Source organism: Chryseobacterium luquanense, from assembly GCF_026460945.1.
Lineage (GTDB): Bacteria > Bacteroidota > Bacteroidia > Flavobacteriales > Weeksellaceae > Chryseobacterium > Chryseobacterium luquanense.
The window spans coordinates 1-452,973 of record NZ_JAOVZV010000003.1 but is presented as its reverse complement, the minus strand read 5'-3'; the positions used below and the strand labels follow the sequence as shown (position 1 = coordinate 452,973).

The following is a 452,973-nucleotide window of genomic DNA, read 5'->3' as shown; positions in this document are numbered from 1 at the left end:
GGGGCGGCAAAGCCGCCCCGCCGAAACCAAAAAAGCGAGTAGTGAAAGCTGGAAATAGCTCCTGAAAAATTTTATCTATTCAAATTCTTCATCACCTCCTCCTTATACGTTTCCCCAATCGGAATGATAAAATCCCCGATATGAATATTTTTATTGACAATCGTTTTAATATCATTTACAGGAACAATGAAAGAGCGATGAACACGTACAAAATCTTTCTCGGAAAGCTTTTCTAAAATACTTTTCATGGAAGAACGTGCCGTAATTTTCGTAGAATCTTTTAAATGAATTTGAATATAATCATCCAAACCTTCAATCAGCTGAATATCATTAAAATTAATTTTATGAAGTTTGTAATCAGCTCGAATCGAGAGATGTTTTGCGTCGTTGTTTTCGGTGTTGCTTTTTACTTTTTCTACCGCAGTTTTAAATCTTTCAAATGAAAAAGGTTTTAAAAGATAATCGACCGCATTTACGCTGAAAGCATCAACTGCATATTCAGAATAAGCCGTCGTGAAAATAACCTTGGTGTTTTGCGATATATTTTTGTAAAAATCTAAACCGTTTTTTGCAGGCATTTCTATGTCGAGAAATATTAAATCAACAGGAAATTTGTTTAAATGTTTCTGAGCATCACTTTGCTTGTTGAAAACTTTTTCTAAGGTTAAATTTTCAATTTTATCAGCATAATTTTCAATAATTCTAAGGGCAAGAATTTCGTCATCCAAGGCAATAGCTCTAATCATATTTTGCTGATTTTAGATTAAACTGATTTTTAAATCAACCTCATAAGTCTCGTCATTTTCATTGATTGTGATGGTATGTTTTTCAGGATAAACCTGATTCAGATGCTCGAAAGTGTTTTTTAAACCGACTTTTAGACTGTTTTCTTCATTCACATTCGTATTGACAATCTTATTAAAAACCACAAAATTTAAAGCACTTTCCTGAACAATCACTTTTACCGATATTTTTGAATTTTCTTCAGCATTAAAACCATATTTAAAAGCATTTTCAATAAAATTAATTAAAATAAAAGGTGCTATTTTCAGGTTTTTCAAATCTCCGATTTCGGTGTAGGTAAAATCAAGGCTGCTGTCTGTTCGTACCAATTGAAGGGCAATATAATCTTTAATGTATTCGATTTCTTTCGTTAAATCCACAAAATCTTTACTGCTTTCCTGAACGACGTAACGCATCACATTGGAAAGTTTTAAAATTCCGTTCGGGGCATCATCAGATTTTAACAACGCCAAAGAATAAATAGAATTCAGAATATTAAAAAGAAAGTGGGGTTGTAGCTGATATTTTAAGTTTAATAATTCAGCTTTTGCTTTTGAACGCTCAAGTTCCTTTTTTTCGTTGTTTCTAAAAATGAAAAGCGAAGAAAGAAACGAAAATAAAAATGGTAAAACCGAAGAGAAAATCATTTGATGATATGAACCGTCATTTTGTGGACCAAATCTTGGAAAAGGCTGTTTTCCATCCGTCGGTTGTGAGATATTCCCTGAAGGCATAGGATTTCTCATTTCCATCGGTGGCGGATTTTGTGAGAAAGAATCTGCTGAAGTCAGAAGATAGGGGAGCGCAACCATCAATCCGAAACTTATGACAATGCAACCCGTAAATGCCAGAAATCTTTTTTTGCTGTAAAAATTTGGAAGAAAAATATTGAGATTCAGATAAAAGAAAATAATAACCAATACAAATCGTATAAATTCTCTCTGAAACGGTGAAACCCTGAAAACCGATAAAGTTCCGTCAAAATCCGGTGAAGAAACTATCGGAATCGAAAGCAACAAAGGAATCAGAATGATATGTGGAACTATTTTTTTCATTGATTTTAAATCCTAACGACTTAGAATATTTCAAATGTAAGTAAAAATTAAAAATCTAAGATTTTTCTATTCATGCATTCTAAAATATTTTCAAAATATTAAAACTAAAATAATGTGCAAAAAACTAAACAACCTCAATCAAACTTCCCCTTTCCTCATCTTTTGTAATATTCAACGACACCGGAATTTTCTCCTTAAGTTCTTCCACATGGGAAATAATTCCCACAATTCTGTTCTCTTTCTGAAGATTCATCAGTGTTTCGAAGACTACATTCACAGATTCCAGATCCTGAGTTCCGAAACCTTCGTCGATGAAAAAGAAGTTTTTCTCCGACTGTGCATTAGTCTGAACACTTTCCGCCAATGCCAATGCAAGACTCAAAGAAACCTGAAAAGATTGCCCTCCGGAAAGCGTTTTTACACTTCGGCTTCGGCCTTCATTCAGATAATCGATGATTTCAAAATCATTGCTTTCGTTCAACTGTAAACTTAGTTGATTTCTCGTCATTTTGTGGAAGCGTACATTGGCATGATCGCAAAGCTGTCGCAGATAAATCGATGAAATGTAACGTACAAAACCCGCTCCGTTAAAGAGATTTTGCATAATTGCAAGATTCTCCCGACGCTTCTGAACTTTTGCCAGATCCAGCAGAAGATTTTCTTTTTTCTTAAATTCTTTCTCTAATCTTTCAATTTCAGAACTGATTTTTACGATAGAATTATTCGCTATTTTTAAATCATTTTCAAAAGTTTTGAACTGATTTTCAACCATCAGAAATTCTTCTTCATTAAATGAAAAATCTTTCAGTTTGATTTCTAATTCTAAAATTAAATTCTTCAAAGTCTCAAACCGAACTTTAAAATCCTGAATCTTGTTTCTTGTATCTAGAACGTTGATTTCTTGTTCTAAAATTGTCTGAATTTCTTCTAAATCATTAAATTTCTGTTCAGTTAAAGCGTTTTCAATCGAATTTTTATTTTCTGAAATTTCTTTTTCAAGTTCAGAAATTCGTTTTTCCAATTGATCGACAATTGTTTTTTGCTCGGCTAATTTTGGTGAAATTTCTTTCTCTTCTTTGATTAGTTGCTGGTAATTTTGTTCGGTTTCGAGATTAGACTGTGAAAGTTTAATGTAAATTTCTTCAACATCAATAATGGTTTTTTCCCTGTAATCAATCCATTGCAAAGCTTTTAAATTAGCTTCATTAGTTTTGATTTGCTCTGCTTTTTTCGCTTCGTCAAGCTTGAATTTTTCTAAAGCCTTATTGTAATTGTCGAGATTTTCTCTTTCTTTATCAAGATTTTTTTGCTCCAAACCGATTTTTTGATTGAGTTCATCGATTTGTTTTTCAATGGTGAAAGATTGCTGTCTTTTCTCCTCAAAATCATTTTGATTTTCTGAATTAAATTCTTTCCAGCTATAGCTTTCTAAGTGTTTTTTAATATGAGTTTGAATTTTCTGTAAAATTTCTTCTTCAGATTTCAGCTGTTCCTCAAAAATATTTTTTCGGTCAAGAATTTTTTCGATTTCTAAAGATTGTTTTTGAATATCTTCTTTTCGAATTTCAAGTTGCTCAATCTGTTTCTGAATCTTGTTTAATTCTGAATTCGCATCATCAAATTCTACAATATTTGGATGTTCCAAAGCACCGCAAAGCGGACAAGGCTCCCCGTCGTGCAATTCATTGGCAAAATGTGCTAATTTTTGCTGAACTTCAAGATGATTTCGCTTTTCGGCAAAAGTTTTCTTTTGATTTTCTAATGTTTCAATTTGAGTTTTAAAACTATTTTTATAAGTTTCGAGGTTAATTTCAAAAGGTTTTAATTCATCAGAAACTCTTACGATTTCAAGTTTTTTTAGATCAATTTTTTCAGTCTGATTTTGTAAGTTATCAACTAATCTTTTCTTTTCTGAAAACCAGTTTCCGACATTCAACAGTAAGCTTGAATCTAATTTTTTAGGCTTTAAACTTTCAGCATTTTTTGCAAGATCTTCAATCTTACTTTGAATTAATTTCTGAGTTGCTTCAACTTCTTTTACTTTTTCTGAACCTTTTTTTGTCCTTTCTTTTAAAGTTTCAATTTCCTCTGAAAATTTCAGCATTTGCAGAATGAAATTCAAATCATTTTCCTGAATTTTAGATTGATTTAATGCTTCATATTTCGGCTGAATTGCAAGAAGTTTATTCTTATTATTTTCAAACTGAGCTTCTGTTTCATGTAAATTTTTAAACTGATTTACTTTATTTTTCTCTTGCTCAGTAATTTCTTTTGAAAGTTTGTTTTTCTCAGAAATTAAAGGGGTGAAAATTCTAAAAACTCGGTCATAAATATCAGTTTTAGTTTCTAAAATATCAATCTCATATTTTTGCTGTGTCAGTTTTTCAAAATCTGATTTCTTCGTGTTTAAATCAGCAAAATCATCCTTTAAACTTTTTAGTTTTGAATGTTTTTCTTCAGTTTCTCTAAAAACTTTTTGTACTTCATCAAACTTTTGTTGTTCAATTTTTAAAAGTTCTTTTTGAGTGGAAATCTGCTCTTCATTCACTTCTTCAAAACCTTTGAGCTGACCTTCCAACTGATCCAGTTCTGATCTGTTTTTTGCATTTAAACTCGAAACATTTCCCTGCAAATCAAAACGCTGAAGACTGAAAATCTCCTTCATCATATTTGTGCGTTCTGTTGCTCCCAATTCCAGAAACTCTTTAAACTGACCCTGAGGAATAATGATGGTTCGCTTGAAATTGGCATAACTTAAACCAATGATTTTCTCAGCACTTGAATGTTCCAAAGGAATCCAGTTTCCATTTATTTCTTCATAAAAAGTGACGGTTGGAGTTTTCACATCTTCAAAATTTTTTGAATTTCGTTTAAATTCTCTTGTCGCACGAAACTTTTTACTTTCATAATTAATAAAATCAAACTCAATCAGTGATTTATTTGATTTCAAATTCATCATATTATAAGTGCGTTTGTCTCTTGCATTCAGACGCTCTGTTTCGCCATACAAAGCAAAAGAAATTGCCTCCAAAATAGAAGATTTCCCGGAACCTACCGAACCGAAAATGCCAAACAAACCGGCTTCTGTAAGGTTTTCGAAATTGATTTTCTGGCGTTCCTGATAAGAATATAGACCTTCTAAAGTCAATTGAATTGGAATCATAATGATGATATTAAAATTTCAACCATTAAGTTGATTTAAAAAGTTAAGTTTGCGGGCAAAATTAAGAAGTACATCTTAAGAAATTTGTTTCTCTTAATCTAACTTAACAATTTAATATGTCTTAATGATTAAAAAATATTTTAGATAAAATTATTTTTCGGAAGCGATTTCATTAAACAAATTAATCAAATCTTCATTTGCTTCTTGGCCACCATTTTTAGATTTAAAATAATCCTTAAATAACGCCTGAATATCCTGATTGAGATTAATTTCGCTCAAATGATTTTCATTAAACTCCTGATTTTTTACTTTCGGAATGAGATGCACAATTCCGTTATGAGATTGGTAGATGCGTTTTCTTTCGTCGGCTTTTAAAAAAGTTTCGCTTTCCAACGTCAATTCGACCAAAGAATTTGGATTTTCTGTGAGCCAATCAATTGTGTTTTCAATTGAATCAAACGTTTTTCTGACAAGCTTTTTGCCGTTTTGTAAAGCAATTTTTTCAAATGAAACCTGTTGATTGGGTTCAGCTTCAATTATAGAAACATATTTCGTCTGTCCGGCCTCAGAAAAACTGTAGCACAAAGGGGAGGAAGAATAAATCACGGGATTTTTATCAGTTCCGATATTCTGAAAACGATGTAGATGTCCCAGAGCCGTATATTGAATTTGTGGCGGAATACTATCAGAAAAAACCAAGTCTGCATTCCCTATTTTAATAGGTTTTTCGCCATCCGGTTCTTCTAAAAGCTTTTCTCCTTTTTTGTTCATGTACAAATGTGTCATCAAAAGATTGACTCCGTTTTCATCACAAAATTCGTTGGCAGATTTCTTCCAGTTTTCGGCTAAAACATGATTCAGTTCAGACTCTTTATTTTCTCCTAAATATTCTTTCATACGGATTTCATTAGCGTATGGCGTGTGAAGAATTCTGATAGGGAATGAGTAATTTTTCAATTCCAGTTCGATAAAACCTTCTGCTGATTTTGAAATTTTAAAATGTTCGAGTTCAAAAGGATGAACAGTTGCTTTCGGATGACCAATTAAAATAATCCCGCATTCACGGGCTAAAGGATTGGGTGCATCAATGAAATTTGGCGAATCATGATTTCCTGAAATGGCAATAACGGGGCGTTTTCCATTGTGAGATAAACGTTTTAACGTTTTATAAAAAAGTTCAACCGCTTCAACACTTGGATTGAAATTGTCAAACAAATCTCCCGCAATTACAACCAAATCAACATTCTGCTCATCGGCAATCCGAACAATTTCATCCATCACCAAAACCTGTTCTTCCAACCTGGAAAATCGGTCGAGACGTTTCCCCAAATGCCAATCGGCGGTGTGTAGGATTTTCATGATGTTTAATCTTCGTTTTCTGGTTCTGCAGCTAATTTATCTTTGGCATTCTGACGCATTTCTTTCAAACGGTTTTTTCGTTTCAGTTCAGCTTCCTGAATTTTACGCTTCTTGTCAGCAATTTTCTTATTGTGAATTTTTTTATTGGCATCTGTATTTCTACTCATCTCAACTTTATTTTAGGTAAGCTTTGCATTGCAATTGATTTAGCTAAATTAATCTATTCTTAAGAGAAAACTTTATTTTGAATTGAATTTAGATGTTCAATTGTTGTTTTAAATAATAGGATTTATTCTTCAAATTTACATTAAGTACAAACAGCTTAGCTGTGATTTTACTCAATTTTTAAAAAACTTGTCTGTGATTTCCGCAGTTTGAATTTTGTTTAAAACAACCTTGTTTGTAATAAAATGCAATTGCAATTGGTTTGTTTTACTATTGTTTGTAACCAAATGCAGAATACTTTAGTTTAAAATGATCTTGTTTGTAATAACATGCAACTGCAATTGGTTTATTTCAATGCTGTTTGTAACTAAATACAATTTTATCTCTACTTTTACACTATGGAACAACAATCAAAAGATCCTTTACACGGAAAACGTCTGGATACCATTCTTGAAGAATTGGTAGAATATTATCACGGCTTTGGCGAATTGGGAAAACAAATCAACATCAAATGTTTTACAGATAATCCGAGTATTAGTTCTTCTCTGAAGTTTTTACGAAAAACAGATTGGGCAAGGACGAAAGTGGAGAGTTTGTATTTGTATGTTTTGAGACAGAAGAAAAAAGAGGAGAGAAATAGGGAAGAGTAGGCTTCGAGTCTCTTCAGCTTGATATTTATGATATATTAAATAATGGGGTGAAGATGATTATGAGCTTTTGAATCATTTCAAAACCTTATCTTTGTGCTGTTTAATCGTGATAAAATTCACGCAAAAAAAGAAATATGACAATCGAAAACAATCACGTTGTAGCTGTAAAATACATTCTACATACTATTGAAGAAGATGGGAGCAAAATCCTGGTAGAAGAAACTACAGAAGAGAATCCGCTTACATTTTTGTACGGAATGGGAATGATGATTCCTAAATTTGAGCAAAATATTCACGGTTTGCAAGCTGGAGATACTGCTGCTTTTGTGATTCAGCCTGAGGAAGCTTACGGTGAAAAACAAGAGGATGCGATTGCTCAGTTGCCTATCGATATGTTTGGAGAAGCAGGGATTCCTCCGGTAGGAGCTATTTTGCCTTTGTCTGATAACGAAGGAAATAATTTCCAGGCTTTTGTAGTAGAAGTTACACCAGAAGTTGTTATCGCAGATTTGAACCATCCAATGGCAGGTAAAGTTTTAGATTTCCAGGTTGAAATTTTAAACACCCGTCCTGCAACTGAAGAAGAATTATCTCACGGTCACGCTCATGGAATTGACGGAAACGAGGCTCACTAAGAAAATATTTTATTTAAATATGAATGTCCGATTTTTTGTCGGGCATTTTTTTGTTACTTACATTATTCTAAAAATTCTCCTGAAACATAATACCAACGGTTTTGGATCGTTTTGAAGAGTGATAATTCGTGGTGAATTTGTTTTTGCCCGTCTTCATCGGTGTAATATGCTTTGAATTCTACTTTATTCATCAATGGTTTGTCTACGATTTCCAATTTTGTCCATTCATTTATTTCTCCCCATTCCTGCAAATCTTTTGTATTATGGAATTGTCTTTTTCCTGGCGAAGTGGTTTCCATTAAATATTTTCCGTTCGGAATGGCAAATGCAGAAAATCTTGAACGCATCAAAGCTTCTGCAGTCGGAGCAAATTTTTCTCCGTTATGATAAGGTTTGCAACATTCTTCATAGGTTTTACCGGAACAGCAGGGACAATTCATTTCTTTTTATTTAAATACAAATTTATGATTTTACAGACAAAGCAGATTAAAATCATCTGTGTAAATCCATGGGATAAATTCATGTCATTCTAGAAAAGCATTTGCGCCATGAGTGTTAAAAATAAAAAAAGCATCCAAAAAATGAATGCTCTTAAAATTTATTTAATAAAACCTCTGTTTCTTAACAACGGCTTAATATCCGGATCGTGTCCTGTAAAATCTCTGAATGCCTGATTCAAATCCACAGAATTTCCGACAGACAGAATATATTTTCTAAAACGGTCACCGTTTTCTCTAGTCAGGCCACCATTTTTTTCAATCCATTCCCAAGCGTCGTTATCCAATGTTTCAGACCACAAATACGCATAATATCCTGCAGAATAACCACCGCCCCAAATGTGAGCAAAGTATGGAGTATGATATCTTGGCGGAACAGTAGCTAAAGTAAATCCGTGATTTTTTAATGATTGGTTTTCAAAATCTAACACAGGAAGCAACTGTCCGTCGTTGGTTACCGAATGCCAATCCATATCCAAAGCTGCAGCAGAAACCAACTCGGTTGTCATATAACCTTGATTGAAAGTTCCGGCCTTTTTAATTTTATCAACTAAAGCTTGAGGAATCGGCTGTTTCGTTTCGTAATGAAGAGCATAATTTTTTAAAACGACAGGGTCTAAAGCCCAATGTTCATTAATCTGAGAAGGGAATTCTACAAAATCTCTCGGTACATTGGTTCCTGAAAGTGATGGATATTTTTGGCTCGCAAACATTCCGTGAATGGAGTGACCAAACTCATGGAAAATTGTTGAAACATCGTCAAAACTAATCAATGAAGGCTTTCCTGCAGCGGGTTTCTGGTAATTATAACAGTTAACAATCACCGGTTTTGTTCCTAACAAATAAGATTGCTCAACATAATTGCTCATCCACGCTCCACCGCTTTTAGAATCTCTTGTATAGAAATCCAAATAATAAATGGCGATAGATTTTCCGTCATGATCAAAAACTTCGTAGGTTACTACATCAGGATGATAAACCGGTAGGTCTGTTCTCTTTTTGAAGGTTAATCCATAAAATTTTTCAGCGGCGAAGAAAACTCCTTTTTCTAAAACAGTTGTGATTTCGAAATAAGGTTTAATCTGATTTTCATCTAAATCAAATTTTGCTTTTCTCACTTGTTCGGCATAGAAATTCCAGTCCCAAGGTTCTACTTTGAAACCTCCTTTTTGCTGGTCGATCAAATCCTGAATGTCTTTTGCTTCACGTTTTGCAGTTTCTACAGCCGGAGTTGCAATCTGATTCATCAATTTTACAGCAGCTTCAGGTTTTTTTGCCATCTGATCTTGCAATTTCCATTCTGCAAAGCTTTTTTTACCTAAAATCTGAGCTTTTTTCAGTCTGAGTTTCGCTAATTTTTCGATGGTCTCTCTAGTGTCATTTCCATCACTCTTTTCAGCTCTTGTCCAAGAAGCTTTGAACAATTTTTCTCTTGTTGCTCTGTTTTTCAGGTTTTGCAAAAGAGGTTGCTGTGTTGTATTTTGTAAAGCTAAAAGATATTTTCCGGGTTGTCCGGCAGTTTTTGCATCACTTGCTGCTGCCGAAATTTCGTCAGCGGAGAGTCCGTCCAATTCTTTTGCATCAGTAAAGAAAACGCCGCCTTGTTTTCTTGCTTCCAATAATTTGTTGGAATACTGGGTAGAAAGAGAAGCTAATTCCTGATTCACCTGCTTCAATTTTTCTTTGTCTGCCGAAGAAAGATTTGCTCCTGCAATTTCGAAATTTTGTTTGTAGAACTGTACCAATCTTTTGCTTTCAGAATCCAAACCGTTTTCAGAAATAGATTTAATTCTTTTATACAGATTTTCATTCAGGTACATTTTATCAGAATGTGCTGCAAAAATTGGAGCATATTCTTCATCTAAAGCCTGTAGGGTTGGGTTTGTATTTGCACTTGTAAGATTTGAAAATGTAATCAAAGCTCTTTTCAAAATTTCACCACTTTTTTCTAATGAAACAATTGTATTATCAAAAGTTGCGGCTTCAGAATTGTTGGCAATTTTTAAAATCTCTGCATCGTGTTGTTTTAAACCAAACTCAAAAGCAGGTTTGAAATGTTCGTTTTTAATTTTATCAAATTCAGGGGCTTCGTATTGAAGCTTGCTTTTTTTCATAAAAGGATTTGAAGAAAGCGAAGAATCTGGAACAGGTATTTCCTTTTTTATGTCGTTTGTTTTCATTGTGGTAGTACAAGAATAATTGAATGCCAAAGCAGAAATTAACAATACTGATGAAACATTTTTCATATTGTATAGACTTATTGTTTTAAATGTTACGGAATCTCTCTCTTGATTTTAAAAATTGTTTTTCTTGTCAATTGTAAGAGATTTCATAATTTAGTTGTTATTAAAGTATAAAGATATTAAAAACAAAACTTCTAAACATCAAAACATGAAATACACCACAGTTTTACTTTTTTCAGGATTAATGATTGTCTCTTCTTGTAAAGAAAATGAGCGAAAAGATGGAAAATCAAGTTGGCTTCCCGACGTTACGAATAAAGATCACGGACCTTTAAAACAAAAAGAATTTAAAGGAAATTTTGACGAAATTGAAGTTTCTCAGGCAATTGAAGCTGAAATTATTAAGTCTGATGTTGAAAGAGTCGTAATTTCTGCTCCGGCAAATATTATTGATGAAGTTTTGGTTGATAACAATGGTGGTGAACTGCATATTCATTACAAAAATGGTTTTCGTGTGATGAATACGAATAATGTGAAAGCTAAAATTTATGCTAAAGATTTTGAAAAATTAGAAGCCAATTCTGCGGGAATTATTGTAGTGAGAGACCAATTTACTCAAGATAAAACCGATATTGAAGTTTCAAGTTCAGGTCATATTTCGGGGAAACTTGAAGCCAACGATATGGATATTGATGCAGGAAGCAGCGGAACTTTTAAAGGACAAATCTGGGCTGTGAATCTAAATGTAGAAGCTTCGTCTGCAGGTGAAGTTAATATTTCAGGAAAAACAAAAGGCGCAAATTTGAATGCGTCATCTGGAAGTACAATTTCGGCAAAAGAAGTAATTGCAGAAAATGTAAAAGCAGAATCTTCGAGTGGTTCTAATGTAGAAATTGGTGTTTCTTCTCAATTTGATGCTCATGCATCTTCCGGCGGTTCAATCAAAGGAATAAAAAAAGGAAATGTAACGACCGTTTCAAAAGAAGAAAGCAGCGGCGGAAGCGTAAGTATTCAGTAAATTACTTATCGCCTTCCTCTTCATCATCTGTTGATGAGGTTTCCCAGTCTTTATTTTCAAAATTTAAATTATCATAAGCCAATAAATCCTCCTCTCGCTGGAGGATTTCTTTTGTGGTAAAAAGTCGAATGTCTTCATCATCTTTAGATTTTGCCAACTTTCTGATGGAAGCTTTATCGATAGCCATAAATCTTTGTCCGAGACGGCGAGCTGCATATTTTCGCATTCCGGTTTCCTGTAAAACATCGACTGCCATATCCACTGCGGTTCCTAAAGTTTCGCGGTAAATATTATCAATTCCGTTGTCTAGATAAGCATATGCATCAATTCTGTTTTTAGCACGGACAAATATTTTCACATCAGGATATTGCTCACGAACCAATTCTGCGACAAATCTATTATCATCGGGATCGTCAAGGCAGAGAACCAAAATTTCGGCATCTTCAATTCCTGCAGCTCTTAAAATAGGGATTCTTGTAGCATCGCCGTAATATACTTTAAAACCATAACTTCTCAACAGTTTTACACGCTCAGAATCTCTGTCGAGAATGGTTGCTGTGATTTTATTGGCTTTCAAAAGTCTTCCCACGGTGCTTCCAAAATGCCCGAAACCTACGATAATTATCTTTTTTTGTGAAATATCTCTGTCAAGTATATTGAAATCTGATTTTGTTTCCGGAAATTCTTTTATGAATTTCGGAGTAATCAATTTATCATTAATGATTAAAAAAATTGGAGTGATGCACATCGTAATCGCTGTGATTGCCATCATTTGTGCATTCATTTCAGGACTAAAAAGAGAAAGATCTGATGCGTAATTAATTAAGACAAAAGCAAATTCTCCCACCTGAGAAAGTGCAAAAGCATAAAATAAACTTTGGGGTGTATCAATTTTAAAGAATTTTCCGATGGAAAAAAGAACAAAAAATTTCACCGCTAAAACCACAAAAACAGTACTGAAAATAAAAACAGGATCTTCTGCAATGACATTGAAATTCATCGTAGAACCGACGCTCACAAAGAAAACGGCGAGCAAAAGACCTTTAAACGGATCAATATGCGCTTCCAGCTCATGACGAAACTCGCTGTTTGCCAACATCACACCGGCCAAAAATGCTCCTAAAGCCGGAGATAAGCCAATTGCAACCATTAATTCTGAAACTCCAATTACCAAAAATAGGGAAGTAGCAGTTAATAATTCTGTCATTCCTGCTTTTGAAACATATCTTAAAAATGGTACAAAAACATATCTTCCCAATAAGATTAGCGCAACAACTCCGAAAATAACGGTTCCAGCTTGAAGCCATTCTGGAAGTTTCTGGATGAGAATCTGAACTTCATTTTCACTAGTCTTCGCTTTTGAATGTGCCAAAATAGGCAAAATTGCCAAAATCGGAATCACGGCAATATCTTGAAATAATAGGGTGGAAAAAGAAGCTTCGCCTGCTAAAGTTTTTAAATTATTTTTTTCCTGTAAAGTCTGAAGCACAATTGCGGTTGATGACAATGCAAAACACATGGCAATAGCAAATGCTTTATCAATTTTCCAGCCTGCCCAAATGAAAATAAGGAAGAGAATTGAAATCGTAAGAACCATTTGCGTCAAACCAAGTCCGACGATTTTCTTCCGCATTTCCCAGAACTTTCTGGGTTCCAATTCTAATCCAACCAAAAAAAGAAGCATGATGACTCCAAATTCGCTGGCGTGCATAATGTCGTTAACGTCGTTTCCCGTTAGTTTTAAAACATAAGGTCCGATGATAATTCCTCCTAAAATATAACCGATTACTGAGCTTAAACCCAATTTTCTTGCGAGCGGAACCATGATAATGGCAACGCCCAAAAAAATTAAGGTGTTCATTGCTAAAGTGGTTTCCATATTACTGATTTAGGATTTCGACAAATTTCTTTTTTTGAAGAATGATTTCTTTTTTAGATAGTTTATTAGCTTCGTAAACAATCGTGATGTCTTTAATATTGGCATCAAAAACTTTAAGAGAAACAATTAAACCGCTGATAATTTCGTCAATCGTGTATTTGTAAGTGCCTTCTTTTGAAAATGACCTTTCCTTTCCGCCAGTCGTTACAACGATGTAAACTTCTTTGTTTTTGAGTGGATTATTTTCACCTTCTTTCACCCAGTTCCGGTCGAAAACTTCATCAATCCACAATTTTAGTAAGGGTGGAATTCCGAACCAGATAATAGGAAACTGAAAAATAAAACGGTCGTATTGCTGCAGTCTTTTTCGTTCTCTGAAAGCCGCTATATGAAAATCGGGATATTCTTCGTATAAATCGCGAAGTGTAAAATGCTGATGACGAACGTAGAAATTGATGAGTTCTACATTTGAATTGGAATGCTCAAGATAAGGATGGGCAAAAACCACCAGCGTTTTTTTCATAAACCCGTTTTCAGTAAATATAATGAAAATTGAGTTAAAAATTTATAATAATAGTCGGTTTTTAATGAAATTTTAATTAAACAAACCATTTCCAAAAGCCAATAAATACTGATGCTATTCCACTTGATAAAATGAAAATTCCTAAATACTTGAATTTCTTTAATTCTTTCGTTTTAAAAGCTAAGAATAAGAATAATGAGGAAATCAGTGAAATGATTAGAAAATAATATTTATAGGAATATTTTAATTCTGTGAGTCCAAAAAGCGCTTGTGTTTTGCCATCTGTGGATAAATAATAATTTAAAATATTCACATTGACCTTTATAGAAAGAAGTATAGTAATCAGGCTTAGAAGAATTGAGATAACTGAAAATTTCATTTTTTCTAATATTTTACCAGCTACCAGAAGCTCCGCCGCCGCCAAAACTTCCGCCACCACCGAAACCGCCAAAACCACCGCCGCCTCGTGAACTGCCGCCACCGAATCCGCCACCCCCAAAACCTCCTGGGAACGGGAATGGGAAAAATCCACCGGGATAATTTCTTCTTCCTTTTCTGCTTAAAATAATATCACCATCATCGTCTCCGCCGCCTCTATTTTTAAATAAAACGATAAGAATAATGAATATCACAATTCCTATAATTATTAATTTTGAAACATTGATGTCTCCCTTTTTTTGATTGTTTAAAGGTTTAAATTTTCCTTGAACAGAATCCATGATAGCATTTGTTCCGCCATTGATCCCTTCAAACCATTTTCCTTGTTTGAAATTGGGTGTTACAATGTAATCTAATATCTGTCCTGCAACAGAGGCTGTTAAATATTGTTCAACCGCTCTTCCTTGCTGAATAGCCATCGTTCTGTCATCTTTTGCAATCAGAAAAACCACTCCGTTATCTACATTTTTTTGCCCTATTCCCCATTTTTCTCCAAACATAGTTGCCAGAAAATTCACGTCTTCACCTTTTGTTGAGGGAATAATAATGATTTCAATTTCTGTAGAAGTAGAATCTGCAAATTTGATAAGCTTGTTATTCAGTTCATCTTTTTCCTGTTGAGTAAGAAGGTTGGCTTCATCATAAACCGGGTATAAAACTGCAGGTTTTTCGGGAATAGTGTATTGTGCTGATAAAAAACTATAACAGCATACAAATAAGAAAGCTAAAAATATTTTAAGAGAATGTAATCTCATTGGGTAATTCGTTGTGATTTTCTCCCTTTACGGGAAAATGTTTTTTTAGTTCTAAACCAGTTTCAAGAATTCCGCTCTTTAAAGCCTGATAAAAATGACCTTTTGCAAATTCTGAAGTGATGTAATCATGCAGATGATCCCAATACGATTGATGTACTTTCGCATGAATTCCTGTATCGCCAATGATAGTAAGATATTTATTTTCAAAATTAACATGAAATAAAACCGCATTTTTTTCTGCGGTTTTATCTTTGCATAATTCTTTAAATACCTCAAAAGCAGTTTCTGCAGTTTTAGAATCTGTAGAAGAATCTATATGTACACGGATTTCTCCGGTAGAATGTTGCTCTGCCGATTGAATAGCTTCCACTAAAGAATCGATCTGCTGATTTGTGAGAAAACGGCTCATTATTCTGTAAATACGCTTGGTGCATTTTCAGCTCCTGCTTGTGCTTTAAATAAAGGTTTTTCTTTAAAATTGGTAAAGTTTGCCAAAATATTATTTGGGAACTGCTTTATTGAAACGTTATAGTCTCTTGCGGCGTTGTTGTAATAAACAGTTTCTGTTCTGATGCTGTTTTCAATCGCAATATATTCTTTTTGAAAATTAATATATTGTTGATCTGCTTTCAAGTTAGGATAAGATTCTACAACCGCCATTAATCTGCTTAAAGATCCCGATAATTCGTTTTGTGCAGCCTGAAATTTAGCCATATCTTCCTCTGTTAAATTGGAAGGATTGATGTTGATAGAAGTTGCTTTTGAACGTGCTTCAACCACTTTTGTTAAAGTTTCCTGTTCAAATTTTGAGTATGATTTTACAGTTCTTTCTAAATTTGGAATTAAATTGGCTCTTTTCTGATAAACGGTTTGTACGTTAGACCATTTTGCATCAACGGTTTGTTCCTGATCTACAAATTTATTGTACCCGCTTTTTCCCCAGAAAAATAATATTCCTACAATAATAATAAGAGCAATACCGATTGTTCCGGCGCTCATGCAACCTCTGTTTTTCATATGTGAATTTTTATTGTTTTCAATAGTTATATGGAATCGCCAATCTTTTAGTATGCTTTTCTTTAAAAATTTTAAAATGGCGATTTCATCATTTAATTTTTTAATGCTTTTTGTGCTACTCAAATATACAAATTAAGTGCTAATTTTGCAGAAAATTTATTGAATGACAACAATTGTGGTGGCAATGGGAGAAAAAAATGAAATTGGTTCTGATAACCAATTGCTGTGGCATCTTCCAAAAGATTTAAAACATTTCAAAGACCTTACTTCGGGACATCCGATCATTATGGGGAGAAAAACTTACGAAAGCATCGGGAAGGCACTTCCAAACCGTACCAATATTGTTGTTTCAAGAAAGAAAAACTGGTTTCAGGAAGGGATTCTGATCGTAGGAAGCATTAAAGAAGCTGTGAAATTTGCTAAAAAAATTGATGAAAATATCTTCATCATTGGTGGCGGAAACATCTACGAACAAACAATGGAAATTGCAGATAAACTTGAAGTAACTTTAGTAAAAGCGAATCTTGAAGCCGATACTTATTTTCCTAAAATCAACCCGAAGTTTTGGAAAATGACTTCAGAAATCTGTCATGAAAAAGACGATAAAAATCAATATGATTTCTGTTTTCAAACGTTTGAAAAAGTTGATGTTCAGTAGTTGTTAGTTGATAATTTTTTAATGGGTGAAATTTTAATTAGAAACCATCAACGAACAATCAAATTTCTTATCTTTGCACTTCTAAAATTTAATAATGAATAAATACATAAAAATCATAGTTGCAGCGCTTCTGATTCTTGGAGGTCTTTACATGATGATTTTCACAAGAAATTTAGGTTGGGGAATCGTGGTTTTTCTTTTAGCTGCATTGCCGATTTTCTTATTTATTAAGAATGAAAATATTCTTTTGGCTTTTTGGCAGTTGAGGAAACAAGATATGGTGAAAGCGTCAAAATTTCTGAATAATATTAAAGATTATAAAACAGAACTTCACAAAAACCAATACGGATATTACCATTATCTTCAAGGTTTGGTTTTAGCTCAAGATCATCCTACAAAAGTAGAACCTTTGATGAAAAAAGCTTTGGAGTATGGTTTGAACATGAAACACGACCGTGCAATGGCAACCTTGAATCTTGCTGCAGGTGCAATTTCTAAAGGAAAAAGGCAGGAAGGACAAAAACTATTGGAAGAAGCAAAAAGATTAGATTCTGCAGGTATGATGGCTGATCAAATCAAAATGTTGAAAGATCAGTTGAAAATGCCTACAATGCAAAAGCATATGCATAATCCTAATATGAGAAATAGAGGTAAATTTTAATAAAAATATTTAAAAATAGAAATGGCAGAAAAGTAATTTTCTGCCATTTTTTTATATCAAATAATTGTTATGCTATTGTTTTATAACTTTGATTGTTTTTGAAGAGCCGTCTTTATAGTTAATTCTTGCAATATAATTTCCTGTTGTTAATCTTGATATATTTATAGAAACATCTCTACTGTCAAATTTTTGACTTAAAACATTTTGTCCGGCTAAATTATAAAAATCTAAAGAAGAAATAATTTGATTTCCTGAAATATTGAAAATGTTCTTTACAGGATTTGGATAATATTTTATAGATGTTTTCCCATCAATTTCTACAGTACTTAAACTAGCAAAATTTAATCTGATATTTGTTCTGTTAGGTGTTGCTGTCATTGCTCGAGTGTCATTCCATGCATTAGAAATACTATAATAAGTTGATGATTTATTTGCTACGTTGGAATACGAGTAATTCGGAGGAGATAATGTATAATTTCCTGAAGCATGCACTACTAAAACTATTAAGTTTTTTGTAGAATCATTATACTGAAAAGGAGTTGTAAGTGTAATGTTTTGCCATCCTAAAACATCGTTGTTTACATTACCTGTATAAACTAATGTATAACCCGTTGTACTCGTAGGAGTAGAAATAGTACTTTGAGTAGACATCTTCATGTAAATAGATACATTGCCTGTAGTTGTTGCGTAAGCATTACTGACAATATTCCATCCTATAGAATTTATTGTTCCTGTACCTCCAATTTCTGAAGCGTCATAAATTGTTTCACTTGCTCCGTTCTCAAATAATCTTGTAATTGGTGAGTAATACCATGAAGCTGTTCCTGTTCCGATTGTTATTTGCTGTTGTGCATTTGTAGGAATTATTCCTAAGAAGCAAATGAGCAAAATGTAAAAAAAAGTAGAGTTTTTCATAAGCTTAATAATTTTAGTTGACTAAATGTAGTAAATAATTATCAAAATAAGCTTATCGTTAGTTAATTACATTTCTGAAGTTTGTTCATTACCATAAAATTTAGGTATTTGCCAATGATATTTTACAGCTAAAGTTCTGATGGAAACGATTAGTAAAATGGTAAAAATCTGAATAATTGTATAAGAAAGATTGGTGAAAGTTGTCAATAATAAAAATGTAGAACCTCCAATAATACAAGCACTTGCGTAAATTTCTTTCCTGAAAATTAAGGGAATTCTGTTTAGTAAAATATCTCGTATAATTCCGCCGAAACATCCTGTTATGGTTCCTAATCCTATACAAATTAGTGGATGAATGTCTACATTTAAGCCTTTCTGAACGCCAATTATAGTAAATAATCCCAATCCGAAACTGTCAAAAATAAATAAAGTTACTTTGAAGTTTTTCTCAATAGATTTAAAAATCATTGAAAAAATACTTGTCGCTAAAATTAATCCGCACATCAAAAGATCATGCATCCAGAAAACCGGAATTCCCAGCAATAAATCACGCACCGTTCCGCCACCAACTGATGTAACGAAAGCAATAATTAAAACTCCAAACGGATCTAATCTTTTCTGCATTGCCGCAAAACTTCCCGACATCGAAAATGATATCGTACCGAGAACTTCTATTGCAAAATTGATTTGTTCGTGCATTCCTGATAAATGATAGTCGATAAATGATAGTCGATTAAATGTCTAAAATCATTAATCTCTTATCATTTATCATTTATTTTTTTTCTACTCTTACAGATTCCGGAACCAAAAGTTCATATTCTCCTCCGTGATTGATGATTTCTCTTACAATACTGCTGCTGATAAAAGATTTTCCTGATGAGGTCAACAAGAAAACGGTTTCCAGTTTTTTGTGGGCTAAAGTTCGGTTGGTATGAGCAATTGCTTTTTCAAACTCAAAATCTGCAGGATTTCTAAGACCTCTGAGAATGAATTGAGCATTTTTTTCAAAGCAATAATCTACCGTTAAACCTTCGAAATGATCTACTTCAACATTCGGGAATTCCGCAACTGAATTTTGAATAAATTCTATCCTTTTTTCTAAAGGAAACATATATTTTTTTTGAGAATTTTGCCCTATAGCAATAATTACTTTATCGAAAAGTGCCGCAGCTCTCTCAATAATATCGTAATGTCCTAATGTAATCGGATCAAATGACCCAGGGAAAACAGCGATTTTCATATCCTAGTTGTTTTCGTTTGATTTTTCGTAAAACAGTCTTAAGTTTTCAAGGTTCAGACTGCAGTTATTATTTAAAACGTGGTTGGAAGATAAATTCAAAATTAGATTATTTCTTCCTATAATTTTTGAATTTTTGTAAAACTTTTCAAGTGGTCGAAAATTAATAATGTTTTCAAAATTTCCATCTTCACTTTTCTTTATAATCCCTGAAAACAAGACTGTTTTGTCCAAAGAAGAGATTTCAAAATAATTTGGAGCCGTTTCATTGTCAATTACAACATCATGTTTCATGACATATTCAAAACATTTTTGTTTATCCAGATAAATAGCCTCTCCTATAAAACCGACCTGTTTAGCATCAGAATCATTCTTTGGAAGATCCAATTCAAGCGTTTTTACATTTTGGGAAAATGAAAAAAAAGGAATGATAAATAAAATGATCGATATTTTATTCATTATTTCTTTTATTAAGAGCTTTTTCAACCTCGTTTCCACAAAGATCTGTTATAGAAATCCCATAGATTTTAGCCTGTTGCGGAAGAATACTTGCCGGAGAAAACCCAGGATTGGTGTTCATCTCCAACATATAAGGAATTCCATCCATTAAAATAAATTCGCTTCTCGAAAAACCGCTCATTCCAAGAGAATTGTAGGCTCTTTTTGCAATTTCTTCCACTCTGATTCTGGTTTCATCGTCGATTCTTGCAGGGGTAATTTCTTCCGAAGCACCTTCATATTTAGCTTCATAATCAAAAAATTCGTTTTTAGGGACAATTTCCGTAATTCCTAAAACGATCGTTTCACCTTTAAAATCAATGACTCCCACAGAAACTTCCATTCCGTCGAGGAAACTTTCAATTAAAATTTCATCATCTTCTTTAAAAGCAATTTCTGTTGCAGCAATTAATTCAGATTTTTCTTTCACCTTGGAAATTCCCAGTGATGAACCTGATTGATTAGGTTTTACAAAAACAGGGAGATTTAAGTTTTCGATAATTTCATCTACATTAATTTCTTCTCCTTTTCTTAAATAAACACTTTTCGCCGAAGGAATTCCGTATTTTGAAAGTACCGCTAAAGTATCTTTTTTATTGAATGTTAATGCACTTTGATAAAAATCACAACCGGTATATTTTTGTCCGATGGCATCCCAATAAGCCTGAAGAATTCCGTTTTCACCCGGAGTTCCGTGAATGATATTGAAACAAGCATCGAATTTCAATACTTCGTTGTCTAAAGTAACCGAAAAATCGCCTTTGTTAATTGGTTTTTTGTTTTCATTTTCATCCAAAAAGTACCATTCATCTTTCAGAATCACCACTTTATAGACATGATAAAGATCTCTGTCTAAGGAATCATATATTAATTGACCGCTTTTCAGAGAAACTTTGTATTCATCAGAATAGCCTCCCATAACTACGGCAACGTGCTTTTTGCTCATATCTATATTATCAAGTAAGGCAAATTTAAACATTTTATATATTGAAATAAATGAATTTCAAATTTTTTGAATGCAAAATTGAAATCTACTAAATAAAAACTTCAATATAAAATTATTAATTATCTTTGTCGTTATTATTAAAGGATTTTAAAGTATGTTTAAATCGCTTTTGAATTGGAAAGTTTTAGTCAATTTGTTAGTAGCCATCGGTGTTTTCGTAGGATTGGTGTGGCTTACTTTCCGTTGGTTGGAATATCATACCAATCATGGTCAGGAAATTCCTGTTCCGAATGTTATTAATAAATCAGTTCATGACGCTGTGAAAATATTAGAAGATGCAGGACTCGACTATGAAGTTGACAGTGCAGCTTATAATCCTAAATACAGACCGCTTCAAGTTTTGAAGGTTTATCCTTCTCCGGGATCTCGTGTAAAAGACGGAAGAGCGATTCAGCTGATGGTAAATCCTAAAAGCTGGGCTCCGGTTGCTGTTCCGGATGTTATCAATAAATATTCAGGATTGGCTTTCCAGAGATTGGAGCAGGTAGGCTTGAAGGTTAACGATACTATTTATGAACCGAGTATTCAGAAAGATGCGGTTTTAAGAATATTATTTAAAGGAAATTCAATAAAACCAGGAACCAAAATCCCTAGATTTTCAGTAATTGATGTTGTTGTAGGATCTGGTCCTATGCGAAATATTGCCATTCCGAATGTTGTTGGTTTAACGGTAAAAGATGCAAAAGCTTTAATTGCAAGAAATCTTTTTGAAGTAGGTCTTGTAGATTTTGAAGACGGAGGAAATGATGATTCGGATATTGTTTATTATCAGGATCCGGCTGCAGGAGATTCACGAGATCAGGGAATGCAGATTGATCTTTGGGCAAGTAAAAAAACACCAGCAGAATTACGGGGTAAGATTGAAATCCTTAATTCTACTTATCGTATGAAGGTTGATACCACTTTACCTCCGGTAAGATATGATGAAGTACCGAATTTTCAGGATGCGCCCGTGATTGATGCAACTCCGACTCCGGTAAGTCCACCTAAAAAAGACGTTCCAAAAACGGATGCTGTAAAATCAAATGCAAGTTCAGGTTCAGCGAAAGCAACAACTTCAGTAGATAAGCCAAAACCTGCTACAACTCCAACATCCGATAAGCCTAAAGCTAAAAAGATGATTATAAATTAATTTTTAATTAAATATAAAAATAAGGCTTCAACTTTAATTATGTTGAAGCCTTTTATATAAAAGAAAGCAATGACAGAAGATAACGACGATTTTTTAGACGAAGAATTTTTAGATGCTAATACGAATGTTGACATTGATATCGATGATGAAAATAAAGGACTTTATGAACATCTGAACATTACTGTTGATCCTAAACAGGAACCTTTAAGAATAGATAAGTTTTTATTCAATTTTAGACAAAATTCTTCGAGAAATAAAATTTCACAGACTTGTCGTGCAGGAAATGTTATCGTAAACGGTGCTCCTGTAAAGCAAAACTATAGAGTTAAACCCTATGATCAGGTTTCTGTTTTATTAACTCGTCCTCCTCGCGAAAATATTATCATTCCACAAGATATTCCTATCAATATTGTTTATGAAGACGATGATTTGGTTGTCGTTGATAAAAATCCGGGAATGGTTGTTCATCCGGGATTCGGAAACTGGGATGGAACTTTAGTCAATGCTCTGGCTTTCCATTTTCAGAAAAACGGAGCAAAATCAGATTTAGAAAGAGTCGGGTTGGTTCACAGGATCGATAAAGATACTTCCGGGCTTTTAGTTATTGCTAAAAATGAATATGCTTTAAGTTTCCTTGCAAAGCAGTTTTTCGAAAGAAAAACCAAGCGTTTGTATTGGGCTTTTGTTTGGGGGAATGTAAAAGACGATGAGGGGACTATTACGGGGCATATAGGAAGACATCCGAAAAATAGAATGCAGATGTACACTTATGTTGACGGAAGTCAAGGTAAGCATGCTGTCACGCATTTTAAGGTCTTGGAACGATTTAAATATATGACTTGGGTAGAATGTAAGCTTGAAACAGGAAGAACGCACCAAATTCGAGCGCACTTTAAACATATCGGTCATACGCTGTTTAACGATGAACGTTATGAGGGTAGTGTGGCGCTTCGGGGTGTTAACCTACCTAAGTATAAGCAGTTTATAAAAAATGTGTTTGAAATATTACCAAGACATGCTCTCCATGCCCATACTTTAGGATTTATACACCCAACTACTAAAAAGGAATTGTATTTTGAGAGCCCAATGCCTCCAGATATGGCGGATGCTGTAAAAAAATGGAGAAATTATTTAGAAAACTAAAAATATATTGAGATTTTTTTTATATTTGTTGAATTGAAATCAAGATTTGTTATGAGAAAACTATATGCTATCGTATGTTTAGCTCTTTTGTCGAATGCATACAAAGCACAAGAATCACTACCATACTATCAACAATATCTTTTGGATGGTGAGTTCCTGTTCAACCCTGCTCAATACGGTAAAACGGACTACGTACAACTTAACTTAAACTATCAACAACAATTTTCAAAATTTAGCGAGTCTCCAAATGTTCAGTCTGTGGGGATCAACGCAAATATTTTTGATAGAGTTGGAGCGGGTCTTTCCGTTTTTAGAGATAGCAACGGTCCTATTTCAGCAGGAGGTATTACAGCAGGAGCATCTTATTTTATCCCACTAAGCAGTGAAGGAGAAAGACAAGATCAGTTTTCTTTTGGTACAAGTGTGAACTTCTACAATATGAATTTTGACTATTCTAAAATTAATACTGAAGACGGTTACGATCCATTGTTGCAAGGAAATGAAAGCAACATCTTTATGGCATATGCTAACTTCGGTTTAGCTGCAACGTACAGAGGTTTATTCGGGGGAGTTTCTGTGAATGATATCGCATTAAGTAATGACGAATCTATCGTAAACAATTATGAGCCTTCTCCAATCAAATTCTTTTTAAACTTAGGATACGACTGGAAAATTGCAGATAACATCGCAATTACACCTTCAGCTTTAATCAACCTGAATACAAACTCAACGAGAATGATGGACTTAAACCTTATGGCTACATTCTCAAACGATATCAACGCTTTCTCTTTCGGGGTAAGCTACAGAGGAGTTCAAAACAGATTTGACAATCAGCAGTTGAGCATCTCTCCAATTGTGAAAGTAAGATTTAACAAATTTATGATTGGGGCTACTTACAACCTTGGAATGTCTGATATTCAGACTTACGGAGGGAATAGCTTTATGCTTGGTTTAGGTTATAACTTCGATAACTTTATTAATCATAGAGGATTTAGATATTAATCAATTTAATTTAAATAAATTTGAGCTCTGAAATTTTTCAGAGCTTTTTTTATGATTTACATTCACATTCCTTTCTGCAAACAGAAATGCAGCTATTGCAATTTTCATTTTTCTACTTCTTTGAATTTTAAAGATGAAATGCTGGATGCAATGAAAAAGGAAATCTTCCTTCGAAAAGACGAACTCCAAAACAAGAGCATTCAGTCGCTTTATTTTGGTGGCGGAACTCCTTCTGTGCTTTCTGCGGATGAAATCAAGTCTTTAATCGATGAGGTTTTAAAATATTTCAGTTTTAATAATGATATTGAAATTACTTTAGAAGCCAATCCCGATGATTTGAGTAGTGCATTTCTGAAAGAATTATCAAGTTCTTCAGTCAATCGTTTATCAATTGGAACCCAAAGTTTCTTTGATGAAGATTTGAAATTGATGAATCGTGCGCATAATGCTTCAGAAGCAGAAAGTTCGATCAAAAGAGCACAGGATTTTGGCTTTGAAAATTTAAGTATTGATTTAATTTACGGATCACCAACTTCTAATCTTGAAATTTGGAAAGAAAATTTAAACAAAACAATTGCACTTGAAATTCCTCATATTTCTTCCTACGCTTTAACGGTTGAACCAAAAACGGCTTTAGAAAACTGGATAGCAAAAGGAAAAGTTTCAAATCCAAAAGAAGAAGAGCAGAATCGGGAGTTTTATTATATGATTGATTTCCTGAAAGATCATGGTTTCGATCATTATGAAGTTTCTAATTTTGCAAAACCTGGATTTTATTCAAGACACAATTCTGCCTATTGGAAATATCAGGAATATTTAGGAATCGGTCCTTCTGCACATTCTTACAACGGAACAGATATCAGAAGCTGGAATATCGCAAACAATCAACAATATATAAAGAAATTATACTCAAATATTTTGGCAAAAGAAACTGAAATTCTTTCTCAACAAGATCAGTTCAACGAGATGATTATGATTGGATTAAGAACAATTTGGGGGGTTGATTTGGAAAGTTTGAATCAAAAATTTTCTAATAGTATTTTAGACCATTTTAATAAAGAAATTAAAAATAAACTGGAAGAAGAAATTCTCAAAATTGAAAATAATCACCTGAAAATTCCGGAAAAACATTGGTTTATGGCAGACGGAATTGCTTCTGATCTCTTCCAAGTTTAAAAATATCAAATCTCGAATCTCAAATTTAAAATCTTTAAGTATTTTTGTATCAAAATTTCAATCCTTTTGAAAACTAAAAAACAAGATTATTCGCATCTTTCAGCAAAACAGCCCATTGGAATTTTTGACAGTGGTGTTGGAGGTTTAACGGTTGCAAAAGAAATTAAAAGACTTCTTCCGCATGAAGATTTGATTTATTTTGGAGACACAAAACACCTTCCTTATGGAGAAAAGTCGAAAGAAGCGATTATAGGATATTCTACGAAAATTTCTAATTTCCTTTTAGAACAAAACTGTAAAGCGATTGTAATTGCTTGTAATACGGCTACAGCAAATGCTTTGAATGAAGTGATGGAATCTGTTGCCGGAAAAGTTCCTGTAATTGATGTAATCAATCCTGTAGCAGAAAAAGTTTCATACGAAATTCATAATAATGTGGGAGTAATTGCTACGAAAGCGACTGTAAATTCAGGTTTGTACAAAAAAAGCATCCGAAAACACAACAAATTTATCAAAGTTGATGAACTGGCGACGCCACTTTTGGTTCCTGCGATTGAAGAGGGGTTCAAAAATCATCCGATCACACACTCGATTATTTACAATTATCTGAGCAATGCTAAATTAAAAAATATTGAAACGTTGATTCTCGGTTGTACCCATTATCCACTTTTGATTGATGAGATTAAACAGTATTACGGAAACCGTGTTCGCGTGATTGATTCACCGAATATTGTGGCGAATCATTTAACGATTATTTTAGATAAATATCATTTGTTAAACGAAAATAATCCTAAGCCGACCTACAAGTTTTATCTTTCGGATATTACTAAGAATTTCGAGAAAATATCAAAAAAATTCTTTGGGAAAACAATAGATTTAGAACATAAGGTTTTATAAAACGAAAAAGACTCAATTTGAGTCTTTTTTTTATTCTGTAGTATCGATGTTTTCTGTTTCTATATCAAGTTCTGCTTCCTGATTAGGTTCATAAAAACTAAAACTCACATTTCCGTATTTTCGGGTAAATTTATAATTCGGATGATCCAGTTTTAATCTGCTTTGATGTTCTACAATCAGAACTCCATTTGGTTTTAGATATTTATTTTTTAAAACTAAAGAAAGCAGTTCGTGATATTTTTTTTCTTCGGTTTCAAACGGAGCATCAGCGAAAACAATTTCGTAAGATTTTTTATTTCTGAATTTTTTCAGCCAGTCAAAAACATCTCCACGTTGCGTACTTACCTGCAAACTCATATCCAATTCTGAAGCGACTGAATTGATGAAAGATGTATGTTTTGGATTCATTTCAACCGAAGTCACATCTTTACAACCTCTTGAAGCAAATTCAAACGTGATAGAACCAATTCCCGCAAAAAGATCAAGAACTGAGATTGACTGCATATCGTAAGTGTTTTCCAAAATACTGAAAAGCGCCTCTTTTGCAAAATCGGTAGTAGGTCTTACATCAAAGTTTTTGGGAGCGGCTATTTTTTTTGCTTTCCATTTACCGGAAATTATTCTGTACATTTTTGTTAGGTTTTAGATGATAGGTAAAAGGTAGCAGTAGAAACTAAATCCTAAAAACTGCATCCTGCAACCTAATTAAGGATGAAATTCTTATTCGGAACATTATCATAAACAACTTTCAGATTTTTTACAAATTTCTGAAGTTCTGATATAAATGTTTCGTTTTCTGTGGTTTCGCCATAAACGTAAAAATTAGTTTCGTTGATTCCAAAACCGATTTTACTTAAAGTAAACATGACGAAATAAAGAAAATCTACTTCCGAATTGACATCCAGATTATTATAAAGGATGATTTTTTTATTTGAAATGGCAAAAAATTCACACTGATTATGATAAAGATTGATGTGAATTTCTTTGTTATTCTTATTATTGATTGAATTCAAAAACTTTTCTCCCGAAAAATTAAATCTCACAGGAATTGAAAGATCTTTTATTTTCTGATAAAAGCTTTTTGGAAACGTATAATAAAACTGGACTTTGAATTTCTTGTTCACAGAAAGCATCAGTTCTTCATTTTCTTTGTCAACAGGTGCATTGAAAGCAATCAATTGATATCCAGAATCGTGGTCTTCAAAACCTTCAGGCATTAAAGTGAAATGATTCAGCGCAGAAATAACAGAAACTTCGTCATATCTTTGCTTTAAAAGAACATCTTCCAGTTTTTCTGAGATGAAATTTTTTGGCGATTCTTCGTCTACGAAATACGATTTCTCTTCCAAAACACTTTTGTTTTTGGTGATTTGGTAAATCAGTCCGTCTTTGGTAAAAAGTAAATTTAGTACGTTCATATTACAATTGTTGCAAATTTAGTGAAATTCTACCATTACCGCACCCGATTGATGATGAAGTATTTCCTTATTGTAAAAATCTAAACCTGTTTGACTTTCAAGTACGTCCCATACTAAGTTTTGAAGTACTCCATCTCCAATTCCGTGTACGATTTCGAGTCTTTTCAAATGATTTTTTCTGCAGAAATTTATAGTCTGAATTAATTTTTCCTTTTGCATGAACAATCTTTCAAAACTATCATAATCATTAGGATTTTTAACTAAATTATTGAAATGTAAGTCAAGAATCAAAGGGTTTTTATCGTGTTTTTTTGAAATAAATTTTTTAGTTTCAGCTTTTTTTACAATTTTAATATTATCATAAATCTCAGCATTTTTCGGAACCAGTTTTTCTTTCGAATATTGATAAGTAAAACCATATTCATCCTTAAAAACAACGATATTTCCATTCACTGAAGTAATTACTCCACCTAAATCTTCATCTACTACTGAAACTTTATCACCAATTTTCATTTTTTCTTACCGCTAATTAACACAAATGTTTTACACCAATTTTCACGAAATTCTTAGTCTTAGTCGTGAAAAATATTTGTGGCGTTTGTGTTTCAAATTATACTTTTGGCCCTAATTCAATGATCGCCAAATCTTTTATTTCTTCTCCATCAACTACAAACTGCATCATCGTCCTCATTTTATGCCATCCTTGTTTTCCGCAAGCTCCGGGATTGAGATGAAGCAATTTATTTTTATCATCATACATGGCTTTTAAAATATGAGAATGCCCTGAAATAAATAATTTTGGAGCCTTTTCTGAAATTTCTTTTTTTGTTAACGGAGTATATTTTCCGGGATATCCGCCAATGTGAATCATCAAAACTTCCACTTTTTCGCAGAAAAATCGATTGACTTCCGGAAATTCAGAACGGATTTTTGCGCCGTCAATATTTCCCCAAACTCCTTTTAAAGGTTTTATTTTTTCAAGCTGTTCAATGATTTCAAAGCTTCCAAAATCACCACAATGCCAAATTTCATCAGCCTGTTTAGCATAATCTAAAATTCTGTCATCAATATAAGAATGAGAATCGGAGAGAAGAAGGATTTTGGTCATATTTAATTTAAGCTCTTTTTTTGAAAATCCAAATTTACTTAATAATACTGAATTGATTAAATTTGGAGAAATTTAAAAATAATGAAGCATAACTTCTCTTTATTCCTACTTTTTATTTCTTTCATCTCTTTTGCTCAGGTTGAAGAAAAAAAAATGGATGAATTAATTCAAAATACTTTAAAAACTTTCGATGTTCCGGGAATGTCGGTTGGTGTTATTAAAGACGGAAAAGTAATTTACTCTAAAGGTTTTGGAGTACGTTCTTTAACGACGAAACAACCGATGGATGATAACACTCTGGTCGGAATTGCATCCAATTCAAAAGGATTTACCTGTACTGCTTTGGCAATTTTAGCAGATGAAGGAAAATTAGACTGGGACGATAAGGTTTCAAAATATATTCCGGAATTTCAGATGTATGATCCTTATGTTTCTCAAAACGTTACCATTAAAGATTTGGTGACGCATAGAGCCGGATTAGGTTTAGGACAAGGAGATTTGATGTTTTTTCCGGAAGGTGGAAATTTAACGGTGAAAGATATCGTTCATAATGTAAGATATTTAAAACCTGAAAACCCTTTCAGAACAACTTTAGACTATAATAACATCATGTTTATTGTTGCAGGAGAAGTGATTACCAGAATTTCAGGATTAAGCTGGGCAGATTTTATTGAACAAAGAATTTTGAAACCTGTCGGAATGACTTCAAGTTTCGGAAGTTACAACAGAGCAAAAGCCGTTTCAAATAAAATTGATGCACACGCTCCGGTTGACGGAAAAGCAATTGCCGTTCCTCACGACTGGAACGAAACAGGAAATGCCGCGGGCGGAATTATGAGTAACATTAAAGACATGACGACTTGGGCAGAATGTCTTCTGAATAATTTTACGACTAAAGACGGAAAGAAATTAGTTTCAGATAAAAATATTCAGCAGCTTTGGAGTCTTCAGATTCCGGAAGCTATTGCAATGAAAAATCCTTATGATACAAGTTTTTACGGATATGGATTAGGATGGTTCTTAAGTGACGTGAAAGGCCATAAGCAAATTCAACATACCGGTGGATTGATTGGAACAGTAACTCAGTTTACTTTAATTCCTGATATGAAATTGGGTATTATCGTTTTAACGAATCAACAATCCGGAGCAGCATTTAGTGCGATAACCAATACGGTGAAAGACTCTTATTTAGGAGTTGCTGACAGAAACTGGCTTAAAACTTACGGTGACAGAATGCAAAAAGTGGAGGCAGAATACAACAAACAAAAGAAAGAAGTTTTTGCAAAGTCTGAAGCATTCAAAAAGGAAAAAAGCCTACAGCCAAAAGCAGAACAGTTTGTCGGGAAATACAACGATGTATGGTTTGGAGATGTCGAAATTATTCAACAAGGAAATACGTATAGAATTTCTTGTAAGAACTCTCCAAGGCTGAAAGGTGAGTTGCTCCCTTTTTCAAATAATACTTTCATTATTAAATGGGACGACAGAAGTTATGATGCCGATGCGTATCTAATTTTTAATTATGATGAAAACGGAAAGGCCGAATCTGCAAAAATAAAAGCAATTTCAGATATTACTGATTTCAGTTTTGATTTTGATGATTTGGATTTGAAAAGAAAATAAATTTTATTATAAGCAAATAATTTAAATCAATTATTGTAAGGTATGAATGATTGGGAAGAAATAAAAAAGAAAATACTATTATTTGGAGAAGATGACTATGTATTTGCAGATATGTTCATCTCAATTGTTAATGAATATGAAAATATTCATAACATAGAAGATTTGAAGATTTATGCAATGGCAATGTTAAATGAATTGATGGAAAGTAATCTGATTAAAATATTTCTTCTTAAAAAAGATGAAAAAAACATTCTTATCAATGAAGAGTATAGCTTTAAAACTCCTGAACAAAAGAAGGATCTAATTAAAATAATTGATGAAAGATGGAAAGCTTTACAATATAGACTTCCGAATCCTGATGAAATATTTTGGGTGACTTCTGATTTGTGTATCGATAGAAACGCGCTTTAGCCCGTTTTTTTTGTTTATCGGCAAATTGGCTTTAGCCAAAACTTAAATGAAATTTTACATTTAGAAATATTGAACCACCCCGTCAAAAATTCTTTCGAATTTTCGCCACCCCTCCAAAGGAGAGGAATTTCACACGTGTATATTTAAATTAAATTTTCCCGGGTTCATAAAAGAAGAGCAGCTTTTTATTGGCGCTGTCAAACTGCGACCAAGAATCACATTCAATTTGAAAACCGGCAACACCGCAAGTCGGAAAATGGAAAATATCTTCAGAAATAGAATTGGCAAAATTAGAAATACCATTATTGTGTGAGAAAAATGCAACCGAATTTAAATCGTCATTTAAATCATAAATCACAGACTGGAAATTATTTTCAGAAGGATTATAGAGTTTTTCGTTGGTTCCGAAATTTAAATTGTAAGTCTGATTAAAAATTTTACAAGTACCTAAAGCTCGTACAGCCGGGCTGGAAAGCAAATAATCAATACCAATGCTGTTGCTTTTTAAAAATTTAGACATCTTCAGAGCGTCTAGTAATCCTTTGTCTGCCAAAGGTCTGTCAAAGTCGTTGGTTTCTTCCGGCCAGTCGCTTTTTGCATGTCTTACGAGAATCAATTGCTTCATAATCTTGAGTTTAGGTTATATAAAATTATAAAAAAATTAATGTAAATAAAACATGATTTATAAAAAAAACTGTGTTAGGAATAAAATGAGTAAAATTTCTTAAATTTGCAGACTTATGGGACAGATCATTGCTATAGACTATGGTAAAGCACGTTGTGGCGTTGCAGCAACCGATGATATGAAGATTATTGCAAGTGGTCTTGATACTGTGGAAACTCGTTTTCTGATAGATTTTTTTAAAAAATATTTCATTGAGAACAGTGTGGAGGCAGTTGTTGTAGGGCTTCCTGTAGATTTAAAAGGTAATATTTCCGAAGTGGAAACCGATATTTTAGGATTTATAGAAAACTTTAAAAAAGAATTTCCTCAGATAGAAGTTCACCGTTTAGATGAAAGATTTACCTCAAAAATGGCTTCGTTTTTTATTTCACAAAGTGGGAAAAGCAAAAAACAGAGACAACAAAAAGGATTGATAGATAAAGTAAGTGCAACCATCATATTGCAGAATTTTTTAGAACAAAAAACAAGATGATTTTACCAATAAGAGCTTTTGGAGATCCTGTTTTAAGAAAAACGGGAAAAGAGATAGACAAAAATTATCCAGATCTGCAGGAATTGATTGATAATATGTTTGAAACCATGTACAGTGCAAACGGTATTGGTCTGGCTGCACCGCAGATTGGTTTAGATATAAGGTTGTTTATCGTAGATGTTACACCTTTGGCAGAAGATGAAGATTACGAAGATATTGCTGAAGAGCTGAAAGACTTCAAAAAAGTGTTCATTAATGCAAAAATTCTTGAAGAATCGGGTGAAGAGTGGAAATTTAACGAAGGCTGCCTTTCGATTCCTGATGTGAGAGAAGATGTGAAAAGAAAGAGCACGATTTTGATCGAATATTACGACGAAAATTTTGTGAAGCATACAGAAACTTTTTCCGATATTAGAGCCCGCGTAATTCAGCACGAATATGATCATATAGAAGGTACGCTTTTTACCGATCATTTAAGCTCGCTGAAGAAAAAGCTGGTAAAGGGAAAACTAACAAAAATCACTCAGGGAGAGGTTTCGATTAGCTATAAAATGAGATTTCCAAAATAATTTAAACTAAGAAATATATTAATATAAAAAGCGTTATAGCTTTTACTGAAATTAAAAAAATAAAATTATGCTGTTAGAAAAAATAATTTCGATTTCCGGAAAACCGGGTCTTTACAAATTGGTGTCACAGTTGAAAAACGGATTCATTATTGAAGAAGTTACTACAAAAAAGAAGGTAAGCATCGGTAATTCAAGTCAAGTTAGCTTGTTGGATAATATTGCTATGTTTACTTTTGATAAAGAAGTTCCTTTGTTTGAAGTTTTCGAAAATATCGCTAAAAACTACGAGTACAAAGAAACTATTTCTCACAAATCTACAGAAGATGAGTTGAAAGAGTTTATGACTGCGTCTCTTCCAAACTATGATACAGACAGAGTTTACTTTTCTGATATTAAAAAATTGGCTCAATGGTATAACATCCTTCACAAAGCAGGATACATCACCCCTGAAAGCTTCGTAAAAGCAGAAGCAGAAACTGTAGAAGGTGAAGCTACAGACGAAGTTAACATTGAGAAAGATGCTCCCAAAAAAGCAGCTCCGAAAGCAGACAAGCCTGCAACTCCGAAAGTAAAAGCTAGTACAGGAGCTAAAGCAGCTACAAAAAGTACACACAGAAAAATGGGATAATTCGATTTATCTGAATTTATATAAAACCTTGTCAGAAATGATAAGGTTTTTTTGTTTTTAAGTTGGATTAACGAGGGCGCAAAATTATTTTAACTGATCATTTTAGGCGTAAGGATTTTTTATCTTCGATACAATTTAGGACTTGTCACTAAAATATTCTATATATAAAACTTGCTAAAAACCTTTGATTTTTTCGAGCCTTAAAAAGGAATGAAGTTAAAATCTTTGCGCCTTTGCGAAAACCAACAAAAAGATTTACCTTAAATTTGCATCACTTTGAATTCTCAAATTATGAATACCAGACAAGAAAAACTCGAAGCTTTCGGAAGATTATTAGACATTATGGATGATCTTCGTGAAAAATGTCCGTGGGATCAAAAACAGACTTTACAGACACTTCGTCATTTAACTTTGGAAGAAACTTACGAGCTTTCTGATGCGCTTTTGCAGGAAGATTTAACGGAAATAAAAAAAGAGCTTGGTGACGTTTTATTGCATTTGGTTTTTTATGCGAAAATAGGTTCTGAAAAAGAAAGTTTTGATATTGCTGATGTGATTAATTCTTTAAACGAAAAACTGATTTTCCGTCATCCTCATATTTATGGTGATACTAAGGTGAAAGATGAAGAAGAAGTAAAACAGAACTGGGAAAAACTGAAACTGAAGGAAGGCAACAAATCTATTTTGGGTGGAGTTCCGAAAGGATTACCAAGTTTGGTGAAAGCTTACAGAATTCAGGATAAAGTAAAAGGAATTGGTTTTGAATTTCACGATGCCGAAGATGCCTGGAAAAAAGTGGATGAAGAAATTCAGGAATTCCATGCGGAAACCAATTTAGATAAGAAAGAACAGGAATTGGGAGATGTATTTTTCTCTTTGATCAATTATGCCCGAATTTCAGGCTTAAACCCAGATTCAGCATTGGAAAGAACGAATATTAAATTCATTTCAAGATTCCAGAAAATGGAACAGCTTGCAGCTGAGGCAGATTTAAAATTAGGCGAAATGTCTTTGGAAGAAATGGATGTTCTTTGGGAAAAAGCAAAGCTTCAAGATAGAAATTAATGAAAATAAATCATCCCTCACAAAGCAGATTTCAGTATTTAATTGAAATTAAAAAAACAGAACGGAAATGGCATTTTCCGTTTTTAGCTGCTCTATGCATCGGAAGTCCGCTGCTTTTGGGATGGTTTTTAGGAAAACCTAATTTTGGAAGTTTGTCGAGTTTAGGAGCTTTAGTCATTTTATATTTTACACAAGCTCCGATTAGTCAAAGGATGGTTCATTTGGCAGTGTGTGCTTTTGGGATGATATTTTCGTTTGCGGTAAGCTTATGTTTCAATTTTAATGTATATTTTGGTGCTTTAGCACTGGGAATTGTCGCTTTTTTATCGCATTTTATCACCAATTATTATAAAATTCCGCCGCCGGGAAATTTCTTTTTCATCATGGTTGCGGCAATGGCAAGTAATTTTAAGTTCGATATGGAAATGATTCCAACAAGAATCGGACTTTTCGCAATGGGAACGATTTTATCGTGTTCATTTGCATTTATTTATTCGGTTTTTGTAGAAAAATCTGCGGTTATCAATATTCCAAGAAGAACGTTCAGAAAAAAACGATACACAAAATTTGTAGAAAGCGGAATTATTGCTGTTTTTATGACTTTAACTTTAATTATCGGACATTTACTGAAATTCCAAAATACGTACTGGATTTCCATCTCAACAATAGCAATTATTCAAGGACGAAATTTTGAGCATGTACGACAGAGAAATCTCCACCGGATTATCGGAACTTTCGTTGGACTTGGCCTTGCGTGGAACATTCTTTATTTTGATCCTGAGAAAATTGTGATGATTTTTATAATTATGATTCTCCAGTTTATTGTGGAATTGATGATTGTAAGAAACTATGGTTTTGCTGTGATTTTCCTAACTCCTTTAACGATTCTTCTTGTTGAAACAGGAAGTTTAATGCATCATAATGTCACAGAATTGATGGAAGCAAGATTAATTGATACTATTATTGGAAGTTTAATGGGATTAAGTGCAGGATTTTTGCTCTATCATCAGCAAACAATTAATAATTTGGAAAAGAGTGTGAGATTTTCTTTTTTCCAGTTTAAAAAATTGAAGAAATAAAAAAAATAACCATTAAGATTCATTTAAGGATGAAGAAATTGTAAGGAAACATCTGAGATATTCATTAAAAGTGCGCTCAGCTTAATTCAAATTTATTTGAAATTTAAAAAATCTTATCAACTCAAATGACTTAATGTTTAAATTTGAATTCTAAAAAATCTTTTAATTAAAAAGTAAACCATGAAATTTAACTACATATTCGCTTTGTTTTTATTGAGCTGTAATCCAAAAGCACAAGATTCTGCAGCAAAAACTGATGTTTTAAAAACAGAATTTTCCCTTCCAAAAAAGCTTAAAGAAGTTTCTGGAATTGCACTTTCTCAAGACCAAAAAACGATTTGGGCAATTGAAGATGCTGGAAATAAAAACGTAGTATATGGTTTAGATTTAAAAGGAAATCTTGTTGCCGATGTTTTAGTTGAAAATACTGAAAACAACGACTGGGAAGATATTACGAAAGATAAAGCAGGAAATATCTACATCGGAGATTTCGGTAATAATGATAATGACAGACAGAATCTTTCCATTCTTAAATTAGATCTGAAAGATGGCTCTCAAAAATCAACAAAAGTTGTACAAACCACTAAATTTCGTTACGAAGGACAAACTGAATTTCCACCTAAAAAGTCAAATTTACTGTACGATTGTGAAGCTTTTGTAGAAAAAGACGGTAACTTTTACCTGTTTACTAAAAACCGAAGTAAAGGTTTCGATGGAACTTTTCTGGTTTTTCAAATTCCTAACAAGGAAGGCGATTTTGAAGCGAAATTAATTGGTAAATTAAAGCTGGAAGGTGGTTATAATGATGCGGCAATTACTTCAGCTGCGATTAATTCTAAAGATCAAATTGTTTTATTAACGCACAAAAATGTATACAAAGTTTCAACTTTTTTTGATCATAATTTTACAACATCAGTTATTCAAAAAAACTCATTTAATCACAATTCTCAAAAAGAAGCTATAGTTTTTCTTGATGATAAAACCCTGCTGATTGCCGATGAAAAGGACAAAAAAGAGGGTGGGAATGTGTATCGTTTTGGATTCTAATCAAATTTAATAATACTGTAAAGTAGGTTTATTTTCCTCATACTTATTGGTCTTATGTAAAAGGCTAATAATTTCTTTGACTAGTTTTTCTTGATTTTCTGTTTTATCATTTGAGATAAATCCGTTCTTTAGATCTTTATTAGAAAATAAAATGCTGAAATTATATGAGATACCATCAATATTTAATTCTTCTATTCTTTGATAATCTTCATCAAAAAATGAATTAATTAAGATATTCAAATTCTTCAGTTCCTTATCGGAGAGATTGGTGAAATAAGGTTTAAGAGGTTTTCTTTTATCAATAAATTTTTCATAATCTTTTCTTCTCATTGGTGGAGGTGGCTCCGCAGAATGAGGATACATACTTTTGAAAATTAAATATTTTTTATCGAAGTTGATAATTACTTCGGTATTTTCTTTTAGTGAAGGTTGAAAATGGAAAACTAATAATTCGGGATATGATTTTTTATTTAAGACTACATTACTGTTGATTTGCTGTGATTTATCACTCATTTTTAGATCATAAAAAATATATCCAATAACAATTAAATTTAGAGCGAATACCAATAAAAAAATCTTTTTCATAGTTAAACAAATTAATTGGGTCCCTATCTAGAAATTCATTCCAACACCTCCGGAAATTCTTCCGCCATCAGATCCAATGAAGTAATCTAATCTTGCAGAGAACGACTCTAAAATATTCAACCAGAATCCTGCACCAACACCTTGATGCCATTTGTCGGACTGTTCTCTATCCATCCAAACTCTTCCCAAATCATAACCTACTAAAATTCCCATATTGGTAGGAACAATATTGTTTTTCACTCTTCCAAAGTCCCAACGAAGTTCTGCATTATTCACTAAATAAGATTTTCCGGCAAATCTTTCATTTCTGAAAGCACGCATTCCGTTGTTTCCACCTATTGCTGCAGCTTGGTAAAATTCAAAATTATTATTGTTGATAATCATTGCATTGGTTGAATTGGCAAAAACAAATTTTCCTTTTTTATCAATTTTTCTGAAAAGATTCATCGTTCCTTGAAAGGTTGCGAAATTTCTTTCGAATTCAGATAAATTGGCTTTCCAGCCGGCATTTAAAATTAATTCCAAACCTAAAGTAGGGAAAGCATTATTGTCAAAATTTTTAAAGCTGAAAGTATAATTCGCACCACCAAATTGTTGATTGTCGAAAACCTCAGATCTTACATCGGGCGAAACTGCTACAAATCGGTCGTCATTTCTCTGAACTTTCGAGTTTTCAAAAGTTAGTTGAAACTGATGTTTCAGATTGAGCCAGCTTGTTTTTGAAATAGAAGGTGCAAATTTAATCTGTGAAATTCTCACACGATTATAATCACGATTATCTTCATCAGCATCATTTATACTTTCATTTCCTAAGCCAAAAAATGTTCTTGCAAAATGGGGAGTTGTGTAAGTTGCATCAATTCCTGCGTCCCAACCGAAAGCTGCTTTTTTGAAAATTCCTTTATATCCTAGATTGAATCCGCCTGTTGCGGTGTATAGATTTGCACTTAAACTATGTTTCTGAGTAAAACGGTCACGGATGAAATTATTTACAGTATAATTAGCAACAATCCCTAAAATTACCCCATCATCGGGATTAAAATTGGCATTCGGATAACCTGCTACAAAGTTATATTTCGGATGTTTCCAGTTATAAGTATTCACATCGTAATCATCTGAAATATGTTTTGTTGCTCCTTTTGTTTCGTAAGTGTTTTTTTGAGATTTAAAATCATAAATTTTCACGTTTCTACCATTTGAAACATTGTAAACATCATGATTGTAACCTCCGATTAGACGAATATTAGTCTTAGATTTTCCGTCTCCCGAAACTTCATAAATATCATCATCATCCAAACCGTAGATCCAAAGTTCTTTTGTTTTTTTACCATCATAAACTTTCTCAAAAACGAGTTCTTCCGATTTGTTTTTATGGATTTTATATTGTTTAACTTCTACTGATTTTTCATTTTTAATAATGACAAATTTATCTTTATCTAAAGTTCCTACCAATGGCACTTTTTCCTGAAGAATGTTGTAATATTCAACTGCATTAGCTTCGATTTTTTCTTTTCTAAGCTTTAATTTTCTCTGAATATCGGCAATTGTTTCATCTTGAACCTCTTTCGGAAGATTTTTAAAAGCATTATCAATATCTGCATTGGTAAGATTTTGCTGAATAAATTTTGCTTGTTCGCTCCAGTTTTTTTCGGTAGAGCCTTTTAAGAAAATCAAATCTAACGGATAAGGCTCCATGTTTACCCATCGCACATTTTTCACTTCATCTTTGAAAGATTTCATGTGGCGAATCATCGGAATATTCATGATGAAATAGAAAGCAGCGCCGTCATAATTGCTGAAAGCCTGATCTCTGTCTCTCGGAATTGGTTTGTAAATAATCTTGTTTCCGACTTTATATTCTGCCCATTTCCATTGGTCTTCGTGACGGTCCCAATCTCCGATCAGCATATCAAAAATTCTGGCTCTGATGTACAAATCTTGATCAACAAAATATTTACTGTCTTTTCGCATATTTTTCAGCACATCGGAAGTCGAAAGAATATCTGAAGCGTTATCTAATGACTGCAGAGTTTTAGAATCAGAAGAAAAACGTTCTTCAATCATATACAATTCGTCACCGTAATTTTCATTGTACTTTCCTAAAGATTTTTGTTTTGGAATATAAAAAAGTTCAGGATTGCTGTGGAAAATTCCAAGTTTATCAATCATATTATTGACTGCAAAACCTGTAAAAGGGTGATTGGTAGTATAAAAATCAAGTAGAAATCTTTCCGGAAAAGTGTTGTTTAATTCATTTCCAAAATCATTTTTCTTAAAAGCTTGAGCATTTAAAAAACGGGTTGCACTTTTTTTAATTCCGCGCATGACAAATTCCTGTCCTTCATTGGTTCTCAGACGAAGACTGTTCGATTGATTTCCGCCACCTTCTCTGACTGGCGAATAACCAGGATTCATATCTGAAAGGTCTTTTGTTTTTGCCTCAATCGGAAGGGCGTAATATTTTCTGTAATGATCTCCCCAAAGCCAACGATAAACTTTTCCTTTTTGGGTTAATTTTTCAGCATAAATTGTTGAAGTGTAACTTGCAGGAATTGAACTTGGAAAATTATTTTCAAATACATTCGGTTTAGAAATGACAGAAATCTGAGTCAGTTTTTCCAGTTTATTATTCTTTGTCGAAAAATATTCAACGTCTGAACTTTGGTCTTTTCTTAAATTTAAAATAGCAAAACCGCTTCCGCCGTAAGAGAAATCGGTTTTCTCAACAATGGTTGAAGGATCAGTCTTTGAGCCGGCTCCGCTGATGATTTGTCTTATGTTTCTGTCTTCGTGATACTGTAAATTATGATCGTGACCTGACACGAATATTACATTTTCTTTATCCTGAACAATACTTTTCAGTCTATTGGCAAAATCTGCGTAATGTTTGTTGCTGATGTCTTCCATACTTGCTCCGGAAGAACTTCTCAACGTATTGATTACAGTTGCAACTCCAGGAACAGGTACTTTTCCTTTGAAAGCCGCAAGGTGAGATTTAGCAGAATTAAATCCGGCATGAACTCCCGAGCTGATTACCGGATGGTGAAGTGCTACAATGATTCTTTTATCCTGATTTTTTGTAATTAAATCTTTGAATTCTGTATAAAAATCTTCTCTGGTTTTGATGTCGCAACCTTTATTGATTCCCGGTTGTTTATCCCAATTAATTAATGCCCATTCAGAATCAACAACAATCAGTTTAATGTCTTTAGTTAAATTAATATCATCAATCGGACAGGAATTTTTAGGAAGGAAAGATTTCTTATCGTTAAGATATGTTTTCACAAATTCTTCCTGAGCTTTTAATCCGTCTAAACCGTGATACCAATCGTGATTTCCGGGAATAACCAACGTCTTACCTTTGAAGTTTTTGGTAATCGCCAATTGGTTTTCCATTTTTTCTTTTGCTAAAGGATATTCTTTATCATTTTCTTTTGGCATTCCGAGAGGGTAGATGTTGTCACCCAAAAAGATCAGCATCGAATTACTGTTGGCAGAATCTATTTTGTTTTTAAGAAAATCTAAAGTTTGCTGAGATTGCATTTCTTCAGCATTTCCGGCATCTCCAACCAAGAAAATCTGGAAGTCATTTTCTGCTTTTTGTTCAGATTTTTGTACTTCATGTAAGTTTTTACCCTTTTTTACGTTGTAGGTAGCACAAGATAAAAGAATTCCTGAAAGGAAAAGTGTTTTTCCTGCCGGTGATATTTTTTTTAAATAAGATTTAAAGGATAAATTCATACATTTACATTAAGAAAAATTTGGTGATGAACATCTTAGACAAAGCTAAAAATTATGTTGAAAACTTATTCAAAGATAAACTATCTTCTGTTTACTTTTATCATAATTTTATTCATACCACATATGCTGTTCAAAAAGCAGATGAAATCATAAAGCATACCAATTTGTCTGAAGTTGACAGAGAAAAAGTTTTGCTTGCATTGTGGTTTCATGATGTTGGATTTACAGATTGCAATGCGGAAGGTCATGAACAACGGAGTACGGTCATCATGAAAGAATTTCTGAAGAAAGATAATTTTTCTGACGAATACATCGATGAAGTTTCAAAACTGATTTTGGCAACGGAAAAATATCATCAGCCTCAAGGACTTTTGGAGGAAATCATGAAAGATGCAGATTTCAGTCATTTTGCAAGTCCGTTTTACAATGATTCTGCGGAAGCTTTGCGTAAAGAATGGGAATTAACGGGTGGAATGTGCTTCTCAAATGACGAATGGAATGTGATGAATGTGGATTTTCTTAAAAATAAGCATAAATATTTCACAGATTACGCCAAAGAAAATTGGGAGCCTCTTAAAATGAAGAATGTGAAAAAGCTTGAAAAAAAGCTTGATAAAGAAGATAAGCCAAAGAAAGATTTGGATAAATCTGATAAAAAAGATCAAAAATCGGATAGAAGTGTTGATACTTTGTTCAGAGTGACGTTGAATAATCATACCAGATTAAGCGATATCGCAGACAGCAAGGCGAATATTTTGCTTTCAGTAAATGCAATTATTATTTCAGTTTGTCTTTCTGTTTTGGTTCCCAAATTAGACGCTCCGAAAAATACGCATTTGATTATTCCTACATTTTTCCTTTTGATATCAAGTGTTCTGACGATTATTTTTGCCATTCTTTCGACAAAACCGAATGTGACGAAAGTGAATTTTACCAAACAGGATGTGGCAGACCGAAAAGTTAATCTTTTATTCTTTGGTAATTTTCATCAGATGAAATTTGATGATTATTTGGGTTCGATGCATGATTTAATCAAAGACCGTGACTATATTTATGATTCAATGACGAAAGATTTGTACTTTTTAGGCAAAGTTTTAGACAGAAAATATAAACTTCTTTCGATTACGTATCAGATTTTTATGGCAGGAATTGTGATCTCTGTGCTGTCTTTTGCGTATGCGTTTCTGACATTGTAATTATTTGAAATATTTTAACATAGCGCTTCTAAAAAAGCGAAATATTTAAGGTCATTCTACTTTATACACAGATTTGTTCATGTGAGCAACAAAATAAAGTTGAAGTTGTTAATTATGCTTTGTTTTGAAATTATTAAATTAAATAAGACATTTTAAGCCAAAGAAACTCTTATCGCCAACAGTCCTGAAATACCCTGTAAATCTTCAACTTTTAAGAATTCAACATCATTTTTAAGAAGACCTTTTTTCTGAAGTGTATTGATATACTGAAGATATTCTTTCTGATTTTCTAAACCGAAATAAACAATCACGATTTTTCCGGGACAGGTAATTCTCTCGTCTGAATTTTTTATATGCGCTTTGTCAATTCGTTTTTTGATGATTTCATAATAAGAATTATGAGCGCCATCAATGTCAAAACGTTTTTCATCCATTCGGAAACGAATGTCGAGTTTTTCATTATAAACAAAAATCAACGAAGCAATATCTAAAGGAACGGGCAGATTTTGCTTAAATTTCTGAAACTCAAGTTCCATATTGCAAATGGTTTCCAACTGCCAAAATCTAAGCTGATGCACATCTTTTTGCGAATAATCGGCATCGGGCGAAATGTTTTGTCCGATATACAAATTATGTTCTACGCCATCAGATTTAAACCTTTCATAATAATGAGGAAAAATTTCCTGAGCTTCAACCTGACTTTTGTCTAAAACATCCGCCAATTTTCTGTTCACCAAAGTAATTGATTCATCTAAACTACGGCGTTGATTATAAAAAAGCTGGTTTTGTAAAGTAATTTGCGAAGTATAGTTTTTAATTTTATTTTTTACTTCTTCCGTTGCATTGGTTTCCAGTTTTCCTTGAAGATAAGGATGAATTTCTTCACGGAGAAGTCGCTGAAATCTTTGTTCGGTATCGGCTTTTATTTCATTATTAAGTTCATTTTCAAAAATTTCTAAGGCTAAAAGATATTTTTCTGAATCTGAATTAATGGAAGTTAGAATATGATGAAGACATTCCAATTGATGATTCAGGTCAACTTTCATCAGATTAAAACGTTTTTCTGAAGAAGCTCTAATGTCTGAAAAACCAAAAAGAGGGGTTAGATTTTTAAATGAAATCTGCTTTAAAGTATAAATTTTCTTTGATAAAAAAGCATTGAAATATTTTTCGGCTTCATTTCTGAATTTCCAAACTACAGAATCGTGGATGGAAGTATATTCACGCTGGATAATCGCTTCAATCTGATTATTTCTTTCAAAACTGAAACGGTTGAGTGAAAATAGAATCATGTCGCTGAAAGATTCCAATTTCTTTAGTTTTAAACCATTTAAACTGTTCGCTATTGCTGAAGTAAACTCCATAATTGCCAACAATTCGCCATCTTTCATAATTGGAATAACCATAAAGCTACGGATTTCTGTATTTTTTAAAATGTCAAAAGAAGGCATTTTTTTCACTTCTTCATCAAGCTTATCAATGTCTGAAATGACAATAGGTTTTGAATTGTAGTTGATGTTTTCAAAAGCAGTTTTTCTTACTTCTTCATCGAAAGTATTCAACCAAAAATCGAGAATATGACTGGTGAATACATTTTCATAAATGGGAAGCGTTTCGAGTTTTTTATCTTTTTGATTGAAAAGCATTAAACCAAAATTCAACTCGGGAACATCGAAATAAGATTTAAATATCTCCTTTAAATTTTCATCTGGTGCTGGATTTTCAAGATCAACTTTGATAAGTGTTGATTTCAAATCTGATAAAGCCACTTCAGAAGTACAATCAATAAGAGAAATAATGGCAAATCCGCTCAAAATCCATGACTGAGGTGGAAAATATTTTTTCCAAAGTCTAATGTCGTCGATGTTTTCCAACAACATTGTAACAGTATCTTGGTCGGGAATTTTGGTATCTTTATCAGGATAAACATCTGTAAAATCTGAGTTTACTGTGATTTTATAATGTTTAATAATTCCTTCTTTATTCGGAATGTCATAGTAGAGTGGGAGTGTTGCGCGTAAATCTGCACTAAAATGTACCTGCAAAATAAGACAACAGCAGAAAATATAAAACTCATCTTCATCCACTTCCCTGAACCTTATTTCGAAGTCGGTTCCTGCATCGGCTAAAATATTTTTAAATCTTTCGGTGTAATTGAAGGTAATATTTGCTAACGGAATACTTGCCGCCTTAATCTCATTTTTAGTTAAACCTGTCGGAAAAAGGTCTGCCAATAAAAGTCTGATGAGGTCTTCGTGTTTTTCGAGCAGCGAAAGATCCTGAAAACCATCTCGAAGTTCTTTGAAGTTTTTCGTTTTTTCGATTAAGGACTCGGCATAGTTTGCACGATATTCTAAACGGTCATTATATCGAATATGCTCTAACACATCCAAATATTTTTTGAACGAAATAAATACCTGAAACGGACTATCTTCTTTGTAAAGCTGCGACAAAATCTGAAAAAAATTGTAAAGGTAAAGGTATGAAAAAAGGATTTTAAAGGAGAATAAGAAGCAATGAATATTTTGAAAATATTATTGTTTAAAAGAAAAACCGTTATTAAATAATAACGGTTTTGTTTTATCTGTCTTCCAAAAAAAATTGGTACTTATTTCTTAGGCTTCAAAGACAAGTTGTCTACATAAACAGCTTGATGAATACCATTTAACATAACTTTTAAACCTAAACTTGCATCTTTTTTCAAAGAAATATTGATTGTTTTTTTATCGCCTGTTATTTTTGAAGCTTTCACAATAGAAGCATAGGATTTTGTATCGGCTGGATTGTTAACGGACAATATTTCAAGTGTAGTTTCTCCTCCGTTGTCTGAAATATCAAAAGATAATGTGTAGTTTCCTGCTTTAACTTTTGGAGTCACCAAAACCATATTTTCTTTTGGACTCATCATCGAATAAAAAGTTACTTTTTTATCCTTTGCGTAAAGCATTGCTTTTCCAGGTTGAGCAGTCCAACATTTGTCGATGTCTTTCCAAGTATCAAAATTTTCTGTAAGTGTAGAAACTGTTTTACACTGTGCATTTGCTGTTAGAAATCCTCCAAAAGTAATGATTCCGGCAAGTACTATTTTTTTCATAAGTTATTTATAAATTATTGAGTAAAAATAGTTAAAAAAGATCTTGTTGTAAAGTTAAAATTTAATTATTTTGAATGATTCTAAATGTTTTTTATCATACAATAAGATTATTAATCTGAAGAAAACGTATCTTGTATAAAACTATAAACCATGCCTAATCAATTGTATCAACATATTGTAACATTAATTCCAGCCTTTGAAAGTGAAGTTGAAAAAGTGCTTCATTATTTTGAAAAACAGAGTTTTCCTAAAAATCATATTGTGATTAATGAAGGAAGTAAAGTAGATTGTTTTTACTTTGTTTTAAAAGGTTGTATGCAGATTTATTTTACGGATAATTCCGGAAAGAAGAACACAATTCATTTTGCCATTGAAAATTGGTGGGTGACAGAATACAATGCTTTCTTAGGTAATCCTGAAGCTCAATTTAATATTGCGACTTTAGAAGATACCGAAGTTTTAATGATTGAAAAGGAAAAATTCGAACAGTTGTTACTTGATTTTCCGTTTATGGGAATTTATTTTAATAAGGTTCACATGAGAGCTTATGGTGCTTCATTGTTGAAACAGAAAACTTTTGCGACGGTCAGTAAAAAAGATTTTCACTATTATTTCTGCACTCACTATCCTGATTTGGTAAAACGTTTTCCGGATGAAATTTTTGCTTCCTACATTGGAATTTCACTAGATGAATTGGATGTTTTAAATCAAAATTTTCGTTCTTAAACCAGTTTAAGATTTTTCAGAATGAAGTTTATGACCTTTGTTTTAGTAATTAATAAAAATTAAAACAATGAAAATAGTAATTATCGGTGGTAGTGGTCTTATCGGTTCTCAACTGACGAATCTTTTGAAAAATCAACATGAAGTTATCGCTGCATCACCTAATACAGGTGTGAATACTTTAACAGGTGAAGGTTTGGATGAAGCTCTTGAAAATACGGATGTTGTGGTAGATGTTTCAAACTCGCCATCTTTTGCGGACGATGATGTGATGAATTTTTTCAGAACTTCTACAACTAATCTTTTGGAAGCCGAACAAAAAGCAAATGTAAAACACCATATCGCTTTATCGGTTGTAGGAACTCAAAAACTAAGCGAAAGTGGTTATTTCAGAGCAAAACAAGTTCAGGAAAAACTTATCGGAGAGTCATCAGTTCCTTATTCTATCGTTCATGCAACACAGTTTTTTGAATTTGCAGGAGGTGTTGCAGCTTCAAGTGTAAAAGAAAACGGAATGTTTGTAACTGATGCTTTGGTACAGCCGATTGCAAGCTCAGAAGTTGCCGCATTTTTAGCAAAAACAGTAGAAGAAAAACCAAAATTTGGAATTGCTGAAATTGCAGGTCCTGAAAAAATGCCAATGAACAATTGGGTTGAAAATTACCTGAATGTAATGCAGCGTCCGTCAAATATTACTATTGAAAAAAATGCTCCTTACTTCGGTGCCGTTTTGGAAAATGATACCTTAATACCTGAAAAAGCGGTTTTTGAAAGTAAGATTAGATACGAAGACTGGATTTCTAATCCTCAAAACCAAAGATAAACTTTCACTATGAACGGATTCAGAGGTTTTTTGACAAGTTCTATCGGTAGAAAAGTTGTAATTGCAGCGACGGGTTTGTTTCTCATCAGTTTTCTGATAGTGCATTGCGGAGTTAACGCTTTGATATTTTTCAACGATGGAGGAGAGACTTTTAATATTGGTGCCCATTTTATGGGTACCAATCCGGTTATCCGGACTATTGAGATTTTTCTGATTATTGGTTTTCTGGTTCATATCATTCAGGGATTAATGATTTGGTGGCAGAATAAGAAAGCAAGACCTGTAGGTTATGCCATTAGTAAATCTTCACAAAACAGCACTTGGTACAGCCGAAGTATGGTGTTATTGGGAACTTTGTTACTTTTATTTTTAATCATTCATACGTCCAACTTTTGGATTCCCAACCGAACGAATCAGTTTGTTCATGGTGAAGAGCTTCCACTTTATGAAATGATGCTTGAGAAATTTCAGAATCCGCTTCAGGTTCTTTTGTATGTGTTTGGTTGTTTCTTATTGTTTTGGCATTTGCTTCATGGCTTCAAAAGTGCTTTTCAGTCTTTGGGTATGAATCATCAGAAATATAATTCTTTAATATTGTTTTCGGGAACTGTATTTTCCTATGTCGTGCCATTTATTATGGCGATGATGCCGGTTTGTATTTACTTGGGATGGATTGGAGAATAGGTTGGTTTTCAATATATAAGGGTTGAAAATAAAATATTAAAATATAAAGAATATTTGTAAACCTATCTTACATAGACTCTAAGCTCAAGAAAAGCCCGACCAAAAATATATTTTTAAAATAGAACTTAGAACGGCTGTACTTCGGCTGAAACAAATAGTCTTTCTATTCAATCTTTTCAGATGAGTTCTCAAATTGAGATTTTTTCTTTCAATTCCATTGGTTTCAAATCTTTTTGTGCTGTGAATTTCTTTTGGAATTAAATATTGATAATTTCTGAGTTTATCGGTATAATTTTTTTCAGGATTTGAATTGAGCAAAGTTTTTACAACTGCATTAAGTGTTTTGTTATTTCTTTTACCAATATAAAAACTTGCGACTTGTTTAGTTATTTTATCAATTGCATAAACCAACCAAATCGGATTGCTTTTCTTTCTTATAAAAATTCTCATTTCGTCTAATTCATAAGATTGATTAAGCTTTATGATGGGCATTTTAATTTCACCTGCAATTTCAATAATTCTTTTGAGCAGAGTGGTTGTTGATATTTTTAATACCCTTGCAATGCTTCTAATTCCTAAACCTTCTTTTGTAAAAAGAATAATTTTGCGGTTGATATTTCTCTTATAAGCCTTGTATCTAAAATGAAGTACACTTGTTGCTTTACATCTTTTACATTGATATCGTTGTTTCCCTTTACAAGTTTTACCATACTTTATAAACTCAGAAATATCACCAACACATTTGGAACATGAGTAATTCTCTACTTTCATATTTGTACTTTTTATTTATAAAACAAAACGAGTAATCATGAAGATTACTCGCTTTTTGATTGGTTTTTAATTGATTTCTTTGGGATGTCTTGTTAATAAAGGATACCAACATTTCTGAAACATTACCCTAGTCATTTGCGTATGTTTTTATCGACAAAAATAAACAAGAGTAGAGAATTATCTACTCTTGTTTTGATTGTTTAATTTTAAATTAGTGTTGATTTTCAATAGTTTGAATTTTGAAAAAGCTCCATCACTAACTTTGATACATTACCCATTACTGCAAAAGAGAATTTTATCATGTTTAAGATTACAACTATAATTAAAAATTCTATCTTGATTTATCCATTTGTTTTCACCAACTAATAATCCACCTGCAATTATATAATATGTAGATTTTTGTGATTTCAATTCAAATATTTTCATATCAAATCTTAAAAAATCTCTACTTATTTTTTTAGGTAAAGATTCTTCGGTAATCTCTCTAATACATAAACCCAAAAAATCAGATGGTAGATTAATATAACTTACTTCCCAGAATTCTAAATCTATATTACTAGATACACTATCAGTATAATTATCTTGGTCAGGATATTTCATTTCGCTACGTAAAAGTAGGGAAGAGTGACTCACTGTATAAGCCCATATTCTAAAATTTCTATTAGAATTATATATTATTTCCATTATTTAAAATTTATTAATAAGCATATGGTGAAAAGTTAGGTAATATCTGGTAATTATTACCAACTTTTCTATAGAATAGTGTTTTGCTTAGTATACTGGGATTATTAAATACTTCATGCATTTCCCAATTAGTAATGTTATTACCTGTTACAATACCGCCAGGTTTAAACTTGGAAAATTGATACTTGCTAAACCCTGTTACATTAAAATGAAGATTCTCATAAGAATGCAAAGCATTTAAAATTTTTTCTTGTTGAAAGCCTGTTGAAAATGTTTTATATGTATCAAAATTTTTAGTTTTTGCAAAAGCAAACAAATCCTCTCGCAAACCTAATGCAAGGTTACCTTCTGTTTTAGCAGCAAGTCCTGGTTTTTTCATTGCTAAAGCACCAACAATACCAACTCCCATTGCAAGGTGTCGGTTTTCAGGTTCCCAATTACTTATTACTTGTCCGCCAATATCAAAAAGTCCCAGTGGATCATTTATGCCACCAATCATTTTTACAGGACCATCATTATATCTGCCTGCATTTAACATTCTATCCCAGTAAAAATCACTTTTAGCATTCCATCTAGCCATGAAACTGTTCTGATGAAAGAACGCAGTCGAAGCTAATGTCCAAAAATTACCTCTAATAGACAAAGCGGGTAAAAGAATTTCCCCTGCAACATCGCCACCTCCGCCACTTGAGCCTCCTGCATCTATGTAACTATAATTTTTGTATGGTGTGTAATTTTGTGAATTTCCTTCAAAATCCATCGTTCCACCCCAGTTGTTGGTAAAACCACTTCCGGTGTTAGTCCATGTAGTTCCTGAAGGAGACCCCAATACTTGATCCATAAAAGATTGTGATACCATTCCGGTAGGATCATTGTACATGATCGGATTGTTATTTCCGTAGTGATAAGGAGATAAATGTGGCGTATATTCAGCTAAAGGGTCAGTAACTCCCCATCTTCCAAGATCAGGCATATAGAATCTTGCCCCATAGTCATACATTCCGATTTCTTCCTGTAGCTCTTTACCGTTGTATTCGTATTTGTAGCTTCCACCAAAATTAATTCCCTCCCGATGTCTTAACCCCAATGCATAATAATCGTTTTGTTGTACAATGACCGCAGTATTTCCTTCTCTTGTAAAACTTACTCTTACGTTACCTAAATGATCGTTGTAGTGGTAAATATAGCGATTGTTTTCGAAATCAAAATATCCTTCTGAGGTAGCGAAAAATTGAAGTCCGTTATTAGTTAATATTAGAGCCGTTTCATTTTTATACTGAAATCCGTCAACATATTCCGTTGTCGTAAAAGCATCATTCTGTTTTCTGCCAGAAAAATAATGGTGCGTTTTCTTTATTTTTACTCCGTCTGCACGGTAAGAGTAACTCAGATTCCTGTAAATATCTCCTCCTGCTCTTGAAACAAAGTTATTAAATTTGATATAAGATGGCTGGTTGAGGTCATTGTATTTTATCTCCAGAACACCTTTATCTATATGACTGGTCATATTTCCATTATTATCATAAGAAATGGTATTTCCAGAGGTATCGGGATAACCGCTGTAATTGTTTTTGAGATCGGTTACAGAACCCAGCCTGTTGGTATCCTGATAAGAATAAATAAGATCATCAATTTCTTCGGCAAAACCATTATATCCTTTTTGATTTGTTTTAAGATTGGTAATGTTGCCGTTAGCATCATAGCTGATCATTTCGTTATAAAATCCGTTTTGCGGTAATGTATAATTGGGTTCTTGGTATAACGCTGTAGTTAATCTGTTGTAAGTGTAATATCACTAACTCTGATACACGAGGAATGATCTTCAATCATTTGCGTATGTTTTTTTCGACAAAAATAGACAAGAGTAGGGAATTCCTACTCTTGTTTTGATTGTTTAATTTTAAATTAGTTTTGATTTTTAATGATTTGAATTTTGAAAAAGCTCCATCACTAACTTTGATACATTACCATTTTTCTCTTGATATTATTTTTAGAATACAAAAATTTTATGATAGTCATAAAATTTATATATAAGTAATAAAATTATTTCACCTTTTGTAATATATAATCAATTACTTCTTTATTTTCACAATACTCACTCATTTTTTTAAATAAATTTTCTACAAAAATAGTCGAAGTCTTATTTTTTTTAATAAGAAATATATCTTGTACAAAACTATCAATAATCATCCATTCTTTTGTGGTAATTTCAGATTGACAATTAATTGTTGCCTTTGCATAAGCATCTATATTTCCTTTATATGAAAAAAAAATTTTTACTTTTTTTAAATCTATCATGGTATAAAAACGTTGTTATATATTATTGGATTTCTTCCATTTAAAATTCCATATTCTATTCTTCCCCAAACACTCTCTATTCTAATACCATATGTGGCATTGTGAAAAACCTGTACAACACCTTGTGTTCCTGTTGCATAAGCTTTTGATGTTGTTTTCCATACAGGTTCCATTATTTTCCAAGACGTTTCTCTTCCAACAATTTTCTCCAATGCATTTCCCAAAGTACTTAATCCTTTTCCTACGTTTGTCATTTCTAGAGTTATAGCTCCATTATTTTTGGCATATTGCATTGCTACATTTAATACATCTTTTCCTCCAGACCAAAAAACTCTATTTGAGTTTGAGGAAATTATTTTGGAATACAAATTAAGCCCTAATTTTCCAAAATTTACAGCTTTCCAACCTGCCGACAACAAAGCACCGCCTGCAAATTGCATTGGCAGTTCCAAAAACAACCCTCTTTCTAAAGCTCCGATAGATTTTCCAATCTTAGTTTCGTTGATGGCTGTTTGCCATTCGCTCATTGCCTGCTGAATATTCCAATCTGCTTGAGCTCCCATAATCCCGCTTCGTAGGACAGCGCTGTTATAATCAAAGTTAAATGAGTTGCTCCAAGTGTCTCTGTTTCCTTTGCCCCACATTACAAGTTCAGGAATTAAGATTTCGGGAAGTCCAACGCCGCCACCACCGCCTCCCATTGGAGAAAGACCTGCACTCATCATAAGCATACCTGTTGCTCCTGAACCCCAATTTATAGGATTACCATCATAATCCATGGAGTTTCCTCCGCTACTGGTAAATCCAATTCCTGTATTGTACCATGTTGTTCCTGATGCGGAGTTCCATACATTGTCAATAAACGACTGCGAGAGCATTCCGGTAGGATCGTTGAACATCAGTGGATTGTTATTGGCATAATGATAAGGAGATACATGCGGTGTTACTTCCGCCATTGGATCTACTACGCCCCATCTTCCCAATTCCGGCATGTAGAATCTTGCACCGTAGTCATACATCCCGATTTCCTCCTGTAGCTCTTTACCGTTGTATTCGTATTTGTAGCTTCCACCAGCATTAATTCCTTCACGGTATCTTAAACCAAATGCATAGTAATCATTTTGCTGTACTATAGCCGCTGTATTTCCTTCTCTTGTAAAACTTACCCTTACGTTACCTAAATGATCGCTGTAGTGTTAAATATAGCGATTATTTACAAAATCAAAATAACCTTCAGAAGTCGCAAAAAATTGTAAACCATAAGCATCCGTAAGACCTGTATCATTTTTATATTGAAAACCATCGATATATTCTGTAGTAGCAAAAGCATCTCTGCGGTTTCTTCCAGAGAAGTAATGATGTATCTTTTTAATTTTTATTCCGTCTGCACGGTAAGCATAACTTATGTTTTGATAAACATCACCGCTTACTCTCGGTACAAAATTATTAAACTTAATATATTTCGGAAGATTAAAATCATTGTATTTAATTTCCAAAATTCCTTTATCCACATGATTGGTCATGCTCCCGTTATCATCATAATTAATAATATTACCTGATGTATCGGGATATCCGCTGTAATTATTTTTATGGTCGACAACGGATGTTAGTCTGTTACCATTATAGGTATATTCCAAATCATCTATTTCCTGTAAAAAACCATTATAATTTTTTTCATTCCTTTTTAGATCTGTAATATTTCCGTTGACATCGTAGTTCATGGTTTCGTTATAAAAACCATTCTGCGGTAGAGTAGAGTTCGGCTCCTGATATAAAGCCGCAGTTAATCGGTTATAGGTGTCATATTGGTAACTGTACTTTTTCAATACATCTTCTGATGAATTTTTCCAAATCATTTCAGTGATGTTTCCGTTGTAGTTTGCCTGTGCCACGGATGCATTGGAGGTAGATGCAAACTTCAGCTCATATCCGAAAAGATCGGTTCCGAGATTGGAGGGATTGTTTACTTTGGTTAATCAGCCCCGAATAACGTAGCTGTCGCCGATTTATTAAACGCTCCGGACATTGAAGAAATTAACCTATCTGGATATACAGGAAATCCCGGAGATGTTATCAAAATTATGGCTACAGATGATTTTGGAGTCGTATCAGTTAATGTAAAAATAGAGAATGCAGACGGAAGTCTGGTAGAGCAGGGAGCAGCAGTAAATAATGGTGCTGAGTGGATTTATACTGCAACAGCATCCAATCCTGATTTAGCAGGTGATAAAATCACAGTAACGGCATCCGACGCTCCTGCCAATTTAACAGAAGAGACCAAAACATTATAATATCAAGAAAACGATGAAGGGTACAGCGACTGTACAGCGATAGCCTCTCAAAATAATATGTCAAAATGACAAAAAAGTCAAAAAGAATTAATCTTTCACAAAAAAACCTTCCAGATTTTGGAAGGTTTTAATTTTTATATGTGATTCAGATTACAATCCGAATTGCTTTGCAAACAAATCAGGGAAAACTCCTAATGCAACAAGTGAAATAATTATAAATACCGCAACAATATTATAAGTAACCGTTACTCTTTCGGATGTTTTAAAGGTTGTTTCTTTGAAGAAGAACATCGCAATAATCAGTCTTAAATAGTATGCAATTGATACTGCTGAACCTAACACCGCTACAATAACTAAGAACGCATTGTTGTCTTTGCTTAACGCCTGAGCAAATAATGAGAATTTCCCCATAAAACCAGCCGTTAAAGGAATTCCCGCCATTGATAATAAAGAGATGGTTGCAACGACTGCCAATAAAGGTTCAGATTTAGCCAACCCTTTGAAAGCTCCGTAAGAAGTTTCTCTTTTTAGTTTTTCAACCCAGATTAAACACATAAATACTCCCACTGTAGACAATGAGTAAGCGAATAAATAAAACGCCAATGTATAAGTAGAAAGAGCATTCATTCCGAAGAATACCAATCCGATATATCCTGCGTGCGAAACTGATGAGTATGCCAACATTCTTTTAGCATTTGTCTGAGCAAGACCCATCGCATTTGCTAATAATAAAGTAATGATAAGGAATACGCCTAAAATATTGATCCATTCGTGAGTAACTCCTGAGAATCCAATCGTCATTAATCTGAATAGTGCATAAAATCCTGAGATTTTTACTACACTCGCCATGAAAGCGGTAATCAATGAAGGTGAACCTTGGTAAACATCAGGACTCCACATGTGGAAAGGTGCTAAAGCTACTTTAAATGCCATTGCACAAAGCATCAACACAACTCCAAGAATAAACATTCCGTTAGTAGGATTTACTGTGCTGAAATCGTGAATTCTGTATAAATCAAATGTTCCTGTGCTTCCGTAGATAAATGCAATTCCCAACAATAAGAAACCTGTTGCAAATGCTCCCATCAGGAAATATTTTAATGAAGCTTCGTTTGATCTAAGATCTGTTTTGTTCGCTCCTGCCATCACGTACAACGGAATAGACAAAATCTCAACGCCTAAGAATAAAGTCACCAAATTCTGGTATCCGAACAATACAAAACCGCCGCACAATGCAAAAAGCATCAATGCATACAATTCTGACTGATGGTTTCTGTGATTGCTGAATGCAAAACCTCCCAGGAAGAATAAAAGCAAAGTCGTTACAATAGAAATTTTTGTAAACAAAGCTGTATTTGCTCCGTACTCATACATTAATCTGTATTTTTCGAAGAAAGATGCTTCAGGTAAAAAGCTGACATATAATGCAACGATTAACCCGAAAATTCCAATGTATCTTGCGAATTTTCCCTTTTCAAAAACTCCCGTGAATAATGCAGCAACTGCCGTCAGGAAAACAATAATTAAAACACTCATAATTTATTTTTGAGATTTGAGATTAGAAATTTAAAGTTCAAAATTTAGAGTTTAAAGTTCAAGGTTTGAAACTTATCTCTTTTTACTTTTATCCTGATTCTTTAATCCTCTCTCTTAATTCTTAATCTTTATATTTTTAATTAATCATTGATGAATAAACAAACTTCAATGAACTTCCTACCATATCGATAATCGGTTGAGGGAAAATTCCCAAAAGAATTACAAAAACTGCAATACTTGCCAATACTGAAAATTCTACTGCTGATAAATCTTTAGCTGTGCTCAAAACTGCTCCATTACCTTCACCAAACATTGCTTTACCGTAAAATCTTAATAGATAAACCGCACAAAGAATGATCGTTAAACCTGCAATGATGGAAGCCAGTACATTAAAATCAAAAATAGATTTAATAAGGATAAATTCACCAATGAAACCATTCGTCAACGGAACTCCCATTGAACCTAAAATGATCAGTAGGAATAATACCGCAAACTTAGGCGCTACTTTTGCCAAACCTCCCATTTGTCTGATATCTCTTGTTTTGAATCTCTTGTATAAAATATCTGCGCAATAGAATAAACCTGCAACGTTGATACCGTGAGCGAAAGTCTGAACCAAAGCTCCTTCAGCTCCTTCAATAGTAAAAGTTCCATTTAAAGTAAGAACTGCAGAAGAGAAAATACCAGCAACCATTAATCCAACGTGTGAGAAAGAAGAATATGCAATGATTCTCTTCATATCAGTTTGGATGATTGCAATTAAAGCACCGTGTACAATTCCGATAATAGCAAGGATGATTACAATCTGTCCTGAAATTCCCAAAATAGCACTTGGTGTAATGGGTAGTAAATATCTAATTACTCCATAGATGGCCATTTTAAGCATAATACCTGATAAAAGCATCGATCCCTGAGTAGGAGAGTAGGTATACGTGTCTGGTTGCCAAGTATGGAAAGGGAAAACCGGAAGTTTCACTGCAAATGCAAAGAAAATAAACCAGAATACAACAATCTGCTGCGTTTCACCCAAATCTGCATTATACAAATCTGTAAGAGCGAAAGATGCTGAATGTGTGTAAACATAGATTAAACCAGCCAACATAAACAAAGATCCTACGAATGTATACACGAAGAATTTTGTAGTGAACTCCATTCTTTTGTTTTCCTGTCCCCAAAGAGCCGCAATAAACCAGATTGGAATAAGCGTTACTTCCCAGAAAATATAGAATAACAAACCGTCTAAAGCTGTAAATACTCCTACAAGACCAAACTGCATCAGCAAAATAAGTCCGTAAAACGAGTTTTTGTAGCTTACGTTTTCGTTAAATGATGATAAAATAATTAGTGGCGAAAGAATATTGGTCAACAATAAAAGAAGCAAACTCATCCCGTCAATTCCGAAATGAAGGTTACTTTTTATAAACTGCGACCACGGATAATTGATCTCGTATTGCAAAACACTGTCAACCGTCGGTTCAAAATTGAAATCCGAAAGGATATAAAATGTAAGCAACATCTGAATCAAAGCAATTCCCAGCGCCAAATATTTGCTGGAAGCGTTCTTCCATGCAAAGGTTAATCCCGAACCTACAAGAGGTAAAAGTAATAATGTTAATAGTAAATAAGACATTATTGTAATATAAAGTTAACAATCAGTATAATTCCCACAGCCAAAGTCATGATAAGAACATAGTTCTCAACATTTCCGTTTTGAATACGCTTCATAGATTTACCGCTGTCTTCAGCACCTTCACCTATGTAGTCTACAAAACGGTCTAAAACGCCTTTGTCAAACATTTTTCCGCCACGTCCAAGTCCTTCAAATGTTTTTACAATTAATGCATTGTAAAGCTCATCAACATATAACTTTTTAGCAGAAAGTTTTTCCCAGCCTGTATATTCTTCCTCGGCAAGAGCCATTTTCTTCTTATTCACATACATGTTTTTCACAATGAACCAAACCGTAAAGAACATTAAGATTGTTGCTCCCAAAAGAATCATTTCTGTATTGAAATCAACTCCCGAAAGAGTCATTTCCATTTGTTTAAAGCTTTCCGGTGTCAATACCGGTTTCAGCCATTCCATTAATTTAGCATAATGACCGTGACCGATAAAGTGTGGTAAATTAATAAAACCTCCGATTACTGAAAGAATTGCCAAAACGGTCAACGGTAACGTCATGTTCATCGGACTTTCGTGTAAATGGTGTTTTTGTTCTTCAGTACCTCTGAACTCTCCGTGGAAAGTCAGATAATACAGTCTGAACATATATGCTGCGGTTGTTGCTGCTAAAATAAATAACATTACCCAGTAAATAGGGTTTTTAGCAAATGCTGCAACCAAAATTTCGTCTTTAGAGATCATCCCCGATAATAAAGGGAAACCTGAAATCGCCAATGTTCCGATCAGGAAAGTGATGTGAGTAATTGGAATAACTTTTTTAAGCCCACCCATAAAACGCATATCCTGCTCGTTGCTCATGGCGTGGATTACAGAACCTGCTCCCAAGAATAGCAAAGCTTTGAAGAAAGCATGTGTCATTACGTGAAACATTGCTGTAGAATAAGCTCCTAACCCTAAAGCGATGAACATGAAACCAAGCTGTGAAACTGTAGAATATGCCAATACTTTTTTGATATCGTTCTGACGCAGTGCGTAGAAACCAGCCAAAGCAGCAGTTAAGAATCCTATTAATAAAATTCCTCCCTGAACGGTTGGAGCTAAGGTGAATAAGAAGTTTGATCTTACCACTAAATAAATACCTGCAGTAACCATCGTTGCTGCGTGAATTAATGCTGAAACAGGAGTTGGTCCTGCCATCGCATCCGGTAACCAAGTATATAAAGGAACCTGAGCAGATTTACCAACAGCACCGATAAATAAACTGGCTGTGATAAAGATGATGATTGTTCCGTCTAATTCAAATTTAGAAGCATTTTGTGCTACTGAAATATAATCTACAGAGTTAGTCTGAGATGCAATCATGAAAATACCAATCAATAAACCAAGGTCACCGATTCTGTTCATAATGAAAGCCTTTCTTGCTGCTTTACCATATTCTTCGTTAGTGTACCAAAATCCGATTAGTAAATAAGAACAAAGACCTACACCTTCCCAACCGATGAATAAAATCATATAGTTGCTTCCCATTACCAGAAGTAACATCGAGAAGATGAAAAGATTTAAATAAGTAAAAAACTTATAGAAACCTTTATCGTGACTCATGTATCCGATAGAATACAAGTGGATTAAAGATCCGATTCCTGTGATGATCATTACCATCATTAATGACAGTTGATCAATCTGGAAACCGAAGTTTATTTGAATTCCATTTACTCTGAACCATTCGAATGCTTTTACAACAACCGCCGGACTTTCAGAGTCAAAATTTAAAAATAAGCTTACTGCAATACAAAAAGATGCAAAAACTGCAGCTGTTGCCAAACTTCCGACCACAATCTTAGGAAGATTTTTTCCGAAAAGTCCGTTGATAAGAAAGCCTATAAGTGGTAAAAGTACTATTGCATATATTAAATTCTCCATTCTTATCCTTTTAATTTATTAAATATACCTACATCTACAGAACGGGTGTTTCTATATAACATCGCAATAATTGCCAACCCAACCGCTACTTCGGCTGCTGCAACTACCATGATGAAGAATACCAAAAGCTGTCCGTCGCTGTTCCCGTTGTATGCTGCAAATGCAGCCAATAAAAGGTTTACAGAATTAAGCATAAGCTCTACACAACCTAAAATTACAATCGCATTTTTTCTGAGCAATACTCCCAAAACTCCAAGACAGAACAAAACTGAACAAAGAGTAATGAAATATTCCAGAGGGATGCTTTGCATAAATGTATTTACTTCTCCCATAATTTTATAAATCTTTTTTACCGATTAGTACCGCACCTACAATACCTGCCAAAATCAGGATCGAAGCAAGCTCAAACGGCAAAACATATTCATTGAATAAAAGTCTTCCCAGATTTTTTGTAAGACCTACACCTTTATCTACGTTCTCAACCACTACATGATTATCCTGTACTCCTCTGAAAACACCTAAAACACCAATCAAAAGAAGACCTGCCGTAAAAACTCCAACAAACTTTAAAGTATTGTTCTTCTTACTTTCGTCTTGCTTATTAAGGTTAAGCATCATTAAGATATAAAGGAAAAGTACCATGATTGCACCTGCGTAAACGATGATCTGGATGATGGCAAGAAATTGCGCATTCAGAAGAATATACATCCCTGCGATCGAAAACATTGTAACAATTAATGACAAAATAGCATATAAAGGATTTTTTGCAAAAACGAAGTAAACCGCACTTGCCACTGCTAAAAACGCCACCAAGAAAAATAAAAACTGATCCATTATTTTACCGCATTTTTTTGTTTCTCGGATTGTCTTTCTGTGATATCAATCCTTTCATTTATTTTTTCAACTAATTTATCTTTACCGTAAATGAAAGATCCTCTGTTGGTTTCTACATCAACCAATCGGTCTGTAAGATAAATAGCAGATTTCGGGCAAGCCTCTTCACACATACCGCAGAAAATACATCTTAGCATATTGATTTCATATACTGATGCATATTTTTCTTCTCTGTAAAGATCTTTTTCTTCTCTGGTTCTTTCTGCAGCAGTCATTGTAATCGCTTCTGCAGGACATGCTACTGCACACAGTCCGCAAGCTGTACATCTTTCTCTGCCTTCTTCATCTCTTTTCAAAACATGTTGACCTCTCCAGATATCTGCTCTAGGCTTTTGTACTTCCGGATAAGAATAAACATTGGGAGCACGTTTTACAACGGTTCTCACAGCATGCTTAAAAGTAATCCCCATTCCTTTGAAAATCGCCGGTAAGTAGATTTTCTCAGAAAAGGTCATCTCTTTATTTGAAACAACTTTTGATCTGTTTGTAAGTTTCATTTAATTATAGATATTAGATGTTAGACATTAGATTTTAGACTAATCTTGTCTGTTATCTTAATTATTTACTATTTTATTTTAAAATGATAATGGTAATTTTCAAATTATCTCATTATCAAATTTTCAAATTCTTTTCTTAATTTCCAAAAGCTAAAATCACAGCTCCTGTAATCATTAAGTTTACCAATGCCATTGGAATTAAAGTTTTCCATCCTAAGTGCATCAATTGATCGTATCTGAATCTTGGTAACGTCCATCTGATCCACATAAAAATCAAAATTCCGATTACCGTTTTAGTTAAAAATGCTACGATACTCAAAATACCAGCTGTGTTTTCACCCCAGTTCTGAGTTACCCATTCAATTCCAGGATAATTGTACCCACCGAAGAAAAGTACGACCATGAAAGCATTAGAAATAAACATATTCACATATTCACCAAACATGTATAAACCTAACTTCATTGATGAATATTCAGTCGTATAACCTGTTACCAATTCAGATTCACATTCAGGTAAATCAAAAGGGTGACGGTTGGTTTCTGCCAAAGCTGCCACAAAGAAAATTAAAAATGCCAATGGTTGATAGAAAATATTCCAGTTCATCCCAGAACCGATAGGGATAATTCCCCAAAGTTTTCCTTCAGTTTGATTTTCAGTAATTACTTTTAAATCTAAACTTCCTGTCATCATGATGATAGAAAGTAATGCAAGACCCATCGCCAATTCGTAAGAAATCATCTGCGAAGAAGCACGGATTGCACCTAATAATGAATACTTGTTGTTGGAAGCCCAGCCTCCGATCATAATTCCGTAAACTCCGATAGAAGCCATTCCGATAATGAAAAGTACACCAACATCAATGTTTGCAACCTGAAGATCATAAGAAACGCCACCCAAGTTTAAGGTTTTCCCCCAAGGAATAACAGCTCCGGTAATCAATGAAATAAACATCACCAAGGCAGGTCCCAATACGAAAAGAAACTTTTCTGCATTAGCCGGAGTAAAGTCTTCTTTAAAGAAAAATTTACCACCATCCGCAAGAGGCTGTAGCAAACCGAAAGGCCCTGATCTGTTTGGCCCGATTCTGTCCTGCATAATGGCTGCAACTTTTCTTTCTGCCCAGGTAGAGTAGGCTGCAATCGTTAACGAAAGCAGGAAAAGTGCAAGTACAAGTATTAATTTAAATGTAATTAAATCCATTTTTATTTTTATAGATGTTAGAAATTAGATGTTAGAAATTAGAGTTACAAAGTCTGTTATCTAATGTCTGAAATCTGAAATCTTATTAATTATTTTTCGTCTTTTTCGCTGATTTCTTTAGCCATCGGATTGTCTAAAACTCTCAATTCGTCTTTAGGCTTCTCGTAATGGTTCAATGAAATAACTGAATGTCTGTCGATATGTCTTGGTCCTTCGATATTCCAATCGCTAAGGTTTTTTCTTTCGAAACGACAAGTGTCACAGATAAATTCTTCAACCTCTCCCCACTGATCTTTTCTTGCGGTAACTCTTACAATCTCGTCACCTTTCATATAAACTGTAGCTTTTCCTGAACATTTATCACATTTGCAAGTAGCATTCATTGGCTTTGTAAACCAAACTCTGCTTGTAAAACGAGCTGTTCTGTCTGTTAATGCTCCAACCGGGCAAACGTCGATTACGTTTCCGATGAAGTCATTATCTAAAGCTTTATTTAAATAAGTAGAAATTTCAGCGTGATCTCCTCTGAAAAGAATTCCGTGCTCACGTTCACCTGTCAATTGATTTGCCGCCAAAACGCATCTTGCACACAAGATACAGCGGTTCATATTCAATTTGATATGTGGACCTAAGTCGTCTGCTTCGTATGTATTTCTTTCAAATTCAGTTCTGGTTTCAAGATTTCCGTGCTCGTAACCTAAATCCTGAAGATGACATTCTCCAGCCTGATCACAAACCGGGCAATCTAACGGGTGATTGACCAACAAGAATTCAGTAACGGCTTTTCTACCTTCCTGAGCTTTTTCAGAAGAAAGGTTTTTCACTTCCATTCCGTCCATCACATTGGTTCTGCAACTTGCTACCAACTTTGGCATAGGACGCGGATCTGCTTCTGAACCTTTAGAAACTTCTACCAAACATGTTCTACATCTTCCACCGCTGGTTTCCAATTTGCTGTAGTAACACATTGCTGGAGGAACAGATTTTCCACCGATTTGTCTTGCAGCTTCCAAAATAGAAGTTCCAGGCAAAACTTCAGCAGTTTGTCCGTCTATCGTTATTTTGAATTTTTTAACCTCTTCGCTCATATTCTATGCTTTTCGCTTATGCTGTTAAAAAGCTTTTAAGCTCTATATTAATTATATTTTTTTGTATTAAATGTGTAGCCGATTCCGAAATTGAACTGTGCAAACACAAAATCCTGCGAAGCTTTGTCTGGTTTGTTGTTGAGTGTCGTTTTGATGTCGGGCATATTAATATACCCTAACTTTCCTTCTGCCTGAAAAACAATATGTCTTAAGGCAACCACACTTACTGCAGCTCTTGCATCCAGACCAAAACCTGCAAGATGGAATCTGTCGCTTCTTTCATTTCCCATCAGCTGAACATTAGATTTCGGCAATAATGCGCCTAAACCTGCTCCGTAACTTACAAAAACATCAATATTTTTTTTGTCTAAAACATTGTGATATTTCTGAGCTCCGATATTGATATAATTAAGACCGTCAGTGTGCTCGAACGTTAAAAAATCGTTTCCACTTAAGTCCACTTTACCATTATTTACCATGGCTGCATATTTAGGATCATCAATATATCCTTTAAAATCTACAGTCTGATTTTGATCCATCACATATTTCATATGATCCATTCCGATGGTAATTCCGAAATTATCTTTCGGGAAATAGGTAATTCTATAATTTACCTGTGGAATTGTGATGTTTCCCGGATTAAAATAAGTACCCCAATCAAACTTTGTCTGTCTGTCATTGGCAACAACTTTATCCAACTGAAAATCATAACCATCTCCTTTAAAATGAATATCTGATTTTGAATATTTTGCATTATTCCAACCCCAGAATATCATTACAGATCCTTTTTTGAAGGGATTAACTTCTTTTTTTTCCGTAGTAGCCTGTCCAAAAACAAAATTCGACAACAAAAGGCCTACAGCAATAAACTTCTTCAAAATTTCAATCTCTATTAATTACTTGCTGCAGCCGGAATAGGATCTGCATAATGAGCCAAACCATAGTTTTGTGTTAAACACAATTCAGGGTTTTTAATATGCCATTCAAACTCATCTCTGAAATGACGGATTGCTGCTGCAACAGGCCAAGCTGCTGCATCACCAAGTGGACAAATGGTGTTTCCTTCAATTTTTCTCTGAATATCCCAAAGTAAATCGATGTCTTCCATTTTTCCTTTTCCTTTCTCAATTTTTTTCAAAATTTTGTACATCCATCCCGTTCCTTCACGGCAAGGAGTACACTGTCCGCAACTTTCGTGGTTATAAAATCTCGCTAAAGTCATGGTATGTTCTACAATACACTGGTCTTCATCCAAAACAATAAATCCTCCTGAACCCATCATTGTTCCGGTAGCAAAACCACCATCAGCAAGAGATTCATAATTCATATATCTTGGTTCACCGTTTACTGTTTTCAATAATAAGTTTGCCGGAACAATCGGAACTGAACTTCCTCCAGGAATACAAGCTTTTAGCTTTTTACCATTTGGAATTCCACCACAATATTCATCAGAATAAATGAATTCTTCAACCGTAATGGTCATATCGATTTCATAAACTCCAGGTTTATTGATATTTCCGCAAGCAGAAATTAATTTTGTACCTGTAGATCTACCAACACCGATTTTAGCATATTCTGCACCAGTAATATCGATAATCGGAACAATTGCTGCGATAGATTCAACGTTATTTACAACCGTTGGTCTTTCCCAAAGTCCTTTTACGGCCGGGAAAGGTGGTTTCAATCTTGGGTTTCCTCTTTTTCCTTCAAGAGATTCTAGCAAAGCCGTTTCTTCACCACAGATGTAAGCTCCACCACCTCTTTGAACATAAATTTCGCAATCGAAACCAGTTCCTAAGATGTTTTTACCTAAAAATCCTGCAGCTTTAGCTTCTTCAATTGCCTCTTCTAAAATATCCGGAATCCAAGAATATTCTCCACGGATGTAGATATAAGAAACATTTGAACCTAAAACGAAAGATGAAATCAACATTCCCTCAATCAAAAGATGAGGAATGAATTCCATCAGATATCTGTCTTTGAAAGTTCCCGGTTCAGACTCATCTGCATTCACTACCAAGTGTCTTGGCACACCTTCCGGTTTAGCCAGAAAGCTCCACTTCATTCCTGTCGGGAAACCTGCACCACCACGACCACGAAGACCTGAAACTTTTACTTCTTCAAGAATTTCTTCGGGTGTCATTTTAAAGGCTTTTTCTGCTGCTCCGTAACCTCCTTGTTTGCGGTAAGTTTCGAAGTAACGTATTCCTTCTACATGTGCGTCTTTAAGTAAAAGTTTTTTACTCATTTTTATTTGCTTATTGCAATTAGCTTTTGGCTTTTTGCATTAATTAGTATTAAACGTTAAGTGAATAATTTAAAATCTAAAATTTAGAATTTAAAATTTCTATTAGCCCAAATCAACCTGTCCTTCTCTGCAAAGATCAAGGATTTCGTCAACTTTTTCTATCGTTAAATTTTCGTGAAAGAACTTTCCTAACTGCATCATTGGCGCATATCCGCAAGCTCCAAGACATTCAGCCGGCTTTAGCGTAAACATACCGTCTTCGGTAGTCTGTCCGTCTTTTATATTTAATTTTGTTCTGATATGATCCAGAATTTTTTCACTTCCACGAACCATACAAGGCCCTGTTCTGCAAACTTCCAAAACATATTTACCCACCGGTTTCATATTAAACATAGTATAAAAAGTAGCTACTTCATATACTTCAATTGGTTTAATACTTAATAATTCAGCAACATAATCCATCACAGGAACGTCTAACCAACCTCCGAATTCTTTCTGTGCAATATGTAACACAGGAAGAAGAGCAGATTTTTGTCTTCCCTCAGGGTATCTTGCCATAATCTTATGGACCTGCTGTAAACTTTCCGGTTTAAAAGCTATTGTTTCGCTCATATTTAAAGATTTTAGATTTTAGATTTTAGATTTTAGATGAAAATCTTAGTTCTAAAAATCTTATCAATTTTGATATTTAATTTATATTTAAAGAGTTTAGATTAATTTAAAATTTATAATCCAAAATCTATAATTTCGTTTATGCGTCTAATTCTCCCGCAATTACATTCATACTACACATCGTAACGATGGCATCTGAAATTACAGAACCTGTAATCATTTCAGGATAAGCCTGATAATAAATGAAACAAGGTCTTCTGAAGTGAAGTCTGTAAGGACTTCTTCCGCCATCACTTATCAAATAGAAACCTAATTCTCCGTTTCCACCTTCAACAGCGTGATAAACTTCCCCTTTAGGAACATCCGTTTCACCCATTACAATTTTGAAATGGTAAATCAAAGCTTCCATTTTTTTGTAAACATCAGCCTTTTCAGGAAGATAAAAGTCTGGAACATCTGCGTGGAAGGGACCTTCCGGCAAATTGTCATAGGCTTGGTTGATAATTTTAAGAGATTCCCAAATTTCCTGCTGACGAACCATAAAACGGTCGTAAGTATCACCAGAAGTTCCTACAGGAATGATGAAATCGAAATCTTCGTAAGAAGAATATGGTTCAGCAACTCTTACATCATAATCTACACCACATGCACGTAAGTTAGGACCTGTGAAACCATAGCTTAAAGCTCTTTCTGCTGAAATTGCTCCTGCACCAATAGTTCTGTCCATAAATATTCTGTTTCTCTCCAATAGATTACAGAATTCCTGGAATCTTGGTGGGAATGTTTTAAGGAAATCTTTCAACAATTCATGGAATTTTGGAGTGAAATCTCTTTCAAAACCTCCGATTCTTCCCATATTGGTCGTCATCCTAGCTCCACAAATCTGCTCGTACATATCGTAAATACGCTCTCTTTCAATGAACATATAGGTAAGACCTGTAATTGCACCTGCATCCATTCCGGTCACCCCATTACAGATCAAGTGATCACCGATTCTTGCCAATTCCATTAAGATAACACGCATATAATCTACACGTTTCGGAACTTTTACACCGATTAATTTTTCTACCGTCATGTGCCATCCTATATTGTTGATAGGAGCTGAGCAATAGTTCATACGGTCGGTAAGAGTGGTGATTTGAGCGTAATTTCTTCTTTCAGAAATTTTTTCAAAAGCTCTGTGGATATAACCAACCGTTTGCTCAGCATGAAGAATTCTCTCACCGTCCATTGTAAGAACGTTTTGGAAGATTCCGTGTGTTGCAGGGTGAGTAGGTCCTAGATTTAGGGTGTATAATTGCCCGTCAATCTGTTCGTTACTGTCGTGTTGGTTAAGTATATTAGATAATGAGTTGTCTTTCATAATTTAAATGCTTTAGGCTATAGGCTTTAAGCTAATTGCTTACTGCTTATTGCATTATTTTATCTTCCGAACATCGCGTCGTCTTTGTCTGTTCTTGTTCCATCTTCCAGACGGTATTCTTTCAACATTGGATGATAACCAAGATCTTCCATATTCAGAATCGGCCTTAAATCAGGATGTCCTTTAAACTTAATTCCGTAAAAATCAAAAGTTTCTCTTTCCATCCAGTTGGCTCCCGCATATAATTCCGTCAAAGAATCTACCTCGATATTTTCTCTTGACATGAAGATTTTCAAACGCAATCTGAAGTTGGTCATCATGTTCTGTAAGTGATAAACAACGCCAATTTCTTTCTCTGGAAATTCTGGGTAATGGATTCCACAAACATCTGTAAGGAAATTAATTTCCAATGATGAATCTTTTAGATAATGAATTACTTTTTTGATGTCATCTTTTTTAATCTCAATAGTCAGCATCCCATAAGGTTCTGAGCTTGAAATTACAGATTCCGGAAACTCTCTTGTTATCGCTTCTAGTACAAATTCGTTCGTCATTATCCTTAGTTGTCGATGTTGTAAGAATCTAATAAATGCTGATATTCTGGCATATCTCTTCTTCTGATGCTTTCGCTTTCTGCTAAAGCCTGAACCTGCATTACACCTTCAATAATCTGCTCAGGTCTGGGAGGACATCCTGGAACGTAAACGTCCACCGGAATAATTTTATCGATTCCCTGTAAAACAGAATATGTATCGAAAATACCTCCACTTGAAGCACAAGCTCCAACAGCGACAACCCATTTTGGTTCTGCCATTTGGGTATAAACTTCTTTTAAAACGGGACCTAATTTTTTAGAAATAGTTCCACAAACCATCAACATATCCGCCTGTCTTGGTGAGAAAGAGTTTCTTTCCATACCAAATCTTGATGCATCGTACGTCGGGTTTAGGGTAGCCATGAACTCGATACCACAACAAGAAGTAGCGAACGGAAGTGGCCAAAGTGAAAACTTTCTTGCCATCCCGATAACACTGCTCAATTTCGTTGCGAAAAATCCTTCTCCTTCAAATCCTTCCGGAGCCGGTGCATCTGTTCTTATAATTGGTTTTTGATCTGACATTTTGTTGATTTTAAGATTTTAATTTAGATTCTAAATCATTGATTATGTTAATCTTGATTTGATAGAGTTAATCTAAATTTCTTATTTAAAATTATGATTGATTTATTTATCCCAGTCTAATGCGCCACGTTTCCAAACATAGAAAAATGCAAGGAAGAAAATCGCAACGAATGTAAGTACAGCGAAGAAGCCTTCAAGACCAAATTCTCTGAAGTTTACAGCGTACGGATAAAAAAATACGATTTCGATATCGAAGAGTACAAAAAGTACCGCAGTTAAGAAATATTTAATTGAGAATGGCGTTCTCGCGTTCCCTTCAACAGGTACACCACATTCCCAACTTTGGTTTTTTACAGAATTTCCTTTTTTCTGCTTTGGGCCTAAAAAATGAGCTCCAAGCAAAGAAATGGCAACAAAACCTACTGCAACACCAGCTTGGATAAGAATCGGAATATAACTTTCAGGTAAATTCATTTTTACATTATTATCTCAAGTTGCAAATTTAGACAATAAAGAATAAAGGGTGAAATTAATCAACTTAAAAGTCTCTTTAAAATAGGGAAAAGCGGTAATTTAGAATTATTAAAAATAGCGTTATTTCTTGAGTTTTTTCAGTACCGTAAACGCCATAAATGAAATATAACCAAAAAGTACACTTGCATAAACAATGTTTACAAGCGTATTCATTCTGTCATCTTCTAAAGCGAAAAAGAAATTATAAACAGCAAAACCTGCAATCAGAATAGCGAAAATAATAAGGTGTATTTTCATATTAGAATTTTAAAGAATAGGTTCTTCTTCTTTTATGATTGGTAGGATTATAATCTTGCCATAAAACCTGTACGCTTTTGTTTTCTTCCAATTCCGGGTTGGTTTCTGCGAAATCGATTCCCATATTATTGAATCGCACGAAAATTTCTTTAAAAATAATAGCAGTCACACCGCGTCTTTGATATTCAGGATGAATTCCGATAAGGTAGAAATTTGCACGGTCATTTTTCTTTTGAGCTTGCATAAAATGCCACCACCCAAAAGGGAAAAGCTTTCCTTTAGATTTTTGTAAAGCCTTAGAATAAGAAGGCATTGTAACTGCAAAAGAAACCAACTCATCATGTTCATCAACCACACATATTACGTAGTTTTTGGCAATCATCGGGAAGAATTTTTCTTTGTAGGTCTTAATTTGTTCTTCGGAAATAGGAGTGTATGTTGAAAGATGTTTGTAAGTTTCATCAAGCAATTTAAACATAGGTTTTACATAAGGTAAAATCTCTTCTTTGTTTTGGAAATTTAAAACTCGTAAATTATATTTTTCAGCAATAAGCGAACTGAATTTTTCAACTTTCGGAGGTAGTATTTTAGGGAAATTCATCTCAAATTCTACCCATTCTTTTTCTTTTACAAGTCCTAAATCTTCTATATGCTGATGATAATATTCGTAATTATAAATCCCAATCATAGTTGCAATTTTTTCGAAACCAAAAGTCAGCATTCCTGCTTTGTCAAGATTGGTAAAACCCATAGGTCCTTCAATTTTGTCAATCTGATTTGATTTAGCATAATCAATCACAGTGTCAATTAAAGCTTTTGAAACTTCTCTGTCATCTATAAAATCAATCCAGCCGAAACGCACTTTTTTGATGTCAAGTTCTTTTTCTTCCTTGTGATTAATTATAACAGCAATTCTGCCCACTATTTTACCCTCTTTTTTAGCTAAAAACTGTTTCGCCTCCGAATAACTTAAGGCAGGATTTTCTTTCGGATTCCAGACATTCAATTCATCTTTAATAAAAGAAGGAACATAATAAGGATTGTTTTTGTACAAATCCATCGGGAACTTTACAAATTGCTTTAAATCTTCGGGAGTTTTTACTTCAAAAATGGAAACTTTAGACATAGTTTTCGGGTAAATAGAACCACAAATATAATTAATTTAAGCGTAAACTTTGGCACAATTTTTACAGCATATTATAGAATTATTATATCTAAATTATAAATAAAATGACAGGTTATTATCTTATTATAGGGATTTCGATGCTGATAAGCTGGCTCGTTTCCTCAAGATTAAAATCTAAATTCGAGTATTATTCCAATTTACATCTCAGCAACGGAATGTCCGGTAAAGAAGTTGCCGAAAAAATGCTGAGAGACAACAATATTCACGATGTACAGGTTATTTCAGTTCCCGGACAATTAACAGATCATTATAATCCGGCGGATAAAACAGTAAATCTTTCTGAAGGTGTGTATATGCAGAGAAATGCAGCAGCTGCAGCAGTTGCTGCACACGAATGTGGTCACGCTGTTCAGCATGCAGTAGGATATTCAATGTTACAACTGAGATCAAAATTAGTTCCGGTTGTCAATATAAGTTCAAATTTAATGCAGTTTGTAATTATTGCAGGAATCGGGGTGATGTATGCGACAAGATCTATTGAAAATCCAAACGGAAATACATTGGTTTTACTAATTGGCGTAATTATGTTTGCGTTAACTACGCTTTTTGCTTTTATCACTTTGCCGGTAGAATATGACGCAAGTAATCGTGCAATGAAATGGCTGAAAGATACAGGAACTGTGACTGCTGAAGAATTTGTTGGAGTACAGGATAGTTTGAGATGGGCTGCAAGAACTTATCTCGTTGCTGCAATCGGATCTTTGGCTCAACTCTTATATTGGGCTTCTTTATTAATGGGAAATCGAAGATAATTTAGTCTTGAAAATTGAAAGAAATATTTTGCATCTCAGATAGTTTTTCTGAGATGTTTTCTTTGTGTGCTGTTTTTAATGAAGCGATTAGGATGCAATTTTCGTTCGCATCAAAATTCAAAACTTTTGCATCAAACTTCGATAATAAGGTAAAAATAACATTTTGCTGATTAAACTGGAATTGAATTTCAATTTCAGTTTCCAATTCTTTGGTGATGATATTGGCTTCTTCTAAAGTCAGTTTTGCAGATTCTTTATACGCTTTTACCAAACCTGAAACGCCCAATTTTGTTCCACCATAATAACGAACGCTTATTATCAAAACATTTGTGATTTCATTGGCTAAGAGTTGATTGTAAATTGGCAAACCTGCACTTCCTGAAGGTTCTCCATCGTCATTTGCACGATAATTTTCACCATTTAAACCCATTCTGAAGGCATAACAATGATGCGTCGCTTTCGGATGCTCGGTTCTGATTTTATCTAAAACATTTTTAAGTTCAGCTTCATTATTTACAGGAAAAGCAAAACCTATAAACTTGCTTCCTTTTTCCTTAAGCAAAATGTTTTCGATTGGCTTTTCTATGGTTTTATATTCGTGCAACATTTTTTAGGCTTCTTAATTTGAATTTTTGTGAAATTCAATCAGATTATCTCTGAAATCTTGAGTTTCAAGAGGCGCATGTTCAAATCTTGGAGCTTTTGTTCCGTTTTCTAAAGTCAGATTTTTATTTTTAATCACAATTGTTTCATCCCACAGATTAGCGTCAATAAACTGTTGTAAAACTAAACTTCCTCCTTCCACAATAATTGACTGAATCTGGAATTCGTATAGTTTTTTCAACATATTTTCAATGAAATTTTCTCTTGAAGTTTTAATAAATTTAATATTTCCTTCTTCACCTTCTTTTACGGAATTAAAAACCAGAGTTTCAGCTTCGTTATTGTAGATATTAAAATCAGTTGGAACTTTTAAATCAATGTCAATTAAAATACGGATTGGGTTTCTGCCTACAATTTCCCTCGTTGTAAGATTTGGATTATCCCGTAAAGCGGTCATTGTTCCGATTAAAATTGAATGTTCGTTATTTCTCAGTTGATGAACGAATTGTTTCGTTACCGAATTGCTGATTTGAGTAGGTTTAAAATCTTTATCCATAAAAAGGTCGCCCGATTCTGCCCATTTCAGAATAATATAAGGTCTTTTCTTTTCGTGATACGTGAAAAATCTTTTATTTAAATCAATACATTCTTTTTCCAAAACTCCTGAAATAACTTCAATTCCTGCATCCTGAATGATTTTTTTTCCTTTTCCATTTACCTTATCATGAGAATCCATTGCGCCAATAACTACCTTTTTAAACCCTAACTCTACAATTTTTAAAGCACACGGTGGAGTTTTCCCAAAATGTGCACAAGGTTCCAAAGAAACATATATGGTAGATTCAGGAATCAAACTTTTATCCTCAACGGAATTGATGGCATTAATTTCTGCGTGATTTTCTCCGGCTTTGTGATGATAGCCTTCACCGATTATTTTTCCGTTGTGAACAATCACACTTCCCACCAAAGGATTTGGATAGGTATTTCCGATGGATTTCTGAGCGAGCTCAATGCATCTTCTGATGTAAAATTCGTCTTGCATAAGATAAAAAAAGCGAATACAAATTTCTTTGTTTCGCTCTATATTTTACTTTAATTTTTATTTATTCTCCAGCGATAATACTGTGAAGATTCTGTTTTAAAGTCTCAAGATGAGCTTTTTTATCGTCAATCGTATTGTAAGTATCTCGCAGAAGCGGGTTTTCTCTTGTTGGGTTTTTGAAGAATGCCAAATTGTTTTCCAGTTTTACAATTTCACCTTCAAGATCAGAAATCTGGCTCTTGATTTTTCTTGCTTTATCGGTTAATTGATTTTCAGATAAACCTTCTTCTTTCAGCTCAAGCTCATTGATTTTATTAAGCTTTAATTTTTCTCTTAATGTGCGGTTAAACTCAGAGTTGATTGCCATTTTATCTCTAGGAACTTTTCCAATGTTATTCCAAGAACTTTTAATCGCTTCAATTTTTTCAATGCTTCCTTCGTCGTTTGAAATCTCTTTCAGTTCCTCAAGAATCTCTTTTTTAAGTTTATAATTTTCCTTCCAGTTATCGGTAGAAGCGCTGCTTTTTTCTCTGTAATTGTTAAAGAAAGTATTACAAGCTTCACGGAAATCATCCCAAATCTTATTGGTCATACTTTTTGGAACGTGACCGATTTTTTTCCAGTCTTCCTGAAGTTTTTTAAATAATGCAACGGCAATATCCCAATCTTCAGAATGCATATTGTCTTTTGCAGTCTGAATCAATTTCATTTTTTCATCCAAATTCTGCTGTTGAGAACCTTTCAGAGATTTATAATAATTGTTTTTTGTTGTGTTGAAATTTCTTAGAATAGTTTTAAAGTCATTCCAGTTGTTGTTGGATAGTTTTCTAGGAACACTTCCTGTTTTCAAAAACTCTGTACGCAATTCTTCAACTCTTTTGATTGAATTTTGCCAATATGTATGATTGGGATTGTCTTTTGGCTCAGCAAGTTTCTTGATTTCTTCGATGATCTCGTTTTTCTTCTCAAGATTTGCGTTTTGTTCTGTTTCAATTGCTGCAGAAAGCTCGGTTTTTCTTTCGTGAATTTTATTTGAAATTTCTTTAAATTCTTCCCATGTTTTTTCACGGAATTCTTCAGAAACCGGTTCAGCTTCTTCTTTCCAAAGTTTGTGAAGATATTGAAGTTCATTTAATGCTTTCTGTACAACCGGCTCATTTTCCAGCTCTTTTGCTCTTGCAATAATGTGCTGTCTTTTTTCTAAGTTGTGGCTATATTCCTGCTCAAGAAATTCTTTATTTAAATCCAACATCTGATAAAACTGATTCAAATGATGGAAATAATTATTGTTTAAAATTTTAAATTCAGATTTTGCAACCTGACCTGCATGAGACCATTCTTCCTTGATTTCTCTGATCGATTTGAAAAGATTTACTCCAGGCTCAGAATTGGTGTAAAGATTTTTAAGTCTGTCAATAATATTCTGACGTTGATCCAGATTTTTTTTCTGCTCTTCTTCCTGATTTTTTTGGAAATTATCATGCTTTTCTCTGAAAATATGAATCAATCCTGAAAGTTTAGATTGAGAAGGATGTTCATAGCTGAAATTTTCTAAAGCATTTCCTGTATCAGTAAATTCGTGCTTTTTATCTTCAATTTCATCATGAATTGAATGATTTGCTTTTTCCTTTAATGCATTAAATTCTCGGAATCTCTCACCCGCATTATTAGAATTAATGATTTTTTCCATTTCTTTCAAAACATCTGTAAGCGAAAGGTCGGCAATTGAGTCGTGATGAGAAGCGTCAGAATCTTCTTCCTGATGATTTTCTTCTTTGTTTTCGATAGTTTCAACTGTTTCCTGATGTTCTGTAGAAGGTTTGTTTTCTTCGTTTTCAGAAAGATTATTTTCTGTTGTCATAGCAAATCATTTATGATATATTGGCGTTAATTTCTTAAAACGTGCTAATGTAAGCCAATTAAGTTACTAATTTATGTTATTTTTTTTTAAACGACCAAATTTCCCAAGCTTTTTCTGCCTGTTGTTCGAGCATATAATATCCATTGACGGTTTTTGCACCGTTTTGTGATGAATTTAAAATAAATTTACTGTAATCCGGATTATAAATCAAATCAATGACCAAATGTTGGTCGGAAAGTGCATCAAAAGGGAAGTTCAGACAATCTTCAGTATTTGGAAAAGTTCCAACGGGAGTACATTGAATGATTAATTTATTTTCTGAAACTGTTTTTTTATCTAAATTATCAAAATTCAGATCAGATTTTCTTGAAATCGTTTTATAGGGAATTTGATTTTTATCTAACACATATTGCACCGCTTTTGCAGCTCCACCATTTCCTAATACCAAAGCGGATTCATGATATGATTTTTTGTGAGCAATCAACGTTTTTTCAAAACCGAAAGCATCTGTATTGTAACCGGTTTTTTTTCCGTCTTCAATTAAAACACAATTTACGGCTCCTATTTTTTGCGCTTCATCGCTCAATTCATCAAGGTAATCAATAATCTTTTCTTTAAAAGGAATTGTTACATTAAAGCCTAAAAGATTGGGTTTTGAAAAAATATTTTCAACTTCATTGATTTCCTGAAGATCGAAAATTTCGTATGAAAAATCATTAAGCTTTTTTTTCTTGAATTTATCTTCAAAATATTTTTTCGAAAAAGAGTAGGAGATATTTTTACCGATCAATCCTAATTTGTTGCTGGAATCCATATATCAAAAATAAAAAAAAGACCGATAAAAACCGGTCTTAATTTTTGAAAAATATTTGTTGTCTTAATCAACAATAAATTTTGTTGAGTTATTGTCTGTTTTTAATATGTAAACACCTTTAGATAATCCGTGAAGATCAATTTTATTTGAATTTTTGAAAGGATTTGTGATGTTTTTAATCAATTTTCCAGAAAAATCATAGATTTCAGCCTTCACAACTTTGTTTAGGTTTTCACCTTTTACAAATAATTCATGGTTTTTCACCGGATTTGGATAAATGCTGAATGTTTTATCTTTTGAATTTTCAACTGTTGATAAAGAAGCTGCACAAGTCCAAGTAAGATCATCAATTGCAACTCTAGGCCCATTCGTAGCTGTAATTGGATTAATTATTTTGATAACAATATCTCCGCTCACATTAATATTGCTTAGAGTTGTTGTTGTTATTGCATTAGTTGTTGCAGTATAAGGAATTGTTCCTACCTGAACTCCATTTATTTCTACATTTAAAACACCTGATCCGCTTCCATATTTTAGAGATGTCTTAACAGTTAAGTCCTGAATTCCTCCTGAAAGAGTAGAGCTTGTTAGATTTCCGATTCTTAAAGTAATCGCTTTTCCGTTAACTGTATCATCGGTTCTTGCATCAGTTGCAATCCACGTAATACCATTGTTCGTCCATGTTCTTGTAGAATAGCTTGAAGAAGATGCCGGAATATTTGAGAAATCTTCAGTTCCGCAAGTTCCGGTTCCGCCACCTGTTCCTGCAAGTGTAGTTTCGGTAGCTATATTGCTTTGAGCAGATAAGTTTCCTGCTGCATCTTTCGCAACAACATAAAAATTATACAATGTAGAAGAAGCTAAAGCCTGTACCGTTGTAGAAGTTCCTGTAACGGTAGCTTTTAAAACATTGTTAGCATAAACATCATATCCTGTAACTCCCACGTTATCTGTAGAAGCTGTCCAACTTAAAGCAACAGTGCTTGAAGTAGGGTTACTTGCAACTAAATTTGTTGGAACTGTCGGAGCTTGTGTGTCTGTTGTTGGAGTTCCCCAAACTAAATTTACATAATTTGGATTATCTATGTAAGGATTTCTGTTTCCCTGATAAGCGTATGAAGCATTGTTTCTTCCAATTTCTGCTGGAGAAACAGGGTCTGCATTGTGCCAAGCTATAAGTTGATTAAGTTCCCAAGACTGAAGTCCCGGATAAGCCGAACCACCCAACATATCTCCGGAACTAAATCCAGAAAGTTGTGTTTCATATCTTGTAACAAAATAGAAAATCATTCTTGCAACATCACCTTTGAATTCGTCAATTGGTTCGAAAACAATTCCGGAATATCCAGACGAAACAGAGTTTCCTAATTTTGAACCATTTAATGATGTGAAAGAAGCTGTTCCCACTTTACCAAAGGGATAGTTTGATCTCATTCCGTTTACTTTTCCGTCTGTAGCTCTAATGAAGTGGATGTCATTCTTCATCGGTGAAGCTTCGTTGAAAAGACTTTGCGGAACAATGTGTTCTCTATTGTAACAATCTCCTTCATTGCTGTAATTTCCACATCTGTTTGTGTTGTAAATAAAGTTGTAAGGATCTACCGTGGTAGGTTTTTCAGAGTAAATGTCTAAAATGGTACCGTCATTTTCATAGTAATAATCTCTATCGGTAGTTTGGTAGCCTGTCCAAAGGCCATCATAACCATGGTCTTGGTGTCCATTTGTAATAATAGTCTTCAGTTGGGTTTTCAAAGTTGCACCTGTACCAGTTGCATTATTATAATAACCTGCGGGAGCTTGAGCTAAAGCGCTGATCGTAATCAGAGTTAGCAAAAATGAATGTAAAATTCGTCTCATTTTTTCTAAATTGGGAGGCAAATTTACAAATAATTAGATATATAAAATATTAATTTTTAGTAATATAGTCTTTACTGATTTTTGAGAAGAACCAAGAAATGGTTAATCCAAAGACTGAAGCGATGGCAGCAACAATTAAATAATTTTTACCAACTATTTTTACAGGAAACGGTAAATCTTCCACTGCTTTAAATAACTCGGTATAAAGTTGGAAATAGCATAATGCCGTTCCTAAAAGAAGTCCAGAAATGATGCCTAATAAAACAATCAAGAGTCCTGTGTAAAAATAGGTCATCCTTAAATGTGCTAAAGGAAAGCCTAAAGAAATCAAAGATTTTGCCTGTTGCTTTTTATCAAGTTGTAAAATAATAATTGCACCTGCCAAATTGAAAGTTGTAATAAAAATTACCAAAGCGAAAATCAGATAAATAAACAGTTTTTCTGTATTAATCATTTTCCAGAAAGCTGCATTTTCTTCTTCTTTGGTTTTAATTTCGATATCATTTCCTAAAGTTTTCAGTAAGTTTTGTTTTACTGATTCTGTATTGTCAGGATTTTTAAGCTTAATAACAATTTCATAAGCTGAATTTTTCGGAAGATTTAATAATTCTTCAGCCAGTTCTATCGGAGCGATAATGTAGCTATTGAGTTGTTCATTTCCGGGGAAAATACCTGAAACAACAATTTCTTTTTTGTTATAAATATCTTCTTCTTTGTTAATGATACCTGTTCCTGGTTTAGGCATGAAAATCGTCGAAAAATCTTTATCTGAATCTACGGGAATTCCCAATCTGTTTTGAAGCGTGTGCTCCATAATCACTTCGTTGGTGTACTCAAATGTAGGGTAAGTTCCGTAAAAGATAGTTTTATCAACAGGATTTACTTTTGTATAAGCAGAATCTACGCCTCTTAAATAGGCAATATCACCTTTTCCGTTGTAATTGATGTAAGTTTTTTCTTCAATTAGCCGTGAAAAATTTGAAATTTCTTTATTGTTTTTTAAAATTTCATTGATTTTTCCAAAATTTTTGATGGTCTTTCCGGAAGTACTTTTTATCGTTAAATCTGCATGAAGATTTGAAATCAGAGATTTGTTAAAATCTTCAAGCCCGGAAAAAACAGAGATGATGACGAACATTGCAGCAACAGCAACACTCATCGCAACGGCAGCAAGCCAAGTGATGAAAGTTACCGCCGTACTTCCTTTTTTAGATAAAAGATAGCGTGAAGCTATATAAAATGCAATGTTCTTCAATATTTTTTACAATACAGGATTGTCGCCTTCGCCTCTTAGTTCTTTTTCAATTTTTTCAACATCATCTAAGGTTGTATCCAAATAAAAACTTAATTGTGGAATAATACGAACCTGTTTTGCCATTTTCTGACCGATGAAATTTCTGTATTGAGCCTTATTAACCTCGATTTCTTTCATAATTGAAGAACGGAATTCTTGAGGGAAAATGCTTAAATAAATTTTTGCAATTCCTAAATCCGGTGTTACTTTTACATCCGATACCGAAACCAAAAAGTTTTGTTTGCTTTCTGATGACTGTTTACGGAAAAGTTCTGCGAAATCTTCCTGTATAATCTGTGCTACTTTTCTTTGTCTGTTACTTTCCATAATTTATGCAAATTTACTACTTTTGTTTGAATTGCTAATTTGAAAATTTGATTGAAAGGTCAAATAAATTATATTTTACATTTATGAAACTAGAACATATCGGTATTGCAGTAAAATCCTTAGGGTTTTCTGACGAACTTTTTACAAAACTATTAGGAAAAGAATCCTACAAAAAAGAAACTGTAGAAAGGGAAGGAGTAGTTACTTCATTCTACGAAACCGGAGAAAGTAAAATTGAACTTTTGGAGGCGAGTAATCCCGAAAGCCCCATCTCAAAATTTATCGATAAAAAGGGAGAAGGTATTCATCATTTAGCTTTTGGTGTAGAAAATATCGTTGAGGAAGTGCAAAGATTGAAAAAAGAAGGATTTATTTTTATCTCAGAAGAGCCTAAAGAAGGTGCTGATAATAAATTAGTTGTCTTTCTACACCCAAAATCTACCAATGGAGTTTTGGTAGAACTTTGTCAAGAAAAGAGATAAAAAATTTTGTAGAGACGGAAATTTTACTATTTTTGCAATCACAAAATTTAACCAAATTTTTGAGGTCCTATAGCTCAGTTGGTTAGAGTCCCTGACTCATAATCAGGTTGTCCTTGGTTCGAGCCCAAGTGGGACCACTTTTTAAATCAAGCACTTACAGAAATGTAGGTGCTTTTTGTTTGTTTTAGATTCAAATAAAATTCTTTAAAATACCCCTTTTGTGCTATTTTTATCAAATCATTTATTAATTACTTTAGTCAGCTATTTATAAGCTATTTTGTAACAAAAACTAAAGCCATGAAACTTCTTGTCTATTTAAGATATTTTCTTGTGTTTTTTTCTGTGTCTTTATTTTCACAGACTCAGATGTATAAGTCTGAATTAATTCTGGATGATATTAAAAATCAATCGACTTTAGGGTCAATTGCAATAGTTGATGGCAAAATCCTATTTAATTCTAATAACTATTTATTGAGTTGTCTGGAAAAAGGAAGTCATAAGATTCTTTGGGAAAGAAAAATAGGATGGCGTTCCAATCAGGCTCCTTTTACATTTAATGATTCTTTTTTCTACGGAAATTATGACGGCGAAAGTAGGAAAGTACATCAGTACGACATTAATTCTGGAAAAACACTTCAAATATTACAATTACAGTCAATTAACACAAAGCCTTACTTCAAAAATTCAATATTATATGCTACAGCAATTGCAGACGGTGGAAAATTATTGGCTTATGATATCGAAAATAACAACATTTTGTGGCAACAAAACATCAACTACGGAGCAGATGTACAGCCGGTTTATCTAAAGGACAAAATTATAGCCAATGCAGAAGATGATTTGTGGTTTGAAATTGATTATAATGGAAATTTTATTATCAATCCGTCTGAAATTATAACAACTATAGATGATAAAAAAGCTACGGTAAAAAATTTTCATTTTCTAAGTCACGACGAAATGCCCATTACAAAAGAATGGCTGAAGAAAAATAAACTCGCGAATTCAGAATTTAAAATTGAAAAAAATCAGAATTATACATTTCTGCTGAATGAAAGATATTTAACGGTTTTAGGGAGGAAAGGTAATAAAAAACTACAATTGGATCTTGAAAATTTGGTCTCTCCAGATGAATACGAAAACGAATCTTTATTGGCTATTCTAAGTTCTGAAAATGGAAAAATATGGTTCGTTTATCAAAATCATTTGATTCATTATGATGTGAAAAAAGAAAAAATATTGCGAAATGTTTATTTAAATAATTGGCAACCTCATCAGGTTATTTTAGACGGCAGAAATATTTGGCTGATCTCAAAAAATGACGGACAATTATATCACTTAGATTTTGAACCAGATGAAGATCTCAATAGAAAAATTCAGTGTGAAAACGCTATCAGAGAACATTTTAAATGCGATCTGCCAAATCCTAAGAAAATAAAAGCAGCAAAAGCTGCTGAAGAAAAATTAAAAAATACTCAAGCTCACCAATAATATGAAAATGTACATCGTCGTTAAAGACAACGTTCCTGATAAATTAGTTCCCGTCATTACGGCACATGCTTCATTGGCTTGTTATAAAAAATATGAGACGAATGAAAATATGATAAAATGGATCAACGGAATATTTAAAAAGGTAGTTTGCGTAGTTAATGAAACTGAATTTGGAAGTTTTAAAAATGATGAAAATAATATTGTTTTAACTGAATCTTCACTTGATAACAAAGAAGTCTGTATTGCGTTTTGTCCGAGAGAAGAATATCCGAAGAAATTTAAGTTTTTAAAAATGTGGTCACCACAAAATATGCAATAATGGAAGAAAAGATATACAGTTGGTTTATTAAAAAAGGAAATATTCTGATTCATAGAAATGAAAATTGTATCACGTTTCAACTTAACAATGAAAATGAAGACTTTTGCTGGTTGACAAAATCTGATACCGATGAGGTGATTGATATTCTTACCATGATTGCGAAACAGATTTGGGAAAATCCTGATTATTTACGAAAACCTTACACTGATCGATTGTATAAAATTATTGACGACAATTGTCATGTTTGGGAAATCGGAGATTCACAACTTTTAATTAAATATGATGAAACCGAAGCCGTAATAAAAATAAAATCCATTGGAAATGCTAATTTGAATATCGAAGTAAACCAAACTGTGGAGATTATTCAGGTTTTGGAGCAACTAAATAATCAAATTTAAATACAGGTTTTTGATGGATTTAATTGATTCGGAACAAAAAGAAACTCTTAAAAAAGAAAAAATGACAGAAAATTTCTACGAAGCATTTGAAAAATATATTCTTAATCAAAAAGTGATTGGTTGGGGCTTTCAACATGAAAAAAAGGTGCTTTTGCCTAATGGATATTCAGCTTATCCGAGTGGATATTTTACAGAATACGAAAACGGGTACAAAATGATTGCAAGCGGAGCAACTTTACATCAAACTCATATTCAGGAAGCGATGATTCTTGATCCTGACGGAATTCCCATTGCCAGAGATACCGAAGATATAATACCTTGTGATTACTAAAAATTTTAAATTATTTTCATTAAAAACACATGATAAAACCACCAAAATTTACAAAAGAAGAAAAGAAATTCTGGCAACGTCATTATCGGATTGAAAAAGCAGACAGAATTCCTGTAGAATGGTATAGATTTCACTCTGCCGATTCAGATTGTGATGATGAGTTTTTTTATTATTTCAGTTTACGGGTGTTTTTGCTTGAAGATATTTACCTGAAAGATTCGCAGATTACAGATGAAGGTGTGAAATATATGGTCAATTTTAAATATTTACAATCACTTTTCTTAAGAAAAAACAGATATCTTACCAATCAGAGCATTCAATATTTTAATCAAATGGAGAATTTGCAGAAACTCAATATTACCTGTACTGAGATAACTCTAACAGATCTTTGTGAATATTTAGATAATCAGAGTCTGAGAGAGATTTTCATAGATTCAGATGAGAATGAAGATGAGGTTTCGGCAAAAGCAGCAATTTTAAAAATTAAAGTTCCGGACTGTAAAATCTATCTCAACTGCTCACATTCTACAGATTTTTTTGACAAACCAGAAAAACCAATCTTTTAAATATCCTTTCTAATGCTATCAATGTTTCATTAACCAAAATAAAAATTATTATTTCCTAACTTTGTATTTTCAAAATAAAAAGTATGTCAATTACAAACGAATCTGAACTTATTGGAATGCAGAAAGTAAGCGAAGCAGTCGCTTATACCTTGAAAGAGATGATGAATTATGCCAAAGTCGGAATGACAACAAAAGATCTTGATGAATATGGAGCAAAAATTCTTTCAGATTTCGGGGCAAAATCGGCACCCTATCTTACATATGGATTTCCGGGTTGGACGTGCATAAGCGTTGACAACGAATTCTGCCATGGAATTCCTACCTCAGAAAGAGTTTTAAAAGAAGGAGATTTAATTAATATTGATGTTTCTGCGGAGCTCAACGGTTATTGGGCAGATAACGGCGGTTCTTTCATTGTTGGAAAAGATATCAATCAACATCAGAAATTAATTGATGCTTCCAAAGCAATTTTAGAAAAAGCGATCAACAATATAAAAGGCGGAGTAAAAATCGCAGACATAGGTTTTTTAATGGAGACTGAAGCAAAGAAAAAAGGCTTTAAAGTCATCAAAAACTTAGGAGGTCACGGTGTTGGAAGAAGTCTTCACGAGGAACCGGATGAATTGATGAATTATAGAAACCGTTTTGACACAAGAAGGTTCAAAAAAAATTCTGTTGTAGCAATTGAAACATTTATTTCTACAGATTCTACGATTGCTGTTGAATTGAAAGATGGTTGGACGATGGTGGGAAACAAAGGCGGCTATATGGCTCAACATGAACATACCATTTTAATCACCGACGGAAAACCTATTATTTTAACGCAGATGAATGAGATTTTAAATTAATTAGAATTTCATTTTTGATAAATATGAAACCTTTCAGATCGTTGGAAGGTTTTTTTTGTGGAATTTTTTAAAATATTTTCCAACGGTTCTTTTAATTTATGCATCTTTATGAATGAAAGGTTTTTCCCACTTTCAAAATACATGTATGAAAAGTTTATATCTCAAATTATTGCTGTTTTTTCCTGTTATATTCTATGCACAGATTCCTGTTGTGGAAACTTCAGATGAAAAAGGAAACTATGCTCAAAATAAAGACGTTATTCTTAAGAAATTGGTCATCGAAACAAAAATTACAGGTAAAATTTCAACGAATATTGTTACGATGATTTTTAAAAATAATTCTGATCGTGTAAGAGAAGCAAAACTTACATTTCCTCTTCCGGAAGGAGTAAATGCAAGCGGTTATGCTTTAGACATCAACGGAAAACTGAGAAATGCAGTCTCTGTGGAAAAAGAAAAAGCCAAAGAAGTATATGAGACGATTAAAAAACAAAATGTAGATCCCGGAATTTTAGAAAAAGTAGAAGGTAATAATTTTCGTACAACAATTTATCCACTAAATGCAAATGGGGGCGAAAGAACGGTTCAGATTACCTATAATTATGAGCTTAAAAAATCAGGAAACAGTTATGAATATTTCTTACCATTAAATTACACCTCAGGAATTCCCGAATTCTCTATTAAAACATCAGTCTTTCAAAATACTGAAGCACCTAAACTCGAAGAAAAACCGGATGGTAATTTTAATTTCGTTAAAAACGGAAATGTTTGGATTGCAGAGACCAATAAGACAAATTATAAACCGGGAAATAATTTGAAAATTAATTTTCCGCAGAATAATCTCAAAAGTGTTTTAATGCAGAAAACTTCGGATAATTCATCTTATTTTCTGGCAGACATAATGATTAGCAAAAACGAACGAGCCAAAAAACTTCCTGAAAATTTAGCAATAGTTTGGGATAATTCTTTAAGCGGAAAAAAGCGTGATCATGTGAAAGAATTTGCTTTGTTGAAAGAATATTTTAACACCAATAAAAATCTAAAAATTAAAATTTATTACCTCAGCAATACTTTTGATGAAGGCAAAATTTTTAAAATAAATAATGGAAATTGGGAAGAATTAAAAACATATTTGTCTAAAACGATTTATGATGGCGGAACAGATTTCGGGCAACTGAAAAAAATTAAAGAAGATGAGATTTTTTTCTTTACCGATGGATTGTCTTCTTTCGGAGAATTAGAATTGGTCTGGAATAAGCCAACCTACACGATTTCGTCTTCCAATAATGCAAATTTTGGTCAGTTGAAATTTATAAGTAATAAAACAGGAGGCGAATTTTTAAATTTAAATGAAAATAATCCACAAAAAGAAGCCAGAAAACTTCTTTTTCAGCCATTGAAGTTTTTAGGAATTGAAAAGAATACTTCACTTTTAGAAGTATATCCTTCTTTTACCCAAACGGTTTCCGAAGATTTTGTTTTGTCGGGAATTTTAAAAGGAAATCAAACATCCGTTACAGTCAATTTCGGTTACGGAGATGAGACTACAGAGACAAAAACGATTAATTTAAACTCAAGTGAACAAACTGTCAAAGATTGGGAAATTTCCAAATTCTGGGCTCAGAAAAAATTGACAGAACTCGAAATTTTCGAGACAAAAAATAAAGATGAAATTAAAAATCTTAGCAAACAGTTTGGTTTGGTAAGCAATAATATGAGCTTGATGGTTTTGGAAAATGTAGAAGATTATGTAAAGTATGACATCACTCCGCCTCAGGAATTAAAAAGTCAATATGATGAAATTGTAAAAAACAAAAGAACCGAAAAAGAGGATTGGACAAATGATTTGATGAGCGATGCTGAAGATATGACTGAAAAGCTTAAAGAATGGTGGAAAAAAGATTATCATGCAAAACCTAAAAAAACGTATCCGAAACCAAACTCTACAGAACCAATATTGGCTGAAAGAGCTGTAGTAAACAACCAAGAAGTTGTAACAATTCAAAATTTATCTTCACCAGTTGCAAGTCCTGCTGCGAAAGTTGTCGAATCTCCTCCAAGTTTAGCGAAATCAGACTCAGTAACTTCTCGCCGATCAAACGAGATCGAGGAAGTTGTAATGATGGGTTACAGTAAAGTTATTCGTAGAGAATCTACTACTTCTTCATCTGTTTCAGTGACTTCTGAGCCAATAAGCATAAGAGGTGCGGCTTCTGTTAATTCAAATACACAATTACTTTCACTACAGGGAAGAGCTGAAGGTATTTTTATTACTCCTAAATATGAAAATGGAAACATTTCTAATATAATCAATTCCGGAAGAATTGAAATCAACAATATAGAATCGAATGCAGAATACATGAAGCTTTTTAAAAATGCAGAAAATTCGGAAAAAATCTATCAGATTTATCTTAAAAACAGGAAAGACTATGAAAATCTTCCGCAGTATTATTTTGATATTTCAGAATTGTTGTTGAAGAATAACGATAAGAAAAGTGGCTTAAAAGTTTTGAGTTCAATTGCAGACTTAGATATAGAAAATGAGGAATTGTATAAATTATTAGCTTACAAATTAAAAAAGACAGAAACTTATGATAAAGAATTATTTATCACCAAAAAAGTTTTGGATTGGCGACCTTTCGATCCTCAAAGTTACCGTGATTATGCATTGGCTTTAGAAGATAACAAGCTTTATCAACAGGCTTTGGATAATCTTTACAAAGTTCTTACTCAATCTTATACTAAGGAATTGTCTGATCGTGATGATGGAATTGAAGAAGTTGTTATCATGGAAATCAACCAACTGATCAGTAAATACAGAGATCAATTGGATTTAAAAAATATTAATCCTAAAATTATTGCAGATCTTCCCGTAAATATCCGCGTTGTGATCAATTGGAATAAAGATGATACAGATATTGATCTTTGGGTAACAGATCCCAATAAAGAAGTTTGCATGTATTCTCATTCATCAACAGAAATCGGCGGAAGATTGAGTAATGATTTTACACAAGGTTTTGGCCCTGAACAATTTTTATTGAAAAAAGCGATTAAAGGAAAATATAAAATTCAGACCAATTTTTTTGGTGAAAATCAAGTGGGAATCGCGGGACCAACTGCGATTATGGCAGAAATTTACATCAATTATGCAACAGGGAAACAGGAAAGAAAAATTGTGGTTTTCCAAAACCAGAAAGAAGACGATGGTAATGACAAAGATATTCTTATTGGTGAATTTGAATTTTAAAAAATAGTAAAAATCAAAACAGATTTAAGTTTTGCTTGAACCTGTTTTTATATGTTAAAAGTGAATTATTTTGAAAAATAATCGATTATTGGCTTAAACTTTGATGCTTTGCAAACTGAAAATTACTATTTTCAAAAACAAAGACACCAAATTACAAAATATATGAAATTTAAAGCACATTATCTATTGATTGCTTCAGCTATGTTTTTAGCCAATTGCTCAGACAATATTGATGAAACAATTACTGAAGAGCCGGGAAATGAAGCCATTTATCCGCCTGTTGAAACCGGACAAGCCAATACCAATTATCCACCCGCTTTTGCTGGACAAACAAGAGTGAATGGGGTAAAAACACAGACTCCTTTTACAAACACTGTTCTAACATCTGCATTAACCGCACCTTGGGGAATTACAAGTTTACCTGATGGAAGATTATTAATCACTCAAAAAGGCGGAACGATGAGAATTGTGACCAATACAGGATCAGTTGGAAACCCTATTACCGGAATTCCTGCTGTGAATTCAAATGGGCAGGGTGGTTTACTAGGTATTTGTGTTGATCCTCAGTTTTCTACAAACAGAATGATTTATTGGGTCTTTACTGAAAATGTTGCAGGCGGAACCCAGACTTCTGTCGCAAAAGGAAAACTTTCAACGTCAGAAACTACGATTGAAAACGCAGCGGTTATTTACAGAGCAAATCCTTCTGCATCTGCCGGAAATCTGCATTATGGAGGAAGAATTTTATTTGATGCTACAGGGAATTTGATGGTAAGTGTAGGTGAGCGTTCAGATTTATCCACAAGACCTTTGGCACAATCTGTTACGGCAGCGATTGGAAAAATTTTGAGAATTACAAAAGATGGAGCTCCGGCTCCCGGAAATCCTACTTTCAGCCAAGCGGGAGCTTTACCTGAATTATACAGTATCGGTCACAGAAATCCACAAGGAATTGCAATTCATCCTACAACAGGCGAATTATGGCAAAGCGAACATGGACCTCGTGGCGGAGATGAAATCAACCGAGTGCAACCCGCAAAAAATTACGGTTGGCCAACAATTACTTACGGTATTGAATACAGTGGAGCGGTTATAGGAAGCGGAATTCAACAGCAAAGTGGGATGGAACAACCGGTTTATTATTGGGATCCTGTAATTTCGCCAAGCGGAATGACGTTCTATAGAGGAAACAGTATTCCGGAATGGCAAAACTGTTTGTTTATCGGTGCTTTAAGTGGCGAACATATTGTAAGACTCGTTATTAAAGACAACAAAGTAGTGGGTGAAGAACGTCTACTTACAGGTTTATCACAACGTTTCAGAGATATTACGCAGGGAACTGATGGTGCACTTTACGCAGTTACCGATGGCGGAAGATTATATAAAATTCAAAAACAATAAATTATTTTTTTCGTACTCTTGAAACACCGACAGAAATGTTGGTGTTTTTTTTATCTGGGAATAGTGAATTTGTTATTGATTTTCAAATCTCTGCTTGTAATTTCTTCAAAATCATATTTATCGTCTGAATAAATTACATCTATCTGATAATCATGATTTTTAGATAAGATAAATTTGCAAACGCCATTTTTATCAACAGCTTTTTTATCGATTCTTTTGGTCTCAAGAAGACCAAATAAAGGATTTCTTCTAATTCTTACTTCAATACTGTCACTTTGTTTAGGATGTTTGTTTGAAGTTGAAATTTTAAATTCCACTTGGGTCAAATTTTCTTTTTCCGTTTTAGGCTGATAATATTTTTTAATCTGATATGAAGACCATGATAAAATTAAAACAGGAAGAATTAAAATTAAATTAAACTTTTTCAAATTGAATTTTTTCCATTTAGTTTTGATGTAAATCCACGAAATAGAAAGTGTAATGAGTAGGTATGGTAAAAGCTTTCCCACATCAGATAAACTGCTGAAATACATAATCAAATAAGTAACATAAATACTAATTGCTACATTAATAAATCCTAAAATAAAGGATGTGAGTAAGTTTATTTTTAAACGAAACTTTAGAAATAAGACATTGGCAATTCCAAAGACGGTTAGAAAAGCCTGATCTCCGTTTTCTGCTAAAAATACAAGTAATGTTGTGGGAAATATAGAGATAATATTGATGATTAAGATAAAAACGACTGATAAAAGTTGATGTTTTAAATTCATTAAAATAAAAAAAGGTTATAGTGAAGCAATTATTTATAGTATAATTCTCAAATATATGAATTTATTTAAATTGTTATAAGCAAAAACCACCGACATATTGCCGATGGTTTTCTTGAAAGTAATATATAATAGTAAAAAATTAGTAACCTTCGTTCTGAACCAAATATCCCGGTTCTGCAGATGCTCCGTCAATTGCTGATTGTGGTATCGGGAATAATCTTTTTCTTACATCGCTATTGGTTTTTGAGGTGTAAGGATCTTCGTAATGACCAAATCTGATCATATCTGTTCTTCTGGAATATTCCCAGTAGAATTCAAAACCTCTTTCTCTGTATAAGGTATTTAAATTGATTGAAGATAAAGCTGGAGGAGTTACTGAAGGTCTTGCTGTTCTTGCAGCTCTTACTAAGTTTACATCAAGTAAAGCAGCTCCGGCATTTCCTTTTCTCAATTGTGCTTCTGCTCTCATCAGGTAAATATCGGCTAAACGTAAAAGCACAATATCTGCATTTCCTCTGTTTCTTCCTGAGTCAGAACTTCTGCTGAACTGGTATTTTGAAACTCGATATCCGTCTGTGTAATCTTTGTTGTTCGGATTTTCAAGATCGATTTCCAGAGTGTGATTTACGTAATTTACAAAACCATTTCTCTGTTCGATAATCGGGTAGATTTTATATTGTCCGTTTAAAGTTTGAAAAGGTTGTCCATTTGATGCGTTTCTCAATCCCCACTGAATTCCTCTCTGAATTCCTCTGTTAATTTCATACGTTGCACCGTTTACAAGAAAATAATGATTGGCATCATTCGCAGGAGTTACTCCAGTTAAATTCTGTAAAGCTGCAGGTACAGTAAAGTTTTCTTTGTAAAATCTCGCATCAGCTTGTGCAGGATCTGTACTTCCATAAGCTTGAACCCAGGTGTTGTAAAAATCTGAAGTAATTGCGGGACCGTCTGTTCCGTTGGCTTTCGGGAAAGCTGCTAAAGGATATTGACTTCCTGAAAGCGACCAATACCCCAATCTGTTATGAGATGTAGCAAGATCCTGACGCTGGTCAATCGCAAAAATTAATTCTTTGTTTGAGTGATTATTGTCGTCAAATATCGCAAAATATTCAGGCGATAAATTAAATTGACCACTGTTAATAACTTTGTCTGTATATTCAATGACTTTATCCATATCTCCGGCTGCAAAATTCGGAGTTCCGTAAGGATTTTTGTAAACTGCCGCGTTTAGATACAATTGCGCTAAAAACCCGTTCACTGCAGACTGAGACATTCTTCCAGGGCCTTTTGTATTGTCAAGATTATTTACCACAGCAAGAAATTCACTTTCAATATAAGAAATAGCTTCCTGCCTTCTTAGTATTTCTGAATTTACACCTGTATTGTCTTTTTTGAATGCAATTCCCCAATAATCAAGCATCAACATATTGTAATAAGCTCTCAAAGCACGCATTTCAGCAACAGCTTTAGCAGCATTTTGATCTGTTGCAGCAAGAGGTTGCAGTTTTTCTAATGCTGTTACCGTTCTTGAAAGCATTAACCTCATTGCATCCCAAGTCTGCTGTACTACAACATTCGTCGTTGTTGTGGTGTGCTGATGAAGTTCAATATATTTTCCACCATCATACCAGTCATTATTACTTCCTCTTGGCGGCAGAATTGCCTGATCTGAACTGATAAGCTGAAGACCATAGTTTTTTACATGGGTAAACGCATCAGGAAGCGGGCCATAAGCAGCGGCTACAAAAGATTCTACCGGCGTTGTAGTTTTTGCTTCCAATGATTCATCAATAACCAATTCTTCAAGATCTGTACATCCTACCAATGCTAAAGTACTTACACTAAGAATAGAGATTAAAAATTTATTTTTCATTTTTTTTCTTTTTAAATAGTTAATTAAAATGCTACGTTTACACCAAATACAAAGCTTCTTGCTTTAGGATAAGTAGCGTAATCGATCCCGAAAGACTGAATTCCTCCCTGAGATAAACCGGTATTGATTTCAGGATCAAAACCTGAATATTTAGTAATCACAAATAAGTTTTGAGCAGTTATCGAGAATCTGATATTTCTGATGTGTTCCCCAATTCCTAAGATTTTAGGATCTAAACTATACCCTAAAGTGGCGTTGTTTAATCTGAAGAAATCTCCTTTTTCAAGGTATCTTGTAGAAATTACATTTGTATTGTTTAGACTTTCATTCGGAAATTGTGTTGCTGCATCAGTCGTATTATTTGATAATCCCAGTCTACCTCTTGAAAATAAGGTAGAAGCTGTATTATTGTAAATCATATTTCCTGCAACTCCGTTGAAATTTAATCCTAAATCGAAGTTTTTATAAGCTGCTTTTACATAAAGATTATAAGTGAAATCCGGTAATGCGCTTCCTGCAGCAACTCTGTCGTTGTCTGTAATAATTCCGTCTCCGTCTACATCTCTAAATATGTTGGTGCCGTTTTCGCTTAATCCTAAAAATTCTCTTACGTAAAAAGTTCCGATGGGCTCATTATTAATATAACCATTGATGACAGCGTTTGTCGTTCCCGGTCCTTGAGCTGATCCTGTAGAAATTACTTTGTAAGGAGATTTTTTTACTTTATTTTTAATAAAAGCAGTATTTCCTCCAATGCTGTAAGTAAATTCTTTGTTTGGATTACTGTTATAATTTAATGATAATTCTAAACCGGTGTTGTTGATTTCCATATTAGGGATATTCTTCCAAATTTTTGGAGCAGGTTCAATAGGATCTACCGGATTTATTTCTAAAAGAATATTATCAGAAACTTTATTGAAAAAATCTACAGTACCTGTTAATCTGTTATTTAAAATTCCGAAATCTAAACCGATATTGGTTTGTGTGGTAACTTCCCACTGAAGATCTGGGTTGTTGGCTCTTACCAAATATATTCCGACAGGATAGTTCCCACTGTCGTTTAGTGGGTAAGTTGCCTGTGCGCTTCCGTTGGAATCAGCTTGATAGCTTCTCTTTGTAATTTTACTCGGAATTTCCTGATTTCCTGTTTTACCCCAGCTTGCTCTCAATTTCAGATTGTTGATGGTGCTTACATTTTCCATGAAGCTTTCTTTGCTGATATTCCATCCTGCAGCAACGGATGGGAAAATTCCGTAGCGGTTATTGGCTCCAAATTTTGAGGATCCGTCTGCTCTTAAAGTTGCGGTTAAAAGATATTTATCTTGATAGCCATAGTTTACTCTTCCAAACCAAGATTGCAACTCATTTTTATTAGCAACAACTGTTGAAGTTACCTTCGTTAAGTCTGCAGGTTGTAATGAAGGAATTTGATATTGTGGTTCGATTCCGTTATCTGGAAAATTCTGATAATATGATCCTCTTGAAGTCAACAGTAATTTCTGATAAGAATGCCCCGCCATCACGTTAAAATCATGACTGTTAACTTTAAATTTGTAAGTTAATGTATTCTCTACAAGAGTGTTGTTGTTAGAATAATTACTTAGATTTAAATTTCCGGCTTCTAAAGGAATAGCATGTGGAATATTTTGAATGACTCTTTCTGCTGTAGAATAATCGATCCCTAGATTTAATTTGTAAGTCAAACCTTTGATAATTTCTACTGAAGGAGAAACGTTGGCTAAAATTCTGTTATTTGTTGTAATATCTTTATAAATCTGACGACGAATCAGCGGATTAAAAGAACCGTTATTAAAAACTGTTGTTGGTAAACCGTTTGTGTATGCCGGATAAGTAGGATTCCAGGTAAGCATGTTGTTGACTACGTCGGTTGCATTTGGTCTGTTATTTTCAGTTCTTACCCCATTTAAATTAAAGTCGATATTTACTCTTCCGTCAAAAGCTTTTTGTGAAACATTTACACGACCTGAATATCTTTTTAAATTACTGTTGTGAAGAATACCTTCCTGATCTTCATATCCTAAAGCAGCATAGTAATTAGAATTTTCTGTTGCTCCTGCTGCTGAGAAATTTACATTTTCAGAAATGCCTGTTCTTGTCAATTCGTCTTGCCAATCGGTATTTCCACCCATATCGTCTAGTTTTCCTCCGGCTGCAGTTACCTGTCTTCTAAATTCATCTGCACCGAAAACATTCATTTTATTGGCAAGTTTAGAAATGGTAAGATTAGAGGAAAGATTCATCTGAGTTCTTCCTTTTTTTCCTTTTTTAGTGGTAATTACAATTACGCCATTTGCTCCTCTTGCTCCATAGATTGCTGCTGCAGAAGCATCTTTTAGAATGTCCAATGACTCAATATCATCTGGATTGATGAAGTTCATTGGGTTATTAGCTGTTCCTGTATTACTGTTATCGATTACAAAACCATCTACAACGTATAATGGAGTCGTTCCTGAACGTAAACTTCCAACTCCTCTTATGATAATATTTTGATTAGCTCCCGGTTCACCACTTACATTAGAAACATTCACTCCGGCTACTTTACCCTGAAGTAATTGACCAACATTGGCAACCATACCCTTATTAAAATCTTCGCTTTTTACCGATCCTACAGCTCCGGTTACGTCAGATTTTTTCTGACTTCCGTATCCTACCATCACAACTTCTTCAATATCTTTCAATTTGCTATCATCCTTGATAGTGTCGGATTCTTTTTTTTGCGCAAATGTTAAGGTGACACAACTCATCAAAACAGTCGGCACGAGATAAATACGTTTCATTCCTTTTTATTTTGGTGCAAAATTAGGTTGATGAAACGCCGAAAACTGTTAATTTAATATTAAGTAACAGCTTTTTAAAATTAATAAAACGTGAATATTTTTGCCGAAAATTAAATTTGTGAAAACTTTATGTAAACAAATGTTTTTAAATAGCTTAAATTCAATTATATCCTTGTTAACATTAGGTTTTTGATTTTAGTTGGATGATTTTGAAATCATTTAATATCTAATTTTGTGCCCTTATTTCGCAGTCATCAATTTTATTAAAAATCCAATAATTATGAATTATAGTTACAAAAACGTTAATTTTAGAACTATTGCAGCTTTTTCTTTGCTTCTTTTTACAACATTAATGTCGGCTCAAAAAAAACAAAGCCCTCTTAATATCATTTTTATGATAGGAGATGGGATGGGAGTTTCTCAAGTAACTTCCGCTTTTTATTTTGGAAATTCAGAACCGAATTTTGCCAAATTTAAAGTGGTAGGACTTTCAGAGACTTCGTCAACAAGTAATTTGATTACCGATTCTGCGGCAGGAGCAACCGCTTTGTCGACAGGTAAGAAAACTTATAAAAGAGCAATCGGAGTAGACAAAGATTCTATTGCAATTCCTACTATTTTAGAACAGCTTCAGAAAAATGATTATCAAACGGGTTTGGTGAGTCTTACTTCAATTACTCACGCTACACCAGCTTCTTATTATGCTCATGTGAAAGACCGCGACCTTCATGAAGATATCGCTTTGGAATTTTTAAAATCTAATATTGATTTTGCAGCTGGAGGAGGTTTAAAGTTTTTTAATAAAAGAAAAGACGGAAAAAATTTATTAGAACAATTAAATAAAAACTACAGAATTGACACGATTTCATTATCAAAACCAATTTCTGGAAAGAAAAATTTATACTTATTGGCTCAGGATGAATTGCCGAATAAAGTTCAGGGAAGAGGCGACTTTTTGCCTGAAGCTACCCAAACTGCATTAAATTATTTTTCTAAAGATAAAAAACCATTTTTCCTGATGGTTGAAGGCTCTTTCATCGATTGGGGTGGTCATGCAAAAGATGCTGAAATGATGACTAAAGAAGTTCTTGATTTCGATAAAACCATTGGCGTGGTTATCGATTTTATCAAGAAAAATCCGAATACATTATTGGTTGTTACAGCCGATCACGAAACAGGTGGCGCAAGTATCGGAAAATATTCAGAAAAAGATCCGGTCACAGGAAAGGAAAAAGAAGTCGGAAATAAAGTTCAGGTCAATTTTATAGATAATCAACATTCGGCGGCTCTGGTTCCTGTTTTTGCAATGGGAAAAGGTCAGGAACTCTTTTCAGGAGTTTATCCTAATCATACAATCTATCACAAACTGGTCGAAGCTTTGAGAAAAAATGGAATCAAGATTAAATAATTTGAATGTAATAAAAAATCTCATGTATTTAAATTTAAAAAAAATTGCTGGTTTTATCGGTTTGATTTTTGCGACAACGCTTTATTCACAAACTTCAAAAATTCATTCTCATAATGATTACGAACAAAAAATTCCGTTTTGGTATGCATTAGGTTCGGGTGCAAATTCGATTGAAGCTGATGTTTTTTTGGAAAACAAAAAATTATTTGTCGCACATAATCAAAAAGATATTAGAAAAGAAAGAACATTTGAAAGTTTATATCTAAATCCAATCGATAAGGCTTTAGAAATGAATATGATCAATCAAGAGTCGCTGCAGATTTTAATTGATATTAAAACTGATGCTAAAACAACTTTAAACCAAATTGTAAAATCAATTCAGAAATATCCTAAGATTACAGCAGAGAAAAAGATCAGTTTTGTGATTTCGGGAAACCAACCGGCTTCGGAAGAATATAATTCTTATCCTGATTTTATTAAGTTTGATTATCAAAAATTGGATGATTTAACGGCAGATCAATGGAAAAAAGTGGCATTGTTGAGTCTGAGTTTTCCACAATATTCTAAATGGAACGGAAAGGGTGGATTAACAGAAGATGATTTACCAAAAGTTACCGAGGTCATCAAAAAAGCTAAATCATTTGGAAAACCTTTCAGATTTTGGGCAATTCCTGACGGAAAAACTTCTTGGGAGTTTTTTGCACAGAACGGCGTTGATTTCATCAATACAGACCACCCAAAAGAATGTGTGGAATATGTAAATTCTTTGCGAAAAAGAACTTTTAAAAACAATATATTTTCAGAAATTTATCAGCCTGAATTTTCCTATCTAAAGAAAAAAAGTCCTGTAAAAAATTTTATTTTATTAATTGGAGACGGAAACGGATTGTCACAAATTTCTTCATCGGTTTTAGCAAATAAAGGTCAATTAACTTTAACGCAGTTAAAAAATATTGGTTTAATTAAAACTACTGCAGCAGATAATTTTACAACAGATTCTGCAGCTGGAGCAACCGCTTTTGCGACAGGAAAGAAAACAAAAAACAGATTTATTGGAGTTGATACTGAAGGCAAAAAAACACTAAACTTAACGGAAGTTCTTTCTGAAAAAGGTTTCAATACAGGAATTATTACAACCGATGAGATTGTTGGAGCGACTCCATCTGCATTTTATGCCCATCAAAAAGACCGCGGAATGGAAAAGGAAATTGCTGAAGATTTGTTGACGAGCAAACTTACCTTTTTTGCTTCCGGAGGAAAATCTAAAATTTCTCCGAATCATCAGTTTTCAGTAGTTAATCAACCTGAAGAAATCGGAAAGAATAAGTCAGATAAATTAGCTTATTTTATGTCCGAAAATGGTGTTCCGCAGGTTTTAAAAGGTCGTGACAATCTTTTGTCAAATGTGGTTGAAAATGGACTTAATTTCCTGAAAAATAAGAAAAAACCATTTTTTATGATGATTGAAGCCGCACAAATCGACAGCGGAGGTCACAGCAATAATGTTGGAACCATCGTTACTGAAGGAATTGATTTCGATAGAGCGATTACAAAAGCAATCCAATTTGCAGATGAAAATCCTGGAACTTTGGTCGTAATTACTGCGGATCATGAAACAGGAGGTTTTAGCATTCCACACGGAGATATGAAAACGAGTACCATTGAAGGTGATTTTACAACGGATGATCATTCAGCTACTTTAATTCCCGTTTTTTCTTATGGTTCTGGCTCTGAAAACTTTACCGGAGTGTATGAAAACAATGAGGTTTTTCATAAAATTTTAAAAGCTTTAAAGCTTAAATAGCAAATTACTTTTACTTATTAGATTTATATTTGATACAAAGCAGTTTCTGAAAAGGGCTGCTTTTTTAGCTTCCACGGATTTCACAGATTTTCACAGATGATTGAGAATATTTTAATGCTAAAATGGTTATCTCAATAAAGGCTGATTTAAATTACTGTAAAATAGTTTATGCCACGAATTCACAAATAACTAAGAATGAAAATCTGTGCAATCTGTGGGAATATTTTAATGAAAGCAATCAATAGGGGCGGACTTTAGTCCGCTCTAAAGCATTAATCTAAATAATTGGCTTTAGCCAAAACTTAATAATAACAATAAATAATTTTTTCATAACGAAAAACGGCAAAAGGTTTGTTGAATAAATGCTTAACTTTAGTAAAAATAAACTTATGCAGATAGAAACACGTACCCTGAAAGTAGACGATTATGACGAATTGGTAGAAACAATGCGCCGAGCGTATCCTCAAATGTCAGAATACGTCTGGTCAAAAAAAAGCATCGCCAAACTGAATAAAATTTTCGAAGCCGGACAAATCTGCATCACTGTAGACGGAGTGATCGCCGCAGTTGCACTTTCAATTATCGTGAATTATGAAGAATTTGGCGATGATCATACGTACAGCGATATTACAGGAAATTACACTTTCAATACCCATATTTCAACCGGAAATGTACTATACGGAATCGAAATTTTCGTAGATCCGGAATATCGTGAATTGCGATTGGGAAGAAGATTATACGATGCAAGAAAAGAACTTTGTGAATTATTAAACTTGAAATCAATTATTTTAGGCGGAAGAATTCCTCATTATCATAAATACAGTCACGAACTTTCAGCAAGAGATTATATACGGAAAGTAAGAGATAAAGAAATGTACGATCCGGTGCTTTCTTTTCAACTCTCAAATAATTTTTTACCGATAAAAATCCTTAAAAAATATCTTCCCGAAGATGAAGCTTCCCGTGAAAATGCCGTTTTGCTTCAGTGGAACAATATTTATTACAGCAAAAAGCCAAATACAATGCAGGATAGTGTTGTACGTTTAGGTTTGGTACAGTGGCAAATGAGACATTTTAAAGATATTCATGCTTTTTACGAGCAGGTGGAATTTTTTGTGAATGTAATGGGTGATTACAAATCGGATTTTGTGCTGTTTCCGGAATTATTCAATACACCTTTATTGGCTCCTTTTAATAATCTTTCGGAGCGTGACAGTATGATTGAACTGGCGAAAATTACGGAAGAAATTAAAACCAAAATTTCCGAATTGGCAATCAGTTATAATGTCAATATCATTTCCGGAAGTATGCCGATTTTTGAAAATAACGATTTGTACAACGTAAGTTATCTCCTTCACCGTGATGGCAGAATTGATGAATACCGAAAAATACACATTACCCCGAATGAAAGAAAATATTACGGGATGAAAGGTGGAAATGAAATCAAGGTTTTTGATACCGACTGCGGAAAAATTGGTTTGGTGATTTGCTACGATGTAGAATTTCCTGAATTACCGAGAATTCTTGCCGATCAGGGAATGAAAATTTTATTCGTTCCTTATTTGACCGATACTCAAAATGCCTATATGAGAGTTCGTCACTGCGCCGCAGCAAGAGCGATTGAAAACGAATGTTATGTTGCGATTGCAGGTTGTGTAGGGAATTTACCGGGTGTAAATAATATGGATATTCAGTTTGGTCAGGCTGCGGTTTTCACACCTTCAGATTTTGCATTTCCATCTAATGCGGTAAAAGGTGAAGCAACTCCGAATACTGAAATGACTTTAATTGTTGATGTTGATTTAAACTTGTTAAAAGACCTTCATTACAATGGTTCCGTTCAGATTCTGAAAGACAGACGAACTGATTTGTACGAAACTTATTTGAAATAAACTTTTTGCTCACGCCAATTTTGCAGATTAAGCTGATTTTTATAATCTGAGTCATCTGCAAAATCTGCGATATATTTTAAAAATATTATTTAAGCACTTTCTCTGTGAAGGTGCTTTTTTAATGTCTTTGCTAAGTGAAATCGAAGATTCGACGCAGTCAAACGCCTTTGCGAACGAAAAATATTCATAACAATTTTAAAAAAACTTTGCGCGCTTTGCGTTAAAAAAGAATTTGTAAAGTGAAAATTAAATCAAACTTAAAATACAATCTACATTCAATTTAAACTAAAAATCTACCTTTCAAAATTAAATTTTTCGCTTTGAACAAATCATTTTCTATTTTATTTTTCATCTTATTTTTCTTTTCATTGAATCTAAAAAGCCAGCAAAAACCTGTGAAAATTGCTTTTCTGGCTGATGTACACTTTCAGGATTTGTATGGAGGGTTTTCAGATTCAAATTTTAAAGGAATTGAAAACTCAAAAACCAGAAAGAAAACCATTCTCAGAACAATGGATTCCCAGCTTCATTCAACAAGGATTTTTAATGAAAATTATTTCGCTTTTCTAGCAGCTTTGGATGATATTGCGAAAAAAAATATCAAAATTGTTGCACTTCCGGGAGATTATACAGATGACGGACAAGCCTACAATCTTCGTGGTTTAAAGAAAATTTTAGACGAATATCAGAAGAAATATCAGATGCGGTTTTTCATTACAACAGGAAATCACGATCCGGTGGGTCCGTTTTTGAAACAGGGCGGAAAATCTGATTTTATGGATGAAAATGGAGGTGAACTTTCAATTATCAGTGACCAAAATTTAATTAAAAAGGGTGAAAAAGCTGTTGTAACGAAAGACATTGCGATGTCTGGATATTTGGAAATTTTGAACAGCATGAAAAATTTCGGATTTGGAGCTTCTGAAAAAGATATTTTTTGGCAGACTCCTTTCAGTAAAGATTCTTACGAACAATTTAATTTTAAAAATGCTTTAAAAGATTCAGAATATTCCAACAGAGTGTATGAAGTGAGTTCCGGTTTTTCTGTTCCTGATCTTTCTTATGTAGTCGAACCCACCGATGGAATTTGGCTGATGGCCATTGATGGAAATACCTACATTCCTAAAAATATTGCTGGAAATCCTAATGATGAAAATAATTTTCATGGAGCATCCATCGGGTACAACAACGTTTTAAGCAATAAAAAACATCTGTTTTCCTGGGTTGAAAAAATGTTGAATGAGGCGAAGAGGCTAAACAAAACACTGATAGCTTTCACCCATTATCCAATTCTTGATTTTAATGATAATGCTAATTCCGAAATCACACAACTTTTAGAAAATGACAAATGGCAAATGGACAGAGTTCCGAATGATGAGGTTGCTGAACAGTTTGCAAAAGCGGGTTTGAAATTACATTTCGCAGGTCATATGCACATCAATGATACAGGAATTAAAAAGTTTGAAAATGGAAAAATGCTCATCAATATTCAGGTTCCTTCTTTGGCGGCATATATTCCGGGGTATAAAATTCTGACAGTGAAATCTGAGGATGAATTTGAAGTGGAAACGGTTTGTATTAAAAATGTTCCGAGATTTAATGAATTATTCCCGTTGTATGAAAAGGAATTTGAAAATTTAAAAGCTAAAAATTCAAAAGAAATTTGGAATAAAAAAATTTTAAGAACAAAAAACTATCATGATTTTACATTATTCCATCTGAAAGAATTGGTGCGGTTGCGTTTCGTGCCGTCCGATTGGCCAAAAGATTTCATTGAAAAAGCTTCAAAGCTTTCCGGGAAAGATTTGCTGGAATTGAGTTCAGGAAATCAGAAATTATCTAATAAATCCAAAAAGAAATTTGCCAAATGGAGTTTTGAAGATGCACTTTTGAATCTATATCAATTTCAATCTGCCGATGAATTGGCAAAAAATGATATTTCGAAAAAAAGGCTTGAGCAATATGAAGTTTTAATCAAGAATTTTGATAGTTTAGAAACAAAAGATGAATTTTTAAATCAGCTTAAAACTTTCTTTACAATCTTAGGGAAATTGTCATCGGGAGATGCTTCAGACCATTTTAAGATTGATTTTAAGAAAGGAGAAATTGTGAAATTGAAGTGATTATTTTTTAAATTGTATTGTTTTAATTGGACTTAAAAGCTCTTTTTGATTTTTAATGTTTAGGTTTTTTGCATAGAGATTAAATTTAATTTTCCCTAAAGATGAAGTTCCTAAACTATCGATGTATATTCCTGTAATACCATTCCCTGGTTTCTTTGGGCTTATAATTTTGGCATTATAACCCGAAATTTTTTCAAAATATTTTTTGTTGATTTTAAAATCCTCTTGATTTATTTTGCTCATATCTGAAACAATAATCATTTGTGAAGTATCGGTTTTAGGATGTTCTTTTATGATTTCTTTCAAAAATTTTCTTTCAAAAATAACAATGTTTTCTTCTAAAGAATTTGAATAAGAACCATAATCGAAAATAATGGTATCATTATTTTCTGTCATAAATCTACCAACATTACTATCAATGTTTTGAAGTTGAATTTTTTTCCATTGTTTAGGAATTTCAATTTCAAAGTTTTCAAAATCAATTACCTTAGTTTTATGATTTTAACAACTCTGCGAAAAAAAGAATAATGGAATGCTGAAAAATGCATATTTAAAATAGTTATTCATTCTCATACTGCTGCAGAATTTAAGCCATTCTTCCTGATCTTAAATTCTTTAAACAGACCAAACAATATAAATCTTCACGCCAAACACGATTCACTTTATAATTCAGTATTCTGTCGATTCCTTGAACGATAGTAATTCCTTTCGCTACAGATTCTGGTGTTTCTGATTTTGCTTTGGAATTGGATTTTATATTTTCTAAATCTTTCATGTTTCGTTCTAAAATGGCTTTATCTTTTAACGAAACAGAATCTGAAATGATTTGTTTTTCATGGTTAAGTTCTTTATTCTGCGCAGAAAACAAAACAAAACTGAAAATAAAAAGAAGAGTTAGATGTAATTTCATGAGTTGAAAAAATGTATCTCAATTTAGTGAAAATTCAAATATAATTTTTTGAAAATTTTATTTTTTGCTTAAATTTTTCAAAAACGGTAAAATTTGGTTTGTACTATCAAGCGTTTCGATAATAATTCCGTTTTCATTTACTAAATAAAGAATTGGATAACCATTAATTCCAAATTGTTGCTCAATATCTTTTAGGTCAGGAATTACTGGGAAATTCACTTCTTTATTGACGAAATATTTGGTGACACTCGCTTTAGAATCCGAACCAAAAATATTGATGAGTTCCATCTGAGGATTTAATTTAAAATTCGAACTCAGAATATAATCCGAAATAATTTTGGAATAACCACAGTTGGTTGAAGAGAAGAGCAGAAGCGTTTGCTTTTCTTTTTTTGAATCAAAAGAAACCGGTTTTCCGTTAAAATCAATTGCTTTGAAACTCGAAACTGCTGTGTTTTTTGCTAAAATCTTCAAAGAATCTTGTCTTTCGTAATATTTTAAAGCATAATCTTTTGGAAGAAAAACTTTGAAATTGGTGGTTTTATCTAAGAATATATAATTGCTGAACACATAAGTAACAGTTTGTCCCAATTTCCCATCCACAAAACTTTTTCTTTCGAATTTTGAGATGGTAAAGTTTCCAGAAATGTAAATATGATATTCAACTTTTATTTCTTTTCCTTCGTAATGATTACTACTTTCGATATTTGAATAATGGCTGTGGATTTTCCCGTCAATTTGGGTGTCGTCTATATAACTCCATTTCTTTTTGAGCAACGTTGTAGGGCCAAATTGCCTCAGTCGGGAAGATGAAATCGCATCCTTTTGATTGTCTTTATTTTCGTATTCGTAGACTGTTTTTTCGCTGTGATTTACCAGGTAATAGGAATTGTTTTTGTAGAATTCTTCTGAAGTTTCATTTTTGCTGTAGAACTCAAAATCGCTGCTTTGAGGTTTGTAAACTGTATGTAAAACACTAAAAACAGAAGTTGCGTTGGTTTCAGGATTGGGATAGTAAGCGGTTGTTTTGTAGCTTATTACATTCGCCTTAAAATATTTTCGTTTGGCTTTTTCAATATCAGGAACTTGAGCGAAAAGTTGACAAATATTTAATAACAAAAATATTATACCCAAAATTTTCTTCATTTTTCTTACCAATTTTAATTAAATTTTTTCTCCATGAATTCCGGTGGCGCAACCGTAAAAATAACTTTCAATATTGACTTTGAGATGATATTTTTCAAATATTTCTTTTACCCGATTGCAATTTTCAAATTTCTCGGTGTAAATCCAAAGCATTTTATAATCGTTTGGATTTCCTAAAAATAATTTGCCCAAAACAGGAATGATTTTACCTAAATAAAGTCTGTACGCAGGATACAAAATTTTATTTTTTGGTTTGGAAACTTCCACAAAACTAAATTTACCATTGGTTTTCAGAATTCGTGAAACTTCTTTTGCTAAAATTTCAAGTTGTTTATTGTTAAAAGTTTTTAAACCATAGGCACAAGAAATAATATCGAAAAAATTAGATTCCAATTTACTTTGAAGTGCATCTTCACAAAGAAGATTCAATTGATTTTTAAAAACTTTATTCCCTTTATTTCTTGATTGAGCAATCATTTCATCAGAAAAATCTAATGCCGTAAAAGTAGCATTAGGAAAATTATTTTTAAGGTAGGTCCAGTTTTCTCCTAAACCTGAAAGTAAATCGATGATATTTAAATTTTTGTCCGATTTTCCTAATTTGCTTAAAAACTGTTTCCGCCAACGAATGGAGAAGCCGAAAGAAGTAATGTAATTCATCCTTTCATAAGACCCGGACATTTGATTAAAAAGTTGTTTTACAAATTTTGGTTCATAGATGTTATTCATTGACGAAAATTATTTAATGTTTTTCAAATTTTCATCGTAAAGTCCCACTAGCAAACTGTTTCCCTTATCATCAACTTTTACGGCTCCATATTTTGCTTTCTCATACTTTTCACTTTGTCCTTCCTGAAAAAAGAAAGATTCTGCCCCAATATTTACATTCCAGTTATCGGATGAAGTGTAATTTATTAAATATTCTCCCTCTTTTAAAGGAGTCGTGTTTTTCTGAAATCTCTGTCTTTCTGCGACCCCGTTTTTATCTAATTTTACTACACAATATCCTCTTTTTGGAAGAGATTCTACATTTAAATCTTCTGAAATACTGTACCGCAAAGTCATATAATCTCCCTGCATCAAAGAACGCGGATCTACAGGAGCTAATGATAGTAAAATTAGTTTTCCATCTTTTAGTAGCGTCTCTTTTTTAGCCACAGAAAAATTAAAATAAACTAATAGTATAATGAGATTTAAGAAGATAATCAACCATTTATATTTTTTCATCAGACGACAGTTTTTTATGGGTTAAAAAGTACAGACCAAGAAACAAAACGCCAGAACCAAAAAGGACGATCGATTTGGTAAGCAATGTGTAATGTAGGTCGTAATAATATTGTGAAACAAAGTAAATAAAAGCCACAACGCCGATGACCAAAGAGGTTTTGTAATTCACCATAAAGCTCAGCAGAATAATTAAAATTGCTCCCGAAATCGCTGGTGAAAATATTGTTGGTAATAAAATGAAAACTGATAAAGCGTAAATTCCATATTTCTGTTCGTTCTTTTTGATATTCAGCATTTCAAAAAGGTGAGAAATGACGTATAAAATTGCCGCAATAATGACTACCGAGGAAATCCAGGAATATTCAAACGAATATTCGTCTATGCGATCAATCCTATAGTTTCTTCCTGAAAGATATAAACCGGCTAAAAAGCAAAATATCAATGCGATACGAACCGAATCATATAGTTGTGAGAACGTTTTGTTGTAAGTTATTAATTTTGCCTCTTTCAAGTATAAAAGGGTTAAAACCACAGCTAAGAGAGAAACATAAATGTGAATTGAATCAAAAGTATGATTTGAAATAATTAAAAATAAAAATCCTCCACAGACAATCAGTACCGAAACAAAAGAAATGAGATAAGATCTTACGATAAATAATGTTGAAGCAGCAATTGCAATAAAAATGAGGCTTATTACATTTTCGTGTGTTTCCATTTGCGATAATCCCACTCCTAAGAGAACAAAACCAATGATATATGCCGAAATGCTGAGTGTGTCTAGAAGTATGTTGTCGGTTGCTTTGGTAATGAATGTTCCGAAAATAATTAAAGGAATTCCGAGTGCCAATAATCCCAGTTCTGAGTCGTAGATTCCGGTAATAAAGAGAAATCCCATGAAGAGGAGACTTGCCAAAATTCCACCAAAAATAGATAGGATTTTTATAGGTAAAGATTGATGATTATTGCTTTTTTCGTAATCTTTGTAAATTTCTTCTTCGTTAAATTTTAAATCTTTATCACTTGCATCTTGAAGAGTATCCAAGAGTTGTTTTACTTCTTCTTTAGTTCTCATTTTTCCATTTTTTTTGAAGATTAATAAGTGTCATAATCACCATCGTTATGCTTGCAATCACGAAAAGGCTTACGAACAAAAACATCCCGCCATCGTTGGAAAAATTTAATATCCAAGAAGATACTATTGAAATAATACTGAATGAAATCAATGCAAGATAAAAAACACTTTTTGATTTGAAGCCGTGCCAAATTCCAAGCGCATAAGTGATTAAAACAAGAGCCGTAAACAGAAATGCAGATTCTTTAAAAACTGCATAAATTACCATTATCATTCCCATGGTTGCTATAACGGAACATCCCAAAGCCAAAATGTGGGTAAACCAAAGAGGAATTGCGTAAATCTTCTTTAAATTGAGCAATAAAAAGGAAGAAATAAGAACTACCGCATTGATGCTGAAAATGACTGTCAAAACCAACAACTCATCCCAATCGTTGGCAACCTGTTGCGTATAAAGAATAAATGTAGTGTTGATTAAAACAATAAAAAGCAACCACAGCGGAGCGAAATTTGAGATTAAGACCCACAACGCAATAAATAAAGTCCACGCAAGAAAGAAGTCGTAGGCATTGGCTCCGGTTTGATAAATCTGTCCGAAAACTGCAAATAAAACTCCTACTAAAAACGAAGCTCCCGTGAGAATAATATTTCGTGTATTCTGATTGATTTTAGGAAGTAAAGCAACGATTGTTGTGACAATGACGAGCGCTTCTGTCATTCCGATTTTAGCAAATTTGTGTAAATCTGCCCAGTTATAAGCAAAGAAGAAAATAATTCCGGCGGTGGCAAAACCAACTCCGAGAGTGATAAAAAACAGACGCAGAAATTTCTGCCACATTTTTTTATCGTTGTACACATTTTCTTTCAGAAGTCGCTCAACTTCCAGCTCGGTCATATTGCTGTGACGGCTGATCAGTTTGATGTCTTCACGTTGGATATTTTTCATTCAATTGTTTTTAAAAACTAATTTCTTAATGGAACTAAATATTAATTCAAATTTAATTGAACTAAACTACGAAAAAACAAATGATAAAAGTGTGAGATGATGAGGATTGGATATTATTTATTCTTCGAATTTTTCTTCCACATTATAAAGCACTTCACAGTCACAAAATCCACCGTTTTCCTTTAACCAGTTTTCAACTTCTTCGATGTTTCCGATATGATTCGTTTCTAAAAATAGCTTCGTCAGTTTCAGGCTGTCATCACAGTCATGCTTTTCAAGTTCTTCATCCAGAAAATCAAACAGAATTTGAAAAATTTCTCGGGAAACCGGAAGACTTTCTTCAAATTCTATCTTAGCTTTTTCCCTCAATTCTTTTTGAATTTGTTTGCGTCTGGCTTTTTCTTCTTTGTCTGGCATTTTGTTTAAAGATCTTTAAATGTTGTAGATAATCTATAATTGGTAAGTCTGTTTAAATAAATTGCCCTGATTGGAATCGCAAAATTATTTTCAATCGTATAAAATTTCGGTGGATAATACATTTTTATTGCCTCAGAATTCAGATGCGAAACATCATACTTCTCATAGCTGAAGTTTTTATCAAAACCAGTCATGCCTTCAATTGTTTCAGGGCTTTCGCTACCGTGGAATTTCGGATAACTGTAATAATGTCCTTTTCTGTTTTTGTAAACATGATCGTACTGATATTTCTGATGAAAATAATGACTTCCATCTTTGCTTTTAGATAAATAGAGAATAATAGTATCTCTTTTGGCGAATCCAGGAGTTCCGTAATGATCGTAGGCGATAAATTCTACGGTATCAGTTTCAAGATAGTTGAACATTTTTTTTACCACTTTGTATCTGCATTTAAAAGCGTTGTCCATTATATAACTTCTCTTTACTACTTTGAGCGTGTCTCCCATTTCTTCATCAATTTCGTATTCGCCCGTCGGTACATCTTCTTGATTTTCATTTGGATCAAATTCTGTTACAGATATTTTCTTCCCTACAAAAGCATAGAGATTAATATTTTTATTTGCTCCGCCGTGCATGACGTTTTTGGAAGTAATAATATAGGCAGATTCACAACCACCTAAGACAGTTACGACTAAGATTAAAAAAAGGGGTAATATTTTTTTCATACTACTTTACAAATTCTTAAAACGATACGGAATCTTCACAATATCAATCATTTTCTGTCCCTGATTATTTTTTCCGGCAGTCCACTGTATATCCTGCGTAGATTTTGTGGCGGCGGCTTTTACTTCTTTGTTGAAAATTTCATGCTTTCCGTAGGTTGAAATATTGAGAACATTTCCATGCTGATCTATCTTTAAAATGATTTCAGTGCTTAAATTGCTACCCGAATTTTTCAAATTATTTTTGTTGATATTCTGGTCAATCTTGTTTAAAAATACTTTGTTGCCATCCGGAAACTGCGCAGGAAAAGTTACTCTTGGGGGTGGCGGAACTGACTGATCCTGCGGTTGGGAAGATTGGTAGCGATCGGAGATTTTTTGTGAAAAACAGATGGAGAATATTGAGATCGCTAAAAGTGATAATGCTTTTTTCATTTTTTTATTTTTGATTAAATTGTTTTAACTCAAAATAGAAATCCTCACAGACCAGTTTGATTTTTGTGAATTCCATTGTTTCGTCATTCCAGCCGTTATTTTCCTGTCCAATCTTTTCACATTCGTTGCACCATGCCTTGAAAATCATCATGTTCGTCAAGTTCCATTCCTTGAAAAGTTTCTAAGTCTTCAATTTTAATTGCGCTTTACTTACCAAATATCATTTTCCAAATATCGTTTTGTTGAGAAATTACAGAATCAAAATTCAGCAGATTTTTGTTTTCATCAAGAATTTCTAATCCTTCAAACCAAATTTTTATATCAATGTCCTTTTCAAAACCCTCTTGGAATAGTTTGAGAGAATTAAAAATTTCAAAATTATCTTCAGTACAATAATTAAAACTTAAATTTTCTTTACTAAGATCAATCACAGATTCTTCCGTATTTATAAAATCCCAACCATAAAGATCTTTAAAGATAAAATCTTGCAGACGAATTGAAATTTCTGAAAAGTTAAATTTGATAACTCTTTCACCACTACTATCAGTAATAGAATATTTTGCAGCAAACCTTTTGATATTTCTCAATACAAAAAACACAATGTTAGGAATTGAGTTTCCATTATTTTTAAGCAAATCTAATTTACAAACTATAATATTTTGAGTCTCAATAAAGTTTAAATCTAAAAATGTTGCTTCATTTAAAACGAGATTTAAACCATCTTTCAAATTGTCATTAATAATCATATTTTCAATTTAAATAACTTTCAATAATAGCTCTTTTCGCATAATCTTTATAATAATAATTTCACCCCCAAGACAATCCTCCCATCAACCTCCTTCAGCAATCCTTTCCCAATCAAATCCTCCACACAAAACTTCACCACCGCATCAATCTGCGAACCCACTTTCGAAAAACCAAAAGTCTTGCAAACCGCACGCACTAATTCTTCTTTATTCAGACTCAAACTCGAATGCATCAGTTCCATCATCGCCACAGAAATTTCTTCAGGCGCAATCTCATCGATCAGCCTTTTTTCTGCGGAATTGTCTCTGTAAAAATTGAGATTTTGAGGTTGGGAATTTTCGGTCCAGTAAAATTTCTGATAACTTTCCGTAGTTTGAATGTTCGGAATGGTAGCTAAAGTTTCCAACAGATAGGTATTCAGTTTTCCGCCGGCTCGCGAAGTGTTCCAAAGCTTGAGAATCTTTCTGAACAAAGAGTTTTGACTGATCGGCGATTCCGTATCAATGATGGTTTTAATCTGACTTAAAAGAATCGGTCTGTTTTCAAAATAATAAATCGATTCCGAGTTGGCATTGACTGCAGGACTTAAATCTGCCGCAACGTACGGAATTATTTTAGTAGGCTTTTCCGGTTCCGAAACTTCGCTTAGATAGACTTTTTCAGAAGTTTTCAGTTCAGTGATTTCTTCCTTTTTTTCTCTGACCTGCGTTTTTATTTTTTCCAGTTCAGCATGAATTCTTTCAATAATTTTCTCTTTATTTTTAATCCAATCCAACGTCCAGATTCTGAAAACATTCCAGCCCAAACCTTTCAGTACATTCGGTACAAGCAGCTCGCGGTCATTGGTGGTGTGGATGTTAAAATAATTCTCACTGTCCAGCAAAATTGCCAGAAGATATTCACTTTCGTTTTCAGGATTGATGATTCCGATGTCGATTTTATATTCTGAAGTTCCGATGTTGGTTTTGATTTTCAAACCGTGCTCTTCAAGGGTTTTCGCAATAGAATTCACCATCAGTTTCTGCTGATTGACAGTTTGATTTGAATTTTGATACACTAAACCTTTTTCAGAAAAATTCAGGAAGTTTTTTAATCCCAAAACGCCTTCCGAATTGGTTCTGTTCATGTCGATCTGGTCGCCTTTTAACGAAGAAAATACTTTCATTTCGTAACGTGCTCTTGTCACGGCAACATTCAACCGTCTCCAGCCACCGTCACGGTTGAGCGGGCCGAAATTCATAGAAACTTTTCCATCTTCATCGGGACCGTAGCCAATCGAAAAGAGAATAATATCTCTTTCGTCACCCTGTACATTTTCCAGATTTTTAATGAAAATAGGTTCTTCAGAATTGATGGTAAACTCTTCCAGATGCGGATTTTCCTGAAATAATTTCTGCAGCAAATCTTCAATCAGACTTTGCTGAGTCTGACTGAAAGTCACCACACCAATCGATTTTTTATTCTGATTTTCGAGATGAATTCTTATATATTCAATAATCGCTTCCGCCTCATTTTTATTGATTCGTGTTTTCCCTTTGTCGTAAAATCCGTTGATAAATTCAAACGTTACTTTTCGGTTTAAATCATCCGGAGACGGGAAGGTGAGGAGTTTATTGTCATAAAAATGGGCATTCGAGAACGAAATCAAACTTTCATGCTTGCTTCGGTAATGTCGTAACAGATAATTCGACGGAATTGAAAGCGCGAGACAGTCATCGAGAATACTTTCCAGATCTTCGAGCTCAAAATTTTCTTCATCCACTTTTTGGGAAGCAAAGAAACTCGTCGGCGGCATCTGTTTTGGGTCACCCACAATAATCGCCTGTTTTGCCCTCGCCAAAGCACTTACCGCTTCAGAAGTCGGCAGCTGAGAAGCTTCATCGAAAATTACCAGGTCAAAATGCTCTTCATTCACATCAAAATACTGCGCTACTGAAATCGGACTCATCAACATACACGGTTTGAGCCTCGGAATCAAAGTTGGAATCTGGTCAAACAGTTTTCTGATGGATAAACCCCGTCCTTTATTCCGGATTGCTTTCTGCAAAATCCCAATTTCAGAGCTTTGAACCGCTTCTTGGGAAAAATTAGGAATGCGGTCGCTGAGCTTCATCGTCAGTTGATTTTTCGTCAGTTCGGTAAATTCTTTGTGCAGATTTTTATACTGCTGAATCTGAGATTCATAAATATTGGCATCAAAACCGTTCAAAGTCGTCGAACTGTAAATGGTTTTAATGAATAAATTCAGATGAATGATTTTTTCAAATTCCAGTTCGAGAGATTCCGTATCGAGCCAGCCTTTTTCAAGGAAATCAATGAACCAGTTGAGGTTTAAGTCCTTCGCTTTTTCTTTTAAACCATTAAAATTAATCCAGTCTTCCAGCTGATTTATATTCTGTACAATAGTCTGCAGATCGGCATCACCAGGGACTTCATCTACATATTCCAATAAATTATTTTCGGCATCGTGGAGCTCTTTCAGCTTTTCAACATTTTCAGAAATGTTCTGACTGTTATTCTGTTTTAAAGAAAAATCTTTCAGCCATTCCGGGAAATTTCTGATGGATATTTTTTGGGCTAAATCTTTTGCATTTTCAATGGTTTTTAAATCTTTCTCAATCGCCGAAATATCAAATGCACTTCCATTAAAATAAAGATTTGTTACCGAAGAAAGCGCATTGTAATGAAGATTGGAAAGTTGATTTTTAAGCTGCTGGTAGTTTTCAAGCTTCTCAAAAAGTCCGTCAATCTGCACATCAGATTCTATTCCTGATTTCGCATAACCGTTCAATTGCTGCTTTACTTTCCTCTGTTTAAACCATTTTGGAATAAACCAGGTATGTTTCGCCTGATTCCAAATCAATTTTAATGAAGCAAAATCAATGTTTAAGATGGAAGAATTAAAATTGGAAGTGATTTGACTTTCAGTTTGTTGAAACTGCGTCTGTTGCGCCATCCAGTTTTTAAATAAATTCAGCTGACCTTCATTAAAAACCAGATCAACCAACCCCGATTTTACAGGATTGTCTTTTAAAAATTCAAGAATTTCCACACTGTCCGCATTGGAAACTTCCTTAAGCTGAAACTGTTTTTTAATCTGCTCAGCCGAATTTTTCTTTTCATTAAGCTGAGAAATTGCCGACAGAATCAGGTTTTTATTTTCAAACTGATGGCTCGATGTTTTGATCGGTCGCAAAGCATGAAGCGAAGGCTGCCCAATCTTTTGCCCAATCGACGCAAACGGAATCAACCAGTCTTTCCACTGATTCCAATTGAACACATCGGCACTTTCCAGAGGGAAATTGATGTGAAAACGTTCATCGGCTTTTACGTGATTGGTTTCTAGAAAGGCAATCGTATCAAATAAACTCCAGCCAATCGGGAATTTCTGATGCAGATCATTCACATATTTTCCGAGTTCTTTTCTGCGCTCATCAAGGCGTTTTGCTTCTTCGTGATAATCGGCGTTGATTTTATATTTCGGAACTTCCAGCGTTCTTTCAAACTGTTTCAGAACATCCGATTTTTTTGATTTATTGGAATGCAGTTCGAGACAGAATGCACCCAGACCAATATTTTCAAGACGGTTGTGAACTACATCCAGAGCGGCTTTTTTAGCAGCCACGAACAGCACTTTTTTGTCATTCGACAGAGCATCGGCGATGATGTTGGTAATCGTCTGTGATTTTCCGGTTCCGGGAGGTCCGTGAAGGATGAAACTTTTGTTGAGGTTGGCATTTTTTACAGCATTCAATTGAGAATTGTCCGTTGAAATTGGCAAAACCAATTCAGAAGCGGAGATGTTTTCAAGACTTTCGGCATCATTTTCCACGCTTTCCAAAGTTCCGGTCAGGCGGCCGTCGATCAGACTTTTTACAATCGAAGATTTCTGAATTTCTTCTGAATATTTTGAAATATCCTGCCAAAGAATCAATTTGTTAAAAGAGAAAATTCCCAAAACCAACTGCTCCAAAACATCCCAACCTTCAAGATTGAGAACGGCATTTCGGATAATCGCCAAAACTTTCGGAACATCAACTCCCGATTCATCCATTGGAAGATTTTCGAGGATGTTGATGTTGAGTTTGAATTCCTGTTTTAAATATTCCAACAACGTAATGTTGATCATGGTTTCCTCCTCACGGCTTCGAAGCGTAAATTTAGAATTCACCGACTTCCGAGAAAGTTCGACAGGGATCAATAAAATAGGAGCGAGCCTCGGAATGTCTTTATTTTTAGGTTCAAACCATTTCAACAAACCAATGCCCAGATACAGTGTACTTTTTCCGTTTTCTTCTTCGGCAAGTTTTGCGCTTCGATACAAGTTCGTGAGAATATTGTCGAGGTCATCCTGATGATAATACGTTAGAAGTCGGTTATATTTAAACTCATCTTCCGCCAGTTTGAAAAGCGGTTGCGACTGATGCAAAGGTTCGCCGTATAGACTGTATTTTCTGAGCACAGCCTGATTGTTGTCGGGATGAATCGTAAATGACTTTCCGTCGGCAAGGCTGTCTTCGAGCACGTTTATTTTCGTGTCAATCAGCTGAAGTATGCTTTTGGTAAAGCGCAGATTCAGAAGATTGTTTCTGAGCGAAAGATCGAGCAGTTTTCTTTCCCAGACTTTCTGTTTGGTTAAATTCGAAAAATCGGTCAGTTCGAGATCGTCATACTGCGTTCCCAAATTAAAATCCTGATCGAGCTCAGTTGAATGTGGAATGGAATCGAAATCCTGACTCTGAATTGTTTCATTTTTAAGAAGTGGGAGCGGAGAGATTCCTGCCGATCTTGCGTTTTTAATATCCAAGGACAAAAGAAATCTTGAAGAATCCATCAGTTGAGTTTCGGCAGAATTCATCGCATCTTTGAATGAAATGTTGCTACCTCGACAAAGGCTGGTCGATTCAATTAAAGCAATTTCTTTAATTCCCGAAGCAATTCTTTTGGAGATAGCCGCCTGATCAAAATTAACCATCCCGTCGAAACGCTGATCATCCAGCCATACTCCGACAAAGGCATGACCTTCTGTTACAACAATTATTGGATTTAAATCAATCGCTTCGAGACAGGCTGCAAAAAGCAGGGAAATATCAATGCAGTTCCCGAGTTTTGTTTCCAAAACGGTATCTACAAGTCTGATTCTCTGTCCGTTCTTCTCAAAACTTGGCGGCATCGAACTGTAAATCAAATCCAGATTCTGAATAGATTTGTAAATCGCCGAAACCATCTGCAAAACCCTTTCCTTGCTTTTCTGCTGATAACCTTCAAACGACGGCGTGAGTTTATTTCTCGCTAAAATATCAATGGCATCCGCTTTCAGTTTATACAAAGAAGTGTTGTTGGAGAGTACATACGAAGCCAGAAGTTGCGGATACGATTGCAGTCCACCAAAATAATCCATCGGCAAAACTTCGATGCTGAAACTTTTTTCAAAAAGAGATTCTCCGTCTTGAAAAACATGAATTTTGATCTGATCTAAATCTTTTTCCGTCAGTCTTTTCAGCAAATTATTATTAAAGACAAAATTGAAAAGGGAGATTTTATACAGCGCATTCGCTTTTATTTTATCAATGTAAACATCATATTTTTCAAATAAACCCAATGAAGAACTGATTTGAAGATTCAGATTTTCAAGATCTTCACTCACTTCTCTGAAAGCAATGCTCTGCAAAAAAGGATATTGGTTTAAGCAAAAAGTGTAGTTGAAATAAGGGCTGTGCTGTATCTGTAAGTCAAACGGAATAATCTGATTCATAAATGTATTTTGTGATCACTCTCTTTTTCGGGAGATAATGCAATTTAGAAATAAAACAGATATTGACAAAATGAATGTCTGAATGATATTTTATTAAATTGTTCTTCTTACTTAAATCACGACTTCTGCAAAGAATATAATTTTTAATCTGCTCTCTTCTCTAGAATTCTCCCCTGCGCGTCAAAAACCACTTTCCATTCCTGAGAAATATTTTTCAGTTCGACATGGTAAATTACTTTTCTGCCTTCCGCAATTTTCTTCAAATCATCGGTTCTGTAGCCTGCAAAAGATTTGTTGATCGAGGCCAATACAGCTTTCGGAAGATTACCTTTAGAAATTTCTTCCTCGTGTCTCACCAGTTTTCCGTCTCTTGAATACAGAACTTTGTGGTCGTCGCCTAAAAATCCTGTTTCAAATTCCACTTCATATAGATTTCCTTTAATTTCCCAGTCGGTATCTGCGGCTTTTGGAAAACTCTTCTGAAAGTTGTTAAGAATCACGGAAGGAACTTCATTCTGATGAATATCCTGCGCTGAAATGTGGGTTAAACCTAAACCAAAAATGCTGATAGCTGCAATTAAATTTTTCATAACGTAAATTTTTTATAATGCTAATTTCTGACACGATTCTGGAAACAATTGGGAATTCTTTTTATTTTTTTAAAACCATTAAGATCTATTAAGGAGTTAAGATGGTTTAAGGGAAATAAATTTCTTAAGATTACACCTCTATTTTCTCACTGATTAAAATTTTTTTGAATGATTATTCTGAATGAAATCTGGGTGTGTTTTTGAAATACTTTAAAGTTTTTAGATCCGAAAAACTGCTGAAAGCAGAAAATTCAGAACAGAATTGAATATCTTTGAAAAGATTGTTTTAATAATTTAAAAATGAAAAGATTTTCTCCACTCTTCGCTGCCGTCTTCATCATGCTGTTTCAGCAAAAAATGTATGCTCAGAAAGTTGAACAAGCAAAAGTGCCTGCCAATTACACCATCGAAAATTGCGTCAACACATTTGATTTAGCTCAGGCAAAAAAAACAAATTCCGGTTATCAGTATTGGTTCGCCGACAAAAAGTTTACTGAAGAAAACACATTAAAGATGAGTATTGTAGAGCCCGGAAAATCTACACATGCACCACATCGTCATCCTGAAGAGGAATTTTTTTATATTTTGGAAGGAAAAGCTTCGTTTTATCTCAACGGAAAAACCATGGAAGTCGGCCCGAATACCAGTTTGTACTGTCCGCCCAACTCGGAGCATGGAATCAGCAATGCTGGAGATAAAGATTTGAAATATCTGGTGATTAAAAAGGATATACGGTAATTTTAAAACCTTTTTATTTGAAAAAAAATATCACACAGATGAAACAGATTGAGCGGAATAATTAAAAATCTGCACCATCAGCAAAATCTGCGAGAGAAAAAAATTAAATGATGATCCGTAAATTTTCACTGTTATGAGTGCTTTGTATTTCTTGTTTAAGTCAACGCCTTTGTATAATTTAAAAACGATCATAATTCGAAATTCTCTGCTTTACTTTGCGTTAAATTAAATTTTATAACAAATTGCGGATGTTAAAAAATTTGATCAAAGATGAATTCCTGCTTCAGAAAGTTTGAGAAATTCAACAGATTGCAATGTCAACAGTAATAAAAATTACAACGTTAATCAAGGCTCATACACCAATCTGAAAAACGAAGACACATTTTCTTTATCGTGCAAAACAGGAATTCCCGTCACGATTCCTACCGCAAAATGAGAATCCAGTTTGATTTTGATTTGCGGACGAAGCGAGACAAACATTTTTCCGTGGGTGATTTCTTTGTTGACTTCCATCCCGATGAAATGACCGGAGTTGGGTAGAGAGTACATCACGGAAGTATTGATCTGCCAGTCGACCTGAGTTCCTTTTTCGCCCAGTTCGTGCTGAATCATCGGATAGGTGTAAACCAAAGTGTGAATGTTGGAACCCCATTTTTTCGCTGCCACAAAAAACGGACTGTACATCAAGCCGGTGATGACTTTTCCTCTGCCATAATTTTTAAAATCTGTGAACTCCAGAACCTGCGTATAGCCCAAAGCCATCGAAGTCTGAGATTTTTCCGAAACAAAAAACGTGTACTGCGCAGATAGTCTGATTCCGTCTAATCGGTTTCCCGGAATTTGTTCTCTGGTAGAATTGTTTTTCGGAGTGAAAAAAGAAAAATCGGTTTCTACTTCCAGGCCTAATCGGTTGATCGGCGCAAATTCGTATTCGGCTAAATATCCGTTTTCTCTGTAATGAGTTCCGCTTGAAAAATCGGCTCCCAGATTGAATTCCTTTTCTCCTTTTCTGGCTCCGAGATCCCGCACCAAATCCTGAAAAATTGGTTCTGCATGGGAAACTTTTACAGGTTTAAACTGCGTTTGTGCAAATGATGAGATGCATCCTAGAATACTTAAAATTCCTGTGAATATAATTCGTTTCGTTGTTTTCATACTGCAAATCAACATCACGAATCGGGAAAAATTTGGGAAGAAATCTGGAAAGAACTGGGAATTTAGATTTTCATTATCATCTCAGAAAAACTTTTCATCGCCTCGGTTTGATATGCTTCTTTCAGTTGCATTAAAACAGCTTTGCGCTCAGCCTTATTTTCAGTGATCGGAATGGTCACCAGATTTTGTCTGTCACTTACAGTAGAATCGGCTAAAATGGTATGGAAAATTCCGTTTTCTACAATTTCTATCAAAGTCGGAATGTCGTTGATCTTCATTTTTACGTTTGGAGAAATGAGGTTTTGTTTAAATAAATCCATGACGTAATGTGTGGTGCTAAAACCGTCAAAAGGCATTGCCAAGGGGAGTTCAGCAATGGTTTTTAGATTGATCTTTTTAAGTTTTGAAAATTCAGAATTTGTAGAAGTTACAAACATCATTTCAGAAACAAATAGATTCTGATAAGTGAAATTTTCTGCCGGATGAGCTTCCTGATAACTTAAAACTAAATCAAGTTCAGCGTCGCTTAATTTTTTCAGCAGAATATCGGTAGTTTCAAAAAGGATTTCAAGATTGATCTGAGGATAATTCTGAATGAAATTTTTCACAGCAGGAACCAATATCGAACGAAGTCCATACGAAACGCCAATTTTCAGGCTTCCGCGTGAAAGTTTTTTCAGATCATGCATCGCCAGTAAAGATTCTTCAGAAGTCCGAACCGATTTTTTGGCAAACTCTGCGAAAATATTTCCGGCTTCGGTAAGCTGAATTCTTTTCCCGATTCTGTTGAAAAGCGGCGTGTCAATTTCCATTTCCAACTGTTTTATCTGTTGGGAAAGCGTGCTCTGACTGATGTGCATTGCATTCGCTGCTTCCGTGAAGTTCATCAGTTCTCTGGCTTTGAGGAAATATTTAAGTTGACGGAGTTCCATTCGTAAATCGGTTTTGTAGATTGATGTTATCGAAATAAAGCGTTTTACAAATTTAAAAATTATACTGAACTTTGCTTTATCAAAATAATTTAAACAGCAAATGGAGAAAGCGGAAAAAAATACAAAGCGATTATGGGCTATCCAGATCTGTATTTTTCTGTCTGGTTTGTCGGTCTTTTCACAGCTCTATTTATTTCAGCCTTTGCTTCCCAACGTTGCTTCAGAATTTAAAACTTCGGTTGGTGACAGTTCGCTGCTGGTTTCTTCATCAACAATCGGAATGGCCACCGGACTGCTGTTCTTTTCATTTAAAGCCGACGCATTTTCAAGGAAAAGACTCATGCTGTTCTCTTTACTCAGTTCTGCATTTTTGACTTTAATTTCCTCATACGTCCATCAACTTGAAATCCTTGTTTTTCTCGGTGTTTTAAAAGGTTTTGTTATTTCGGGAGTTTCGGCGGTTGCTCTGGCGTACATTACTGAAGAAGTCTCAACCTCCGTGTTGGGTCTGACCTTGAGCATGTATCTGAGCGGAAATATTATCGGCGGAATGAGCGGAAGAATTTTTGCAACCTTGCTGGCAGGAGAAGTGGGATGGCGCAATGCTGTTTTAATCATCGGTGTTGAGAGCCTTTTTCTGGCTTTGGTTTTCTGGAAATTTTTCCCTGAATCCCAATTTTTCAGACCGCAGAGTCAGCGTCTGGCTTTAAAAATGAGACAGATGAAAACGTTTTTTTCTGATCCTGATTTTTTAAGTTTATACTTCATCGCTGCTTTGCTGATGGGATCCTTTGTAAGTGTTTACAATTATCTGAGCTTCAGATTAGAACAGCCTCCATTTTCATTAAATCATATTTTCATCGCATTCATTTTTTTGATGTACACAGTTGGGGTTTTTGGAACGATGCTTTCAGGAAGATGGTCCTTAAAATACAGTCAGCCGACAATCCTTAAAACTTCAGTATTGACTATGATTATCGGAGTTTTCTGTCTTTTTTCGACCCATGTCTGGATTGTTATTTTAGGTTTGGGATTATTTACCTTCACGTTTTTTGCAGCACACACAATGGCGAGCAGAATGGTAGCTGTAAAAGCAAAGTCAGCAAAATCTGCGGCAACGTCGATTTACTGGCTGTTTTATTACTTCGGATCGAGTGTGTTAGGAAGTGGCAGCGGTTATTTTCTTCATGCCACATCATGGTTTTGGTTTGTCGGATTGCTCAGTCTGGCCGTTGCCATTTCATTTATTTTAACCTTAAAAACACAGACAATTAAATCTTAAATTATGAAAGTGATCGCATTGAAAGAAGGGAATTTTTCTGTCAATAAAGAAAAAGAATTTGTGTTTCTGGATGAATCTTCGAAAGGGATTAAAATGTCCATTCAGCCATTTTTGGTGATGACTGGAACTGAAAATATTTTGCTGGATGCTGGTTTGGGATGGCTTGAAAATCATCAGCCTAAAATTTTTGCCAATCTTTCAGAGCATGAACTTCAGCCTTCTCAAATCGATAAAATTTTACTTTCTCATCTGCACAAAGATCATATTTCGGGTCTGGTCAATACTTCCGCCAATGACTGGACTTTAAATTTTCCAGATGCTGAAATTTATATCCAACAGAGAGAATATGAGTTTGCTTTGAGTAAAAAAGACAGTCTGTCTTTCGATTTTGAAATTCTTGATTTTATCATTAAAAACGCTGAAATTATCTGGATGCATGAAGATTCCGGAAATATTTCTGATGAGATTTTATTTCAGGTAACCGGTGGACATTCGCCTTTTCATCAGGTTTTCTGGATAAAAAATGAAGAAGAAATTTATTTTTATGGAGCAGATAATCTTCCACAATCGGCTTATCTGAAATATCATTTGGCTTACAAAACGGATTTTGACGGTAAAACTGCAAAAGATCAGCGGATAGAATGGGAGATTCTTGCGAAAAAAGAACACTGGAAAGTCCTGCTATATCACGATCTCGAACAATCTATTCTGGAATTTTAATTCATTTAAATTTAAAACCTGACTTGAAATTCGTGCATACCATTTTTAAAATTATAAGAAACTGAGAAATCATAAAGTTCAGCAATTGCCTGTACAATCGCCAGTCCCAAACCGCTTCCGGACTGATGTTGTTCTGATTTCTGGAATCGGGTGAATATTTTTTCGGAATCCAGAGACTTTTCAATTGCGGTATTCGAAACAATTAATTTTTTCGATTCAATTTTCACTTCCACTTTTCCTGATTTGATATTGTGGAAAATGGCATTTCGCAATAAATTGGAAACGACAATATTGATCAGTGCAGCATCGGCTTGGACGAAAAGTTCGGTGTTTTGTGAAAAGTGAATTTCGACCTGTTTAAATTCAGCAATGTCCTGAAGATCTTCAATATTTCTTCCGACAATTGTATTAACTTTAATTTCCTGATTGTCAAAAAACTGTTTGTTTTCAATTTTGGTAAGCAGAAGAAGCGATTTGTTGAGGCGAACCAGTCTCTCGATGATTTCCATAATTTCTGCAATCTTTTCCGCCTGATTTTCGGTAAAATTCTCTTTTTCAATCAACAGTTCAAGCTTGCTGATGGCGATGGCTAAAGGAGTCTGAAGTTCGTGTGAAGCATTACCTATAAATTCTTTCTGCTGCTCATAACTTTTTTCGCTGTACTGCAAAAGAGTCGTGACGGCATCCTGCAAATCGCTGAATTCTTTGGTTTTGGTTTCAACTTTAGGATAAGCTTTGCTGATTCCCAGACGATAATTTTTCAGTTCATGCAGAAGTTTATAAAAAGGCTTCCAAAGCCGCTGCAATACGAGATTGTTAATCAACAAAATGCTGAAAATCAAAAGAACATACAATCCTGCAGCGTCCCAAAGCAGTTCTTTTACAAGATCATCTTCTTCAACCATATTGTTGAAAATTTTAAGCTCGTAGAATTTTCCGTTTTGCTCAAAAACAGTCGTTAGAATTCTTACCGGTTCCAGTTCCGGTGCTTCGTCGTCGGCGTCCTGAGCGTAAATTTCAGTGTCTTCGTACGTATCTTTAAAGTTTAATGCCTGGCTTTTACTTATCGGATTTACAGCAAAGAAACCTTCATCAAAAGTTTTCTGTTGTAAAATAGTAGGATCTTTTTCTGCTTTAAAAACGATTTGTCTTTTATAATTTTCGAGCTCTTCATCTACGCTGTCTTTGATTTCATCAAGCATATTAAAATAGAAAACCACCGACCATAAACTTACGATCAGCAGAAGCCAGCTCATGAGATGAAGTATAGATTTGTTGAGCAGTTTCATTTTTCTGTCAATTTATAGCCGATTCCGTAAACTGCTTCAATTTCGATTTCGGCATTGGATTGCTGCAGTTTTTTTCTTAAATTTTTAATCTGATAATAAATAAAATCAAAATTATCTGCCTGATCGATGTGATCGCCCCAAACATGCTCTGCCAAAGCCGTTTTTGTCACCAGCCGTTTTTTATTAAGCAGAAAAAAATGGAGAATATCAAATTCTTTTCTGTTGAGCGTAATCAGTTCTCCATTTACGTAAAAGCTACGTTCGGTAAGATCCAGTTCGATATTGCCCATCTCAATACTGTTTTTGCCGTCCTGATTTTTTCTGCGGAGAACAGCTTTTATTCTGGCGTTGAGTTCGGCATTGTGAAAAGGTTTTGTTAGATAATCATCGGCTCCGAGTTCCAGTCCGGCAAGTTTATCATCAAGAGAATCTTTTGCTGAAATGATGATGACATTTTCCGATTTTCCCATGTCTTTCAGCTGCTGAAGAAGTTGGAGGCCATTTCCTCCGGGAAGCATAATGTCGAGCAGGATACAGTCGTAACTGTACAACGCAATTTTTTCGCTTGCGGACTGATAATTTTCGGCAGTCTCTATCAGAAACTGTTCCTGAATCAGCGAATCATGAATCGATTTCAAAAGTTCTTTTTCGTCTTCTACAACAAGGATTTTCATGAAGCAAATGTAGAGAATGATTCTGGAAAGAGGTGGGAATTATGAATACAAGTTTTATGACCTAATTTGCAATGTAGTGATAGAACTCGTCAGTAATCTTCGTAAAATCCGATATTTCAAATAGGTGATTATTCTGTTCCATTGTTTTTGTGAATGAATAATAATATCCGTGAGAATTATCTGTAAATCTATCTTTTAAAAAGAAAACTCCCTTATCAGTTTTTATCATCGCATATACACTGAGATCTTGCATTTGTTTTAAAATTCTTTCTTGTCCTTTGCTAAACTTAGATTTTCTTTCAATATTGATCTTATCAGATATAGGAAATGGTGATTTAGGAGAAATAATGTAGGTCCAATATTTATTATTTTCTTTAAATAGATTATCAATTCGATGTAGAGATATTTGGTTCAAAAATATTTTATTATTAACTTTTTTTACTTCCGATGAAAGGATTTTGAATTTGTCAATATTCTGATTGAGGAAATCGATATTAGCATTTTTTTCAATATATGCACTGTTTAGAAACTGATTGGGTTTTGCACCAGCTTCTTTTGCAGTCAGTTCAAAATGCTGAGAAAACCCACCCCAAAAGAAATTTGCAATTTCACTCGAAGTTCGTATCGAATCTAAGCTCCAGATTTTTTCGTCTTTAATAGGTCTTATATCCCATTTTGAAAAAGGTTTTGAAAATTTCAGGTATTCTTCTAATGAAATTTGATCCGTTGTAGTTAAACTATCTAAATACTGAAATGCTATCAAATCAAACTTTTCATTTTTATTTAAATATTCTTGACCTGATATCAAAATTGATATAAAGAAGGAAAAAACAAATAGAAATCTATGCATATTATACGTTTTGAAATATTGAGTTTTAAAATAAAAAAAAATATTTTTTAAGTTAAAGGAAATCTGTTATTTAGATCGTTATAATGTTGATCTAACAACTTTTTAATCTCCACCGCTTTCTGCGTTCCAATCAACAGTTTATTCCCATCCTTAAAAATCAGTTGCAAACCCATATTTCCTGAAATATTATAGGCTTTTCCTCTTCCGAAAGATACAATTCGTAATCCCCAGCCTCCATACTCCATCAGCGGAGAATATTCTCTTATATACGCTTTGTCAATGTTCTTCCAAGGGAAATATTTAAACTTCAAATGAAAGGGAAAGAGGCGAACTCTGATTCCCAAAGCATCTATTTTAGTTTCTAATTTAATAATGAAAAACAAAACGAAAATTAAAATGGGAATGGCTAAAGAAATAATCAATTCCGTAGTAGAGAAAAATTCAGCATTACCGATTGAATTATATGCGGAAAATCCGAGCACAAAAACGATAATCAGCCAAAGCCACCATTGTCTGAAGCGTTGGATTTCGTAAAATTCAGGATTGTCTTTCATTGAATTAATTAATATTTAAAAATAAGAAAATTTTAATTTATATCGGACTTTAAGTTCACGCAGATTAGAAAAATTAAGCAGATTTAAATAATTCAGTTTAATATTTAAAAACTTTATAATGGTCGGATGAAATAAAAAATTTCACTGAGAAAACATACAGAGAAATTTGAATTGACTTTTTAAGAAACATTTAAGGTTAAAAATTCATACAGTATTCAGAATATCTTTACTTTTGATAAAACTACATTTTATGTTCGGACAAAATATATCAAAACTGAGTTTAAGTTGTGCAATCGTTTGCATTTCTGGGAATTTTATGAATGCACAGACTTCAATTCAGGTAAAAAATACTCAGGATTTTGCAAGAAATGAAATGGTTTCTGTTTCAGCGAAGCAGTTGAAAGCATTTTTAGGGAAAAATAAAGCGGAAGATTTAAGAATAAAAGATGCCCAAAACCAATATCTTCCCATTCAGTGGATAGATAATGACGGCGACGGGAAAAATGATGAACTTCTTTTTCAGGCGAAACTCGATGCTAAGAAAACAAATTCATATACGATTTTAGCAGATGCTAACACGCCGGTTCCTGAAAGTCAGGTCACCACGTATTCCAGACTGGTTCCGGAAAGAGTAGATGATTACACGTGGGAAAACGACAAGGTGGCGTTCAGAGTGTATGGCCCAAAAGGTCAGGCTGAAGCTTTGGCGAAAGTAAAAGGAAGCACACTTTCCAGCGGAGTCGACATTTGGTTTAAAAGAACCGAAAAATCGGTTATCAACGAATGGTACAAAGGCTATCTGACAGATCCGATGTATTATCACAAAGACACGAGAGGCGAAGGCTACGATCCATATCACGTTGGAGACAGCCGTGGAACGGGCGGAATCGGGATTTGGAAAGATGAAAAACTGCAGGTTTCTCAGAATTTTGTGACTTCAAAAACGATTGCTGAAGGCCCGTTGAGAACTGTTTTTGAACTGACCTACGCACCGTGGAGTGAGTTTGGAGTGAAAGAAACCAAAAGAATTTCTCTTGATTTAGGTTCCAATTTTTCTAAGTTCGAATCGACTTTCGAAACTGAAAAACCTGTTCCGAATTACACGGTCGGAATTTCTCTTCATAAAAACGAAGGCGAATCTAAACTGAATGACAAAAATGGGTACTATCTGCACTGGGAAAAAATCGATGATGCCTTTGTGGGCGAAGGAATTGTGGTAGATCCAAAAATTGTTCAGAAATCTGTAGCTTTCAAATCTGTAACTGCGGATCAGAGTAATTTGCTGGTTGTAACGAAACCTCAGAAAAAACTGACTTATTACGCAGGATTTGCATGGCAGAAAAGCGGACAGATTCAGACACAGAAAGATTGGGAAAATCTTTTGGAGAAGCAGGCCAAAATAGTTGCCAATCCGTTAGTAATTACGATTAAATAATTAAAATATCAATGAATTTAAAATTCAAAATAGCATCATTCTGTTTAATAACAGCCACATTTTCTGCTCAGGTAAAAGATACTTTGGCCGAAAAAATGATGGTATATCAGCTTCCGAACGGTGGTTGGGGGAAACATATGAGCAATAAAAAAGAGGTGGATTATAAGAAAAAGATAGATCCTAAACTTTTAAAAATCATTAAAGCCGGAGACAATAATCTAGCAACCATCGATAACAACGCGACCTCGAGAGAGATTAACGGTTTGATTAACGCATACAGCACCACAAAAAATCCCGCATATCTGAAATCAGCAGAAAAAGGAATTGAGTATTTGCTTTCCATGCAGTACGAAAATGGAGGTTTCCCGCAATATTTCCCAAACTCTGCGATTTACAGAAAACAGGTGACATACAATGACAATGCGATGATTAATGTGCTGACGATTCTGTATAATATTTCTGAAGGAAAAGAAGGCTTTGACGCGGTAAGTTCTCAGTTAAAAGAAAAGTCGAAAGTCGCTTTGCAGAAAGGAATAGCGTGCGTTCTGAAAACCCAGGTTCTGCAAAACGGAAAATTATCGATTTGGGCAGATCAGTATAATGAAGTTACCTTAGTCCCTGAAAAAGCCAGAGCTTTTGAACCCATGTCGTTGGCTACAGGAGAATCGGTGAACATTGTGAAATTTCTGATGTTGCAGCCTGTCACTCTAGAAATTGAGAAGTCTATCAGATCAGCTGTGCAGTGGTTTAAGGAAAGTAAAATTGACGGTTACACTTACAATGTTTCGAGAGAAAGTGAGAAGGCCATCCGTACGCTGAGCAAGAAAGAAGGATCGGCAGTTTGGGCGAGATTTTATGATATTCCGACCAATAAACCGGTTTTCGGAGACCGTGACGGAAGTGTGAAATTTAATTATGAAGAGGTTTCAGAAGAGCGCAGAATGGGCTATAGCTGGTACAATGAGGCGGGTACAAAACTGATTGAAAATGAGTTTCCGAAATGGCTGAAGCGAAATAAATTGACGCAATAATAAAAAAACCTCATAGGTTTTCAAAACCTATGAGGTTTGATAGCAATAAAAATCCTGAAGCAAATATGCGTCAGGATTTTTTATTTAGTTATCGATAGCAGATTTTTCATTAAACCAAAGTTCAAAAAAGAGGAGAAATAAATGTTTAATTCCCCACAGACTCCGCAGATTTATACAGATTCTTTTTTTTGCGCGAACATCTGTGAAGATCTGTGAAATCCGTGGGAAACCATTTCGCTAGAATCCACAAAAATTCCAGTATCAAAAATTCGTGCATTCGTGGCAAACTACTTCAGCCATTCCCAACGTTTTGCCCAATCCAGTAGAATATCATTTTTCCATTTTGAGATCGTTTTTCCACCCTGAAATTTTCCTTCATACAATTTCGGATCAGACTGATCAGAAAACCACGTATTTCCTAAAGGAATATCGGTGGGATTTTCCTTTCCCGGCCAAAGATTGACAATATTTAATTTACCTTCATAACCGTTCAGTTCAGGAATTTCTGAGACAAATTTGTAAGTCAAAACTTCTGCACCTTTCGGGACATATTTCAAAGCATAGTTTCCGTCACCAAGATAAGAACCCGCCCATTTCTGAACATCTTTTTTGTGCATCGTTTCCATATGAAAAGGTGCCGCGACAGTATTTTCATTTAAAACCGGACCTTTAAAACGAAACTCTATTAACGAACAAAAAGCGATGTCCTCAGAACTTCCTTTGGCTCCGTCAACAGTAACCTGCGCACTTCGGTTGATCTTTTCAAAACTTCCGCCCCAACTTTCTCCGGTAGGATCATTGGGGTTGCCGTGCATCAGATAAAATAGGGTAGGACTGTCGCCCATTTTGATCTCGCCTTTATAATAATTTTTGAAATCTTTCCCCATCGCTCCATAACCCTTGATGTATCTGTCATAATATTCAGTGCTTTTCAGAATCTTAGGATCATCATTTTTTGAGAAAAAAGCATAATACGTCGAATTGGCTTCAATAAACCAAAGATCAGGAAAGTTTTTAGCGATGTAAGAATAAGAATTGGCACTCCATTTTTTGTTGGGTCCGCCGATCCAGTAAATTTTAATTTTATTCTGAATATCCGGAGCATCGTGCAAAGCCTGAGCGACATCTTCCAATCCGCCCCAAACCAAAACCCAAAGCGGCTGAGTTGATTTTTTTCTGGCAGATTTAACAATCCATTCTGAACCTTCGGTGGGTTTTGAAAATCCTTCATAAGGTGCATTTCCACGCAATCCCTGTTTAGAAACGGAGCGGAGATATTTTGGAGTAGGAAAACCTGAACTGTGTTTTTTTAATTTAGGTAAATCTTTCTCGTACAGACCAATCATTTTCAAAATTTCATCTTTGCTTCCGTTTCCGAAAGACGGCGAGGAAACCAACCCTTCAATATTAAATTTATCCGAATACATCAGCAAATGGATCATCGACTGATTGTCATCGGGATCAGTTCCGCCAATGTCTGTGCTGATTAAAATACGGGGCTTTTCGGAATTTTGTTTTTGTGCATGGAATAAATCAATTGACCAAAAAATTAGCGAAATTATAATTAGTTTTTTCATTGTATTCTTTAAAATTGTATCAGTAGAATGTAACAAGTCATTATTAATATTACTTATCACTTATGCTTTTGAGCCAGTCCGCGCAAATTTTCTTCCAGTTATCCGTCAGTTCAGTTTTATTGGAAATTCCGATGTTATGCTCACCTTCGGGGAAAATGAACATCGCTCCTTTCACTTTATTTTTAATCATTGCCTCATAGTATAAAATTGAATTGATAACGGGTACAGCATTATCATTCTGAGCATGAAATAAAATGGTTGGCGGAGTTTTTTCACTCACGCTATTCTGCATTGAATATTCTTTAATCTTTTCATCGGAAGTATTTTCTCCCAAAAGATTTACCCGACTTCCTTTGTGGGCAAATTCGCCTAAATCGATGACGGGCGAAACCAAAATTGCAAAGTTTGGAACGGTTGGAATGCTTGTCCAATCGCCCTTCAATTCAGTGTAATCGCCTGAAATATTGCAAGCCATTGCAGCCAAATGTCCGCCTGCAGAAGTTCCCAAAACTCCGATCTGGTCAGGTGAAATTCCATATTGAGCTGCATTTTTTCTGATTAATTTTATTGCAGCCTGAATATCCTGTAACGGACCTATTTCTCTCTGTTTTAAATCCGCAGAAGTAGGTAAGCGATAGTTTAAAACAAATGCTGAAATTCCTAAGTTGTTGAGCCATTTTGCATAAGAGTATCCTCCCAAATCGTAAGTCAAATGTCTGTAACCTCCACCTGGAATGACGATGATGGCCATTTTTTTTCTTTCCTCTTTGGCGGGTAGAAAAGCAAACAGTTCAGCTTCCTGAATCTGTGTGATTCTGCCTTCTTTTTCTTCTACAATATTTAATTTTAAACCTTTGGAATTGGGCATTTCACCTTTTGGCCAAACGGTTATTTTCTGCTGGGCTGAAATTTGAATTCCAATAAATATGCTGAATATAAGGATGAAGTTTTTCATTGTTATTTTTTTTAAAATCCGCAATTGATTATAATTTTTAATTTAACGCAAAGCCAAACAAAGAGTTTAAAATGATGACCATTTCTTAAGTTACACAAAGGCGTAAACTTAACAAAGAAATACAGTGTTCTTCATGATGACAAATTGTGGACATTCGTTTTTTTTTAATCTGAATTATTGTCGGTTAAAGACAAATTTTGTTTTGATGACAAATCTGCAGCCCGACTTATCTCAATTTTATATTTTTTTATTTGAATCGATGAACCACTTCGTTAGGTTTGAACGGAGCTCTTTTTGCGAGGAGCCCTTGGGCTGAGCTCAGGATGCGACGAACAAAAAAGCGGGAGTGGAAGGCGGAATAGCTGCCCAAATCAACTTCTCACCAATCATTTTTATTACTAATTATTTGTTACCAATACCCTCAAGCCAGTCTGCACACAGTTTTTTCCAGTTTTCATTGATCGGATCTTTGTCGGTTACGAAAAACCGGTGTCCACCTTTGGGGAAAATAAACATTGCACCTTTCACTTTATTTTTCGTCATCGCCTTGAAATACAAAATGCTGTTCATCGGCGGAACGGCCGTATCATCCTGATTGTGAAACAAAATCGTTGGCGGCGTTTTTTCGCTTACCAGATTCTGCATGGAAAATTCTGCAATTTTTTCGGGAGAAGCGTTTTCGCCCAGCAAACTGTTGCGGCTTCCTTTATGAGCATATTCGCCCAGATCAATGACCGGACAAAAAAGAATGGCAAAGTTTGGAATGGTGGAAATGATTTCCCAATCGCCTTTTAATGCTGTATAATCTTTAGAAATATTGCTGGCCATTGTCGCCAAATGTCCGCCTGCTGAGGTTCCCACGACGCCCACCTGATCGGGAGAAATTCCCCATTGAGCCGAATTTTTTCTGATGTATTTGATGGCAGCCTGGATATCCTGCAACGGCGCAATTTCTTTTTGAATTAAATCGGGTGAAGTTGGCAATCTGTAATTTAAAACAAAAGCGGAAATCCCCAAAGTGTTCATCCATTTTGCGATCTGAAAAGCACCTTCATCATAAGTCAGTTTTGAATAACCACCGCCGGGAATAATGATGACGGACTTCTGATTTCTCTCCTTCACGGGAGGCAGAAAAGCAAAAAGTTCAGCTTCTTTCAGTTCTGCCAGTTCTTTTTTCTTCTTTGTTTTCGAAGATAAAATTTTTGAATTGGGCATTTCACTTTTAGGCCAAAACGATATTTTTTCCTGTGCGGAAAACTGGATGAAAGAGAAAATAACTATTAAAAAAAGTACTTTTTTCATTTGTTTTAAATAAGAAACCTTCAAGGTTTTTAAAACCTTGAAGGTTTGAATTTAATAAGTTAATCTTTCAGGAAATCTTCTCTGAAAGGTGTGAATGCGTCAATCAGTTTTCCTTCTTCTAAACATTTCACCCCATGAAAAATATTGGGTTGGGCAAAAAATCCGTCGCCTTTCTGCAGGATTTTGGTTTCTCCGTCAACGGTTACTTCAAATTTTCCTTCAGCAACATACGTGATTTGAGAATGAAAATGCTGATGTACAGTTCCAATTGCATCTTTTTCAAACTTCACGATGACCATCATGACCTGTGAGTTGTATCCTACAAACTGTCTGGAAACACCGGCTCCCAAATCTTCCCATTCGGAATTGCCATCGAAAAATGGTTCTTTTTTGAAATTCATATTGTGATTTTTGAATTTTTGTAATTACTTAAACATAAACTTTGTCATTCCGTAGGAATCTATACATTTGAATCTTCTGTGATTCCACGCTACACTCCGTTTCGCTCTGGATGACAAACTGAGTGTTGATTTCTCTCACAGACTTTGCAGATTGAGCAGATTATTTTCTACAAATCAATCTGTGAAAATCTGTGCGATCTGTGGGATATTATTTAATATATTTCTCCAGTCCTGTCTTTAAGTTCTTTAAAGACTTTGTAGCCAGTTTGGCAACCGTTTCAGCTCCTAGTTTTGATAAATGCGTATCATCCGCTTTGTCCTTGTCGTAATATGCATTTTCACCTGCCTTGAAATGAAGGTGTAATAATTTTGATTTTTCCGGACCTGCAGCGATTTCCATCTGTTCGGTCAGTAACTGCATGTCTACAAATGCAACTTTCATATCATTCGCCACCATTCTTACCACCAAAGGATAATCGGTGTGCGTATCGATTAAAACGCCGTTTTCGTTGAAGTTTCTTCTGGTAATGGAAGTCATCAAAATTGGCGTTGCGCCTTTTGCTCGTGTTTCGTTCACGTATCTTTCCAGATTCGCTCTGTACTGCGTATGTGGATTGGTAAATTTCGTTGAATCTTTCAGTTTCTGATCGTTATGACCGAACTGAATAATTACGAAATCACCTTTTTTCAATTGCTTTTCAACCTTGTCCCAGCGGCCTTCTGTTCTGAAACTTTTTGAGCTTCTTCCGTTCATGGCGTGGTTCTGAATTTCAATATTTGGAGTTAAAAATTGTCCTAAAACCTGTCCCCAACCGTGTTCCGGATTTTTTTCGGGATTGTCTTTATTAGACATCGTGGAGTCGCCGATTAAAAATAAGGTTGGTTTTTTCTGAGCTATCGATAATGCTGAAATTATGATGCTTAGGATTAAAAGTATTTTTTTCATTTTTTAAATTTTTATTTAATGTGAAAAATTTTAAACCGCAAAAGAATCAAAAGAAATGATTTAAAATAAGACTGTCAAAAGTTTGCAAAATGTAAAAGTTTCATTTTGCAAACTTTTGATTGTCTATAGTTCTCAAAGGTCTTTTGTTTCTTTTGCGGTAAAATAACTTTTCATTGTATGATTTTATTATTGTGAAATGCTTCGACAGGCTCAGCATGACATCGCTAATACTAACTGTTATATTTAAATGGCTTTGAGATTGCTCATTGCCAATTACTTATTAATCATATCCGGATTCCAGTCTCCGAAAATGTTTTTGATGGTGTATTTTTTTGCTTCCTTTTTTGTCAGCTGATGCGACCAGGCTACACGGTTTTCGGTTTTTCCGCCTTCGCCTTTGCTTTTGTATTCTGCGTAGTAGGCAGTTTTGTCTTTGTCCGGGAACATTTTGTCGCCTTTCCAAGGGTTCCAGCCTTCAGGAAGGATGTGGTTGCCCATTTCGGTATTGATGAAAACGGTTCTTGCGTACGATCTCCACGGTCTTCCTAAAAATACTTTGTTGATGCCTTCTTTGGCAATTAATTTACAGTCGAAAAATACATATCCAAAACTTTTAGACTGATCAGTTGATGCCGCCGTAATGTAAGAATTGGCTAAACTTTTTATCGTACAGTTTTTGAAAACCACGGTTGCCGAACCGAAAATAAAGTCGGTTGTACCTTCAATGAAACAGTTCACGTAATATTGTCTGCTGTGATTTCCACCGGTATAAACAGTGTCCTGACATCCCAAAATATTGGAGTTTTTAACGATAAAACGGTCACCTTCCACATGAAGTGCAACAGCCTGTCCCTGATTGCATGAAGCATTTTTAATGGTCAGATTTGAAATTTTAACATCATCTGACATCACCAACAGCGTGTATGAATTGAAAGTCGTCATTTTCTCATTCAAAGCATCCAGTTTTCCTGAATAATCATCGTTGGAGATAATCGTATTTTCTTTGCTGTCGCCCTGTAAAGTGATTTTATGTTTTGAGGATGGAATGATGATCTTCTCATTATACGTTCCAGCTTTTATTTTAACCAAAGCTTCACCGGGACCGAGATCTCTGATGGATGTGATTGCTTTTTGAATGGAAGTAAATTGGCCGCTTCCGTCTTGCGCAACAGTCACTGTGATGTAGGGGTCAGTTCCGGCCAGTAAAAAATTGGTGATGGAAATGAAGAGTATTAAAAATATTTTTTTCATTGAAAAATTATTTTGCTTTAATATTCTTTTGTCTTGAAACAAAAGAACCAAAAATTCAAGGCTGGATTTTTCCACTAAAAATTTAAAGTAAATCCTAAAATTCCCAAACTCGTGCGGATTGAAAATTTCATTTATTTAGATAATTTTTGCCGCACTCAAACAGTGGGAATTTCTTAATGGCTTTATTTTAAATTTTCTTAACGTTCCAAACTCCTAAGCCAATTAAACGGTGAAATTAATCTAACCTTTGCCTTGACTAACATTATTTCAAAGTCTTGTCTAAAAACTCCAGCGTCAGATTTAAAGTTTCTGTGAACCACGGTTCTGCAGACCAGAAGGAGTGGGGCGTGTCTTTGATTTCGTGAAATTCTGTGAAAGTTCCATAGCTCTTCAGTTTTTTCATCATATCATCTCTTCCTGCGTGAAAGCGAGGTTGCGAAGAATTGATAAATAGAGTAGGAGGCGTATTTTTATCAACGAATTCCAATGGTGAAGCATCTTTCCAGATTTCAGGATTGTCTTTGTGGGCATAACCCAGCCAAAAAGCGTCGTAAGTTCCTTCCTTACCCGATTCTTCATGAATAAATGAAACGACACCATCTACATTCACAATCGCTTTTATTTTTCCTTTAGATTTTACTCCAACCAAAGTCGCGATCTGGGCACCCGCTGATTCTCCTAAAATTGCGATCTTTTTGGTGTCGACAGAATATTTCTTTTTGTTCTTCTTTAAATATTCAATGGCATTGTTTACATCATCAATCGCTGCGGGATATTTTGCTACTTCGCTCAAACGGTAACCGACTGCAATAGCAACATAACCTTTTGCGGCCAATTCCTGAGCCATGTATTTTTCATTTTCCTTGCTGCCAGAAATCCAGCCGCCACCATGAACCATTGCGACTGCAGGATGTTTTTTGGATTTATCAAGAGGGTAGTAGATGTCGGCTTTCAGGGAAAGTCTGTTAATGTTGGCATATTCTACATCTTTATCGATCCCGATGTTGGGCGGAACCGGTCTGTTCAAAGGCGTGATGAACGGATGTTTCTTTTTAAGTTTTTCGTATGTTGCTTCGTTTGTGTAAGGAGTAGCATTCGGCTTTGTCTGACCGAATGCTGTTGCTCCTACAAAAAAAACAAAAAGAAAATATAGTTTGTGAAAACTCATTTTTAAATTAATTTGGTGTGTTTGTTTAACCAAAACTTTTAACCACAAATCGCCAGATTCGACGAAGTCAAAAGTCACAAAAGTTTTTTGACACATTAGTTAACTTCAAGTTTAAATGTTTGAGAATATTTAGAACACATTAGTTGAAAAATTAAAATTTTTCCTGTGCGCCCATATCCCGAATCCAAAACTCCGAATCGCAATCGCGGAACCCGAATCCAGAATCCAGAAGCTCAAATCTCAAACGTCAAATCTCAAATTATTTAACCGCATTCTTGGCAATCTCTTTTGAAATGCTCAGTTGCTCACCTTTTACGTCTTTCGGAAGTTTTACCGAAGTGGTTTTTGCTCCTAAAACTTTGATGGTTGGTTTTTGAGCTGATTCCAGCTGAAGGGAAGAAAGATCAACGTTTTTACTGTTGTAAATCGTTGCTCCAGTTCCTTCTGAATATTTCAGTTTTACATTTTTCAGCTGAATTCCGTCTGCGTCTACGATGCTTAGTCCTTTTTTAGTTTCGAACTGAGAATCTTCAATGACGATATTTTTAAGGTTCATTTCAGCCAAACCGAATAAAGTAATCGCTTCATCAGAATTCGTTGCCGTGATATTTTTAAAGTAGATATTTCTGAAAACAGGCGTTTCCTCAGTCACCGGATATGTTTTTTCCGGAGCTTTGTTTCCTTCCGCTTTTTGTCCGTCCTCCAAAACCGGAGAAGCACCTTCGTAGAACATATTGAAACCAATTGTCTGCGTCGGAATGTTGATCATATCGATGTTTTTGATGTAAATATTTTCAACTACACCACCTCTTCCACGGGTTGTTTTGAAACGGAGACCAATGTCTGTTCCGATGAAAGTACAGTCTGAAACGTGCATATTTCTTGCTCCACCAGACATTTCACTTCCGATTACAAAACCACCGTGACCGTGATACACCATATTGTTTTTGATGATTACGTTTTCGGTAGGCATTCCTCTTTTTCTTCCGTCTTCATTTTTGCCTGATTTAATGCAGATCGCATCATCACCCACGTCGAAAGTATTGTCGTAGATCAGAACATTTTTACAAGATTCCAAATCTACACCGTCACCGTTTTGAGAATACCAAGGGTTTCTAACGGTAAGATTTCTTAAAATTAAGTTGGAAGTCATCAATGGATGGAGGTTCCATGCCGGAGAATTCTGGAAAGTCGGGCCATCCAAAAGAACCTGATCGCAACCTACGATGCTCACCATTACCGGACGAAGGAAATCTTTCACAGATTCAAGTTCAGATTTGTTGATTTTATCGGGAACGTTGAAACTTGAGCTGCTTTCAAATCCTTTTTTATAGCTTTCAGATGGGTACCATGTTTTTCCGTCTTTAGAAACAATTCCGCCTGATGCAACGAATTTTTTCCATTCCACTTCAGATAATTTCGATTTTTTCACGGCTCTCCATGCATCACCGCTTCCGTCAATCACACCTTTTCCTGTAATCGCGATATTTTTCGCATTTCTTGCAGAGATTGGAGATTGACAGCGGATGGTATTTAAACCTTCAAAACTCACGTCTACCAAAGGATAATCGCTTTTGTCAGTGCTGAAAATAATCATCGCACCATCTTCCACATGAAGGTTGATGTTGCTCTGCAAAACGATGGGTCCGGTTAACCAAAGCCCTCTTGGAACCACCAGTTTACCACCACCTTTTTTCACCAAAGCGTCGATTGCTTTTTTGAAAGCTTCTGTATTTTTTACACTTCCACCTGCAACACCACCGAAATCTTTGATCGATACGGTATTTGCTGCGAAAGAAGTTTCTGCCACTTTAGGCATTTTAAACTCAATTCCCTTATAAATATCTGTATTTTGTGCGTAGAACTGTCCCGAAAACATCATTGCCGTGACAAGACCTATTATTTTGAATGACTTCTTCATTATTTCTTTATTATTTAGTTTTAATTATATTTTTAAATTCTGTGAACACCATCTGTGCCACCACTTTTGCTCCTTCCGGCTGAAAATGGGTGTTGTCTTTATTGCCTTTCGGGTATGCTTCATAAACGCCTTCCGGAAGATTCATAAAGTAATGACTGCTTACATAATCCTGACCTTTTTTGGTGAAAAAATCCATGGATTTTTTGTTTAAATCGATGTAGGGAACATTCATTTCCTTCGCAATATCGATTGAAGCCTGCCAGTATTCACCGTGTACATTTTCCAGTTTGCCATCTTTCCACGGAAAGTTTCTGGCAACAGGAGTGATGATGATGGGTTTCCCACCTTTCTGAATGGTTTGAGTAACGAATAATCTTAAAAATTCTTTATACCCTTCGATATTCACATAGCGTTCTGTATGCTTTTCTGAACCGTCGTTATGACCGAACTGCATCATCACGTAATCGCCGGGTTTTAAATTTTCATAGACATATCTCCATCTTCCTTCCTGAAAAAATGTTCTTGTGCTTCTTCCACCGTGCGCCCGGTCGATGATTTTTACCGAATCTTTTAAAGACGTTAAACCTTTCAAACTGTCTTTCACAAAAAACGGTTGAAAAACCTGTCCCCATCCTGTAACGGGATAACGAACCTTCATATAATCTTTGCCAGGCTCATAATTTCCTGTGTAATCAGCCATTGTAGAATCGCCAATGAGGAAAATACGGGTGACTTTTTTATCGGATTTAGTTTTAGCAACGGCATTTTGCGACTGACATGACGACAGAAGAAATGCTGCAACTAAAAATAAAATGATATGATTAAATGTTTTGTTCATTACTTACTTGTGGCTAATCTAAAAGGCGTAATTTTTATTTGAACTTTTGACCGTCTTTTTGTCATTCCGTAGGAATCTAAATTAATATATGAGATAATTCTGTCTAGATTCCTACGGAATGACAAACATTAAGGTTGTTTAATTTCTATTAATTTTTTGTTATTCTAAAATATTCAAAATCTGCGTATCCACCGCGGTTTGCTTTCTGTGTACTTACAGAATACAATCCCACTTTGGCACCAATCCATTTTCCTGGTTTTGCCTGAAACGGTTCGCCCACTTTAATGAAATTTTTTCCGTTTTCGCTGTAACTGAACGTGCAAATTCCGTTTGGTTCGCTGACATTAACTTTAAAATAGGCTTCGTTTCCTTTTAATTTGGTTTCAAATAAAACTTTTTCCTCGCCGCCTTTTTCAGCTTTTTCTGCTTTTCTCAACTGAACATAGTATCCATCGGTTTTATTGGTGATGACAAGCGATGCATGGTCCATTCCCATAACCAAAAGACCGGCAGTTTTTCCTTCTTTGGCATCTTCGGGTGTCAATTTAACTTTAGTTGACGCTACAAAATTAGGAGCCGGAAATTTTTGAGTCAGAAGATTCGGAACATTCCAAAGGTTTTTATCATTCTCGCCCATTTTCATGGAGAATAATCTCAGGAATTTCTGTCCGGGAAGTTTGGATGACCAAACGATGTTTTCATTGGCGCTCCATTGCCACTGCAGACCTAATTTTTCACCATCAAACTCATCTGTTTCAGCTGGAGTCACGACAGGATAGGTTTTCCCGACGTTTGGCTTTTTATGCGTTAAAACCGGTTCACCGATTCCGTTTTTATCGTTGTCGATTCCCATTACAGGCCAGTCTTTTTCCCATTTCATCGGCTGCAAATGCACGATTCTTCCTCCTGCATCCACGTCCTGAAAATGATAGAACCAGTCTTCACCTGAAGGCGTATCCACCCAAGCTCCCTGATGCGGACCGTTTATTTTTGTTTTGCCCTGTTCGAGAACAATTTTCTCTTCGTAAGGACCGTAGATATTTTTTGATCTTAAAACCAACTGCCAACCTGTAGCCACACCTCCCGCCGGAGCGAAAACGTAGTAATAGCCGTTTCTTTTGTACATTTTTGGGCCTTCAACCGTCGGATGAGCATCGTGACCATCAAAAATATGAACGCCTTTATCCAAAACTTTCGTTCCTTCAGGATTCATTTTGTTTAAAGATAAAATACTTTTCACACCGGCACGGCTTCCTGCCCAACCGTGAACCAGGTAGGCTTGTCCGTCTTCATCCCAGAACGGACAGGAATCGATTAAACCTTTTCCTTCCATTACCAAAACGGGTTCGTCCCATTTTCCAAGCGGATCCTTGGTTTTTACCATGTAAATTCCGAAATCCGGATCACCCCAATAAATGTAAAATTCCCCTTTATGGAAGCGTATACTTGGTGCCCAAACAGCATCACCTCTTCTCGGAACAGCGAAATGTTCTTTAGGCAAAACATCCTGAATAGCATAGTTGACCAATTTCCAGTTGACCATATCTTTTGAATGAAGAATAGGCAATCCCGGAGCTTCGTTGAAACTTGAAGCGGTCATATAATAATCATCGCCAACGCGCGTAACGTCTGGATCTGAATAATCTGCGTATAAGATCGGGTTTCTGAAGTTTTTTCCCTGATCGGCTGTCCAGACTTCTGAAACGTAGGGTTTTTCCTGTGCATTCAAGTATGTTGATGCAATGGAAAATACGGTGATTGAAAGTATATTTAAAATTTTGTTTGTCATAAAATCAGATTTTTGATCTGTTTAGATTTTTAATCCCGAAATTTTGGGACAAAGATTTTTTTAAAGTTGCTCTGCATACTTTTAGTTCGCAAAAGCGTTCTGCTTAGCAAAGGCTTTATGTTTTTAAAATAATATTTTAACCATTAAGTTTTTATTAAGAAGTTTAGAAAAATTAAGCTGAGCTTCGCTTTAAGCAAGTAGCTTAATAAAATCTCAGATTTAAGCCTTAATAAATCTTAACTTCTTAAATCTCCTTAATGGTTTAATGGTTTTAAAAATTATTTTTCAAATTCCAAACTCGCCAAAATAAATGGTCCTGTTCCTTTTCCGTCATTCGAACGGATCTCTTCATTCACGTAATATTCGTAAGAACCGTCTCTGTAAGGTTTTCCTCCCAGACCGGCAACGGCACAACATTTATTTAAATTTACAACACCATTTTCATCAACTGTGATCAGATTTTTGATGATTCCGTCGTAGCCTTTTTTAGCGGCAGCTTTGTATGATTTTGGCAGGTAACCTTTGTTCACAGATTTGATCATTGTATAAACAAACATCGCTGAAGCAGTTGCTTCTTCATAATTACCATTGGTTAAAGGCTTATCTAAAACCTGATACCAAAGACCAGATTTTTTATCCTGAACTTTGATTACCGCATCAGAATAAGATTTTAAATAAGAAATAATTCGTGCCCTTCCCGGATGGTCTTTAGGCAAATAATCCAAAACATCTACCATTGCCATTCCGTACCAACCCATAGCTCTTCCCCAGAAATTAGGTGAAAGTCCGGTTTCTTTGTTTGCCCAGGCTTCTTTTTTGCTCTCATCCCACGCATGATAAAGCAATCCTGTTTTTTTGTCTAAAAGATTTTTTTGAACTGAGTCGAACTGCATAACAATATCATCGTAAGCTTTCGTTGCATCTGCACCTTTAGTAAAATCTTTGGTGTAATGGGTATAAAAAGGCATTCCCATGTATAGACCATCTAACCAAACCTGATTGGGATAGATTTTTTTATGCCAAAAAGAACCTTCATTCGTTCTTGGCTGTCCGTCGATTTGCAGACGTAAAGTTTGAAGCGCTTTTAGGTATTTATCTTTTTTCTCTTTTTCGTAAAGATAAAGCAATACGTTTCCGCTGTTCAGCATATCGATATTGTACTTGTCAAGGTCGTAGGTTACGATGGTACCGTCTTCCTTGATTAAAGTTTCACCGAAACCGCTGATGTAGTCGTAATATTCTTTTTTACCTGTTTTGATGTAAAGCTGTTCGGCTCCATCCAACACAATTGCTGAAGGATACGTCCATTTCGGACTTTTGCTGAAATCGAGCATCCAAGCTTCAGGGAATCTCTGCATTTCTGATAGCATCATTCTTTCAGACCATTTCAGGTTGGTAGGAACTACTTTTCCTGATTTTGCGGTTTGTGTTGTCGTTTTTGCAGCCGTTGCCGTTTTTGTCTGTGCACAGGCAAGGAACATTCCCGAACCTAAAACCGCAACAGCGTATATTTTTAATTTTTGATTAATAAAACTCATTGTAAGTCAATTTTAAAGTTGATTGTTATTATCTAAAATTTCTAATTTTTTATCTAAATCTCTGTAGAATTCTTCTTCCGTTTTAATTCCGTTTGGTTCCTGTGACCAGGCTCCCATAAAGTAATACGAAACATTTTTGGTCTTTTTGAAAACCACCACATGAGTCGATTTTGTTTTTACAATTTTATCTAAATTTCCGATAGGGTAGAAGATCACCATTCCCAGATTATCTTCTTTTTTAGCCAAAGTCTGCGTTCCGTATGTTGCAATGTAGCCCCATTTTTTGTTTTTACTGACCGCCTCTTTCATGGGAATATCTTTAAAAGCGACAATTCCGGTACATAATCCTGAAATTGTTTCATTTAAATTTAAATCCACTTTCACAAAACGGTCTCTGTTGAAAATTGTCAGCTTCGACTGAAGGTCAACCGCCTTTCCCCACGTTTTCCAGCCTTTGTAATCGATGGTTGCGAAAGATTTATCGCTCTCATTAACAACTTTTGCAGTGGTGGTTTTTACGGTTTTAAAAGTTTCCACAAAATCATTCTGATCATCATATCTGCCATAAGAACCGACCCCGATGGTACGGCCGGATTTCAGAATGTCCTGTCCCCAGGGCGCGTCGTGGTGATACGTTTCAAAGCCGTCCTGTCCGACGTCCGGCAACACCAAAGTATTTACTTTTTTCCCGAAAATATCTGTAGCATTTCTCCAGTCAAGGTATAATCTGTAACCGATCTGATTGTTTTCCAAACCGATTCCTTCGTATCTGATGTAGTAAGAATGGTCGGTATGTTCGGCCGGAAGTTGCAGTTCGTTGATGTTTTTAAAGGCTCCGCCAATGTACTCGTTGCCCTGCCATTTTCCGCCGTCTTTTATTGATAATTCTGCGTAAGAAAAAGGTGCTTTCGGGTTTTTGCGGATTTTCTCAATCACATTTTTCTGCGCGAACGATGAACCGCTTGCGAAGACAGCTCCCGCCAGAAGAATTTTGAATAAGTTTAATTTTATCTGTACCGACATTATTTTTTATTTTAGATAACCTTAAAGTCTGAAAGTTCAGTGACTACCGTTGATTTTCGGTTATTTTTTTAACGAGGTCATTCATATACACCTCAATATTATCATAGTTTTTATCTAAATCTTTTCCGTTGGCATTGGCCGTTTTCGGGTCTAGATTATTTTTGATTTCCCAATCATCGGGCATTCCGTCGTTGTCTGAATCAAGAGGAACCTTTCCTGGTTTTAAAACAGGGAATCCGCCTACATCTTCCTGAGAATCGATGATTCCGTTGTCACTTCCAAGCGAACCTTTGTGAGAGAAAGTTCCTTTTTTCACATGTTCCAAAACACGTAGATCAACAGCATCTCTCACCAAACTTGCACCTCCGATTTTTAATATTTTTTCGTAGGCCTCCTTTGGAGATTCAGTTTTTACGTTATTCTGAATATCGTGAGGCTGATTGATTTTAATTGAATTTTTATCAGCATCCGTCAACTTATACGCAGGTTTCATTTGATTAAAAACGCCTAAATTCCAGTTGTCTGCAGTAACTTCCGGACTTCCCTCCACCACATTTCCGTTGATGTAATATTTGCCCCAAATGTTGTAAACCTCAGTGCCCTCTTTTTCATTTTTATCAATTGCTACAATTCTTTTATTCGTCATGGTCGCAGGACCCGGTTTGTAGTAATTGTTAACCATATTCACATTCATCCCTTCACCTCCGTAGACATTATTGTGACCCCAGTTGTAAATGACGTTATTTCTGAAATCGGTCAGATCGGTCAGCGCAAATTTACTTCCTGCATACTCTCCCAGTCTTGGATTTCTGCTGTCGTGGTTTGCATAAATATTATGATGAAAAGATGCGAATTTTCCACCGGCAATTCCGCCATAGCCGTGAGCGCCTTTCTGGTGGGCCGAATTTCTAAGGCTTTCTGTAATTACACACCACTGAAGCGTCGTATTTTCGTTGACGTAGATTGAAACCGTCTCGTCTGTTGACCAGCTCATCGAACAGTGATCAACGATTAAATTTTTTATAAATCTTGCGCCTAAAGCATCGCCTTCATACTTTTTTTTATCACCCATTCTGAAACGCATATAACGAATAATCACATTGTCTGCTGCTACAAAAGTTTCGTAGTTGGCAACGGTAATTCCGTCTCCGGGAGCGGTTTGTCCGGCAATCGTGACGTCGCCTTCTTTTATTCTTAATGGAGATTCAAGGAAAATTGTTCCGGCAGTTCTGAAAACAATATATCTCGGACCTTTCTGTTCTAAAGCGTGTCTCAAAGTTCCTTCCGAACCGTCATCTGTCAGTTTAGTTACAAATAAAACCTTTCCGCCACGTCCGCCGGTCGTAAATCTTCCAAAACCTTCAGCGCCGGGGAAACTGATCAGCTTTCCTGAAACCACTGTTTTGGAATCGGCTGACGTTTTTACCTGACTGGTACAGTTTTGTAAAGATAAAATTCCCAAAAGGAAGAGTGAAGAAAAAGCGTATTTCATTGAAAACTTTTTGAGATTATTGAGATACTTTTTTGAAGTTCCAGTTGTCTTTTCCGGACAGAATATTTTTGGCAGTATATTTTTTACTTTGTTCTTTTGTCAGCTGATGAGACCACGAAACGCGTTTCCCGACATTAGCTCCTGCACCTTTAGAATTGTATTCTGCGTAGAAAGTAGTCTTCTCTGCATCAGGTTTAGACCAGTTATGCCAACCTTCCGGCTTAATTGTGGAATCGATTGCACAATTAATATAAACTGTCTTTGCAAATGGTCTCCACGGACGACCCAAATATACAGAATTTGCATCGGCATTGCCTGTTAAATTACAGTTAATAAATACATATCCGAACTCATTTCCTTCAATTGTAGAAGCGGCGGTAACGTAGGATGCATTCTTTTTAGAGTATATCGTGCAGTTTTCAAAAACCGCAGTTCCGGCTCCGAAAATATAGTCGGTAGTTCCTTCGATGTAGCAGTTCTTAAAATAGTTTCTGGAAACTTTAGTTTTATCCGGATTGTCCTGTGCGCCTTTGGTATAAAGTGTATCCTGAAATCCTAAGAATTTACAGTTTTCAAAAGCAATTCGGTCCCCTGTCGTTAAAACGGCCACGGCCTGTCCAACTGGTCCTGCATCGTTTTGAAACGTAATATTTTTAGCTGAAAAATCGTCAGAGAAAATAAAAATGCTTGATGAACCTGTAGTTCCAATGTTTTTACCTTTAGCATTCTGCTTTGACGCGTGATCGCCGTAAACTAAAATGGTATTTTCTGCATTTTCTCCAATCAGAGTGATTGGACTTTTTGCAGGATCTACTGTGATTTTTTCTCTGTAAGTTCCGGGTTTTACAATGATTTTTGTTCTTTCTTTTTTTCCTTCTTCAACAGAATTAATAGCCTGCTGAATGGTAGTGAAATTTCCTTTTCCGTCTTTCGAAACGATGATGGTTTTACCTTCATGCATTTTGAAAGAGAGAAGAATGATGACAACTACTGAAAATAGAGATAAGAATTTAATATTATTTTTTAGACCTAAAACCTGCATATAGCTGAATTTTTCTTTGAAGAAAAGTACAGACCTTCTCCCCGAAAGAAGTAAGTCTGTACTGAAAATTAATTAATATGAATGTATTTTTTGCTAATAACCGTAGTCTTGGGTAAGAGCAGGGTTATTTTGGATAAATTCGAAATAGATTGGTAAAAGTTCTCTCTTATTCACTTGGAAATATTGTGCATATCCAGCTGAAGGATCACTTACATAGGTAGGTAAAACTCCTGATCTCCACGCAATTTTCTTATATCCTGTAGGAATTGTTGTTGATTGACTTGGTACATAAAATACATCTGCTTTGGCTACTCCGGTATTTGTGAATACATCAATTGTAGTAATGTTTTGCTGAGCTGTTTTTGTAGGATCAAATGCAGAAACCTTATAGTAAATATCTAATGGAACGTTTGCATAAGCACCCACTCCGTTGATGAAGTCTGTTAATTTCTGTTTTGTTTCAGCAATTTTTGTTGCTAAAAGATTCCATCTGATTAAGTCATATTTTCTGATTCCTTCAGAACCAAGTTCAAGCATTCTTTCTTTAACGATATAATTAAAGAAACCTACTTTGTCAGTAGGAATTGTTCCTACTTGGCCTAAGTTACCTGTATAAGCTCTGTTTCTTACAGCTTTTACTGCATTGATTGCATCTGCAGAAGGTGCACCGTGAAGTTCATTATCAGCTTCAGCAAACATCAACATTACATCAGAAACTCTCAATAATGGCCAGTCAACCGCTAATGTTTGAGAAGGTCCTGTAATACTTGTCCAAGACTTTCTGTATTTTGAATCGGTGAATGAGTTTGCTGCAACTAATTCTGCCTGATTTGTAGCATTAACTGTGAAAATTCCGACATTCATATCTCTTCTCAAATCATATTTTGTAAACTCGTAGAAATATGTTGGCAATGCATTTATACCGCCACCACCTTTCCAGCTTGAGTTATCGTGATGTTTAAGACCGTTGTAATATCCTATTTTAGAGTCGGTTCTTGTACCACCTCCGAAAGCTCCAACTGAGAAAATAACCTCATTCGTTGCATCTTGAGCATTAGTATGAAGAGCTCTGAAAACGTTTTCGTAGCTTGGGTTCAATGAATGTTCTCCAGCATGGTTCATAATATCTTTACACTCATCGAAAGCAATTTGATAATATTTCTGAGGATTTGATCCTTGAGCCATAACTTGAGGGTTTCTTCTTAAAGAATATCCTGCTCTTGCTAATGCAATTCTTGCTCTAAGGCCTTTCACGAAACCTTTAGAAATTCTGTTGCTTGTTGTTCCACCTTCAGATCTCCATGGAACTAAATTTGCAGCTTTTGCTAAATCGTCAATCATCTGATCATAAATTACATCACGATCTGTTTTTGGTACATTTTGATCCGGAATATCAGAAGCTGGAACAAGATAGAAAGGAACATCACCCCAGTTTCTGATCAATTCATAATAATATTGAGCTCTAAGAGTTAATGCTTCACCTAAATATCTGTCCATTAGTTTTTTGTCATCAGTAGTACCGCTTTGATAAACAGGCGATAACGGGATGTTTTTAATCACTAAATTGGCACGTTCGATACCTGTATAAAGTTTCCCAAATGGATTGTTTAATTCTGTATTTGTTGTACAAGCTCCAAAAGTTGCTACCCCTCTTCTGTCATTACAGTTATAGCTTCCAGAAGTTCTGAAATCGTCACCAGACTGAGGAATAATCAAAGATAATCTTTGTCCGTATCCGTCGTCACCTCCAAGTTGAGAATAAACTCCAACCAATGCTGAGAATGTATCTGCAGTACTGTCAAATTGTTGAGCCTCAGAAATGCTTGAAAGGTTTTCGGGATTAAGGAAATCACTGCAGGAATTGAAGAACAGAGCTCCCGCAAGACAAGATAAAATAAGTATTGATTTGCTTTTTTTCATTTTTAAATTTTTTAGAAAGTGATATCTACTCCTGTTACAAAGAAACGGCTTCTAGGATAAGCTGCGTAGTCTACCCCCGGAGTTAAAGGATTTCTTCTTGTACTTGCTTCAGGATCGTAGCCTGAGTACCCAGTAATTACAAATAAGTTGTTTACTGTTGCATATAGTCTGAAGTTTTTCACTCCGATCATTTCTAAAGAACCTTTTGGTAATGTATAACCTAAAGTAACGTTGTTTAATCTTAAGAAAGATCCGTCTTCAATTCCGTAAGAGTGAAGAATATATTGTCCTGTTGGTGGAGTCCACATTGTTGTATTAGCATTTAAAGCAGCTAATTGAGTTGGGTCTGTCACTTTTACACCTGCATTGTCAAACCATCTCCATCTGTCAGCAACAGCAGCATCCATGTTGTTGTCTCTGTACAAATATTGAGTGGTGTTTTCGATTTTGTTAGCGTTATAAACTTTATTTCCTACAGAGAAATTAAAGAATAAACTCATATCGAAATTTTTATATCTAAATGTTTGGTTGAAACCTCCGTAAAATTTTGGAAGTGCACTTCCTAATTCCTGTCTGTCTGCGTCGGTAATCTGTCCGTCACCATTCAAATCTCTTAATTTAAGATCTCCCGGTTGTACAGCTTTTGCTCCTAAAGCAATTGCACTACTACTTGGAACTCCAGCTTTCAATGTATAAACCTTAGTTGCTGCATTGTAATCGAAATCTGAAATCTCATATCTGCCTTCAGTTACATATCCGTAATAAGTTCCTACTGAGCTTCCTACCTTAGCAATAAAGTCAAAACCTCCGATTCCTCCAGACTGTACTAAGTAAGAATCCTGTCCACGACCTACGCCACTACCCAAACTTAAAATTGTATTTTTATTGGTAGAAATGTTGGCATCCATTTTCCAGTTGAAGTTTTCATTGTTTACGATCACTCCTCCTACAGTAAATTCAAGACCTTTGTTTCTTGTTTTTCCTGAGTTTTGGAACTGGTTTGCATATCCTGGGAATGGCACTTTTGCCAATACCAATAGATCTTTCGTATCTGTAATATATCCGTCTACACTACCATAAAGTCTTCCTTTGAAAAATTCAAAATCAATACCTGCGTTTTTAGATACTGTAGCTTCCCACTTTACATTAGGATTTGCCTGAGTTGTAGAAACTGCAGCTCCCGGTGTAACGGAAGTACCGAATACATACCCGTTGTTTGCATTGATGTTGTAGAAGTTTGCCCAAAGGTAAGATGTGATTCTGTTATTCCCGGATAGACCATAACCTACACGAAGTTTTAATTCATTTAACCAATCAACATCTTTCAAGAATTTTTCTTCTTTTACTTTCCATGCTAATGAAGCAGCAGGGAAATAACCCCATTGATTTCCTTTCATGAAAACGTTGGATCCATCGGCTCTTACTGATGCAGTAAGGATATATTTATTAGCAAAAATGTAATTTACACGTCCGAAGAATGAAGCTAAACGATCCGGTGCCACCACAGCCGTTCTTGCTGCATCCTGTATTAATCCTGCAGGTGGAGTTGCCGCTGCAATATTGGCAAATGCCTCATTAGGAAGGATAGATTTTGGAAACCATTTTACATAATTGTTGCTTGATTCTCCATCTGTTTGGATAATTTCCTGGCCTAATAAAACATCTACTTTATGCTGACCGAATTTCTTGGTATAGTTTAAAGTATTGGTATTGGTAATTCTTCTTGTCTGTGATCTGTCAAGCTGTACAATAGGCATATCTGCGTTTGCTCTTGCCTGAGAAGTTACCGTACCCCAAAACTGATTGGTTGAAATATCTCTTTGTACATAACCTACAACACTTCGGAATGTGAGATCTTTCGTAATGTTATAGTTAATATAAGCATTTAATAACAAGTCATTAACTCTATTATCTCTTATTTCGCTGTCATTTAAAAGTAAAGGATTTACTAAGTTGGTATTAGTCGCATAGTTTGGATCAAAATCATCAACAGGAACAGATGAACCTCCTTCAAAAGGTTGGTATCTTACAGAGTTTCTCAATCTGTTATTACTTTGAGAACCAGTGCTTGAAGTTCCTACTCCGGTAGTTAAAGATCTACCGTATCTTGCGTTGATCCCAAATTTAAGTTTTTTACTGATGTCGTAATCATACTTAAAGTTTGCCATGCTTCTTTTAAACCCGGAATTAAGCATAATTCCATCCTCATCCACATGATTTAAAGTAAATGAAAAAGCAGACTTTTCAGATCCTCCGTTTACACTAAGGTTATGAGTGAAGTTGAATGCTTCCTTACCAAAAAGCTCGTCCTGCCAATCTCTTTTCTGAACAGATTTATACTTTTCTAATTCCTGATAAGTGCTACCATATCTGTTGTTAAAAGCGATATCATCAGCGTCACCTATTACACCATTCTTTTTGTATAATTCATACTGGTAAAGAACAAATTCGTAAGGATCTAATACATCAAGCGTATTCATAATCTTTCTTACCCCTGTAAAACCATTGTAATTGATTGTTGTGATTGCTTTTTTACGTCCACTTTTAGTGGTAATCAAAACAACCCCGTTTGCACCTCGAGAACCATAAATTGACGTAGATGAAGCATCTTTTAAAACTTCAATAGATTCAATTTCTTTTGGTGAAAGAATTGTCATTGCATTATCCATTTGTATACCATCAACGATATATAATGGAGCGTTGCTTCCTGTAATTGAAGTTCCCCCTCTAATAGTAATGTCTACATCACCTCCGGGTTTTCCTTCACTTGCCTGAACCTGAACTCCGGCAAGTCTACCCTGAATTGCTTCAGCTGCAGAATTTACGGGCATATCTTTCAAGGCTTCTCCTTTTATAGATGATACAGCGTTGGTAACATCCTTTTTAGAAACTTTATTATATCCTACCAAAACGACCTCATCAATTTTGGTTTCTTTATCTTTTTCCTGAGCCATAGCCAGTACAGGAAGAAGGAAGACAGTTAAATATAACCACTTTACTGATTGTACCTTTTTATCCATTTATTGTATCCTTATATAGTTTAATTGTGGTTTGAGAAGCATTAAAACTTCTCAAGTTTTTTTGGATTTTTAAGTTTTCTGTTTTTTTAGTGATATTTTATTTATTCTTACGCTTATATAGAGTGCAATCGATTGCGTAAAATTTCACATTAAAATATCTTGGCTCCTAAACTAATATTATTTTTCATTATGCAAAGAAAAAAATGTTATTTTTTTATTAATTTCAATATTTAATTTGTTAATAATAGAAAGATTTATATAAATTTAAATGATTTAATTGTTTGTAAATCAGTTTATTGTAAGGTAATTGCTTTATTGTTAATGTTAATTAAAAAATATTGAATTTTATACTGTTTAAGTTTTAAAAACCAGAAAAATGAAGCAAATTGATTGCATTTTTAGTTAATATAAATTCCCATTTTTGCTAGTCAGAGGCTAATTTCAAAAAAATAAAGTGATTTTTATCAGTTTTTTTGCTGTTAAATTTTAAGTATTTTATTAATAGCAATAAATTGGGTTAATTTAACATCTTATATATATAGAATGGCTTTTATTCTTATATATAACACATTTGAACGGATTTGTGTAAAATTAATGGCACGATTTTTATTTTTCATACTTGTTAGTCTTTCATTTCGTTAAAAAAACTACCTGTTTTTAATATTAAAACAGCAACTTACAATTTATTTTTAAATTTTATTTAATTGTTTATCAATTGATTATAAATTAAAATTAATTTTTTGTTAACCGAATACATATAATTTATATATTTAACCACAAGTATTTCTGTACAATTTTAGTGTAATTTAATGCAATCGATTACGCAATGTTTAACAGGTTTTTTAGAAACCGTAATTTAAGTTTAAAATTTAGAGTATGACAAAATCAGAATTTCGTTACGCCCATCATCCTGAAGATGTAAAAAAATATACAACTGAAGACCTGAGAAGGGAGTTTCTAATCAATGATTTATTTAATGAAGATCAAATCAATGTAGTGTATTCTATGTACGACAGAATGATCGTAGGAGGTGCAATGCCTGTAAAAAGCGCATTGAAACTTGAACCTACTGATGATCTGAAGGCAGAAAACTTTCTTGACAGAAGAGAATTAGGAATCATCAACGTTGGCGCTGCCGGAAAGGTAACCGTTGACGGAGAGGTTTTCGAACTTGGAAATAAGGAAGCTTTATATATAGGAAAAGGCGCAAAAGATGTTGTTTTTGAAAACGGAAATGAAGGTCAGACTTTATTTTATTTCAATTCTGCACCTGCGCATCACACTTTTCCTACAAAGAAAATCACTAAAAAAGAAGCCGAAATTGTAGAATTAGGTGAAGCAAAATACGCCAACAGACGTACTATCAACAAACTAATCGTCAACAGCGTATTGGAAACCTGCCAGCTACAGATGGGAATGACCGAGCTGCATGAAGGAAGTGTTTGGAACACCATGCCTTCTCACACGCATACCCGAAGAATGGAAGCTTATTTTTATTTCGATCTTGAAGAAGGGCAGGCGGTAAGTCATTTTCTTGGCCAGCCGAACGAGACCCGTCATATCTTTATGAAAAACAATGAAGCAGTCTTGTCTCCGGAATGGTCTATTCACTCAGGAGTTGGTACTTCCAACTATACTTTTATCTGGGGAATGGCAGGAGAAAATATGGATTATGGCGACATGGACGCTGTTAAAACTAACGAACTAAAGTAATTTTTTCTACATGAATTTATTCGATTTATCCGGAAAAGTAGCCGTTGTAACCGGCGGTACTCACGGATTAGGAATGGCAATGGCTGAAGGTCTTGCCTCTGCAGGTGCTGAACTGGCAATCACAAGTACAACTCCCTCAAAATTAGATGAAGCCTTAGAATATTATCGCAGTAAAGGATATAACGCTACAGGTTATCTTTTTGATGTGACAGACGAACTGGAAGCCGCTCAGAAAGTAGCATTAATGCTTGCTACACATGGGAAAATCGACATCTTAGTCAATAATGCAGGAATCATCAAGCGTGTTCCGGCTTTAGAGATGGATGTTGCAGACTTTAGAAAAGTAATCGATGTAGATCTTACCGGTCCTTTCATTATGTCTCAATTGGTTGGGAAACACATGATCAAAAGACAGTCCGGTAAAATCATCAATATTTGCTCAATGATGAGTGAGCTTGGCCGTGACAATGTAGTAGCATATGCTTCTGCAAAAGGCGGACTTAAAATGCTGACTAAAAATTTAGCAACAGAATGGGCAAAACACAATATTCAGGTGAACGGTATCGGTCCCGGATATTTTGCGACAACCCAAACAGAACCAATCAGAGTAGACGGTCATCCGTTTAACGATTTTATCATCAGCAGAACTCCGGAAGGAAGATGGGGGAACCCGGAAGATCTTGCAGGAACGGCTATTTTCTTAGCTTCAGACGCGAGTAAATTTGTCAACGGACACATTATTTATGTAGACGGCGGTATTTTGGCGACCATTGGGAAACCTGCTAATGAATAACACAAGAATTTTACAGAAATGAAATCTTTTATTACAGATAACTTTTTACTACAAAATAAATACGCGGAAGAATTATATTTCAATTTCGCAGAAAAACAGCCGATCATCGATTATCACAATCATTTGATTCCAAAGGATATTGCTGAAGATACTGTTTTCGAAAATATTTCTAAAGTTTGGATTGCGGGCGATCATTACAAATGGCGCGCAATGCGTACAATGGGTGTGAACGAAAAATTCATCACGGGCGATGCTTCAGACAAAGAAAAATTCGAGGCTTGGGCAAAAACGGTTCCTTACACGTTAAGAAATCCGTTGTACCACTGGACGCATTTAGAATTAAAGCGTTATTTCGGAATTGATGAATTATTGAACGAAAAAAATGCATCAGATATTTACGACAACATCACGGCACAGCTTCAGACTCCTGAAAAGTCGACAAGAGGTTTGCTGAAAATGATGAACGTAGAATCTTTGTGCACCACAGAAGATCCGATTGATGTTTTAAATTACCATCAGGATTTGGCGAAAAGTGATTTCAGCATTAAAGTAAGTACAGCTTTCCGTCCGGATAAAGCGATCTTAATTGAAAACCACAACTTCGCAGATTATATTTCTAAATTGGGCGAGTCGGCTGGAATTGAAATCAATTCTTACCAGACTTTGTGCGATGCTTTATTAAAAAGAGTAGAATATTTCCACGAAAACGGATGCAGACTCTGCGACCACGGACTGAACAATATTTCTTTCGAGGAAGCTTCAGAAGCAGAAGTAAGCGCTATTTTCAATGATAAAATTTCAGGAAAAGTAATCGCTGAAAAGCAGGTGAATCAGTTCAAAACTGCTATTTTATTATTCTTAGGCGAAACATATCACAAATTCGGATGGGTTCAGCAGTTCCACCTGGGAGCTTTGAGAAACAACAACGAAAGAATGCACAGAATCTTAGGTCCTGATACAGGATGGGATTCTATCGGTGACTTCGTACAGGCTGAAACTTTGTCTAAATTGTTAAATGCTTTAGACGGAAAAGATAAACTGACCAAAACAATTCTATATAACTTAAATCCTGCCGACAACGAAATTTTCGCGACTATGATCGGGAATTTTAATGACGGCAGTATCAAAGGAAAGGTACAGTTCGGTTCGGGCTGGTGGTTTTTGGATCAGAAAGACGGAATGATCAAGCAGATGAATGCCCTTTCAAATATGGGATTAATCAGCTGTTTCGTAGGAATGTTGACAGATTCAAGAAGTTTCTTATCTTACCCGAGACACGAATATTTCAGAAGAGTATTGTGTAATCTTTTCGGAGAAGAAATGAAAAACGGCGAATTACCGGATGATATGGAACTGATCGGGAAAACCATTTCCGACATCTGTTATCATAATGCTAAAAATTATTTCGATTTTTAAATATAACAAATTTCAAACCTTCAAGGTTTCAAAAACCTTGAAGGTTTATAATTAAAAGTAAAATTTAAAATAATAAAAGATCAAACGTCAACAAAAATCTTTGATTTTTAAACTTATGTGATCTTTATATTTTCAATATATTAAACTTCAAAATAGCTAAAAGCGTCAAAAACTTTTTGTGCCTTTTGTGGTTAAATAAAGAGCGTTAATTAATATGGCTAGCAAAATACTTACTTTCGGTGAAGTAATCATGAGGCTTTCACCTCCCGGAAACAAAACAATGAAACAGAGCCACGAGATGGAATTCTTTTTCGGCGGAACTGAGCTTAACGTAGCTTCCTCACTGGCAACAATGGGTTGCGACGTGACGCACATCAGCAATGTTTCTGATGATTTTGTGGGAGAATCTGCACTGTCTTTCATCAAAAGTTTTGGGATCGATACGACTTTCATCAATAAAAACGAACATCCTTTAGGTTTATATTTCCTTGAAGTTGGTGCATCCGTTCGTGCAAGCAGAATTGCGTACAACAGACTGAACGGTTCTTTCGCCAACATCAAACCCGAACAGGTTGACTGGAAAAAAGCTTTGGAAGGTTGCAACTATTTCCACTGGACAGGCATCAGCCCTGGAATTTCTGAAGGTGCTTACGAAACTTTGAAAGAAGGTTTGCTCACTGCCCGTGAAATGGGAATCGAAGTAACCACCGATCCGGCTTACCGTTCCAATCTTTGGAAATATGGTAAAAACGGAAATGAGGTTTTAAAGGAACTGGTTTCTTACTCAACGATTTTCATCGGTGGTGTAAATGAGATTAATGAAATTCTGGGAACTCAGTTTTCGTCAGATCAGCAAGGTTTCATGGAAGCTTGTGAAGAATTAAAAAAACAGTGTCCTTCTATTCATAAAATTTTCGACAAAATAAGAATCGGGGTTACGGCTAGCTCTCAGCAGACGCAGGGAAGAGCTTTAATCAATGGGAATTATTTTGAAACCAAATTTATAGAAATAGACAACGTTGTCGACAGAATCGGGACAGGAGATGCTTTTGCCGCGGGCTTAATTTATGGTTTATTAAATTTCGATGACGAAAAAGCTTTAAATTTTGCCAACGCAGCCTGCGCTATCAAACACACCATTTTAGGCGATATCAATTACTGCAGCGCAGAAGACATTCTCGAAGTAATGGCCGGAAATTCCGGAGGACGCATCAAAAGGTAGTTCTTTGCTTTTGGCTGTTAGCTTTTGGCAATTGGCTTTAAAAGTTTCATCATTTCAAATGAAATATAACTAATAAGTTTTGGTCTTATATAAGCGAAGCGGCTTTGTGAAACTAAAAAATAGTTAGTAGTAAAAAACCTTAGTGACCTTCGTGTTCAAAAAAGTCCCAGAGGGACGATCTAGAAAAGGATAGGATAAAATCCTATCAAATAAAATTGAAACAAAGAAAATTTGATTTCTTCTTTACCCCAACCCTAAAGGGTGAAAGAAAACCAAATTTTAACAAGTCCCAAAAGGACAGCATACCAAAGGATGGACAAAACCCCATCAAAGATTATTTTCAACAAAATAATTAAAACAAAATGACAAAAATTCAATTGGTTACAAACACCATCATCAATCAGGGAGCTTTGCCTCTGTATTACAATGCTGATGAAACGGTAACTTTAGAAATATTAAGATCGCTTTACAAAGCAGGAATCCGTGCGGTAGAATATACCAGCCGAGGGGAAGCCGCGTTGAGCAATTTCACAAAAATGGTAGAAGTACGTAATGCAGAAATGCCTGAAATGCTTCTCGGAATCGGAACCATTAAAAATGTACAGCAAGCGGAAGAATACTACAAAGCAGGAGCGGATTTCTTTATCAGTCCTGGTTTTGTGGCGGAAGTTGCAGCATTTTTAATTCCGAAAGATTTATTGTACAGCCCGGGTTGTATGACTCCGACTGAAATAATTGAGGCTGAAACGGCTGGGGTAACTTTCATTAAATTATTCCCGGGGAATGCTTTGGGACCAGGATTTATGAGTGCCATCAAGGATGTTTTCCCGAATCTGAAATTTATGCCGACCGGTGGTGTTGATACCACGAAGGAAAGCATTGAAAGCTGGTTTAAGGCCGGAGTTTCTGCAGTAGGAATGGGAAGCAAGCTGGTAAGCAAAGAATTGATGCTTGCGAAAGACTATGCGACAATAGAAATTGAAACCAAAAAAGTGCTGGATATCATTCAGACTTTAAAATAAATACATTGACTATGAGTTCAGTTAAATCTATTAAGCCGACACAATACAGGTGGACGATCTGTCTTCTTTTATTTCTCGCAACAACGATCAATTATCTGGATCGTCAGGTTTTATCTTTGACGTGGAAAGATTTTATCGCACCGGAATTTCACTGGAATAACAACGATTACGGAAATATCACGGCATTATTCTCCATATTTTATGCGGTGGGAATGCTTTTCGCAGGAAAGTTCGTGGATTGGATGGATACCAAAAAAGGTTTCCTTTGGGCAATCGGAGTTTGGTCGATCGGTGCTGTTTTACACGCATTCTGTGGAATTGCAACTTCAGGAATCCTTACTGGGACCTGGACGGCTGGTTTTCACGGTTCTAAAGAATTAATCGGAACCGTTTCTAATACTGGGGCAATCATCAGCACAAGTGTAACCTTATTCATTTTCGCACGTTTCGTACTGGCGATTGGTGAGGCGGGAAATTTCCCGGCAGCAATCAAAACGACAGCGGAATATTTCCCTAAAAAAGACAGAGCATTTTCTACAAGTATATGGAACGCCGGAGCGACAGTTGGAGCTTTGGCTGCACCGCTTACCATCCCTTTTATTGCAAAATCAATGGGTTGGGAATGGGCGTTTATCATCATTGGTGCGTTAGGATTTGTTTGGATGGGACTTTGGGTATTCGTTTACAAAAAGCCACATTTACACAAGAGAGTTAACGAACAGGAATTAACGTATATCAATCAGGATCAGGACGACCTTCCGAATGAAGACACTTCAGTTCCGGAAAAAGTATTCACGTTTAAAGAATGTTTCAGCTACAGACAAACCTGGGCTTTTGCCTTCGGAAAGTTCATGACTGACGGCGTTTGGTGGTTCTTTTTATTCTGGACTCCGGCTTACTTAAGTTCGGTTTACGGAATGGATTCCACTCAGAGTGCACTGCCATTATTCGTACTGTACATGATTACTTTATTGTCGATTATCGGTGGATGGCTTCCAAAATATTTTGTTGAAAAATTAGGAATGAACGCTTACACAGGAAGAATGAAAGCGATGTTGATTTTCGCATTTTTCCCTCTGTTGGCACTTTTAGCACAACCTTTAGGAACCATTACCTATTGGATTCCGGTTTTAATTATCGGAGTTGCAGGAGCAGCACACCAAGCTTGGTCAGCCAATATCTTCTCAACAGTAGGCGATATGTTCCCGAAAAAAGCCATCGCAACCATCACAGGAATTGGCGGAATGGCAGGTGGAATCGGATCGTTTATCATCAATAAATCTTCAGGAGTTTTATTTGATCACGCTCACAAAGCATGGTCAACCGTAGACGGAGTTCCGTTATTGGAAAAATATCCTCAATACGTAAACGACCGTTTGCCGGATGGATTCTTTGAGCAGTTGGAAAAATCAGGAGCCGTAGTTTCAGACGGTATCGACAAAGGATACATGATTATTTTCTCCATCTGTGCAGTCGCTTATCTGATCGCATGGACAGTGATGAAAATGTTGGTTCCTAAGTATAAAGTGATTAGTAAATAGAAATTCTAATGGTATTTTTCTTACCCCAACCCTAAAGGGAGGAAAAATGCCTTAAAAATTTCATCAAAATTACTCCCTTTAGGGTCGGGGTAAATAATTTTGATGAAATTTTATAAGAAAATAAACCTTCAAGGTTTCAAAAACCTTGAAGGTTTGAAAAATAACTTTGAGTTCTTTGCTAAGTGAAACGCCTTTGCGAACTTAAAAATATACAGCATAATGTCCAAAAAATCTTTGCGGACTTTGCGTTAAAAATTTCATCGAATTAAAACACAATTTAATTCAAATTAGAAAAATGGAAAATCAGACAAAACAACAGTTAAACCGTCAAAACAGCGGTATAGATACAAAATTACCAATCAAAATCGTACAGTTCGGGGGAGGAAACTTCATGCGCGGATTTACAGATTATGTAATTGATAAATTAAATAAAGAAGCAGATTTCAACGCAGGAATTGTCAACATTCAGCCTACTCCAAACGGTTCAGTTCACAAACTTGAAAAACAGGGAAATCTGTACACATTATTTTCAAGAGGAATCAAAAAAGGAGAAATCATCGACGAGAAATGTGTGATTTCAGCGATTCAGAAATCCATAAATCCTTATGCAGATTACAACAGCTTTTTAGAGTTAGCAAAAGAAGAAGAGCTTGAATTTGTTTTTTCAAATACAACAGAAACAGGAATTGCCTACGACGAAACTGAAAATACTTACGAAGGTCCACACAAAAATTTCCCTGCGAAAGTGGCGGTTTTACTTCACGAAAGATATAAGCATTTCAATGGAGCGGCAGACAAAGGTTTAAGAATTATTCCCTGCGAGCTGATTGAAGAAAATGCAATCGTTTTAAAAGGTATTATTTTAAAATATGCTAAACTTTGGAATTTAGAAGAAGGTTTTGCGCAATGGGTTGAACAGAGCAATCACTTCCACAATACTTTGGTCGACAGAATTGTTCCGGGTTATCCGAAAGATGATGCGGCGACGTATGAAGACCAGTTGGATTATGAAGATCCGATGATGGTGGTTTCTGAAACATTCCTTTTATGGGTGATTCAGGGAGGTGAAGATTTAAAACAGAGAATTCCATTCGATAAAATCAACGAACAGATTTTGGTAGTGGATGATATTCAGCCTTACCGTTTGAGAAAAGTAAGAATCCTGAATGGCGGACATACATTGATGTTGGCTCCGGCCATTTTAGCAGGAAAAGAAATCGTAAAAGAAGCGATTGATGACCAGTTTATCGGAACTTTTTTAAGCGAATCGATATTCAATGAAGTCAATCAGACTTTAGGTTTAGATGAAACTGAACTGAAAGAATTTGCGGAAGAAGTGTTCGACAGATTCAGAAATCCTTTCATCAAGCACCATTTGGCGAGCATCGCTTTGTATTTTGTTTCTAAATTTAAAGTGAGAGTCGTTCCGAGTTTGTTGACTTATGTTGAAAGAAATAACAAACTGCCACTGAACTTAACGTTCTCACTGGCAAGTTTAATCAGATTCTATCAGGGAAGTTTTGGTGAAAAATCTCTTCCTCTGAATGACGAAGAAGCCATCGTAAACAGATTCAGAGAAATCTGGAAAAACGAAGATTATGAAATAGTTTCAGAACAGGCATTAAGCGAAAAACTGTTCTGGGATACAGACCTTACACAGGTAGAAGGCCTGAAAGACGCAGTAGCAAAAGCATTATACGAAATTGACCACAATGACATGGAAACTGCCTACAAAAATTTTATTCAATTTTATTCTTAAAAAATCATGCAGAAGAAAGTACTGAAAGTAAATCCCAAAGACAACGTTATTGTAGCGTTGATGGATTTGCCTGCCGGAGAATCGGTGCACTTAGACGGTACAGATTATACGATTCTTAAAGATATTAAAGCAAAACATAAATTCGCTGCCGTAGATTTTGAGGATGGCGACCATATTTTAATGTATGGCGTAATCGTTGGGAAAGCCAACCAATCCATCAGACAGGGCGAAGTGATTACCACCGAAAACGTAAAACACCAAAGTGCAAAAGTGGTAGGCAAAACCGATACTTTGGGCTGGACGCCACCCAATGTTGACAAGTGGAAAGACCGTACGTTCATGGGCTACCACCGTGAAGACGGGCAGGTAGGTACAGAAAACGTGTGGCTGTTTTTCCCGTTGGTATTCTGTGAAAACAAGAATATCGAAACACTGAAAGATATTTTCGAAAAAGAATTACTTCACGATAAAGCCAGCAAACACCAATTGTTACTTCGTTCTTTACTGAATGGCGGTGAAACTGCTGATGTTGCGGTGGAAGAGGAAGAACCGGATACGCGAGTATTTAAAAATATCGACGTAAGATTCATCACACACCAGGGCGGTTGTGGCGGAATCCGTCAGGACGCTGAAGCGTTGGGAAGACTGTTCGCAGGATATGTCAACAACCCGAATGTTGCCGGAGCAACGGTTCTCAGTTTAGGTTGCCAGAATCTTCAGGTTCAGATTTTCATGGATTCACTGCATGCACTGGCTCCAGATAATAAAAAACCAATCGTCGTTTACGAACAGCAAAAATCGGGTACCATCGATGAAATGCTGACCGGCGTTATTAAAGATTCATACGAAGGCATTAAAAAAGCCAACGAAATAGAGCGAAAACCGGCATCCATCACCAAACTGAACATCGGTTTGGAATGTGGCGGCTCAGATGGTTTCTCGGGAATTTCTGCCAACCCTGTTTTGGGCGAAGTTTCAGATATTATGGCTGCAGTGGGCGGAACAACCATGTTGGCCGAGTTCCCGGAATTGTGTGGAGTAGAGCAGGAGCTGGTGAACCGTTGTATCAATGATGAAGACGGTGTAAAATTCCTGAAACTGATGAAAGATTTTGAAGCCTCTGTGGTTGCAGCAGGATCAGGATTTGATATGAATCCCTCTCCCGGAAATATCAAGGATGGTTTAATTACCGATGCCATGAAATCTGCAGGAGCTTCCAAAAAAGGAGGAGCTGCCCCAATTGTGGAAGTTCTTGATTTTACAGAATATGCTACAAAACCAGGTCTGAATCTTCTATGTACTCCCGGAAATGATGCCGAATGTACAACAGCTTTAGTCGGTTCAGGTGCAACAGTGGTGCTTTTCACTACCGGTCTTGGAACACCGATGGGAAATCCTATTTCTCCGGTTGTGAAGATTTCTTCCAACACGGTTTTGGCAGAAAAAATGTCAGACATTATTGATTTCAATGCAGGCACCGTAATCAGCGGAGAAAAAACAATTCCCGAAGCTGCAGACGAACTTCTGGAACTCATCATCAACGTAGCCAGTGGCGAAGTAAAAACCAAGGCTGACGTTCTTAATCAGAATGATTTCATTCCATGGAGACGAGGAGTCTCTCTGTAATGAGTTAATTATATTAAATATTAGGGTTGAAAATGCTTCTTGCTTCGGTGGGGAGCATTTTCTTTTTGGGTTGATTGCACAGTTTTATAATTTAAGTTATGATGATTGTGGGTAGAAATCACGAAATTAAACTCGTATGATTCTTCATAACTATATAATTTTATCTTTTTTAGCATTGGCTAAATAACTTAATTTTATTTTTTCCTTTGCTTCTTCCACACTAATTGTTTTATTTGCCTTAATACTAACAAAAGATAATGCTGCTCCTATAATCGATGTCAAGGGTATAATTTGAGGATTTGTCATAAAACCCAACGTTACTCCAGAGGTTAATCCTGTTATCAGATTACCGAAATTAAGTTCTGTTACTAAATTATATTTCGATGAAAGTGAAAATTTTTCATTTGAAACTTGATTAACATTTTCGAGGACTTTTTTTAATTTTAATAAGCTTTTTTTTGATTGAAAATCTTTGTCTGGGGAGTTTATTATTTCAAAATAAAATGAATCTAGAGTTTCATGTAATTCGTCAAGTTCAGATTGTCTTCTTCTTTTGAAATCTATTATGTCTTCAATAGAAGTTTCTTGAGTAGGTACAGGCAAACACTCATTAATCTCAACTTTTAAAGAATTAAACTCCTTAACGTTTTTATCACCTAAAATTAATTCTTCTCCAATTTGATGAAGAATCCAATCAACATCTTTTTCATTTTTTATCAAATCATTAGCAACTATTTTTTGACTTTCTAAAAATAGGTTAACTTGTGAAGATGTACTCCAGCTATGAAAATTCACTCTTGGTCTTGAGACAATGTTTTCTGAAATTAACATCTCTTCATGTGGAATAGCATAATGAATCATTCCATTTGTAGGTAATACAACTTTATCGTAATACAATATGTAATAATACAAATCTTGTATTGTGATATTAGAACTAACGGCTACGCCATTATATGATTGTCTTTGCATTTTAGCTGGAGATGCAATAATTCCTCTTTTCATAATTATTAAGTTTATTCAAAATAACAACTATTTTAAATAATAAATTATTTTTTTTATAAATATATGTAAGAAAATTTCCCACGCTGACGCGAGCGTCCCACTCGTGCCCCATTAATAAACTCATGCTTGTACCGACTGCGAAAGATACGAGCGAGAAGCTCGCACCAGCGAAAAACAAAACAATTTCTACATTTCTGCGAAAACAAACCACCCCGTCAAAAATTCTTTCGAATTTTCGCCACCCCTCCGGAGGAGGGGAATTTTTACCTGTAGAATTTTGTTTAAAATTTGATTTTCATTTTTCTAAATGATGATAACCCTTCTCATCTATGCATCACGCAATCCAGATGTCGCGGATTTGCAATCCGTGACAACACCACACAACAAATCACCCCATAAAAACCACAAAAACATCTAAAGCATTGTCTAATTCTGCATAATTTCTGGCACTGCTGAAATAGTAGTGCTCTGGTTCTGTCACTATTTTCTGTTTTACGGGATTTTGATGAATATAATTGATATTTTCTTTAATCCATTTATTTGAAAAAACTTCTTCTGCATGGTAACCATCTTGCCAAACTTTAAACTTTTGCTCTCTGGTTAAATGTTCGCAAGATTTTTTAAAATATTGCATCATCCATTCCTTTCTGCTTTCAGGTTCAGACTGTATGGTTTCGATTATTTTTTTCGAAGTAAACTTTTTAAAATCTCTCATAATTTCAGATACAGTGTATCTACCGTCTGCACGACAAAATAAATGAAGATGATTTGACATTAAGCAGTATGCAAAAATGAAAAGACCTTTCTGATTTTGACAATATTTCAAAGAATCTATGATTACCATTTTTTGCGATAACCTTGTAAATACATCAACCCAGCCTGCCGTTGTAATTGTAATAAAGTATGCTTGATCGATATCTAAAGCTTTGTATTTTGTAGACATCTGTGTTTTTATTTAAAAGTACAAAATTTTATAATTGAAAAAGTCACGGATTGCAAATCCGCAACATCGGTTTGCAAATCCGCGACATCGGTAATAGATTTATCTTCAAAACTACAAACTTCTCGATACTATTTTTTTCAAAAATCTACTCGAAGTGACGGGAGTAAGTTAAAATGTTATACGGCATTATTATAATTTATAGAAAATACAAAAGGCTGAAATTTTCACTTCAGCCCCGCATGGTAAAACATTGGAATTCAAGACAGGTTTTATCCTGTTACTTTTAGGTTTTGAATTTTTCCGTCAGCAATTTTAAAATGAAATTTCAAAATCAGAGGGCTTCCCGGAAATGATCCTGCAATTTTTGCTGATAGTATATCTTCTTTTTCATCATAATCTACTGGCTCCATTGTGGCTTTATAGTCTTTGTTGGATTTGTCGATCCACATTTCAATTTCTGCCTTGCCGTTGTGCGTTTTGCCTTCATCAGATACCTGGGCATCTTCGGCGAAACAGTCTGCATAGGCAGCGCTGTTAAATTCGTTTTGGGTCTTTACTAATTCTGAGATGATGTTTGGTAATTGCATTATATTTTATTTTTAAAATGATTAAATAGTTGGTACAGTACCGCCGTCGATGACATATTCGGTTCCTGTTAAATAGCTGGCTCTCGGAGATACAAGAAAACCTACAAATTCGGCAACCTCTTTCGGTTCGGCAGGTCTGCCAAAAGGAATTCCGCCAAGTGCATCCATCACGCCCTGTTGCGCTTCTTCTACCGTGCTGTTTGCGTTTCTTGCAATTTCGCCCAGCCAGTCTTTCGATGCTGTCGTATTAATCCACCCTGGTGAAACTGCCAAAACACGAACACCTTTTGGAGTCACTTCATTCGACAGACTTTTGCTGTAATTTCTCAATGCTGCTTTTGAAGCGGCGTAAGGCAAAGTAGAATCATATAAAGGAAGCTTACCCTGAATGGAAGCAATGTGGATAATAACACCACTTTTTCTCTCAATCATTTGGGGCAAAAATCCTCTGTCTAATCGCACGGGAGCAAGTAAATTAGCCTTTAAGGTAGATTCCCAGTCCTCATCCGATAATGCATTAAAGCCACCGGCAGGTGTTGTTGAAGAACCGAGGTTGTTAATCAGAATATCCAGTCGGCCATACGCAGACATTATTTCACTGATTACTTTCTGTGTTCCTTCCGCAGTACTCAGATCAGCAGCAATGAAATGCAGATTGCTGTTTTCTTCTTCCGGTGCATTTCTTGCGGAAATGATCACTGTTGCGCCCGCTTGCAAAAGTCTTTCTGCAATAGCTTTTCCGGCTCCTTTTGTACCTCCTGTTACCAAAGCAATTTGGCCTGATAACTCATTGTTGAAATTAAACTGTTCCATTTTTATAATTTGTTTATAGGACAAAATTGGGGTATAAAAACAGTTTGTACAAGTACGGAATTACGATTCAGATAGGGATAAATTATTCCCCTATTGTGCAAATCGGAACATACGTTTAAATTTGCTTTATGTATGAGAGAAAAATAATCCCGAACTTAAATTGCGGTCTTGATCTGATCGGTGAGGTACTTTATGGCAAATGGAAAATACGTCTGCTCTGGTTTATAGATCAGGGACATCAACGGCCGAGTGAATTGCAACGCAAAATCCCTGACGCCACGCGTAGAGTATTAAATATACAGTTGAAAGAACTGGAAGATCACGAATTTATTACCAAGAAAATTTACCCTGTAGTGCCGCCCAAAGTAGAGTATAGTCTTACTGAATTGGGTAAAAGCGTTATTCCAATAATTTTGCAGTTGGGAATTTGGGGAGATCAAAACGAAACGCATTTACGTACCGTTATTTTAAAGCGTTTGAACGCAGAAAGTGAGTCGCTTCGCCTGGAAGAATGAGGAGTGAATTGAGTAGTTGCTAACATTTAAATAACGAACTAAAATGTACAGAAAGTCTGAGCATTGCTTTTTGTAAAATCATCCATAAAAGGGAATAAAGGCGTTTTAACTTTTAAATAAAAATTTTTGCTGTAGTATGACAGTAGTATAATTGCAAAATGTAGAGTTCCTCTTCCATGGAGGGGTGGCGAAAGCTCGAAGGAATTTTTTAAACTGTAAAGTCACGGATTGTAAATCCGCAATATACAGATCGTTGTCAACACCTGTAAAGAAAAAAAAGTCAATTAATAATGCGTGATTGAAGATATTACCAGAATTAATTTTTTTGTAACCGGATCGGGAAATTCATTGATAGTGATATATTTATTGTAATCTACACCAATTATGGCACCTGCAAACTCTTCATATTGCAAATTTAATGTTCGTGCTTTGCTAAGATTAATTTTCATTTCTTTTGGAACAATGATCGAATACCTGTTTACAAACTGTTCTTTGTTTAAGATACTTCCAAAAGTTGAATTTTCAAATTCGGCCATTAAGGGATAGTAACAGTTATTTTTCAGCCAACTTTTGTTATCTGTTAATAATGCATTTAGTACTTCCTTAGCAAACTTTTCTACTTCTTCATCAGATGCTTCAAATCTGCTGTATCGATGCTCAAAAGTACCATCACTATTGCTTTTCAAGAGAAAATTAAGTTCAGAAGTTTTATTATTTATTGTCTCCAAATATTGCCCTGCAAGATCTGTTTTGTCATTGCTGCTATTATTGTCAATGACTTTCATTATAAATGTATTTTTATTCGTATCCGTCAAACGGACAGTATCTTCTTTCAATTCTCCTATTAATTGAATCTTAATCTCTTTCTGTCTGTAAAAATAATTGCCTTTTATTTCTCCATTTTCAAAAATAAACAGAGACAAAACGACAGGTTTATCAGCAATTTTCCCTTCAAAATCATACCAATTGTCTTTTTGAAAAATTTGTGCAGAATACCAATTTGAAATCAATAAAAAAGAAAAAAAGAGAAGAAAATTTTTCGCCATTATATTTGTGTTTAAAAATCTAATATACAATTTGTAATTTAAATAAAAAACTTGATTATAAGTTATTTGATAAGAATTATCCTTTGAAGTCGGGATAGTCGTACTATAGAAAGGCAGATATTAATGTCTGTCCTTTTGAAAAATTCGGGAATAATTAAAGACTTTTTTGATAGATTTCAGAATTTTAAGTATAATATTAAAAACGAAAATTATTAGAAATCCTATTTTCTGTATCTGTTCCAAGATTGAATGCCTTCTATATTACCTCCGAATTTGAAGGTGTATTCTCCAAATGTACCGTTGTTTCTGTCGACTTTATCTTTAGTTGTGTATAAATAGCATATCCTGATATGTATCGGATAAGTTATAAGTGATCTTGATGTACAAAACCACAAATAAAATTATAAAAACTTTAATAATTTTTTTAACCCTACAAAATCTAAGAGACAGATGAGATACTATTTCCTTTTTGAAGATTTTCTAATGCAAATCTGGGGAGCTAAAACAACCTTCTTTTCAATAGAAACACCTGAAGAGTTATCTTTAATCCGGTCTAGAAAAACTTGTCCAGCCATATTTCCCATGATTACTGGGGTTTGATCCATCGAACTCATCGGAAGTTCCATGAATTGAGTGAAAGGTTCGTTTGAGAAACCGATTACAGCAACTTCCTGAGGAATTTTTATCTTACGTTTTTTAAGTTCCTGACAGGCTCCCAACGCTGCAAAATCACTGGCAGAAAATATTGCATCTGGAATAGATTTACTCTCCCACAAAGTTTTAATAGCTTCAATTCCGGCATCAATCGAACTTCCCGTAGAGATAATATTCTCTTCTTTAACCTGAAATTTATGGTCAATTAGAGCCTGTTTGTAACCATTAAGACGATTTTGATAAATCTCAAGATTAAGATCTCCTGCAAAATGACAGATATTTTTGTAGCCTTCCGAAATCAGATGTTCTGTAGCCATATATCCCCCACGATAATCATCAACCGTTACTGTACTGATGCCCGGAATGTCTTTCTTTCTATCGAAAAAGATAATAGGAGTGTTTGATGTATCTAAAATGTGCTGAATGTGCTCTGTATCAATTGTAGTTCTAGAAACCGACATGAAAATTCCGTCAACCTGAGCGTTTAATAAGGTATTTAAATGCTTTTTTTCAATATTAACATCTTCATGACTTTGACAAATAATAACGTGGTAACCTTGCACAGAAAGTTCTTCTTCAATTCCACGGATGACAGACGAGAAAAAGTTGGTGTTGATGTAAGGAACAATGATTCCAATGTTTTTTGTTTCCCCACTTTTAAGGGCTTTGGCAAGATTATTTTGCTTATAGTTCATTTCCTTTGCGGTTTTTACCACAAGTTCTTTGGTTGCCTGGCTTATTCTCGGATGATTATTTAGTGCTCTGGAAACAGTTGCCACACTTACGTTCAGCTTTCTGGAAATATCATAAATAGTGGCGTTTTTCTTTGTCATACCTCGTTTTCTATTGTTTAAAACAATGAATGTTTCTTCATCATTATTGATGTGAATTTAATCATTTAACGTAGAAATATATTTTAGATATAAATATTTTCTAAGCTTTTTTAAATGACAAATTACAGCGATAAATTTAATTAAAATTTATTATTATAAAAGTCTTTTTGAAACAATGGTTTAACTAAAGGAATTTATGAAAAAATTGAAGACTAAAATTTCAAATATTTAAGGAACAATATCATATTTCGTATCATCATTATTTCCGAAAATATTGTGTTGAATTTCTCTCGTAAGACGAAATGTTTCATCTAAAGATGTGTTGGTATTTATCTTTAGATATGGAACATTTTTGTTTATTTCTTCTTCAATTTTAAAATTATTTTCTGATGCAAAGTTTTTTAATTTTTCATAATATTGAATTTGAGATTCTTCCGTAGCTTCATATTCAATATTTAAATGATTCCCATTTTTAGCAAAATAAATATAGTCATATCCTTTAGAATAGATTCCGATAAAATCAAAATCGGTTTTGTTTTCTAAAAATAATTTTAACTCCTTTGGAAGTTGATATATTTGAATCTGTTTTGCAATAAAATCATCTTTAATTTTTTCTAAATTATAACTTGCTTTAATAGCTTTTAAATTATTAATGATGGATTTAAAAATATTCATAAACTTGATTTCAATCTGCCAAAGTTATAAAAAAGAGCACCGGAAAATCCCGGTGCCCTCAACAAACTAATTATAAAACTAAAGTATATTTATTTTTCCCAAACCTTTTCAATCTCCTCTAAAGATTTTCCTTTGGTCTCAGGAACCCATTTCCATACAAAGAACAGGGACAGAACGCTCATCACCCCATAAAATCCGTAAGTAAATGCTCCACTGAATTCCATCATAAAAGGATAAGTAGATGAAATTAAATAATTCGCTGCCCACTGAGCCGCAACTGCAATCGCAATCGCACTTCCTCTGATTTTATTCGGGAATATTTCTGAGATCAAAACCCAACAGATTGGTCCCCAAGACATCATAAATGATGCGGTGTAAACAATGATAAACACCAAAGTGGCAATTCCGATGATCTGATAATAGGATAATATTGCAATCGCAAACATTCCAATCGCCATTCCGACTGAACCGACGATTAATAATGGTTTTCTTCCCCATTTATCCACCGTGAAAATGGCGATAACGGTAAATACAACGTTCACCAATCCCATTACAACGGTCTGCAGCATCGATGAATCTTTGTGAACGCCCATACTTTCGAATATCCTTGGAGCATAGTATAAAGCAACGTTGATTCCCACAAACTGCTGGAAAACTGAAAGTAAAATTCCAATCACAATCACGGTTTTTCCGAAGGCGAAAATTTCACTTTTATGTTCTACGACAGTGCTTTTTATCTCGTAGAAAATTTCTTTTCCACGCGCTTCACCATTGATTTTTGTTAAAATTTTTAATGCTTCCGCATCTTTATTCACGAAGGTCAGATAACGTGGTGTTTCAGGAACGAAAAACAGAAGGATACCGAACAAAGCAGAAGGAATTGTTAATGATAAAAACATATATCTCCATCCGATTTCGTTGATCCATTCTACGGTTTGTCCGCTTGCGATGCCCCAGTTCACAAAGTAAACCACGAGCATCCCGAAAATAATGGCAAACTGATTCAGTGATACCAGTTTACCACGTATTTCGGCAGGTGCAATCTCACCAATGTACATCGGGCAGACCGCCGAAGCCAATCCCACACCGATTCCACCAATGATCCTATAAAAATTAAATGCCAGCAAAACACCCATGGAGTGCTCGCCGTGTTTGAAGAATAAAAATTCAGGATACGCCGCTCCCAAAGCACTGATGAAGAACAGAAATGCCGAAAGCATCAATGATTTTTTTCTTCCCAGCTTCGTGGAGATCATCCCGGAAATCGCTCCACCGATGATACACCCGATCAATGCGCTCGAAATGGTCGCTCCGTGTGCCAATGAACTCAAGCCTAATGGAATGATCAGATATTCCTGGATTGACTTTTCAGCTCCGGAAATCACGGCCGTGTCGTATCCAAACAAAAGTCCTCCCAAAGTGGCGACCAACGTGAGTACAGTTACGTACAGCATATTGATCTGCGCCTTTGTTCCTGAAGAATATTTAGGACCAGAATCTATTATTTGCATAGTTTGATTTAGTTTTTAAAATTAAATTTTATAAATACTGATTGATAATACTCTCAAGATATTCCTGTTTTCCGCTTTCTCTACCAACTTCTCCAAGTCCTTGAGCGTAAGTGGCAAGATCTGTTAAAGATAAGCTACCATTCTCGAAATCTTTACCTTTTCCGCTGTCGAAAGATGAATATCTGTTGGTTCTGATTTCAGAATATTTTGATTTTTCTAAAATTTTATCGGCAGCTAAGAATGATCTTGCAAAATTGTCCATTCCGCTGATGTGCGCGATGAAAATATCTTCTAAATCTGTTGAATTTCTTCTAATTTTTGCATCAAAATTAACACCTCCGCCCTGGAAACCTCCAGCCTGAATAATTACCAACATCGCCTGAGTCATTTCATATAAATCAACCGGGAACTGGTCTGTATCCCAACCATTCTGGTAATCTCCTCTGTTCGCATCGATGCTTCCCAAGACATTGTTATCTGCAGCTACCTGAAGTTCGTGCTCAAAAGTGTGTTGAGCTAAAGTAGCGTGGTTAACTTCAAGATTTAATTTAAAATCATTCAATAAATCGTACTGACGAAGGAAGTTCAAACAAGTCGCCGCATCAAAGTCGTATTGGTGTTTTGTCGGCTCCATCGGTTTTGGCTCGATGAAGAAAGTTCCTGTGAAACCTTGAGCTCTTGCATAATCTTTAGCCAAATGTAAAAACTTCGCCATATGCTCCTGCTCACGCTTCATATTGGTATTTAGAAGTGACATATAACCTTCACGGCCTCCCCAGAATACATAATTTTCACCGCCTAATTTAATCGTTGCATCCAAAGCATTTTTCACTTGTCCACCAGCGTAAGCCAAAACATCAAAAGAAGGATTGGTCGCCGCACCGTTCATAAATCTTGGGTTTGAGAAACAGTTCGAAGTTCCCCAAAGTAATTTCACGCCTGAAGCAGCCTGTTTTTCTTTAGCATAATCGGTGATAAATTCCAATCTCTTTGTAGATTCTGTGAAATTATTTGCCTCATCAATCAGATCATAATCGTGGAAACAGTAATAAGGAACACCTAGTTTGGTGAAAAATTCGAAAGCGGCATCCATTTTTTCTGTTGCTCTTTGTTTGGCGTCAGAAGCGGTTAACCAGTCAAATTGCTGAGTTCCTGCACCGAACGGATCTCCACCAGTTGCGCAGAACGTGTGCCAGTAAGCAGACGCAAACTTGAAATATTCTTTCATTGTTTTTCCACGAACGACCAAATTCTCATCGTAAAATTTGAATGCCAGCGGATTATCTGATTCTCTTCCTTCAAACTTGATTTTTTCTATTCCTTTAAAATACTCTTTGTTTCCTGTTGTAATTGCCATTATTTTGATTTTTTTTTTGATTGTAATTTGTTTAATTTATGTTCTCGCTGATCAAGCAAATTTTGCAGATTTATTTAAAGAAGAAAAATCTGCTTAATCTTTAAAATCTGCGGGATATTTTTTAAGAATTGATTAAAACCTGCTCCAGTTTGTTTTTCCACTTGCCGTAACTTTCCCTATACTGATCCATATTTTTAAAATCAGGAATGTACGTTGTGGTAATATCTTTTTCGGTTAAAATATCCGTTAAAGTTTCAAATGCTCCCGCTCCGATTGCCGCTGCTCTTGCTGCTCCTGTGGAACCCGTTGTATCGAAAATTCTGATTTCTGTATCCAATAATGTTGCAATCGATTGCGCAAATAAGGAAGAACGGAATAAATTATCACCTCCGGCTTTGATGATCCCTTTTTGTAAACCATCATTCATTAAAATTTCAGTTCCGTAAACGAAAGAATAGGCGATGCCTTCTAATCCGGCTCTAAACAAATGAACACTTTTGTGGCGGTTAAAATTGACGTTATAAGTAGAAGAACCTATGTCTTTATTTTTTAAAACTCTCTCAGCGCCATTTCCAAATGGTAACACAATGATTCCATCGGATCCGATTGGGATTTGTGAAGCCAGATCATTAAGTTCCTGATATGAATGTCTTTTCTGATCTACCTGGTGTCTCAGCCAGCTGTACTGAATTCCCGCACCATTTAAACAAAGCATTTTCCCGATTCTCGGCTGTTCTTTCGTATGATTGATGTGCGCAAAATTGTTTACACGCACAGATTCTTTAGAATGAATATTGTCTGTCACACCATAAACAACGCCTGAAGTTCCGCCTGTAGCAGCGATTTCTCCAGGATTCATTACGTTTAACGACAACGCATTATTCGGCTGATCTCCGGCTCTGTACAAAATAGGAATTCCTTCTGGCAAACCGCTTTCTTCGGCACCCTGTTTTGAAACTACACATTGCTCCGTGAAATTGTCTACTACTGTTGAAACCAAAGACTCATCAATTCCCCAGTGATTCAATAAGGTTTTCGAAGCCTGATGTTTCTGGAAATCCCAAAGCACGCCTTCCGAAAGTCCGGTAACGGTGGTTGTTGCTTCGCCGCTTAATTTTAAAGCAATAAAATCTCCTGGGAGCATAAACTTCCAGATTTTTTCATAGACTTCCGGCTCGTTTTCTTTGACCCATTTTAATTTCGAAGCGGTGAAATTTCCCGGTGAATTCAAAAGTTTATTCATACAGACTTCTTCACCCAAATCATCAAAAGCTTTATCACCGGTTTCTACTGCACGGCTGTCACACCAGATGATTGACGGACGCAAAACTTCTTTATCTTTTCCCACCAAAACCAAACCGTGCATCTGATAAGAAATCCCGATGCCTTTGATCTCATTTTTGTCGATGTGGCTTTCTGCAATTATTTTTTGAGTCAGAATTCTAAGATTTTGCCACCATTGTTCCGGGTCCTGTTCTGCCCAGCCGATCTTTGGAGAATCGATAGGCATTTCTGTTTCCGGATATTTTGCGTGGGCAATCACTTTCCCGTGTTCGTCAACAATTGAAGCTTTCAGCGAAGAACTTCCAACATCATATCCTATAAACATTTTTTTGATTTAATATTTGTTAGTGGCTAAATGTAATAATTTTATAATATAAATTAAATTTTTATTTTGAATTCGTAATTTTTCATGATAATTATCTATAGTAATTGCTTGTTTTATAAAGCTTTTTGAAATGTTAGTTATCTTATTTTTTATGATAAGGTAGTTTGCTTTTCGGAATTTTTACGCTAAGAATTTTACCGAAAAAGGTGATTGAATCTACAAAACGGGTTGATTTTCTTTTCAAATGAGATTTTAGAAATAAATTCCAGGATTCGGACTGAAAATATTATTTTTGAATATGAACAACAGAAATCGCAGGAAAAATACAGGCGACGACACATTATTTTCAACACAAAAACAGATTGATAAACTGAAAGTAGCTCTTCAGGATATGCGGTATTTGTTAAGTCGAAATTATGCTGAAAAAGCTTCTACAGACTTGGTAGGAAATCATTATCGATTAAAAGCCCGACAGATTCAGGCTTTGCGTGGAGCCTCGGCTTCTGAACTTCAGATTCAGAATAGAAAATCGAAGGAACTGAGAATTTCAGATTTAAAAAGTAAAACGATTTACTTGGATGGTTTTAATGTTTTGATTTTATTGGAAAGTTTACTTTCCGAGGCTTATATTTTTGAAGGAACTGATGGCTGTTTTCGAGATTTATCCGGAGTTCATGGAACTTATAAAAGAGTCAATCAAACACAGAGAGCGATTGAATTGGTAGCTTTGTTTTATAAGAAATCTCAATCAGAAAACCTGATCTGGATTTTTGACAAACCTGTTTCAAACAGCGGAAGAATCAAAGAAATGATTGTAGATTTTGCAAAGGAAAATCATCTCGACTGGAATGTGGAATTAGAATTTAATCCGGATAAATTTTTAGCTGAAAATGCAGAAATAATGGTGTCTTCTGATGCATGGATTTTAGATAACTGCAAAAATTGGTTTAATCTTGTGGGATATTTAATCGATGAAGAAAAACTTTCGGTTAATCTTGTGAAAATGTTTTAATCATGAATTTATTTAAAGAATTAATTCCATTGTTTTCAAAAGATTGGAATGAAAAATATCAATCTATTTTAGCTGAGGAACATCTTAATAGTTTAAGTGAAAATATCCAAGAATTTAAAGACAAAACTTTAGATTTAAATCTTCCTGTTTTCAATGAGGAAATAAAAATTGACCGAGATGAAAGTTTTAATCAGTTTATCGGTGTTTTCAATTCGCAACATTCAGATGAAATGAAAGCCGGAAGATTAGAAGAAATTCCATTTGAATTTTGGCTGAATATTTTAGGACAAAGACTCACTTCGGCAAGTTTGCGGGATGAAAATGCAATTCCTCCTTTGAAAAGCATATTAATTGAAGCCTGTGAAAAGCCTTTTAACAATGAAATTACTATTGCACAAAGAGCCTGGGAAAAGCATGTAGGAAGAATGGATGATGAATTTTGGGGTGAAGTCAAAGGAAATAATCAGCAAAAACAACAGATCGTGATGGAGAAAATCCATTATGTTTTAGACCATCAAAAATGGTGGAATGTTTTCCATCATTATAAGCACGAATTGGTTTTTGAGGTCAGAGAAAAAGATGGCCACGGTATTCGCTGGAGCCACGGTGGGAAAAATATGATTGGCTTTTTGGAAGGTTTTATTAATGAATGAAAATATTTTTTATTACGTAAAAAGATTGCGCAGTTTCATTTTAGTTTTGCCAGCTAAAATTTAATTATGAACACATTTATAGATATTGGAATTAATCTGACCAATAAACAATTTAACAACGAACACGAAAAAATCATCAACCAAGCTCTCGACAATGGAGTCGAACAAATGATTCTTACCGGGACAAGCATTCGTGGAAGCAAAGAATCTGCAGAAATTGCAGAAGATTATTCTGGAATTTTATTTTCTACAGCAGGAATTCATCCCCATGATGCAAAATCTTTTAACAACGAAAGTATTAACGAATTAAGGAAATTATTAAAACAAGACCAAGTCGTTTCAGTTGGAGAGTGTGGATTGGATTTTGACAGAGATTTTTCGCCAAGACCCATTCAGGAAAAATGTTATCGTGCCCAGCTCGAATTATCCATTGAAATAAATAAACCTTTATTTCTTCACGAAAGAGCAGCTTTCAAAAGGTTTAACGAAATCACCGACGAATATTTGTCAAAACTTCCAAAAGCGGTGGTTCACTGTTTTACCGGAACTTTAGATGAAGCAAAAATATATCTGGATAAAGGATTTTACTTAGGATTTACCGGAGCAATAAGTGATACAAACCGATTTAAACATTTGGAAGAAGTCATCAAATATGTTCCGCTCGACAGAATGATGATTGAAACTGATGCGCCTTTTATGCTTCCTAAAAATATGCCAAGAATGCAAAGCCGAAGAAACGAACCGAAATTTTTGCCTTATGTTGCCCAAACAATTGCTCATCTCAAAAAAATAAGTATTTCTGAGGTTGCCAATGAAATTACAGAAGTCGCCCGAAATTTTTTCAGAATATAAAAAAGAGCTCTACTGATCAAGTAAAGCTCTTTTTAATTATATTAATGCTTTTGATTAAATCACCTTCAAAGCTGCTTCCAAAGCCAATTCAATCATGGGTTTCAAAGCTTTTTCTCTTTCGTCTGCCGAAATAAATTCTTTGGTCGGAATAATATCAGAAACCGTAAGAATCGTCGCTGCATTTTTACCTAAATATTTGGCGTTGGCAAACAATCCGAAAGCTTCCATTTCTACAGCCGGACAATTGTATTTCGTCGCAATTGCTGGGGTTTCAGGGTCTTTTCTGTAAAAAATATCACTGCTGTGAATGTTGGTTGCTTTAGCTTTTAAAGATAATTCTTGAGCTGTTTCATTGATGATGTCAAAAATATTTCCCTGATGAGACATAACCTCTTCTTCAAATCCCCATGCGTATTTTGCATACGTACTTTCGCTGGCCGCATTTTCAACATTGAGAATATCAAATAATTTTACATCACTCGAATATCCGCCGCAAGTTCCGATTCTTATAATCGTGTCAACCTCATACTCTGCGTACAGCTCAAAAGAATAAATTCCGATACTTGGAAATCCCATTCCGCTAGCTCCTACACTGATTTCTTTGCCTTTGTAAGTTCCAGTGTAATAGAAAATACCTCTCGTTTTACTTACCAGTTTTGCGTTTTCAAGAAAATTTTCTGCAATATACTGTGCACGAAGCGGATCTCCAGGCTGCAAAACAACTTTTGCGATCTCTCCTTTTTTGGCACTGATGTGTACACTCATATTTTTGTTTTAAATTTCAGCAAAGATAAAAACTTTTTAAATGTCATTTCATGAAACAATGGAGTAAACCAATTCCAACTGCGCATTACCAATTACTCATTACTCATATTTAGGAGCTATTTCCTGCTCTCCGCACTCGCTATTTTTTGTATTTCGGCAGCGGCGGCTTGCCGCCGCTGCCGAAATACAAAAAATGAGCTCAAACAAATGCTGCGATCAGGGCTAGGAAAAGGCAAAATCAACATTCTCAGAAACTTGTTTCCGAATTATAAATATTTCGATAAATTAAAGCAAATGAAATAATATTTAATTCTTAATCCTTGATTTAAAATTTTATTCTCAGCAAAATAATTATATTTTTGTCATATCATGGAAATGAAATCCCCATTTTTAGACACTTTATTTCTGCTTCGAAAAGAAGAATGCATTACTATTTTTGAAGAAGTGAAAAAGATTTCTCCCAAAGAGGAACAGGAAGCAGCGGCATATTTTGAAACTGAATTTGAAAAAGAAAGACTTGAATTTTTAAGTGATCAGATTTCATTTGACACAGATGCTGCAGTATGGGCGGCAAAAATTTTGTACCATAGCGTGCAGCTTTATCTAGTTCGTGAAAATACAGAAAAAGATCTTGCTACGTTGATTCCTTCATTTAAAGGAAAATTTACACTTTCATCAAAATTATCTGCTGATTTGTCATTGAGATTTTTGCCACAGATTATCATAGCTCTGAAAAATCTGGATGCCGATGATCTGCTGATTCCACTTCTTGAAAATATTTTGCAACAGTTTCATTATTCCGGGATTGAGGCAGATTTAGATTTAGAAAAACTCAATTGGGAACAAGAGCTGCAAGATAAAACATACAGGAAACTCTATCTCGAAAGAATTGTAGAAAATAAAGTCTACAGACTGGCTGAAATTCCGTACATCAACGCTTTGCTGACCGCAGAATTCGGATGGTACAAAGATATTTTCTGGAGAGAATTAAAAATAAATAATACTGATCATCATGACTCAAAATATTGAAAAACTAAATAAGGTTCTTAACTACATAAAAGAGACTTTTGTTGGTAAAAACGACGTCGTAGATTTACTCGGAATCTGTTTGCTGGCGAGGGAAAATGCATTTTTGTACGGACCTCCTGGAACAGCAAAATCCGCTTTGGTAAGAACTTTAGCAAAAACCTTAAAAGATGGCAAAAACTTCGAATATCTTTTAACCAGATTTACAGAACCGAACGAGATTTTCGGTCCCTTCGATATCAGAAAACTGAAAGAGGGTGAACTTTTCACCAATACAGACGGGATGATGCCGGAAGCTTCGCTGGTTTTTCTTGATGAAATTTTTAATGCGAACTCGGCGATTCTGAATTCCCTTTTGATGGCTTTGAACGAAAAGATTTTTAAAAGAGGAAAAGAAACAAAACATTTACCGGCATTAATGTTTGTGGGCGCAAGTAATGTTCTACCCGAAGATGAAGCTTTGAATGCATTATTCGATCGTTTTCTGGTGAGAATCAATGTAGATTACGTGCATCCGGATCTTCTTCAGCAGGTTCTTTTAGCCGGACGAAAACTTGAAAATTATATAGATTCAGACATTCCGGAAATTTTGTCTCATGAAATAAAAGAACTTCAGGGATTATGCAAAACTGTAGATTTAAAGCCTATTTATGAGGCCTACCTTAATACCATCATCAGCCTTCGAAACACAGGAATTACCATTTCGGATCGTAGAGCAGTAAAAATGCAGAATTTGATCGCCGCAAGTGCATTAATTTGTGGTAGAAATGAAGCGGTCTTGTCAGATTTATGGGTTTTGAAACATATTTGGGATACCGAAGAACAGATCGAAATTCTGGAAGGAATCATCAACAGAGTTATTGAAAAAGACGAGAATCCAAAATCTCATCCGCAGGCATTACAAAATAAAACGCCGAATCCTGAAGAAGTGATGAAAGATGTAAAAATTTTGTCTGATCAATGGGAAAACGGAAGTTTAAGCTTTGAAGAGCAAAACGTGATCAAAGACAAACTGAGATATCTTCAAACCCGTTGCGACTGGATCGCCAATGGAGAACAGAAACAGTATATTCAAAAAGAAATTGAAAGCTTATGGCAGAAGATTCTTCAGAGCGCTTAAAAGAATTTTGGGCTGATATTTCCCGTAAAGATGAATATTATTTAGGGGTAATCCGCGATTGGAAAAATATTCAGATTGCAGGAGATGATGATGTGATCTGGCTGAAAGGCTTTACCGCTGAACAAGCTGTTTCTTCAGAATTGAGGCAGCTTCCTAATTTTATATTATATGAATTAAAAAACGGACTTTTATTCAGAAAAAATGCGTTGGTTCCAAGTAAAAAAGTGAGAACAGGCTTACTTTGGTCACCGATTGATAAAGCATTAAAGCTGACTTTTCCTGTTTCAAATAATAATTTTTTCGGAATTGAGGAAAAGATTGAAGTTCATCTCAAAAAAGGAGAAAATGAACATCCTGCAGCAGCACATTTGTGTTTAATTGATGATGTTAAAGATGAAATCATTGAACTTCCAAAATTTAAGCTCGAAAAACTGCAATGGATGATCATCGATGACAAAGCGTTGTTTTTAGGAACTCCGTTACTAGGTTTTCCAGGGAAGACTTTTTGGATGAAGGATGACCATCTTTTACCAAGCGGATTTGATTTTGAATTTAAAAATCTCAGTTCATTATTACAGAAAAAATACAACAAAGATTCCGATAAATTAATGGTGTGGAGCGAAAATGGAAGCTATTTGGCTATCGATAAAAATGATTTCCGAAAACTTTCTGTAAGCTCATTCCGTTTGACTCAAAAAGCTAGAGAATGGATGTGAAAGATTATTTCCAATCATACGAAGATTATTTCTGGGAATGGATCACAGATAAGGATGCCCGTGACCCGTCGGGATATTTTGAGAATAATCTGGTTTCTGTTCCTCATGGAGGAGGTGCGATTGCTTACAGACCGTATATTATTGAAGTTTTAAAAGAGTTGCAGCCACAGGGTTTTCCGCATTTTGGGGCTTTTCTTCTCACAATGTATGCAACTCAGGACGGCTATCTGAATCTGGATGGAGTTTTTTATTTTTTGAGAAAATATAGGACCGAGGAAAAAAGTACCTTTAATCTTGATATTCAAAACGCCTGTAAATTGCTTGAAAATCTTAGTAAAATAGGAAGTTCGATGAAGAAAGGGCAAAACAGGATCAATCTTTTTCAGACTATTTTTAAAGATTCCGGTTACTCGGTTTCTCCTGAAGACTCAGAATACATTTTGACCTCTTATTACAGAGGACCTCATAAGATTGCCGATGCTGCGCACAAGCTTCCACTGACAAAAGATATTTACCATAAAGATATTGAGACGCTATCATTTATTCATAAAAAATTTCCGACGACAGAATCAATTATTAAAGCCATGCGTGGTTTGGTTGACGAACCGGAAATTAAAGAAGAAATAGGAGAACAGCAAACGACAACAGAATCTGAAAAAGACTTTATTCAGGAACTTATTGAAGAACCTAAAACTTTTCAGATCGGAAGTATAATTAAAACAATCTGGAGCGGTCTGAAAATCCCGATGCGGCATCTTTCTCCCGGTGCACAACCAATTGGCGGCGTTTCAGATATTACCAACAAAGGAGATCTTCACAGAATGCTGTTGTCAGAATTTGCCAATGAAGATGAGGTTTTTATGAACCGTGTGGCGAATAATGAAGCATTGTATATTCAACGCGAAATTCCGCCCGAGGAAAATGTTTTTGAAAGAATTATTTTAATAGATACTTCTCTGAAAAACTGGGGAACCCCGAAAGTTTTGTCTTTCGCTTCAGCTCTTGCCGTTATCAAACATCCGAAAGCACATTCGGAGTGTAAAGTGTATGCTTTAGGGCAATCCAGCATTGCTATGACATTAGACCGTGTGGAAGAGGTTATTGAAAATCTGAATTTGGTAAGCGGAACATTAGATGTTTCTGAAGCATTAGATTTATTCTTCAAAAAAGAACGTACAGAAAAAGATCTGGAAGTTTTCTTTATCACCAATCATGAAAATTTAGCGAATGAAAATCTGCAAAAAGTTATTCATGAAAACAGAAACCGACTGAAGTTTTTGGTAACCACATCTTCAGACGGCGAACTGAATTTTTATAAACATCATTTAGGAGCAAGAAAGCACGTTCAAAAGATTATACTTCCGCTGAAAGAACTGTGGGCAGACCCGCCGCACCGAAAAAGTAAAAGGTCAGTGAGTCAGAATATTAAAGGTGAAAAAACAGATGTCCCTCTCAATTATCCTTTACTTTTCCCGCTTCCTCAGCAGCAGATTGCAAAGTTTATGTATGAAGGAGAATTTTTTATTTTGAGCAGTAAAAAGCAATTACTAAGAACTTATCTTTCAGATAATTATTATAACAGAGATTATTATGAAAGGTACAAGATTCTGCGAGGCTGCGAAGTTCTGTTTGAAAATATTTCGGTGAAAGACAAAGGCATATTTGCTTTGGCTAAGAATAAGCAGCAACAATTTATTTTATGTCAGTATCAACAGGATAAAAAACTGATTTCTAAACTGAATATTGAAACAAAAGAATATTCTGAATTAAATGTGGCTGGTTTTGACATTCCGCTGAATGTAGAATTGGTGTATCTCGACAGATTTTTTTATCTGCATCAAAATAATTTACCTACAGTTTTTATGATTAATCTGGAAGGTGATGTGTCTTTGGAATCTGTAAAAAATGATCCCGAGATTGCCAAAAGTGTAGAAAAAGTAAAAATTGAGATTGATAAACTTCAGCATAATAATTATAAATTCATCAGTAATTTTACTTTAATCGGGATTAATGAAAATAATAATCTGGTGATTTCGAAAAATGAACTAAAAAACTGGGGAAGTAATTTTACATTGTATAAAAACGGTTCTCCGATTGTTAAGGTGGCTGATCAGAATAAAAATAAATTTACATTTTCAGACGGAAGCGAAATCGTAGCAGATTCCCGTGGAATGCTGACTTTCAGAAGTATTAATGCTAACATTCCGGAATTTTATATACCGACTACAACACACATTGCCATGGCTTTGGCTTCTGAAACAGAATTTGGCGGTTATGAATATTTTTTACCGGATTATACGCTGCTGAAGGTAAAAACGATTGCAGAAATGTATGAAGATTACTTACAACCTTTTATAGATCAAGTATTGGAGTATGGAGTTGAAGATTAAACCTTTTCCGAAAAACAGTTATGCTAAAAGAGGTCTTCTCATCAGAAGTGCTTCGCCTTTGGTATGGTTTCGTGAAATAGAATCATTGGGAATTGACCTTAATGTTGTGCAGTCCTTTGCTATTCCTTCTCTAGAACCTAATGTTTTGTATGGCTGCTTCCTTATTTTTGGAGGTCAGGCTCCCGAAGAAATTGGGAAGAATTCTTATTTTCAATGTTTTGATAATCAATTGTTCATTCCAGAAAACACAGATTTTTATCCAAAAATAAATTCAGAAGACTGGAAAAATATTGATGCTCAATACATCATTATGCATCCCGATTTTGGATTGGTTAAATTAAATGAAACCATAGACTGGGTCACATTATTAGAGGAATCACCAATAACAGAGGCGAAATTAAAAAAGCCATCGAATAGTGTTTTCATTCCACAAAAAATCAGAAGCTTTAAAGTGGATATGAATGATGATGAGTTGTTGGAGCAGCTTCTCAATCCTAAAACAGATGAAGATTGGATGAAAAATCTGCCATTCGATCTGGAAAAGCTAAAAGCTGGAGATCAGGCCGAGATTCTCAAATATATAGAATACATTACAAAATATCCTGAGCGGGCGGTTTATTTAGGGATTCCCTTAGACATTCATTCGTCTTTGCGAGGCGGTTTTGGAAATTTTGATTGGGGAATGTTTGACGGTGCCGGAGGTGAGAACGGTAATGGAACACAAAATGAAAAATCACCATTGAAAATGACAGGGGCACAAAAGATGTTTGCCATTTTCTTAGCGCTGATCGTAGTCATTATTTTCGCTTTTGAATTTGGCAAAGAGCAGGCAGCAAAAGAACAGGTTTCTACAGATTTATATAATGAGAGCACTATTGAAACGGCTCCAGAGACAGAAGATGACGAAGGGCTGATTTTTGAATCTGGTTTTACGGCTATTGATATGAAAGTTGATTCTGTATTTGGAAATGAAAGGCGCTGGCTGGTTAATGATTATAAACAAACCTTCAATACTAGAGAAGGAAAAGCAGCAATGCTTTGGAAAATTGAAGAATACAGAGCCAAAGAAAAGAAATTCAGAGATTCATTAAAAAAAATGTATCTGAAAAAAATAGAACATGTAGTAGATCTTAAAACAAAAAATTACCATAAAAAAATTCTGGATTCTATTCAGAAAGACCCATCAAATAAGATGTCTAAAATATCTAAAGAACTTCTTGCCGATGATATTCTGGAAATGAGAAAAATAATAATCAGTGATTCTCTTGCGAGAATTTATGGTACAAACCATGAAACTGATCCTCAAATCGTATTCAATAATAATGTGCAGAATGATGCTTTAAAAACAACAGAGGATGCTCATGTTAAAAAAGAGATTTCCTTTTCCGAAGTTGTCTGGTTGTTGCTTACAGTTGTAGGTCTTGTGGGCGTGTATTCTTATTTTATCAGGAAAAAGCCGTTTGATATGGGAGGGAGTTATGTTTCAGAAAGCATTAAGCTAATCCTGATTGTTATATTGGGAAGTACTTTGTTGTACATTTTCTATCCTTTGATTGCTGTTTTCGGATACAATTGGCTGGTTTGGATATTAATTATTGGGGTGGTGGTGGTTCTTTACCGTTTATTCAGTGAAGATATGGATATTTTAAAATCAGGTAAGAAATGAAAAAGCAAAAGTTTATAGAAAAGTTTTTGACGGCCTTTTTTGTTCTTGTAATTTTTAAAGTGATTGCGATTTTTGCACAATTATCTCAAACGGATCTCGCAACTGTTATAGTAAATTTGTTCAAATTTATATTTTTTGCCGCTGCTGCCATTGTGCTTATCGTTCTTCTGCAGAATCAGGAGAAGGATCCTCAGCCTGCAGCTACAAAAAATTATGGAGGTGGTGGTTTGTCTATAGATACTTCATTGTTTGACAAGCTGCGAAATATCTATGAAGATATAGCCAGAAAACACATTGAAGATAACGAATACAAAAAAGCAGCTATCGTTTACATGAATCTTTTAAAAGATAATTATCGTGCTGCCGCAACATTAGAGGAAGGCGGTTTTTATAACGAAGCAGCAGTTGTTTTTTTGAAAAAAGTACTAAGTAAGGCGGATGCAGCCAACTGTTATGTGAAGGCAAAACAATACGATAAAGCAATTATTTTATACAAAGAGCTTCAGCAAAAAGAAAAAGTAGGTGATTTATACAAAGAAATCAACGATTCTGAAAATGCATTGATCTTTTATCAAATGGTAATTGATGATTATCTGCAGAACCATCAGATGGTAAAAGCCTCTTTGGTTTATCGAAATAAAATGGATAAACCGAACGAAGCCCAACAAATACTTTTACAGGGCTGGAAAGAAAATAAGGAAGCCTTCAACTGTCTTCAAAATTATTTTGCAAATATTCCTGAAATCGGTCAACTGGAAAAGGAAATTCAGTATTTATATGAAAATACATCTTCCGATAAAAAATTAGTATATCTGGAAGCCATGAAAATTGAGTTTAAAAAAGACCAACGATTACAAAAGTCCACAAGAAATATTGCCTATAATATTATCGCCGAAAATATCAACAGCCGCTCAGAAATCGTCAATGAATTAAAACATTTCAATCCCGATGATGAGGTGATTTTGAAAGATATTTCGAGGTATAAGACGGGACGGAATAGAATGTTTAGGAATTAATATGAGTCTTACTATATCATTTTTATATCTGTCTGATGGTTTCAATGATCTTAATCTTGGGACAGGAAGTGAACTTTTTGGATTTGAAATTTGTAGAAAAGAACTCTGGGGAAATCAAAAGCTTAAAGTTCTCGGATGTAAAATTATTCCGAAATTAAATGAAAGTGATCTTTATATAATTAATGGTGAATTTCATGAAATTTATGAAGATTGTCAGATAATTTTGAAAAATATAACCGAGATAAGTTTAGTGACAAATTATTCTGAAGAGTTTATAAAATTTAGAATTAATAATTTGCTAAAATTTATTGAAGTTGCTTTGAGAAATGAAGATGATTTAGGAATAAATATATCATAAGATGGATAACACAATCAAATATCTTCATTTAAAACATGAAGAAAAAAATGTATACGAAATTGTGTATGAGATAGTAGAAAAATATAAATCTCCGTTGTTTACAATAAAAAAGATCAGAGAAATTTTTCCTGATCTTTCTTTAATAGAAGCAAAAGAAATTGTTGTTATTGCAACTTCGGAACACAAAAGTTTATATGATTATCAAGGAAGTTTATTGCCTGATCTTGAAGAATTGGATAAATTAATAAACGAAGAGAAGGATAAAAATAAAGATCAATAAGACAGGCGACGTAAGTTGTCAAAACTACTATTTTTCATCTGTCAATCATAAAATTCGTTAAAAAAATAAGAAAAACATTTATCTTTGCACCAATAAAATTATGACAATACAAAGAGCACATATCAGTTTAAATCTATGCGATCGCCCTGTGATAAAGGGATCGTTTGGATATGAATGGATGATATTGGATGAGGCGAAATGTGCTTGCTTTGAAAATTATTTACTGTAAACTCGTAAAAATTTAATCAAAATACTGCAGAAACGCCTCGATGATCGGGGCGTTTTTTGTGTTTTAGGGCAGAAATTATTTAGAATGAAAAAAAATAACCATAAAAGTGAAAAATATTTAATCAATAATGAACAATTAATAAGAAAATAAAGCGTGATCAATAACCCGATGAGAGACAGTCATTTAGGTAATTAAGATATCTGTAAAATATTACGGACAGAAACACTCTACTCTAAATTTTAATTATAATTAATTGATTTTCAAATAGTTAATTGAAAAATAAATTTGTGAGTTAAAAAAAATCATACTTACTTTGCAACCGAAAATTAAAAGCAACACGTTTTTAATCTTTTCAAAAAAACAATTTTAAACAACAAGAATATAATGAAACAATTACATAACATATCTAATCAGTATTCAAGACAACACGGACAAGAGCCGATGGGACTTGCGTGTATTCTTGATAGTGAATTTGTGGATAAAAGGTGCTTATATAAATGCGTCAGTTAATGAACTGATACGTCAAAATATGAAGCGCCTCCCAAAAAGAGGCGCTTTTTTTATGGTTTCTTTAGCTTATTTGGTAAAGCGTCGGTCTGTGGAACCGGAGAACAGGGTTCGATCCCCGGAGATACCCAAAATGTGAATGGTTAATAGTGAATTTTACTTCGTAAGTGAATTAAAATTGACAAGTAAAGCGAATTGACAACTATTCACACAATCAAAATTCTGTAGCTCAATTGGATAGAGCGTTGGTTTTCTAAACCGAAGGTTAGAGGTTCAATCCCTCTCAGAATTACAAAAGATTCATGGATAATTTCTGATCCGACTGTCTCTCGGAAAAGGATTCTGAAGTGAATCTGTAAAACTGGAAAGATAACGGTGGTTGTTTACCCGTCTTGGATGCGGGAGGTCGCAAGTTCGAATCTTGCTTTCCAGACAATTTGCTCCATTCGTCTAATGGTTTAGGACGGCTGCCTTTCGAGCAGTAAATAAGGGTTCGATTCCTTTATGGAGTGCAAACGATTTCGTAGCTCAATAGGTTAGAGTATCGGTTTCATAAGCCGAAGGTTGAAGGTTCAAGTCCTTCCGAAATTACAAAAAATGATTCTGTAGCTCAATGGTAGAGCACCGGTCTGTTAAACCGGAAGTTGAAAGTTCAAGCCTTTCCGGAATCGCAAATAACTAAATGTTAATTGTTTCAAAAGAGAAGAGAAAAGGTTTGTCGAGAGCAGAAGATCTTTACGCCAAAAACACAATATAGACAGGCTTTTTCTTAACTCAAAAAATGAAAATTAATAGGTAAAGGTTGGAAGATGGATGAATGAAGATAGAGGTTTTAAGCATAATATAAATTTTTTAAATGAAAATAAAGTTTGTCAAAGCGCAGAAGTTCTTATATCAAACAAAAAATTAAGACAGGCTTTATTTTTTTAATGAAAATTTCAATATGAAAAATTAAGAGTTGGAAAATTACTCATTACCAATTACTTATTATTCATAGAACTTGATGGTTCGCCGAAGTGGAAGAGTCGGGGCGGTCTGCAAAACCGTTGTGAAAACTGAGTGGGTTTGAATCCCATAACCATCTCAAATAACTAAAATGAGATTAGTTCCGAAGAAAAAGTAAAAGTTTGTCGAGCGTAGAAGTTCTTATATCAAACTAAAAAAATAATGACAGGCTTTGTTTTTCTTCACAAAAGAGAAATTAGATGTTAGAAGTTAGAGATGTGTTATCTAAAAACTATCAACCAGTTTCAAAATCCGGAATTACGCCGAAGTTGGAGAGTCGGGGCAGACTGTAAATCTGTTGCTTCATTGCTGAGTAGGTTCGAATCCTACTACTTCCACAAACACCGCTGATAATGTAATGGCAGCATGCAGGAAATGTACTCTTGTTGTTTAGGTTCGATTCCTGGTCAGATGGTCAAAAAAAGTGAAATGTGAATAGTGAATTTTGCTGCGCAAGTGAATATAAAAATTGACTACGAAGTAAATTGACTATTAACAACTCTCAAGAAAAACGCTCTATTCGTCTAACGGTTCAGGACGCCTGCCTTTCGAGCAGAAAACAAGGGTTCGATTCCCTTATAGAGTACTAGGTTAAATAGAAAAGAGAAAAGTTTGTCGAGCGCAGAAGATCTTTACAAATATAATAGGCATAGTTTATAAATATAGACAAGTTTTTCTCAGACCTAATTTTATAAATGATAGTTGATCAATTATCATTTATAAAAACTTGCGGGAATGGTGGAAATGGTAGACACACTTGATTTAGGCTCAAGGTTTTGGGGGTTCGAATCCCTCTTTCCGTACAAAAAAATATTTAAAAAAACTTGGAAGAGTGGTGTAGAAGGTCTGCACGTTAGTCTGAAAAACTAGAGGTACAGGTTCGATTCCTGTCTGTTCCACAAAACTGATTCATAGTGTAATTGGTCAGCACACAAGACTTTGACTCTTGTTGTTCAGGTTCGAGTCCTGATGAATCAACAGAAAATAGAAACCAGAGGTTAGAAATTAGAAAAATAACCGCAAGTAAAAATCATTTATCAATGATCATTTATGAATTATAAAAAGTATAAAACTTAAACATGTAGAAAAAATGGAAACGCAACAACAAACATGGCAAAACATGACCGGAAAAATTTTCCAAAACTCTATCACAAAGCTGGTAGAAGAAGCCATCATCCGCGAACAGGCAAATGGACACCGACTGAAAGTGTGTGTGGGTTCAGACTCCCACGTTTATGGTGACGCCATTAATTATGCTACGGCAGTTGTCTTTATTCGTGAGGGAAAAGGAGCGTTTACCTTTATCAGAAAAGAAAGAGAAATACAGAGTATCAGTATCAAAGAGCGAATGTTGAACGAGGTCAACAAATCAGTAGAAATCGCCTACGCCATTTGCTCTATTCTGGAAACTTATGATGTGGAAATGGAGGTACACGCAGACATTAACACCGATCCGGATTTCAAATCCAACGTCGCTTTGAAAGACGCAATGGGATATATTCTGGGAATGGGTTATATATTTAAAGCAAAACCTTACGCTTTTGCAAGTTCCAATTGTGCTGATATGATGGTGTAAGAAAGCGGGAAGCGGGATGTGAGAAGCTTTTTAAAAACATAAGATAACTTCCTACATCCAGCTTCTAACTTCCATCAAAAAATAAATAAACCTTAAAAAACTAATAACCATGTATTTTTTAGTTCAGGCTAATGTGTATTTAGATCCCGATCATTACAAAATTTTTGATGCCTTGGAAGAGTTAAGTGTTGATTATCATGTAATTAATATTCCGCCAACTGCAGAAAAAATAGATTTCGAAACAGATAGAAAAGATGTTTTCGTGTACGGCTCGGTGACTATTGCAAGATTAGCAAAACAAAATACCGATTGGTTTCCCGGTTCTTTTTACGGAGGAAATCACCTGTATGAAGTATATTCCAAATATTATGGTGAAAACCTTTTGAATCACAAAGTTTCTGTTCACAAGATTTCAGAAGAATTGATTTGGAAAATGGATGAACTAAAATTCATTAAACCTTACAATGAAGCGAAAATTTTCACCGGAAAAGTTTTCAACGAAACAGAATAGAAAGACTTCGTTTTTGAATCACTGGAAAGTAGATCCAATAGAATTACAGAAGATTCTTTGGTTCAGATTTCTGAAGCAAAACGAACAATTAAAGAAGCAAGACTTTGGATTGTTGGTGGACAAATCATCGATGCAGGATATTATAAATTTAATGATAATGCTCTTTCGAAGAAAACGTATCAGAAGACGGATTGAATTTCGCCAATGAAATGATTGAGCTTTTCAATCTTGAAGAAGCCTTTGTAATGGATGTTTGTTTAACGGATGAAGGCTGGAAAATTGTTGAAATAAACTGTATCAACAGTTCCGGATTTTATCCAAACACCAACGTGAAAAGTATTATCAAAGCATTGAATATTTACTTTTCCAATTAAAAAATAAAGCAATGGAACTAACAAAAAGATTATTATTTCTGGATGATATAAGATATCCTATTGAGGCATATCATTATACAAAACAGGATATTTTCCTCAGAAAAGACTGGCATATCGTTCGAAATTACGAACAGTTTGTCAACAGGATTTTAGAAAAAGGACTTCCGGAAATGATTTCTTTTGACCACGACCTTGCTGATGAACATTATTTAGAACCAAATTCTCAGGAATTTATTGAAAAAACAGGTTACGATTGTGCAAAATAGTTGGTAGAATATTGTATGGATAACTATTTAGACTTACCAAAATTCTACTGTCACTCCATGAATCCGGTTGGAAAGGAAAACATTGAAAGCTTTTTAAAAAATTTCAAAAACTATTAAAAACTAAAAAAATGATTTTTAAAACATATAACTCTATAGAAAATGCTTACCAAACCCGCGTGATCGATCAGATCAGGTTGCAGGGTTTTGGGGACGAGGTTTTCATCGTGCAGGAGAAGGTTCACGGTGCTAATTTCTCTTTCTTTACCGATGGAAAGGAGATTAAAATTGCCAAAAGAACCGCTTTCATCGGGAAGGATGAGAAATTCTATAATGCCCATCAAATGTTGGAACGTTACAGGAAAAACGTAATTGATTTGTTCGGAAAAGTGAAAACGATCCATCCGGATTTGGAAACTGTAGTGATCTACGGTGAATTGTTCGGTGGCGGTTACAAACATAAAGAAGTAGAACCCGTAAAAGATGCGATAAAAGTTCAAAAAGGTGTTGAATATGCGCCTCACAACGAATTTTACGCATTCGACATTAAGTTGAACAGTACTACTTATTTGGATACTGATTTGGTGAACCAAATTTTTGAGGAAACCGGATTTTTCTATGCAAAAATTATATTTCAAGGGATTTTAGATGAGGCTTTGAAGTTTCCCAATGTTTTCGATTCTAAAATTCCGGCTTGGTTGGGATTCCCTGAAATTGAAAATAATATGTGTGAAGGAACTATCGTTAAGGCTTTGAAAACCAAATATTTTGGAAACGGCTCAAGAGTCATTTTGAAAAATAAAAATGAAAAGTGGACTGAGAAATCTAAAATGGTTAGAAAAGACAGACCTGCTCAAAAGGAGGTTCATTTCAGTGAAAATGCTCAGAATATTTGGGATGAAATCCAAAAGTATGCAACTGCAAATCGATTGAATAATGTTGTTAGCAAGATTGGTGAATTTGAGCCCAAAATGATTGGGAAAGTCATCGGTCTTTTTTCAAAGGATATTTTGGAGGATTTTGAAAAAGATTTCCCGAAAGTTTTCACAACCATAGAAAAAGAAGAACAGAAAAGGATCAACAAAAAGTTGAATTCTTTAGTCATTGACGTTGTAAAAGTAGAGTTGATGACTCTGAAAGTATAATTTCGGTAATTTATTATCGAAACTTTTTTATAAGTTTATTTGAACAACAAAGATCGCAAAAGTTTATTTGTTAAACGCTCACTTTGCCATTCCGTTGGGATCTTAGCAAGGTTTGTAGAAATAATAATCTTAATGAAATATTTGTTAAACTAAAACTACAAAAACTTTAATAATTATCATTAAACGCGCACTTTGTCATCCCGTAGGGATCTAAGCAATTTTGTAAAATAATGATTTTAAAATGCAGTCTAGATTCTTTCAGAATGACAAACATAACGTAATTTTTGTAGTTAAAATGACAATCAAAAAAAATGAAACCAAATATATTTTTCACAGCAGACCATCATTTTGGTCACGAAAACATTATAAAATTTTCCGAAAGACCTTTTGAGTCTTTGGAACACATGAATGAAGAGCTCATTAAAAGATGGAATGAAAAGATTGCAGACGGCGATACAGTGTATTATTTAGGAGATATGAGTTTGGGAAAACCAGACTTTACCAAAGAAATTTTAGACAGATTAAATGGAAATATTCACTTGATAAAAGGTAATCATGAAGGTGCAGCTTTAACTTATCCTAAAAGATTTGCTTCCATAAGAGATTACCATGAATTGAAAATTGATGAACCGGATAACAGCAATGGCAAACAAAAAATCATTCTTTTTCATTACGCCATGCGTACCTGGAATGGCTCACACCGTGGAATTTGGCAACTCTACGGTCATTCCCACGGAACATTGCCGGATGATGAAAACGCTTTAAGCATTGACGTTGGAGTCGATTGTCACAATTTTTATCCGATTTCTTACGAGGAAGTCAAGGAATTGATGAAAGCAAAAAAATGGTCACCACCTTTTGCTGCAAGAAACTAAAAATGCTCCTTTCGGGGAGCTTTTTCGAAATTATTTTTTTACTGCGTAAATAGAATGCGTACTGGTGGTTTTATCTTTGCAGAGCTTTAGCAGCAGTTCTTCTTTAGGGTATTTCTTCCCACTTTCTCCTACAATATAGTAAATCGAATGCAGATGAATGAAAAATATGTAGAATAAAATAATTAAAATGAAAACAACAAATCAAATATTAATCGTCGACTTAGAAGCTACTTGTTGGGAAAACGACAGAATTCCCATTGGGCAAAAAGTAGATATTATAGAAATAGGAATTTGCGAATTAAACAGAACAACAAAAGCAATTTCCAAGAAACAAAGCATTTACGTCATTCCGGAAAGGTCTAAAATAAACAAATTTTGTACAGATCTGACAGGAATAACTCCAAAACTGATAGAAGAAAAAGGAATTCATTTCGAGGAAGCCTGTGAGAAAATACGGGATGATTATGACTCAACTTTGCTTACCTGGGCAGGTTTTGGAAATTTTGATAAAGAGCAGATCATGGAACAATGTGATTATCTCGGCATCGAAAATCCTTTTTCAGAAAATTATATTAACATTATGCATCAGTTCAAAGCCTATAATGGACTTTACAAAATGATGGGTTTAAAAAGAGCTCTTAAAGCTATGAATATGGATTTTGATGGAAACCATCACAGCGGAGCAGACGATGCTTACAATGCTGCGAAAATTTTGAGAGAGATTTTGCAGTAAATTTTTAACAATAAACAATTTAAAAAAGTGAAAACAACAGACAATATATTAATTATAGATCTCGAAGCTACATGTTGGGATGACCGACCGCCGAGAGGTCAGGAAAGTGAAATTATAGAAATCGGCGTGTGTATCATGGATGCAAAAACCGGTAAGATTTCGCAAAATGAGGGAATTTTAGTGAAACCTCAATATTCAAAAGTAAGTCCGTTTTGTACGGAACTGACTTCCATTACTCAGAAAATGCTTGATGAAGAAGGTATTTTGCTTGAAGATGCATTAGATATTCTACGAGCAGAATACGATTCTGAAGACCTGACTTGGGCAAGTTATGGGAATTACGATTTGAATATGCTTCAAAATCAGGCAAGAAGATTCAATGTCGATTATCCTTTGAGTGATGATCATATCAACGTGAAAACTTTGTTCGGACAAACGCATCCGACCGTCAGAAAAAGTGTCGGAATGGCAAGGGCTTTAGGTGAACTGAATTTCAAGCTTGAAGGAACTCATCACAGAGGTGTAGATGATGCGAAGAATATTGCGAAAATTTTGTATTGGTGTTTACAACAATAGCAATATTGCAAATTTGACAATTTAATAATGGCTTCCTTTAATAAAGGGAGCTTTTTTTATCGACATAGGAAAATATAGCGTTAAGAAAAATAAAAATTAATCCGTTAAAAAATTCCCACTGTTTGAAGCGCGAGACGAATTTTGAATTGAAGAACAAATACTCAAGTCGTGCAAGTTTTAGGAATTTTAGGATTAAATTTTAATTTTTATCGAAAGTTTCCAAGTCTTGAACTTTTGTTTCTTTTTTTTGACTACGTAGAATCTTCGATTTCAAGACAAAAGAAAATTATAAAAAAATTACATTAAAATTTTCTACGCAAAAACACTGCGTAATAACAATGTTACTTTGCATCATCAAAATGAAAAAAAACTAAAATTTTGAAAACAGATTTTAGTCAAAATATCAAGCAAGTCTTGTTGAGTGTTTCTGTATAGCACCATTGCAGGAGAAATTGTTGAGAAACATTATTCTTTTCTGTTCAACTTGACTTGAAGGTTTCAGAAGTTTGCCAAAAAACTTCTACCATGAGCTATGGGTCGAAGGTTCGAATCCTTCTATTTCCGTAAGGGAATATAACTCAGTTCGGTTAGAGTAATAGCTTTTTTGGATGCGAGGGTTCGACTCCCTCCCTCACTTCGAATGAGGTAGCTCAGTTGGTTAGAGCACTACACTGTCACTGTAGGTTGAAAATAGACTCAAAATCTATTTTTTATTAGAGTTTGAATATCTCGTTAAAAATATTCACCATAGGAAAAATTGAGTTTTTTTCAGTTGTTGAATCAACATTTTGAAAAAGCCTGTAAGTAAAGATGTTTTCTGGAAATGAAATTCAGTTGATGAATAGTCAATAAGTGGACTGAATTTTCTAAGAAGGATGATTTTCCGCGTGAGCGATGGTAACGGATACCCCGCAGTGAAGAGCCGAAAGGCGATGAACGAGGAGTAGAAGTGAACGTAGCGACCCAAGTTGTTGCTTTCAGCGATGGCAAGGGACACGCCCAAGATCCGATTCATTAGAAAATAAGCCTAAGAATACTATTTTGAAATGAATTAAGTTTTGCGAAAAACTTTCCTTCCGCCATTTTTGGAAGAGAGAATCTCAGATTTTCCTTTTTTAGTTAAAATTAATAACACTTAAAATAAAATATGATGTTTAAAAATGCACAAATTAAAGCATATCAGGTTGGTTTGGTTTTCAAAAACCGAAATTTGATTGAGATTTTAAAAGAAGGTAATTATTGGATTTTCGGAAATAAATCTGTGGAAGTTCATGAAATGAAAAACCAGTTTACAACAACTCAAGACTTGGATCTTTTATTGAAAAATGAAAACCTTAAAAACTTACTAGAAGTTGTTGAAGTTAAAGACGGCGAGTTAGCTTTGGTATATGAAAGCGGAATCTTCAAAGAAGTGTTGAACGTTGGTCAATATGCTTTCTGGAAAGGTATTTTGAATAGAGAATTTCAAAAAGTTGATTTAACGAAAGTTGAGATCACAGAGAAAACCTCTAAAACAATTCTGGAAAATATGAAGTTGAAAAATTTCACAAGAAAGTTTGTTGTGACGAACCAATATAAAGGATTATTGTTGATTGACGGGAAATTAAACAAAGTTCTGGAAGCGGGAACGTACTACTTCTGGAACAACGAAATTTCCGTTGAGGTAAAATCCATCGATACGCGTATGCAGCAAATGGAAATTGCAGGTCAGGAACTTTTGACGAAAGATAAAGCAATGCTTCGTATCAATTTCTATGTGCGTTTTCAAGTAGAAAATATTGAGAAAGCGTTGATGGAAAATAAAGAATATGATAAGCAATTATATATTCTGATGCAATTGGCTTTGCGTGAGTTCGTTGGAGCTTTGACGCTGGATGAATTGCTGGTGAAAAAAGATTCCGTAGGAAAAGAAATCCTTGAAAATCTTGGTAACAAAGCCGAAGATCTTGGTCTGAAAGCTTCTGACGCCGGAATTCGTGACGTGATCCTGACCGGAGAAATGAAAGAAATCATGAATCAGGTCTTGATCGCCGAGAAAAAAGCTCAGGCCAACAGCATCATGCGTCGTGAGGAAACGGCTTCCACAAGAAGTTTGTTGAACACCGCAAAACTGATGGAAGAAAACGAAGTCCTGTGGAAACTGAAAGAAATGGAATATATGGAGAAAATCGCCGACAAAATTGGAGATATCACCGTTTCCGGAAACAGTAATATCCTTTCTCAGCTGAAAGAGATCTTTGCAAAATAAAACTAATAACCATTATTATAAAGGCAGGTTTTGAGAAATCAGAATCTGCTTTTTTATTTCCTCTCCAGCCATTCTTCATAAGAAATGACTCCCAATTCCGGTTTTCCGTTACCTTCCAAAATAGAAATAAATTCCAGTTGATTTCCATCGGGATCATTAAAATAAATCGCCAACGCAGGCATCCACGCAAAAACCATAGGTTCATCAATTCCGTCTTTTAAAAAATTGTAAGGCTTTAAATTTTTGTTTTTCAAAAACTCAACGGAATAATTCAGAATATCTTCTTTATCAGCAGAAAAAGCAAAATGTCTTGTCTGTAAATTTTCTTTTTGTTCCCACAAACCCAGCATGGCTTCTTTATTTTTTCCAATCCATAAAAATGTAATCGGGCGGGTTTCATCTTTGTGAGCAAATTCCAAACCTAAAACTTCAGTATAAAATTTTATTGAGTTTTCCAGATTGCTGACCTGTACATGAGTTTCATATAATCCTTTGATCATTGCTAAAATTTTAATGTACACAAAGTTAGACAACGGTTTTCCAAAAATGCCAAACTACTGATTCCTTTAAATGAAATAAATGATAGATGGATTGTATTCATCATATATTCAATATACTCGTTGTGCATTATGAAGATATGTTTAAGTAATTGATATTTAAACAATTGTGTTTCTTTGCTAAATGAAATGCCATTGTTTGTCTTAAAAAAGAAATGTATTTTAAATCTTAGTCTTTCTTAGCGATAAAAAACGCAACGATAAACAAGGAATTTATTTAAAATACTGAAATAAAGGTAAACAAAGCCGTTTCACTTATTTTGGAAATACAAAAATTTAAATGCACAACGGGTATTCAATATTATTTTTTTCATTCCGTAGGAATCTAAGCCTCATTATTAGAGGCGTTGACGAGATTCCTACGGAATGAAAAAGGTTATGGTTATTATGATTTTGTAAAAACTATTTACTACTTACTCAAAGAAAAATAAAACTTTTTCACAAAAATAAATACTACGCAAAAACACTGCGCAATACGATCCTTACTTTGCATTAGAAATCAGAGAGGAAGTGCTCATTTTCCAAATTGTTTAACCATAAAACAGTAACCATGAAATTTAATTTTTTAAGAAAAGAAAATAGAGTAGTGACTAACTACGAAGGTGCAAAAGCGTACACAATGACGCCTGCAGAAGAACTGTACAGTGCTGTTGTTACAACAGGATTATCAAACACAACCTATGAAAAAGGAAATGACAGATTGATGAGAATACAATCTCTGATTCAGAAAAATGATCCGGAATTCGTTGCAAAATTAGCAGTTTATGCAAGAAAAGATATGTATCTGCGTTCGATTCCATTGGTTTTGACAACCGAATTGGCGAAGCAGACTTCAGGTACAGGCCTGGTAAGCAGAACCGTTGACGGAGTCATTCAAAGAGCAGACGAAATCACAGAATTGCTGGCGTATTACCAATTGGCAAACGAAAGAACGGACGTTAAAAAGTTGAATAAACTTTCAAAACAGATACAAAAAGGTTTGGTAAAATCTTTCAATAAATTTGATGAATATCAATTCGCAAAATACAACAGAAAAGCTGAGGTTACTTTAAAAGACGCTTTGTTCTTGGTTCACCCAAAAGCAAAAGACGAAAATCAACAGGCAATTTTCAACAAAATCGTCAACGATACGTTGGAAACTCCATATACTTGGGAAGTTGAACTTTCTGTGTTGGGTCAGACCAAATTTGCTGATGAAACAGAAAGAAAATCAGCGTTCAAAAACAAATGGGAAGAATTGATTTTCAGCAACAAACTGGGTTATATGGCTACTTTGCGAAACCTGAGAAATATCTTAGAAGCCAAGGTTTCATCAGATGCAATGTACAAAGTGTGCAACTATCTGTCGGATGAAAAAGCGGTGAGAAATTCAAAACAGTTGCCATTCAGATTTTTGGCGGCGTACAGAGAATTGAAAACGATTGATTCACCTTACTTGTCATCAATCCTGGAAGCTTTGGAAGACGCAGTAATGGTGAGTGCAAAAAATATCAAAGGTTTTGGTTTTGATACTTCAGTGGTGATTGCGGCAGATGTTTCGGGTTCGATGCAACAGCCGGTTTCTCCGAAATCTAAAGTTTTGTTGTACGATATCGGTCTTTTGATGTCGATGATGTTGCAGTCTCAGTGCAAAAACGTAATTTCTGGGATGTTTGGTGACCGCTGGAAAAGAGTTCCGATGCCTAAAAACGGTATCATGAGAAATGTAGATGCATTTTACAAGCGGGAAGGTGAAGTGGGTTACGCCACAAACGGTCATCTGGTGCTTGAAGATTTGATCAACAAAAAAGAAAAAGCAGATAAAATCATGCTGTTTACTGATACCCAAATTTGGGATACCGGTGGATTTTCAAACGCTTTCGGAAACTCCTGGAGCCGATACAAAAAAATCAATCCAAATGCAAAATTGTATATATTTGATTTGGCAGGTTACGGAAAACCACCGTTGGATGTCAGAAAAAATGATGTATACCTTATCGCAGGTTGGTCCGACAAAATTTTCGATGTACTGAATGCTTTGGAAGACCGAAAATCAGCGGTAGAAATGATCAAAAAAGTAGTGCTGTAAAAGGCACTGCTTTTAAAAATAAAAACTAATAACCAATTTTTTTAGGAGCTTAATCCCGCTTTCCACTATATCTTTTTCGCCAACGCTTTTTTTCAAAGCCATTTCAGAAAAAGGATGCCGTTGCAATCGGGGCTAGTAAATGCAAGATAATTATGATAAAACTCATTAACACAATAGAAGTTAGCCCACTAAAATATTCTAAAGAAGAATATGAACTGCCTGATGCTTCTGATTATCCAGATGCAGACGATTGGTATAGAAAATGGGAAGAAGTGATTTCTAAATTAGACCTTGGTTTTCATACTATAAAAAAAGATTCTTATTTAGTCGACATAGAAACCATAGATGAAGAAAATTTACAAATGATTTTAGAAACAGATCTTCAGGAAATTGATTTAGAGAAGTTCGAGGATGAAGTTCCTGCTTTTGCTGGAGGAATTGTTTTGACACAGAATGATAAAATACTTATTGTACCAAGTTGCTGTGGAAATATAGGAAATATAGAAGAGTGGCAAAGAATTTTAGATAATAAAACTTCCGATTGGTCAGATTTATGGATCGGGCATCCGTGGGTTTTTTATAGAAAGCAAAACGGAAAAGTTCAATTTTCAGATTATTCAGATTTAAACTTAAAAGAATTTACAGATATAAAAGTAATATTCGAAGTTGATGAATCCGAATTGAAAAATGAATTAGATAAAATGAAAAAACACCAAATAAAATTTAAACATAGAATTACAGAAATTTTGAAAAAAATAAATGTCGAAAATTCTGAAAGAATTTCAGAATTAATGACAGGACTCGGTACATTACATTAAAATAAACCGATGTCGTAAGAAAAGAAATCCTTCGACTTCCTATTGAAACAGAGTCTTTTCGCTAGATTGCTCGGTTTAAACTAACCAATGTCGTAAAATAAGAGTTCCATCGTCAAACTTAAAATTTGAACAACATTCAAAAACTCTTATAACTTGTTACTTGGTTTTTAATTTAAAATAAAATTTTAACTGCGTAAAAAGAATGCGCACTGACGCAATAATTTTGCTGCAACAAAAAACAATAACCATGAAAATTTTAAAAAAGTAAGTGTCGTAAAATAGAGTTTCTTCGTTTGGGGACAGCAATGCAGGTTCGAGTCCTGTTCCCGAAAATTCGGGATGGCGTAATTGGTAGCGCTCTGTCAGTAAGTCTCTGTTTGATTTTTTACCTTACTTTAAAAAATTATCGATGCCGTAAGAAAGAGTTCCTTCGAATCCAAATTGAAAAAAAGCCTCTTTCAAAATTTTGCTCGATTTTAAAAAATATAAACAAAAACTATAAAATAAAAATCAAGTGTCGTTTTAGAATCATACTTCGGTTATTAATCATTGGGACGCAGGTTCGAGCCCTGTCTTTTCTTGGGAAAGTAGCTCAGCGGGTAGAGCAAATGCACAGAAGATTCTATATTTTTTACCTTGATTTAATAATAAAGAGTGTCGTAGTAAAGACTTACTTCTTGGTGTAATTTTGGTTCGAGTCCAAACAATCTTGGAAAAGATTGGGAAGTCTTTCAATAGGTTGCCTCTTTTTTACTTTAAAAATAATAAAATGATTGTTCCGGAAGATTTTACAGAATTTTTATATTGGATAAAAGAACGTACAGAAAGATTATGGTCTGTTGATGATGAAAATCATTATCCTAAAGGGTTTTATGGAGCTCAATGGCAACCGTTAAGTGAAGAACAAATTGATGCTGTTGAATTAAAATATGCTGTTAAATTCACATCAGAACACCGTGAATTCTTAAGAGTTTTGCACGCCGTCGATAAAAAAGAAATAATTGAATACGAAGATGATGGCGAAATAATTACGGAACATTGTACTTTCTTTTACAATTGGTTGGAAGATGAAGAAGAAATTTTAAAAATAATGAAAGAACCTTATCAATGGATGTTTGATGATATTGATTCTGTGAATAAAGTTTGGCTAAAATCATGGGGAATTAAACCAAAATCTGAAGCAAAAAGAAAAGAAATTTTTGATGAGTGGTTTTCTCACATTCCAAAACTGTTGCCATTAACTGGGACTAGATTTATGATAAGCGATGAAAATCTTTCATGGAAGCCTATTCTTTCAGTTAGGGGTTCTGATATTGTGACAATGGGGTGGGATTTTAGAACTTATCTATTAAATGAACTAAAAAATCATCTCGATATTCATATTTGGGTTTTTGATGAAGAAGACCAAATGTTTTATCCTGAATTATTGCCGGAAGTGCAGGAGATTTTTGATCAGAATTTTAAATATGATGAAACAAAAGACATTCCTTATCTTAAAGAAATGATGCTGTATTGGTCCTCTGGATGGTCAAGCTTTGATATGAATTATCATCCTGAAAATGCGAAAATTCGTCCAATTGTGAAAACATATATCGCTGAAGAAGAAATTTAAAAATAAAAAACAAGTGCCGTAAAATAGTGTTACTTCGATATTACGACGGGGTCGCGGGTTCGAGTCCCGTCTCTTCCACAAATAAAACACAATGTCTATTGGGAGAGTAGCTCAGATGGATAGAGCACGATACGCTTTTTGACTTTTGCCTTGTTTTAAATAAATAAAAGTGTCGTAGAGAAAAGATACTTCGTCTCACCAATGGGGAGGAATAGCGAAGTCGGTAACTCCGGCAAGGCTATCCGGTTCGACTCCGGCAAGACATGCCCCGCATTTTCTTTTCTCGCTTTTTACCTTTTATAAAATGATAAACCTTTTCATAACTCTTTGGAAGGGATGTTTTTTTATTTTAAAACTGTATTTATCTAATCATGATGAAATAATAGTATATTTTTGTCTTTATTAATCAATTGTTTAAGGAGGATTTTAAATGAAATCCATTTGAAGTGTAACCGATGGGAAGTTTGAACTGTCTTATCAATATTAAATCGCATCAAATCATGATAAAACTAATTTTAAACATCTTTATTTTTATTTTCTCCGTTGTTTTTGCAAAATTTTCCGGACAAAAGCTTTATCAGGTATACCAGGGAGTGAATGTCGAAAAGTACCAAGGAAAAAATTTCATTTTAGAGGGTAAAATATTCTACAACAACGAAATTTCCAATACTTCGTGGATTGTATTGACTACCTTACCTATGGACGGTAAAGGGAAAGTAATGGGAAATCCTACACATACTCCGGATGCAGGAATGTATTATAAAAAAGGAGAGTGGAGTTCTTACGAAATGAAAGGTAAAATCGATAAAAAAGCAAAAGGTCTTGTAATAGGGGTTTCTGTTGCGGGTACGGGAAGTTATTATCTTGATGATTTTAAATTGTACGTTTTGGATGGTAAAGATAAAATCGAAATTCCTGTGAAGAATGGAGATTTTGAAGATAGTTCACTAATGCCTTGGCAATCTCATGCTGCGGAAAAAGGTTCTACAATGTCAATCTCGACGGCTAAATCTTTTTCAGGAAAACAGTCATTGCTGATTGATAATTCAGACGCAGATGTTAAGCCAACTTTTGGCAATAACAAAGAAGTCGGAAAAATGATTGATATCAACGGTGTCAAATTATACTATGAAATCTATGGACAAGGCGACCCGCTTTTGCTAATCCACGGAAACAACAGTTCGATGGCTAGTTTCAACAGTCAGTTGGATGTTTTGTCTAAGAAATATAAAGTTATTGCATTGGACAGTCGTGGACAAGGAAACTCCACTTCAGACGATGTGAGATTAACCTATGAATTAATGGCGGATGATGTCAACGTATTTTTAGATAAATTAAATCTTAAAAATGTCAACGTATTAGGCTGGAGCGACGGCGGAAACATTGCGGTCATTTTAGGAATGGAACATCCTGACAAAGTAAAGAAAATGGCGATTATGGGAACGGTTTTGTATAATAACGACACTTCAGTAGATCCTGGAATCAATAAAATCCTCCATCAACATGTCAATGAAATGAAGGCAAGAGGCGTCGCAGAAAACAATATGAATTACCGTTTAAAAATGCTGCTTCTTACCGAGCCCAATATTAATCCGGATGCTTTGAAAAAAATACAGGCTCCAACTCTGGTAATGGCCGGCGAACATGATGTGATGCCGGAAAAACACACCCGACTCATCGCCGATAAGATTCCGAATGGAAAAATGCTTATTTTCAAAGGTGGAGATCATGAAGCTCCTAAAAATATGCCCGAAAAATTTAATAAAGCCATTTTAGAATTTTTCGAAAAATGATATATGTGCAGATTATTTAATTGATTTTCTTTCCAAAATCTCAATCCTTTCCAAAATACTGGAGAGGATATTTTTTTGCTCAGAAGATAAATAGCCAGCGATTTTGTACACCTCTTTTTCAGAATGATTTTGATCTGAAACTGAACTTAGATACTGCAGATTTCCATTCTCAATACATAACAGAGTTTCAGGATTTTCTTCCACAATATTTGACTTCATTAAAAACAAAAAGTCCCCAATTTTATAATTTGACAAAACCGATGTACTTTCTTTAAATTCATAGATTAAATCAATATTTGCCAATGCTTTTTGCAGTGAGTTATATTGAATGTTGTTTTCAAAATTATTCTCCTTGTAAGGTAAATCTGAATTAAAAGAGAGTTGGAATTTTTCGAAATTTTCCGGCTTATTGAGATCATCAACCGTTAAGGGGACAGTCAAGAATTTATCCAAATCCAGATTAAAGTAATGAACTACAGTTAGTAGTGTTGCGATTTTAGGCTCTGAGCGTCCTTCTTCATACGCACCGATAACGCCTCGGTTCAATTCAAATAAATCTGCGAATGCCTGCTGGCTCAAACCTTTTGCATGTCGTATCGTCTTAATATTGGCTCCGAAAAAACTCATAAGTTCTAATCTTTTTTGCAAATGTAAGATTAAATTTAATTATTTTGCTAATATTATTTGCATTTTAATATATTTTTATTATATTTGTGAACATCTGGTACATTTGAACCTTTTTGTAGGGTTTTACGGTCGGAATATTTTAAATATTTAATCAGAATTGAATATTTATTACAAAATAAATAATCTATTAATAATGAATTATGATTGATCAGGAATTTTTAAATACAGCTTTTTCTCCGGTTAACACGGTTTTATCTGTGTTGCTGATCTTGTCGGTCGTTTATTGGCTCTTTACCATTATAACTGGACTGGATATAGATGTCGGGTTGGATGCGGATATTGATACTGATGTCAACAGTCCGGATGGTAACGTTCATGTTCCGGATGATGCTTCGGGATGGCTTCAGTTTCTGAAATTTCTGAATCTTGATATTGTACCGATCACGTATTTCCTGACGCTTTCACTTTTGCTGACCTGGTTGGGTTCATTTTATCTCGAATCTTTTTTCTCTTTTGAAATTTGGATCTCGGCTTTAATGGTGATTCCGATATTTTTCATCAGCATTCTCTTGACGAAATTAATTTTAAAACCATTAAATCCATTCTTCAGAGAAATTAATCACAAGGGCGAAATTCCACATGATTTTCTGGGCCGACAGGGGAGAATGAAATCAACCATCCACGGAGATAAAACCGGAATGCTGGAAGTGTTCGTAGGAAAAGATCCGATGATCCTGATGGTGAGAAGCAAAGATGGTGAAGTCATTAACCATGGAAAGACTGTTTACATCGTAGATGAAGACCGCAAGAAAAGAATTTATTACGTCGCAGAAGAAATAAAATTTTAAAAAGTAAAACAATGATCACCTTATTTATGCTGATGTTCAGCTACATTTTAGAATTGCTTCTTTAATTAGTATTAATCATTTTATTGTTCGGTGTCTTGGCTGAGAGAAATCGAAGATTCGACAAAGTTAAACGCCTTTGCGAACGGAAAATATGCAGAACAATAGTAAAGAAAATCTTTACGCTCTCCGCATTTAATAAATTAAAAACACATTTAAACAAATAAACTATAAAAATATGAATACACCTTTGATTGTTGGGATTGTTGTCACAGTGGTAGCATCTCTCGGATTGATTTTCTGGATTTTATCGATGTATAAAAAGACCGTTCAGGGAATCGTAATTTTAAGAACAGGATATGGAGGAACCAAGGTTTTCTTCAATGCAGGAATCGTAATTCCGGTAATCCACAGAATGGAATCGATGGATATTTCGGTGAAGAAACTGGAAATCGCCAGAGAAGGAAAAGCGGGTTTGATCTGTAAAGATAATATGAGAGCCGATATTCAGGTGGCTTTCTTTATCAGAGTGAATAAATCGGCAGATGATATTGTGAATGTTGGACAGACGATTGGTTGTCAGCGAGCATCTGATATCAATACTTTGAGAGAATTATTTGAGGCGAAATTTTCTGAAGCTCTTAAAACGGTTGGTAAAAAGTTTGAATTTATCGAACTCTACGAAGCGAGAAGCGAATTCCGTCAGGAAATTTTACATATAATAGGAACCGATCTGAACGGATATGTTTTGGATGACTGTGCGATCGATTATCTGGAGCAGACTAAAATTGAAAATTTGGATAAAGACAATATTTTAGATTCTGAAGGGATTAAAAAAATTACTGAACTGACGGCTACTCAGAATATTAAAGCCAATCAGGTTCGCAGGGATGAAGAAAAAACCATCACCAAGCAGAATGTTGAAGCCCGTGAAGCAATTTTAGAACTGGAAAAACAGCTGGCCGAGAAAGAAGAATCTCAAAAAAGAGAAGTAGCCAACATTAAAGCACGTGAAAATGCTGAAATTCTAAAGGTGGATGAAGAAGAGCGTCTGAAGTATGAAACTGTGCGCATTGCTACAGAAGAAAAATTGCAGATTGCTGAAGAAAATAAACAGAGACAGGTCGTGATCGCTTCCAAAAATAAAGAACGTGCTGATTTAGTGGAAACGGAAAGAGTACAGAAAGACAAAATGCTTGAAGCAACTGAAAGAGAAAGAATTGTTTCACTTGCTCAGATTGAAAAAGAAAAAGCCATCGAACTCGAGAAGAAAAATATTCAGGATGCCATCCGTGAGCGTTTGACAATGGAGAAGACGGTTGTTGAAGAGCAGCAGACAATCAAAGATTTGGAAGCCTTCAAAACGGCGGACAGAACCAAGCAGGTTGAAATCACTTTGGCAACGCAGGAAGCAGAAAAGAAATTGATTCAGGAAACCAGAGCAGCAGAATCAAGAAAATTATCTGCAGAAAAAGATGCTCAGAAATATGTGATTGAAGCTCAGGCGAAAAGAGATGCGGCAGAAAAAGAAGCGGAAGCACGTAAAATTATCGCTGACGCAAAAGCAAAAGAAGAAGCAACGGTAGGTTTGTCTGAGGCTCAGGTTCTTCACGCCAAAGCTGATGCTGCCGAAAGACAGGGAATCGTTGAGTCAATCGTCATCGAGAAAAAAGCAGAAGCAGAAAGAAAAGAAGGAATTGCTCAGGCTGAAGTAATCAAAGAAAAGGCGTTTGCAGAAGCTGCCGGAATTACCGAGAAAGCAGAAGCGATGAAAAAACTGAACGATGCAGGAAAAGATCACGAAGAATTCAGACTGACTTTGGCAAAAGAAAAAGAAGTTGAACTGGCGCATATCTCCATTCAGAAAGATATTGCACAGGCTCAGGCAGGAGTTTTGGCGGAAGCGTTCAAATCTGCAAAAATTGATATCGTCGGAGGCGATAATACCTTCTTTGACAATGTGGTTCGTCAGGTTTCTGCCGGTAAAGGTTTAGATAAATTCATCAGCCACAGCGAAAACGCAACCTTGGTCAAAGAAAATCTTTTAGGTGACGGCGAAAACATCATCGGGAAAGTAATGGGAATGGTTGATAAATACAATATTTCTTCCGAAGACATCAAAAACATGAGCATTGCAAGTCTGATTTTCAAACTAAACGGCGTTGCCGACCAACAGGAAAAAGGTCTCTTGTCCAGAGCAATGGATATGGCAAAAAACCTCGGTATCGAACAAAAGCCAATAAAATAAAATAAGAATGCTGTTTTGATTTATTTAAAAAGTCCCAAAGGGACGGCTTAACAAAGGATAGGATGTAATCCTATTATAAAAGCAGCAAACAAAACAGCAGAATTTTATATAGTAAAACTCTCATTGTAAAATTAAATCAATGCTTTGAGAGTTTTTAAAATATTAAGAAAATTAAAAGATTAAGGTTTTAAGAAATTTCATTGATATTTTTAAGCGTAATGCTTTAATATTTGACATTGTCGAATTTCTTAATGAACCTTATGTCGAATAATTTCTAAACTTCTTAATGTTGAAAAAAAACATTGCTTTTTAGAAGCATTTTTAAACAGAATGATGATAGTCTAAAATCTAGCATCTAACATCTAATATCTCAAAATATGTCAGAAAAATTAAATTCAGGGACATACGAAATAATTCAAAGCCGTCTGAATGAGCAGAAAAACGACCTCATTCAAAGGCTTCAGAAGCTGAACGAAAACCGTAAAGAAATTTTCGGGGGTGTAGATTTTTCACTCATCGCGAATGAAAGAATTTCTACGGAACACAATTGCGTCGCCAAAGATATTTTTTCGCTGAAAAATACTTTAATCTTCGGATCAAATGCGCATTTGGGTTTGCAGAGTGAAATTAATATCACGGATGTTTTCTCAATTTACACGATTAATAAGGACCGTTTTGAACCTCGTGATTTATCGCTGATCAATGATGAAATCTTCGTTGAAGAGTTCAAAAATTTGTATAAATATTACAGAAACACCTTCTTTGCACGTTTTCATTTTACCGAAAACTATCTGTACATGGTTTTCCAGCTGTCTGAAAGTACGTCAGATATCAAGGCTTTCAAATGGCTGATCAAAGAAGATCAGTTGGTGTATGTGGATTCCAGAAGTGCTTCGGAGGTGACGTATCCACCACAACATGGTTTTGCATGGACGAAAGCTACCAGAGATATGCAGCGCAGCGGAAAATTTCCGCACGTTTCTCTGGCTGATAAAGTTTTTGTAGAGTCTATAGGTGGTGATATTACCATTAAAATCGAGGACAATACCGACACAGGAAAAGGAATCTACTCCGAGGATGTCATTCACAAAGATCAGAATCTGGATGATGCTGAAATTCACTTCTGTGATCTTGATAATTTGGTTTTATTTAAAATTAAACCATATCAGGAAACGGAAAGATATTTCATTTACAATCATAAAGAAAAAATCGTTTCGCGTGTTGATACCTTGAAACATTCGGCGGTTTTGCTTCCGGAAAATCAGGGCGTTTTATTCTCAAATGGATATGCTTTACAAACTGGAGGTCTGAAAGTAATTTCTCAGGATTTAAACCGTCTTCATTATCTGAAAACGATTTCCGAGCCGAACGGTGAAAATTTTATGTATGTTTTTTATGATGATAAAACCAATAATTATCAGCTGATTTCGTACAACATCATTACGCAGACCATCGAAACACCGATCCGTTGCAGTGGATATTCAATTTTAAATGACGGGAAACTTATTTATCTCAGAGAAAGTGTAGAAACTACGAAACATCATCTAGCTCAGATCTGGCAGACGCCGTATGCTAAAGAATTATTGCCAAACACTGAAAAATCGGACACGCTGATCTATAAAATCGGGAACAAAGATATCGTGAGAGTGATGGCAGAAAGTCAGGAACTGATTACTTTACTCAACAAAGAAGATTCCTACAGCGGGCTGTACGACGATATTGTCAAGCTTTCAACAACGATTTTAGATGCATATTATTTTCTTGGTGATGATGAGGTTGAAAACCTTGATCAGCCTTTAAAGGAAATCCGTAGCATTGCCCATTCCGCGATCAACGAGTTTGAAAAAGTGGTCGAGCAGAAGAAAAATACTGCAGAAGCTGTTGAGAAAATCAAAATTGCCTGTGAGAAAATTCTGGATGATACCAAAAGGATTCATTATTCTGAACTGACAGAATACATCGACATGCTCTCGCAAATCAGAGCGCTGCGTGGCGAAATTACAGGAGCGAGAGATCTGAAATATGTCGATGTTAAAATTCTCGATGCCTTAGATCAGTCATTGGCAGCAAGGTCAGAAGAACTTTCCAGTGCCTGTGTCAATTTTCTGTTGCAGGAAAATTCTCTGTCGCCTTACGAAACCAGAGCGCAGTCCATTTCAGAAAATATTATCAATTTGCAGAAAGCGATCGACGCCAAAACAATTGAAGAAGAAATCACAAATTTATCTTCACAGCTTGAGCTGTTGGTGGATATTGTCAATAATTTAAAAATTGAAGATACTTCGCAATCCACACAGATCATTGAAAACATCTCGGTGATCTTTGCAAGATTAAATCAGGAGCGATTGGAATTGTCGAAAAGAAAAAGAGAAATTTCCGGTAAAGAATTGTCCGCTGATTTTCAGGCGCAGATGACCTTGTTTGATCAGTCGGTGATAAATTTTCTCGAACTTTCTCAAACTCCGGAAAAATGTGATGAATATCTTACTAAACTTTCCATTCAGCTTGAGGAAATGGAAACGAAATTCATTGATTTTGACGAATTTATCCAGAAAATTGGCGAAAAGAGAGAAGAAGCATATGGGCATTTTCAAAACAAACGGGTTCAGCTTACGGAATCTCGTAACAAGAGAACGCAGAATTTGTATGATTCAGCAAAAAGAATTTTGCAGTCCGTAAAAACAAAAACCGAATCCTTTGATGCTGAAAATGAGATCAACGGCTATTTTGCGACCGATCTTATGGTGGAAAAGGTTCGTGGTATTTCCCGGCAGCTGATGGAAATGGAAGATTCTGCCAAGGCGGAAGAAATTCAGACCCTGTTGAAAACTTCGCAGCAGGAAGCAGTCAGAAAGCTTAAGGATAAAAAAGAAATTTACGCAGACGGCGACAATGTGATCGCTCTGGGTGATTATAAATTTGCGGTCAACCGTCAGAAATTAGATCTGACTTTGGTGCTTAGAAATGCTCAGTATTATTACCATTTAACCGGAACCGGATTTTATGAACCTCTGAATTTTGATGCGGTTGCAGATTACAAAGACGTCTGGAATCAGGAATATATTTCGGAAAATTCTCAGGTAAAACGTTTTGAATATTTAGCCTGGAACATTTTCTCAAAAAATAAAAATATCAACACCGAGGAGCAAAACCGGAATGCGATTCAGCAGTTTATGACTGAGCATTTTGGTGAAGGTTTGGTGAAAGGAATTCACGATGAAGATGCGCTGACGATTGTTTCAAAACTTCAGCAGATGCATAATGAATTAGGTTTGATGCAGTTTACGCCTTCCGAAAGAGCCTTGGCGCAACTGTTTTGGTATTTTTTGAATCAGGAAAGAAAAGAATATTATCAGAAACAGTTTGAAGCGGCCAATTTAATTTCTAAATCTTTTGTGACTGATCAGGGTTTCAAACATCTTAATGACGAACTTTCAAATGAGATCAGGTCTTTTGCTTTAAGTAATTATCTTTTTGCTGAGGTCAATGATTTCAATGCTGCCATTTATTTAAAAAGAGAAAATAAATCAGCGTTTGTTGTTTCTGAAAAGGCGGCTTTGCTGTTCGAATCATTTTTAAAAGATTTAAAGGACAAAGGAAAGGATCTTGAGTTTATTGATCAGCTGAATGCACTGAAAAATTATCCATCAGCGTGCTTTTCAATCGCAGAAAGTGCTTTAAATGCATTCTTATTAAATTCAGAAATAAATTTTGAAGAGGATGTTAAAAAAGAGACCGCTGTGTTTTTTGTAACCCAGCAATTCAACGCTGAAAATGTTCTTCATGTCACGTATGAAGCAGATTTGAAAGGTTTAAAATCATTAGAAAAAGACCTCGATTATCATTTAAATTATTATGAATTCAGTTCACGCCTGTCCAATTTCACTGAAGTGGTTGTTCCGAAATACAAACAGTTGCAGGAATTGAAAGCGAAATGGGTGAGTGATAAAAAGAAAAGTCTGAAAATCGATACCTTCAAATCTCAGGTTTTGAGCTCGTTCGTAAGAAATAAATTGATTAATGATGTGTATTTTCCTTTGATCGGGTCAAATTTGGCCAAACAATTGGGAACAGTTGGAAACGATAAAAGAACCGACAGAATGGGAATGTTGCTTCTTGTTTCGCCGCCCGGTTACGGAAAAACCACGTTGATGGAATACATGGCTGACCGAATGGGATTGGTTTTTATGAAAATCAACGGTCCGTCGATCGGTCATGATATTGTTTCAACAGATCCGAATGAAGCGAAAAATGCCGGAGCAAAACAGGAATTGGAAAAACTGAATTTAGCTCTGGAAATGGGCGACAACGTAATGTTGTACCTTGATGATATTCAGCACTGCAATCCTGAGTTTTTACAGAAATTCATTTCTTTAGCTGACGGACAGAGAAAAATTGAAGGAATTTACAACGGCGAAAGTAAAACCTATGATTTAAGGTCAAAACGTTTCTGTCTCGTCATGGCAGGAAATCCGTACACGGAAAGTGGTGAGAAATTCAAAATTCCGGATATGTTGGCGAACCGTTCAGATACGTATAATTTAGGTGAAATTTCAGGAAGCAAAACGGAGTTATTTGATTTAAGTTTAATTGAAAATGCCTTGATGTCAAACGATTATCTCACGCGACTGACCAATCAGGGAATGGAAAATCTCTACAGTCTGTACAACAGCATTCAAACCAATTCTCCAAATGTGGATCTGGCAGGAAACTTCAGTTCGAATGAAATTTCAGATTTCAGAAAGGTTCTTGAAAATGCTTTGAAGGTTAGAGATATCGTGCTGAAAGTCAATAAACAGTACATCGCTTCTGCCGCAATGGCCGATGATTACAGAAACGAGCCATCTTTTAAACTTCAGGGTTCGTATCGGAATATGAATAAATTGATTTCAAATATTCAACCGATTTTAAAGGAAGATGAGGTGACGCAAATTGTTTTAAATCATTACCAAAATGAATCACAGACGCTTACCACCGGAGCAGAGTCGAATATGCTTAAATTAAAGGAACTGATGAATCTGATTTCTGAAGATGAAAAAAACCGTTGGGAAGAGATCAAGAAAACCTTTGTCAAAAATAAAATGATCAAAGGTTTGGGTGAAAATGACCGAATGACCCAGATTGTAGCTTTGCTGGCGCAGTTCAGCGAAGGTCTGGATGGGATTAAAGATGTTTTGAAGAAGGATTAAATTGTTATGCTAAAAAAAATACTACGCATTTTGCGTAGTATTTTTTTGTTATTTTTTTGAAGTTTCAACCAATTCTTCTTCTAATATTTTTTTCCATTTAGAAAAAGTTGTGCGGCTGATGTTGTACTTTCTAGACATAAAACTTGTAGACAGACTGTGCTTTTTCTGATAACTTAAAAGTTTCATCATCGTCTTTTTGTCGTAAGTTTTCAACTGCTGATTTGTTTTTGCAGTTTCTTTATTTGGCTTAAAAAGTCTTTCATTCAATTTCAGAATTTCATCTGTAGAATTAAGCTTTCCAAGCTGTTCTTTTACTTTTGGGCATTCCAGTTTTTCCGGATGCTTCATCTTCAGCAGATCTTCGTAGATCCTGTTGTAATTTGGCCTCATAAAATATAATGTTTTCTTGGTGTGTTATCTCTTTTTCTGAATCCAGCGGTGCAATGTACTCTTTGGGATAGAATATTCTTTAATTACATCAGCCTGAGTCATTTCCCCGGATTCTATTCTACTCAGGATAAAATCTTTGATTTCCTGGGTATAAATATTTTTTCTGAACTGTGGCGTTGTTTCGCTCTTTTTCTCCGATTTGTTAACGGCAGAAGGTGGAGCATACAAAATCAAGTGTGAGCTGTACAATCTGAAAAAATCAAACTCCAGTAATTTACTCCATCTTAAAAGTATATCGCTATCTATCGATTGACTTTCATATACATTTTCCACAAAATCTTCATCTTTACCAAGGAAATTACAGATTCTTTCGAGAGAAATATTTTTATTCTCTACCATCTCCTTAATATATTTTCCTATATGTATATTTTTGTATAGCATTTATTAAAAACTAATTTTTTTTAGATTAATCACATTTTGTGTAGTAAAGGAATGATTATTAGCACTTTTTAAGAAATAGGAGGGAATTATTTCTTTGGCATTATGGTAGGCTTTTATACCTGGCTGTCTCATTGCTTTACAATATTAAATAAATTATTAACTGTAAAAATATGATTTTCAGCAATTTGTGTTTGTGATTGGGTGGTGAAATAAGATTTAAAGTTACCTTATTGTCTCAAATAATAACTTTAAAATGGTAATAATGCTCAAATGTGTGATTTAATGAGGGTTCTTAAATACTTTTATTTATAAATCTTCATAATTGCCTATTACTCCTCGCTATTTAACATAATATTTTTACTTTAAATTTAAAATTATGGTTAATTATCGTCTTGTTTATACGTCAAAAATAGAAAAAAATAATGAATTAATCGCAATGTTTTTATTTGATAGAGATTAATAATATTTAATTTATGTTGAATAATGATTGTTAAAATTCCATCAATAAAAGAAAATAATAATAGCGATGTTGTCTTTCTTATAGATTTTCAATGATATACAATTCTTTTAATATTGAATTTTTTAAAAGAAAATTGGTTAGTGAATCCTAAGTCTTATTTTTGCTTTATCAAAAAAACTAATTTTAGCAAAATAGGCTCATAGTATATAAATAAACTATATTTTGTTTTAATAATTAATTTATGTTTTTTTTGATAATATTATAATATCTATTATGCGCTCAATAGCTTTATTCGACTTCACTAAGAAAATAAATTATAAAAACGAACTTTTAGCTGGATTAACAGTTGCAATGACAATGATTCCGGAATCCTTATCGTTTGCAATTCTTGCCGGACTTTCACCATTAACGGGTTTGTATGCCGCTTTTATGATGGGATTGGTTACTGCAATTTTAGGTGGCCGTCCTGGAATGGTTTCTGGTGGAGCAGGAGCGACAATTGTTGTTTTAATTGCCTTAATAAAAACTCATGGTGTAGAATATCTTTTCGCAACAGTAGTTCTGGCAGGAATTTTTCAATTATTGGTCGGAGTTTTCAAGCTCGGGAAATTTGTAAGATTAATTCCTCAACCCGTAATGTATGGCTTCTTAAATGGTTTGGCGGTCATTATTTTTATGGCACAAGTTGAACAATTTAAAATAATTGATGCAAATGGAGTTGTTGGTTGGTTACAAGGTGCTTCTTTGTATATAATGGTTGGGCTTACTGCTTTAACGATTGTAATTGTTTACTTTTTTCCTAAAATTACAAAAGTTATTCCGGCTTCTCTGGTTGCTATTGTTATTATTTTCGGGATTGTTCTAGGTTTTGGAATTAATACAAAAACAGTTGCAGATATTGCTCACATCAGTGGAAGTCTTCCAAGTTTTCAAATTCCTAAGATTCCATTTTCCCTTGAAACGTTACAAATTATTTTTCCTTATGCCATAATTATGGCAGGAGTTGGTTTAATTGAATCACTTTTAACTTTATCGATGGTTGACGAAATCACAAATTCAAAAGGAAGTGCAAATAAAGAATCTGTTGCTCAAGGTTTAGCTAATATTACCAACGGATTTTTTGGTGGGATGGGAGGTTGTGCAATGGTTGCCCAAACTTTGGTTAATTTAAATGCGGGTTCAAGAGCCAGGTTATCAGGAATAATTGCATCGATTACAATCTTAATAATCATTTTGGTAGGAGCGCCTTTCATTGAAAAAATTCCGATGGCAGCTTTGGTTGGCGTAATGATGATGGTGGCAATAAGTACTTTTCAGTGGGTCTCGATTAGAATTATAAACAAAATGCCGAAATCTGATATTTTTGTTGGAATTACAGTTGCTTTAATTACGATTGTTCTTCACAATTTAGCATTGGCTGTTTTGGTTGGAGTAATTATTTCCGCCTTGGTTTTTGCTTGGGATAATGCGAAAAGAATTCGTGCGAGAAAGTATATTGATGAAAATGGAATTAAATATTACGAAATTTCCGGACCGTTATTTTTCGGTTCAGTAACAACTTTTACAGATAAATTTGATCCTGCAAACGATCCAAACGAAGTTGTCATAGATTTCAAAGAAAGTCGAATTGTAGATATGAGCGCAATCGAGGCTGTAAATAAATTATCAAAAAAATATGCAGAACTCGATAAAAAACTTCATTTAAAACATTTAAGTGAAGATTCAATAAAAATGTTGAAAAATGCTGAAGCGGTAATTGAAGTAAATATTCAGGAAGACCCGACTTATAAAGTAATGCCGGAAAAATAGTTTGTTATTTAATGTTTTTTGAAAAGCAACACCATCTCAGATTTAATGAGACAGTATTGCTTTTAGATAGTATTATTTTTTAATAAATTTAAAACTTGAAATTCCTTCAATATCAAGGAAATAAGCTCCTTTATTTAATGAAGAAACATTAATTTTTGAATCATTGAATTCTCCGGAAAGTACAATTCTTCCGTTAATGTCAATAATTTTATAAGTGTTTTTACCTTTTAAAGGAATGTTTACAAATAAAATGTCACTCACAGGATTGGGAGCGATACTTACATTCGATTTTGTAGATTTTGTGTCGTTAGTTGAAAGCGTACTGTTGTATAATTGGCTGATTTCAGTTGTGGTAAGAACTCTGCTCCAAATTCCTACATCATCGATACTTGCCGCAATATAACCGCCGCCAATTGCTCTTCCAATATAGAAAGGCATTGCTGCTGATATGGATCCTGTATATGTATTAGTTGATGTCGATACCAAAGTTCCATTTTTGTAAAGCTGCATTGTTTGATTATTATAAACTGCAACAAAGTGTTCCCATGCTGTAGTAGAATAATTAGGTCCGTTTGCCCAGGTCCAGGATTCTCCCTGTTTGTTGGTTCCGAAAATAGTTTTTGTAGCATCACATTGAAGAAGCCAAATAAAATTTCCTGAAGTGTTTGAGCCGCTCATCATGGCTACGCCTTCAGAATTCCCGGTTTTTTTCATCCAAAACGAAATAGAATAAGTTCCGGCTTGTGCAAAATTATAAGATAATGATGATTTTGTAAGAAAAGCACTTGTTCCATTAAAGGAATATGCTGCGTTTGCAGTACCATTTCTGTCTGCAGTAAGTGTTGCTCCGGTTACCGTTAAGTCATTCGAATTACCACTGTAATCGATTGCACTGCCTGTAAACCCCCACCATGCTACTAATCCCGAAGCAGGAACATAGGTTGGTATTTGTGCTTTTGCGAATAAAGAAAATAGAACTGAAGATAGTAGAAAGATTCTTTTCATAAGTATTAATTTTTTAATGGTTTTTCAAATGTAGTTATAAGTTTTGAATATTTAGTAGTTATTACAATTTATTCATATATTATTTACTTAATAATTGGTTTTTATTTATTGATTTTAAGTTAAAATTGTTTAAATTATTATATTTTGTTTAAAAATAATTTCTATTCTGAATGATTTATTAGAAATTTATAATGATCGAAAGAAGAATTGTTTAATAATATTCTTAAAAAAATATCATTTATTTAAAATTATTTAATGTGGGTTGCTACAAGTGTGAAAATAATGACCATTCGAGAAATTTTAAATATGAAGATTTTTTTATTCACATTTAATAATATCTTAAAAAATCTTAAAAAAAAATCAAGATTGAATGAAAAATTTTATCTTTGAGAATAATTGATTTTTAAACACAAATTATGACAAAAAAAATTGTAACCTTAAAACCAATCTTTTTCAATAAAAGCTTAAACTATTAACTTAAATTATTTTGAAAACAGATATCGATATTCAAAACCATGATCATTTTTCTTTTGATCTATGGCTTACTTTAATAAAGTCTCATCCTGAATTTAAGACAAAAAGAGTTGAGCTTTTCTCATCATTTTTTGATGTTAAAAAACCGATTGAAGAAGTTGCTAAAACGGTGAAATATTATGATGATCTTTGTAATTCTATTAACGAAGTAATTGGCGGCAATGTTGACACTTTTGAAATCTATTTATTGATTTTAGGTTCGTTAAATATTGATCTAAAACAATTAAATAAAGATGTTTTAAATGAATTTTATCAAAAAAGTGAAGACTTGTTTTTAGAGTATAAACCTGTTGTTATTTTTAAGGAACTTCATCATTTTTTTGATGAAATTAAAAATCAAGGAAAAACAATTAATATTTTGAGCAACACTGGTTTTATCAAAGGAACTACAATGAGAAAATTTCTGATTGAGGAAAATCTTGATCAGTATATCGATTTTCATATTTATTCTGATGAAATAAAATGTTCGAAACCAAATCCTTTTGTTTTTCAGGAAGTGAAAAATCAAATTAAAAACAAAAATTTACAATTGGAAAAGATTTTGCATATCGGTGATAATCCGATTGCTGATTACAAAGGCGCAAAAGATTTCGGATTCAGTGCACACCTCTTAAAACACAAGATATAATTATGAACAAACGTTACAGTTTACATAAGATAGATTCCGCAGACGATTTTACATTTTCGCCTGCAGAATACAGTTATTTCAAATATGGCGACAAATTTTATGCTGAGAAGTTTGCAAAAGAACTTTTTGACGGTTTTATTTCTAGTCATCCTGAAATTTTAGATACAGAAAAAGAAATTGTTGTTCTGCCGAGTCCTTACATGGCAATCCCTACAGCTTCGAATTTTCTTTGTTTTTATTTTAAAAAACACCTTGATTTTTATCTTTTTCAAAAAGGAAAAAAGTCGAGTATTATTTCAAAAATCAACAGAAATCATACGTACACAACAGATTACGGAAATCTAAGTTTTGAAGATCGCAAAAATCTGATTGCCAATGATACTTATTATCTTGACAAAGATTTTTTAAGAGAAAAGCTCTGCATTTTTATCGATGATATTAAAATCACGGGAAGCCATGAATTTACCGTGAATAAAATATTGAATCAATATGCTGTAAACGCAGATTTTCTTTTTATGTATTATGCTGAATTAACGAATTTTGATATTGATCCGAAGATTGAAAATTTCTTTAATTATTACACAGTAAAAGATGTGAAAGACGTGGCAGAAGTAATGTCTAAAGAAAGTTTTCAGTTCAATACAAGAATCGTAAAGTATATTTTGGGCTTAGATTCAAGTAATTTTGATTATCTTACGTCTAAAATAAAAAAACAACATACAGATGACTTAATTGAGCTTGCAATTAGCAACAATTATCATTTAATAAAAGAATATAAAAATAACATAAACACTTTAACACAAACAGAAATCTATTATGGCAATTAACTTACAGAAAGGACAAAGAGAAAATATAAACGCACCAAAATTTACTGTTGGTTTAGGTTGGGATACTAACAACACTTCAACAGGAGGTGCTTTCGATCTTGATGCATCACTTTTTTTATTGGGTGATAACAAAAGATTGGTTTCAGATAATCATTTTATTTTTTATAATAACCTTGAATCTCCGGACAAAGCAGTGATTCACTCTGGTGATAATTTAACTGGAGATGGTGATGGTGACGATGAGCAAATTAAAATTGATTTAACTAAAATTGATGCTGCAATTAAAGAAATTTCGGTTGTAGTAACCATTCACGATGCTGAAACAAGAAGACAAAACTTTGGACAAGTAAGAAATTCTTTCATCAGAATTTTTAATACAGATACCAATGAAGAAATTTTGAAGTATGAATTAGATGAAGATTTCTCTATCGAAACTGCCGTAGAATTTGGAAGAATCTACAATAGAAACGGAGAATGGAAATTTGAAGCGGTAGGAAGCGGACAAAGAGATGGTCTTGAGAAATTTGTATCAATGTATCAATAATCAATAGTATGGATAATCAGAATAACCCAAACGATCCACTGGGATCAATTGAACCACTGAAAAGTTTTGATCCGACACCATCTATGAGTCAATCTCTTCAACCTGATCCGGCAGCTCCTGCAGTTTTAATGGATAGAGACGGAAATGTAAATTTAAATCAAATTCAGGATGCAGATCGTGCAAAGTACGAGATGGTTGCCAATGCAATCGACGAAACAAATCCCGGATCTATCGTTAATTTCGGTTCAGAATTACAGAAAACTCTTGCTAATCAGAGTGATAGTTTCTTAGGGAATGTAAGAAGATCAAATTCTGGTGAGGTAGGAGAGTTGATTAATAATTTATTGATTGAGCTAAATTATGTGGATGTTGACGAAATCAATAATGGTGGAGTAAAAGGTTTTTTAAGTAAAATTCCTTTTATGAAAAAAATGTTGACGCAGGTTGATAATCTTTTCGCTAAATACGATAAAATCACCAGCAATATTGACCAGATTTCGCATAAAGTAAATGCAGGAATCATTACTTCAACGAAAGATAATGCAGTTTTACAAACTATTTTCGATAGCAACGTCAATTCAATTAAAGCAATTGAAGATTTGGTGATTGCCGGAAATCTTAGAATGGAAAAAGCGGCTGTGGAATTAGCTCAAATGGAAGCGAATGTTCAAAACTTTGCAGATTATCAAATCGCTGATAAAAGAGATTTTATCAACAGATTAGATAGAAGATTGGCAGATTTGAAGGTTGTTCGTTTAATTATGATGCAGTCTCTTCCGCAAATCAGATTGGTGCAGAATAACAATGTTTCAATTGCTGAAAAGGCACAGACTATTCTTACAACAACTTTACCGGTTTGGAAAAATCAGCTTTCTTTGGCGGTTGCAATGCACAGACAACAGCAGAATATCGAGATTCAGCAGAAGGTTTCGCAAACAACTGAAGATATCTTAAGAAAAAATGCAGAACGTTTGGGGCAAAATTCAAGAAATGTAGCGAGAGCAAACGAACAGACTATTGTTTCGGCTGAAACGTTGAAAGAAACGACTGCAATGTTGATCAACACGTTGAATGAAGTAAAACAGATTCAGAAACAGGGTACAGAAAGCAGAAGAAAACTAGATCAGGATCTTCAGACTTTAGAACACGAATTAAAAGCAAACATCAGAGGTTAATAAGAGGGTAAAAAGGTGAATGAGGAGGTTGCAATCATAATGTCTCAAAGCAAAAGAAGATTAACAAGGCTTAAACTTCTCGCTAATTTCTTTGAAAATGTTGATATCATTGCGATTTATATCAAAACAGATATTATACATAATTTATTTAATGAAAATCAGACATTAGATTTCAATAAACTTGAGCTTTTTCATCTGCAATATACCGACAGCTTAATAGAATTGCTGACCAAAATAAAAAAGAAAAAGGAAAACGATTTGTTGGCTGTCATCAACGAAATTAATATCAACAACCGATATATTGCTTCTTTCGAAGAAAAAAAGAACGATAGTTTTGAAACCGACAGAAAAATTTACAGCGGAATTTTCTCTGAACATTTAAGAAACCTGTACAAAGATCTTACAGAAAACAGAGCGATGCTGAACTGGAATGATGTGTTGTATTTCCACAAAAAATATGCTGCTGAATTTTACAGATCAGATTTTGACGAAGATATATTAAAGCCTAATTCTGTTCCGTTTTATCAATATCAGGATTACTGTATTGAAAGAAAATTGTTGGGGAAGCTTAATATTCAGAATTTTAAAGTTCGTTTTGTTTGTGGTTATCGAGTTGAAAGAGATGAGTATGAATTGTTTAAAATTTTTCAGTCAGATGAGCATTTTGTCTTTAATGTTGAAGAAAAGAAAATGTATTTGATCGATGACGAAGATTTAGAATCATTAAATACAGATGAAAATGAATCAAACCAGCTTTCAATTATCAATCAACTAAAAAGAAAGAATGAAGATTTGGAAGAAACGATGGAGTTTAGAAAAAAATCACTTTCTGAAGATGTTGAGTTGGTTTTAAAAGATTATCTCAGAAATCTCGAAAACATTGATATTATGAGCAAAATATTTGATGTAAACGAAGAAACAAACATTCTTCGCGCAATGCTTAATTTAAATATAAATAATTAAAAAAGTGAATGGTCAATTGTGAAATGTGAATTTTACGATCAATCATTTAAATTAGAACAAAAAACAAAATATAATAATGGCTATTAACTTACAAAAAGGTCAAAGAATAAACCTTACGAAAGAAAACGGAACGACACTTTCCCAAGCTTGCGTAGGAATCAATTGGGGAGCAATCGAAAAGAAAAGTTTCTTCGGTGGAACTTCAAAAGAAGCTGTAGACTTAGATGGAAGCTGTATTTTATACGATTCCAACAAAAATATGACTGAAGTTATTTATTTCGGAAACCTAAAATCTAAAAATGCTTCTGTAAGACACAGCGGTGATGATTTAACTGGAGACGTAAATGGAGATGACGGGTTGGATAATGAAGTGATAACAGTTGATTTCTCTAATCTTGATGCGAATGTAGAGCATGTTGCGATGGTTTTACACAGCTACAAAGGTCAGGATTTTGGAACTATTCCTTTTGCTTCAATCAGAATTTATGAAGGAACTCCTACCAACGTAAGAGAAGTTTTTGCAAAATATGACATTGCGAATGATAAATCTTTCAGCGGTCATGTTTCAATGGTTATGGGTGTTTTCTACAAGAGAAATGGTGAATGGAAATTCAATGCAATCGGAGATGCTACTTCAGATAAAAAATTAGAACAGACCGTAAAAACTGTTCAGGAAAAATATTTGTAAAATCATACCATAATGTCTGAAATTGTATTATTTTAGACACTCAATAATAAGCAATAGCTGTATATTTACGGCTATTGCTTTTATCATATAATAAACAAAATTAAAGTGGAACAACATCAAAGTATTTTAGAGCTGCACCCTGGTTTGGTGTGGGGATTTGCGGTCACGGTTGTGATCATGCTACTTCTCGATTTAGGAGTTTTCAATAAAAAAAGCCATGAAGTTTCTTCAAAAGAAGCTACGATTTGGTCTGTGGTATGGATTTCCTTATCGATGATTTTTTCGGGAGTTGTATACTGGGTTTTCAATACCGATGGAACTCCGGAAAGTCATAGTTTAGCTGTAGAGAAATTTACTCAATATCAAGCGGCTTACTGGATTGAGAAAGCGCTTTCCGTAGATAATCTCTTCGTATTTATCTTGGTTTTTGGATTCTTTAAAGTGCCGAAATTCTTGCATCATAAAGTTTTATTCTGGGGAATCATAGGAGCTTTAATTTTCAGGGCAATCTTTATTTTTGCAGGAGTTGAATTGATTGATTTAACGTATTTACCTGAGATGAATATCTTCGGTCACGCTGTAAGAATCAACGTTGTAATGACGCTTTTTGGGTTATTCTTAATTTATGCAGGAATCAAATCTTGGGGTGACGGTGGTGACGATGACGATGAAGATTATAGCGATACAGCAGGTGCAAAATTGATCAAAAGTTTCTGGAAAGTTTCAGATAATTACGTTGGGGATAAATTTTTCACTGTACAGAATGGAGTAAAAATGGCAACACCATTATTGGTTGTTGTTGCGGTAATTGAATTTACAGATGTACTTTTTGCAGTAGATTCTATTCCGGCGATTTTTGCGATTTCAAATGATCCGTTTATCCTTTATACGTCGAATATTTTTGCTATTTTAGGATTAAGATCTTTATATTTCTTGTTGGCGAATTTCATTCATATGTTCAGCAAATTGCCTTATGGTTTAGCGATTATTTTAGCATTTATTGGTGTCAAAATGTTAATTGCACCTTGGTATCACATTACATCTCCGGTTTCATTAGGAATTGTAGGTGGAGTTTTGGTGCTTTCGGTACTTATTTCAATCATGTTTCCGGATAAGAAAGATGATGAAGTAAAAGAATAACTAATAATAAAATTAATATAGAAAGGCTTTACAGATCGTAAAGCTTTTTTTATTTCTAAAATTTCATCAGTTTAAAATTGACAATTCACTTGCGAAGCAAAATTCACCATTCACATTTCTAACAACCATCAACCAAAAACAATCAACATCACTTATATTTCAACAATTTATTAATCTTCTTCCTAGTCTGAAGCGAAACTTTATAAGCTTCATCTCTCAATTTCTGAATTTTTCCTACAGGTTGGAAAATTTCTGCACTTTCAAAAGGGTTAAATGACAACAATTCATTCTCGCAATTACTTGGATTAAGCAATGAATTCTTGTCAATTTTTATTTCTCCGATTTTAATGAAAGGAGAGTTTTTCCATTCTACATTGAGTTTATTAATGGGCTGATCTTTTAAATCATAACAAAACTGAATAAAGACATCTGCTAAATAATCCTGAGTTCGACAAAAATTTTCGACCGATTCTTTCACTGAATTTCTTCTGCCGAAATTTTTCTGAACGTTTCTAGGACTAATTTTAATTTTAATCATTTTGTCATCAAAACGATACGCTCCAACAGAATGATAATCAAAAGAGAGCATGAAATTGTTCTTAGTTAGAATAAATTTCCACACATTTTTTAGGAACGAAGTATTTAATGTTGAAGGAATAACTTTGTAAATCTGTTTTAATAAAGGAATTAAATTACTCCATTTTTTTAGAAAAAATCGATTTAAAGAAGTGAAAAGTTTTAGGAATATAGAAACAGAATTCACCGGAAATAATGGAAAATTCACCAAAGGATAATTGGAAATCGTTCTTCCTGACTCGTCTTTTATTTTAATCGAAAAGCCATACGCTGGAATATCTCTTTTGTTTTTGTTTATTTTTAAATGAGCATTAGACAATCTTGCAATGATTTCGTATTTCTCGCTATCGAAAACATATTTTAAATCTCCCGGAATATCTTTATTAATGATAAATTCACCTTTTAAAACTGCATAAGTTTTGGCGTGCGCATTTCTCGTTGCATAATTAACGTCACTTATTGAAGATGAATACTCTACAAAATCGGCAATACTTTTTTTTGTTTCTTCTAGAAGTTGTTTCTCTTCATAGCTCAATTTTTCAAAGTTCTTATTATATCTTAGCGGATTCGGCATATAGTTTTTAAAAGTCAATGATAACGCCAAGTTTTTAATTCTAGGTTACGAGAATATTAAACATTTTTTAAGGTTTATTGTGTTGTAAATGGAAGCTTTGTAAAATTCTGAGAGTCTGATAATTGGAAATAGCCATTAAAGCCAATTAATTATTTGTAAACCTAGTTTTAGAATTTAATTTCCTATATTCCATTACTAATTGCTCATAATAATGTAAACCTTATCTTTGTAAAAAAAATTATGGGAGTAGCAGATTTGTTATTTAAGAAAAAGAAGGAATTGGCAGAGAAAAACCTGAAAGATGGTCAGGAATATATGTTTGAGTATGGTAAAAGAGAAAGTGTAGTTCAGTTACCAAGCGGATTGCAGTATGAAATTATCACTGAAGGAAACGGCGCAAAACCAGGTCCTAAATCAACTGTAAAATGCCATTATCACGGAACTACAATTGCCGGAAAAGTTTTCGACAGCTCTGTAAAAAGAGGAACTCCGGCTTCATTTCCTTTAAATAAGGTAATTAAAGGTTGGACAGAAGCTTTACAATTAATGCCTGTCGGAAGTAAGTGGAGATTAATTATTCCACCTCATTTGGCTTACGGAGATCAGCAAATCAGTAAAGAAATCGGACCAAATTCTACGTTGGTTTTTCAGGTGGAATTGTTGGAGATTAAATAATTTTATCCTTAAAAATAAATTAAAATTCATCTGTTTTCAGGTGAATTTTTTTATTTGTGCTATCTTAGTATTTGTTGGTAATTTTTTAATTAGTTTTTGAATGAAAAAAATATATTTTTTTTGTACTGCTTTTATTCTGATGACTTCGTGTGTTTCAAAGAAAAATCAGACCATCAAACAAAATATTCTGACTTTGAGAGACAGCTATTGTAAAGCGCCTTTCAAGTATAATTATGAAGAAAAACTGCCTTCATACAATTCAGATTCTATTATTTCGGCCAACCGACAATTAAAAACTATTTTTTCTGATCAGAGTATTTTGGTTTTAAATGCTTTGGATAATTTGGATGAAGTGAATGAAATTATGAAGCTTAAAAAAGATTCTTCTTTAAGTTCCCAAGTCAAAGTTTTGCAGTTGAAAATGAAAATCAACAGCAAAATTACCATCGCTTTGACTGAATTGGATGCCGTTGCAGCAGAATTTGACTGTGAAGGTGAACGTGTTGCTCAAATCGGAAATTATGTTGATAATTTAAATGATTCCCGAAATAATAAACTTATTTTATATTCAATTGCAGCCGGAGCCGTTGCTTCAATTGCGGGTGGAATTGTGAAAGATGATGCTTGGAGCAGTGCAATTGATATTACCGGAGGAGCTTTAGGAGCTGGTTTTGGTTTGGCAACTTTAAATCCGAAAGGTAAAAAAGTAGAATTTATCCATCAAAGAAATTTATTGAGAGACATTTGGCATGAAAAATTAGAGTCTCCCAATTTTCCACCTTTTATTTGGTATATGTACAGTGAGAAAAGGTTTTCCAACAAAGAAAAGCATTCTATTATTTCGAGTATGAAAGAAAGATGGTTGCATTACCAGTTTGACGATGATAAAAATGCAGCAGATCAGTCGGTAATTTTCAAAGATGGAGGTCTCTATAGAGCCGATGATCTTCATAATCGTGCTGCAATGCTCAATCAAATGCAGTCGGCAACTCGTACAATTAATCAGACGATTAATTATCTGCTTTTAGATTTAGATAAATTGATTTTATAATTTTGAATATCATTTTCTAAACTTCAACTTTGATGTTAAGAAGTCTTTGTGATCTTATTTAAGTACAACGCCTTTGTGTAGCATAAAAACTGTTAGTAGTCAAAAAAACTTTGTGAACTTTGCGTTTAAATAAATTTTTATGCTATTAAATTTTTAAGCATATTGATTAATAGAGATTTGAATCTGTAATTTTGCTTTAATCTATTTTAAAGAATGTCTGAATTAAAAAAAATCAGAGAACAACAAAATCTGACTCAGGAAGAATTAGCCGAAAAATCTGGAATTTCTGTAAGAACGATTCAAAGAATTGAAGCAGGAACCAGCCCAAAAGGGTATACACTAAAAACTCTGGCTGCAACTCTGGAGATTAGTGAAAAAGATTTATTAATTCCGATTCTTTCTGTGGAAGAAATAAGTAATGGTATTGACGAAAAAGTTCAAGAAGTAGAAAATAAAGATGATATTAATTACAGTTTAGTCAAAATTATTAATCTCTCATCGATACCTTTTGCGTGGTTTCCAATCGTTAATTTTTTGTTGCCATTATCGATCATGTTATTTACAAAACAGAAATCTCAAATTGTAAAACAGATTATTTCTCTCCAGATATTTTTAGCCATTATTTCTCCGATAATCTTCATGATTGTGGCTTTATTAAAGTTAGGTTCAACCTCCGTTATGTTGACAATGATTGCTTTAACTTTGATAAATGTTTTTATTATTTTGAGAAATGCTTACGAAATTGATAAACAGCAACGCCTGTGTTATAGGTTGGATTTCAGTATTATATAAGTTTAAAAGTTAATTGTCGGGTTTTTGTCGGGCTTATTTTTTGAATTAAATTTGATTTATTCTGAATCTTTGTGAAAAATAATTCAATGACAAAAAATCTTAACATCAGTGTTTTTATTCTCTTCTTTTTCTTTGGAAGTTTAAGTGCTCAAATAGAAAGAAATTCCCCATTATTTTTAGAATTGAAAAAGGAAGACAGTATTTTTTTCGAACGTGGATTTAATAATTGTGATATTGCTTTTTTAGAAAAGAAAATGGATGATAATTTGAAATTCTATCATGACAACGGAGGTTTTCAGGATAAGAAACTATTCATGGAAAGAACAAAACAAAATATTTGTTCAAATCCGAACCAAAAACCAATTCGTAAAGTTGTTGAAAGTAGTTTGGAAGTTTTTCCTTTGTACGATAACGGCATTTTGTATGGAGCAATACAAACTGGAGAGCATCAATTTTTTATTCGTGAAAAAAACAAAAAAGATATTTTGGGTGGTCATGCTAAATTCACAACAGTCTGGACAAAAAAAGAGGGCAATTGGATTATGAGTGAAGTTCTTAGCTATAACCATAAATAATAAATGATCTGAATATTACGACTTTCATATTTAAAAATTTAATAAAAAATTTAGTTCAATAATTTTCTGGAATTAATTACAATTATATAATTTTTTTAATTGTAATTAATTCTGTTACAATTAAAATATTTGTATATTTGCAGAGTAATTACGATGAACAATACAAGATTTGCCACGGCAATACATATTATGACTTTATTGGCGGAAAGTCCGCAAGATTGGCTCACTTCCGAATGGATGGCGGGGAGTATTAATATTAATCCTGTGATTGTTCGTAAAGAAATTGGTATTTTAAAAGAAGCAGGTTTAATTATTAGCAGACAAGGGAAAGTAGGAGGGACTCAGTTGGCAAAAAGCTCAGATTTAATAACTATTTCTGATATTTATTTAGCGGTGAAAAATACTGAAGTTTTAGGTAAAAGAAACAATAACCCGAATCCTGTTTGTACTGTAGGGAGAAATATCAACAGTCATCTCAATGTTTTGTTTGGCGAAACAGATCAACTGGTTCTAAAATTTTTAGGAAATAAAACTTTAAAAGAGTTTACAGAACAGTTTACATAAAAATTTTTTAATCTAAAATGTAACAAAAATTATTACAATTTAAATAAAATAGTATCAAATGAAACCGAAAGGTTTGTGAATTCATTGAAAAATAAATAAAAAAAGTATGAACAAAAAAGTAGCAGTAATCGGAGCAACCGGTTTTGTGGGAACACAAGTCGTAAAAGAATTATCAAACAGAGGTTTTGAAGTAGAAGCAATCGTAAGAGACGCTTCAAAAGTAAATGAAACAGAAAATGTAAAAGCAAAAAGTATCGACATAAATAATGTTGAAGATCTAGCAGAAGCTTTAAAAGGAAACGATGCGGTAATCAATACATTCAATGCAGGATGGACGAATCCTAATCTTTATAATGATTTCTTAAACGGATCAATCAATATCGAAAAAGCTGTTGAAAAATCGGGTGTAAAAAGATTCATTACGGTTGGTGGAGCAGGAAGTTTGTTTATCGACGGAAATCAATTGGTTGACGGACCTGATTTTCCTGCGGATATCAAACCAGGTGCAACTGCAGCAAGAGATTATTTGAATAAAATTAAGGAAAATACAACATTAGATTGGACATTCTTTAGCCCAGCAATTGAAATGCATCAAGGAACTGCAGGAATCAGAACTGGAAAATACAGAACTGCTCTTGAAAATCCTGTTTTTAATGAAGAGGGAAGAAGTGTACTTTCTGTAGAAGATGTTGCCGTTGTTTTGGTTGATGAATTGGAACAGAATAATCATATTCGTGAAAGATTTACTGCAGCTTATTAATTTGATGTTTTGCTTTGAACTTTTAAAGAGCAATGAAGTGGTGGAATTCTAAGTATCTGGTAAACTCGATGAAAATGGTTCAAATAATAAGATAGTCAAAAAAGCTTCGGCGGCACCAAAGGTGCCGCCGAAGCTTTTTACTAACAATTAAATTATAAATTCATAAACAATTTAGGGTTCACAGGCGAATTGTTTTTATGCACTTCATAATGCAAATGTGGTCCTGTAGAACGTCCTGAGTTTCCTGATTTTGCGATAACTTGTCCAACTTTCACTTTTTCATTGGTTCTTGCAACCAGTTGCGAAAGATGTCCGTAAAGTGTTGCCAAGCCATTTCCGTGGGAAACAATTACGCAATTTCCGTAACCGCCTTTCTGCCCAGAAAAAATCACAGTTCCGGCTGCAGTTGCTACAACATCAGATCCGAAAGCTACGGCAATATCCAAACCTTTGTGAAACTGCATCTGATCAGCTTCTGCAGGAGCATTATTCTTTTCAGTTGGAACTTTAGACGCAACTGCATTTTTTGCAGTTGAATTTACCGGAGCAGAAACTGCTGTACTCGCAGTTTTTGGAGTGACCATTACTTTTACTTCCCTTTTATTTCCGTAGCTGTCGGTTACTTCAATGATTTTTTCTACCGGTACAGCTTTTACTTCAGGCTTAGAAGTAGCTGCTACAACATTTGCATTTGACTCTGCAATTGGTTTTACAGAAGCAAAAACCGTTTTAAAAGGAATAGGATTTTTTCTGATTCCGAAATTTGACGAAATATAACCTTCAGTCGGCATTCCCAAAGGAACCTGCATTAGTTTTTCCTGAAGATTCATCAGATATTCACTGTATCTGTTTGATTGTTTTGCCAGATAAATTGAGTTTGAGATACTGTCATTATCAAGAACCATTAGTTTTTCGTTCTTAATATCTTTTGATTTCAAAAAAGAATTGAGTTGTGAAACTGTTTGATCTACTAAACCTAGATCGGTTTTCATTTTCAGATAATCAACGCTGTCTTTTTCTGTATTAATTTTTACCAAATTTACTTCATAGTTTCTGTTGTCTTTTTCCGAAAACAATTTGGCAATGAAAATACTTTGTGCAAAAACGACAAGTGAAAGTCCCCCAATCAGGACTGTTACTTTCTTTTTGCTTCCTAAAAATTTCTTCATTTTTCTTTCTCTTAGAATTTAAAAAAGGTTTTAAGGGTGCAAATTTAGTTAAAAATAAACTTTTGGCATTATTCTTAACGAAAATTTATAAATACTTCTAATAAACGGTCTTTTAATTGTTTAATTGTGTGAGAATGTTAAATTTTAAAAATAAGGTTGATAATTTGATGGCATAATTTCTGATATTTCTTTGTTTTAATATATTTGCACATCAATTTCAATTATGGCGAAAAAGAAAATCAGCTCAGATTCTTCAACTGCAAAAAATACCAAAAACGATGTCAAAGTAGGCGTTGTGGGTAGCGGAAGTTTTGCAACGGCAATCGTAAAAATGCTTGTTGAAAACTGTAAAACCGTACATTGGTGCGTGAGAAATGAGTTTGTAAAAGGAGCAATTGAACTTCGAGGACACAATCCTACCTATCTTACAGCAGTAAATTTTAATCTTAAAAATTTAAAACTGACAACAGATGTTAACGAGCTCGTTACAGCTTGTGATATTGTTGTTTTGGCAACTCCATCTATTTATCTTTCCGATACTTTAGATAAAATGAATTGCGACTATAAAGATAAAATTTTCGTTTCTGCAATTAAGGGGATTATTCCTAAAGTGAACGATGTGGTTGCACATTATTTGAAAGAAGAATTTCAGATTGGTTTTAGAAATCAAGCAGTAATTGCAGGACCTTGTCACGCAGAAGAGGTGGCGATGGAAAGACTTTCTTATCTTACCGTTGCAACTGTTGAAGACGAAACTTCTCAAAAATTGGTAGATATTTTCAATTCAGATTTTATAAAAGTACAGTCAAGTAAAGATATTTTAGGAAACGAGTATAGTGCAATACTAAAAAATATTTTCGCCATTGGAGCCGGAATTGCAAGCGGTTTAGGTTACGGAGACAACTTTACTGCGGTTTTCGTTTCAAATGCCATCCGTGAGATGGAAATTTTCCTTGAAGCTATTTATGAAGCACCTAGAGATGTCAACGAAAGTGCTTATTTGGGAGATTTGCTCGTTACGGCATATTCATTATTTTCAAGAAACAGAAACTTAGGAAATTTAATTGGAAAAGGTTATACGGTAAAATCCGCGATCCAGTCGATGAACATGATTGCGGAAGGATATTACGCAGCAGATTCCATTTATAAAACATCTAAAGAAAAAGGCTTAAAACTTCCTATTATCGATACCATTTACGGAATCTTATACGAAGGAAAAAATGCCGAAAAACAGTTTAAAAAACTGACAACAAAGCTTGATTAATAGTTAAAATATTATCATAATTCATTCTTAAAACTGTTTGAATAAAAAGCTAACTAAGCAAAATTAAAAAGCAGGCGAGCTTTTCAAAATTGCAGGCCTGCTTTTTCTAAAAGCTCTCGTGGATTTGTGTAAATCGACGGGAGCTTTTATTATAATCCTTTCGAGGATTTCATTTGATCGTTTAAATTGCCCCATTTATTATATTTTTTTTCTTAAACTCACAGTTTATTTTTGAAATAATATGAGTATTTTACCAGAAAACGCCGTTATTTTCAGATGTAAATTCCGATGTTAAAAATCATTAAATATCCCTGTTAATCTAAAACTTTTCCCGAAATTAGTATAAAATTTCACAGAATGTCACAGCAAATTATAAACAGAACTCCCAAACCAAAATATGATGTGGTATTGATTGGAGGAGGAATTATGAGTGTTACTTTAGCCACTTTACTTCATGAGTTTGATCCCAATTTAGATATAGCAATTTTTGAAAGGCTTGGAAGGTTTGCCAAAGAAAGCACCGCAGCCTGGAATAACGCCGGAACAGGGCATTCTGCATTTTGTGAACTCAATTATACTCCCGAAAAAGAAGATGGAACGGTTGATATTTCAAAAGCTGAAAAAATTGCAGAACAGTTTGAAATTTCAAAACAGTTTTGGTCTTATTTAATAGATAAAAAATATATTCAAAATCCGCAGGAGTTTATCAATTCTTGTGCGCACATGAGTTTGGTTTTTGGTGAAAAAGATGCAGAATATCTTCAGAAAAGGCATGAAGCAATGAAAGATTCACCATTGTTTTCAGATATGGAATTCTCTACTGACCACAATAAACTAAGAGAATGGATTCCTTTGGTAATGAGTAAAAGAAATCAATCTGAAGTTTTAGCTGCCACAAAAATGGATTTGGGAACTGATGTAAATTTCGGAAGCCTTACAAGAAAAATGGGACGTCATCTTTTGGAAGATTCTCACGTGGAAGTTTTCCTGTATCATGAAGTAAAAGATATCGATCCAAGAGAAGACGGAAAGTGGGAAATGAAAGTAAAAGACCGTATTAACAGACATAAACAGGAGGTTGTTGCCGATTTTGTTTTCATTGGAGCGGGAGGTTATGCATTGCCGTTACTCGACAGTTCGGATATTAAAGAAAGTGAAGGTTATGGTGGTTTTCCGGTTTCCGGAGAATGGCTCGTTACGCATAATCAGGAATTGGTAGAGCAACATCAGGCGAAAGTTTACACTCAGGCAACCGTTGATGCACCTCCAATGTCGGTTCCACATTTGGATTTAAGAATTATTGATGGTAAAAAAGCATTGCTTTTCGGTCCGTTCGCTGGTTTTTCTACTAAATTTTTAAAAGAAGGAAGTTATCTCGATTTACCTGAAAGTGTCAATACAAAAAATCTTCGTTCATTATTTGGAGCTTGGTGGCACAATATTCCGTTGACGAAATATCTGATTCAGCAGGTTGCGATGACAAAAGCTCAGAGAATTCAGCATCTAAGGGAGTTTGTAAAAGATGCGAAAGAAGAAGATTGGGAATTGAAAGTTGCAGGACAGCGTGTTCAGATTATCAAAAAAGATGAAAAAAATGGAGGGAAGTTAGAATTCGGAACTGAAGTCGTTGTAAATGATAAAGGAACAATTGCCTCTCTTTTAGGAGCTTCTCCTGGAGCTTCAACAGCTGTTTACGCAATGTTAAATGTTTTAGAAAAATGTTTTCCTGAAAAACTTCATGATGAATGGAAAGATAAGTTGCTGGAAATGATTCCTTCTTACGGTCAAAAATTATCTGAAAATCCTGAACTTACAAAACAAGTAAGAGCAAACAGTAAAGAGAAATTAGAACTTAAACATTAAATATGAGTAATTGGTCATGAGTAATAAGTAATTTTGTGATGCCTTATTATTTATTACCAATTACTATATTACTCATAAAAAGATGGACGTACTTACAAAACCTATTATTGCACAGGAAATCTTAGAATCTCTTCAGACAAAAATTGAAGAAGAGAAACAGGTAATTGTGCATTGTTGTTTTCCAGCGTCACCGTTTTTAGGTAATTTAATCAGAATTTGGAATTCAACCGTTCTTATTGATCAGAATTCTTCTCATAAAAGTAAATTGATTCACGCTGAAAATATCAGTATTTTTCCAAACTGGACTCCCGTTCCGTTTATGAAAGATTTTTGGTTTACCTTGGTTTTTTCAGGTTTGCCGAAAGATTGTAAAAGTTTTGATTTTAAAGAAGAAATTCCCGAAGAAGGCGGATTTTTTGTGAAATCAATCAAAAGAAATTCATCAGATATTTATAGAATTAAGATTTCAGAGTAAATTTAATTTAAACTAAAATGAAGAAAATTATATTGATTCTTTTGGCTGTTTTTCCGTTGTTAATGTTTTCTCAAAAGAAAAAAACAGGTAATTCAAAAGAAATTATAGAGATTAAAAAATTTCAGACAGATTTAAATAAAGAATATCTCGATAAAAAAGAAACACCTTTACGTGGAGATAATTATACAAATTTCAAGCAACATCCGTTCTTTCCAATCGATTTGAAATATCGTGTAACTGCGAAATTTGTTAAAAATGATAACCCTCAACCTTTTGATTTGCCAACTTCTTCAGGAAAGTCAAAATTATATCAGGAATTTGGTAAAGCTACTTTTTCATTAGACGGAAAATCTTATACTTTGACTATTTATCAAAGTTTAGATTTAATGAAAATGGAGAAATATAAAGATCATCTTTTTCTTCCTTTCCGCGACGAAACCAATCAAAAAGAAACTTACGGCGGCGGGAAATATATGGATTTAAAAATTCCGAAAGGCAATTCGATTGTTTTAGATTTTAATCAGTCTTATCAGCCTTTCTGTGCGTATAATGCCTATGATTACAATTGCCCGATTGTTCCCGAAGAAAATAAACTTCCTGTGGAAATCAGGGCAGGAGTGATGTACGACGATATTTATCATCATTAAGTTATGGTGAAATTACAATTTTTTGAACCAAAAGATTTATCTGAATTAAATTATAACTTAGATGAAATTCAGGCGCAATATTCTTCGTTGCCAAAACAGGCTTTGGAAAAAATTGAAGCAAGAAATCAGAACGACGACTTTTTTGCTTATCCGATTACAATTTTTTATAATGAAAAGGTAGCAGGATTTTGTGTTTTAGATTTTGGTGATGACAAACTTCAAATGACGGATAATTCTGATGCTGTTCTGCTTCGTTCGTTATCAATAAATCCTGATTTTCAGGGAAAAGGAATCGGAAAATCTGCCATGATTGCGATGGACGATTTTGTTAAGCAGCATGATAAAGATTGTAATGAAATTGTTTTATCCGTCAATGAAAGAAATGATTTAGCTTTTCAAATTTACTTAAAACAAGGATACGTTTATAATGGCAAAAAAATAGACGGTAGAAGTGGACCGCAGTTTGTGATGTCAAAAATTTTAGATTAAATTAAAATTAAACAATAAGTTTGGCGTGATACTTTCAATTGATTTTAAACATCATAAAATCAAAATATGGAAGTTTCATTAAGAAATCAAGTCGCCATTATTACCGGTGCATCAAGCGGAATCGGAACCGGAATTGCAAAATCAATCGCTTCAGCCGGAGCAACGGTCGTTATCAATCATTCATCTGAAAAATCTAAAGATGAAGCCCAAAAAGTTTTAGACGAAATTCAGGAAAACGGTGGAAACGGAATGGTTTACCGATGCGATGTTTCCAGAGAAAATGAAGTTGTGAAAATGTTTGCAGACGTAATTTCTACTTACGGAACGGTTGATATCTTAATTAATAATGCAGGAATTCAGAAAGATGCAAAATTCATCGATATGACAGTTGAAGAATGGGATGCTGTGATGGGAGTAAATCTTCGTGGACAGTTTTTATGCTCAAGAGAGGCTATTAAAGAATTTCTACGCCGCGGAATTGATAAAACCCGTTCCGTTGCCTGCGGAAAAATAATTCATATCAGTTCAGTTCACGAAATTATTCCTTGGGCAGGTCATGCGAATTATGCTGCAAGTAAAGGTGCAATAAAAATGTTGATGCAGACTTTAGCTCAGGAACACGGTGCAGATAAGATTAGAGTCAATTCAATTTGTCCGGGAGCAATTCAAACCCCAATTAATAAAGATGCGTGGGAAACTCCTGAAGCGATGAATGACTTGATGAAATTGATTCCGTATAACAGAATCGGTCAACCTGAAGATGTTGGAAATCTGGCGGCTTTCTTGGCGAGTGATTTGGCTGATTATATTTCAGGAACCAGTATTTTCATCGATGGTGGAATGACTAGTCTTGAAAGTTTTTCAAACGGTGGATAATCTATTCAAAAATCTGCTGAATAATTTCAAGTGAATTGGGCGTTTTGAAATCCGTAATGTGATAATGATAATAAACCAGCAAACTATCCAGAAAATTCTTCCTTAAAACCTGTGGAATTTTAATTTCATAAGGATTTGAAGAAGATAAAATCATTTTCCAAAGCATGGAATTTTCGCTGTCGAAGAAATGATGAGTTCCAAGATTTGAAAAAGTTCCGGTTTCTGGATCAAGATAATTTCCGTCTCCTAAAAGTGGTGCAACGCCCTGGATTTTTAAAATTTTAATTAAAAAAATAAGATGTGAGCGATAATTTTCCAAGCTCAATTGGTGAATAAATTCATCGATCGCATTAAATATTGCCGGATTTTTATTTTCATGTCTCAAAACCTGATTCAGAAAATCTGCAATAAAAAATATCACCGTATTGGCTTTAATATCTGTGTAGACATCATTTATTTCCACCATTTCAAATTTTGAAACAGTTTGAATTCCGGTACTTCTTCCTGAGTTAACAGAAAAATTGAGTTTATTCAGTGGAAGTAAAAAAGCTTTTTTCTTGTTTTTTTTGCTGTAAATTCCTTTCAAAAAATACGTTTGAAAACCATCTTCTTCGGTAAAACAATGAAGAACTGCATCGTTTTCGCCATATTTTATAAATGAGAGTAAAAATCCTTTTTGAGAAGTCATTAATTCACTACCGCTATTTTTGCTGTAGCTTTATCTGAGCCGTCTTCATTGGTCATTAAAACAAAATAAATTCCGGAAGCAACTCTTTTTCCTTTTTGGTTATTAAGATTCCATTCGTAATATCCGGTTCTTGCAATCGCAGAATGCACAAGATTACCTGCTGCATCGGTAATTCTGATATTTGTTTTTTCAGCTAAACCTTTAATCGTTACATTTCCTTTAAACTGAGAATAAACGACAGGATTCGGATATACCAAAACGTTCCCGAAATTTGAAGTTACATCTGCCACATTTCCTTGGTAGGTTACAATACCATCAAAAGTTACAAAATAAACTTTTCCTGTTTTCTTATCTACTTTAATATCTGTTACGGTATTGGTCGGAAGAGGAGAATTGTCTTTTGTGAAATGCATTATGGTTTGTTCTCCCGAAGCTGATAGATAATAAACGCCACCATCTTCTACAGATACCCATTTTTGATTTCCACCATCAACTTCAATCTGTAAAATGACAGAATCTCTGAAAAGCTCTTCAGCCAGATTACCTTGTTCTATAACAATAGGTTCTAACTGTGGATCATTTTTTACTTCACTCGCAGCATTTGGAAGAATCCTTAATCCGTTTTGAGCGCCAATCCAAGCGTCACCAGATTTATCCATAGAAAAAGAAATTGAGGCATCTGGAAGACCATTCGATTGATCTAGTAAATATTGGGTGTCATCAGAAAGACTTGCTGTTTTTTTAGTGTCATAAACTAAAAAATTAGTTGTTCTGGGTATAGGAATCCACAGTAAATCATTGCTAAATACTGGAAATTGTACTCCTGCACTTGTATTAAGATCTTTCAATAAAAAACTGTCTGTAGTTCTGTCATAAAATGCTAAAGCCGCAGACGAACCAGAATAAGCAATTGTTGCAAAAAGATTATTTTGATCATCCGAAGTAAAACCAACAGGTCTCTTACTATATCCATCCGGCGCTCCTAAATCGTAACGTTTTACAAAATCAAAATTCTTGGAGGTGCTATTGTGTTTCATTTTGTAAATACCGTGTCCTCCCCATGGTGATGTAAAATAATTAGTAAAAAAGACATCCGAAGTATTTGCGGGATCTGGAAAAGCATCAAGGACATTAAAGGGAGTAGTACTGCCTACAAAAATGGAAGGATAAACCCATTCTGTACCTGTGAAATAATAAAATCCCGGATTTTTTGGGTTCGCTTGCGATTCATTATAACCATTTGCTCTTGCTCCAGTAGAAACTAAAAGTTGATTCTCATTAAATAATCTAATTTTATAAGCATAATTGAAATACGGACCATCAGGTTTATAAATAATATTGTCTTCAGTTTTTACTCCAGAAAGTACAGTTCCACCATAAACTTTCGAACCAATTGTTGTGGCAGTATTGCATTCTTCTCCTACTGTAGCAGTTCCTGTAGGGTTTCCGTTTGTATTATAAGTGTAAATTCTTGCGCCATCAGTAACAATAATATTACTTGAATTGACAACAACATCATTAATACCTCCAAAAGTTTGAGTTATAGGAGTTATGGTTCCGTTATTGTAAACATAAGCTGTATTTGCAGATGAAAATGCCAAAGTAGATTCAGAATCTATATCTATAAAATTTCCTGCCATTTCTGTCGTCCATGTCGAAAACACAGGGAAAGTGGTATTCAATTCATGAGTTTTTAGTCCTGTATTGGTTACAGAAAAAACTTTATTTCCTAAGATTGTTGCCTCATTACTTGCTTGAAAAACTCCTCCGGTGATAAAAAATGCAGAATCACCAAATTCTTTCTTTTTTAAATCAAAAATAGAAACGCCATAACCTACGGAAACAGCTGCTCTGTCTCCTGTTATAGAAATGTGATTGATTTTTTTGCTTCCATTATAGCCGGTTGCAATGGGAATATCCACTACATAAACCACACCTTGTGGTGTAATTACATCCAAAGATCCGTTTTGATAACCCACTAAACCAATTTTCGTTTGTGGATTATAATCAAAAGCAGAAATTTTCACATCGTGAAGGCCATTTGCTTTTGAAAGTTTGGTGATTTCTCCTGTGGAAATTGTATAATAAAAAATCCCGTTTTCTGTGGCGGCAACGATTTTTCCGTTATCTTCTTTCATCGCCAAAACATTGTTGTAAGAAAACAAGTCTGCCCATTTTTTTGAAGAAATATTTTGTGCATTTACAAATTGTAAAGCTGCGAAAATACCAAAAGAAAGTAGTGAGATTTTTTTCATATTATGCTATTATACTGCTGTCAATTGCCTGGTTGTTCCAGGAAATCTGTTTTATATTTTTATTTGAATCAAAAAAGAAATCTATTCTGCCTAAAAGAAGTCCGGCCCAACCAACTTGATTCACCAAAACTTTTTTACCTTGTCTGTTAATAAAAGTTTCAGGTTCGGGCATAAAAGTATGGGTGTGGCCGCCTAAAATTATATCAATATTTTCAGTTTGAGCCGCTAAAATTTTATCACTAATTTTTTCAGGCTCACCTTTGTAAGCATATCCAATGTGTGAAAGGCAAATAACCAAGTCGCATTTTTCTTCATTTTTCAGAAAGTTGGAATAATGCTGTGCAACATCAATCGGATTGTTCCAAATTGTTTCACCATATTGCTTTTTACCAACTAAACCTTCAAGCTGAATTCCGACTGCGAAAATTCCTACTTTGATTCCGTTTTTGTTGAAAATTTTATATTGAGAAGTTTTTCCGTCTAGAATAGTATTTTTAAAGTCGTAATTCGAACAGATAAATGGAAATTTAGCATTTGGTAACACTTTTAAAAATCCATCCAAACCATTGTCGAAATCGTGGTTTCCCATTGTTGAAGCATCATATTTCATCATTGACATCAGTTTAAATTCCAATTCGCCTCCAAAAAAATTAAAATATGGGGTTCCCTGAAAAATATCTCCGGAATCCAACAATAAAACATTGCTTTCTTCACTTCTGATTTTCTGAATTAAAGTAGCTCTTCTCGCAAAACCACCTTGATTCGGATTTTTGGTGTAACTTGAATCGAAAGGTTCAATTCGGCTGTGTTGATCGTTCGTATGAAGAATTGTAAGTTTTTTGGCATCTTTAAATGGATTTAAATCTAAACCTTCTGCCATCATCAAATTAGGAGCTAAAGACATTGCTAAAGTTCCACCACCTATTGTTTTTAAAAAACTCTTTCTATTCATTATTTCCCGATAAAATTTAAACGAACTTCTTCTTTAGGATTGATTTGCTGATTTTTCTTAAAATATTCAATAAACAAATCTCTTAGTTTAATTCCCGTAGGAATCGATTCTCCTCTGCTGAAAAATTTCATATTGTCACCTCCCAAAGCCAAATAATCGGAAGTTGCCACATAATAATCCTGATTAGGATTTACCGGCTTTCCGTTGATTAAAGTTTTAGAAACCTGTTTATTTTGAGTTTCAATGTATAAATGAGACACAGGATTATTCGTTTCATTACTAGCATAATAATCAAAAAGTCCCTGCAAATCTGAACCTTTGAACTTTACAATAATCACTTCATTCTCGAAAGGCATTACTTCAAATACATTTTTAAGCATAATATCTCCCTTCCCAATTGTAGTACGGATTCCTCCGATATTAATAAGAGCGGCATCTACATTTTTGTTCAGATTAGCTTTCGCCCAAACATCGGCTCCATCAAATGTAAAGTCGGCTAAAAGATTTCCCAAATTACTGTTGTCGCCCTCTTTTGTTAAATCTACTTGAGTATGAGAGATTTTCTGATTCATCTCTTTATTGAGTTTCAACGTGTAAGGTTCGATAAATTTGGCAAATTCTTCGTCATTTTTCAGCTCATTATTAATGGAAATATTTTTTTGAGTCTCCACGTTAGCTACCTGTAACGAAGTCGTTTTACAGGCAGTAAGCGAAACCAAAGCAATTCCTAGTAATAAGAATTTATTTTGCATAATATCTTTTAGTATATGCAAATATAATTATATGTATAATAAAACATCAGTAATTATTATAAATTCTTATCTTAAATTATTAAATTTGGAGAAAATAATTTTAACAGATGAGCATTTTAAAAGGAGTTGGTGTAGCATTGGTTACGCCCTTTAATGAAGATTTATCCGTTGATTTTGACAGTTTAACAAAACTTGTTGAGTACAATATCGAAAACGGAACCAATTATTTAGTTGTTTTGGGAACTACAGCAGAAGCTGCAACGCTATCTACTGAGGAAAAGAAACAGGTAGTAGATCACATCATTAAAGTAAATAATAAACGTCTTCCATTGGTTTTAGGAATCGGGGGAAATAATACGCTTGAAGTTAAAAAACAGATTGAAGAAACAGATCTTTCAGATTTTACGGCTGTTTTATCGGTTTCTCCTTACTATAATAAACCTAATCAGGAAGGGCTTTATCAGCATTACAAAACTTTAGCTTCTACCGGAAAAAATATTATTATTTACAACGTTCCGTCAAGAACCGGACAAAATGTTGAGGCAGAAACAACTTTGCGTTTGGCAAATGAATTTCCAAATTTATTTTTAATTAAAGAAGCAGCACCAAATATTCTTCAGTATTTTGATGTTTTAAGAAAAAAGCCTGAAGGTTTCAACTTGGTTTCCGGTGACGATGAATATACACTTCCTGTAACTTTAGCGGGTGGGGCAGGAGTGATTTCCGTAATCGGACAAGGTTATCCGAAAGAGTTTTCAACAATGGTTCAACTGGCTTTTGATAAAAAAGTGGATGAAGCTTATGAAATTCACAACAAATTGGTAGAAATCACAAGATTGATTTTTGCTGAAGGAAATCCTTGCGGAATTAAAGTGGTTTTAGCCGAAAAAGGATTGATTAAAAACTATTTAAGACTTCCTTTAGTTCCTGCTTCAGAAAGACTTTATGCAAAGATTAAAGTTGAAATGGCGAAAATTTAAGAATGTGAATTGTCACTTTTGCATTGCAAGTGAATGGTGAGTTTTTCATTCATAATAAATTGACAGTTAATAAATATAAAGTGAAAGGTATTATGCTTTTCACTTTTTTAGTAATATTATAGATTATTACAAATAAAATCATAATGAAACTAATCAAAGCAACAGAACAAAATATTCCCTTAATTCAGGACTTAGCTAAGAGATCTTGGGAAAATGCCTATGCAGAAATTCTTTCAAAAGAACAGATGGAATATATGCTTAATACGATGTATTCTGAAATTGAAATTTCAGAACATTTAAAAACTCCAAATTACCATTATTATCTTGTTTTTGATGAAGTTTCAAATGTATTTGATGGTTTTTTAGGCTACGAAAATCATTATGAAAACCAAACGACAAAATTGCATAGAATCTATCTTGTTCCCGAAAGCAAAGGAAAAGGTTTAGGTAAAAAAACGCTTGAATTTTTAAATGAAAAAGTAAAAGAAAGCGGGGATAATCGAATTATTTTAAATGTCAATAAATACAATTCAGCGAAGAAATTCTACGAATCTCAAGGCTACAAAATTTATGATGAAGGCGTTTTTGATATTGGAAATGGATATGTGATGGATGATTATTTGATGGAGAAATCGTTTTAAAAAAGAAATTACTTTTTTATGAAATATCTGTTTTTAATTATCACAATTTTTTTATTTGGCAATTGTTTTGCACAAAATGATTTAGAGCTTAAAATAATTAATGGCACGATTAAAAAAGTTTCAATATTTGATAACAATAATATCGTTTATACTCTTAAAAATGTTTCGGATAAAAATTACTTAATTATTTTAGATTCTGAAGAATTCAATGAAGCTGAGGAATACTATGTGGAACCTAGATTTTTAGGGCTTCCAGATTATTATGTTTTTGAAAATAATGTGTTGCTAAAAAGTGATTACGCATTTCATAACGGACAAAATAAATTTGATGTAGATAACACTCATGTAGATTTTAGAAGATTCGAACAATCATTTTCTAAATTATTTAGTGATGAAGATTTGGAAATCGCATTCCGAATTAGTAAAAATATTATAAGGTTAAAACCGGGAGAGGAAAGACATTTTTCGACAAAAGTAAATTTCCCAAGTTATAAAAGTAGATTTATAGATTTGAAAAATAAATCTGAATATTATTTTCAAATCAGTCTGCAGACTCCAAAAGAGATTGTTGAAAAATACTATCAACCTATTAGAGATAAAAATAATAAGGATTCAATTTTTGTAGGACAGATATTTTCAAATAAAATTCCTTTAATTTATGAGGTTTACAACCATAAGTAAATTTGGACTCTACGAAATCTTACTCCACTTATTTTTCCCTTTATAATTCTGTAGATAATAATTCTTAATAATCTGATGCTCATTTCGTGATAAATGTGGGTCGGTTTCAAGAATTTTCTCGACTAAACTTTTTGTGGTTTTAATAATTTGCGCATCGTTTACCAAATCAAGTCTTTTAAAATCTACAACACCGCTCTGCTGAGTTCCTAAAATATCGCCGGGACCACGGAGCTGCATATCAACTTCAGAAATTTTAAAACCGTCATTCGTTTCGGTCATTGTTTTAATTCTCGTTCGGCTGTCTGCCGATAATTTATCCGACGTCATCAGAATACAATAGCTCTGTTCGGCGCCTCTTCCAACGCGTCCTCTCAACTGATGAAGTTGCGACAAACCAAATCTTTCAGAGCTTTCAATAACCATTACAGAAGCATTCGGAACATTTACGCCCACTTCAATTACGGTTGTTGCAACCATAATTTGCGATTGTCCGGATGCAAAATAATTCATCGCAGCATCTTTTTCAGCAGGTTTCATTTTCCCGTGAAGCATGGTTACGTTGTAATTTGAAAAATTATCCATCACGCTCTCCAAACCTTCCATTAAATTTTTATAATCTAAAGTTTCAGATTCTTCAATCAAAGGATAAACGAAATAAATTTGCCTGCCCTTTCTTATTTCTTCATGACAGAAATGATAAACATACGCTCTGTCTTTTTCTCTTCGATGCGCGGTGACAATCGCTTTTCTTCCAACCGGCATTTCATCAATGACCGAAACATCAAGATCAGAATAAAAACTCATCGCCAAAGTTCGTGGAATCGGAGTTGCGGTCATCACCAAAATATGTGGCGGAATTTTATTTTTAGCCCAAAGTTTAGCTCTTTGAGCAACACCAAACCGATGTTGTTCGTCGATAATTGCTAATCCAAGGTTTTTAAATTTCACTTTATCTTCCAAAACTGCGTGCGTTCCAATTAGAATTGAAAGTTCACCGTTTTCAAGTTCTTCATGAATGATTTTTCTTGCGGAAGCTTTCACCGAACCAGTCAAAAGACTGACTTTAATTTCCGTGTCTTTTAGTAAATCTTTAATGCCGTTGTAATGTTGTTGAGCGAGAATTTCCGTTGGAGCCATCAAGCAGCTTTGAAAACCATTATCTAAGGCAATCAGCATTGTTAATAAAGCGACCATTGTTTTTCCCGAGCCAACATCTCCCTGCAAAAGGCGGTTCATTTGAATGGGCTTTTTCATATCAATTCTGATTTCCTTTAAGACTCTTTTTTGAGCATTGGTTAATTCAAAAGGAAGATGTTTTTCGTAAAATCCGGTAAAAAAATCACCTACAATTGGGAACGGATTTCCAATGGATTGCGTTTTGTGATGAAGTTTTTTTAAGGCATAACCTAGCTGAAAAAAGAAGGATTCTTCAAATCTCAATCTGTTATCTGCTTTTTCAAAATGTTGCAGGTCTTTCGGGAAATGAATATTCAGAAAAGTCTGTTGTCTCGACAGAAATTGATAATGTTTCATCATATATTCAGGGAAATTTTCCTGAATTAGATTCGGGATTTCTCTGCAGATATTTCTTAAAACATTTTGAAAAAACTTTTGGTTTAAGCCTCTCTTGCTGAGTTTTTCTGAACTGGGATAGATAGGTTTTAGCCTTGTTTCGGTTTCCTTATCTTCTTCAGATTCAATTTCAGGATGAGGCATCGAAAATTGGTTGTTAAAAACATTAATTTTCCCGAAAATAAAAACTTCCCGATTGACCGGAATTTGTTCTTTTAACCATTTTGAATATTGAAACCAAACCAAATCCATCGTTCCGGTATGATCATTAAATTTTGCCGAAAGCCTTTTTGTTTTTCCGTTTTGAATTTCCTGGATGGAGGTGATTTTTCCTTTCAACTGAACTTCAATGCTCGTTTCCTGAAGTGTTGAGATTGTGAGAATTTTACTTTTATCTAAATATCGAATCGGGTAAAAATTAAGAAAATCTTCAACCACAGAAATTCCCAACACATTTTTGATGAGTTTGGAACGTTCGGAACCGATTCCTTTTACAAATTCTATGGGAGTTTCTAAAGTCAAAAATAAATTTTTGAAGCACGAATTTCGTGAAATTTAAGCAATAAAAAAAGCTTTCGATTTTGAAAGCATTCGTATATGGATTTACTCTCGTAGATTATGCGGATTGGACTGATTTTTTTGCTGAATTAAATATAGAAAGTGGATTAAAATTAAATAAAAATGTTTTTGCCACGAATTCAAGAATTATTATCTACCTAATGAGAAATTAGAAATTCATACCTCAATTGATGGCCATACATAAAGTCTTTATTCTTTTATTTTAGACTTAAATTTTTTCTGATAATCTTCCCACTCTTCTCGAGACTTAAATTTTTTGTGCAAATCGTTTGAGATAAAAACCAAATAAGGCTCCAGTTCTTTAGCCGACAATTCACCTTGCAACATCGTAATGGGACGGCCTGTTTCATCTAAGAAGACTGTAGTAGGAACCGCATTTACATTCATAAATTGAGTGAATTCGTGAAGTGAATTTCTTCCTTTTTTATGAGAGGTATTTTCGTTGGAAAACTTTCTTCCGAAAATTTCAATCGTTCTTTTATCTTCTGTATCAAATTTTACAGGATAATAATTCTCATTTAAAAATTCTGAAATCACAGCGTGACCAAACGTTTTTTTATCCATGATTTTACATGGTCCGCACCAATCTGCGTAAAAGTCAATCAGAATTTTTTTTGGCTGATTTTTTTGAGCATTTAAAGCTTCTTCAATCGTCATCCATTTTACCTGTGCAAAATTTAAACTGATAAAAAAAAGACAAATAATGCTTATTATTTTTTTCATGACTGATATTTGAATTAAATGATCAGGAAGTATTATTTTACTTCCTGCATTAACTTTTTCACGAACGGAGATATCAAAATTAATACCACACCGGCAATTAATGCATATAATGCTAATTGTTTGTAACCTTCTGTATAAGAAATTAATGCATCATAATTGGTAGAGCCTTCTTTGGCTGTTGCCAAACCTGCACCAATAATTCCAGCTACATATTGCCCATACGCTGAAGCAAGAAACCACATTCCCATCATCATTCCCTGTAGGTTTTTTGTGGAAAGCTTGGTCATAATAGATAATCCGATGGGAGAGAGGCAAAGTTCTCCCAAAGTGATAACCAATAAAGCGATGGTAAAGAAATTTAATGATGTGATACCTTGTAAATCTGCGAAAAATCTCGTTGCGAAAAGTACATAATACCCTAATCCCAGGAAAATAAATCCTAAACCGAACTTAATGATGGTATTGGGCTCTATTTTTCTTTTGTTCATCCAAATCCACAATAATCCAAGAAGTGGCGCTAAGAAAATAATGAAAAATGCACCTCCGGAATTATTTACACCATTTGGATCTAATCCTAGAAGATCTTTATTTAAATTTTTTGCGGCAAAAATACTTAGTGAACCGCCACTTTGCTCATAAATCCCCCAAAACAGAATCGAAAATAAGATGAAAACCAAAGCTGCCCAAAGTTTTTTACGCTCGGCTGGTGTTACTTTAGACATTTCATAAAATAAATAAATTAACGTTAATGGACCGACAGTCAACATGAAATAATCTGTATATTCCGGAACGGAAACCATCGTCATGATAATCGGAATAAATATTAATGATAAAATATACACTCCATACTCTTTGTATTTAGAGATTGGTGCAGATTTTATTTCGTTGTCAGGATGTCCTGGCTGAAGCCCGATTGTTCCTAAACTTCTTTGAGTAAATACGAAATTAATCAAACTGATAACCATTACAATTGCGGCCAAACCAAAAGCAACATTCCATCTCATACTTTCTGAAATAATACTTCCGAAAAGTTCGCCTTTACCGATAGCTATACATAAATATCCTCCGAGTAGTGCACCCAAATTAATTCCCGCATAAAAAAGAGAAAATCCTGCGTCTGCTCTAGAATCATTGGGTTTATAAAGCTGACCGACCATGGAAGATATATTTGGCTTAAAAAAGCCTGTTCCTACAACTGTAAAAGCGATTCCTAAAAAGAAAAATTTGTGCGGATCTGTAGCTAAAATCAAACTTCCTACAATCATTAATAGTCCACCCCAAAAAAGTGATTTCCTGAAACCTAAAATTTTATCAGCAAAAAGTCCGCCTACAAAGGTAAAAGCATAAACGAAAGCCTGAGTTGCGCCATATTGAAGATTAGCTTCTTTTTCATGAAAATTGAGTTGTGAAATCATAAAGAAAACCAACATTCCGCGCATTCCGTAGAAGCAAAAGCGTTCCCACATTTCGGAAAAAAAGAGTGACCAGATTTGTTTTGGATATTTTCCTTTGAAGTTTTGGATTTCGTCTAAAGTTAGGTTCATTGATATATTATGTTGTTTGAAGTAATAATAAATTTAATAAGTAATATTTTGAAATTATTATCAAATTATAATTTACTAATGTAAAAAAAACCTCTGAAAAAATCAGAGGTTTAATTATTATTTTGAAAATACTTTTTATTTTACACCGTGCATCATTCTGCTGATGAATTTGCTTAAAAGTAAAAGTAACACTCCACAAACGATTACAAATCCTGAAATGTAAGTGAAAACTTGTCCAGCTCCTAAAGTTTCTACAATTGAAGCCAAGAATCCCCCGATAAAGTTGGCGATTGATGAAGATAACATCCAAACTGCCATCAAGATTGATGCTAATTTTGGTGGGGATAATTTAGTAACCACAGATAGTCCTACAGGTGAAAGACAAAGCTCACCAATAGTGTGAAGCAAATAAGTCATAATCAACCACATAATTCCTGCTTTGTTAGCAATATCAGCGATATCTCCGTTTGCATTACGCTCCGCAACAGCTCCAAGCATAAACCAGAAACCTAATCCTAAGATAATCATACCGACACCCATTTTCACAGGAGTGGAAAGTTTTCTTCCTAATTTAGAACTCCAGAATATCGCAAATAATGGCGCTAATGTTACAATGAAAATCGGGTTAACTGACTGAAACCAAGATGTTGGGATTTCAAATCCGAAAATAGTTCTATTAATAAATTTATCTGTGTACAATGATAAAGATGATCCCGCCTGTTCAAAACCAGCCCAGAAGAATACCGCAAACAAGAATAAAATAAAGATTACTGTAATTCTCTGTCCTTCTTCTGGTTTTGTTAACGGCTGTCCTGTTACCGGATTGATAGATTGCCCTTCAGTTGCAGCTTTATCTTCAATTCCTGTTGTTTTAACAGGTTTTAAACCTAAATTCCCTAAATATTTTTGAGCAAAAACATTGAATACAACCTGTCCTAAGAACATTCCAACCCCTGCGGCAAGAAAACCGTATCGGTAACCATAAGCTACTGAACCGTCTGCATTGGTTGTTGCAAAAAGGTTATCCGTAAAATATCCTATAATGAAAGGTGCTAATAAAGCTCCTAGGTTGATTCCCATATAGAAAATAGAGAACGCCGAATCTCTTCGGTCATCACCATCCGCATATAAACCACCTACTAAGGTTGAAATATTAGGTTTAAAGAAACCATTTCCAAGAATAAGTAAAGCTAAACCAATATAAAGGCCTGTGGTGTTATTCATTCCGAACAAAACAAACTGACCAATCATCATCGTAATACCACCAATAGTAATGGCTAAACGTTTTCCTAAAAATTTATCAGCAAGCCAGCCTCCGATCAATGGTGTGAAATAAACAAGCCCGGTGAAATAGCCATATAATAGAGTGGCATTCTGCTCATCCATTCCTAATCCTCCTTCAATTAATTTCTTAGTAAGATAAAGGATCAAAATTGCACGCATTCCATAATAAGAAAAACGCTCCCACATTTCGGTGAAGAACAAGAGGTACAAACCTTTAGGATGTCCTGTCTTCTGTACTGTATCCATATTTTGTTGTTAAATTTTTGTTAAGACTGACAAATATAGTTTTTTTTGTGTTTTTGACAAGGTTTTAATTTTATTTTAAACAAAAAAGCTGCAGAAGAATCTGCAGCTTTGGTTGTGTAGAATGATAGAAGAATTAGTTAACTCCTTTTTCTTTCATTATTTTATTTAATCTTTTTAAAATAGATAAACCTAAGAGTGTCGCTAAAAGTAACAGTCCGAAATTCACAATGAAGAAATTTGCTTTGTTGTCATAATCATACCAGAAACTTGCTAAAACTCCTGAAAGTTTATTTCCGATAGAGGTTGAAAGAAAAAATCCTCCCATCATTAAAGCGGTCAATCTCGGTGGAGAAAGTTTTGAAACCAATGATAATCCCATTGGAGAGAGACAAAGTTCACCCACTGTAATCACTCCGTAAGCTGCAACCAGCCATAATGCGGATACTTTTACCAATCCGTTTTGTCCGGCATAAACAGCTCCCACCATTACTAAACAGGATAAAGCTGAAATGAATAATCCTAAAACGATTTTTGAAGGAGTGCTTGGTTCTTTTCCTTTTCTTCTAAGCATCATGAAGAATGCTACCACTACTGGAGTGAGTAAAATTACCCAACCAGGATTGATTGATTGGAATAATTCGGTGTTGTAAAGATTTACTTTTTCGGTAGGGTTTGCTTCTAATTTTGCTTTATCTGCTTTAGAAACATTTCTGAAATAAATATCTTTTCCTTGTTCTTTTTGTGGTTTTCCAGAAGCATCTTTTACCGTTTGGTATTGGTCGTCGTAAACCGAAACTTCTTTATCCTGATAATCTTTTTTATCAACTAAATAAATTGCTTCTAAAGGCTTTTCCACAGCTGCAGGAACCGTTCTTTCAGTATAATAATTTGCCCAGCGTGTTAAAGCTGTTCCGTTTTGTTTGAAAACTGCCCAAAACATTAAACTTACGGCAAAAATTGCCAATAATGCTCCAATTGGTTTTTTGTCCTCTGCATTTGCTTTTACATAGAGCATCACGTAGAAATAAATCACAGGAATACAAGCAAAAATAAATGCATCGGTACTGTTACTTCCGAAAATGTTGCTTCCGAAAATATAGCTTGGTAAAAACCATCCAATTAATCCGAAAATTACAGCAGGTAAAAATACTTTTATTAGAACATCAGAAATTTTGGTATCACCTTCCTGTGCAGGTTTTAAAATATTTGCCTGAAGAATATGTCGTCTACCAATGGTGAAAACCAAAAGTCCGACAAACATTCCGACTCCAGCAGTCATAAACGCAGGTCCCCATCCGTATTTGTTACGCATAAAAGCAGCGATAATATTACAGACAAATGCACCGATATTGATTCCCATGTAGAAAATATTGTAACCGGCATCTTTATTGGCTTTGTAAGGTTCTTCGTTGTATAAATTTCCTAATAATGTAGAAATACTTGGCTTGAAAAAACCATTTCCAATAATTATTAAAGCTAAAGAAGCGTAAAAAAGAGGGAGTTCTTTGAAAAAACCGACTCCGAGATAACCTAATCCCATTAAAAAACCACCAATATAAATGGCTTTGATGTATCCTAAAACTCTGTCAGCTAAAAATCCACCCAAAAACGGAGTAAGATAAGTCAATGCGATAAAAGTTCCGAAAATATCGTCTGCATTTTTATCATCAAAAGCAAGTCCGCCTTTTTCGCTGTCAATCATATACAGAACGAAAATTCCCAGGATAAGGTAATAGCCGAAACGCTCCCACATTTCTGTGAAAAATAAATAGGGAAGGCCTTTTGGGTGTTTGGTTTTCATGAATCAGATTTTTACAATTTCACAAATATAAAATATTTAATATAATAATTGAATTTTATTAACTTTGAGTAAAATTTAGTGATATGGATGTTACAATTGAACAAATAGAAAAAAATCTAGAGTCACTTCCGAAAGAATTTTTTGGGCAGGTGAACGACTATATCGATTTTCTGAAGTCAAAATATTCTGAAACGAAAGTTGTTGAAACAGATTGGGCGGAGAATCTAACAGATTCTCAAAAACAATCCATTGAGAAGGGAATTAATGATATTAAAAATGAGAAGACATATTCTCATGAAGAAGCAAAACAAAAAATCAAACAATATCTCTTTGAAAAGTCAAAATAATGGAAATTGTTTGGTCAGATGAGGTTTTGCAAAACTATTTTCGGGTTTTAGATTATTTGTTCGAGAATTGGACTGTTAAAGAAATCAAAATTTTTGAAACTAAGTTTGATCGATTAATAACAAGATTAAAAACTCATAAACAAATTTGTCCTAAATCTTCACTCTTGAATTATAGAAAATGCTTAATAGATAAAAATAATTCTCTGATTTATCAGGAAGTCAATCATGTGATTTTCTTAGTTGCCATTATCGATGACAAAAGTTCACATCAATATTAAAAAAAACACTCAAATTTTGAGTGTTTTTTTACTTCTATCTTCCAGTCCTATTAAAGGTTTTCCAAAATAAAATCCGTCATTTTCTGGTACAGTTGAGGTCTTGTCTGTCCACCATAAATGCCGTGGTTTTTATCAGGATATGCCATAAATTCAAACTGTTTTTTGTTTTGAATTAAAGCTTCAGAAAATTCCATAGAATTTTGAAAATGTACATTGTCATCAGCCGTTCCGTGGATTAAAAGGAATTTCCCTTTCAACAAATTAGCATAAGTTGTAGGTGAATTTTCATCATATCCTGCCGGATTTTCCTGTGGAGTCAACAAAAATCTTTCGGTGTAAACAGAATCATAGTATCTCCAGTTTGTTACCGGTGCAACAGCAATTCCTGTTTTGAAAACATCAGCACCTTTGGTCATTGCCAAACTCGCCATGTAACCTCCGAAACTCCATCCAAAAATTCCGATTCTTGTTTTGTCGATATATTTCTGAGTTCCCAACCATTTTGCAGCAGTGATCTGATCTTCAATCTCGTATTTTCCTAAATTTTTATAGGTTACTTTTTTAAATTTAGCTCCTTTAAAACCTGTTCCACGTCCGTCAACACAAGCGATGATGTAACCTTTTTGTGCCAACATTTCAAACCAAAGCGCATTTCCGTTGTCCCACGAATTCGTTACCTGTTGCGAGCCGGGACCCGAATACTGGTACATGAATAAAGGGTATTTCTTATTCGGATCAAAATTTTTAGGCTTAATGATCCACGCATTCATCTGATCTCCCGCTGTATTCGGAATCGTGATAAATTCTTTCACTGAAAAATTATCAGATTGTAATTTCTTAAGTTGGTCATCATTGTTTTGAAGTTCTTTCAACTGCTTTCCGTTTCCGTCTTTCAATACAAAAGTGTAAGGTTTTGCTGCTGTAGAAGATGTTTCAATGAAATAATTGTAATTCTTGCTGAAGTTTGCGGCATTGTTTCCTTCTGCATTTGAAATCAACTGCGATTTCCCATTCTGGATATTGATTTTGGAAACTATCTTATTGATACTTCCTTTTTCTGTAGTCTGAACAAATATTTCTTTAGATTTTGGGTTGTAACCATAATAATCTGTCACTTCCCAATTACCTTTTGTAACCTGCTTTTTCAATTTTCCATCTTTATCGAACCAGTACAAATGACGGAACCCATCTCTTTCAGAAGCCCAAAGGAAAGAATTGTCTTCCAGAAACTCTAAAGTCACATTGTCTGTGTCGATCCATTTATCATCGCTTTCGGTAAATAATTTTGTTGCCTGACCCGTTTTTGTGTCGACTTTTAAAACATCGGAAGCATTTTGAGTTCTTTGTGAAGTAATTAAAACGATTTCATCTGGATTTGACGTCTGAATGACATTCGGAATGTAATAATTTTTGAAACTGTCTAAATTAACTTTCGTTTTTTTACCGTCTGCTAAGTGATAAATATGCGCTGATGCAACAGAGTTTTTTTCTCCTGCTTTTGGATATTTATAACGCATTTCACTTGGGTAAAGCGACTTTCCGTAAATTGGAATGTAGATTTCAGGAACGTCGGTTTCAACCAATTTTACAAATAGAATATCTGCTGAATTTTTCGTCCATTCATACAATCTTGCGTGACCGAATTCTTCTTCATACACCCAATCAGCCAATCCGTTTAATACTTTATTTTTTACACCATGTTGCGTAATCTGAGTGATTTTTCCTGAATTTAAATCCTGATAAAATAAATTATTATCAACAATGAAAGAAATTTTAGTTGCATCCGGAGAAAATCTTGGTTCCTGAACGGCTTTTCCTTCATTCAGACTTGTCGTTTTTCCGGTTTTTAAATCTTTAATATCATAATTCCCTAAAAAAGAATGCCTGTAAATCGGCTGACTCTCTTTTAAAAGAAGAATTTTAGACTCGTCATCAGAAAATTCATAGCTTTCGAAATTCCCATCGACTAAATTTCCTTCTTTTTGAGAAGTTTTATAAGAATATTTTGCAATTCCACCTTGTTCGATGACCAAATAATTTTCACCGTTTTTCATAGATGTGATTCCGGCAATGCCTTTTCCACGGTAATATCCTGAGTAGATTTTATCTAAAGTAATTTCCTGAGCGGTTACATTGTAAAATGCTGCGACAACGCTAAGGGTAAGTAAGAGTTTTTTCATTTTTTAAAATAAAGGAATTCAAAGATAACAATTTTATCAAATTCATTTAAAAAGCATTTCAATATTATAATTTGGCAGAAAAATTGAATGTATTCTTTCATATTAAATTAATAATTATGGAAACGAATACACATGATAAGAAACTGAACAAGTATGAACTCGAAGATCAAATTGTTTACACTGGTTTTTCAAATTTTACTGATGCTGAAAGATATACACAAGAACATAACGGAACTTTAGTAGAAGTAGCTTTTAAAGATGGAAATGATAATCCCCAAATTACTTCGGAAGCTGGTTTGATTGAAAAAAAACTTCACTATTTTGTGGAAGCAGGACCGGAATATAAATTCATCCATTCTTCTGATCCCGGTTTTAAACAATACGCAGATGAACTTCAGAAAATTAAGGCTAATCAAGATAAAACAGGGCCTGAAGAAAGATATTTTGCAAGTTTTGAAATTGAGAATGCAGAAGATCCGATTATTGTAATTAAAAATGACCATTTAGAATCTGTTACTTCAAGAGAACGTTCTAAATATTTAAAACACGCAGATGTTTATGAAATAGGTGTTTCCACAGCTAAATCATAATTACATTTTTTATAAATAAAAAAACCGTGAATCAATTTTCACGGTTTTTTACTTTTTTATTTGTTGTACATGATAGAGTAATATTCATCTGCCATTCTGTCGCTGTTGAAATTTTCTTTCACATCTTTCATAGAATTGTGCTGAATTTTTCGCCATTTGTCAGGCTGATCGTAATAAGTCGGAAGAATTTCGTTTTCCAGGATTTCATATAATTTATTCAGATCATAATTATCCTGTTCGTAAATGCTCATATTTAAATAATCTGCCTTTGGAACAACAAAAGAGTTTTCGCCGTGTTTTGCAAACTCGGGAATCCAGCCGTCGTCAGTTGAAAGATTTATTGAACCGTTCATTGCAGCAGTCATTCCTGAGGTTCCTGAAGCTTCTCTCGGAACTCTTGGATTATTTAGCCATAAATCTGAACCTTGTTTTAAAGATTTACTTAACGAAAGTTCATAACCGGTAAGAACCGCCATGTTTTTGTGATTTTTGCTTTCTTCTACCAAAACATTGAACATGGAAATCGAAGAATAATCCATCGGATAAGGTTTTCCTGCCCAAATAATCTGTACCGGATATTTTGGATTGTTTAATAACTGTCTGAATCTTTCTTTATCGTGCAAAAGCAAATCTGCTCTCTTGTATCCTGCAAATCTCCTCGCCCAAACGATGGTGAAAATATTCGGATCAAATAAATTTCCTGTTTGATCGGCTACAATTTTAAATAATCTTTTCTTTAAAATTTTCTTTCTATAGTCGAAAAGAGTGTCATTGTTTTCATCTTTAGAAATATATAATTCTTTGTCGCCCCAATATTTAAAATCCTGAGCATTTGTGATTGATTTAATTTCACAAATTCCGGGATATTTGCTCCACATAGCTCTGGAAACTTCACCGTGAAGTTTTGAAACTCCATTCGCAATTCTTGCCATTTTCAAAGCACAAAGTGAATGGTTGAATAATTCTCCATCTGATCCCTCGATTTTTTTAGCTTCTTCCATACTTAAACCTGAAAAATAAGACATGTCGTAGCATAGTTTCAGATTGTGCTTTTCATTTCCGGCTTCTTCGGGAGTGTGTGTCGTGAAAACCAGTTTCTCTTTTACTTTGTGGATATTTCCATTGTATTTTTTCAATAAATGAAATGCAGCGGGAAGTCCGTGAGCTTCGTTCAGATGATAAACATCTCTTTCGAGATTCATTTCATCTAAAAGTTTTGCACCACCCTTTCCAAGCAAAATATATTGAGCCAGTTTTGTAGATTCGTTGGCGTCGTATAATCTATGACAGATTGTTTTTGAAATATGATCGTTTTCCGGAACATCAGTTGACAGGAAAAACATGGGTGCAGTATTGAAAATTTCGGGATCAAGATACCACACTTTTACCCAAACTGGTGCGCTGTGAATTTCTATCTGAAATTTTAAACCTGTATCTTCCAGGAAACTGTACATTTTTTTTGTCCAGGTTGGCTGTAAAGTCTGGTCGTGGTTTCTCGCCTGATCGTAATAACCGAATTTCCATAGAATTCCAATTCCGATAAGATCCTGATTAAGATTGTAAGCACTTCTCATGTGAGAACCTGCCAAAAAACCAAGTCCGCCAGAATAGACTTTAAGAACTTGCTCTAAGGCAAATTCCATTGAAAAATAGGCAACTTTTTTAGTGTATTTTGGGTTGATGCTGAAAGGCATTTGAAAATTTCTGAAATCCATTGTGTTGTGTGTTATAAGTTATTGTGGTTGTTATATTGGATTTGAGCTCAAAAAGCTAAACAAACCCCCTACCGCGACTGTTGATAATATAAAAAAAAGAATTAATAAACTGAGTATATAATTTATAATAACTTTCGCTAAATCGAATTTAGAAAACAATTGTAATATTGTCCAAGTTAATGATGCAAAAACAAAAAGATTTGATAAGAAAAGAATTCCAGGAATTATTCTATTCAATAGTTGAAATGTAATTGTAATGAGCATTAACTGAATTACACAAAAGGAAATTATTAAAAGCCATTCAAAATAATTGTACTTGCTCATTTTTTTAAATGGAATATAAAATGCAAAAGCCATTATTGGAATTTGTATTAAATATATTAAAGTAAAATGTTTAGAAACCCAATTAAAAGCAGGTCCAAACATTTCGATCACCTTTTTTTGAATATCAGTGGGTTTTTTATCACCTATCAATGAGAATTCTACATATTTGTCATGATATACATAATGGGTAATCAAAACCATGACAGTAGATAAAATAACAATATAAATAATAGGGCTGAAATGATTTTTCCTTTTACCCTCTAAATATTCTCTGATCATAATTCCAGGCTTTGTAAATAAAGCTTTGGTAGTATGTATAATACCGCCATCAAGGTGTAATATTCCGTGAATTAACTCATGAATAACATAATGTAAATTAATTTTGTGAGTATCTGTGTTTTGTCCGCATTTTGAGCAGAATTTATCACCTTCATTTAAACTGTGATGGCAGTTTCTACATTCAGCATGAGTAGCATCCATAAATAAGAGTTTATTCAAAGATAAAAATTCAAATGAAGAATTAAATATTAAATGAAGTTTAAATTTTTATTTTTCAGTAAACCTATACTTTAATTTCATATATTTAATACGTAAATTTTTGATAATCAAAAACTTTCAGCATAATCGTGAAAACCATGTGTTATTATTAATCTTTAAAAAACCACACATGAAAAAAGCTTTTTCTGAGGAAGATTTAATTAAAAATCTGAGCTTATATTATCTCAATCGGCATTTGAAAAAAAAGCCGATGGAAAAGTATCACCAAAAAATTGATGAGTCTAAGCTTCATGACCGTGATAAATACAAGAAAAAAGCAGAGATTTTATTGCTCAATTCTTTTATGCATCATTTTCCGGAAGTTACCTTTGAGAATCTTACCTGCGAAAGTCCTGACTTCATCGCAAAACTCAACGACAAAAAAATTGGTATAGAATTGACTGAAGTAATCAATCATCTTGAAATGAAAAAGATGGAGAGTAATTTAAACAAGATTTTCCGTCAGGCTGAAATACTATTAGAACAAGAAGACACTACGAAATATCGTGGTGTTTATTTTTTAGAATTCCATCCAAATATCAAATTTGATTCTTTAGAAAATCAACAGGAAATTATTTTAAATATTTATAAAAGCATTAAAAAAGGAAAACCTTTTGGATGTGTAAAATCTCTCAGGAAATCTTCCCATCGCAGAAATGTTTTTATTACTTATGAATACAATATGAATCTTTTTGATGAATTGTGCTCTGAAAAAATATTAGAATTAATCGAAAAAAAGAACGAAAAATTCCCTTACTATGATACTTCAGTCGATGAATGTTGGCTGGTTATTGTTTCAGATATGAACTCACTTGCATCGAGATATACTTTCATTCAAAATAGAGAACATTTAAGTGAGGTAAAAAGCCCTTTTCATAAGATTTTTCATCTTGAAAACCTTTGTGGTAATATGACGAGCATTAAATAGTTTTATTAATTTGATGTAAATAATTTAATTAAATAAGTTTTTTATTAATAAATATTTTGTTTTTGTCAATATTTGGTGATTTTAATTTAAAATTGTTATATTTGATGTACTATTAACTTATAAACCAAATTAGACATGAAAAAAACTCTACTTTTTATTCTTTTTTGTATTTCCCAGACTTTTTATTCCCAGGCAGATTGCGCTACAGCTTTAGCCGTTTGCGGAAATTCGAGTATTACTTATAGTCCTACAGGAATTGGCTTGGTCAATGAAAATTTGGGAGGTTGCTTAACTTCGGGAGAGCACAATTCCATTTGGTACAAGCTTACGATTGCAACGAGTGGAACGCTTACATTCGATTTGGTTCCTACAAGTTCAGATGCAGATTACGATTGGGCAATCTATGGACCGAATGCTACATGTGGCAGTTTAGGTTCGCCAATCCGATGTAATGCAGCAACTGTAATCGGAGTAGGAGCTTCTACGGGAATGAATATGACAAGTACGATTACAAATGCAATAGGAGGTTCTTCCACACCATATTGTATGTATATGGATGTGGTTGCAGGACAAACTTATTATTTATATATCGATAACTGGGTTGGAGCAGGAAGTACAGCAACGGCTCCTTTTTCTTTAACTTGGGGTGGAACAGCAACTTTAGCGTCACCTTTTACAAATCCTGCGCTGCAGCCAAATCCTTTTGTTCCTCCAGGAATTCCAGCTGCAAATCCTGCAGATCCTCGAGAGATTCTGATTTGCTCAAGTCCTGCTTTGTTTGATTTCAGTACTTTGACTGCAGGAATTTTAAATGGAAATCCTAATTTTACAATTTCTTATCATACAACACAAAATAATGCGCTTTCGGGAGCAAGCCCGATTACGGCACCTATAATTGTTAATACAACCACTACTTATTACTACAGTATTCATTATGAAGATCCTACAAATCCGAATAATGCTCTTAATTCATGCCGACAAATTGGTGCTTTTAAATTTAAATTAGGAAATATTACGGCAAATGATGTAACTATTTTTGCCTGTAACAATAATAAAAAAGGACAGGGAGTTTTTAATTTAACAACAGCGAATGTCTATTCTGGTTCGTTAAGTGTTACAACTACTTATTTCCCAACTTTGGCTAATTTGAATGCAGGAACGGGACTGATTAGTAATCCTTATCAGCATGAATCTGCTGAAGGAACGGTTTATGCTTTGGTAAAAACTGGGGATGGTTGTTCAGATATTGCCGTAATTACGCTTAGTTTTTATCCTGAAGTTGTGGTTAATGATACTACTTTAAGATTCTGTACGATAGATCCGGATCTTAAAACTGCATCTTTCAATCTTTCAACAGCTAATGTAACGTCACAACCAGGAACTACAAAAAAATATTACCCGTCGCTTACAGACGCAACAAATGATACAAATGAAATATCACTTTTCACAAATTATATTTCTCCAAATGGTGTTGTTTATGTAAGGGTTATCAATGCAAACGGATGTTATGGTATTGCTAAAATTACGTTGGAAGTAATTCCTTTGGTTTATTCTACGGTTTTAAAAGATAAAACCATCTGTATTGAAGACAGAACGACTTTGGATGCCGGAGCAGGATTTAGCGGATATGAATGGAGTACCGGAGCAACAACTCAGACTATTTCTGGTGTTGGTGTCGGAACTTATTGGGTGAAACTGAAAACAGGTGACTGTATTGCTCTTCAAACTGTAAAAGTGTATCCTTCAGAACAACCTGTAATTACAAGTGTTGATATTTCTAATACAACAGTTACAATTAATGCAAATGCAGGTACGGCTCCTTATAAATATTCGATGGATGGAATTTTATGGCAGGATTCTAACGTGTTTACGAACATTAAAAGAGGTGATCATAAAATTTATATAAAAGATTCTTATGACTGTGAACCTATTGAAATTGGAATTGTAGTTCCAAATCTTGTCAATGTAATTACTCCAAACGGCGATGGAATTAACGATATTATTGATTATTCAGCTTTGGCAAACAAACAGAATTTAATATTTAATATTTTTGACAGATACGGGAACAAAATTTTCCAGGCTGATAAATTCAATAATTATAAGTGGGACGGAACTTCAGGGAATAAAAAAGTTCCTACCGGAAGTTACTGGTATTCTGTGTCATGGAATGAAAATGATAAAAAAGGTACGCCAATTAAATATACAGGTTGGGTATTAGTGAAAAACAGAGAGTAATTAATGAGGATTAAATATAAAAGCAGAGCCATCTTGAGAGAGATGGCTTTTGTTAATTAAAAACTTTTGTGTCTTTAAAATAATCGGAGAGGTAGAGGATTTTTCCACAGTCTGAAAATTGTACAACAGTGCAAATTTCATTGCTGTGAGTTTCCCTTCCTGTAAGATTTCCAATTGACGAAGTTTGATAGAAATATTTATTGTTTCCTAGATGAAAAATTTCTGCAACATTCCATTCAATTTTTTCATAACGTCTGAAAATTGCCCTAAACAAAGCTAAAATACGATTCTTTCCAGATATTTCTTTTGAAGGTGGAATCCAGATTACAGTTTCATCAGTAAACCATTTTTCAAGCTTTTCAATATTCAAGGAATTTAAATCCTGCATAAAATGGCTTATCTTACAATTCATAGGCTGCAATTTACCATTATATACGTGAAAAATGCTAAATTGGTTTTAAATTAACTAAAATGCAAGATTTATTTATAAAACGTTTCGAGTACTACAAAATGCTTGGTGACAAATCATTTGAGCGGCTTTCAGACGAACAGATTTTCTGGCAATTTAACGAAGAAAGCAATTCAATTGCAATTATTGTAAAGCATATTGCAGGAAATATGTTGTCGAGATGGAGGAATTTTTTAACAGAAGACGGTGAAAAATCCTGGCGAAACCGTGACGAAGAATTTACCAATACTTTCAAAACAAAAGCTGAGGTTTTAGATTATTGGGAAAAAGGCTGGAAGTGTCTTTTTGATGCTTTAAACGAAATTAATGATGAAAATTTATATTCAATAATTTACATCAGAAACGAACCTCATTCAGTAATTGATGCGGTTTTTCGTCAGTTGGCCCATTATCCTTATCATATCGGGCAAATTGTTTTTATCGCTAAAATGATTAAAAATAATGATTGGAAAACACTTTCCATTGCGAGGGATAAATCTGATGATTTTAATTTTGAAATGAAAGATAAATTTAGATAAGTTATCGTGAAAAATTTTTAATAAAGAATAAAAAAATTGTCTCTGATTGCTTTTTAGAAAGGAATATCACAGATTTTCATTCCGCTTGTCAATTTATTTCCCAACTTCCTTACAAGATGAATTATGATAAAGTAATATCAGATTTGCAAAAAAATAATCAAGTTGAAATTAATCCTTTGTCTCCGGTTTGCTATCAAAACAGTCCGGAAATTCGTGACGAATACAAACAATAGATTCAATCGATTTACTATTCATATTAAATTGATTATCTTTGCACCCACAAAATTCAGGAACAATAAATGTCTCACTTTCATAGAACTGCCGCATTTCATACCCTTGGCTGCAAATTAAATTTTGCGGAAACATCCACTATTGCCCGTCAATTAACAGATGCTGGTTATAATAAGGTAAGTTTTGATGATAAAGCAGATGTTTATGTAATTAATACTTGTTCGGTTACAGAAAATGCAGACCGTGAGTGCAAACTTCACGTAAAACGAGCAATGAAAGCCAATCCTGAGGGTTTGGTGGTGATTGTTGGATGTTATGCACAGTTGAAACCTGAAGAAATTTCACAAATCTCTGGTGTTGATTTGGTTTTAGGAGCCAAAGAAAAATTCAATATTCTAAGTTATCTTGATGATTTGGAAAAATCTGAAAGCGAAGGGATTGTACATTCATGTGAAATTGAAGAAACAGATTTTTTCATTGGAAGTTATTCAATTGGTGACAGAACCAGAGCTTTCTTAAAAGTTCAGGATGGGTGTGATTACAAATGTACCTACTGTACGATTCCTTTGGCTAGAGGAATTTCTCGTTCAGATACTATCGAAAATGTCATTAAAAATGCTAAAGAAATTGCGGCAAAAGACATTAAAGAAATTGTTTTAACTGGGGTAAATATCGGTGATTATGGTAAAGGAGAGTTTGGTAACAAAAGACACGAACATACTTTCTTAGATTTAATTTCAGAGTTAAATGAAGTTGAAGGCATCGAAAGAATTCGTATTTCATCGATCGAGCCGAATCTATTGAAAGATGAAAGCATCGAACTAGTTTCTAAGAGCAAAAGTTTTGTTCCGCATTTTCACATTCCTTTACAATCGGGAAGCGATGATTTATTGAAAAAAATGAAACGTCGTTATTTAACAAAATTATACAACGATAGAGTTAATAAAATTCGAGAAGTAATGCCTGATGCGGCAATTGGTGTAGATGTAATTGTCGGTTTTCCAGGAGAGACTGAAGAATTGTTCATGGAAACTTTTAATTTTCTAAATGAACTTCCAATCAGTTATCTACATGTTTTCACCTATTCTGAAAGAGAAAATACCGAAGCTGTCGGAATGGATGGAATTGTTCCGATTCCTGAAAGAAAAAAGCGTAACAAAATGCTTAGAATTTTATCTGAAAAGAAAAAGATGGCATTTTATCAAACTCAGCTTGGGAAAACACTTCCTGTACTTTGGGAACACGAAAATAAAGACGGAAAGATGTTTGGTTTCACAGAAAATTATGTGAGAGTGCAAAAAGATTTTGACCAATCTTTCGTTAATCAAATTGAATTCTTAAAATTAGAAAAAATCCTGTCAGATGGCACGGTTTCTGTGCACTCTTCCTACGAAAGTTTTTTAGCGAAAGCATAGTCTTTCTGCTAAATTTCAACTAAATTTATTCTTTAACATTTTTAAATCTACATTCTTATGAGAGATAAGTTTTTATCTTGGGGAATTGTATTGGTATTGGCTACCTTTGCAGTGTCACTACTAATCAAAGCACACTATTGGATTCCAACACTTTTGGCAGCCATTTATATTTTAGGTGTTTACAATGCCTATCAAACTAAACACGCGATTTTAAGGAACTTCCCCGTTTTAGGGTATTTCAGATATTTTTTTGAGGGAATTTCTCCTGAAATGCAACAATATTTTATCGAAAGAGAAACGGATGGGAAACCTTTTCCGAGAAATCAACGTTCGGCGGTTTACAGAAGAGCAAAAAATTTAAGTGATACTGTTCCTTTCGGAACTCAATTGGAAGTCAATCATAGAAAATATGAAGGAATCAAGCATTCTATTTATGCTAAATCTCCAAAAGAAGAACTTCCAAGAGTTTGGGTTGGAGGCGAACAGTGTACGCAGCCTTATCATGCTTCATTATTCAATATTTCGGCAATGAGTTTTGGAGCATTAAGTGACAGAGCTCAGATTTCTTTAAATAAAGGAGCAAAAAAAGGAAATTTTTATCATAATACAGGAGAAGGTGGAATTTCACCGCATCATTTGGAAGGAGGCGATCTTTGCTGGCAAATCGGAACTGGATATTTTGGTTGCAGAGATGAAGAAGGGAAATTTAATCCTGAATTATTTAAAAAATATTCTACGCTTCCTAATGTGAAATTAATTGAAATTAAATTATCTCAAGGTGCAAAACCCGGACATGGCGGTGTTTTGCCAGGAGTGAAGAACACCCCGGAAATTGCTAAAATTCGTCACGTACAGCCAGGTCTTACGATTATTTCTCCGCCTTCTCATTCTTCTTTTTCAAATGCTGCAGGATTATTAAATTTTGTCAAACAATTAAGAGAACTTTCAGGTGGAAAACCTGTTGGATTTAAATTATGCATTGGTGATACCAAAGAGTTTGAAGATATTTGTGTTCAGATGAATGTTTTGAAAATCTATCCTGATTTTATTACAATTGATGGAGCGGAAGGTGGAACTGGAGCTGCTCCACCGGAATTTTCAGATGGAGTAGGAATGCCTTTAGAACCCGCTTTGATTTTTGTCAACAGAACGCTGAAAAATTATAATTTAAGAGATAAATTAAGAGTAATTGCAAGCGGAAAAGTTCTGACGAGTTTAGATATCTTGAGAGCTGTCGCAATGGGAGCAGACATGTGTAACAATGCGAGAGGATTTATGTTTGCTTTAGGCTGTATTCAGGCATTGAGATGTAATAATAACAACTGTCCGACCGGAGTTGCAACGCAGGATAAAATGTTGATTAAAGGATTGGATGTTACTGATAAAGCAGAAAGAGTTTATCATTTCCACAAAAATACTTTGCATACTTGTAATGAATTAATTGCTGCAGCAGGAAGAAGTTCTTATGAAGAAGTTGATGCATCTATGTTTATGAGAGGTGATGAGTTTGAGCATCTTTCAGATAAATATTTCCCTGATATTTTAGGAAATGTGAGATAAACGGAAAATAAAAAACGGCTTCAAAATATTTTGAAGCCGTTTTTATTATTTTTTTTGATTGAGATTATTGTTGATCTGCAGGTCTCGTTTCTGTGTGATAAATCTGGAAATTAAAAATAAAGGTTATGTTTTTAAGTCCGTAATAATTTTCATTTCTTGCAAAAGCAGCTTTCGAAGGAACGATAATTACACCTTGTAAATTAGGTAAATCGCTATTTGGAAGATTTTGAAATCCATTGAAATATTTTAATCCTTCTTTTAATCCCGGAATTTCATAATAACTACGCGGTTTCGCATCTGTAACGATATTTTTTTTAGCGTAATAAAATGTGGGGTCCGTATAAGGAGATCCGCTTCCGTCAAGGGTGTTAAGTAGACTTCCGTAAGGATTTAAAGATACATTTCCATCTGTTTCTGTTGCTAGATAATAATTAGCTCTCATCATTGTTTTAATAAGACTAGCTGTAGTAAGTGAGCTTGAATCTGTATTTATTGCTACTCCAGGATTAGGTTGAGCTCCGTCTCTTTTAATATAAATAACTCCGGAAGGCAGTGTAACTGGGCTTAGCTGAGAAAGCTTTTTTTCATTATCATCAGAAGTATCTGTGCTGCTGAAAGCTTTAATATTTCCTTTGGAATCTAAGTAGTTGTTATCCATAAATTTCTGAATAGCCTGCTCATCATAAGAGTTTCTTACATTGATATCTTCCGGTTCTACGAAAGTTTCCACTTCATCATCCTTTTTACAAGCTGCGAAACACAATGATCCTGCAAGGATATACAAAAATATTTTTTTCATTTAAAAAACTTTAATTACTTTACAAATAATATAACGACAAAAGTATAAAAAATTATGAGAATAGATAAATTTTTGTGGAGTATTCGTTTTTATAAAACAAGATCGGTGTCTGCGGATGAAATAAAAAAGAACAGAGTTTCTATCGGTGCATCGGTTGTGAAGTCCTCAAAAGAAGTGAAAGAAGGAGATGTTATTAAAATTCGTAAAAACCAAATTGAGTATAAAATTAAAGTAATTCAAATTCCTAAAAGTAGAGTAGGAGCTAAATTGGTTCCGCTTCATATAAAAGATGTTACCGATAAAGATCAGTATGAGCAATTAATGATGCGCAAAATGTCTCAGGAATATTACAGAAATAGAGGAGAAGGAAGACCTACCAAAAAAGACAGACGAGATATGGATGATTATGTTGGAAACGATGTCACCGCAGATTTTACAGATTGGGATGATTTCTTTGGTGAAGACGGAAGTGATTCTGAAAAAGAAGATTAATTTAAAACAGAAAGCTCTAGAGATAGAGCTTTTCTGTTATTTCTGTGATGATGTCTTCAGGATTTTTATTGTCTGTATTGATGCTGAATTGAGCTTTTCCGTAAAAATTATTTCGTTCAAATAAATGTTTTGCAATAAATTCAGGCAAATCTTCATCAGAAATGTTTGCGATTAAAGGTCTTTTTTCTTTTTGTTTCGAAATTCTTTCTGCTAAAGTTGAAATTGAGGCTCTCAAAAAAACGCTCTTTGAACTATTATTAATAATTTCCATATTGTTATAATAAGCCGGAGTTCCTCCTCCCAGGCTCAAAACGATGTTTTCCTGAGTGGCTAAGATTTCCTCCAAAGTTTCTCTTTCCAGCTTTCTAAAATAAATTTCTCCCTTTCTCTCGAAGATTTCGGGGATTGTCAATTTATTTCGCCTGGAAATTTCTTTATCTAGGTCAATTAATTTGAAATTTATTTTATCGCTTAATATTTTGGAAATGTGAGATTTGCCACTTCCCATGTATCCGACTAGTGAAATTATCATGAATTTATTTTAAACAAATTTGCGAAAAAGTTTTGAGATAATGAAAAAAGTCCTATCTTTGCACCACTAAAAACAAGGGACATTACTTACGATGAAAACTTGATAATAAAGTGACCGACTCGGTAGCTCAGCTGGTAGAGCAATACACTTTTAATGTATGGGTCCTGGGTTCGAATCCCAGCCGGGTCACTAGCAAAAAATCTTACAGATTTGTAATTTTTTTGCCTGCGTGGTGAAATTGGTAGACACGCCATCTTGAGGGGGTGGTTTCCTAAGGATGTGCTGGTTCGAGTCCAGTCGCAGGCACTGCAGAAAAAAAATATTTGATTAATTATTGATATTATATAAAAATAATTTTATATTTGTCGTCGTTAATTTGATGTGACCGACTCGGTAGCTCAGCTGGTAGAGCAATACACTTTTAATGTATGGGTCCTGGGTTCGAATCCCAGCCGGGTCACAAGTTTACTGAAAAGTAAATTTTTTTCATATTAATATTTTGTGATTTGGTGTTCAAAGGCTTCCCTACGGAAGCCTTTGATTTTTTATCTCAGTCCAAATGCATATTGTCTATTAATCGTACTCCGTCTACATTAACTACGATAAATGCTCTGTACGAATTTTCGTCTTCTTTTTTGACGATTTCTTTTAAAGTGTTTTCATCAGCAATTAAAAAATATTCTAATTCCATATTTTCCTGATTAGCGAAAATTTCACTTACTTTTTCTTTTATTTCAGAAATAGAAATGCTTTTAAACCAATCTTTAACTTTAATTAATGTTTCAAAAATAATTTTAGAATCATCTCTTCTTTGCTCAGACAGACGTTGATTTCTTGAGCTTAAAGCTAAGCCGTTTTCTGCTCTGTAAATATCAACTCCTTTTATATTAATAAGAAGCTGTTTTTTCTCGACCATTTTTTTTATAATAGCTAATTGCTGAAAATCTTTTTCACCAAAATAAGCATTGTCGGGTTTTACCTGCCTGAAAAGTTCTTCAACCACGGTTCCTACACCATCAAAATGTCCAGGTCTTGATTTTCCTTCCATTTCATTTTCCAATCCATCATAATCGTAGCGTTGACTTTCCGTTTTTTCTGGATAAATATCTTCAACTTGCGGAAGATAAACTGCATCAACCAAACCTGAGTTTTCAAGAATTGAGATGTCTCGATCGGTGTCTCTTGGATATTTTTCTAAATCTTCAGCATTGTTAAACTGTGTGGGATTAACAAAAATTGAAGAAATGACCAAGTCGTTTTCTTTCCTCGCTGCTTCATATAGAGAAAGGTGTCCATTATGCAGAGCACCCATTGTAGGTGCAAAACCTATCTTTTTGCCCATTTCTTTCTGTCTTTCAATGAAATCTTGTAGCGTTTTTTTATTTTTTAGAACTTCCATAGTTTATTTTAATAACAATTCAAAAATACTAAATATTAAAGAATTCATTTTTGGTTTTAATACATTAATATCAATAACTATCGTAAAAAAATGTTAATTAGAATAATGTTGAATGTTTTTTCGTAATTTTGCAAATTAAAGCATTATTTAAAATTATATAAAAATTATATGCCCAATCAGAAAATACTGTACATTACCACAGAGATGTACCCTTATCAGGAAGACACGAATTTAGCAGCGGTGGTAAACAAAATGGCACTTAAAATGCACCAAGAAGGCAATGATGTAAGAGTTTTTATGCCACGATTTGGACAGATAAGTGAAAGGAAATTTCAGCTTCATGAGGTGATTCGCCTTTCGGGAATGAATATTATTATTAACGATTTAGATCAGCCTTTAATTATTAAAGTTGCTTCTTTACCGGGGGAAAGACTTCAGGTTTATTTCATCGATAACGAAGAATATTTTAAAAGAAAACAATATTATTTTGATGATGAAGGAGTAGCGTATGAAGATAACGACGAAAGAGCAATCTTCTTTGCACGTGGTGTGATTGAAACGATTAAAAAACTAAACTGGGTTCCGGATGTTATTCATTTGAATGGATGGATGTCTTCGTTTGTGCCTATTTATCTTAAAACTTACTACAAATCTGATACTTACTTCAAAGATGCTAAAATTGTTCTTTCATTATATAATGAAAAGGATGCTCCTTTAGCTGGAAATGTAGGTGAGAAATTGAAATTTGATAATATTTCAGATTTAAATGCGTTAAACAATCCTAGCTTCGAAAGTTTCGTGATTGAAAGTATGAATTACGTTGACGATGTTGTGAAAGGTGACGAGTTCCTGAATGGTGAGCTTGACAAAGCATTTAATGAAACTTCTACTTCAAAGTCTGAATATTTGGATGTAGAATCTATCAGTAAACTATATTAATATACATTTTGATGATTTATAATATTAGAAAAATTTTCACTATCCTTTCTGTAATGGTTTTGGGTGGTGCATTAGTTTATAATTGTGAGCCGGAACCAGATTCTTTGGGTGAACAATTATTTTTAGACGGTGCCGCAAATGGAAATGAATCTTCTTATGATCTTATTGCTTATAATATCAAAAATAACGATTCCATAAGAACAGATGCTTTTAAGCTTTTGGATTTAATAAGTTCAAGCTCTACATCTTCTAGAGCAGTTTTAGGAGCATTTAATGAGAGCCAATTTGGAATGCAGAGAGCTTCTTATTTTACTCAGGTAAGATTGGCGACTTATAATCCTGATTTCGGGACTAATGCGATTGTAGATTCTGTAGTTTTGGTTGTTAAGCCTGTTTATCGTGCAGATTCACTTAAAGCAACTACAACAGATGAGAATTATATTTATCCTGATGGAAATATAGATGCAAAAAAAGTAGTTAGCACATATCCTATTACAAAATATGGAAAAGCTAAAAAAAGCTTAACGCTTGAAGTACATGAAGTATCAGATTTTATGAATGGCTTTAATGATATCGTGTATTCTAATAAGAAATTTGAAACATACACTCCTGTTCTAGGTTCAAAAGAAATTACAGATGGTAATGTAAGTTCTGTAACAATTACTAAAGATTCTGATAATTCAGCGTTGTTTACTTCTGCATCGCCTGCTGTAAGAATTAAATTGTCAAATACGGTTTTTCAATCTAAAATTATTAATAAAAAAGGACAGCCCGAACTGAATGATGTTTCAAACTTTATCAGACATTTCAGAGGATTAAAAGTTTCTGTAACTAATAGTGATGGTTATTTATTCCAAATTTATCCAAATGATATGGAATTAATCATGTATTACAAGAATGATTTAGTCGATGCTAATGGTGTAACTACAAGACCTCAGACGAAATACGCTTTTGATTTAAAAGCATCAAATATGCACTCTGGTTACTATGAATATGATAGAGCAGGAGCTGCAATTCAAACCTATGCTAATGGAAACACTACGACAGGAGATTTGAAACTTTATGCTCAAGGAATGGGAGGGAACTCAATTGGTGTAAAATTCCCGGTTGCTACAATTAATAAGCTTAAAGAATTGTATCAAACTAATAAAGCTGCTATTATCAGTGCTAAAATCAGAATTTACACAGATAAATCTCAATGGTCAAATGCTTATCCAAAACCATCTAGTTCAGATTTTACAATCGTACAAAGGGATAAAGATGCGGAAGGAAAACCTACAACAGCTTACACAACAGATTATACTTCATTGGGAGCTGCGTTTATTCCTGTAAGAGCTTATGATGTAGATAAAAATCCTGCTTATTATGATTTTACTGTAACACAATCTCTTAAAGATATCGTAGAATCTACTACTAATGTTGATTATAGTAATAGATATTTTAAAATTGACCTTTCTCAATTTTTACCAAATTCTTCTGGTGCTTTAGCTGGATATGCTTATACGTCAAGATCATTTTCACCTTTAAGAACAGTATTTGTTGGTTCAGATCCTACAAATGCAGATGATGATACAACTGTTACTCCCAATGAAATAAAACTGAGAGTAACTTACGGAACAAAAAAATAAAAAACTAAAAAATACTTAAAAAAACACTTGATTAAATTATGTGCGGAATAGTTGGTTATACAGGTTTTCAAGATGCCTATGATATTGTTATCAATGGTCTTAGAAGATTAGAATACAGAGGTTACGACAGTGCCGGAATTGTGTTGGAGAATGAAACCAACAGCTTTAGTGTTGAAAAAACTAAAGGAAAAGTAGATGACCTAGTTAATATTGCCAGTAATTTAAAAGGAACTGCGAAAATAGGTATGGGACATACTCGTTGGGCGACTCACGGTGTTCCAAGTGATAGAAACTCACATCCACATGTTTCAAATAATGGTAAAGTTGCTATTGTTCACAACGGTATTATAGAAAACTATGATACTATTAAAACAATGCTTACCGAAAAAGGGTTTTCATTTAAATCTGAGACTGATACTGAAGTTTTAGTTAATCTAATTCAGTATTTTACAGATTTAAATTCTGAAACAGATTTCCCTACAGCTGTAAGATATGCATTAAATGAAGTTTATGGAGCTTACGCAATTACTGTTATGCATGAGGATTATCCAGGGATTTTAGTTGTTGCAAGATTAGGTTCTCCTTTAGCAATCGGTATCGGTGAAAAAGAATATTTCATCGCATCTGATGCCTCACCTTTCGTGGAATTTACAAAAGAAGCTATTTATCTTGAAGAAGGTCATATGGCTACAATTTCTTTAGAAGGAGGTGTCGATATCAGAACAATTACAGATAACTCTAAAATTATTCCTGAAATTCAGGAACTTAAATTAAGCCTAGAGCAAATAGAAAAAGGTGGTTATGAGCATTTTATGCTTAAAGAAATTTTCGAACAGCCAAAATCTATTCACGATACAATGAGAGGAAGACTTATTGTAAATGAAGGCGTAATTAAGATGGCGGGAATTTGGGATCATATCGAAAAATTCAAAAATGCCAACAGAATCATCATCATTGCTTGTGGAACTTCTTGGCACGCAGGTTTAATTGGTGAATATTTAATTGAAGAATTTGCTAGAATTCCTGTTGAAGTAGAATATGCTTCAGAATTTAGATATAGAAACCCTATTATAACAGATAAAGACGTTGTTATCGCAATTTCTCAATCAGGAGAAACTGCAGATACTATGGCTGCTCTAAAACTGGCTAAAGAAAAAGGAGCATTTATATATGGTATATGTAATGTGGTAGATTCTTCTATTGCAAGAATTACAGATGCAGGATCTTATACTCATGCAGGACCAGAGATTGGTGTTGCTTCTACAAAAGCATTTACAGCTCAATTAACTATTCTTTCTCTAATTGCGTTAAAATTAGGTAAACACAATGGTAATTTGGGAAATGCTGAATTCATGAGTCTTATTTCTGAATTAGATGCTATTCCTAAAAAAATTGAAGAAGTTTTAGAAGCTACTCATGAGCTTACTCAGCATATTGCTAAAGATTTCATCCAAGCAACCAATTTCCTTTATTTAGGAAGAGGTTACAATTATCCTGCAGCTTTGGAGGGAGCACTTAAACTAAAAGAAATCTCATATATTCATGCAGAAGGTTATCCTGCAGCAGAAATGAAGCATGGTCCAATTGCTCTAATTGACGAAAACATGCCAATCGTTATCATTGCCCCTAAAAAAGGACATTATGATAAGATTGTAAGTAATGTTCAGGAAATTAAAGCTAGAAAAGGAAAAGTTGTCGCTGTGGTAAATAAAGGTGATAAACAAGTGAGTGAAATGGCAGATTATGTGATTGAAATTCCTGAAACTTCAGAATGTTTCTCTCCAATAGTTGCTTCAGTACCTTTACAGTTATTGGCTTATTATATAGCAGTGTACAGAGGAGCGAATGTCGATCAGCCAAGAAATCTTGCAAAATCTGTAACTGTAGAGTAAAAAGTACTTGGAAATAAAATAAGTTTAGATTTTTTTCGTTATTCTAAAAAAAATCTTAAAAGTTTCTTAAAAAAATTATATATTTACGGCTTAATTATAAAAATTAACATGAAAAGGATATTTCTTTTATTATTGTCTGCGTCGGTAGCATCGGTATCTTGTTCAGGTGGTGGATCTTCTTCTGTAGGGAAGCCAGGAACAAAAGGAGAATTGATACCTAGAGAAAAAACAAAATCATTTGTTGCACAAAGACCTTATGGTATGGTAGCAATTCCTGGCGGTTCGTTTATTGCGGGTATGGCCGGTGAATCATTTACCAATAATGGCGAAACTGCACCTTTGAAAACGGTAACTGTAGCTCCTTTCTTTATGGATGAAGCAGAAACTACTAATGCAGAATACAGGGTTTTCATTAATTATGTAAGAGATTCTATTGCTAGAACTATGCTTGCTGAAGCTGCCGGAGAAGGTGGTGATGGTAAAGGTAGAGGTCAAAGTATTGGTGATTACGCTTACTTAGCTAAAAAAGAAGAAAATCTTACACCGTATCAGGAATATCTTGAAGGCGCAGGAGGAAGAGATGATGGTTTTGATGCAAGCAAAAGATTAGACTGGAAAATTCCATTACATTGGAGTACATCTAAATATCCGGATGTAGAATATGCTGAAGTGTTAGAATCTATGTATTTACCGGCTTCTTCTAGAGTAGGTAGCGAAAGACTTATTGACGTAAGTAAATTAAAATACAATTATAAGTGGGGAGATATGCAGGCTGCTATCGCTGATAATGAAAGAGGTGTAAACTTCTTGAGAAGCGAAAGTATTGCAATTTATCCTGATACAACAGTTTGGGTAAATGATTTCCACTTTACTTATAACGAGCCATTGTTTGAGCAGTATTTCTGGCATAAAGCTTACAAAGATTATCCTGTTGTAGGGGTAACTTGGGATCAGGCAAGAGCATACTGTAATTTCAGATCTAAATTGAAGTCTGATTATAACGAAAGCTTAAAAAGAAGACAACAAAGACCTTTAGAATTCCGTCTTCCTAATGAAATGGAATGGGAATATGCTGCAAGAGGAGGTAAAGAAAATGCTGATTATCCTTGGGGAGGTCCTTATTTAATGGATGACAGAGGTTGTTATTTAGCTAACTTCAAACCAAAAAGAGGTAGCTACATGGAAGATGAAGTAAAAGGAACTTATACTTACACTGCTCCTGTAAAAAAATTCAAAAAGAATGGTTTTGGATTGTTTGATATGGCAGGTAACGTTTCTGAGTGGACTGTTTCAGGATATAACAATTCTGCATACGGCTTCTCTTCAACTTTGAATCCTTCTATTACAGCTAAAGCAGATAATAAAAAATCTGTGAGAGGTGGTTCTTGGAAAGATGTTGGTTATATGTTGATGAACGGTGCAAGAGATTGGGAAAGCAAAGATTCTGCAAGAAGTTACATTGGTTTCAGAACTGTACAAGATATTCCTGAAGCTGCTGTTAAAGTAAAAAGAGTTAACAGATAGAAATTCCTGAAACTATTTCAATATTAATTTATTTTAAAACTTAAAAAAAACTAACTTATATGTTTAAGACTAAAGATGCTTGGATGAATTTCTTCTATTCATTCGGTGCTGCAATTGTAATTCTTGGAGCTTGGCTTAAAATTACTCACATTACCTTGGGACCAATTAACGGTAACATCGCTCTTACAGTAGGGCTTGTAACTGAGGCAATTATCTTTATTATTTTCGCGTTTGACCCTCCAGCTGCTGAAGAGTCTTACCATTGGGAAAATGTTTATCCTGAATTATTGGATAAGCATGCAAATCCAAATCCTCTACATTCAAATATCTCTGCAAAGAACACTGGCGCTCAGTTTGCTGAATTAGAGAACTCTCTTTCAACTAAGTTAGACAAAATGCTTCAGGATGCTAAACTTGATGTACAATTGTTCGACAGATTAAGAACAGGTATCGATAAGTTTTCAAACTCTGTAGATCAAATTAACCAAACTGTTGACGTTTCTGCTTCTACGCACAAATATAACGATCAGTTAAATAAAGCTGCGACTCACATGGAAAGCATGAATGCTCTTTATGCAATGCAACTAGAGAACGGTCAAAAACAGTCAGATTTCGCTAAGAAATATGTTGACGATATGCAAAAATCAGCAGAGCAGTCTGAGAAATTTAATCAAGAATTACAAGGTTTAACAACTAACTTAAACAGCTTAAACAGAGTTTACGGTGGTATGTTAACTGCTATGAAGTCATAATCCTAACCATTAATTTAATCAAAAACTAAAGAAAAGAGAATGGCAAAAGGAAAACAGACTCCACGTCAGAAGATGATCAACCTAATGTATTTGGTGTTCATCGCAATGATGGCCCTAAACATTGATGTTGAAATCATCAGATCATACTATGACTCTACAAAAGCTCTTAATGAAACAAGATTTTTGACAGAGCAAAAAAATGAAGATATTTTCGAAAAAACATTAGAAGCTAAAGCACAACAAGTGCCGGATACTTATGCAACACCTTGGGAACAGTACAAAGCACTGAAAGCTAAGATTGATGTATTGGTAAAATCAGCTGAAGAAATTAAAGTAACGCTTAAAAAGCAATCTGACTTCCATGATAAAGATCCTAAAACAGGAAAAGACATGGATGTAAGTGAGAACTTCTCAGCATTAAATAATAACGAAGCTACAACTGAATATTTCTTTAAAGAAGGTGATGAGAATTCTCCTTCTGCAAAAGCTTTAGAGCTTAAGAAGCAATTGGATGATGTAAGAGCTTATATAGTTAGTACTTTTGGAGGTAACCCACAGTTATTGAAATTAGTAGATAGAGCAAACAGATCTATCATTGCTGAATATCCTGCTGGAAAATCTCCAAACGGTAAGACGTGGTTTCAGAATAAATTCTATCACCAACCGCTTATCGCTGCGATTTCTAATTTAGAAATTATTCAGAATGATGCAAGGAACGTACAATCAGATGCATTGGCATTGATGCTTCAGGAAAAAGTTGATGCAAGTATCAAATTTACAAGCTACGAAGCTATTGTTTCTGCTCCTACGGATGTTCAAGCTGGTAAGAAAGCTGAGGCAGTAGTTATGTTAGGTAACTATTCAAACAGCAGCAAAATTAGTATTAGTGGTGTAAGCAGACAAGAAAACGGTAAAGGTTACCTTCCTTTAAATACTGGAGGTATTGGTGAGAAAAAAATCGGTGGTGTAATTACTTTAACAGATGCTACAGGAAAAGCTCAGCAATTCCCTTTCACGCATACTTATAATGTAATCGCTGGTCCTCAACAGGTAAAACTAGAACAAGGTCTATTGCTTTCTGCTGATAAGATGAATGTAATGTATAGAGGATTGCAAAACCCTGTTTCAGGATCTATTTTGGGTGCAGATAATGCTCAATTATCATTAACAGCTTCAAGCGGAAATGTTTCAAGTGCAGGTAAAGGTAAATGGAATGTAAAACCAACCACTGGTAATACTATTAATTTAACGCTTTCAGGTACTGACCCTACAGGTAAGAGAGTATCTCAGGTATTTGAATACAGAATTAAAAATGTACCTCCACCACAAGGTCAGATGAGAGGACAAAATTCTCTTAGTATGCCGGCTACTTCAATCAAGAATCAAACCGTACAGGCAGCGATTCCAGATTTTGATTTCCCAGTTAGCTTCACTGTTACAGAATTTATGGTGAGAGTTCCTGGTAAAGCTGCAATGCTTGTTAAAGGAAATTCACTTGCTGATGCGGAAGGTTTATTGAAAAATGTTAGATCTGGAGATATAGTTTCTATTATTGAGATTAAGGCTACTGCTCAGGGGCTTGAAGGACCTGTAAAAAGAATCTCTCCAATCGTTATTAGTGTTCCATAAAATTAAAAAGCAATTATTATGAAAAAATATATTAGCAGTCTTTTAGTTTTAGCATCTGGGTTTGTATTCTCTCAGACTATTCTAAACGCTTCTTCTCCGGAAGAATTCAGACAGATGAGAGCTGAGAATATGAAAAAAGTGGGAGATACTGTTATTAGTAATAAAGTAACTCCTTTAGAATACGGTTTTGTAGATGAGAAAGACATCTTAAAAAGTATGACTGTTTGGGAAATTATCGATTTAAATGATAAAATTAATCAGCCATTTTACTATGACAATCCCAATGGACTTCTATCAAAAACTACAAGATCTCTATATTCGGTTTTATTGGATGGGGCGATGAATGGTAAAGTTGATGAAGTTTATGATGATGAAAATTTTTCAATTAAACTAACTCCGGAGCAAATAAAAGCTAGACTACAGAAAATCGTAACCAATGACGTTTTGGTTGATATTATTGCATCTGGAAGAAAACCTACTGAGCAAGAAATAAAGGAGAATACAGATGTTTTTGAAACTACAACAGAGAATGTTAAGGTTTTAAAAATTATGGGAATGTGGTTCATCGACAAAAGAGATGGTATGATGAAGTACAGACCTCTTGGTATTGCTGCAATGGGTCCTGATCCAGCTGTACAAGGTGTTTTTGATGCTGATGGTAAACCAATTGCCGGTAAAGATGAGTTAATTGATTTATTTTGGATTTATTATCCAAAAGCAAGAGATATTTTAGCAAACAATTATGTATTTAACAGAGCAAATTCGTCAGCGGATTTATCTTTTGATGATGTGATCAATGCAAGAAGATTTTCTTCAATTATTTACAAATCTAGCACAGGTACCGGAGATGGTACAATCAAAGATTATATTCCAAGAAATGCTGAAGAGCAATTGGCAGAAAGCCAAAGAATCAAAGATCAGATTCTTCAAATGGAAAATGATATGTGGAATTACTAAATTTCACTTGATATTTATAAAAAACCTGAGTACATTTACTCAGGTTTTTTTATTATGCAAAACGTCGATTACATTATCGTTGGTGATGGTTATGCAGCATTGTTTTTTGCTCATCAGTTACTTTTAAATAACAAATCATTTGTAGTTTTCTCAGAAGGCAAGAAAAGTGCATCTCAAATTTCGGCGGGTATTATTAATCCTGTTGTGCTTAAAAAATTTACCACATTTTGGCTTGCTCAGGAGCAAATAGACTTTCTAAAAAAGTCTTTAAAAGAAGTCGAATCTTATACAAATGAAAATTATTTAATTGAATCTCCCATTCATAGGATTTTTCATGATGAGAACGAACAAAAACTTTGGCTGAAAAAATCGGGTAATGATGATTTAAAAAACTTTTTAGACGAAAATTTTGATGATTTAACTATAGTAAAAAACGATTTTCACACAGGAAAGGTAAATCAGTCAGCACGGTTGAATGTTCAAGGTTTTTTTAATGGTTTACTTAGCTATTTAGAAAATAATGGAAATTTAGTCAAAGAAAAATTTAATTATCCTGATATTAACATTGCAGATTCAACATATATAGATTTTAAGTTTAAAAATATTCTGTTTTGTGAAGGAATGGGAGTGAAAAAAAATCCATACTTTTCAAATATTGAAGTGATTCCAAATAAAGGTCATCATATTCGAGTAAAACTTTCGGAATCTATTCCTAAAAATATTACGATTAAGAAAAAACACTTTTTATTTCCTTTAGAGAATGATCTTTATTTTTATGGCGGAACTTATGACCGGCAACAATTGCATCATGAAATTGACGATTCTGCCGTTGAACAATTACAAAAAGGACTTTCAGAATTTTATCCAAGTGATTTTGAAATTAAGGAAATTAACTTTGGTTTCAGACCAACAGTAAAAGACAGAAGACCAATTTTAGGAAGACATTCGAAGCATTATAATCTATATGTTTTTAATGGTTTGGGTGCAAGAGGAATTTTAAATGGATGTTATTTTTCAAAAACATTATTCGATTTTATTGAAAATAATATTCCTCTGCCAAAAGAAATTTCTGTTGAACGATTTTAAATAAAAAAAGACGCTACTAAAAGCGTCTTTCTGTTATTGTGAAGCCATCTTTGTTGAGGCTTGATCTCTTTTTCCGTGGAATAAAACCATATCGACGTCTTTCTTCAAGAAAGTAACCTCATTTTTGGTTTCATTGAACTGATATTTATTATCAGAAGTTGAAAACCCGGAATTTTCAAAGTTTTTGTGAAGCTCATAGGACTGTCCGTTAAGATGAAGAACTACTTTATTCTTAGTATGATTTGTGATAACCTCCATTTCATCTCCGTGACGATCAATGATTGTTTCTTTTACAATATCATCATTAGAAACTTCAGTCGGCGCCTCTATTGTCTTTAAATCCGGATCTTTTGCAGAGTGTTTACATCCTGTTAAAGATAAGGTACATAGACCTAAAAGTATTATGGATAATGCTTTTTTCATAATAATGAGTGTTTTTGATTGATAATGAAATTTGGTGTAAATTATTGCTCATAAAAGTACGATTATTTTTAATTAAAAATGTTAAATTTTGATAAAATAACTGAAATATTTTATTTTATGATCTTTTTAATTATTATTTGTGAATCGACTATCGAATTTTGTGCTATATTACTAAGTTTTATTAATTTGATAATAATATCAGTCCTAAACTTTCAGTTATTTTAAATTACAGTTAAATTTTGTTAATTGATTTTAGATTTCATAAATCTAGGCTTACATTTGTGGCTTCAAATGAAAAACGTAATTATATATTTTCTTACTGGTCTTTTTCTACTTTTCGTAGTAGAAAGCAGACTCAATGTAAATACATTACGGAATGATTATACCAATCATAGTTCTCAAAATCTTCCAAAAAGAGCAAACCGTCTAAATCAGACTTTAGAAAAAATCTCTGTTCAACAGCAAAGTGATAATGTTGATGCGGCTTCTTTTGAATTAGATGAAGGTAATTTTCAAATTTCCGATGCTGCAAAAGCAGTTTTAGTTTTTGCAAGTGTTTTTGGACTAATCTATTTATTTGGCCTAAATTATCGCAAAAGATTCAAGCCACAAGTTTTCGATTGTATTACAGATAGTCTTTCTGTAAAAAGATTCATTTTTATCCGTTCTATCAGAATATAGAACCTTTTCGATTCAACTCATATTCTGTCTTATCCTAAAGATAGAGTAATTCTGTGCGTTTATTCTGCACAATATCATTCAATTTTTATTTACGATTTATCCCTCAAAATTTATGAAATCCCAAGTCTTTGGTCATTAAGAACCAATTACTTTTTATGATTTCATCGGGCAATTTTTTAAAACAAACAAATTTATACCTATGAAAAGAGTAGCTTCATTCGTCGCTCTCGGCACTTTGCTGTTGTTGTCAAATTGTAACAGCAAAAAAGAAGAAAAACAAGAAGATTCTATGTATCCGGTGACGTCACCTGTAAAAATGGATACGATTATTAATAAAGATTATGTCGCCCAGATTCAGTCGGTGAAGAACATTGAAGTTCGGGCTCAGGAAAAAGGTTTTCTTGAAAAAATCTATGTTGATGAAGGTCAATACGTAAAAGCAGGACAAACGTTATTCCGAATTATGCCTCAATTGTACCAGGCAGAATTATTGAAAGCAAGAGCCGAAGTAGAACAGGCTTCAATCGAACTAAGAAACGCCAGTACATTATCCGATAATAATATTGTTTCTAAAAATGAGAGATTAATGGCAAAAGCTAAATTGGATGCTGCGAATGCTGAAATGAAATTAGCACAAATCCATCTTTCATTTACAGATATTAAAGCTCCGTTCTCTGGAGTTATCGATAGAATTCCTTTGAAACTGGGAAGTTTGGTAGATGAAGGTGATCTTTTGACAACACTTTCAGACAATACCGACATTTACAGCTATTTTAATGTTTCTGAGCCTGAATATCTTAATTATCAGAAAAATGTTGCCGATCGTGGAAATCAAAATGTGAATTTGGTAATGGCAAACGGAGATTTATTTAATCAAACCGGACAAATTCAAACCATTGAAGGTCAGTTTGATAATGAAACCGGAAATATTGCTTTCAGAGCGAAGTTCCCAAATCCTGAAAAATTACTTAGAAATGGTGAGACAGGAAAAATCCGTATGACTTTACCGCTGAAAAATGCTTTAATCATTCCACAGAAAGCAACCTACGAAATTCAGGATCAGAAATATGTTTTTGTGATTGATAAAAATGGTGTTGCAAAATCTAAAAACATTAAGGTTTCTTATGAACTTCCGGATATTTATGTTATTGCATCTGGTCTTTCAAGTGGCGACAAAATTCTTTTAGATGGGGTGCAGAAAGTGAAAGACGACCAAAAAGTGAAGGTGAAATTCCAGGATCCGAAGAAAGTTCTTCAATCTTTAAAATTAAAAGCAGAATAGTAATACATGATAATTGGTAAGAGATCATTGATCTATCATTCATCATTCATCATTCATCATTCATAATTTATAATTATTGTATGTTTAAAAAATTCATCCGCAGACCTGTTCTGTCGATTGTAATCTCTTTGATTATCGTTTTTATGGGAGTTCTATCGTTAATGAAACTTCCAATCACACAGTTTCCTGCGATTTCTCCGCCAAAAGTAAACATTACGGCAACGTATCCCGGAGCCAATAACGAATTGCTGGTAAAAGCAGTAGTTATTCCTTTGGAACGTTCATTAAACGGTGTTCCGGGAATGAAATACATGACTTCCGATGCCGGAAACGACGGTGAGACGTCTATTCAGGTAGTTTTTGATTTGGGAACTGATCCCAATGTTGCAGCAGTCAATGTTCAGAACCGAGTTTCATCAGCAGTAAACAAACTTCCGCCGTTGGTTGTGCGTGAAGGGGTGAAAATTACCCGTGAAGAACCGAATATGTTAATGTACATTAACCTGTACAGCGACGATCCTAAAGCTGACCAAAAATTCCTTTTCAACTATGCAGATATCAATGTAATGTCTGAATTGAGAAGGGTAAGTGGAGTTGGTTTCGCTGATATTTTGGGAACGCGAGAATATGCAATGCGTATTTGGCTGAAACCTGACCGATTAACTGCTTATAATATTTCCGCTGATGAAGTAATGGAAGCTTTAAATCAGCAAAGTTTGGAAGCTTCTCCGGGAAAAACCGGGGAAAGTTCGGGAAAACGTTCTCAGTCTTTTGAGTATATTTTAAAATATTCCGGGCGTTTCAATAATGAAAAAGATTACGGAAATATTATTCTTAAAGCTAAATCTGCAGGAGAATTTGTAAGATTGAAAGATGTTGCCGATATCGAATTTGGGTCTTCTATGTATGATATTTATTCTACATTAAACGGAAAACCTTCAGCGGCGATTACTGTTAAACAATCGTACGGATCCAACGCAAGTGATGTTATCAAAAATGTAAAAACTTTGATGGCTCAGCTTGAAAAAACCAACTTTCCAAAAGGAATGCATTACGACATCAGTTATGACGTTTCAAGATTCCTGGATGCATCAATTGAAAAAGTAGTTCATACTTTATTTGAAGCATTTATTCTGGTGGCAATCGTAGTGTTTTTATTCTTGGGAGATTGGCGTTCGACGTTGATTCCGGCGATCGCAGTTCCGGTTTCACTGGTGGGAACTTTTGCGGTGATGTCCGCATTTGGAATTACTTTAAATATGATTTCGCTTTTTGCTTTGGTAATGGCAATCGGTGTCGTCGTCGATGATGCAATTGTAGTGATTGAGGCTGTTCACGCTAAGATGGAAGAGAAAGGGCTTTCTGCATTAAAGGCGACTGAAGAAGCAATGCATGAAATCAGCGGAGCAATTATCGCAATTACTTTGGTCATGGCAGCTGTATTTATTCCGGTGGCATTTATGTCGGGTCCGGTTGGGGTTTTCTATCGCCAGTTTTCGATTACAATGGCATCGTCGATTATCCTTTCGGGAGTTGTCGCATTGACTTTGACTCCGGCTTTATGTGCTTTAATTCTGAAAAATAACCACGGAAAAGCGAAAAAGAAAGGCCCTGTAACGATTCTTTTAGATAAATTCAACAATGTATTTAATAAAGGAGCCGGGAAATATGAAAAAGTATTGAATAAAACAGTGACTAAAAAGTTCATCACCCTTCCTTTACTGTTAATTTTCTGTGCCTGTACCTACTTTTTAAGTAACTCATTACCTTCAGGATTTATTCCGAGTGAAGATCAGGGAATGATTTATGCGATTATTCAGACACCACCGGGTTCTACGTTAGAAAGAACGAATCAGATTGCTAAAGAATTGTTGAAAGAATCTGAAGATATCGACGGAGTACAGTCTGTTTCTTCATTAGCCGGCTACGAAATTCTGACGGAAGGAACAGGTTCGAATTCAGGAACGTGTTTGATTAACCTTAAAAGTTGGGAAGACCGCTCAGAATCTGCCGCCGAAATCATTGAAAAGTTGGAAGAAAAAGCCAAAAATATTCCAGGAGCGAATATTGAATTCTTCCAGCCGCCGTCAATTCCTGGTTATGGTGCCGCAGGTGGATTTGAATTAAGACTTCTCGATAAAGCCGGAAGTGGAGATTATCAAAAAATGGAGCAGGTGAGTACAGATTTTGTGAAAGAATTGAAGAAACGTCCAGAATTAGGTTCCGCATTCACGTTCTATTCTGCGAGTTTTCCTCAATATATGCTTAAAATAGATAACGATTTAGCCGAACAAAAAGGTGTAAGTATCGAAAAAGCAATGGATAATCTTTCCACATTAATCGGTTCGAACTACGAAACCAGTTTTATTCGTTTTGACAGACCTTATAAGGTGATTGTTCAGGCAGGTCCGCAATATCGTGCTTTGCCGAGTGATTTAATGAAATTATATGTGAAAAACGATAAAGACCAAATGGTTCCGTATTCAGATTTTATGCATTTGGAAAAAGTATATGGTCTTTCTGAAATTACGAGACATAACATGTACAATTCCTCTGAAGTAAGTGGAACTCCGGCTCCGGGTTACAGTTCCGGACAGGCAATCAAAGCCATTCAGGAAGTCGCCGATAAAACTTTACCAAGAGGTTTCGGAATTGACTGGGCAGGAATTTCAAAAGATGAAGTAGGTCGTGGGAACGAAGCCGTTTACATTTTCCTGATCTGTTTAGGATTTGTTTATTTAATTCTTTCAGCGCAATATGAAAGCTTTATTCTTCCATTGCCGGTAATTCTTTCATTACCGACTGGTATTTTCGGAGCATTTTTATGTCTGAAATTATTAGGTCTTGAAAACAACATCTATGCACAGGTTGCGATGGTGATGCTCATCGGACTTTTAGGTAAAAATGCAGTATTGATTATTGAATTTGCCGTTCAGAAAAAAGCTGAAGAAGGAATTTCTGTAGCAAAAGCGGCAATCGAAGGCGCAGCAGTTCGTTTCAGACCAATTTTGATGACCTCGTTTGCATTTGTTGCAGGGTTAATTCCGTTGGTCATGGCAACCGGACCGGGAGCTGTAGGAAACAGAACCATCGGAACTGCAGCAGCAGGAGGAATGCTTTTGGGAACCGTTTTCGGACTAATGATTATTCCTGGATTATACTACATTTTCGGAACTATTGCTGACAAAACAAGACTGGCAAAATACGAAGAAGAAAATCCTTTAACAGAACAAACAGAACCTTACCAACACGATGATAAACATGAAGATTTATAATAAATATATTGCAGCCATTACCGTTTCGCTTATTTTGGCGAGTTGTAAAGCTCCGATGGCAACCGTCATTCAGGACGAAGTAAAAAATAATATTCCTGAAAATTTTAATCAAAACGAACAGCAGGACGCAAATACCAACAGCGGAACAACGCCGTGGAGACAGTTTTTCACCGACCCGAACTTGGTTAGTCTAATCGAAACTTCTCTGAAAAACAATCAGGAGTTGATGATTACGCTTCAGGAAATTGAAATTGCCAAAAGTGGAGTCGTTGCTAAAAAAGGAAAACTTTCTCCAACCGTAAGAGCTGGATTAGGAGCCGGAGTTGAAAAAGTAGGTCGCTACACCAGTACGGGAGCTGGAGACGCATCCACTGAAATCGAACCAGGAAAAGAAATGCCCGATCCACTTGGAAACTTCGAAGGTGGTTTGATGGCTAATTGGGAAATCGACATCTGGAAAAAACTCAGAACAGAAAAGGATGCTGCCGTTGCGCATTATCTTTCAACGGTGGAAGGAAAGAATTTTGTTCTTTCAAATCTGATCGAGGAAGTGGCTGATAATTATTATGAATTGTTGGCACTAGATAATCAGTTGGATATTATTCGGCAATATATCAAATTGCAGACGAGAGCTTTGGAAATTGCTAAAATTCAGAAGCAGGCGGCAGCAGCAACAGAATTGGCCGTGAAAAAGTTTGAAGCCGAACTGGCAAAATCAAAAGCGACAGAATACACGCTCCGTCAACAGATTACTGAAAAAGAAAATCAGATCAATGCACTTTGTGGCCGTTATCCGCAACCAATCGTGAGAACGAAAGAAAGTTTTATGTCAATTATTCCGCAAACAGTGTATACCGGAATTCCGTCGCAGTTATTAGCAAACCGTCCCGATATTAAGCAGGCTGAATTAGAATTAAAAGCAGCAAAATTAGACGTTGAAGCGGCAAGAAAAGAATTTTATCCTTCTTTGGAAATTTCAGCAACGTTAGGTCTAGAGGCTTTTAAACCTTCATATCTTGTTAAATTACCTGAGTCGATTGCTACAAGTTTAGTTGGTGAACTGGCAGGACCGCTGATCAACAAAAGTGCAATCAAAGCCAATTTTCAGACAGCAGATGCAAAACAGATTCAGGCTTTGTATGAATATGACAAAACTATTCTGAATGCTTATTTAGATATTTCAAATCTAATGTCGAAAGTGAAAAACATCGATCAGTATTATCAGTTAAAGTCTCAGGAAACTCAGGCTTTAGACCAATCCATCGATATTGCCAATCAGCTTTTCAAAAACTCGAGAGCCGATTATCTGGAAGTTTTATTAAACCAAAGAGACGCTTTAGATGCAAAAATGGAATTGATTGAAGCCAAAGAGAAACAGTTAAGTACCGTTGTCGACATTTACAAAAGTTTAGGCGGCGGCTGGAAATAAGTTAGGTTTTTTATTCATATATCATTATTTCAATCGTGGAGTCCGGTTCTGTTTTCAGAGCCGGGCTTTTTTTTAATAAAATTAAAATCCAAAATAAAACACGTCAAGTTTTGACGCTTTACACCTATAGCTTTGCAGTATAAAATATTAAGAGCTATGGAAATCCCTTTTTACTTAAGTTTCAGAGAATTTGAAAATCAATATTATAACAATCTTGAAAAATGGTTTGAAAACGACCAAAATACCAATGAAACCGATTTTCTTCTTTATCTGAAATCGATATACAAGCCATATCTGTGTTACAATTTTTCCGAAGACAGATTACAGGCAGATGCAATGATTCAAGTAAAAAACTTCTTTTTTCCGTACCATGAAAATTTTGGAATTTCATTCAATATAAATCATAGTAATGCAAAAAAAATTAAAACTGGGATCAACAACGTTTCTGAGTTGAAAACCATCAGCATGATGGAATATGCCCAACATATTTTAGACAGAATTCATCATTACTTTCAGAAGAATAAAATTTCAATGAAAGAAAATGAGACGATTTTAAACTACATCAATCATTACGAAATCATTACGGCAAAAGAGAAAACAGGATATTGCCCGGACTATAATTTACATCAGAAAAAACTCCCGTTTTTAAAGGCTTTTCTGCCTCATTTTGGAAGTACAGTCGATATGGCTTTGTACAGAAATTTCTATTTTTCGGTCGTGAGAATTGCAGATTTTATCGATTTTAAGTTGAAAGCAGTTGAATCTTTTGAACTGAGTATTTACAGCGAACTCCGCTCTGAAGCGATGATGAGAATTCACATGAGAAACCAGACTTTCCTTACGGTTTGCAACTGATTTTTTAGGAGCTATTTCCGGCTTTCCACTGTATCTTTTTCGCCACCGCTTTTTTGCAAATCCAATCTGGAAAAAGGATGACGTTGCAATCCGGGCTAGGTGAGAAGTCTTTCATTAAAACACCAAACTTTCATACATCATTATATTGTCGAAATGCATTTTATCAGAATGTATTTCAAGCAAAAATCCAGATTTATTGATCTGGATTTTGTTTTTGATAAATTTATAAAAATGAAATTATTAACTATGGTGTTTTTACTCGGACTAAGCTTGTTATTCAATCTAACGAAAATATATTGGCGAAGTGCGGGCTGGATTTGGCTGAAATTTTTAATCCTGTATTTGGAAATACCATAATAGCAGAATTTTTATTAATAATCTATTTTATGATTTAATTCAATTGGATTATTTTTTTGCAAAATATTTTTTTGCATTTCTTTAGTCTTTACTGAAATATCCATTGCAATACCATTCGGGCCGGTAAATGTAACTGTTTTTCCCATTGCCAATTTTGTATTTATATCATAAGGATCGTTAAAAAATGATTTTGCAAGTGTTTCATATTTTTCCCAATCAATTTTTATTGGTTTTGTACGTACGTCAAATAGATTCCCGCCTTTTTTGACTTCTATCAAATTAAATGAATGTTCATTGTTTAAATCTTGAATAGAAACAATCAGTCCGGGTAAACCATTGAAAACATATGGCCCATCGCTGAAAGGTAATTCTGTAGTAAACCAAGCAATCCAGTTTCTTCCTCCATAAGTTGTTTCTGCTTTTTGAGATTTATATTTTCCAATCATTTTTTGTTCGGAAGTTATTTTCCAATTTAATATTTCATCAATGGGAAGAAGATAATCTGTTCCCAAATAAGTTATTACTTTTTCAATTCTTTTTTGAGCAAGATTCTTTTTAATATAGAATTGATTTTCAACACCCATTTTATATCTTCCGTTTCCATTATTCAATTTTACTGAATCAGAGTTTTTGTCTTGTAAATCTCTAAAAATTGAAGTATTATTTTTTAAATCTAAAATCATACTACTGGAATTAACATCGTCTAGTTTTTCCGGATTCAGTTTGTATTTTGTTTCGTAAATAAAACTAAATTTTTGCGAGAAGCAAAAGGTAGAAATTCCGAGAAAAAATATAATCAATTTCATTTGTAACATATGTTTGTTTAAAATTTATGCTAACGGTTCGGAGCCTTGTGATGATGGGCAAACCGATGCAGAAACTTTCAACTAAAATACAATTTTAATCGAAGCGCAAAACGCGAATTTTAGACTTTCCGCCCACTATTGCAAAGCCCTTGTTAGCCGCAGTTTTTATATCTTTTTTGCTGTTTTAGCATATCCGTGTTGAGTATCAAATTCTTCAGTTATTTCCCATTTTGTTTGGCATTTGGAACACACAAAAATTTCAGTTTTAGTTTTCCAACCAATTACTTCTATTTCATTAATTTTTTCAATTAGTTTTAGGGCTTTAGGCGAACAAGTTAATCCCCGATATAATTTTGTTTCTTTAGGATGTCCACAAAAGATAGAATTGTCATAATCATAAACTTCTTCAATTTCAAAATATTCAATAGGATAGTATCCAGAAGAGTCATAAGGAATATAGTCTTCCTGATTAACTGTAACTTCTCCAATTTGCAACCATTTTGTGAAATTGTTAAATGTCGTTTGTTTCCATATTCCATTACAATTTTTACATTTAAAAATCGCTACTTTCATTTCATCATTTTGCAAACTATAAGAATGAATTTTTTGTAAATTCTTGATCTCACAACTAAGAATTAAATTATCCTTAATGTTTGAATTACAATAGTCATAAATCATTTGTGGTATACTTTTTATTAATCACATCTTTATTTATACGAATTTCAATAAAATTAGTGTTGATATTCAAATTGTAATACTTGTTATCTTCTGACATATTCCAAAATACAGATTCTATATTTTTCTGTAATGTTATAGATTTCAGTTCTTTAAAATCAATGTAAATTAAATTTGAATTAGCATATTGAAGTGAACTCCATTCTTGTAAAAAAATGCCATCTGAAGTTTTATAAAACCAATCTCCAAAAATTTTTCCATAAAATTCCTGAATATTTGGTTCAGTTTTAAGTTGTAAATATTTAGGTCCGAATCTTATTTCTCCCTCAAATCTTTGATAAATTTTTAGTTTTTCAGAAATAAGAAATATACTCCATTCAATCATATGTGGTTTCTTTTTAAAATTACGGCTAACGTTTCAGGGCTTTGTGTTCGGGCGGAAAATCGAAGCACAAAAGCCGGTATTATTACTAAATTTCAATTGAAAAACTGCCGTTGAGTTTTGCACTTCAGTCCGCCTGACGCAAAACCCTTGTTGGTGGCAGTTTTTTTATTTCAATGCTGTTTTAGTTCCATTTTGGTCAGTTATTTTGAAGTCGTTTTTTTCAAACCAAAGAGCAAACATTTTTCCTTTGTCAGAATTTTCTTTGTGCTCCAAGTCAATTGCAATAACTTTTTGATGATACAAGAATTGAATTTGATCGAAAATCGTATGTCCGATAATCATTTTTGAAGCCTTATATTTTGTTAGCGTTTTTTCGATATCCTTTTGGTTCTCATCTTCTTTTGCTATACCACGATACCAAAGCGGACTTTCATTTCCTATAAAAATATCATCTCGTTTTTTACTTTTCTCAAAATTTGTATCTATTGTTTTTCTTATATTGTCGTTGATTTCTTTTAAACTGTATTTTTCAGGAAAATCTTTTCTAATACCTGCGTGAAAAAATAGAAAATCACCAATTTTTTCAACGCCATTTTTTGTTCTTAACCATCTGCCTAATTCAGTATTATTTGTATACCATTTTTCATAGTCTAATTTTAAAGTGTCTGCATTTTCGTGGTATTTATCTCGAACATATTTTAATTCTCCTTTTAGGTTCATTATTTCGTGATTTCCTAAAATAAAATGTACTTTTCCGCCTTGTTTTTCGGCTTCTTTTTCCAATTTGTAAATCAACCATAGACATTCAGTAATATTCAATCCTCTGTCAAAAAAATCTCCGACTAAAACCAAGTGATTATTTCCGAATGTCCAATTCAGTTGATTATCAATGATTTTATTTCCTAATAATATTGATTTAAAACCCTTAAAATTTCCTTCAATGTCAGAAATGACAAGCATTTTATTAGGTAAGCTATATTCCGTTGGTTCAATTAGCAAAGTATCTTTTAATTGAAATTTGAATGTATCTTTTGTTTCATCAACATAACAAGTTAAAGTGTCTTGTTTATTAATTTCAACCTTGCTAGTTATAAATAAAGTGTCTTTTGGAAAAATTTGATAGCTTAATATTTTGGCATTGTCATAAATAATAATTGGACCGTCAGAATTAACTGTTGAATTATCTTCATCTGTATTACCGTGTTTTATTGACCAACCAGGAAAAATATACAATCTTTGAATTGTTTCAGTATATAGAAGCAACGCACCAATTCCTAAGTATAGAATTATAGCAAAGATCAGAAATAATAGTGTTTTTTTTAATTTCATCGTTTAATGTCTAATTTTGTTTGTTTTTGTAGTTGGTTTGTAAAATTGCAACTAACGTTTCGGGGCTTTGCGATGGTGGGGAAATCGAAGCACAAAACTTCAATTTTGCACAAAAGTTGAACCGAAGAACAACTGTTGAACTTTGCAGTTTCGCCCCACTATTGCAAAACCCTTGTTAGCTGATGTTCTTTATCTTGGAGTTGAAGTCGGAATGGGTCCACCAATCTCATAACCGTTTGAAAAGGTTAGGGTTTCTTTAATTATTTTAGGATTTTTAGAGTCATAATAGACCCATTTTCCATCTTTGTTTCCATTTTTAAACGCTCCTAAACAATATAAATTTCCGTTTTCGTGATAGTATTCCCATTCTCCTTGTTCGCGTGAATCGACAAAAACGCCCTTTTCTATTAATTTTCCGTTTTCGTAAAAACGTTTCCATTCATTTTGTTTCTCGTCTTTGGTGTAGCTTCCTTCAACAGCTTTTTTTCCGTTTGGATGATAGCCAATGTAAAGTCCCTCTTTCAATCCATTTTTATAAAAATAGGTTACGCTAACTTTTCCGTCTTCAAAATATTCGATGTATTCTCCGTTTTTAGAAAACGGACAATCTTCTATGACTTTATAATATTTACAATATTCTTCAATGTCTTTTCCGAATTTATAATTATCTATTCGCTTTATTTTGCCATTGGCATAAAAATATTTTTTTTCTAAAAAACTATCTTTATAGATTGCAGAATATCCTAAAATATTTTCTCTGTCATAATAGGTCCAAGTTCCAATTTTTCCCCCATTTTCATATTGTCCGGTAAGAAATGGAACACCATTATCGTGAAATGATTTATATAAACCGTGTTTTTCGTGGTTTGCAAAAGTAATTTCTTCCTCCAATTGCCCATTTTGATGATAAAACAACCATTTACCATCTTTAAATCCTTTTATATGGTTTCCTTTCATTTCCAAATTTCCGTTTTGAAAATATTTTTCATAATTCCCATCCAATGTATCTGAAACGAAATTGCTTTTCTCTTCCAGTTTATTTTCATATTTGTGGTTGGAAATCCATTCTCCATTTTTTAATCCGTTTTTGTAGTTTCCAGAATCTATCAGTATATTATCTTTGTCGTATCGTTCCCAAAAGCCATCTTTTTTATTGTTTTTATAAACACCTTTTGAATGTAGTTTTCCTGTTGTATAGTAGGCTTCCCAAGCGCCATTCTTGTTTTGATTATTAATTTTTTCTTTTCCTATAACGTATAAGGAATCAAAAGAGTCTGTATAATCATATTTCCAATCTCCTAATTCTTTTTTGTTATTATCAACAATTTTTTGAAGTTGATTTTCTTTGTTGAATATTTTCTTTTGGGCATTTAGCGAAAGTGATGTGAAAATTATCAAAGGTATTATCAGTATGTTTCTCATAGAATATCAGCTAACGTTTTGGGGCTTTGCGATGGTGGGGCAATCGAAGCACGAAACTTCAATTTTGCACAAAAGTTGAACCGAAGAACAACTGTTGAATTTTGAAGTTTCGCCCCACTATTGCAAAACCCTTGTTATCGGTTCGGCTTTTATTTGTCAAACAGTTTTTCAAGTCCATATATTTTGTTCTTAGTTAGCAAGTCAACTATTTCATTTTGTAATTCAATTATTTCAGTCTTGTGTAAATTTCTTTCTTCTATTGAATTGTCTAGGCTTATGAATTTATTTTTCAGAGTATCAATTAAGTTGTCGTCACCAAAGTTGGAAGTCAATAGTTTTCTTTTTGCTTCATGGAAAACTTCACGTCCTTCTTTAAGTGTCATGTGGTTTGGTCCGCTGTCATTATTCTCTTCAAAGTCATCTATTCCATCGTCTTCCCAAAAACATATTGCACAAATGTCAAAAGAATCTCGTTCGTCCAATGTCAAATAGCCACAAACTGGGCAAGAGTTTTTTAAAATGTCTTCGCTTTTTAAATCGGTTCTTTGTCTGCCGATTTTTAATGCAAAGTTCTTCTGAAAGAATTCTCTTTGCTGATTGAAATTGTCGATATAATCTTCTTGGTCTTTCATTTCAGGGTTGTCTTTTAAGCTGACCGCTAACATCCAAATTTACGCATTGCGTAAATACAAGATATGTATTGTTGCGCTTATCCTTTTTATTATTTTATTTAATTGTCTATAAACTAGTTAATTAATTTTCTGTATATTTGGATAAACGCAATAAAAGATGAATCAAAATCTCATAGATCAATTTGTAACAATACTACGTATGCAACGCTATGCTGATAGAAGTGTAAAGACTTATGCATCGCACCTTGCTTATTTTCTCAGACTTTCTGCTAAACACAAGCCGGAAGATATTACCGAGCAACAAATAGAAAATTTTGTTATCTGGCTGGTAGAAAAAAGAAAAGTAGGGCAATCATATCAGAAAGCGATGATTTCTACAATTACAAAGTTTTATAAAGAGATATTCCACCGCCATATTTGTTTAAAGCACCTCTATCCTAAAAGAAGGGAATATAAACTGCCAAAATTTCTCACACGAGACGAAGTTAAAAAAATATTAGATGCCACAGAAAATATTAAACATAAAGCAATTCTTATAACCATCTATTCCTGCGGCTTGAGATTGAGTGAGCTTTTGGAACTGCAAATATCTGATATTAAAGTAAAAGAAAAGTTGCTATTAATCCGTCAGTCAAAAGGAAATAAAGACCGCTTGATGGTTGTATCTGCACAATTATTAAATGCTTTAAGAGATTATTTTAAAATTTACCAACCAAAAAACTACCTGTTTGAAGGTAAAAGCTCAGAAAAATATTCTGAACGAAGTGTACAGCAAATTCTGAAAAATTCTTTGAAGAAAGCAGGAATTATCACTCCGGCTTCAGTACATACTTTAAGGCATTCTTATGCCACACACTTGTTGGAAAATGGGATTGATATTAGAATCATCAAAGATTTATTGGGTCATAGTAATATTAAAACAACTGAAATCTATACACATATTACGGATATCAGCAAAAGTAATGTGAAAAGCCCATTGGATTATTTATACTAAATACTAAAAAATTGTTAGAATTTTTCATGATTAATTGAAAGCTCAATTTTGAAATAATTTTATAAGAAAAAGAATGAAAAATTATTTTAAAATTTTCGATAGTTAGAAACTAAAAAAAAAAGCGTTGAAAAACAACGCTTTTTTTGTAGAGAAGATGGGATTCGAACCCACGATACAGTTACCCGTATACTACCTTTCCAGGGTAGCTCCTTCAACCACTCGGACACCTCTCTATGTTTTGAAGACTGCAAAAATAGGCTATTTTATCGAATTAACAAATTCTTAATCTGCTAATTCACTGATTTCGCCACAAATATTTCTCGAAAAATTATCTGCAAAACTTCCTTTGTAATTTGGGTTATCAATTAAATGCATTGCTTTGGTAATCGCAGATTCAGCGGTCATATCTTTACCACTTATCGCCCCGATTTTAACGAAAATATTGCTGTTTTCGTACTTTCCAAACGAGATTCCCCCTGAAATACACTGACTTACCACCACGATTTCCGTTCCGTTGCTTCTGATCTGCTGCAAAGTTTCCAGAGTTTTTTCACTACTGAAAATTGTTCCTGAACCAAAAACCTGCAAAATCAAAACTTTCATTTTCGGAATTTCTTTAAAATGATTCAGTTTCATTCCCGGAAAAATTCTCCAGAATAAAACATCTTCAGAAATATGCTCGTCTACATGAAACTCAATTCTTCCATCACAACGGAAAAGATTATCTTTTTCAATCTTTAGATGAACTCCGGATTGCCCAAGAATAGGGTAGTTCGGACTAGAATATGCGTCAAAATATTCAGCAGAGTATTTCAAAGTACGGTTTCCTCTTAATAATTTATATTCAAAATAAATCGCAACTTCTTGGATTACGGCTTCATTTTGCTCATACAAACTTGCATAATACAAACTCGTCAGAAGATTTTCCTTAGCATCAGTTCTTAAATCTCCGATTGGAAGTTGTGAGCCGGTTAGAATCACGGGTTTTGTCAAGCCTTTTAGCATAAAACTCAATGCTGAAGCGGTATAAGACATTGTGTCTGTTCCGTGAAGAATCAAAAATCCGTCGTATTTTTTATAATTATCAAAGATGTAATTGGCGATAATTCTCCATTCTTCAGGTCCCATATCAGAAGAGTCCAAAGGTTTTGCAAAAGGATGTACAAAAACTTCACATTCCATGAGTTTCATTTCGGGCATTTTCTCAAAAATATTTCCGAAATCAAAGGCGCGGAGACTTCCGGTTTCGTAATCTTTTTCCATACCAATCGTTCCACCGGTATAAATCAGAAGGACTTTTCGCTTCATTTTAAATTTAAATTAAAGATTTTGAGTTTCTTTTCAGGTTCAGAATTTCAAAATTACGTTAATTTGCAAAGATTAGAAAATAGATGGAAGATTTAGCAAAAACTTACGAGTACCTCAAGCAGTTTTTAACCGAAGAAAGATTAAGAAAAATTGAACATTTCGCTCCCGAAAGTTCAGATTTTGTGCTTCCTGTTTTAGAAGATGTATATCAGTTTAGAAATGCGGCTGCAATTGTACGTTCTGTAGAAGCTTGTGGTTTTCACAAAGTGGTGGCTTTACAGGAAGAAAATAATTTCGAACCTAATTTAAGAGTGACCAAAGGTGCTGATACATGGGTTGAAGTTGAAAAACTTCCGAGAAACATGGAATCTTTCCAAAAAATTAAAGATAAAGGTTATAAACTTGTTGTCGTTTCTTTAGAAAACAACGCTAAAATGCTTCCGGAATACGAAATTACAGAACCCATCGCATTGGTTTTCGGAACTGAAATGGAAGGAGTTTCCCAGGAAATTTTAGATTTTGCAGATGAAACCTTGGCAATTCCGATGTATGGTTTTACAAGAAGCTTTAATGTTTCTGTTGCAGCATCACTTTGTATGTATGAATTGAAGCAAAAACTGATAAAATCTGATATTGATTATAAACTCAATGAAGAAAAATTATTAAAAATGAAGATTCGTTGGGCGGTGAATTCTGTGAAAAGTGGTAAGCAGATTTTGGAAAAATATCAAAAAGATAATAATTTGAATTTTATTTGATGAAAAATATACTTTCGCTGATTGTTTTGATATTCATTTTTTCTTGCGAAAGGAAAGGCCAAAATGCTATTTCGGAAAATCAGTCAACAGTCATAGCGATTGATTCTACTGCTGTAAACATCGACAGTTCTGATATTAAAACTTTCAATCCAGATGATACAAAGGATTTAGAATGGATTATTTTTAATGACAAATATAAAATTCCGCAACAAATTAAAGATTTTTTTCAAGCGGCAGAAAATGGCGAAATCAATATCGCAAATCCTGACGAAGAATTCAATATAACAGACGTTGTTGGCAAACCTAATATGCCTTTTAGACAATTAAGATTACTGGAAAAGAAAAATGAACTTTGGCGAATGGTTTACATTCAAGGAGGAATTGGGAAATCGTATCAATTTTACGAATTTAAAATCCAAGGAGACACTATTTCGGATATTAAAAAAGGATATTCTTTTGAAAATATTGAAACTAATGACTCATTAGAATATTTCATTAAAAATGGAAAAGTAAAATTTGAGAAAATCAAACTTAAATATAACCGGATAGATTAAATCATCTTATTATAATTCCAAGCCGCAACGAAAACTCCCGCTGTTTCCGTTCTCAATCTCTGATTTCCCAATGAAACTGCTTTAATTCCTTTGTCTGCCAAAAACAGAATTTCTTTATCCGAAAAATCTCCTTCAGGACCAATCAGAAAAGTGTAACTTTTCATTTTTGGAATTTCATTTAAATTTATTCTTTCTAAATTTTCGTTGCAGTGCGCCACGAAAGTAGTTTCTGAATCTACATTTTTAAGAAAATCTGGCAGTTTAATCAAATCATTAATTACGGGAAAATGAAATCTTAGACTTTGCTTTGATGCTGCGATCGCCTGTTTCCTGATTTTATCAATGTTCAGATTTTTACGTTCAGTTTTCTCGGTTTGAAGAATCGTAATCTCAGAAATTCCCATTTCTACTGCTTTTTCAACAAAAAATTCAATACGGTCAATATTCTTTGTCGGTGCAATCGCAATATGAAGTTTCGGATTGAAGTCTGGAGTTTCAGTTTTGATTTCTGAAACCTCAATTGTCGCTTTTTTCCCTTCAATAATTAGTGTTCCGGAAGCCAAATTTCCTCTTCCATCGGTGACATGAATTTCTTCACCGTCTTTCATGCGAAGAACTTTTACGATATGTTGCTGTTCTTCATCGTTAATGATTGCTTTTCCGTTATTGATTTCGCCAAAAAAAAGTTTCATAAAATGGAATATTTAGAATCTGTCTGATTTTGATTCAGTTAAAACTCTATTAAAAATAGATCTCATTTTCGCTTATAAATGCCACTCCGGTTTTTATGGTGGTGTAAACATCGCCTTCGCAATCTCTGTAAGAACACATATAGATTTCTTCAACCCAAATATTATTCATGAAAATTAAATTTAAGTATTCATTTTTCCTTAGATTGTTTTTGATGGATAAATAATCACCTTCTTTTGGCTCGAAATCAAAGCTGAAAACATTTTCAGCATTAATTTTTTCAATAATTTCTTCCTTGATATTCTGAATAAATCCTGTTTCTGAACTTACCATTAGATAATCTTCCTCTTCCGGTGCTTCTTTAACTTCATTTTTTCCTGTTACAGTTTCCAAAACCCAATAATATTTTGAGTTTTTTTTAGATTGCGTTCCCAGTACTTTTTCTTCTAATAATATTTTCATCTGTAGATGTTATTTTAAGTCTTTGTTTTATTTCTAAAGAATATTTTTCGGATGAAAAAATTACAAATCGTATTTTGAAATCGCTGTGGTTCTCAAATCGGTAAATTCGCCTCTTTCAAATTTCAATTGAGCAACCATCGCAATCATCGCTGCATTATCAGTTGTATATTCGAATTTCGGAATGTAAATATTCCATCCTAATTTTTCGTGATTGTCCTGCATCACTTTTCTTAACGCAGAATTGGCAGAAACTCCACCCGCAATGGCAACTTCTTTTATGTTTAAATCTTTTGCCGCTTTTTCCAGTTTATTCATTAAAATTTCGATGATACACTTTTGTACAGAAGCACAAAGGTCATTCATGTTTTCCTTAATGAAATCAGGGTTTTTCTTTATTTCTTTCTGAATAAAATATAAAACTGAAGTTTTAATTCCGCTGAAAGAGTAGTCGTAGTTGTCTAATTTAGGTTTATTAAATTTAAATGCGTCGGGATTTCCTTCTTTTGCCAACCGGTCGATAATCGGTCCCGCCGGATAATCCAAATCGAAAATTTTTCCGATTTTATCAAAAGCTTCACCCGCTGCATCGTCAATAGTTTTTCCGATAATTTCCATGTCGAAATAATCTTTCACCAAAACAATCATGGTATGTCCGCCGCTTACTGTAAGACACAAAAAAGGGAATTTTGGCGGCACAGGATTTGCATCGTCAATGAAATGCGCTAAAATATGCGCTTGAAGGTGATTTACTTCTATTAAAGGAACATCTAAACTCATAGCGAGCGACTTGGCAAAAGACGTTCCTACAAGCAGAGAACCCAAAAGTCCGGGACCTCTCGTAAAGCCTATGGCAGAGATTGCATTTTGTTGTATATTTGCTTTGAGTATCGATTTTTCAACAACGGGAATAATATTCTGCTGATGTGCACGGGAAGCCAATTCTGGAACTACACCACCATATTCTTTGTGGATTTCCTGATTGGCTGCAATGTTTGAAAGAATAGAATTTCCTTTGATAATAGCTGCTGAAGTATCATCGCAAGATGATTCGATACCTAAAATTATAGAGTCGCTCATAATAATGGCAAAGTTAGAGAATAATAACGAAAATGAGAACAAAAAATCGGTAGCTGAAAACCTGGGAGATCAGGTACAGAAGACCGTAGAAAATGTTCAGGAGACTGTGAAAGAGGCTTCTGAATTGGCTTCCGACGCTATAAATCATCCAATAGATACCGCTCAGGAATTTGGTAAGCAGGCTGCAAAAGACGTAGTCAGCTATTCTTGGTGGGCAAAATTATTGCTGATTCTGTTTTGGACTGTTCTTTCAATCGTTGTTTTGGTTTTTGTTGCAATCAATTTACCTGTTACCAAAAGATGGGCTGCAAATCAGGCTTTACAGATCGTCAACAAAGATTTTAAAGCTAAAATGTCGACAGAAAGCGTAGAAGTAGATTTTTTTGGAGATGTTACGATAAAAGGTTTAAGAATTAAAGATTATAAAGATTTAGATTTTATAAAAGCACGAGAATTTAAAGCAAATTCTGATTGGTTTTCTTTAGCAACAAATATTGGAAAAAATAATTCTTTAAGCTTTAATGGTTTAACTCTGAATGACGCTGATATTAAAGTCATTACTTACAAAGGCGACAGTATTTCAAACTTCATTCGTTTTACGCAGCTTTTTGACAGTGGGAAAAAGAAAGATCCCACAAAACCTCCTTTTCAGCTAAATGCACGTTTGGAAATTCTTAATTCTAAAGTTTCTATAGTTAATCAGAATTCTCCGGGAGAACCGGGGAAATGGTTGACTGCAACCAATGTAAACCTGATTGCACCAAAGGTAAAAGTAAACGGTGTAAATATTGCCGCAAGAATAGATAATTTTACTTTTACAACTAAAAGATGGGGGAAATCTCATTTTGTTGAGACATTTTCTACCGATTTTGCGATGACTCAGGATTATCTGTCTTTAGGAGATCTAACTTTAAATACAGATCATTCTCTTCTTCAGGGAGATATTAAATTTAATTTAAATAAAGGTTCGTGGGCAGATTTTACCAACAAAGTAAAATGGGATATGAATATGAAATTGGGAAGCCAGATAAGCGGTTATGATATCTCTTATTTTGTGACCAATTGGGATAATTTTATTCCGTTTAATGCGAGTGGAAAAATGACCGGTCCTTTAAATGAATTCACCTTGGAAAATTTCTTAATCAGAAATCCGAGTGTAAATATTGCGACCAAAAAACTAAAAGCTAAAGATTTATTAAAAGGTAATTTTCAAATTGAAACCAATGATCTTTCTGCAGATTTTACGTATAAAGATCTGAAGGCGATGATGCCAACTTTTGTTTCGTCAAAGATGAAAACCTTTGCAGATGATTTTGGTAAATTGAAATACAATGGAACCGCAAAAGTAAATCCAAAACAGGTTTATGTTTCTTCAGGAAATCTGATGACAGGAATCGGGCAGGCAAAAATTTCTAATTTTTCTTTAACAGATTACAGTACAACACTGCCTAAGTATAAAGGTTATGCAGAAGTTAATGATTTAAATACTTCCGTAATTACGAAAAGCAAGGCGGTTGGTTTAATTTCAGGGAAATTTAATTTAGACGGACAAAGTTTTGATGTCAATACCATGCGTCTGAGTACAAAATCTCAGATTTCGAGTATTGAAATCATGAATAAGGAAATCAATAATGTGGTTTTGAATGGTCTTTTAGATCATAAAAAATATAACGGTTTGATTACTGTGAATGACGAACAGGCAAAAGCGACTGTAAAAGGTTTAATAGATTTCAGTACTTCAAGAATTTCTGCAAATGTTGATGCAGATGTTGCTTATTTAAACATGAACTATTTTACCGGGAAAACCGGAAGTCAGGTTGTAAGCGGTAAAGTAAGCGGAAAGATGGCAATGTCTAATTTAAATGATTTGAATTTAGATGTTGAAGCTTCAAATGTAAATTTTGCTACTGCTGACCAAAAATATCATATTCCAAATGCTAAGCTTAAAACTTATGTTGAAGGAGGAGAACGGTCGATTTTAGTCGATGCACCCGGTGCTGCGAATGGAAAGATTTCAGGAAAATACAATTTGGCTGATTTAGCTGGAATGGTTGAAAATGGTTTAGGTAAAATCTTAGTGGGTCCTGAACCAAGAAAATTATATCGTGGACAGGCCTTTGTAATGAATTTTGATGTGGAACAAGGTCTTGTTGCTTATTTTCTTCCTGATTTAAAACTTCCTCAAGGTGCAAAAGTGGTAGGTGAATATGATGGAAATTCAAATAATCTAATTTTAAATCTTGACGCAGCTTCTTTGAAGTATGTAATGACCAAAAAAGAGGAAATTACGGAAGCTGACCGAGCTTTAGCAGAAGCAAATCCGGATTATCAATTGGATGACAGAATAGCTGTGACGCGCGACAGTGCAATGGTTGACAGTGTCATGGTAAGAATAAACACTGCCAATACAGAACAACAGCTTTACGCTAAAATCAGCAGATTAGAATACAATAAAAATATTTTAAAAGATGTTATTTTAACAGGTAAAAACGAAAATAATTCCATTCTTAGGATTTCTACAAACTTTAAACATGGGAATCCAGAAGATGAGATTAATGATAATCTGAAAAGCTATGCGATTAATTTTAATCAATCTACAAATCCTGCAGGAGATTATGTTTTCAGATTTGAGCCTACTGAAGTTAATTTGAATAATGTAAAATGGGCGATTGATACCAATCCTGAGTTTGACCATTATATAAGTTATCGACGAAGTACAGGCGATTTTGAGATTCATAATTTAAAAATTTATTCAGATACAAGTTCATTGCTGATTAATGAATCTATATTTAAATCTGCCAAAGATTTTTATGTAGATGCCGAAGTACAGAATTTTCAGATTGAGAAACTTTTAGAAATGCAGTCGGGTGGAAATCCTATGGATATTAAAGGTTTGGCCAATGGTAATGTGAAAATCAAGATGGATAAAAGCACACTGCAGCCTTTGGTAGATCTTACCGTAGACAATATCATGATGAATGGTAATGATATGGGAGATGTAACAATTTCTGCGGTAAATGGTTTTTCTCTGAATGTTTATGATGTAGATGTAAAAGTAGCTTCAGCAGGTGTGATTGGAAATAACAACCTGCATTTAACAGGAACGGTGAATAATAATACGCCTTCGCCAACCATTGATTTAACAACAGAATTAAGAGATTTTGATCTTGCCTTTACTCAACAATTTGTACGGACTATTTTTGGGAATCTAAGAGGAAAAGCAACAGGTGATTTAAAAATCAATGGTACTCTTAAAAACCTTGATTACAGTGGTGATATTGCTTTAAAAGAATTTGGGCTAAAACTATTATTTACAGGAGTTGATTATTCTTTTGATGATACCGTGATTCCGCTTTCTAAAGGTCTTGCGATTTTAAATAATATTGCGGTTCACGATGGGAGATCAAATTCTCAGGGAACGATTTCAGGTGCAATACAGTTTGAAACATTATCTTCAATGGGAGTCAACCTTGTAATGAGAGCCGATAATCTTTTAATGTTAAATACTACTCAGAAAGATTACGATTTATTTTGGGGAAGAATTTACGGGCAAGGCGATTTATATGTTGACGGGCCGGTTTCAGCTTTAAATCTTTCTACTCCAAATATGAAAGCTTTGAATGGAAGTACGTTTACATTCAATTCAGCATCAACTTCGAATGTGGAAGAATTTAAAATGTTGAGGTTTCTTAAAGAAGGAAAAGATGGCTTAGTTACTTTAGAAGATAAAAAGCGGACTGGAGCCAATATGAACATCGATTTTAATCTTGATGTTGATAAAGGAACTTCGGTAAATGTTTTAGTAGGTGATGATGTAGGGAATATTTCTGTAAAAGGAATGGCGAATAATCTGAGGTTTCAAATGGGTCGACAAGGAAATATTGCGATGAATGGATCTTATATGGTTGATAGCGGAACGTTCGTTTCTAAAGCAATTTTGAACAGAACTTTCCAGATTCAGAAAAACAGCAGTATTCGTTGGGATGGTGATGCCATGAAGCCAGCGTTAGACATCACTGCAAATTATGTAAGAATGGTATCGAATGCCGGAACTTATCTCAATATGGGGCAATTGCCACCTGTTAAGATTTTGCTTCAAATGAAGATTACCAATACCTTGACAGATCCTAAGTTGACTCCTAATGTTGTGGCATTGGACGTTTCCAGTCAAGTAGAACAGACTTTAGCAACAAAAATAAATCAAACCGAAGGAGAGAATGTATTACAATTCGGATCTATTTTGGTTTTAAATAATTTTAATGTTGCAGACGCAGGCGGAGTTGAAATAGATGCGATTGGAGTAGCAGAATCTACAGGATATAATATGGTTCTTAAACAGTTAGGATCTGTATTTAATAATATAAGTAATCAATTTCAGGTGGACTTAAACTATGTGAAATCTGATCCGGGTTCAAATAACGCTGACAGAGCAAATGCAGGGGTTAGTTTCGATTTATCTCCAAGAATTACAGTGAAAACAGGATTGGGAATACCTTTAACAAGAACTGAAAATACCAGTAATAACTATCTTTCGGGAGAAGGTACTGTGGAATATGATATTTCAAAGAAAAACGACGGTACACTTCTTCTAAGAGGATATTCTAAACCAACTAACATTGGAATGGGAGTTGGTACTGTAGGAACAAATGGTTCTGCAAATCAGGCTTATGGTGGAGGTATCGTTTGGAGTAAAAGCTTTAATTCTTTCTTTAAAAAGAAGAAAAACAGAAAAAAACAAGCTGAAGACGATAATGAAATAAAAACAGATTCTGTAAAATCAGAGGCTAAATAGTTCGGAATTTTTAATGATTTTTATCATCCGTGTTAATTATTGTTAATATTTGATATTATTTTTTTAGTTTAATTATTTTTTTTAATTTTGTAAAAAATTTATGGATTTTTTAGGAAAAATATAATTTCACTATTATGAACTATCAACTGGACGAAATAGACAAGAAAATTCTTGATTTCTTAGTAGAAAACACAAGAATGCCTTTTACAGAAATTGCTAAGCAGATGGATGTTTCTGCGGGTACAATTCACGTAAGAGTGAAGAAAATGGAAGATGCAGGTATTATTTTAGGATCATCTCTTAATCTTGATTATGGTAAACTAGATTACCATTTCACGGCTTTTATCGGGATTCTTTTAACAAAATCAAACCGTACACAAGAGGTTTTGAAAGAGTTAGGAACTATTCCAAACGTTATCGAAGCGAGCGTTATCTCTGGAAAATACAATATCTTCTGTAAGGTAAGAGCTAAAAATACAAACGACGCAAAAAGAATTATCTACCAAATAGACGACATTCAGGACGTCATGAGAACTGAAAGTATGATCTCTATGGAAGAATTCTTAAGCGATAAAAACAGATTGATCAACGCAATCTCTATTTAATCAAATTTTAGACGATATAAATACCGAAGAACTTATGAAATCATTCATAAGTTCTTTATTTTTGTAGTATGGAAAAAGAATACAAAGAATACAGTTATTTTGATGAAGATCCTAAAAAAGGATGGGGTTTTATTTTGGCATTGGCTTCTTTGCTTTTATTTACTTTTATGGGTATCGGGCTCGATTTTGATGAGTATCTGCAGCACGAAGGTTTAAATATTCCTAAAGGGTATTTCTATCTTATCTTCTCTGTGGATATTCTGATGATTTTGGGCATTGTATTGATGTTTTTTTACAGAAAAATAGGCATCGTATTGTTTCCTGTGATGCTGCTCTTGCACTTCTTTATGCACAATTATTACCTTTCTACCTTCTTATATTCTGACGTTACCAATTTGTTCTTATTTACAGGATTTGGAATGTTGGCAATTATTCCCAAGTGGAAGTTTTTCAGATAAATAATTTTAAAAATATATTTAAAAACAAAAAGCTATTAAGATAACCTTAATAGCTTTTTTCTGTATACTTTTTTGAAGATTGAATTAGTTTTTCTTCATCTTATTCTGAACCCGTTTTATCAAAAAGTAGAAGATTAAAAACCCTAAAGCAAAAATAGAAACTCGTGATAGAAAATCTCCGGATCTTACATAAAAAGTTTCGCCTTCATAAAGATTTACTTTTGCGAATAATGCAGTTTGATCTCCATAGAAGGTATCCTCTAAAATTTCACCTTTTGCATTAATGTGTGCAGAAATTCCGCTGTTTGCAGAACGTACAATTTCCCTTCTGGTTTCAATAGCTCTCATTTTTGCATAAGATAAAAGCTGTTTGTGCCCTTCTGTAACTCCCCACCAAGAATCATTCGTCATAATTCCGAGGAAATTGGCGCCTTTTTTCACATAATCCGTTACAAATTCACCATAAATACTTTCATAACAAATAATCGGAGCGATTTTTCCTTTATTAAAAGGGTTCGAAAATGCGACACGTTCTTTGTCTGTTCCCAATGAAGCAACTGTTCCACCTAAATTAATCATTGCATCGCCTAAAAGTGGCTTTAAAACATTCATGTAAGGGAAGATTTCAACTCCGGGAACAAGCTTTCCTTTGTGATAGACTTCAACTTTTTGATTGGGAATAATCTGAACTGCCGAATTATAATTTTCGACCCAAACTCTGTCATTGATTTGATAAGCGTCTCTTGGCAAATTATTTTTATCTAAAAAAAAGCGATGTGATGAAATTCCTGTTACAAATGTAGATTGAGGATGCTTGGTAAGAAATCCTTTTACATTATTTAATAAATTGCTCTTTTCAAAAGCGGTTTCAGAGATAGAGCCTCTTCCGGGAATTGCGGTTTCCGGAGCAATGTAATAATCAACTTTTCCCTTTGTATTATTTTCGGCTAAAGCTAAAAGTTCGTTCTGAATGGTGATGCTGTCTTTAGAATATTTTTCATCATAAGGATCAAGATCGGGTTGCAGCATTAAGACGCTTACTTCACCAATTGGTTTTTCGTTAAATTGATTAAATTTTATCAACGAAATAATCATCGGAAGACCAATCAAAAGTACTGTTGCTGAAATATTGATCATTAAATCTTTTCTTTTTCTCCCAGCCTGCCAAATTCTGATGGTGTAAAATATCAATAAATTAACAAGCAAAATCCAAAAGCTTCCACCTGTTGAGCCCAAAGTATCATACCATTGAATCAGTTTTGGATAATCTGAAAAAGAATTTCCAAGATTCAGCCAAGGCCAAGTAAGTTGCCAATTCAAATGAAATTTCTCAAAACTCATCCATATTGCTACTAAAAATGCCATTCCCCAATACGTTCCCTGTGCATTTTTATACCAATGATAACATTGAAAAACCAGTGAATACAAAAAAGAATTAACCAAAACCGGGAATAAAACCGCCATCATCGAATGACTTCCGTCAGGATTTTTTGAACCATATAACCAGCCTGTCGTTACAATATTCCAAATGACAAAACACAGATAGGAAAGTCCGAAAACCACCCAGCTTTTTCTGTTGTATTTTGAAAATTTAGACACATCATGTTCCATTATTAAAAGCGGAACCAATGCAAAAAATATAAAAAACGGAATTCCGTAAGTCGGCCAAGAAACCGAAAGCAGCATCGCTGAAATGAGCGTAAGTAAAACGTATTTCATTAAATTAGTTTAACACACAAATTTAATGTTTTTGAAATGAATAACTTTGCAATTGATGTTAAAGAAATTTTATAAAATTATTATTCTCCCTTTTACTATTTTGTTGCTCTATCTGATGTTTTTCGGGATGGGAAGAACGCAATATGAAGTAAATGTAGTACGGGTAGAACCGTTTTTTTCGACATTATATTTTGTAGAAAATACGATTCGCTGGTGGGATATTATCCGAATTGTTTTGGGAAATATTGTAATGTTTATCCCATTCGGTTTTTTAGGATGGATTTTTCCTCGTCTCCAAAATTTAAAAGAAAATATCTTTGTTTTTGTTTCCGCAATTGTAATTGTAGAAGCGCTCCAGTATTTTACAAGACTTGGAATTTGTGAAGTGGATGATGTAATTCTGAATACTTTTGGCGTTTTTCTGGGATGGCAAATTAAAAGAATGCTTGAAATTAAATTCACCAAATTTGTAGTTTAATAGTCAAAAAGTAAGCATCCGCTTTATCATTTAGGAGGAATTTAAAGATGGGTTTTTATTTTCTCACAGATTAAACGAATTATGCAGATTTAATGTTGAAAGAATCTGTATAATCAGCAAAATCTGCGAGAGACTTTATTTTAAACTAAAACAAATTTATCCATTCAATTCCTTTGCGCGTTTTTCAGCATTCAAAATTCCTTTTTGAAGAATTTCTTTGAAATTATTTTCTTCAAAAGTTTTCAATGCAGTTTCTGTAGTTCCGCCTTTTGATGCGACATCTTTTATCAGTTCTTCTAAACTTTTGTCGGAATTGTTGATGAGATGATAAGCACCGAGCATGGTTTGTTTTACAAAAAGTTTAGAAAGATTTTCATCAATTCCCATTTCTGTTCCGGCTTTAATCATGGCGTCTACAATGTAGTAGAAATATGCAGGGCCACTTCCCGAAAGTGCGGTAACGCCGTCCAATAATTCTTCATTCTCCAGATAAACAGATCTTCCGGTGCTGTTGAGAAGTCTTTCGATATTCATCAATTGATTAAAAGAGATGCCTTCTGCGGAAGTATAGCCTGTAATTCCCATTCCCAAAAGGGTAGGAGAGTTCGGCATTGCTCTTACAACGAATTTGTGATTTAATAAACGTTGAATTTTTTCAATTTTAATTCCTGCCATAATCGATAGAATCATCTGATTTTCGTTTAAAGAAAACTGAAAACTCTCTGCGGCTTTTTGAAAATCCTGTGGCTTTACAGCAATGATAATAAGATCAGCATCTAATTCTTTTACCTCATCAAATATTGAAATTTTCGATTTTGGAAATTCTTCTGAAATTTTCTGAATTTTAGATTGGTTTCTTGTAATGAGATGAAGGTTTTCAGGCTTTATCAGTTCATACTTCAAAAATGACTTGGAAAAAGATAAACCCATATTTCCTGCTCCGATGATGGCGATTTTCATATTTGTGTTTTATAAATTTATTCGAATATATATTTTCTGAAGATTACAGAATAATTGTCATTAAAATTAATTAATTCGATATGTTTAAAATTAATTTTTCTAGATTTTTTATCAATTTTTCCAATCGAGCTGTAATTTTTAATCACTACCGATTTGTCGTTGATTTCTGCTATTTCACCAATTGAAAATAATTCCTGATCTTTCTTTTTACTTTCAATAATGCAGTGAAAGCCCTGTGTTTTGATAGATTTAAAAATAGCTCCAAAATTTTTCAAAGAAGTATTGTTGATTACTTTATGATTTAGTTTTATTAGACCTTCTTCCAAATAAATCCTCTTTGAAACCTTGTCTGATAAGCCGTGACGAATTCCGGATATTCTTTCATAAGGGATAATTTTAATTCCGGCGAGAGAAAAGTCATTAGCCTCTTCTATCATCAGAAAATCATCAGATGCTTTTACAATGAACCCTAAAACTGAAGAATCATTTTCAAGATTAACTTTCACAAAATCACACTTGTCAATATGTTTTTTAATGATTTTTTTGAATACTTCATCAGAATAAGTTTTATCAGCCATAATTATTTTAGAAATATTAAACTAAAATAAGCTATTCTCTTAAAACTAAAGGTAGAATTGATTTTAAAAAGAAATTAAATTTATTCTACTGAAAAAATTAAATTGTGTAAAAGATCGTTTTAAAGAATGTTCACTTCTCTTTCCAATTCAATTCCGAACTTTTCCTTCACAGAGTCAATAATCATAGTTGAAAAATCAAAAATTTCTTTTCCTGTTGCATGTCCTGTTGCGTTAACAATAACTAAAGCCTGTAATTGATGAGAAGCAACGTTTCCGATTTGTTTTCCTTTCCAGCCGCATTGTTCTATGAGCCAACCTGCAGGAACTTTTACAAATTCGCCATTCGGATAACCTTGGATATTGGGAAATTGTTCTTTTAAATTTTCAAATTGAACTAAAGGAATTGTTGGGTTTTTAAAGAAACTTCCGGCGTTTCCAATTTGTTTTGGATCAGGGAGTTTGCTTTGTCTGATATTAATAACGGCTTTTGAAACATCCTGAATAGTTGGATTTTTTATACCTAAATTTTCCAACTCAGACTGTATGGCGCCGTATTCTGTTTTAATTAAATGATTTTCTTTTGTCAGTTTAAAACGAACTTCCAAGATCACATATTTCCCTTTTCCTTCCTGCTTAAAAATAGAATCTCTGTATCCGAATCTGCATTTTTCAAGATCGAAAGTTTCGGCTTCCAAAGTTTCAAGATTTAAAACTTTGCAGTCAACAAAAATATCCTTGATTTCCGTTCCGTAAGCTCCGATATTCTGCATCGGTGAAGTTCCTACATTTCCCGGAATTAAAGAAAGATTTTCTAACCCGCCATAATTTTTGTTTAAACAAAAAAGAACAAATTCATGCCAATTTTCTCCCGCTTTTGTAGTCACTAAAACCTCATTTTCATTTAAAACCTCTTCAGAAATTCCTTTTAAATCTAATTTAATAGCCAATCCGTCAAAATCCTGAGTAAACAAGAGATTACTTCCGCCACCTAAAAATAGGAGTGGGAGCTTTTTAAAGTTAGAGTTTTGTAGGGTTTCGATTAGTCCTTCAACAGAATTTATTTCAATGAAATATTTTGCTTTTGCTTCTACACCAAAAGTATTGAAAGGTTTTAATGAGAAATTTTCCTTCATTGGATTTTGTAAATGTTAGAATTAAATTGATATAGGATTTATTGATATTCTTTCGGAAGAATCTTTAAAATTTGCTGTTTGAAATCTGCAAATTGCCTGTAATGAATATCATTTTGTGCATTAACGTAAACGTGAGATTTTTTGTTGGTCTTAATCTGAAAACTCTCATCAATTCCATCAATCGGTTGAATGCTTGGTGAGCTTTCAACGCTATCTAAGTTTTTGACTTTAAAAGAAGAGGTGATGTTTCTCCATTTCTCTGGCTTTATGGCAGAGTGCCATTCTTTATGCTTCTTCGTTGAGGTTTCTCCTGTTTCGAAATGAATGGAATCTTTCGTTATTTTTACAACTCTGTAATATCCTGATTGACCGCCAATTTCTGATAATCCAATAAAAGTGATTTCTTCAGTTTTGGAATCTGAATTTTTGTCTGCAGTTTTTTCACTGCACGAAAAGAAAATCAGCAGTAAAAACATTGAAAACAAGATTTTCAAACCATTCATTTTTACTGCTGAAATTTAATATTAAAGATTAAACTCTAATTTATATTTTTCAAGTGCATTTTTCAGAATTTCTGCACTTTTCCTTAGATCTTCTTCTTTCAAAACGTAAGCAATTCTTACTTGTTTTTTTCCTAATTCAGGATTGCTGTAAAACCCTCCTGCAGGAGCAACCATGATGGTTTCGTTGTTCAAAGTGTATTTTTCAAGAAGCCATTGCGCAAACTTTTCAGTATCATCTACCGGAAGTTCGGCAACGCAATAAAATGCGCCTTTTGGTTTCGGACAAATAACTCCGGGAATTGCATTTAGCAAGTCAACCAAAACGTTTCTTCTATGTGTATATTCTTCTCTTACGGCTCTAATGTAGGCTCCATCATTTTGGTGAGCTGCTGTTGCTGCAATCTGTCCCAATAAAACCGGACTTAATCTTGCCTGAGCAAAAAGCATTGCTGCATCGTGAATTTTTTTAGAACGGGTAATTAAACATCCGATTCTTACGCCGCACATTGAATAACGCTTAGATTCTGAATCGATAATAATACAGTTTTCTGCCAATTCAGGAAAAGCAAACATCGAAACCTGTTGCTTTCCATCGTAAACATATTCTCTGTAAACCTCATCAGAAATAACAACAATATCATATTTAATAGCAATTTCTGCTAATTTTTGAAGTTCTTCTCTGGTGTAAAGATATCCTGTAGGATTTCCCGGATTGCAAATGACAATTGCTCTTGTTTTGGCAGTGATTTTTTTCTCAAATTCTTCAATCGGAGGAAGAGCAAAACCAGTATCAATAGACGAAGGAATGGCAACTACATTTACATTGAAAGTACTTGTGAAACCGTTGTAATTTGCATAATAAGGTTCAGGGATAATTACTTCATCACCGTCATCACAGAGTGTAGAAATAGCAAAATTTAAAGCTTCTGAACCTCCGTTTGTAACGATGAAATTATCAGGAGTAAGATCTGTAAAGTCTAAGGAATGATAATATTCTGTCAGTGCTTTTCTATATTCGATATTCCCTTCTGAAAGAGCATATTCTAAAACTTTTAAATCAATGTTTTTTAAAGCATTAAGAGCAGTTTCAGGAGTTTCGATATCCGGCTGACCGATGTTTAAGTGATATACTTTTGTACCTCTTTGTTTAGCCTGTAAGGCAAAAGGAACCAGTTTTCTTACCGGTGAAGGCGGCATCTGCTGCGCTCTGTTTGAAATGTTTGGCATTGTCTAAAATTTGTTGTCACAAAAATAACAAATATTTCGGCACAGTCAGAACTATTTTGAGAAAGAAGAAAATTATTATGTATCGCATTTTAATTATGTGATTGGTGTTAATAATTCTAAAAATGAATGTATTTTAATGATGTAATCGATTATGTTTTGTGTATATTTTGTTAATATTTTAATTTATTTGGAAATAATTTAAAATTAATATTGTGAATTTGAATTTAATTCATAGTTTTACGCCAACTAATAAAAAAATATCTATGAAAGTAAAAAGACTCTTTGGTCTAGCTGCGGTTGTTGCTTTATTTGGCACACAAAAAGTAGCGGCTCAGTATTATTATCCTGTTGCTGTAAGCGGATTTACTCAGGATGTTATCGCAAACGGTATTGGAAGTTCTGCTGTAAGTGTAACAAGCCCTGTTGATGATGCAAACTTTGCATATATTTCCAGAGATTTTCAGGCTACGGCTACAACACCTGCACCAACATATGGTCTTCCAGCTACGGGACAATTTATGACGATTGTTACAGGTACTCCTGGTCTTACTTATCAATTGGCATCATATTCAGGAAGTAATTCTTTAAAATTGAATGCAGCCAATGATACTGGAACTCTAACTTTTACAACTCCTACTGCAGCTTATAATCTTTATTTCTTGGCAACCGGGGGTAGCGGACCTGCTGTTGCAAGTGCAATTGTAAACTTTTCTGACGGGACTTCACAATCATTTACCAATTTAGCTGTTGCTGACTGGTACGGAGGTACAAATGCAGCTATACAGGGTATTGGCAGAGTAAATATTACAAACAATAATTTGGAAGATGGTGGAGGAACAAACCCAAGAATTTATCAAATACCATTAGCTATTTTAGCGGCAAATCAATCGAAAACAGTTCAGAGCGTAAGTTTTACTAAGGTTTCTGGTTCAGGATTTATCAATATTTTTGGTATTTCTGCTGATAAGTATACGACTTGTTTGGCTCCTTCTGCAGTTACTGCATCTGCAGTTACGGCTAGTTCAGCCACATTGAGTTGGACTGCTCCTACAACTTTACCAACCAATTACGATGTTTATTATACATCTTCAACCGTTGCACCAAGTGGTACTACAGCTCCTTCAATATCAGGTATTGCTGCAGCAACATTAACAACTAATATTGTTAGTGGAATAAATTCAATGACTAAATACCATGTTTGGATAAGATCAAACTGTGGAACTACTGTTGGTCAATGGGCTTATGGAACTACTTTTACAACTCCTTGTTCTGTATTTCCAGCATCTTACACAGAAAATTTTGATACTACCACAGCTGGATCTACTACAAATACCAATGCGCCAATGTGTTGGTCGTATTTAGAAACAAGCGGATTTGCAGGATACGGTTATGTAATAAACAGTAATTCAAATTCACCTTCAAACAGCTATTATTTATATAATTCTTCGGCAAGTACAGGTAATCAAATGTTAGTTTCTCCTCAAACAACTGCATTGTCTGATGGAACGAAAAGAGTGAAATTTTTTGCTAAAGGTTCTGCGGGATATACTTTGCAAGTGGGAACATTAACGAATCCAACAGATCCTTCTACATTTGTTTCATTTAATACCACTACCATTACAGCAAATTATGCTCAGTATACAGTGAATATTCCTTCTGGTGGAGGGTCTTATTTGGCTTTTAGACATAATTTAGGCGGAACTTACAGAGGAATTTATCTTGATGATATTACAGTTCAGGCAATTCCATCTTGTTTTGAGCCTACTGCAGTTACATCATCCAATATCATGGTTAATTCGGCTAGTATTGGTTGGGCAGCTCCTGCTACGGCACCTGCAAATGGATATGAAGTATACTATAGTACATCAAATACAGCTCCTACTTTTAGTACGGTTTTGGATACGACCAATTCTACAACATCAACGACTTTGTCTGCTTCAGCAAATGGGCTTACTAGTGCTACTACATATTATGCTTGGGTAAGATCTGTTTGTAGTGCTACAGATAAAAGTGATTGGAGTGCTTCGCCAACAACATTTACAACAACTTGTACATCTACAAATGTTCCTTATACTCAAGATTTTGAAAGTGCAACAGTACCCGCTTTAGCTAATTGTACAACAGCTCAGAATTTGGGAACAGGAAATATTTGGACTACTAATTCTCCTGGAGGTTATGGATTTACGTCTAAAGTTTTAAGTTATCTGTATAATAGTACTAATGCGGCAAACACATGGTTCTACACCCAAGGAATTAATCTGACGGCAGGAGTTCAATATACAATTAGTTATAAATACGGAAATAACGGAGGAACAACCTATGTTGAGAAAATGAAAGTTGCATATGGTACAAGTGCAGATGCTGCTTCTATGACAAATGCAATTGCTGATCATCCTAATATTACAAATAGTACGGCTGCAATAACTTCAACTGTTAACTTTACACCTACTACAACAGGTATTTATTACTTTGGCTTCAATTGTTATTCTATAGCAGATAGAAACCGTTTGTTCTTAGATGATATATCAATTACGCAATCATCTCTGGCAACATCTGAAACTGCTGCAGCTAAGAAAGAAGTTAAGATCTATCCAAATCCATTCAGTGACGTTATTAATATCTCAGAATTTAAAGATATTAAAACAATTAAAGTGAATGATGTAGCGGGAAGAACATTAAAAACAATTGAAAATCCTACCAAGGAAATCAATTTAAGCTCATTAAATTCTGGACTGTATTTGATTACAATGTATTTCAAAGACGGTTCTCAACATACCGTGAAAACCATTAAAAAGTAAACTATTTTTGAATTATTTTTTTATAAGCAGCCTTACATCTTTTTGTAGGGCTGTTTTTATTTTATTTAAAATTTAAGTTTAATCAAAACCATTTATTTTTAAATTTGTTAAAAATTAAAAAAAATGCAAACTCCCACAACAAGCTTAGAAGATTATTTCTCACAGATTCCTGAAGAAAGACAGGAGGTTTTCAAAAAAATGTTTGATACCATCACAGATAATTTGCCTAGCGGTTTCCAAAAAGGAATCAGTTATGGTATGGTGGGTTGGCAAGTTCCTTTAGAAAAATATCCCGATGGATATCATTGTTCACCAGGTTTGGCACTACCTTTTATGAGTCTGGCTTCACAGAAGAACTTTATCGCCTTGTACCACATGGGAATGTATGCAAAACCGGAGCTTTTAGATTGGTTTGTGGCTGAATATCCGAAACACTCAAAAAGAAAGCTGGATATGGGGAAATCTTGTGTGCGTTTCAAAAAAATGGATGAGATTCCTTTTGAGCTAATCGCTGAGCTGAGTAAAAAAATGACTGTTGACGAATGGATTGATATTTATGAAACCAATTTTAAAAAGAAATAATTTTTTCAACCTTTTTGCAATTTTCGCTTTCCTGATTATAATTTCAGGATGTAAAAATTCAATTTCATCAGGTTTGAAAAATGGAGATTTGTTATTTGTAACCGCAAAAGAAGCGGGTTTGTCGGGTGCAATTAATAACGTGACTCAAAAACAAAAAAACGCATCTTTTGATCATATCGGAATTTTACAAAAAGATAAAACCGGAACTTTTGTTCTTCACGCAGCTCCAAAGGGTGGTTCTCAGAAGCAAAATTTAAATGATTTTCTTAAAAATCAAGCTGAAGACGGACAAAAAGTTGTGGCTTACAGATTAAAACCTGAATTTCAGAAAAATATTCCTGATGCGATTGGAAAAGCAAATTCAATGTTAGGAAAACCGTATAATTTCAATTATATCTTAGACGAAAATTCTTATTACTGCTCAGATTATATTGAAAGAGCATTTAGAAAAAATCAGATTTTCAAATTAGAACCCATGACTTTCATCGATCCGAAAACAGGAAAAACAAATGCATTTTGGGAAGAGTTTTACGCTAAAAAAAATCTCAAAGTTCCGGAAGGTGAGCTTGGTTGTAATCCGAATGGTTTGGCGGCTTCAGACAAAATTGAGCGTATTAAAGAACTATAATAATCTACTTTTTATGCCACGAATTCACAAATATAATTGAACATATTAATTGATTTAGATTAAAATAAAATTCGTGCATTCGTGGCTGTCTTTATATTTACTTAAATGGCTATAAAGACTGGAGAAGCTGAAAAAGCTTCTCTTTTTGTGTTAAAATTAAAATTTATTACCCTACTAATTTGGTAGACTAATATTTTTTTATATTTTTGTCAAGAATTAATTATTAAATATTTCAAAATGTAATTCAAAAAGTATTGTTTAATCAAAAATGTTTTAGTTATGATTACACCCAATTTGCAAAATGTAAACCTTATCAAAAAAGAGCTGATCTTAGAAGTAGAATTGAACGGGAAAATGAAATTTGATCATCTTTTAAATGCAATTTATCAGCAGATGGGAATCTGTTATAAAGTATTAAGTGCAAATGTGGAGTATATGAACGGAAACAATTTTGGATCATTTCAATTATACATCAATGCCACTCAGAAAGAATCTCAAGAACTTGAGTTTTTTCTGAACAATAATAAACTCTTGAATACCACTGTCGAATATACCTGCAGAAAGTATTCATAACTGTAAGTCCATATAGTTTGAGGGGCGTTCAATTTATTGAGCGCTTTTTTTATTTCTAAAAGTGACTTAATTTAGAGATTGTTTTTAACATTCGTCAATTCGAGTAAAATTCTGCAAGAATTTGTATCGAGAATCTTTGCTTCATCATCAATTTCTCGATACTTTTTTCAAAATCTACTCGAAGAAACGTAGGCGAATTTAATATTCATTACAGATTTTATTCAACTTTCCGATAAAAAGTCTATTTTTAATCTAAATTAAATTACAAAATTATGATTCCATCACTTATTATTGTCGGTGTTTTAGTTATTGCATTGCTCTACGGAGTTTCTATTTACAATCGTCTCGTAAAATTGAGAAATCTTGTTCAGGAAGCGTGGAGTAGTATTGATGTAATGCTCAAGAAACGTCACGATCTGATTCCGAATTTGGTCGAAACCGTAAAAGGTTACGCTACTCACGAACGAGAAACTTTGGAGAATGTAACTAAAGCGAGAAATCTTGCTGTCGGTGCAGATTCTGTAGAAGGTAAAGAAATTGCAGAAAAAAATCTAAACCAAGCGATGGTTAATCTATTCGCTGTTGCAGAGCAATATCCGGATTTGAAAGCGAATGCTAATTTCCAGCAGTTACAGGCAGAATTAAGCTCAATCGAAAACGATATCGAAAAATCAAGAAGATATTATAACGGAACGGTAAGAGAAAACAATACTTTGGTAGAATCTTTCCCAAGCAATATTGTAGCAAATATGTACAAATTTGAGAAGTCTAAATTCTTCGAACTTGAAAATGTTGCCGACAGAGAAGTTCCATCCGTAAAATTCTAAGGAATGAAAAAGATTTTAGCATTTCTTTTTCTTATTTTCTTTTCTCTGGGTTTTGCACAGGATGAAGCTGTTGTTCCCGACCAATTGGCTGTTGTCGATAATACGGAACGGATTATTAATTTTCATGCAGATATTGATGTCAATAAAAATTCAGGGTTAAGCATTACCGAAAAAATAAAAGTTCATAGTGAAGGTGAAAATATCAAAAGAGGAATTTTTCGAACCTTGCCTTTGGTAAGAAATCTTAATGATAGAACTCAAAAAGTAAAATACAGTATCGTTTCCGTAAAGAAAAATGGTGTAGATGAAGATTATCACGAAGAAATTGAAGATGGTTACCTCAAAATTTACCTTGGAAATAAAGATATTGTTTTAAGTCCCGGAGATTACGATTACGAAATAAAATATACCACAGAAAAGCAAATCGGTTTTTTTGAAAAATACGATGAATTATACTGGAACGTCAACGGAACAGAATGGAATTTTCCGGTTGACAGTATTTCGGCAAAAGTAAATCTTCCTCAAGGCGCAGGAATTATTCAGAATTCTTGTTATAAAGGCGGTTACGGAAGTACTTCTCAAGATTGTTTGGCTAAAGTTCTTTCCGAGCATTCGATTGAATGGAGTGCAAAAGATTTAGGTTCTGGTGAAGGTTTAACGATTGCGGTTGGGTTTAAAAAAGGAATTATGATTCCGCCGCCGCCGCCAACTTTTCTTGAGAAATTCGGGATTTTAATTGCCGGAATCATCATCTTTTTAGGTTTACTAATGTATTATTATTCAACCTGGAAAAAATATGGTGTTGATCCTGAAACTCCAACAGTTTATCCGCAATTCAATTCACCCGATGATTTGTCGCCGGCTTCGTTAGGTTATATTCAGAGTGAAAGTTTTAAAAATAAATATCTTACAGCATCTTTGGTCAATTTAGCCATAAAAGGGTATGTTCAGATTGTTGAAAGTGAAGATGGAGGAGTTTTTGGTTTGTTTAAGTCGAAAAAATTTACGGTTAATAAACTGAAAAATCCGGATCAGAATTTACCGAAAGAGGAAATTAATCTGATGAACAGCTTATTCACAATGGGAATAGACAGCATAAAATTCGACGGAACTTACGATTCTAAAATACAACAAACGGTTCGTAGTTTTCAATCTGCTTTAAAATTCCAGCATGATAAATTATTGAATGAAGGAAATAATGGCAGAAAACTGATTTTCCCTATTCTTTTGATTCTGGGAGTTTATGCTCTTGGACTTTTTGTGAGTTTTACCATTTTCCCCGAATTTGAAAAAGTGTTTTTGGGAATTTTCATTCTAGCTATTTTAACCGTAGCATTTATAGTTGCTATTATTTTATTTAAATTTTTTCCGGTATTATTTAAACTGTTTTTGGTTTTCCCGGTTTTAGCATTTGTTCTTTTAGGAGTATTAATTTACAAAGGAAGTGATTTTACGATTGACAATAATTTTAATGTTTGCTATATTTTTATTGTTTTAGGCTTTATGTCATTGGTGATTTATCAGTTTTTAATTAAGCGTCCTTCAGAAGAAAAACTTAGAAAAAAATCTTTAATTGAAGGTTTCAAAATGTATATGGGAGCAGCCGAAAATCAACAGATTAAATTTCATAATCCGCCTGAAATGACACCGCAGTCTTTCGAAAAATTGTTGCCTTTTGCAATGGTTTTGGGAGTCGATGAAATTTGGGGTAAGAAATTTGATGATTTACTCAAAAAAATGTCTTACGAATATCAAAGCAATTGGTATGTTGGTTCTTCAATGAATCATTTTGCAATGGCAAGTGTTTTAAATTCTAGCTTAACGCAATCTATACAGTCTTCGGCTACACAACCTTCAAGTTCAGGAAGCAGTTCTGGTTCCGGATCAGGTGGTGGCGGATTTTCCGGCGGCGGTGGCGGTGGTGGTGGCGGCGGCGGTTGGTAAAATTTCAGACATGAAAAATTTTATACAAATCGTCACTTTATGCTTTAGTTTTCTTGTTTTTGGACAAGAGAATGTCATTGCAGTACCCACACAATCGGAAGATTTTGTTGAAACAACTCAAGATAACAGTCAGCGTGAAAGAATTGTTTCTTTTAATTCGGATATTTATATTGCTGAAAATGCAGATGTTACCGTAACGGAAATCATCAAAGTTTTCGCAACTGGAAATGATATTAAAAGAGGGATTTTCCGTGCTTTGCCGACAGTGAGAAATATTAATGGTGGAAAAGAAAAAATTTCCTACAAAATTATTTCTATAGAAAAAGACGGCGTCGCTGAATCTTACCATAAAGAAACTCAAAACGGAATTTTTAAAATTTATATCGGTGATAAAGATTCTTATCTTCAATCTGGTTTTTACACCTATAAAATAATTTATAAAACGCAGGATCAGATTGGTAAATTTAAAGGATATGATGAATTTTACTGGAATGTAAACGGCACAGATTGGACTTTTCCTGTTGAACAAATTCAGGCGACCATTCATTTGCCTAAAGGTGCAGATATTCTCCAAAATTCTTGTTATACCGGAAATCAGGGAAGTACTGAAGGGAATTGTACCGCAGGAAAATTATCTTCAACGGAAATGATTTTTAAAGCAAATAATTTAAAAGAATACCAAAATCTAACGGTTGCTGTTGGTTTTAAAGCTAATGTTTTAAAAGTACCTTCAGGTTTCACAAAATGGATTAATAAAAATTGGCCGAGCCTTTCATTGGTCGTTGCAAGTCTGTATTTATCATTTTTTTACTTCATCAATTGGAGGAAATATGGTAGAAATCCAGAAAAACCTGTTGTGATTCCACAATTTAATGCTCCAAATAATCTTTCTCCAGCTACTTTGGGTTATATTGATAAAGGGAAATTTGAAACTGATCTGGTGACGGCAAATCTTGTCGATCTTTCAATAAAAGGCTTTGTGGATATTGATGAGGTGAAAGATATTAAAAAGACTTTTCTTTCAAAAATGTTCAATTTAGAGAAAAAAGAATCAGGGAATATTAATATTCAAAGTGATCAAAAATTGCTTTTGAAAAAGATATTTGGAACAGAAAAGAAAATATCGGTTAATGGAACTTACAATTCTAAAATCAAAAATGCAGTTGAAGATTTTAAAAACTTCATCATTAAAGAAAATAAGGTTTTTGTAGAGAAAGTTTCCAATAAAAAGATTGTTTATCAGGCTATAAAAATTATGCTAGCGAGCTTTTATTTGGCATTAATTGTTAGTTCTCTTATTACATGGAATTTCAAAATTCTATTGATGTCCTCGGTCATTGTTCTCTTTGCGGGTCTTTTTACCACGGTGTTGGTATTTATTTGGAAAGACGGAAGCAAACTCATCTTTTTTGTTGTGCTTTTGTTTTCTTCTACATTTATACTGCCGATGTTTTTTATGGCTTTTTCCCAATCTGATGACATTACATCGTTTGAATCTGATTGTTTTAAATTTTTAATATTCGGAATCATCTCTATTTTAATATTTCGTTATTTAGTCAATAAACCGAGCGAAGAAAAAGTGAAAATGGATTCTGAAATTGAAGGATTTAAAATGTATCTGAGTGTTGCGGAAGAAAACCAACTGAAGTTTCATAATCCTCCGGAAATGACTTCTGCTGTTTATGAAAAATTTCTTCCATACGCTATCGTTTTTGGCGTTGAAGGAATTTGGGGCAAAAGATTTAGAGATAAATTACAGGAAACTATCGATAATACAGAATCGTATGTAGATGTTCAGGATCATTTTGGGTACAGTTTTGCAACTTCGTTTACGAGTGCACTTAGAGAATCTACAGTGACACCTTTAAGTAGTTTTTCTTCATCGTCATCATCTTCCTCATCGGGTTCTTCCGGTGGTTCATCATATTCAGGAGGTTCCAGCTCAAGCGGTTCTTCTGGTGGAGGTTCTTCCGGCGGCGGTGGAGGCGGAGGCGGCGGTGGTGGTTGGTAACCATTGTCAAAAGTTAATTCTATTTAAAACATTAAGAGCATTAACTTTTAAGGATTATTAAGATCAAAAAATTGAACTAAGCGTTTATTTTAATGATTCAAATCCGTGAATTTTAAATCTAGAATATTTTTTTTCTTAAAAATTTAATATCCTTAATGTTTAAACGATTTAAATGTTATTTATAATAAAGAAAAGCGTTCAGAAAATAAATTCTGAACGCTTTTTATATTTTAAAGTAAAAAGTAATTTTGCTAATATCTAATATCTAATATCTAATATCTAATATCTAATATTTAATATCTAATATCTAATATCTAAAAATTAAATTCTCTCAATATCTGCTCCAATCGCTTTCAATCTTCCGTCGATATTTTCGTAACCACGGTCGATTTGTTCGATATTGTGAATGATTGATTTTCCTTCTGCTGAAAGCGCAGCAATAAGAAGTGCATTTCCGGCTCTGATATCGGGAGAAACCATTGTTGTTCCTCTTAATGGAGATTCTTGATTTAAGCCAATAACTGTTGCTCTGTGCGGATCACATAAGATAATTTGCGCACCCATATCGATTAATTTATCAACGAAAAATAATCTTGATTCAAACATTTTCTGATGTACCAAAAGACTTCCTTTTGCCTGAGTTGCCACGACTAAAATAATCGAAAGCAAATCTGGAGTAAATCCTGGCCAAGGTGCATCTGAAACCGTAAGAATAGATCCGTCGATAAATTTCTGAATTTTATAATTTTCCTGAGATGGAATATAAATATCGTCACCACTTTGTTCAAGCTGAATTCCTAATTTTCTGAAAGTATTTGGAATAACACCAAGCTGGCTCCAGTTGACATTCTTAATGGTAATTTCAGATTTCGTCATGGCAGCAAGACCAATCCAAGAACCGATTTCTACCATATCCGGAAGCATGGTGTGTTCTGTCCCTCCCAAATGAGTTACTCCTTCAATCGTCAATAAATTTGAACCGATTCCTGAAATATTTGCACCCATTCTGTTCAGCATTTTACAGAGTTGCTGAAGATATGGTTCGCAAGCGGCGTTGTAAATTCTTGTTTTTCCTTTTGCTAAAGCTGCAGCCATCACGATGTTTGCTGTTCCTGTTACAGAAGCTTCTTCCAGAAGGATGAACTTTCCGTTTAGTTCTTTAGCTTTTAAAGAGTAGAAATATTCTTCTTCATCATAATGAAATTCTGCGCCAAGCTCAACCAGACCCTGAAAGTGAGTATCTAATCTTCTTCTTCCGATTTTGTCACCTCCCGGAGTCGGCATATATGCTTCACCGTAACGAGCCAACATCGGTCCCATCAACATAATTGAGCCTCTTAGTTTTGCACCGTCTTTTTTAAATTCATTAGATTTAATATAATCAAAATTAACTTTATCTGCTTTGAATGTGAAATCTCCATGAGCATTTTTAGTTACTTTTACTCCAAAATCACCTAAGATTTCAATTAATCGGTTGACATCATGAATGTCGGGAATGTTTTTAATTCTTACCTCTTCATCTGTCAACAAAACAGCACATAAAATCTGAAGCGCTTCATTTTTTGCTCCTTGTGGAGTAATTTCTCCATGTAATCTCTTTCCTCCTCTTATTTGAAACGTCCCGTTCATTACCTTCTATTCTTATTATTGTTGTTATTAGTGAATCTTCTTTTGTTAATATTATTGTTAGAATTACCTTGATTTCTATTGTTATTATTCTTGTTAGCATTATTTCTATTAGCGGTTGCGTAATAGATTTTACTTTTATCAAGAGCTTCAATGTTGGTTAAATCAAGTCTGTTTTCTGAAAGTTCTTTCAAATGACGGAAAATTACGTCATCTGTTACATGTTCCTTATTATAAACATTGTAAGATTTCTTCATATTATTGGCAATCACTTCAATCAAGGCTTCTTTTTCGTCGCCTGGTTCTAGTTCGATTGCTTTTTCAATTAACTGAAGAATACTTTTTCCGTAAAATTTAAAATCACCCTGAAGTTTTGGATATTCCATTCTTTTGGGTTTCTCCTCAAGTTCTTCTTTAGTAGGGAAAGGGTAAACAGGATCAATATCTAAATCATGATTTGATAAAATATATAAATGATCCCAAAGTTTATGTTTGTAATTGTCTTCATCACGAAGTTGTGGGTTTCTCTGACCCATAAAATCGATGATTGCCATTGCCATTTCGTTTCTTTCTTCTTTTGTAGAAAGCTCCTTACAACGCTCAACCAATTGCTGTATGATTCTGCCATATTCCGGCATATTAAGCTGGGTTTTTTGGGTATTGTATTCCATAGTCTGCAAATATATGGATTAATAAAAATATGGGTTCAAAAAACTTAAATGTTTATAAAAATTTAATAAAATTTTATACTGTTTTCGTCAATAAATCAAAAATCAATATTCAAACCAAATCAAACTTCTATGAATTTCTTTTTCTGGTGTTTATCAGGAAGAAAACATTTCTGAGCCGAAAGTTTCATCCGGTTTCTTGAAATCATATCGTAAATACTATCACTGATAAACTTTGGGAATAAAGAACCTACAACCGAGACTTTATAAATTCCACCCAATAAATTAGCAATTTTTAAAACGGCTTTAGATTTTACCAAATAATATTTATGGGGTTTCCAAAGATATAAAGTGTTAAATTGTTTGGTTTCTAAACCTCTTTCAGATAAAAATTTCTGTCCGAAATCCGATTGAAGCGAAGCAAACATAAATTGATCTTTTTTATCCCTTTCAAGAATCCATTGTACCCAAAAATTACAGACGCCGCATTCGCCATCAAAAAAAACAATATGTTTCTGCTCCCAAATTTTCTGCATGATTTCTGTTATTTTATTTTAAATTTTGTTTCCTCTATTTCTCTTTTGAAATAAGTTATCAATTCTTTTCTCTGCAAATCAGTTAATTTTGCATCTTGATGTCCTACATAATAAGATTCTAAAGGCATTTCATGTTTTTCAAGCATTTCTACACATTCTTCCATTTTATGAATTTGTCTTTCCGGTTCATAAGTCGAAAAAATTGAAAAATTAAGATGTTTTCTTCCTTCAGTTACATGATTTTTCAGCCACCAAGAAGTAGGAGCGATACTAGAATACCAAGGATATTTTGTTTCATCAGAATGACAATCATAGCACGAAGTGTTGATTAGTTTAGCAATTTCAGGTTTTGTATTTTTAATTTTGAGAAAATCCATCCCGGGATTTAAGGGCGCATTCGTTTTATCAATCGGAAAAAACTGTATAATCACAAAAGCCACCAAAATAATAACCAATATTTTTTTCATAGGATGAAATTTTTGAAAGTCGTAGAGTTTAGAACAAATCAAGTGCCTAAACTTTAAATATAAGAAAAACTAAGCAGTATCGATTTGTAAATTAGTGATTTAAACCAATCATTTTTAAATGCTAAAAAATAAAGGCCTATCTTTGCAAAAAATTGAGCTCCAAAAGTTGGAGTAACTCATTGATAATCTTGTCCTATCGCTTTGTCGAAGGATTATTAAACATTTTTTATGTCAAATATTGTTGCTATTGTTGGGCGTCCCAACGTAGGAAAATCCACGTTATTTAATCGTTTATTAGAAAGAAGAGAGGCTATTGTAGACTCTACTGCAGGGGTAACCAGAGACCGTCATTACGGAAAATCTGATTGGAATGGTGTAGAATTCACCGTTATCGATACAGGAGGTTATGATGTAAATAATGACGATGTTTTCCAGGGAGAAATTTCAAAACAGGTTCAGTTGGCGATTGACGAAGCTACTTCAATTATTTTTATGCTGAATGTAGAAGAAGGTCTTACCGATACAGATTATGAAATTCATGAAATGTTGAGAAGGTCAAACAAACCGACTTACATTGTTATTAATAAAGTTGATTCTGCTAAAGAAGAAATCGATGCAACAGAATTCTATCAGTTAGGAATCGAAAAATACTACACTATTTCTTCTGCAACCGGTTCTGGAACTGGAGAAATCTTAGATGATATCGTAAGAGATTTTCCAACGACTGATTATAAAGATCCATTCGAAGGATTGCCAAAAATTACCATTGCAGGTCGTCCAAACGTAGGAAAATCTACGATGACTAATGCTTTGCTTGATGCGGAAAGAAATATTGTAACAGATGTTGCAGGAACGACGAGAGACAGTATTCAAACTTTATATAATAAATTCGGGCACGAGTTTGTTTTGGTTGATACTGCAGGAATGAGAAGAAAATCTAAAGTAAATGAAGATTTGGAATTCTATTCTGTAATGCGTTCTATTCGTTCAATTGAATATTCTGATGTTGTGATCATTATGGTTGATGCGACTTTAGGATGGGAATCTCAGGATATGAATATTTTCGGTTTGGCTCAGAAAAACAGAAAAGGTATTGTAATTGTGGTCAACAAATGGGATTTGGTAGAAGATAAAAATACCAATACTGTAAGAGATTTTGAAAAATCAATCAGAGATAAAATAGGACAGTTCAGCGATATTCCAATTTTGTTTGTTTCGGCTTTAACGAAGCAAAGAATTTTGAAAACCGTTGAAATGGCAATGACTGTTTATGAAGACCGGAAGAAGAAAATCAAAACTTCTAAACTAAACGAAATCATGCTTCCGATCTTCGAAAGAACGCCGCCACCTGCAAACAAAGGGAAGTTTATAAAAATCAAATATTGCGTACAGCTTCCAACGCCTTCGCCACAATTTGTATTCTTCTGTAACTTGCCCCAATACGTAAAAGAACCTTACAAAAGATTTGCTGAAAATCAACTGAGAAAAGAATTCGGTTTCACAGGAGTTCCTATCGAAGTATATTTCAGACAGAAATAATTTACCATCCCTTTTAGATTTCTAAGAGGGATTTTTATTTTTTATTTCATAATTTTGCTTTTAATCTAATTGTTTTAATCAATAGGAACAGGCTTTAACCCGTTTTTGATAAGAAATAAATCAATTTGGCTTTAGCCAAAACTTAGTATTTAATAATTAAATTTAGTCTCAAAACTTTTAATAATCATGACGGTAATACTTTCACAACAATTTTCTTTGGTTAATACTTGGATTAACGAATTGAGGAATATAGAAATTCAACATGATCGAATGAGATTCCGTAGAAATATGGAAAGAATCGGTGAGATTGCTGCTTTTGAAATCAGTAAAGATTTAGAGCAAAAAGAAATTGAAATTCAGACTCCTTTAGATACAATCAAGGCTAAAGAAATTGCTGTTCAGCCTGTTATTACAACCATTTTGAGAGCCGGAGTTCCTTTATTTGAAGGAATTTTAAATTATTTGGATAAAGCAGATTGTGGTTTCGTTGCTGCTTACAGAAAACACGATGCAAACGATTATTTTTCTATAAAACAAGATTATTTAACGTGTCCAAATATCGATGGAAGACCTTTAATTGTTGCAGATCCAATGTTGGCAACCGGAGCTTCTTTAATTGAGGCAATCAAAGATTTGTTAACCAACGGAACGCCGACTCAACTTCATATTGTTGCTGCAATTGCTTCTAGGCAAGGAGTTGAAACGATTGAAAAAGCTTATCCAAATGCAAAGTTGTGGGTTGGAGCAATCGATGAAAATTTAACTTCAAAAGGTTATATCACACCAGGATTGGGAGATGCGGGAGATTTGAGCTACGGTGAAAAACTGCAGAGGTAAAATTACTTATTACCAATTACTTATAATTACTCATCCATCGCCATCACCAAAACGCTCACTTTATTATCTCCTGCTTTCAAAATTTCCCAGGCAATCGAAGAAATTGTGTTTCCTGTTGTAAAAACATCATCAATCATCAAGATATGTTTTCCTGAAATTTTTTTTGTAATTGAAAATGTGTTTTCTGTAGCTAAACGATGTTCCTTGTCTTTCAAAGCCTGAGCTTTTGAATAGTGATTTCTCTTCATTAAATCATGACTGAAAGGAATTTCATAAAACTTCGATAGAGTTTCTGTAAACAAATGAAGTTGATTGTAACCTCTTTCTTTCAGTTTTTTAGAATGTAAAGGAACGGAAACCAATAAATCGGGCTTTTCATTTTTAAAATCTAAATGATCAGTCGTCCATTCAGCTAAAACTTTTCCTACTTTTTCACGGCTTTTATACTTTAATTCGTGAATAATTTTTCGGCTCAAACTTTCTTTTTCAAACTGCATGAGAGAAAAAGCATTCTCAATAGGAAAAAGTAATTTACACTTTTCTTTAATGTAATTATTCTCAAAAAAATTGAAATGGGTAAAATGAATTTGCTCAAAACAAAGATTACAAACCAACGAATTGCCATCAATTATTTTATTGCAATGAATACAGCGATTCGGGAAGAAAATATCTAAAATCATTTGTGTGTTTTGTGAAACTAATTTAATCAAAATTATTCAAAGAAATAACTTCAGATTGAAAATCCTATCTTTGAATATGGGTTTAATATTTGAAAAGCAGATACTGATAACGGAAGAGCATATCGACGGGAACAATCATGTTAATAATGTTCAATATGTAAAATGGGTGGAAGAAATTGCGGGCGAACATTGGAATTCTGTAAAAGATAAATTAGGTTTCCCAAATGATATCTGGATGCTTCTCGATCATCATATCCAATACAAAAAGCAGGTTTATTTGAATGATTTAATTACCATAAAAACCTACCCAAAATCTCCCGAAGGAATTCGTCAGCCGAGAAAAGTTGAGTTTTATTGCAATGATCAACTGGTTGTTGATTCTTTGACGCTTTGGGTTTTTATCAATAAAGAAACACAGAAAATTCAAAGGTTGGATGAAGATTGGTTAAATAAAATTTGATTATTCGCTTAAGACTTTCACAATCCTATCAAACTTAGATTCATCGATAGTTCCTGTAATTTCCTGGATGTTACCATTTTTATCAATAATAAATGTCATTGGATTTCGAATGAGCTTGAAATATGATTGCAGTTCTTTTAAAGAATCTGTGATATGTTGAAAATTTAATTCATGTTTGATCAGAAATTTGTCAACTTTCTCTTTATTGTCGTGAGTAATTGCTATAAACTTAACTTTATTTTCAAATTTATCTCTTAATTTATTTAAATAAGGAAGTTCTTCAATGCAAGGTTCACAAGTTGTAGACCAAAAATTGATGAAAGTCGGCTTATCTTTTAAATAATCGGATGTGAAATTTTTCCCATCCTTATTTTTGTAGTTTTCAATCGGGAAATGTTTTCCTATTTTGTTTTCGAGAGAAGGATTTGTTGTTAATGCTCTTTGTTGAGCCGCAATAAATAAACTTATTGTTATTAAGAGTAAGGTTATAGCTTTCATATTTTGATAACGTATTTAGTTAAATCTTATTTTTAAGCACAAATTTTAATTATTCAAATGAATTTTATTTAGAAAATTAAAGAAGGTGATGATTTAAACTTTAATTTTTCATAAATATCATTATTTTCGTGGTTCAATAAAAACTCCATGGAAACAAAAATTGCTGAAGCTCGTTTTGACGAATTTGAAAAATATGATGCACTGTCAGACAAAGATATTTTCACAAAAATCTGGACAGAACCTCGAAGAGTTTTTAAATTTATAAACGATACCCGATACGAAAAATATTTGTACTTACTTATGTTTCTTGCGGGTGTAGCGAGTGCTTTTCAGCGTTCCAGTTCTAAAAATATAGGTGATCACTCATCACTGTTTTTAATTGTTTTCGGATGCGTTATTCTTGGTGGAGCATTAGGTTGGATTTCCTATTACATTTATGCGGCACTATTAAGCTGGTCCGGAAAATGGCTGAATGGTGTCGGAAATACATCTTCCATTTTCAGAATGATGGCTTATTCAGTGATTCCATCAATTTTAGGTCTGTTTTTCCTGTTTTTGCAGATCGCTGTTTACGGTGTTGATTATTTTACAGATTTTGCAGGTTATTTGGAAAAAAGTATGCTCATAAACGTCATTTTCTGGATTTCATTCGTCATAGAAAATCTATTATCACTAGCAACTTTGGTTTTTATGGTAATCGGACTTTCGGAAGTTCAGAAATTTTCGATAGGAAAAGCTATTTTAAATCTTATTTTACCGGTTTTATTTATTGTCGTTCCTATTGTACTGATCGCTTCATTGGCAATGATTTTTTAGTTAAATCAAAATTAAAGTAAGGCAAAGGTCATTCGTTTACGTATTGAATTTCCTTATCTTTGCACCATGATACGTATTACAAAAATTTTTACATTCGAAACTGCTCATGTTTTGTACAATTATGACGGAAAATGTAAAAATATGCATGGACATTCTTACAAACTTTTCGTGACTGTAAAAGGAAAGCCAATTAATGATCTTGATAATCCTAAAAATGGTATGGTGGTAGATTTTGGTGATATTAAAACCATTGTAAAAGAAGAAATCGTTGATGTTTGGGATCATTCAGTTTTAATAAATGGTGTTTCTCCGCACAGAGAAATGGGTGAAGAGCTTGAAAATAAAGGTCAGAAAGTAATTTACTGCAACTTTCAGCCAACTTGCGAAAATATGTTGTATGCGATTGCAGCGAAAATAAAAACAAAACTTCCGGAAGGAATTTCTTTAGCATATTTAAAACTTCACGAAACCGAAAACTCTTACGGAGAATGGTTTGCGGAAGATAATCAATAAATTTTGCTGAATTTAAAACGTAATAAGTGCTAAAGACGACCATTAATTTAGAACCTGGAAAAAAAGTTTATTTTGCTTCAGATCAGCATTTTGGTGCACCAGATCCGAAACAGAGTAAAATTCGTGAGCAGAAATTTATCCGTTGGATGAATGAAATTAAAAATGATGCTCAGGTTTTGTTTTTGATGGGTGATTTATTTGATTTTTGGCATGAATGGAATCACGTAATTCCAAAAGGTTACGTACGTGTTCTTGGTAAAATTGCCGAATTAAAAGATCACGGAGTTCAGGTTTATTTTTTTGTAGGAAACCACGATTTGTGGATGAAAGATTATTTGGAAGAAGAAATTGGATGTACCGTTTTTTATAAAAAGCAATATTTCGAAATCGCAGGAAAACAGTTTCTTTTAGCTCATGGTGACGGATTAGGACCCGGAGATAAAGGGTATAAAAGAATGAAAAAAGTTTTTACAAATCCTGTTGCACAATGGTTTTTTAAATGGCTTCATCCAGATATTGCCATGAAAATAGCGTTGTATATGTCTCAGAAAAATAAAATGATTTCGGGAGATGAAGACAAAGAGTTTTTAGGTGAAGACAAAGAGTTTTTGATTATCTATTCTAAAAAGAAACTGGAAACCGAGAAAATCGATTACTTTATTTACGGTCACAGACATTTGCCGATGGTTTTAGACCTTGGAAAAAGTTCAAAATATATCAATTTAGGAGACTGGATTTCCTATTTTACCTACGGCGTTTTTGAGCATTATTTTGAGTTGAAAACTTTTGAAAAACAGGAATAAAAAAAATTACCCCAAAAGAGGTAATTCTCGAATAAAGGTTCTACAGCCTTTATTACTAATCCATATTCCGCAGTTCATGTTACAAAAACCTAACCAAAATAAGCTGTTTTAAATAAATTAATTGTGAATTAGTAAGCTTTAATCTATAAAAGATTCATTTTGAATCAATAAGCTTTGCATTTAATCTGAAAATTACATTGAAAAATATTTTTGACATACAAACCGAAGAAGATTTTTTAAAAGCTTGTCTCGAAACTTTCCGTTTTCAATATGAAAATATTGAGATTTATAGAAAGTTTGTCGATTATCTGAATATTAATCCTCAAAATATAGATGCGTTGGCAAAAATTCCTTTTTTGCCGATTGAAATGTTTAAAAATCATCAGATTTTAAATAAAAATATTTCGACAGATTTGTTTTTTCAGAGTTCGGGAACAACGCAGATGAATTTGTCTAAACATTTTATTGCAGACGAGAATATTTATCAGGAAAGTATTTACAAAAGCTTCGAACAGTTTGTCGGAAAGCCGGAAGATTTTATTTTCTTAGGTTTGTTACCAAGCTATCTTGAGAAACAAAATTCGTCGCTGATTTACATGGTTGATTACTTAATGAAAAAATCCGGCAAACTTGAAAATGGATATTTTCTTTACAATCATGAAGATTTATTTATACTTTTAAATGAATTAAAAGATAAAAAAGTCATTCTTTTCGGAGTATCTTTTGCACTTTTAGACTTCTTAGATACTTTAGAATCTCTCACTCTTTCAATTTCTCAATCATTGAATTTAACGGTTATTGAAACCGGTGGAATGAAAGGTAGAAAAGAAGAGATGACCAAAGATGAATTGTTGAAAATTTTGCAGAATGGATTTAAAACCCATAAAATTTATTCTGAATATTCCATGACGGAATTGCTTTCTCAGGCATATTCTTTAGGTGAAAATATTTATCAATGTCCAAATTGGATGCGGGTTTTGGTGAGAAATACTGAAGATCCTTTTAATTATGAAAGAGAGGGTAGAACCGGAGCGATTAATATTATCGATTTGGCGAATATTCATTCTTGTAGTTTTATTGCGACGCAGGATTTGGGAAAAACAATGGGCGACAAATTTCAGGTTTTGGGAAGGATTGATCATTCTGATATTCGTGGGTGCAGTCTTTTGGTTTCTTAATCTAAAATTCTAAAATTCAAAATTCAGGATTTTATGAAAGTGAAAATAGAAGAACTTGTTCATTCCTACATTCATTCTCAATGTGATTTTGAGAAGGAGATTGTGCTGACCAATCATTTTCAGGCAGATTGGGAGGCAGATATTTTAATTATCAATTCAGATGGTTTCAGTCATGAAATTGAAATCAAACTTTCCAAAAGCGATTTTAAAAATGATTTTAAAAAGTCTTACGTCAATATTTCTACAGGTGAAAAATTTCTAAAGCACGATAAAATTTGTTGTGGAGATTATATTTGCAATTCTTTCAGTTTTTTATTGCCAATGGGAATGATTGAACATTCTGTAATTCCTGAACATTGCGGAATTATCGAATTTTATCATAATGTAGATTCTTGGGAAACTGAGTTTTATTTAATCAGAAAACCTAAAAAAGTACACGAAGATTCTTATTGGAAATTAACCGATAAAGATTTATTTATAAGAAAAATGGCGCTCAATCTTTTATACAAGAAAATGGAAGTCAAGGGAAAACACGAAGAACTCATCTTTAAAAATCCTTTTGATATTAAGAAAATAAAATAGAAAATCCTGTCCGATAAAAGACAGGATTTATTTTTTATATAAAGCTTTAATTATTTTGCTTCAGGTTTTTCAATTAATAAATTATAAGTGAAGGCTGCAAAAACTCCTCCTAAAACTGGTGCTGCAATAAATAACCATAGTTGGGAAAGTGCTTCTCCGCCTGCGAAAATTGCCGGGCCGATACTTCTTGCCGGGTTTACAGAAACTCCTGTAATTTTAATTCCCACAATATGTATTAAAACTAAAGCCAGTCCTATTGCTAAACCAGCAAATCCACCGTTGATGTTTTTAGTAGAGGTTGATCCTAAAATCACCATCAAAAAGATGAATGTGAAAACAAATTCTGCTACGAAAGCTGCGGTCATGTTGTAAGCATCTAAATATCCTGTTCCCCAACCGTTTGATCCTAAAGCCCAAGGTTTCATTTCTGCACCGGGATGATTGGTGAAAATAAGATAAAGAATTCCGGCTCCGATGATGGCTCCTAGGATTTGAGCGATAACGTAACGAATTGCCTCGTCCATTTTCATTCTTCCGGCTGCAACCATTGCGATAGAAATTGCGGGATTAATGTGGCATCCTGAAATGTGACCAATTGCGTAAGCCATTGCTACGACGCTTAAGCCGAATGCAAATGAAATTCCTAAAAGTCCTACACCTGTAGTTCCATCTGCGCCTGCAATTACTGCGCTTCCGCAACCCATTAGAACCAATACCATTGTTCCGAACATTTCTGCTACGAATTTTGAAGTTTTTGAAATCATCTTTTAATGTATTTTTTAAATTAGGAAGCTAATGTACAAAAATTAATAATTTATTATTTATATATTTTTAATATTTATAAAATGCATTTTTATTATTTATTTTAATTATAATTTAATAATTTAACACAATTTATAGGTGTGTTTTTAATCGTAAATTATTATGGCGTTACATTAAATTAATATCTTTGAGCGTAAGAATATCAAAATTTGTCTGTTTTCAAATTCTAAATAGCCTTTCATGAAAAAGTACTTGTTTATAATTCCTATTGTTTTTTCACATTCTTTTTACAGTCAGAAGTCGATGAAATCTCTTCCTTGTTATGATTTAACAGAGGTTTTGAAGGTTGAACCAACTGCGCTTTACAAACCTCATTTGGATGCATCAAAAAGTTTTAATGTGAACATTCTGAAAAATACTTCGCAGGTTCAGAAGTACATTAATAAAGGGAAGTTTCACACGGTTAAAAAATCAGGAAAAGGATTTAAGGTTCAAAAATTAGATTACAGCAGAGCATATTTAGTTTCAAAAGCAAAATCTACTTTAGAGAAAATTGGTTCAAAATTTAGCAAAGAAACCAAAGGTCACACTTTTACGGTTTCTTCGATTACGAGAACGCTTGAAGATCAATGCAGATTGAGAAAAGTGAATTCTAATGCAAGTTTAGGGATTAGTTCGCACAATTATGGCAATTCTTTCGATATTTCTTACGTCCGTTTTAACGGAGTTTTAAAAAATAATCCAAAAATGGAAGTAGCTTTGGAAAAGGTTTTGAAATATTACGCTGATGCAGGTAGAATTTATTATATTAAAGAAAGACAGCAAAGTTGTTTTCATGTGACGGTGAGGAATTATTAAATTATTCTTATTTATTAAACAGATGTTTGTGTAGCTTCGCTGGATTCGATAATTTTATCGCTTAAAATTAAAAAACCTTTATTAATGCAGAATTTAAACAGAGATCAGTACACAACAGCGGTAGAAGGATGGATGACCTCCAAGACCGATTTACGAAGCCTTGAAAATCTTTTCCCGGAAAATTATATTTTCAACATTACACCTGAGCAAGTTGATTGGCTTAAAAAATCAAACGCAAACAAAGAGTTTTGTGCAGAAGTTGGCGTTATTGAAGGTCGATTAAACATCATGCTTTGTCCACTTGACGAAAAAGGAAATAAAATGACTGTAGGAGAAGTTCCTTATTCTGTTTTCGAGCCTTTAGAGCAAGACTTAAAACTTACAGAAATTCAGACTTATACGGTTGTGAAGAATGCTGTTTTGTCGAAGGATATGCGCAAAATAGATAATGATTCTGATATGTTTATGCCGGTTGCTAGCAAACCAATCATGGAGCAGGACAAAGCGGTTGATTCTATCGAATCTTGGCAAAGTAACGGACAGGATTGGTTTTATGCTGAATACAAACAAAATGGAGGAAAAAGTATTTTCAATAAATTTTATGTTCCATTTGATAAAATCACCAAATCTGAAGTGGAAGTAAGCTTCGTTTGTTCATTTGGATTAAAATATTCTGAAATTTATCAAAAGCAGCTTCCTGCGCTGATTTTCATTTCTTTTGTTAAAAATTTAGGAGGAAGTACAGAAACAATTTCAAATACTTTTGACTATGCAAAGCCATGTCCTCCTGTTTGCAAAATCCCTGATGGATTTGAATAGAAATTTAGATTATTAATGGTAAATTTCTATAAAACATTTTTGTTTCTCAATTACGGATTACTTTTAATAATAGTTTTCCTCATATTTTGGAAATATACCATTCTAAATAAAAAGGAAAAACAATATGCATATTATATTGTTTTTCTTTTTCTTATCGAACTAATGAGTCTTTTTTTTGCTTATGTAATCGAATTACAAGATACTTCGTTCATTTATCCGTATTACATAGCTGGAGAATTTTTACTTCTTACAAGTTTATTTATTAAAAAACTTGATTTGCCAAAGTATTTATTTGGAATAACTTCTTTTGTTGCCCTGTTGTTTTTAATTATCAGTAATATTCCCAATATTGCATTTAATTTTGATGAGGTGAAAGTGGGATCGAATATTATCATTATTTGCCTTGCCGGATTTACATTGATTCAGCGGATTCAGAGCAGTAAGAATGTAAGTAGATTTACTTTAATTGATGCTTGTATTTTCTTTTATTATTCTGTTTCGGTATTTGTTTTCATTATTTTTCAACAGCTTCAAAATCTTTCAGAAAATAATTTTTATATGGTTTTAGGAGTCAATACAGTTTTGTCAAGTATTTTATATAGTTCATTTATTTATACCTTTTTAAAATTAAAGAAGTAACTCTAAATATCAACCTGCTAGTTTTAATAATCGTCACATTGGCGATTATTGTATTCTTTATTTTAGTGCTCTACAAAACGTTTATCGATCGTATTGTTAGAGAAAAAGATGTACAAAGCAGGGCTGAAATTCAGCATCAGAAACAGTTGGTTTTAGAAAATACCAAAGTTCAGGAAGAAGAACGAAAAAGAATTGCCGTTTCAGTACATGATGACATCGGAAATCGATTGAATATCCTTTCTTTGTGGCTAAATAATTTGGATATTGAAGATGAATCTACTTCAGAAGTTATTTCTAATCAAATTTCTGAATTGATTGACAGTACAAGAAGTATTTCTCATTCCTTATATCCTGTGAATTTAGAGAAATTAGGTTTGATTTTATATATTGAAGAATTAATTACCAATTTATCGGCAAGAATTAATATTTCATTGCATGTGTCTTCAAAGTATGCTCAAAGAGATTTATTTGTAGAAGTTCAGATTTATCGTATTATTCAGGAGTTTACAACTAATGTTATCAAACATTCTACAGCAGAAAAGATTGATATCATAATTAAAGATTTTCAAAATTTTACCGGAATTGTTATCTTTGATAACGGACAAGGTTTTGATTACGAAAAAGTTAAAAAAGGAATGGGTATCAAAAATATAGAATCCAGAATGAAATCGATGGACGCAAAATTTAAATGGAAAAGCATCCTCAATAAAGGAAGTCGATTAATTTTTAAAATTCAGAAAAAATAATGAGTGAGCAAATTAAAATTGCCTTAGTAGATGATGAGCAGTTGATTCTTGAAGGTGTAAAAATGCTTTTGTCTAAAGAAAAAAACTTTTCGGTGACGATGATGGCAAATGACGGAAATGTTTTTCTCGAAAATCTAGAAACAATTAACAGCGATAAATTTCCCGATATTGCATTAGTTGATGTACAGATGCAACCAATGAATGGTTTCGAATTAGTCGGGATTTTAAAAGATAAATATCCGGATTTAAAAATCATTATTCTTTCTTCACATTACAAAACATCTGTTTTGGGGTATATGGTGAAATTGGGCGTTTCTGCGTTTCTACCGAAAAATTCCAACAAAAAACTTTTTATAGAAGCCATTACAAAAGTTCATGAGAACGGAATTTTCTTCACCAACGAAGATCACGAAATGCTTCTTTCCTACATGAATAATTCTTCAAAAAAAAAATCACTCTTTGATATGGAAGACGATCTTTCAGAAAGAGAAAGAGATGTTGTGAAATTAATTTGTCAGGAATTAACCAATAATGAAATTGCCGAAAAACTCTTTATCAGTCCGCGAACGGTAGAAAGTCATCGACAACGAGCCATTGAAAAAATTGGAGCAAAAAATACGGTTGGAATCGTAATTTATGCCATCGTTAATAATATTTATGCTCCCGCTTAAAAGAAATTGATTCCGTAGAAATACGGAATTTTTTATTTGCGTATTTCTACGTATACTATTTACAATTTTCGGTCGTTACTTTGTCATGTTCATTTAGAGCAACTACATGAAATTACTGATGATTGAAAATTCCTGCTTAATTTCAGAAATTATATTCTAGGCAAACGTTCTTTTTAAAATTTAGCGGGGAGCTGTCATTTAGACGGCTCTTTTTTATTTTCCTGTCATTCATTTCTTTTCCGTATTTTTGCACCCGAAAAAGATTCACATTCATTATTCACTTTTAATATTCATTTCAAATGCTTTCGGTTCAGGGTTTAGGATTACATCATTCGGGTAATTATTTATTTCAAAACGTAAATTTTACTATTAAAAAAGATGATAAAATTGGTTTGGTTGGTAAAAACGGAGCGGGGAAATCTACGCTTCTGAAAATGCTTTCCGGAGAAATCACTTTCTATGAAGGAAACGTTGTTCCTGAAGGAAATATTACCATCGGATTCCTAAAACAAGATCTTGATTTTGTGAAAGGAAGAACCGTTTGGAACGAAACCATGCAGGCTTTTGAGCAAATCAATGCTTGGAAAGATGAATTGGAAGAAATAAATCATCAATTAACGGTAAGAACCGATTACGAAAGTGATGCTTACACAGATTTGATCAACAGAATGACTGATTTGAATGATCTTTTGATGCATCACGATGCCTATAATCTTGAAGGTGATATCGAAAAAGTTTTGTTTGGTCTGGGTTTTAAAGCTGACGATTTTCAAAAAATCACCGACGAATTTTCTGGGGGGTGGAGAATGAGAATCGAATTGGCAAAATTGCTTCTTCAGAAAAATGATTTGATGCTTCTCGATGAGCCTACCAATCACTTGGATATGGAATCGATTATTTGGCTGGAAAACTTTTTGAAAGATTATCCCGGAGGAATTCTTTTGGTAAGTCACGATAAACAGTTTATGACTGCTGTCTGTAACCGAACTTTTGATGTAAACAACAGAAAAGTAGACGACTATAAAGCTAATTATTCTAAGTATTTGATCATGCGCGAAGATCGCCGTGAAAAACTGATTCAGGCTAAAAAGAATCAGGATGCGGAAATCAAGCAGATGGAAGATAACATCAATAAATTCCGTGCGAGTGCGACAAAAGCTTCTTTTGCCCAGTCTTTAATCAAAAAATTAGATAAAATTGAGCGTATTGAAGTTGATAATGATGATGTTTCAAAATTCAATATCCGTTTCGTTCAGTCTGTAGTTCCCGGAAAAGTTATTTTTGAAGCTGAAAAATTAGGTAAAGCTTACGGAAAAAAACAGATTTTTGATGATGTAGATTTTATCGTTCAAAGAGGTGATAGAATTGCTCTTCTCGGACAAAACGGACAAGGGAAAACGACTTTAGCCAAAATTCTTGCCGGTGATATCAAAGAATTTTCAGGAAACTGGAATTTAGGACACAACGTCAATATTGGTTATTTCGCTCAAAATCAAGAGGAAGTTTTGACTCCAAATAAAACTGTTCAGGAAGAAGCAGAAGACGCTGCAACTGAAGAAACGAGACCTCGAGTTCGTGATTTATTAGGATCTTTCCTGTTTCAGGGTGAAGCGGTAAATAAGAAGACAAAAGTACTTTCCGGAGGTGAAAGAAACCGTTTGGCGCTTTGTAAATTGCTTTTGCGTCCATTCAATGTTTTGATCATGGATGAGCCTACCAATCACTTGGATATTCAGTCTAAAGAGATTATTAAATTGGCTTTGCAGAGGTTTGAAGGTACATTAATTGTAATTTCTCACGACAGAGAATTTTTACAGGGATTGAGTGATAAAATCTACGAATTCCGTGATGGTAAAATGAAAGAATTCTTAGGCGACATCAACGAATATCTTGATTTCAGACAAAAAGAAAGCATTCGTGAAATTTCAGCTGAAAAAGCAAAACTACATGGAGAAGAAGCTAAGGTTGAGGTAAAGGCTAAAAAAGTTGAAGATAAACCAACAACTGTCAACCAACAATCAACTACCATCGTTAGTAAGGAGCAGAAAAGCATTCAGAATAAACTAAAAAAAGTAGAAGAAAAAATTTCTGAACTGGAAACTGCCATCGAAAATTTTGAAGTATCTTTCACAAAAGATAATCCTTCAGAAGAAACTCTGGAAAAATACAACAAAACCAAAGAAGAACTTGATCTTGCTTTGCAGGAATGGGAACATTTAGGAACCCAATTAGATTAATTTCTAAATTTAAAATATTGAAAAGATGGACTTGGTTCATCTTTTTTTGTGAGATATGTGATGTACTTAAAAGAAGTTTTCTTAATCAGAAAATCTCATGATGAATATTTGCTCCGAGGTGCAAAACCTTTGTAGCATAATTAATAGCATAGAATTTGAGCTCCGTAGGAGCGAAACTTCGGAAAATAATTAATTTTTATTAAACTAAATTGACGTTTTCCTCTATAGATAATCCATTATTGTTCAAAAATTAATGTTTATTGAAACCTCTTTCAATAATTTTTTATAATTTTGTCCCATGATTTTCAAGGAAAGCCGACAACTAAAGAGTTTTATCTCAAAGCTGATGCTTGGGATTTACTTCTTTGCGTTGTTTTCTTCAAGCTTTCACAGTCATGATTCTGCAGATGTTTTTGTAGGTTTTAATCTTAAAAAATCTGAGAATAATATTTCAAAAACTGATGCAAAAGAAAAAGCAGGCGATTGTTTGGCTTGTCATTTCTTAACAACAGGAAATACTTTATTACCTGACGAATTTAGTTTCACTTTGATCAAACATACTCATGAGGTAGAGCAGGTTTTTGCTGTACAGGAAAAAATCTGGTCACAAACTAAATTTTCTTTTCAACTTCGGGGACCTCCCGCAATTTCATAATCAATAGATTCTTTTTCGGATTTTTTTTTGCTTTAAATTTTTTAAGATTTAAATGTCGTTAAGTATAGTAATTTTATATTGGTTACTCATATTTCTTTGACTTAAGAAGCTAAAGCGTTAAGAAAATTGAAATTCAATCAGTTAAAAAATTCCCACTGTTTGAGTGAACCATAATTTGTGCTTCGAAACAGTAATTCTAAATGCGAACGATTTTTGGGGATTTTAGGATTTAATTTAAATTTTTAGCGGAAGATTCTAGTCTTGAATTTTTGGTACTTTTTGCTTCAAGGCAAAAGTACATCTTAAAGAAAGCAATGAAGTAGAAGACTTTCTATTTTACATTTAAAAATCCAATTCAAAATTTTAACGAAATGTATTTTCATGTTATTCATTTATTATAATGAGTGATCTGAAACTTACGAAATCTATCTATTTACAATGAAATTGATATATAGTTTATTGTTGATCCTTTGCGGATTTGCAATTACAAACGCACAGAAAACTTATACGGTTGAAGGAACTGTTCAGGATTTTCACGATAAGACCATGCTTGAAAATGCGGTGGTGAAAATTGGTGATTTTACTTCTAAAACTGATAAAAAAGGTAAGTTTTCATTTAATAATATTCCTGCAGGAAAATATCAGCTCATTGCAAAACACCCTCTGTGCGATGATTATACTGAAAATGTAGGAGTCGACAGAGATTTGCATTTAGCCATTACTTTAGAACATCATATCGGCGATATCGAAGCTGTTACCATTCACGGAAGCCATAAAACAAAAGGTTCTGTGATAATGAGCACGCTTAATAAAACTGAAATTGAGAGAAATTCTACGGAAAATTTAGGGAATTTATTATCAAAAATTTCGGGAGTTACCGCCCTGAAAACGGGAAATAATATTTCAAAACCTGTAATCAGAGGGTTGTACGGAAGCCGAATTTCTATTCTAAATAATGGAGTGAAAATGGCAGAGCAGGAATGGGGAGTTGAGCACGCTCCAAATGTTGATGTAAACGATTTTGAACACATCGATGTCATCAAAGGTGCATCCGCTTTGAAGTACGGAAATGAAGGAGTGGGCGGAGTTGTCGTTTTGGAACCTGCTATTTTACCCAAAAAAGATACCATCATGGGAAGCCTGAAACTGTCAGGAATTTCTAATGGAAGAGGAGGTGAAATTGCTGCAAATGTTGCTAAAACTTGGGAAAACCAATGGTTTGTAAAAACAGGCGGAAGTTATAGAAAAACTGGAGATCAGTATGTTCCGCATCATACGTTGCAGAATACAGGTCAGGAATTTAATTCATTCAATTTCTCTTTCGGAAAGCATAGCTTTCTACAAGGTTTTGATGTTTCATACAGCGGAATCAACCAAGAATTTGGGATTTACAAAGGTGCACACTTGTCGAGTCCCGAAGATTTTTACAATGCGGTAAATTTTGGGCAGCCTTTCTATCTGGATCAGTTTACATACGATATCGACAACCCAAAACAAAAAGTAGAACATCATATTGCAAAACTTTCAGCGTATAAACGCTTTGCTGATTTTGGTAAACTGACTTTTCAATATAGTTTTCAATTAAACAGAAGACAGGAATATGATATCAGAAAGGGAGAATTGAGCGAATTGCCTTCCATGGATTTAAGATTAATTACTCATTCTGCAAGTTTAGTTCATTTACTTGAACGTACAAATTGGAGTTTGGAAAGTGGAATTTCAGGAGGTTTTCAGGATAACTTTCCCGATCCGGCGACAAAAGCGAGACGTTTGATTCCGGATTATTACCGATACGATGCAGGAGCTTTTTCGGTTTTTAAATACCGTTTTAATTCAAAATTAAATGCAGAAGCTGCTGTGAGATATGATTTCAGCAGATATGATGCCTATAAATATTATGATTCTGATAAATGGAATGCAAATTATGCAGAACTGTTCCCTCAATTTTTTGTGAGCGAATCAGGAAGCAGAACTTTGACCAGACCAATTTTAGATTATCATAATTTTTCGGCGAATGTCGGTTTAGATTATAAACCAAGTCAGAATTTTGAGTTTAAATTAAATCTTTCAAGAGCCGACAGAAGTCCGAACGCAGCTGAATTATTTTCAGATGGATTGCATCATTCTGCTGCTGTGATGGAAGAAGGCAATTTGAGCATTAAAAAAGAAACGGTTTATAATGTTAATCTTTCTTTGGCAGGACAGTTTGATATTTTAAAAGGTCTTCATATCGAAGCTAGTCCTTATTTGATGATTTCGGATAATTTCGTGAATCAGATTCCGACGAGTGTTTTGAATACGAATAGAGGCGTTTTCCCGGTTTGGACTTATCAACAGGTTAAAGCGAGAATTTATGGTTTGGATGCTGATGCAGAATTATCAATTCTAGATAATTTAAAATGGAAATCAGGATTCAGTATTTTGAAAGGTGACGATCTTTCGAATAATGAACCACTGATTTTAATGATGCCTGCAAAATTGAGAAATTCAGTCGAGCTCAATCTTAATAAACCTAAGAATTTCTATGTTACTCTGGAAAATGAAAATACATTTAAACAAAACCGTTTTCCGATAAGAAACTTGCCTGTAACATTCATCAAAGACGGAGTGGAAAGAAATGAAATCGTTGATTTTAGTTCTACGCCTGCTGAGTTTACATTATTCAATGCTTCTGTGGGAGCAGACTTATTTAAAAATCTGAATTTGAATTTCAGAATCAATAACCTATTTAATGTAGAGTATCGCGAATATCTGAACAGACTCAGATATTACATGTACGAGCCTGGAAGAAATTTCGTGGTAACTCTAAAATACAATTTCTAATTATTTACAACTTAAAATTTAAAATTAAAATGAAAAAATTTATCAATATTACATTAGTCCTTTTTGCTGCACTTTTTATTTTCTCTTGTAGAAATGATGATGACGCAGTTCCTGAAGATGTTCACGAGCATGACGAAATCGGGAAAGTGGTTTTAAAATTAACGAATAAAAACGATGCTGCAGATGTTCAGACTGTGAACGTAATTTCTGGTGTTGCTGATGCACACTTGCATTTACACCAAGGTGATACTTATTTGGCAGAATTGGATTTCCAGATTAAGCATGACGATCATTATCATTCTTCAGACGAAATTGAAGAAGAAAAAGACCATCATTTCATTACTTTCGGTCCTGCAAATGCAGATATTGTTGTGATGAGAGCTACAAATGATATTGTAAGAACAGACGGACAAAAATTAGGCTTAAGAACTGAATGGAAAATTAATTCAACTCAGACAATAGGAAAAATGAATATCAAATTGATTCATGGGCCTACAACTGTTAATCAAAATTATCCTTCTGCAGCCAATCAATTAGGGCAGACTACAGGAGGCGAAACTGATGTAGATATTACGGTTGACGCACATTAAGATTTAGTCAAACAAATTTTTAATATTACAAAAAGGCATTATTTCGGTAATGCCTTTTTTATTTTAACGTATTATAACAAAAGGAATGTCTTGATTTAATAAAAAATTCATATTTTTGCAACCTAAAATTTTAATCAATAATGAAGGTTACCGCAAAAAACCATGATGATGTAAGTGCATTGCTTACAGTAACATTGGAGAAATCTGACTACAAAGAAAAAGTAGAAAAGCAATTGATTAATTATGCTAAAAACGCACAGGTTCCTGGTTTCAGAAAAGGAAAAGTGCCTTTGAGTATGGTTAGAAAGCAATATGAAGCAGGGATTGCATTCGAAGAAATCAACAAACAAGTTTCTGATGCTTTAAATAACTATATCAACGAAAACAAACTAAGATTAGTTGGTCAGCCGGTTCCACAGCCTGTAAATGATTTTAATCATAACGCAGAGAAATTGGAAGTAGCTTTCGAAGTAGGTTTCGAGCCGGAATTCTCTATCGATCTTTCTAAATATGAAGCTGCACACTACAAAGTTTCTGCTTCAGATAAAGAAATCAACAAAAGCATAGAAAATATGCAGAAGCGTTTTGCTGAGCAGGTTCCGCAAGACAAAATCACTAAAGATTCTTACATCAACTTCGAAATTACTCAAGTTGTAGAAGATGATGCTGAAGGTGAGCACAACCACGCTCCAAAAATCGCTACCATTACTGCTGAAAACAAAGCAGCTTTCAAATTACTTAAAGGTTTGAAAATGGATGAGTCTGTGAAAGTTTCTAAAGAAACTCTTGCTTCTGACGAAGATTTGGCTAAAGAATTAGGTTTCGCTAAAGAAGAAGTTGAGCATTTACACCACGCTGAAGTTGAGGTTAAAGTAAAAGATTTCTATAGCTTAAACTTAGCAGAACTTAATCGGGAATTATTCGATAAAGTTTACGGTGCAGATACCATTAAAACTGAAGAAGAGCTTAAAGATAAAGTGAAAACTGAATTAGACGAGTACTTCCAGCAAAATGCAGACGTACACTTTGTAAACAAAGTGTTGGAGCAGGTTTCTGAAAAAGAAGAAGTAAAACTTCCTGAAGAATTCTTGGTAAAATGGTTAGTATTCTCAAACCAGAATATTCAGTCTGAAGAGCAGGCTAAAGAAATTCTTGAGGCTGAGAAAAACCAATTGAAATATCAGATTATCGAAGGTAAATTGATGAGCGAAAATGATATTCAATTAGAATATGCTGATGTTTTGGCACAAGCTGAACAGTTAGTAAGAAACCAATTGGCAATCTATGGAATTCATCATTTAGGTGACGAAGAAGTTCAAAAATATGCTGCTGAAATGTTGAAAGACCAAGAGCAGGTAAGACAAATTTCTTCTGAAGTAGCAATGGCTAAGTTGAAAGATGTTATCCTTGAGAAAGCAACTAAAAAGGAAACTGAAATCTCTCACGACGAGTTTTTAGAAGAACTTAAAAAATAATTTATTTTAAAATAAATATTTGAAAACCTCCGATTCTTCGGAGGTTTTTGCTTTTGTTTGCTTTATGAGGTGTATTTTTACGTTTTTATTATAGAAAAAATATTGTAACTTCCTGAATGTTAAAAATTCTATAATATGAAAACAACTCTATTCTTTAAAAAATCTGAAAATTCAGATTTAGTTTTACACGACATGAAAATGAAACTTTCATTGGCATTTCTATTCATAGCAATGATAGCAGGATTTGCAAATTTGAAAGCGCAAACATCTAAAATAATTCCGGATAGTAATGTTTCCGGAAGTTTTTTGAGTCCTTTAGCAAATTCCGCAAGAACTTATCAGATGCTGATTGATGATACTCAGCTTACTCCTTTGGTTGGTAAATATCTCAATTCTATTTCATTCAGGCTTTTAGCTTCTGCATCTGCACCTTGGCCTGCAACAGATGCTACATTCAGCAGTTATCAGATATATTTAAGTAACGGAGTAGATCCTGCAAACCGACAATTAGATTTTGCAGCAAATATTACGGGAGCTCAAACAATGGTAAGAACGGGTGCTCTGATTATTCCAGCTGGCTCTTTAACTTCGGGAGGAGATCCTAATGCGTTTAGTTATAATATTTTGTTTGATACTCCATATCTTTACAGTGGCGGAAATCTCATTATAGAAATACGTCATACAGGAAGCAACTCAAGCTCTCTTTCTACACATGCGGTTACAAGCACCAATACTTCGGCGGGATATGGTACTCTTTTTTCTGCATGTTGGCAAGCATCAGGGTCGGTAACAAATGGTAACTTTACTTACATAAAGATTAACTCTCTTGATGCACTCGGCGTAAAATCAGTGACAATTGATGATGGTTTTTCTGTCTACCCGAATCCGGTAAAAGATACTCTATATGTAAAATCAGCAAAAGATATAACAGAGTTTAATGTATTTAATTTTGCAGGTCAGAAAATATTGTCACAAAAAAATAGCACAAAAACTCCTCAATTAAATACTTCTTCATTACAAAAAGGAGCTTATATTTTGCAGATGATTGATAAAGAAGGAAATTCGACTTCTGCAAGATTTGTTAAAGACTAAAATAAAATTCAGATTGTTTAAAATGAGATGTATTTATATAAATTTAAAAGGGTATTAATATGCTCAAATGGTCGGTTTTGGTCTGTTGATGAATCTATGTCGTACAATATGATTATCTTTAACGCTTTAATTTAATAACGGAACCGAAATGCAAACCAAAAAGTAAATACGGTTTCACAAAACTTTAAACAAATAAATATTTTAATATGAAAAAGATCATCATTCCGTTTTTTTGCGCAATAGTATTAATGTCTTCTGCCAATGTAAATGCACAGACTGCAACGGCAGCGCCTACATCTGCAGTAAAATCTCAACTGTCACCAAAGCAGGTTATTGATAAATACATCGACGCTCTTGGCGGAAAAGCAAAACTGGAATCTGTGAAAACGACGATTACAGAAAATACAATGTCTGTTCAAGGAATGGAAATTTCTATGAATACTAAGAAAATGGGTAACAAATTCAAATCTGTACAGTCTGTAATGGGGCAGGAAGTTGTTCAGATGTTTGATGGTGATAAGGGATACATTAATCAGATGGGAACCAAAAGTGACTTTCCTGCATCTGCAATTCCCGAATTGAAAAAAGCGAGAACCGTGGATGCATTAGGATATGATGCAGCCAATTTCAAAGAAGTTACCGTAGAAAAAATTGATGGTAAAGACTACAACGTTTTGTCTTCAGATAAAGGTAAATTCTACTTTGATACCGCTACAGGTCTTTTGTATAAATCAAACTCAGGAATGGGTGATGCCATCATAAAATCTTATCTTACGGTAGACGGAATCAAGTTTCCGGGTGATATTGAAGCTGAAGGAAACGGACAAAAAGTGGCTATTAAAACCACAAAGGTTACCATTAATTCTGGTGTTACTGACATAGATTTCAAATAATCTTTATTAGATAGATAATAAAAACCGGTTTTTGACCGGTTTTTTTATTTTTAAAAACTTTAACGCAAGTTTAACTAAATTAATAGTGATTAAATTTCTTGGGTTTGTGATAAATATTTAATTTTATCTCTGAGAAAAGATTTAAAATCAAATCGTATGAAAAAAATTCTATTGTCAGTAGCGGCTCTTGTATTAATGTCGTCTATGGCTTTCGCACAGAACATCCCAATGGATCCTTCTGTAAGAACGGGTACTCTTCCAAACGGAATGAAATACTACATCAAAAAAAATACATTACCTGAGAAAAAAGTAGACTTCAGGCTGGCTATCAACGCAGGCTCAATCCTTGAAGACGAAAACCAAAGAGGTCTTGCTCACTTTATGGAGCACATGAACTTCAACGGAACCAAAAATTTCCCGGATAATAAACTGGTAGATTATCTACAATCCATCGGAGTAAAATTCGGACAGCACCTTAATGCTTATACAAGTTTTGACGAAACTGTTTACATGCTTCCTGTTCCTTTAGACAAGCCGGGTAATTTTGATTCTGGTCTTAAAGTAATGGAAGACTGGGCATTCAACGCAACATTAACTGATGCTCAAATCAACAAAGAGAGAGGGGTTGTTTTAGAAGAATTAAGATTAGGTTTAGGTGCAGACAAAAGAATGTCGGATAAATATTTACCTAAATTATTACACAAATCTCAGTACGCAAACAGATTACCAATCGGTACAAAAGAAGTTCTTGAGAACTTTAAGCCCGATGTTATCAGACAATTTCATAAAGATTGGTATAGACCAGATTTGATGGCATTGGTTGTAGTAGGAGACATTAACGTAGATGAGGTTGAAAAGAAAATTAAAGATAATTTCAGCAAATATAAAAATCCTTCTAAGCCAAGAGAAAGAAAAACTTTTGATCTTCCAAATCACAAGGAAACTTTGGTAGCTATTGAGACTGATCCTGATGCAACCAATTCTATGGTTCAGTTTATCATGAAAGATGCAGATTCTTATCAGCCGGATGTTACGGTAGAGCAGTACAATCAAAGTTTGATTGAGAACATTTCTACCACAATGCTAAACAACAGATTGAGAGAATTGGTAAATTCAAACAATCCTCCGTTTACATTTGGTTCTGTTTATCATGGTGGAACATATGCAAGAACCAAAGAAGCTTTCCAGGGATTTGCAATGGTAAAAGAAGGAAATCAGATCAGCGCATTGAAAGTTCTATTGGAAGAAACGGAAAGAGCAAAAAGATTCGGCTTCACACAGGGTGAATTAGACAGAGCAAAATCTCAGATCATGTCTAATATGGAAAGGTCTTACAATAACCGCGACAAAACTGAAAGCGATATGTTGGTAGACGAATATGTTAGAAATTTCCTGGAGCAGGAACCAATGCCGGGAATTGCCTGGGAATATGAAGATACGAAGAAGTTTTTGCCAACTATTACTTTAGCTCAGACGAATGAGGTAATCAAGAAAATGGTGAAAGACGACAGTAGAGTAATCGTGATTACAGGTCCTAAAAAAGACAATGTAAAAATGCCTACAGAAGCTTTAGTTCTAAAAACTTTTGATGATGTAAAATTAGCTGATCTTAAACCTTACGAAGAAAAAGCTACGATCAAAAATTTAGTAAAACCTTTTAAATCTGAAGGGAAAATTGCTAAAACCGAAACCGATGCTAAACTAGGAACTACAACATGGACTCTAAGTAACGGTGCAAAAGTTACTTTTAAAAAGACTGATTTCAAAGATGATGAAATTGTATTCTCAGCAAGAAGTTTAGGAGGAAATTCATTATTGAATGATGCTGATTACAACAAAACACAGTTTGCTTATCAGGCTCTTACAGAAGCGGGAGTTGCAGGTGCTTCAAAAGCTGATCTTACCAATTATTTAGCCGGAAAACAAGTGAGCGTAAATCCTTACATCAGCGGTACTTTGGAAGGCGTGTCTGGTAGAACCAATCAAAAAGATTTAGGAACTGCAATGGAGTTGATGTATGCTTATTTTACAGGTTTAAATTACAGCCCTGAAGCATTTAATGCTTACAAAGTAAAGCAGTCTGCAATGTTGGATAATATTTTATCCAATCCTCAGACTTATTTTGCCAGTGAGCACGCTAAGTTTACGAATCAGAAAAATCCTAGATTCATCGGTATTCTTCCGTTGGAGAAAGATTGGGCAGCAACTGATTATAAAAAAGCGTACGATATCTATAAAGAGAAATTTGCCAATGCAGGAAACTTCCACTTCTATTTTGTAGGAAATATTGATGAAGCTAAATTTAAAAATGAAGTTTTACAGTATATCGCAAGTTTACCTACTACAGGAAAAACTACAAACTTTAAAGATACAGGATACAGAGGAATTACAGGTGATCACACCAAAGTGTACAAAAAAGGTAAAGACCCGAAGAGTATGGTGCAAATCGTTTACTCAGGAGAAACTCCTTATAATGAGAAAGAGGCTTTGGCACTTTCAGCTCTAGGTGAAGTTGCTACAATCAAAGTTATCGAGAAACTAAGAGAAGACGAAAGCGGAATCTATGGTGGTGGAGCAAGAGGCTATATCGGGAAAGTTCCTTATGGAAGTTATTCTTTCAGTTTAAGTTTCCCTTGTGGACCGGAAAATGCTGACAAATTGACAAAAAGTGCAATTGCAGAACTTCAGAAGTTAATTGATAAAGGCCCTGAGCAAAAAGATCTTGATAAGTACAAAGAAGGTGAGATGAATGACTATAAAACAGACATCAAAGACAACTCTTATTGGATGAGCGCTATTTCTAAAAATCAGTTGGATGGAAGCGATAAATACGAAATCCTGAATTATGAGAGTAAAGTAAAAGCACTTACTGTAAAAGATTTGCAAGATGCTGCCAAGAAATATCTTACAAAAAACAGAGTTATTGCTACTTTAATGCCTGAAGACGGATGGGAAGCTGCTGCTCCCAAAAAAGAAGGTGCTACAGCTGTAAAAGCTACCGCAGTAAAATAATCTTAGTCGATTCTATATATTTAAAACGACCGCAGGAATTTCCTGCGGTCGTTTGTTTTTATTATTTTCAATGGTTTGGAATTGATTAATAGGATTGCAACCTTTCTTTAGAAAATCTTCCCTTCGAGACTTGATTTAAATATAAAAAAAGAAAAGGTCTTAATCTATTTTGCAAAAAATCTATCAACCATCAACTATTTCCCATATTCTTTTTTCCACTCCTCTGCAACATCGCTTAAAGTCGTGTAAAAATCTTCGCCATACTTTCTCGTAAGCGGAGTTTTCAGGAACTTATACACAGGAACCTGCAATTCTTTTCCTAAAGTACATGCATCGCTGCAAACATTCCATTCATGATAATTTAGAGCAGAAAAAGTTGAGTATTCTGTAATTCTGATTGGGTATAAATGACAAGAAATAGGTTTTTGCCAATCAACCGCCCCGTCTTCGTAAGCCTTTTCAATTCCACATTTTGTTATGCCCCTTTCGTCGAAAGTAACATAAGCGCATTCTGCATTTTCAATCATTGGAGTAACGTACATTCCGTCCATCGGATCGGTTATCCAGGTTCCCTGTTCGTCTAATGCTTTAATTCCGGCTTCAGTAAGATAAGGTTTAATCTTTTCATAAATATTATCCAAAATCACCAGTTCGTCTTTATCCAAAGGAGCTCCTACGTCACCTTCCACACAACATGCACCTTTACATTTGGTAAGGTTACAAACAAATTCTTCAGAAAAAATATCTTCAGAAATTAATTTATCGTCTATTTGAATCATAATCTTTTTTTTAAAATAAATTGAAATGGGTTCCTGCTTTAAAAACAATTAAACTTATAATGGTTAACCAAACACTTGCTTCCTGCATCCAATATTTAGGTAGAAACTTCATCATACGGCTTAAAATAATCGTCGATGGAAAAGCAAGAAGCAAAAGATATTCATAACTTTTATCCATATAAAGAATAATACTGATGAGCTGTGCCAAAGAAAAAACCAACAGAAAAGTGTATTTATATCTACTTACAGGGCTTTTCTTATTATAATGCTTAAAGTGATCATAAATTGCATAAATCAGCATCAAAATAATCGGAATCAATGGAATTAATTCGGTGTAATCGGTCACCATTTTCATCTTTCCGAAAGGAATATAATCAGTATTCCAGGAATAAAACTGAAAGAAAAACATTACTGAGAAATAACTCAATGCAATCATCGCAATTCCCAAAAGAAATCTGAAAATATTTAAGCCAACTCTTTCAGAAGTTACAATTAGATGAATTAATACAAAACACATCATTGGCCAGGTTGTCGGAAGAAATATAAAATTTAAAGCAACAATAGAGCCTACCAAAACATAAGATTTTTTCCTTAAATCTTCATCTGTACTCGTTAAAAGCAGCAAAAGAAAAGAATTGGTGAGAATCGCAACTGCAATTCCGAGGTCAAGATTTCCATCATATAATCCGAAAACAAAAAATGTATAGAGAAAAAGAGGCAAATGTGTATTGTAATTCAACGCAATTGCATTAAAACAGAAATATCCAAGCGCAATTCCTACAAAAGTAATTCCTGTAATTATTCCTTCATAAGTATTGAAATTCAGTATGTTAAATAATATTACAATTAAAAGAAGAAAACCAATATAAACCGGAATTGAAAAAATATTGCTTTCTTTTGAAAGTAATCTAAACATTTTTTATAAATTTGTGCAAAGTTAATTTAAAAAAGGAAAATAATGACGTCTTTCTTTCTATTCTTAAGTGATGCATTCAAATGGGCATTCGGTTTCTACGATATTTTCGGAAACGTACTAAACTGGGTTTTATTCGCAGTTTGTTGTGTATTATTTACTTATTGGTGCTATGTTTTGGTAGCAACTCTTGGGAACAATAAAGACAAAGAATATTATTCTCCAACAGAAGGAAAAAATCCTTACTACGATCCTGCGATCTATAAAAAAGAAGGTTAATTAATTGGTTATATAGAAAAAGACCGGTCAAATTTTTTGATCGGTCTTTTTTAATTTTAGTTAAAACTAATTTTACTTTTATTCGTGAATAGGAAGAACCAACACAGGAACTTTGGAGTCTTTTGTCAATCCTTTCGTTAAGCTGCCTACGAAAACATCGTAAATGCCGCTTCTTCCGTGAGAACCCATTACAATGTAGCTCGCACTTTTTAGATCAGAATATTCTAAGATAATATCTTTTGCGATACCTTGTTTTAAAATATGTTCACATTCTACATCCTGAGCAAGAATTCTTTGGTTGATTTTATTTAAAAGAACCAATTCTTCTCTGATTTCGTTTTCTTCAATCTCCGGAAAATACTGATATCCCATATCACCGATTGCAAAACCAATATCTGTTGGTGCAACGTGAATAAGGCAAATTTTTCCATTTACTTCTTTTGCAAATTTTACGGCTCCATCTACAAGCTGATCTGTTTTTTCTCCAAAATCGACGGGTAAAATAATGTTTATCATAATTTGTAATTTAAGTCTTCTTAAAGATATGAAAAAAACAGACCATTCTCCAATGATATTCTTACATAATTCTTATATCCAAGACTTTTTCGCCTTCAAGATATGCTTCCAAAACATCGTTTTCAGAAACCTTTCCAACGCCTTCCGGAGTTCCTGTGAAAATCAAATCTCCGACTCTCAATGTAAAATATTGGGAAACAAAAGCAATAATATCATCAATCGTGAAAATCATATCTTTTGAGTTTCCATTCTGAACTTTTTCCTTATTTTTTAATAAAGAAAAATTCAGAGATTCAAGATTGTAATTTTCTTTTTTGAAGAAATTTCCTACAACAGCCGAACCGTCAAAACCTTTCGCCAATTCCCAAGGAAGACCTTTAGATTTTAATTCGCTCTGAAGATCTCTTGCTGTAAAATCAATTCCCAAACCTATTTCTTCGTAATGTTTGCTTGCAGATCCTTTCTGAATGTATTTTCCGCCTTTAGAAATTTTCACAACAACTTCAAGTTCATAATGTACATCATTCGAAAATTCAGGAATGTAAAAATCATTTCCTTTCAAAACCGCCGTATCGGGTTTCATAAAAATTACAGGTTTGTCAGGAATAGCATTTCCCAATTCCTTTGCGTGTTCGCTGTAATTTCTTCCTATGCAGATTATTTTCATAATTTATTTATCATTGCGAGAAGCAAATTGAGCTTTTACTGAGTTTGTCGAGGTAAAGCAATCTTTTTACTTCTCATTACTAATTATTTATATTTTAGGAGCTTATTCCCGCTCTTCACTGTATCTTTTTTGGGAAAGTCTCCGCTTTGCTACGTCTGTCCCAAAAAAGGATGCCGTTGCGATCGGGGCTAGAATTTCAGTCTTCCTTTAAAAATTACACGTTTAATCTTATTTTGTCATCTTAAAAGGATATCAAGACTTTTGAGATTCCTGACGAGTGAAAAAATGCTTATTCGTGAGTAAATTCATTCTCACAATAGTAACAAACATATTTATCGCTTGACAATAAAGAAATTCCAAAGAAACTTGTTGATCTGTCGTCTTTGTAGATGTGATTTGAGCCGCATTTCGGACACACAAAATCAAACTTCGGATGTTCGATGGTATGCTCTACTTCAAGAGCAAACTTTTCATTTTCCTGATAATCAGTTAAGATTTTTTCAGCATTATCAAAATCATCTTCGAAAACCTGCAACTGGATTCCACCAACAGCTTGGGAAAGCAACCAATCAGATTGAATCAATTGTTCGTTTGCTATGAAACTGTTGATTTCGTTTTCGGCAAGAATCTGCTTGTCTCGATTGGCTTCAAGTGCAGTTTCATAAAATTTAAACTTAACTAAATTGCTCATCCTTTTTTTTAATGGTTACTTCAAATTCCGTTCCTCAAAATGGAATGATTATAGGTTTACAAAACATTAAGAACATTAAAGGGTTAAGAGTTTTTAAGAATCGATAAATTGATTTAAGCGTACTGCTTAATGAATTTATCTATTAAATCTAAAAAGATCTTCGCTTTAATATTTTCCTTACAAACTTAATAATCTTAATGTTTGAATTTTTCAGAGCGTCAGTTTAATTTACGAAATTTCAAAAGAAGTTCTAAAACTTACTGGAAAGCTGAATTTTAGTAAAAACTTTTTTCGTGTACAAAGGGAAATCTGCGTTTTGCAGCCATCCGAAATATCCCAAATCTTTTTGAAAAACTTCTTTCACAACTTGTCCTTTATATTTTCCGAAAGCAAAAATTTCCTGATTTTTTGCATTATAATGAATCATTCCGGCTAAATCAGCAAATTTATTCTGAGTTGAAAATTCACTTAGTTCAGCAATTTCATTAGAAATATCATCGTATTTTCCAACTTGAGCATCCAAAACTTCAAATGTTGCCAAAACATCAGCTTCAGCAGAATGGGCATTTTCTAAAGTTTTCCCACAATAAAATTGATAGGCTGCACCCAAGTTTCTTGGTTCTTTTTTATGGAAAATTGTTTGTGCATCGACTAATTTGAATTTACTTAAATCAAAATCGAAATCTGCACGAAGCAACTCTTCTGCCAATAAAGGAACATCGAATCGGTTTGAATTAAACCCTCCCAAGTCTGTTCCTGTAATCATTTCAACAATTTTCGGAGCAATTTCTTTAAAAGTCGGCGCATCTTTAATGTCTTCATCATAAATTCCATGAATCTCACTCGACGAAACCGGAATCGGCATTTCAGGATTTACTCTCCAGGTTTTGCTTTCTCTAGATGAGTCAGGATTTACTTTTAAAATACAGATTTCTACAATTCGGTCTTTTCCAACATTGGTTCCTGTAGTTTCAAGATCGAAAACGCAAAGTGGTTTGTATAGTTTTAAGTTCATTTTATTAATTTGAAAATTTGAGAATGTGTTAATTTGAAATTGTAAAACTGTCAGTTTTTTAATTTAATTGTTTTTGGAAGATAAGTGAAATTAAGATATAATAAATAATTATCAAAGGGATTCCAACATAATCAAATATGATTAAAATAAGAATTGCACCAATTAATAAGGCCAATTTCGGATAATTATCCTGCAGTTTCATCGATTTGAATTTCATCGCAATCATTTTTATTGGACTGATTAATAACCATGAGCTTAAAATAGTTGTTACTAATAAGATTAAAACTGATGTTGAATTTTTATCAAATGCATAATTTTCAAATGGAAAATAAGGAGTTGTTAATAAATAAATTCCAAAAATTAAAATAGTATTTGAAGGTGTATTCAAACCTTTAAAATAATATTTCTGATCCTCATCCAGATTAAAAATAGCCAGTCTTAAACAAGAAAAAAGCGTAATTAGAAATCCAAAATATTTAATTGCGAAAGGAAGTTGTAATCCTAAAACTTCATTTCCGAATGGTTCAAGCATTTTAAACATTGCCAATCCAGGAATTACTCCGAAACTTACCATATCTGCCAAAGAATCGAGCTGAGTTCCCAAATTGGAATTGGCTTTTAAAGCTCTTGCTACAAATCCGTCAAAAAAATCTAAAACTAAAGATAAAATGATGCAGATTGCAGTTGTCTGATGATCGCCTAAAATCAAATGTAAAGCACCAACGCAACCCGAAAAAAGGTTTCCCAAAGTAATGGCATTTGCCAGATTGTTCTTTATGAAATTCATAGCAGCAAAATTACATTTTTTAAAAATTTTAACCTTAATTAATATGAACTAAAAATTACAATCCTATGAATTTAACGTAAATTTGCGTAGCAAATTTATTATCGGTCAAAATTTTAAAGTAAAGTGTTGGTTGATAACGTTTCATCTTTAAAGACAAGTATATACGAATGAAATTTTTCAAAGAATTCAGAAAAGAAGAAATCCTTGTTCTGTGCTACAGGATTTTCTTGGCTTTTGTTTTTTATCAGATTGCAAGACTTTTGTTTTGGTTTTTCAATAAAGATTTAATAAAAGTAGACAGCATTTCAGATTATCTAAGTTTGGCTTATCATGGGATTGCTTTTGATTTGACGGCGATTCTTTACGTGAACGTTTTGTTTATCTTTTTAAGTTTAATTCCAATTGTTATTAATGCAAAAAGTGGATATCAGAAATTCCTAATTTGGCTGTATTTTATTACCAACGGAATTGCTTACATGATGAATTTCGGAGATTTTATTTATTATAAATTTTCTCAGGCGAGATTGACTTCAGCGGCATTTCAGGTGGCAAAACACGAAACCAATATTTTGAAAGTCTTTACTGTTTCCACCAAAGAGCATCCTATTGTGATTATTTGGTTCGTATTCTTAATGGTTGCCTGGGTTTTTCTTTATAAACGATTTAAAATTAAATATAAAAAGCCTGTAAAACTGGTTCCTTATTTTATTTGGTCTATCGTAACTTTATGTATTTCTGCAGTTTTAATTGTTGGTGGAATCAGAGGTGATTTTAAACACAGTACAAGACCAATTAATTTGGTGGATGCTAACAAGTTTGTGAAAACTCCGCTTCAGGGAAATATTGTCCTGAATTCTACTTTTTCTTTTTTCAGAACATTGGGAAGTAATAACTTCAAGGAGGTTCAGTTCGTTGATCAGAAATTTATTGATGAAAATATCAATACTTACAAAACATACGATAGACAAATTCATGATAAACCCAATATTGTGATTTTTATTGTGGAATCTTTTGGAAGAGAATATTCAGGAGCTTTTAATAAAGATAAAAAGATTAAAGACTATGTATCTTACACACCATTTATAGATAGTTTGGCTAATGAAAGTCTTATTTTTCCTAATACATTTGCCAATGGAAGACAATCTATTCACGGAATGAGCAGTATTTTGGCGGGAATTCCGAGTTTGACGGATGCTTTTACAAGTTCACCTTATTCAAACCAAAAAATTCAGTCGATTGTTTCGGTTTGTAATGATTTAGGTTATGATACGTCGTTTTATCACGGTGCACCTAATGGTTCGATGGGTTTTTTAGGATTCGGAAATATCTTAGGCTTCAAACATTATTTTGGAAAAGATGAGTATCATGAAGATCAGGATTTCGATGGGATGTGGGCGATTTGGGACGAGCCGTTTCTTCAATATTTTGCAAAAAATATAGGGAATACGAAACCTTTTATGGCAACAGTTTTTACCGCTTCTTCGCATCACCCTTTTAAAATTCCTGAAAAATATAATGGGAAATTCAAAAAAGGTAACATTGAAATGCATGAACCGATGCAGTACACCGATTATGCGATTAAAAAATATTTTGAAACTGCAAAAAAACAACCCTGGTTTAAAAATACCATTTTCGTATTTACAGGAGATCATACCAATCAGGTATATTATTCTGAATACGAAAAAGCAATGAACAGATTTGCTGTTCCTTTGGTTTTTTATTCCCCGAATCCAGCGTATCAGTTGAAAGGCGTCAATAATGAATTGGCTCAGCAGATTGATATTTATCCTACTTTGGCAGATTTAATTGGATATAACAAAAAAATTAGAAGTTGGGGAAGAAGTCTGGTAAGCGAAAAAAAGTACGAACCTTTGATCGTAAACTCAGATGGAACCTCAGAACAGTTTATTTATGGGAATTATATTTACAGGTTTGACGGTAAAAACATTACTGGAATTTATGATAAAAATGATTTAGGTTTTGAAAACAATCTCAATGATAAATTAAAAACTCTGGAAACCGAGAAAGGTAAACAAATTGCAAAGGCTTGGTATCAGGATTATATGAGTCGTGTAATCAACAGAAAACTGAATTAATTTTATAATGTTTAATTTTTAAAATTGGTCTCTCTATTGTTATATATGCAAAGGATAATAAAAATGTTTGTGTGTTTGAAATTTATTTATATTTTTAACTAATCAACATTTAAACAATCTATAAATAAAAATTAAACTAAAATAATATGAAAAAATTATTAGCAACATTTGTACTTTCACTATTCAGCGTGATGTCATTTGCGCAAATTGAAGGAAAATGGAAAACCATAGATGACGAAACAAAACAAGCAAAATCTATTGTAGAAATTTATAAAAAATCAGACGGTAAATATTACGGTAAAGTTTCTCAATTGTTGATAAAACCTGCAGATCCTAACTGTACAAGCTGTAAAGATGACAGAAAAGGCAAACCAATTTTAGGCTTGGAAATCATCAGAGGTTTGGCAAAAGATGGTGATGAATTTACCGGAGGTACAATTACAGATCCTAAAACTGGTAAAACTTATAAATGTACCATCACAAGAAGTGGTGATAAACTGAATGTAAGAGGTTATATGGGAGTTTCTATTTTGGGAAGAACACAAGTTTGGCAGAAAGTCAACTAATCGGTTTAAAATAATATTAAATATAGGGCAACTCAGCAATGAGTTGTCTTTTTTGTTATGTAAATAATAAATAATTACTATTTTTGTACTCTAAATTTTTCAAATAAATATGGCAGAATATACTTTTCGTGAAGTGATTGCGCAGGCAATGAGCGAGGAAATGCGTAAAGACGAATCCATTTTTCTAATGGGAGAAGAAGTAGCAGAATATAATGGTGCGTACAAAGCTTCTAAAGGAATGTTGGACGAGTTTGGTGCTAAACGTGTAATCGATACACCTATTGCAGAACTTGGTTTTACAGGGATTGCTGTGGGTGCTGCAATGAATGGTAACAGACCAATTGTAGAATATATGACGTTCAACTTTGCCCTTGTTGGTATCGATCAGATTATCAACAACGCTGCAAAAATCCGTCAGATGAGTGGTGGTCAGTGGAATTGTCCGATTGTTTTCCGTGGTCCTACAGCTTCTGCAGGTCAGTTGGGAGCAACGCATTCTCAGGCTTTCGAAAACTGGTACGCTAATATTCCGGGTCTTAAAGTTGTGGTTCCTTCAAATCCTTACGATGCGAAAGGATTATTAAAAACAGCTATTCAGGATAACGATCCGGTAATTTTCATGGAATCTGAACAGATGTACGGAGATAAAATGGAAGTTCCTGAAGAAGAATATTACTTGCCAATAGGAAAAGCTGATATCAAAAGAGAAGGTACAGATGTAACTTTAGTTTCTTTCGGAAAAATTATGAAATTAGCTCTTCAGGCAGCTGAAGATATGGCTAAAGAAGGTATTTCTGTGGAAGTAATCGATTTAAGAACGGTTCGTCCTTTAGATTTCGATACAGTTTTGGCTTCAGTGAAGAAAACAAACCGATTGGTGATTTTAGAAGAAGCTTGGCCATTTGGTTCTGTATCTTCAGAAATTACTTATATGGTACAGCAAAAAGCGTTTGATTATTTGGATGCACCGATCAAGAGAATTACTACTCCAGATGCACCGGCTCCTTATTCAGCAGCTTTATTTGCAGAATGGTTCCCGAAACTTGAAAAAGTAAAAGAGGAAATCAAAAAAGCGATGTACGTTAAATAATTATTAAGCGATTATAGAGAAAAACTTCCGAAAGGAAGTTTTTTCATTTATACAATAAATGACTTATGTGACGTAGCATCATTAATTTAATATAAATTTGCGCTTTTAAAAATAATAAGCTGAAATGGCAGAAGTTACAGAAGGAGGTCATCATATAGACCTCAAGAAACTTTCATTTGTGGGAGTTCTCGTTTCACTCGGAATAGTTTTCGGTGATATTGGTACTTCACCGCTTTACGTAATGAAAGCGATTGTGAATGCAAGTAAAGACTCTACAATGCCTTTCGATACTTATATTGAAGGTGCAATTTCATGTATCATCTGGACACTAACGCTGCAAACTACTGTAAAGTATGTAATTATAGCATTAAAAGCTGATAACAAAGGCGAAGGTGGAATTTTAGCACTTTACTCTCTCGTTAAAAAACTCAAAAAGAAATGGCTCTATGTAGTCGCCATTATTGGTGCATCAACTTTGGTCGCCGATAGTGTAATAACGCCGTCTCTTACGGTGATGTCAGCAATTGAGGGGCTTAAAATCTACAATCCTGAGACACCAGTTGTGATGATTACCATTTTTATTTTATTTATAGTATTTGTCGTTCAGCAATTTGGTACGGCTTCTATTGGTAAATTTTTTGGACCTATAATGGTCACTTGGTTTTTGGCATTAGGAATTTTTGGTTCAGTGCATATTGTAGAACATTTTGAGATTCTAAAAGCATTCAACCCAATGTATGCGTATAATCTGATCACTCATTCGCCAAGTGCAATCGTTATTATGGGAGCCGTTTTCCTTTGTACAACAGGTGCAGAAGCATTGTATTCAGATCTTGGACATTGCGGTGCGAAAAATATCAGGGTTAGCTGGATTTTTGTTAAATTAATGTTAATTCTAAATTATTTAGGTCAGGGTGCGTGGCTTTTAACTAATTATAAACAAGTATTTACGGGGGTTAATCCATTTTTTGGAATCATGCCGGAGTGGGCAGTTTTACCGGGAGTAATCTTGGCAACTTTAGCCGCAATCATTGCAAGTCAGGCAGTGATTACAGGTTCATTTACGATGTTTTCCGAGGCAATGTCAATTTCATTTTGGCCAAATCAGCATATAGAATATCCTTCAGGAATTAAAGGACAGATGTATATTCCAAGAATCAACTGGGGATTGATGGCTTTGTGTTTTGGAGTTGTTATTTTCTTCAAAGAATCGGGTAAAATGGAAGCCGCTTATGGTTTGACGATTACCATTACGATGTTGATGACCACTATTTTATTAATATACTGGTTGAGCAGAAGCAGAGTCAATAGAATTTTCATTATTGGTTTTGCACTAATTTATATCTTCTTGGAATCAGGATTTTTCTACGCAAACGTCATCAAATTTATGGATGGCGGTTGGTTAACAATGGTTCTTGGTGGATTTATTGCAGTTTGTATGTATGCTTGGTATAACGGAAGGTTGCTGAAATCTAACTTTACAAGTTATGTGAGAATCGACAAATACGTAAACATTATCAAAGACATGAAGTTGGATGAAACAATTCCAAAATACTGTACCAATCTTGCATATCTGAGCCGTGCAAAGCGTAATGATGAGATAGAATCGAAAATTATTTATTCGATTATTAAAAAGCAACCTAAAAGAGCTGATCATTATTTTATTTTAAGTATTGTCAATCAAGAAGATCCTTATACATTTAAATACAGTGTTGATGAAATTTTGCCGGGAACGATTTATAAAATCAATTTCCTTTTAGGATTTAAAGTAGACCGCAGGATTAATGATTATTTTAATATGGTTCTAAAAGATTTAATGGCAGAAGGTACTATTCCTGCACGAAGCAGTCATCCTTCTTTGAGAGCACACAATGTTCCGCCGGATCTGAAATATGTCATCATAGACAATACCTATATCAACGATATTCTTTTAACGGTAAAACAAAAAATTACGTTAAATATTTATAATTTTGTGAAGTATATTGGTAGTGATGACTTCAAATCTTGGGGAGTTACCTCTCACAATGTTGTTGTAGAATCGGCACCATTAACGGAAGAAACGATTTCGAGCAGTAAAATTCAACAGGCAGAATTCAGAAGACATAATTTCTAATAGTTAAATCTTCTAACTGAAATGTATCATATTGATTTAAATAAAAATCGATAAATTTGTAAGATAAATTTTTAAATGGATACTTTACAAAAAGAAAAGAATATAACTTTAATAAAAGATGTTTTAAGAAACTACCTTCTTGAAAAGGGTTTTCGTAACACACCTGAACGATACACAATCTTGGAAGAGATCTATAATATGGATCATCACTTCAATGTAGATGATTTGTATCTTTTGATGATGCAGAAAAAATATCATGTTTCTAAAGCAACCATCTACAATACCATCGAGATTTTTCTTGATGCAGGTTTGATTCGTAAGCATCAGTTCGGCGAAAAAACATTAACTTCATCTTCTTATGAAAAGTCATATTTTGATAAGCAACATGATCATTTGGTGATTTACAAAAAAGATTCAGATAAAGAAATCGAAGAAATTATCGAGTTCTGTGATCCTAGAATTCAAGGAATTAAAGAAGCAATAGAAGGAGCTTTTGGCGTAAAAATTGATTCTCATTCGCTGTATTTTTATGGCACTAAGAATGATTAATTAATGAGACTGATTCTTTTTCTCTTCCTATTTATTTCGTCGTTCACTTTGGCTCAGGTTACACCAAAACCTGTGCAACGTGATCCCTATTTACAAAATCCTGTTAAAAATCAGCCACAGAAAAAACAACCCGGACAAAAGGTAAAGATTATTCATGCTGATGAAATTAGTAAGGATACTAAGTATGATGGTAACCGTTACCTTAAGGGGAATGTGGTAATAGAACATCAAGGCTCTATTCTTTCGGCTGATGAAGTTGTAATGTACGATGAGGAAAATTTTGTAAAAGCTATTGGTAATGTAAAACTTAATAATTCCGATGGCTCTATAATTACTTCTTCAGAAATGGAGTATGATGGGAATACCCAAAAAGGTGTTGCCCGTAAAAACGTAGTTCTCACAGATCCGAAAGGCACAATTATTAAAACTGAAACCATGTATTATGATAGGGTTTCCAATCAGGCTTACTACAATACAGGAGGAACGATCAATGACGGGAAAAGTACAACTTACGCAAAAAGTGCAACTTATTTTCTTACAACACGTACTATTGATTTGACGGGAAGAGTGAAAATCGTAGATAAAGATTATACTTTAGAAGGTGACAATGTCGTTCAGAATCAAAACACCAATATTGTTACCATCAACGGTTATACAGTAATTACCAATAACAAAAATCCGAAAAACAGAATCGTTACCGATAAAGGAACTCATAATATGAATACCAAAGAGTCTTTTCTGACGAAAAACTCAAGGATTTATTACAATGACAAGATTCTTACAGGCGACGAAATTTATTACAACCAGCTTACAGGCTTTGGAAAAGCAACCGGAAATGTTACCCTTGATGATCCTTTAGAAAAGAGATATATAAAAGGCGGTTATGGAGAAATTTTTGAAAAGAAAGATTCTTCGATGATGACCAAGGAACCTTATGCAGTAAAGATTCTTGAAAAAGATTCTATTTACTTTGCATCGGAAAAGATTCTTACCTACCAAAAACCCGACACTGCAGATATTACCAAAAAGAAAAGTTATCTGAGAGCTTTTAAAAAAGCCAGAATTTATAAATCTAATGCGCAGGGAAGAGCAGACTCTATTGCTTTCAATGAAACTGACGGAATTATGCACATGTACAAAGATCCTATTCTTTGGAGTGGAGAAAAGCAGGTAACAGGAGATAAAATTGAAGCTTATTTTAATACAAAAACAGAATATATTGATTCTTTAAAAGTAATCGGAAACGGTTTCGCCATTGCTAAAGTAGATTCTCTAAATCTTGTAGATGAATTTCATCAGGTGAAAGGCAGATTAATGACGGTTTATTACGAAGGTCAGGATATTAAAGAAATTAAAGTAATCGGAAATGCCGAAGCGATAACATACGCCGATGAAGATAATAAAAAGACAGAAGTCAAGGAAAGGATCGGGATTACCCTTTCAACCTGTGGTATTATCGGGGCACTTTTCGAAGGTAGATTTCTTCAGATTATTTCGTGCAGTGTAGGAGCGGCAGCGAAAACTTACCCGATGAGTAAAATTGCTCCCGATCAGAAAAAGTTTGAAGACTTCAACTGGAATACAAAAGACCGAATACGGAAATGGCAGGATATTCTCGTCGATTCTCCAAATTACCAAGAGATCAAATATGAAGCAAACGATACGCTTTTCAATAAAGTAAAAGAAGCTGCAGATAAAGAGAAAGCAAAAGAAGAAGCTAAAAAACCTAAGAGGGTTAGAAAATAATAAGAAGACTGTCTCAAAATTGAGATAGTCTTTTTTTATATGATTTAATGCTTTCGCCAAATCCTTTAGACGATTATAACAAAAGCTCCCGTCGATTTACGCAAATCCACGGGAGCTTTTACAAAAAGCAAGCTTGCTTTTCAAAAATGCACGCCTGCTTTTAAAAACTCGTTACTTAGCTTTTCCTTTTATTCTTAAATTAAATAATATTTATAATTTCCTATTTACCAAATCTTCTTTAGCTTTGCCTAAATTTTTTCATACAATGGAAATGCAAAACAATTTTTTCAAATATCAGGCACAAACTACCCAATTTGCAGCAGGTTTTGAAGTAGAAAAAGCAGAAGGAAGTTACATTTTTGGGAAAGACGGAAGAAAATATCTAGATTTCGTGGCGGGAGTTTCAGCAAATACTTTGGGGCATTCACATCCGAAAATAGTCAACGCCATCAAAGAACAGGCAGATAAATATCTTCATGTAATGGTTTACGGTGAATATGCTCAGGAGAAACCTGTCGAATTATGCCGATTACTAGCTGAAGCAACGCCTGATCCATTAGAAATTACTTACTTGGTCAACAGTGGAGCAGAAGCAATCGACGGAAGTTTAAAACTGGCAAAAAGATATACCGGAAGAGAGGAAATAGTTTCTTTTAAAAACTCTTATCACGGAAATACACATGGCGCATTAAGTGTTTCCGGACATGAAGGTCACAAAAGGGAATTCCGTCCTTTATTGCCGATGGTTTCTTTTATTGAATTTAATAATGAAAATGATTTCAATAAAATCACAGAAAAAACGGCCTGTGTCATTCTTGAAACTATTCAGGGAGCGGCAGGTTTTTTAGTTCCGAATGAAGATTATTTAGTTAAACTAAAAAAAAGATGCGAAGAAGTTGGAGCTTTATTAATTCTTGATGAAATCCAACCCGGTTTTGGAAGAACTGGTAAACTGTTTTCTTTTGAGCATTTTGGCATTGTTCCCGATATTCTGGTAATGGGAAAAGGAATGGGAGGCGGTGTTCCTGTGGGAGCATTTATGAGTTCTAAGAAGATTATGGAAACATTGGCTCATTCTCCGAAATTGGGTCATATTACAACTTTTGGTGGAAATCCATTAATCGCGGCGGCTTCTCATGCAACTTTAAAAGAAGTTTTAGAAAGCGGTTTAATGAATGAGGTTGATGAAAAAGAAAAATTGTACAGAGAACTTTTAGTACATCCGAAAATAAAAAACATCAACGGTAAAGGTTTGATGCTTGCTGTAAATTTAGGAACTCCAGATTTTACTTTGGGTGTTGCTAAAAAATGCATGGAAAAAGGTTTAATTGTTTTCTGGCAATTATACAGAAACGAATACTTGAGAATCTCTCCGCCATTGACGATTTCAAAAGAAGAAATTACAGAAGGCTGCAAGATTATTCTTGAAGTTTTAAATGAAGAATAGTTTTAAAATCACAATATCAAAGCCTCTTTTTTAAGAGGTTTTTTGATGGAATTTAATGAAGAAAGTTTTTGTAAAGTTTCGATTGGAAGCAACAAAAATATTTCTGATAAAAATCATAAAAATTTAAATATAATTTTGCGTAATAAAAAAATTAATTTATATATTGCGTCACGTTAAAAATAAGTTATATGGCGAAACATAAAGTCCATTACGAATTCCCAATGCACTGTCTTTCAGAGATTTTGTATGAATATTTGGCAACAGCTGAGGGATTGTCTGAATGGTTTGCGGATGATGTACTAGAGAAAGGCGATGATTTCTTTTTCAGTTGGGGTGGAGGTCCTGCAGAAAAGGCAACTTTAATCAGATATAAGCCTGAAGGTTTCGTACGTTACAGATGGGAGGAAGATGAAGGGACGAAAAATTTCTTCGAAATGACAATTACAATTGATGATATTACAGAAGATTTAGCTCTAAATATTACAGATTTTTGTGAGGAAGGAGATGAAGAGGAAAACGCAATGTATTGGGAAAATCTTATCGAAAATCTTAGAATAAAATTAGGTGCTGCTTAATTCTAAGCTGTACTGTTTTTAAATAGCAAAACTGATGAACGATTTATCGTTCATTATTTTTTTATAAATATTCATAATGGAAAATACATATTTTACATCTGAAGAGCTCGAACTGAAAAACCGCGCTTTTCTTTCAGGAGATGCGGTGAAAGTTTCTTTTTTTATAAGAAATTTAAAACTGATTATGGATGAAGAATGCTATTTCTTTTTAATGGCATCCATGAGAAAAATGAGACTGAATATTCCTCTGACTTATACTTTGGAGTTTTTTCAGAATCTTTTCAATGCTAAAGTAATTGAAGGAAATAATATTCAAAACGGAATTATCAATTTTTTAGTTTTCAGAAATTCTGATGGTGTTACGTTATCTAAATCTTCGGTTTCTTATTACTTTGAGGTTGATGAAATGGATGACGTTCTTTCTATTAATCAAAGACCTTTGGAATTAGATTTAATTAAAGAGATTAATGTAAATAATAATCTTTTAAGCAATATAAGAGTTCACTGTCCGGAAAATATCTATGGTGGAATTTATGCGCAGGAAAATGATTTGGATGATGTGATTCTATTAAATCCTAACAAAAGAATTGCTCGTGCTACAATCGGAAATCTCTTATTCTTGGAAGGTGATGTAATTAAAATTCCGAAACAATCGGAAGGAGCATATATTTCGCCTTTGCTGGAGAATTTTGTGACGTATCTGCATAAAAATAATTTGGCAGATGTTCAGGAGCATGAGATTATTGCTTTTGAATCTCAAAAAGCTGAAGAAATCTTATTAATTTCAGACGAAAAAGGAATCTTCTCAGTAAAGAAAATTAGAAATAAAACTTTTGGAAACAGCCGTTTCACCGAATTGGTAGAAAGCTGGAAAAATAGTTTTTAAAATTGACAAACCCGGTAAACAACATTTCAGTCCTTTACCGGGTTTTATTCTGATAAATCAAATCAGAAAGGTGTATTTTTTTTAAATTAATTTTCGTTAATAAATTCTGCAAATTTTCGAGCGATTTGTCTCTGTCCATCAGGACTGCTCAAATATTCTCTTTCTTTTGCGTTATTAATGTAGCCCAACTCTACTATAACTGTAGTAGCTTTTGAGTTTTTAAGAATGTGTAGATTTTCTTCTTTGATGTTGCATTCACCTAATTTCTTTGATAGTTTTTCAGCTAAAGATTTTGATTCAACACTTTTTTGAATAAAAATTTCGTGACCGTTTTTAGTAGTGTTTTCCTCGGGAGTGCTATTGACATGAAGAGAAATGACCATCTCAGGATTGAGTTTATTGATTTGTTCTGTGCGCTCTGTAAGTGTTGAATATTTATCGTCACTTCTTGTTAATACAACGTCATATTTTCCGTTCTCGCTTGCTTTTTTGATTTGTTGAGCGATATTTAAAACCAACTCTTTTTCTAAGACACCATCTTTATTTGCTCCCAAATCATTTCCACCATGACCGGCATCAATTACGACAACTTTTTTATTTACGGGAGTGAAAGAAAGAATTGCTGTAGAAGCTAAAGATAAAGCCAGTAATTTTATTGCTTTCATAGTTCGTTGTTTAGGTTATCAAAGAACGTAAAAAGTATCTTAAAAATTGTATAACAAAAACTTAAAATTTGTTAAATTTATATCGCTTCTTTGTGAAGTAATGATTAATTTAACGAAATATCCTCCGGTGCATTTGCCCACAAAAGGTATTCGCCACCAAGATTTTGCATAATTGATTTCCATAAAGTATGGTCATTTGGAAGTGTGTAATCTAAATTGTAAACATCTACAACCGTCCAGACTTTTTGCAGAATTTCATTGTCAAGCTGTAAACCCGACCAACCCGAATATCCCGAAAATATTTTCACATCCTGAATGCTGATTTCGTTCTGTAAAACTGCATTAATAATAAGTTCGATATCTTCTGTAAGATAATATTCATCATTAATTACGGTGTAGTTTTCAGTAACTTTTTTTCCTTTAATAATAAAAAATACTTTATCGTTTTCTACAGGACCGCCATCATAAACTTCAATTTGAAAATCGAAGAAATTTTTAAAACGATTACTCATTTTGCTGTTTTTTTTATTCAGGATCAAGCCGAATGCGCCACTTTCGTTGTGGTCGATAATCAGCACTACCGATCTTGAAAAAATATCGCCGGAAATATCAGGTGTGGAAATTAATATTTTACCTTTGTATGAGTAATTCATACTCAAATTTAATAAAAATTATTTATGGAAAACCTCCACGATAAAAGAAAAATCTACGAAAAATCACAACTTATTGAAAGTGAGATTAAAGAGAATCCTATCGAACAATTCAGAGATTGGTTTTTAGAAGCTTCGGAAAATCCATCCATTTCAGAGGCGAATGCAATGGCGGTTTCTACGTTGGAGGAAGATGGATGTCCAAGAACGAGAATGGTTTTGCTAAAAGAATATACGTATGAAGGCTTTATTTTTTATACCAATTACGACAGCAGAAAAGGAAAAGCAATCGAAAAAACACATACAGCGTGTCTTCATTTCTTTTGGCCGGGTTTAGAAAGGCAGATTATCATCAAAGCAAACCTTGAAAAAATTGCTGAAAATTTGAGTGACGGTTATTTTCATGCAAGACCAAAAGGAAGCCAGCTTGGAGCGGCGGTTTCTCCTCAAAGTCAAGAAATTCCAAACAGGGAGTTTTTAGAAGAAAAATTGAGAGATTTAGAAAAAGAATATGAAAATTCTGAAGTTCCAAGACCTGAAAATTGGGGTGGATACATTGCAAAACCTTACGAAATAGAGTTTTGGCAGGGAAGACCAAACAGATTACACGATAGAATTATTTATTCATTAGAAGATTTAGACTGGGAAATTTCACGATTGGCTCCTTAATTTATTTGATAGCTTAAAAATCTACATCAAATTTTGGCTGAGTTTCGAGAAACCACACAAAAAAAACCCCATCAAACGATGAGGTTTTTTCTTTATAATCAATTGATTATTTTTTCTTTTTAGCAGCAGCTGCAGGTACATTTGCCATTGCAACAGCTGTAGATAAATCTGCACCAGCTTTGAACTTAGCAACAGTTTTAGCTTCGATGTTGATTGGTTTTTTAGTTGCAGGGTTAATACCTTGTCTTGCAGCTCTCTCAGATACAGAGAAAGTACCGAATCCTACCAAAGAAACTTTACCTTCCTTAGTTTTTAATGTATTCGTTACATTAGAGATAAAAGATTCTAGAGCAGCTTTTGCAGCAACTTTAGTAATACCTGCGTCTTTTGCGATTGCGTCGATTAATTCAGACTTGTTCATAATTTTTAATATTAAAAGTTAGTTAGTTATAAAAGCAAATTTAAAACAATTTTCAAATTGTGCAAATTTTTTGTAAAAACTTATTGATTTTTTTTACATTTCATCAAAATCAATTAAAATTTGATAATTTGGATTTTTACGAAAAATCAAGGTTTCGAGATGCTAAAACCGTGCCAACTACTTATGTATATTGGCTTTCCTAAATTAATGTTATTTGTTTTTAAATTTATTAAATTCCTAATTTAGTATCAACAATTGATATTTTTATAGATATGCTTGCTAAGTTTATAAAATAAATATGAATATTTTAGTTTAGATTAAATTAACAGCCTCAATTTATGGTAGTTGTAATTTTCATTTTAAAATGATTTTCTTAAATATTATTAATAAATTTGCATCATGTTAATAGAAGTATTTAAATCTAAAATTCACAGGGTTAGAGTTACGGCTTCAGACCTTAATTATATTGGAAGTATTACCATTGATGAAGACCTTATCGAGGCTGCAGGTTTGGTGGTTGGAGAGAGAGTTTATATCGTGAATGTCAACAACGGAGAACGTTTTGACACTTATGTAATCAAAGGAAAAAGAAAATCTGGCGAAGTTTGTTTGAATGGTCCTGCTGCGAGAAAAGTTCAGCGTGATGACATCATTATTATTATTGCTTATGCTCAGATGACTCCGGAAGAAGCTCAGGAATACCAGCCAAAAATTGTTTTCCCGGACGAAAAAACGAATCTTCTTACTTAAATTATGGAGAAGAAATCTAATAAAACTTTAAAATCTTTTTTAACTATAGTAATTTCGCTTGCTTTTGCAGGCTTTTTTTTGTGGTTAGCATTAAGAGGATTAGATTTTAAAGTCATTCAGAAATCTTTAGCGAAAGCCAATTATCTTTGGGTAGCTTTTGCTGCTGTATTTGCACTTTTAGCATATTGGTTTAGAGCAGTTCGATGGAATTTATTGTTGGAACCGATGGGACACAAAATCTCGAGTTCAAATGCGCTTTGGTCTTTATCTTTTGGATATTTAATGAATCTTACCATTCCTAGAAGTGGTGAAGTGGCAAGAGCAACAGCTTTGTATGGCGTTGAAAAAGTTCCTGTTGATAAATCTTTCGGAACAATTATTTTAGAAAGAGTGGTCGATTTGATTTGTATGCTTGGATTTTTAGGTTTGACTTTAATATTCAAGTACGATGCAATTTTATCATTTTACGAAAATTCAGGAGTAAATATAAATCCGAATAAAATACTGTTGATTCTTGGAGGTTTAGCAATTGCTGGAGTTTTGTTTTTTGTTTTTAAAAATAAATTTGTTAACGTTCCTGTTCTGGGTAAAATTATTGGTTTCATTGATGGAATTATTCAAGGTCTCACTTCAGTTTTCAAGTTAAGAGAAAAAGGCAAGTTCATTATATATACAATAGGAATTTGGGTTTCTTATTATTTTGCAGCGTATTTGGTATGTTTTGCATTACCAGAAACTTCAGATTTTACTTTTGCTGACGGGTTTTTCATCATTGTTGTAGGAACTTTAGGAATGATTATCCCGGCAAGTGGAGGAATCGGAGCCTTTAATCTGGCAATGAAGTATGGTTTTATGGCGTTATTCCTTGCGATGGGTAAAAGTGCAGAATTTGGTGGTGAAATGGGATTGACGTATTCGTTTATTTCGCTTCCGCTACAAATTGTCGTCATGTTGGTGATGGGATTAATTTCCATTCCGATGTTAGCAAAAGCACGTAATAATATAATAGAAGAATAATTTAATTTTAAAATATATAAATCCTGTTTCAGTTGAAGCAGGATTTTTTTTGCTTAAATTTTTTTTCAAATATTAAAAAAACTTTAAAACTGTATGACTTTTTATCATTAATTTGGTTAATTCAAAAATCAAATCTATCTTAAGGGAAAAATTATATTTATAGATTATGGCAATTAATTTACAGAAAGGTCAAAAAATAGAATTAGGACTTACAAAAATGACAATCGGATTGGGATGGGATCCAAATGAAGGTACCGGTCATGCATTCGATTTAGATGCTTCAGCAATTATGATTGATTCAGACAGAAAACTTGTTGGTGACGAGTATTTTGTTTTTTACAATAACTTAAATTCTCCAGACGGAGCTTTACAACATACGGGAGATGATCCCGATGGAAAAAGCAGCGATGGAGACGATGATGAAGCAATTGTTATCGATCTTGAAAAAGTAGATCCAAGAGTGGAAGAAATTCTGTTTGTGGTAACAATTGAAGATTTTGAAAGAAGAAAGCAAAACTTCGGAATGGTAAGAAATTCTTACATCAGAGTTGTTGATAATAATAACCATCAGGAAATTGCAAAATATGAGCTTGATGAAGACTTTTCTATTGAAACTGGAGTAGAATTCGGACGTCTTTACAAAAGAAACGGAAGCTGGAAATTTGAAGCTTCAGGAATCGGTTACAGAGCGGATTTAGGTTTCTTTTTAGAGAAATATTATAAAGGTCAAATTATCAAATAATAAACAATTAATCATAGAATTCAAACAACACAAAAAAGATATTAAAAATGGCAATTAATTTACAGAAAGGTCAAACGATAGATTTAAGGAAAAACGACCGGGGAGAAAGTGTTTACGATTTATCTCAGGTAACCATCGGTTTAGGGTGGGATGTTCGAAAACAAGGAGGTTTTTTCGGGAAAATTTTCAACAAAGAAGCAGAGTATGATTTAGATGCAGTTGCATTTCTTTTAGATGGAAACGGAAAAGTTGCTAATTTAGGAAGAACTGTTCAGACTAATGATGGAAGACAGATGGGGCTATATCAAGGAGATGTAATTTATTTCAATTCAATGCAACATCCAAGTGGGCATATTTGGTTGACCGGCGATAACAGAACCGGAGCTGGAGACGGCGATGACGAGCAAATTATCGTAAAATTAGACCAACTCGACGAACGTTATCAGAAAATTATTTTCGTGGTAACGATTTATATGGGTAGACAAAATAATCAACACTTCGGGATGATTGATAATGCATTTATCCGTGCGGTTGATGCAAGAGGAAAAGAAATTACAAAATACAGTCTTTCCGGTGATGCAAGTATGAACGGAATGTGCTCTATGGTCTTTGCAGAAGCTTACAGACATAATGGTGACTGGAAATTCCGTGCTTTGGGTGAACCCAATCAATCAGACAGTTTTGTTGACATTTTGAAGAGATATTCTTATTAAATTTTTGCTGAAATTAACTTTCTTCAAAATTTGATTTAATCATAAACTAACAGCAAATAGCAGAAATCTGTTTGCTGTTAGTTTATTAATACCTGTTATAATGAACAGAAGATTATTAGCCTACTTTTTACTGGATACTTCCGGCTCGATGAACGGAGAACCCATTCAGGCGCTGAACAATGGTTTCAACGGATTGATTTCCATGCTTCGTTCAGATCCACAAGCGATGGATACGCTGCATCTAAGTGTCACGACTTTTGACCGTGAAGTCAAAAATATTATCCCGATGGTTGATCTGGCGAGTTTTCATCCGATGGAAATTACGTGTCCGGATAGTGGCCCTACTCATACTGGAGCTGCTTTGGAATTGGTTTCAGCGTTGCTTCAGGTTGATTTAATTAAAGGTTCTACAGAAGTAAAAGGAGATTGGAAACCGCTTCTTTTTATTTTTACCGACGGAAAGCCTTCTGATATTCAGAAATACAGACAAATGATTCCTGTGATTAAAAATATGGATTTCGGAGTGATTGTCGGTTGTGCTGCAGGACCAAAAGCTGATGAAAGTTTCCTGAAGGAATTGACCGATAATGTGGTAAAACTTGATACAACCGATGCTGCAACATTATCGTCGTTTTTTAAATGGGTAAGTTCATCCATAACAATGGGCGGGAAATCTCAGGGCACAGGTGAAAGCATAAGCCTTCCACTACCACCATCAGAACTGAATATTATTATTTAATTAAAAAGATAAATCTTTGTGTTCTTAACTGAGTGGAACGCCTTTGCGAACTTAAAAGCATAAAGCTGGTTAAAAACTTTGCACGCTTTGCGTTAAAAATTTGTACGAATAATTTAAGTCTAAATTCTATGAGAAGACTTCCTATTTATTTTTTGGTAGATATTTCCGAATCGATGATTGGCGAGCCGATTGATCAGGTTCAGGAAGGTATTTCAACCATTGTAAGAGAATTAAAAAAAGATCCGTATTCATTAGAAACAGTCTGGATTTCTGTTATTGGTTTCGCAGGAGAAGCAGAAGTGATTACACCGTTACAGGATATTATTTCGTTTTATCCCCCTAAAATTCCTGTAGGAAGCGGAACTTCTTTGGCAAAAGGTCTTTTCAAAGTAATGAAGCGTATCGATAAAGATATTGTAAAAACAACATATGATAGAAAAGGCGACTGGAAACCTCTTGTTTTCCTTTTTACAGACGGAGTTCCCACTGATGACGCCCAAATCGCCATCGAAAAATGGAACAAAAACTATCACGGAAAATCAAATACAATTGCCATTTCGATTGGAGATAATACCAATTATAAACTTTTAGGAACGCTTTCAGATCACGTTTTGTTATTTAACAATAATTCTGAAAATTCTTACAAAGAGTTTTTCAAATGGGTGACAGATTCTATTAAAACGACAAGTCAGAGTGTAACGGAAGCAAATAAAGACGGAATTAATTTATCTAAAATCGATCATAGTATTTTAGAAAAAGTTGATCCTGAAATGCAGCAAAGATTTCCCGACAATAATTTTGTTGTTTTAAGCGGAAAATGTTCAGATTCAAAAAAATCATATTTAATTAAATATAAAAAAGCATACACTGATTCCGGAATTGCAGGAATGCAAACCAGATATTATCGTTTAGAAGGAACTTACAGAATAGACGATGCTTCGTATTACAGACTTTCCTCGGCGCAGAAAAGCAGTCAGAAAATTTCTGTAGAAGAACTTCATGGAAGCCCGTCTTGTCCGCATTGTGCCAATCCGATTGCTTTGGCGACGTGTTCGTGTGGCGGAATTCATTGTTTAAAAGGCGAAGGTTACAACGAATGTCCTTGGTGTGGAACTTCAGATTACTATGGTTTCAGCAGTGAAGGTTTTGACATCAACCGAACTTTAGGGTAAATGGAAAATACAATCAGGCAAATTTTGAAAAATAACAATATTCATGATAGTAAAACGATGGATAGAGTGGTTTCAAAACTGTTGGCTCAAACGGAAATTCAGAACAATTTAGAGTTGATTATAGAAGCTCAGAAAAAAATTATGCACGACGCAATTATTTACAAAGAAAGAGAAGAATTTGCCGATGCATTTTTTCCGATTACCAATGCACACTCCAAGAAAAAATACGAGTTTGTTTTTCCGATGGAAGAGTTTCCAAATATCAGAATTAAGGATGTTGTAGGATTAGAATTGGTAGGGTTAAGTTTTGAAGAAAATACAATTAAAGGAATTCCTTTTGAAAGCGATACATACGATCTGAAGATTGAATTTTTTCACATTAATGACGAAGGAAATTCTGAATTTAAAAAAGCCCAGCTTTTCGTCAACGCAGATCCAAAAGATTTGTGGAAAAATATTCCGTCAGATAAAGAAGCGCCTTTTCATAAATCGGATGAAGCAATGTTTAAAGGTAATTTTTCAGATAAAAAAATTGTGGTGGCTTCGCAAAGAGGACGCTCTCATGCACACGAAGGAAAATTCAGAGATGATGATTTTGCGGTACATGAATTACCTAATTCCTGGAATATTATTTCTGTTTCCGATGGAGCAGGTTCTGCGCAATTGGCGAGATATGGTTCTGAATTAGCAACTCAATCAATCAATAATTATTTTAAAAAGGTAGAAGTTTTAGTCGAATTGGACGTTCTTATTAATGAGGTTTTTAACTCTGAAAAAGAAGATTCGGAGGCAAAACAAAATATCATTAAACTTTTATACGAAGGTGTTTCTGATGCTTTTAAATTTTTAAAAGAACAGGCAGATGAGCATTTTGTCACTTTAAAAGATTTACATTCAACCTTAATATTTGCATTGGTTAAAAAGTTTGATTTTGGATATATTATTTTAAGTTTTGGAGTAGGTGATTGCCCGATTAATCTGATCAACGAAGATTTTTCTGATGTAAAATTGCTCAACACAATGGATGTCGGAGAATTTGGCGGCGGAACTCGTTTTATCACGATGAATGAAATTTTTGATGATACTATTTCTTCACGTTTCAAAATTACTTGTGCTAAAGATTTTTCTAAATTGGTTTTAATGACTGACGGAATTTACGATCCGAAATTTATCACAGAAAATAAACTGGAAGACATTGAAAGCTGGAAAACTTTTTTTGAAGATTTAAACGGGAAAAATGATGATGAAGTAAAAGTTGATTTCTATAATGATGAAAATATTGATGAACAATTACTTTCCTGGATGGATTTCTGGAGTAAAGGAAATCATGATGACAGAACTTTGGCGATAATTTATTAAAAATGAAAAAAACAACCTCTGTTTCCTCAATTTTAGACACTGCAAAATTCTATGAATATGTAGATGAAAACCCTGTAAAAGGTGGGGTGAAAGACGTTTATTTTTCGCCTGACAGAAAATATGTGGTGGCTTTTTACAGAACACCTTTGGAAAACGAACAAAAAGAAAGAATCAAAAGAATTGTTTCTACCTATTTGGTGAATATTCAGAATGGAAATGCTTCAGAATATTATTTAGATGAGGTTTTCAGATGGCCTTATGATATTGTTCAGAAAAATAATTTGACAGGAATTGTGGTTCCTGTTTATAGTCAAAAATTCTTTTTTGCTAAAGGATATGTCGGTTCAGATAATATTGCAGGAGGCGATAAAGTAGGAAAGTGGTTCACGGCTCCGATGTTTAGAAATCAGCATTACCCACTTCGTCTGGATAAATCTGAATTGGGCGATTGGTTAAGTTACTTTCAAATCTCCATCAATATTACCCGAGGAATTAAAAAACTGCATCAGATGGGTTTGGCGCATTCAGACCTTTCTTATAATAATATTTTGGTAGATCCGGTGACGAAATCCGCCTGTATTATTGATATTGACGGTTTGGTGGTACCAAAATTGTTTCCACCCGAAGTCATTGGAACGGCAGATTTTATCGCTCCCGAAGTTTTAAAAACAAAACATTTACACCTGCATGATCCTGGAAGACAGCTTCCGAATCAGAAGACCGATCTTCATGCTTTGGCGGTTCTTATTTATATGTATCTTCTTCGTCGTCATCCTTTGAGAGGCGGTAAAATTTGGGATTTGGATTCTGAAAAAGATGAAATTTTATCGATGGGTGAAAAAGCTCTTTTTGTAGAACATCCAACCGATTCTTCCAATAAAGTACGAACTGAATATCTTAAAAAATGGGACACATTTTGGGGTGATCCCACCAAAATTCCTTACACAATTACCGGTCCTTATTTGTCGGAATTGTTTAAAAAAGCGTTTATTGACGGACTTCATGATCCAATTAAACGACCTTTGGCAAATGAATGGGAAACTGCTTTGCTGAAAACGGTAGACTTAATTCAACCTTGTCATAATCCTGAATGCAATGAGAAATGGTATGTTTTTGATAATACGCAAACTCCAAGATGTCCGTTCTGCGGAACTTCGCACAAAGGAACTTTACCGGTTCTCGATTTATATTTTAAATATGATGATGACGTTTGGAAACCTGAAAACCACCGATTGATGGTTTATCACAATCAATATTTATTTAAATGGCACGTTTCGAGAAAAGTGATTCGTAACGAAAGTTTGACAGCGGAAGATAAAAAACCGGTTGGTTATTTTACTTTTCATCAGGATAAATGGGTTTTGGTGAATCAAACTTTGACTTCTATGAAAGATTTAACCGAACAAAAAGAAGTTCCGCCCAATTCAATGGTAGAATTGTCTGAAGGCAAAAAAATATTGCTTTCCAATGAAGAAGGCGGAAGAATTATTTATGTGACGATGGCAAATATTCAATAGGAGCGGGCTTTAGCCCGCTTGTTAAATTAAAAAATCAAAAGGCTTTAGCAAAAACGTATTTTTTATTTTAGAATTTAATTAAGCTATTGTTGAAAATTACATCAATTCAAAAAAATCTCTTTTCCCAATTTTAATTTTCATCTCTTTTAAAAGCTCAATTTCTGTATTTGGATCATAGATTTTCACATTGTTAATCTGAATTCCACCGCTTGCAATTAATCTTCGGATAAAAGATTTACTTTCGTTATTTTTCAAGTGATGACAAAGCTCAATCAAGCTGATTTTTGATTGGTTTGGAAATGTAGATTTAATAGAAATCGGTTCAAATACTTTCTCTTCAAAATTTTTGTTTTGAAATTGATTGCTAAAAAACTGTTCAGCAAGTTCAGCCAATTCTTTATTATGATATTGAGAAATAATATTTTTAGCAATGACTTTTTTGATGTTCATAGGATTTTCACCATCAGAAATTTTAAATTTCAAATTTTGCTTTTCTGCATTTGAAAAATCTGTGGCCAAATCGATAAATTCATCAATCAAAGAATCAGGAATGGACATTGTTTTTCCAAACATTTCGTTGGGTTCGTCTGTTAATCCGATAATATTGTTGAGCGATTTACTCATTTTTTCTTTTCCATCAAGTCCTTTTAATAAAGGCATGCACATCACAATTTGTGGTGATATTTGATGAGTTTCCTGCAATTGTCTTCCCATCGTGCAGTTGAAAAGCTGATCGGTTCCGCCCATTTCAATATCACATTCTATTTTTACGGAATCAAATCCCTGTAAAATTGGGTAAACCAATTCGTGCATTGCAATCGGTGAGTTTTCTGCAAATCTTTTGCTGAAATCATTTCTTTGCATCAGTTGAGCGACCGTAACTTTCGACATCAACTGAATAACTTCGGAAAAATTCAGAGAATCCAGCCAATCAGAATTAAAAACAATTTTAGTTTTCTCTACATCGATTACTTTTGAAAGCTGATTGATGTAAGTTTCTGCATTATGCTGAACTTCTTCTTTACTTAAAGGTTTTCGAACTTTGTTTTTCCCGGTCGGATCACCTATTCTTGCCGTAAAACTTCCTACAATGATGATAATTTGATGTCCTAAATCCTGAAACTGTTTCAGTTTTTTCAAAACGACTGCATGTCCCAAATGCAAATCTGGAGCAGTAGGGTCAAAACCTAGTTTGATGATGAGTTTTCTGTTTTCTTCTTTGGCTTGTTTTAGTTTCTGTTCCAAACCATTTTCGGGTAGAATAATTTCTACATTTTCTTTTAATTTGTGTATCATTTTGTTGAATTTTAAGCATAAAAAAGCCCGAACAGATTTGTTCGGGCTATTCAATATTTTAGTTTAAATTTTATTGAAATTTAGGTATAGAAATACTTCCCGAACAATAGAACGGGTAATAATAAGTACTGAAAAACGGTAAACGTAAAATGCAGTTTAAGTATTTCATAGTTGCAAATATAGGATTTTAGATTTAAATTAAATCATCAATTTATTGACAATCATTCTTTAACTCAATCGGATTTTCAAAGCTCTTCAAGAATTCTCTTGTTTTTGTGTCGTAATTTTCGCGGTATTTTTTATCATTCGGATTATCACCGCCAATTGTATAATTTGCAGTCCACGCATCATTGTTGGATTGAGTTTGGTAATTGAAAATAGAAGAAGGTTGTTTTTTATAATCTTCCCAAATCTTCTGAAATTTTTCTGAGCTCAATTTAATGATAGTATTAGTTCCAAAATTTCTTTCTGAAATGTCATTAGCTTCTTTTGTGATAGATTTCATTTCATACAAAAATTCGTCCTCCGAATCATTTATTTTTAAAATTAAACCAGGTAAACCAAAGAATTTATAAGGTCCGTCCTGAACTGGAATTTCAGAAGTAAACCAAGCAATCCATTTTCTACCGCCAAATTCAGTGGTTGCTTTTTGGATTGAATAGCCTAAAAATTTGTCTTTTGCGGAATTTATTTTCCAGTCTATTTTACAATTGTTTTTTACAATAAAAAGTTTGTCATAAAGTTGTTTTTCAAACTGAATTTCTTTACTGGTATAATTTTTAGAAATAATTTCATTAAATTTTGATTCTCCGTATTTGTAATTAAATGACATGCTTCCTTGTCCTACTTTTTTAAAATCAGTTACCGTTTTAGTTTTTGTGGAATCACTTTTAAATTTAATGTATGATAAAAAATCAGATGTTTTATTTTTGTTGATTAACAAAGCGAAATCTTCATGCAAATATTCAGTTGCATTTTTCTGAGGTTTCCATTTAAAATCATAAACTGCTTTGTAAGATTGCGCAGAAAAAGCTAAAAATATAAATAATGATAGAAGACTAAGTTTTAATTTCATATTAAGGTGAATTTTGTTATTGCTAATATAAATAAAAAACCCTGAAAGTATTATTTTCAGGGCCTTTTTTTAAGATTGAATCTTATTATTTTCTTGGTTTTTCTACTCCAATCCACGCTTCGCCTTCTCTTTTTACCTGGCTTAAAGTGAATGTTTCAAAATCATCTGTTTTGTACTCGATGTTATCTTTATTTTGCTCGAAAGGCATGATGTAATAAAAATCTTTATCTGTTTTATCCGCCTTGCTACCTTTTTTCATGGTAGGCATATATTTTTTCTCAAATTTATACTTCGGAAGATATTGTTTTACAGAAGCATAAAATTTAGCATTTTCTTTTTCATTTGGAATAATATCAACGATTTTAAATTTGTCGTTTTTCTTATCAACCCAAAGATAATAATTAGTTTCCTCGTGAGTTTTCTTGTTTAAAGAAGTAAATCCGAAGAATTCTTTTGGAACCAATTGCTTGATTTTTTCAGCATCTACTTTTGTGAAATATTCTCCTTGAGAAGGATCTACATACGTTTCAAGATTCAGTAATAATACCTGATTATTCTGGAAGTTTTTGTTTTTGAAATACTGATCTAGAGATAATTCTGCAGTTTTTCTTAATTCTTTTCCTCTGTCATCCAGCTTTTTTGTAGGGTTTTGAGGATTTACTTTTTTCACGAAGTTATACAGTACAACAGGCTTGATGTCTGCAAGGTGAGGATAAGTTTTTAGCTGTTCAGCTTTTACCAACCAATAATATTGTTGATAGTAATCGTCTTTATCAACAGGTTTTACAGTTTTATAAGAGAGAGCTAGTTTTTTAGAATTGAGAACTTTTCCGTATTTACCTTGTCCGAAAGCTAAGCTTGTACACAGTAAAGCAAAAAAAATAGTAATGTTTCTTTTCATTTTACAACAGAGATTATTTTTATTTTCCAAATATAATTATTTATTAGATAATAAGTTTAATTGTTAGTTAAATTATCAAAATATTATTGATTTTATTTAATAAAAAATCCTGTACGAATACAGGATTGATAAATTTCTATAAATTAATAAGAAGTTTCGTGTACTTTCACGGCTCTTCCGCTTGGGTCGTTCATTTTTTTAAAAGCTTCATCCCATTCCAGTGCGATAGGAGTGGAGCAAGCAACTGAAGGAACAGATGGAACAGTTGCAGCAGAAGTTTCACTTGGGAAATGCTCTTCAAAAATCGTTCTGTAACGATATTCTTCTTTGTTTTGTGGAGTGTTTAAAGGAAATCTGAATTTTGCATTCGCCATCATTTCATCCGAAACATATTTTTCAGCAATATCTTTCAGCGTGTCAATCCAAGAATATCCAACTCCGTCTGAGAACTGTTCTTTTTGTCTCCAGGCAATCGATTCAGGTAAAAGATCTTCAAAAGCTTTTCTCAAAACCCATTTTTCAATTTTTCCTTCCTCTTTGCGAATCATTTTATCTTCAGGATTTACGTTCATCGCAACATCCATAAATTCTTTATCTAAAAACGGAACTCGCCCTTCAATTCCCCAACTCATCAATGCCTTGTTAGCCCTCAAACAGTCGTATAAATGAAGTTTGTTGAGTTTTCTTACCGTTTCATCATGGAATTCTTTTGAGTTTGGTGCTTTATGGAAATATAAGTACCCGCCAAATAATTCATCTGCACCTTCACCAGAAAGCACCATTTTAATTCCCATTGATTTAATAACTCTTGCCAAAAGATACATTGGTGTAGAAGCACGAATCGTGGTAACATCATACGTTTCCAAATGATAAATCACATCACGGATTGCATCTAAACCTTCCTGAACGGTAAAATTAACTTCATGATGAACCGAACCGATATGTTCCGCTGCTTTTTTGGCAGCTGCCAAATCGGGCGAACCAACTAATCCAACTGCAAAACTGTGTAATCTCGGATACCAAGCTTCCTGAGTGTCACCGCTTTCAATTCTCTGTCTTGCGTATTTTGCAGTAACTGCTGAAATTATAGAAGAATCTAAACCTCCAGAAAGCAAAACTCCATAAGGTACATCGCTCATCAATTGTCTGTGAACAGCATCTTCTAAGCCTTTTCTAATAGCTTCGATGTCAGTGATGTTATCTTTTACAGCATCAAAGTTTTCCCAATCTCTTTTATACCATTGTTGAAGTTCGTTCCCTTCAATATTATACAAATAATGTCCAGGTAAAAAAGTTTCGATTTTTTTGCAGATTCCTTCTAAAGCTTTTAATTCTGAAGCTACATAATAATTTCCTTCTCTGTCCCAACCTTGATAAAGTGGACAAATTCCCATGTGATCTCTCGCAATCAGATAAATATTGTTTTCTATATCGTACAATGCGAAAGCGAAGATACCATTCAGTTTTTCGATAAAATCTTTTCCGTATTTTTCATAAAGAGCAAGGATAACTTCACAGTCAGATTTGGTTTGAAACTCGTAATCAGGAAATTCTTCTTTCAGATCTCTGTGGTTATAAATTTCACCATTTACAGCAAGAACAATTTTTCCGTCTTTAGAAAACAAGGGTTGCTTTCCGGAAGTAGGATCTACAATCGCTAATCTTTCATGAGAAAAAACAACTTTCTCACTTTGAAAAACTCCACTCCAATCGGGACCGCGATGACGGATTTTTTTAGACATTTCTAAAACCTGAGGTCTTAGTATTTCGGTTGACTGTTTTGCGTCAAATAAGCATACGATTCCGCACATTTTGTATTTATTTGATAGCAAAACTAAATGATATGTTTAAAAATTGCAATTAAAATTTATTAATTGTTAATTTTATTAATTATTAATTTGATTTTAGTTTAAAATTTTAACTTAAAATACTCAAATACACCTTCAAATAAGAATTTTTTTCATTTGAAAATAATTCTTTGCTTCGATAAGAATCATATTTGATTTTTTTTGAAAAATATAATAATTAATTAAAATATTTTTCTTTACTTTGTCGCTCGAAATAATTTTTTTTCATCATTTGTGTTTTTACCTCCTTGTAATAATATTGCAAGGAGGTTTTGTTTTTATTCGGTTCCAAGTAAAACTCCTGACACATTCCACGCGCTGAAGCTTGTTCCTTCCGGTTCTCCTTGAGGAATTTTCACCTGAATAGTGTGCTTTCCAGCTTTTAAATCCCCTAAAGAAATGTAATTCGGGTTAGTAACCGTTCCGGGACACCAATTTGAACGGCTTAAATCTGAAGATGACAATCCGTCCGGAAAATTTCCTGAAGCGGGATTAAATAATCGATAAGAGCCGCATTCTGTTCTCCAGGGTGTAAATGAGAAAGATAATTTTCCGTCTAAATAAATCGAATTGGCTTTTGGAATAAACTCGTCACCGTTTTCCCAACCTCCATGTCCGGTTGTAATGTATCTCAACTGAGCATTTTTTAAGTCTTTTTCTAAATTAAATTCTACAAAAAGTCCTTTGTCATTATTAAACATTGTGGCATAATCCTGTCCTGCCATTTCCATGATATTGGTTGTGTTAAAAAGCGGAATCACTTTATTGTTTTTATTAACAATTTGTTCGCTGTTGTGAATTGTAATGTCTAAACTCACTTTGTGACCTCCTTTGTCGTAGTTTCCGATGAAAGTTCCAATCCAGATTTCTTTTTCAGAAAGGGAAGGTTTCAATTCTGTAATATCCTGACGAAACGGACTAATCGTTTGCCACGTTTTATCTTTCAGCTCAATGTGATTGAATTTGTTAATTCCGAAAGCGGTAAAAAATCTCATCAGTTCCACTGTCGGCTGATAATTTTGATTGGAAATAACACCGTAATATTGTTTTCCGTTTCCATTTTCGTAAATGGAAAGTGTTTTTACACCTTTTTCTAAACCATCAAAAAAAGTCTGTGATTTTTCTTCAGGAATGAAAAATACAGTTCCCGTTCTGTCGTATGCGTCGCCGTTTGATTGTTGTTTTAATTCCACAAAAATAGTTGAACCTTGAGAGATTTTCGGGAATTTTATCTTCTTTAAAATAATTGTTCCGTTGGCAAATCTTTTTATTTTTTCATCAGATTTTGATTGGTCTGAAAAATTAATGATTTCGTTTTCAAATACATTTAATGTTGTAAATCTGCTTTTCCAAAGTAAATCTCTGTAGCTCAGTAAATCTGTTGCAGGAATAGTTTTGTTGATAATTTTTTCTATTCCCGTTTTTTTGATTTTCTTTACAGAAACTGCTGTCGTTGAGGAATTTCCGTTTCTTTCAACCTGTAAAACCAAGCCTAAATTTTGCCCTAAACTTGATGGTCCGCCTTTTAATTTTAAATCATTTGTGTACCAAACTTCAATTGTGTTTGAATTGATTTTGGTAACTGCTTTTTTACAGTTGTAGCCTAAAATCTTTTTAGTTTGTGTGGTTAATTCAAATTCCTGTTTTGTGATAGATTCTTTATCTGAAGTTGAAATTGCTTCATTCGGATTTAAAAATGCATAAGAAATAATAGTGTTGGAAGGCTTTTCAATCTTACTGATTTCAAACGGAAAATTACTTTTCTGTTCTTTGATTTTTGTATTTAAAATAAAGTTTTCATTCTCATTGACCCAAACAATCGTAGGATTTTGATTCGGCTGAACTTTGCCGTTGTACGAACTTTCATACTGTATTTCATAAGTCTGAGAAAAACTGAAAATAGATAAGAAAATAAAAAAACTTGCTAAAATTGTTTTAAACATAATGTATTGATGGTTTTTACAAAGATAATTGATAGTTGATAATTTGTCAAACCTCTTTAGAATAGTTTATTTGTAAAATATTACTTTTAGAATTTCGTTTTATAGCTTAAACTGCAAGCATGAAACTCTATTTCTCTTTAATTGTATTTTTAATTTTTTCGAATTATTGTACTGCTCACAAAACTAAAGTGAAGATTCAAAACTTTGGAAATGTAAAAACACTCTATATTTCTGAATTTAATTTTGGCGACAAAACTGTCTCTGCGGAAGAATTGAAAATGGAAATTTTAGGAAAGTTATCAAAGCAAATCGCTGATAAACTTAATTTTAAAGATACTATTATGCTTGAAAGAAAAACCTATATGTATCATAATAAAAGTGATTTATTTATTGTTGAACAGAATGATGCAAATTACAAACTTTTGAAACTTAGCGAAGGCTACGAAAAAATGGAAGGTGGAAGTGGGGTTGCAATAAGAATACAAAGTTTGAAAGTTGATATTAAAGATGTTCTGAAAATGGTTGAATACGCTATTAAGAACAAGAAAAAACTCAATCAATCATTAATCCCTGTAAACTACTTTTATAATGATGATAATCAAATTACTATTCATGCTAATTCTAATGATTTTATTCAAAAAATTATTGAAAAGCAATCAGTTTTTATTGATGAAATAATTGAAAGTGAGTTTGAGTTGCTGAATAATGGTTTTACAAGAACCACAATTTCATGGAAGAACGGAGAGTTTATATTTGGGTTTAATGATGTTCCGCCAACAAACGGCAATTATTTAAAGCTTGAAACTGAAAAGTATATTATAAAAGACTTTAAATATTATATTGAAAATATCTGGAATGATTTCTTTGTTGTTTTTCATGATTCAAATCTTTTTACATACTTTGATGGAAGGGAAGGAAATACTTCTTCACAAAAACTAGATGAAAACATCAGTGATCATTATCCTTTTAGATTAAATAAAGATAAAATCTTAAATAAAATTTTATTGATTCCATTTAATAGTAATGGCTTTTATATCTATAAAATCAACAAAAAACTACTCCAAAAAATAGAGTAGTTTATGTATAATATATTAAAATTATTTTAAGATAATCTCTCAATCAAAGCCATGTAGAATCCATCGTAGCCTTCACTTGGCATTACTTTTTCATCTTTGATCATTTTGTAATTAGGATTATTTTTGATGAATTCATCAACTTGTTTGTTGTTTTCTGAAGGAAGAATAGAGCAAGTTGCATACACCATTTTACCGCCAACTTTTAACATTTTAGAGTAATCCTGAATAATTTGTTGCTGTTCTTTTTTAATTCTGTCGATAAAATCCTGATCGATTTTCCACTTGCTGTCCGGATTTCTTTTTAAAACTCCCAAACCAGAACATGGCGCATCAATTAACAGTCGGTCAACTTTATCATGAAGACGTTTGATAACTTTCGTGTCAGTAATTACTCTTGTTTCAATGTTGTGAGCTCCGGCTCTTTTTGCACGACGCTTCAATTCTGCTAATTTCCATTCAAAAATATCCAAAGCTATAATCTGACCTTTATTTTGCATCAAAGCAGCCAAGTGAAGAGTTTTTCCTCCTGCACCTGCACAAGCATCTACAACTCTCTGTCCTTCTTTTACATCAAGAAAATAACCAATTTTTTGTGAAGAAGCATCCTGTACTTCGAATAAACCTTCTTTGAAAGCAGTTGTAAGAAATACATTTTTCTTTTCTTCAAGTTGTACAGCATCAGGATAATTTCTTACTGTGAAAGAAACTACATTTTCGTCAGCAAGATCAGAGATAAGCTCTTTTGGAGTAGTTCTTAAAGAATTTGCTCTCAAAACAGTTGGAGCCTGCTCGTTCAAAGCTTGAATTTCTTTTTCCCATTTTGGTCCCAGTTCTTTTTCTAAAGTTTCGACAAGCCATTCAGGGATAGAATGTTCGATTGCTTTTGTAGGAACGGTTCCTTTTTTAAGTTTTATAAGAATGTCGGCAACTTTAATTCCGTCAAATTCTTCAAATTTCTTGTAATTGGTTTTGCTCCAAAGTAAGTAAGCGAGAATCAGCTTGTAGATATTATTGGGTTTTATACCTTCACCCATGTAATATTCAAGACGTTTTTTCCAACGGATAATATTATAGAAAATCTCAGAAACAACGGCTCTATCCTGACTTCCCCATTTTCTGTGAGCTTTCAAAAGTCTTTCGATTACTTTATCTGCGTATTTGTTTTTTTCGAAAAATGTTTCCTGTAAAGCATCGTGAATACCGATTGCAAGGTTTCTGTGAATTAATTCCATAAATTGCTGTAAGCTGTTTGAATCTGCAAAAATACAAATTTATGTTGAGAGTTAATGATTTGTAGTTATGAGTTATAAATTATGAATCCAGAGTTTAAATAAAGTTAAATTTAAACTAGTTGATTTTTACTTTTGCTTAACTTCTAACTTCTAACTTCTAACTTCTAACTTCTAACTTCTAACTCAAAAAACTATCTTTGCAAAAATTAATAAAATGAGCGACGCAGTTATTTGCCCGAAATGTAGTTCTGAATTTACATACGAACAAGATGATTTAATGGTTTGTTCTCAGTGTTTCAACGAATGGAATCCTGCAGAAAGTGATGATTCAGATAAAATTTTTGACTCAAACGGAAATGAATTAAAAGATGGCGATTCTGTAGTTGTTGTAAAAGATTTACCTGTAAAAGGCGCTCCGAAACCTGTAAAAGCAGGAACTAAAGTTAAAAATATTCGTTTAAGACCAAACAGTGACCATAATATTGATTGTAAAATTGATGGTTTTGGTTCAATGGCCTTGAAATCTGAATTCGTTAAGAAAGCTTAGTTTTAGATAATGTTAATTTTTGGCAATTGGTTTTAAATTTAAATCTGATTGCCAAAAGTTAATAAGAAAAGGAAAAAGTTGGACAGAGTACTCTTCAAAGACCTGATTGCTGAAAGCTAATTTTGTCTGGAAGTCAGGAAAGAGAATTAACCAAAAATTTCCTTATGTTGTCTTAACAAATGTAGAGATTTATTCTAAAGATGATTTATTAAATCATTGAATATTATCCACATACATTAAGTAATATTGTTTTTTATTTTAAATATGGGATTTAATCTAAAACAAAGTATTATTCAAAAGCTATTTTAACTAAATTTTCAAGCTTACGATTACTAAACATCACCATTTCTTTATTCTTGAATTTTATTTTATTCCAAAAATGATTTCCTGCGAATCTGCTTTCTAAAACTTCTGCTTCCAAACCATTTTCAGAGATTTTAATCTGATGCGGATAATAGAAAAATTTTGTAATATGCAATTCTGAAATTTCATTTTCACTAAAAATATTTACTTCCCCGAAAAGTTTAGCAACATAAGAATTGTAGGGATTTTTATAGGTTTCTTCAGCAGTGTCATTCTGAATTAATCTTCCGTTTTGTAAAACGACAATTTGGTCTGTCCATGCAATAATATCCTGCAGTTCGTGCGTAGAAATCACCAGAGAGATATTATTTTCTTTTACATATTTGAATAATTTTTCCCGAAGTTCAATTTTTCTCGCAAAATCAAGATTACTGAAGGGTTCATCGAGTAAAAGTAATTTTGGAAGGACGGAAAGTGCTCTCGCAATGGCAACTCTTTGCTGTTGTCCGCCACTTAGGTTTTTAGGCAAAACATTTGCAAATTCAACCAGACCGACAACATCCAAAAGTTCTAAAACGGTTTCTTTTTTCTTCGCTAAATTGATATTAGAAATAAACTTCCCCACATTGTCTGCAACAGTTGCATAAGGCATCAAATCAAAGTTTTGGGCAACAAATTTCATGTCAGCTTCTCCCGGAACAAGATTTCCTTTTGGCCCCAGTAATTTTGTGCCGTTAAAAACAATTTCACCTTGATTCCAGTCGTGTAATCCGTAGATAAGACTTAATAAAGTAGATTTTCCGCACCCGCTTTCTCCTGCCAAAGCAATGATTTTACCTTCATCCAATTTTAGATTAAGATTTTGAAAGAGTGGTTTTTCCTGTGAATGAGAAAAATATAAATTGTTTATCTCTAATAGCATACTGCAAAAATAAGGGTTTTTGAAGAAGACTGGTATAATTTTAGTAATTTAGCCTTGCAATAATTATATCAAAATGAAAAAAAGATTATTTTCTCTAGCTATTCCTGCACTTTTTACTGCTTTTGTCATCATTTCTTGTTCGAAAGAAAAACCTATAACAAGCGACGGCAATGAAGTGACAACTACAAAAGACGGAAGTAAGTTTGTTTTAGATACATTAAACAGTAATGTTGAGTGGAAAGGCTATAAAGTTTTTAAATCTGATAATACAAGTCACTTTGGAACCATTAAATTTGAAAGTGGCGATGTAACCGTAAAAGACGGAAAACTGGAAAGCGGAAAATTTGTTGCAGATATGGCTTCGCTAACTTCTGAAGACTTAAAAGACAAAAAAGATGATTTGGATAAACTAAACGGTCACCTTAAAAGCGCTGATTTTTTTGAAGTTGAAAAATTCCCAACTGCTTCTTACGAAATTACAAAAGTAAGCCCGTCTGCGGAAGGTGATTATAATACGGTTTTAGATGGAAATTTAACGGTGAAAGGAATTACAAAGCCTGCACAATTTAAAGCAAATGTTGCCGTAAATGGAGCAGAAGTAAGTATTGCAACAGAGCCAAAAGATATTATGAGAGAAGAATTTGGAGTTAAATTTCAATCTCCTGCTGCAAATGGCATTATCAAAAATGAGGTAACACTTCAAATTAAAGTAAAAGCTTTAGAAAAAAAATAATTTAAAAATTATTAAAAATCTGATGAGTAAGGCAATTTTAATAATCAGTATCGCTTGTCTCATTTTTTTATTGAGCCTACAGGTTTTGTATTATATTTCTTACAGTAATCAGATTATTCAGTTTTTTGGCGAATTACTTACAATTCCATCTATTTTATTTGTAGTTTTTGCATTTTTCTTTAGCTTGGTGAATGTATTTAGAATAAAGAAAGAATTTTTCTGATTCTTGGTATTAATACAATTACCATTTCAATGTGCGTCATTACAACAGTTTTAGATTACAAGTAATTAAATTTTAAACAATAAATATTGAATCTGTTTCAGCCGAAACAGATTTTTTTATGATAAATTGAAACAGATTTTTGAACTGAAAACCGTATTTTTGCAAATACATTTTTTTGAAAGGGTAAAACAATGATTGAAAAGATAGAAGAATTGCTGGCTGAAGTGAATGGTTTTAACACGACAAGCAAAGAGGAAATTGAAAACTTCCGAATCAAGTATAATGGGAAAAAAGGAGTTCTGAATGATTTTTATGAAACATTGAAAGAAGTTCCTAATGACCAAAAGAAAGATTTCGGACAGAAAATCAATACTCTGAAGCAAGCGGTTAATGTAAAGTTGGAAGATTTGAAAAATGCTTCTGCTTCTTCTATTATTTTAGAAAAAGATGACCTTACAAAACCTGCTTTTCCGTTAGATCTTGGTTCGAGACATCCTATTAATTTAGTGAAAAACAGAATTATTGATATTTTTAAATCAATCGGTTTTGCCGTTGCAGACGGGCCGGAAATTGAAGACGATTGGCATAATTTTACCGCACTAAATCTTCCGGAATATCATCCGGCGAGAGATATGCAGGATACTTTTTTCATCGAACAAAATCCTGATATTTTACTGAGAACGCATACTTCTTCGGTTCAAATCCGTTATATGGAACAAAACGAACCTCCAATCAGAATTTTGTCTCCGGGAAGAGTTTTCAGAAATGAAGCCGTTTCTTCTCGTTCACACTGTATTTTCCATCAGATTGAAGGTTTATATATTGACGAGAAAGTGAGTTTTGCAGATTTAAAACAGACTATTCAGTTTTTTACTACTGAGCTTTTTGGAAAGTCAAAAATAAGAATGAGACCTTCATATTTTCCTTTCACAGAGCCAAGTGCAGAAATTGATGTATATTGGGGATTAAATTCTGAAACAGATTACAGAATTACAAAAGGAACAGGTTGGTTGGAAATTATGGGTTGCGGAATGGTAGATCCTGCTGTTTTGAAAAACGTAAATATCGATTCTGAAAAATATTCCGGTTATGCTTTCGGAATGGGAATTGAGAGAATCACGATGCTTCTTTACCAAATGAGTGACATCCGAATGTTCTATGAAAATGATATAAGAACGCTCGAACAGTTTAAAAACTTATAAACTTAAGGCTTAAAATAAATTAAAATCCTGTGAAATTTTCATAGGATTTTTTTATTAACTTTATAAAATCACTTAAAGTTGATAATGAATTATTTATTAATAATAAGTTACTGAAATAGAGATGATAATTTGCACTTGTAGGGATTGGGATTTTGAAGTTTTTCTAATTCATTGCATCGGAATTTGTTTATCAAATCTTTACTAAAATGCTTAATTTTGTAGTCTGTTATCGGAGTTTTTGATCTGAAACTGATTACGAAAACAGCTTTAAAATACACATTTATATGAAGCCAAAAGATAACCGTAAAAAATCGTTGAGTTTTAAATTTAGAAAAATTGTTCAATACTCTCTTATCTTTTGTATTCTATTAATTCAGCTAATTATAGCAGGATATTTCTATAATGAATTTGTCAACAGAAAGAATTTAGCTTTCATCGAAAAACAGCTGAATGAAGTACATTCATTGGAAAAACTGACGGACAATTCAAGAAAGGAGCTTTTGAATGCACAACGTTTTCTTCAGCAATATCTTACTAATTCGGAAGAAAAATATTTAGATTCTTACTTTAAATCTTTGGATAAGCTTGGTGAAAACTTTGATAATATCAATCTTTATGAAGCCAAATATCCCAGGCTGAAAAATATCGTAACCTTACAAAAAACAGATTCTGTAGGAGGTAAAAATCTGAAATTGTTGATTGATTCTACTTATCAATATTCTACTAAATCCAATTTTAGAATTCCTAATTCTTTCCCTAAATTAAAAAAGTTTGATACCGATTATAATTTAGATAAATACGATTTTAATGTAGAAACCAAAACGTATGCAGATACTGTAAAGAAAAAAGGATTGTTCGGAAGATTGGGCGATGCGATTTCCGGGAAAGAAAATGTGCGTAAAGAAAGTACAGTTATCACCGTAAAGCAAGGGAAAACTCCTGAAGCAGCTGCGATAAAAGCTGATATTGACAGTATCATGAATTTAGTTCAAAATCATTATTCAGGTCAGGTAAAAAGAATTCAGGTGAAAGTTGTTGAAAAACAAAATGACAGCAATAAATTTTATACTATATTTAACAATCTCCTGATTTACAGTAATGGTGTAATGAATATTTATGATGTTGCGGTAAAAGACTCAAAATCAGATTTAGAAAAAGAATACGCTCAGCAAAATTCTGACAATAATAAAATCAGAACTTATCTGATATTGGGAGCGATGGTTTTAATGTTTATTGTTTCAATTTTAATCATGTACTTCACGAGAATTGCGTTCATCTATGAAAAGCGCTTAAATGCAGCCAATAAACAAATCAAGGAAAACCTGAATTTTAAAAACAGAATTTTAGGAATGTTGAGCCACGAATTGAGATCTCCGTTAAAAATTATCGGAATTTTCATCAGAAAAATCAACAAAAAAACGAATGATGACAGCATTAAAGAATATCTGAAATCGATCAGTTTTACCAATAATACTTTGTTGATGCAGGCAAACCAAATTTTAGAATATACCAAAAATCAGCATGTAGAAAATAAATTGCTTCCTGTAGTTTTTAATCTTAAAAATGAAGTAAATTCTATTTTAACTTCTATAGAACCTTATATTGAGACAAGAAATAATAAATTTGTTGTTAATGAAAATATTAGCCCTGAAATTGAAGTGTATTCTGATAATACCAAAATCAATCAGATCTTCATGAATATTCTCGGAAATGCCAATAAATTTACAGAGAACGGACAAATTTCGGTGAATACAAAAGCTGAAAAAATTGATGAAAACAGAGTTTCGTTGAAGACAATCATCACAGATACCGGAGTTGGGATTTCAAAATCGGATCTCGAAAAAATATTTGAACCTTATTATCAAGGTGTTTTATCTGAAGATGTAGAAAATTTGGGTGCCGGTTTAGGATTAAGTTTATGTAAAGAAATTGTTGAATTATACTCCGGAAATATCTCTGTTGACAGCGAAAAAAATGTTGGAACTACTGTGAGTTTTACAATTAATTTGAACATTAATAAATGAATAATATAGATTCTGAAAAGATAAACTTTTTGCTCGCAGATGATCACAGTCTCATAAGACAGGGGGTGGAATTTGTTATTGAAGAAATTGGCTTTGAGGGCGAAATTTTTCATGCATCTACATTACAAAAAGTTTTAGAAACTATCGAAGTACAGCAATTGGATATTGTTGTAATAGACGCTATTTTCCCGGATGGAAATAGTCTTACCATCATTCCCGAAATAAAAACTCGTAAGCCTGAAATAAAAATTCTTGTTTTTTCCGGCGTCGACGAAAATACTCAATCGATTAAATACATCAATGCAGGAGCAAATGGTTTTCTTACCAAATTAAGTGAAGAAGACGAAATAAAAGAAGCCATTTTAAAAATTCATAAGACAGGAAGATATATTTCTTCAATTACTCAGGATTTATTGATTAGTGCGATGCAGAATAGCAATACAAATCGATTAAAAAATCTTACCGAAAGAGAATTTCAGATTGCAGAATTGTATGCGAAAGGTTTAGGGAATCTTGAAATTGCTTCACATCTCGACATTAAACAAAATACTGTAAGTACCTTTAAGAAAAGGATTTTCGATAAACTCGATATCGAAAACCTCGTGGAACTCATCGAATTAATGAAAGATAATCATTAATATTTTTTCGCTCAATTTTTCCAATAATTATTTTTGTAGATAAATATCTACAATCGTATCGAGGTATATCTACAAGAAAAATTATTATGATAAGTCAAGAGTTGGTAATTTTACACCAAGAAAGATGAACAAAAAATGAGCTTCTTTAAAGATGATTTTTAAGTCATTATTTTAAAAGTAAGTTCAAGGTTTTGAAGTTGGTTTAAAACACAAATGACGAAAAAACAAGGTGTCTGATTGCGGAGTCGAAAGACTCTGCAAAAAGATATTAAAAATGTAAAACCAAATTCAGTATAACTTTAAAACACAAATTGATTAACCTAAGTGTCATTATTACCGAGCTGAAAAGCTCTGTAAAAGATGCTTAAAAAATCAATAAATACATAAAACACAAATGATAGAAACCTTAGTATAATTACAGAGCTGCAAGGCTCTGTAACAGATACAGGTAAAAATTTTTTCATAATATTTCATGGGACAATGATTCCAGGATTTATGTTAATTTAGGTTTACAGAAAGCGATTCTCTCGAGTCGCTTTTTGTTTTTCTACTCATTGCAGTCTCTTGCGATACATTTCCAGGTTGTCGAGTATAATTTCACACATTTAGCATCAATATCATAAATAATCATGCCTTCTTTTGGCTCTGATATCATTGATGAATTCTGAACTCTTGTAATTACAAATCCTTTTTCTGAAGATTCTAATGCGATAAATCCGTTTGGAATATTTTGTGGCCAAGCTGATAATTTAGAAGTCTGCGTAGAAATCCCTAATTTAGTTGGAGTTCCGACTCCTATTGCTCCTGGTTTTGTGCAATATTGATAAACAGTTAATGTAATTGTCGCCACATTACTTTGTAAACCGGCATTATCATAAACGGTATAATTTACGATAGGTAAATTTCCTGTAAAACCTGTTTGTGGAGTAAAAGTAAGTAAACCAGCATTGGTTAAGCTGAAAACTCCAACATTTGTTATACTAAAACCTTTTACATTTCCATTGACATCAGTTACAATAGAATTTGACCCGGAAGGCGGAATCAAATTAATTGTTGAAGAAACTACAGTCCCAATATTTGAATCTGTATCGTTTGCTGTAAGATTAATTTGAATAGCTGTATTTTTTTCGCCACCTTTCACATCATTATTCGCAACAGGAGGTTGATTAATTCCAAAATTCTGATTTTGAATAGCCAAATCATTTAAAGTGACATTAATAATATTGTCAGTATTATTATCAGTTGCTCCAACAATTACAAAACCTGTAGGAGTTTGAAGTTCAATTTTATAATTACCTGGAAAAATATCCGGAAAAATAAAAGCACCATTAGATCCTGTTGTCACAGTATTTATCAAAACATTACTTGAATTATAAAGTCTCACCGTTGCTCCGGAATATCCATTTCCATCGGGAGTTCCTGCGTTATTATCATTAAAAACAGTTCCTGAAATCGATTGTACAACACCCATCGAACTTTTATTATAAGCAGTAAAAGCAATATCACTTACTCCGGAAAATTTCTGGATAAAATATTTTACTGATGTAGCATTGGTTGTTGTAATTCCAAAATCACTCCAGTCAAACGCCATCATTCTCAAAGGTCTTGTTCCGTATAAATTTGCCTGATAAGTTGGTGTGGGGTTTACAGGATTATAAAATTTAAATTTTCCATAAGCAATAATAGGAATTGTTGTAGAAAAATTGATACTTACAGGAATTCCTACACCAGCATCATTGGTATCAGCAAAATTATAGACATCAAAAACATTTCCTACTTCTCCAACTTGTGTAAAAATAATGTCAGGAATTCCATCGCCGATAGAAAGTGTATTGATATTGGAAATTTGATATTTGATTTGAGAAGAAGCCGGAAAATTAAATATCGCAGTTCCTAGATCTAAACCGCTTGTTCCGTCAGTAATATAAGTCAAAAGATTATTGGTTACCGGAACCGGAGAAATATTTCCATCGCCTCCGCCATAACTACTTCCTACACCGATGTAGGTATTTGTATTCGGAGTTGGTGAAGATGCTGCGGGAAAAGCCTGAAAATTCAGTGGAGTATAATTAACAGAGTTTGTGGTCAGTCGAGAATCGTTTACTCCTGTAGAATAAATAGTTCCGTTCCATGTAAATGCCAATAAATTGTGGCTGTTTGTTGGGTTTACAGAGTTTTGAGTTTGAGAATCCCAATACGTATTAAAATCTGTGAAAGCTCGAGTTATTCCTTGTCCAAATGTAAAATTTACTATTGATAATAAGGAAGCGATTAGAATTAATCTTATTGTATTTAAATTGCTTTTCATCTTCTCGTGTTTTTAATTCTTTGATTTGGCTTTTACTTAAATCATTAATTCACAACAAAGATAATAATTGTTTAGATAGGGATAGGGATTTAATTAAAAAAAATAACATAATATTAACTTCAAATAAATTTTAAATTTATAATCATAAAAAAATTCCGATAAAACTTACCGGAATTTAGATGTTGTAATTGTAGAAACCTATTTTGTAAACTTTACAGGGTATTTTACATTTTTAAAATCATCAATACTTGCCTTTAAAGAACCAACAGCCAATTCGGCTTTTAATAATAAAGGAATGTGATTGTAATCGTTGCTTACCCACATCGTAACGCCTTCTTTTTCTTTGAAAACTCTTCCGCTTTTTACTGACGGAATGATTTTTAATGCACTTATAGTTCCGAATTTTGTTTTTAAATTCTCTGTCCCTATCACTTTCAGCTGAAAAGGAAACATTTCATCATCGATCCAGACATTCATATTGATAATTGTTCCTACTTTCAGTTCGGCAGGAGTTTTACTTCTCAAATAATAGAAACAAGAAAGCATATCCTGAATTCCTTTTACAGATTTTATTGTTTTAGATCCATTTGCAGGGGTCTTTTTATCCGTCAAAATCAATGTATTATTATCATGATTAAAAGTGGTCTGCAAATGTTGGGTATAACTACCTTCTTTTACATTTCTTACGTAGAAACTTGGTAGTTCTGTATTAATGTTAATATAACTTTCGTACAAATCTTCAACTTTAAAAAAAGCTCTTACAGCTCCGGTTGTTTGTCCGGTTCCCTTCACATAAAGATGGGGAACTCCCTTATAATTAACTTTTTTTGTGGTAAGATTTGCTGAACCTGCATTCAAGAATCCGTAATGAATTCTTAAAGTAATAGATTCGCCGTCTGCAACATTATTCAATTGCGAATATCCCAAAAAGAAAGCAAATATTGCAATGATAGTATGTATCTTCTTCATAATTTAAAGTTTACAAAAAGACTGCCAAGTTTTTCATTGTCAGTTTTTTGCGGGTGTTTGATAAATCTCAGTTTTTTATTTAGGCATAATTAAATATGCTTCGCATTAAAATTAGTAAATTTGCAGCTACAAATTATTAAATTATCATCATATTATGATTACTACAGATATATTGATTATCGGAGCCGGGCCAACAGGTCTTTTTGCTGTATTCGAAGCTGGTTTACTTAAAATGAAATGCCACATTATCGACGCACTTCCTCAACCTGGAGGTCAGTTGGCAGAGCTATATCCTAAGAAACCAATTTTCGATATTCCGGGTTATCCGTCTGTAAATGCAGGAGAATTGGTAGATAATTTAATGGAACAGATCAAACAATTTCAGCCGGGATTCACATTGGGAGAGACCGCAGTATCATATACGAAAGTTGATGACGAATGGTTTGAAGTGGTGACCAACAAAGGTACTGTTCACAGATGTAAAGCGATTGCTATTGCAGGTGGTTTAGGAACTTTTGAACCAAGAAAACCTACCATGGATAATGTTGCAGACTATGAAGAAAAAGGTCTTGAATATTTTGTAAAAGAGCCAGAACATTTCAGAAATAAAAAAGTAGTTATTGCCGGAGGTGGTGATTCTGCTTTAGACTGGAGCGTTTTCTTGTCTAATGTTGCAAGTGAAGTAACTTTGATTCACAGAAGAAACGAATTCCGTGGCGCTTTGGATTCTGTAGAAAAAGTTCAGGATTTAAAAAATCAAGGTAAAATTAAATTAATCACTCCGGCAGAAGTTACTGCAATAAAAGGTGACGGAAAAGTAGAAGCGATTACCGTGGCGGTTGACGGGCAAGATCCTTATGATATTGAAACAGATTATTTCATTCCGTTATTCGGGTTGACTCCAAAGTTGGGAGAAATTTCTCAGTGGGGATTGAATATCGAGAAAAACGCCATTGTAGTAAATAATGCTTTAGATTATCAAACTAATATTGAAGGAATCTATGCAATTGGTGATATCAATACTTATCCTGGGAAATTAAAGTTAATTCTTTGTGGTTTTCATGAGGCGACTTTGATGTGTCAGAGTGTTTATAACAGATTGAATCCAGGTAAAAAATACGTTTTAAAATATACAACAGTGAGTGGAGTAGATGGTTTCGACGGAAGCCGTAAAGAAGCGGAAAAAGCGGTTGTAAAGAAAATAGATTAATTAGGTTTTTAGGTTTTTAGGTTTTGGTTGATGGTTGTTAGTAATACATTTCTGAAAACCAATAACCATTTACTATCAACTAACAGCATTTATTAAGATGAGCGATATAAATATTAAAATCACAGATAGAGAGGGAATTACTCATGATGTGATTGCACCAACAGATATGTCAATGAATTTAATGGAAATTATCCGTTCTTATGAATTGGCAGAAGAGGGAACCATCGGGGTTTGCGGTGGAATGGCAATGTGTGCTTCATGTCAAGTTTATGTAATCAATGATCCTGGACTTGAGCCGATGGGTGATGAAGAAGATGCAATGCTTGGTGAGGCGTTTCATGTAGAGCCAAACAGTAGATTGGGTTGCCAATTGCACATGGTTCCTGCAATGGAAGGTCTTTCTGTAGCAATTGCTCCATATCCTTAGAAAACTTAAATGAATAACTAAACACCCCTCAAATCTAATTTGAGGGGTGTTTTAATATGCAATAAGCCTTTCGATATCAAATTTTGATTTGTTTAAAGTTTTAGATTTAGTAAATAGCAAAGTCAAAAATTCTGATAGCATCATCATTTACTTTCCAGATAATTAATTAACCAAAGTATGGGAGCACCTTGTATCAGGGAAATTTTTATTTTACTGTTATTAAAATTTTCATTTAAAGATTGTAAATAATCTATTTGTCTGGTCGTAATTTCGTGTTTGTAATTGATGAGATTTTCTTCAAGTTGGGTTAAATCAAATATTTTTAAATTTTTTAGTTGTGATGAAAAATTATTCGAAGACAAGTAGGTAGAATCAAACTTGGGGTTTTCAGTAAGCTTTAATGCTTTTTTAATGTCATTTTCAATCTCCCGCAAAAGCTGATTTTTTTTCACAAAGGCAATGATTGTCGACTCGTTGATTTCTATAAACTTCTCTTTACTTTTTAAATTCTTACTAATGGAGTTTTCAAAATCCTGAATCTCCTTTTTAAGTTTTGTAAATTCAATATCTGCCTGCTCAAGCAAGGCTGCAACTCTGTAAAATGTACGTTTTGCTTTTTGAGGAATTTCGGTAAAAGATTTATAACCCAAATCATGCTCTATTTCTGCCCATGAATGCTGAAGAATGCTCCTGATCTGAATTTCAAACTTAATGTCTTTATATTCTGCATACTCAGATAATTCTCTTTTATGGTCATTAAGCTGAAGGATATAATGAACGCTTCTGTATCCGAATTTATCAATTTCGATATTTCTTTTATCAGTAGAATTTTCCCAATCAATTTTAAATTCTTTATTGAGGAGTTCTTCTATTTTTGAAATATCATCTTCAAAATAAGTAATGATTCTTAGTGCCAAAATATCTGTAATATCATCAAGCTTTTCATATTTATTCTTCTTGATGACTTTCTGAGCAAGACTTTCTTTGGTTTTTATCCTGCTTACAATCTGATGTATTGAGAAATTTTTACATAATTTCCTCAATATTTTTTCAACTTTAAAACTAAAAGAAGTATATAAAGGAGATTTTTCCTCATATTGAGTTAATATTTTATTTAAATCGTCCTTTGTCATAATAAGTAGTCATTATTTAAATTTACAAACTTTTTAATAATCGTGACCTATTGATTAACTGATCTTAAAAACTTAAATTTTACAATATTTAAACTTCCTCCTTAGAAATCCATTTTCCTACCGTCGGAGCTTTATAATTTCTCATTTTTTCTAAAAGTTCATCAATAGTATCGCTTACCAAAAGCATCTCCTGATTGATTTGTTTTAAAAATCCTTTATCAACCATTGTCTGAACCAATTTGATTAAATCATCATAAAACCCGTCAATATTCAGAATGGCAATTGGTTTTTTGTGAAGTCCGAGTTGTGCCCAGGTAATCATTTCGAAAAACTCTTCCAAAGTTCCGTAGCCTCCCGGAAGAACGATAACGCCATCTGAAAGTTCATTCATTTTGGTTTTTCTTTCGTGCATAGTTTCTACCAAAATAAGTTCGGTAAGATGGGTGTGTGCAATTTCTTTAGATTGTAAAAAATGGGGAAGAACTCCAATTGCTTTTCCTCCGTTTTGAATTGTTCCATCTGCCACAGCGCCCATTAATCCGACGTTTGCACCACCATAAATCAAGCGAATGTTTTCTCGGGCTAATGTTTTTCCTACTAAAAATGCCTGTTTTTTATAGATTTCATCCGAACCGAAACTCGATCCGCAAAATACTGTGATATTTTTCATTGCTTTATTCTTAATTATTTTTCCATTTGATTTTTACTGCAGACATAATTTCCAGTTCAAGTCTGATGTCTGTTAAAACTTCAAATTCATTTTTTATATAAAACTCTAATGGAGATCTGTAAAAATCACCATTTAGTTTTTTATCGGAGTTATGATCGATTACCCAACCATTCAATTCATTTTTATTTTTTTTAAGTATACTCAAAATTTTTGTTCCCCAACCTTTACCATGTAGATTTTCAGAAAGAATAACTGCAAACCAAGTTTCATTATCTCTTATAAAAGTAATTGCCCAACCGTAAATTTTGTCGGTATCAGACAGTAGAAAATGATTGACTTCATTGAGTTTTTCAAGATAGTTTTCAAAACTGGCCATGTCTTTATAGGCAATTTTTTCGGGATATTCGTTATTCCAAAGTTGTAAAATCTGTTCTTTTTGTTGTTGATTAAGTTGATGAGAGTTTGTAATTTTCATAAACAGAATTGTGAATAGTTTGCTCAAACAAAAATATCCAAAATCAAAAGACTTTGGATATTTTCAATATAAAAATTATATTATTATTTCAAAGGAATATTCGCTAAAATATCTTTTGTAAAAGCCCAGAATTTCTGTGTTGAAGAAATATTTGCCTTTTCGTCCGGAGAGTGTGCTCCTCTGATGGTTGGTCCATAACTTACCATTTCCATTTCAGGGTAATTAGCACCGATAATTCCGCACTCTAAGCCTGCGTGACAAGCGACAACGTGAGGTTTTTCTGCGAATTTTTCAGTATAAATTTTCTCCATCATCTGAACGATTTCAGAACCTGGTTTCGGTTTCCAGCCAGGATAAGAACCGCTGAATTCTACGTTCATTCCTGCCAATTCTGAAACTGATTTTAATTGCTCGGCAACAGAATCTTTAGACGAATCAACCGACGATCTGGAAAGATTTAAAATCTTCAACCCACCTTCTTTCAACTCAACTCTTGCCACATTATTGGATGATTCTACCAAATCCTGAACATCCGGACTCATTCTGTAAACACCGTTATGAAGCGACTTTAAAACCAAAATAATTTTCTTTGAATCCGCTTCCGAAAGCGCTTTTTCAGAACTCGTAGAATTTTCGATATTGATCTGAAGTCCTGCTTCGATTGAAGCAAACTCTTCTAAAATTTCTTTCTTAATTCCTTCGGTTACATTTTCAATAAACTCTCCTGAATTTCTTACAGAAATTAAAGCTACCGACTCTCTTGGAATAGCATTTCTCAAACTTCCACCGTCGATAGAAATTAACTGAACGTTTTGATTTTCCAAAGCTTTGTAAAGAATTCTGCCTAAAATAATATTGGCATTTCCGAAGCCTTTATGAATATCCATTCCAGAATGACCACCTTGCAAACCCTTCACTTCAATTCTTACAACTTGTCCGTTAGATGTTTCTGTAGCGTAGTTTTGATTAATGGTTACGTCGATTCCACCTGCACACCCGATGTCGATTTCGTCATCTTCTTCTGTGTCTAAATTTAAAAGGATTTGACCGGTCAACTGTCCTGGTTTTAAACCTAAAGCTCCGGTCATTCCCGTTTCTTCATCAATAGTAAAAAGAGCCTCCAAATCAGGATGCGGGATGTCTGAACTTTCAAGAATCGATATGATGGTTGCAACCCCTAAACCGTTATCAGCACCTAAAGTTGTTCCTTTTGCCTTTACCCAGTCTCCATCAACTTCCATCTGGATTCCCTGCGTTTCAAAATCAAAATTGACATCATTGTTTTTCTGGCAAACCATATCCAAATGCGACTGCATCACAATAGATTTACGGTTTTCCATTCCAGCAGTTGCCGGTTTTTTAATAATTACATTTCCTACTTCATCAACTGTCGTCTCCAGTCCTAAATTTTCACCAAATTCTTTGATGAAAGCGATTACTTTTTCTTCTTTTTTAGAAGGTCTTGGAACTGCGTTTAACTTGGAAAAATTCTTCCAGATAATCTGCGGTTCTATATTGGATAGTTCCATAAATTTATTTTTATCAAAATTACGAAATTAAAAATGCTCCCGAAATTCAGGAGCACTATTTTTGCTTATTGCTTATTGCTTATTGCTTATTGCTTATTGCTTATTGCTTATACTTAGCATCCGCATTCTCCATAAATAGGCATTGTGGTTTTGCTTCCGTCTGGTTTTTCAATAGTCAAAGTACCTTCAAAAAGCAATGCTTCCTCATGCTTAATTTTTTTTCCTTTTACTGAAATTTTATAATTCTCATTTTCTATTTCTTTCGTCAGTTCTTCATCAACTTCCATATCGCTTGATGAAATAAGATTCATTGCCAATCTTTTTCCGTTTAGCGTCATGTAGGCGGTTTTTCCTGCATCATCAGCATAAATGTACTTTTCATTTTCGAAATCAGCCTTATTCTTAGCAAAATAGCAAGAACATTCTTTAATTTCTTTTGGAAAAGGAAAAGTATCAACTGCAATATTCGCATTCTGAACATCTGTTTTTATTGAATCCTTAACAATAACCGTAGAGTCAGTTTTTGTAGAATCAGAAATGCTTTGTTTCTCCTTTTTACAGGCAACTAATAAAAATGCTGAAAAGAAAATGATTAAATATTTCATTTATTGTATTATTTAAATTTTTGATTTTTTAATATAATTCTGGAGATAGTAAGCTTTAATTTATTGAGATTTTTTCAATCTTTTTCAAGATCGTATTTACCCAATTTTCGTCATCCATTGAAACTATTATTGTTTTAAAACCAAATTTCATGCCCTCCATTTCAACACCAATAGAATCATCAATATGGATATCAATATCAAATTCTGGAGGAAATTTAGAAATGTTTTTTCCTCTTTTTCTGACTCTCTTATCGTGTAATTGTTGGTTTACGACAAAATCAACTGGAATTCCATAAGATAAAAACATCAATTTGATTTTTACTTTACTTCTATATGAAGTAGTATAAACATAAATTTTATTGTTTTGGGCTCTTAATTCTTTAAATAATCTAATTGTACCCAATCGAATTCTTTCAGCTCTGACAATTTTTGACCACAATGACTCTTTTTCTAAAGAAAATTTAGTTGTAGAAATAATTGTGTCATCAAGGTCAAATGAGATTTTCATAAATGAATATCCGAATATAACTTAGCCTCTTGCTCTTTCCAAAAGAACCATCATCAGAAACGATAAAACCACCAAACTTTCGTCTTCATCGTCAATATCGACTAATCTGTCCAGTTGAAATCTTCTTCCAAAGAATGAAGGCATTTTTTTAAGTTTGAAATATTCTTTACCATCCATCCCTTTTACTGTATAAGAAGGATTCAGGAAATATCCGGTAAACATTCCGATAATAGGAATTTCACCTACCATTCCGTCGAAAAACTTCACCCAAGCGTTGTCTTCTGTAATGGTAAATTTCTGTTGGTCTTCTGCATCCAAAACGTTGTACGAAGATTTCCAGATTGAGCGCATTCCTTTTCTTGCCAATCTTCCGAAATTTTTCCCAAGTGTATCTTTGATTGAGTAAGATGCATTAAAATCAATCCATTGATTTGCCTGAATTCTGAATAGCTCTTTGGTTTTGCTTTCATCATTAAAAACAATAACGTCTTCTTTCAGTTTAAACATTTTCTGACGAACATACGCCACATAATTTCCATTTCGGTCTGTAATGTTGAAGTCGCTGGCAAGAGTTGAGATTTTGAATTTAAAATCCAGCGGATAGTTAAGGTTGTTAAGTGCCATTTTTTTGTTTATATTTTCAAGTTTAATATTTTGTGTTCCAAAGATAACGGTTTTTTCAGATTTACAATTGCTAAGAATTAAATTATGAGAGATCGTGTTTGAAAATGATAATCGAAAGTGAGAATGTAAAATTTTCTTTAAAAAAAATCATAGGCAATTTCTGATTAATTACGAACCTGCAATTTCTAATTTTAAAAGTTTAATGCTTATTTTTGTAGCTATGGATTATCCGAGCAAAGTATTGGCAAAAGCAGTGGACGAGATTTCCGGACTTCCGGGAATTGGCAGAAAAACAGCTTTACGTTTAGCACTTCATTTATTAAAACAACCGAATTCCAGAGCGTCGAGTTTGGGAACATCAATCATTAATCTGGTGAATGAAATTAAATACTGCAGAGAGTGTCATAATTTTTCAGATTTTGAAATTTGTGAGATTTGTAGTAATCATAAACGCAGTGATGACGTAGTCTGTATCGTGGAAGATGTTCGTGACGTGATTGCCATTGAAAATACCGGGAAATACACAGGGAAATATCTTATTTTGGGCGGAAAAATTTCTCCGATGGAAGGAGTTGGACCGAATCAACTGAATATTCCGAGTATTGAAAGAAAACTTGCTGAAGGAAAGGCTAAAGAATTGATTTTTGCTTTAAGCGCAACGATGGAAGGCGATACAACAGCTTATTATATTTATAAAAAATTCAAAAATTTTGATATTAAATTTTCCAGTATTGCGAGAGGAATTTCAGTAGGAGATGAGCTGGAATATGCGGATGAAATTTCTTTGGGAAGATCGATTGTCAACAGATTACCTTATAACGAAAAGGATTAAATGATGGTGAAACTTTCTATTATTATCGTTAATTATAATGTAACGCAGCTTTTGAGAAACTGTCTTCTTTCAATTGAAAAATATTTAAAAAATATCAGTTATGAAGTTATTGTTATTGATAATAAATCTCCCGACAGTTCGTGGGGAGATTTGATTCCCGAATTTCCGAAAGTGCATTTTATCACTTCCGAAACTAATGATGGTTTTTCTAAAGCAAATAATAAGGCAATTCAATCTGCAAAAGGAGAATATCTTTTAATTTTAAATCCAGACACAGAAATCGAAGGATTTTATATGAATGAGATTTTGGATTTCTCCGATTCAAAACCTGAATTTGGATGTCTTGGAGTGAGGATGCATGATGCAAACGGCGTATTTCTGCCTGAAAGCAAAAGATCGGTTCCGGATATGTTTAATTCTTTTGAAAAACTCTTTACAAAGTTTAAAAAAAATAATTCAAAATCGTATTACAGAAATGATATCGGCGAATTTGAAGTGGCGGAAGTTGAAGTTATTACAGGAGCCTTTTTCTTGGTTAAAACTGATATTTATAATAAGATTGGAGGTTTGGATGAAAAATATTTTATGTATGGTGAAGATATCGATATCTGTTATACTTTGCTGAATCACGGTTTTCAAAACTATTATTATGGTAAGGTATCAATTCTCCATCATAAAGGTGAAAGTACGATAAAAGATGAAGTGTATCTTCGAAGATTTTATGGAGCGATGCAGATTTTCATTGATAAATATTATAAAAACAGCAAACCTTTACAATATTCTTTTCTGAAAGCCGGTTTAAAACTCAGACACAAAATCGAACAAATCAAACTGAAATAAAAAAAAGCAACTCCACCGAGTTGCTTTCATTTTATCTTAAAAAATAATTTCTTATTTAGAAGCCGGAACACTTACCGGTGCTGAAGTTGTAGTAGAAGCCGGAGCTTTTCCTGCCGGAGCTTCAGTTTTAGCCGGAGCTTGAGGGGTTGGAACAGCCACTTTAGGTTTTCCTGTTACCACAACGCTTATCAAAATCAGAACGATAATTACCGCTCCAAGAGTCCAAGTTGATTTTTCCATAAAATCATTTGTTCTCTGTACTCCGAACTGCGTAGAAGATGCACCTCCGAATGTACTAGAAAGACCGCCACCTTTTGGGTTTTGAGCCATAACAACGATTACCAATAAAATGCTGGCAATCATAATAAGAACCATCAATAGTGTAAATATAGTATCCATTAATTTTGATATCTTTTTGAATGGGCAAATTTAATCTTTTTTTACCGAATAGCAAAATAAGATTTAGGCTAAAAACAAAAAACGGCAGCAAAAGCCACCGTTTTCATTAAAATATATTAATTCTTATTTGAAGTCAGAATCTTTAGCTTGGTTTACTTGGTAAGATTTTACATCAAAAGTAAGTTCCATTCCGCCCATATCCTGAACGATAGTGTAAGGAACTTTTATACCGGCAACTTCTTTGTAATTTCCGTAGTTAGTTGGGATAGAACCTCCTTCTCCTACTTCAACTTCGCCAGTTTTAAGGCCTGTTTTTACAGAATAGTAATACGTTTCCTTTGCTCCTTTTACTACGTAAGAATCTTCGTTGTTGTATTTTTCGATTCCTGTAACTTTAAGATCTGTAGCTTTTGCGAAACCTAATTCAGGGAAAAGTTCAGTCTCTTTAGACATTTCAGCTTTCTGTTCTGCACTTAACGGCATTTTCTGACCTTGAGCTTCCATGTAACCGTCTTTACCGTCAAAAACTATTTTTTGAACAGTATTTCCCATTACTTTCATGTCCATGTTCATTTTTCCGTTTTTACCTTGAATCATTTTCATCGTCATATCCATTCCCTGGATTTTCGAAGTAGCATCAAAAGTAATTGTGCTTACTTTTTGCAAAGCAGCAGCTCCACCAATTGCAGCGATATATTTATCTGCTACAGAAGCTACTGTTACACTTGCATCAGCTTTTTGAGCAACAGGTTTTGCAACAGGATTTGCATTTGCATCGTAGTATTTTACAGGGTAACCTAATTTTTCCAATCCTTCAGAAATATCCGAAGCTTTACCAGCAACAAAAATTCGGCTTTGGTTTGGTAAAACATTAGCTTTTACAGCATTTGAAACATCTGCTGCCGTTACTTTATCGATTGATTTTAAGTAATTGGTATAAAAATCAGCAGGAAGATTGTTTACTTTTTGGTTTAAAGCAAATCTTGCAATTGTTGCAGGCTGCTCTAATGCCATAATGAAACTTCCTTTCAATTTAGCTTTAGCATTTGCTAATTCTTCAGGTTTTACAGTAGAAATAGCATTCAATTCGTTCATGAATTCTTTAACAGCCTTATCTGTAACTTCATTTCTTACGCTTGCTTCAGCTGAAAAATCAGGAGAATATTTACTTGCAGTCATACTAGAATAAGCACCATAAGTGAAACCGTTTTTCTCACGAAGATTCATGAAAAGCCTTGCTTCACCACCACCACCAAGAATGTAGTTTGCGATTGTTGCAGGGAAATAATTAGGATCGTTCATCTTTAGTTTAGTAAGATTTCCTACAGAAACTACAGATTGTACAGCTGAAGGTACATCTACGATGTTGATTTCCGTTTTAGCAACATTATTTGCAGGCTCTAAAGCTGCAAATTTAGTATCTGCTTTTTTCCAATTGCTGAATGCTTTTTCAACCATTGGTTTTATTTGGTCAAATTTCACATCTCCTACAATTACCAAATAAGCATTGTCTGGAGCGTAATATTTTTTGTAAACGTTCTGTACGTCTGCCAAAGTAATTTTTTTAACAGATTCTTCCGTTTCAAACTCACCTCTAGAAGTGTTTTTTCCGTAAGCTAATGCATTAGAAACTCTTGAAGCAATTGTAGAAGCGTTTTTTTCTTCAGATTTTAATCCTTCAATTGTTCTTAGTTTAGCAGTTTCAATTTCTTCTGCAGAGAACTTAGGATTAATAATAGCATCAGACATCAATGCCAATACTTGCGGGAAGTATTTTGAAAGAGAGTTTGCAGAAGCTCCGGCAGAAGAGAATCCTAAACTTGCTCCTAAATAATCTATTTTTTTGTTGAATTCGTCTTTGCTAAGTGTAGTAGTACCGTTGTCTAGCTGACTTGCCATGATTTCGCTCACTCCGGCAATATTACCTTCGAAGTAAGGTTGTCTGTCCATAGAAAGGCTCATGTTAACTCTTGGAAGTTTGTTGTTTTCAACGACCATTACTGTTAAACCGTTCTTTAATTGGAAAGTTTTTGGCTGAGCAATGTTAATCGCAGGAGTTGGCCCTGGTTTTGGCATTGCGTTAAGATCAATTTTTTGTGCAGAAATCATTCCTGTGAATAAAAATGCTACTGCTATATAGGTTAATTGCTTTTTCATTTGTAAAAATTTAATTTTAATAATTCTTCTTAACTTAATGTTTTAAAGAGATTATTTTTTTTCAGGTACGTAATTAATGATTACTCTTTGGTTAGAATTAAGATACTTTTTAGCAGCATTTTGCAAATCTTGCTTCGTAATAGACTTGTAAATATCTATTTCTTTGTTGATTAAATTAGTATCTCCCATCAAAACGTGACTTGTAGCCAATGAAGAAGCAATCCCTTGAATACTAGAATTGGTATTCACAAACTGATTCTCATATTGGTTTTGAAGTTTTTGGAAATCTTCGTCTGAAATTAAAGTAGTCTGTACTTTTTTAATCTCAGCATCGATGTCATTTTGTAAAACCTGCTTCGTGGTAGCTCCCATTGGGATTGCAAAGAATGCAAAAATACTGTAGTCTTCCATACCTTGGTTGAAAGCCGCAACCTGAAGAGCTTTTTTATCCTGATCTACCAATTTTTTGTATAAAACTGAAGATTTACCACTGCTTAAATAAGAAGAAAGCATATCTAAAACATAAGCATCTCTTTCTTTATTGCTTGGTGTTCTGTAAGCAAAAATATATGCAGGAAGCTGAATATTTGCATCAGTTGCAGTAACTTCTTTTTCCTTTGTGATAGGCTCATCTTTAGGGAAATTTTTAGGAGTTACAGTTCCTTTAGGAATGCTTCCGTAATATTCTGAGATCCATTTTTTAGTTTGCTGAGGCTTGATATCTCCTGCAACTACCAAAGTAGCGTTGTTAGGAACATAATATTTCTTGTAGAAAGCTTTGAACTCATCTAGTTTTGCACCGTTCAAATCTTCGATAGAACCAATTACAGAACCGTGGTACGGGTGGTTGGTGAAAAGATTTTGTTGAATGGTGTTGAAAAGATTTCCGTAAGGAGAGTTATCCATTCTTAATCTTTTCTCTTCTTTTACAACCTCTCTCTGAGTATCTACACCAATTTGGTTGATTTCTGCATGACGTAATCTTTCAGCTTCCATCCAAAGACCCAATTGCTCATTGTTTGAAGGGAAAGTTTCGTAATAATACGTTCTGTCCATGCTCGTGTTGGCATTGTTTTGTCCTCCGTTTGAAGAAACAATTTTAAACCAATCTCCTCTTTTAATATTCGGAGTTCCTTCAAATAAAAGGTGCTCAAAAAAGTGAGCGAAACCTGTTCTTCCTTTAACTTCGTCTTTTGCACCAACGTGGTACATTACTGCTGTAGTAACTACAGGAGCAGAATTATCTTGGTGAAGAATTACGTGCATACCATTTGGTAAATCATACTCTTCGAATTTGATTTGTTGTGCATTCAGCATCACTCCAAAAAAGGCAGCAGCTGCAACACTAAGAAGTCGTTTTTTCATAAAATAGAAATTGTTTTGTCAATGAGTGGTAAATTTACAGTAATTGTTACATTTTTTTTAATATTTTTTTAATGATTTGTAGTAGGGTATGAATTTTGCAAGCCGATTTTTTAATTGCAGATATATCATTTGTATAAATTGTGATGAAGTATATCAATGGAAATTAAATACAAATTTGAATTCTCCTTATAATACACTAATTTTGTGTTCCCAAATTTTTTTGCTGTATGGATTATCTGAAAGGACTCAACGAATCACAATATGAAGCCGTTACCACATTGCAAGGACCTCTTATGGTGCTTGCTGGAGCTGGTTCAGGAAAAACACGTGTACTCACGATGCGTATTGCCCATTTGATTACCAATGGAATCGATCCTTTTAATATTCTTTCGTTGACATTTACCAATAAAGCAGCAAAAGAAATGAAAGAGCGTATTGCGAAAGTTGTAGGGCCAAGCAATGCGAAAAGCCTTTGGATGGGGACTTTTCACTCTGTTTTTGCAAGAATTCTGAGAAGTGAAGCGCATTATTTGGGCTATCCTTCCAATTTTACGATTTACGATCAACAAGATGCTTTGAATGTGCTTAAAAAATCCATCAAAGACCTTAATATTGATGGTGATTTGTATAAGCCTAAAAAAGTTCTGTCAAGAATTTCAAATTATAAAAATAACCTGATTACCGTAAGAGCTTATGAAAATAATCCGGAATTGATTGAAGCTGATGAAAAAGCCAACATGAAATTTATGGGGAAAATTTATAAGAAATATGTTGAGGAATGTTTCAAGAATGGTTCAATGGATTTTGATGATTTATTGTTAAAAACAAATGAATTGTTAACGAGATTTCCAGAGGTTTTAGCAAAATATCAAGACCGATTCAGATATATTTTAGTGGATGAGTACCAAGATACAAACCACTCTCAGTATTTAATTGTAAAAGCTCTGGCTTCAAAATTCGAAAATATTTGTGTAGTTGGAGATGATGCACAGTCGATTTACTCTTTCCGTGGGGCAAATATTTATAATATTTTAAATTTCAAAAAAGATTATCCTGAAGCGGTTACAGTTTCTTTGGAGCAAAATTACCGTTCGACTCAGAATATTGTGAATGCGGCAAATGTTGTGATCGCAAAAAACCTTCAGCAGTTTAAGAAAAATGTTTTCAGTGAAAACGAAGTTGGTGAAAAAATAAAAGTTTACCGCTCGCTTTCCGATGCTGATGAGGCGAATTTCGTTGCCGGAAATATCTGGGAGCTTCATAATCGTGAACAAAGAAAATTCAACAACTTTGCGATTTTATACCGTACTAATTCTCAGACTCGTGCTTTTGAAGATGCTTTGAGAAGAAAAAATATTCCGTACAAAGTTTATGGTGGTCTTTCGTTTTACCAAAGAAAGGAAGTTAAAGATTTGTTGGGTTATTTAAGGCTTTTAGTCAATGAAAATGACTCTGAAGCGTTAATGAGAATTATCAATTTTCCCACGAGAGGAATTGGTGAAACGACTCAAAATAAATTGATTGTATTTGCGGATTCTCAAAATCTTTCGGTTGCAAAAGTTTTAGATAATCTCCCGATTTATGCGCCACATTTAGGTTTTAATAATGGCGTGATTACTAAATTGAGCGATTTTTGGTCGATGATTAAAGCATTTCAGGTTTTACTTAAGACAGAAACTGCTTATAATGTTGCGATGGAAGTTGCGAAAAGAAGTGGTTTGATTAAATTTTTAAAAGACGATCAGACTCCGGAAGGAATTTCAAGAGTAGAGAACGTTCAGGAATTGATGAACTCGATGCAGGGTTTCATTGAAGAACAGATTCAGTTGGAAGATGGTGACCCGAGTTTGCCGAATTTTCTTGAAAATATTGCACTTTCCGCAGATACTCAGGATAAAAAGAATGGTGATGAAGATATGGTTTCTTTAATGACGATTCACTTGTCAAAAGGTCTTGAATTTCCTGTTGTTCACTTGGTTGGATTGGAGGAAAATCTATTCCCGAGTTTTATGAGTTCAGCAACCAGAGAAGATTTGGAAGAGGAGAGACGTTTGTTCTACGTTGCCTTAACAAGAGCCGAAAAACAGGCGTTTTTCTCGTATGCAGTTTCACGTTTTCAATGGGGCAAAATTACCGATGCGGAACCTTCAAGGTTTTTAAGTGAAGTGGATGAGGAATATATTGAATTCTTAAACCCTGCAATGGAAGGGAGATTCATTAATAAAACAGGAATCAGCTCTAATATTTTTGATGAACATCCTTCGGAAATGAGAAGTTTCAAAAAGGTTGAGAAGAAAACGATTTCCAAAAGTGAAAATGACAAACCGATTGCGGAACCAAGAAAACTTAAACCTGTTGCTTCTGCAAAAATTATCAACCCAAGCGGCGCTTCTTCTCAGGATATTGAAGTTGGGGATAAAGTGAGACACGATCGTTTTGGAATTGGTGAAGTTGCATTTTTAGATGGAACTGATCCTCAAAATATCAAAGCGAAAGTGGTTTTCTTACACGAGGGCGAGAAGAATTTAATTTTGAAGTATGCTAAATTGACTAAAATATAAAATAAACGGATTCAACATGAATCCGTTTATATTTTTTGAATGTTTATTGATTTGAATCCTGTCGAGGTCACCGAAATACAAACAAAAGTTTTTTACGTAAATTATATGTGAAAATTTTCAAAAATAAAAGAGGTACAGTAAACCGTACCCCTTCCTCATATAGTTTAATTAAGAAATTTATCTTTCTACCAATTCTTTCACGTTTTCACCATAGAAATCGGTATGTGAAGTTTTAACTTGTAACAATTGGTACCATTTTCTAAAAGCACCAACGAAAACTACAAGCATTAAAACCATCGCTACAACAGCCAAAGTTGCCAGTAAATATTGCTGTTTTGGGATGTAAATATCCATCACCTGAATATAACCTGCCCAGAACGTTATAATCGCCATGAATACTCCCGGAATCGCCGAGCAAAGCGCATATTTTCCACGATTGAGACGAATGAGCATTGTCGTACAGACAATCAATCCACAAGCGGCGAGCAACTGATTACTGATTCCGAATAACGGCCAAATACTGCTTACATTTCCTGTGAAAACCAAATATCCCCAAGCAAAAGTGAATAGTAAACTACTTATAATAATTCCAGGAGTCCAGTTTTTATCATTAAATTTTGGAATAACGGAACCTAACATTTCCTGTAAAAAGAATCTTCCGACTCTCGTTCCGGCATCAATTGCTGTTAAAATAAATACCGCTTCAAACATAATCGCAAAGTTGTACCAATAAGCCATCAACTGATCCATGTAGGGAATTTTATTGAAGATGTGCGCCATCCCAACTGCTAACGAAACGGCACCTCCTGTTCTTCCATGTAAATCAATCCCGATTCTTTCTGAGAAATAATCAATATCAACGCCGTGTAAACCTGGATGTGTTGCTAAGAAAGCATCGTACGTATCTTTTGGAGTATTAATCGCAAAATAATCTCCGGGCATTAAAGTACAGGCTGCGATAAGTGCCATTAAAGCGACAAAGCCTTCCACAAGCATCGCTCCGTAACCTACGAAAAGAATTTCTTTTTCTCTGTTCAGCATTTTTGGAGTTGTTCCTGTCGCAATCACTGCATGGAATCCTGAAATTGCTCCACAAGCGATTACAATAAAGATGAATGGTAAAACCGGGCCACCAATTACAGGACCACCACCATTGATAAATTCCGACAAAGCTGGCATTTGAATCGTTGGGTGAATTACAATTACACCAATTGCCAGCATAATTATCGTCCCGATTTTCAAATAGGTTGAAAGATAGTCTCTCGGAACCAAAAGTAACCACACAGGTAAAACAGAAGCCAGAAATCCATACAAAGGAATGGCGATTGATATTGTTGTGATGTCCCAAGTGAACATATTATTCATGGTTTCATTCTGCATCAAATTATGTCCACCGATAATTCCTGCAATCAAAAGAACACCGCCCAAAATACTTGCAAACGTCACTGAATTTTTTCTGTAACGCATAATCAGTCCCATAATAATCGCAATAGGCATTGTAATGACAACTGTAAATAGTGACCAAGAAGCTTCGTGCATCGCATTAATACACGCTAAGGAAAGTCCGGCAAGCGTTAAAATTAAAATGAATAAAATCGCAAAACCTGCAACGGTTCCTGTAGTTTTTCCAATTTCTTTGGATGCAATTGTTGCTAAACTTTGTCCTTTATGCCTTACTGATGCGAAAAGTACGACCATATCATGAACTCCACCTCCTAAAACGCAGCCAATCAAAATCCAGATTGCACCCGGAAGATAACCAAATTGAGCAGCAAGAACGGGCCCCACCAAAGGACCGGCTGCGGCAATTGCTGCAAAGTGGTGTCCGAAAAGCACATTTTTGTTGGTTGCAACATAGTCTTTTCCGTCAGCAAATTCTACGGCGGGCGTTGTATTTTTGTCGTTAAGGCGCAATACTTTATTCGCCAAGAAAATTCCGTAAAAACGGTAAGCAATCGCAAAAATCAATAGTGAGGTAAATACTAAAGTTAATGCATTAATTCCATTTAGAAATTCCATATTGTTTTTCTTTTATATGAATAAATAGTTAGGGTTTTTGCTTGTTTTATTGTTAATAATTTAAGCATTCGACCAAGGTACTTATTTTCTATATAAAATTAATCAATATGTATATTAATTTAGCAAAATTATATTTTTATAGAAGTTTTTTTTAATTTAAATAACTGATTTATAATTATATGAATTATTGCTTCTTTTTGAAAAAGTATAATTAAATAAGGATGTGATTTAACTAAAGATAAAAGTTATTTTGTGTGAGAAATGATGAAGCTAACCATTTCATTATTTAGTTCTTCCTGATAAGCTTTATCGACAGTGTAAAAACCATGATTGCCCTTTTTGACAATAATCAATTGGTGATCAGCATTCTGTTTTGTCAACATTTTATTCAATCTTTTAGAATGTCTTATCGGTGCAATTTTATCCTTATTTCCGTGCAGAATTAAAGTTGGAACAGGATTTTGATTATATGTCAAAGGCGAAATGGTTTTACAAATTTCCACAACTTCTTTTTTGTTTTCTTTGATATTTAAACCTGTAATTCCCATGATAAGCTTTCCTCTCAAGTCAATAATCTTTTTTGAAATTAAGCCTACTGTCAACAATAATGGTTTTGGAGCACGGGTGTGAAGAAGTCTGTTCATATCAGTCGGCCCGAAATTATCAACCACATAATTTACTTTAGCTGAATATTTTGAAAGTTGAGAATCACCAGCAAAATCTTTATCTTCAGTATAAGCGCTTAAAAGGGAAAGATGTGCGCCCGCAGAAACGCCCCACATTCCAATATTATTTTCATCAAGATGGTATTGATCTGCATTTTTACGAACCCATCGCACCGCATCTTTTGTATCCTGAATCGGTGCCGGAAAATGAACAGTTTCACTCACCAAACGATAATTGATGCTGATAACGGTATAATTTTTTTCTAAAAGTTTTAAAATTGTGCTTTCAATATAATTATTAGAATAGATTACTTTATCGCCTTCCACCCAAGCTCCGCCATGAACATAAACTACAACGGGTAGTTTTTTGTTTTCGGAATTTTTAGGACGGTAAATATCAAGAAGAATTTCTTCACCGTTGTTATCGGTTTTGTAGACAATATTTTCTGAAACATTTGCCTGCTCGAAAAGAAGTGTGCTTTTCTGTTTTTGTGAAAACCCAAGAGTGGAAATTGTCAATAAGAATAAAAAAAATAGGCTCTTTAAAAACCTATCATTTCTTGTAATTGAATTAAATAATCTCATGTACTATTGTTTGATGCATTATTTTACCAATTCTTCAAAAAGTTTACCAAACGTAACGTCAAGACCTTTTGATTTCCCGGGATGAGGTCGGGAAGTTTGTACAACAGCACTTCTTACCGCAGTAAGCCATCTGAATCGATCAGGAATTTCTAAAAGAGCAATTGGGCCACCTTCCTTTTTTCCTTCTGCTATATTTTTAAAACTTTCAAGATTTTTAATCACATCTTCGTAATCCAATTTGCTGTGCATCAGCTTAAATTTATCCGGACACAGATAAAATTCCACTTTAATAAATCTTTCTCTTTTCGAAAACATGACCAACCCGACATTGAAAAATTCTTCTCTCTCAACTTTCGGCACCAAGCGTATTACGGCGTATTCGTATATTTTATCCTCTTGCATTTTTGGCTTCGTTTACAAAGATTTGAGAATTTTCTAATCGTGTTTTGAGAAAATTGAAATACACTTCACGAATTTCATCCGGACTTTCTTCAGCGTCATTCCAATGTAACCAATCTTGAGGAATTAAATTCACAATTTCTCTAAAAAGATTTTCATTTAAAATTTCATGGGCAAATTGATCAGCTTCATCCAATTTTGTCGCTTGCGGAAGCAAAACATGGTCTTTTACATATTTGAAAGGAGTTTTTGCTGCCGTATCAAAATTCTGCCATGAATGGTGGAAATAAAATGATGCTCCGTTATCAATTACCCACAATTCTTTATGCCACATCAAGAGATTAGTATTCTTAAAAGTACGGTCGATATTGGTAATAAACGCATCCAGCCAAACAATTTTTGATGCTAAAAGCGCATCAACCTTTACACTGGAATCAAATGCAATCGATTCTGAAAGATAGTGAAGTCCTAAATTTAAACCTTCGGAATTCTTCAGCAAATCCTGAATTTCTTCATCTGCTTCCGTTCTCCCGAAATCAACATCGAGATTTGCAAAAACAAGCTCCGGAATTGGTAATCCTAAAGCCTGTGTGATTTTTCCGCCTAAAAGTTCAGAAATCAACATTTTTACACCGTGACCTGCGCCACGGAATTTTAAAACATATTTAAAATCATCGTCAGCTTCCGCCAAAGCAGGAAGAGAACCACCTTCCCGAAGCGGAAGAATGTAACGCTGTACAGTAACTGTTCTTAAATCCAACATAACGCAAAAATAAGGTTTTCCTTTGTTTTTAATTGTATTTGTGCTGTTTTAAATTATTAAATGTGCTGTTTTGTAATTTTAGAAAAGAAGATGATAAAAAAATCATGTTAAGGTTCAGAAAATGAAATTTTCGTACTTAAAAATCTTTTGTTAATTAGTTGGTATTTATATCTAAGTATCAAATATTTAATTGTCAAAAAATGTAAAATATTAAATTTTACTATCTTTGCAACTCACAAACCCCAAAACCTCAGACATGTAGAATTTAATTTCTTTCAGATTTAATCAACAATAACTCCAAACGTTATTGAAGTTCAACCTTAATTAAATAAAGAAATTATGCTTTTTCTACACAATATATCCTTTGGGTTTCCTGCGGGGAATCTGCTTTTTAATTCTATCAACTTAACGATACCCACTCACTCAAAATCTGCTTTGGTCGGAAGCAACGGCACCGGAAAATCAACCCTGCTGAAAATCATGGCTCATGAAATTGAACCTTTGGAAGGGAATGTCAATATTCAGGGTGATATTTTCTATGTTCCGCAGATGTTTGGAAATTTTAGTGACCTGACGATTGCGGAATGTTTAAAAATAGACAAAAAATTAGATGCACTTCAAAAAATAACAAATGGAGAAGTGGATGAAATTTATTTTGAAATATTACATGACGACTGGGACATTGAAGAACTTTGTCAGACTGCTTTACAAGATTGGAAACTTGAAAATTTAGATTTAAATCAAACCTTAGAAAGTCTGAGTGGCGGACAAAAAACAAAGGTTTTTCTTGCCGGAATTCAAATTAATAAGCCTGAAATTATTTTACTCGATGAACCGACCAATCACCTTGATCTTGAAGGTCGAAATCTGTTGTACGATCTTATCGAAAAGACGAATTCAACGGTTGTGATTGTCAGTCATGATCGAATTTTACTGAATTTGGTTGATGTGATTTTTGAACTGAGCAATCAGGGAATTTCTACTTATGGTGGGAATTATGATTTTTATGCCGAACAAAAAGAAATTGAAAATGAGGCACTTCAAAACGATATTCACTCGAAAGAACGCGCGCTGAAAAAAGCTAAAGAAAAGGAAAGGGAAACACTGGAGCGAAAACAAAAGCTCGACGCAAGAGGCGAAGGAAAGCAGAAAAAATCGGGTGTGGCGAGAATTATGATGAATACGCTGCGGAATAATGCTGAGAAAAATTCTTCAAAATTAAAATCTATTCATGCCGAGAAAATTAATGATATTTCGGGTGACTTGCGGGATTTACGTTTGTCTGTGAGAAATGCGGATCAGATGAAAGTAAATTTTAATGATTCGAATCTGCATTCGGGGAAAATTTTGATTTCAGCGGAGGGAATTAATTTTAAATATGATGAAGAAAATCTTTGGAAAGAAAACCTTAATCTTGAAATCCGAAGCGGTGACAGAATTTCGATTAAAGGTTCGAACGGTTCAGGCAAAACGACGTTGATTAAATTATTGTTGGGAGATTTGCAACCTTCTGTTGGAACGATTTCCAAAGCAGATTTTCAGACGGTTTATATTGATCAGGAGTATTCTCTGATTGACAGAAATGCAACGGTTTATGATTTTGCCCAACAGTTCAACGACAACGCAATTCCGGAATCTGAAGTGAGAACTTTACTGTCAAGATTTTTATTCGGAAAAGAAAATTGGGACAAAAAGTGTGATGTCTTGAGTGGAGGAGAACGCCTGCGACTTCTGCTGTGCGGACTTTCCATCAGCAATAAAGCTCCCGATATGATTATCCTCGATGAACCAACGAATAATTTAGACCTTCAAAATGTGGAAATTCTCACGAATTCTATTAAATATTATCTTGGGACTTTGGTGGTGATTTCGCATGATGGGGTGTTTTTGGAGGAGATTGGGATGATCGGAAAAATTTTGTTGAAATAGGAATAATAAAATATCCATACTGTTTGTCATTTCGCAGGAATCTATGTTGTTGAAAGGTTTCTGCGGAATGATAACAATTATTTAGATTCTTGCAAAAGTGTAAACTCACAATATGGATAATTATTTATAAGTTCAACAAGTACATTATCAAGGGAGTCATTAAATAGCTTTCCTAAATTCAACGGAAGTTTTTTAAATTTCTTTTGGAGTTGGTCTTTATTGAAAAAATGATATGATGTTTCCTTGTTTTGATTTGTAAGAGTATATTGAGTTTTATATTTCAGAAGCATTGAAATTATTCGCTCTTTGTCTCTTTCGTAAATTTTATTAATTACCAAATCGTAATCAGTCTCCCAAATATCATAATCTTCCTGAAAAATTCGGATTAATCTTTCTTTGTTTAATTTATTAATAACATCAATTCTTGCTTCTCTACTTCCAAAAGCACTTCCATAACTGACTATTCTTCCATCTTTTTTAATAATAAAGATAGGACCTTGCCCGATAAGCTTATCTTCAAAGTTCTTAGTATTCAGAAATTCTTTTGACTGATATGAAAAATAAAATAAATCTTCAAAATCTTCCACAGATTCTTGAACAACATCTACATCATCACCAATGTTTTCCAAGAGATATTGTCTTGCTATTTTCAGAAATTCATCTTTAGAGTTTTCTTGCATTTTATTTTATGTATTTTTTGTGAAGATTGTTTAAAAAGTTTTTTCGATTGAAGTTTTTAACGAAATCTGAATTTTCGCCTTTTTGTAATTCAATTTGTAATTTTAATAGTGTGGATTTGTTTTTCAAAAGATATGTTTTTAAAATAATTTATTTTCAAATATAATCTAATTTGATATCAAAATTACAACTTCAATCCCATGATTTTCACTCCACCCAAAAATAAAATCCACCGCAAATTTGCCCACCCAATTTTTTAAAAGTAATTTTGCATGAATCTAAAATAAAAGTAAAATATGTCAACTTACGTAGTTGTAGGTCTTCAGTATGGAGATGAAGGTAAAGGAAAAATCACGGATGTTTTATCGGCAAAATCTGATTACGTTGTTCGTTTCCAAGGAGGCGATAACGCTGGTCATACAGTTTATGTAGGCGATGAAAAATTTGTTTTGCACCTTCTTCCATCGGGAGTTCTTCAGTGCAAAGGGAAGTGTATCATTGCCAACGGTGTAGTGGTAAATCCTAAATCTTTCATTAAGGAGGTGAATCAGATCGAAAGCAAAAACATGAGAACTGATCACATTTTTATCAGCAGAAGAGCGCATGTTATCATGCCTTACCACATTCTTTTGGATACTTACCGTGAAGAAGAGCACGGAGGAACGCAGATCGGAACAACGAAAAAAGGGATCGGACCTTGCTATGAAGATAAAATTGCAAGAGTTGGTATCAGAATGATTGACCTTCTGAATCCTGAGATTTTAAGAGACAAAATCGAGAAAAACTTAAAAATTAAGAATTCTCTTTTCGAAAAATATTACGGAAAACCGACATTAGACGTTGAAGAAATTTACAACGAATATTTAGAAATCGGAAAACAGCTTCAAGACAGAATCGTTGATACTGAATTAGAATTAAACGAAGCTATCAGAGATGGTAAAAACGTTTTATTCGAAGGAGCGCAAGCTTTGATGTTGGATATCGACTTTGGAACTTATCCGTATGTAACTTCATCTTCTCCTTCAACCGGAGGAGTTTGTACAGGAGCTGGTGTTCCGCCAACTTCACTTCAGAATTTGATCGGTGTTGCCAAAGCATATTGCACAAGAGTAGGAAACGGACCTTTCCCTTCTGAACTGGACAATGAGCTAGGAGAAAGCATCAGACAAATTGGTGGTGAATTCGGAGCTACGACAGGTAGACCAAGAAGAACAGGTTGGTTAGACCTTGTTTCTTTAAAGCATGCTTGTATGATCAACGGTATCAATAACTTAGTCATTACGAAATTAGACGTTCTTACGGGAATTGAAAACCTGAAAATCGTAACGCATTACAAAACTGAAGACGGAAAAATCATCGATTATTTCACTTCTTCAACAGAAAAATTATACAACTACGAGCCAATCTACCAAGATTTACCGGGTTGGAAAGAAGATCTTACAAAAGTAAGAAGCTACGACGAACTTCCGGACACAGCTCAGAAATACATCGAGTTCATCGAGAAGTATCTGGGAATCAATGTTTACTTAGTTTCTGTTGGACCGGAAAGAAGTCAGAACATTATCAGAAAAGAATTATTTTAAGGAATATCTTTAAATAAATAAAAAGAGACTGTCATTACGATAGTCTCTTTTTTTTGTGTCATTGCGAGGAGCGTGAGAGACGAAGCAATCTCTTTTAGTAAGCTACAATTCAAAAAGTAAAGTTTTAATTTAATTATTGAAGAATATATTCATAATTATATTTTACATAATTAGTTCCGTTTGTGCTTTTGCCAATAACTTGAGTTGGTAATTGTGCACTGTTGTACGTAATGTCATAAATTATTTGCTGATTCTGCACCCAATTACCCGCACTGTCTTTATAACTAATTTTTTCAGAAGCATAATTGTTTTTACTCATAGCATACGCTCCACCCATCATGATTCTGAAATATTTATTGGTAAAAGTATAAGGATTCAGCTGATTGTCATATAGATATTCACGTTTGTTTGATGAAGAAATTCCGCCACTCATTTCTGAAGTTTCTACAGTAATATTATCACCGTTGTAAGTGTAGGTTGATATAATTGGATTGCTGCAATTTTCGGTTTGGCAAAGAGTAGAATTTGCTACCTTTCCGTTGCTGTATGTATAATTTATTGTTCGGTTTAAACTTGTCTCGTCGTAGATTGCTTTGATGTTTGTAAGATTTTCACCATTGTAACTAAATGATGAATAGTAGTCTAAGGTTCCATCAGCTTTGTAGTGATTTATTTTAAAAGGTTTCCCCGAAGAATTATATTCAATAATAGAAGATTCTCCTAAAGATACTGTTTTTGTAAGTTGTCCCTGATTATTATATTCCAATGTTGAAACAGTGGTTTGAGGACTTGCTGGATTGTCATAATAAACTGTAGTGACTTTGCTCAACAATATTCTTTGTTCTACAGGATCAGTAATAATTTCATTTTCATCTGTGCTATTACAGCTGTTAAAGATAACAACAGAACTCATTAAACTCAGGAAAAAGTATTTTTTCATTTTTAAATTTTAATTGTTCAAAAGTAAGGATTCATTCTTGAGATTGAAAAGAATTCCAAATAAAAAATCCCACTATTTTGAATAATGGGATTTTACTTTATATTTAAAACAGATTAATATCTGTAATATTCTGGTTTGTATGGTCCTTTTACATCTACACCGATATACTCAGCTTGTTCAGTAGAAAGAACTTCTAGCTCAACGCTTAATTTCTTAAGGTGTAAAGCAGCTACTTTTTCATCTAAATGTTTTGGTAGCATATAAACTTCATTTCCGTAAGCTTCAGAATTAGTCCACAGTTCAATCTGAGCCAAAGTTTGGTTAGAGAAAGAGTTAGACATTACAAAACTTGGGTGACCCGTTGCGCAACCTAAGTTTACCAATCTACCTTCAGCAAGAATGATCACTTCTTTACCTTCTTCCAAAGTGTAGATATCAACTTGTGGCTTCACTTCAGATTTTGTGTGACCATAGTTTTCGTTCAACCAAGCCATATCGATTTCGTTATCGAAGTGACCAATGTTACAAACGATTGCTTTATCTTTTAATTTCAAGAAATGCTCTTTTCTTACAATGTTGAAGTTACCTGTAGTCGTGATTACGATGTCTGCATTATCAACGACAGTATCTAATCTTTTTACTTCAAAACCATCCATTGCAGCCTGTAAAGCACAAATTGGGTCGATCTCAGTAACCGTAACGATAGAACCAGCTCCTCTGAAAGATGCAGCAGTTCCTTTACCTACGTCACCGTATCCGCAAACTACAACTCTTTTACCAGCCAACATAATGTCAGTAGCTCTTCTTACAGCATCTACTGCAGATTCTTTACATCCGTATTTGTTGTCAAACTTAGATTTTGTCACTGAATCATTTACGTTGATTGCAGGCATTACCAAAGTTCCGTTTTTCATTCTTTCGTACAATCTGTGAACTCCTGTAGTAGTTTCTTCAGAAAGTCCTTTGATGTCTTTTGTGAATTCCGGGTATCTGTCGAAAACCATATTCGTTAAATCACCACCATCATCCAAAATCATGTTTAATGGTTTTCTGTCTTCACCGAAGAATAAAGTCTGCTCAATACACCAGTCGAATTCTTCTTCGTTAAGACCTTTCCAAGCATAAACAGGAATTCCGGCAGCAGCAATAGCAGCAGCAGCATGATCCTGAGTAGAGAAAATGTTACAAGAAGACCAAGTAACTTCAGCTCCAAGAGCAACTAAAGTTTCGATCAAAACTGCAGTCTGGATCGTCATGTGAAGACATCCTGCGATTCTAGCTCCTTTCAATGGCTGAGATGGTCCGAATTCTTCACGGATAGACATCAAGCCAGGCATTTCAGCTTCTGCCAAAGTAATTTCTTTTCTTCCCCATTCTGCAAGGGAGATGTCCTTAACTTTATAAGGAACGTATTGTGTTGTTGTACTCATATCTTAATGAATGATTTAAATTCAAATATTTAAAGTGCAAAATTACAACATATAATTTAGATAAAAAAACAGGCCTCTAACTTCACAAATATGAGATTTTACAGACTTAAATCTATTTATTTTAATTCTAAATAGTGTATTTTTGCAGAAAATAAATCTTTATTATGAATCATACACAGGAAGAAGCTCAAAGACAGGCTAAACCTCTTGCTCCAAAAGTGAAAGAATTAATCGCAAGAACCCAAAGTATTATTTTGGCAACTGTAGATGCAGAAGGAACTCCAAACTCAAGTTATGCTCCGTTTGTACAAGTAGAAAACTCTTTTTATATATTAGTGTCTTTCATGGCAAAACATACAAAAAACCTTTCTGAAGGAAGAAAAACTTCAATCATGTTTATCGAAGATGAATCTGCTACAAAGCAAATTTATGCTCGTGAAAGGTTAACAATTGAAGCTTCAACTTCTCAGATTGAAAGAGATTCTGAAACTTGGAATCAAGTTGTTGGTCAATTGAAAGAAACTCACGGTAAAGTGGTAGATGTAATTTCTGAAATGAAAGATTTTATCTTAATCGCTTTAACTCCTGTGAAAGGTGCTTATGTAAACGGTTTCGGAAGTGCTTATTTCGTAGATGCAAATCTTGAAATTATGGAGCACAGGAACGATCAGAATCACCAAGCGAAATAATAAAAAAAAGCTCAGTTTTATAAACTGAGCTTTTTTTTTGGATTAATTTATAGGTAAAGATATTTCATTTCATTGACGAAATTTCCATAGTATTCAATTGCTTCTTCATTTTTCCCCGATTCTATTAATGAAACCGATGGAAGTACTAAGTGTGAATAAATATAATCTAATATTTCATCCTTATTGGAAGCTTTATTTATTTTTACAAGCATTTGCGGTGCAATGATATTATATTCTGAGATTAATTTTTGATATTCAGGATGAGGTTTCATTACATTTTCTCGCAAGGCTCTTAAAGTTGTCAATTCATAACAGTTGTCTGGAAGATTTTTATGAAAAACACATGCAGATGTTAAAAAACATTGTGACTCGCTGGTTTTTTCAAAGCCCAGATTAATTTTCAGATCCATCTTTTCATTTCTGATAATAGCGTGGCATTTGTCGTGAATTTCGATTTCGACTTGTTTACCAAAAAGCTCTTTGGCGAAATTATAATTTTCAGAAGTTGTCTTATCGCTTTGTAATCTGCATGATAAAAAATGTAGATTTTTATCATCAACTGTTTTTTCAGTAAGTGCTAATATCTTATAGTAAGATGGAATTGATGTCTCGTCAAAAGCTTCGATGACAACTTCCTTATTCTCATCGCCAGACTCTTTAAATTGGGTTAGAATATCGGAAATAATTGTAATTGAAATCAGCCATTCTTTACCATTTTTTTTAAATAATTCTCTTACACTATATTCATCTTTTTTACTTAGTGAACTCTCTTTAAATGATAATAAAGGAAGGAAAGCAGCTGCTAAAGCACCAGACGATGTTTTTCTTAAAAATTTTCTTCGATCCATGTCTACAGGTTTTATAGTTTTAATAAAGGTATGATCTTGGTTTAAATTCTACAATCACCCTTTTGTGCTATTTTTTGTTTTTACTGTATTCTTGTGAAGCTTTAAAAAATTGCTATTTTTACCTAATAAATCAAACCAATGCCTCTTTACCGAGATTTTTCTGATGATAACGCAACTATTCTTGTCTGGAAATATGATGAGAATGATGAACTAAATATTGATGAGCTTTTAGAACCTGAAAATGCCGAAAAAGTAAAAGATTATCATCCGAAAAAATTGTTGGAGGTTCTAATGGTGAGAAAACTTTTGAAAAGTTTAAAACCGAATTCTAAAATTCTTTACAAAGAAAGAGAGCCTTACTTATTTCCGAAGGATGCAGAAATTTCGATTACCCATTCTTATCCGTTTGCTGCGATTGCTATTTCAAAAAATAAAATAGGAATTGATATTGAAAAATTTAATCCTAAAATTTTAAGGGTTATTGATAAATTTACCTATGAAAATGAGCGTGGATTTATTCCTTTTGATACTGAAGTTATCTTTTATACAATTATCTGGAGTGTGAAAGAAAGTATGTATAAAATTCATCATTCAAAACATTGGTCACTGAAAAAGCATTATGAAGTAAAACCTTTTGAGCTTAAACATCTTTTTGACATCAGTTGCAGGGTGCATGATGATCAAATTTCAGATGAGTTAAAAGCCAGAGTGAAATTTTTTGACGATTATTGCTTTACGATTGTGGAGGAATAGCTTCTTCGTTTCGGTACTTTTCGATTACTTTTCGCTGTTCTTTGGCAACGTCATAAATCAATTCCAAAACATCGTGAATATTTTTCAATTCGGTTAAATGCGATATTTTATTAGGATCTCTTGTGTCGTAATGTTCATTTTCCAGAAGTTCGGTTTTTCTTTTATGAAGCATATCTTCAATTGACGAATCTTCTGGTTCGAGACGGCTGTCCATTCTCAATGTTTCTGTAATTTTATCGCCATTCAGAATTGCTGAGACCTGATTCATTTCAGATTCTATTTTTTTACTCCAGCTTTCAGAATCAATTTCTGGATATTCCTGATTGCTTTTCGCATATTGAGATAGGGAAGCGGTGTAAGCGGTAATCAAATGTGAAGTGGCCACAAATTGATGCACAACTTCCAGTTTTTTCTGCTGATTTTTAGGATCAGAAATCATTCTCTGAAAATTATCCGAAAGATTGGCTAAAGAAATAATTGCATTTTTACGCTTCACTTTATAATCTTCAACATCAAAATTTTCATTCAAAAATTTAGACATTACACTGTGAAAATAAGTGAGATTAGACTCCGCAGATTTTTTCATTAAATCTAAATTCTGTGTATGTTCCCAAACCGGAAGTACAATATAAGAAACAAGAAACGCAATAATACCGGCAATAATTGTATCTACAATTCTGTCTTTAAAAATAACATTTACATTCCCGGGATTTAAAAAATTAAAACTCATGAAAACATACATTGTCATAAATAAAACTGCCCAAAAATATCTTCCTTTAAGCAAACTGAAACACAAAATCATGCTCAATAAAAGAATTGCAAAAAGAATTGCATTAATATGAATAAAATGCAACAAAGCGTACGCAATGACAGCTCCTGCAACAGTTCCGTAAAAACGAAGAAGATTTCTTTGTTTGGTAATCGAGTAGGCTGGTTTTAAAATAGCAACAATGGTAATTAAAATCCAATAGGTGTGACCAATTTCCACAAACGGAAGAAGAGAAACCAAATAACCTAATAAAAGCGCTACTGTAATTCTTATCGCATGACGAAAATGAGATGAGGTAAGTGAAATGTTACTTTTTAAAACTTTAAAATTAATTTTCTCCTCATTCGGCATAAATTTTTTTAAATCTAAACCTGTAGAAAGACTTTTCGCCAATTTTACATTCTGAGAAAACACTTTGTATATCTCGTTAATCTCTTTTGTAATTTCGCTGATACGCATCATAATCTGACGCAAAATCATGAAGTTTTCGAGATTTTCGGGAGTCATTTGTTTATTTCTCAATTCGAAATAATGAACATTTAGCTCATGCTCATGAACATCCAAATTGGAAATGGGTCTTGCTCGGGTACTGCTTTGTAATGAAATTCCAATGTTGGCAATTTCTTCGGAGAGAATATTTAAATAATCATGAATTTGAACTAAAATTTCAGTGTCTTCAAAGCTTTCCTGAAGTTTTTTGTAATCACTTTCGGAAGTCATGAGTTTCTCATGAAGATCCATTGAATTCAAGAACATCAACATTAATAATCGGCTTATTGTTGTTGATTCGTTAACGATGGTTCTGGTTTTAAAAACTGTTTCACGGGTTTCTTCCTGAAGGTTTTTAATTCCGACCTGCTTTCCGATTATCTGTAAACTTAATTTGTCGAAATCTGGGTTTTTCTGATAATAATTAGCTTTAACTCTAAGAAATTCTGCTAGTTGAAGATAGTTTTCCCCAATCATCTGACTTGCCAATTTGTAAGGCTGAATCGTTGTAACAATAAGGAAAATCAACAAAAACCAAATACATCCTGCTGCGAAAATAAGTAAACTTTTAAAAATATTTGCTCCAGTTAAATGTCCGTCAATAAAGATGGCTAAAACAACTAACGCTAAAGAACCAACTGCCGCTAATCTTTGTCCGTAAACTCCGATTAGGGAGAAAAACATTCCGAAAGCAACAATTTCTAAAATTACAAGAGGAATGATGCCTTTCACCAGACTTGCAATTAAAGCAACTACTACAAAGCAGAAAATCGCAAAAGTAAGTGAATTTCGACGTCTGATAAAAGGTCCGGGTTGATCAGTCAACGCAACAAAGCTAGTTCCTAAAGGAAAAAGAAAATAATCTTTAAGCAAACCAAAGTAGGAGAGTACTAAACACGGAATCACCGTTGCCAATGTAATTCTTATAGAAGAATACACGTATTGACTGGTTACGATTTTTTTGAGCTCCGATGAATAGTTCATTTTACAAAAATAGGGGTTATATGTGAATTGTCGGTTTTACTTTGTAAGTGAATTGTGAATTTTTATTTAAATATTATATTAAAAACGTTCATTAAAATGTTTGAAAATTATTAAAACAAAAAAAGTCTCATAAAATGAGACTTTTCAAAACTTTTATAGTATGTTTTCTTAATAATCTACATTTGAAGTTTCTTCACCAATGTTCCAAGTAAGACCGAAACGAAGAGTGTTATCCAAAGCAGTATTAATTTTAGACATATTGATTAGATAAGAAATATCCAATCCAAAAGAACGGTATTTTAAACCAATACCTGCAGTTGCAAACTGTCTTGCTCCCTGCTCTTCACTTTCGTGGAAATAACCACCTCTTACAGCAAATGCATTGTCATAAGAATATTCCAAAGCACCACTCATCATAATAGAATTAGGATTTTTGAAAGATTTACTGATTCCTTCCATTACACCAACATTCGGAACCGCATAAAGAGGTTGTCTTGTGTTTGGATCTGTACCTACCAATTCTGATCCCGGAACTAAAATTTTAGATCCTTCGAAAGAAATACCCACTTTATTCATATCATCAAGAAACATATCATAACCGATACCTAATCTTGCCATAGTCGGAAGGTATGATCTTGAAGCTTCATCTCCTGTATAATCTAATTTCGGACCAAGGTTTGAAATTACGGCACCTGCATTCAATTTCCCGTCCATACCTCCAAAACTAGAGAATTTCGGTGAAGTATAGTAAGCTGATACGTCTACTGCAAAACTATTTGCCGGTTTCAAAGTAGTATCTGTGTTGAATCCTCCGGCTAAGTCTGAACGGATAAATCTACCTGTTACAGCCATTGAATAAGAATCAGATAATTTCAAAGCATAAGCAACGTCGATTGACATTTCGTTTGGCTTTGAAGTACCCATAGAAGTAACGTCATTTCCTACCAACTGCGTAAGATCTACTTCCCCCATATTGAAGTAATAGATACTTGCTGAAATTGTAGATCTCTCTTCCTGACCTAAGAATTTATGGAATGCACCGTACAATAAAAATACATCATTGGTAAGTTTCCCCATATATGGAGTATAGTTCAAACCAACAGAAGAGCTGGTTCTGCTAAAAGGATATTTTGCCGCATTCCAGAATTGTGAAAAAGCATCCGGTGAAGTTACCACACCCTGATCTCCCATACCTCCTGATCTTGCATCTGGTGCGATTCTAAGGAATGGAGCTCCGGTTAAAACAGGTCTTACCTGACTCAAATCTTGTGCATAGCCTAAAAAACCAGCACTCAAACCAATCCCTAAAAGCAGTTTAGTAGTTAAATTCATATGTTGTCTTTTATATATTATCAGTTTTTTATTGATATTCTTAATTAATTATTTATTTACTTCAAAAGTACCATTTTTTCTACAGCTGTAGCACTTCCTTTGCATTTTTCTTGATTTTGACTTTTTGCAAATATCTTAAAAATATACGTACCTTTTGCTACTGTATCACCAAAATCGTCTTTTCCGTCCCACTCAATTGCCTGACGTGGCGTTCTAAAGCCCTGTAGGAACGGTTCTGCGACTACAACATTTGTTAAAGTTCTTACTAATTTTCCTGTAATCGTATAAATTTGAACGTTTACATCTAAAATATCATCACAATTATGCTCAAATTGAACGTAAGTTTTGTTGGTAAAAGGGTTTGGCCAGTTCAACGGTCTGTTAATAATCAAGTGTTGATCTGCTTCGTCTTTAACTTCAAAGTTTAACGTTTCAGTTGTCGAATTATTGTTGATATCCCAAACTTTAAATGTTAGCTGATGTTGTCCCAATGCTAAATTTCTAAAAGGATACGTTACATTTCCTTTTTGATAATCTGCTAATGAAGGATTAAGACATCCGTTTCCTTCTCCTGAAGCGAAAAAGTCATTTAAAACTACGGTGTTAATAATTTGTCCGTCCAAATATACTGTAATATCGTGACCAATACCAGAGCCTGTAGAATTTATTCCTGTATCATCTGTTAAACAAGCTAAAAGTGTCGGACTTTGATTGGTGATTCCTCCGTTGGCAAAATTTGTATTGTTCATGTATAATTTTACTTTTGGAGGTTCATTATCGTTAATTCCGTTAGGATTAAGATCACCTACTTGTACAGATTGATTATTGAATACGTCAAAAGATTTATTGTCAGCGTACCCCAGTAATCTTCCTTCTCCTACTGCATAATTAATATCTTTTGGAACATAAAATTCAATGGTAAATACTCCATTAACTGCAGTTCCGGATGCTTTTACAATGGCGCTTCCTTCTTCAGTATATTGTAATTGCGGAGTAAGATTTCCGTCATTATTTAAAGTGGTTTTATTTAATCTTTTATCAAAAATATTGATTACCACTCTTCCGTTGAATGTAGTATTAACAGTTCCGTTTGTATTATTAATGTGTCCTTTTATTTTTACAAAATCTAACCCTCTTATTAATCCCGGAACAGGAGTTTCTATATCGTCAATTACTAATAATCTTTGAGGTCTGCTTAATTTCATTGCAGGATCACTTAAAACATTTACTTTTAAATGATTGGATTCACCCCCATATTGTTTTTTTGCGTTTAGATGAGCATTTCCAATAGTTTGAAAATCATCACCAACCATTTTAAACATTTCTTTGGTGTAAAAATTAGTGAATTGCTCACCATAAAATACACCAACTGCACGGCTTGAAGTAATCATTGAAGCAGGACCTCCTTGTTTAAGCTTAATAAATTGCTCTCCTGCCGAAAAAGTAGCTGGCTCATCCCAAAGTGTAAATTCACAAGTAATTGTTGATACGAAAGGAAATCTACTGTAAACAGAAGAAAAATTGTTTGAATTTTGAATTTCGTCTGTCGTTAAAACTCTTTCCTGCGCCCAACCATTAATACCACCATGCCCGAAATAAAATAAGTAAAGACTGTTACCAATATCATTTGAAATAGCTTGGTTTACTTGCGGATATCTTTGTCCTCCTGCTGTACTTTGCGCCTGAAAAGCATCTAAATACAATTTTCTTACATTATATTCTTTTAGAGTATTTACTAAAGGTATTTCAAATGTACTTGCCAATGAATTGTTCATTGTAGTATGGAAAGGTATCGTATTATCATTATCATCATCTACTACAAAATCCAATTTCATTCTCCATTCCCCAAAAGGTGATGATTGTCCTGAAAGAGCATTATAATATGCCAAAGTTTTGTCAACCATATTCGCTGCTTCTGTCGGGTTTGCTGCAGGAAGACGTCCTATTGGCAAATCGGGGAGGTTGTTTGATAAGGCAGGTGAAGTCTGAGGTTTGGTCATTACAATGTAATCATCAGTAACAAAAGATCCTTCAAAATCTCTTGAAGCTTCACTTTCGTAACTTGAAACTATATTAGAATTATTTGAAATTCTATTTTTATAATCATAAGAAGCATCGCCAAGTATAAAAACATATTTCAAGCTTCCTAACGGAGTATTTAATTTTGTTATAAAATCTCTTAATGCTGTAAGATCTCTACTGCCGCTTCCAAATTCATTGTAAATTTTATCTGCATCAACAATCTGAACATTAAAATTATTTTTTGTTTGATGATAGTTAGCAATTCGCTGAGCTTGTGCCATCATTTCAGGAGTTGTGATAATCAAATAATCTACATTTTGTAACGCAGAAAGATTTTGGTTAGCAATTCTTCCTACGAATTGTGGAGAAAAAGCAGCATCTGCTCTAAAAGCAACAAATTCATTATTAAAATTAAGATCCGAGGTTGTGTAAGCGAAATTAAAATTCCCACTTCCGGTAGCTTTATTTACCCTTCTGTTGGCATTGGTTATATCTGTGACATCCCAAACCTGCTCCATATTTCCTGTATTGGAAATACTAAATCCATAATTGGTATTCGTACCTGTAGTTAAAGAAAAATCTCTGAAATTCATTTGAGAACCATTGAATCTCAAATCCTCTCTATATTGTACTTCTGCATAATCTAAATAAAAAGCTCCATTAGGATTCGTTGCAATATTGGGAGAGTAATTGATTGTAATTTGATTTCCGGAAATTGCAGTTGTTGTTCCGAAATAGGTTAATGGATAAAAATCATTTGAATAGTTTGGTGGATTTGATGGAATTGATTGAGGTGAAGGATTTTGGCTGTTAATATTAAAATTAATACTATTCTGCTGTGCTCTCCATCCAACAACTTGAGTTCTGTATTTTACAATATCACCCGCTTGAATAGGTGAAGTTAAATTAAAAGTAACCGCTTTATCTGTTGTGAAACCTTGATCTTCAACCCAAACTCTTCCTACTTTTAATAAATTTCTTTGGTCATTATTAATGACTTGATAGTTATCAAACTTTGTTATTGGTGCAGAAGCAGGTAAATTTAAATCAACGGGAAGGACTCTTTTGCCTGCACCTTTGTCGAAATTGATATAATAATAAGAAAAATCTTCGTAAATATTTTTTAAATTCTCACTAGTGTCATTTCTAAATTCTCTTCTCTTAATACCATTACCATTAGCAGTATTATATAAATTATATCCATTCGGTCCTTGAGCATAAAAAAGAGCATAGTCACCATCATTCCAAACTCCATCGTCTTCTCCAACAACTTGGATTGCATTTTCCTGCAATGCACTGTACTTTACATCTTGATTAAACTCAGGAAGCATAATTCCTCCATTTCCGTAAATTCTGAAGTTTTTAGGATTGATATTGGCAGGATTCATCCCATTGTCTCTCAGGAATTGAGTCGTAATTTTGAAAACCCCAGATTTGTCAACTTTAATTTTATAAAAACCTCCGCTTGATAAAGGATTTTGTGTAGTACCAACTTTACTTGCGTTCATTGGCATTGGCGAATTACTTTCTGAAACGTTAAATGAAGATAATCTTTGTATTTTACCTTTAATATTTTTAAATAATCCAACACGTACACTTGCATAACGTTGTCCGTCAAGATAATAATAGTCAATATCTGAGATGTCACGATCTTGGATGAAATTAGCATCTAATTCATATAAATCTTTTGCAGAAACGCTTTCCCAAACAAGATTTGATACCTGAAGCTGTCTTTCTCCTGTTTTTTGCTTATTGATGATGAAAATATTATCTTGATGGTAAGAAAAACCTTCGTTTGTAAAGTTTGGAAGATTTTTTTTAATATCACCATAATCCTGAATTTTAGCTCCGTCCCAATTTATGGATACTCGCTGAGCCCAAGCCGTTGATACAAAAGCAAATATAGATAATAGAGTGATTTTTAGTCTCATGTTTATGTTTGAAATTTCTAAATTACAAAATAAATGAAAATTTTATAATTAAATTGTCATACCATAAAATTAATTTGTTAAGAATTTTCAAAAAAATCAAATCTTTACTTGATTTATTGAATAATTTATTTTTTCTTTGTACTTTGAATAATATTTATATCGACTATGAAAAAACTAAAGTTGTTTTCATTAATAGCATTGAGTTCTACACTTGCATTAACCAGTTGTGGTGGTTCAGGGACTTCCGGAGGCGGCGGTACTAAAAAGTTTGTCAGCAAGACAGGTTGGAAACCAAACGAAAAACAGGGTTGGTTTTTTGCAGGAAAGCAGCAGAAACAAAAAGGTTGGCCGGGGATGGTATATGTTGAGGGAGGAACTTTTACAATGGGATTAGTGAAAGATGATGTAATGCACGATTGGAATAACTCGCCTCGCAGAATGCAGGTAAGCTCATTCTTTATCGGTGAAACTGAGATTACTAACTACGAATACCGCGAATACCTTACATGGTTGAAGTATGTATTCCCACCAAGTGATCCTAGTTATAAAGAAATTTACAACGGTGCTTTGCCAGATACTTTATTATGGGATAATAAATTATCTAGAAATGATCTTAATGAAACGTATTTCAGAGATCAAAACTATGATTATTATCCGGTAGTAGGAGTTTCTTGGACTCAAGCAAACAGATATTGCGAATGGTTGACAGACAGAGCAAACGAAAAAGCTTTGATGCAAGCAGGTATTATTGCAAAAGATTTGTATATCAACGAATCTAATAATCAAGGTGGAACTGCATTTAATATGGATAAATTCAGATCGAATGATCCTGAAATGCAAGGTTACATCAATGAGCAAAGAATGATGCAGAAGAATGGTATGAAAACTACCAACCAAAGACTTCAGGCAGCAAACAGAGCTCCTAATGCAGCAATGGTTACGAAATTCAGACTTCCTTCAGAAGTTGAATGGGAATTTGCTGCTCTTGGAATGGAAAAAAACAGAGAGTACAACAGTTACTTAGAGAAAAAACCACAAGTAGATCTTCTTAGAGGTACTAAAGGTAAAAATAGAGGAATGATCCTTGAAAACTTTAAGCAAGGAAGAGGAGATTATTCTGGACCTGCAGGTTGGAAAAATGATGGTGCTGCTCAAACTGCAGACGTAAGACAATTCCCTTCTAATAACATTGGTATATACGGTATGTTTGGAAATGTTGCAGAATGGACTGCAGATGTTTACAGACCAATTATCGATGAATCTGGAAGTGATTTTAATTACTACAGAGGAAATATGCCTCAAGCTATTGTAAGAAACGGTGACGGAACTTACAAGATGATAGAAGAAGGTAACATGAAATATGATACTTTAGCAGACGGAAGATTAGTTTACAAAAACTTACCAGGTCAGTTTGAGAGAGAAACTATTGCAGATTACAGAAATTATATGGATGGTGACAGACAATCTTCACTAAACTATAGAAATGCAAGTGATTCTGCAGCATCTTATGATATGTATAATTCTCCTACTACGAAATTTATCGTAAATTCAAATGGTAGAGTAGTTTTGCAGAAAGATACTAAAGACAGAACTTCAGCTATTTCTAATGATATTAGAGTTGTGAAAGGTGGTTCTTGGCAAGATTCAGCATATTGGTTGGATCCGGGACAGAGAAGATACAAAAATCAGACATCTGGTTATGGTTGGATCGGTTTCCGTGTAGCACAAGATGCTAGAGTAAACGACAAAGCTAGAACAAGAAGATAATATTTATCAAAATACTTATAAAAAACCTCTCGTATTTCCGGGAGGTTTTTTTATTTTTGAACTTAGAAATTTTATTTAAAATTTAAATTTACCAATGACTACAGAACAGTTTTATCAAATATTTTTAAAAGCTAAAAAAGTAACAATCGACAGCAGAAAAATTGAAAAGAATGATATTTTCTTTGCTTTCTCAGGAGATAATTTTGATGCTGCAACTTTAGCCGAAAAAGCTGTTGACCAAGGTGCACTTGCTGTAATTGTTGAAAATAAAGAATTTGAAAATTCAGACAAAAATATATTCTATGTTCCTTCAACTTTAGAATTTTTACAGAAGTTGTCTATTCATCATAGAAATCAATTAAATATTCCTGTCATTGGTCTTACGGGAAGTAATGGTAAAACAACGACAAAAGAGCTTATTCACGCTGTGCTTTCACAAAAATATAAGGTTCAGTATACTTTTGGGAATTTGAATAACCACATCGGTGTGCCATTGACATTACTTTCCATTAAACCCGAACATGAAATGGCAGTAATCGAAATGGGAGCTAATCATCAGAAAGAAATTGAATTGCTTTGCGATATTGCTAAACCAAATTTCGGTTATATTACCAATTTCGGTAAAGCACATCTAGAAGGTTTTGGTGGTTTTGAAGGTGTTATTAAAGGGAAATCTGAATTGTATGATTATCTTAAAAATACAAATCAAACCGTTTTAGTGAATGAAAATGATCTTACTCAATTAGAAAAAACACAAGATTATCAATCAAAAATAACTTTTGGAAAAACAGATTCTGATTATTATTTCGAACCATTTTCTGAAGAGCACTTTATAGGTTTAAAATACAAAGATAAAAATGCTTTATCAAAACTTACAGGAGATTATAATTTTACGAATCTTTGTGCTGCTGCAAGTTTTGGACTTCATTTCGGGATAGATTTTGGCCAAATTAAATCTGCTTTGGAATCTTACACGCCAACAAATATGAGGTCTCAGATTGTTAAAAAAGATAATAAAACGCTTGTTCTAGATACTTACAATGCCAATCCGAGCTCAATGTTTGCTTCACTGCATAATTTTATCACGTTTGAAGGTTCAAAAACAATCATTATCGGCGATATGCTGGAGTTAGGTAATGAAAGTAGGGAAGAACATCAAATCATTCTCAATCTAGCTCAAAACCTAGGTTTTAATGAGATTATTACCGTTGGAAAACAATTTAAAAACGTCAATTCAGATTCTAAAGCTTTTGATAACACAGAAGAATTGACTCAATATTTAAAAGATAATAAAATTCAGTCACAAAATATTCTCCTTAAAGCGTCGCGCGGAATATCTCTCGAAAAAGCAATTGATTTTATTTAGATTTCGAATCCCAAAACTCATTAATAATCAACTTTATATTCTGGAAAGTACTTGGAAAGACCTCATTCTCAATCTGAGTGGTGTTTTTCCAGGCAACTTCTGTGATTCCTTCTTCTAATTGAGGTTTGGAAGTGTCTTCACCATCAAAAAACATTTCAAACCAATGCGTGTGTTTCAAAACACGGTCACCGTTTCTTTCAATATAAATATGATAGGTAGTGTTGATGAAATCTCGAAGTTCCACATTCATTAAATTTGTTTCTTCCTCGATTTCTCTTACGGCAGACTCTTCGCGGGATTCACCTTTTTCCATTTTACCTTTAGGAAGATCCCATTTTCCCAATCTTTTGATGAAAAGTGTATCTCCATTTGGTCTCAAGACAATTCCTCCCGCCGCTTCAATGATTCTGAATAGTTTTTTAAATTCTTCCCAAATGATTTCAATTTTTTCGCCATAAACATTCAGTTCAGAAGTCGACGTATTCTGAAGAAGATCGAGAGCGATTTCTAAAGTTGTGAAACTTTCGTAATTTAAGGTTTTCTCTAAGTTTTCGGGCTTCTTAGATATCAATAATTTTTTTTCGTTCACAAAAACTTTATACATTTGTAGTAATTTAAATACAAAAATAAAAAAATGAATTTAGAAGGACGAAAAATTATTGTCAATAAATCATCTAAAGATTTATCTGAATTGCTGAAATCGCCTGAAAATTATAAAAATTTTATGCCAGATGGTCTTCAGAAATTTGAAACCAGAGAAGATGGCTTCAAATTCGGACTTCAAGGAATGCCGGAAATTGCATTGAAAATTGATGAAGTTACAGAGGAGAAAGCAGTTTTAAAATCGGCTAGTTCAAGTTTAGATTTTGCACTGACTGCAACTTTGAATCCGTTAAACGAAAATCAAACAGAAGTTCAGATGCTTTTTGAAGGAAAATTTAATCCTTTCATTAAAATGATGGTTGAGAAACCGCTTCAGAATTTTATCAACACGTTGACCGATAAGATCGAAGCTTACAAATAAATAGAAACCTTCAGATATGAAGGTTTTTTTTATGCAATAATTCCTGAGCTGTGATTATGTGAACTTCCTGTTGCAGAAGCAAGAACATTGATTTCGTTATTCCATCTTAAAACTCCCATAAAAGCAAAAATCAAAGCTTCTTTGAAATCAATAATTTCTTTTTCAGGAATGATAATTTCCGATTGTGTTTTACTTTTAATCTTTTCAATAAGAAACTGATTATAAGTTCCGCCTCCTGTAAAAAGGACTTTCTTTAAATTATTATCATTAAAAACTTTTGAAATTTGTTCAGCAACGTGTTCTGTAAATGTTGCTAAAATATCTAAATCTTCAATATTTAAAAATAAAGAGAAAATATTTTCGTTACACCATTCAATTCCTAGAGATTTTGGATGAGATTGATTATAAAATTCCAATGAATTTAGTTTTTCTAATAACTCTTGATTGATCTTTCCTTTTCTTGCTAAATCACCGTTTTCATCATAATTCTGATTGAAATTTAAAGCTAATTTATTCAGGACAATATTTACTGGAGCAATATCAAATGCAATTCTCTGATGATTAGTTTTAAATGAAATATTTGAAAATCCACCTAAATTTAAACAAGCATCATAATCGGAAAATAAAAGTTCGTCACCAATCGGAACCAAAGGTGCTCCGTTTCCACCTAGTAAAACATCCTGAGAACGAAAATCGTAAACAACAGGAATTTGAGTTTCTGCTTTTATCGCTCTTCCGTCACCAATCTGAAGCGTAAATTTCCTATGAGGTTGGTGAAAAACAGTATGACCGTGTGAAGCAATCAAATCAATTTCTGACAATTGATTTTTTTGAATAAAATTCTTAGTAGCCTGACCTAAATGAAAGCCATATTCGGAGTTTAAAGCTAATAAATCTTGTGATGATAAATGAACTGAATTTCTAAGTTGATCTTCTAAACTTTTAGAATAAGAAACAGTTTCAGCCTGAACAATTTTAAATTTCCATTGAAAATCTTCTTTCCAAAACTGAGCAAAACAGATATCTAAACCATCCAAACTGGTTCCGGACATCAATCCTATTGCTTTAAAAACCATTTTATTGAGCTTTAGGTTGAGCAATTTTAGCTTTACTTACATCAAGATCTCCGGAATTATTGAAAAATTTGTATTCTGAGAAATCGTCTTTTGCAGTCATTCCGTTTGCGTGAACTAGAGTAGAACCGTCTTCCATTGTTGCATAAACAGTGTCTCTTGTATAAATTCTTTTCTTAGCCTGATCCCAAAAAACACTTTGAGTAGCAAATCTTTGTCCGTCACTTGTAAGAATTTTCACATCGCCTCTTGCTTCGTAAAATTTCTTGTAATCATAAATTTTAGCAAATTTAGCGGTTATGTTTCCTGGGTTTTTAGGTTTTTTCTTGTCGAAAAATTCTATTCTCATTCCCTTTTTGGCAACGGTATAAGGACTGTCAATCAGTTCATACGTTTCAATAATCGGAGCTGTTGCTTTTAAAGTTATAAAACCTGAATCTCTCTGAACAATTTTAGCATCATAAATAATTCGCGAAGGGAAATTCTTGTTTTCATTACCGTTTAGCTTGGTAAGGTCTTCCTCGCAAGATGTGAATATAAAAAATATAGCACAACTAAAAAGGTATGCTATATTTTTAAATTTATGTGAAATAAAATTCATTATTAATTGTAAAGCTGTTTTCTAAACCATCTGTCAGCAAAATTGAAACCAACTTTTACATTGACAAAATTCTGGTTGATTAGATTGTTTTTCAGAGTTCCTCTTTTCCCAACTTCTACGCCAATTTCAAGACCGCTCATTCTTGCGATACCACTGTTTTTAAACGGTAACATAACTCCAGCAGAAACACCATATTTATTGATGCTATTACCGTAAAGCTCGATATTTCCTTTTTCATAGAAAGCACCATAACGGTAAACTACTCTTGAAAAATAACTTCTAAAGTTGTTATAGTTTGGTAAATACCATCCTCCGGCAGAAACACGGTAAGAATCTTTGTAGTCAAAGGTATTACCGAAATAACTTATGGATTCTCCTTTTTTGTAATCAACCTGTCCTGAAACAAACCATTCATTTTCACTTCCGTATCCAACTCCGACAGAAGCCTGAAGTGGAAGAAGGTTATTAGAATTGGTTTTTTTATTTTCAATAATTGTAGGAGTAGATTTTATGTCAACGTCTGTGTAATAATAAGTACTGTTTGTATATTCAGTAGTCATTTTACTCGTATTACCGAAAGTAGCAGTTGCTCCTATAGTAAGTTTTTTGTCGGTACTTGTATTGATCGATTGATAACTTGTACCTAAGGTAAAGTTAAAGTTTTTAATACTGTTTTTAGTCTCGTAACCGTTGATCAAATCTGCAGTAGAAGTTGTAAACTCATTTAGATCATAAAGATTTCCGAAGTAGTAATTTGCTTTTGCTCCAACAGAAAATTTAGGATTGATTTTGTATGATAATGCAACTTGTGCTGTATTTAAAGTTCCGCTACCTGTAAATTTGTTTCCGTAAACAGTTCCATCACCCATTGTTTCGCTATGAAGGATTTCATAACTCTTTGAGCTGTATGGTTGATACAAAAATCCCATTTTTATTTTAGGTGAAACAGGAAAAGCTATTGAAATATTTGATAAATAGGTAGAATGCTTTGTAGATTTTGTACTATTATAATCAGTTTTAAAGTAATTGTTTTCGTTTGTTGCTTCAAGTCTGATACTTGTCAGCTCAAAATTACCATTATTAGCAGGGTTTCCGAAATTGAAATTACTACTGAAATCACTGATGTATGCAGTAGAAATGCCTCCCATTGAGCTGGTTTCAATCGTATTATCATATTTTACATCCCCAATTCCATAAGCAGCATAAGGTGAGTTGCTTAAACTCTGTGCATTTAGGAAATACCCCACCGAAATGAATGATAGTACAAAAATTTTTTTCATTCTAGATTTTTAAAATAATGCGCAAATATCTTAAATATTAATGAATTGTAAAAATTTACTGAGGTTAAAGTTTGTTAAGGGGGATTTTGTAATGAATGGTCAATAGTGAATAATGAATCAGCTTCGCTGTGAATAGTGAATTCTCATTATTCAATAAATATTAAATTGTTATGTGAAATTGACCATTAACTTGCGAAGCAAATTGACGATTGACAAATTATCAGTTCCAAAAATTCTTATCTTTGAAGCATGAATTGGGAAAACATCGCCGGACAAGAAAACCTGAAAAAAGTTCTTAAAGACAGTATCGCCGAAAACAGAGTAAGTCACGCCCAGCTTTTCATCGGAAAAGAAGGGTACGGAACGATGCCGTTGGTTTTAGCATATGCAAAAGAAATTTTGAAAGGAGAGAATGAGCATGCAGCTTCGAAAGTTGAACATCTTAATCATCTTGATTTGCATTTCAGTTTTCCGGTTTTTACTGACAATAAAAATTCGTTAAGTAAAAATAAGTTTGAACAATTCAGAGAAATGATGATCAGTTCGCCATATGCAAGCTTTGATGATTGGACAGCTCATTTGGAATCTGAAAACAAGCAGTTTTTCATTTCTGCAGATGAAATTGATGATCAGAACCAAAAATTTGCCCTAAAAAGTTTCGAAGGCGGAACAAAAATTCTAATTGTTTGGAGAGCTGACAAAATGAATATTGCTGCATCAAACAAATTTCTGAAATTTCTCGAAGAACCACCTGCAAAAACAATTATTCTTCTTACTGCCGAAAGTACCGATGATATTTTACCTACAATTTTATCAAGAACTCAGCTGATTGAAGTTCCGAGAATTAATGACAAAGATATTGAAACATTTCTTCAGTCTAAATTTCAAATATCTATTGATAAAGTAAGAGAAATTGTTCATCAGGCTCAGGGAAATCTTAATGACGCTATTAACTTTTTAAATTCAGAAACGAAAAATCCGGAGTTTGAGAAACTGTTTGTACAATGGGTTCGTGATGCATTTATGGTAAAAAAGAAACCCGAATTTTTGAAGAATATTATTTTGTGGGCAAGAGAAATTGCCGGTTGGAACAGGGAAAAGCAAAAAAACTTCCTCAACTACGCTTCCGAGATTTTCAGATTGGCTTTGTTGCAGAATTATCAGTCGCAGGATTTGGTGTATAAAAAGATTAATGCGAATGGTTTTAATTGGGAAGGATTTTCAAAATTCATTAGTGGGGCAAATATTATCAGTATTTTAGATGAAATTAATACCGCAGATTTACATTTAACACGAAATGGAAATCCTAAAATTGTGTGGACAGATTTAGGAATAAAACTTTCAAGATATATTCATAAGAATTCTTAAAACTCTTTGTCGGAAATAATCATAGGCGTTTTCATTAAGGTGGAAATGCTTTTTTCTTGATATAATATTGAATGAATTTTTTTTAAAAATTAAAAATAAATTAAAAAATCAATCAAACGTTTGATTTTAACAAAAAAGCATTGTACATTTGCATCCGAAAATTATCACACATGATTTCAAAAGAAGAAAATATATTATTCGCTGCTGAAAAGCTTTTTGCTGAAAATGGCTTTCAAGGAACCTCAACACGAGAAATCTCCAAAGCTGCAAATGTGAATATTTCAATGATTTCTTATTATTTCGGTTCTAAAGAAAAACTTTACGAGAAACTAGTTGAATACAGAATGCAGGAAGGACAGTTTTTTTCGAAAGATATTTTAGAAAGAACAGATATTAATGAATGGGAAAAGATTCAGAAAATTGTAGATCAGTTTGTGGGTAGAGTAAGGCATCACAAATGTTTTTACCGAATTATGCAGAGAGAGCAGCTTCATACAGAAAATCCTCAGATTGTAGAGTTTCTGAAGCAAACCAAATTAGGTTTTCTTACAATGTATTCGAAAATTCTGGAAAGTGGAATCGAAAAAGGAATTTTTACAAAAAACCCTCCTATCTATTTATTACATTCTACGGTTAGCGGAACTCTGTTTTATGCATCAAACGCAACAGGAATGTACAAAGAATTTCTTCAAAATAATGAGACTGAAGAAGCTTTTGAGGAAACTTATTTTAACGAATTGACACAACACGTAAAACATATTTTAAAAGACCTTTTAGGTTATGAAGAGAATAAATAACTCAGTTATTGCATTGTCCCTTTTTGCAGGAATGGTGTACACTCATGCTCAGGAAAAAAAGCAGCTCACTCTTGATGAGGCAGTTCAGCTCGGAATCCAGAACAGTAAAAGTTTAAAAATAGATGCTGCCAAAATTGAAGAAGCAACAGCTGATCTTTTGGAAGCCAAAAACAGACAGCTTCCGGAATTAAAGGTTTCAGGAAGTTACATGTATCTTCCCATTAAACCAACCATCGATTTAAAACTACCCGGAGTATCTTCAGCAGGTGGACCAGAAGTTCATCAGGTTGCATTTGGTTCGGCAAATTTGAGCGTTCCTTTATATAGTGGCGGAAGAATTAAATACGGAATTCAGTCTGCAAAATATTTGGTAGAAGCGTCAAAACTGAGTACAGAAAATGACAAAATTGCTATTGCGTACAACGTTGCTCAGGCTTATAATAATTTATTTAAAGCCAATCAATCCATTAAAGTTTTAGAAGAAAATTTAACTGCTTCCCAAAAAAGAGACGAAACCTTTCTTAAGCTTGAAAATAATGGTGTCATTGCAAGAAACGATCGTTTAAAGGCGAATCTTCAGACTTCAAATATCGAATTACAACTTTTAGAAGCAAAAAACAATTATAATATTGCCAATATTAATATGGATTTGCTTTTAGGTCTTCCTGATGCTACTGAAATCGAAGTTGACCAAAATTATATTGATGAATCTGATGATGTAAAAACTGTTGATTTTTATCTGAATGAAGCGAGAGAAAACCGTAAGGATCTACAGGCTTTAGACCAGCAAAGAAAAGCAGCTCAATTGGGAACGAAATCGGCGAAAGCAGAAAATCTTCCATCGATTGCTTTAACAGGAGGTTATGTTGCAGCAGATATTCCTAAATTTTTGACTGTTTATAATGCAGTGAATGTTGGGGTAGGAATTTCTTACAATCTCTCAAATCTTTGGAAAGAAAATTCAGCATTAAAGCAGTCTCAGGCAAGAGAAATGCAGTTGTCTGCAACGAATGATTTGTTGAATGACAATATTAAGCTGGATGTCAACAGAGAATATCAAAATTCAGATTATTCTAAAAAGAGAATCGCTGTTTTCGAAAAATCGGCCGAACAGGCAAATGAAAACTACAGAATTACAAAAAACAAATATGATAACGGTCTTGCAACCATGACGGAATTGCTTGATGCCGATGCAGCTCAAATTTCAGCAAATGTTGGTGTAATCAACGCCAAAGCCGATGCCGCATTAGCTTACAGAAAACTTTTGCAGACTACAGGAACTCTAACTATTAAATAAAAAGACAATACCCAAAATGGAAAATAATAACACTCAGGAAATCGCTGAACCAAAAAAGAAAAAAAGTTTAGTTTTCCCAATTATATTAGCAGTTATCTTAATCGGAGGAGGAATCTTCGGTTACAGATCTTACACTTACGGTCAGTTTCATGAAGAGACGGATGATGCTCAAATTGCTTCCAACATGAATCCTGTTATTTCTAAAATCTCAGGTTATGTTGCTCAAGTGAAAGTAAAAGACAACCAGTTTGTAAAAAAAGGCGATACTTTGGTTATTTTAGATAATAAAGATCAGAAAATGGCCTTGGAACAGGCTACCGCAGCTTTATCTACAGCAAAAAGCAATATTTCTTCAGCACAGTCTTCCACTAACGCCACTTCAAAAAATATCAGCAGTTCTCAGGCTGCGGTTGCAACGGCAAATGCTCAAATTGAAGCTGCTAAAGTTAATGTATGGAAGACAGCACAGGATTTAAAAAGATATGAGATTTTAGTAAAAGATCATTCAATCACTCAACAGCAATACGAACAGGCTTTGGCCGCAAAACAATCTGCAGATAAACAATTGCAGGTTTTGGTAGAAACAAGAAATCAAATTGCTCAGCAAACCGGAATCGCTTCTTCTCAAACTGAGGCAAGTTCTCAGCAAATTTCTGTTGCTGGTTCAGTTGCAAAACAAAGAGAAGTAGACGTGGAAAGTGCAAGATTAAATCTTTCTTACACCGTAATCGTTGCTCCGGAAGATGGTTTTGTAGGAAAAGTTCCTATTCAGGAAGGGCAGTTTTTGCAGGCAGGTTCTCAGCTATTTAGCTTGGTTAAAAATGACCAGAAATGGGTAATTGCCAACTTCAAAGAAACTCAGGTTGCCAAAATGGTGGAAGGTCAAAAAGTTGAAATTAAAATTGATGCTTTTCCGGATACCAAATTTGAAGGAGTGGTAAGTTCATTTTCTCCGGCAACAGGTTCTACATTCTCAATTTTGCCTCCGGATAACGCAAGCGGAAACTTCGTAAAAGTAGTTCAGAGACTTCCTATTAAAATTGATTTCGTGAATTTAGATAAAAATATCGCCAAGAAATTGAGAACAGGGATGAACGTAAAAGCAGAAGTTGCTTTAAAATAATATTGAAATAGTGAAAGGTCAATAAACTTCGTTGTCAATAGTGAATTTGCTTCGCTGTCAATTTAAACTGACTGCTTTAAAATTCGCTATCGATTAACGAAACAAATTTGCCATTCACATATATAAAAATATATCAGTGAATTGTCAATTTTGCAGAGGCAAGTCAATTTTGAATTGAGAATGCAGTAGGATTGATGCTATTTGGAAATGAAGAAGAAAAATTGACAACGGAGTTGATTGACTATTGACAATTCACTTTTTTACATCGTAAAAAAACTATGCAAGATTCATTAGTAGAATACGGAGCCCGAAGAGTGATCATCACGATCACGGCTATTCTTTGTGCTTTGCTTGAGATTGTGGATTCCACGATTGTAAATGTTGCCCTCAACGAAATGAAAGGGAATCTCGGTTCTACACTTTCAGAAGTAGGATGGGTGATTACTGCGTATGCTATTGGTAACGTAATTATTGTGCCTATGACGAGTTGGTTATCTCAGCAGTTTGGGCGTAGAAATTATTTTGCCGCTTCTATCGTAATATTTACCATATTTTCTTTTCTCTGCGGAAATGCAGATAATATCTGGGAATTGGTATTTTTCAGATTGTGTCAGGGAATTGGTGGGGGAGCGCTTTTGGTGACCTCACAAACCATTATTACCGAATCTTATCCTATCGAAAAGAGAAGTATGGCGCAGGCGATTTATGGTTTGGGCGTAATTATTGGCCCTACTTTAGGTCCACCATTGGGAGGATATATTGTTGATAATTACAGCTGGCCGTATATTTTTTATATCAATATTCCGATTGGAATTGCGGCAACGATCATGACTTTACAATTTGTGAAAAGCCCGAAATTCTCAGAGAAAAGGAAAGCTTCGGATGTCGACTGGCTCGGAATTATGCTTTTGGCATTAACCGTTGGATCTTTACAGTTTATTCTGGAAAGAGGTCATGAAGAAGACTGGTTTGAAAGCGGTATGATCGTAACTTTTACCACAACAGCTATTTTAGGATTTGTGCTTTTCCTTTGGCGAGAGCTCACCTACAAATATCCGATTGTTGAACTGCGGGTTTTAAAGAACGGAAATCTGAGGATCGGAACCGTGATGTCATTTGTTTTAGGATTTGGTCTGTACGGTTCCACGTTTATCGTTCCTCTATATACTCAAAGTATTTTGGGTTGGACGGCGCTTCAGTCAGGAGCATTAATGATTCCGGCAGCTCTAACGACCGCTTTCATGATGCCGATTATCGGGCGACTGCTTTCGAAAGGAGCTAAACAACAGATTTTAGTTTCTCTGGGATTATTAATTTTCTTTATTTACAGTTTTTGGGGTTACAAAATCTTGACTCCGGATACCAGTAAAGATGCCTTTTTCTGGATGCTGATTGTACGTGGAATGGGACTTGGTTTATTGTTTATTCCTATCACATCCTTGTCTTTAAGTACTCTAAAAGGTCAGGAAATCGGACAGGGAGCTGCTTTTACCGGAATGATGAGACAATTGGGTGGTTCTTTCGGAATTGCTGCTATTACTACATTTATTGCCAATGCAAGTCAGAAATATAGAGTGAATTTAATTTCCCATTTAGATGGTGACAGTTTTGATGTCCAGCAAAGATTAGCAGGCTTAAAAGCCAGTTTTATGGCAAAAGGAATGACACCCGACAACGCAATGAATGCTGCATACAAAGTTTTAGATATGAACGTCACTAAACAGGCGACCGTACTTTCTTATATGGATGTATTTCTTTATTTGGGAGTTGCGTTTTTAATCTGTATTCCGTTTATCTTGTTCATCCGAGAACGGAAGAGTAAAGAAAAGATTGATTTAAGTGAAGCGATGCATTAAAAATATAAACCTCTGAGATTTTCAGAGGTTTTTTTGTTTCTAATTATTCAATATTTTCCTTATGCATGATTCCCCATTTTTCCAATTCCTGAATGACTGGTTTTAACTGATATCCAATTTTTGTTAATTCATACTCAACTCTTGGTGGAACTTCTGCGTAAACAGTTCTTGTGATAATTTTGTCTTCTTCCAATCTTCGAAGTTGAAGAGTGAGCATTCTTTCTGTAATATTTCCCAAACTTTTTCTTAATTCTCCAAATCTCAGTTTTCCGTTAATTAAATAACTGCAGATTGCGAGAGACCATTGCCCGCCAATTAATTTGGAAGCATATAATTCCGGACATTCGTCTGTGAGTGCTTTTTTATTGGCAAAGTTGGTTGAGGTTTCTTTTATTTTAGTCATTACTTACATTTTTTATAGTACCATACAATTGGTTGCTAATATCGGAAATGTAAGTTACACCTATTATTTTTGTAACAGAAATTTTAAAATATGAAAACATTAATAATAGTAACTCATCCCAAAATGGAAGAATCTTTAATTAACAAAAGATGGGTGGAAGAGTTGAATAAATTTCCAGAAAAGTATGTTGTTCATGAATTGTACAAAGCTTATCCGGATGGAATAATAGATATTAAAAAAGAACAGGAATTAGTTGAAGCTTACGATAAAATAGTTTTTCAGTTTCCTTTTTATTGGTTTAGCAGTCCGTCGTTGTTGAAAAAATGGTTGGATGAAGTTCTTTTGCACGGTTGGGCTTATGGAAGCAAAAGCGGATTTAAAGTTGGTGGAAAAAAGATTGCTTTGGCAATATCTGCAGGAGTAGATAATGAAGATTTCAATGCTCAGGGGAAATATAGACATACGGTGATTGAATTCACAAGAACTTTCGAGCTCAGTTTTGAATATATAAAAGCAGATTACAAAAAACCTTTTGTTTATTACGGAATGGAGTATAATACCTCTCCGGAATGGATTGAGCAAAGTGTTCCGCTGTATCTTGATTTTCTTGAAACACTTTAAATTATTAATCTCTGAAATCATCAGAGATTTTTTGTTAAATTTAATTTGACTTATTCAATTCATTTTTAAATAAAGGATAAACTTTAAAAAGAGCAAACGCGGCCGGAACCGTCTGAAGAAATGCCAAAATATAAGCCTTTGATGTAATTGCAAGAATAATTCCTGCCCCGACTGCCGAAAAACAAACCAATGTGATTAATGCATAACCAACTGCTTTGTTTTTATTTAAATAATACAAACCAGCAAGCCCACCTACAGCAAAGAAAAGATTGTAAAAACCCTGGTTGATAAAGAGTTTTTTAAGAACCAAAGCGTGTGTAGAAAAGTCTAATGTTTTAGGAGGATTATTAAACATTTCAAGTAAAATCGTATAAACAAAAGGTTGCATCCAGAAGATTACTTCTAATACAAAAAACATAAAAAAATCGAAAATCACAAAAATTACAAGTGCTTTCGTGAGGGTGTTTAAAGTTGAAATCATCATTATAAATTTAGGATGTAAAGATTAAACAATGCACGATAAATTGCAATTAGGGTTAAAATTGTCCTGTACTGATAATTTTCTCAGTATATATAAATGTATTTACTGCTATATTTGTACTCTAAATGATTGAAAATGTATGAGAAAAAGATTCCCAAAGATTTAAGCTGCGGTCTTAATATAGCCATTGAAGTAATCGGTGGAAAGTGGAAAGCAAATTTGTTAGCTAACATCAATAAAGGAATGAAACGTCCTTCAGAATTACACAAATCTATTCCTCAGGCTTCTGCAAGAGTTTTAAACCAGCAGTTGGCAGAGTTGGAATTTCATGGTATAGTTTCAAAGAAAATTTTTAATGTTTTGCCACCAAAAGTTGAATATTCATTAACTGAAGGTGGAAAAGATGTTCTTGAAGTTTTGTATTCGATGAAAAGCTGGGGAGAAGGTTACAAGAAAACTTTTCATGACATTATAAAGTACGAAGGGGAGATTCATTAGGAGTACTCTATTATTTTTTATCTTTGCGCCACTTTAAAGCAATAAAATACCATCTCCAATTGAAAAATCTGAAATATTATCTCGCCGCTATTATTGCATTTTCGCTGTGGGGAACTTTTAGTTTAGTTTTAAAACCATTGCATTTGTATGCTTCACTTGATATTTTATTTTACAGAGTTTTTAGTTGTGCTATTATTATGACCGTCGTGACGGTGCTTTTCAGAAGATTGAAGGTAGAAGATAATTTAAAATATTTTAAAACTCTTTCCCAAAATAGCAGGAAAAAGATTGTTGGTTTAAATATTCTGAGCAGTATTTTACTTACCGGAAATTGGTTTTCATTTATCTATGTGATGAATCATATCAGTGTAAGAGCTACTTCGGTGGCGTATCTCGTTTGTCCGATTATCACAACAATTCTTGCATTTTTTATTCTGCGTGAAAAGCTTTCCAAATTGCAATGGCTATCTGTGTTTTTGAGTGGAATAGGATGTATTTTGTTATCTTATTCCAATCTTTTGGATATGGTTTACAGCAGTTTGATAGGTTCTACTTATGCTTGTTATCTGATTATTCAAAGTGCCAATTCAAAATTTGATAAGTTTTTGGTTCTGAATTTCCATATGATTCTCGCAGCATTGATTTTGTTACCATTTTTTCCGAAATATTCAGGAGAAGTTCCTACAGATTTTAAATTCTATTTTTATATCGAAATCATTGCGGTAATGTATACCATTGTTCCGTTGCTTTTAAATCTTTACGCAATGTCGGGAATTGCTTCCTCAAAAGTCGGTATGATCCTCAATATCAATCCTATTATTGCATTTATTTTGGCAGGAGCAGTTTACAACGAAGAACTTGGAGGTTTACAGATTGTTTCTTACTCAATTATATTTTTGGCAGTAATCGTTTTTAATTCGAAAGAGATTTTCAGATTGAAAACTGAAGAATTAGCATAAGAATTATCATTTAAATATCAATCTCCTGACAAGCAGTTGTCAGCAGTTTCTATTATCTTTATCGGATAAAATAAAGATAATGGATCAAAATAATTTTGATGAAATCATAAAACGTTCTCTCAATATCAGAGAAAAATATCACAATCTGGAAATTCAGCAGAATGGAAAAGAGTGGACAGCTGAACAAGATGCTTTAGCATATCTTACGGATGCCGGATTGATAGGTCGAAATGTAATGTCCCATGAAAAAACATGGTCAAATAAGAATGCTTCAGAAGAGTTGGAACATAAATTAGGCGAAAACATTTGGTGGCTTATTGTTTTAGCAGACCGTACCGGAATTGATATTAAAGAGGCACTGGAAAATTTTTTAACAAAAACTGAAAATTTATTACAATGAGTTACTGTTCCGCCATCGAAAGGATGCAGCCCGAAAGCAGAAAAGAACTGCACAAAAAATACCACGACAACCATTACGGATTTCCAATTCATGATGATAACGAATTGTTTGGAAGACTCGTTATGGAAATAAATCAGGCAGGATTGAGCTGGGAAACGATTCTTAAAAAAGAAGAGGGTTTCAGAAATGCCTATGACAATTTCAATATTAAAAAAGTTGCTGCCTACACCGAAGAAGACCGTGAGAGATTATTAGCTGATCCTGGAATTATCAGGAATAAACTGAAAGTGAATGCAGCCATAGAAAACGCAAAAACCGTTATAGAATTACAACAAGAATTTGGTTCATTTGAAAAATGGCTCGAACATCATCATCCAAAAACTCTAGAAGAATGGATGAAACTTTTCAAAAAAACTTTCAAATTTACAGGCGGAGAAATCGTTAACGAATTTCTGATGAGTATTGGTTTTCTTAAAGGAGCTCATTCCGAAGACTGTTCTATAAATCAAGAGATTTCAAAGCACAATCCGATGTGGAGTAAGTAAGGTTAAATTTAAGGTTTACTTAGTTGGATTTTAACCGTGTCAATAAAATAAAATATCCTCTGAATTTTCAGAGGATATTCTTTTATCTAAGACTTCTTACCGTAACATCAGGTTTTTGTCCTTGTGGAACAATAAAAATAGCATTGTCATTAATGATATCTCCGGAATCAAAATAATAACTTCCAATTACCGGTAAAATATTTGTGGTAAACTTCCCCGATTTATCATAAGCAGAATAAGTAGCATTAATTATCTGCGTTCTCATTTTAAGCTGAATCTTTTTTGAGGTAAGTTTTGCTCCGGTTGCATTGATGCAGTCCAGTTCCACGATTCCGATATTGGTAACGATTTGCGGAGATGAATTTAAACGGATATTGTAAGATTTGTCGGAAGTATTTTGTACTGCTGCAGAAACTTTGTAGCGATCAAAGGTTTTTCCGCCAACTTCAATACTTTCTTTATTGGTAATATTAAAAGTTACTTTCATTCCGTTCACATCAATACTTTCGCCGTCAGCAATTTTTTGAGCAAATGCAAAATTGCCAAAACTTAAAAATGATAAAAGAAAAATAAATAGAACTGAATTTTTCATAGTTTTTGTTTTTTGTGGTTTGTAACGTAAAGGTAATTAAACAGTTTCGATTTCCCAAACTGTTTTTCTGTTGTGCACGCCAATATTTATAATTCTTTCAAATATACCTTTTGTAACAATATTATTGTTTAGGTCGATGATATGTTTGCTTTTTTCAGAAATTTCAAAGAAGTATTTCTTTAAACTATCGGTAATTTGTTTTGCTTTATCTGGTTTTGTTTTATGAATAAAATCAATAAAAGCTTTTTTTACATGTTCTCCTGAAGCTTGTTTTTGAGTTTCCATAGTGAGAGAACTGTGATCTGCACTCAGTTGAGTCATTTCTACCACTTCTTTGGCCGAAAAAAGGTCTCCACCAAAAGGATTGGGCATTTTTACATCATTATATTGTTTCTGATTAAGTTTCGCATGATAGCCGAACGAGAAATAATAAAAACTAATTTGTTTCAAAATTGCGATTTTTAGTCCGTCTTTTGCTGTAAGCATTACTTTCATTACTTGATATTGAGCTTTCATTTGAGGATCTTTTTCTTTAGCAATGAATTCTTCCACGATGGGCAAGAGCTTTTTTTCTACTTCTTCTTTATTAGTTAGCTCTACAAATTTCCCGATATCAGAGACACGAATAAGAATCTTTTGATTTAGAATCTTTGAAAGAATATTATTTTCAACTAAATAATCGCCGTTCGCCGGAATGTTAGCTTTGGTGTACATCCATTCTACATCATAACCCTGTTCATCTACTTTTATGATTTTAAAATGTGCATCAAATTGAGATTTTTTTTCAGACTTTTTGTTATCTATAAAATCTGTCGTGGTGGTTTTAATAACAACATTTTTAATTTCGTCGAGTTTCCATACCGGAAGAATGTCGACAGAATCTTGAATTTGATTTTTATTTTGAGCTAATGAAAAGAGTGATAGTACTATGAAAAAAACAGTGAAAAACTTTGAGTAAAGTAGATTCATACAGAATAGATTTAATTTTCGACGAACGAAAATACTGAATATACTTTGCCAAAGGTAATCTGTAAGATTATTTATTTGTTAAGATGAGAAATTGGATGCTCATGATGATTTAAAAGTTATTTTTCAGACATTTGACTTATTTGAGATCCTTATTATTAACCCAATTATCAAAAGAATTACTCCTAAAATAAGAGTGGGAATCCAAAAAAGAAAACAAATTTCTGCCAATTTGATGGTGAAACGAGGGAAATCTCCACGAGCTGTAAACATTGATGCACCAACGATAAACATTAATATGGATAGTAAAAACATGCAGCCTCCCACAATCATTAAATATTTGGAAATTTTGTTGTTTTTCATAATGTTATCTATTCAACACCGTATTAATTCTTTTCTCGGCTTCTTCTTTAGAAATTCCACCATAGCAATCTTTCACAAAGCGGTCATCATGGGAACTATGGGGGAGAATTAAAGGTCGACCCAAAGAATTGTCTACTTCCACATTTGTCGGAATTGAATCGTAGTCATACTCCGGTAGATAATTGGATAGCCATCCAAAATATACTGCTGTAAAATCTTTGTTATCGTAATTTTCAGCATATTCATTGAAGCTTTTTTCACTTAAAGAAACCCAGACTCCATATTCAAGATTTTGACAACTGTCAATTACATTTTGAATGAGAACACCTCTTATAAAATAGCAGGTTTCATCCTCATATCTTATGATGCAAAGATCAGGGCTCAATTCAGATTTTTTTTCTTCTTCCTTAGAAAGATCCATATAAGGAGATGGAGAATTGTAAGCTATTGCAGGCCATTCTTCTTTTTCTTCGCCACAACATTCGCAGATATATTTCATTTTTTATTTACTTTTTTCAATTTGGCTTTTCAATCTTTCAATCAGCATTGTAATAATTCTTTTATTAAAAATTTTGTTGTCAGAATTATAAATCTCCATTTCTTCTAGAGTAAACATTCCAATCGTCATTCCTATAAAAGTATTTTTTAAAACTAAATCTTTCTGAAGACTCTGTTCAATAAAAATATTTTTTTTCGCTGCAGTTAAAGTATTGAAATCTGCATTTTGACGGATTGTATAATTTGTAAATAATGAAATATAAAGATCATTCTGCAATTTTAAAATAGGACGCAAAGTTTGGTTTTGGAACTTTTCTTCCGAAGTTGAAGTTTCAGAAATAGTAATATTTAAAGATTCTCTTAAATCGAGTTTGGTTGTCATATATGTTGTCATGATTTTACATTATATTTCAAATGTATAAATAAAACTTACTTTCACGAATCGAATTACATAAAAAACTAACTAATTCAATAACCTTCATTTTCATATCAAAAAAAATCATTATTTTAGTTCAGACCTAAATAAACACAAAGAGATTTTATACTAACATTTTAAATCATAAATGATGGGAATTACAAATTTAAACAACGCGCATTTAGATAATGCAAAACTTACATCTATTCTTGATGCCATTACCGTTCTTGAAACAGCTCTTGGAAATTTCAACTATAATCTTTCTCCACAAGACCGCAAACGTTATGGAAGTATCAATGAGCAAAACAAACTTTTGGTAAATAAAGTGTACGATTACAACAAAAACCAGCCAAACCTCAGCGCACCTGATATGGATTGGCAGGAATTTGAAAATGATTACAACTCCCGTAGAAATCTTGAAGGAATGATTTCAAGGCTTAACAGTCTGATAACAAAAATGGTTGATGCCAAAACGCTTCACGATTACGACAATTATCAGGCGGCATTGGAAGACTATGGTTTTACGAGCTACAAAGCAGGAGGTTCGGTATCAGGTTTTCAAACTAAACATGCAGATCTGAAACAGTTTTTCGGTAGAAGCGGTTCTGCTAAAAAACCAGATACTGAAACACCGGAATTGTAAAGTCATTGCGAACCGAAGGTGAAGCAATCTCAATCGTTTTTAATAAAAACAAATCATCCTCAAACCTATCGTTTGAGGATTTTTTAATGAATAGAATTATCTGCAATGTATATTTTTAGGTATTCTATGGAAATAATAAGGTTATTGATAGCAATCTTGAGATACATTAGACCTCTGTTTCGGTTCTGTAATGGTTTGTTTCGGTTGTTATGATCATCGTTTCGGTTTTCCACCCAATCGATTCAGTCTTCAACCGAAAATATTTTACGCTGAACCGAATCGTTTCGGTGTTGAACCCAATCATTAAGGTTTATTACCGAAAGTTTATGGTTTGAAACCGAATCACTTTTCTGTAGAACCGAATAGTTTGGGTTTTAAACATGAAGTGATTTACAAAAATTAATTACATCTATAATTGACAGAAGATTACTGGTCTGATATTATATTTTCAAAGTAAAAAATATTGTATTTGTGATGTTTTTTAATAGTTTAGTCTCTTATTTCAATTGCGTCCTCATCAGTCGAGGGGAGTCTTTCTGGGTCCATCCTATTCTTAATTTCGGTAACAGTCTTTTTAAAATCTCCTCTATTCTTAAACCAAATTATAAAGCAAACTAAACTTCCTAAAAAACAAATTATTGTTAGGCATAAAAATATTAGAAATTTTACTATTAAATCGTCTTTATCATCGTAAAAAAAATCAACGGTTAATAGCACTGTAAAAAAAGAAAGAAATATTGAAAATAATGAAATACTACAATTCAAAATCATTGAATCCCCTGAGCCTTTTTCAAGTAAATCGAGTTCTTTCTCAGATATTTCATAAATTTTCAAAGAGTCTAGCCTAGCTCTTCTTACTCCTATAGAATCTTGTTGTTCAGCCATCAATTACATATTTTTTTTAAACCATTCGCTTTTACCTCTAGTATTACTCCATGCAGCTTCTACTCCCGATTTTACAACGAAGATTCTTCCATTATTTCCTTTGAATTGTAACAAATCATCTCTAAGTTGGATAGCTTTAATATCGATAGTGGTAACAGCAAAGGAATTATCTGTTATTCTAGCCCAGGTTTTATAAGATTTAATATATTCAATTAGTGCATTTTCATCTCCATCGGAATCTAATTGATATATCACTATATATGTTCTTTTCATTGTAAAATATCCTTTATAATTTTGAAGTTTATGATAAATTGTTTTTGTTATTATAGTTTTTAATTTCGTCTATTAGTTTCTGTTGTATTTTTTGTTTTTCTTGAATTACAGATGCTTCTAATAAAGTACTTAAAGGAGCAATTAAACCTGTAGCAGTTATTATTTCATTATCAATAATGTTATTTTGATTTAAAAAATTAAATATTATTTTTTTACATTCCGAAATTAATTTTGAGGTGTAATCCCCGAAAGATAATAATATGCTATTTTTTAGTTTTTGAATCTCATCTGTCTCAAGATTTATATAGTTTTCAAAATTTTTTTCAAAATAAAGTTTAAAACTTTCAAGTATTTTTTGATAGTCTAAATGTTGTTCCAAATTTTGCATGTTTTTTATTGTAAAAATACAGAAAATTGTTTACCCTACCGTCGGTGTATCCTCCTCCTTCAAAATCTTTTTCTCTTTCATGGCGACCATCATTCTTTCGCATTTGTATTCTTCCCAGTTGAATTGATTGAGGAAATCGAGGGCGGCAACAAATCCGGCGTTGAAGAGCTGTTCTTTTTCTTCTCTTTTCATAAAGAAATTAAGCCAGTTGCTGGTTCCACAGTTGACGGTTTTAATGCTGTAAAGATTGTAGAATGAGTTTTTGGTAAGGAAAGATTTGTCGTTGAAGCCACGTAAAGTATCAATAATATGTCCGGCGTAGGAGAGGGGAGTCTTCATGATTTGTTGGCTGGTTTTTCCTTTTTCATTCTGTATGGCAGAATCGCTTGTAAGCTGTACACCGAATAGTGGAAGTCTCGAATAAAAAATATCGTTCATGTGAAAAACATCAATCGGGAAATTGGAAATACTTCCGCCATCGATAAAGATTCCGACAGGATAAATGTTTTCTTTCGTGGTGTTCATCCAGAATTTCCATGCGTATTTTACAGAATCGTCGTCTTTATTGATAAGCTTTTGCATCGGTTCAAAAAAGAACGGAACTGACATTGAAGCCCTTACAAATTCTGCCGGACTGATGTGTTTTAGCTCTTCTTCAGACCAATAGAGATTTGCCATAGTGGGAAGTTCAACTTTTATCTTAGCGTTAATGTCGGTGGTCACAACGATATATTCAGATTTGAGCTGATAAAACGGATTGTTTTTGTAATAATCGTTGTTTTCCATGCTTTCAAAATAAATTCGGTATCGCGTTTCATCAATATGTTCCAGATTATTCATTTTGATTTCTTCAATTCCGTTCAGAGCGTTGGTGTAAAATTCCATGCCGTTTCCGTAACGGTAATTGAGATTCAGTTTCTCTTCTTTCTGAATGAATTTTTTGTTGAGTTCAGCCACGGTTTTGATTCCAAAATCATCGAGCACTTTTTTCATTGTGTCTTCAAATGCATTTCCAGGATTCAGTCCGCTGTTGCTTTTGGTGAAATTCAGGTAAAGCTTTTTAAGAATTAAGATTAAAATAATCAAAGGAACCAAAGGAATCAGAAAGTAAAGCTTGGCTTCCCGAATGGTTTCAGACGAAAGAACAAACGGTAAACTGACCAAACCAACCACCAGAATAATTAAAATAATCAAATTGATTTTAAAGAAATTCTTATTGTTGAGCATCGCATGAATGGTCGTTTTTACATAGTTTTTACCATCCATAAAATCAGCAAAATTCCAGTTGAACAATATTTCTTTAATGACCTCGCTTTTAGCTTCTTCTTTGGTTTTGCAGGCAGCAATCAGCATGGTGTTTATCGCTCCTGCGCTGGTTCCTGCAACTTTCAGAAAACGGATACCGAAAATTTCCAGTCCGTAAAGATAACCGACCAATGCACTTCCCCAAACTCCTCCTCCTTCCTGCACAAATTCTACATATTGGTTTCCTTTAGTATCCAGAAGATCAGAAAATTCTCTTTTTGAAATATTTTCATGCAGTGCTTTCAGCTTTTCTTTGGATTCCTGAGAAAGTAAGTCTTCACCAAGAATTTTTTGGAGGGTTTCGGGTTTCATAATTTTGGTTTGGTGTTTTTATTTAGCGTTTAGAGTTTTTGAAATATTCTCTAAATTCTATGCTCACTTTGTCATTCTGTCGGAATCTAAACAGTAATTTTATACTCTGCTGAGATTTCTGCGTATGACAAAACTATCTATCTGCTCAGACTTACCATTGCTTTCTCCGGGCATAAATAAAAGTACAGATGACAATCACTCCCATTACGCCTAATGTATAAAAGTATCCTTGTTTTGTATGCAGTTCGGGCATATTGTCGAAATTCATTCCGTATAAACCAGCAATAAATGTAATAGGTAAAAAGTAAACTGAATATATTGCCAAAACCTTCATCACCTGATTGGCCTTCTGATCAGATAATGCCAAAAACATTGAAATTAAGTTGGTAATCTGGATATTGAGGTGGTCGAAATCGGCAACCACATCTTTATGTTTATCTTTTAAATCTACAAACTCCGAATCCGGGAGATTGAGCAATTTAAATTTATCAACAGCATCGGTAGAGATTGTTAAAACCCTTGAATTCAAGCCTGATTTTCTTTTCAGTTTATACAGCCTCCGAATTTGATTTGTATGATTGGTGTTTTTAAGGAAAATTTCGTTTTCGATATTATCCATCGTTTCAAATAAACTCAGAGATTCATCATCAAAGCTTTTCATGATAACTAAAGCTATTTTTAAAGCTATTTTTTCCGGGGAGCAAACTTCTTCACGTAGCGAAAGTTCATTTTTTGTTTCAGAAATACTTTTAGCCTTCATTCTGTGAACGGTGATAATCGTATTATTCAAAAGAAAAATTCCTATTTTAGTACTGATATCACTTATCGTGTTGAGGTTTTTTCTTTCCAGCTCTGTACTTTCACGCAAGAGGAAAAATTTCACGTTTCCGTCGGCTTCATATTTGGGTAAGTGATTGGGATCTAGTGTATCTTCCAAAAGAAGGTTGTTGATTTCGTAGCGTTCGTGAAGGTATTTCATATCTTCTTCGGTAGGCGCTTCCACGTCTATCCATTCGCATCCCGAATCTCTGTAAATTGTATCAATAGGCATAAAGTAAATTTACTGTTAAATTTGAAATTGGATGTATTAAATAAATTTTATCTTTACCAAAATTAGAAAAAACTATATGATTAAAAGTACAATCAAAGGAATCGGATTTCATGTTCCGGATCATGTGGTCACCAATGATGATTTGGCAAAATTAATGACCACCAATGATGAATGGATTACAGAAAGAACGGGAATTAAAGAAAGAAGACACAGAATCAACAGGAATGATGCTCAGGAAACGACAGCATATCTTGGTTTTAAAGCTTCAGAAAAAGCAATTCAACACGCTGGTTTAACAGCAAAAGATATCGATTATATTGTTTTTGCAACGCTTTCACCGGATTATTATTTTCCGGGATGTGGAGTTTTGCTTCAGGATATGTTGGGTTGTGATACTATCGGAGCTTTGGATGTGAGAAATCAGTGTTCAGGTTTTGTGTATGCAATGAGCGTTGCCAATGCTTTTATAAAATCCGGAACGTATAAAAATATTTTGGTTGTAGGTGCTGAAGTGCATTCTTTCGGTCTTGATTTTTCTGATGAAGGAAGAGGTGTTTCTGTAATTTTTGGTGACGGAGCAGGAGCAATTGTCCTTTCTGCAACAGAGGATGAAAATGCAGGTGATATTTTAGCAATGAATATGCATTCTGAAGGAAAATATGCCGATGAATTATGTACACAGTTTCCGGGTTCAAAATACGGATGGAGCGACAGAATGAGAAAAGAACCTGAAAATGTGACCAGTAAAGAAGTTTATCCAATCATGAACGGAAATTTTGTTTTCAAACATGCGGTGACAAGATTTCCTGAAACGATGCAGGAAGCTTTAGACAAAGCAGGAAAGACGATTGATGATTTGGATATGTTTATTCCGCATCAGGCAAATTTGAGAATTGCTCAGTTTGTTCAGCAGAAATTTGGGTTACCGGACGAAAAAATTCATAATAATATTCATAAATACGGAAATACAACAGCAGCTTCTATTCCGATTGCTTTAAATGAAGCCATTGAATTAGGCAAGATTAAAAGAGGAGACCTGGTTCTTCTTTCAGCTTTCGGAAGTGGTTTTACCTGGGGAAGTATTTTGTTTGAGTATTAAAACTTCTTTTTACAGAATGAAATTCAAAGTGTGTCACTCGAGTAGATTTTTGAAGAAAAACGTATCAAGAAATTTTTCAGTTAAGAGTTCTCGATACGCTTCGCTACTCGAACTGACGTAACTCAAAACTAAGTAAATAAACAAAAAGTCCGCTGAAATCAATTTCCAGCGGACTTTCTTATGTTTTAAATTAAAGTTTAGAGAGACTTCAATAATTTTTCTGTGTCTGCAGTATCTTCACCTGCTGCTTTTCCTAGTTCAAGAGATTTTTCTGCCCAGATTTTAGCATTTTTCTTATCCCCAACTTTGTTGTAAAGATTAGCTAAAGTATCTGTATTAGCAAAGTTTTCACTTTTCTTTACAGATTCTTGTGCCCATTTTACAGCCGTTTCCAAAGAAGCTTTAGTGGTAACGTTTTCAAAGAAATTCCAAGCTAAAGAGTTTAATTCTTCAGAAGATGCAGCTGAATAATCTTTATACAACTCTAAATTTATTTTCTCATACGTTGCAAAATCTTTGTCTTTTAAAGCTCTGCTTGATTTTACTCTTTTCAAAAGTTTCTCAGAATCTTCTTTAGTCATGAATTTCTGCGTTTCTGTAAGGAAGTAAGCTTCGTCCAGTTTTTTAGTTGTAGCGTCATAAGCTTTCGCCATTACAGCATTTACTTTTACATTTTTATCGATTGAGGCATACTGCTTTTCAGGAATGATTTTCATGATATCAGCTTTTCTCTCAGTGAAAATTCTGTAAGGAGCATCTTCTGTATTTTTCATTGCCTGAAAAAGAAGACCCAAATTTTCTTGGTTAAATTCAGGTTTTGCAGCAAAATACTGCTCGATAACTTTGTTGGAGAAAACTGCATCATTATACATTGTAAGATTTGCAAGATTTAATAAAAATGCGGGATCTTTTTCTCCTTTCTCGAATTTTTGTTTTAAAGCAGCCAGTCTTTTGTTCGGATCTCCTGCATCCATCGCAAACTGGATGAAATCTTTTTCCTCCACATAACCAATAGTTCTGTGAACTTCCTCTCCATCTCCGTTGATGAAAAGATAAGTTGGGAAAACTTTTACATTGAATTTTTTTGCCAATTCAATTCCTTCGCCTTTTTCCATGTCGATTTTTGCATTCACAAAATTCTTATTGTAATAATCTCCAACAGGTTTTAGCGGGAAAATATTTTTTACCATTAGTTTACACGGTCCGCACCACACTGCATAAGCGTCAATAAAAACAAGTTTGTTTTCTTTTTTTGCTTTCGCTAAAATAGTTTTGAAGTTGCTGCCTTCTTCAAATTTGATTCCTTGTGCAAATGCAAGTGCTGCAAAGAAAAGGAATGATAATATTGCTGTTTTTTTCATATAATAAATACGTATTGTTTTTATTTTTTATATTAAATCGCACAGTAGATTATGTTTGCAAGATCAGGGCGATTTTATGATTTTTTATTGGATACAAATGTAATAATTATGTTAAATAATTTTTCTCTTTTTAATGAAAATAAGAATGATGTTTTGAAAATTTTTCAAAAATAAAATCCGTAGCTAATTTCTACGGATTGTTTTATTATCTGGAACCTCCAACTTTCGTATTGGGTTTGTTTTCTTTACTGCCATAATCTGTTGGTGATGCAGCGGTGTCTTTCAGTGCTTTCGGAGTATCTTTTTCCGCTGTAGTAGGTTCAGAATTTGCTGCTGCAGAATCTCCGAGATGATTTCTTAAAGAATCTTTGTTGTGTTCGGCTTTAAATTCTTCTCTGTTTTCTTTTTTGTCGGCACAGCTTCCTAGAGTCATTAAAGCCAAAACAGCTCCTATTCCTAATTTTTTCATAGTTAAAATATATTTATTGGTTAATCAAATATAAAAAATCTGCCGAAATTTTCAGCAGATTTAATTTTGAGTTAAATTTCCTGTTTTTATCTTACAGGAGCATTGACTGTATCAACAGGCATTTTCATTGTATCCGGATTTTGCACTGGTGTTGAATTTGTCATTGAAGTAGTATCAACTGCTACGTTCATAGAATCTTTCTCAGATGACATTTGCGGTTCTTTTGATCCACAACTTGCCGTGACTAAGCCTATCAAAAAGGCTGATAACATTAATTTTTTCATAATATTTATTTTTATGGTGTTTAAATTCATAGCCAATTATCATTCCAAAAAGTGTGAACTTTATATTAAATTTAAGTAAAGTTTGTTAAAAAACGTTTTATATTACTAAAAGTCGTAGAACTACGACATGAAATCGTAGAATTACTACAAATTTTGAAATAGTTGTTTTGATTTGAAAAAAGTAGATTTCTTGGTTTTATCTTTGAAGTACAAAAATCACAAAATACCAACGAATAAAATTTACAGATCATGGCAGCAAATTCAAGAGGAATCTTAAAATTTAATGGCAGCGAAGGACAGAAATTGTTAAAGCTGAATTACAGTGTTTCAAGGTCAACCGATGTTTCGGGTAGAGTAGCATCAGATCCTTCTAATGCGTTGATTAAATTAACAATCGAGGCAACAGAAAAATCTGACATCCTTGAAACTTTGTTAAACGGAAAATACAAACCGACTTCAGGTGAAATTACTTTCAATAAATCCCATGAAGAAGGAACTCTTATTACCTTGAATTGGGAAAACGGGTATGTCATTCAGCATGAAGTAGACTTTGACGCAGTTGATGAAAATTCAATGTTAATAAGCTTTGTCATAAGTGCAGAAAAAATCAATTACGGAAATGCAGCATACGAAGGACTTTGGCCATATAGCTAAAATCTTTCGGTTCAGAAGGGTTTATTAGGATTCACGAGACTGTCTTTATAAGACGGTCTTTTTGCCTTGAACGTACATTAAAATAATATTTAAAGCATATTATATTTTTATAGAGAAAAAGTTCTCATCTGAATAAAATTTAATAACTTTAAGCCACCACACAATCACAAAAATATGAATACCTCAACTAAAAATGGAGGTTCCGTTTTCCGTCCATCCCAAAATGCGGCAGGAATCTCAGAGAATCATCAT

General features: G+C 33.8%; 421 protein-coding genes and 17 tRNA genes. 225 read left to right on the top strand and 213 right to left on the bottom strand.

The annotated features are described in order from the left end of the window. Nucleotides 1-71: 71 nt before the first annotated feature. From OEA66_RS06415 to OEA66_RS06395, 5 genes are all read right to left on the bottom strand, one after another. The gene (locus OEA66_RS06415; RefSeq protein WP_267280602.1) at nt 72-746 is read right to left on the bottom strand and encodes a LytR/AlgR family response regulator transcription factor; all 675 of its coding nucleotides are present in this window, start codon (nt 744-746) and stop codon (nt 72-74) included. A 12-nt stretch (nt 747-758) separates the two neighbouring features. Then, nucleotides 759-1,838 (bottom strand): sensor histidine kinase, encoded by a 1,080-nt coding sequence (locus tag OEA66_RS06410; protein WP_267280601.1) that lies wholly within the window; start codon nt 1,836-1,838, stop codon nt 759-761. Between the two features lie 124 nt (nt 1,839-1,962). Next, complete coding sequence (locus OEA66_RS06405) at nt 1,963-5,001, bottom strand: AAA family ATPase (RefSeq protein ID WP_267280600.1); 3,039 nt, start codon at nt 4,999-5,001, stop codon at nt 1,963-1,965. A 150-nt stretch (nt 5,002-5,151) separates the two neighbouring features. Beyond that, complete coding sequence (locus tag OEA66_RS06400) at nt 5,152-6,360, bottom strand: metallophosphoesterase family protein (protein WP_267280599.1); 1,209 nt, start codon at nt 6,358-6,360, stop codon at nt 5,152-5,154. 5 nt (nt 6,361-6,365) lie between these two features. After that, nucleotides 6,366-6,527, bottom strand: coding sequence for a hypothetical protein (locus OEA66_RS06395; RefSeq protein WP_267280598.1), 162 nt, complete (start codon nt 6,525-6,527; stop codon nt 6,366-6,368). A 396-nt stretch (nt 6,528-6,923) separates the two neighbouring features. Between OEA66_RS06395 and OEA66_RS06390 the strand changes: the two genes are divergently transcribed. Next, nucleotides 6,924-7,175, top strand: coding sequence for a VF530 family protein (locus OEA66_RS06390; RefSeq protein ID WP_267280597.1), 252 nt, complete (start codon nt 6,924-6,926; stop codon nt 7,173-7,175). A gap of 134 nt (nt 7,176-7,309) precedes the next feature. Next, nucleotides 7,310-7,810 carry an FKBP-type peptidyl-prolyl cis-trans isomerase gene (locus OEA66_RS06385; RefSeq protein ID WP_267280596.1) on the top strand — a complete coding sequence of 167 codons (501 nt, stop codon included), beginning with the start codon at nt 7,310-7,312 and terminating at the stop codon, nt 7,808-7,810. 62 nt (nt 7,811-7,872) lie between these two features. Here OEA66_RS06385 and OEA66_RS06380 read toward each other — a convergent pair whose 3' ends face one another. Further along, nucleotides 7,873-8,250, bottom strand: a complete 378-nt coding sequence (locus OEA66_RS06380; protein WP_267280595.1) for a YchJ family protein — start codon at nt 8,248-8,250, stop codon at nt 7,873-7,875. Nucleotides 8,251-8,408: 158 nt separating this feature from the next. Beyond that, complete coding sequence (locus OEA66_RS06375; RefSeq protein ID WP_267280594.1) at nt 8,409-10,553, bottom strand: M3 family metallopeptidase; 2,145 nt, start codon at nt 10,551-10,553, stop codon at nt 8,409-8,411. A gap of 145 nt (nt 10,554-10,698) precedes the next feature. Here OEA66_RS06375 and OEA66_RS06370 point away from each other — a divergent pair, with 145 nt between their 5' ends. After that, entirely contained in the window at nt 10,699-11,508 is an 810-nt protein-coding gene (locus OEA66_RS06370) for a head GIN domain-containing protein (protein ID WP_267280593.1), read from the top strand. A gap of 1 nt (nt 11,509) precedes the next feature. Here the strand turns inward: OEA66_RS06370 and OEA66_RS06365 are convergent, their stop codons facing one another. From OEA66_RS06365 to OEA66_RS06340, 6 genes are all read right to left on the bottom strand, one after another. Continuing rightward, the gene (locus tag OEA66_RS06365) at nt 11,510-13,387 is read right to left on the bottom strand and encodes a monovalent cation:proton antiporter-2 (CPA2) family protein (protein WP_267280592.1); all 1,878 of its coding nucleotides are present in this window, start codon (nt 13,385-13,387) and stop codon (nt 11,510-11,512) included. Between the two features lies 1 nt (nt 13,388). Next, nucleotides 13,389-13,910 (bottom strand): NAD(P)H-dependent oxidoreductase, encoded by a 522-nt coding sequence (locus tag OEA66_RS06360; RefSeq protein WP_267280591.1) that lies wholly within the window; start codon nt 13,908-13,910, stop codon nt 13,389-13,391. Between the two features lie 76 nt (nt 13,911-13,986). Beyond that, nucleotides 13,987-14,289, bottom strand: coding sequence for a hypothetical protein (locus tag OEA66_RS06355; RefSeq protein WP_267280590.1), 303 nt, complete (start codon nt 14,287-14,289; stop codon nt 13,987-13,989). Between the two features lie 13 nt (nt 14,290-14,302). After that, nucleotides 14,303-15,103: a TPM domain-containing protein gene (locus OEA66_RS06350; protein WP_267280589.1), complete on the bottom strand. Its 801-nt coding sequence runs from the start codon at nt 15,101-15,103 to the stop codon at nt 14,303-14,305. Then, nucleotides 15,084-15,512: a TPM domain-containing protein gene (locus OEA66_RS06345; protein ID WP_267280588.1), complete on the bottom strand. Its 429-nt coding sequence runs from the start codon at nt 15,510-15,512 to the stop codon at nt 15,084-15,086. Before OEA66_RS06345 ends, OEA66_RS06350 begins: the two co-directional genes overlap by 20 nt. Beyond that, nucleotides 15,512-16,120: a LemA family protein gene (locus tag OEA66_RS06340; RefSeq protein WP_267280587.1), complete on the bottom strand. Its 609-nt coding sequence runs from the start codon at nt 16,118-16,120 to the stop codon at nt 15,512-15,514. The genes OEA66_RS06345 and OEA66_RS06340 overlap by 1 nt, the downstream gene beginning before the upstream one ends. A gap of 163 nt (nt 16,121-16,283) precedes the next feature. On the opposite strand from OEA66_RS06340, the gene OEA66_RS06335 reads away from it, so the two are divergent. Continuing rightward, nucleotides 16,284-16,778, top strand: coding sequence for a dihydrofolate reductase (locus tag OEA66_RS06335; RefSeq protein ID WP_267280586.1), 495 nt, complete (start codon nt 16,284-16,286; stop codon nt 16,776-16,778). A 94-nt stretch (nt 16,779-16,872) separates the two neighbouring features. Further along, nucleotides 16,873-17,439 (top strand): DUF2892 domain-containing protein, encoded by a 567-nt coding sequence (locus tag OEA66_RS06330; RefSeq protein WP_267280585.1) that lies wholly within the window; start codon nt 16,873-16,875, stop codon nt 17,437-17,439. A gap of 72 nt (nt 17,440-17,511) precedes the next feature. Here OEA66_RS06330 and OEA66_RS06325 read toward each other — a convergent pair whose 3' ends face one another. The 5 genes from OEA66_RS06325 to OEA66_RS06305 form a co-directional block, all read right to left on the bottom strand. Beyond that, nucleotides 17,512-18,354 (bottom strand): T9SS type A sorting domain-containing protein, encoded by an 843-nt coding sequence (locus OEA66_RS06325; RefSeq protein WP_267280584.1) that lies wholly within the window; start codon nt 18,352-18,354, stop codon nt 17,512-17,514. 66 nt (nt 18,355-18,420) lie between these two features. Next, the gene (locus OEA66_RS06320; protein WP_267280583.1) at nt 18,421-19,053 is read right to left on the bottom strand and encodes a trimeric intracellular cation channel family protein; all 633 of its coding nucleotides are present in this window, start codon (nt 19,051-19,053) and stop codon (nt 18,421-18,423) included. A gap of 73 nt (nt 19,054-19,126) precedes the next feature. Beyond that, nucleotides 19,127-19,594 (bottom strand): pantetheine-phosphate adenylyltransferase, encoded by a 468-nt coding sequence (coaD, locus tag OEA66_RS06315; RefSeq protein WP_267266340.1) that lies wholly within the window; start codon nt 19,592-19,594, stop codon nt 19,127-19,129. A 3-nt stretch (nt 19,595-19,597) separates the two neighbouring features. Beyond that, nucleotides 19,598-20,050 (bottom strand): hypothetical protein, encoded by a 453-nt coding sequence (locus OEA66_RS06310; RefSeq protein ID WP_267280582.1) that lies wholly within the window; start codon nt 20,048-20,050, stop codon nt 19,598-19,600. After that, entirely contained in the window at nt 20,043-21,035 is a 993-nt protein-coding gene (locus OEA66_RS06305; protein WP_267280581.1) for a D-alanine--D-alanine ligase, read from the bottom strand. Before OEA66_RS06305 ends, OEA66_RS06310 begins: the two co-directional genes overlap by 8 nt. 154 nt (nt 21,036-21,189) lie before the next feature. Between OEA66_RS06305 and OEA66_RS06300 the strand changes: the two genes are divergently transcribed. The 5 genes from OEA66_RS06300 (at nt 21,190) to murI (ending at nt 26,445) form a co-directional block, all read left to right on the top strand. Continuing rightward, on the top strand, nt 21,190-22,227 hold the full coding sequence (locus OEA66_RS06300) for a PASTA domain-containing protein (RefSeq protein ID WP_267280580.1): 1,038 nt from the start codon (nt 21,190-21,192) through the stop codon (nt 22,225-22,227). 69 nt (nt 22,228-22,296) lie between these two features. After that, nucleotides 22,297-23,370, top strand: coding sequence for an RluA family pseudouridine synthase (locus OEA66_RS06295; protein WP_267280579.1), 1,074 nt, complete (start codon nt 22,297-22,299; stop codon nt 23,368-23,370). 51 nt (nt 23,371-23,421) lie between these two features. Further along, a complete protein-coding gene (locus OEA66_RS06290) occupies nt 23,422-24,372 on the top strand; it encodes a PorP/SprF family type IX secretion system membrane protein (RefSeq protein ID WP_267280578.1) in 951 nt (316 codons plus the stop codon). A gap of 51 nt (nt 24,373-24,423) precedes the next feature. Next, complete coding sequence (hemW, locus tag OEA66_RS06285) at nt 24,424-25,548, top strand: radical SAM family heme chaperone HemW (RefSeq protein ID WP_267280577.1); 1,125 nt, start codon at nt 24,424-24,426, stop codon at nt 25,546-25,548. Between the two features lie 66 nt (nt 25,549-25,614). Further along, a complete protein-coding gene (murI, locus tag OEA66_RS06280; protein WP_267266334.1) occupies nt 25,615-26,445 on the top strand; it encodes a glutamate racemase in 831 nt (276 codons plus the stop codon). Nucleotides 26,446-26,475: 30 nt separating this feature from the next. On the opposite strand, the gene OEA66_RS06275 is transcribed toward murI, so the two are convergent. The 4 genes from OEA66_RS06275 to OEA66_RS06260 all read right to left on the bottom strand — a co-directional run bounded on the left by OEA66_RS06275 (nt 26,476) and on the right by OEA66_RS06260 (nt 28,971). Beyond that, on the bottom strand, nt 26,476-27,075 hold the full coding sequence (locus OEA66_RS06275; protein WP_267280576.1) for an RsmD family RNA methyltransferase: 600 nt from the start codon (nt 27,073-27,075) through the stop codon (nt 26,476-26,478). A 71-nt stretch (nt 27,076-27,146) separates the two neighbouring features. Beyond that, nucleotides 27,147-27,863 carry a DUF3822 family protein gene (locus OEA66_RS06270; protein WP_267280575.1) on the bottom strand — a complete coding sequence of 239 codons (717 nt, stop codon included), beginning with the start codon at nt 27,861-27,863 and terminating at the stop codon, nt 27,147-27,149. A gap of 18 nt (nt 27,864-27,881) precedes the next feature. After that, nucleotides 27,882-28,376: a DUF8465 domain-containing protein gene (locus OEA66_RS06265; RefSeq protein WP_267280574.1), complete on the bottom strand. Its 495-nt coding sequence runs from the start codon at nt 28,374-28,376 to the stop codon at nt 27,882-27,884. Nucleotides 28,377-28,473: 97 nt separating this feature from the next. Next, the gene (locus OEA66_RS06260; RefSeq protein ID WP_267280573.1) at nt 28,474-28,971 is read right to left on the bottom strand and encodes a metallophosphoesterase family protein; all 498 of its coding nucleotides are present in this window, start codon (nt 28,969-28,971) and stop codon (nt 28,474-28,476) included. 81 nt (nt 28,972-29,052) lie between these two features. Between OEA66_RS06260 and OEA66_RS06255 the strand changes: the two genes are divergently transcribed. Both OEA66_RS06255 and OEA66_RS06250 read left to right on the top strand, forming a co-directional pair. Beyond that, complete coding sequence (locus OEA66_RS06255) at nt 29,053-30,594, top strand: serine hydrolase (protein ID WP_267280572.1); 1,542 nt, start codon at nt 29,053-29,055, stop codon at nt 30,592-30,594. Between the two features lie 42 nt (nt 30,595-30,636). Continuing rightward, a complete protein-coding gene (locus tag OEA66_RS06250) occupies nt 30,637-31,005 on the top strand; it encodes a hypothetical protein (protein WP_267280571.1) in 369 nt (122 codons plus the stop codon). A 148-nt stretch (nt 31,006-31,153) separates the two neighbouring features. Here OEA66_RS06250 and OEA66_RS06245 read toward each other — a convergent pair whose 3' ends face one another. After that, nucleotides 31,154-31,630 carry a SixA phosphatase family protein gene (locus OEA66_RS06245; RefSeq protein ID WP_267280570.1) on the bottom strand — a complete coding sequence of 159 codons (477 nt, stop codon included), beginning with the start codon at nt 31,628-31,630 and terminating at the stop codon, nt 31,154-31,156. Nucleotides 31,631-31,745: 115 nt separating this feature from the next. On the opposite strand from OEA66_RS06245, the gene ruvX reads away from it, so the two are divergent. The 6 genes from ruvX to OEA66_RS06215 all read left to right on the top strand — a co-directional run bounded on the left by ruvX (nt 31,746) and on the right by OEA66_RS06215 (nt 36,550). Continuing rightward, nucleotides 31,746-32,162: a Holliday junction resolvase RuvX gene (ruvX, locus tag OEA66_RS06240; protein ID WP_267280569.1), complete on the top strand. Its 417-nt coding sequence runs from the start codon at nt 31,746-31,748 to the stop codon at nt 32,160-32,162. Next, nucleotides 32,159-32,731: a peptide deformylase gene (def, locus tag OEA66_RS06235; RefSeq protein WP_267280568.1), complete on the top strand. Its 573-nt coding sequence runs from the start codon at nt 32,159-32,161 to the stop codon at nt 32,729-32,731. Before ruvX ends, def begins: the two co-directional genes overlap by 4 nt. Nucleotides 32,732-32,798: 67 nt before the next feature. After that, complete coding sequence (locus OEA66_RS06230; protein WP_267266323.1) at nt 32,799-33,359, top strand: DUF5606 family protein; 561 nt, start codon at nt 32,799-32,801, stop codon at nt 33,357-33,359. Between the two features lie 291 nt (nt 33,360-33,650). Next, entirely contained in the window at nt 33,651-34,424 is a 774-nt protein-coding gene (gene mazG / locus OEA66_RS06225) for a nucleoside triphosphate pyrophosphohydrolase (protein WP_267280567.1), read from the top strand. Next, the gene (locus tag OEA66_RS06220; protein WP_267280566.1) at nt 34,424-35,503 is read left to right on the top strand and encodes an FUSC family protein; all 1,080 of its coding nucleotides are present in this window, start codon (nt 34,424-34,426) and stop codon (nt 35,501-35,503) included. The genes mazG and OEA66_RS06220 overlap by 1 nt, the downstream gene beginning before the upstream one ends. Nucleotides 35,504-35,683: 180 nt before the next feature. After that, nucleotides 35,684-36,550, top strand: a complete 867-nt coding sequence (locus OEA66_RS06215) for a YjiK family protein (RefSeq protein WP_267280565.1) — start codon at nt 35,684-35,686, stop codon at nt 36,548-36,550. Between the two features lie 6 nt (nt 36,551-36,556). Here the strand turns inward: OEA66_RS06215 and OEA66_RS06210 are convergent, their stop codons facing one another. Together OEA66_RS06210 and OEA66_RS06205 are read right to left on the bottom strand one after the other, a co-directional pair. Continuing rightward, complete coding sequence (locus OEA66_RS06210) at nt 36,557-37,063, bottom strand: hypothetical protein (protein ID WP_267280564.1); 507 nt, start codon at nt 37,061-37,063, stop codon at nt 36,557-36,559. Nucleotides 37,064-37,162: 99 nt separating this feature from the next. Beyond that, nucleotides 37,163-40,876, bottom strand: coding sequence for a metallophosphoesterase (locus OEA66_RS06205; protein WP_267280563.1), 3,714 nt, complete (start codon nt 40,874-40,876; stop codon nt 37,163-37,165). A 26-nt stretch (nt 40,877-40,902) separates the two neighbouring features. Here OEA66_RS06205 and OEA66_RS06200 point away from each other — a divergent pair, with 26 nt between their 5' ends. Then, nucleotides 40,903-42,072: a Pycsar system effector family protein gene (locus OEA66_RS06200; RefSeq protein ID WP_267280562.1), complete on the top strand. Its 1,170-nt coding sequence runs from the start codon at nt 40,903-40,905 to the stop codon at nt 42,070-42,072. A 152-nt stretch (nt 42,073-42,224) separates the two neighbouring features. On the opposite strand, the gene OEA66_RS06195 is transcribed toward OEA66_RS06200, so the two are convergent. Beyond that, complete coding sequence (locus tag OEA66_RS06195; protein ID WP_267280561.1) at nt 42,225-44,525, bottom strand: GAF domain-containing protein; 2,301 nt, start codon at nt 44,523-44,525, stop codon at nt 42,225-42,227. A 155-nt stretch (nt 44,526-44,680) separates the two neighbouring features. Beyond that, nucleotides 44,681-45,166: a hypothetical protein gene (locus OEA66_RS06190; RefSeq protein WP_267280560.1), complete on the bottom strand. Its 486-nt coding sequence runs from the start codon at nt 45,164-45,166 to the stop codon at nt 44,681-44,683. Between the two features lie 150 nt (nt 45,167-45,316). Between OEA66_RS06190 and OEA66_RS06185 the strand changes: the two genes are divergently transcribed. The 3 genes from OEA66_RS06185 to OEA66_RS06175 all read left to right on the top strand — a co-directional run bounded on the left by OEA66_RS06185 (nt 45,317) and on the right by OEA66_RS06175 (nt 47,396). After that, entirely contained in the window at nt 45,317-45,892 is a 576-nt protein-coding gene (locus OEA66_RS06185; protein WP_267280559.1) for a Crp/Fnr family transcriptional regulator, read from the top strand. Between the two features lie 67 nt (nt 45,893-45,959). Next, nucleotides 45,960-46,712 carry an SDR family oxidoreductase gene (locus OEA66_RS06180; RefSeq protein WP_267280558.1) on the top strand — a complete coding sequence of 251 codons (753 nt, stop codon included), beginning with the start codon at nt 45,960-45,962 and terminating at the stop codon, nt 46,710-46,712. A 9-nt stretch (nt 46,713-46,721) separates the two neighbouring features. Next, the gene (locus OEA66_RS06175; RefSeq protein ID WP_267280557.1) at nt 46,722-47,396 is read left to right on the top strand and encodes a succinate dehydrogenase cytochrome b subunit; all 675 of its coding nucleotides are present in this window, start codon (nt 46,722-46,724) and stop codon (nt 47,394-47,396) included. A gap of 84 nt (nt 47,397-47,480) precedes the next feature. On the opposite strand, the gene OEA66_RS06170 is transcribed toward OEA66_RS06175, so the two are convergent. The 6 genes from OEA66_RS06170 to OEA66_RS06145 all read right to left on the bottom strand — a co-directional run bounded on the left by OEA66_RS06170 (nt 47,481) and on the right by OEA66_RS06145 (nt 53,041). Continuing rightward, entirely contained in the window at nt 47,481-48,167 is a 687-nt protein-coding gene (locus tag OEA66_RS06170; RefSeq protein ID WP_267280556.1) for an IS1 family transposase, read from the bottom strand. A 270-nt stretch (nt 48,168-48,437) separates the two neighbouring features. Then, nucleotides 48,438-48,851 carry a hypothetical protein gene (locus OEA66_RS06165; RefSeq protein ID WP_267280555.1) on the bottom strand — a complete coding sequence of 138 codons (414 nt, stop codon included), beginning with the start codon at nt 48,849-48,851 and terminating at the stop codon, nt 48,438-48,440. Between the two features lie 13 nt (nt 48,852-48,864). Further along, entirely contained in the window at nt 48,865-50,562 is a 1,698-nt protein-coding gene (locus tag OEA66_RS06160; protein ID WP_267280554.1) for an RHS repeat domain-containing protein, read from the bottom strand. Between the two features lie 332 nt (nt 50,563-50,894). Beyond that, complete coding sequence (locus OEA66_RS06155; RefSeq protein ID WP_267280553.1) at nt 50,895-51,149, bottom strand: hypothetical protein; 255 nt, start codon at nt 51,147-51,149, stop codon at nt 50,895-50,897. After that, nucleotides 51,146-52,282, bottom strand: a complete 1,137-nt coding sequence (locus OEA66_RS06150; protein WP_267280605.1) for an RHS repeat domain-containing protein — start codon at nt 52,280-52,282, stop codon at nt 51,146-51,148. Before OEA66_RS06150 ends, OEA66_RS06155 begins: the two co-directional genes overlap by 4 nt. 63 nt (nt 52,283-52,345) lie before the next feature. After that, nucleotides 52,346-53,041 (bottom strand): hypothetical protein, encoded by a 696-nt coding sequence (locus OEA66_RS06145; RefSeq protein ID WP_267280552.1) that lies wholly within the window; start codon nt 53,039-53,041, stop codon nt 52,346-52,348. Between the two features lie 189 nt (nt 53,042-53,230). On the opposite strand from OEA66_RS06145, the gene OEA66_RS06140 reads away from it, so the two are divergent. Then, the gene (locus OEA66_RS06140; RefSeq protein WP_267280551.1) at nt 53,231-53,440 is read left to right on the top strand and encodes a hypothetical protein; all 210 of its coding nucleotides are present in this window, start codon (nt 53,231-53,233) and stop codon (nt 53,438-53,440) included. A gap of 150 nt (nt 53,441-53,590) precedes the next feature. On the opposite strand, the gene OEA66_RS06135 is transcribed toward OEA66_RS06140, so the two are convergent. The 17 genes from OEA66_RS06135 to OEA66_RS06055 all read right to left on the bottom strand — a co-directional run bounded on the left by OEA66_RS06135 (nt 53,591) and on the right by OEA66_RS06055 (nt 69,439). Continuing rightward, entirely contained in the window at nt 53,591-54,976 is a 1,386-nt protein-coding gene (locus OEA66_RS06135; RefSeq protein WP_267280550.1) for an NADH-quinone oxidoreductase subunit N, read from the bottom strand. A 136-nt stretch (nt 54,977-55,112) separates the two neighbouring features. Next, nucleotides 55,113-56,606, bottom strand: a complete 1,494-nt coding sequence (locus OEA66_RS06130; RefSeq protein ID WP_267280549.1) for a complex I subunit 4 family protein — start codon at nt 56,604-56,606, stop codon at nt 55,113-55,115. Further along, complete coding sequence (gene nuoL, locus OEA66_RS06125) at nt 56,606-58,519, bottom strand: NADH-quinone oxidoreductase subunit L (RefSeq protein ID WP_267280548.1); 1,914 nt, start codon at nt 58,517-58,519, stop codon at nt 56,606-56,608. Before nuoL ends, OEA66_RS06130 begins: the two co-directional genes overlap by 1 nt. Nucleotides 58,520-58,521: 2 nt before the next feature. Then, nucleotides 58,522-58,851 (bottom strand): NADH-quinone oxidoreductase subunit NuoK, encoded by a 330-nt coding sequence (gene nuoK / locus OEA66_RS06120; protein WP_047482656.1) that lies wholly within the window; start codon nt 58,849-58,851, stop codon nt 58,522-58,524. 4 nt (nt 58,852-58,855) lie between these two features. Beyond that, a complete protein-coding gene (locus OEA66_RS06115) occupies nt 58,856-59,353 on the bottom strand; it encodes an NADH-quinone oxidoreductase subunit J family protein (RefSeq protein WP_074231137.1) in 498 nt (165 codons plus the stop codon). Beyond that, entirely contained in the window at nt 59,353-59,910 is a 558-nt protein-coding gene (locus OEA66_RS06110) for a NuoI/complex I 23 kDa subunit family protein (protein WP_066680251.1), read from the bottom strand. The genes OEA66_RS06115 and OEA66_RS06110 overlap by 1 nt, the downstream gene beginning before the upstream one ends. A 136-nt stretch (nt 59,911-60,046) precedes the next feature. Beyond that, nucleotides 60,047-61,111 carry an NADH-quinone oxidoreductase subunit NuoH gene (nuoH, locus tag OEA66_RS06105; protein WP_267280547.1) on the bottom strand — a complete coding sequence of 355 codons (1,065 nt, stop codon included), beginning with the start codon at nt 61,109-61,111 and terminating at the stop codon, nt 60,047-60,049. A gap of 89 nt (nt 61,112-61,200) precedes the next feature. Beyond that, a complete protein-coding gene (locus tag OEA66_RS06100; RefSeq protein ID WP_079466401.1) occupies nt 61,201-62,199 on the bottom strand; it encodes an NADH-quinone oxidoreductase subunit G in 999 nt (332 codons plus the stop codon). 47 nt (nt 62,200-62,246) lie between these two features. After that, nucleotides 62,247-63,077: a hypothetical protein gene (locus OEA66_RS06095; RefSeq protein WP_267280546.1), complete on the bottom strand. Its 831-nt coding sequence runs from the start codon at nt 63,075-63,077 to the stop codon at nt 62,247-62,249. Nucleotides 63,078-63,091: 14 nt separating this feature from the next. Next, complete coding sequence (nuoF, locus tag OEA66_RS06090; protein WP_267280545.1) at nt 63,092-64,447, bottom strand: NADH-quinone oxidoreductase subunit NuoF; 1,356 nt, start codon at nt 64,445-64,447, stop codon at nt 63,092-63,094. 102 nt (nt 64,448-64,549) lie between these two features. After that, nucleotides 64,550-65,059, bottom strand: coding sequence for an NADH-quinone oxidoreductase subunit NuoE family protein (locus tag OEA66_RS06085; protein ID WP_267280544.1), 510 nt, complete (start codon nt 65,057-65,059; stop codon nt 64,550-64,552). A 139-nt stretch (nt 65,060-65,198) separates the two neighbouring features. Next, nucleotides 65,199-66,422: an NADH-quinone oxidoreductase subunit D gene (locus OEA66_RS06080; protein ID WP_267280543.1), complete on the bottom strand. Its 1,224-nt coding sequence runs from the start codon at nt 66,420-66,422 to the stop codon at nt 65,199-65,201. 59 nt (nt 66,423-66,481) lie between these two features. Further along, a complete protein-coding gene (locus OEA66_RS06075; RefSeq protein WP_267280542.1) occupies nt 66,482-66,976 on the bottom strand; it encodes an NADH-quinone oxidoreductase subunit C in 495 nt (164 codons plus the stop codon). Nucleotides 66,977-66,981: 5 nt separating this feature from the next. Further along, entirely contained in the window at nt 66,982-67,542 is a 561-nt protein-coding gene (locus OEA66_RS06070; protein ID WP_267265625.1) for an NADH-quinone oxidoreductase subunit B, read from the bottom strand. 102 nt (nt 67,543-67,644) lie between these two features. Beyond that, complete coding sequence (locus OEA66_RS06065) at nt 67,645-68,016, bottom strand: NADH-quinone oxidoreductase subunit A (protein WP_047482647.1); 372 nt, start codon at nt 68,014-68,016, stop codon at nt 67,645-67,647. 120 nt (nt 68,017-68,136) lie between these two features. Then, nucleotides 68,137-68,313 (bottom strand): hypothetical protein, encoded by a 177-nt coding sequence (locus tag OEA66_RS06060; protein ID WP_267280541.1) that lies wholly within the window; start codon nt 68,311-68,313, stop codon nt 68,137-68,139. Nucleotide 68,314: 1 nt separating this feature from the next. After that, nucleotides 68,315-69,439, bottom strand: a complete 1,125-nt coding sequence (locus OEA66_RS06055; RefSeq protein WP_267280540.1) for a GTP cyclohydrolase — start codon at nt 69,437-69,439, stop codon at nt 68,315-68,317. Nucleotides 69,440-69,543: 104 nt separating this feature from the next. On the opposite strand from OEA66_RS06055, the gene OEA66_RS06050 reads away from it, so the two are divergent. Continuing rightward, on the top strand, nt 69,544-70,251 hold the full coding sequence (locus OEA66_RS06050; RefSeq protein ID WP_267280539.1) for a zinc metallopeptidase: 708 nt from the start codon (nt 69,544-69,546) through the stop codon (nt 70,249-70,251). 1 nt (nt 70,252) lies between these two features. Here the strand turns inward: OEA66_RS06050 and OEA66_RS06045 are convergent, their stop codons facing one another. The 7 genes from OEA66_RS06045 to rbfA form a co-directional block, all read right to left on the bottom strand. Beyond that, nucleotides 70,253-70,858 carry a YigZ family protein gene (locus OEA66_RS06045; RefSeq protein WP_267280538.1) on the bottom strand — a complete coding sequence of 202 codons (606 nt, stop codon included), beginning with the start codon at nt 70,856-70,858 and terminating at the stop codon, nt 70,253-70,255. Between the two features lie 12 nt (nt 70,859-70,870). Next, on the bottom strand, nt 70,871-71,896 hold the full coding sequence (ribD, locus tag OEA66_RS06040) for a bifunctional diaminohydroxyphosphoribosylaminopyrimidine deaminase/5-amino-6-(5-phosphoribosylamino)uracil reductase RibD (RefSeq protein ID WP_267280537.1): 1,026 nt from the start codon (nt 71,894-71,896) through the stop codon (nt 70,871-70,873). 61 nt (nt 71,897-71,957) lie between these two features. After that, a complete protein-coding gene (locus OEA66_RS06035; RefSeq protein WP_267280536.1) occupies nt 71,958-73,757 on the bottom strand; it encodes a DUF349 domain-containing protein in 1,800 nt (599 codons plus the stop codon). A gap of 76 nt (nt 73,758-73,833) precedes the next feature. Beyond that, the gene (locus OEA66_RS06030) at nt 73,834-74,571 is read right to left on the bottom strand and encodes a shikimate dehydrogenase family protein (RefSeq protein WP_267280535.1); all 738 of its coding nucleotides are present in this window, start codon (nt 74,569-74,571) and stop codon (nt 73,834-73,836) included. Nucleotides 74,572-74,634: 63 nt separating this feature from the next. Continuing rightward, complete coding sequence (locus OEA66_RS06025; protein WP_267280534.1) at nt 74,635-76,428, bottom strand: endonuclease; 1,794 nt, start codon at nt 76,426-76,428, stop codon at nt 74,635-74,637. A 49-nt stretch (nt 76,429-76,477) separates the two neighbouring features. Next, on the bottom strand, nt 76,478-77,683 hold the full coding sequence (locus OEA66_RS06020) for an ABC transporter permease (protein WP_267280533.1): 1,206 nt from the start codon (nt 77,681-77,683) through the stop codon (nt 76,478-76,480). A gap of 6 nt (nt 77,684-77,689) precedes the next feature. Further along, a complete protein-coding gene (rbfA, locus tag OEA66_RS06015) occupies nt 77,690-78,049 on the bottom strand; it encodes a 30S ribosome-binding factor RbfA (protein WP_267280532.1) in 360 nt (119 codons plus the stop codon). Nucleotides 78,050-78,132: 83 nt separating this feature from the next. On the opposite strand from rbfA, the gene mce reads away from it, so the two are divergent. The 10 genes from mce to OEA66_RS05965 all read left to right on the top strand — a co-directional run bounded on the left by mce (nt 78,133) and on the right by OEA66_RS05965 (nt 87,129). Then, nucleotides 78,133-78,531 (top strand): methylmalonyl-CoA epimerase, encoded by a 399-nt coding sequence (gene mce, locus OEA66_RS06010; protein ID WP_267280531.1) that lies wholly within the window; start codon nt 78,133-78,135, stop codon nt 78,529-78,531. Between the two features lie 63 nt (nt 78,532-78,594). Further along, nucleotides 78,595-78,668 (top strand) — tRNA-Ile (locus OEA66_RS06005). A 160-nt stretch (nt 78,669-78,828) separates the two neighbouring features. Continuing rightward, nucleotides 78,829-80,019: a PQQ-binding-like beta-propeller repeat protein gene (locus OEA66_RS06000; protein WP_267280530.1), complete on the top strand. Its 1,191-nt coding sequence runs from the start codon at nt 78,829-78,831 to the stop codon at nt 80,017-80,019. A 1-nt stretch (nt 80,020) separates the two neighbouring features. Further along, nucleotides 80,021-80,338, top strand: a complete 318-nt coding sequence (locus OEA66_RS05995; protein WP_267280529.1) for an aminoacyl-tRNA hydrolase — start codon at nt 80,021-80,023, stop codon at nt 80,336-80,338. Continuing rightward, nucleotides 80,338-80,736 carry a hypothetical protein gene (locus tag OEA66_RS05990; RefSeq protein WP_267280528.1) on the top strand — a complete coding sequence of 133 codons (399 nt, stop codon included), beginning with the start codon at nt 80,338-80,340 and terminating at the stop codon, nt 80,734-80,736. The genes OEA66_RS05995 and OEA66_RS05990 overlap by 1 nt, the downstream gene beginning before the upstream one ends. Before the next feature lie 13 nt (nt 80,737-80,749). Beyond that, the gene (locus OEA66_RS05985; protein WP_267280527.1) at nt 80,750-81,067 is read left to right on the top strand and encodes a hypothetical protein; all 318 of its coding nucleotides are present in this window, start codon (nt 80,750-80,752) and stop codon (nt 81,065-81,067) included. A 29-nt stretch (nt 81,068-81,096) separates the two neighbouring features. Continuing rightward, entirely contained in the window at nt 81,097-81,633 is a 537-nt protein-coding gene (locus OEA66_RS05980) for a leucine-rich repeat domain-containing protein (protein WP_267280526.1), read from the top strand. A gap of 83 nt (nt 81,634-81,716) precedes the next feature. Beyond that, on the top strand, nt 81,717-82,481 hold the full coding sequence (gene map, locus OEA66_RS05975; protein WP_267280525.1) for a type I methionyl aminopeptidase: 765 nt from the start codon (nt 81,717-81,719) through the stop codon (nt 82,479-82,481). Between the two features lie 145 nt (nt 82,482-82,626). After that, nucleotides 82,627-85,728 carry a DUF2135 domain-containing protein gene (locus OEA66_RS05970; protein ID WP_267280524.1) on the top strand — a complete coding sequence of 1,034 codons (3,102 nt, stop codon included), beginning with the start codon at nt 82,627-82,629 and terminating at the stop codon, nt 85,726-85,728. Between the two features lie 162 nt (nt 85,729-85,890). Continuing rightward, the gene (locus tag OEA66_RS05965; protein ID WP_267280523.1) at nt 85,891-87,129 is read left to right on the top strand and encodes a PQQ-dependent sugar dehydrogenase; all 1,239 of its coding nucleotides are present in this window, start codon (nt 85,891-85,893) and stop codon (nt 87,127-87,129) included. A 50-nt stretch (nt 87,130-87,179) separates the two neighbouring features. On the opposite strand, the gene OEA66_RS05960 is transcribed toward OEA66_RS05965, so the two are convergent. The 3 genes from OEA66_RS05960 to OEA66_RS05950 form a co-directional block, all read right to left on the bottom strand. Then, nucleotides 87,180-87,899 (bottom strand): hypothetical protein, encoded by a 720-nt coding sequence (locus tag OEA66_RS05960; RefSeq protein ID WP_267280522.1) that lies wholly within the window; start codon nt 87,897-87,899, stop codon nt 87,180-87,182. 139 nt (nt 87,900-88,038) lie between these two features. Further along, entirely contained in the window at nt 88,039-89,775 is a 1,737-nt protein-coding gene (locus OEA66_RS05955) for a RagB/SusD family nutrient uptake outer membrane protein (protein WP_267280521.1), read from the bottom strand. Between the two features lie 23 nt (nt 89,776-89,798). Beyond that, entirely contained in the window at nt 89,799-92,573 is a 2,775-nt protein-coding gene (locus tag OEA66_RS05950; RefSeq protein WP_267280520.1) for a SusC/RagA family TonB-linked outer membrane protein, read from the bottom strand. Nucleotides 92,574-92,853: 280 nt separating this feature from the next. Here OEA66_RS05950 and OEA66_RS05945 point away from each other — a divergent pair, with 280 nt between their 5' ends. From OEA66_RS05945 to OEA66_RS05930, 4 genes are all read left to right on the top strand, one after another. Further along, nucleotides 92,854-93,981, top strand: a complete 1,128-nt coding sequence (locus OEA66_RS05945) for an alkaline phosphatase (RefSeq protein WP_267280519.1) — start codon at nt 92,854-92,856, stop codon at nt 93,979-93,981. Further along, nucleotides 93,962-95,785, top strand: a complete 1,824-nt coding sequence (locus OEA66_RS05940) for an alkaline phosphatase (protein WP_267280518.1) — start codon at nt 93,962-93,964, stop codon at nt 95,783-95,785. Before OEA66_RS05945 ends, OEA66_RS05940 begins: the two co-directional genes overlap by 20 nt. A 389-nt stretch (nt 95,786-96,174) precedes the next feature. Next, a complete protein-coding gene (locus tag OEA66_RS05935) occupies nt 96,175-97,677 on the top strand; it encodes a carbon-nitrogen hydrolase family protein (protein WP_267280517.1) in 1,503 nt (500 codons plus the stop codon). A gap of 320 nt (nt 97,678-97,997) precedes the next feature. After that, nucleotides 97,998-99,800 carry a metallophosphoesterase family protein gene (locus tag OEA66_RS05930; protein ID WP_267280516.1) on the top strand — a complete coding sequence of 601 codons (1,803 nt, stop codon included), beginning with the start codon at nt 97,998-98,000 and terminating at the stop codon, nt 99,798-99,800. On the opposite strand, the gene OEA66_RS05925 is transcribed toward OEA66_RS05930, so the two are convergent. The 14 genes from OEA66_RS05925 to OEA66_RS05860 all read right to left on the bottom strand — a co-directional run bounded on the left by OEA66_RS05925 (nt 99,801) and on the right by OEA66_RS05860 (nt 113,767). Continuing rightward, nucleotides 99,801-100,196 (bottom strand): hypothetical protein, encoded by a 396-nt coding sequence (locus OEA66_RS05925; RefSeq protein ID WP_267280515.1) that lies wholly within the window; start codon nt 100,194-100,196, stop codon nt 99,801-99,803. Nucleotides 100,197-100,386: 190 nt separating this feature from the next. After that, nucleotides 100,387-100,710, bottom strand: a complete 324-nt coding sequence (locus OEA66_RS05920) for a hypothetical protein (RefSeq protein WP_267280514.1) — start codon at nt 100,708-100,710, stop codon at nt 100,387-100,389. Nucleotides 100,711-100,767: 57 nt separating this feature from the next. Continuing rightward, nucleotides 100,768-101,856, bottom strand: coding sequence for a TlpA family protein disulfide reductase (locus OEA66_RS05915; protein WP_267280513.1), 1,089 nt, complete (start codon nt 101,854-101,856; stop codon nt 100,768-100,770). 18 nt (nt 101,857-101,874) lie between these two features. Then, a complete protein-coding gene (locus tag OEA66_RS05910) occupies nt 101,875-102,585 on the bottom strand; it encodes a class I SAM-dependent methyltransferase (RefSeq protein WP_267280512.1) in 711 nt (236 codons plus the stop codon). Nucleotides 102,586-102,594: 9 nt separating this feature from the next. After that, nucleotides 102,595-103,083 (bottom strand): GDYXXLXY domain-containing protein, encoded by a 489-nt coding sequence (locus OEA66_RS05905; protein ID WP_267280511.1) that lies wholly within the window; start codon nt 103,081-103,083, stop codon nt 102,595-102,597. Further along, the gene (locus OEA66_RS05900; RefSeq protein ID WP_267280510.1) at nt 103,070-104,155 is read right to left on the bottom strand and encodes a DUF4401 domain-containing protein; all 1,086 of its coding nucleotides are present in this window, start codon (nt 104,153-104,155) and stop codon (nt 103,070-103,072) included. Before OEA66_RS05900 ends, OEA66_RS05905 begins: the two co-directional genes overlap by 14 nt. Further along, entirely contained in the window at nt 104,145-105,101 is a 957-nt protein-coding gene (locus OEA66_RS05895) for a DUF2157 domain-containing protein (RefSeq protein ID WP_267280509.1), read from the bottom strand. The genes OEA66_RS05900 and OEA66_RS05895 overlap by 11 nt, the downstream gene beginning before the upstream one ends. A 117-nt stretch (nt 105,102-105,218) precedes the next feature. Then, entirely contained in the window at nt 105,219-105,518 is a 300-nt protein-coding gene (locus OEA66_RS05890; protein ID WP_267280508.1) for a DUF2695 domain-containing protein, read from the bottom strand. A gap of 5 nt (nt 105,519-105,523) precedes the next feature. Then, complete coding sequence (locus tag OEA66_RS05885; protein WP_267280507.1) at nt 105,524-106,243, bottom strand: hypothetical protein; 720 nt, start codon at nt 106,241-106,243, stop codon at nt 105,524-105,526. A gap of 6 nt (nt 106,244-106,249) precedes the next feature. Further along, entirely contained in the window at nt 106,250-106,675 is a 426-nt protein-coding gene (locus tag OEA66_RS05880) for a hypothetical protein (protein ID WP_267280506.1), read from the bottom strand. Nucleotides 106,676-106,679: 4 nt separating this feature from the next. Next, on the bottom strand, nt 106,680-106,826 hold the full coding sequence (locus tag OEA66_RS05875) for a hypothetical protein (protein ID WP_267280505.1): 147 nt from the start codon (nt 106,824-106,826) through the stop codon (nt 106,680-106,682). 55 nt (nt 106,827-106,881) lie between these two features. After that, nucleotides 106,882-107,421, bottom strand: coding sequence for a hypothetical protein (locus tag OEA66_RS05870; RefSeq protein ID WP_267280504.1), 540 nt, complete (start codon nt 107,419-107,421; stop codon nt 106,882-106,884). Between the two features lie 47 nt (nt 107,422-107,468). Next, the gene (gene proA / locus OEA66_RS05865; protein ID WP_267280503.1) at nt 107,469-113,177 is read right to left on the bottom strand and encodes an anti-phage protein ProA; all 5,709 of its coding nucleotides are present in this window, start codon (nt 113,175-113,177) and stop codon (nt 107,469-107,471) included. A gap of 143 nt (nt 113,178-113,320) precedes the next feature. Further along, entirely contained in the window at nt 113,321-113,767 is a 447-nt protein-coding gene (locus tag OEA66_RS05860) for a PepSY-like domain-containing protein (RefSeq protein ID WP_267280502.1), read from the bottom strand. A 300-nt stretch (nt 113,768-114,067) separates the two neighbouring features. On the opposite strand from OEA66_RS05860, the gene OEA66_RS05855 reads away from it, so the two are divergent. Beyond that, on the top strand, nt 114,068-114,505 hold the full coding sequence (locus tag OEA66_RS05855) for a cupin domain-containing protein (protein WP_267280501.1): 438 nt from the start codon (nt 114,068-114,070) through the stop codon (nt 114,503-114,505). Nucleotides 114,506-114,850: 345 nt separating this feature from the next. Here OEA66_RS05855 and OEA66_RS05850 read toward each other — a convergent pair whose 3' ends face one another. Both OEA66_RS05850 and OEA66_RS05845 read right to left on the bottom strand, forming a co-directional pair. Next, nucleotides 114,851-115,660 (bottom strand): HAEPLYID family protein, encoded by an 810-nt coding sequence (locus tag OEA66_RS05850; protein ID WP_267280500.1) that lies wholly within the window; start codon nt 115,658-115,660, stop codon nt 114,851-114,853. Between the two features lie 62 nt (nt 115,661-115,722). Continuing rightward, nucleotides 115,723-116,592, bottom strand: a complete 870-nt coding sequence (locus tag OEA66_RS05845; RefSeq protein ID WP_267280499.1) for a LysR substrate-binding domain-containing protein — start codon at nt 116,590-116,592, stop codon at nt 115,723-115,725. A 100-nt stretch (nt 116,593-116,692) separates the two neighbouring features. On the opposite strand from OEA66_RS05845, the gene OEA66_RS05840 reads away from it, so the two are divergent. Together OEA66_RS05840 and OEA66_RS05835 are read left to right on the top strand one after the other, a co-directional pair. Continuing rightward, nucleotides 116,693-117,874 carry an MFS transporter gene (locus OEA66_RS05840; protein WP_267280498.1) on the top strand — a complete coding sequence of 394 codons (1,182 nt, stop codon included), beginning with the start codon at nt 116,693-116,695 and terminating at the stop codon, nt 117,872-117,874. 3 nt (nt 117,875-117,877) lie between these two features. Next, nucleotides 117,878-118,594: an MBL fold metallo-hydrolase gene (locus tag OEA66_RS05835; RefSeq protein WP_267280497.1), complete on the top strand. Its 717-nt coding sequence runs from the start codon at nt 117,878-117,880 to the stop codon at nt 118,592-118,594. 11 nt (nt 118,595-118,605) lie between these two features. Here OEA66_RS05835 and OEA66_RS05830 read toward each other — a convergent pair whose 3' ends face one another. The 4 genes from OEA66_RS05830 to OEA66_RS05815 all read right to left on the bottom strand — a co-directional run bounded on the left by OEA66_RS05830 (nt 118,606) and on the right by OEA66_RS05815 (nt 121,961). Beyond that, the gene (locus tag OEA66_RS05830) at nt 118,606-119,883 is read right to left on the bottom strand and encodes a sensor histidine kinase (protein ID WP_267280496.1); all 1,278 of its coding nucleotides are present in this window, start codon (nt 119,881-119,883) and stop codon (nt 118,606-118,608) included. Next, entirely contained in the window at nt 119,880-120,557 is a 678-nt protein-coding gene (locus tag OEA66_RS05825) for a response regulator transcription factor (protein WP_267280495.1), read from the bottom strand. Before OEA66_RS05825 ends, OEA66_RS05830 begins: the two co-directional genes overlap by 4 nt. Nucleotides 120,558-120,618: 61 nt before the next feature. Continuing rightward, entirely contained in the window at nt 120,619-121,320 is a 702-nt protein-coding gene (locus tag OEA66_RS05820) for a hypothetical protein (protein WP_267280494.1), read from the bottom strand. Between the two features lie 134 nt (nt 121,321-121,454). Next, nucleotides 121,455-121,961: a hypothetical protein gene (locus OEA66_RS05815; protein WP_267280493.1), complete on the bottom strand. Its 507-nt coding sequence runs from the start codon at nt 121,959-121,961 to the stop codon at nt 121,455-121,457. Between the two features lie 250 nt (nt 121,962-122,211). Here OEA66_RS05815 and OEA66_RS05810 point away from each other — a divergent pair, with 250 nt between their 5' ends. Together OEA66_RS05810 and pelA are read left to right on the top strand one after the other, a co-directional pair. Then, complete coding sequence (locus OEA66_RS05810; protein ID WP_267280492.1) at nt 122,212-123,396, top strand: BT3233 family polysaccharide utilization protein; 1,185 nt, start codon at nt 122,212-122,214, stop codon at nt 123,394-123,396. A gap of 11 nt (nt 123,397-123,407) precedes the next feature. After that, the gene (gene pelA, locus OEA66_RS05805) at nt 123,408-124,427 is read left to right on the top strand and encodes a pectate lyase (protein ID WP_267280491.1); all 1,020 of its coding nucleotides are present in this window, start codon (nt 123,408-123,410) and stop codon (nt 124,425-124,427) included. A gap of 287 nt (nt 124,428-124,714) precedes the next feature. Here the strand turns inward: pelA and OEA66_RS05800 are convergent, their stop codons facing one another. From OEA66_RS05800 to OEA66_RS05725, 16 genes are all read right to left on the bottom strand, one after another. Beyond that, nucleotides 124,715-126,004, bottom strand: a complete 1,290-nt coding sequence (locus OEA66_RS05800) for a nucleoside hydrolase-like domain-containing protein (RefSeq protein ID WP_267280490.1) — start codon at nt 126,002-126,004, stop codon at nt 124,715-124,717. Between the two features lie 49 nt (nt 126,005-126,053). Continuing rightward, entirely contained in the window at nt 126,054-126,959 is a 906-nt protein-coding gene (locus OEA66_RS05795; RefSeq protein WP_267280489.1) for an alpha/beta hydrolase, read from the bottom strand. A gap of 402 nt (nt 126,960-127,361) precedes the next feature. Further along, entirely contained in the window at nt 127,362-128,261 is a 900-nt protein-coding gene (locus OEA66_RS05790) for an alpha/beta hydrolase (protein ID WP_267280488.1), read from the bottom strand. A gap of 59 nt (nt 128,262-128,320) precedes the next feature. Beyond that, nucleotides 128,321-128,662, bottom strand: coding sequence for a cupin domain-containing protein (locus OEA66_RS05785; protein ID WP_267280487.1), 342 nt, complete (start codon nt 128,660-128,662; stop codon nt 128,321-128,323). A 208-nt stretch (nt 128,663-128,870) separates the two neighbouring features. Beyond that, nucleotides 128,871-129,608, bottom strand: a complete 738-nt coding sequence (locus tag OEA66_RS05780; protein WP_267280486.1) for a rhamnogalacturonan acetylesterase — start codon at nt 129,606-129,608, stop codon at nt 128,871-128,873. Between the two features lie 273 nt (nt 129,609-129,881). Further along, nucleotides 129,882-130,859 (bottom strand): pectinesterase family protein, encoded by a 978-nt coding sequence (locus tag OEA66_RS05775; protein ID WP_267280485.1) that lies wholly within the window; start codon nt 130,857-130,859, stop codon nt 129,882-129,884. Nucleotides 130,860-131,121: 262 nt separating this feature from the next. Continuing rightward, on the bottom strand, nt 131,122-132,027 hold the full coding sequence (locus OEA66_RS05770) for an alpha/beta hydrolase (protein ID WP_267280484.1): 906 nt from the start codon (nt 132,025-132,027) through the stop codon (nt 131,122-131,124). A gap of 259 nt (nt 132,028-132,286) precedes the next feature. After that, nucleotides 132,287-133,948 (bottom strand): glycoside hydrolase family 28 protein, encoded by a 1,662-nt coding sequence (locus tag OEA66_RS05765; RefSeq protein WP_267280483.1) that lies wholly within the window; start codon nt 133,946-133,948, stop codon nt 132,287-132,289. A 10-nt stretch (nt 133,949-133,958) separates the two neighbouring features. Then, nucleotides 133,959-134,786, bottom strand: coding sequence for a rhamnogalacturonan acetylesterase (locus tag OEA66_RS05760; RefSeq protein WP_267280482.1), 828 nt, complete (start codon nt 134,784-134,786; stop codon nt 133,959-133,961). Nucleotides 134,787-134,934: 148 nt separating this feature from the next. After that, nucleotides 134,935-136,575, bottom strand: a complete 1,641-nt coding sequence (locus tag OEA66_RS05755) for a glycoside hydrolase family 43 protein (protein WP_267280481.1) — start codon at nt 136,573-136,575, stop codon at nt 134,935-134,937. A gap of 278 nt (nt 136,576-136,853) precedes the next feature. Further along, nucleotides 136,854-138,113, bottom strand: a complete 1,260-nt coding sequence (locus OEA66_RS05750; RefSeq protein ID WP_267280480.1) for a glycoside hydrolase family 88/105 protein — start codon at nt 138,111-138,113, stop codon at nt 136,854-136,856. A gap of 12 nt (nt 138,114-138,125) precedes the next feature. Next, complete coding sequence (locus OEA66_RS05745) at nt 138,126-139,136, bottom strand: DUF4861 family protein (protein WP_267280479.1); 1,011 nt, start codon at nt 139,134-139,136, stop codon at nt 138,126-138,128. 43 nt (nt 139,137-139,179) lie between these two features. Further along, nucleotides 139,180-140,628 carry a pectate lyase family protein gene (locus tag OEA66_RS05740; RefSeq protein WP_267280478.1) on the bottom strand — a complete coding sequence of 483 codons (1,449 nt, stop codon included), beginning with the start codon at nt 140,626-140,628 and terminating at the stop codon, nt 139,180-139,182. Between the two features lie 16 nt (nt 140,629-140,644). After that, nucleotides 140,645-141,670 carry a pectinesterase family protein gene (locus OEA66_RS05735; RefSeq protein ID WP_267280477.1) on the bottom strand — a complete coding sequence of 342 codons (1,026 nt, stop codon included), beginning with the start codon at nt 141,668-141,670 and terminating at the stop codon, nt 140,645-140,647. Between the two features lie 93 nt (nt 141,671-141,763). Next, complete coding sequence (locus tag OEA66_RS05730; RefSeq protein ID WP_267280476.1) at nt 141,764-143,590, bottom strand: RagB/SusD family nutrient uptake outer membrane protein; 1,827 nt, start codon at nt 143,588-143,590, stop codon at nt 141,764-141,766. Between the two features lie 11 nt (nt 143,591-143,601). After that, the gene (locus OEA66_RS05725; protein ID WP_267280475.1) at nt 143,602-146,610 is read right to left on the bottom strand and encodes a SusC/RagA family TonB-linked outer membrane protein; all 3,009 of its coding nucleotides are present in this window, start codon (nt 146,608-146,610) and stop codon (nt 143,602-143,604) included. Nucleotides 146,611-147,486: 876 nt separating this feature from the next. On the opposite strand from OEA66_RS05725, the gene kduI reads away from it, so the two are divergent. From kduI to OEA66_RS05685, 8 genes are all read left to right on the top strand, one after another. Continuing rightward, complete coding sequence (gene kduI / locus OEA66_RS05720; RefSeq protein ID WP_267280474.1) at nt 147,487-148,323, top strand: 5-dehydro-4-deoxy-D-glucuronate isomerase; 837 nt, start codon at nt 147,487-147,489, stop codon at nt 148,321-148,323. A 10-nt stretch (nt 148,324-148,333) separates the two neighbouring features. Beyond that, a complete protein-coding gene (locus OEA66_RS05715) occupies nt 148,334-149,116 on the top strand; it encodes a gluconate 5-dehydrogenase (RefSeq protein ID WP_056075317.1) in 783 nt (260 codons plus the stop codon). A gap of 18 nt (nt 149,117-149,134) precedes the next feature. Then, on the top strand, nt 149,135-150,532 hold the full coding sequence (gene uxaC, locus OEA66_RS05710) for a glucuronate isomerase (RefSeq protein WP_115620264.1): 1,398 nt from the start codon (nt 149,135-149,137) through the stop codon (nt 150,530-150,532). Between the two features lie 214 nt (nt 150,533-150,746). Then, a complete protein-coding gene (locus OEA66_RS05705) occupies nt 150,747-151,754 on the top strand; it encodes a sugar kinase (protein WP_267280473.1) in 1,008 nt (335 codons plus the stop codon). Between the two features lie 362 nt (nt 151,755-152,116). Then, nucleotides 152,117-152,776 carry a beta/alpha barrel domain-containing protein gene (locus tag OEA66_RS05700; RefSeq protein WP_056075310.1) on the top strand — a complete coding sequence of 220 codons (660 nt, stop codon included), beginning with the start codon at nt 152,117-152,119 and terminating at the stop codon, nt 152,774-152,776. Nucleotides 152,777-152,787: 11 nt separating this feature from the next. Beyond that, nucleotides 152,788-154,317: an MFS transporter gene (locus tag OEA66_RS05695; protein ID WP_267280472.1), complete on the top strand. Its 1,530-nt coding sequence runs from the start codon at nt 152,788-152,790 to the stop codon at nt 154,315-154,317. 295 nt (nt 154,318-154,612) lie between these two features. Continuing rightward, nucleotides 154,613-156,076, top strand: coding sequence for a tagaturonate reductase (locus tag OEA66_RS05690; RefSeq protein WP_267280471.1), 1,464 nt, complete (start codon nt 154,613-154,615; stop codon nt 156,074-156,076). Between the two features lie 6 nt (nt 156,077-156,082). Further along, a complete protein-coding gene (locus OEA66_RS05685; RefSeq protein ID WP_267280470.1) occupies nt 156,083-157,702 on the top strand; it encodes a UxaA family hydrolase in 1,620 nt (539 codons plus the stop codon). A gap of 150 nt (nt 157,703-157,852) precedes the next feature. On the opposite strand, the gene OEA66_RS05680 is transcribed toward OEA66_RS05685, so the two are convergent. The 4 genes from OEA66_RS05680 to OEA66_RS05665 all read right to left on the bottom strand — a co-directional run bounded on the left by OEA66_RS05680 (nt 157,853) and on the right by OEA66_RS05665 (nt 161,047). Beyond that, a complete protein-coding gene (locus OEA66_RS05680) occupies nt 157,853-158,704 on the bottom strand; it encodes a DUF6236 family protein (protein ID WP_267280469.1) in 852 nt (283 codons plus the stop codon). Between the two features lie 388 nt (nt 158,705-159,092). Continuing rightward, on the bottom strand, nt 159,093-159,647 hold the full coding sequence (locus tag OEA66_RS05675; RefSeq protein ID WP_267280468.1) for an REP-associated tyrosine transposase: 555 nt from the start codon (nt 159,645-159,647) through the stop codon (nt 159,093-159,095). Nucleotides 159,648-159,916: 269 nt separating this feature from the next. Beyond that, on the bottom strand, nt 159,917-160,234 hold the full coding sequence (locus OEA66_RS05670; RefSeq protein ID WP_267280467.1) for a nuclear transport factor 2 family protein: 318 nt from the start codon (nt 160,232-160,234) through the stop codon (nt 159,917-159,919). Nucleotides 160,235-160,255: 21 nt separating this feature from the next. Next, a complete protein-coding gene (locus OEA66_RS05665) occupies nt 160,256-161,047 on the bottom strand; it encodes an SDR family oxidoreductase (RefSeq protein WP_267280466.1) in 792 nt (263 codons plus the stop codon). Between the two features lie 128 nt (nt 161,048-161,175). Between OEA66_RS05665 and OEA66_RS05660 the strand changes: the two genes are divergently transcribed. Next, complete coding sequence (locus OEA66_RS05660; RefSeq protein WP_267280465.1) at nt 161,176-161,562, top strand: winged helix-turn-helix transcriptional regulator; 387 nt, start codon at nt 161,176-161,178, stop codon at nt 161,560-161,562. 284 nt (nt 161,563-161,846) lie between these two features. Here the strand turns inward: OEA66_RS05660 and OEA66_RS05655 are convergent, their stop codons facing one another. The 6 genes from OEA66_RS05655 to OEA66_RS05630 form a co-directional block, all read right to left on the bottom strand. Next, entirely contained in the window at nt 161,847-162,608 is a 762-nt protein-coding gene (locus OEA66_RS05655; RefSeq protein WP_267280464.1) for a hypothetical protein, read from the bottom strand. 458 nt (nt 162,609-163,066) lie between these two features. Beyond that, entirely contained in the window at nt 163,067-164,095 is a 1,029-nt protein-coding gene (locus OEA66_RS05650) for a LacI family DNA-binding transcriptional regulator (RefSeq protein ID WP_267280463.1), read from the bottom strand. Between the two features lie 228 nt (nt 164,096-164,323). Further along, nucleotides 164,324-164,770 (bottom strand): hypothetical protein, encoded by a 447-nt coding sequence (locus OEA66_RS05645; protein WP_267280462.1) that lies wholly within the window; start codon nt 164,768-164,770, stop codon nt 164,324-164,326. 89 nt (nt 164,771-164,859) lie between these two features. Next, entirely contained in the window at nt 164,860-166,281 is a 1,422-nt protein-coding gene (gene xylE, locus OEA66_RS05640; protein ID WP_267280461.1) for a D-xylose transporter XylE, read from the bottom strand. Nucleotides 166,282-166,309: 28 nt separating this feature from the next. Then, nucleotides 166,310-167,638, bottom strand: coding sequence for a xylose isomerase (gene xylA / locus OEA66_RS05635; RefSeq protein WP_267280460.1), 1,329 nt, complete (start codon nt 167,636-167,638; stop codon nt 166,310-166,312). 121 nt (nt 167,639-167,759) lie between these two features. Continuing rightward, on the bottom strand, nt 167,760-169,247 hold the full coding sequence (locus tag OEA66_RS05630) for a xylulokinase (RefSeq protein ID WP_267280459.1): 1,488 nt from the start codon (nt 169,245-169,247) through the stop codon (nt 167,760-167,762). 298 nt (nt 169,248-169,545) lie between these two features. On the opposite strand from OEA66_RS05630, the gene OEA66_RS05625 reads away from it, so the two are divergent. The 3 genes from OEA66_RS05625 (at nt 169,546) to OEA66_RS05615 (ending at nt 171,764) form a co-directional block, all read left to right on the top strand. Continuing rightward, nucleotides 169,546-170,259, top strand: coding sequence for a DUF434 domain-containing protein (locus tag OEA66_RS05625; RefSeq protein WP_267280458.1), 714 nt, complete (start codon nt 169,546-169,548; stop codon nt 170,257-170,259). Nucleotides 170,260-170,261: 2 nt separating this feature from the next. Then, the gene (locus tag OEA66_RS05620; RefSeq protein WP_267280457.1) at nt 170,262-170,912 is read left to right on the top strand and encodes a tRNase toxin domain-containing protein; all 651 of its coding nucleotides are present in this window, start codon (nt 170,262-170,264) and stop codon (nt 170,910-170,912) included. Between the two features lie 66 nt (nt 170,913-170,978). After that, on the top strand, nt 170,979-171,764 hold the full coding sequence (locus tag OEA66_RS05615; protein WP_267280456.1) for a TatD family hydrolase: 786 nt from the start codon (nt 170,979-170,981) through the stop codon (nt 171,762-171,764). Between the two features lie 54 nt (nt 171,765-171,818). Here the strand turns inward: OEA66_RS05615 and deoD are convergent, their stop codons facing one another. After that, nucleotides 171,819-172,529 (bottom strand): purine-nucleoside phosphorylase, encoded by a 711-nt coding sequence (deoD, locus tag OEA66_RS05610; protein ID WP_267280455.1) that lies wholly within the window; start codon nt 172,527-172,529, stop codon nt 171,819-171,821. Nucleotides 172,530-172,895: 366 nt separating this feature from the next. Between deoD and OEA66_RS05605 the strand changes: the two genes are divergently transcribed. The 30 genes from OEA66_RS05605 to OEA66_RS05460 all read left to right on the top strand — a co-directional run bounded on the left by OEA66_RS05605 (nt 172,896) and on the right by OEA66_RS05460 (nt 191,143). Next, nucleotides 172,896-173,558 (top strand): conflict system bpX4 domain-containing protein, encoded by a 663-nt coding sequence (locus tag OEA66_RS05605; RefSeq protein WP_511165683.1) that lies wholly within the window; start codon nt 172,896-172,898, stop codon nt 173,556-173,558. After that, nucleotides 173,542-174,675 carry an AAA family ATPase gene (locus OEA66_RS05600; protein WP_267280453.1) on the top strand — a complete coding sequence of 378 codons (1,134 nt, stop codon included), beginning with the start codon at nt 173,542-173,544 and terminating at the stop codon, nt 174,673-174,675. Before OEA66_RS05605 ends, OEA66_RS05600 begins: the two co-directional genes overlap by 17 nt. Next, a complete protein-coding gene (locus tag OEA66_RS05595; RefSeq protein WP_267280452.1) occupies nt 174,648-175,391 on the top strand; it encodes a hypothetical protein in 744 nt (247 codons plus the stop codon). The genes OEA66_RS05600 and OEA66_RS05595 overlap by 28 nt, the downstream gene beginning before the upstream one ends. Beyond that, the gene (locus tag OEA66_RS05590; protein WP_267280451.1) at nt 175,382-177,781 is read left to right on the top strand and encodes a hypothetical protein; all 2,400 of its coding nucleotides are present in this window, start codon (nt 175,382-175,384) and stop codon (nt 177,779-177,781) included. The genes OEA66_RS05595 and OEA66_RS05590 overlap by 10 nt, the downstream gene beginning before the upstream one ends. Beyond that, nucleotides 177,765-179,447 (top strand): bpX3 domain-containing protein, encoded by a 1,683-nt coding sequence (locus OEA66_RS05585; protein WP_267280450.1) that lies wholly within the window; start codon nt 177,765-177,767, stop codon nt 179,445-179,447. The genes OEA66_RS05590 and OEA66_RS05585 overlap by 17 nt, the downstream gene beginning before the upstream one ends. Continuing rightward, nucleotides 179,444-180,463 (top strand): tetratricopeptide repeat protein, encoded by a 1,020-nt coding sequence (locus OEA66_RS05580; protein WP_267280449.1) that lies wholly within the window; start codon nt 179,444-179,446, stop codon nt 180,461-180,463. Before OEA66_RS05585 ends, OEA66_RS05580 begins: the two co-directional genes overlap by 4 nt. Nucleotide 180,464: 1 nt before the next feature. Then, the gene (locus OEA66_RS05575; RefSeq protein WP_267280448.1) at nt 180,465-180,821 is read left to right on the top strand and encodes a hypothetical protein; all 357 of its coding nucleotides are present in this window, start codon (nt 180,465-180,467) and stop codon (nt 180,819-180,821) included. Between the two features lies 1 nt (nt 180,822). Next, nucleotides 180,823-181,101 (top strand): hypothetical protein, encoded by a 279-nt coding sequence (locus OEA66_RS05570; protein ID WP_267280447.1) that lies wholly within the window; start codon nt 180,823-180,825, stop codon nt 181,099-181,101. Nucleotides 181,102-181,900: 799 nt separating this feature from the next. Then, nucleotides 181,901-181,968, top strand: a tRNA-His gene (locus OEA66_RS05565). 87 nt (nt 181,969-182,055) lie between these two features. After that, nucleotides 182,056-182,129: transfer RNA gene (locus OEA66_RS05560), tRNA-Arg, on the top strand. Between the two features lie 69 nt (nt 182,130-182,198). Then, nucleotides 182,199-182,270: transfer RNA gene (locus OEA66_RS05555), tRNA-Pro, on the top strand. A 6-nt stretch (nt 182,271-182,276) separates the two neighbouring features. Next, nucleotides 182,277-182,349, top strand: a tRNA-Glu gene (locus OEA66_RS05550). A gap of 5 nt (nt 182,350-182,354) precedes the next feature. Then, nucleotides 182,355-182,428, top strand: a tRNA-Met gene (locus tag OEA66_RS05545). 8 nt (nt 182,429-182,436) lie between these two features. Further along, nucleotides 182,437-182,508 (top strand) — tRNA-Asn (locus tag OEA66_RS05540). A 331-nt stretch (nt 182,509-182,839) separates the two neighbouring features. Further along, nucleotides 182,840-182,921 (top strand) — tRNA-Cys (locus tag OEA66_RS05535). Nucleotides 182,922-183,096: 175 nt separating this feature from the next. Beyond that, nucleotides 183,097-183,180, top strand: a tRNA-Tyr gene (locus OEA66_RS05530). 175 nt (nt 183,181-183,355) lie between these two features. Continuing rightward, a tRNA-Glu gene (locus OEA66_RS05525) sits at nt 183,356-183,428 on the top strand. A gap of 143 nt (nt 183,429-183,571) precedes the next feature. Further along, a tRNA-Leu gene (locus OEA66_RS05520) sits at nt 183,572-183,645 on the top strand. Nucleotides 183,646-183,668: 23 nt separating this feature from the next. Then, nucleotides 183,669-183,741 (top strand) — tRNA-Phe (locus OEA66_RS05515). Nucleotides 183,742-183,747: 6 nt separating this feature from the next. After that, nucleotides 183,748-183,820, top strand: a tRNA-Gln gene (locus OEA66_RS05510). Between the two features lie 112 nt (nt 183,821-183,932). After that, entirely contained in the window at nt 183,933-184,418 is a 486-nt protein-coding gene (locus OEA66_RS05505) for a ribonuclease H-like YkuK family protein (protein WP_267280446.1), read from the top strand. Nucleotides 184,419-184,527: 109 nt separating this feature from the next. After that, the gene (locus tag OEA66_RS05500; RefSeq protein ID WP_267280445.1) at nt 184,528-184,929 is read left to right on the top strand and encodes a hypothetical protein; all 402 of its coding nucleotides are present in this window, start codon (nt 184,528-184,530) and stop codon (nt 184,927-184,929) included. A 57-nt stretch (nt 184,930-184,986) separates the two neighbouring features. After that, nucleotides 184,987-185,124 (top strand): ATP-grasp domain-containing protein, encoded by a 138-nt coding sequence (locus tag OEA66_RS05495; protein ID WP_267280444.1) that lies wholly within the window; start codon nt 184,987-184,989, stop codon nt 185,122-185,124. Between the two features lie 14 nt (nt 185,125-185,138). Next, nucleotides 185,139-185,303 carry an ATP-grasp domain-containing protein gene (locus tag OEA66_RS05490; protein ID WP_267280443.1) on the top strand — a complete coding sequence of 55 codons (165 nt, stop codon included), beginning with the start codon at nt 185,139-185,141 and terminating at the stop codon, nt 185,301-185,303. A gap of 11 nt (nt 185,304-185,314) precedes the next feature. Beyond that, nucleotides 185,315-185,569, top strand: coding sequence for a cyclic-phosphate processing receiver domain-containing protein (locus OEA66_RS05485; protein WP_311136913.1), 255 nt, complete (start codon nt 185,315-185,317; stop codon nt 185,567-185,569). A 128-nt stretch (nt 185,570-185,697) separates the two neighbouring features. Beyond that, complete coding sequence (locus OEA66_RS05480; RefSeq protein WP_267280442.1) at nt 185,698-186,711, top strand: RNA ligase, Rnl2 family; 1,014 nt, start codon at nt 185,698-185,700, stop codon at nt 186,709-186,711. A 311-nt stretch (nt 186,712-187,022) separates the two neighbouring features. Continuing rightward, nucleotides 187,023-187,586 (top strand): phosphoesterase, encoded by a 564-nt coding sequence (locus OEA66_RS05475; protein ID WP_267280441.1) that lies wholly within the window; start codon nt 187,023-187,025, stop codon nt 187,584-187,586. 187 nt (nt 187,587-187,773) lie between these two features. Next, the gene (locus OEA66_RS05470; protein WP_267280440.1) at nt 187,774-188,319 is read left to right on the top strand and encodes a 3'-5' exonuclease; all 546 of its coding nucleotides are present in this window, start codon (nt 187,774-187,776) and stop codon (nt 188,317-188,319) included. Nucleotides 188,320-188,346: 27 nt separating this feature from the next. After that, on the top strand, nt 188,347-188,895 hold the full coding sequence (locus tag OEA66_RS05465) for a 3'-5' exonuclease (protein WP_267280439.1): 549 nt from the start codon (nt 188,347-188,349) through the stop codon (nt 188,893-188,895). 1,147 nt (nt 188,896-190,042) lie between these two features. Beyond that, nucleotides 190,043-191,143 carry a slipin family protein gene (locus tag OEA66_RS05460; RefSeq protein WP_267280438.1) on the top strand — a complete coding sequence of 367 codons (1,101 nt, stop codon included), beginning with the start codon at nt 190,043-190,045 and terminating at the stop codon, nt 191,141-191,143. A 53-nt stretch (nt 191,144-191,196) separates the two neighbouring features. Here OEA66_RS05460 and OEA66_RS05455 read toward each other — a convergent pair whose 3' ends face one another. Continuing rightward, complete coding sequence (locus OEA66_RS05455) at nt 191,197-191,643, bottom strand: VOC family protein (RefSeq protein ID WP_267280437.1); 447 nt, start codon at nt 191,641-191,643, stop codon at nt 191,197-191,199. A gap of 607 nt (nt 191,644-192,250) precedes the next feature. Between OEA66_RS05455 and OEA66_RS05450 the strand changes: the two genes are divergently transcribed. The 4 genes from OEA66_RS05450 (at nt 192,251) to OEA66_RS05435 (ending at nt 197,991) form a co-directional block, all read left to right on the top strand. Then, entirely contained in the window at nt 192,251-193,768 is a 1,518-nt protein-coding gene (locus tag OEA66_RS05450) for a TROVE domain-containing protein (RefSeq protein WP_267280436.1), read from the top strand. Between the two features lie 152 nt (nt 193,769-193,920). Then, nucleotides 193,921-194,586 carry a hypothetical protein gene (locus OEA66_RS05445; protein ID WP_267280435.1) on the top strand — a complete coding sequence of 222 codons (666 nt, stop codon included), beginning with the start codon at nt 193,921-193,923 and terminating at the stop codon, nt 194,584-194,586. A 769-nt stretch (nt 194,587-195,355) separates the two neighbouring features. Beyond that, a complete protein-coding gene (locus OEA66_RS05440; protein ID WP_267280434.1) occupies nt 195,356-196,198 on the top strand; it encodes a hypothetical protein in 843 nt (280 codons plus the stop codon). Nucleotides 196,199-196,698: 500 nt separating this feature from the next. Next, complete coding sequence (locus OEA66_RS05435) at nt 196,699-197,991, top strand: alpha/beta fold hydrolase (RefSeq protein WP_267280433.1); 1,293 nt, start codon at nt 196,699-196,701, stop codon at nt 197,989-197,991. Between the two features lie 12 nt (nt 197,992-198,003). Here OEA66_RS05435 and OEA66_RS05430 read toward each other — a convergent pair whose 3' ends face one another. Continuing rightward, a complete protein-coding gene (locus OEA66_RS05430; protein ID WP_267280432.1) occupies nt 198,004-198,618 on the bottom strand; it encodes a helix-turn-helix domain-containing protein in 615 nt (204 codons plus the stop codon). A 200-nt stretch (nt 198,619-198,818) separates the two neighbouring features. On the opposite strand from OEA66_RS05430, the gene OEA66_RS05425 reads away from it, so the two are divergent. From OEA66_RS05425 to OEA66_RS05415, 3 genes are all read left to right on the top strand, one after another. Continuing rightward, nucleotides 198,819-199,466, top strand: coding sequence for a hypothetical protein (locus OEA66_RS05425; RefSeq protein ID WP_267280431.1), 648 nt, complete (start codon nt 198,819-198,821; stop codon nt 199,464-199,466). Nucleotides 199,467-199,701: 235 nt separating this feature from the next. After that, the gene (locus OEA66_RS05420; RefSeq protein ID WP_267280430.1) at nt 199,702-201,711 is read left to right on the top strand and encodes a flotillin family protein; all 2,010 of its coding nucleotides are present in this window, start codon (nt 199,702-199,704) and stop codon (nt 201,709-201,711) included. Nucleotides 201,712-202,088: 377 nt separating this feature from the next. Further along, nucleotides 202,089-206,900 (top strand): DNA repair ATPase, encoded by a 4,812-nt coding sequence (locus OEA66_RS05415; protein WP_267280429.1) that lies wholly within the window; start codon nt 202,089-202,091, stop codon nt 206,898-206,900. 48 nt (nt 206,901-206,948) lie between these two features. Here OEA66_RS05415 and OEA66_RS05410 read toward each other — a convergent pair whose 3' ends face one another. Further along, a complete protein-coding gene (locus OEA66_RS05410; RefSeq protein ID WP_267280428.1) occupies nt 206,949-207,290 on the bottom strand; it encodes a helix-turn-helix domain-containing protein in 342 nt (113 codons plus the stop codon). 24 nt (nt 207,291-207,314) lie between these two features. Further along, nucleotides 207,315-207,731 carry a transposase gene (locus OEA66_RS05405; RefSeq protein WP_267280427.1) on the bottom strand — a complete coding sequence of 139 codons (417 nt, stop codon included), beginning with the start codon at nt 207,729-207,731 and terminating at the stop codon, nt 207,315-207,317. A 733-nt stretch (nt 207,732-208,464) separates the two neighbouring features. On the opposite strand from OEA66_RS05405, the gene OEA66_RS05400 reads away from it, so the two are divergent. Further along, on the top strand, nt 208,465-210,000 hold the full coding sequence (locus OEA66_RS05400; protein ID WP_267280426.1) for a SulP family inorganic anion transporter: 1,536 nt from the start codon (nt 208,465-208,467) through the stop codon (nt 209,998-210,000). Nucleotides 210,001-210,072: 72 nt separating this feature from the next. Here the strand turns inward: OEA66_RS05400 and OEA66_RS05395 are convergent, their stop codons facing one another. Beyond that, the gene (locus OEA66_RS05395; protein ID WP_267280425.1) at nt 210,073-211,005 is read right to left on the bottom strand and encodes a LamG-like jellyroll fold domain-containing protein; all 933 of its coding nucleotides are present in this window, start codon (nt 211,003-211,005) and stop codon (nt 210,073-210,075) included. A 487-nt stretch (nt 211,006-211,492) separates the two neighbouring features. Here OEA66_RS05395 and OEA66_RS05390 point away from each other — a divergent pair, with 487 nt between their 5' ends. The 7 genes from OEA66_RS05390 (at nt 211,493) to OEA66_RS05360 (ending at nt 217,504) form a co-directional block, all read left to right on the top strand. Then, entirely contained in the window at nt 211,493-212,167 is a 675-nt protein-coding gene (locus OEA66_RS05390; RefSeq protein ID WP_267280424.1) for an HAD family hydrolase, read from the top strand. 2 nt (nt 212,168-212,169) lie between these two features. Further along, nucleotides 212,170-212,994, top strand: coding sequence for a phosphoribosyltransferase family protein (locus tag OEA66_RS05385; protein ID WP_267280423.1), 825 nt, complete (start codon nt 212,170-212,172; stop codon nt 212,992-212,994). Continuing rightward, entirely contained in the window at nt 212,984-213,538 is a 555-nt protein-coding gene (locus OEA66_RS05380; protein ID WP_267280422.1) for a TerD family protein, read from the top strand. The genes OEA66_RS05385 and OEA66_RS05380 overlap by 11 nt, the downstream gene beginning before the upstream one ends. An 8-nt stretch (nt 213,539-213,546) precedes the next feature. Next, nucleotides 213,547-214,713: a toxic anion resistance protein gene (locus OEA66_RS05375; RefSeq protein WP_267280421.1), complete on the top strand. Its 1,167-nt coding sequence runs from the start codon at nt 213,547-213,549 to the stop codon at nt 214,711-214,713. Nucleotides 214,714-214,728: 15 nt separating this feature from the next. Beyond that, complete coding sequence (locus tag OEA66_RS05370; RefSeq protein ID WP_267280420.1) at nt 214,729-215,676, top strand: hypothetical protein; 948 nt, start codon at nt 214,729-214,731, stop codon at nt 215,674-215,676. Nucleotides 215,677-215,752: 76 nt separating this feature from the next. Further along, entirely contained in the window at nt 215,753-216,364 is a 612-nt protein-coding gene (locus OEA66_RS05365) for a TerD family protein (RefSeq protein ID WP_267280419.1), read from the top strand. Nucleotides 216,365-216,469: 105 nt separating this feature from the next. After that, on the top strand, nt 216,470-217,504 hold the full coding sequence (locus OEA66_RS05360; RefSeq protein WP_267280418.1) for a TerC/Alx family metal homeostasis membrane protein: 1,035 nt from the start codon (nt 216,470-216,472) through the stop codon (nt 217,502-217,504). Nucleotides 217,505-217,652: 148 nt separating this feature from the next. Here OEA66_RS05360 and OEA66_RS05355 read toward each other — a convergent pair whose 3' ends face one another. After that, nucleotides 217,653-218,654: a catalase family protein gene (locus OEA66_RS05355; RefSeq protein ID WP_267280417.1), complete on the bottom strand. Its 1,002-nt coding sequence runs from the start codon at nt 218,652-218,654 to the stop codon at nt 217,653-217,655. A gap of 240 nt (nt 218,655-218,894) precedes the next feature. Here OEA66_RS05355 and bamJ point away from each other — a divergent pair, with 240 nt between their 5' ends. From bamJ to OEA66_RS05325, 6 genes are all read left to right on the top strand, one after another. Then, nucleotides 218,895-219,329 (top strand): BamJ family beta-barrel-assembly machinery protein, encoded by a 435-nt coding sequence (gene bamJ / locus OEA66_RS05350; RefSeq protein ID WP_267280416.1) that lies wholly within the window; start codon nt 218,895-218,897, stop codon nt 219,327-219,329. Nucleotides 219,330-219,429: 100 nt separating this feature from the next. Next, a complete protein-coding gene (locus OEA66_RS05345; RefSeq protein WP_267280415.1) occupies nt 219,430-220,380 on the top strand; it encodes a hypothetical protein in 951 nt (316 codons plus the stop codon). Between the two features lie 213 nt (nt 220,381-220,593). Continuing rightward, nucleotides 220,594-221,172 (top strand): helix-turn-helix domain-containing protein, encoded by a 579-nt coding sequence (locus OEA66_RS05340; protein ID WP_267280414.1) that lies wholly within the window; start codon nt 220,594-220,596, stop codon nt 221,170-221,172. A gap of 86 nt (nt 221,173-221,258) precedes the next feature. Next, on the top strand, nt 221,259-221,747 hold the full coding sequence (locus OEA66_RS05335; protein ID WP_267280413.1) for a nuclear transport factor 2 family protein: 489 nt from the start codon (nt 221,259-221,261) through the stop codon (nt 221,745-221,747). 153 nt (nt 221,748-221,900) lie between these two features. Beyond that, a complete protein-coding gene (locus OEA66_RS05330; RefSeq protein WP_267280412.1) occupies nt 221,901-222,311 on the top strand; it encodes an Rrf2 family transcriptional regulator in 411 nt (136 codons plus the stop codon). Between the two features lie 106 nt (nt 222,312-222,417). After that, a complete protein-coding gene (locus OEA66_RS05325; protein ID WP_267280411.1) occupies nt 222,418-223,071 on the top strand; it encodes an NAD(P)-dependent oxidoreductase in 654 nt (217 codons plus the stop codon). A gap of 152 nt (nt 223,072-223,223) precedes the next feature. Here the strand turns inward: OEA66_RS05325 and OEA66_RS05320 are convergent, their stop codons facing one another. Continuing rightward, on the bottom strand, nt 223,224-224,240 hold the full coding sequence (locus OEA66_RS05320; protein WP_267280410.1) for a M23 family metallopeptidase: 1,017 nt from the start codon (nt 224,238-224,240) through the stop codon (nt 223,224-223,226). Nucleotides 224,241-224,463: 223 nt separating this feature from the next. On the opposite strand from OEA66_RS05320, the gene OEA66_RS05315 reads away from it, so the two are divergent. From OEA66_RS05315 to OEA66_RS05290, 6 genes are all read left to right on the top strand, one after another. Next, the gene (locus OEA66_RS05315; protein WP_267280409.1) at nt 224,464-225,504 is read left to right on the top strand and encodes an NAD(P)H-dependent glycerol-3-phosphate dehydrogenase; all 1,041 of its coding nucleotides are present in this window, start codon (nt 224,464-224,466) and stop codon (nt 225,502-225,504) included. A 357-nt stretch (nt 225,505-225,861) separates the two neighbouring features. Next, entirely contained in the window at nt 225,862-227,367 is a 1,506-nt protein-coding gene (gene mqo, locus OEA66_RS05310) for a malate dehydrogenase (quinone) (RefSeq protein WP_267280408.1), read from the top strand. A gap of 82 nt (nt 227,368-227,449) precedes the next feature. Next, complete coding sequence (locus OEA66_RS05305) at nt 227,450-227,842, top strand: hypothetical protein (protein WP_267280407.1); 393 nt, start codon at nt 227,450-227,452, stop codon at nt 227,840-227,842. Nucleotides 227,843-227,859: 17 nt separating this feature from the next. Then, nucleotides 227,860-228,489, top strand: coding sequence for a DUF1684 domain-containing protein (locus OEA66_RS05300; RefSeq protein ID WP_267280406.1), 630 nt, complete (start codon nt 227,860-227,862; stop codon nt 228,487-228,489). A gap of 3 nt (nt 228,490-228,492) precedes the next feature. After that, nucleotides 228,493-228,978: a GNAT family N-acetyltransferase gene (locus OEA66_RS05295; RefSeq protein ID WP_267280405.1), complete on the top strand. Its 486-nt coding sequence runs from the start codon at nt 228,493-228,495 to the stop codon at nt 228,976-228,978. A gap of 66 nt (nt 228,979-229,044) precedes the next feature. Beyond that, nucleotides 229,045-229,854 (top strand): glucose 1-dehydrogenase, encoded by an 810-nt coding sequence (locus tag OEA66_RS05290; protein ID WP_267280404.1) that lies wholly within the window; start codon nt 229,045-229,047, stop codon nt 229,852-229,854. Between the two features lies 1 nt (nt 229,855). Here the strand turns inward: OEA66_RS05290 and recO are convergent, their stop codons facing one another. The 4 genes from recO to OEA66_RS05270 are packed head-to-tail and all read right to left on the bottom strand — an operon-like array spanning nt 229,856 to nt 234,501. Next, on the bottom strand, nt 229,856-230,542 hold the full coding sequence (gene recO, locus OEA66_RS05285; RefSeq protein WP_267280403.1) for a DNA repair protein RecO: 687 nt from the start codon (nt 230,540-230,542) through the stop codon (nt 229,856-229,858). Beyond that, on the bottom strand, nt 230,542-232,797 hold the full coding sequence (porZ, locus tag OEA66_RS05280) for a type IX secretion system anionic LPS delivery protein PorZ (protein ID WP_267280402.1): 2,256 nt from the start codon (nt 232,795-232,797) through the stop codon (nt 230,542-230,544). Before porZ ends, recO begins: the two co-directional genes overlap by 1 nt. A 1-nt stretch (nt 232,798) precedes the next feature. Next, complete coding sequence (locus OEA66_RS05275; RefSeq protein ID WP_267280401.1) at nt 232,799-233,749, bottom strand: bifunctional metallophosphatase/5'-nucleotidase; 951 nt, start codon at nt 233,747-233,749, stop codon at nt 232,799-232,801. After that, nucleotides 233,749-234,501 carry a 5'-nucleotidase C-terminal domain-containing protein gene (locus OEA66_RS05270; protein WP_267280400.1) on the bottom strand — a complete coding sequence of 251 codons (753 nt, stop codon included), beginning with the start codon at nt 234,499-234,501 and terminating at the stop codon, nt 233,749-233,751. The genes OEA66_RS05275 and OEA66_RS05270 overlap by 1 nt, the downstream gene beginning before the upstream one ends. 107 nt (nt 234,502-234,608) lie before the next feature. Here OEA66_RS05270 and dapA point away from each other — a divergent pair, with 107 nt between their 5' ends. The 3 genes from dapA to OEA66_RS05255 all read left to right on the top strand — a co-directional run bounded on the left by dapA (nt 234,609) and on the right by OEA66_RS05255 (nt 236,803). After that, nucleotides 234,609-235,481 carry a 4-hydroxy-tetrahydrodipicolinate synthase gene (gene dapA / locus OEA66_RS05265; protein WP_267280399.1) on the top strand — a complete coding sequence of 291 codons (873 nt, stop codon included), beginning with the start codon at nt 234,609-234,611 and terminating at the stop codon, nt 235,479-235,481. 143 nt (nt 235,482-235,624) lie between these two features. Beyond that, complete coding sequence (locus OEA66_RS05260; protein ID WP_267280398.1) at nt 235,625-236,122, top strand: GNAT family N-acetyltransferase; 498 nt, start codon at nt 235,625-235,627, stop codon at nt 236,120-236,122. Between the two features lie 18 nt (nt 236,123-236,140). Beyond that, the gene (locus OEA66_RS05255; protein WP_267280397.1) at nt 236,141-236,803 is read left to right on the top strand and encodes a hypothetical protein; all 663 of its coding nucleotides are present in this window, start codon (nt 236,141-236,143) and stop codon (nt 236,801-236,803) included. Between the two features lie 9 nt (nt 236,804-236,812). Here OEA66_RS05255 and recG read toward each other — a convergent pair whose 3' ends face one another. From recG to OEA66_RS05230, 5 genes are all read right to left on the bottom strand, one after another. Then, nucleotides 236,813-238,897, bottom strand: coding sequence for an ATP-dependent DNA helicase RecG (recG, locus tag OEA66_RS05250; RefSeq protein WP_267280396.1), 2,085 nt, complete (start codon nt 238,895-238,897; stop codon nt 236,813-236,815). Nucleotides 238,898-239,143: 246 nt separating this feature from the next. Continuing rightward, nucleotides 239,144-239,677, bottom strand: a complete 534-nt coding sequence (locus tag OEA66_RS05245) for a thioredoxin family protein (RefSeq protein ID WP_267280395.1) — start codon at nt 239,675-239,677, stop codon at nt 239,144-239,146. Nucleotides 239,678-239,709: 32 nt separating this feature from the next. Next, nucleotides 239,710-241,221 (bottom strand): peptide MFS transporter, encoded by a 1,512-nt coding sequence (locus tag OEA66_RS05240; protein WP_267280394.1) that lies wholly within the window; start codon nt 241,219-241,221, stop codon nt 239,710-239,712. Nucleotides 241,222-241,356: 135 nt separating this feature from the next. Next, nucleotides 241,357-242,751, bottom strand: a complete 1,395-nt coding sequence (locus tag OEA66_RS05235) for a peptide MFS transporter (RefSeq protein ID WP_267280393.1) — start codon at nt 242,749-242,751, stop codon at nt 241,357-241,359. A 133-nt stretch (nt 242,752-242,884) separates the two neighbouring features. Further along, a complete protein-coding gene (locus OEA66_RS05230) occupies nt 242,885-244,552 on the bottom strand; it encodes a peptide MFS transporter (RefSeq protein WP_267280392.1) in 1,668 nt (555 codons plus the stop codon). 83 nt (nt 244,553-244,635) lie between these two features. Between OEA66_RS05230 and OEA66_RS05225 the strand changes: the two genes are divergently transcribed. Both OEA66_RS05225 and OEA66_RS05220 read left to right on the top strand, forming a co-directional pair. Continuing rightward, nucleotides 244,636-244,899, top strand: coding sequence for a hypothetical protein (locus OEA66_RS05225; RefSeq protein WP_267280391.1), 264 nt, complete (start codon nt 244,636-244,638; stop codon nt 244,897-244,899). Beyond that, nucleotides 244,899-245,177: a type II toxin-antitoxin system RelE/ParE family toxin gene (locus OEA66_RS05220; RefSeq protein ID WP_267280390.1), complete on the top strand. Its 279-nt coding sequence runs from the start codon at nt 244,899-244,901 to the stop codon at nt 245,175-245,177. The genes OEA66_RS05225 and OEA66_RS05220 overlap by 1 nt, the downstream gene beginning before the upstream one ends. Before the next feature lie 50 nt (nt 245,178-245,227). Here OEA66_RS05220 and OEA66_RS05215 read toward each other — a convergent pair whose 3' ends face one another. Further along, nucleotides 245,228-247,357: a S9 family peptidase gene (locus tag OEA66_RS05215; protein WP_267280389.1), complete on the bottom strand. Its 2,130-nt coding sequence runs from the start codon at nt 247,355-247,357 to the stop codon at nt 245,228-245,230. Nucleotides 247,358-247,473: 116 nt separating this feature from the next. Between OEA66_RS05215 and OEA66_RS05210 the strand changes: the two genes are divergently transcribed. Continuing rightward, on the top strand, nt 247,474-247,947 hold the full coding sequence (locus OEA66_RS05210) for a hypothetical protein (protein ID WP_267280388.1): 474 nt from the start codon (nt 247,474-247,476) through the stop codon (nt 247,945-247,947). A gap of 56 nt (nt 247,948-248,003) precedes the next feature. Here OEA66_RS05210 and glgP read toward each other — a convergent pair whose 3' ends face one another. Then, complete coding sequence (gene glgP, locus OEA66_RS05205) at nt 248,004-249,662, bottom strand: alpha-glucan family phosphorylase (protein ID WP_267280387.1); 1,659 nt, start codon at nt 249,660-249,662, stop codon at nt 248,004-248,006. Between the two features lie 30 nt (nt 249,663-249,692). After that, nucleotides 249,693-250,466: a DUF3667 domain-containing protein gene (locus OEA66_RS05200; RefSeq protein WP_267280386.1), complete on the bottom strand. Its 774-nt coding sequence runs from the start codon at nt 250,464-250,466 to the stop codon at nt 249,693-249,695. 187 nt (nt 250,467-250,653) lie between these two features. Between OEA66_RS05200 and OEA66_RS05195 the strand changes: the two genes are divergently transcribed. Both OEA66_RS05195 and OEA66_RS05190 read left to right on the top strand, forming a co-directional pair. Further along, nucleotides 250,654-251,451: a hypothetical protein gene (locus OEA66_RS05195; protein ID WP_267280385.1), complete on the top strand. Its 798-nt coding sequence runs from the start codon at nt 250,654-250,656 to the stop codon at nt 251,449-251,451. A 135-nt stretch (nt 251,452-251,586) separates the two neighbouring features. Continuing rightward, nucleotides 251,587-253,686, top strand: a complete 2,100-nt coding sequence (locus OEA66_RS05190; protein ID WP_267280384.1) for an FIDD domain-containing protein — start codon at nt 251,587-251,589, stop codon at nt 253,684-253,686. Nucleotides 253,687-253,738: 52 nt separating this feature from the next. Here OEA66_RS05190 and OEA66_RS05185 read toward each other — a convergent pair whose 3' ends face one another. Beyond that, a complete protein-coding gene (locus OEA66_RS05185; RefSeq protein WP_267280383.1) occupies nt 253,739-254,098 on the bottom strand; it encodes a nuclear transport factor 2 family protein in 360 nt (119 codons plus the stop codon). A gap of 59 nt (nt 254,099-254,157) precedes the next feature. Between OEA66_RS05185 and OEA66_RS05180 the strand changes: the two genes are divergently transcribed. The 3 genes from OEA66_RS05180 (at nt 254,158) to OEA66_RS05170 (ending at nt 257,879) form a co-directional block, all read left to right on the top strand. Then, nucleotides 254,158-254,673 (top strand): DUF1572 family protein, encoded by a 516-nt coding sequence (locus OEA66_RS05180; protein ID WP_267280382.1) that lies wholly within the window; start codon nt 254,158-254,160, stop codon nt 254,671-254,673. Nucleotides 254,674-254,972: 299 nt separating this feature from the next. Then, the gene (mtaB, locus tag OEA66_RS05175; RefSeq protein ID WP_267280381.1) at nt 254,973-256,319 is read left to right on the top strand and encodes a tRNA (N(6)-L-threonylcarbamoyladenosine(37)-C(2))-methylthiotransferase MtaB; all 1,347 of its coding nucleotides are present in this window, start codon (nt 254,973-254,975) and stop codon (nt 256,317-256,319) included. Between the two features lie 57 nt (nt 256,320-256,376). Further along, nucleotides 256,377-257,879 (top strand): FMN-binding glutamate synthase family protein, encoded by a 1,503-nt coding sequence (locus tag OEA66_RS05170; protein WP_267280380.1) that lies wholly within the window; start codon nt 256,377-256,379, stop codon nt 257,877-257,879. A 64-nt stretch (nt 257,880-257,943) separates the two neighbouring features. On the opposite strand, the gene OEA66_RS05165 is transcribed toward OEA66_RS05170, so the two are convergent. Then, nucleotides 257,944-258,678: a hypothetical protein gene (locus OEA66_RS05165; protein ID WP_267280379.1), complete on the bottom strand. Its 735-nt coding sequence runs from the start codon at nt 258,676-258,678 to the stop codon at nt 257,944-257,946. A gap of 54 nt (nt 258,679-258,732) precedes the next feature. Between OEA66_RS05165 and OEA66_RS05160 the strand changes: the two genes are divergently transcribed. Then, a complete protein-coding gene (locus OEA66_RS05160; protein ID WP_267280378.1) occupies nt 258,733-259,170 on the top strand; it encodes an Hsp15 family ribosome-associated heat shock protein in 438 nt (145 codons plus the stop codon). A 16-nt stretch (nt 259,171-259,186) separates the two neighbouring features. On the opposite strand, the gene OEA66_RS05155 is transcribed toward OEA66_RS05160, so the two are convergent. Then, nucleotides 259,187-259,702 (bottom strand): shikimate kinase, encoded by a 516-nt coding sequence (locus OEA66_RS05155; RefSeq protein ID WP_267280377.1) that lies wholly within the window; start codon nt 259,700-259,702, stop codon nt 259,187-259,189. Nucleotides 259,703-259,818: 116 nt separating this feature from the next. On the opposite strand from OEA66_RS05155, the gene OEA66_RS05150 reads away from it, so the two are divergent. From OEA66_RS05150 to OEA66_RS05140, 3 genes are all read left to right on the top strand, one after another. Further along, a tRNA-Lys gene (locus tag OEA66_RS05150) sits at nt 259,819-259,891 on the top strand. 34 nt (nt 259,892-259,925) lie between these two features. After that, nucleotides 259,926-260,008 (top strand) — tRNA-Leu (locus OEA66_RS05145). A gap of 81 nt (nt 260,009-260,089) precedes the next feature. Beyond that, a tRNA-Lys gene (locus OEA66_RS05140) sits at nt 260,090-260,162 on the top strand. Nucleotides 260,163-260,252: 90 nt separating this feature from the next. On the opposite strand, the gene panC is transcribed toward OEA66_RS05140, so the two are convergent. After that, on the bottom strand, nt 260,253-261,101 hold the full coding sequence (gene panC / locus OEA66_RS05135; RefSeq protein WP_267280376.1) for a pantoate--beta-alanine ligase: 849 nt from the start codon (nt 261,099-261,101) through the stop codon (nt 260,253-260,255). 168 nt (nt 261,102-261,269) lie between these two features. On the opposite strand from panC, the gene OEA66_RS05130 reads away from it, so the two are divergent. From OEA66_RS05130 to OEA66_RS05095, 8 genes are all read left to right on the top strand, one after another. Then, a complete protein-coding gene (locus OEA66_RS05130; protein ID WP_267280375.1) occupies nt 261,270-262,040 on the top strand; it encodes a glycogen/starch synthase in 771 nt (256 codons plus the stop codon). An 11-nt stretch (nt 262,041-262,051) separates the two neighbouring features. After that, a complete protein-coding gene (locus OEA66_RS05125) occupies nt 262,052-263,668 on the top strand; it encodes a DUF4270 family protein (protein WP_267280374.1) in 1,617 nt (538 codons plus the stop codon). A gap of 38 nt (nt 263,669-263,706) precedes the next feature. Continuing rightward, nucleotides 263,707-265,560 carry a glutamine--fructose-6-phosphate transaminase (isomerizing) gene (glmS, locus tag OEA66_RS05120; protein ID WP_267280373.1) on the top strand — a complete coding sequence of 618 codons (1,854 nt, stop codon included), beginning with the start codon at nt 263,707-263,709 and terminating at the stop codon, nt 265,558-265,560. A gap of 108 nt (nt 265,561-265,668) precedes the next feature. Then, on the top strand, nt 265,669-267,084 hold the full coding sequence (gene porK, locus OEA66_RS05115) for a T9SS ring complex lipoprotein PorK/GldK (protein WP_267280372.1): 1,416 nt from the start codon (nt 265,669-265,671) through the stop codon (nt 267,082-267,084). Nucleotides 267,085-267,143: 59 nt separating this feature from the next. Continuing rightward, nucleotides 267,144-267,836, top strand: coding sequence for a type IX secretion system motor protein PorL/GldL (gene porL / locus OEA66_RS05110; RefSeq protein ID WP_267265442.1), 693 nt, complete (start codon nt 267,144-267,146; stop codon nt 267,834-267,836). A 39-nt stretch (nt 267,837-267,875) separates the two neighbouring features. Further along, complete coding sequence (gene porM, locus OEA66_RS05105) at nt 267,876-269,465, top strand: type IX secretion system motor protein PorM/GldM (RefSeq protein WP_267280371.1); 1,590 nt, start codon at nt 267,876-267,878, stop codon at nt 269,463-269,465. 18 nt (nt 269,466-269,483) lie between these two features. Then, nucleotides 269,484-270,422 carry a type IX secretion system ring subunit PorN/GldN gene (gene porN, locus OEA66_RS05100; RefSeq protein WP_267280370.1) on the top strand — a complete coding sequence of 313 codons (939 nt, stop codon included), beginning with the start codon at nt 269,484-269,486 and terminating at the stop codon, nt 270,420-270,422. A 54-nt stretch (nt 270,423-270,476) separates the two neighbouring features. Further along, entirely contained in the window at nt 270,477-271,508 is a 1,032-nt protein-coding gene (locus tag OEA66_RS05095; RefSeq protein ID WP_267280369.1) for an NAD(P)/FAD-dependent oxidoreductase, read from the top strand. A gap of 33 nt (nt 271,509-271,541) precedes the next feature. Here the strand turns inward: OEA66_RS05095 and OEA66_RS05090 are convergent, their stop codons facing one another. Then, nucleotides 271,542-271,931: a hypothetical protein gene (locus tag OEA66_RS05090; RefSeq protein ID WP_267280368.1), complete on the bottom strand. Its 390-nt coding sequence runs from the start codon at nt 271,929-271,931 to the stop codon at nt 271,542-271,544. A 291-nt stretch (nt 271,932-272,222) separates the two neighbouring features. Between OEA66_RS05090 and OEA66_RS05085 the strand changes: the two genes are divergently transcribed. The 5 genes from OEA66_RS05085 (at nt 272,223) to OEA66_RS05065 (ending at nt 279,453) form a co-directional block, all read left to right on the top strand. Further along, nucleotides 272,223-272,612, top strand: coding sequence for a hypothetical protein (locus OEA66_RS05085; protein ID WP_267280367.1), 390 nt, complete (start codon nt 272,223-272,225; stop codon nt 272,610-272,612). A gap of 199 nt (nt 272,613-272,811) precedes the next feature. Continuing rightward, a complete protein-coding gene (locus OEA66_RS05080; RefSeq protein ID WP_267280366.1) occupies nt 272,812-273,894 on the top strand; it encodes an efflux RND transporter periplasmic adaptor subunit in 1,083 nt (360 codons plus the stop codon). A gap of 80 nt (nt 273,895-273,974) precedes the next feature. Continuing rightward, the gene (locus OEA66_RS05075; protein WP_267280365.1) at nt 273,975-277,169 is read left to right on the top strand and encodes an efflux RND transporter permease subunit; all 3,195 of its coding nucleotides are present in this window, start codon (nt 273,975-273,977) and stop codon (nt 277,167-277,169) included. Beyond that, nucleotides 277,156-278,598, top strand: a complete 1,443-nt coding sequence (locus OEA66_RS05070) for a TolC family protein (RefSeq protein WP_267280364.1) — start codon at nt 277,156-277,158, stop codon at nt 278,596-278,598. The genes OEA66_RS05075 and OEA66_RS05070 overlap by 14 nt, the downstream gene beginning before the upstream one ends. Nucleotides 278,599-278,754: 156 nt before the next feature. After that, nucleotides 278,755-279,453, top strand: coding sequence for a hypothetical protein (locus OEA66_RS05065; RefSeq protein ID WP_267280363.1), 699 nt, complete (start codon nt 278,755-278,757; stop codon nt 279,451-279,453). A 371-nt stretch (nt 279,454-279,824) separates the two neighbouring features. On the opposite strand, the gene OEA66_RS05060 is transcribed toward OEA66_RS05065, so the two are convergent. The 6 genes from OEA66_RS05060 to OEA66_RS05035 all read right to left on the bottom strand — a co-directional run bounded on the left by OEA66_RS05060 (nt 279,825) and on the right by OEA66_RS05035 (nt 285,059). Next, nucleotides 279,825-280,616 (bottom strand): GLPGLI family protein, encoded by a 792-nt coding sequence (locus OEA66_RS05060; protein WP_267280362.1) that lies wholly within the window; start codon nt 280,614-280,616, stop codon nt 279,825-279,827. 165 nt (nt 280,617-280,781) lie between these two features. Beyond that, nucleotides 280,782-281,189: a hypothetical protein gene (locus OEA66_RS05055; RefSeq protein ID WP_267280361.1), complete on the bottom strand. Its 408-nt coding sequence runs from the start codon at nt 281,187-281,189 to the stop codon at nt 280,782-280,784. A gap of 94 nt (nt 281,190-281,283) precedes the next feature. Beyond that, nucleotides 281,284-281,676, bottom strand: a complete 393-nt coding sequence (locus tag OEA66_RS05050) for a hypothetical protein (protein ID WP_267280360.1) — start codon at nt 281,674-281,676, stop codon at nt 281,284-281,286. Nucleotides 281,677-281,841: 165 nt separating this feature from the next. Beyond that, nucleotides 281,842-283,005 (bottom strand): metallophosphoesterase, encoded by a 1,164-nt coding sequence (locus OEA66_RS05045; RefSeq protein WP_267280359.1) that lies wholly within the window; start codon nt 283,003-283,005, stop codon nt 281,842-281,844. 189 nt (nt 283,006-283,194) lie between these two features. Further along, nucleotides 283,195-284,427, bottom strand: a complete 1,233-nt coding sequence (locus OEA66_RS05040) for a toxin-antitoxin system YwqK family antitoxin (protein ID WP_267280358.1) — start codon at nt 284,425-284,427, stop codon at nt 283,195-283,197. A 149-nt stretch (nt 284,428-284,576) separates the two neighbouring features. Then, nucleotides 284,577-285,059, bottom strand: coding sequence for a CPCC family cysteine-rich protein (locus tag OEA66_RS05035; RefSeq protein ID WP_267280357.1), 483 nt, complete (start codon nt 285,057-285,059; stop codon nt 284,577-284,579). A gap of 157 nt (nt 285,060-285,216) precedes the next feature. On the opposite strand from OEA66_RS05035, the gene xerA reads away from it, so the two are divergent. Continuing rightward, nucleotides 285,217-286,053, top strand: a complete 837-nt coding sequence (gene xerA / locus OEA66_RS05030; RefSeq protein ID WP_267280356.1) for a site-specific tyrosine recombinase/integron integrase — start codon at nt 285,217-285,219, stop codon at nt 286,051-286,053. Between the two features lie 146 nt (nt 286,054-286,199). Here the strand turns inward: xerA and OEA66_RS05025 are convergent. Together OEA66_RS05025 and OEA66_RS05020 are read right to left on the bottom strand one after the other, a co-directional pair. Next, nucleotides 286,200-286,286, bottom strand: a tRNA-Ser gene (locus tag OEA66_RS05025). 49 nt (nt 286,287-286,335) lie between these two features. Then, a complete protein-coding gene (locus OEA66_RS05020; protein ID WP_267280355.1) occupies nt 286,336-287,361 on the bottom strand; it encodes an asparaginase in 1,026 nt (341 codons plus the stop codon). A gap of 83 nt (nt 287,362-287,444) precedes the next feature. Here OEA66_RS05020 and OEA66_RS05015 point away from each other — a divergent pair, with 83 nt between their 5' ends. Then, nucleotides 287,445-288,119: a TrmH family RNA methyltransferase gene (locus OEA66_RS05015; RefSeq protein WP_267280354.1), complete on the top strand. Its 675-nt coding sequence runs from the start codon at nt 287,445-287,447 to the stop codon at nt 288,117-288,119. Further along, nucleotides 288,119-288,673, top strand: coding sequence for a hypothetical protein (locus tag OEA66_RS05010; protein ID WP_267280353.1), 555 nt, complete (start codon nt 288,119-288,121; stop codon nt 288,671-288,673). The genes OEA66_RS05015 and OEA66_RS05010 overlap by 1 nt, the downstream gene beginning before the upstream one ends. On the opposite strand, the gene OEA66_RS05005 is transcribed toward OEA66_RS05010, so the two are convergent. Genes OEA66_RS05005 through tsaD form a run of 3 tightly spaced genes read right to left on the bottom strand, consistent with a single transcriptional unit; the run spans nt 288,670 to nt 290,902 of the window. Further along, a complete protein-coding gene (locus OEA66_RS05005) occupies nt 288,670-289,365 on the bottom strand; it encodes an RsmE family RNA methyltransferase (protein ID WP_267280352.1) in 696 nt (231 codons plus the stop codon). The two genes, OEA66_RS05010 and OEA66_RS05005, sit on opposite strands and share 4 nt — an antisense overlap. A gap of 49 nt (nt 289,366-289,414) precedes the next feature. Next, nucleotides 289,415-289,825: a hypothetical protein gene (locus OEA66_RS05000; protein WP_267280351.1), complete on the bottom strand. Its 411-nt coding sequence runs from the start codon at nt 289,823-289,825 to the stop codon at nt 289,415-289,417. A gap of 60 nt (nt 289,826-289,885) precedes the next feature. Continuing rightward, nucleotides 289,886-290,902, bottom strand: coding sequence for a tRNA (adenosine(37)-N6)-threonylcarbamoyltransferase complex transferase subunit TsaD (tsaD, locus tag OEA66_RS04995; protein WP_267280350.1), 1,017 nt, complete (start codon nt 290,900-290,902; stop codon nt 289,886-289,888). Nucleotides 290,903-290,906: 4 nt separating this feature from the next. On the opposite strand from tsaD, the gene OEA66_RS04990 reads away from it, so the two are divergent. The 3 genes from OEA66_RS04990 to OEA66_RS04980 all read left to right on the top strand — a co-directional run bounded on the left by OEA66_RS04990 (nt 290,907) and on the right by OEA66_RS04980 (nt 296,757). Then, nucleotides 290,907-295,694 carry a translocation/assembly module TamB domain-containing protein gene (locus tag OEA66_RS04990; protein ID WP_267280349.1) on the top strand — a complete coding sequence of 1,596 codons (4,788 nt, stop codon included), beginning with the start codon at nt 290,907-290,909 and terminating at the stop codon, nt 295,692-295,694. Between the two features lie 134 nt (nt 295,695-295,828). Further along, a complete protein-coding gene (locus OEA66_RS04985) occupies nt 295,829-296,299 on the top strand; it encodes an Lrp/AsnC family transcriptional regulator (RefSeq protein WP_066678756.1) in 471 nt (156 codons plus the stop codon). Nucleotides 296,300-296,367: 68 nt separating this feature from the next. After that, a complete protein-coding gene (locus OEA66_RS04980) occupies nt 296,368-296,757 on the top strand; it encodes a hypothetical protein (RefSeq protein WP_267280348.1) in 390 nt (129 codons plus the stop codon). Nucleotides 296,758-296,841: 84 nt separating this feature from the next. Here the strand turns inward: OEA66_RS04980 and lnt are convergent, their stop codons facing one another. Continuing rightward, nucleotides 296,842-298,476, bottom strand: a complete 1,635-nt coding sequence (gene lnt / locus OEA66_RS04975) for an apolipoprotein N-acyltransferase (RefSeq protein WP_267280347.1) — start codon at nt 298,474-298,476, stop codon at nt 296,842-296,844. 55 nt (nt 298,477-298,531) lie between these two features. Here lnt and OEA66_RS04970 point away from each other — a divergent pair, with 55 nt between their 5' ends. After that, nucleotides 298,532-298,954, top strand: coding sequence for a VanZ family protein (locus OEA66_RS04970; protein ID WP_267280346.1), 423 nt, complete (start codon nt 298,532-298,534; stop codon nt 298,952-298,954). Between the two features lie 156 nt (nt 298,955-299,110). Here the strand turns inward: OEA66_RS04970 and proC are convergent, their stop codons facing one another. The 5 genes from proC to OEA66_RS04945 form a co-directional block, all read right to left on the bottom strand. Beyond that, on the bottom strand, nt 299,111-299,914 hold the full coding sequence (gene proC, locus OEA66_RS04965) for a pyrroline-5-carboxylate reductase (RefSeq protein ID WP_267280345.1): 804 nt from the start codon (nt 299,912-299,914) through the stop codon (nt 299,111-299,113). Between the two features lie 17 nt (nt 299,915-299,931). Further along, nucleotides 299,932-300,492 carry a hypothetical protein gene (locus OEA66_RS04960; RefSeq protein ID WP_267280344.1) on the bottom strand — a complete coding sequence of 187 codons (561 nt, stop codon included), beginning with the start codon at nt 300,490-300,492 and terminating at the stop codon, nt 299,932-299,934. 119 nt (nt 300,493-300,611) lie between these two features. Next, nucleotides 300,612-301,625 carry a UDP-N-acetylmuramate dehydrogenase gene (murB, locus tag OEA66_RS04955; RefSeq protein WP_267280343.1) on the bottom strand — a complete coding sequence of 338 codons (1,014 nt, stop codon included), beginning with the start codon at nt 301,623-301,625 and terminating at the stop codon, nt 300,612-300,614. Nucleotides 301,626-301,663: 38 nt separating this feature from the next. Continuing rightward, a complete protein-coding gene (locus OEA66_RS04950; RefSeq protein ID WP_267280342.1) occupies nt 301,664-302,128 on the bottom strand; it encodes a hypothetical protein in 465 nt (154 codons plus the stop codon). A 21-nt stretch (nt 302,129-302,149) separates the two neighbouring features. After that, nucleotides 302,150-303,355, bottom strand: a complete 1,206-nt coding sequence (locus OEA66_RS04945) for a pyridoxal phosphate-dependent aminotransferase (protein WP_267280341.1) — start codon at nt 303,353-303,355, stop codon at nt 302,150-302,152. A gap of 263 nt (nt 303,356-303,618) precedes the next feature. Here OEA66_RS04945 and OEA66_RS04940 point away from each other — a divergent pair, with 263 nt between their 5' ends. The 7 genes from OEA66_RS04940 (at nt 303,619) to OEA66_RS04910 (ending at nt 312,718) form a co-directional block, all read left to right on the top strand. After that, a complete protein-coding gene (locus OEA66_RS04940; protein ID WP_267280340.1) occupies nt 303,619-306,153 on the top strand; it encodes a T9SS type A sorting domain-containing protein in 2,535 nt (844 codons plus the stop codon). Nucleotides 306,154-306,276: 123 nt separating this feature from the next. Next, the gene (locus OEA66_RS04935) at nt 306,277-306,735 is read left to right on the top strand and encodes a DUF1801 domain-containing protein (RefSeq protein WP_267280339.1); all 459 of its coding nucleotides are present in this window, start codon (nt 306,277-306,279) and stop codon (nt 306,733-306,735) included. Beyond that, complete coding sequence (locus OEA66_RS04930; RefSeq protein WP_267280338.1) at nt 306,710-307,363, top strand: YiiX/YebB-like N1pC/P60 family cysteine hydrolase; 654 nt, start codon at nt 306,710-306,712, stop codon at nt 307,361-307,363. The genes OEA66_RS04935 and OEA66_RS04930 overlap by 26 nt, the downstream gene beginning before the upstream one ends. A gap of 279 nt (nt 307,364-307,642) precedes the next feature. After that, a complete protein-coding gene (locus tag OEA66_RS04925) occupies nt 307,643-307,936 on the top strand; it encodes an NIL domain-containing protein (RefSeq protein WP_267280337.1) in 294 nt (97 codons plus the stop codon). Nucleotides 307,937-308,208: 272 nt separating this feature from the next. After that, complete coding sequence (locus tag OEA66_RS04920) at nt 308,209-308,763, top strand: LemA family protein (protein WP_267280336.1); 555 nt, start codon at nt 308,209-308,211, stop codon at nt 308,761-308,763. A 3-nt stretch (nt 308,764-308,766) separates the two neighbouring features. Further along, the gene (locus tag OEA66_RS04915; RefSeq protein ID WP_267280335.1) at nt 308,767-310,707 is read left to right on the top strand and encodes a DUF2207 family protein; all 1,941 of its coding nucleotides are present in this window, start codon (nt 308,767-308,769) and stop codon (nt 310,705-310,707) included. Nucleotides 310,708-310,717: 10 nt separating this feature from the next. Further along, nucleotides 310,718-312,718, top strand: a complete 2,001-nt coding sequence (locus OEA66_RS04910; protein ID WP_267280334.1) for a DUF2207 domain-containing protein — start codon at nt 310,718-310,720, stop codon at nt 312,716-312,718. A 321-nt stretch (nt 312,719-313,039) separates the two neighbouring features. Here OEA66_RS04910 and murA read toward each other — a convergent pair whose 3' ends face one another. The 4 genes from murA to OEA66_RS04890 form a co-directional block, all read right to left on the bottom strand. Further along, nucleotides 313,040-314,347 (bottom strand): UDP-N-acetylglucosamine 1-carboxyvinyltransferase, encoded by a 1,308-nt coding sequence (gene murA, locus OEA66_RS04905; protein ID WP_267280333.1) that lies wholly within the window; start codon nt 314,345-314,347, stop codon nt 313,040-313,042. After that, entirely contained in the window at nt 314,347-315,015 is a 669-nt protein-coding gene (locus OEA66_RS04900) for a DUF4290 domain-containing protein (RefSeq protein ID WP_267265405.1), read from the bottom strand. The genes murA and OEA66_RS04900 overlap by 1 nt, the downstream gene beginning before the upstream one ends. Nucleotides 315,016-315,134: 119 nt before the next feature. After that, nucleotides 315,135-315,548 carry a thiol-disulfide oxidoreductase DCC family protein gene (locus OEA66_RS04895; protein ID WP_267280332.1) on the bottom strand — a complete coding sequence of 138 codons (414 nt, stop codon included), beginning with the start codon at nt 315,546-315,548 and terminating at the stop codon, nt 315,135-315,137. Between the two features lie 8 nt (nt 315,549-315,556). Next, nucleotides 315,557-316,015, bottom strand: coding sequence for a heme-binding domain-containing protein (locus OEA66_RS04890; RefSeq protein ID WP_267280331.1), 459 nt, complete (start codon nt 316,013-316,015; stop codon nt 315,557-315,559). 228 nt (nt 316,016-316,243) lie between these two features. On the opposite strand from OEA66_RS04890, the gene der reads away from it, so the two are divergent. Further along, the gene (gene der / locus OEA66_RS04885; protein WP_267280330.1) at nt 316,244-317,554 is read left to right on the top strand and encodes a ribosome biogenesis GTPase Der; all 1,311 of its coding nucleotides are present in this window, start codon (nt 316,244-316,246) and stop codon (nt 317,552-317,554) included. A 186-nt stretch (nt 317,555-317,740) separates the two neighbouring features. Then, the gene (gene upp / locus OEA66_RS04880; RefSeq protein ID WP_267280329.1) at nt 317,741-318,391 is read left to right on the top strand and encodes a uracil phosphoribosyltransferase; all 651 of its coding nucleotides are present in this window, start codon (nt 317,741-317,743) and stop codon (nt 318,389-318,391) included. Nucleotides 318,392-318,417: 26 nt separating this feature from the next. Here upp and OEA66_RS04875 read toward each other — a convergent pair whose 3' ends face one another. Beyond that, complete coding sequence (locus tag OEA66_RS04875; RefSeq protein WP_267280328.1) at nt 318,418-319,071, bottom strand: ComF family protein; 654 nt, start codon at nt 319,069-319,071, stop codon at nt 318,418-318,420. A 76-nt stretch (nt 319,072-319,147) separates the two neighbouring features. Here OEA66_RS04875 and OEA66_RS04870 point away from each other — a divergent pair, with 76 nt between their 5' ends. Beyond that, entirely contained in the window at nt 319,148-319,531 is a 384-nt protein-coding gene (locus tag OEA66_RS04870) for an acyl-CoA thioesterase (RefSeq protein WP_267280327.1), read from the top strand. Here the strand turns inward: OEA66_RS04870 and OEA66_RS04865 are convergent, their stop codons facing one another. Then, entirely contained in the window at nt 319,532-320,029 is a 498-nt protein-coding gene (locus tag OEA66_RS04865) for a TlpA family protein disulfide reductase (protein WP_267280326.1), read from the bottom strand. A 147-nt stretch (nt 320,030-320,176) separates the two neighbouring features. Between OEA66_RS04865 and OEA66_RS04860 the strand changes: the two genes are divergently transcribed. The 5 genes from OEA66_RS04860 to OEA66_RS04840 all read left to right on the top strand — a co-directional run bounded on the left by OEA66_RS04860 (nt 320,177) and on the right by OEA66_RS04840 (nt 323,921). After that, nucleotides 320,177-320,845, top strand: coding sequence for a YIP1 family protein (locus OEA66_RS04860; protein ID WP_267280325.1), 669 nt, complete (start codon nt 320,177-320,179; stop codon nt 320,843-320,845). 66 nt (nt 320,846-320,911) lie between these two features. Continuing rightward, complete coding sequence (gene queD, locus OEA66_RS04855) at nt 320,912-321,358, top strand: 6-carboxytetrahydropterin synthase QueD (protein WP_267280324.1); 447 nt, start codon at nt 320,912-320,914, stop codon at nt 321,356-321,358. 26 nt (nt 321,359-321,384) lie between these two features. Further along, nucleotides 321,385-322,161 carry a UDP-2,3-diacylglucosamine diphosphatase gene (locus OEA66_RS04850; protein ID WP_267280323.1) on the top strand — a complete coding sequence of 259 codons (777 nt, stop codon included), beginning with the start codon at nt 321,385-321,387 and terminating at the stop codon, nt 322,159-322,161. A 197-nt stretch (nt 322,162-322,358) separates the two neighbouring features. Next, entirely contained in the window at nt 322,359-323,339 is a 981-nt protein-coding gene (locus tag OEA66_RS04845) for a LuxE/PaaK family acyltransferase (RefSeq protein ID WP_267280322.1), read from the top strand. A gap of 33 nt (nt 323,340-323,372) precedes the next feature. Continuing rightward, the gene (locus OEA66_RS04840; RefSeq protein WP_267280321.1) at nt 323,373-323,921 is read left to right on the top strand and encodes a hypothetical protein; all 549 of its coding nucleotides are present in this window, start codon (nt 323,373-323,375) and stop codon (nt 323,919-323,921) included. Between the two features lie 50 nt (nt 323,922-323,971). On the opposite strand, the gene aqpZ is transcribed toward OEA66_RS04840, so the two are convergent. Then, on the bottom strand, nt 323,972-324,685 hold the full coding sequence (gene aqpZ, locus OEA66_RS04835) for an aquaporin Z (RefSeq protein ID WP_267280320.1): 714 nt from the start codon (nt 324,683-324,685) through the stop codon (nt 323,972-323,974). A 238-nt stretch (nt 324,686-324,923) separates the two neighbouring features. On the opposite strand from aqpZ, the gene OEA66_RS04830 reads away from it, so the two are divergent. From OEA66_RS04830 to OEA66_RS04770, 13 genes are all read left to right on the top strand, one after another. After that, nucleotides 324,924-325,541, top strand: coding sequence for a DUF5715 family protein (locus OEA66_RS04830; RefSeq protein ID WP_267280319.1), 618 nt, complete (start codon nt 324,924-324,926; stop codon nt 325,539-325,541). An 84-nt stretch (nt 325,542-325,625) separates the two neighbouring features. Continuing rightward, a complete protein-coding gene (locus OEA66_RS04825; RefSeq protein WP_267280318.1) occupies nt 325,626-326,360 on the top strand; it encodes a hypothetical protein in 735 nt (244 codons plus the stop codon). Between the two features lie 162 nt (nt 326,361-326,522). Next, nucleotides 326,523-326,999 (top strand): hypothetical protein, encoded by a 477-nt coding sequence (locus OEA66_RS04820; RefSeq protein WP_267280317.1) that lies wholly within the window; start codon nt 326,523-326,525, stop codon nt 326,997-326,999. Nucleotides 327,000-327,037: 38 nt separating this feature from the next. Further along, nucleotides 327,038-327,745, top strand: coding sequence for a sensor histidine kinase (locus OEA66_RS04815; RefSeq protein WP_267280316.1), 708 nt, complete (start codon nt 327,038-327,040; stop codon nt 327,743-327,745). Further along, nucleotides 327,745-328,416 (top strand): response regulator transcription factor, encoded by a 672-nt coding sequence (locus OEA66_RS04810; protein WP_267280315.1) that lies wholly within the window; start codon nt 327,745-327,747, stop codon nt 328,414-328,416. The genes OEA66_RS04815 and OEA66_RS04810 overlap by 1 nt, the downstream gene beginning before the upstream one ends. Nucleotides 328,417-328,715: 299 nt before the next feature. Beyond that, nucleotides 328,716-330,653 (top strand): ABC-F family ATP-binding cassette domain-containing protein, encoded by a 1,938-nt coding sequence (locus OEA66_RS04805; protein ID WP_267280314.1) that lies wholly within the window; start codon nt 328,716-328,718, stop codon nt 330,651-330,653. Nucleotides 330,654-330,951: 298 nt separating this feature from the next. Continuing rightward, nucleotides 330,952-331,308: a hypothetical protein gene (locus OEA66_RS04800; protein ID WP_267280313.1), complete on the top strand. Its 357-nt coding sequence runs from the start codon at nt 330,952-330,954 to the stop codon at nt 331,306-331,308. A gap of 438 nt (nt 331,309-331,746) precedes the next feature. Continuing rightward, nucleotides 331,747-334,131, top strand: a complete 2,385-nt coding sequence (locus OEA66_RS04795; protein ID WP_267280312.1) for a TonB-dependent receptor — start codon at nt 331,747-331,749, stop codon at nt 334,129-334,131. Nucleotides 334,132-334,160: 29 nt separating this feature from the next. Continuing rightward, entirely contained in the window at nt 334,161-334,721 is a 561-nt protein-coding gene (locus OEA66_RS04790; RefSeq protein WP_267280311.1) for a hypothetical protein, read from the top strand. Nucleotides 334,722-334,861: 140 nt separating this feature from the next. Then, the gene (locus OEA66_RS04785) at nt 334,862-336,196 is read left to right on the top strand and encodes a trigger factor (RefSeq protein ID WP_267280310.1); all 1,335 of its coding nucleotides are present in this window, start codon (nt 334,862-334,864) and stop codon (nt 336,194-336,196) included. Between the two features lie 135 nt (nt 336,197-336,331). Next, a complete protein-coding gene (locus OEA66_RS04780; protein WP_267280309.1) occupies nt 336,332-337,288 on the top strand; it encodes a T9SS type A sorting domain-containing protein in 957 nt (318 codons plus the stop codon). 206 nt (nt 337,289-337,494) lie between these two features. Then, nucleotides 337,495-338,181 (top strand): hypothetical protein, encoded by a 687-nt coding sequence (locus OEA66_RS04775; RefSeq protein ID WP_267280308.1) that lies wholly within the window; start codon nt 337,495-337,497, stop codon nt 338,179-338,181. 156 nt (nt 338,182-338,337) lie between these two features. After that, nucleotides 338,338-341,193 (top strand): M16 family metallopeptidase, encoded by a 2,856-nt coding sequence (locus OEA66_RS04770; protein WP_267280307.1) that lies wholly within the window; start codon nt 338,338-338,340, stop codon nt 341,191-341,193. A gap of 194 nt (nt 341,194-341,387) precedes the next feature. On the opposite strand, the gene OEA66_RS04765 is transcribed toward OEA66_RS04770, so the two are convergent. After that, nucleotides 341,388-341,972, bottom strand: coding sequence for a DUF3109 family protein (locus OEA66_RS04765; protein ID WP_267280306.1), 585 nt, complete (start codon nt 341,970-341,972; stop codon nt 341,388-341,390). Between the two features lie 10 nt (nt 341,973-341,982). Continuing rightward, entirely contained in the window at nt 341,983-342,888 is a 906-nt protein-coding gene (locus tag OEA66_RS04760; protein ID WP_267280305.1) for a DUF6427 family protein, read from the bottom strand. Nucleotides 342,889-342,930: 42 nt separating this feature from the next. Between OEA66_RS04760 and OEA66_RS04755 the strand changes: the two genes are divergently transcribed. Then, complete coding sequence (locus OEA66_RS04755; RefSeq protein ID WP_267280304.1) at nt 342,931-343,164, top strand: DUF6341 family protein; 234 nt, start codon at nt 342,931-342,933, stop codon at nt 343,162-343,164. Nucleotides 343,165-343,242: 78 nt separating this feature from the next. Here the strand turns inward: OEA66_RS04755 and OEA66_RS04750 are convergent, their stop codons facing one another. From OEA66_RS04750 to OEA66_RS04730, 5 genes are all read right to left on the bottom strand, one after another. Continuing rightward, complete coding sequence (locus OEA66_RS04750) at nt 343,243-343,680, bottom strand: universal stress protein (RefSeq protein WP_267280303.1); 438 nt, start codon at nt 343,678-343,680, stop codon at nt 343,243-343,245. A gap of 61 nt (nt 343,681-343,741) precedes the next feature. Further along, entirely contained in the window at nt 343,742-344,347 is a 606-nt protein-coding gene (locus tag OEA66_RS04745) for a fumarylacetoacetate hydrolase family protein (RefSeq protein ID WP_267280302.1), read from the bottom strand. 289 nt (nt 344,348-344,636) lie between these two features. Next, a complete protein-coding gene (locus OEA66_RS04740) occupies nt 344,637-345,038 on the bottom strand; it encodes a putative signal transducing protein (RefSeq protein ID WP_267280301.1) in 402 nt (133 codons plus the stop codon). A 250-nt stretch (nt 345,039-345,288) separates the two neighbouring features. Then, complete coding sequence (locus OEA66_RS04735) at nt 345,289-346,053, bottom strand: 3'-5' exonuclease (RefSeq protein WP_267280300.1); 765 nt, start codon at nt 346,051-346,053, stop codon at nt 345,289-345,291. Nucleotides 346,054-346,111: 58 nt separating this feature from the next. Then, nucleotides 346,112-346,840 (bottom strand): CDP-alcohol phosphatidyltransferase family protein, encoded by a 729-nt coding sequence (locus tag OEA66_RS04730; RefSeq protein ID WP_267280299.1) that lies wholly within the window; start codon nt 346,838-346,840, stop codon nt 346,112-346,114. Between the two features lie 167 nt (nt 346,841-347,007). On the opposite strand from OEA66_RS04730, the gene OEA66_RS04725 reads away from it, so the two are divergent. The 9 genes from OEA66_RS04725 (at nt 347,008) to OEA66_RS04685 (ending at nt 357,908) form a co-directional block, all read left to right on the top strand. Continuing rightward, nucleotides 347,008-348,936: an LTA synthase family protein gene (locus OEA66_RS04725; RefSeq protein WP_267280298.1), complete on the top strand. Its 1,929-nt coding sequence runs from the start codon at nt 347,008-347,010 to the stop codon at nt 348,934-348,936. Between the two features lie 146 nt (nt 348,937-349,082). Further along, entirely contained in the window at nt 349,083-349,502 is a 420-nt protein-coding gene (locus OEA66_RS04720; protein ID WP_267280297.1) for a DUF2147 domain-containing protein, read from the top strand. A gap of 109 nt (nt 349,503-349,611) precedes the next feature. Then, nucleotides 349,612-350,592, top strand: coding sequence for a pyruvate dehydrogenase complex E1 component subunit beta (locus OEA66_RS04715; protein WP_267280296.1), 981 nt, complete (start codon nt 349,612-349,614; stop codon nt 350,590-350,592). A 124-nt stretch (nt 350,593-350,716) separates the two neighbouring features. After that, nucleotides 350,717-352,705: a KUP/HAK/KT family potassium transporter gene (locus OEA66_RS04710; protein ID WP_267280295.1), complete on the top strand. Its 1,989-nt coding sequence runs from the start codon at nt 350,717-350,719 to the stop codon at nt 352,703-352,705. A gap of 75 nt (nt 352,706-352,780) precedes the next feature. Beyond that, on the top strand, nt 352,781-353,254 hold the full coding sequence (locus tag OEA66_RS04705) for a Fur family transcriptional regulator (protein WP_034673237.1): 474 nt from the start codon (nt 352,781-352,783) through the stop codon (nt 353,252-353,254). Nucleotides 353,255-353,257: 3 nt separating this feature from the next. After that, entirely contained in the window at nt 353,258-355,000 is a 1,743-nt protein-coding gene (locus OEA66_RS04700; protein ID WP_267280294.1) for an OstA-like protein, read from the top strand. Between the two features lie 271 nt (nt 355,001-355,271). Next, nucleotides 355,272-356,447, top strand: a complete 1,176-nt coding sequence (locus tag OEA66_RS04695; protein WP_267280293.1) for an aspartate aminotransferase family protein — start codon at nt 355,272-355,274, stop codon at nt 356,445-356,447. Nucleotides 356,448-356,635: 188 nt separating this feature from the next. Then, on the top strand, nt 356,636-357,022 hold the full coding sequence (locus OEA66_RS04690) for an START-like domain-containing protein (protein WP_267265355.1): 387 nt from the start codon (nt 356,636-356,638) through the stop codon (nt 357,020-357,022). Between the two features lie 76 nt (nt 357,023-357,098). After that, on the top strand, nt 357,099-357,908 hold the full coding sequence (locus tag OEA66_RS04685) for an aminotransferase class IV (RefSeq protein ID WP_267280292.1): 810 nt from the start codon (nt 357,099-357,101) through the stop codon (nt 357,906-357,908). 86 nt (nt 357,909-357,994) lie between these two features. Here the strand turns inward: OEA66_RS04685 and OEA66_RS04680 are convergent, their stop codons facing one another. Then, complete coding sequence (locus tag OEA66_RS04680) at nt 357,995-358,573, bottom strand: N-acetylmuramoyl-L-alanine amidase family protein (RefSeq protein ID WP_267280291.1); 579 nt, start codon at nt 358,571-358,573, stop codon at nt 357,995-357,997. 104 nt (nt 358,574-358,677) lie between these two features. Then, entirely contained in the window at nt 358,678-359,226 is a 549-nt protein-coding gene (locus OEA66_RS04675; RefSeq protein WP_267280290.1) for a YqgE/AlgH family protein, read from the bottom strand. 24 nt (nt 359,227-359,250) lie between these two features. Between OEA66_RS04675 and pdxH the strand changes: the two genes are divergently transcribed. After that, nucleotides 359,251-359,892, top strand: coding sequence for a pyridoxamine 5'-phosphate oxidase (gene pdxH, locus OEA66_RS04670; protein WP_267280289.1), 642 nt, complete (start codon nt 359,251-359,253; stop codon nt 359,890-359,892). Nucleotides 359,893-359,998: 106 nt separating this feature from the next. On the opposite strand, the gene OEA66_RS04665 is transcribed toward pdxH, so the two are convergent. After that, nucleotides 359,999-360,313: an HU family DNA-binding protein gene (locus tag OEA66_RS04665; protein ID WP_267265350.1), complete on the bottom strand. Its 315-nt coding sequence runs from the start codon at nt 360,311-360,313 to the stop codon at nt 359,999-360,001. Between the two features lie 399 nt (nt 360,314-360,712). Here OEA66_RS04665 and panD point away from each other — a divergent pair, with 399 nt between their 5' ends. The 8 genes from panD (at nt 360,713) to OEA66_RS04625 (ending at nt 368,322) form a co-directional block, all read left to right on the top strand. Next, on the top strand, nt 360,713-361,063 hold the full coding sequence (gene panD / locus OEA66_RS04660) for an aspartate 1-decarboxylase (protein ID WP_267265349.1): 351 nt from the start codon (nt 360,713-360,715) through the stop codon (nt 361,061-361,063). Between the two features lie 3 nt (nt 361,064-361,066). Further along, nucleotides 361,067-362,080 (top strand): lysylphosphatidylglycerol synthase transmembrane domain-containing protein, encoded by a 1,014-nt coding sequence (locus OEA66_RS04655; RefSeq protein ID WP_267280288.1) that lies wholly within the window; start codon nt 361,067-361,069, stop codon nt 362,078-362,080. Nucleotides 362,081-362,246: 166 nt separating this feature from the next. After that, a complete protein-coding gene (locus tag OEA66_RS04650; protein ID WP_102980898.1) occupies nt 362,247-362,822 on the top strand; it encodes a TerD family protein in 576 nt (191 codons plus the stop codon). 47 nt (nt 362,823-362,869) lie between these two features. Then, nucleotides 362,870-363,535 (top strand): TerD family protein, encoded by a 666-nt coding sequence (locus OEA66_RS04645; protein ID WP_267280287.1) that lies wholly within the window; start codon nt 362,870-362,872, stop codon nt 363,533-363,535. Nucleotides 363,536-363,635: 100 nt separating this feature from the next. Continuing rightward, nucleotides 363,636-364,274 carry a vWA domain-containing protein gene (locus tag OEA66_RS04640; RefSeq protein WP_267280286.1) on the top strand — a complete coding sequence of 213 codons (639 nt, stop codon included), beginning with the start codon at nt 363,636-363,638 and terminating at the stop codon, nt 364,272-364,274. A gap of 128 nt (nt 364,275-364,402) precedes the next feature. Continuing rightward, nucleotides 364,403-365,446 (top strand): TerY-C metal binding domain-containing protein, encoded by a 1,044-nt coding sequence (locus tag OEA66_RS04635; RefSeq protein WP_267280285.1) that lies wholly within the window; start codon nt 364,403-364,405, stop codon nt 365,444-365,446. After that, nucleotides 365,447-366,805: a PP2C family serine/threonine-protein phosphatase gene (locus OEA66_RS04630; protein ID WP_267280284.1), complete on the top strand. Its 1,359-nt coding sequence runs from the start codon at nt 365,447-365,449 to the stop codon at nt 366,803-366,805. 2 nt (nt 366,806-366,807) lie between these two features. After that, nucleotides 366,808-368,322 carry a helix-hairpin-helix domain-containing protein gene (locus tag OEA66_RS04625; RefSeq protein ID WP_267280283.1) on the top strand — a complete coding sequence of 505 codons (1,515 nt, stop codon included), beginning with the start codon at nt 366,808-366,810 and terminating at the stop codon, nt 368,320-368,322. A gap of 96 nt (nt 368,323-368,418) precedes the next feature. On the opposite strand, the gene tyrS is transcribed toward OEA66_RS04625, so the two are convergent. The 5 genes from tyrS to OEA66_RS04600 form a co-directional block, all read right to left on the bottom strand. Continuing rightward, the gene (gene tyrS, locus OEA66_RS04620; protein ID WP_267280282.1) at nt 368,419-369,618 is read right to left on the bottom strand and encodes a tyrosine--tRNA ligase; all 1,200 of its coding nucleotides are present in this window, start codon (nt 369,616-369,618) and stop codon (nt 368,419-368,421) included. A gap of 211 nt (nt 369,619-369,829) precedes the next feature. Then, nucleotides 369,830-370,693, bottom strand: a complete 864-nt coding sequence (locus OEA66_RS04615; RefSeq protein WP_267280281.1) for a GLPGLI family protein — start codon at nt 370,691-370,693, stop codon at nt 369,830-369,832. 85 nt (nt 370,694-370,778) lie between these two features. Continuing rightward, nucleotides 370,779-371,594 carry a hypothetical protein gene (locus tag OEA66_RS04610; protein ID WP_267280280.1) on the bottom strand — a complete coding sequence of 272 codons (816 nt, stop codon included), beginning with the start codon at nt 371,592-371,594 and terminating at the stop codon, nt 370,779-370,781. 143 nt (nt 371,595-371,737) lie between these two features. After that, complete coding sequence (gene asnB / locus OEA66_RS04605) at nt 371,738-373,405, bottom strand: asparagine synthase B (RefSeq protein WP_267280279.1); 1,668 nt, start codon at nt 373,403-373,405, stop codon at nt 371,738-371,740. Between the two features lie 314 nt (nt 373,406-373,719). After that, the gene (locus tag OEA66_RS04600; RefSeq protein WP_267280278.1) at nt 373,720-375,384 is read right to left on the bottom strand and encodes a GLPGLI family protein; all 1,665 of its coding nucleotides are present in this window, start codon (nt 375,382-375,384) and stop codon (nt 373,720-373,722) included. A gap of 119 nt (nt 375,385-375,503) precedes the next feature. Here OEA66_RS04600 and OEA66_RS04595 point away from each other — a divergent pair, with 119 nt between their 5' ends. Further along, on the top strand, nt 375,504-376,460 hold the full coding sequence (locus tag OEA66_RS04595; protein ID WP_267280277.1) for a hypothetical protein: 957 nt from the start codon (nt 375,504-375,506) through the stop codon (nt 376,458-376,460). A 26-nt stretch (nt 376,461-376,486) separates the two neighbouring features. On the opposite strand, the gene OEA66_RS04590 is transcribed toward OEA66_RS04595, so the two are convergent. Further along, on the bottom strand, nt 376,487-377,692 hold the full coding sequence (locus tag OEA66_RS04590) for an RsmB/NOP family class I SAM-dependent RNA methyltransferase (RefSeq protein WP_267280276.1): 1,206 nt from the start codon (nt 377,690-377,692) through the stop codon (nt 376,487-376,489). A 214-nt stretch (nt 377,693-377,906) separates the two neighbouring features. Between OEA66_RS04590 and OEA66_RS04585 the strand changes: the two genes are divergently transcribed. Next, nucleotides 377,907-378,239 carry a zinc ribbon domain-containing protein YjdM gene (locus tag OEA66_RS04585; protein ID WP_267280275.1) on the top strand — a complete coding sequence of 111 codons (333 nt, stop codon included), beginning with the start codon at nt 377,907-377,909 and terminating at the stop codon, nt 378,237-378,239. Nucleotides 378,240-378,528: 289 nt separating this feature from the next. On the opposite strand, the gene OEA66_RS04580 is transcribed toward OEA66_RS04585, so the two are convergent. Then, on the bottom strand, nt 378,529-379,464 hold the full coding sequence (locus OEA66_RS04580) for a sulfate/molybdate ABC transporter ATP-binding protein (protein WP_267280274.1): 936 nt from the start codon (nt 379,462-379,464) through the stop codon (nt 378,529-378,531). 73 nt (nt 379,465-379,537) lie between these two features. On the opposite strand from OEA66_RS04580, the gene OEA66_RS04575 reads away from it, so the two are divergent. From OEA66_RS04575 to OEA66_RS04560, 4 genes are all read left to right on the top strand, one after another. Further along, entirely contained in the window at nt 379,538-380,197 is a 660-nt protein-coding gene (locus tag OEA66_RS04575; protein ID WP_267280273.1) for a YceI family protein, read from the top strand. A gap of 414 nt (nt 380,198-380,611) precedes the next feature. Beyond that, the gene (pheS, locus tag OEA66_RS04570; protein WP_267280272.1) at nt 380,612-381,622 is read left to right on the top strand and encodes a phenylalanine--tRNA ligase subunit alpha; all 1,011 of its coding nucleotides are present in this window, start codon (nt 380,612-380,614) and stop codon (nt 381,620-381,622) included. A 284-nt stretch (nt 381,623-381,906) separates the two neighbouring features. After that, nucleotides 381,907-383,646, top strand: coding sequence for a sensor histidine kinase (locus OEA66_RS04565; RefSeq protein ID WP_267280271.1), 1,740 nt, complete (start codon nt 381,907-381,909; stop codon nt 383,644-383,646). Beyond that, complete coding sequence (locus tag OEA66_RS04560; protein ID WP_267280270.1) at nt 383,643-384,284, top strand: response regulator; 642 nt, start codon at nt 383,643-383,645, stop codon at nt 384,282-384,284. Before OEA66_RS04565 ends, OEA66_RS04560 begins: the two co-directional genes overlap by 4 nt. 547 nt (nt 384,285-384,831) lie before the next feature. On the opposite strand, the gene OEA66_RS04555 is transcribed toward OEA66_RS04560, so the two are convergent. Both OEA66_RS04555 and OEA66_RS04550 read right to left on the bottom strand, forming a co-directional pair. Continuing rightward, a complete protein-coding gene (locus OEA66_RS04555; protein ID WP_267280269.1) occupies nt 384,832-386,592 on the bottom strand; it encodes an SdrD B-like domain-containing protein in 1,761 nt (586 codons plus the stop codon). Nucleotides 386,593-386,790: 198 nt separating this feature from the next. After that, nucleotides 386,791-387,561, bottom strand: a complete 771-nt coding sequence (locus OEA66_RS04550) for a DUF3108 domain-containing protein (protein WP_267280268.1) — start codon at nt 387,559-387,561, stop codon at nt 386,791-386,793. Between the two features lie 154 nt (nt 387,562-387,715). On the opposite strand from OEA66_RS04550, the gene OEA66_RS04545 reads away from it, so the two are divergent. Both OEA66_RS04545 and OEA66_RS04540 read left to right on the top strand, forming a co-directional pair. Next, complete coding sequence (locus OEA66_RS04545; protein ID WP_267280267.1) at nt 387,716-388,771, top strand: NAD(P)/FAD-dependent oxidoreductase; 1,056 nt, start codon at nt 387,716-387,718, stop codon at nt 388,769-388,771. A gap of 97 nt (nt 388,772-388,868) precedes the next feature. Next, nucleotides 388,869-389,198, top strand: a complete 330-nt coding sequence (locus tag OEA66_RS04540; RefSeq protein ID WP_267280266.1) for a 2Fe-2S iron-sulfur cluster-binding family protein — start codon at nt 388,869-388,871, stop codon at nt 389,196-389,198. A gap of 143 nt (nt 389,199-389,341) precedes the next feature. Here the strand turns inward: OEA66_RS04540 and OEA66_RS04535 are convergent, their stop codons facing one another. From OEA66_RS04535 to OEA66_RS04505, 7 genes are all read right to left on the bottom strand, one after another. Then, nucleotides 389,342-390,331, bottom strand: coding sequence for a GTP pyrophosphokinase (locus OEA66_RS04535; protein ID WP_267280265.1), 990 nt, complete (start codon nt 390,329-390,331; stop codon nt 389,342-389,344). 88 nt (nt 390,332-390,419) lie between these two features. Continuing rightward, entirely contained in the window at nt 390,420-391,001 is a 582-nt protein-coding gene (locus tag OEA66_RS04530) for an LOG family protein (protein ID WP_267280264.1), read from the bottom strand. A gap of 10 nt (nt 391,002-391,011) precedes the next feature. Beyond that, nucleotides 391,012-391,476, bottom strand: coding sequence for an N-acetyltransferase (locus OEA66_RS04525; RefSeq protein ID WP_267280263.1), 465 nt, complete (start codon nt 391,474-391,476; stop codon nt 391,012-391,014). 83 nt (nt 391,477-391,559) lie between these two features. After that, the gene (locus OEA66_RS04520) at nt 391,560-393,005 is read right to left on the bottom strand and encodes an aminoacyl-histidine dipeptidase (RefSeq protein ID WP_267280262.1); all 1,446 of its coding nucleotides are present in this window, start codon (nt 393,003-393,005) and stop codon (nt 391,560-391,562) included. Nucleotides 393,006-393,118: 113 nt separating this feature from the next. Beyond that, nucleotides 393,119-393,610 (bottom strand): hypothetical protein, encoded by a 492-nt coding sequence (locus OEA66_RS04515; RefSeq protein WP_267280261.1) that lies wholly within the window; start codon nt 393,608-393,610, stop codon nt 393,119-393,121. 55 nt (nt 393,611-393,665) lie between these two features. Then, the gene (locus OEA66_RS04510; RefSeq protein WP_267280260.1) at nt 393,666-394,118 is read right to left on the bottom strand and encodes a hypothetical protein; all 453 of its coding nucleotides are present in this window, start codon (nt 394,116-394,118) and stop codon (nt 393,666-393,668) included. 21 nt (nt 394,119-394,139) lie between these two features. Then, nucleotides 394,140-394,742 carry an LURP-one-related family protein gene (locus tag OEA66_RS04505; RefSeq protein ID WP_267280259.1) on the bottom strand — a complete coding sequence of 201 codons (603 nt, stop codon included), beginning with the start codon at nt 394,740-394,742 and terminating at the stop codon, nt 394,140-394,142. Between the two features lie 220 nt (nt 394,743-394,962). On the opposite strand from OEA66_RS04505, the gene recR reads away from it, so the two are divergent. Together recR and OEA66_RS04495 are read left to right on the top strand one after the other, a co-directional pair. Continuing rightward, nucleotides 394,963-395,574, top strand: a complete 612-nt coding sequence (gene recR, locus OEA66_RS04500; protein WP_267280604.1) for a recombination mediator RecR — start codon at nt 394,963-394,965, stop codon at nt 395,572-395,574. Further along, nucleotides 395,575-396,414: a glycosyltransferase family 2 protein gene (locus tag OEA66_RS04495; RefSeq protein ID WP_267280258.1), complete on the top strand. Its 840-nt coding sequence runs from the start codon at nt 395,575-395,577 to the stop codon at nt 396,412-396,414. Between the two features lie 51 nt (nt 396,415-396,465). Here the strand turns inward: OEA66_RS04495 and secG are convergent, their stop codons facing one another. From secG to OEA66_RS04480, 3 genes are all read right to left on the bottom strand, one after another. Then, complete coding sequence (gene secG / locus OEA66_RS04490) at nt 396,466-396,813, bottom strand: preprotein translocase subunit SecG (RefSeq protein ID WP_267280257.1); 348 nt, start codon at nt 396,811-396,813, stop codon at nt 396,466-396,468. A gap of 123 nt (nt 396,814-396,936) precedes the next feature. Further along, entirely contained in the window at nt 396,937-398,970 is a 2,034-nt protein-coding gene (locus OEA66_RS04485; RefSeq protein WP_267280256.1) for a M16 family metallopeptidase, read from the bottom strand. A 51-nt stretch (nt 398,971-399,021) separates the two neighbouring features. Then, nucleotides 399,022-400,335 (bottom strand): M16 family metallopeptidase, encoded by a 1,314-nt coding sequence (locus tag OEA66_RS04480; protein ID WP_267280255.1) that lies wholly within the window; start codon nt 400,333-400,335, stop codon nt 399,022-399,024. 227 nt (nt 400,336-400,562) lie between these two features. On the opposite strand from OEA66_RS04480, the gene OEA66_RS04475 reads away from it, so the two are divergent. Continuing rightward, nucleotides 400,563-402,896 (top strand): ATP-dependent helicase, encoded by a 2,334-nt coding sequence (locus OEA66_RS04475; protein ID WP_267280254.1) that lies wholly within the window; start codon nt 400,563-400,565, stop codon nt 402,894-402,896. A gap of 177 nt (nt 402,897-403,073) precedes the next feature. On the opposite strand, the gene OEA66_RS04470 is transcribed toward OEA66_RS04475, so the two are convergent. The 4 genes from OEA66_RS04470 to OEA66_RS04455 all read right to left on the bottom strand — a co-directional run bounded on the left by OEA66_RS04470 (nt 403,074) and on the right by OEA66_RS04455 (nt 407,327). Next, complete coding sequence (locus OEA66_RS04470; RefSeq protein ID WP_267280253.1) at nt 403,074-404,915, bottom strand: carbon starvation CstA family protein; 1,842 nt, start codon at nt 404,913-404,915, stop codon at nt 403,074-403,076. 245 nt (nt 404,916-405,160) lie between these two features. Further along, entirely contained in the window at nt 405,161-406,165 is a 1,005-nt protein-coding gene (locus tag OEA66_RS04465; protein WP_267280252.1) for an alpha/beta hydrolase, read from the bottom strand. 18 nt (nt 406,166-406,183) lie between these two features. Continuing rightward, entirely contained in the window at nt 406,184-406,567 is a 384-nt protein-coding gene (locus tag OEA66_RS04460) for a DUF3037 domain-containing protein (RefSeq protein WP_267280251.1), read from the bottom strand. Continuing rightward, nucleotides 406,554-407,327: a HipA family kinase gene (locus OEA66_RS04455; protein ID WP_267280250.1), complete on the bottom strand. Its 774-nt coding sequence runs from the start codon at nt 407,325-407,327 to the stop codon at nt 406,554-406,556. Before OEA66_RS04455 ends, OEA66_RS04460 begins: the two co-directional genes overlap by 14 nt. A gap of 339 nt (nt 407,328-407,666) precedes the next feature. Between OEA66_RS04455 and OEA66_RS04450 the strand changes: the two genes are divergently transcribed. Next, nucleotides 407,667-409,256: an ABC-F family ATP-binding cassette domain-containing protein gene (locus OEA66_RS04450; protein ID WP_267280249.1), complete on the top strand. Its 1,590-nt coding sequence runs from the start codon at nt 407,667-407,669 to the stop codon at nt 409,254-409,256. 77 nt (nt 409,257-409,333) lie between these two features. Here OEA66_RS04450 and OEA66_RS04445 read toward each other — a convergent pair whose 3' ends face one another. Next, complete coding sequence (locus tag OEA66_RS04445; protein WP_267280248.1) at nt 409,334-409,936, bottom strand: YrhB domain-containing protein; 603 nt, start codon at nt 409,934-409,936, stop codon at nt 409,334-409,336. A gap of 294 nt (nt 409,937-410,230) precedes the next feature. On the opposite strand from OEA66_RS04445, the gene OEA66_RS04440 reads away from it, so the two are divergent. Continuing rightward, nucleotides 410,231-411,517, top strand: a complete 1,287-nt coding sequence (locus OEA66_RS04440; protein ID WP_267265303.1) for an adenylosuccinate synthase — start codon at nt 410,231-410,233, stop codon at nt 411,515-411,517. 133 nt (nt 411,518-411,650) lie between these two features. On the opposite strand, the gene OEA66_RS04435 is transcribed toward OEA66_RS04440, so the two are convergent. Then, entirely contained in the window at nt 411,651-412,457 is an 807-nt protein-coding gene (locus tag OEA66_RS04435) for a hypothetical protein (protein WP_267280247.1), read from the bottom strand. Between the two features lie 113 nt (nt 412,458-412,570). Then, complete coding sequence (ahcY, locus tag OEA66_RS04430) at nt 412,571-413,887, bottom strand: adenosylhomocysteinase (protein ID WP_267280246.1); 1,317 nt, start codon at nt 413,885-413,887, stop codon at nt 412,571-412,573. Nucleotides 413,888-414,051: 164 nt separating this feature from the next. Between ahcY and OEA66_RS04425 the strand changes: the two genes are divergently transcribed. After that, nucleotides 414,052-414,576 carry a HugZ family pyridoxamine 5'-phosphate oxidase gene (locus OEA66_RS04425; protein ID WP_267280245.1) on the top strand — a complete coding sequence of 175 codons (525 nt, stop codon included), beginning with the start codon at nt 414,052-414,054 and terminating at the stop codon, nt 414,574-414,576. A gap of 47 nt (nt 414,577-414,623) precedes the next feature. Here OEA66_RS04425 and OEA66_RS04420 read toward each other — a convergent pair whose 3' ends face one another. Next, nucleotides 414,624-415,424 (bottom strand): hypothetical protein, encoded by an 801-nt coding sequence (locus tag OEA66_RS04420; RefSeq protein WP_267280244.1) that lies wholly within the window; start codon nt 415,422-415,424, stop codon nt 414,624-414,626. 138 nt (nt 415,425-415,562) lie between these two features. On the opposite strand from OEA66_RS04420, the gene OEA66_RS04415 reads away from it, so the two are divergent. After that, nucleotides 415,563-416,177: a 4'-phosphopantetheinyl transferase family protein gene (locus OEA66_RS04415; RefSeq protein ID WP_267280243.1), complete on the top strand. Its 615-nt coding sequence runs from the start codon at nt 415,563-415,565 to the stop codon at nt 416,175-416,177. On the opposite strand, the gene OEA66_RS04410 is transcribed toward OEA66_RS04415, so the two are convergent. The 3 genes from OEA66_RS04410 to porU form a co-directional block, all read right to left on the bottom strand. Next, nucleotides 416,158-418,419: an FUSC family protein gene (locus OEA66_RS04410; protein WP_267280242.1), complete on the bottom strand. Its 2,262-nt coding sequence runs from the start codon at nt 418,417-418,419 to the stop codon at nt 416,158-416,160. The genes OEA66_RS04415 and OEA66_RS04410 overlap by 20 nt on opposite strands. Nucleotides 418,420-418,587: 168 nt before the next feature. Further along, nucleotides 418,588-419,751, bottom strand: coding sequence for a type IX secretion system outer membrane channel protein PorV (gene porV / locus OEA66_RS04405; protein WP_267280241.1), 1,164 nt, complete (start codon nt 419,749-419,751; stop codon nt 418,588-418,590). A gap of 56 nt (nt 419,752-419,807) precedes the next feature. Beyond that, the gene (gene porU / locus OEA66_RS04400; protein ID WP_267280240.1) at nt 419,808-423,704 is read right to left on the bottom strand and encodes a type IX secretion system sortase PorU; all 3,897 of its coding nucleotides are present in this window, start codon (nt 423,702-423,704) and stop codon (nt 419,808-419,810) included. 165 nt (nt 423,705-423,869) lie between these two features. Here porU and gldJ point away from each other — a divergent pair, with 165 nt between their 5' ends. Further along, nucleotides 423,870-425,471, top strand: coding sequence for a gliding motility lipoprotein GldJ (gene gldJ, locus OEA66_RS04395; protein WP_267280239.1), 1,602 nt, complete (start codon nt 423,870-423,872; stop codon nt 425,469-425,471). A 94-nt stretch (nt 425,472-425,565) separates the two neighbouring features. Further along, nucleotides 425,566-426,837, top strand: a complete 1,272-nt coding sequence (locus OEA66_RS04390; protein ID WP_267280238.1) for a UDP-N-acetylmuramoyl-tripeptide--D-alanyl-D-alanine ligase — start codon at nt 425,566-425,568, stop codon at nt 426,835-426,837. On the opposite strand, the gene OEA66_RS04385 is transcribed toward OEA66_RS04390, so the two are convergent. After that, the gene (locus tag OEA66_RS04385) at nt 426,830-427,441 is read right to left on the bottom strand and encodes an NUDIX hydrolase (RefSeq protein ID WP_267280237.1); all 612 of its coding nucleotides are present in this window, start codon (nt 427,439-427,441) and stop codon (nt 426,830-426,832) included. The two genes, OEA66_RS04390 and OEA66_RS04385, sit on opposite strands and share 8 nt — an antisense overlap. 30 nt (nt 427,442-427,471) lie before the next feature. On the opposite strand from OEA66_RS04385, the gene OEA66_RS04380 reads away from it, so the two are divergent. Beyond that, on the top strand, nt 427,472-427,861 hold the full coding sequence (locus OEA66_RS04380; RefSeq protein ID WP_267265290.1) for an SRPBCC family protein: 390 nt from the start codon (nt 427,472-427,474) through the stop codon (nt 427,859-427,861). Between the two features lie 29 nt (nt 427,862-427,890). Here the strand turns inward: OEA66_RS04380 and OEA66_RS04375 are convergent, their stop codons facing one another. From OEA66_RS04375 to bamG, 3 genes are read right to left on the bottom strand one after another with little or no spacing between them, the layout of a single operon-like run. Then, nucleotides 427,891-428,937 carry an anhydro-N-acetylmuramic acid kinase gene (locus OEA66_RS04375; RefSeq protein ID WP_267280236.1) on the bottom strand — a complete coding sequence of 349 codons (1,047 nt, stop codon included), beginning with the start codon at nt 428,935-428,937 and terminating at the stop codon, nt 427,891-427,893. 1 nt (nt 428,938) lies between these two features. Next, nucleotides 428,939-429,535 carry an LPS export ABC transporter periplasmic protein LptC gene (gene lptC, locus OEA66_RS04370; RefSeq protein ID WP_267280235.1) on the bottom strand — a complete coding sequence of 199 codons (597 nt, stop codon included), beginning with the start codon at nt 429,533-429,535 and terminating at the stop codon, nt 428,939-428,941. 2 nt (nt 429,536-429,537) lie between these two features. Further along, on the bottom strand, nt 429,538-430,815 hold the full coding sequence (bamG, locus tag OEA66_RS04365) for a BamG family beta-barrel-assembly machinery protein (RefSeq protein WP_267280234.1): 1,278 nt from the start codon (nt 430,813-430,815) through the stop codon (nt 429,538-429,540). Nucleotides 430,816-431,064: 249 nt separating this feature from the next. Between bamG and OEA66_RS04360 the strand changes: the two genes are divergently transcribed. The 5 genes from OEA66_RS04360 (at nt 431,065) to OEA66_RS04340 (ending at nt 437,256) form a co-directional block, all read left to right on the top strand. Beyond that, nucleotides 431,065-432,183, top strand: coding sequence for a DNA polymerase III subunit (locus tag OEA66_RS04360; RefSeq protein ID WP_267280233.1), 1,119 nt, complete (start codon nt 431,065-431,067; stop codon nt 432,181-432,183). Between the two features lie 170 nt (nt 432,184-432,353). Continuing rightward, nucleotides 432,354-432,980: a TetR/AcrR family transcriptional regulator gene (locus tag OEA66_RS04355; RefSeq protein WP_267280232.1), complete on the top strand. Its 627-nt coding sequence runs from the start codon at nt 432,354-432,356 to the stop codon at nt 432,978-432,980. After that, the gene (locus tag OEA66_RS04350; protein WP_267280231.1) at nt 432,964-434,277 is read left to right on the top strand and encodes a TolC family protein; all 1,314 of its coding nucleotides are present in this window, start codon (nt 432,964-432,966) and stop codon (nt 434,275-434,277) included. The genes OEA66_RS04355 and OEA66_RS04350 overlap by 17 nt, the downstream gene beginning before the upstream one ends. A 16-nt stretch (nt 434,278-434,293) precedes the next feature. After that, nucleotides 434,294-435,400, top strand: a complete 1,107-nt coding sequence (locus OEA66_RS04345; RefSeq protein ID WP_267280230.1) for an HlyD family secretion protein — start codon at nt 434,294-434,296, stop codon at nt 435,398-435,400. 278 nt (nt 435,401-435,678) lie between these two features. Then, a complete protein-coding gene (locus tag OEA66_RS04340) occupies nt 435,679-437,256 on the top strand; it encodes a DHA2 family efflux MFS transporter permease subunit (protein WP_267280229.1) in 1,578 nt (525 codons plus the stop codon). A gap of 43 nt (nt 437,257-437,299) precedes the next feature. Here OEA66_RS04340 and OEA66_RS04335 read toward each other — a convergent pair whose 3' ends face one another. After that, nucleotides 437,300-437,659, bottom strand: coding sequence for a winged helix-turn-helix transcriptional regulator (locus tag OEA66_RS04335; RefSeq protein ID WP_267280228.1), 360 nt, complete (start codon nt 437,657-437,659; stop codon nt 437,300-437,302). Nucleotides 437,660-437,749: 90 nt separating this feature from the next. On the opposite strand from OEA66_RS04335, the gene OEA66_RS04330 reads away from it, so the two are divergent. Beyond that, on the top strand, nt 437,750-438,280 hold the full coding sequence (locus OEA66_RS04330; RefSeq protein ID WP_267280227.1) for an NAD(P)H-dependent oxidoreductase: 531 nt from the start codon (nt 437,750-437,752) through the stop codon (nt 438,278-438,280). 40 nt (nt 438,281-438,320) lie between these two features. On the opposite strand, the gene OEA66_RS04325 is transcribed toward OEA66_RS04330, so the two are convergent. Beyond that, on the bottom strand, nt 438,321-438,761 hold the full coding sequence (locus OEA66_RS04325) for a DUF1304 family protein (protein ID WP_267280226.1): 441 nt from the start codon (nt 438,759-438,761) through the stop codon (nt 438,321-438,323). A 135-nt stretch (nt 438,762-438,896) separates the two neighbouring features. Between OEA66_RS04325 and OEA66_RS04320 the strand changes: the two genes are divergently transcribed. From OEA66_RS04320 to OEA66_RS04305, 4 genes are all read left to right on the top strand, one after another. Further along, entirely contained in the window at nt 438,897-439,259 is a 363-nt protein-coding gene (locus OEA66_RS04320; protein WP_267280225.1) for a winged helix-turn-helix transcriptional regulator, read from the top strand. Between the two features lie 59 nt (nt 439,260-439,318). Then, a complete protein-coding gene (locus OEA66_RS04315; RefSeq protein ID WP_267280224.1) occupies nt 439,319-440,218 on the top strand; it encodes an EamA family transporter in 900 nt (299 codons plus the stop codon). Between the two features lie 79 nt (nt 440,219-440,297). Continuing rightward, a complete protein-coding gene (locus OEA66_RS04310) occupies nt 440,298-440,618 on the top strand; it encodes a nucleoside triphosphate pyrophosphohydrolase family protein (protein ID WP_267280223.1) in 321 nt (106 codons plus the stop codon). Then, nucleotides 440,615-441,163: a DNA-3-methyladenine glycosylase I gene (locus OEA66_RS04305; RefSeq protein ID WP_267280222.1), complete on the top strand. Its 549-nt coding sequence runs from the start codon at nt 440,615-440,617 to the stop codon at nt 441,161-441,163. The genes OEA66_RS04310 and OEA66_RS04305 overlap by 4 nt, the downstream gene beginning before the upstream one ends. A gap of 82 nt (nt 441,164-441,245) precedes the next feature. Here the strand turns inward: OEA66_RS04305 and OEA66_RS04300 are convergent, their stop codons facing one another. From OEA66_RS04300 to OEA66_RS04285, 4 genes are all read right to left on the bottom strand, one after another. Then, complete coding sequence (locus OEA66_RS04300) at nt 441,246-441,755, bottom strand: hypothetical protein (protein WP_267280221.1); 510 nt, start codon at nt 441,753-441,755, stop codon at nt 441,246-441,248. A 36-nt stretch (nt 441,756-441,791) separates the two neighbouring features. Continuing rightward, complete coding sequence (locus tag OEA66_RS04295) at nt 441,792-442,724, bottom strand: hypothetical protein (protein WP_267280220.1); 933 nt, start codon at nt 442,722-442,724, stop codon at nt 441,792-441,794. A gap of 364 nt (nt 442,725-443,088) precedes the next feature. Beyond that, nucleotides 443,089-443,583 (bottom strand): DUF2199 domain-containing protein, encoded by a 495-nt coding sequence (locus tag OEA66_RS04290; RefSeq protein ID WP_267280219.1) that lies wholly within the window; start codon nt 443,581-443,583, stop codon nt 443,089-443,091. Between the two features lie 3 nt (nt 443,584-443,586). After that, nucleotides 443,587-443,964, bottom strand: coding sequence for a glyoxalase (locus tag OEA66_RS04285; protein ID WP_267280218.1), 378 nt, complete (start codon nt 443,962-443,964; stop codon nt 443,587-443,589). A 181-nt stretch (nt 443,965-444,145) separates the two neighbouring features. On the opposite strand from OEA66_RS04285, the gene OEA66_RS04280 reads away from it, so the two are divergent. After that, nucleotides 444,146-444,640, top strand: a complete 495-nt coding sequence (locus OEA66_RS04280; protein ID WP_311136912.1) for a hypothetical protein — start codon at nt 444,146-444,148, stop codon at nt 444,638-444,640. 489 nt (nt 444,641-445,129) lie between these two features. On the opposite strand, the gene OEA66_RS04275 is transcribed toward OEA66_RS04280, so the two are convergent. The 5 genes from OEA66_RS04275 to OEA66_RS04255 form a co-directional block, all read right to left on the bottom strand. After that, nucleotides 445,130-445,525 carry a hypothetical protein gene (locus OEA66_RS04275; protein WP_267280217.1) on the bottom strand — a complete coding sequence of 132 codons (396 nt, stop codon included), beginning with the start codon at nt 445,523-445,525 and terminating at the stop codon, nt 445,130-445,132. Between the two features lie 3 nt (nt 445,526-445,528). Beyond that, the gene (locus tag OEA66_RS04270; protein ID WP_267280216.1) at nt 445,529-445,798 is read right to left on the bottom strand and encodes a hypothetical protein; all 270 of its coding nucleotides are present in this window, start codon (nt 445,796-445,798) and stop codon (nt 445,529-445,531) included. Between the two features lie 28 nt (nt 445,799-445,826). After that, nucleotides 445,827-446,186 (bottom strand): hypothetical protein, encoded by a 360-nt coding sequence (locus tag OEA66_RS04265; protein ID WP_267280215.1) that lies wholly within the window; start codon nt 446,184-446,186, stop codon nt 445,827-445,829. 30 nt (nt 446,187-446,216) lie between these two features. Continuing rightward, nucleotides 446,217-447,803, bottom strand: a complete 1,587-nt coding sequence (locus OEA66_RS04260; RefSeq protein WP_267280214.1) for a patatin-like phospholipase family protein — start codon at nt 447,801-447,803, stop codon at nt 446,217-446,219. A 151-nt stretch (nt 447,804-447,954) separates the two neighbouring features. Then, nucleotides 447,955-448,854 (bottom strand): magnesium transporter CorA family protein, encoded by a 900-nt coding sequence (locus OEA66_RS04255; protein ID WP_267280213.1) that lies wholly within the window; start codon nt 448,852-448,854, stop codon nt 447,955-447,957. Nucleotides 448,855-448,930: 76 nt separating this feature from the next. Here OEA66_RS04255 and OEA66_RS04250 point away from each other — a divergent pair, with 76 nt between their 5' ends. Next, a complete protein-coding gene (locus OEA66_RS04250) occupies nt 448,931-449,953 on the top strand; it encodes a 3-oxoacyl-ACP synthase III family protein (RefSeq protein WP_267280212.1) in 1,023 nt (340 codons plus the stop codon). 197 nt (nt 449,954-450,150) lie between these two features. Here the strand turns inward: OEA66_RS04250 and OEA66_RS04245 are convergent, their stop codons facing one another. The 3 genes from OEA66_RS04245 to OEA66_RS04235 all read right to left on the bottom strand — a co-directional run bounded on the left by OEA66_RS04245 (nt 450,151) and on the right by OEA66_RS04235 (nt 452,055). Further along, nucleotides 450,151-451,314: a thioredoxin family protein gene (locus OEA66_RS04245; protein ID WP_267280211.1), complete on the bottom strand. Its 1,164-nt coding sequence runs from the start codon at nt 451,312-451,314 to the stop codon at nt 450,151-450,153. Nucleotides 451,315-451,519: 205 nt separating this feature from the next. After that, on the bottom strand, nt 451,520-451,783 hold the full coding sequence (locus OEA66_RS04240; RefSeq protein ID WP_267280210.1) for a hypothetical protein: 264 nt from the start codon (nt 451,781-451,783) through the stop codon (nt 451,520-451,522). An 86-nt stretch (nt 451,784-451,869) separates the two neighbouring features. Continuing rightward, a complete protein-coding gene (locus tag OEA66_RS04235) occupies nt 451,870-452,055 on the bottom strand; it encodes a cytochrome C551 (protein WP_267280209.1) in 186 nt (61 codons plus the stop codon). Nucleotides 452,056-452,316: 261 nt separating this feature from the next. Between OEA66_RS04235 and tssD the strand changes: the two genes are divergently transcribed. After that, nucleotides 452,317-452,721, top strand: coding sequence for a type VI secretion system tube protein TssD (gene tssD / locus OEA66_RS04230; RefSeq protein ID WP_267265263.1), 405 nt, complete (start codon nt 452,317-452,319; stop codon nt 452,719-452,721). Nucleotides 452,722-452,973: the final 252 nt, after the last annotated feature.

Bases quoted from the DNA above. Each gene is read 5' to 3' on its own strand.
- OEA66_RS06245 (WP_267280570.1), bottom strand. From the start codon at position 31,630: ATGAAGCAATTGATTCTCGTAAGACATGCAAAAAGCGACTGGCCGGAA.
- OEA66_RS05735 (WP_267280477.1), bottom strand. From the start codon at position 141,670: ATGCAGGTTTTAGGTCTAAAAAATAATATTAAATTCTTATCTCTATTT.
- OEA66_RS05430 (WP_267280432.1), bottom strand. From the start codon at position 198,618: ATGAGTTTTTTCGGAGCCAATATTAAGACGATACGACATGCAAAAGGT.
- OEA66_RS04545 (WP_267280267.1), top strand. From the start codon at position 387,716: ATGATTACTACAGATATATTGATTATCGGAGCCGGGCCAACAGGTCTT.
- OEA66_RS04550 (WP_267280268.1), bottom strand. From the start codon at position 387,561: ATGAAGAAGATACATACTATCATTGCAATATTTGCTTTCTTTTTGGGA.
- OEA66_RS04800 (WP_267280313.1), top strand. From the start codon at position 330,952: ATGATTTTCAAGGAAAGCCGACAACTAAAGAGTTTTATCTCAAAGCTG.
- OEA66_RS04810 (WP_267280315.1), top strand. From the start codon at position 327,745: ATGAGTGAGCAAATTAAAATTGCCTTAGTAGATGATGAGCAGTTGATT.
- OEA66_RS05765 (WP_267280483.1), bottom strand. From the start codon at position 133,948: ATGAAGAAGTCATTCAAAATAATAGGTCTTGTCACGGCAATGATGTTT.
- OEA66_RS04380 (WP_267265290.1), top strand. From the start codon at position 427,472: ATGAATTTAGAAGGACGAAAAATTATTGTCAATAAATCATCTAAAGAT.
- OEA66_RS04920 (WP_267280336.1), top strand. From the start codon at position 308,209: ATGATTCCATCACTTATTATTGTCGGTGTTTTAGTTATTGCATTGCTC.
- OEA66_RS05080 (WP_267280366.1), top strand. From the start codon at position 272,812: ATGAAAAGAGTAGCTTCATTCGTCGCTCTCGGCACTTTGCTGTTGTTG.
- OEA66_RS05685 (WP_267280470.1), top strand. From the start codon at position 156,083: ATGCAGAAGAAAGTACTGAAAGTAAATCCCAAAGACAACGTTATTGTA.
- OEA66_RS06255 (WP_267280572.1), top strand. From the start codon at position 29,053: ATGAAGCATAACTTCTCTTTATTCCTACTTTTTATTTCTTTCATCTCT.
- OEA66_RS04575 (WP_267280273.1), top strand. From the start codon at position 379,538: ATGAAAAAAAGATTATTTTCTCTAGCTATTCCTGCACTTTTTACTGCT.
- OEA66_RS04590 (WP_267280276.1), bottom strand. From the start codon at position 377,692: ATGGAATTAATTCACAGAAACCTTGCAATCGGTATTCACGATGCTTTA.
- OEA66_RS04790 (WP_267280311.1), top strand. From the start codon at position 334,161: ATGAAAAAATTTATCAATATTACATTAGTCCTTTTTGCTGCACTTTTT.
- OEA66_RS04560 (WP_267280270.1), top strand. From the start codon at position 383,643: ATGAATAATATAGATTCTGAAAAGATAAACTTTTTGCTCGCAGATGAT.
- nuoH (WP_267280547.1), bottom strand. From the start codon at position 61,111: ATGGATTTAATTACATTTAAATTAATACTTGTACTTGCACTTTTCCTG.
- aqpZ (WP_267280320.1), bottom strand. From the start codon at position 324,685: ATGATTTCAAAAACTTCAAAATTCGTAGCAGAAATGTTCGGAACAATG.
- OEA66_RS04675 (WP_267280290.1), bottom strand. From the start codon at position 359,226: ATGAATTACTCATACAAAGGTAAAATATTAATTTCCACACCTGATATT.
- OEA66_RS04260 (WP_267280214.1), bottom strand. From the start codon at position 447,803: ATGAAACCCGAAACCCTCCAAAAAATTCTTGGTGAAGACTTACTTTCT.
- OEA66_RS05290 (WP_267280404.1), top strand. From the start codon at position 229,045: ATGGAAGTTTCATTAAGAAATCAAGTCGCCATTATTACCGGTGCATCA.
- OEA66_RS04680 (WP_267280291.1), bottom strand. From the start codon at position 358,573: ATGAAAGCAATAAAATTACTGGCTTTATCTTTAGCTTCTACAGCAATT.
- OEA66_RS05715 (WP_056075317.1), top strand. From the start codon at position 148,334: ATGAATTTATTCGATTTATCCGGAAAAGTAGCCGTTGTAACCGGCGGT.
- OEA66_RS05435 (WP_267280433.1), top strand. From the start codon at position 196,699: ATGATAAAACTAATTTTAAACATCTTTATTTTTATTTTCTCCGTTGTT.
- OEA66_RS05940 (WP_267280518.1), top strand. From the start codon at position 93,962: ATGGAATCAAGATTAAATAATTTGAATGTAATAAAAAATCTCATGTAT.
- OEA66_RS04890 (WP_267280331.1), bottom strand. From the start codon at position 316,015: ATGAAAAAAATATTGGTTATTATTTTGGTGGCTTTTGTGATTATACAG.
- OEA66_RS06045 (WP_267280538.1), bottom strand. From the start codon at position 70,858: ATGTTGCACGAATATAAAACCATAGAAAAGCCAATCGAAAACATTTTG.
- OEA66_RS05480 (WP_267280442.1), top strand. From the start codon at position 185,698: ATGATTTTTAAAACATATAACTCTATAGAAAATGCTTACCAAACCCGC.
- OEA66_RS05660 (WP_267280465.1), top strand. From the start codon at position 161,176: ATGTATGAGAGAAAAATAATCCCGAACTTAAATTGCGGTCTTGATCTG.
- OEA66_RS06160 (WP_267280554.1), bottom strand. From the start codon at position 50,562: ATGATCAGCTATGATGCTAACGGCAACATTACCAATCTTAAAACAAAT.
- pelA (WP_267280491.1), top strand. From the start codon at position 123,408: ATGAATTTAAAATTCAAAATAGCATCATTCTGTTTAATAACAGCCACA.
- OEA66_RS04555 (WP_267280269.1), bottom strand. From the start codon at position 386,592: ATGAAAAGCAATTTAAATACAATAAGATTAATTCTAATCGCTTCCTTA.
- OEA66_RS04410 (WP_267280242.1), bottom strand. From the start codon at position 418,419: ATGAACTATTCATCGGAGCTCAAAAAAATCGTAACCAGTCAATACGTG.
- OEA66_RS05155 (WP_267280377.1), bottom strand. From the start codon at position 259,702: ATGATAATTTCACTAGTCGGATACATGGGAAGTGGCAAATCTCACATT.
- OEA66_RS04630 (WP_267280284.1), top strand. From the start codon at position 365,447: ATGGAAAATACAATCAGGCAAATTTTGAAAAATAACAATATTCATGAT.
- OEA66_RS04985 (WP_066678756.1), top strand. From the start codon at position 295,829: ATGAACTATCAACTGGACGAAATAGACAAGAAAATTCTTGATTTCTTA.
- OEA66_RS06210 (WP_267280564.1), bottom strand. From the start codon at position 37,063: ATGAGTGATAAATCACAGCAAATCAACAGTAATGTAGTCTTAAATAAA.
- OEA66_RS05420 (WP_267280430.1), top strand. From the start codon at position 199,702: ATGAATACACCTTTGATTGTTGGGATTGTTGTCACAGTGGTAGCATCT.
- OEA66_RS05700 (WP_056075310.1), top strand. From the start codon at position 152,117: ATGACAAAAATTCAATTGGTTACAAACACCATCATCAATCAGGGAGCT.
- OEA66_RS05220 (WP_267280390.1), top strand. From the start codon at position 244,899: ATGGAAATTGTTTGGTCAGATGAGGTTTTGCAAAACTATTTTCGGGTT.
- OEA66_RS06395 (WP_267280598.1), bottom strand. From the start codon at position 6,527: ATGAGTAGAAATACAGATGCCAATAAAAAAATTCACAATAAGAAAATT.
- OEA66_RS06200 (WP_267280562.1), top strand. From the start codon at position 40,903: ATGAACATCTTAGACAAAGCTAAAAATTATGTTGAAAACTTATTCAAA.
- OEA66_RS05125 (WP_267280374.1), top strand. From the start codon at position 262,052: ATGATTTATAATATTAGAAAAATTTTCACTATCCTTTCTGTAATGGTT.
- xylE (WP_267280461.1), bottom strand. From the start codon at position 166,281: ATGCAAATAATAGATTCTGGTCCTAAATATTCTTCAGGAACAAAGGCG.
- OEA66_RS05670 (WP_267280467.1), bottom strand. From the start codon at position 160,234: ATGCAATTACCAAACATCATCTCAGAATTAGTAAAGACCCAAAACGAA.
- OEA66_RS06330 (WP_267280585.1), top strand. From the start codon at position 16,873: ATGAATAAATACATAAAAATCATAGTTGCAGCGCTTCTGATTCTTGGA.
- OEA66_RS05185 (WP_267280383.1), bottom strand. From the start codon at position 254,098: ATGAATTGTAAGATAAGCCATTTTATGCAGGATTTAAATTCCTTGAAT.
- OEA66_RS05730 (WP_267280476.1), bottom strand. From the start codon at position 143,590: ATGAAAAAAAGCAAATCAATACTTATTTTATCTTGTCTTGCGGGAGCT.
- panD (WP_267265349.1), top strand. From the start codon at position 360,713: ATGTTAATAGAAGTATTTAAATCTAAAATTCACAGGGTTAGAGTTACG.
- OEA66_RS06385 (WP_267280596.1), top strand. From the start codon at position 7,310: ATGACAATCGAAAACAATCACGTTGTAGCTGTAAAATACATTCTACAT.
- OEA66_RS05960 (WP_267280522.1), bottom strand. From the start codon at position 87,899: ATGAATTTAAAACATCAACTTTTATCAGTCGTTTTTATCTTAATCATC.
- OEA66_RS04265 (WP_267280215.1), bottom strand. From the start codon at position 446,186: ATGCAAAATTTGGAACAACATTTAGACTATCAAAAAATACTTGAAAGT.
- OEA66_RS06390 (WP_267280597.1), top strand. From the start codon at position 6,924: ATGGAACAACAATCAAAAGATCCTTTACACGGAAAACGTCTGGATACC.
- OEA66_RS05260 (WP_267280398.1), top strand. From the start codon at position 235,625: ATGAAACTAATCAAAGCAACAGAACAAAATATTCCCTTAATTCAGGAC.
- OEA66_RS04865 (WP_267280326.1), bottom strand. From the start codon at position 320,029: ATGAAAGCTATAACCTTACTCTTAATAACAATAAGTTTATTTATTGCG.
- OEA66_RS04650 (WP_102980898.1), top strand. From the start codon at position 362,247: ATGGCAATTAATTTACAGAAAGGTCAAAAAATAGAATTAGGACTTACA.
- OEA66_RS04935 (WP_267280339.1), top strand. From the start codon at position 306,277: ATGCAAACTCCCACAACAAGCTTAGAAGATTATTTCTCACAGATTCCT.
- OEA66_RS06260 (WP_267280573.1), bottom strand. From the start codon at position 28,971: ATGACCAAAATCCTTCTTCTCTCCGATTCTCATTCTTATATTGATGAC.
- OEA66_RS04700 (WP_267280294.1), top strand. From the start codon at position 353,258: ATGAGACTGATTCTTTTTCTCTTCCTATTTATTTCGTCGTTCACTTTG.
- OEA66_RS06365 (WP_267280592.1), bottom strand. From the start codon at position 13,387: ATGGAAACCACTTTAGCAATGAACACCTTAATTTTTTTGGGCGTTGCC.
- def (WP_267280568.1), top strand. From the start codon at position 32,159: ATGATTTTACCAATAAGAGCTTTTGGAGATCCTGTTTTAAGAAAAACG.
- OEA66_RS04950 (WP_267280342.1), bottom strand. From the start codon at position 302,128: ATGAATGGTTTGAAAATCTTGTTTTCAATGTTTTTACTGCTGATTTTC.
- OEA66_RS05295 (WP_267280405.1), top strand. From the start codon at position 228,493: ATGGTGAAATTACAATTTTTTGAACCAAAAGATTTATCTGAATTAAAT.
- OEA66_RS04960 (WP_267280344.1), bottom strand. From the start codon at position 300,492: ATGGCTGATAAAACTTATTCTGATGAAGTATTCAAAAAAATCATTAAA.
- bamJ (WP_267280416.1), top strand. From the start codon at position 218,895: ATGGGAGTAGCAGATTTGTTATTTAAGAAAAAGAAGGAATTGGCAGAG.
- OEA66_RS05095 (WP_267280369.1), top strand. From the start codon at position 270,477: ATGCAAAACGTCGATTACATTATCGTTGGTGATGGTTATGCAGCATTG.
- OEA66_RS04740 (WP_267280301.1), bottom strand. From the start codon at position 345,038: ATGAGCAATTTAGTTAAGTTTAAATTTTATGAAACTGCACTTGAAGCC.
- OEA66_RS05195 (WP_267280385.1), top strand. From the start codon at position 250,654: ATGAAAAAAGCTTTTTCTGAGGAAGATTTAATTAAAAATCTGAGCTTA.
- OEA66_RS05375 (WP_267280421.1), top strand. From the start codon at position 213,547: ATGGATAATCAGAATAACCCAAACGATCCACTGGGATCAATTGAACCA.
- OEA66_RS04455 (WP_267280250.1), bottom strand. From the start codon at position 407,327: ATGTTGGATTTAAGAACAGTTACTGTACAGCGTTACATTCTTCCGCTT.
- uxaC (WP_115620264.1), top strand. From the start codon at position 149,135: ATGAAATCTTTTATTACAGATAACTTTTTACTACAAAATAAATACGCG.
- OEA66_RS04495 (WP_267280258.1), top strand. From the start codon at position 395,575: ATGATGGTGAAACTTTCTATTATTATCGTTAATTATAATGTAACGCAG.
- OEA66_RS06220 (WP_267280566.1), top strand. From the start codon at position 34,424: ATGAAAATAAATCATCCCTCACAAAGCAGATTTCAGTATTTAATTGAA.
- OEA66_RS06290 (WP_267280578.1), top strand. From the start codon at position 23,422: ATGAGAAAACTATATGCTATCGTATGTTTAGCTCTTTTGTCGAATGCA.
- OEA66_RS06115 (WP_074231137.1), bottom strand. From the start codon at position 59,353: ATGGATCAGTTTTTATTTTTCTTGGTGGCGTTTTTAGCAGTGGCAAGT.
- OEA66_RS04310 (WP_267280223.1), top strand. From the start codon at position 440,298: ATGGATCAAAATAATTTTGATGAAATCATAAAACGTTCTCTCAATATC.
- OEA66_RS05500 (WP_267280445.1), top strand. From the start codon at position 184,528: ATGTATTTTTTAGTTCAGGCTAATGTGTATTTAGATCCCGATCATTAC.
- OEA66_RS05990 (WP_267280528.1), top strand. From the start codon at position 80,338: ATGGAAGAAAAGATATACAGTTGGTTTATTAAAAAAGGAAATATTCTG.
- OEA66_RS05800 (WP_267280490.1), bottom strand. From the start codon at position 126,004: ATGAAAAAACTAATTATAATTTCGCTAATTTTTTGGTCAATTGATTTA.
- OEA66_RS04385 (WP_267280237.1), bottom strand. From the start codon at position 427,441: ATGTATAAAGTTTTTGTGAACGAAAAAAAATTATTGATATCTAAGAAG.
- OEA66_RS05775 (WP_267280485.1), bottom strand. From the start codon at position 130,859: ATGAAAAAAATATTTTTAATACTCTTCATTTCCATCACCAATTTTTTA.
- OEA66_RS04340 (WP_267280229.1), top strand. From the start codon at position 435,679: ATGCAAGATTCATTAGTAGAATACGGAGCCCGAAGAGTGATCATCACG.
- OEA66_RS05485 (WP_311136913.1), top strand. From the start codon at position 185,315: ATGGAACTAACAAAAAGATTATTATTTCTGGATGATATAAGATATCCT.
- OEA66_RS05585 (WP_267280450.1), top strand. From the start codon at position 177,765: ATGGAGTTGAAGATTAAACCTTTTCCGAAAAACAGTTATGCTAAAAGA.
- OEA66_RS04325 (WP_267280226.1), bottom strand. From the start codon at position 438,761: ATGATTTCAACTTTAAACACCCTCACGAAAGCACTTGTAATTTTTGTG.
- OEA66_RS05575 (WP_267280448.1), top strand. From the start codon at position 180,465: ATGAGTCTTACTATATCATTTTTATATCTGTCTGATGGTTTCAATGAT.
- OEA66_RS04355 (WP_267280232.1), top strand. From the start codon at position 432,354: ATGATTTCAAAAGAAGAAAATATATTATTCGCTGCTGAAAAGCTTTTT.
- OEA66_RS05815 (WP_267280493.1), bottom strand. From the start codon at position 121,961: ATGAAAGACAATCCTGAATTTTACGAAATCCAACGCTTCAGACAATGG.
- OEA66_RS06250 (WP_267280571.1), top strand. From the start codon at position 30,637: ATGAATGATTGGGAAGAAATAAAAAAGAAAATACTATTATTTGGAGAA.
- OEA66_RS04345 (WP_267280230.1), top strand. From the start codon at position 434,294: ATGGAAAATAATAACACTCAGGAAATCGCTGAACCAAAAAAGAAAAAA.
- OEA66_RS04440 (WP_267265303.1), top strand. From the start codon at position 410,231: ATGTCAACTTACGTAGTTGTAGGTCTTCAGTATGGAGATGAAGGTAAA.
- OEA66_RS04450 (WP_267280249.1), top strand. From the start codon at position 407,667: ATGCTTTTTCTACACAATATATCCTTTGGGTTTCCTGCGGGGAATCTG.
- OEA66_RS06030 (WP_267280535.1), bottom strand. From the start codon at position 74,571: ATGGATTCCAGCAACAAATTAGGATTGATCGGTAAAAATATCTCCTAC.
- OEA66_RS05680 (WP_267280469.1), bottom strand. From the start codon at position 158,704: ATGAAAAGAGGAATTATTGCATCTCCAGCTAAAATGCAAAGACAATCA.
- OEA66_RS04930 (WP_267280338.1), top strand. From the start codon at position 306,710: ATGAAACCAATTTTAAAAAGAAATAATTTTTTCAACCTTTTTGCAATT.
- OEA66_RS04645 (WP_267280287.1), top strand. From the start codon at position 362,870: ATGGCAATTAATTTACAGAAAGGTCAAACGATAGATTTAAGGAAAAAC.
- OEA66_RS04475 (WP_267280254.1), top strand. From the start codon at position 400,563: ATGGATTATCTGAAAGGACTCAACGAATCACAATATGAAGCCGTTACC.
- OEA66_RS05320 (WP_267280410.1), bottom strand. From the start codon at position 224,240: ATGAAGAAATTTTTAGGAAGCAAAAAGAAAGTAACAGTCCTGATTGGG.
- OEA66_RS06060 (WP_267280541.1), bottom strand. From the start codon at position 68,313: ATGAAAATACACCTTATTATTTTCGCTATTCTGATTGCAGGTTTTGCT.
- OEA66_RS04505 (WP_267280259.1), bottom strand. From the start codon at position 394,742: ATGGCACTTAACAACCTTAACTATCCGCTGGATTTTAAATTCAAAATC.
- OEA66_RS05650 (WP_267280463.1), bottom strand. From the start codon at position 164,095: ATGACAAAGAAAAACGCCACTATTTATGATATTTCCAGAAAGCTGAAC.
- OEA66_RS05705 (WP_267280473.1), top strand. From the start codon at position 150,747: ATGGCTAGCAAAATACTTACTTTCGGTGAAGTAATCATGAGGCTTTCA.
- OEA66_RS05405 (WP_267280427.1), bottom strand. From the start codon at position 207,731: ATGCTATACAAAAATATACATATAGGAAAATATATTAAGGAGATGGTA.
- proA (WP_267280503.1), bottom strand. From the start codon at position 113,177: ATGAATCAGATTATTCCGTTTGACTTACAGATACAGCACAGCCCTTAT.
- OEA66_RS04735 (WP_267280300.1), bottom strand. From the start codon at position 346,053: ATGAACTTAAAACTATACAAACCACTTTGCGTTTTCGATCTTGAAACT.
- OEA66_RS06110 (WP_066680251.1), bottom strand. From the start codon at position 59,910: ATGAAACTTACAAACAGATCAAAAGTTGTTTCAAATAAAGAGATGACC.
- bamG (WP_267280234.1), bottom strand. From the start codon at position 430,815: ATGAAAAAAATTTTTGTACTATCATTCATTTCGGTGGGGTATTTCCTA.
- OEA66_RS04610 (WP_267280280.1), bottom strand. From the start codon at position 371,594: ATGAAAAGAAACATTACTATTTTTTTTGCTTTACTGTGTACAAGCTTA.
- OEA66_RS04580 (WP_267280274.1), bottom strand. From the start codon at position 379,464: ATGCTATTAGAGATAAACAATTTATATTTTTCTCATTCACAGGAAAAA.
- OEA66_RS06310 (WP_267280582.1), bottom strand. From the start codon at position 20,050: ATGAATAAAATATCGATCATTTTATTTATCATTCCTTTTTTTTCATTT.
- mazG (WP_267280567.1), top strand. From the start codon at position 33,651: ATGAATACCAGACAAGAAAAACTCGAAGCTTTCGGAAGATTATTAGAC.
- OEA66_RS04875 (WP_267280328.1), bottom strand. From the start codon at position 319,071: ATGATTTTAGATATTTTCTTCCCGAATCGCTGTATTCATTGCAATAAA.
- OEA66_RS04520 (WP_267280262.1), bottom strand. From the start codon at position 393,005: ATGGAACTATCCAATATAGAACCGCAGATTATCTGGAAGAATTTTTCC.
- OEA66_RS05190 (WP_267280384.1), top strand. From the start codon at position 251,587: ATGAAAAAAACTCTACTTTTTATTCTTTTTTGTATTTCCCAGACTTTT.
- OEA66_RS05255 (WP_267280397.1), top strand. From the start codon at position 236,141: ATGAAATATCTGTTTTTAATTATCACAATTTTTTTATTTGGCAATTGT.
- OEA66_RS04640 (WP_267280286.1), top strand. From the start codon at position 363,636: ATGAACAGAAGATTATTAGCCTACTTTTTACTGGATACTTCCGGCTCG.
- OEA66_RS04585 (WP_267280275.1), top strand. From the start codon at position 377,907: ATGAGCGACGCAGTTATTTGCCCGAAATGTAGTTCTGAATTTACATAC.
- murA (WP_267280333.1), bottom strand. From the start codon at position 314,347: ATGAACGGGACGTTTCAAATAAGAGGAGGAAAGAGATTACATGGAGAA.
- recO (WP_267280403.1), bottom strand. From the start codon at position 230,542: ATGACTTCTCAAAAAGGATTTTTACTCTCATTTATAAAATATGGCGAA.
- OEA66_RS05835 (WP_267280497.1), top strand. From the start codon at position 117,878: ATGAAAGTGATCGCATTGAAAGAAGGGAATTTTTCTGTCAATAAAGAA.
- nuoK (WP_047482656.1), bottom strand. From the start codon at position 58,851: ATGGGAGAAGTAAATACATTTATGCAAAGCATCCCTCTGGAATATTTC.
- OEA66_RS04765 (WP_267280306.1), bottom strand. From the start codon at position 341,972: ATGATTCAAATAGACGATAAATTAATTTCTGAAGATATTTTTTCTGAA.
- OEA66_RS06230 (WP_267266323.1), top strand. From the start codon at position 32,799: ATGCTGTTAGAAAAAATAATTTCGATTTCCGGAAAACCGGGTCTTTAC.
- OEA66_RS05340 (WP_267280414.1), top strand. From the start codon at position 220,594: ATGTCTGAATTAAAAAAAATCAGAGAACAACAAAATCTGACTCAGGAA.
- OEA66_RS04390 (WP_267280238.1), top strand. From the start codon at position 425,566: ATGACTACAGAACAGTTTTATCAAATATTTTTAAAAGCTAAAAAAGTA.
- OEA66_RS05645 (WP_267280462.1), bottom strand. From the start codon at position 164,770: ATGAATATTTTTAAATCCATCATTAATAATTTAAAAGCTATTAAAGCA.
- OEA66_RS05395 (WP_267280425.1), bottom strand. From the start codon at position 211,005: ATGAAAAGAATCTTTCTACTATCTTCAGTTCTATTTTCTTTATTCGCA.
- glgP (WP_267280387.1), bottom strand. From the start codon at position 249,662: ATGGATTTCAGAAATTTTCAAATGCCTTTCAGCATCAACCCAAAATAC.
- queD (WP_267280324.1), top strand. From the start codon at position 320,912: ATGATACGTATTACAAAAATTTTTACATTCGAAACTGCTCATGTTTTG.
- pdxH (WP_267280289.1), top strand. From the start codon at position 359,251: ATGGAAAACCTCCACGATAAAAGAAAAATCTACGAAAAATCACAACTT.
- OEA66_RS05380 (WP_267280422.1), top strand. From the start codon at position 212,984: ATGGCAATTAACTTACAGAAAGGACAAAGAGAAAATATAAACGCACCA.
- OEA66_RS04245 (WP_267280211.1), bottom strand. From the start codon at position 451,314: ATGAAAAAAACAGCAATATTATCATTCCTTTTCTTTGCAGCACTTGCA.
- OEA66_RS04970 (WP_267280346.1), top strand. From the start codon at position 298,532: ATGTTAAAGAAATTTTATAAAATTATTATTCTCCCTTTTACTATTTTG.
- OEA66_RS04635 (WP_267280285.1), top strand. From the start codon at position 364,403: ATGAGAAGACTTCCTATTTATTTTTTGGTAGATATTTCCGAATCGATG.
- OEA66_RS05595 (WP_267280452.1), top strand. From the start codon at position 174,648: ATGGCAGAAGATTCTTCAGAGCGCTTAAAAGAATTTTGGGCTGATATT.
- OEA66_RS04240 (WP_267280210.1), bottom strand. From the start codon at position 451,783: ATGAAAAAATTAGGAATAGGAGCTGTTTTGGCTTTAATGACTCTAGGA.
- OEA66_RS05445 (WP_267280435.1), top strand. From the start codon at position 193,921: ATGATAAAACTCATTAACACAATAGAAGTTAGCCCACTAAAATATTCT.
- OEA66_RS05790 (WP_267280488.1), bottom strand. From the start codon at position 128,261: ATGAAAAAAGTACTTTTTTTAATAGTTATTTTCTCTTTCATCCAGTTT.
- OEA66_RS05695 (WP_267280472.1), top strand. From the start codon at position 152,788: ATGAGTTCAGTTAAATCTATTAAGCCGACACAATACAGGTGGACGATC.
- OEA66_RS06055 (WP_267280540.1), bottom strand. From the start codon at position 69,439: ATGTCTAAAGTTTCCATTTTTGAAGTAAAAACTCCCGAAGATTTAAAG.
- OEA66_RS05755 (WP_267280481.1), bottom strand. From the start codon at position 136,575: ATGACAAACAAAATTTTAAATATACTTTCAATCACCGTATTTTCCATT.
- OEA66_RS05470 (WP_267280440.1), top strand. From the start codon at position 187,774: ATGAAAACAACAAATCAAATATTAATCGTCGACTTAGAAGCTACTTGT.
- OEA66_RS05925 (WP_267280515.1), bottom strand. From the start codon at position 100,196: ATGACAGAAAATAATGATACCATTATTTTCGATTATGGTTCTTATTCA.
- OEA66_RS06205 (WP_267280563.1), bottom strand. From the start codon at position 40,876: ATGAATTTATCCTTTAAATCTTATTTAAAAAAAATATCACCGGCAGGA.
- OEA66_RS04300 (WP_267280221.1), bottom strand. From the start codon at position 441,755: ATGAAAAATTCAGTTCTATTTATTTTTCTTTTATCATTTTTAAGTTTT.
- upp (WP_267280329.1), top strand. From the start codon at position 317,741: ATGACGGTAATACTTTCACAACAATTTTCTTTGGTTAATACTTGGATT.
- OEA66_RS04615 (WP_267280281.1), bottom strand. From the start codon at position 370,693: ATGAAATTAAAACTTAGTCTTCTATCATTATTTATATTTTTAGCTTTT.
- OEA66_RS04525 (WP_267280263.1), bottom strand. From the start codon at position 391,476: ATGAAAATTACAAACTCTCATCAACTTAATCAACAACAAAAAGAACAG.
- murB (WP_267280343.1), bottom strand. From the start codon at position 301,625: ATGAAGGAAAATTTCTCATTAAAACCTTTCAATACTTTTGGTGTAGAA.
- OEA66_RS05335 (WP_267280413.1), top strand. From the start codon at position 221,259: ATGACAAAAAATCTTAACATCAGTGTTTTTATTCTCTTCTTTTTCTTT.
- OEA66_RS04235 (WP_267280209.1), bottom strand. From the start codon at position 452,055: ATGTTATCAGCCTTTTTGATAGGCTTAGTCACGGCAAGTTGTGGATCA.
- OEA66_RS05385 (WP_267280423.1), top strand. From the start codon at position 212,170: ATGAACAAACGTTACAGTTTACATAAGATAGATTCCGCAGACGATTTT.
- gldJ (WP_267280239.1), top strand. From the start codon at position 423,870: ATGAAAAAACTAAAGTTGTTTTCATTAATAGCATTGAGTTCTACACTT.
- OEA66_RS05165 (WP_267280379.1), bottom strand. From the start codon at position 258,678: ATGAAAAAAATATTTTTGTATATCCTTGCAGGATCATTGTGTTTCGCA.
- OEA66_RS04360 (WP_267280233.1), top strand. From the start codon at position 431,065: ATGAATTGGGAAAACATCGCCGGACAAGAAAACCTGAAAAAAGTTCTT.
- OEA66_RS06415 (WP_267280602.1), bottom strand. From the start codon at position 746: ATGATTAGAGCTATTGCCTTGGATGACGAAATTCTTGCCCTTAGAATT.
- OEA66_RS04305 (WP_267280222.1), top strand. From the start codon at position 440,615: ATGAGTTACTGTTCCGCCATCGAAAGGATGCAGCCCGAAAGCAGAAAA.
- OEA66_RS04255 (WP_267280213.1), bottom strand. From the start codon at position 448,854: ATGCCTATTGATACAATTTACAGAGATTCGGGATGCGAATGGATAGAC.
- OEA66_RS05060 (WP_267280362.1), bottom strand. From the start codon at position 280,616: ATGAAATTGATTATATTTTTTCTCGGAATTTCTACCTTTTGCTTCTCG.
- OEA66_RS05200 (WP_267280386.1), bottom strand. From the start codon at position 250,466: ATGGATGCTACTCATGCTGAATGTAGAAACTGCCATCACAGTTTAAAT.
- OEA66_RS05810 (WP_267280492.1), top strand. From the start codon at position 122,212: ATGTTCGGACAAAATATATCAAAACTGAGTTTAAGTTGTGCAATCGTT.
- OEA66_RS05900 (WP_267280510.1), bottom strand. From the start codon at position 104,155: ATGAGAACTAAAGAAGAAGTAAAACAACTCTTGGATACTCTTCAAGAT.
- OEA66_RS05880 (WP_267280506.1), bottom strand. From the start codon at position 106,675: ATGAAAAAAGCATTATCACTTTTAGCGATCTCAATATTCTCCATCTGT.
- OEA66_RS04510 (WP_267280260.1), bottom strand. From the start codon at position 394,118: ATGAAAATCTCATTTGACCTTGATGACACAATTATTTCTACAACTAAA.
- OEA66_RS04270 (WP_267280216.1), bottom strand. From the start codon at position 445,798: ATGAAAAGAACATATATAGTGATATATCAATTAGATTCCGATGGAGAT.
- OEA66_RS04730 (WP_267280299.1), bottom strand. From the start codon at position 346,840: ATGAATTTCATAAAGAACAATCTGGCAAATGCCATTACTTTGGGAAAC.
- OEA66_RS05085 (WP_267280367.1), top strand. From the start codon at position 272,223: ATGAAAAACGTAATTATATATTTTCTTACTGGTCTTTTTCTACTTTTC.
- OEA66_RS06265 (WP_267280574.1), bottom strand. From the start codon at position 28,376: ATGAAAATTGGTGATAAAGTTTCAGTAGTAGATGAAGATTTAGGTGGA.
- OEA66_RS05015 (WP_267280354.1), top strand. From the start codon at position 287,445: ATGGAAGATTTAGCAAAAACTTACGAGTACCTCAAGCAGTTTTTAACC.
- OEA66_RS04785 (WP_267280310.1), top strand. From the start codon at position 334,862: ATGAAGGTTACCGCAAAAAACCATGATGATGTAAGTGCATTGCTTACA.
- tyrS (WP_267280282.1), bottom strand. From the start codon at position 369,618: ATGATACACAAATTAAAAGAAAATGTAGAAATTATTCTACCCGAAAAT.
- OEA66_RS04825 (WP_267280318.1), top strand. From the start codon at position 325,626: ATGCAGAATTTAAACAGAGATCAGTACACAACAGCGGTAGAAGGATGG.
- OEA66_RS04425 (WP_267280245.1), top strand. From the start codon at position 414,052: ATGAATCATACACAGGAAGAAGCTCAAAGACAGGCTAAACCTCTTGCT.
- OEA66_RS05895 (WP_267280509.1), bottom strand. From the start codon at position 105,101: ATGAAAAATATCCAACGTGAAGACATCAAACTGATCAGCCGTCACAGC.
- OEA66_RS05225 (WP_267280391.1), top strand. From the start codon at position 244,636: ATGGATGTTACAATTGAACAAATAGAAAAAAATCTAGAGTCACTTCCG.
- OEA66_RS05690 (WP_267280471.1), top strand. From the start codon at position 154,613: ATGGAAAATCAGACAAAACAACAGTTAAACCGTCAAAACAGCGGTATA.
- OEA66_RS05950 (WP_267280520.1), bottom strand. From the start codon at position 92,573: ATGAAACGTATTTATCTCGTGCCGACTGTTTTGATGAGTTGTGTCACC.
- OEA66_RS05995 (WP_267280529.1), top strand. From the start codon at position 80,021: ATGAAAATGTACATCGTCGTTAAAGACAACGTTCCTGATAAATTAGTT.
- OEA66_RS04820 (WP_267280317.1), top strand. From the start codon at position 326,523: ATGAGTCTTTTTTTTGCTTATGTAATCGAATTACAAGATACTTCGTTC.
- OEA66_RS05065 (WP_267280363.1), top strand. From the start codon at position 278,755: ATGGAAATCCCTTTTTACTTAAGTTTCAGAGAATTTGAAAATCAATAT.
- OEA66_RS06215 (WP_267280565.1), top strand. From the start codon at position 35,684: ATGAAATTTAACTACATATTCGCTTTGTTTTTATTGAGCTGTAATCCA.
- OEA66_RS06345 (WP_267280588.1), bottom strand. From the start codon at position 15,512: ATGAGCCGTTTTCTCACAAATCAGCAGATCGATTCTTTAGTGGAAGCT.
- OEA66_RS06355 (WP_267280590.1), bottom strand. From the start codon at position 14,289: ATGAAATTTTCAGTTATCTCAATTCTTCTAAGCCTGATTACTATACTT.
- OEA66_RS05725 (WP_267280475.1), bottom strand. From the start codon at position 146,610: ATGGATAAAAAGGTACAATCAGTAAAGTGGTTATATTTAACTGTCTTC.
- OEA66_RS04435 (WP_267280247.1), bottom strand. From the start codon at position 412,457: ATGAAAAAATACTTTTTCCTGAGTTTAATGAGTTCTGTTGTTATCTTT.
- OEA66_RS05750 (WP_267280480.1), bottom strand. From the start codon at position 138,113: ATGAGTTTTATTAATCAAAAATTAAAAATATACGCTGTTGCGGTTTTA.
- OEA66_RS04690 (WP_267265355.1), top strand. From the start codon at position 356,636: ATGGCGAAACATAAAGTCCATTACGAATTCCCAATGCACTGTCTTTCA.
- OEA66_RS04330 (WP_267280227.1), top strand. From the start codon at position 437,750: ATGAAAACATTAATAATAGTAACTCATCCCAAAATGGAAGAATCTTTA.
- OEA66_RS05035 (WP_267280357.1), bottom strand. From the start codon at position 285,059: ATGAAAGACCAAGAAGATTATATCGACAATTTCAATCAGCAAAGAGAA.
- OEA66_RS06130 (WP_267280549.1), bottom strand. From the start codon at position 56,606: ATGTCTTATTTACTATTAACATTATTACTTTTACCTCTTGTAGGTTCG.
- OEA66_RS06350 (WP_267280589.1), bottom strand. From the start codon at position 15,103: ATGAGATTACATTCTCTTAAAATATTTTTAGCTTTCTTATTTGTATGC.
- OEA66_RS06305 (WP_267280581.1), bottom strand. From the start codon at position 21,035: ATGAGCAAAAAGCACGTTGCCGTAGTTATGGGAGGCTATTCTGATGAA.
- OEA66_RS05505 (WP_267280446.1), top strand. From the start codon at position 183,933: ATGGAAACGCAACAACAAACATGGCAAAACATGACCGGAAAAATTTTC.
- OEA66_RS06085 (WP_267280544.1), bottom strand. From the start codon at position 65,059: ATGAGCGAAACAATAGCTTTTAAACCGGAAAGTTTACAGCAGGTCCAT.
- OEA66_RS04420 (WP_267280244.1), bottom strand. From the start codon at position 415,424: ATGGATCGAAGAAAATTTTTAAGAAAAACATCGTCTGGTGCTTTAGCA.
- mqo (WP_267280408.1), top strand. From the start codon at position 225,862: ATGTCACAGCAAATTATAAACAGAACTCCCAAACCAAAATATGATGTG.
- porV (WP_267280241.1), bottom strand. From the start codon at position 419,751: ATGAATTTAACTACTAAACTGCTTTTAGGGATTGGTTTGAGTGCTGGT.
- OEA66_RS06270 (WP_267280575.1), bottom strand. From the start codon at position 27,863: ATGAACGTACTAAATTTACTTTTTACCAAAGACGGACTGATTTACCAA.
- OEA66_RS04725 (WP_267280298.1), top strand. From the start codon at position 347,008: ATGAAATTTTTCAAAGAATTCAGAAAAGAAGAAATCCTTGTTCTGTGC.
- OEA66_RS06325 (WP_267280584.1), bottom strand. From the start codon at position 18,354: ATGAAAAACTCTACTTTTTTTTACATTTTGCTCATTTGCTTCTTAGGA.
- mce (WP_267280531.1), top strand. From the start codon at position 78,133: ATGAAACTAGAACATATCGGTATTGCAGTAAAATCCTTAGGGTTTTCT.
- deoD (WP_267280455.1), bottom strand. From the start codon at position 172,529: ATGAGTGTACACATCAGTGCCAAAAAAGGAGAGATCGCAAAAGTTGTT.
- ribD (WP_267280537.1), bottom strand. From the start codon at position 71,896: ATGCAAGACGAATTTTACATCAGAAGATGCATTGAGCTCGCTCAGAAA.
- OEA66_RS05005 (WP_267280352.1), bottom strand. From the start codon at position 289,365: ATGAAACTTTTTTTTGGCGAAATCAATAACGGAAAAGCAATCATTAAC.
- OEA66_RS06075 (WP_267280542.1), bottom strand. From the start codon at position 66,976: ATGACGAACGAATTTGTACTAGAAGCGATAACAAGAGAGTTTCCGGAA.
- OEA66_RS06320 (WP_267280583.1), bottom strand. From the start codon at position 19,053: ATGCACGAACAAATCAATTTTGCAATAGAAGTTCTCGGTACGATATCA.
- secG (WP_267280257.1), bottom strand. From the start codon at position 396,813: ATGGATACTATATTTACACTATTGATGGTTCTTATTATGATTGCCAGC.
- OEA66_RS05955 (WP_267280521.1), bottom strand. From the start codon at position 89,775: ATGAAAAATAAATTTTTAATCTCTATTCTTAGTGTAAGTACTTTAGCA.
- OEA66_RS04515 (WP_267280261.1), bottom strand. From the start codon at position 393,610: ATGAAATATTTAATCATTTTCTTTTCAGCATTTTTATTAGTTGCCTGT.
- OEA66_RS06375 (WP_267280594.1), bottom strand. From the start codon at position 10,553: ATGAAAAATGTTTCATCAGTATTGTTAATTTCTGCTTTGGCATTCAAT.
- OEA66_RS05460 (WP_267280438.1), top strand. From the start codon at position 190,043: ATGATGTTTAAAAATGCACAAATTAAAGCATATCAGGTTGGTTTGGTT.
- OEA66_RS04470 (WP_267280253.1), bottom strand. From the start codon at position 404,915: ATGGAATTTCTAAATGGAATTAATGCATTAACTTTAGTATTTACCTCA.
- lptC (WP_267280235.1), bottom strand. From the start codon at position 429,535: ATGAATTTTATTTCACATAAATTTAAAAATATAGCATACCTTTTTAGT.
- nuoL (WP_267280548.1), bottom strand. From the start codon at position 58,519: ATGGAGAATTTAATATATGCAATAGTACTTTTACCACTTATAGGCTTT.
- asnB (WP_267280279.1), bottom strand. From the start codon at position 373,405: ATGTGCGGAATCGTATGCTTATTTGACGCAAAACAGTCAACCGAAATA.
- OEA66_RS05655 (WP_267280464.1), bottom strand. From the start codon at position 162,608: ATGGCGAAAAATTTTCTTCTCTTTTTTTCTTTTTTATTGATTTCAAAT.
- OEA66_RS06165 (WP_267280555.1), bottom strand. From the start codon at position 48,851: ATGGAAATAATATATAATTCTAATAGAAATTTTAGAATATGGGCTTAT.
- OEA66_RS06180 (WP_267280558.1), top strand. From the start codon at position 45,960: ATGAAAATAGTAATTATCGGTGGTAGTGGTCTTATCGGTTCTCAACTG.
- OEA66_RS05490 (WP_267280443.1), top strand. From the start codon at position 185,139: ATGATTGAGCTTTTCAATCTTGAAGAAGCCTTTGTAATGGATGTTTGT.
- OEA66_RS04860 (WP_267280325.1), top strand. From the start codon at position 320,177: ATGGAAACAAAAATTGCTGAAGCTCGTTTTGACGAATTTGAAAAATAT.
- OEA66_RS04715 (WP_267280296.1), top strand. From the start codon at position 349,612: ATGGCAGAATATACTTTTCGTGAAGTGATTGCGCAGGCAATGAGCGAG.
- OEA66_RS04750 (WP_267280303.1), bottom strand. From the start codon at position 343,680: ATGATAAACATTATTTTACCCGTCGATTTTGGAGAAAAAACAGATCAG.
- OEA66_RS06405 (WP_267280600.1), bottom strand. From the start codon at position 5,001: ATGATTCCAATTCAATTGACTTTAGAAGGTCTATATTCTTATCAGGAA.
- OEA66_RS04460 (WP_267280251.1), bottom strand. From the start codon at position 406,567: ATGCAAGAGGATAAAATATACGAATACGCCGTAATACGCTTGGTGCCG.
- OEA66_RS04945 (WP_267280341.1), bottom strand. From the start codon at position 303,355: ATGCCAAACATTTCAAACAGAGCGCAGCAGATGCCGCCTTCACCGGTA.
- porK (WP_267280372.1), top strand. From the start codon at position 265,669: ATGAAAAGGATATTTCTTTTATTATTGTCTGCGTCGGTAGCATCGGTA.
- coaD (WP_267266340.1), bottom strand. From the start codon at position 19,594: ATGAAAATCGCTGTTTTCCCTGGGTCATTTGATCCGATTACATTAGGA.
- OEA66_RS05240 (WP_267280394.1), bottom strand. From the start codon at position 241,221: ATGAACCTAACTTTAGACGAAATCCAAAACTTCAAAGGAAAATATCCA.
- xylA (WP_267280460.1), bottom strand. From the start codon at position 167,638: ATGGCAATTACAACAGGAAACAAAGAGTATTTTAAAGGAATAGAAAAA.
- OEA66_RS04290 (WP_267280219.1), bottom strand. From the start codon at position 443,583: ATGAAATATATCTGCGAATGTTGTGGCGAAGAAAAAGAAGAATGGCCT.
- OEA66_RS06175 (WP_267280557.1), top strand. From the start codon at position 46,722: ATGAACGGATTCAGAGGTTTTTTGACAAGTTCTATCGGTAGAAAAGTT.
- OEA66_RS05795 (WP_267280489.1), bottom strand. From the start codon at position 126,959: ATGAAAAACTTCATCCTTATATTCAGCATATTTATTGGAATTCAAATT.
- OEA66_RS04595 (WP_267280277.1), top strand. From the start codon at position 375,504: ATGAAACTCTATTTCTCTTTAATTGTATTTTTAATTTTTTCGAATTAT.
- OEA66_RS05055 (WP_267280361.1), bottom strand. From the start codon at position 281,189: ATGAAAGTAGCGATTTTTAAATGTAAAAATTGTAATGGAATATGGAAA.
- OEA66_RS04900 (WP_267265405.1), bottom strand. From the start codon at position 315,015: ATGGAATACAATACCCAAAAAACCCAGCTTAATATGCCGGAATATGGC.
- OEA66_RS04940 (WP_267280340.1), top strand. From the start codon at position 303,619: ATGAAAGTAAAAAGACTCTTTGGTCTAGCTGCGGTTGTTGCTTTATTT.
- ahcY (WP_267280246.1), bottom strand. From the start codon at position 413,887: ATGAGTACAACAACACAATACGTTCCTTATAAAGTTAAGGACATCTCC.
- OEA66_RS05300 (WP_267280406.1), top strand. From the start codon at position 227,860: ATGAAGAAAATTATATTGATTCTTTTGGCTGTTTTTCCGTTGTTAATG.
- OEA66_RS04775 (WP_267280308.1), top strand. From the start codon at position 337,495: ATGAAAAAGATCATCATTCCGTTTTTTTGCGCAATAGTATTAATGTCT.
- OEA66_RS05875 (WP_267280505.1), bottom strand. From the start codon at position 106,826: ATGATGATTTTCAAGGCATGGTGCAACGAATGTGAAAAGATTGGACAG.
- OEA66_RS06035 (WP_267280536.1), bottom strand. From the start codon at position 73,757: ATGACAACAGAAAATAATCTTTCTGAAAACGAAGAAAACAAACCTTCT.
- OEA66_RS05830 (WP_267280496.1), bottom strand. From the start codon at position 119,883: ATGAAACTGCTCAACAAATCTATACTTCATCTCATGAGCTGGCTTCTG.
- OEA66_RS05870 (WP_267280504.1), bottom strand. From the start codon at position 107,421: ATGATTATTAATGACAATTTGAAAGATGGTTTAAATCTCGTTTTAAAT.
- OEA66_RS04695 (WP_267280293.1), top strand. From the start codon at position 355,272: ATGCAAAACAATTTTTTCAAATATCAGGCACAAACTACCCAATTTGCA.
- OEA66_RS06070 (WP_267265625.1), bottom strand. From the start codon at position 67,542: ATGTCAGATCAAAAACCAATTATAAGAACAGATGCACCGGCTCCGGAA.
- OEA66_RS04350 (WP_267280231.1), top strand. From the start codon at position 432,964: ATGAAGAGAATAAATAACTCAGTTATTGCATTGTCCCTTTTTGCAGGA.
- OEA66_RS05845 (WP_267280499.1), bottom strand. From the start codon at position 116,592: ATGGAACTCCGTCAACTTAAATATTTCCTCAAAGCCAGAGAACTGATG.
- OEA66_RS05020 (WP_267280355.1), bottom strand. From the start codon at position 287,361: ATGAAGCGAAAAGTCCTTCTGATTTATACCGGTGGAACGATTGGTATG.
- OEA66_RS05980 (WP_267280526.1), top strand. From the start codon at position 81,097: ATGATAAAACCACCAAAATTTACAAAAGAAGAAAAGAAATTCTGGCAA.
- OEA66_RS05475 (WP_267280441.1), top strand. From the start codon at position 187,023: ATGAAACCAAATATATTTTTCACAGCAGACCATCATTTTGGTCACGAA.
- OEA66_RS04895 (WP_267280332.1), bottom strand. From the start codon at position 315,548: ATGCAGAAAATTTGGGAGCAGAAACATATTGTTTTTTTTGATGGCGAA.
- porN (WP_267280370.1), top strand. From the start codon at position 269,484: ATGAAAAAATATATTAGCAGTCTTTTAGTTTTAGCATCTGGGTTTGTA.
- porU (WP_267280240.1), bottom strand. From the start codon at position 423,704: ATGAGACTAAAAATCACTCTATTATCTATATTTGCTTTTGTATCAACG.
- OEA66_RS04830 (WP_267280319.1), top strand. From the start codon at position 324,924: ATGAAAAAGTACTTGTTTATAATTCCTATTGTTTTTTCACATTCTTTT.
- OEA66_RS06340 (WP_267280587.1), bottom strand. From the start codon at position 16,120: ATGAAAAACAGAGGTTGCATGAGCGCCGGAACAATCGGTATTGCTCTT.
- OEA66_RS04540 (WP_267280266.1), top strand. From the start codon at position 388,869: ATGAGCGATATAAATATTAAAATCACAGATAGAGAGGGAATTACTCAT.
- OEA66_RS05400 (WP_267280426.1), top strand. From the start codon at position 208,465: ATGCGCTCAATAGCTTTATTCGACTTCACTAAGAAAATAAATTATAAA.
- OEA66_RS05245 (WP_267280395.1), bottom strand. From the start codon at position 239,677: ATGAAAAAAATAATAAGCATTATTTGTCTTTTTTTTATCAGTTTAAAT.
- OEA66_RS05425 (WP_267280431.1), top strand. From the start codon at position 198,819: ATGATTGATCAGGAATTTTTAAATACAGCTTTTTCTCCGGTTAACACG.
- OEA66_RS04705 (WP_034673237.1), top strand. From the start codon at position 352,781: ATGGATACTTTACAAAAAGAAAAGAATATAACTTTAATAAAAGATGTT.
- OEA66_RS06295 (WP_267280579.1), top strand. From the start codon at position 22,297: ATGACAGAAGATAACGACGATTTTTTAGACGAAGAATTTTTAGATGCT.
- porL (WP_267265442.1), top strand. From the start codon at position 267,144: ATGTTTAAGACTAAAGATGCTTGGATGAATTTCTTCTATTCATTCGGT.
- OEA66_RS05905 (WP_267280511.1), bottom strand. From the start codon at position 103,083: ATGAAAAAATATAAATGGTTGATTATCTTCTTAAATCTCATTATACTA.
- OEA66_RS05985 (WP_267280527.1), top strand. From the start codon at position 80,750: ATGGATTTAATTGATTCGGAACAAAAAGAAACTCTTAAAAAAGAAAAA.
- der (WP_267280330.1), top strand. From the start codon at position 316,244: ATGTCAAATATTGTTGCTATTGTTGGGCGTCCCAACGTAGGAAAATCC.
- OEA66_RS05170 (WP_267280380.1), top strand. From the start codon at position 256,377: ATGAGAGATAAGTTTTTATCTTGGGGAATTGTATTGGTATTGGCTACC.
- OEA66_RS04530 (WP_267280264.1), bottom strand. From the start codon at position 391,001: ATGAAAAATATCACAGTATTTTGCGGATCGAGTTTCGGTTCGGATGAA.
- OEA66_RS04535 (WP_267280265.1), bottom strand. From the start codon at position 390,331: ATGACAAAGGACGATTTAAATAAAATATTAACTCAATATGAGGAAAAA.
- OEA66_RS06050 (WP_267280539.1), top strand. From the start codon at position 69,544: ATGACAGGTTATTATCTTATTATAGGGATTTCGATGCTGATAAGCTGG.
- OEA66_RS05355 (WP_267280417.1), bottom strand. From the start codon at position 218,654: ATGCCGAATCCGCTAAGATATAATAAGAACTTTGAAAAATTGAGCTAT.
- OEA66_RS04870 (WP_267280327.1), top strand. From the start codon at position 319,148: ATGGGTTTAATATTTGAAAAGCAGATACTGATAACGGAAGAGCATATC.
- porM (WP_267280371.1), top strand. From the start codon at position 267,876: ATGGCAAAAGGAAAACAGACTCCACGTCAGAAGATGATCAACCTAATG.
- OEA66_RS04915 (WP_267280335.1), top strand. From the start codon at position 308,767: ATGAAAAAGATTTTAGCATTTCTTTTTCTTATTTTCTTTTCTCTGGGT.
- OEA66_RS05745 (WP_267280479.1), bottom strand. From the start codon at position 139,136: ATGTCGGTACAGATAAAATTAAACTTATTCAAAATTCTTCTGGCGGGA.
- OEA66_RS05040 (WP_267280358.1), bottom strand. From the start codon at position 284,427: ATGAGAAACATACTGATAATACCTTTGATAATTTTCACATCACTTTCG.
- OEA66_RS05045 (WP_267280359.1), bottom strand. From the start codon at position 283,005: ATGAAATTAAAAAAAACACTATTATTTCTGATCTTTGCTATAATTCTA.
- OEA66_RS04625 (WP_267280283.1), top strand. From the start codon at position 366,808: ATGAAAAAAACAACCTCTGTTTCCTCAATTTTAGACACTGCAAAATTC.
- OEA66_RS04335 (WP_267280228.1), bottom strand. From the start codon at position 437,659: ATGACTAAAATAAAAGAAACCTCAACCAACTTTGCCAATAAAAAAGCA.
- OEA66_RS06300 (WP_267280580.1), top strand. From the start codon at position 21,190: ATGTTTAAATCGCTTTTGAATTGGAAAGTTTTAGTCAATTTGTTAGTA.
- OEA66_RS04685 (WP_267280292.1), top strand. From the start codon at position 357,099: ATGGAAAATACATATTTTACATCTGAAGAGCTCGAACTGAAAAACCGC.
- OEA66_RS05935 (WP_267280517.1), top strand. From the start codon at position 96,175: ATGCAGATAGAAACACGTACCCTGAAAGTAGACGATTATGACGAATTG.
- OEA66_RS04665 (WP_267265350.1), bottom strand. From the start codon at position 360,313: ATGAACAAGTCTGAATTAATCGACGCAATCGCAAAAGACGCAGGTATT.
- OEA66_RS05910 (WP_267280512.1), bottom strand. From the start codon at position 102,585: ATGAATAACATCTATGAACCAAAATTTGTAAAACAACTTTTTAATCAA.
- hemW (WP_267280577.1), top strand. From the start codon at position 24,424: ATGATTTACATTCACATTCCTTTCTGCAAACAGAAATGCAGCTATTGC.
- OEA66_RS05600 (WP_267280453.1), top strand. From the start codon at position 173,542: ATGACTCAAAATATTGAAAAACTAAATAAGGTTCTTAACTACATAAAA.
- OEA66_RS05415 (WP_267280429.1), top strand. From the start codon at position 202,089: ATGTCAGAAAAATTAAATTCAGGGACATACGAAATAATTCAAAGCCGT.
- OEA66_RS04445 (WP_267280248.1), bottom strand. From the start codon at position 409,936: ATGCAAGAAAACTCTAAAGATGAATTTCTGAAAATAGCAAGACAATAT.
- OEA66_RS04745 (WP_267280302.1), bottom strand. From the start codon at position 344,347: ATGAAAATAATCTGCATAGGAAGAAATTACAGCGAACACGCAAAGGAA.
- OEA66_RS05860 (WP_267280502.1), bottom strand. From the start codon at position 113,767: ATGAAAAATTTAATTGCAGCTATCAGCATTTTTGGTTTAGGTTTAACC.
- OEA66_RS05010 (WP_267280353.1), top strand. From the start codon at position 288,119: ATGAAAAATATACTTTCGCTGATTGTTTTGATATTCATTTTTTCTTGC.
- xerA (WP_267280356.1), top strand. From the start codon at position 285,217: ATGAATCAAAATCTCATAGATCAATTTGTAACAATACTACGTATGCAA.
- OEA66_RS05665 (WP_267280466.1), bottom strand. From the start codon at position 161,047: ATGGAACAGTTTAATTTCAACAATGAGTTATCAGGCCAAATTGCTTTG.
- pheS (WP_267280272.1), top strand. From the start codon at position 380,612: ATGATTGAAAAGATAGAAGAATTGCTGGCTGAAGTGAATGGTTTTAAC.
- OEA66_RS05885 (WP_267280507.1), bottom strand. From the start codon at position 106,243: ATGAAAAAAATATTACCCCTTTTTTTAATCTTAGTCGTAACTGTCTTA.
- OEA66_RS05410 (WP_267280428.1), bottom strand. From the start codon at position 207,290: ATGAGGCCAAATTACAACAGGATCTACGAAGATCTGCTGAAGATGAAG.
- OEA66_RS05785 (WP_267280487.1), bottom strand. From the start codon at position 128,662: ATGAATTTCAAAAAAGAACCATTTTTCGATGGCAATTCCGAATGGGAA.
- OEA66_RS04755 (WP_267280304.1), top strand. From the start codon at position 342,931: ATGACGTCTTTCTTTCTATTCTTAAGTGATGCATTCAAATGGGCATTC.
- OEA66_RS04925 (WP_267280337.1), top strand. From the start codon at position 307,643: ATGATTACACCCAATTTGCAAAATGTAAACCTTATCAAAAAAGAGCTG.
- OEA66_RS05325 (WP_267280411.1), top strand. From the start codon at position 222,418: ATGAACAAAAAAGTAGCAGTAATCGGAGCAACCGGTTTTGTGGGAACA.
- OEA66_RS04285 (WP_267280218.1), bottom strand. From the start codon at position 443,964: ATGACAACCAAACTCGATTTAAGAGAATCTTTAAATATTACTATTTCT.
- OEA66_RS05615 (WP_267280456.1), top strand. From the start codon at position 170,979: ATGAACACATTTATAGATATTGGAATTAATCTGACCAATAAACAATTT.
- rbfA (WP_267280532.1), bottom strand. From the start codon at position 78,049: ATGGAAAGTAACAGACAAAGAAAAGTAGCACAGATTATACAGGAAGAT.
- glmS (WP_267280373.1), top strand. From the start codon at position 263,707: ATGTGCGGAATAGTTGGTTATACAGGTTTTCAAGATGCCTATGATATT.
- OEA66_RS05230 (WP_267280392.1), bottom strand. From the start codon at position 244,552: ATGAAAACCAAACACCCAAAAGGCCTTCCCTATTTATTTTTCACAGAA.
- OEA66_RS05570 (WP_267280447.1), top strand. From the start codon at position 180,823: ATGGATAACACAATCAAATATCTTCATTTAAAACATGAAGAAAAAAAT.
- OEA66_RS04295 (WP_267280220.1), bottom strand. From the start codon at position 442,724: ATGAATCTACTTTACTCAAAGTTTTTCACTGTTTTTTTCATAGTACTA.
- OEA66_RS05770 (WP_267280484.1), bottom strand. From the start codon at position 132,027: ATGAGTTTTCACAAACTATATTTTCTTTTTGTTTTTTTTGTAGGAGCA.
- OEA66_RS06170 (WP_267280556.1), bottom strand. From the start codon at position 48,167: ATGAAAGTAGAGAATTACTCATGTTCCAAATGTGTTGGTGATATTTCT.
- OEA66_RS06370 (WP_267280593.1), top strand. From the start codon at position 10,699: ATGAAATACACCACAGTTTTACTTTTTTCAGGATTAATGATTGTCTCT.
- panC (WP_267280376.1), bottom strand. From the start codon at position 261,101: ATGGAAGTTCTAAAAAATAAAAAAACGCTACAAGATTTCATTGAAAGA.
- OEA66_RS05675 (WP_267280468.1), bottom strand. From the start codon at position 159,647: ATGTCTACAAAATACAAAGCTTTAGATATCGATCAAGCATACTTTATT.
- OEA66_RS06080 (WP_267280543.1), bottom strand. From the start codon at position 66,422: ATGAAAGACAACTCATTATCTAATATACTTAACCAACACGACAGTAAC.
- OEA66_RS05580 (WP_267280449.1), top strand. From the start codon at position 179,444: ATGAAAAAGCAAAAGTTTATAGAAAAGTTTTTGACGGCCTTTTTTGTT.
- OEA66_RS04250 (WP_267280212.1), top strand. From the start codon at position 448,931: ATGATTAAAAGTACAATCAAAGGAATCGGATTTCATGTTCCGGATCAT.
- OEA66_RS05160 (WP_267280378.1), top strand. From the start codon at position 258,733: ATGAGAATAGATAAATTTTTGTGGAGTATTCGTTTTTATAAAACAAGA.
- OEA66_RS05890 (WP_267280508.1), bottom strand. From the start codon at position 105,518: ATGCCAGACAAAGAAGAAAAAGCCAGACGCAAACAAATTCAAAAAGAA.
- OEA66_RS06275 (WP_267280576.1), bottom strand. From the start codon at position 27,075: ATGTACAGAATAATTTCCGGTAAATGGAAAGCAAAAAAAATAGCCGCT.
- OEA66_RS05855 (WP_267280501.1), top strand. From the start codon at position 114,068: ATGAAAAGATTTTCTCCACTCTTCGCTGCCGTCTTCATCATGCTGTTT.
- OEA66_RS05450 (WP_267280436.1), top strand. From the start codon at position 192,251: ATGAAATTTAATTTTTTAAGAAAAGAAAATAGAGTAGTGACTAACTAC.
- OEA66_RS05315 (WP_267280409.1), top strand. From the start codon at position 224,464: ATGGCGAAAAAGAAAATCAGCTCAGATTCTTCAACTGCAAAAAATACC.
- OEA66_RS04780 (WP_267280309.1), top strand. From the start codon at position 336,332: ATGAAAACAACTCTATTCTTTAAAAAATCTGAAAATTCAGATTTAGTT.
- OEA66_RS05920 (WP_267280514.1), bottom strand. From the start codon at position 100,710: ATGAAATTACATCTAACTCTTCTTTTTATTTTCAGTTTTGTTTTGTTT.
- OEA66_RS05090 (WP_267280368.1), bottom strand. From the start codon at position 271,931: ATGAAAAAAGCATTATCCATAATACTTTTAGGTCTATGTACCTTATCT.
- OEA66_RS06000 (WP_267280530.1), top strand. From the start codon at position 78,829: ATGAAACTTCTTGTCTATTTAAGATATTTTCTTGTGTTTTTTTCTGTG.
- tsaD (WP_267280350.1), bottom strand. From the start codon at position 290,902: ATGAGCGACTCTATAATTTTAGGTATCGAATCATCTTGCGATGATACT.
- OEA66_RS06360 (WP_267280591.1), bottom strand. From the start codon at position 13,910: ATGAAAAAAACGCTGGTGGTTTTTGCCCATCCTTATCTTGAGCATTCC.
- OEA66_RS05305 (WP_267280407.1), top strand. From the start codon at position 227,450: ATGGACGTACTTACAAAACCTATTATTGCACAGGAAATCTTAGAATCT.
- OEA66_RS05965 (WP_267280523.1), top strand. From the start codon at position 85,891: ATGAAATTTAAAGCACATTATCTATTGATTGCTTCAGCTATGTTTTTA.
- OEA66_RS05945 (WP_267280519.1), top strand. From the start codon at position 92,854: ATGAATTATAGTTACAAAAACGTTAATTTTAGAACTATTGCAGCTTTT.
- OEA66_RS05620 (WP_267280457.1), top strand. From the start codon at position 170,262: ATGAATTTATTTAAAGAATTAATTCCATTGTTTTCAAAAGATTGGAAT.
- OEA66_RS04760 (WP_267280305.1), bottom strand. From the start codon at position 342,888: ATGTTTAGATTACTTTCAAAAGAAAGCAATATTTTTTCAATTCCGGTT.
- OEA66_RS04275 (WP_267280217.1), bottom strand. From the start codon at position 445,525: ATGGCTGAACAACAAGATTCTATAGGAGTAAGAAGAGCTAGGCTAGAC.
- OEA66_RS06335 (WP_267280586.1), top strand. From the start codon at position 16,284: ATGACAACAATTGTGGTGGCAATGGGAGAAAAAAATGAAATTGGTTCT.
- OEA66_RS04805 (WP_267280314.1), top strand. From the start codon at position 328,716: ATGCTTTCGGTTCAGGGTTTAGGATTACATCATTCGGGTAATTATTTA.
- mtaB (WP_267280381.1), top strand. From the start codon at position 254,973: ATGTCTCACTTTCATAGAACTGCCGCATTTCATACCCTTGGCTGCAAA.
- OEA66_RS04710 (WP_267280295.1), top strand. From the start codon at position 350,717: ATGGCAGAAGTTACAGAAGGAGGTCATCATATAGACCTCAAGAAACTT.
- OEA66_RS05840 (WP_267280498.1), top strand. From the start codon at position 116,693: ATGGAGAAAGCGGAAAAAAATACAAAGCGATTATGGGCTATCCAGATC.
- OEA66_RS06025 (WP_267280534.1), bottom strand. From the start codon at position 76,428: ATGAGACGAATTTTACATTCATTTTTGCTAACTCTGATTACGATCAGC.
- OEA66_RS05915 (WP_267280513.1), bottom strand. From the start codon at position 101,856: ATGAAGAAAATTTTGGGTATAATATTTTTGTTATTAAATATTTGTCAA.
- OEA66_RS05330 (WP_267280412.1), top strand. From the start codon at position 221,901: ATGAACAATACAAGATTTGCCACGGCAATACATATTATGACTTTATTG.
- recR (WP_267280604.1), top strand. From the start codon at position 394,963: ATGGATTATCCGAGCAAAGTATTGGCAAAAGCAGTGGACGAGATTTCC.
- OEA66_RS04375 (WP_267280236.1), bottom strand. From the start codon at position 428,937: ATGGTTTTTAAAGCAATAGGATTGATGTCCGGAACCAGTTTGGATGGT.
- OEA66_RS04770 (WP_267280307.1), top strand. From the start codon at position 338,338: ATGAAAAAAATTCTATTGTCAGTAGCGGCTCTTGTATTAATGTCGTCT.
- OEA66_RS05780 (WP_267280486.1), bottom strand. From the start codon at position 129,608: ATGAAAAAAATACTTTTAATCCTAAGCATCATAATTTCAGCATTATCG.
- dapA (WP_267280399.1), top strand. From the start codon at position 234,609: ATGAGCATTTTAAAAGGAGTTGGTGTAGCATTGGTTACGCCCTTTAAT.
- OEA66_RS04415 (WP_267280243.1), top strand. From the start codon at position 415,563: ATGCCTCTTTACCGAGATTTTTCTGATGATAACGCAACTATTCTTGTC.
- map (WP_267280525.1), top strand. From the start codon at position 81,717: ATGTCAATTACAAACGAATCTGAACTTATTGGAATGCAGAAAGTAAGC.
- lnt (WP_267280347.1), bottom strand. From the start codon at position 298,476: ATGAAATACGTTTTACTTACGCTCATTTCAGCGATGCTGCTTTCGGTT.
- OEA66_RS05740 (WP_267280478.1), bottom strand. From the start codon at position 140,628: ATGAAATACGCTTTTTCTTCACTCTTCCTTTTGGGAATTTTATCTTTA.
- OEA66_RS04280 (WP_311136912.1), top strand. From the start codon at position 444,146: ATGATGGGAATTACAAATTTAAACAACGCGCATTTAGATAATGCAAAA.
- OEA66_RS04320 (WP_267280225.1), top strand. From the start codon at position 438,897: ATGTATGAGAAAAAGATTCCCAAAGATTTAAGCTGCGGTCTTAATATA.
- OEA66_RS05275 (WP_267280401.1), bottom strand. From the start codon at position 233,749: ATGAATAGAAAGAGTTTTTTAAAAACAATAGGTGGTGGAACTTTAGCA.
- OEA66_RS05970 (WP_267280524.1), top strand. From the start codon at position 82,627: ATGAAAAGTTTATATCTCAAATTATTGCTGTTTTTTCCTGTTATATTC.
- OEA66_RS04910 (WP_267280334.1), top strand. From the start codon at position 310,718: ATGAAAAATTTTATACAAATCGTCACTTTATGCTTTAGTTTTCTTGTT.
- OEA66_RS04465 (WP_267280252.1), bottom strand. From the start codon at position 406,165: ATGAGATTATTTAATTCAATTACAAGAAATGATAGGTTTTTAAAGAGC.
- OEA66_RS06380 (WP_267280595.1), bottom strand. From the start codon at position 8,250: ATGAATTGTCCCTGCTGTTCCGGTAAAACCTATGAAGAATGTTGCAAA.
- OEA66_RS05075 (WP_267280365.1), top strand. From the start codon at position 273,975: ATGTTTAAAAAATTCATCCGCAGACCTGTTCTGTCGATTGTAATCTCT.
- OEA66_RS04795 (WP_267280312.1), top strand. From the start codon at position 331,747: ATGAAATTGATATATAGTTTATTGTTGATCCTTTGCGGATTTGCAATT.
- OEA66_RS05070 (WP_267280364.1), top strand. From the start codon at position 277,156: ATGAAGATTTATAATAAATATATTGCAGCCATTACCGTTTCGCTTATT.
- kduI (WP_267280474.1), top strand. From the start codon at position 147,487: ATGACAAAATCAGAATTTCGTTACGCCCATCATCCTGAAGATGTAAAA.
- OEA66_RS05590 (WP_267280451.1), top strand. From the start codon at position 175,382: ATGGATGTGAAAGATTATTTCCAATCATACGAAGATTATTTCTGGGAA.
- OEA66_RS05365 (WP_267280419.1), top strand. From the start codon at position 215,753: ATGGCTATTAACTTACAAAAAGGTCAAAGAATAAACCTTACGAAAGAA.
- OEA66_RS04655 (WP_267280288.1), top strand. From the start codon at position 361,067: ATGGAGAAGAAATCTAATAAAACTTTAAAATCTTTTTTAACTATAGTA.
- OEA66_RS06410 (WP_267280601.1), bottom strand. From the start codon at position 1,838: ATGAAAAAAATAGTTCCACATATCATTCTGATTCCTTTGTTGCTTTCG.
- OEA66_RS06135 (WP_267280550.1), bottom strand. From the start codon at position 54,976: ATGAGTGTTTTAATTATTGTTTTCCTGACGGCAGTTGCTGCATTATTC.
- OEA66_RS05270 (WP_267280400.1), bottom strand. From the start codon at position 234,501: ATGCAAAATAAATTCTTATTACTAGGAATTGCTTTGGTTTCGCTTACT.
- OEA66_RS05000 (WP_267280351.1), bottom strand. From the start codon at position 289,825: ATGAAAATATTATTAGAAGAAAAAGTACTGGGAACGCAATCTAAAAAA.
- OEA66_RS04990 (WP_267280349.1), top strand. From the start codon at position 290,907: ATGGCAAAGTTAGAGAATAATAACGAAAATGAGAACAAAAAATCGGTA.
- OEA66_RS06065 (WP_047482647.1), bottom strand. From the start codon at position 68,016: ATGAATTTACCTGAAAGTTATATTCCGATTCTTATCCAAGCTGGTGTT.
- OEA66_RS05130 (WP_267280375.1), top strand. From the start codon at position 261,270: ATGCCCAATCAGAAAATACTGTACATTACCACAGAGATGTACCCTTAT.
- OEA66_RS04720 (WP_267280297.1), top strand. From the start codon at position 349,083: ATGAAAAAATTATTAGCAACATTTGTACTTTCACTATTCAGCGTGATG.
- OEA66_RS05850 (WP_267280500.1), bottom strand. From the start codon at position 115,660: ATGAAAACAACGAAACGAATTATATTCACAGGAATTTTAAGTATTCTA.
- OEA66_RS06155 (WP_267280553.1), bottom strand. From the start codon at position 51,149: ATGATAGATTTAAAAAAAGTAAAAATTTTTTTTTCATATAAAGGAAAT.
- OEA66_RS04840 (WP_267280321.1), top strand. From the start codon at position 323,373: ATGAAAGTGAAAATAGAAGAACTTGTTCATTCCTACATTCATTCTCAA.
- porZ (WP_267280402.1), bottom strand. From the start codon at position 232,797: ATGAAAAAAATCTCACTACTTTCTTTTGGTATTTTCGCAGCTTTACAA.
- OEA66_RS06140 (WP_267280551.1), top strand. From the start codon at position 53,231: ATGGCTACAGATGATTTTGGAGTCGTATCAGTTAATGTAAAAATAGAG.
- OEA66_RS04565 (WP_267280271.1), top strand. From the start codon at position 381,907: ATGAAGCCAAAAGATAACCGTAAAAAATCGTTGAGTTTTAAATTTAGA.
- nuoF (WP_267280545.1), bottom strand. From the start codon at position 64,447: ATGAGTAAAAAACTTTTACTTAAAGACGCACATGTAGAAGGAATACGT.
- OEA66_RS05050 (WP_267280360.1), bottom strand. From the start codon at position 281,676: ATGATTGAATGGAGTATATTTCTTATTTCTGAAAAACTAAAAATTTAT.
- OEA66_RS05210 (WP_267280388.1), top strand. From the start codon at position 247,474: ATGGAAACGAATACACATGATAAGAAACTGAACAAGTATGAACTCGAA.
- OEA66_RS06400 (WP_267280599.1), bottom strand. From the start codon at position 6,360: ATGAAAATCCTACACACCGCCGATTGGCATTTGGGGAAACGTCTCGAC.
- ruvX (WP_267280569.1), top strand. From the start codon at position 31,746: ATGGGACAGATCATTGCTATAGACTATGGTAAAGCACGTTGTGGCGTT.
- OEA66_RS05630 (WP_267280459.1), bottom strand. From the start codon at position 169,247: ATGTTTATAGGATATGATGTTGGAAGTTCTTCGCTGAAAGCTTCAATT.
- tssD (WP_267265263.1), top strand. From the start codon at position 452,317: ATGGCAGCAAATTCAAGAGGAATCTTAAAATTTAATGGCAGCGAAGGA.
- OEA66_RS04480 (WP_267280255.1), bottom strand. From the start codon at position 400,335: ATGAAAAAACGACTTCTTAGTGTTGCAGCTGCTGCCTTTTTTGGAGTG.
- OEA66_RS05825 (WP_267280495.1), bottom strand. From the start codon at position 120,557: ATGAAAATCCTTGTTGTAGAAGACGAAAAAGAACTTTTGAAATCGATT.
- OEA66_RS06100 (WP_079466401.1), bottom strand. From the start codon at position 62,199: ATGAGCGAAGAGGTTAAAAAATTCAAAATAACGATAGACGGACAAACT.
- OEA66_RS05215 (WP_267280389.1), bottom strand. From the start codon at position 247,357: ATGAAAAAACTCTTACTTACCCTTAGCGTTGTCGCAGCATTTTACAAT.
- OEA66_RS06185 (WP_267280559.1), top strand. From the start codon at position 45,317: ATGCCTAATCAATTGTATCAACATATTGTAACATTAATTCCAGCCTTT.
- OEA66_RS05180 (WP_267280382.1), top strand. From the start codon at position 254,158: ATGCAAGATTTATTTATAAAACGTTTCGAGTACTACAAAATGCTTGGT.
- OEA66_RS05440 (WP_267280434.1), top strand. From the start codon at position 195,356: ATGATTGTTCCGGAAGATTTTACAGAATTTTTATATTGGATAAAAGAA.
- OEA66_RS05455 (WP_267280437.1), bottom strand. From the start codon at position 191,643: ATGATCAAAGGATTATATGAAACTCATGTACAGGTCAGCAATCTGGAA.
- OEA66_RS04485 (WP_267280256.1), bottom strand. From the start codon at position 398,970: ATGAAAAAGCAATTAACCTATATAGCAGTAGCATTTTTATTCACAGGA.
- OEA66_RS04600 (WP_267280278.1), bottom strand. From the start codon at position 375,384: ATGTTTAAAACAATTTTAGCAAGTTTTTTTATTTTCTTATCTATTTTC.
- OEA66_RS06190 (WP_267280560.1), bottom strand. From the start codon at position 45,166: ATGAAAAAAATAGTACTTGCCGGAATCATTACTTTTGGAGGATTTCTA.
- OEA66_RS04980 (WP_267280348.1), top strand. From the start codon at position 296,368: ATGGAAAAAGAATACAAAGAATACAGTTATTTTGATGAAGATCCTAAA.
- OEA66_RS05235 (WP_267280393.1), bottom strand. From the start codon at position 242,751: ATGGATACAGTACAGAAGACAGGACATCCTAAAGGTTTGTACCTCTTG.
- OEA66_RS05760 (WP_267280482.1), bottom strand. From the start codon at position 134,786: ATGAACAAAACATTTAATCATATCATTTTATTTTTAGTTGCAGCATTT.
- OEA66_RS05625 (WP_267280458.1), top strand. From the start codon at position 169,546: ATGAACAACAGAAATCGCAGGAAAAATACAGGCGACGACACATTATTT.
- OEA66_RS05345 (WP_267280415.1), top strand. From the start codon at position 219,430: ATGAAAAAAATATATTTTTTTTGTACTGCTTTTATTCTGATGACTTCG.
- proC (WP_267280345.1), bottom strand. From the start codon at position 299,914: ATGAAAATCGCCATCATCGGAGCAGGAAATATGGGTTTATCTTTTTCC.